The organism is Dictyobacter formicarum (assembly GCF_016587435.1).
This window is the reverse complement of sequence record NZ_BNJJ01000005.1, coordinates 1-414,700: the sequence shown is the minus strand read 5'-3', so window position 1 is coordinate 414,700 and position 414,700 is coordinate 1. Positions and strand designations below refer to the sequence as shown.

General features: G+C 50.0%; 340 protein-coding genes, 4 tRNA genes, 1 other RNA gene, 3 pseudogenes and 1 riboswitch. Of the genes and pseudogenes, 190 read left to right on the top strand and 158 right to left on the bottom strand.

Annotation, left to right across the window (positions count from 1 at the left end):
- A partial coding sequence (gene dxs / locus JMI88_RS11530; RefSeq protein ID WP_201361973.1) for a 1-deoxy-D-xylulose-5-phosphate synthase occupies positions 1-1,376 on the top strand: 1,376 nt, incomplete at its 5' end.
- 62 nt (positions 1,377-1,438) lie between these two features.
- Here dxs and JMI88_RS11525 read toward each other — a convergent pair.
- From JMI88_RS11525 to JMI88_RS11515, 3 genes are all read right to left on the bottom strand, one after another.
- Positions 1,439-2,104: an ABC transporter ATP-binding protein gene (locus JMI88_RS11525; RefSeq protein ID WP_201361972.1), complete on the bottom strand. Its 666-nt coding sequence runs from the start codon at positions 2,102-2,104 to the stop codon at positions 1,439-1,441.
- Positions 2,104-2,871 (bottom strand): Crp/Fnr family transcriptional regulator, encoded by a 768-nt coding sequence (locus JMI88_RS11520; protein WP_201361971.1) that lies wholly within the window; start codon positions 2,869-2,871, stop codon positions 2,104-2,106. Before JMI88_RS11520 ends, JMI88_RS11525 begins: the two co-directional genes overlap by 1 nt.
- Before the next feature lie 81 nt (positions 2,872-2,952).
- Positions 2,953-3,684: a response regulator gene (locus JMI88_RS11515; protein WP_201361970.1), complete on the bottom strand. Its 732-nt coding sequence runs from the start codon at positions 3,682-3,684 to the stop codon at positions 2,953-2,955.
- Positions 3,685-4,334: 650 nt separating this feature from the next.
- Here JMI88_RS11515 and rpsB point away from each other — a divergent pair.
- From rpsB to JMI88_RS11465, 10 genes are all read left to right on the top strand, one after another.
- The gene (gene rpsB, locus JMI88_RS11510; protein ID WP_201361981.1) at positions 4,335-5,168 is read left to right on the top strand and encodes a 30S ribosomal protein S2; all 834 of its coding nucleotides are present in this window, start codon (positions 4,335-4,337) and stop codon (positions 5,166-5,168) included.
- A gap of 222 nt (positions 5,169-5,390) precedes the next feature.
- On the top strand, positions 5,391-5,987 hold the full coding sequence (gene tsf, locus JMI88_RS11505; protein WP_201361969.1) for an elongation factor Ts: 597 nt from the start codon (positions 5,391-5,393) through the stop codon (positions 5,985-5,987).
- Between the two features lie 145 nt (positions 5,988-6,132).
- Positions 6,133-6,867: a UMP kinase gene (gene pyrH, locus JMI88_RS11500; protein WP_201361968.1), complete on the top strand. Its 735-nt coding sequence runs from the start codon at positions 6,133-6,135 to the stop codon at positions 6,865-6,867.
- Between the two features lie 85 nt (positions 6,868-6,952).
- Positions 6,953-7,510, top strand: a complete 558-nt coding sequence (gene frr, locus JMI88_RS11495) for a ribosome recycling factor (RefSeq protein ID WP_201361967.1) — start codon at positions 6,953-6,955, stop codon at positions 7,508-7,510.
- A gap of 2 nt (positions 7,511-7,512) precedes the next feature.
- A complete protein-coding gene (uppS, locus tag JMI88_RS11490) occupies positions 7,513-8,301 on the top strand; it encodes a polyprenyl diphosphate synthase (RefSeq protein WP_201361966.1) in 789 nt (262 codons plus the stop codon).
- A gap of 274 nt (positions 8,302-8,575) precedes the next feature.
- On the top strand, positions 8,576-9,481 hold the full coding sequence (locus JMI88_RS11485; RefSeq protein WP_201361965.1) for a phosphatidate cytidylyltransferase: 906 nt from the start codon (positions 8,576-8,578) through the stop codon (positions 9,479-9,481).
- Positions 9,482-9,794: 313 nt separating this feature from the next.
- On the top strand, positions 9,795-10,976 hold the full coding sequence (locus JMI88_RS11480; protein ID WP_201361964.1) for a 1-deoxy-D-xylulose-5-phosphate reductoisomerase: 1,182 nt from the start codon (positions 9,795-9,797) through the stop codon (positions 10,974-10,976).
- Between the two features lie 91 nt (positions 10,977-11,067).
- The gene (locus JMI88_RS11475) at positions 11,068-12,267 is read left to right on the top strand and encodes a M50 family metallopeptidase (RefSeq protein WP_201361963.1); all 1,200 of its coding nucleotides are present in this window, start codon (positions 11,068-11,070) and stop codon (positions 12,265-12,267) included.
- A 20-nt stretch (positions 12,268-12,287) separates the two neighbouring features.
- On the top strand, positions 12,288-13,526 hold the full coding sequence (gene ispG / locus JMI88_RS11470) for a flavodoxin-dependent (E)-4-hydroxy-3-methylbut-2-enyl-diphosphate synthase (RefSeq protein WP_201361962.1): 1,239 nt from the start codon (positions 12,288-12,290) through the stop codon (positions 13,524-13,526).
- Positions 13,527-13,988: 462 nt separating this feature from the next.
- Positions 13,989-15,401 carry a S53 family peptidase gene (locus JMI88_RS11465; protein ID WP_201361961.1) on the top strand — a complete coding sequence of 471 codons (1,413 nt, stop codon included), beginning with the start codon at positions 13,989-13,991 and terminating at the stop codon, positions 15,399-15,401.
- A gap of 116 nt (positions 15,402-15,517) precedes the next feature.
- Here JMI88_RS11465 and JMI88_RS11460 read toward each other — a convergent pair.
- Positions 15,518-15,591: transfer RNA gene (locus JMI88_RS11460), tRNA-Val, on the bottom strand.
- A 41-nt stretch (positions 15,592-15,632) separates the two neighbouring features.
- A tRNA-Val gene (locus JMI88_RS11455) sits at positions 15,633-15,706 on the bottom strand.
- A 390-nt stretch (positions 15,707-16,096) separates the two neighbouring features.
- On the opposite strand from JMI88_RS11455, the gene JMI88_RS11450 reads away from it, so the two are divergent.
- From JMI88_RS11450 to JMI88_RS11400, 11 genes are all read left to right on the top strand, one after another.
- Positions 16,097-18,718, top strand: coding sequence for a CHAP domain-containing protein (locus JMI88_RS11450; protein WP_201361960.1), 2,622 nt, complete (start codon positions 16,097-16,099; stop codon positions 18,716-18,718).
- Between the two features lie 29 nt (positions 18,719-18,747).
- Positions 18,748-20,406, top strand: a complete 1,659-nt coding sequence (gene aroB, locus JMI88_RS11445; protein ID WP_201361959.1) for a 3-dehydroquinate synthase — start codon at positions 18,748-18,750, stop codon at positions 20,404-20,406.
- Between the two features lie 6 nt (positions 20,407-20,412).
- Complete coding sequence (gene aroQ, locus JMI88_RS11440; RefSeq protein ID WP_201361958.1) at positions 20,413-20,850, top strand: type II 3-dehydroquinate dehydratase; 438 nt, start codon at positions 20,413-20,415, stop codon at positions 20,848-20,850.
- Positions 20,851-20,866: 16 nt separating this feature from the next.
- A complete protein-coding gene (locus tag JMI88_RS11435) occupies positions 20,867-21,967 on the top strand; it encodes a M24 family metallopeptidase (protein WP_201361957.1) in 1,101 nt (366 codons plus the stop codon).
- A gap of 15 nt (positions 21,968-21,982) precedes the next feature.
- Positions 21,983-22,540, top strand: coding sequence for an elongation factor P (gene efp / locus JMI88_RS11430; protein ID WP_201361956.1), 558 nt, complete (start codon positions 21,983-21,985; stop codon positions 22,538-22,540).
- A gap of 156 nt (positions 22,541-22,696) precedes the next feature.
- Positions 22,697-23,215, top strand: coding sequence for an acetyl-CoA carboxylase biotin carboxyl carrier protein (locus JMI88_RS11425; RefSeq protein WP_201361955.1), 519 nt, complete (start codon positions 22,697-22,699; stop codon positions 23,213-23,215).
- A 5-nt stretch (positions 23,216-23,220) separates the two neighbouring features.
- The gene (gene xseA, locus JMI88_RS11420; protein WP_201361954.1) at positions 23,221-24,456 is read left to right on the top strand and encodes an exodeoxyribonuclease VII large subunit; all 1,236 of its coding nucleotides are present in this window, start codon (positions 23,221-23,223) and stop codon (positions 24,454-24,456) included.
- Between the two features lie 11 nt (positions 24,457-24,467).
- The gene (gene xseB, locus JMI88_RS11415) at positions 24,468-24,692 is read left to right on the top strand and encodes an exodeoxyribonuclease VII small subunit (protein WP_201361953.1); all 225 of its coding nucleotides are present in this window, start codon (positions 24,468-24,470) and stop codon (positions 24,690-24,692) included.
- Positions 24,693-24,713: 21 nt separating this feature from the next.
- Positions 24,714-25,163, top strand: a complete 450-nt coding sequence (locus JMI88_RS11410; RefSeq protein WP_201361952.1) for a divergent PAP2 family protein — start codon at positions 24,714-24,716, stop codon at positions 25,161-25,163.
- A 724-nt stretch (positions 25,164-25,887) separates the two neighbouring features.
- Positions 25,888-26,616, top strand: coding sequence for a response regulator transcription factor (locus tag JMI88_RS11405; protein ID WP_201361951.1), 729 nt, complete (start codon positions 25,888-25,890; stop codon positions 26,614-26,616).
- Between the two features lie 360 nt (positions 26,617-26,976).
- The gene (locus JMI88_RS11400; RefSeq protein WP_201361950.1) at positions 26,977-27,426 is read left to right on the top strand and encodes a GspE/PulE/PilB domain-containing protein; all 450 of its coding nucleotides are present in this window, start codon (positions 26,977-26,979) and stop codon (positions 27,424-27,426) included.
- Positions 27,427-27,445: 19 nt separating this feature from the next.
- Here JMI88_RS11400 and JMI88_RS11395 read toward each other — a convergent pair whose 3' ends face one another.
- A complete protein-coding gene (locus JMI88_RS11395; protein ID WP_201361949.1) occupies positions 27,446-28,120 on the bottom strand; it encodes a sugar transferase in 675 nt (224 codons plus the stop codon).
- Between the two features lie 704 nt (positions 28,121-28,824).
- On the opposite strand from JMI88_RS11395, the gene JMI88_RS11390 reads away from it, so the two are divergent.
- On the top strand, positions 28,825-29,955 hold the full coding sequence (locus JMI88_RS11390) for a DegT/DnrJ/EryC1/StrS family aminotransferase (RefSeq protein ID WP_236022896.1): 1,131 nt from the start codon (positions 28,825-28,827) through the stop codon (positions 29,953-29,955).
- Between the two features lie 131 nt (positions 29,956-30,086).
- Positions 30,087-31,094 carry a Gfo/Idh/MocA family protein gene (locus tag JMI88_RS11385; protein WP_201361948.1) on the top strand — a complete coding sequence of 336 codons (1,008 nt, stop codon included), beginning with the start codon at positions 30,087-30,089 and terminating at the stop codon, positions 31,092-31,094.
- A gap of 88 nt (positions 31,095-31,182) precedes the next feature.
- Here the strand turns inward: JMI88_RS11385 and JMI88_RS11380 are convergent, their stop codons facing one another.
- The 10 genes from JMI88_RS11380 to JMI88_RS11335 all read right to left on the bottom strand — a co-directional run bounded on the left by JMI88_RS11380 (position 31,183) and on the right by JMI88_RS11335 (position 47,467).
- A complete protein-coding gene (locus JMI88_RS11380) occupies positions 31,183-32,139 on the bottom strand; it encodes an SDR family oxidoreductase (protein ID WP_201361947.1) in 957 nt (318 codons plus the stop codon).
- 267 nt (positions 32,140-32,406) lie between these two features.
- Positions 32,407-33,705: a glycosyltransferase family 4 protein gene (locus JMI88_RS11375; RefSeq protein WP_201361946.1), complete on the bottom strand. Its 1,299-nt coding sequence runs from the start codon at positions 33,703-33,705 to the stop codon at positions 32,407-32,409.
- Positions 33,692-34,762: a glycosyltransferase gene (locus JMI88_RS11370; protein ID WP_201361945.1), complete on the bottom strand. Its 1,071-nt coding sequence runs from the start codon at positions 34,760-34,762 to the stop codon at positions 33,692-33,694. Before JMI88_RS11370 ends, JMI88_RS11375 begins: the two co-directional genes overlap by 14 nt.
- Before the next feature lie 118 nt (positions 34,763-34,880).
- Positions 34,881-36,818 (bottom strand): asparagine synthase (glutamine-hydrolyzing), encoded by a 1,938-nt coding sequence (asnB, locus tag JMI88_RS11365; RefSeq protein WP_201361944.1) that lies wholly within the window; start codon positions 36,816-36,818, stop codon positions 34,881-34,883.
- Between the two features lie 22 nt (positions 36,819-36,840).
- On the bottom strand, positions 36,841-38,778 hold the full coding sequence (asnB, locus tag JMI88_RS11360; protein WP_201361943.1) for an asparagine synthase (glutamine-hydrolyzing): 1,938 nt from the start codon (positions 38,776-38,778) through the stop codon (positions 36,841-36,843).
- Between the two features lie 22 nt (positions 38,779-38,800).
- On the bottom strand, positions 38,801-40,123 hold the full coding sequence (locus JMI88_RS11355) for a glycosyltransferase family 4 protein (RefSeq protein ID WP_201361942.1): 1,323 nt from the start codon (positions 40,121-40,123) through the stop codon (positions 38,801-38,803).
- A gap of 2 nt (positions 40,124-40,125) precedes the next feature.
- Positions 40,126-41,466, bottom strand: coding sequence for a glycosyltransferase family 4 protein (locus JMI88_RS11350; RefSeq protein WP_201361941.1), 1,341 nt, complete (start codon positions 41,464-41,466; stop codon positions 40,126-40,128).
- A gap of 76 nt (positions 41,467-41,542) precedes the next feature.
- Entirely contained in the window at positions 41,543-44,488 is a 2,946-nt protein-coding gene (locus tag JMI88_RS11345) for a lipid II flippase MurJ (RefSeq protein ID WP_201361940.1), read from the bottom strand.
- Between the two features lie 35 nt (positions 44,489-44,523).
- Entirely contained in the window at positions 44,524-45,825 is a 1,302-nt protein-coding gene (locus JMI88_RS11340) for a nucleotide sugar dehydrogenase (protein WP_201361939.1), read from the bottom strand.
- 205 nt (positions 45,826-46,030) lie between these two features.
- Positions 46,031-47,467 carry a tyrosine-protein kinase domain-containing protein gene (locus JMI88_RS11335; protein ID WP_201361938.1) on the bottom strand — a complete coding sequence of 479 codons (1,437 nt, stop codon included), beginning with the start codon at positions 47,465-47,467 and terminating at the stop codon, positions 46,031-46,033.
- Positions 47,468-48,256: 789 nt separating this feature from the next.
- Here JMI88_RS11335 and JMI88_RS11330 point away from each other — a divergent pair.
- The 9 genes from JMI88_RS11330 to JMI88_RS40365 all read left to right on the top strand — a co-directional run bounded on the left by JMI88_RS11330 (position 48,257) and on the right by JMI88_RS40365 (position 59,038).
- Positions 48,257-49,918 (top strand): N,N-dimethylformamidase beta subunit family domain-containing protein, encoded by a 1,662-nt coding sequence (locus JMI88_RS11330; RefSeq protein WP_201361937.1) that lies wholly within the window; start codon positions 48,257-48,259, stop codon positions 49,916-49,918.
- 108 nt (positions 49,919-50,026) lie between these two features.
- A complete protein-coding gene (locus JMI88_RS11325) occupies positions 50,027-51,073 on the top strand; it encodes a polysaccharide deacetylase family protein (protein WP_201361936.1) in 1,047 nt (348 codons plus the stop codon).
- Positions 51,074-51,107: 34 nt separating this feature from the next.
- Positions 51,108-52,424: a carboxylate--amine ligase gene (locus JMI88_RS11320; protein ID WP_201361935.1), complete on the top strand. Its 1,317-nt coding sequence runs from the start codon at positions 51,108-51,110 to the stop codon at positions 52,422-52,424.
- Positions 52,421-53,659 (top strand): NAD(P)/FAD-dependent oxidoreductase, encoded by a 1,239-nt coding sequence (locus JMI88_RS11315; RefSeq protein ID WP_201361934.1) that lies wholly within the window; start codon positions 52,421-52,423, stop codon positions 53,657-53,659. Before JMI88_RS11320 ends, JMI88_RS11315 begins: the two co-directional genes overlap by 4 nt.
- Before the next feature lie 57 nt (positions 53,660-53,716).
- The gene (locus JMI88_RS11310) at positions 53,717-54,760 is read left to right on the top strand and encodes a polysaccharide deacetylase family protein (protein WP_201361933.1); all 1,044 of its coding nucleotides are present in this window, start codon (positions 53,717-53,719) and stop codon (positions 54,758-54,760) included.
- On the top strand, positions 54,738-56,036 hold the full coding sequence (locus JMI88_RS11305) for a carboxylate--amine ligase (protein WP_201361932.1): 1,299 nt from the start codon (positions 54,738-54,740) through the stop codon (positions 56,034-56,036). Before JMI88_RS11310 ends, JMI88_RS11305 begins: the two co-directional genes overlap by 23 nt.
- A 19-nt stretch (positions 56,037-56,055) precedes the next feature.
- Positions 56,056-57,282 carry an NAD(P)-binding domain-containing protein gene (locus tag JMI88_RS11300; RefSeq protein ID WP_201361931.1) on the top strand — a complete coding sequence of 409 codons (1,227 nt, stop codon included), beginning with the start codon at positions 56,056-56,058 and terminating at the stop codon, positions 57,280-57,282.
- Between the two features lie 92 nt (positions 57,283-57,374).
- Positions 57,375-58,442, top strand: a complete 1,068-nt coding sequence (locus JMI88_RS11295; RefSeq protein WP_201361930.1) for a polysaccharide deacetylase family protein — start codon at positions 57,375-57,377, stop codon at positions 58,440-58,442.
- A complete protein-coding gene (locus JMI88_RS40365; protein ID WP_201361929.1) occupies positions 58,442-59,038 on the top strand; it encodes an acyltransferase in 597 nt (198 codons plus the stop codon). The genes JMI88_RS11295 and JMI88_RS40365 overlap by 1 nt, the downstream gene beginning before the upstream one ends.
- Positions 59,039-59,201: 163 nt before the next feature.
- Here the strand turns inward: JMI88_RS40365 and JMI88_RS11285 are convergent, their stop codons facing one another.
- From JMI88_RS11285 to JMI88_RS11275, 3 genes are all read right to left on the bottom strand, one after another.
- The gene (locus JMI88_RS11285; protein ID WP_201361928.1) at positions 59,202-60,137 is read right to left on the bottom strand and encodes an MBL fold metallo-hydrolase; all 936 of its coding nucleotides are present in this window, start codon (positions 60,135-60,137) and stop codon (positions 59,202-59,204) included.
- 16 nt (positions 60,138-60,153) lie between these two features.
- The gene (gene pruA / locus JMI88_RS11280) at positions 60,154-61,731 is read right to left on the bottom strand and encodes an L-glutamate gamma-semialdehyde dehydrogenase (RefSeq protein WP_201361927.1); all 1,578 of its coding nucleotides are present in this window, start codon (positions 61,729-61,731) and stop codon (positions 60,154-60,156) included.
- A gap of 265 nt (positions 61,732-61,996) precedes the next feature.
- A complete protein-coding gene (locus JMI88_RS11275; RefSeq protein ID WP_201361926.1) occupies positions 61,997-63,502 on the bottom strand; it encodes a thioredoxin-like domain-containing protein in 1,506 nt (501 codons plus the stop codon).
- Positions 63,503-63,766: 264 nt separating this feature from the next.
- Between JMI88_RS11275 and JMI88_RS11270 the strand changes: the two genes are divergently transcribed.
- The 7 genes from JMI88_RS11270 to JMI88_RS11240 all read left to right on the top strand — a co-directional run bounded on the left by JMI88_RS11270 (position 63,767) and on the right by JMI88_RS11240 (position 71,714).
- Positions 63,767-65,419: a sodium:solute symporter family protein gene (locus JMI88_RS11270; RefSeq protein WP_201361925.1), complete on the top strand. Its 1,653-nt coding sequence runs from the start codon at positions 63,767-63,769 to the stop codon at positions 65,417-65,419.
- Positions 65,420-65,441: 22 nt separating this feature from the next.
- A complete protein-coding gene (locus tag JMI88_RS11265; RefSeq protein WP_201361924.1) occupies positions 65,442-65,714 on the top strand; it encodes a hypothetical protein in 273 nt (90 codons plus the stop codon).
- A gap of 164 nt (positions 65,715-65,878) precedes the next feature.
- Positions 65,879-66,358, top strand: coding sequence for a GatB/YqeY domain-containing protein (locus JMI88_RS11260; RefSeq protein WP_201361923.1), 480 nt, complete (start codon positions 65,879-65,881; stop codon positions 66,356-66,358).
- Between the two features lie 414 nt (positions 66,359-66,772).
- Positions 66,773-67,426 carry an LON peptidase substrate-binding domain-containing protein gene (locus tag JMI88_RS11255; protein ID WP_201361922.1) on the top strand — a complete coding sequence of 218 codons (654 nt, stop codon included), beginning with the start codon at positions 66,773-66,775 and terminating at the stop codon, positions 67,424-67,426.
- A 167-nt stretch (positions 67,427-67,593) separates the two neighbouring features.
- Complete coding sequence (locus JMI88_RS11250) at positions 67,594-67,959, top strand: hypothetical protein (RefSeq protein WP_201361921.1); 366 nt, start codon at positions 67,594-67,596, stop codon at positions 67,957-67,959.
- A 284-nt stretch (positions 67,960-68,243) separates the two neighbouring features.
- Complete coding sequence (locus JMI88_RS11245; RefSeq protein WP_201361920.1) at positions 68,244-70,235, top strand: aldo/keto reductase; 1,992 nt, start codon at positions 68,244-68,246, stop codon at positions 70,233-70,235.
- A 231-nt stretch (positions 70,236-70,466) separates the two neighbouring features.
- Complete coding sequence (locus tag JMI88_RS11240; protein WP_236022895.1) at positions 70,467-71,714, top strand: MFS transporter; 1,248 nt, start codon at positions 70,467-70,469, stop codon at positions 71,712-71,714.
- A gap of 52 nt (positions 71,715-71,766) precedes the next feature.
- Here the strand turns inward: JMI88_RS11240 and fusA are convergent, their stop codons facing one another.
- On the bottom strand, positions 71,767-73,818 hold the full coding sequence (gene fusA / locus JMI88_RS11235; RefSeq protein WP_201361919.1) for an elongation factor G: 2,052 nt from the start codon (positions 73,816-73,818) through the stop codon (positions 71,767-71,769).
- Between the two features lie 466 nt (positions 73,819-74,284).
- Here fusA and glyA point away from each other — a divergent pair, with 466 nt between their 5' ends.
- Both glyA and JMI88_RS11225 read left to right on the top strand, forming a co-directional pair.
- A complete protein-coding gene (gene glyA / locus JMI88_RS11230) occupies positions 74,285-75,580 on the top strand; it encodes a serine hydroxymethyltransferase (protein ID WP_201361918.1) in 1,296 nt (431 codons plus the stop codon).
- 419 nt (positions 75,581-75,999) lie between these two features.
- Positions 76,000-77,799, top strand: a complete 1,800-nt coding sequence (locus JMI88_RS11225) for a serine/threonine-protein kinase (protein ID WP_201361917.1) — start codon at positions 76,000-76,002, stop codon at positions 77,797-77,799.
- A gap of 68 nt (positions 77,800-77,867) precedes the next feature.
- On the opposite strand, the gene ligA is transcribed toward JMI88_RS11225, so the two are convergent.
- The 6 genes from ligA to JMI88_RS11195 all read right to left on the bottom strand — a co-directional run bounded on the left by ligA (position 77,868) and on the right by JMI88_RS11195 (position 87,858).
- Positions 77,868-79,955 carry an NAD-dependent DNA ligase LigA gene (ligA, locus tag JMI88_RS11220; RefSeq protein WP_201361916.1) on the bottom strand — a complete coding sequence of 696 codons (2,088 nt, stop codon included), beginning with the start codon at positions 79,953-79,955 and terminating at the stop codon, positions 77,868-77,870.
- Positions 79,956-80,013: 58 nt separating this feature from the next.
- Entirely contained in the window at positions 80,014-80,301 is a 288-nt protein-coding gene (locus JMI88_RS11215) for a putative quinol monooxygenase (protein ID WP_201361915.1), read from the bottom strand.
- 214 nt (positions 80,302-80,515) lie between these two features.
- The gene (locus tag JMI88_RS11210; protein ID WP_201361914.1) at positions 80,516-81,604 is read right to left on the bottom strand and encodes a phospholipase D-like domain-containing protein; all 1,089 of its coding nucleotides are present in this window, start codon (positions 81,602-81,604) and stop codon (positions 80,516-80,518) included.
- A gap of 167 nt (positions 81,605-81,771) precedes the next feature.
- Positions 81,772-84,030 (bottom strand): sodium-translocating pyrophosphatase, encoded by a 2,259-nt coding sequence (locus JMI88_RS11205; protein ID WP_201361913.1) that lies wholly within the window; start codon positions 84,028-84,030, stop codon positions 81,772-81,774.
- A gap of 252 nt (positions 84,031-84,282) precedes the next feature.
- The gene (locus tag JMI88_RS11200; RefSeq protein WP_201361912.1) at positions 84,283-85,935 is read right to left on the bottom strand and encodes a putative manganese-dependent inorganic diphosphatase; all 1,653 of its coding nucleotides are present in this window, start codon (positions 85,933-85,935) and stop codon (positions 84,283-84,285) included.
- A 132-nt stretch (positions 85,936-86,067) separates the two neighbouring features.
- Positions 86,068-87,858, bottom strand: coding sequence for a M28 family peptidase (locus tag JMI88_RS11195; protein WP_201361911.1), 1,791 nt, complete (start codon positions 87,856-87,858; stop codon positions 86,068-86,070).
- A 213-nt stretch (positions 87,859-88,071) separates the two neighbouring features.
- Here JMI88_RS11195 and JMI88_RS11190 point away from each other — a divergent pair, with 213 nt between their 5' ends.
- Positions 88,072-89,586, top strand: coding sequence for a WD40 domain-containing protein (locus JMI88_RS11190; RefSeq protein ID WP_201361910.1), 1,515 nt, complete (start codon positions 88,072-88,074; stop codon positions 89,584-89,586).
- 64 nt (positions 89,587-89,650) lie between these two features.
- Here JMI88_RS11190 and JMI88_RS11185 read toward each other — a convergent pair whose 3' ends face one another.
- Positions 89,651-90,769 (bottom strand): polyprenyl synthetase family protein, encoded by a 1,119-nt coding sequence (locus tag JMI88_RS11185; RefSeq protein WP_201361909.1) that lies wholly within the window; start codon positions 90,767-90,769, stop codon positions 89,651-89,653.
- 88 nt (positions 90,770-90,857) lie between these two features.
- Complete coding sequence (locus tag JMI88_RS11180) at positions 90,858-91,352, bottom strand: hypothetical protein (protein WP_201361908.1); 495 nt, start codon at positions 91,350-91,352, stop codon at positions 90,858-90,860.
- A gap of 313 nt (positions 91,353-91,665) precedes the next feature.
- Here JMI88_RS11180 and folP point away from each other — a divergent pair, with 313 nt between their 5' ends.
- Together folP and JMI88_RS11170 are read left to right on the top strand one after the other, a co-directional pair.
- On the top strand, positions 91,666-92,544 hold the full coding sequence (folP, locus tag JMI88_RS11175; protein ID WP_201361907.1) for a dihydropteroate synthase: 879 nt from the start codon (positions 91,666-91,668) through the stop codon (positions 92,542-92,544).
- 14 nt (positions 92,545-92,558) lie between these two features.
- Positions 92,559-93,977 (top strand): bifunctional folylpolyglutamate synthase/dihydrofolate synthase, encoded by a 1,419-nt coding sequence (locus JMI88_RS11170; RefSeq protein ID WP_201361906.1) that lies wholly within the window; start codon positions 92,559-92,561, stop codon positions 93,975-93,977.
- Between the two features lie 61 nt (positions 93,978-94,038).
- Here the strand turns inward: JMI88_RS11170 and JMI88_RS11165 are convergent, their stop codons facing one another.
- Positions 94,039-95,628, bottom strand: a complete 1,590-nt coding sequence (locus tag JMI88_RS11165) for an asparagine synthase-related protein (RefSeq protein ID WP_201361905.1) — start codon at positions 95,626-95,628, stop codon at positions 94,039-94,041.
- A gap of 59 nt (positions 95,629-95,687) precedes the next feature.
- Positions 95,688-95,960 (bottom strand): hypothetical protein, encoded by a 273-nt coding sequence (locus JMI88_RS11160; RefSeq protein WP_201361904.1) that lies wholly within the window; start codon positions 95,958-95,960, stop codon positions 95,688-95,690.
- A gap of 804 nt (positions 95,961-96,764) precedes the next feature.
- Between JMI88_RS11160 and JMI88_RS11155 the strand changes: the two genes are divergently transcribed.
- Entirely contained in the window at positions 96,765-97,838 is a 1,074-nt protein-coding gene (locus JMI88_RS11155) for a C39 family peptidase (RefSeq protein ID WP_201361903.1), read from the top strand.
- A gap of 283 nt (positions 97,839-98,121) precedes the next feature.
- Here the strand turns inward: JMI88_RS11155 and JMI88_RS11150 are convergent, their stop codons facing one another.
- The 3 genes from JMI88_RS11150 to JMI88_RS11140 form a co-directional block, all read right to left on the bottom strand.
- Complete coding sequence (locus JMI88_RS11150) at positions 98,122-98,964, bottom strand: PIG-L deacetylase family protein (RefSeq protein ID WP_201361902.1); 843 nt, start codon at positions 98,962-98,964, stop codon at positions 98,122-98,124.
- A 25-nt stretch (positions 98,965-98,989) separates the two neighbouring features.
- The gene (locus tag JMI88_RS11145) at positions 98,990-99,775 is read right to left on the bottom strand and encodes a lipoyl protein ligase domain-containing protein (protein ID WP_201361901.1); all 786 of its coding nucleotides are present in this window, start codon (positions 99,773-99,775) and stop codon (positions 98,990-98,992) included.
- 88 nt (positions 99,776-99,863) lie between these two features.
- Positions 99,864-100,343, bottom strand: coding sequence for a MerR family transcriptional regulator (locus JMI88_RS11140; RefSeq protein ID WP_201361900.1), 480 nt, complete (start codon positions 100,341-100,343; stop codon positions 99,864-99,866).
- A 415-nt stretch (positions 100,344-100,758) separates the two neighbouring features.
- Between JMI88_RS11140 and JMI88_RS11135 the strand changes: the two genes are divergently transcribed.
- From JMI88_RS11135 to efp (JMI88_RS11125), 3 genes are all read left to right on the top strand, one after another.
- Positions 100,759-101,556 (top strand): hypothetical protein, encoded by a 798-nt coding sequence (locus tag JMI88_RS11135; protein WP_201361899.1) that lies wholly within the window; start codon positions 100,759-100,761, stop codon positions 101,554-101,556.
- A gap of 305 nt (positions 101,557-101,861) precedes the next feature.
- Entirely contained in the window at positions 101,862-102,914 is a 1,053-nt protein-coding gene (locus JMI88_RS11130; RefSeq protein WP_201361898.1) for a THUMP domain-containing class I SAM-dependent methyltransferase, read from the top strand.
- 111 nt (positions 102,915-103,025) lie between these two features.
- On the top strand, positions 103,026-103,592 hold the full coding sequence (efp, locus tag JMI88_RS11125) for an elongation factor P (protein ID WP_201361897.1): 567 nt from the start codon (positions 103,026-103,028) through the stop codon (positions 103,590-103,592).
- Between the two features lie 236 nt (positions 103,593-103,828).
- Here efp (JMI88_RS11125) and JMI88_RS11120 read toward each other — a convergent pair whose 3' ends face one another.
- The 9 genes from JMI88_RS11120 to gltX all read right to left on the bottom strand — a co-directional run bounded on the left by JMI88_RS11120 (position 103,829) and on the right by gltX (position 111,859).
- A complete protein-coding gene (locus JMI88_RS11120; protein ID WP_201361896.1) occupies positions 103,829-104,059 on the bottom strand; it encodes a hypothetical protein in 231 nt (76 codons plus the stop codon).
- A gap of 80 nt (positions 104,060-104,139) precedes the next feature.
- Complete coding sequence (locus tag JMI88_RS11115; protein WP_201361895.1) at positions 104,140-104,568, bottom strand: diacylglycerol kinase family protein; 429 nt, start codon at positions 104,566-104,568, stop codon at positions 104,140-104,142.
- A complete protein-coding gene (gene ybeY, locus JMI88_RS11110; protein WP_201361894.1) occupies positions 104,565-105,137 on the bottom strand; it encodes an rRNA maturation RNase YbeY in 573 nt (190 codons plus the stop codon). The genes JMI88_RS11115 and ybeY overlap by 4 nt, the downstream gene beginning before the upstream one ends.
- Positions 105,138-105,333: 196 nt before the next feature.
- Complete coding sequence (gene rpsU / locus JMI88_RS11105; protein WP_201361893.1) at positions 105,334-105,516, bottom strand: 30S ribosomal protein S21; 183 nt, start codon at positions 105,514-105,516, stop codon at positions 105,334-105,336.
- Between the two features lie 198 nt (positions 105,517-105,714).
- Positions 105,715-106,893: a lysylphosphatidylglycerol synthase transmembrane domain-containing protein gene (locus JMI88_RS11100; protein WP_201361892.1), complete on the bottom strand. Its 1,179-nt coding sequence runs from the start codon at positions 106,891-106,893 to the stop codon at positions 105,715-105,717.
- 487 nt (positions 106,894-107,380) lie between these two features.
- Positions 107,381-108,331 (bottom strand): UDP-glucuronic acid decarboxylase family protein, encoded by a 951-nt coding sequence (locus tag JMI88_RS11095; RefSeq protein WP_201361891.1) that lies wholly within the window; start codon positions 108,329-108,331, stop codon positions 107,381-107,383.
- A gap of 359 nt (positions 108,332-108,690) precedes the next feature.
- Entirely contained in the window at positions 108,691-109,326 is a 636-nt protein-coding gene (locus JMI88_RS11090; protein ID WP_201361890.1) for a CPBP family intramembrane glutamic endopeptidase, read from the bottom strand.
- 175 nt (positions 109,327-109,501) lie between these two features.
- Positions 109,502-110,155, bottom strand: a complete 654-nt coding sequence (locus tag JMI88_RS11085) for a DUF6483 family protein (protein ID WP_236022901.1) — start codon at positions 110,153-110,155, stop codon at positions 109,502-109,504.
- A gap of 171 nt (positions 110,156-110,326) precedes the next feature.
- Positions 110,327-111,859 carry a glutamate--tRNA ligase gene (gene gltX, locus JMI88_RS11080; RefSeq protein ID WP_201361888.1) on the bottom strand — a complete coding sequence of 511 codons (1,533 nt, stop codon included), beginning with the start codon at positions 111,857-111,859 and terminating at the stop codon, positions 110,327-110,329.
- Positions 111,860-111,980: 121 nt separating this feature from the next.
- On the opposite strand from gltX, the gene lysA reads away from it, so the two are divergent.
- Together lysA and JMI88_RS11070 are read left to right on the top strand one after the other, a co-directional pair.
- Positions 111,981-113,309: a diaminopimelate decarboxylase gene (gene lysA / locus JMI88_RS11075; protein WP_201361887.1), complete on the top strand. Its 1,329-nt coding sequence runs from the start codon at positions 111,981-111,983 to the stop codon at positions 113,307-113,309.
- Positions 113,310-113,409: 100 nt separating this feature from the next.
- Positions 113,410-114,048, top strand: a complete 639-nt coding sequence (locus JMI88_RS11070; protein WP_201361886.1) for a hypothetical protein — start codon at positions 113,410-113,412, stop codon at positions 114,046-114,048.
- Here the strand turns inward: JMI88_RS11070 and JMI88_RS11065 are convergent.
- Positions 114,045-114,584: a bifunctional nuclease family protein gene (locus JMI88_RS11065; protein ID WP_201361885.1), complete on the bottom strand. Its 540-nt coding sequence runs from the start codon at positions 114,582-114,584 to the stop codon at positions 114,045-114,047. The genes JMI88_RS11070 and JMI88_RS11065 overlap by 4 nt on opposite strands.
- Before the next feature lie 455 nt (positions 114,585-115,039).
- Here JMI88_RS11065 and lexA point away from each other — a divergent pair, with 455 nt between their 5' ends.
- The 3 genes from lexA to JMI88_RS40090 all read left to right on the top strand — a co-directional run bounded on the left by lexA (position 115,040) and on the right by JMI88_RS40090 (position 118,105).
- Entirely contained in the window at positions 115,040-115,684 is a 645-nt protein-coding gene (lexA, locus tag JMI88_RS11060; protein ID WP_201361884.1) for a transcriptional repressor LexA, read from the top strand.
- A 340-nt stretch (positions 115,685-116,024) separates the two neighbouring features.
- Positions 116,025-117,110 (top strand): hypothetical protein, encoded by a 1,086-nt coding sequence (locus JMI88_RS11055; protein ID WP_201361883.1) that lies wholly within the window; start codon positions 116,025-116,027, stop codon positions 117,108-117,110.
- A 98-nt stretch (positions 117,111-117,208) separates the two neighbouring features.
- Positions 117,209-118,105, top strand: a complete 897-nt coding sequence (locus JMI88_RS40090) for a DedA family protein (RefSeq protein WP_268905983.1) — start codon at positions 117,209-117,211, stop codon at positions 118,103-118,105.
- A 367-nt stretch (positions 118,106-118,472) separates the two neighbouring features.
- Here JMI88_RS40090 and JMI88_RS11045 read toward each other — a convergent pair whose 3' ends face one another.
- The 5 genes and pseudogenes from JMI88_RS11045 to JMI88_RS11025 all read right to left on the bottom strand — a co-directional run bounded on the left by JMI88_RS11045 (position 118,473) and on the right by JMI88_RS11025 (position 123,924).
- Complete coding sequence (locus JMI88_RS11045) at positions 118,473-118,928, bottom strand: hypothetical protein (RefSeq protein WP_201361882.1); 456 nt, start codon at positions 118,926-118,928, stop codon at positions 118,473-118,475.
- A 153-nt stretch (positions 118,929-119,081) separates the two neighbouring features.
- Positions 119,082-120,245 carry an AI-2E family transporter gene (locus JMI88_RS11040; protein ID WP_201361881.1) on the bottom strand — a complete coding sequence of 388 codons (1,164 nt, stop codon included), beginning with the start codon at positions 120,243-120,245 and terminating at the stop codon, positions 119,082-119,084.
- Positions 120,246-120,649: 404 nt separating this feature from the next.
- A complete protein-coding gene (locus tag JMI88_RS11035) occupies positions 120,650-120,853 on the bottom strand; it encodes a hypothetical protein (protein ID WP_201361880.1) in 204 nt (67 codons plus the stop codon).
- Between the two features lie 715 nt (positions 120,854-121,568).
- Positions 121,569-123,094 (bottom strand): annotated as a pseudogene (locus JMI88_RS11030) (MFS transporter).
- A gap of 260 nt (positions 123,095-123,354) precedes the next feature.
- A complete protein-coding gene (locus JMI88_RS11025) occupies positions 123,355-123,924 on the bottom strand; it encodes a 3'-5' exonuclease (RefSeq protein WP_201361879.1) in 570 nt (189 codons plus the stop codon).
- Between the two features lie 123 nt (positions 123,925-124,047).
- On the opposite strand from JMI88_RS11025, the gene JMI88_RS11020 reads away from it, so the two are divergent.
- Positions 124,048-124,611: a hypothetical protein gene (locus tag JMI88_RS11020; RefSeq protein ID WP_201361878.1), complete on the top strand. Its 564-nt coding sequence runs from the start codon at positions 124,048-124,050 to the stop codon at positions 124,609-124,611.
- Positions 124,612-124,624: 13 nt separating this feature from the next.
- Here the strand turns inward: JMI88_RS11020 and JMI88_RS11015 are convergent, their stop codons facing one another.
- Complete coding sequence (locus tag JMI88_RS11015) at positions 124,625-125,596, bottom strand: Vgb family protein (RefSeq protein WP_201361877.1); 972 nt, start codon at positions 125,594-125,596, stop codon at positions 124,625-124,627.
- Between the two features lie 393 nt (positions 125,597-125,989).
- On the opposite strand from JMI88_RS11015, the gene JMI88_RS11010 reads away from it, so the two are divergent.
- Positions 125,990-127,147, top strand: coding sequence for a phosphotransferase (locus JMI88_RS11010; RefSeq protein WP_201361876.1), 1,158 nt, complete (start codon positions 125,990-125,992; stop codon positions 127,145-127,147).
- A 73-nt stretch (positions 127,148-127,220) separates the two neighbouring features.
- Here JMI88_RS11010 and JMI88_RS11005 read toward each other — a convergent pair whose 3' ends face one another.
- Positions 127,221-127,733 carry a hypothetical protein gene (locus JMI88_RS11005; RefSeq protein ID WP_201361875.1) on the bottom strand — a complete coding sequence of 171 codons (513 nt, stop codon included), beginning with the start codon at positions 127,731-127,733 and terminating at the stop codon, positions 127,221-127,223.
- A gap of 124 nt (positions 127,734-127,857) precedes the next feature.
- Positions 127,858-128,715, bottom strand: a complete 858-nt coding sequence (locus tag JMI88_RS11000) for a glycosyltransferase (protein ID WP_201361874.1) — start codon at positions 128,713-128,715, stop codon at positions 127,858-127,860.
- A 597-nt stretch (positions 128,716-129,312) separates the two neighbouring features.
- Here JMI88_RS11000 and JMI88_RS10995 point away from each other — a divergent pair.
- Together JMI88_RS10995 and JMI88_RS10990 are read left to right on the top strand one after the other, a co-directional pair.
- Positions 129,313-130,959, top strand: coding sequence for a glycosyltransferase family 39 protein (locus JMI88_RS10995; protein WP_201361873.1), 1,647 nt, complete (start codon positions 129,313-129,315; stop codon positions 130,957-130,959).
- A 372-nt stretch (positions 130,960-131,331) separates the two neighbouring features.
- Complete coding sequence (locus tag JMI88_RS10990; protein ID WP_201361872.1) at positions 131,332-131,634, top strand: hypothetical protein; 303 nt, start codon at positions 131,332-131,334, stop codon at positions 131,632-131,634.
- 652 nt (positions 131,635-132,286) lie between these two features.
- On the opposite strand, the gene JMI88_RS10985 is transcribed toward JMI88_RS10990, so the two are convergent.
- The 9 genes from JMI88_RS10985 to JMI88_RS10945 form a co-directional block, all read right to left on the bottom strand.
- On the bottom strand, positions 132,287-132,568 hold the full coding sequence (locus JMI88_RS10985) for a hypothetical protein (RefSeq protein WP_201361871.1): 282 nt from the start codon (positions 132,566-132,568) through the stop codon (positions 132,287-132,289).
- Positions 132,569-132,882: 314 nt separating this feature from the next.
- Entirely contained in the window at positions 132,883-133,662 is a 780-nt protein-coding gene (locus tag JMI88_RS10980) for a glycoside hydrolase domain-containing protein (protein ID WP_201361870.1), read from the bottom strand.
- A gap of 345 nt (positions 133,663-134,007) precedes the next feature.
- The gene (locus JMI88_RS10975) at positions 134,008-134,169 is read right to left on the bottom strand and encodes a WD40 repeat domain-containing protein (protein ID WP_201361869.1); all 162 of its coding nucleotides are present in this window, start codon (positions 134,167-134,169) and stop codon (positions 134,008-134,010) included.
- Between the two features lie 152 nt (positions 134,170-134,321).
- Positions 134,322-135,956 carry a DUF4091 domain-containing protein gene (locus tag JMI88_RS10970; protein WP_201361868.1) on the bottom strand — a complete coding sequence of 545 codons (1,635 nt, stop codon included), beginning with the start codon at positions 135,954-135,956 and terminating at the stop codon, positions 134,322-134,324.
- A 115-nt stretch (positions 135,957-136,071) separates the two neighbouring features.
- Complete coding sequence (locus tag JMI88_RS10965) at positions 136,072-137,805, bottom strand: DUF5107 domain-containing protein (RefSeq protein WP_201361867.1); 1,734 nt, start codon at positions 137,803-137,805, stop codon at positions 136,072-136,074.
- A 118-nt stretch (positions 137,806-137,923) separates the two neighbouring features.
- Positions 137,924-138,331: a DUF4091 domain-containing protein gene (locus tag JMI88_RS40635; protein WP_373323816.1), complete on the bottom strand. Its 408-nt coding sequence runs from the start codon at positions 138,329-138,331 to the stop codon at positions 137,924-137,926.
- Positions 138,291-139,583 carry a glycoside hydrolase domain-containing protein gene (locus JMI88_RS10955; RefSeq protein WP_201361865.1) on the bottom strand — a complete coding sequence of 431 codons (1,293 nt, stop codon included), beginning with the start codon at positions 139,581-139,583 and terminating at the stop codon, positions 138,291-138,293. Before JMI88_RS10955 ends, JMI88_RS40635 begins: the two co-directional genes overlap by 41 nt.
- A gap of 380 nt (positions 139,584-139,963) precedes the next feature.
- A complete protein-coding gene (locus JMI88_RS10950; protein ID WP_201361864.1) occupies positions 139,964-141,631 on the bottom strand; it encodes a Na+/H+ antiporter in 1,668 nt (555 codons plus the stop codon).
- Positions 141,632-142,092: 461 nt separating this feature from the next.
- Complete coding sequence (locus JMI88_RS10945; RefSeq protein WP_268905986.1) at positions 142,093-143,046, bottom strand: NAD(P)-dependent oxidoreductase; 954 nt, start codon at positions 143,044-143,046, stop codon at positions 142,093-142,095.
- A gap of 430 nt (positions 143,047-143,476) precedes the next feature.
- Between JMI88_RS10945 and JMI88_RS10940 the strand changes: the two genes are divergently transcribed.
- Positions 143,477-144,436, top strand: a complete 960-nt coding sequence (locus JMI88_RS10940; protein ID WP_201361862.1) for an antibiotic biosynthesis monooxygenase — start codon at positions 143,477-143,479, stop codon at positions 144,434-144,436.
- 8 nt (positions 144,437-144,444) lie between these two features.
- Here JMI88_RS10940 and JMI88_RS10935 read toward each other — a convergent pair whose 3' ends face one another.
- The 4 genes from JMI88_RS10935 to JMI88_RS10920 form a co-directional block, all read right to left on the bottom strand.
- Positions 144,445-145,866, bottom strand: coding sequence for an 8-oxoguanine deaminase (locus JMI88_RS10935; RefSeq protein WP_201361861.1), 1,422 nt, complete (start codon positions 145,864-145,866; stop codon positions 144,445-144,447).
- A 42-nt stretch (positions 145,867-145,908) separates the two neighbouring features.
- Complete coding sequence (locus JMI88_RS10930; protein WP_201361860.1) at positions 145,909-148,608, bottom strand: molybdopterin-dependent oxidoreductase; 2,700 nt, start codon at positions 148,606-148,608, stop codon at positions 145,909-145,911.
- Positions 148,605-149,435 carry an FAD binding domain-containing protein gene (locus JMI88_RS10925; RefSeq protein WP_201361859.1) on the bottom strand — a complete coding sequence of 277 codons (831 nt, stop codon included), beginning with the start codon at positions 149,433-149,435 and terminating at the stop codon, positions 148,605-148,607. The genes JMI88_RS10930 and JMI88_RS10925 overlap by 4 nt, the downstream gene beginning before the upstream one ends.
- Positions 149,436-150,168: 733 nt before the next feature.
- A complete protein-coding gene (locus JMI88_RS10920; RefSeq protein ID WP_201361858.1) occupies positions 150,169-151,857 on the bottom strand; it encodes a protein kinase domain-containing protein in 1,689 nt (562 codons plus the stop codon).
- Positions 151,858-152,956: 1,099 nt separating this feature from the next.
- On the opposite strand from JMI88_RS10920, the gene JMI88_RS10915 reads away from it, so the two are divergent.
- Complete coding sequence (locus JMI88_RS10915; RefSeq protein ID WP_201361857.1) at positions 152,957-153,748, top strand: COG4705 family protein; 792 nt, start codon at positions 152,957-152,959, stop codon at positions 153,746-153,748.
- 543 nt (positions 153,749-154,291) lie between these two features.
- Here JMI88_RS10915 and JMI88_RS10910 read toward each other — a convergent pair.
- The 3 genes from JMI88_RS10910 to JMI88_RS10900 form a co-directional block, all read right to left on the bottom strand.
- Positions 154,292-154,498, bottom strand: a complete 207-nt coding sequence (locus JMI88_RS10910; protein ID WP_201361856.1) for a type II toxin-antitoxin system HicB family antitoxin — start codon at positions 154,496-154,498, stop codon at positions 154,292-154,294.
- On the bottom strand, positions 154,488-154,700 hold the full coding sequence (locus JMI88_RS40630; protein ID WP_201361855.1) for a type II toxin-antitoxin system HicA family toxin: 213 nt from the start codon (positions 154,698-154,700) through the stop codon (positions 154,488-154,490). Before JMI88_RS40630 ends, JMI88_RS10910 begins: the two co-directional genes overlap by 11 nt.
- Positions 154,701-155,614: 914 nt before the next feature.
- A complete protein-coding gene (locus tag JMI88_RS10900) occupies positions 155,615-156,616 on the bottom strand; it encodes a leucine-rich repeat domain-containing protein (RefSeq protein WP_201361854.1) in 1,002 nt (333 codons plus the stop codon).
- Positions 156,617-156,798: 182 nt separating this feature from the next.
- Here JMI88_RS10900 and JMI88_RS10895 point away from each other — a divergent pair, with 182 nt between their 5' ends.
- Both JMI88_RS10895 and JMI88_RS10890 read left to right on the top strand, forming a co-directional pair.
- Positions 156,799-157,149, top strand: a complete 351-nt coding sequence (locus tag JMI88_RS10895) for a tyrosine-type recombinase/integrase (RefSeq protein ID WP_201361978.1) — start codon at positions 156,799-156,801, stop codon at positions 157,147-157,149.
- Between the two features lie 183 nt (positions 157,150-157,332).
- Complete coding sequence (locus JMI88_RS10890; RefSeq protein ID WP_201361853.1) at positions 157,333-157,782, top strand: hypothetical protein; 450 nt, start codon at positions 157,333-157,335, stop codon at positions 157,780-157,782.
- 873 nt (positions 157,783-158,655) lie between these two features.
- On the opposite strand, the gene ssrA is transcribed toward JMI88_RS10890, so the two are convergent.
- Positions 158,656-159,026: a transfer-messenger RNA gene (gene ssrA / locus JMI88_RS10885) on the bottom strand.
- A 272-nt stretch (positions 159,027-159,298) separates the two neighbouring features.
- On the opposite strand from ssrA, the gene JMI88_RS10880 reads away from it, so the two are divergent.
- The 4 genes from JMI88_RS10880 (at position 159,299) to JMI88_RS10865 (ending at position 165,422) form a co-directional block, all read left to right on the top strand.
- Positions 159,299-160,072, top strand: coding sequence for a glycerophosphodiester phosphodiesterase (locus JMI88_RS10880; protein ID WP_201361852.1), 774 nt, complete (start codon positions 159,299-159,301; stop codon positions 160,070-160,072).
- 211 nt (positions 160,073-160,283) lie between these two features.
- Positions 160,284-161,297, top strand: coding sequence for a glycosyltransferase family 2 protein (locus JMI88_RS10875; protein ID WP_201361851.1), 1,014 nt, complete (start codon positions 160,284-160,286; stop codon positions 161,295-161,297).
- Positions 161,298-161,639: 342 nt separating this feature from the next.
- A complete protein-coding gene (locus tag JMI88_RS10870; RefSeq protein ID WP_201361850.1) occupies positions 161,640-163,901 on the top strand; it encodes a DUF2079 domain-containing protein in 2,262 nt (753 codons plus the stop codon).
- Positions 163,902-163,967: 66 nt separating this feature from the next.
- On the top strand, positions 163,968-165,422 hold the full coding sequence (locus JMI88_RS10865) for a hypothetical protein (RefSeq protein WP_201361849.1): 1,455 nt from the start codon (positions 163,968-163,970) through the stop codon (positions 165,420-165,422).
- A gap of 80 nt (positions 165,423-165,502) precedes the next feature.
- Here JMI88_RS10865 and mfd read toward each other — a convergent pair whose 3' ends face one another.
- The 4 genes from mfd to JMI88_RS10845 all read right to left on the bottom strand — a co-directional run bounded on the left by mfd (position 165,503) and on the right by JMI88_RS10845 (position 172,382).
- Positions 165,503-169,015, bottom strand: a complete 3,513-nt coding sequence (gene mfd / locus JMI88_RS10860; protein ID WP_201361848.1) for a transcription-repair coupling factor — start codon at positions 169,013-169,015, stop codon at positions 165,503-165,505.
- A 249-nt stretch (positions 169,016-169,264) separates the two neighbouring features.
- Positions 169,265-170,242 carry a helix-turn-helix transcriptional regulator gene (locus tag JMI88_RS10855; protein ID WP_201361847.1) on the bottom strand — a complete coding sequence of 326 codons (978 nt, stop codon included), beginning with the start codon at positions 170,240-170,242 and terminating at the stop codon, positions 169,265-169,267.
- Positions 170,243-170,399: 157 nt separating this feature from the next.
- Complete coding sequence (gene pth, locus JMI88_RS10850) at positions 170,400-171,113, bottom strand: aminoacyl-tRNA hydrolase (protein WP_201361846.1); 714 nt, start codon at positions 171,111-171,113, stop codon at positions 170,400-170,402.
- Between the two features lie 12 nt (positions 171,114-171,125).
- Entirely contained in the window at positions 171,126-172,382 is a 1,257-nt protein-coding gene (locus tag JMI88_RS10845) for a metallophosphoesterase family protein (RefSeq protein ID WP_201361845.1), read from the bottom strand.
- A 256-nt stretch (positions 172,383-172,638) separates the two neighbouring features.
- Here JMI88_RS10845 and JMI88_RS10840 point away from each other — a divergent pair, with 256 nt between their 5' ends.
- The gene (locus JMI88_RS10840; protein WP_201361844.1) at positions 172,639-173,637 is read left to right on the top strand and encodes a sugar phosphate isomerase/epimerase family protein; all 999 of its coding nucleotides are present in this window, start codon (positions 172,639-172,641) and stop codon (positions 173,635-173,637) included.
- A gap of 91 nt (positions 173,638-173,728) precedes the next feature.
- On the opposite strand, the gene JMI88_RS10835 is transcribed toward JMI88_RS10840, so the two are convergent.
- From JMI88_RS10835 to JMI88_RS10820, 4 genes are all read right to left on the bottom strand, one after another.
- Positions 173,729-174,703 (bottom strand): D-alanyl-D-alanine carboxypeptidase family protein, encoded by a 975-nt coding sequence (locus tag JMI88_RS10835; protein ID WP_201361843.1) that lies wholly within the window; start codon positions 174,701-174,703, stop codon positions 173,729-173,731.
- A 95-nt stretch (positions 174,704-174,798) separates the two neighbouring features.
- Positions 174,799-176,259 (bottom strand): Asp-tRNA(Asn)/Glu-tRNA(Gln) amidotransferase subunit GatA, encoded by a 1,461-nt coding sequence (gatA, locus tag JMI88_RS10830; RefSeq protein ID WP_201361842.1) that lies wholly within the window; start codon positions 176,257-176,259, stop codon positions 174,799-174,801.
- Between the two features lie 5 nt (positions 176,260-176,264).
- Positions 176,265-176,555, bottom strand: coding sequence for an Asp-tRNA(Asn)/Glu-tRNA(Gln) amidotransferase subunit GatC (gatC, locus tag JMI88_RS10825; RefSeq protein ID WP_201361841.1), 291 nt, complete (start codon positions 176,553-176,555; stop codon positions 176,265-176,267).
- A gap of 33 nt (positions 176,556-176,588) precedes the next feature.
- Complete coding sequence (locus JMI88_RS10820) at positions 176,589-176,897, bottom strand: acylphosphatase (protein ID WP_236022892.1); 309 nt, start codon at positions 176,895-176,897, stop codon at positions 176,589-176,591.
- 306 nt (positions 176,898-177,203) lie between these two features.
- On the opposite strand from JMI88_RS10820, the gene JMI88_RS10815 reads away from it, so the two are divergent.
- From JMI88_RS10815 to JMI88_RS10765, 11 genes are all read left to right on the top strand, one after another.
- The gene (locus JMI88_RS10815; protein WP_201361840.1) at positions 177,204-178,175 is read left to right on the top strand and encodes an AAA family ATPase; all 972 of its coding nucleotides are present in this window, start codon (positions 177,204-177,206) and stop codon (positions 178,173-178,175) included.
- A gap of 2 nt (positions 178,176-178,177) precedes the next feature.
- The gene (locus tag JMI88_RS10810; RefSeq protein ID WP_201361839.1) at positions 178,178-179,389 is read left to right on the top strand and encodes a DUF58 domain-containing protein; all 1,212 of its coding nucleotides are present in this window, start codon (positions 178,178-178,180) and stop codon (positions 179,387-179,389) included.
- Between the two features lie 5 nt (positions 179,390-179,394).
- Positions 179,395-181,869, top strand: a complete 2,475-nt coding sequence (locus tag JMI88_RS10805) for a DUF4129 domain-containing transglutaminase family protein (protein WP_201361838.1) — start codon at positions 179,395-179,397, stop codon at positions 181,867-181,869.
- Between the two features lie 112 nt (positions 181,870-181,981).
- The gene (locus JMI88_RS10800) at positions 181,982-182,341 is read left to right on the top strand and encodes a hypothetical protein (RefSeq protein WP_201361837.1); all 360 of its coding nucleotides are present in this window, start codon (positions 181,982-181,984) and stop codon (positions 182,339-182,341) included.
- 179 nt (positions 182,342-182,520) lie between these two features.
- Complete coding sequence (locus tag JMI88_RS10795) at positions 182,521-182,715, top strand: hypothetical protein (RefSeq protein WP_201361836.1); 195 nt, start codon at positions 182,521-182,523, stop codon at positions 182,713-182,715.
- 320 nt (positions 182,716-183,035) lie between these two features.
- Positions 183,036-183,974 carry an ABC transporter ATP-binding protein gene (locus tag JMI88_RS10790; RefSeq protein WP_201361976.1) on the top strand — a complete coding sequence of 313 codons (939 nt, stop codon included), beginning with the start codon at positions 183,036-183,038 and terminating at the stop codon, positions 183,972-183,974.
- Between the two features lie 15 nt (positions 183,975-183,989).
- Positions 183,990-184,814 (top strand): ABC transporter permease, encoded by an 825-nt coding sequence (locus JMI88_RS10785; protein WP_201361835.1) that lies wholly within the window; start codon positions 183,990-183,992, stop codon positions 184,812-184,814.
- A gap of 87 nt (positions 184,815-184,901) precedes the next feature.
- Positions 184,902-185,879 carry a GNAT family N-acetyltransferase gene (locus tag JMI88_RS10780; protein WP_201361834.1) on the top strand — a complete coding sequence of 326 codons (978 nt, stop codon included), beginning with the start codon at positions 184,902-184,904 and terminating at the stop codon, positions 185,877-185,879.
- A gap of 76 nt (positions 185,880-185,955) precedes the next feature.
- Positions 185,956-186,648 carry a GNAT family N-acetyltransferase gene (locus JMI88_RS10775; RefSeq protein ID WP_201361833.1) on the top strand — a complete coding sequence of 231 codons (693 nt, stop codon included), beginning with the start codon at positions 185,956-185,958 and terminating at the stop codon, positions 186,646-186,648.
- Positions 186,649-186,835: 187 nt separating this feature from the next.
- The gene (locus JMI88_RS10770; RefSeq protein ID WP_201361832.1) at positions 186,836-187,030 is read left to right on the top strand and encodes a hypothetical protein; all 195 of its coding nucleotides are present in this window, start codon (positions 186,836-186,838) and stop codon (positions 187,028-187,030) included.
- Positions 187,031-187,049: 19 nt separating this feature from the next.
- The gene (locus JMI88_RS10765; RefSeq protein WP_201361831.1) at positions 187,050-188,345 is read left to right on the top strand and encodes an MFS transporter; all 1,296 of its coding nucleotides are present in this window, start codon (positions 187,050-187,052) and stop codon (positions 188,343-188,345) included.
- Here JMI88_RS10765 and JMI88_RS10760 read toward each other — a convergent pair.
- A complete protein-coding gene (locus JMI88_RS10760; protein ID WP_201361830.1) occupies positions 188,330-188,698 on the bottom strand; it encodes a VOC family protein in 369 nt (122 codons plus the stop codon). The two genes, JMI88_RS10765 and JMI88_RS10760, sit on opposite strands and share 16 nt — an antisense overlap.
- 7 nt (positions 188,699-188,705) lie before the next feature.
- The gene (gene smpB / locus JMI88_RS10755) at positions 188,706-189,203 is read right to left on the bottom strand and encodes an SsrA-binding protein SmpB (protein ID WP_201361829.1); all 498 of its coding nucleotides are present in this window, start codon (positions 189,201-189,203) and stop codon (positions 188,706-188,708) included.
- A gap of 539 nt (positions 189,204-189,742) precedes the next feature.
- Here smpB and JMI88_RS10750 point away from each other — a divergent pair.
- Both JMI88_RS10750 and JMI88_RS10745 read left to right on the top strand, forming a co-directional pair.
- Positions 189,743-192,061, top strand: coding sequence for an MMPL family transporter (locus JMI88_RS10750; RefSeq protein ID WP_201361828.1), 2,319 nt, complete (start codon positions 189,743-189,745; stop codon positions 192,059-192,061).
- Positions 192,058-193,173 (top strand): lipocalin-like domain-containing protein, encoded by a 1,116-nt coding sequence (locus JMI88_RS10745; RefSeq protein WP_201361827.1) that lies wholly within the window; start codon positions 192,058-192,060, stop codon positions 193,171-193,173. The genes JMI88_RS10750 and JMI88_RS10745 overlap by 4 nt, the downstream gene beginning before the upstream one ends.
- 123 nt (positions 193,174-193,296) lie before the next feature.
- On the opposite strand, the gene JMI88_RS10740 is transcribed toward JMI88_RS10745, so the two are convergent.
- On the bottom strand, positions 193,297-194,973 hold the full coding sequence (locus JMI88_RS10740; protein ID WP_201361826.1) for an alkaline phosphatase D family protein: 1,677 nt from the start codon (positions 194,971-194,973) through the stop codon (positions 193,297-193,299).
- 511 nt (positions 194,974-195,484) lie between these two features.
- On the opposite strand from JMI88_RS10740, the gene JMI88_RS10735 reads away from it, so the two are divergent.
- The 9 genes from JMI88_RS10735 (at position 195,485) to JMI88_RS10695 (ending at position 209,931) form a co-directional block, all read left to right on the top strand.
- Complete coding sequence (locus JMI88_RS10735) at positions 195,485-198,211, top strand: ATP-binding protein (RefSeq protein WP_201361825.1); 2,727 nt, start codon at positions 195,485-195,487, stop codon at positions 198,209-198,211.
- Positions 198,212-198,278: 67 nt separating this feature from the next.
- A complete protein-coding gene (locus JMI88_RS10730; protein WP_201361824.1) occupies positions 198,279-199,001 on the top strand; it encodes a response regulator transcription factor in 723 nt (240 codons plus the stop codon).
- Between the two features lie 923 nt (positions 199,002-199,924).
- A complete protein-coding gene (locus JMI88_RS10725) occupies positions 199,925-201,328 on the top strand; it encodes a DUF4388 domain-containing protein (protein ID WP_201361823.1) in 1,404 nt (467 codons plus the stop codon).
- Entirely contained in the window at positions 201,328-201,759 is a 432-nt protein-coding gene (locus JMI88_RS10720) for a response regulator (protein WP_126548954.1), read from the top strand. Before JMI88_RS10725 ends, JMI88_RS10720 begins: the two co-directional genes overlap by 1 nt.
- Positions 201,760-201,865: 106 nt before the next feature.
- Positions 201,866-202,231: a response regulator transcription factor gene (locus JMI88_RS10715; RefSeq protein WP_201361822.1), complete on the top strand. Its 366-nt coding sequence runs from the start codon at positions 201,866-201,868 to the stop codon at positions 202,229-202,231.
- 114 nt (positions 202,232-202,345) lie between these two features.
- Positions 202,346-202,951 carry a chemotaxis protein CheW gene (locus JMI88_RS10710; RefSeq protein WP_201361821.1) on the top strand — a complete coding sequence of 202 codons (606 nt, stop codon included), beginning with the start codon at positions 202,346-202,348 and terminating at the stop codon, positions 202,949-202,951.
- Positions 202,952-203,025: 74 nt separating this feature from the next.
- Positions 203,026-204,999 carry a methyl-accepting chemotaxis protein gene (locus JMI88_RS10705; RefSeq protein ID WP_201361820.1) on the top strand — a complete coding sequence of 658 codons (1,974 nt, stop codon included), beginning with the start codon at positions 203,026-203,028 and terminating at the stop codon, positions 204,997-204,999.
- Between the two features lie 155 nt (positions 205,000-205,154).
- On the top strand, positions 205,155-209,663 hold the full coding sequence (locus tag JMI88_RS10700; protein WP_201361819.1) for a response regulator: 4,509 nt from the start codon (positions 205,155-205,157) through the stop codon (positions 209,661-209,663).
- A 22-nt stretch (positions 209,664-209,685) separates the two neighbouring features.
- Entirely contained in the window at positions 209,686-209,931 is a 246-nt protein-coding gene (locus JMI88_RS10695) for a hypothetical protein (protein WP_201361818.1), read from the top strand.
- Positions 209,932-209,962: 31 nt separating this feature from the next.
- Here JMI88_RS10695 and leuB read toward each other — a convergent pair whose 3' ends face one another.
- The gene (gene leuB, locus JMI88_RS10690; RefSeq protein ID WP_201361817.1) at positions 209,963-211,081 is read right to left on the bottom strand and encodes a 3-isopropylmalate dehydrogenase; all 1,119 of its coding nucleotides are present in this window, start codon (positions 211,079-211,081) and stop codon (positions 209,963-209,965) included.
- Positions 211,082-211,186: 105 nt separating this feature from the next.
- Entirely contained in the window at positions 211,187-212,260 is a 1,074-nt protein-coding gene (locus JMI88_RS10685; RefSeq protein WP_201361816.1) for a Gfo/Idh/MocA family protein, read from the bottom strand.
- Positions 212,261-212,680: 420 nt separating this feature from the next.
- Between JMI88_RS10685 and JMI88_RS10680 the strand changes: the two genes are divergently transcribed.
- The 8 genes from JMI88_RS10680 (at position 212,681) to JMI88_RS10645 (ending at position 223,918) form a co-directional block, all read left to right on the top strand.
- Positions 212,681-213,277: an NADH-quinone oxidoreductase subunit B gene (locus JMI88_RS10680; RefSeq protein ID WP_201361815.1), complete on the top strand. Its 597-nt coding sequence runs from the start codon at positions 212,681-212,683 to the stop codon at positions 213,275-213,277.
- 3 nt (positions 213,278-213,280) lie between these two features.
- Positions 213,281-214,021, top strand: a complete 741-nt coding sequence (locus JMI88_RS10675; protein ID WP_201361814.1) for a hypothetical protein — start codon at positions 213,281-213,283, stop codon at positions 214,019-214,021.
- Positions 214,014-215,342: a complex I 51 kDa subunit family protein gene (locus tag JMI88_RS10670; RefSeq protein WP_201361813.1), complete on the top strand. Its 1,329-nt coding sequence runs from the start codon at positions 214,014-214,016 to the stop codon at positions 215,340-215,342. The genes JMI88_RS10675 and JMI88_RS10670 overlap by 8 nt, the downstream gene beginning before the upstream one ends.
- Before the next feature lie 34 nt (positions 215,343-215,376).
- A complete protein-coding gene (locus JMI88_RS10665) occupies positions 215,377-217,785 on the top strand; it encodes an FAD-dependent oxidoreductase (protein ID WP_201361812.1) in 2,409 nt (802 codons plus the stop codon).
- Between the two features lie 245 nt (positions 217,786-218,030).
- Complete coding sequence (locus tag JMI88_RS10660) at positions 218,031-220,439, top strand: FAD-dependent oxidoreductase (RefSeq protein ID WP_201361811.1); 2,409 nt, start codon at positions 218,031-218,033, stop codon at positions 220,437-220,439.
- Between the two features lie 169 nt (positions 220,440-220,608).
- Complete coding sequence (locus tag JMI88_RS10655; RefSeq protein ID WP_201361810.1) at positions 220,609-221,991, top strand: glycoside hydrolase family 1 protein; 1,383 nt, start codon at positions 220,609-220,611, stop codon at positions 221,989-221,991.
- 97 nt (positions 221,992-222,088) lie between these two features.
- The gene (locus JMI88_RS10650) at positions 222,089-222,718 is read left to right on the top strand and encodes a DUF4126 domain-containing protein (protein ID WP_201361809.1); all 630 of its coding nucleotides are present in this window, start codon (positions 222,089-222,091) and stop codon (positions 222,716-222,718) included.
- A 201-nt stretch (positions 222,719-222,919) separates the two neighbouring features.
- A complete protein-coding gene (locus tag JMI88_RS10645) occupies positions 222,920-223,918 on the top strand; it encodes a BON domain-containing protein (protein ID WP_201361808.1) in 999 nt (332 codons plus the stop codon).
- 164 nt (positions 223,919-224,082) lie between these two features.
- Here the strand turns inward: JMI88_RS10645 and JMI88_RS10640 are convergent, their stop codons facing one another.
- Together JMI88_RS10640 and JMI88_RS10635 are read right to left on the bottom strand one after the other, a co-directional pair.
- Entirely contained in the window at positions 224,083-225,318 is a 1,236-nt protein-coding gene (locus JMI88_RS10640) for a trans-sulfuration enzyme family protein (RefSeq protein WP_201361807.1), read from the bottom strand.
- A gap of 129 nt (positions 225,319-225,447) precedes the next feature.
- A complete protein-coding gene (locus tag JMI88_RS10635; RefSeq protein WP_201361806.1) occupies positions 225,448-225,948 on the bottom strand; it encodes a redoxin domain-containing protein in 501 nt (166 codons plus the stop codon).
- 221 nt (positions 225,949-226,169) lie between these two features.
- On the opposite strand from JMI88_RS10635, the gene JMI88_RS10630 reads away from it, so the two are divergent.
- The 4 genes from JMI88_RS10630 to JMI88_RS10615 all read left to right on the top strand — a co-directional run bounded on the left by JMI88_RS10630 (position 226,170) and on the right by JMI88_RS10615 (position 229,058).
- Positions 226,170-226,865 carry a YceI family protein gene (locus JMI88_RS10630; RefSeq protein ID WP_201361805.1) on the top strand — a complete coding sequence of 232 codons (696 nt, stop codon included), beginning with the start codon at positions 226,170-226,172 and terminating at the stop codon, positions 226,863-226,865.
- 182 nt (positions 226,866-227,047) lie between these two features.
- Positions 227,048-227,950: a P-loop NTPase gene (locus JMI88_RS10625; RefSeq protein WP_201361804.1), complete on the top strand. Its 903-nt coding sequence runs from the start codon at positions 227,048-227,050 to the stop codon at positions 227,948-227,950.
- Entirely contained in the window at positions 227,934-228,398 is a 465-nt protein-coding gene (locus JMI88_RS10620) for an NUDIX domain-containing protein (protein ID WP_201361803.1), read from the top strand. The genes JMI88_RS10625 and JMI88_RS10620 overlap by 17 nt, the downstream gene beginning before the upstream one ends.
- A gap of 261 nt (positions 228,399-228,659) precedes the next feature.
- Positions 228,660-229,058, top strand: a complete 399-nt coding sequence (locus tag JMI88_RS10615) for a hypothetical protein (RefSeq protein WP_201361802.1) — start codon at positions 228,660-228,662, stop codon at positions 229,056-229,058.
- Positions 229,059-229,164: 106 nt separating this feature from the next.
- Here JMI88_RS10615 and JMI88_RS10610 read toward each other — a convergent pair whose 3' ends face one another.
- The 9 genes from JMI88_RS10610 to uvrB form a co-directional block, all read right to left on the bottom strand.
- Complete coding sequence (locus JMI88_RS10610; RefSeq protein ID WP_201361801.1) at positions 229,165-229,911, bottom strand: ubiquinone/menaquinone biosynthesis methyltransferase; 747 nt, start codon at positions 229,909-229,911, stop codon at positions 229,165-229,167.
- Between the two features lie 15 nt (positions 229,912-229,926).
- Entirely contained in the window at positions 229,927-230,916 is a 990-nt protein-coding gene (locus tag JMI88_RS10605) for a polyprenyl synthetase family protein (protein ID WP_201361800.1), read from the bottom strand.
- Positions 230,917-231,131: 215 nt separating this feature from the next.
- A complete protein-coding gene (locus JMI88_RS10600; RefSeq protein WP_201361799.1) occupies positions 231,132-232,076 on the bottom strand; it encodes a radical SAM protein in 945 nt (314 codons plus the stop codon).
- Between the two features lie 126 nt (positions 232,077-232,202).
- Positions 232,203-233,324, bottom strand: coding sequence for a chromosomal replication initiator protein DnaA (locus JMI88_RS10595; RefSeq protein ID WP_201361798.1), 1,122 nt, complete (start codon positions 233,322-233,324; stop codon positions 232,203-232,205).
- Between the two features lie 430 nt (positions 233,325-233,754).
- On the bottom strand, positions 233,755-234,684 hold the full coding sequence (locus JMI88_RS10590) for a hypothetical protein (RefSeq protein ID WP_201361797.1): 930 nt from the start codon (positions 234,682-234,684) through the stop codon (positions 233,755-233,757).
- A gap of 314 nt (positions 234,685-234,998) precedes the next feature.
- A complete protein-coding gene (gene speB, locus JMI88_RS10585; RefSeq protein WP_201361796.1) occupies positions 234,999-235,871 on the bottom strand; it encodes an agmatinase in 873 nt (290 codons plus the stop codon).
- Between the two features lie 289 nt (positions 235,872-236,160).
- Positions 236,161-236,595, bottom strand: coding sequence for an S-adenosylmethionine decarboxylase family protein (locus tag JMI88_RS10580; protein WP_201361795.1), 435 nt, complete (start codon positions 236,593-236,595; stop codon positions 236,161-236,163).
- Between the two features lie 287 nt (positions 236,596-236,882).
- Complete coding sequence (locus JMI88_RS10575) at positions 236,883-237,989, bottom strand: homospermidine biosynthesis protein (RefSeq protein ID WP_201361794.1); 1,107 nt, start codon at positions 237,987-237,989, stop codon at positions 236,883-236,885.
- Between the two features lie 570 nt (positions 237,990-238,559).
- Positions 238,560-240,551, bottom strand: coding sequence for an excinuclease ABC subunit UvrB (gene uvrB / locus JMI88_RS10570; protein WP_201361793.1), 1,992 nt, complete (start codon positions 240,549-240,551; stop codon positions 238,560-238,562).
- A gap of 241 nt (positions 240,552-240,792) precedes the next feature.
- Between uvrB and JMI88_RS10565 the strand changes: the two genes are divergently transcribed.
- Both JMI88_RS10565 and JMI88_RS10560 read left to right on the top strand, forming a co-directional pair.
- A complete protein-coding gene (locus tag JMI88_RS10565) occupies positions 240,793-241,158 on the top strand; it encodes a hypothetical protein (protein ID WP_201361792.1) in 366 nt (121 codons plus the stop codon).
- A gap of 144 nt (positions 241,159-241,302) precedes the next feature.
- Positions 241,303-242,493 carry a zinc ribbon domain-containing protein gene (locus tag JMI88_RS10560; protein ID WP_201361791.1) on the top strand — a complete coding sequence of 397 codons (1,191 nt, stop codon included), beginning with the start codon at positions 241,303-241,305 and terminating at the stop codon, positions 242,491-242,493.
- A 48-nt stretch (positions 242,494-242,541) separates the two neighbouring features.
- Here JMI88_RS10560 and JMI88_RS10555 read toward each other — a convergent pair whose 3' ends face one another.
- The gene (locus JMI88_RS10555) at positions 242,542-243,789 is read right to left on the bottom strand and encodes a WD40 repeat domain-containing protein (protein ID WP_201361790.1); all 1,248 of its coding nucleotides are present in this window, start codon (positions 243,787-243,789) and stop codon (positions 242,542-242,544) included.
- 419 nt (positions 243,790-244,208) lie between these two features.
- Positions 244,209-244,730: a hypothetical protein gene (locus JMI88_RS10550; RefSeq protein ID WP_201361789.1), complete on the bottom strand. Its 522-nt coding sequence runs from the start codon at positions 244,728-244,730 to the stop codon at positions 244,209-244,211.
- A gap of 410 nt (positions 244,731-245,140) precedes the next feature.
- Here JMI88_RS10550 and JMI88_RS10545 point away from each other — a divergent pair, with 410 nt between their 5' ends.
- The gene (locus JMI88_RS10545; RefSeq protein WP_201361788.1) at positions 245,141-246,064 is read left to right on the top strand and encodes a class I fructose-bisphosphate aldolase; all 924 of its coding nucleotides are present in this window, start codon (positions 245,141-245,143) and stop codon (positions 246,062-246,064) included.
- Between the two features lie 166 nt (positions 246,065-246,230).
- On the top strand, positions 246,231-246,749 hold the full coding sequence (locus tag JMI88_RS10540; protein ID WP_201361787.1) for a hypothetical protein: 519 nt from the start codon (positions 246,231-246,233) through the stop codon (positions 246,747-246,749).
- A 49-nt stretch (positions 246,750-246,798) separates the two neighbouring features.
- Here JMI88_RS10540 and trxB read toward each other — a convergent pair whose 3' ends face one another.
- Entirely contained in the window at positions 246,799-247,749 is a 951-nt protein-coding gene (trxB, locus tag JMI88_RS10535) for a thioredoxin-disulfide reductase (protein ID WP_201361786.1), read from the bottom strand.
- Positions 247,750-248,068: 319 nt separating this feature from the next.
- A complete protein-coding gene (locus JMI88_RS10530) occupies positions 248,069-249,181 on the bottom strand; it encodes a M20/M25/M40 family metallo-hydrolase (RefSeq protein WP_201361785.1) in 1,113 nt (370 codons plus the stop codon).
- Positions 249,182-249,479: 298 nt separating this feature from the next.
- On the opposite strand from JMI88_RS10530, the gene JMI88_RS10525 reads away from it, so the two are divergent.
- A complete protein-coding gene (locus JMI88_RS10525) occupies positions 249,480-251,114 on the top strand; it encodes a S8 family serine peptidase (RefSeq protein ID WP_201361784.1) in 1,635 nt (544 codons plus the stop codon).
- Positions 251,115-251,582: 468 nt separating this feature from the next.
- A complete protein-coding gene (gene erpA, locus JMI88_RS10520; RefSeq protein WP_201361783.1) occupies positions 251,583-251,984 on the top strand; it encodes an iron-sulfur cluster insertion protein ErpA in 402 nt (133 codons plus the stop codon).
- A gap of 139 nt (positions 251,985-252,123) precedes the next feature.
- Here the strand turns inward: erpA and JMI88_RS10515 are convergent, their stop codons facing one another.
- From JMI88_RS10515 to JMI88_RS10500, 4 genes are all read right to left on the bottom strand, one after another.
- Positions 252,124-252,534, bottom strand: coding sequence for a hypothetical protein (locus tag JMI88_RS10515; RefSeq protein ID WP_201361782.1), 411 nt, complete (start codon positions 252,532-252,534; stop codon positions 252,124-252,126).
- Between the two features lie 14 nt (positions 252,535-252,548).
- Positions 252,549-253,070, bottom strand: a complete 522-nt coding sequence (locus tag JMI88_RS10510) for a hypothetical protein (protein WP_201361781.1) — start codon at positions 253,068-253,070, stop codon at positions 252,549-252,551.
- A gap of 342 nt (positions 253,071-253,412) precedes the next feature.
- Positions 253,413-254,252, bottom strand: a complete 840-nt coding sequence (locus JMI88_RS10505; protein WP_201361780.1) for an MBL fold metallo-hydrolase — start codon at positions 254,250-254,252, stop codon at positions 253,413-253,415.
- Positions 254,253-254,377: 125 nt separating this feature from the next.
- Positions 254,378-255,113, bottom strand: a protein-coding gene (locus JMI88_RS10500) for an IS1 family transposase (RefSeq protein WP_373323813.1) whose coding sequence is annotated in 2 segments (ribosomal slippage) — positions 254,378-254,855 and positions 254,854-255,113 — 738 coding nt in all. Because the reading frame shifts where the segments join, the coding sequence is not laid out codon by codon here.
- 454 nt (positions 255,114-255,567) lie between these two features.
- On the opposite strand from JMI88_RS10500, the gene JMI88_RS10495 reads away from it, so the two are divergent.
- Positions 255,568-256,092: a hypothetical protein gene (locus JMI88_RS10495; RefSeq protein ID WP_201361779.1), complete on the top strand. Its 525-nt coding sequence runs from the start codon at positions 255,568-255,570 to the stop codon at positions 256,090-256,092.
- A gap of 17 nt (positions 256,093-256,109) precedes the next feature.
- Here the strand turns inward: JMI88_RS10495 and JMI88_RS10490 are convergent, their stop codons facing one another.
- Positions 256,110-256,292, bottom strand: coding sequence for a hypothetical protein (locus JMI88_RS10490; protein WP_201361778.1), 183 nt, complete (start codon positions 256,290-256,292; stop codon positions 256,110-256,112).
- Positions 256,293-256,328: 36 nt separating this feature from the next.
- The gene (locus JMI88_RS10485) at positions 256,329-256,835 is read right to left on the bottom strand and encodes a TetR/AcrR family transcriptional regulator (protein WP_201361777.1); all 507 of its coding nucleotides are present in this window, start codon (positions 256,833-256,835) and stop codon (positions 256,329-256,331) included.
- Between the two features lie 167 nt (positions 256,836-257,002).
- Here JMI88_RS10485 and JMI88_RS10480 point away from each other — a divergent pair, with 167 nt between their 5' ends.
- The 6 genes and pseudogenes from JMI88_RS10480 (at position 257,003) to JMI88_RS10455 (ending at position 265,047) form a co-directional block, all read left to right on the top strand.
- Complete coding sequence (locus JMI88_RS10480) at positions 257,003-257,962, top strand: LLM class flavin-dependent oxidoreductase (protein WP_201361776.1); 960 nt, start codon at positions 257,003-257,005, stop codon at positions 257,960-257,962.
- 187 nt (positions 257,963-258,149) lie between these two features.
- A pseudogene (locus JMI88_RS10475) lies at positions 258,150-258,835 on the top strand (ISNCY family transposase); the annotation flags it as partial.
- A 542-nt stretch (positions 258,836-259,377) separates the two neighbouring features.
- Positions 259,378-260,043, top strand: a complete 666-nt coding sequence (locus JMI88_RS10470; RefSeq protein WP_201361774.1) for a chymotrypsin family serine protease — start codon at positions 259,378-259,380, stop codon at positions 260,041-260,043.
- Between the two features lie 599 nt (positions 260,044-260,642).
- The gene (locus tag JMI88_RS10465; protein ID WP_201361773.1) at positions 260,643-262,169 is read left to right on the top strand and encodes a hypothetical protein; all 1,527 of its coding nucleotides are present in this window, start codon (positions 260,643-260,645) and stop codon (positions 262,167-262,169) included.
- Positions 262,170-263,257: 1,088 nt separating this feature from the next.
- The gene (locus JMI88_RS10460) at positions 263,258-264,223 is read left to right on the top strand and encodes an ROK family protein (RefSeq protein WP_201361772.1); all 966 of its coding nucleotides are present in this window, start codon (positions 263,258-263,260) and stop codon (positions 264,221-264,223) included.
- 53 nt (positions 264,224-264,276) lie between these two features.
- Positions 264,277-265,047, top strand: coding sequence for a transcriptional regulator (locus JMI88_RS10455; protein ID WP_201361771.1), 771 nt, complete (start codon positions 264,277-264,279; stop codon positions 265,045-265,047).
- Positions 265,048-265,081: 34 nt separating this feature from the next.
- Here the strand turns inward: JMI88_RS10455 and JMI88_RS10450 are convergent, their stop codons facing one another.
- Positions 265,082-267,100 carry a sensor histidine kinase gene (locus tag JMI88_RS10450; protein ID WP_201361770.1) on the bottom strand — a complete coding sequence of 673 codons (2,019 nt, stop codon included), beginning with the start codon at positions 267,098-267,100 and terminating at the stop codon, positions 265,082-265,084.
- 121 nt (positions 267,101-267,221) lie between these two features.
- Between JMI88_RS10450 and JMI88_RS10445 the strand changes: the two genes are divergently transcribed.
- From JMI88_RS10445 to JMI88_RS10435, 3 genes are read left to right on the top strand one after another with little or no spacing between them, the layout of a single operon-like run.
- Complete coding sequence (locus JMI88_RS10445; protein WP_201361769.1) at positions 267,222-267,668, top strand: ArsR/SmtB family transcription factor; 447 nt, start codon at positions 267,222-267,224, stop codon at positions 267,666-267,668.
- On the top strand, positions 267,665-268,681 hold the full coding sequence (locus JMI88_RS10440; protein WP_201361768.1) for a cation diffusion facilitator family transporter: 1,017 nt from the start codon (positions 267,665-267,667) through the stop codon (positions 268,679-268,681). Before JMI88_RS10445 ends, JMI88_RS10440 begins: the two co-directional genes overlap by 4 nt.
- 39 nt (positions 268,682-268,720) lie before the next feature.
- Complete coding sequence (locus JMI88_RS10435; RefSeq protein ID WP_201361767.1) at positions 268,721-269,347, top strand: TetR/AcrR family transcriptional regulator; 627 nt, start codon at positions 268,721-268,723, stop codon at positions 269,345-269,347.
- Positions 269,348-269,435: 88 nt separating this feature from the next.
- Here JMI88_RS10435 and JMI88_RS10430 read toward each other — a convergent pair whose 3' ends face one another.
- Positions 269,436-271,541: a GAF domain-containing protein gene (locus JMI88_RS10430; RefSeq protein ID WP_201361766.1), complete on the bottom strand. Its 2,106-nt coding sequence runs from the start codon at positions 271,539-271,541 to the stop codon at positions 269,436-269,438.
- Positions 271,542-272,168: 627 nt separating this feature from the next.
- Between JMI88_RS10430 and JMI88_RS10425 the strand changes: the two genes are divergently transcribed.
- The gene (locus JMI88_RS10425) at positions 272,169-273,554 is read left to right on the top strand and encodes a cytosine permease (protein ID WP_201361765.1); all 1,386 of its coding nucleotides are present in this window, start codon (positions 272,169-272,171) and stop codon (positions 273,552-273,554) included.
- A gap of 187 nt (positions 273,555-273,741) precedes the next feature.
- Complete coding sequence (gene codA, locus JMI88_RS10420) at positions 273,742-275,043, top strand: cytosine deaminase (RefSeq protein WP_201361764.1); 1,302 nt, start codon at positions 273,742-273,744, stop codon at positions 275,041-275,043.
- Positions 275,044-275,106: 63 nt separating this feature from the next.
- Here codA and JMI88_RS10415 read toward each other — a convergent pair whose 3' ends face one another.
- Positions 275,107-275,790, bottom strand: coding sequence for a DUF1345 domain-containing protein (locus tag JMI88_RS10415; RefSeq protein WP_201361763.1), 684 nt, complete (start codon positions 275,788-275,790; stop codon positions 275,107-275,109).
- A gap of 272 nt (positions 275,791-276,062) precedes the next feature.
- Here JMI88_RS10415 and JMI88_RS10410 point away from each other — a divergent pair, with 272 nt between their 5' ends.
- Both JMI88_RS10410 and JMI88_RS10405 read left to right on the top strand, forming a co-directional pair.
- Entirely contained in the window at positions 276,063-278,501 is a 2,439-nt protein-coding gene (locus JMI88_RS10410; RefSeq protein WP_201361762.1) for an ATP-binding protein, read from the top strand.
- Positions 278,502-278,543: 42 nt separating this feature from the next.
- Positions 278,544-279,941 carry a sigma-54-dependent transcriptional regulator gene (locus JMI88_RS10405; RefSeq protein ID WP_201361761.1) on the top strand — a complete coding sequence of 466 codons (1,398 nt, stop codon included), beginning with the start codon at positions 278,544-278,546 and terminating at the stop codon, positions 279,939-279,941.
- Between the two features lie 15 nt (positions 279,942-279,956).
- Here the strand turns inward: JMI88_RS10405 and JMI88_RS10400 are convergent, their stop codons facing one another.
- Positions 279,957-280,958: a GAF domain-containing protein gene (locus JMI88_RS10400; protein ID WP_201361760.1), complete on the bottom strand. Its 1,002-nt coding sequence runs from the start codon at positions 280,956-280,958 to the stop codon at positions 279,957-279,959.
- Positions 280,959-281,179: 221 nt separating this feature from the next.
- Between JMI88_RS10400 and JMI88_RS10395 the strand changes: the two genes are divergently transcribed.
- The 5 genes from JMI88_RS10395 (at position 281,180) to JMI88_RS10375 (ending at position 282,989) form a co-directional block, all read left to right on the top strand.
- Positions 281,180-281,563 carry a response regulator transcription factor gene (locus tag JMI88_RS10395; RefSeq protein ID WP_201361759.1) on the top strand — a complete coding sequence of 128 codons (384 nt, stop codon included), beginning with the start codon at positions 281,180-281,182 and terminating at the stop codon, positions 281,561-281,563.
- A gap of 111 nt (positions 281,564-281,674) precedes the next feature.
- The gene (locus JMI88_RS10390) at positions 281,675-282,124 is read left to right on the top strand and encodes a hypothetical protein (protein ID WP_201361758.1); all 450 of its coding nucleotides are present in this window, start codon (positions 281,675-281,677) and stop codon (positions 282,122-282,124) included.
- Between the two features lie 94 nt (positions 282,125-282,218).
- Positions 282,219-282,291: transfer RNA gene (locus JMI88_RS10385), tRNA-Pro, on the top strand.
- Positions 282,292-282,295: 4 nt separating this feature from the next.
- A tRNA-Gly gene (locus tag JMI88_RS10380) sits at positions 282,296-282,368 on the top strand.
- Positions 282,369-282,698: 330 nt separating this feature from the next.
- Positions 282,699-282,989, top strand: a complete 291-nt coding sequence (locus JMI88_RS10375; RefSeq protein ID WP_201361757.1) for a hypothetical protein — start codon at positions 282,699-282,701, stop codon at positions 282,987-282,989.
- Positions 282,990-283,344: 355 nt separating this feature from the next.
- Here the strand turns inward: JMI88_RS10375 and JMI88_RS10370 are convergent, their stop codons facing one another.
- From JMI88_RS10370 to JMI88_RS10320, 11 genes are all read right to left on the bottom strand, one after another.
- Entirely contained in the window at positions 283,345-285,243 is a 1,899-nt protein-coding gene (locus tag JMI88_RS10370; protein WP_201360255.1) for a hypothetical protein, read from the bottom strand.
- A 756-nt stretch (positions 285,244-285,999) separates the two neighbouring features.
- Complete coding sequence (locus JMI88_RS10365) at positions 286,000-286,368, bottom strand: hypothetical protein (protein WP_201361756.1); 369 nt, start codon at positions 286,366-286,368, stop codon at positions 286,000-286,002.
- 13 nt (positions 286,369-286,381) lie between these two features.
- Positions 286,382-286,705 carry a hypothetical protein gene (locus JMI88_RS10360; protein WP_201361755.1) on the bottom strand — a complete coding sequence of 108 codons (324 nt, stop codon included), beginning with the start codon at positions 286,703-286,705 and terminating at the stop codon, positions 286,382-286,384.
- Positions 286,706-287,026: 321 nt separating this feature from the next.
- Entirely contained in the window at positions 287,027-287,425 is a 399-nt protein-coding gene (locus JMI88_RS10355) for a PEP-utilizing enzyme (RefSeq protein WP_201361754.1), read from the bottom strand.
- A 71-nt stretch (positions 287,426-287,496) separates the two neighbouring features.
- Entirely contained in the window at positions 287,497-289,284 is a 1,788-nt protein-coding gene (locus tag JMI88_RS10350) for a PEP/pyruvate-binding domain-containing protein (RefSeq protein WP_201361753.1), read from the bottom strand.
- Between the two features lie 270 nt (positions 289,285-289,554).
- Positions 289,555-290,949: an MFS transporter gene (locus JMI88_RS10345; RefSeq protein WP_201361752.1), complete on the bottom strand. Its 1,395-nt coding sequence runs from the start codon at positions 290,947-290,949 to the stop codon at positions 289,555-289,557.
- Positions 290,852-292,198: an NAD(P)-binding domain-containing protein gene (locus tag JMI88_RS10340; protein WP_201361975.1), complete on the bottom strand. Its 1,347-nt coding sequence runs from the start codon at positions 292,196-292,198 to the stop codon at positions 290,852-290,854. Before JMI88_RS10340 ends, JMI88_RS10345 begins: the two co-directional genes overlap by 98 nt.
- Positions 292,174-293,745 carry an ISL3 family transposase gene (locus tag JMI88_RS10335; protein WP_444542380.1) on the bottom strand — a complete coding sequence of 524 codons (1,572 nt, stop codon included), beginning with the start codon at positions 293,743-293,745 and terminating at the stop codon, positions 292,174-292,176. The genes JMI88_RS10340 and JMI88_RS10335 overlap by 25 nt, the downstream gene beginning before the upstream one ends.
- A 104-nt stretch (positions 293,746-293,849) precedes the next feature.
- On the bottom strand, positions 293,850-294,056 hold the full coding sequence (locus tag JMI88_RS10330; RefSeq protein ID WP_201361750.1) for a hypothetical protein: 207 nt from the start codon (positions 294,054-294,056) through the stop codon (positions 293,850-293,852).
- 85 nt (positions 294,057-294,141) lie between these two features.
- Positions 294,142-294,651, bottom strand: a complete 510-nt coding sequence (locus JMI88_RS10325) for an arsinothricin resistance N-acetyltransferase ArsN1 family A (RefSeq protein WP_201361749.1) — start codon at positions 294,649-294,651, stop codon at positions 294,142-294,144.
- Entirely contained in the window at positions 294,636-295,124 is a 489-nt protein-coding gene (locus tag JMI88_RS10320; protein ID WP_201361748.1) for a MarR family winged helix-turn-helix transcriptional regulator, read from the bottom strand. Before JMI88_RS10320 ends, JMI88_RS10325 begins: the two co-directional genes overlap by 16 nt.
- A gap of 332 nt (positions 295,125-295,456) precedes the next feature.
- On the opposite strand from JMI88_RS10320, the gene JMI88_RS10315 reads away from it, so the two are divergent.
- On the top strand, positions 295,457-296,347 hold the full coding sequence (locus JMI88_RS10315; RefSeq protein ID WP_201361747.1) for an HNH endonuclease: 891 nt from the start codon (positions 295,457-295,459) through the stop codon (positions 296,345-296,347).
- A gap of 18 nt (positions 296,348-296,365) precedes the next feature.
- Here JMI88_RS10315 and JMI88_RS10310 read toward each other — a convergent pair whose 3' ends face one another.
- The 7 genes from JMI88_RS10310 to JMI88_RS10280 all read right to left on the bottom strand — a co-directional run bounded on the left by JMI88_RS10310 (position 296,366) and on the right by JMI88_RS10280 (position 300,929).
- Positions 296,366-297,214 carry a M28 family metallopeptidase gene (locus JMI88_RS10310; protein WP_201361746.1) on the bottom strand — a complete coding sequence of 283 codons (849 nt, stop codon included), beginning with the start codon at positions 297,212-297,214 and terminating at the stop codon, positions 296,366-296,368.
- Entirely contained in the window at positions 297,211-297,609 is a 399-nt protein-coding gene (locus JMI88_RS10305) for a zinc-binding metallopeptidase family protein (protein WP_201361745.1), read from the bottom strand. The genes JMI88_RS10310 and JMI88_RS10305 overlap by 4 nt, the downstream gene beginning before the upstream one ends.
- A gap of 29 nt (positions 297,610-297,638) precedes the next feature.
- Positions 297,639-297,896: a hypothetical protein gene (locus JMI88_RS10300; protein ID WP_201361744.1), complete on the bottom strand. Its 258-nt coding sequence runs from the start codon at positions 297,894-297,896 to the stop codon at positions 297,639-297,641.
- A 59-nt stretch (positions 297,897-297,955) separates the two neighbouring features.
- Complete coding sequence (gene sigZ / locus JMI88_RS10295) at positions 297,956-298,648, bottom strand: RNA polymerase sigma factor SigZ (RefSeq protein ID WP_201361743.1); 693 nt, start codon at positions 298,646-298,648, stop codon at positions 297,956-297,958.
- Between the two features lie 347 nt (positions 298,649-298,995).
- Positions 298,996-299,784, bottom strand: a complete 789-nt coding sequence (locus JMI88_RS10290; RefSeq protein WP_201361742.1) for an arsenate reductase/protein-tyrosine-phosphatase family protein — start codon at positions 299,782-299,784, stop codon at positions 298,996-298,998.
- Between the two features lie 24 nt (positions 299,785-299,808).
- The gene (locus tag JMI88_RS10285) at positions 299,809-300,498 is read right to left on the bottom strand and encodes an MIP family channel protein (RefSeq protein ID WP_201361741.1); all 690 of its coding nucleotides are present in this window, start codon (positions 300,496-300,498) and stop codon (positions 299,809-299,811) included.
- Positions 300,498-300,929 (bottom strand): arsenate reductase ArsC, encoded by a 432-nt coding sequence (locus tag JMI88_RS10280; RefSeq protein ID WP_201361740.1) that lies wholly within the window; start codon positions 300,927-300,929, stop codon positions 300,498-300,500. Before JMI88_RS10280 ends, JMI88_RS10285 begins: the two co-directional genes overlap by 1 nt.
- Positions 300,930-301,116: 187 nt before the next feature.
- On the opposite strand from JMI88_RS10280, the gene JMI88_RS10275 reads away from it, so the two are divergent.
- From JMI88_RS10275 to JMI88_RS10215, 12 genes are all read left to right on the top strand, one after another.
- On the top strand, positions 301,117-302,718 hold the full coding sequence (locus tag JMI88_RS10275) for a tyrosine-type recombinase/integrase (protein ID WP_201361739.1): 1,602 nt from the start codon (positions 301,117-301,119) through the stop codon (positions 302,716-302,718).
- Between the two features lie 618 nt (positions 302,719-303,336).
- Positions 303,337-304,962 (top strand): TIGR02677 family protein, encoded by a 1,626-nt coding sequence (locus JMI88_RS10265; protein ID WP_201361737.1) that lies wholly within the window; start codon positions 303,337-303,339, stop codon positions 304,960-304,962.
- Positions 304,952-306,253, top strand: coding sequence for a TIGR02678 family protein (locus JMI88_RS10260; RefSeq protein WP_201361736.1), 1,302 nt, complete (start codon positions 304,952-304,954; stop codon positions 306,251-306,253). The genes JMI88_RS10265 and JMI88_RS10260 overlap by 11 nt, the downstream gene beginning before the upstream one ends.
- A 25-nt stretch (positions 306,254-306,278) precedes the next feature.
- Positions 306,279-310,685, top strand: a complete 4,407-nt coding sequence (locus tag JMI88_RS10255) for an SbcC/MukB-like Walker B domain-containing protein (protein ID WP_201361735.1) — start codon at positions 306,279-306,281, stop codon at positions 310,683-310,685.
- The gene (locus tag JMI88_RS10250) at positions 310,686-312,068 is read left to right on the top strand and encodes a TIGR02679 family protein (RefSeq protein ID WP_201361734.1); all 1,383 of its coding nucleotides are present in this window, start codon (positions 310,686-310,688) and stop codon (positions 312,066-312,068) included.
- A gap of 140 nt (positions 312,069-312,208) precedes the next feature.
- The gene (locus tag JMI88_RS10245) at positions 312,209-313,096 is read left to right on the top strand and encodes a hypothetical protein (RefSeq protein WP_201361733.1); all 888 of its coding nucleotides are present in this window, start codon (positions 312,209-312,211) and stop codon (positions 313,094-313,096) included.
- A 986-nt stretch (positions 313,097-314,082) separates the two neighbouring features.
- Positions 314,083-314,322 (top strand): site-specific integrase, encoded by a 240-nt coding sequence (locus JMI88_RS10240; protein WP_201361732.1) that lies wholly within the window; start codon positions 314,083-314,085, stop codon positions 314,320-314,322.
- Positions 314,323-314,749: 427 nt separating this feature from the next.
- Positions 314,750-315,700, top strand: a complete 951-nt coding sequence (locus tag JMI88_RS10235; protein ID WP_201361731.1) for a metal ABC transporter solute-binding protein, Zn/Mn family — start codon at positions 314,750-314,752, stop codon at positions 315,698-315,700.
- A 65-nt stretch (positions 315,701-315,765) separates the two neighbouring features.
- Entirely contained in the window at positions 315,766-316,620 is an 855-nt protein-coding gene (locus JMI88_RS10230; protein WP_201361730.1) for a metal ABC transporter ATP-binding protein, read from the top strand.
- Complete coding sequence (locus tag JMI88_RS10225; RefSeq protein ID WP_201361729.1) at positions 316,613-317,542, top strand: metal ABC transporter permease; 930 nt, start codon at positions 316,613-316,615, stop codon at positions 317,540-317,542. The genes JMI88_RS10230 and JMI88_RS10225 overlap by 8 nt, the downstream gene beginning before the upstream one ends.
- Positions 317,535-318,440, top strand: coding sequence for a metal ABC transporter permease (locus JMI88_RS10220; protein WP_201361728.1), 906 nt, complete (start codon positions 317,535-317,537; stop codon positions 318,438-318,440). Before JMI88_RS10225 ends, JMI88_RS10220 begins: the two co-directional genes overlap by 8 nt.
- A gap of 288 nt (positions 318,441-318,728) precedes the next feature.
- Complete coding sequence (locus JMI88_RS10215) at positions 318,729-319,709, top strand: ATP-binding protein (RefSeq protein WP_201361727.1); 981 nt, start codon at positions 318,729-318,731, stop codon at positions 319,707-319,709.
- A gap of 190 nt (positions 319,710-319,899) precedes the next feature.
- Here the strand turns inward: JMI88_RS10215 and JMI88_RS10210 are convergent, their stop codons facing one another.
- Entirely contained in the window at positions 319,900-320,229 is a 330-nt protein-coding gene (locus JMI88_RS10210) for a hypothetical protein (RefSeq protein WP_201361726.1), read from the bottom strand.
- A 125-nt stretch (positions 320,230-320,354) separates the two neighbouring features.
- Between JMI88_RS10210 and JMI88_RS40085 the strand changes: the two genes are divergently transcribed.
- Complete coding sequence (locus JMI88_RS40085; RefSeq protein WP_201361725.1) at positions 320,355-320,507, top strand: cation transporter; 153 nt, start codon at positions 320,355-320,357, stop codon at positions 320,505-320,507.
- Between the two features lie 107 nt (positions 320,508-320,614).
- Here the strand turns inward: JMI88_RS40085 and JMI88_RS10200 are convergent, their stop codons facing one another.
- Positions 320,615-321,016, bottom strand: coding sequence for a low affinity iron permease family protein (locus JMI88_RS10200; protein ID WP_201361724.1), 402 nt, complete (start codon positions 321,014-321,016; stop codon positions 320,615-320,617).
- Between the two features lie 617 nt (positions 321,017-321,633).
- Between JMI88_RS10200 and JMI88_RS10195 the strand changes: the two genes are divergently transcribed.
- A complete protein-coding gene (locus tag JMI88_RS10195; RefSeq protein WP_201361723.1) occupies positions 321,634-322,383 on the top strand; it encodes a cytochrome c oxidase assembly protein in 750 nt (249 codons plus the stop codon).
- Between the two features lie 332 nt (positions 322,384-322,715).
- Positions 322,716-323,141 carry a DUF302 domain-containing protein gene (locus JMI88_RS10190; RefSeq protein ID WP_201361722.1) on the top strand — a complete coding sequence of 142 codons (426 nt, stop codon included), beginning with the start codon at positions 322,716-322,718 and terminating at the stop codon, positions 323,139-323,141.
- Here JMI88_RS10190 and JMI88_RS10185 read toward each other — a convergent pair.
- Positions 323,053-323,619, bottom strand: coding sequence for a cation transporter (locus tag JMI88_RS10185; protein WP_201361721.1), 567 nt, complete (start codon positions 323,617-323,619; stop codon positions 323,053-323,055). The genes JMI88_RS10190 and JMI88_RS10185 overlap by 89 nt on opposite strands.
- A 410-nt stretch (positions 323,620-324,029) precedes the next feature.
- Between JMI88_RS10185 and JMI88_RS10180 the strand changes: the two genes are divergently transcribed.
- Positions 324,030-325,547 (top strand): multicopper oxidase family protein, encoded by a 1,518-nt coding sequence (locus JMI88_RS10180; protein ID WP_201361720.1) that lies wholly within the window; start codon positions 324,030-324,032, stop codon positions 325,545-325,547.
- A gap of 181 nt (positions 325,548-325,728) precedes the next feature.
- On the opposite strand, the gene JMI88_RS10175 is transcribed toward JMI88_RS10180, so the two are convergent.
- The 5 genes and pseudogenes from JMI88_RS10175 to JMI88_RS10155 all read right to left on the bottom strand — a co-directional run bounded on the left by JMI88_RS10175 (position 325,729) and on the right by JMI88_RS10155 (position 330,066).
- Positions 325,729-327,168, bottom strand: a complete 1,440-nt coding sequence (locus tag JMI88_RS10175; RefSeq protein ID WP_201361719.1) for an MFS transporter — start codon at positions 327,166-327,168, stop codon at positions 325,729-325,731.
- Between the two features lie 324 nt (positions 327,169-327,492).
- Positions 327,493-328,335: pseudogene (locus tag JMI88_RS10170) on the bottom strand (aldo/keto reductase); the annotation flags it as partial.
- Positions 328,336-328,363: 28 nt separating this feature from the next.
- Positions 328,364-329,200 (bottom strand): IS3 family transposase, encoded by an 837-nt coding sequence (locus tag JMI88_RS10165; RefSeq protein WP_201361718.1) that lies wholly within the window; start codon positions 329,198-329,200, stop codon positions 328,364-328,366.
- A gap of 14 nt (positions 329,201-329,214) precedes the next feature.
- Positions 329,215-329,526 carry a transposase gene (locus tag JMI88_RS10160; RefSeq protein WP_201361717.1) on the bottom strand — a complete coding sequence of 104 codons (312 nt, stop codon included), beginning with the start codon at positions 329,524-329,526 and terminating at the stop codon, positions 329,215-329,217.
- A 129-nt stretch (positions 329,527-329,655) separates the two neighbouring features.
- On the bottom strand, positions 329,656-330,066 hold the full coding sequence (locus tag JMI88_RS10155; RefSeq protein WP_201361716.1) for a winged helix-turn-helix transcriptional regulator: 411 nt from the start codon (positions 330,064-330,066) through the stop codon (positions 329,656-329,658).
- A 328-nt stretch (positions 330,067-330,394) separates the two neighbouring features.
- Here JMI88_RS10155 and JMI88_RS10150 point away from each other — a divergent pair, with 328 nt between their 5' ends.
- Entirely contained in the window at positions 330,395-331,135 is a 741-nt protein-coding gene (locus tag JMI88_RS10150) for an SDR family NAD(P)-dependent oxidoreductase (RefSeq protein ID WP_201361715.1), read from the top strand.
- 132 nt (positions 331,136-331,267) lie between these two features.
- Here the strand turns inward: JMI88_RS10150 and JMI88_RS10145 are convergent, their stop codons facing one another.
- The 6 genes from JMI88_RS10145 to JMI88_RS10120 all read right to left on the bottom strand — a co-directional run bounded on the left by JMI88_RS10145 (position 331,268) and on the right by JMI88_RS10120 (position 336,873).
- A complete protein-coding gene (locus JMI88_RS10145) occupies positions 331,268-331,669 on the bottom strand; it encodes a nuclear transport factor 2 family protein (RefSeq protein WP_201361714.1) in 402 nt (133 codons plus the stop codon).
- A gap of 69 nt (positions 331,670-331,738) precedes the next feature.
- Positions 331,739-332,701 carry an alpha/beta fold hydrolase gene (locus tag JMI88_RS10140; RefSeq protein ID WP_201361713.1) on the bottom strand — a complete coding sequence of 321 codons (963 nt, stop codon included), beginning with the start codon at positions 332,699-332,701 and terminating at the stop codon, positions 331,739-331,741.
- Positions 332,702-332,746: 45 nt separating this feature from the next.
- Entirely contained in the window at positions 332,747-332,977 is a 231-nt protein-coding gene (locus JMI88_RS10135; RefSeq protein WP_201361712.1) for a zinc-binding dehydrogenase, read from the bottom strand.
- Positions 332,978-333,778: 801 nt separating this feature from the next.
- A complete protein-coding gene (locus JMI88_RS10130) occupies positions 333,779-335,098 on the bottom strand; it encodes an MFS transporter (RefSeq protein ID WP_201361711.1) in 1,320 nt (439 codons plus the stop codon).
- Positions 335,085-336,191 (bottom strand): MBL fold metallo-hydrolase, encoded by a 1,107-nt coding sequence (locus JMI88_RS10125; RefSeq protein ID WP_201361710.1) that lies wholly within the window; start codon positions 336,189-336,191, stop codon positions 335,085-335,087. Before JMI88_RS10125 ends, JMI88_RS10130 begins: the two co-directional genes overlap by 14 nt.
- Positions 336,178-336,873 carry an ArsR/SmtB family transcription factor gene (locus JMI88_RS10120; RefSeq protein WP_201361709.1) on the bottom strand — a complete coding sequence of 232 codons (696 nt, stop codon included), beginning with the start codon at positions 336,871-336,873 and terminating at the stop codon, positions 336,178-336,180. The genes JMI88_RS10125 and JMI88_RS10120 overlap by 14 nt, the downstream gene beginning before the upstream one ends.
- Positions 336,874-337,329: 456 nt before the next feature.
- Here JMI88_RS10120 and JMI88_RS10115 point away from each other — a divergent pair, with 456 nt between their 5' ends.
- Genes JMI88_RS10115 through JMI88_RS10090 form a run of 6 tightly spaced genes read left to right on the top strand, consistent with a single transcriptional unit; the run spans position 337,330 to position 342,652 of the window.
- Entirely contained in the window at positions 337,330-337,935 is a 606-nt protein-coding gene (locus JMI88_RS10115; protein WP_201361708.1) for an NAD(P)H-dependent oxidoreductase, read from the top strand.
- Between the two features lie 29 nt (positions 337,936-337,964).
- Entirely contained in the window at positions 337,965-338,495 is a 531-nt protein-coding gene (locus JMI88_RS10110) for a flavin reductase family protein (RefSeq protein WP_201361707.1), read from the top strand.
- Between the two features lie 5 nt (positions 338,496-338,500).
- Positions 338,501-339,316, top strand: coding sequence for an ABC transporter ATP-binding protein (locus JMI88_RS10105; RefSeq protein WP_201361706.1), 816 nt, complete (start codon positions 338,501-338,503; stop codon positions 339,314-339,316).
- 51 nt (positions 339,317-339,367) lie between these two features.
- Positions 339,368-340,204 (top strand): ABC transporter permease, encoded by an 837-nt coding sequence (locus tag JMI88_RS10100; RefSeq protein WP_236022890.1) that lies wholly within the window; start codon positions 339,368-339,370, stop codon positions 340,202-340,204.
- A gap of 52 nt (positions 340,205-340,256) precedes the next feature.
- On the top strand, positions 340,257-341,252 hold the full coding sequence (locus JMI88_RS10095) for an ABC transporter substrate-binding protein (protein ID WP_201361705.1): 996 nt from the start codon (positions 340,257-340,259) through the stop codon (positions 341,250-341,252).
- Between the two features lie 50 nt (positions 341,253-341,302).
- On the top strand, positions 341,303-342,652 hold the full coding sequence (locus JMI88_RS10090; RefSeq protein ID WP_201361704.1) for an LLM class flavin-dependent oxidoreductase: 1,350 nt from the start codon (positions 341,303-341,305) through the stop codon (positions 342,650-342,652).
- A gap of 318 nt (positions 342,653-342,970) precedes the next feature.
- Here JMI88_RS10090 and JMI88_RS10085 read toward each other — a convergent pair whose 3' ends face one another.
- Complete coding sequence (locus JMI88_RS10085) at positions 342,971-343,330, bottom strand: hypothetical protein (protein WP_201361703.1); 360 nt, start codon at positions 343,328-343,330, stop codon at positions 342,971-342,973.
- A gap of 81 nt (positions 343,331-343,411) precedes the next feature.
- Here JMI88_RS10085 and JMI88_RS10080 point away from each other — a divergent pair, with 81 nt between their 5' ends.
- The 7 genes from JMI88_RS10080 (at position 343,412) to JMI88_RS10050 (ending at position 349,569) form a co-directional block, all read left to right on the top strand.
- Positions 343,412-343,696 carry a MerR family DNA-binding transcriptional regulator gene (locus tag JMI88_RS10080; RefSeq protein ID WP_201361702.1) on the top strand — a complete coding sequence of 95 codons (285 nt, stop codon included), beginning with the start codon at positions 343,412-343,414 and terminating at the stop codon, positions 343,694-343,696.
- A gap of 257 nt (positions 343,697-343,953) precedes the next feature.
- Entirely contained in the window at positions 343,954-344,226 is a 273-nt protein-coding gene (locus JMI88_RS10075) for a metal-sensing transcriptional repressor (protein ID WP_201361701.1), read from the top strand.
- Between the two features lie 277 nt (positions 344,227-344,503).
- A complete protein-coding gene (locus JMI88_RS10070) occupies positions 344,504-345,829 on the top strand; it encodes an Nramp family divalent metal transporter (RefSeq protein WP_201361700.1) in 1,326 nt (441 codons plus the stop codon).
- A 405-nt stretch (positions 345,830-346,234) separates the two neighbouring features.
- The gene (locus tag JMI88_RS10065) at positions 346,235-347,581 is read left to right on the top strand and encodes a DUF190 domain-containing protein (protein WP_201361699.1); all 1,347 of its coding nucleotides are present in this window, start codon (positions 346,235-346,237) and stop codon (positions 347,579-347,581) included.
- Positions 347,582-347,595: 14 nt separating this feature from the next.
- Positions 347,596-347,949, top strand: a complete 354-nt coding sequence (locus JMI88_RS10060; protein WP_201361698.1) for a DUF190 domain-containing protein — start codon at positions 347,596-347,598, stop codon at positions 347,947-347,949.
- A gap of 34 nt (positions 347,950-347,983) precedes the next feature.
- Positions 347,984-348,604, top strand: a complete 621-nt coding sequence (locus tag JMI88_RS10055) for a cation efflux transmembrane domain-containing protein (RefSeq protein ID WP_201361697.1) — start codon at positions 347,984-347,986, stop codon at positions 348,602-348,604.
- On the top strand, positions 348,604-349,569 hold the full coding sequence (locus JMI88_RS10050; protein WP_201361696.1) for a sodium:calcium antiporter: 966 nt from the start codon (positions 348,604-348,606) through the stop codon (positions 349,567-349,569). The genes JMI88_RS10055 and JMI88_RS10050 overlap by 1 nt, the downstream gene beginning before the upstream one ends.
- 236 nt (positions 349,570-349,805) lie before the next feature.
- On the opposite strand, the gene JMI88_RS10045 is transcribed toward JMI88_RS10050, so the two are convergent.
- From JMI88_RS10045 to JMI88_RS10035, 3 genes are all read right to left on the bottom strand, one after another.
- A complete protein-coding gene (locus JMI88_RS10045; protein ID WP_201361695.1) occupies positions 349,806-351,476 on the bottom strand; it encodes a type 2 periplasmic-binding domain-containing protein in 1,671 nt (556 codons plus the stop codon).
- A gap of 103 nt (positions 351,477-351,579) precedes the next feature.
- Positions 351,580-352,449 (bottom strand): carbohydrate ABC transporter permease, encoded by an 870-nt coding sequence (locus JMI88_RS10040; RefSeq protein ID WP_201361694.1) that lies wholly within the window; start codon positions 352,447-352,449, stop codon positions 351,580-351,582.
- Positions 352,449-353,435: an ABC transporter permease gene (locus tag JMI88_RS10035; protein WP_201361693.1), complete on the bottom strand. Its 987-nt coding sequence runs from the start codon at positions 353,433-353,435 to the stop codon at positions 352,449-352,451. The genes JMI88_RS10040 and JMI88_RS10035 overlap by 1 nt, the downstream gene beginning before the upstream one ends.
- Before the next feature lie 344 nt (positions 353,436-353,779).
- Between JMI88_RS10035 and JMI88_RS10030 the strand changes: the two genes are divergently transcribed.
- Entirely contained in the window at positions 353,780-354,811 is a 1,032-nt protein-coding gene (locus JMI88_RS10030; RefSeq protein WP_201361692.1) for a LacI family DNA-binding transcriptional regulator, read from the top strand.
- A 447-nt stretch (positions 354,812-355,258) separates the two neighbouring features.
- Here the strand turns inward: JMI88_RS10030 and JMI88_RS10025 are convergent, their stop codons facing one another.
- Positions 355,259-358,675, bottom strand: a complete 3,417-nt coding sequence (locus tag JMI88_RS10025) for a family 43 glycosylhydrolase (protein WP_201361691.1) — start codon at positions 358,673-358,675, stop codon at positions 355,259-355,261.
- 1,046 nt (positions 358,676-359,721) lie between these two features.
- Here JMI88_RS10025 and JMI88_RS10020 point away from each other — a divergent pair.
- The 3 genes from JMI88_RS10020 to JMI88_RS10010 all read left to right on the top strand — a co-directional run bounded on the left by JMI88_RS10020 (position 359,722) and on the right by JMI88_RS10010 (position 362,666).
- Positions 359,722-360,915 carry an ROK family transcriptional regulator gene (locus JMI88_RS10020; RefSeq protein WP_201361690.1) on the top strand — a complete coding sequence of 398 codons (1,194 nt, stop codon included), beginning with the start codon at positions 359,722-359,724 and terminating at the stop codon, positions 360,913-360,915.
- A gap of 387 nt (positions 360,916-361,302) precedes the next feature.
- Entirely contained in the window at positions 361,303-362,496 is a 1,194-nt protein-coding gene (locus JMI88_RS10015; RefSeq protein ID WP_201361689.1) for a permease, read from the top strand.
- 20 nt (positions 362,497-362,516) lie between these two features.
- The gene (locus JMI88_RS10010) at positions 362,517-362,666 is read left to right on the top strand and encodes a hypothetical protein (RefSeq protein ID WP_201361688.1); all 150 of its coding nucleotides are present in this window, start codon (positions 362,517-362,519) and stop codon (positions 362,664-362,666) included.
- Here JMI88_RS10010 and JMI88_RS10005 read toward each other — a convergent pair.
- Both JMI88_RS10005 and JMI88_RS10000 read right to left on the bottom strand, forming a co-directional pair.
- Complete coding sequence (locus JMI88_RS10005) at positions 362,661-362,921, bottom strand: heavy-metal-associated domain-containing protein (protein WP_201361687.1); 261 nt, start codon at positions 362,919-362,921, stop codon at positions 362,661-362,663. The genes JMI88_RS10010 and JMI88_RS10005 overlap by 6 nt on opposite strands.
- Before the next feature lie 52 nt (positions 362,922-362,973).
- Positions 362,974-363,240, bottom strand: a complete 267-nt coding sequence (locus JMI88_RS10000; protein ID WP_201361686.1) for a metal-sensitive transcriptional regulator — start codon at positions 363,238-363,240, stop codon at positions 362,974-362,976.
- Positions 363,241-363,609: 369 nt separating this feature from the next.
- Between JMI88_RS10000 and JMI88_RS09995 the strand changes: the two genes are divergently transcribed.
- The 4 genes from JMI88_RS09995 (at position 363,610) to JMI88_RS09980 (ending at position 369,124) form a co-directional block, all read left to right on the top strand.
- On the top strand, positions 363,610-364,392 hold the full coding sequence (locus tag JMI88_RS09995; RefSeq protein ID WP_201361685.1) for an LLM class flavin-dependent oxidoreductase: 783 nt from the start codon (positions 363,610-363,612) through the stop codon (positions 364,390-364,392).
- Between the two features lie 909 nt (positions 364,393-365,301).
- The gene (locus JMI88_RS09990) at positions 365,302-366,612 is read left to right on the top strand and encodes a PAS domain-containing protein (protein WP_201361684.1); all 1,311 of its coding nucleotides are present in this window, start codon (positions 365,302-365,304) and stop codon (positions 366,610-366,612) included.
- A complete protein-coding gene (locus tag JMI88_RS09985) occupies positions 366,609-367,787 on the top strand; it encodes a sensor histidine kinase (RefSeq protein WP_201361683.1) in 1,179 nt (392 codons plus the stop codon). Before JMI88_RS09990 ends, JMI88_RS09985 begins: the two co-directional genes overlap by 4 nt.
- A 14-nt stretch (positions 367,788-367,801) precedes the next feature.
- Positions 367,802-369,124: a hybrid sensor histidine kinase/response regulator gene (locus JMI88_RS09980; protein ID WP_201361682.1), complete on the top strand. Its 1,323-nt coding sequence runs from the start codon at positions 367,802-367,804 to the stop codon at positions 369,122-369,124.
- Positions 369,125-369,157: 33 nt separating this feature from the next.
- Here JMI88_RS09980 and JMI88_RS09975 read toward each other — a convergent pair whose 3' ends face one another.
- Together JMI88_RS09975 and JMI88_RS09970 are read right to left on the bottom strand one after the other, a co-directional pair.
- A complete protein-coding gene (locus tag JMI88_RS09975; RefSeq protein ID WP_201361681.1) occupies positions 369,158-369,571 on the bottom strand; it encodes a response regulator in 414 nt (137 codons plus the stop codon).
- 96 nt (positions 369,572-369,667) lie between these two features.
- A complete protein-coding gene (locus JMI88_RS09970; protein WP_201361680.1) occupies positions 369,668-370,273 on the bottom strand; it encodes a TetR/AcrR family transcriptional regulator in 606 nt (201 codons plus the stop codon).
- Positions 370,274-371,651: 1,378 nt separating this feature from the next.
- On the opposite strand from JMI88_RS09970, the gene JMI88_RS09965 reads away from it, so the two are divergent.
- Positions 371,652-372,896, top strand: a complete 1,245-nt coding sequence (locus tag JMI88_RS09965; protein ID WP_201361679.1) for a S53 family peptidase — start codon at positions 371,652-371,654, stop codon at positions 372,894-372,896.
- Between the two features lie 143 nt (positions 372,897-373,039).
- Here the strand turns inward: JMI88_RS09965 and JMI88_RS09960 are convergent, their stop codons facing one another.
- Positions 373,040-374,245, bottom strand: coding sequence for a hypothetical protein (locus JMI88_RS09960; protein ID WP_201361678.1), 1,206 nt, complete (start codon positions 374,243-374,245; stop codon positions 373,040-373,042).
- A 268-nt stretch (positions 374,246-374,513) separates the two neighbouring features.
- Here JMI88_RS09960 and JMI88_RS09955 point away from each other — a divergent pair, with 268 nt between their 5' ends.
- Both JMI88_RS09955 and JMI88_RS09950 read left to right on the top strand, forming a co-directional pair.
- Entirely contained in the window at positions 374,514-375,269 is a 756-nt protein-coding gene (locus JMI88_RS09955) for a DUF72 domain-containing protein (RefSeq protein ID WP_201361677.1), read from the top strand.
- 372 nt (positions 375,270-375,641) lie between these two features.
- Positions 375,642-377,954, top strand: a complete 2,313-nt coding sequence (locus tag JMI88_RS09950) for a transglycosylase domain-containing protein (RefSeq protein WP_201361676.1) — start codon at positions 375,642-375,644, stop codon at positions 377,952-377,954.
- 256 nt (positions 377,955-378,210) lie between these two features.
- On the opposite strand, the gene JMI88_RS09945 is transcribed toward JMI88_RS09950, so the two are convergent.
- A complete protein-coding gene (locus JMI88_RS09945; RefSeq protein ID WP_201361675.1) occupies positions 378,211-378,609 on the bottom strand; it encodes a response regulator in 399 nt (132 codons plus the stop codon).
- Positions 378,610-379,228: 619 nt separating this feature from the next.
- Between JMI88_RS09945 and JMI88_RS09940 the strand changes: the two genes are divergently transcribed.
- The 3 genes from JMI88_RS09940 (at position 379,229) to JMI88_RS09930 (ending at position 383,022) form a co-directional block, all read left to right on the top strand.
- Positions 379,229-380,497 carry an MFS transporter gene (locus JMI88_RS09940; RefSeq protein WP_201361674.1) on the top strand — a complete coding sequence of 423 codons (1,269 nt, stop codon included), beginning with the start codon at positions 379,229-379,231 and terminating at the stop codon, positions 380,495-380,497.
- Between the two features lie 155 nt (positions 380,498-380,652).
- Complete coding sequence (locus JMI88_RS09935) at positions 380,653-382,545, top strand: chloride channel protein (RefSeq protein WP_201361673.1); 1,893 nt, start codon at positions 380,653-380,655, stop codon at positions 382,543-382,545.
- 18 nt (positions 382,546-382,563) lie between these two features.
- Positions 382,564-383,022 carry a MarR family winged helix-turn-helix transcriptional regulator gene (locus JMI88_RS09930; RefSeq protein WP_201361672.1) on the top strand — a complete coding sequence of 153 codons (459 nt, stop codon included), beginning with the start codon at positions 382,564-382,566 and terminating at the stop codon, positions 383,020-383,022.
- Between the two features lie 56 nt (positions 383,023-383,078).
- On the opposite strand, the gene JMI88_RS09925 is transcribed toward JMI88_RS09930, so the two are convergent.
- Positions 383,079-384,035 carry an LLM class F420-dependent oxidoreductase gene (locus JMI88_RS09925; RefSeq protein ID WP_201361671.1) on the bottom strand — a complete coding sequence of 319 codons (957 nt, stop codon included), beginning with the start codon at positions 384,033-384,035 and terminating at the stop codon, positions 383,079-383,081.
- 421 nt (positions 384,036-384,456) lie between these two features.
- On the opposite strand from JMI88_RS09925, the gene JMI88_RS09920 reads away from it, so the two are divergent.
- From JMI88_RS09920 to cobU, 4 genes are all read left to right on the top strand, one after another.
- Positions 384,457-385,641, top strand: a complete 1,185-nt coding sequence (locus JMI88_RS09920) for an MFS transporter (RefSeq protein WP_201361670.1) — start codon at positions 384,457-384,459, stop codon at positions 385,639-385,641.
- A gap of 106 nt (positions 385,642-385,747) precedes the next feature.
- Positions 385,748-386,491 carry a histidine phosphatase family protein gene (locus tag JMI88_RS09915; RefSeq protein WP_201361669.1) on the top strand — a complete coding sequence of 248 codons (744 nt, stop codon included), beginning with the start codon at positions 385,748-385,750 and terminating at the stop codon, positions 386,489-386,491.
- On the top strand, positions 386,484-387,326 hold the full coding sequence (cobS, locus tag JMI88_RS09910; RefSeq protein ID WP_201361668.1) for an adenosylcobinamide-GDP ribazoletransferase: 843 nt from the start codon (positions 386,484-386,486) through the stop codon (positions 387,324-387,326). The genes JMI88_RS09915 and cobS overlap by 8 nt, the downstream gene beginning before the upstream one ends.
- Positions 387,327-387,343: 17 nt before the next feature.
- The gene (cobU, locus tag JMI88_RS09905) at positions 387,344-387,958 is read left to right on the top strand and encodes a bifunctional adenosylcobinamide kinase/adenosylcobinamide-phosphate guanylyltransferase (RefSeq protein ID WP_201361667.1); all 615 of its coding nucleotides are present in this window, start codon (positions 387,344-387,346) and stop codon (positions 387,956-387,958) included.
- Between the two features lie 87 nt (positions 387,959-388,045).
- Here cobU and JMI88_RS09900 read toward each other — a convergent pair whose 3' ends face one another.
- Both JMI88_RS09900 and JMI88_RS09895 read right to left on the bottom strand, forming a co-directional pair.
- Complete coding sequence (locus tag JMI88_RS09900; protein ID WP_201361666.1) at positions 388,046-388,960, bottom strand: cation diffusion facilitator family transporter; 915 nt, start codon at positions 388,958-388,960, stop codon at positions 388,046-388,048.
- A gap of 197 nt (positions 388,961-389,157) precedes the next feature.
- Complete coding sequence (locus JMI88_RS09895) at positions 389,158-389,766, bottom strand: TetR/AcrR family transcriptional regulator (RefSeq protein ID WP_201361665.1); 609 nt, start codon at positions 389,764-389,766, stop codon at positions 389,158-389,160.
- Positions 389,767-390,049: 283 nt separating this feature from the next.
- On the opposite strand from JMI88_RS09895, the gene JMI88_RS09890 reads away from it, so the two are divergent.
- From JMI88_RS09890 to JMI88_RS09845, 10 genes are all read left to right on the top strand, one after another.
- Positions 390,050-390,649 carry a class I SAM-dependent methyltransferase gene (locus JMI88_RS09890; protein ID WP_201361664.1) on the top strand — a complete coding sequence of 200 codons (600 nt, stop codon included), beginning with the start codon at positions 390,050-390,052 and terminating at the stop codon, positions 390,647-390,649.
- A gap of 233 nt (positions 390,650-390,882) precedes the next feature.
- Complete coding sequence (locus JMI88_RS09885; RefSeq protein WP_201361663.1) at positions 390,883-391,911, top strand: D-2-hydroxyacid dehydrogenase; 1,029 nt, start codon at positions 390,883-390,885, stop codon at positions 391,909-391,911.
- A 63-nt stretch (positions 391,912-391,974) separates the two neighbouring features.
- A riboswitch (cobalamin riboswitch) is annotated at positions 391,975-392,165 on the top strand.
- 121 nt (positions 392,166-392,286) lie between these two features.
- Positions 392,287-393,285, top strand: a complete 999-nt coding sequence (locus JMI88_RS09880) for an ABC transporter substrate-binding protein (protein WP_201361662.1) — start codon at positions 392,287-392,289, stop codon at positions 393,283-393,285.
- A 35-nt stretch (positions 393,286-393,320) separates the two neighbouring features.
- On the top strand, positions 393,321-393,956 hold the full coding sequence (gene cobO / locus JMI88_RS09875; RefSeq protein ID WP_201361661.1) for a cob(I)yrinic acid a,c-diamide adenosyltransferase: 636 nt from the start codon (positions 393,321-393,323) through the stop codon (positions 393,954-393,956).
- A gap of 65 nt (positions 393,957-394,021) precedes the next feature.
- On the top strand, positions 394,022-395,077 hold the full coding sequence (gene cobT / locus JMI88_RS09870; RefSeq protein WP_201361660.1) for a nicotinate-nucleotide--dimethylbenzimidazole phosphoribosyltransferase: 1,056 nt from the start codon (positions 394,022-394,024) through the stop codon (positions 395,075-395,077).
- Positions 395,078-395,542: 465 nt separating this feature from the next.
- Entirely contained in the window at positions 395,543-397,678 is a 2,136-nt protein-coding gene (locus JMI88_RS09865; RefSeq protein ID WP_201361659.1) for a molybdopterin oxidoreductase family protein, read from the top strand.
- 5 nt (positions 397,679-397,683) lie between these two features.
- Positions 397,684-400,137, top strand: coding sequence for a nitrite reductase large subunit NirB (gene nirB, locus JMI88_RS09860; protein ID WP_201361658.1), 2,454 nt, complete (start codon positions 397,684-397,686; stop codon positions 400,135-400,137).
- A 58-nt stretch (positions 400,138-400,195) separates the two neighbouring features.
- The gene (locus JMI88_RS09855; protein WP_201361657.1) at positions 400,196-400,534 is read left to right on the top strand and encodes a Rieske (2Fe-2S) protein; all 339 of its coding nucleotides are present in this window, start codon (positions 400,196-400,198) and stop codon (positions 400,532-400,534) included.
- A 60-nt stretch (positions 400,535-400,594) separates the two neighbouring features.
- Complete coding sequence (locus tag JMI88_RS09850; protein ID WP_201361656.1) at positions 400,595-401,404, top strand: uroporphyrinogen-III synthase; 810 nt, start codon at positions 400,595-400,597, stop codon at positions 401,402-401,404.
- 67 nt (positions 401,405-401,471) lie between these two features.
- Positions 401,472-402,731, top strand: a complete 1,260-nt coding sequence (locus JMI88_RS09845) for an MFS transporter (protein ID WP_201361655.1) — start codon at positions 401,472-401,474, stop codon at positions 402,729-402,731.
- Positions 402,732-402,841: 110 nt separating this feature from the next.
- On the opposite strand, the gene JMI88_RS09840 is transcribed toward JMI88_RS09845, so the two are convergent.
- Positions 402,842-404,581: an ArnT family glycosyltransferase gene (locus tag JMI88_RS09840; RefSeq protein ID WP_201361654.1), complete on the bottom strand. Its 1,740-nt coding sequence runs from the start codon at positions 404,579-404,581 to the stop codon at positions 402,842-402,844.
- A gap of 413 nt (positions 404,582-404,994) precedes the next feature.
- Positions 404,995-405,855 (bottom strand): sugar phosphate isomerase/epimerase family protein, encoded by an 861-nt coding sequence (locus JMI88_RS09835; RefSeq protein ID WP_201361653.1) that lies wholly within the window; start codon positions 405,853-405,855, stop codon positions 404,995-404,997.
- Between the two features lie 266 nt (positions 405,856-406,121).
- On the opposite strand from JMI88_RS09835, the gene JMI88_RS09830 reads away from it, so the two are divergent.
- The 4 genes from JMI88_RS09830 (at position 406,122) to dnaK (ending at position 409,694) form a co-directional block, all read left to right on the top strand.
- On the top strand, positions 406,122-406,502 hold the full coding sequence (locus JMI88_RS09830; RefSeq protein WP_201361652.1) for a MerR family transcriptional regulator: 381 nt from the start codon (positions 406,122-406,124) through the stop codon (positions 406,500-406,502).
- Positions 406,502-406,714 carry a hypothetical protein gene (locus JMI88_RS09825; protein ID WP_201361651.1) on the top strand — a complete coding sequence of 71 codons (213 nt, stop codon included), beginning with the start codon at positions 406,502-406,504 and terminating at the stop codon, positions 406,712-406,714. Before JMI88_RS09830 ends, JMI88_RS09825 begins: the two co-directional genes overlap by 1 nt.
- Before the next feature lie 315 nt (positions 406,715-407,029).
- Positions 407,030-407,518, top strand: a complete 489-nt coding sequence (locus JMI88_RS09820; RefSeq protein ID WP_201361650.1) for an Hsp20/alpha crystallin family protein — start codon at positions 407,030-407,032, stop codon at positions 407,516-407,518.
- A 283-nt stretch (positions 407,519-407,801) separates the two neighbouring features.
- The gene (gene dnaK, locus JMI88_RS09815) at positions 407,802-409,694 is read left to right on the top strand and encodes a molecular chaperone DnaK (RefSeq protein WP_201361649.1); all 1,893 of its coding nucleotides are present in this window, start codon (positions 407,802-407,804) and stop codon (positions 409,692-409,694) included.
- Positions 409,695-409,777: 83 nt separating this feature from the next.
- Here dnaK and JMI88_RS09810 read toward each other — a convergent pair whose 3' ends face one another.
- The 4 genes from JMI88_RS09810 to JMI88_RS09795 all read right to left on the bottom strand — a co-directional run bounded on the left by JMI88_RS09810 (position 409,778) and on the right by JMI88_RS09795 (position 413,213).
- The gene (locus JMI88_RS09810) at positions 409,778-410,764 is read right to left on the bottom strand and encodes an acetyl-CoA carboxylase carboxyltransferase subunit alpha (RefSeq protein WP_201361648.1); all 987 of its coding nucleotides are present in this window, start codon (positions 410,762-410,764) and stop codon (positions 409,778-409,780) included.
- Between the two features lie 76 nt (positions 410,765-410,840).
- The gene (gene accD, locus JMI88_RS09805) at positions 410,841-411,716 is read right to left on the bottom strand and encodes an acetyl-CoA carboxylase, carboxyltransferase subunit beta (RefSeq protein ID WP_201361647.1); all 876 of its coding nucleotides are present in this window, start codon (positions 411,714-411,716) and stop codon (positions 410,841-410,843) included.
- A gap of 13 nt (positions 411,717-411,729) precedes the next feature.
- The gene (gene ftsY / locus JMI88_RS09800; protein ID WP_201361646.1) at positions 411,730-412,737 is read right to left on the bottom strand and encodes a signal recognition particle-docking protein FtsY; all 1,008 of its coding nucleotides are present in this window, start codon (positions 412,735-412,737) and stop codon (positions 411,730-411,732) included.
- Between the two features lie 260 nt (positions 412,738-412,997).
- Positions 412,998-413,213 carry a hypothetical protein gene (locus JMI88_RS09795; RefSeq protein WP_126548829.1) on the bottom strand — a complete coding sequence of 72 codons (216 nt, stop codon included), beginning with the start codon at positions 413,211-413,213 and terminating at the stop codon, positions 412,998-413,000.
- Between the two features lie 648 nt (positions 413,214-413,861).
- On the opposite strand from JMI88_RS09795, the gene JMI88_RS09790 reads away from it, so the two are divergent.
- On the top strand, positions 413,862-414,700 hold an 839-nt coding region (locus JMI88_RS09790), incomplete at its 3' end, for a sigma-70 family RNA polymerase sigma factor (protein WP_201361645.1).

Sequence of the window (414,700 nt, the reverse complement as noted above, 5' to 3'; positions counted from 1 at the left end):
AATATCTTGGAAATGTGCGTCGCATGCAGACCTCGCCAAGTTATCAGCGCTTACGCGATATGGCCAAGGGGTCGATTGAGCGCTTGCCAGTTGTGGGAGACAGAGCTCGTGAGGCCGCTGGACGTGCTGAAACCAGTTTTAAACAATTTATGATGCATAGTAAGAGTGGCGCGATTTTTGAAGAACTAGGCTTCAAGTTCTTTGGTCCCTTCGATGGTCATGATCTGGCAACTATGCTCGATGTATTCGAGAATGTGAAAAAGGTTGAAGGCCCGATTATTGTGCAGATGGTGACCAAGAAAGGCAAAGGCTGGGAAGTAGCTGAGGGTGACTCCACCAAGTGGCATGGCCCGGGCGCTTATGATTATACGACCGGCATCATCAAGAAAAACGCTGGCGATCCCCCATCGTATACCGAAGTGTTTGCTAATGCCCTGGTAGCAATCGCCGAGAAAGATCCCAAGGTGGTTGGTATCACCGCAGCGATGGAAGAGGGCACCGGCCTGAAGAAGCTACGTCAGCGTTTTCCTGAGCGCTACTTTGACGTTGGTATTGCTGAGCAGCATGGGGTAACGTTTGCTGGTGGCTTAGCCGTTGGCGGTCTTACTCCCGTTGCAGCCATTTATTCGACCTTCATGCAGCGTGCGATTGACCAGGTCATCCACGATATCGCCGTACAAAATCTGCATGTCGTGTTTGCCATGGATCGTGCTGGCCTGGTGGGTGAAGACGGGCAGACGCAGCATGGGGTGTTTGACATTGCCTTCTCGCGTATGATTCCCGGCATGAAAGTCATGGCACCGAAGGACGAAGAAGAGCTCCGGCACATGCTCTATACCGCAATCTACCTGGATGGTCCGGTTGCTCTGCGTTATCCACGTGGTAAGGGATTGGGTGTGCCAATGACCAACGATTTCCAGATGCTAGAAGTTGGTAAGGCCGAACTATTGAGTCCTGAGACTCTGGAAGCAGCCGAGCATCAGGAGACGGTGCTACTGGCCTATGGCGCGACTGTGGCGCAGGCTGAGCTAGCGGCCAAAGAACTGGCTGACGAAGGCATCCATGTCGCTGTTGTTAATGCACGCTGGGCAAAACCTCTTGATGAAGAGATGATTTTGCGCCTGGCGAAAGCGACGCGCCGCCTGATTACGATCGAAGATCATGTGGCTTCCGGTGGTTTTGGCAGCGCCGTCCTGGAACTGTTGGAGCGGCAAGGGCTCAATAAAGTTGATGTACGGGTTATCGGCCTACCAGATAAATTTGTGGAGCATGGAGCTTTGACCATCCTGAAAGAGCTTTATGGCCTTTCTTCAGCACACATTAAAGACGTTGTACGTGCCCAGTTGAACACCACAAATCGCACCCTGGCAAAATAAAGAAGGGATGGTATGTCCAGATTTCTTAAGAGAGAAATCTGGACATACCAGTGCACTCTTTCTTAGACGATTTTGCCGTCGCGCATCGAGATAATGCGGTGCACCTGCTCACCGATATCATGTGCATGGGTGACGATCACAAACGTCTGTTGTTGCTCCCGATTGAGCTGGAGCAGCAAATTCATAATATCGCTCGCGGTCGTGCTATCCAGATTGCCCGTTGGTTCATCGGCCCAGACCAGGGCAGGATTGTTCACCAGGGCGCGCGCTATCGTGACACGTTGACGCTGGCCTCCAGATAGCTCTGCGGGCCGATGGCGTGCGCGATCACTCAGATCAACGATATCGAGCATCTCCAGTGCGCGTCGCCTGGCTTTTTGACTGGGAACGCGTGTGACCAGCAATGGTAACTCCACGTTTTCTACCGCTGAGAGTACCGGCAATAAATTGAAATCTTGAAAGATAAAACCCATATGCTGTGCGCGATAGGCTGTGCGCTCCCGTTCGCTGAGATCGCGTAGATTATCGCCCCGGATGTAGATATCGCCCTCATCGATCGTATCTAATCCTGATAAGCAATTAAGCAGGGTTGTTTTCCCACAGCCGCTGGGTCCCATTACCGCGACCATCTCTCCCTGCGCTATTTCCAGTGAAATATCACTTAAAGCCTCAATTCGCAGCTGCCCACTGCGATAAATTTTTTTGACATGCTGTGCTTTGATAACCATCAATGCTCTCGTCGATGTAGTCCTGACTTGCTATTTGTCTGGGCCAATTGCCGTAACAAATCAGGCTGGCGGATAGCAATATGTTTTCTCCCCAACTGAATGGCGCGCACATCTTTTAATTCACGTAGTGCCGTACTGACCGTTTCGCGGTACACACCCAGGCGATCGGCCAGGTCTTCATGGCTGAAACCATTGACGGCCAGTCCATTGAACTCCTTACCCTGAACTGTAGCGAGCTGGAGCAAGAGCTCTGCCAGGCGCGCGGTAACGCTTTTGAAGGTCGTATTAATCAACTGATCCTCAAGCCCGGTCAGGCGTTGGCCCATCAGTTGCAGTAGCGCACCAGCGACTGCTGTATTATGCTGTAGCAGTTGCTCGATATCAGTTTTATTAAGCAGGTAGAGGGTGGCTGCGTCGATCGCTTCGGCGAAGCTGGTAGAGATATTGGGAGTGCAGAGTACTTGTTCTCCGAAGCATGCGCCCGTTTCCAGCGTCGCCGTAATTAATTTCCTGCCATCGGTAGAAAGATGGTAGAGCTGGATGCGCCCACTTTTCACAAAGAAGAGCGCATTACTGACATCACCGGGACGGTAGAGAATGCGCCCCGGCGAGCAAGGTAATGAAGTGATACTCTGTTCGATCGCGCTGAGATCCTGTGCACTGAAATGTTGAAAAATGGCTACCTGAGCCAGGAATGAGGTTTTATCCTCCACCTGATCTGATTGGAGGCGCACCATTCCGGAGTGGCTCGTTCGTTTTTCTCGCACGTATATTGTCCTATATGATAGTGACATCTCTTCTTTTCTATGATGAACACTATCCATTGTAACATATGCGTTTGATGATACTTAGCCTTCAACACTGGTCAAATAGATTGCCTCGGTGCGATTACGTGCGTGCAATTTCTCAAAGATATTCTGCACGTGTTTATGCACAGTAGACTCTGCAATCGATAGTTCCAGGGCGATCTCGCGATTTTTGCGGCCCTTGCGCATCAGATCGAGAATTTGCTTTTCACGTTCAGTCAATGGGCGTGGCAAATTGCTACCAGTGTCGCTTAAACCGGACTCGCCTGTAATTGTCACATGGGCGGTACGGCGTGGAGTGCGATAAGAGATGGAGGAAGATAACATACCGCCGTAACCAGCATGGGTTTTCCAGGAGGAGCGCAGGTAGGTAAGTACCTGAGTCGCGAAGGCACCAGGAATACAGAGATCATTGCGAGCGGCACAGCGAATAGCATGGATCAAAGCATCAGGCTCTATATCCTTGGTAATATAGCCCATGGCCCCTTTTTGGATCGCCTGAAAGAGTAACTGTTCCTGATGAGAGGAGGTAAAAATCACCACACGTGAATGGGGAGAACAGGCCAGCACACGCTCAGTCGCCTCAAAGCCTGTGCAGTCAGGCATATCTACATCCATGAGAATAACATCGGGCTGTGTTTCAGCCGCCTGTATTTCGGCCTCGTGCCCGTTACAGGCCTCGGCCACCACACACATTTCTTGCTCTTTTTCAATTACTTCGCGTACCGCGCGACGCATCAACGAATGGTCATCAACGATCAGAACTTTTACCATCTGTTTTCAATCCCTTTCTACTTCTGCAACCCCTGAAAATGGTATGAGCGTCACATTACCAATTAGCTAGAAATGTGTACTCTCACTTTATACTATACGCTCGAATTCAAGAAGCGGACGGTGTTCACCTATTTTTAGGAGTAGAATTTTGCGTGGTAGCCCTCTGGCGGCAGGAGCGCGGTGAAAAAGGGGGGGAGGATCAGGAGTAGGCATGCGGGCAAGAAAAGAAATACAAGAGCAAGATGGTAAGGCATCCGCAATTAAACGTACTCGGTAATAATATATTTTTCTGCGCATCATCCACACTCCCATTTTTTACCCTATTCTCTTATGAGATATAAAGATACATAATGAAAAAACAAGATGCATCTTTTCATAGTATACTCTATTTTTGCGTTCACGAGGAGATGCGGTCAAATTTCTTGCGTCCATAGAAGCTCTGTGCTATACTTCACTGGCAAAGTGGGCGAGAGCTGTTCGCCTGCTGAAAAAAACACAATAAATACACACGCTCTCTGAAATAGCGCTGACCCTGGGGTCCATAACTTCTACTGAGGTTTGGAGTAAGCAAATATACCTTAGGGGACCCTGGCGCCGTAAAGTGAGAGCGGAGGATCAAGGGAGGTCCGTTTTTGGCTAATATCATTTCCATGAAACAGTTGTTGGAAGCTGGTGTTCATTTTGGCCACCAGACACGTCGTTGGAATCCTAAGATGCAGCAGTTTATCTTTATGGACCGCAACGGCATTCATATCATCGACCTCCAGCAAACGGTAACTCGCCTTAACGACGCCTACAAGTTCGTTGAGCAACTGGTTGCTAATGGTGGAACTTTGCTCTTTGTTGGCACCAAGAAACAGGCCCAGGAAGCAGTGGCTGAAGAGGCCAAGCGCTGCGGAATGTTCTATGTCAATCAGCGCTGGCTTGGTGGTATGTTAACCAACTTCAAAACCATTCAGTCTCGTATCACCTATCTGCGTAGTCTTGAAGAGCGCCGCGACCGCGGCGATTTTGAGCGCCTGCCCAAAAAAGAGGTCCAGCACATGCAGGACGAGATCCTGCGCCTGGAGCGTATCCTGGGCGGCATCAAAGATATGCGCCGCTTACCAAGTGCTATCTTTATCATCGACACCCGTAAAGAGCGCACTGCAGTGATGGAAGCTCGTCGCCTGGAAATTCCTGTCATCGCTCTGGCAGACACCAACTGTGATCCCGATGAGATGGATTACCCGATCCCTGCTAACGACGACGCCATTCGTGCGGTTCGCCTGCTCTGTGCAAAAATTGCCGATGCTGCTGTCGAGGGCCGTCGTGAACTCGAAGCCCAGCAGAAAGACGTCGAGACCGGTGAAACTGAAGCACCAGTAGAGGCTGCTGCAGCGCCAGCCGCAGAGCCTGAGGCCGCACCGGTTGCTGAGGCACCTGAAGCCGAGATTGCTACCCCTGCTGTTGAGCCAGAACTGGTTTCTAAAGAGGCTCATTAGTCAAAACCAAACAGATTGTTTCGGTGGGAGAAAAGGGGCATAAGCGCCTCTGACTCCCGCCTTTTTGTGTAATATATTATGCTTTTTGACACGCGATTTGAGCGTGTGATCACTACATTTTCCATTTGTCAAGCACTCAGAGCCAAAAAAGATGGACGGCAGTTGTTGTACTGCTATTTAGATCTGAGTATCATACATAAAGATTGAGGAGAAACCAACGTTATGGAATTCGCAGCTACAGACGTAAAAAAGTTGCGTGAAGAGACTGGTGCGACATTTGCGGATTGTAAAAACGCTCTATCCGAAGCGAAATCCTGGGATGACGCAGTCAAATATCTGGAAGCACGCCGTGACAAAAAAGCTGAAAAGATGGTAACCGCTGGTCGTGAGACCAAAGAGGGTGGTGTCTTCTCGTATGTACACCACAACAATCGTGTTGGTGTGTTGATAGAGCTCAACTGTAGCACGGACTTCGTAGCCCGTAGCGAAAGCTTCCGCAACCTGGCTAACGACCTGGCTCTGCAGATTGTGGGCGTTGCTCCCCAGTATATCAATTACGAAGATGTCCCGGCTGAAGTTATTGAGGCCGCGCGCCAGAAATTCGCTGAAGACCCTTCGATGGCTCGTGTCCCTGAGGCTCGCCGCGAAGAAGTCTTCAGTGGCAAACTCAAAAAAGAGTTCAGCGCTCAGGTTCTGATGATGCAGCCCTGGGTAAAAGATGAGTCAGTAACGATCGGTGACCTTGTGCGTAAAGTGATTGCTGAAACCGGCGAGAACATCATTGTCCGCCGTTTTAGCCGCTTTGCTTTGGGTGAGTAGTTTTTTCCGGACTACCCTCCTTCGGGCCTAGCTCGGATGGATATTCCTTCTCCGTCACAGTGAGAGAGAAGGAATATCCTATGTGGATTGTAATAACAAACGAAGAGGCGTCCCTCACGGTCGCGCACAAGGGAGAACGGTAAAGATGTCAGTCGAGACAAAATATCGGCGTATTCTACTCAAGCTGAGTGGTGAAGCGCTTGGAGCTCAGGGATCAGGAATTGATGCCGAGACAGTACGGCGGATTGCCGGCGAGGTCAAGCGTGTCCATGATCTGGGTGTTGAGATCGCCATGGTTATTGGAGGCGGTAATATGTGGCGCGGTGTAGATGCTGCCGCGACCGGTATTGATCGTGGTACTGCAGACTATGTTGGTATGTTAGCAACAGTCATGAACTCACTGGTAATGCAGGATGCAATGGAAAAAATCGGCATTAGCACACGGGTTCAGACCGCGATTGAAATGCCTCCGGTGGCCGAACCATTCATCCGTCGCCGCGCGGTACGCCACCTGGAAAAGGGGCGTGTGGTGATCCTGGCGGCTGGTAGTGGAAATCCGTTCTTTACCACCGATACGGCTGCTGCATTGCGCGCTGTCGAGTTAAATGCGCAAGTGCTGCTCAAAGCGACCAAAGTGGATGGGATCTATGACGATGACCCGATGCGTAACCCGCAAGCTCGCCGGTTCTCCGATCTGAGTTATATGCAGGCGTTGAACATGGGTTTAAAAGTTATGGATAGTACCGCATTGTCATTATGTAAAGATAACAACATGCCGATCATGGTTTTCAACCTGCACCAACCTGGAGCACTGGAAGCCATTATGCATGGAGAAAAGTGTGGTACACTGGTCTCTACTGACGTGAAAGAACCGGTCTAGGAGTGTAGTAAGCTTACTGCACCACACCTCTCGTCACGTCCCGTTTTTGAGGTGCATATTGTACCTAGAACAAAGGGAGTATGCAATGACAGCAGATTTACTTGGGGATGCAGAACGACGGATGCAAAAGGCCATTGAGGCCTTGAAACAGGACCTCAATGCTATTCGTGCCGGTCGGGCGAGCGCTGCTTTAATTGATCGCATTACGATTGACTACTATGGCGCACCAACGCCTATTAATCAGGTGGCTTCGGTCTCTGTACCAGAGGCTCGTCTCCTGGTTATTCAACCCTGGGACAAACACATGTTGGTTGATATCGAGAAAGCGATTCAGAAATCGGATCTGGGTATTAACCCGAACAATGATGGGCAAGTCATTCGCCTGGTCATTCCTCCCATGAGTGAGGAGCGCCGTCGTGACCTGGTAAAGACTCTACATAAGAAATCTGATGAGCATAAGGTCGCTATCCGCAACATTCGCCGTGATGTACAGGATAAGATGCGCGACCGTGAAAAGAAAAAAGAAGTTTCCGAAGATGAGCTGAAGCGCAGTACCGATAAACTGCAGAAGCTCACCGATCGCTACATTGACGAGATGGATAAGATCGGAAAATCAAAGGAACTGGAGATCCTGGAGGTCTAACTTTGACCAAGATGCAACAACTCTTTTCATCCATAAAAGGAAAAGAGAAGAATTTAGCGCAGACGTCCCTTATCGCATCTGAGCCGCAGAAACAGCCAGTCCGCCACATTGCCATCATTATGGATGGCAATGGGCGCTGGGCCAACAAGCGGCATTTGCCGCGTCTGGCAGGACACAAAGCGGGCGTAACCGCACTCCGACGGGTCGTCGAGTGTGCTGCAGACGAAAATATTGAAATGCTCAGTGTGTATGCGTTTTCTACCGAGAATTGGGGACGCCCACAGCATGAAGTTGACGGTTTGATGCGTCTCTTCTGGGAGACCATTCGCTCGGATTTAGAAAAACTCCACCGTGATGGGGTTCGTTTGCGCCATCTTGGTCGATTGTATGATCTGTCTCCTGACATTCAGCAGGCTGTGCATGAGTCAATTGAATTGACAAAGGATAATACACGCATTGGCTTGAATGTTTGCTTTAATTATGGAGGACGTGCTGAGCTGGTGGACGCAGTCAGGCAGATTATCGCCGATGGACGTGACCCTGAGACGATCAATGAAGAATTGATTAGTTCTTATTTATATACCCGCGACTTGCCCGATCCTGATCTGGTAATTCGTACCGCTGGCGAGATGCGGGTGAGCAATTTCTTGCTCTGGCAATCTGCCTACAGCGAATATTATGCTACCTCAACACTCTGGCCTGATTTTGGGCATGAAGATTTGATGGCGGCCCTGGAAAGTTATAATCAGCGCCAGCGCCGTTTTGGTCGTTTAGACGTTCCCTCCAAGTAAGGAACGGTGATAGAATACGTAGAGACCACTAACCAGGAACTGCTCTACGTATTCTATTTTTTTGCATTGTTTTGGCGCTACATGCATAATACCTATGCGCAGGTACATAGGGAATCCTGGTCGAGCAGCGCTCGCATGGATGGAGCTGCCGAAGGTCAATTCTACGCAGATTACTGTATTACCAAGGGATTGTAAATAATGCGATCGCATCTGGAAACATGTTATTTTCTGTGTATGTTAGAATAACCTATAGCTTGACTGAGGAGTAAATTGTTTGCAAGGCACAAGTAAGCAGAATAGTAATGCGGGTATAACTGAGCCCGAGAAAAAAGCGAATACATCTGTAGGCCAACGCTGGTTGACCGCAGGTATTATGATGCCTGTTGTTCTCCTCTTTGTCTGGTTTGGTGGCTGGTGGGCCTTTCTGGCATGCCTGGCGGTTGTTGTAATGGGGACAATTGAGCTGCACACGATGTTACGCAAAGCCGGTTATCACCCATTGACAGTGATGAGCTACGCGCTCAGTGTGCTTTTCCTGAGTTCGGCTATGTTTCCGTCCCGACAGTTAATGATACTGCAGATAGGTCTGGGGGCCTCGGTTGTTCTTTCCTTTTGCTGGCTCTTTGCGCGTAAGCAATTGGAGGGCACCCTGATGGACTGGGCATTGACATTGGCCGTGCCCATGTATCTGGGCTGGTCGATGAGCTATTTCTTATTACTGCGTGGTTATGAAGTAGGTGTGCTGCACCCTATGCAAGGCTGGTGGGTCACCCTGCCCCGAGGCGTCTGGTGGCTCCTGATCACCCTTCTGGGCGTCTGGGGCTTTGATGGAGCAGCCTTCTTCTCAGGACGCTACCTGGGGCGTCACAAAATGGCTCCTCATATCAGTCCTGCTAAAACGTGGGAGGGTGTCGCCGGTGGACTGGTGCTCTCTATTATTGCCAGTCTGCTTTTCACTGTTGTCCCCTTAGGTGTACCCTGGTATTTTGCTATTGTGCTGGGATTACTGATAGGAGCCGCAGCCACCTTGGGAGACCTGGCCGAGTCTCTGATTAAACGTCAGATGCACGTCAAAGATAGCGGCCAGATTATGCCAGGCCATGGTGGCATGCTAGATCGTATTGATAGCCTGCTCTTCGCCGTTTTTGTGGTCTACGTCTTCTCACTATTTTTTAGATAGCCCAGATAGCCCGGATAGCCCGCTTCATATCTCGTCCTCACACCAGAAAAGTGTGTGGCGCACTACAAATATCGCATTCTGTGAAGGACGAGGGTTATCTTCCCTCGAGAGATTTTTGAGGCGCGGCCGCCTCTCTGGTTTTGGTAGTGTTGCCTGATGGCGGTAAAACACAAAAAAACCTTTTTAGCCAATAGCCAGATTGTTCAAAACGCAAAATCCTGGCTCATACATGCTATAATCTGGATGAAAGACTAAACTGAGACATTACTTACAGAATGTAAGTAAGCAAATATATATCATAGGTTGAGTTCTCATGACAACGTTCCCTAAACGTATTGCTTTACTAGGAAGCACAGGATCTATCGGGCGGCAAACCCTCGATGTCGTGCGGCGTTTTCCCGAACAATTTCGTATCGTCGCTATGGCTGCGCGCAGCAACGTTGATTTGCTGGCACAGCAAGTGCAGGAGTTTCAGCCTGAGCTGGTTACCTGTTATGCTGATGCTCCTGAGGTTGAGGCAAAAGCCCGGCGCCTGTTGCCGCAGGCCTTGCTCGGCGAACAGGGCCTGCTGGCCGTTGCCACCCATGCTGATGCCGATATCCTGGTTGCCGCTACCTCCGGCCTGGTTGGCCTGATGCCCACGCTGGCAGCAATCGGAGCTGGCAAGACAATCGCGCTTGCCAACAAAGAAACTCTAGTCATGGCAGGTCACCTTGTAACCCAGGCTGCCCAACGGGTTGGTGTGCCTATTTATCCTATTGATAGTGAGCATAGTGCCATCTGGCAGTGTTTACGGGGAGAAGAGCAAAAAGACATTCATCGGCTCCTCTTAACCGCATCGGGCGGGCCCTTCCGAGCTACTCCTCTAGAGGAGCTCAAAACGGTTACGGTCAAGCAGGCCCTGGCCCATCCCACCTGGAGTATGGGGCCCAAGATCACCATTGATAGTGCAACCTTAATGAACAAGGCGCTGGAAGTTATTGAGTCTCATTGGTTCTTTGGTGTACCATATGAGAAGATGGAAGTAGTGGTGCATCCAGAAAGTATCATTCACTCGATGGTCGAGTTTGTTGACGGCTCTATCAAAATGCAAGCCAGTTTGCCAAGCATGCACCTCCCTATAATGAATGCCCTGGGGTATCCCAACCGCCTGGCATCCGCCGACACGGATTTTATTCGTGAACTGCGCTGGGCTGATGTAGGCGTGTTGCATTTTGAGGACCTGGAACTGACGCGCTTCCCCTGTTTCCGACTTGCAGTTGAAGCTGGCAAGCGTGGTGGAACTTATCCCTGTGCCCTGGTAGGTGCCGATGAAGAAGCCGTCGAATTATTCTTGACTGGCAAAATTGGCTATCTGGAGATTGCCCAAATAATTGAGACTGTCTTAGAGCGCCATCAATCAATTGAACAGCCAGATGTTGCTGCGACCCTTGAGGCTTGCGCGTGGGCGCGTCGCACCGTGCGTGAGTTATGGAAAAAGCGTGCACAGGTTTAGTGATTGAAGGACTGCAGACCGCCGTTAGTTGATAGGGCAAGCATCGTCAGATGGTATGAATAAAGATGAGTCTTGAGAAAAGGAAAAGGGGATGAGCTGGTATATACTTGCTGTTGTTCCTGTGTTGGGATTGCTCGTGTTTGTACACGAGCTAGGACATTTTATTGCGGCAAAGTGGGCTGGTATTCGAGTTGACGAATTCGCGATGGGATTCCCCCCTAACATCGTTGGCTTTCGCAAGCGTGAGCGCGGCGGCTGGGAGGTCTTGTGGTTCGGCCGTGGTAGCTCGGTGATGGATACCAGCAATATCCAAAATCCCTTTGGCAATGCCAGTGACGTGCCTACGGCTCCGCCTACGCGCACGCTGTATTCATTGAACCTTTTGCCCCTTGGCGGTTATGTACGTATGGTGGGTGAGAATGGAGACGCTGTTGATGAGAATGGGCGCTATGACGAAGGGAGCTTCGCCGCTAAAACGGCAGGTAAACGCATCATTGTGCTCTGTGCCGGTGTTTTCATGAATTTCCTGCTTGGCATTGCTTTGTTTACTATCGCCTATGGTCTGGGTGAGCCAATGCCCACGCCAACGGCAGTGATTGGAACAGTGCAAGCGAATTCGCCTGCGGCCGTAGCTGGTTTAAGGACAGATGATACTGTGGTAGCTGTGAATGGGAAGGCGGTAAAAGATTTTAACGCCATGTCGACGGCGGTGACGCAAATTATTAACGCCGATAAGGGGAAAAATGATCACATACCCATTCATTTGACCATTCGTCGTGGCCAGCAGGGTGGTACCCAGGAGGTGATCGTCAATGCACGCACCCATCCGCCGCAAGGCCAGGGCTATATGGGCGTGGGAGCAAAAGTCTTAACCATGCATTATCCTCTCTGGGAGGCCCCTTTTAGAGGTATCGCCCATACCTTTGATTTTATTCATCAATACCTGTCCATAATTGGAAAAATGATTATTGGCGCAATTCAGCCACAGTTCTCGGGCCCTGTTGGTATCGCTCAGGTCACGCAAAGTGTGGCAGAGCAGACCCCTGTTGTTGGCTGGTGGCCTATATTAAGTCTAACGGCTGCATTAAGTTTGAATTTAGCGATTTTTAACATTTTACCTTTCCCCGCTCTGGATGGTGGACGCGTCTTCCTGGTATTGGTAGAGATATTGCGTGGTGGAAAACGCTTGAAACCGGAGCGCGAGGGACTTATTAATCTGGTTGGTTTTGCCTTACTATTAGTTCTTATGATTGTGGTCACCGTGAGTGATCTTATGCATTGGAACGGCTAAAATGGAGTTTGCTTTCAATTATGCGAAAAAAAACACGACAAATACATGTAGGTAATGTAGCAATTGGTGGAGACGCCCCAATTATCGTTCAATCAATGACCACTACCTATACACGCGACGTAGAGTCTACCGTGGCGCAGATACAACGCTTGCAGGATGTAGGATGTGAGTTGGTGCGTGTCGCAGTGCCTGAGATGGAAGACGCTGTGGTTTTGAGCGAAATTAAGAAGCGTATCAATATTCCATTGGTTGCTGATATCCACTATAACCCGGAACTGGCGTTAGAAGCGATTCGCCAGGGCATTGATAAGGTCCGCATTAATCCTGGCAATTTGTTGCAGGGCCGCAAATCGCTGGAGAAAATTGTACTGGCGGCTAAAGAGCGCGATGTTGCCATGCGTATCGGTGTGAACTCGGGCTCGATAGATGCTCTGGACAAAGTAGCACAGATGCAGCGCGTGCAGGTTCGCCTGCGCGATGATGGGACGCTTGAGCGCACCGATCCCGCTGAGGCTCGCCGTCAGGAGCGTGAGCAGTTGGCCGAGCGTATGGTCACACGCGCGCTGGAGTATATCGGTTGGTGTGAGGAGCTGGATTATCATAACCTCGATGTCTCATTGAAGTCATCGACTGTACTGACGGCCATTGAAGCCTATCGTCGCTTCTCGCAGCGCTCGGACTATCCCATTCATCTGGGTATTACTGAAGCGGGCACCCTGGTGACCGGAGCCGTTAAATCTTCGGTTGGACTAGGCATTCTGCTGGCCGAAGGCATCGGTGATACTATTCGCGTTAGTTTGAGTGCAGAGCCAGAGGAAGAGATTCCCGTCGCCTTTGAGATCCTGCGCTCGTTAGAGCTGCGCAACCGTGGCGTCACCTTCGTCTCCTGCCCCTCCTGTGGACGTGTTGAGATTGATGTTATCAGTGTCGCCAATGAAGTCGAAAAGCGCCTCTCTAAAGTACAGACTCCGATTCAAGTGGCAGTCATGGGTTGTGTCGTCAATGGCCCTGGAGAGTCACGTGACGCTGATGTGGGCCTGGCTGGCGGTAAAGGTAAGGGTGTGATCTTCCGCAAGGGGCAGGTGATCAAAACCGTGCCCGAGGATCAATTTCTGGATGCGGTCCTGAAAGAGGTTGCTAGCTTGTTGCCTGAGGCGGAGGCAAAGGTCGTCTATCCAGAGGGCGGCATTAAAGATGTGGCCGGCACTCACCGCACTCGTGATGAAGGCATGAATCTGCCAATCTTACCACGCCTCTGATATATATAATACACATAAAAAGAGCAGAGGCTCTATCAGATCCAATCTGATCTGATAGAGCCTCTGCTCTTTTTATGTGTATCTTTCTCTATATTATCCGCAATTACTTTCCCCATCAGGTTTAACCTGGTAAAAAGTAAGTATACGTTTGTCAAAAGAAGCTGGTTAGATAAGGGCTGGAAATAGTACTTTTTGTGCACACACGTAACGTATAGTCTATGCAGATTATATAGTTATTTTTTTCTAATGTCATTGCTCAAAATGTTCCAGAGCGTATCTGCATGTTCAAATATTCACTCCCTTTATGCCTTTATTTACAATAAGGCATTTATTGTATGACCAATTTCTTCAATATCCTTCTATTCAAGGAGCTGGAAAATTTATTTAATCTCTTCTATACTTAGAAAGCGACTCTTTATAATAGGCACTTCTAACTCTATGAATTAAATCGGAGGGTATCTTATGATGCAAAGACGTATAGTCGCTCCTCGTATGCTTTATGCAACATTCGCTTTTGCGCTATTACTAGCTCTTCTGGCGACTGGTGCGGCCACTCAAACCGCTGGCGCGCATGCATCGAGCCATGTTAATCCTCTGGCGGTGGTTAACCCCCATCATATTTATGCTGGTGCTATTCAGGATAAGACCTTTAGATGCCAGTCAAATACTGCCGCTGTGCGTTGTTATGGTCCCAAACAGATTCGTAATGCTTATAGTATTCAACCACTATTAGACAAAGGAATTACTGGAAAAGGTCGTACAATTGTTATTCTAGATGCTTATAGTGCTCCCCATATCCAAAATGATCTTCATTCTTTTGACCAGAATTTTGGCCTGAACGATCCTACTCTCAATATTATTCCTGGACAAGGTTCGCTGACCCCATTTGATGGCAGCGCTTTGCAGGAGGGTTGGGCTGGTGAGATCGCGTTGGACGTAGAGTGGTCTCATGCAGTTGCTCCTGATGCTACCATCGATTTGGTGTTAGCTAAGAGCAGCGACGACAATGACCTGGTTGCCTCATTGCAGTACGCTATTGATAACAACCTGGGCGATGTCGTTTCGATGAGCTTTGGTGAAGCTGAGAGTTGCCTGGATGCGGCAACCGCGCAGAAATGGCATCGTGCTTTCGAGGCTGCCAGCAAGAAGAACATCACCTTGTTTGCATCTGCCGGTGACCAGGGTGCGGCGCAGCCCACCTGTGATGGTAGCTCCTACATTCTGTCGGCTTCTTCACCTGCCAATGATCCTTTTGTCTCAAGCGTTGGTGGTACCCAGCTGGTAGCTGATGCCACTACCGGAGCCTATCAGAGCGAGGTTGTCTGGAACGAGCCCGATTTCGGTGCTGCTGGTGGTGGTGGTTTCAGCAAAGTGTATGCCAAGCCATTCTATCAGTATGGATTGGCGAATAACCCGACTAATGAGCGCGGTGAGCCAGATGTGGCCTACAACGCAGCCATCAACGGCGGCGTGTTGGTCGTCACCTCTGATAGTGGGGCTCCTGCTGGATCAGTCTTCATTTTCGGTGGTACCAGTGCTGGTTCCCCACAGTGGGCTGGCATTATTGCTCTGGCGGATCAGCTCGGCAATAAAAAAGTTGGCTTGATCAACCCTATGCTGTACTTGATCTTTGGCCGTGTTAATAGCATCTACTCTGCAACCTTCCATGACATCACTTCTGGCAACAATTCTTACACCTTCGCCGATGCCAATGGCAACCCGGTGACTATTCAGGGATATGATGCCAAAAAAGGTTGGGATGCTGCAACCGGTTGGGGTTCACCTATCGTCTCCAAGTTTGTACCATTGCTGGTTCTCTTTACCGGTGGTGCACATGCCCATGATTTTGATGCCCAGAAAGCTACTATGAAATAAGTAGCGATTCTGACACCCCTATGACAATAGGGGTGTCAGAATCCTCCCCGATATTGTTATCAGCAAAAAGAGGGCCTCCTGCTTACCTGTGTAGCAGGAGGCCCTCTTTTTGTCGGTGGTCGATACAGAACTCGAATCTGTGACCTCTACGATGTCAACGTAGCGCTCTAACCAACTGAGCTAATCGACCATACTATGAATTCCCGATAGTTAAACACCAGTTATTCTGAGTGGGCGATACAGAACTCGAATCTGTGACCTCTACGATGTCAACGTAGCGCTCTAACCAACTGAGCTAATCGCCCTTAACGCAGACAATAATAGCATTGATCTTGCATATTGTCAAGCGCTTTCCAGGCTCTTTTTGAGGGAGCCAGGGGCTATGAGGATGCAAGATACTATGCTAAAAGGCATGTTTATAACTTAATAGGTTACGTAAGTACTAAAATAAACCGGAGTGGCTTGATTCTATATGAATACGATGTTATAATTTTTCGTGTGTCGAGAACCTCTATTTGCTTATTCTCAATAAAAAAATCTATTGCCTTTGTGTCGGATATATCAGTATGCATCTATAAAGATGTAGTTTTTATTTTGTGCCAGCCTCGATTCGATATATCCGCATACGCATTTTCGAGGGTAGCGACCACATGGCCTTTTACCGTCCCTACTTTTCTTAGGAAGGTGTGTCCTGTATGCTTTTTTCAGCCCAAGGACGGATGCTGAAGGTAACACGTGGGCCTGGCGGTCACCGTGATAGCCGTAAGTGGGTAAAAATTGTTGGTATATTTCTGCTTTGTCTGGTTATTCTTGTAGAGTTTGCACCATTTACAGCTGCTCCTCCCGTGAGCGCACAGGCACATGTTCAAAGCACTGTTGATTCGTGTAGTAGCTCCTATTTTTCTCCTGACGGTAATCCCTATATGCTCTGTCCCGGTCCTTATCCTCTGGGCGGTAATTGTGTCTGGTGGGCCTGGGAACAATGGCATTTGCTAGGTTACGACTTGCCAGTAAACTGGGGCAATGCCGCTGAGTGGGCTACTGACGCGGCTCGTTCGGGTCTTACGGTTGGTACCACACCGCGTGTTGCTTCGATTGCTGTTTTTCCTGTAGCTGATGGTACGTGGGCCTCCAGTCCGGCGGGACACGTGGCTTTTGTTACATCAGTGAGTGCTGATAATTCTACTTTTGGCGTTACATATCAAAATTTCGGCGATGTCAGGTATATGTATGCTGATGATAACTATAGTGTAAATGTGATTAATCAGCCGCGCTATCAGAATGGACAGCTACGTTTTATCTATTTCCCGAGCAAAGTTGATAGTAAGCTTTTCGCGCAACTCCCAGGCATAGGAAGCTTTGGGGACCCGGCCGCAGCCATTAACCAGGCCAATAGTGCTTTGAATACCTCCTCTACTACCAATACCTCTTCTGCCAATGTCAATGGTGTAGCCAGTAATAGCGATATGCAGCAGCAACAATCGACCTATACCAGTGATCGTATCGCGTTGGGTCTTGCGCCGGCTTCCTCTGACCAGGAATTTAACGCAGACTTTACCGGTACAGATTCCAGTACATTGCTGCTCTACAATCGGCAGCGGGGGAGTATACAGATCTATAAGTTGAATCAGCAGCGATTGCCAGCGCAAAAAGTGCGGCCGCGTGTAGACGATATCCCGTCGAATGATGAATTGCTGCATGTGCCGGAGGCCTCTTCGCCACTGGTGGATCTGGGTGATGCCACCACGCCTGCTGGCACCTGGGGTTCGACTCTGGATATTCACGTGGGGAATTTCTCTGGCGCCAAAGCCTCTGAGATTTTGCTCTATGACCGCGTGGCTGGCACTATACAGCTGTTGAGTCTGGACGCCAACTTTCACATCAAGAAGCATGTGACACTTCCCAATATTGGACCAGGCTGGGAAATTTCGGTTGGACGCTTTAATGGCAAGAGCAGCGGCCTCTTTATGTATAAGCGCTTTTCAAGCACCACGCCAGTGGTTGACCCAAATGCTCCCGATCCTTCTGCCACCAATCCAGTTGATCCTTCGCTGCCTGGTCCTGGCTCAACCGTACCGACAAATGGACCAGTCGTGAAGTCGACGCCAATTGTGAAGTCGACACCAACCGTTAAAGCGACACCAACGGTGAAGTCGACGCCGACGGTGACGCCGACACCAAAGCCAACGGCAACGGTAACACCAAAGTCGACGGTGACGCCGACACCAAAGCCGACGGCAACGCCGACACCAACACCAACGGCAACACCAACACCTGCTGCAGCGGTGTCTCCGACGGCAACGCCAACGCCGGCGCCAGCAGCAACGCCAGTGTCCACGCCAGCACCAACCCAGGCTGCTACTCCGGCGGCCACTGCCAGACCGAGCGTTACTCCCGCCGCGCAGCAGACCGTGCAATACAGTTATGTTATGCCAACAAATATTATGGCCGACACTCCTCCTGATAAGGGTGGAGATTTAAGCGGGAGCCAGCTGGCGGAGTGGGAAAAGCAGGGTCGCTCAGCCAATGTCAGGCTAATGGATTTCAATTCAGATCTGAGTATTCATCAGCAGCAAAGCTATACCCTCTGGCATTCCAGCTGGGAAGTCTATGTTGGCCGTTTTGTCAACGCGCAGCAGGATGGCATATTCCTGTATGATCGCACGATGGGTGAGGACCGCATCATGGATTTCGATCAGAATCTGGGGGTGCGTGACTATCATGAACAGCATAATCTGGACGGAAACTGGGTTGTCTATAGCGGCGATTTCATCAACTCGGGCCGTTCTCAACTGCTCCTGTATGATCCAGGTAGCGGCGACATCCAGTTGCTGGCCTTTGATGCACAGTTGCAGCTTTCTCAACAAAAGCTACAATCGCATGTTGGAGCCCATCAGGTACTATATGTAGGTCATTTTGGTCTACCGACTTTGAGTGTCATGCTCTACGACTCTCAGAGCGCCCAGAGTACCTTCGTGGCCTTTGATCAGAAGCTAGATATTGCCCATCAATATCTAGTCAAGACCTGGGATCAGCGCTGGCAGATTCTCGTAGGCGCCTTTACCAATCGGGCCAATTGCACGCAGGGTACGTCATGTGCCTCCAACGATACCATTCTGGTGCTCAATCGCCAGAGTGGACAACTCGAGCAATACGTGTTCTCGTTTGGACGAGAGTTTACCGTCTACGACAATCGTATTCAGTCTTTCTTACGCGAAGGAGTTCCCGTTCAAGAACACGTGCAGTCGGTTGATACGACCGTTTTCAGCATGGTTAACTCGTTGACCACAAATATTCGCAACGAAGAGCTCTATTAAGGATAAAATCGTGGTACAATAAAACCACTATGCGACACGTATTTTTGATAGGGCTGTCTGGAAGCGGAAAGAGTACGGTCGGGCGTCTACTGGCGCAACGGTTAGGACGTCCCTTACTAGATGTCGACGCGCTCATTGAACAGGAGTATGGAGAGCGCATTCCGGCAATTTTTGCTCGACATGGTGAGGAATATTTTCGCACACTCGAAGCCCGTATGCTGGCTCACGCAGTGCAACAACCAGATGATGCCATCATCGTTACCGGTGGTGGCATTGTTGTACGACCAGAGAATCGCGCGCTGATGGCTCGGCATGGTGTGCGCGTTTTTCTGCATGTTGACCCGCAAGAATCTCTGGCTCGTCTGCAGGCACAACATCGCAGAGAGCAACAACAAGGTCAGACTCTGGAAATACGACCTCTTCTATCTGGTGCAGATCCTCTTGCCAATTTACAAAGGATGCTGGCGGCCCGTGAAGCCTGGTATCGAGAGGCTGAGCTTACCTGCCTGACGCAAGGCAAACAGGTGAAGCAGGTGGCCGGGGAGATTATAGTTATGCTTGAAGATCTAACGTCCCAGGAGCAGGTAGCTCCAATTGTGCGCCATGTTCATGTGGGCACAGGTTATGACACGGTGGTTGAGTGGGGTGGATTGCAGCGGCTGGGGACCTACCTTAAACAATTGCAACTGCCCCCACGCGTATTTATCGTCACTGATAGCAACATCCACGATATATATATCCCTGCACTGCTGCCACAATTGACCGCGGCAGGCTTTGAACCACACGTGTATACGATACCTGCTGGAGAGGGAAGCAAATCGCAGCAGCAACTCTCCGCCATCTATGACTGGCTACTGGAACAGCATGCCGAGCGCCGCGAAGCGCTGGTAGCACTCGGCGGTGGCGTCGTCGGAGACCTGGTAGGATATGCTGCCGCCACCTATTTGCGCGGCGTGCCCTTGATTCAAGTTCCCACCTCATTACTCGCGCAGGTAGACTCCGCCATTGGTGGCAAAACGGGCATCAATCATCCCCGTGGCAAAAACCTGATCGGCGCTTTTTATCACCCCCGCCTGGTTTTAGCCGATCCGGCCACGCTCCTTTCCCTGCCAGAGCGTTCGCGTACAGAGGGATGGGCAGAAATTGTAAAGTATGGTATCATACTTGACGCTGAGTTGTTCGCCTTACTAGAGGCGCACGCAGACACATTGCGAGATTTCTCCAGGCCACCTGTGGCGTTGCTCTGCCAGATCATTGCACGCTGTATCGACTTGAAAGTTATGATAATAGAAGAAGATGAGCGAGAGCAGGGCCGACGCGCCATTTTGAACTATGGCCATACCTTTGGTCATGCACTGGAAAACGTTTCCGGCTATGGCGAATGGCTGCATGGCGAAGCCGTTTCGCTGGGCATGGTGGTGGCGGCGATGCTCGCCCGCGAGGCTGGCCTCTTTGGTGAGCAGGATGTCCTGCGGCAAAATCGGCTGCTAGCAGCCCTGGGATTACCGATCACCTATCGCGGCTCAGTGTATGGGCGCGATATTCTGGCAGCCATGCAGCTAGATAAGAAGGTTGTTGGTAAGCAAGTGCGTTGGATTATGCCCAAACAGATCGGTGAAGTCGTGATCACGCCGTTACCGGATGAGTCGGTAGAACACATCATTGCGACATTTATGGGAGAAAAGTAGGGATAGATGCTGAATTTCCTCATTTTAAGTGGGCCGAACCTTAATATGCTGGGTACCCGAGAACCCGAAATTTATGGTACGATGACCCTGGAGCATATTCATGATGCTGTACGCCAGCGTGCCACCGCTTTGGGTGTCAGCGTTGCCTGTTTCCAATCTAATCATGAGGGCGCCCTGATCGATTACATCCAGCAGCAGCGCGAGCAGGCCGCCGGCATTGTAATCAATCCAGGTGCATTTACCCATTATTCGATCGCGCTACGCGATGCTATTGCCGACGCAAAACTGCCAACGATCGAGGTTCACTTAAGCAATGTCTATGCACGCGAAGAGTTTCGGCATCATTCAGTGATTGCTCCTATTTGCCGTGGACAAATAGCCGGCCTGGGATGGCGAGGCTATGTCCTGGCATTGGAAGCCTTGACAGCATTGGTAAGCGAGTAATAGAAAGAGATTGGCTATGGGTCAAGAGAGCATACAACAATTTCGGGCGTGGATTGCTGAGCAGAACCTGGATGCTTTTTATGTGACGCAACCACAGAGCGCTTCTTATTTGAGCGGTTGGTTGAACGATGAGGAAGGGGCTGGTTCTGTCATTGTCAGCGCACAGCAGCAGATCTTGCTGACCAATCCACTATATGGTGAGGTTGCCGCACGTGAAGCTGCAGGTTGGCATGTGGTGATTCCCCCCAGTCGCAACTACGCGCAGTCGATTGCTTCTCTGGCTCAAGAGCATGGCTGGCAAAAGATTGGGTTTGAATCTACCGCGGTGCGTTATGCCGATTTTGAGTTGCTGCGCCAGGCCGGTGAAGGGATATTCAGTCTGCATCCATTTGAAGAAACCATCGTCAATCGCTTGCGCTACATCAAGCAACCACACGAGCTAGAATTGCTGAAACGCGCGATCGCCATTACCGACGAGACCTTCGCTCATCTGTGCCAGTGGATTCAGCCAGGTATGACCGAGAAAGATGTCGAATGGGAAATCTCGCGTAAAATGGTGGAACTGGGTGCAGATGGCACCGCATTTAACTCAATTGTCGCTTCCGGCCCCAATGGTTCTATGCCTCATGCTATTCCTGGTCAGCGCCAGATTCAGCGTGGCGAGTTGATTACGATTGATATGGGTGCTCGCTATAAAGGTTATTGTGCTGATATGACTCGAACTATTTGCCTGGGCGAGCCAGCTGAACCGCGCATGAAAGAGATTTATGAGACCGTGCTGCGCTCAATGAGAACGTGCGAGCAAGGCTTACATGCGGGTCTCTCTGGCCGTGAAGCCGATGCACTGGCGCGCAATGTTCTGGTAGAAGCTGGCCTGGCCGAATATTACATTCACAGCACAGGCCATGGTGTTGGTCTCGAGATTCATGAGAATCCCTCTCTTTCACAACGTGCCCCCGAAGATGTCAAATTACCAGCAGGCTCGGTCGTCACGGTTGAGCCAGGTGTCTATATTCCCGGGTGGACTGGTACGCGTGTCGAAGATTGTGTGTTGATTAAAGATGATGGTGTTGAAGTATTAACGCAGTCACCGACTGAACTGGTGATTCCGCGCTAAAGGAGATTTGTATTCATGATTTCAACTGGTGATTTGAAAAAAGGCATCACGATTGAATTTGAAGGGCAGCTCTGTTCCATCCTGGAATGGCAGCACGTGAAAATTGGTCGCGGCGGCGCTATTGTACGTATGAAACTGCGTAATCTGCGTACCGGTGCAACGGTAGATCGCACCTGTGACGCTGGCGATAAATTTAAACGCATTTACCTGGATCGTTCAAATGTGACCTATCAATATCAGGAAGGTGATCAGTATCATTTTATGGATACCAGCACCTATGACGATATTGTTCTGACCGAGGCGCAGTTAGGCGATGCCAAAGATTACCTGATTGACAACCTGGAGCTGGACATCATTCGCTTTGAAGAAGAGCCAATCTCTGTAGAGCTCCCTGAGAAAATCGTATTGCGCGTGACCTACACCGAGCCAGGCTTTAAAGGTGATACCGCCACCGGTGGTACCAAGCCTGCAACCACAGAGACTGGCCTGGTGGTACAGGTACCGCTGTTTATCTCAACGGATGACCTGATTCGTGTCAATACCACTACCGGCGCCTACGTTGAACGCGCCTAGCAGGAGACTATAGGGAGCAGGAAGGTGAGGGCACGTCGCGATCAAGCGCAGTATACCATGCTCAAGCGGCTGGTTCCTATCTGCCCACCTTCCCGCCATTGGCAGGAATTGAAGAAAATTTTTATCAACGCCAGCTAGCATATATGGAGTCGTTCTATGGACCACAAGAATCCTTATGAAGTCGAAACCATCGCACGTGAAGACGCCGCCGAAGCCCCCCGGGTTAGCATCGAACATCTAAAGCGCCTGGTACAATTACTGGACGCGAGCGATGTCTCCGAAATTGAAGTCAAGCGGCCCATGGAAGGGATGCAGCTCGTGCTGCGGAAAGCGAAAGCGCAGACCGGTAGCGAAGCTACTGCCTACGCCGTTGTCTCATCTGACGAAAGCGATTCGATCCAGCCAGAAAAAGCCGCTGCTGAGCCCAGGCATACAATCAACGCGCCACTGGTAGGTATCTTCCACTCCTGGGGTAAGCCCAAAGGGAATCCACTGGTTGCCGTTAGTGATCGCGTTAAGCCAGGTCAACTGGTTGGCACTATTCAATCATTAAATGTTATCAATGAGGTAGAAAGCACCATTGCTGGTAGCGTCACCGAAATTCTGGTTCAGGATGGTCAGGCCGTCGAATATGGGCAGCAATTATTTGTGATTGATAGCTCAGAGGAGGCATAAGCTTTATGCTCTTTCAAGACTCGCTCGGAGCCCCGTCGGCAATCAGTGTCTCCGCCCTTTCATTGTATCTAAAAGAGCTGCTGGATACTAACGACATCTTACAAAATATTTGGGTGCACGGTGAAGTCTCGAATTGTAAAACTTATCCATCCGGACACTGTTATTTTACCTTAAAAGAGGGCGAGGCCCAGTTATCCTGTGTTTTCTTTAAGCAAGCACGCTTGCGTACAGCGGCACCCTCTTTGCGAGATGGGATGGCTCTGGCAGTCAATGGCCGTATAGCGTTCTATGAGCGCGATGGCAAGCTGCAATTTTATGTCAATGCAGTCATGTCGTTGGGTGAAGGAGCACTCTTTCGTAAATTTGAGCAATTGAAAGCGCGGCTGGAGGCCGAAGGCTTATTTGATAGTGAGCGCAAGCGTCCATTGCCAGAGCAGCCAGCTACGATTGGTATCGTAACCTCTCTACAGGCGGCTGCTTTGCGCGATATGCTACGTACATTGCGCAATCGCTATCCTTTAGCGCAAGTTATTCTTGCACCCGCCCAGGTGCAGGGGGCTGAAGCTCCTGCATCTATTGCTATGGCCCTGGATCTGCTTAACGAGCACGGCGAAGCCGAAGTGATCATCGTTGGGCGAGGCGGTGGCTCGATTGAGGAGCTATGGGCGTTTAACGAAGAAATCGTCGCGCGCGCAATTGCTCGCTCCCGCATCCCGGTCATCAGTGGCGTCGGCCACGAAACCGATTTTACGATTGCGGATTTTGTGGCTGATTTCCGGGCTTCCACACCGACGGCTGCAGCCGCAGCCGCTGTGCCTGATATTACGGACTGGCAGATCGAACTTCAAGAGAAACAACAATTGCTGACCGCGTTAATCATAGAGCGGATTGAAGATTGCAATGTACAGGTCGCGCAGGCTCTGCGCGAATTACAACGTGTTAGCCCTGAGGGCACAATTGCGCAACGCCGTCAGCAACTCGATGAATGTACTGAGCGCCTCCAGACCTATATGCGGCATATCATCTCCCTGCGTGTCGAACGGCTGCGAGGAGTAAGCCTGCAACTGCACTCTTTAAGTCCACTATTAACCATTGCTCGTGGTTATGCAGTGGTACGGCAGCAACGCGACCATGCGGTAGTAACCAGTACCCAGCAGGTGCAGGTGGGCGATACATTAACTATCCAGGTTCAGGATGGACAGATAGCGGCACAGGTTCGGGATTCAGTAGAAAAGATTTGATAGGTGATAAGATGGAAACGCTGTCATTTGAAGAAGCTTTTGAGCGGCTCGAAGCTGCTATTGCTGCTCTACAAGAAGGAAAAATGCCACTTGATCAGGCATTGCAGCGGTATCAGGATGGTATGCAACTGGCACAGTATTGCAATGAGCTTTTGCAGCAGGCTGAACTCTCCGTGCAGCAGCTCAGTGTGGATGAGAGTACTGATACTCCCTCTCTTTCACCCCTTGATTTATAGAAAAGGGAGTAGTGAAAACGTATGATAAATAATGGCTCGCTTCTGGATAATCGCGTGCTGCTGGCGGCTTTTCTTGCCTGGGGAGTTGCGCAGGTGAGCAAAACCGTGCTGGAATTATTCAAGCAACGTAAATTGGCCCTGAGTCGGCTGGTTTCTTCTGGTGGTATGCCCAGTTCACACTCGGCCCTTGTTACCGGGCTAGCCACAGCCGTTGGTCGGCAGGTAGGAATCGCATCTCCTGAGTTTGCGATTGCGCTTGTGCTGGCCAGTATTGTAATGTACGACGCTGCTGGTGTGCGCCGCGCCGTCAGCATTCAAGCGCGTATCCTTAATCAAATGATCGAAGAAGCCTTTCAGGGCAGCCCTATGGCGGCAGAGAAGCGCCTGCGTGAATTAATTGGGCATACGCCAATTCAGGTTTTCGTAGGGGGATTGCTAGGGATTGCCATTGGTCTGTTATTTACCGCCTGATGCTCTAAATAGATGGTAAAAAATATTATGCGTAGACATTTCTCTACCTTTCACTGCCGAAGGACGCCAGTTCTGGCTACGCATAAATAATGACGATAGTATGAGGGCAGCCCTTAGATTTCCTCTATCCTCACCTTGCCCATACTGACTTACAGTATCTCCACAGATGTCTGCAGCTGCAGGCTAAAATTGCGCCAGCAAAATTTGAGCCTGTAAAAAAAGCTATGTCTTGTACAAAGAGTTCTGCAATCAGGAGTTGAGAAAGCTTATCTATGTATGTGTACTCTACAAATTGTGACGCATTACCATATTGGCACATTGCAATTTATAGGTGCATAAGGTATAGTATTTATCAGACGATAAGCTGAGTCTACATTAATAGCGGTTTTCTTGTTGCTTTACCGGGATAAATATGCCTGAACAGCTTAGGCATCAATAGCTTGTTTATTTATAAGCAAGCGTTTTATCGACTCCTATGTACTTATAGTGCATCCCTCGTTTATAAGGCTACGTAGTATTATCATTGATTTGCGCGATGGCAATAAAGAAACAATTATACGCATGTCATAAATCTTCATGCGAACGGCGTTTATTTGTTAGAAAAATGGTTTCAAACCATCATTTACAATAAAATATTAACCTATGTAAAAATTCTTACTTTTTGAAACTTTCGATTTTGTACATGCGTGATGACGGACGGCGACCATAGCGTTGGGAGGAGACAATGAAATTACTGATCATCGATAGTGATCGTGATTTGGTTGAGATGCTTACAAGTTGGCTAAAAACGTTAGGCTATGAAGTCTACCGTGCCTATACAGCCGAGCGTGCTCGAATGGAATGGTTAGAGCAGCGACCAGACCTGGTGATTATGGATACCGCTCTTAAGGACGTGGACATGCTGGCTCTGTGCCGGGATCTACGTACCAAGCATGATGCATTGACATTAGTAGTTACAGATGGGAAAGATGTGCATGATGAAGTGCGTTGCCTGGAGTCAGGAGCGGATGACTATTTGCGGAAACCATTCTTTCCATCGCAGTTGCTGGCTCGTATTCGAGCAGTCAGCCGTCGCTCACGAGGCACCCTGGAGCGTCGACCATCTTCGCTCATCCATGTGGGCCCGATTTGCGTTGACTCTCTACACAATGAAGTAACTGTAAACGGTAAGACCTGTCGCCTTACTCCTACCGAAAGTAAAATGTTACACTTGCTAGCTATCAATGCTAATGATGTCTGCACAGCTAATCAGATCGTGACCCATGTATGGGGGTATGATGGTGATGGAGATGCCTGTTTGATCAAAGCGCATATCCGCCATCTGCGTCAGAAGATAGAACCAGATCCAGGTCACCCTCACTATATTCTAACGGTGCCTGGCGTTGGCTACACCTTGATCCGTCGTTCAGCCGAGGATGATACGGTTCGCCCTCTGCGGATGGTTTCTGTGTAAATATGTTTTGCTCCTGCACAGTTAAGAGAGTCACAAACTCTGCCACGTTGGCCCTCTGGTCGCTCGCCAACCCTGGGGCCACGCCCTCAAACTTTTTTAGGTGTTGTGCAATCCATGTATTACAGCGTATGGATTGCATAACACCTGGAATTACTTGGGCGCACCGCAGGTGCGAAAATGCGAGCATACTCACAAGCTCTAATTTCCTATAACAAGCTCGTATATTCCTTGTAAAAGGAGTGTTCAAATCTCCACTCCTCTCCTTTTAATATCACCCCGATTTGAGTTGCTTCTCCATCGCTTATACACGTGTGTGGTCCTATACTTAGAGCTGAATATTCTAATGTATAGAGAGAAGATATGTACTATCCAAGAGAAAGAAAAAATTGTGAACAAATATACAATGTGGCCGAAGCAATGTTGCCTCTGCCGCGTCTGGCACCCTTACGCCGGGTGCCTTTAAGATATTCTTCTCTATTGCCTCTGCATATGATATTGCGTTACCAGTGTATCGTGATAGGAAAATCAAAGGGATCTATAACTGTCGCGTTCACTGACCAGAAGAGTTTATATATTCTTCCACTGATTGCTGATTTGACCGGCTGCCATGTTTTTCCTGTTACCATTGATTCATGCCTTATGCGTTTGCTGTTGCAGCGTCTGGTGCGTGCGGAGAGAGAGAAACGCTGGGGTAGATATCGTTATGCTGAGCGTGTGCAGATTGTGGATGGCTCTGTGCAGCCTTCTCTACATACAATGATACAGTTTCTTACTTCTCCAAGTATGAAACTGTATCAGAGAGATAAATGAATAGGCATATTATAATGTATTAAGCACCACCGCGTGCAAAGATCATTACTGGAACTGTGAGAAAGATAAGCTTCAAATCGAGCCATATCGATTGTTTTTTGAGGTATTCAATATCCATCTCAACCATATTCTGAAACGTTACACGTGAGCGCCCAAAGACCTGCCAGGTGCCGGTCAGCCCCGGTCTGCCAATCATGCGCAACCATTCATGTGATGTATAAAGTTCTACCTCATAGGGCAGTGGAGGTCGAGGACCAACCAGAGACATTTGACCTATCAGCACATTCCAAAACTGGGGCAACTCATCCAGGCTGGTTTTACGGATAAAGCGGCCTATTTTAGTAATACGTGGATCTTGAACATCTTTGTACATCATTTTGCCAGTAGAGTCTTCGTTGAGTTTTTGGCCATTCATGTATTGCAGAATTTTTTCGCGATGAGCCATCTGGTCGCTGTTTACATACATAGATCGAAACTTAAGCATTTCGAATTCGACCCCGTTTTGCCCGATCCGTTTCTGGCGAAAAAAAATAGGGCCTTCGGAGTTCAATTTGATACAGATTGCAACAACAATACCGACCAGCAGTACAAAGGGTGCGATGAGAAGTGTAAAAGCAATATCAAGTGCACGCTTTGCTCTCAAGTAGCCCGTATTGATGCTGATCGTTCGGACGGGCGCCGATTGAACAATCATTGTAGCCTCCCCCAAAGTGCAGACATGAGGTAAAACTTTGTATGTTCACCTTGCTCTGTTAATTCTGATTTCAATATTATATGACTCAGGTGTACAATCGGTGAGTATTTTTATGGAGATATGGTAAAGAGTTTGGAAATAGGTGATAAAAACGTAAGCCCCCACTTATTTCACGATTTACCTATGGTTGTATATTCTTTACTGATTAGCCATAGTTTAACCTATCTTACACCTTTATAGCTATCCAATAATCACCTATGTTTGCTACATTATTAATAGGGGTTTATGTAAGAATGTGTCTGAAATCCATCACCATGAGAAGCCAGGTGCCCCCGTACGGGCGGGTGCATACGCACCCGAGCCTGTGTTCTGTGTTGGTGCAACCTGTGCGCTTTGCGCACAGGTTGCACCAACACAGAAAAGATCTATTGAGCGGCGCAGGCGAGTAGCGTCATAGGTGCTGAGCTTGCCTCAGCTTGAAGGCGCGAACCCTATGGCTTTCAGACATGCTCTAAATAACACTGTGTACAATTGGCTGAATCGAGGGGCAGGATCCGCAGACGCCTGGGTGGAATGTGTCGTACTTTGGTGCAAGTTGTGCATGATGTTATATCAGAATATAAAAATAAATCCGTATGAAAGATCTATAGAAGGTCCTTTATAATAAGCATTTTGGGTTTATGATTAAGGAGTGATCAAAAATAGTGTCATCTGAAAATGTACCTCTGGTGGATTTACATGCTCAATATCTGGCATTAAAGCCTGAAATTATGGCTGCTTTTGAAGAAGTCCTTGAAGGAATGCAGTTGTTCATAGGGCCTCGGCAGCGAGCATTTGAGCAAGAGTTCGCGACGTATTGTGGGTGTCAATTTGGTGTTGGCAATGCTTCGGGTACCCATGCGTTAGAACTGGCATTGCGGGCATGTGATATTGGTGCTGGTGATGAAGTTATTACTGTTGCTAATACCTTTATTGCTACAGTGGAGGCGATCGCCGCGGTTGGAGCCATCCCTGTTTTCGTAGATATTGATCCTGAGACATATTTGATGAACTGGCAGCAGCTTGAACAGGTATTGACGCCGCGCACGAGGGCTATTATCCCTGTCCATCTCTATGGGCATGCAGTAGAAATGCAGCCAGTAATGGATTTTGCGCGTGCCCATGGGTTGCGCGTGATTGAGGACGCTTCACAGGCCCACGGTGCCACCTATCGGGGTCAGCGCGTTGGTTCGTTTGGTGATATTGGTTGTTTTAGTCTGTACTACAGCAAGAATTTAGGTGCATTTGGTGAAGCTGGCATCTGCACAACCAACGATGCTGAACTGGCAGAGAAGATGCGCATGTATCGCGATCATGGCTCGCGAGTGCGCTATTTACATGAAGTCATGGGTGCTAACGGTCGTTTAGATGAGCTACAGGCGGCGGTATTATTGATTAAGATGCCGCACTTAGAGCGCTGGAATGCGGCGCGCCAGGCCCATGCGCAGGCGTATAACGAGCAACTTCGCGGTGTCGTTGATGCCGTACCGGTTGTGCGCTCCTGGGGCACCCATGTCTATTGCTATTACGTTATCCAGGTGCCTGATCGTGATCGTTTCCGACTTTTCCTGCAGCAGGAAGGAATCGGTACCAACATTCATTATCCTACTCCGTTACACTTGCAGCCTGCGTGTGCCCAATATGGTTACAAACCAGGCCTTTTACCAGTTACCGAAGCTCTGGCATCACGGATTGTTTCTTTGCCTATGTATCCGGAACTTACCGAGAAGCAATTGCAGCATGTAATTGATAGTGTAAAGAAATACGTTGGTTCCCTGGCTTCACATTCTGCCTGAACCCCAACAGTATAAATGCATTGTTCCATCCAGAGTGTGTGGGAGCGGTATTGCCAATGGGTATTGTCCTTGTATGTTTTAGTATTTCAATGTAGAGCTTCATAAAGTAGGGCATTATAAGGAATATATAAATGAGAACAGATCTACGTTTTGGTCTAGTTGGTTGGGGATATTGGGGGCCAAAGATTGCTCGTAACCTGGATGGCCTTTCTCAGGTATCGGTGACCATGGTAGCTGATCTTGACCAGAGTCGCCTGACGTCTATCGCTGTAAATCAACCCTGGATTAAAACCACCACCGATTTTCATGATATATTAAATTCGGACGTTGATGGGGTGGTGATTGCGGCACCTGTGCGTGCTCACTACCGCCTGGCGAAAGAAGCGTTGCTCCATGATAAGCATGTTCTGGTCGAGAAACCGCTTACTGCCAGTGTTGCGGAAGCCGAGGAATTAGTAGAGTTGGCCCACCAGCGCAATCTAATCCTTATGGTTGGCCATACCTTTGAATACAGTCCAGCTGTTAACGAGCTACGCAAGCTGGTGCAAAACGGAGATCTTGGAAGGATCTATTGCGTTGAGGCCGAGCGCGTCAATTTAGGCTTGTTCCGCAGTGATATTAATGTGATCTGGGATCTGGCACCACACGATATATCGATACTTCTCTATCTATTTGGCAAGGAACCTGAGCGCGTGAAAGTGCAGGCGAATGCCCATCTGCAGTCGCATATCTGTGACATTGCGCACCTGGACTTAGAGTTTGCCGATCAAATGACGGCTCACGTTCACGTCAGCTGGTTGCATCCCTGCAAAATTCGCCGCGTCACGGTCATTGGCGATGCCAGGATGGTTGTTTATGATGACACCAATCCCTCCGAGATGATCAAGGTCTATAATAAGGGCGCGGATGTACACGCTGATCCAGTTGTCTCCTATCGCCACGGAGCAATCACCATACCTCATATCGACTGGGTTGAGCCGCTGCGCCTGGAATGCGAAGATTTTGTGAATTCGATCCGCACCGGCAATCAGCCGCGAGCCAATGGCGAGGTTGGTCTGGCAGTTGTACGCGTTCTAGAGGCTGCGCAGGCGGCATTGGAGAAGCAAGAGGCTATCAATACTGCTGTGGCCGTGCAATAGTCCAGCAGGGCTGTCTAACCAAAAAGGATGAGCGTTCTCTTACTATTGTTGAGAACGCTCATCCTTTTTGGTATCTGATGCGCCTTGATTATCTGGATAAACCCACGCGCAGAGACTCCAATGTCTGAGATAAGCCTTCGGTAAACTTGATGGTAGGATCGTAGCCGAGTAGGCGCTGTGCTTTGCTAATGTCGGCCAGACTATCTTTAACATCTCCCGGACGAGGATCGCGATAGGAGATATCCGGGCTGGTTTCCAGCAACTCGCTGGCAATGCGCAAGACCTCATTGAGAGAGATACGCTCGCCGCAGCCAATATTCATGGCCTGTCCTACCGCGTCAGGTGCGGTAGCTGCTTTGAGATTAGCCTGGACCACGTTGGCGACAAAAGTGAAGTCACGCGTCTGTTCTCCGTCACCAAAGACGATTGGCTGTTCCTGGTTGAGCAAGGCAGTCAGGAAGCGGGGAATAACGGCTGCATATTCAGATTTGGGATCCTGGCGTGGACCAAAGACGTTGAAGTAACGCAACGCTACTGTTTCCAGGCCATAGATGCTGTGAAAGACAGAACAGAGTAGCTCTCCGGTCAGCTTATGTACTGCATACGGTGACATGGGCGAGGTGGGCATGCCCTCATGCTTGGGTAAGGTTGGCGTATTGCCATAGACTGATGATGAGCTGGCAAAAACGACCCGGCGCACACCAGCATCCCTGGCTGCTATCAGCACATTTTGTGTGCCGTTGACATTGACTTCCAGTGAACTTACAGGATCGGCAATTGAGCGGGGGACAGAAGCCAGTGCGGCCTGGTGAAAAACAACCTCCACTCCCTGTGCCGCCTGTGCGACTGCCTCGAGATCGCGAATGTCGGCGCGTACTACCTCGACGGTTCCGGCTAGCCCTTCAAATGCTTTTAAATTGCTTTCACGGCCAGTAGCAAAATTATCTAAAATGCGAACATTTTCACCCTGTTTCAGGAGCGTCGCGGTAATGTGCGAGCCGATAAATCCTGCTCCACCAGTAACTAAATAGCGTGCTGAACTCATAATAATGTATGTGACACTAGTACCTATCTAATAGTAAGAATAGACTGTGCACAACCCCTTTCTTCGCATAAATTAAGCTTATAACAATTACTACTTTACCAGAATACACCCGAATCAGGTTAAAACGCCTGTTTAATAGCTATAGTATGTGTTATATTGTAAAATGAGCTGCTGTCATAACATGAATATCGCTATTTGTGAATACACAGAGGTAAACTCTGGTATTTAGACGTCCATGTATTAAACGATCAGTATATCTATTGGGCCTTATTCGGTTGTTGATACAGAAATGTTATCGGCAACCGATCCCGTTTCAGTGACAACCTGTTCTGCGCTGGTTTTGCGGACTTGCTCCACATTTGCCGTGTTGTCCTGCGCAAAGAGCTGTTGGTAGGCAGATATGAGATGTTTTGAGGTCTGGTTCCAGCTAAGCTCCTCTTCGATGCGCTGGCGACCATAATTCCCCATTTTTTGCCGCAGGGCGGCATCCGCCAGCAAGATCTCGATCTTATCTGCGAAATCCTCGACGCGATTCGCGGTGGCATAGAGTGCCGCCTCCTGCGCCGAGTAGCGCGTCTCCAGCAGATCAAAGGCCACCACTGGCAGCCCCATAGCCATATATTCCATCGTCTTGAGCATCGTACTGTGATCGTTGAGCTGATTGCTGGGATCAGGGCATAGCCCAATGTCTGCGACGCTGAGGTAGCGCAAGAGATCGTGTTTACCCACCCAGCCCGCAAAATGGACATAATCCGTCAACTGCAAATCTTCGGTCAGATTTTTTAACAGTGTTAATTGATCGCCGTCGCCCATCAGAACCAGTCCGATATCCTGACGTCCACGTTTATTGATCAACTCGTTGAGGGCGTAAAGCACATAATCCACCCCATCCTGTGAGGCCATTACCCCGATATAGGCCAGCAGGTAGGGACGTCCTCGCTTCAATTCAGGCTCGGGCGTAAGCACGGTAAAGCGTGTATCGTCTGGTCCGTTGCGTACTACCACAACCTTCTCAGGAGCGCAACCACCACGTTTGAGGGCGTTGCGTTTCTGCGACTCATTGGTCGTGATCACCAGATTGGCAGTTTTGTATGAGAGCGTCTCGCACAACTGCAGGCAGCGTTGAATCAATTTCATACGCCCCTGAAACTTAATGGCAAACATTTCCGGTGCCAGATCGTGCTGATCGAAAATAAACTTTTTCCCCAGCATGCGATAGAGCAGTCCAATCATGAAAAAAGTATCTGGTGGATTAGCAGCATGAATGACATCAAAGCCGTGCCGCCGCCAGATCTTAAAGCTCAAGCGCAGCGTGTTGAGCATGGCGACCGCATATTCACGCATATAATCGATTGATTTGTGTATGGTAGTATCAAGGGTATAGCGATAGATAGAGATGCCGTCCAGGTAGACATAGCTTTCGGTATCGCGTGTCTCACCACGTGGGCAGATAATACTGACCTGGTAGCCGTGCTGGCGCAAGGTTTGGGCCTCGCGCCAGACACGTGGATCAGCAGGAACCGAAAGATTTTCTACCAGGAGAAGCACTTTCTTATTCCTGGGCATAAGCGGTCTCCTTTACCGGTATTTCTGCTGCTGTCGTATTGCGGGGAATTTTCAGACCGGTGGCTTTCTCATAGACATCGATGATCCGTTGGGCAATCACTTTCCCATCCAGGTGCTGGGTGTCGGCACGTCCGGTAGTGCGCTCAGTGTGTGCCAGAGCTACTTCAATACCGGCGGCCATCTCCTCAACGTTATTGGGAGTGCAAACGGTGCAGCCCTTTGTATGCCCAATAACGTCGCGCACATCGCCGACATCGGTGCTTACCACTGGAACGTTGCAGGCCATGGCTTCTCTCACCACATTGGGCGAGCCCTCGGCATGTGATGATAGGATCAGAGCATTGCTGGCATTCATATACTTCACCACCATTTCATGTGGCAGGCCAGTGGCCACCACCAGCTCAATATCAACGCCCTTATCGCATACACGGTCAACGGCTGCTTTAGCCAGCGCATAATTCTTCACCGGGATCTTAGGATTATTGCTAAAGAGCACATAATATTTGTTCTGGTCCCAGCCTAGCTCTGCACGTATCTCTGAACGTGGCACAGGATGGAACTGCGAGAAGTTGACACCATCAGGGATGACGTAGATTTTTTGTTGGGGTCCGCGCGCCCTTCTTTTCATTTGCTCCGACTTCACGATAACCGCTTCGACCCAGTAACAGAGCTGACGGCTCAGCATAGCTACAAAGTTACCTTTAAAGCTATGGCCACCTTGTGCAGTTACGGTTCCCAGAATATCATCGCCCAGGTAGGCGGCCACCACGGGAATACCCCATTGGAGGCGGCAGATAACGCACCACAATCCATACTGACCATTGATCACGTTATAGCGCCCACTCAGGGCGGCCCGCCAGATCTGGAACAAGGCTGAGGCATAGCGCAGTGGTGAAGGAATACCAACCCTGGGATGGAGAACATCAACTTCCAGACCCGCTTCGATCAGCGAGTCAACCTGGCTTTTCACGAAGGTGCCTGCATGGGGCTTTTCATCCGTCGGGTAGATGCCGGTAACCATCAGGACACGGAAGGGAGTAACTGTTTTCTTAGGCATTCTGTTGTAGATCCTTTCCGGATAGTAGAGCGCTAAATCAATTCTTTATTTTTTATTTTATGAATTTCGTTATTGCTATTTAGAGCATATCTGGAAGACATGAAGTTCGCGCCTTCGGCTATACAATAGATGCATATGGCTCTTCCGCCAGCAGTTCTGAGACGGAACCCTCGGGCTTAGTCAGACTGGGCGTATCAATAAAGACGCGGAACCAGAGTTCCAGACTGGCCAGTGTGAAGATTTGAGCTTGATAATTGGTCTTACCACTCAAATGATCCTGAACCATCTTCTCGATATATGTATCATTGAAGTAGCCACGACTGCGGATGCGATCTGAAAGCAAGAGTTTGCTAATCAGGTCGCGCTGACCCTCACGGAACCAGATCCCGGTTGGCACATTAAACCCCATTTTTTTGCGCGTCAGAATAGGCGCCGGCAAGAAATCTGCAAAGGCCTGTTTTAATAGATACTTGGTTTTGAGCGACCTGATCTTCACCCCGGATGGAATGTTGGCCGCATATTCGATCAGTTTATAGTCCAACATTGGAATTCGTGACTCCAGCGAGGCCGCCATCGTCATCTTATCGCCCTTCATCAGTAGATTGTCCGGGAGCCAGATTTTTGTGTCCAGGTACAACATCGAAGAGAGGTTGTCACGCTGCGGATTCTTTTGGAGCCAGTGTCGGAACTCACGACTGGCATCCAGGTTGATGGCCATTTTCGTCTCATCGGCCAGCAACTGTTCTTTTAATGGACCATTGAAGATGCCAAACCAGTTCATCCAGCGTTGTGGTGCTGGTTGAGAGATATTGCGGGCCGCCGTCTTAAGCTTACGCATACTATAGGGTAAGCGCTCTAATAGTGGTTGGATCACTTGATCGCGTAGCGACGCTGGCAGAATGTGGTAGTAGCGCGCCATCCAGTCCACCACGTATTTGGGATAGCCGGCAAAAAGCTCATCAGCTCCCTCTCCTGAGAGTACGACCGTGACATGCTGGCGGGCCAGTTTCGACACCAGATAAACACCCAGATCAGATGGCTCACTAACTGGCTCGTCGCGATGCCAGGTCAGCAATGGCCAATACTGTGTGAGGTCTGAAGAATTGACGACCAGCTCATGATGATCGGTACCAAAGTGATTGGCTACCATGCGCGCATAAGGGAGCTCACTGTATTCGGGATGATCGAAGCCGACCGAAAAGGTCTTGACCTTATGCGGGGTAAGCGTGCTCATGATGCCGGAAATAATGCTCGAATCGACTCCACCGCTAAGCATGGCGCCAACCGGCACATCGGCCATCATGCGCTCCTCAACGGCCCGGTGAACATGCTGTTTAATGCCTTCCAGATACTCGGGGATCGGGCGTTTCTCTGTTTCTTTAAATTTGAAATCCCAATAGCACTCTTCCCGCATCGTCTCATTTTCAAAGAGCACCCAATGTCCCGGTTTGACCTTGGTAATGTTTTTGAAGAGAGTAGCTGGGGCTGGGACATAGCGAACACTGAGAAAATCGGCCATCGCCTGTACATCTACTTCCCGCTTTACCCGTGGATGTCCCAGGATGGCCTTAATCTCTGAGCCAAAGACGACATCCCCATTCAGGCAAGTATAGTACAGGGGCTTTTTGCCAGCTTTATCGCGTGCCAGCAAGAGGCGCCGACGCGGCCCATCCCAGATCGCAAAGCCAAACATACCATGCAAGCGCTCAACGCAATCAACGCCATATTCTTCATAAGCATGCACAATGGTCTCAGTATCGCTATTGGTTTGAAAGACATGGCCTTTTTCTTGTAGTGTTTTCCGTAGTTCTTTATAATTCCAGATTTCACCATTAAAGACGATCCAGATATCACCTGTTTCATTGCACATAGGCTGATGGCCGCCGCTAAGGTCGATAATGCTCAGGCGAGCAAAGCCTAGACCGAGTGGACCATCGATGTGAGCGCCACTATCGTCTGGCCCTCGGTGAGCTATTAAGCGTGTCATAGAATCTATTAATTGCGGGGAAACCGGTTCGCCGCTGTGTGAGTTATAAATTCCACAAATGCCGCACATAAACGCTCCCTTTTCTCACTCATTATTTTTTGATTGTATAAGAAGAAGTTGTAATTTTTGCCGTTGTTCGACCCGGCTCATCTATAAAAGTTTGGTACCATAATTCCAGACATAATAGCGACCAGAGGACCTCACTGTGATTGGTCAGGGGATGGCCTCCATCGGTGCTGAGCAGATTGTGCAGCATCTCCTGACTAAAGATATTGCGTCCCTTCGCCTGGCTCGAATTGAGCACATCATGGGCATAGCTCTGCACATCTTTGCGGAACCAGGTATGGATGGGGACCGCAAAGCCACGTTTGGGCCGTTCCAGAATCTCAGGCGGCAGCAGTTCACTGGCCATTTTCTTTAATAAGTACTTGCCATGGCCGTCACGAATGCGACCATTGTTGATGCGTAGTGAAGGATTTAAGGATGCGACATATTCTGCCAGATGATGGTCGAGTAGGGGAGCCCGTGTCTCCAGTGAATTAAACATGCTGGCCTTGTCAACTTTGACGAGAATATCATCTGTGAGGTAGGTCAAAGTATCAACATACTGCATGCGGGCGGTCGGATTAAGATGCTGAACTGAGTGGTAGAGGCCCAGATGGCGTTCAAATGGCATGTGCCCCTGCACCAGATGATAAAAATCCTTGCTATAGAGGGCGCTTCTGGTGTAATCGGGAAACAGCATGGCAGCTTCAATGCTGCGCGTACCATAGTCGCGTAACCAGGTTTGCAGGCGTTTTTTGCCGCGTACATTGTTGGGCAAGAGGTAGGAGGCTCGTGCCATAGTACCGCGCAGGAGGCGTGGAATCTGATAAATCTGATACTCGCGCCTGTATTGCTCATAGCCTCCAAAGATTTCATCACCGCCATCGCCACTCAATGACACGGTCACATGTTCCCGGGCCAGCTTAGAAACGTAGTAGGTTGGCAGCATAGACGAATCTGCGAAGGGCTCATCATAGTCCCAGACCAGCTGTGGCAGAATCGACACCAGATCATATTTGACAAAGAATTCATGATGGTCGGTACCAAAATGCTGCGCCACCTTGCGTGCATGAGGAAGCTCATTGAAAGAATCCTCTTCAAAACCAATTGAAAAGGTCTTAACCGGCTGGGACATCAATTTGCTCATTATGCCAACAACCACGCTTGAGTCCAACCCGCCGCTTAAGAAAGCGCCAAGGGGAACTTCACTCATCAGGCGAATACGCGTGGCCTCTTCTAATAAGCTGCGTGTGTGCTCAATGGCAGTGGCCTCATCATCGTTGCAGGTATGGGCAAAGGAGATGTCCCAGTAACGTTTCGTACTGATCCTCCCATTCTCATAAATAAGAATATGGGCTGCTGGCACCTTCATAATATTCTTGAACATCGTCAGTGGGGAAGGTACATAGCGATAGACCAGATATTCATCCAGGGCCAGAGGATTGACCTCGCGTGGGACGCCCGCTTCCAGGATCGATTTAATCTCTGAACCAAAGATAAGCTGTTGACCGTCCCAGTAGTAATTGAGGGGCTTCTTACCAAAGCGATCCCGGGCCGCGAAGAGACGCTGCCGTTTGATATCCCAGATCGCGAATGTAAACATTCCGCGCAGAAAATTAACACAGTCATCGCCATACTCTTCATAGGCGTGCAGGATGGTCTCCGTATCTCCATTGGTGCGGAACTGATGACCACGGGCCCGTAGGTTCTGTTGAAGTTCCTGGTAATTGTAGATTTCGCCATTGAAAACGATCATCATACTCTGATCTTCGTTAAAAATTGGCTGATGGCTGCCAGCCAGATCAATAATGGAGAGGCGGCGCATACCCAGCGCCGCGCACGTTCCATTATCTATGCCATTGCCAACCCATGTTCCTTGATCGTCGGGGCCGCGATGGCGGATGATTTGGCACATGTCATCGATAAGCTGTTCCGCATGCTCATATCCACATGGCACATTTACGAATCCCGCTATTCCACACATGGAAAGTATATCCTTTCAGGTATTATGGAGTAACCGAGCAGCTTTCTGACGGTACAAAATCATCAGTTGGTTGCTCGCTATGTGCTGTCAGGCGCTGATAAATTGATGTATAGAGGCTTAACACATGTTCAAGCGTGTACGAGCGTTGAATAAGTGCGCTGGCAGCCGCTCCATACTGCTGAGCCAGTTGAGGATCCTGCAGTAACGTTAACAGGGCCTGTGACATCGCTGTATAATCTTCACTTTCAACCAGCAGACCATTAACGCCATGCTCAATGACATCCTCGCTACCACTGACTCGTGTAGCGATACAGGCCAGACCACTGCCCATGGCCTCTAGCAAGGCATTGGGCATACCTTCCCAGCGTGAAGGTAGAATGCCGATCAAGCCGCGCTGTAACTGTCCTGGTACATCGCTTTGCAGTCCGGCAAACTTCACGCTTTCCGTGATGCCCAGCGCGGCCGCCAGTTGTTCTAACTGGGGTAACACAGGGCCGCTACCCACAATCACCAGACGTGCCTCGGGTTGTTGTGCATGAACCAGGTGCCAGGCCTGTAGCAGCACATCCAATCCTTTTTCCCAGCGTGCTTTTGAGACACAAACCACCGTCCTGGCCCGCTCTGCGGTAACTGGGATCTGGGGATCAGGATGAAAACGTGCTGTATCAACGCCATTAGGAATAAGCTGGGTATCTAGATCATCAAAGCCGTTATCTTTTAAATAGCGCTCCGAGCGTTTGCTGAGCACAATGACGACGGCATGGATACGTTTGAGCAAGCTGCGGGTGAGGTTTACAGCTCCCCGACCGGCTGCCTGGAGGCCGTAAAGATCGCCATCAATCCAGGTTTTTCCATCCACCTGTAGCCAGGGAAGAGTAGGATCAAGAGAACCCGCCAGTAACTTTGCGGACTCATTGGTCTTGGTTGGCTTCTCTGCGCCCGCGCTGATGACAATAATGGTCATTGGTTTTTTTGCGAAATAGCAGACAATGGAGAGTGGCAATACCAACAGGCTGAACTGACAGACCTGTAAAACATCAAAGTTGTTACGCTCGCGCCAGATAGTTCTGGCCATAATAAACATGGCCAGGAAATAGAGTAGGCGCTGAACTATGCGTGGCAATCTATCGCGTTTACCTAGCAGCGAACCGGCGATACGCCTCACAGGAACACCCTTTAGCGTATCGGTGAGCGGCCAGATATGTTTATGACGAAAAGTAATAACTTGCGTTTGGTAGCCCGACTCAACCAGGCGCTGACACTGAGCCAGGGTCTGAGTTTCCGCGCCACCGACATAGGGATAAAATGTAGTAATTGCAATACATATACGTGGTTTACGTTCCATAATCATATTTCTCCCACGCCATCAAGAACCTTAGAAGGGGTTCGGGACTCCTTATGAAGTGTTTGACGATAGAAATCTATAAATTGATCAGCAATATGAGTCATTTGATAATTGCATATAACGGTTTCTCGTCCTGCCGCTGCTAAGCGCCGGGCCAGATCACTATCAGATATTAAACGTTGCAGTGCCGTTGCCAGCTCGGCTGGTTGTTCAGGTTCGATCAGCAACGCATTAACGCCATCCACTACAATATCCTCACTGCCGCTGACATTGGTTGCAATACACGGAACTGCGCAACTCATCGCCTCCAGCAAGGCATTGGGCATACCTTCCCAGCGCGATGGCAACACAAAGCCCCAGCACCTGTGCAGCAAGTCAACCACATCTTTCCGCGCTCCCAGGAAGACAACACTCTCCTCCACATTCAATTCTCTCGCCAGGCGTTTTAGCTGCTCTTCCGACTGTCCTGTGCCGGCGATTAGCAAACGTGGCTTCAGGTCGGCTCGCCAGGCAACTGGCTCGTCAAGCATACGTTTCCAGGCATGGAGCAATACATCTACACCTTTGGGATATTGCAGGCGCGCCACACATAGAATATCGCGCTCAGGTCTATTGGGATCCGGTCGTAGTTCGGGGGCAGGATTAAATTTTTCAATTTCGATACCATTAGGAATATGGACAATTTTATTGCTGCGAAAGCCATTGGATGTCATATAGCCAAAGCTGCGCGTGCTAAGAATTTGGTAAAAAGCATCAGATTTTTTCAAGAAATTCAGGATTAGCCCACCACCAATAGCAGTTTTTCTCATATGTTGCATATCGCCCACCACCACATCGGCATAGTCTACCTTCAAAAAGCTAGTGTCGCTCAGCTTACCGGCCAGCGTGTCCACCATCATGATGGCCTCTTCTGGTTTCGGCTTTTTACCGGGTCCTGTGCTGGGAATACTGACAATAACTGGCTTTCCCGTCAGTTTACCCATCAACGCTGCCACACCCGATAGGGGCGAGAGTTGAATTGTATGCAAAATGTCATAATGATGACGCATGCGCCACAACTGCAAGAACATCAGTAAGTCTATCGGCAGATGCCCGAGCCGACCTACTCTTAACCTGCCACGTCGATTAAAAGATCCACCGATGCGGATAACCCGAACGCCATCTACTAATTCAGATTTTTTCCAGGATTTTTCATGTTGTAATGTTACAATGACAACTTTATGACCCAATTCAAGCAGGCGATGAGCCTGTTTGGCTGCGCGTGTTTCCGCCCCGCCAATAATTGGTGCATACAAGAAAGCGACCATACAAATACGCAGCTGATCCTGCGGATTATTTTCCACGAAGCCTCTCCTTACATGCTATTGTTCCGCCAGCGTTTTTTCTGATCCGAGTAAAACGCATTGCTATTTTGCTTCTTCAGGCCATGGTAAGCTCTTCTTGCTCTGTCTGAGCGCCTTCTGCATTCTCCTGGTCATCCTGTTCCTGTGCATCTACCTCAGAAGTTCTGCTTGATTGTTGTTCTTTATCCCAATAGCGACAAAATGGTAGGGCCATCAGAATGAAGAAATAGATACCCACTCCCTGGTTCCAGATGTCGTTGGACTCATATCCCTGGATAACAATGCTCACCAGCGTACCGAAGGCAATCGCCAGTAACAGTTTTTGCTCGAAGCTTTTGCCCGTAAAGTATTTTTTTAGCAGGCACCAGCCAAAGGCGATAAAGCCGAACGACATAAGTATCAGGCCTATGATGCCATGCTCAAACATAGATTCCAGATAGATGTTGTGTGCAGCAGTGGCGATGACGCCGCCGCCGAAACCAACCTGTAGTTGGGTCAACAAAACATCTGAAGACTTCAAGCCATATCCCAGAAGCTGAGCTGGATCAAAGTGATTGATCAATGCCTGCCACAGATAGGTACGGCCATTAAGCGATGAAATATCGCTATTGGAAAAGCGGCTCAGAAGAGGGATGTTAGCCAGAGACGTGCCTAGAAAGACCAGGCCCATGATAGCAGTACCCGCACCTATAGCGATGCCGCGCATCTTATTGGAAGGCAGGAATAGTACAGTAACTACCAACCCGACAGCTACGGCGAGCAACGTGCCTCGATTAAAAGTAAGTCCCAGTGCTAGCATTAATAAGAGCAATACAGCGATGCCTCCGCATATCTTGAGGAAGCTACGCATGGTAAAGATACGATAGATGGTAATGGGAATGAGCACTGACAGATAGAGACCCAATGTTGGTGGCGTATCATAGAAAATCGAGCTAATACGGAAGTAGCCCGTGGTTGGATCGACCACACCATGCTGGTGGATCGTAAAGCCATATAGTCCATAGAGCGCGATAAAGATGGCGGGCGCAATCATCGCATCGATAAAGCCAATCAACTTCTGGCGCGAATCAATCACCAGCACAACCAGCACACTAACAGCAAAGAAATCCAGCTCAGTGGTCCAGATGGTCATAAATTCTGATAATGGGATCGGCGAAATGCCCATACCCAGCAGAATCCAGATGAAGTAGAATAACCAGAATGGAAGCGCTGGTAGACGCTTGAAGGCCTCTTTGGTTGGAACATAAAAGAGCAGCAAGAGTGTCGGCAGCGTTAGACCCGAAAGTAGATTATTACCATTAAACAATGGCAAAGCCGAACCAATGAATACATTGATACAGGCCCAGGCCAGGACTAGCAGGTATTGATAACGCAAGAGGGCGAAAACCGCCAGAGACCCAAAGGCTATACGTACTGTGAGGGTGGCATTCTGCACAGCGCCAGCGGCCCCGGCTGCAAAAATGGATAATGCGAAAATTACTTGCATTGCCCTTTTGCGGAAAGCATATGTCAGGCCAAAATCCCTCATACCGCCTTCCTTCCAGTTGACCCACTTAATATAGTACTGTCCCATTCCCACCTTCCAGATCATATCCAATAACTCTTTGGGTGGGGTCAGCAGATTCAATTTTCCAATCATCATGCGTAGGGTAACGAGCAAAATGATCATCGTGCAGAAGTAGTAGAGGGAGGTGCCAAACGCGATACCAAAGCCTCCCCATAGGCGGCCAAAGATGGCATCAAAAGCGGCATTAGCAAAGACGCTAAAGACGCTAACCCCCATCAAGACACGCGTTTTGCCCAGGGCGCTGAATGCACGCGACACAATGAAGCCGATGGCGGTTGGGAACATACCAATCGATAAGCCAGCTAGAATCCAGGCGGTCGTATCGGCATCGTGCGCCGTAAAATGGCCATGCTCAAAGATGATCGCGATGATTATCCGGGCCCCAAACGTCATGACAAAGGTCAGGGCCAGCGTAGCTATGCCCACGATCCATAGATAGAGCCGTAGCGTTCCTTTGAAGGCTCGCATATCCTTAATGGCGGCCTGGCTGGCCAGATACGGCAAGGCTGCCCGACCGACGGCCGCGAACAGAACACCCGTGGGCACGCCATTGAGCTTGAGCGCGTTATTCAGTGCTGCAATGGTGCCTGCGCTCTGATATGCACCAAAGATGGTATCCACAATTGGGCTTGCCATGCTGATCAAGCCGCCAAAGAGGGCCGGCCAGGCCGCAGCCATTATTGGTTTCAGTTCCGGCAGTTTTAAATCTATCATGGGCCGGTAGACAATTTGTGATTTATGGGCGCGGTAAATAATGACTCCCAGTTGCAGTACCTGTCCTATCAGCGTGCCAATACAAAGCATCAATACACCGAAGTTATTGCCGCCAACTAGAACTACACTGGCTGTGGTCAGGGGAGTCAGCATACCTGCATAGGCCGGCCAGCCAAACTTGCCTTCTGCATTGAGCAGACACTCCATAAAGCTATTGAGTGTCATCAGTCCCAGCACCGGAAAGATAAAGGGGGCCAGGTCCTGCGCTATCAACACGGTTCCTGGACTTACTGTGATCGTGCCACTCGCCAGGCCTAATATCAACTCTCTTTTGAAGAGGAGCATGGCGCAGGTGAGTACGATGGAGAGCACGATCAGCAGATTGAGCAGCGTGCTAAAGAGTTTGGAGGCCTGTTCACGCGTTCCCTTAGTGCGCAGCCGTGAGTAGGCAGGGATGACCGAAGCCTCCAGCGCACTGGCCAGCATCGGCGCAAGAGTCGTCGGAATAAGGGATGCCACATAGTAAGCATCCATATGTTGATCTTGCCCAAACTTGGCAGTTACCACTATCTGATTCAGGAGACCCATAACGCGAATCAGCAAGTTGGCCGAGGCCAGACTGAGCAGAGCCCGGAAAATATTTTTATTGGCAGATTTTATTTTGACCGCCACCAGCCGAGCACTTGTCGTGCTCAGCAATGGTTGACTATCATTTCTGCCGTTGCCCAAAGATTGAGACATGTTTATTAACCGTTCTATCAGTGATGTTTATGGGTCTAAAGTCTGAATATTTTGGCGTCTTGAAATCCTCTGGTCATATTGCGTGTATCGACGATAGAGCGTGACTCCTCAACTATAGAAGCGACATCATAATAGTCGTGGTCAGTCACCAGCACAATACAATCCGCGGCCTGCATTAAACCACTACTCACAAGTTGTGAATGCAGCGTGCGGCCCTGAAGCGCCAGAGAGGGGACATAATTATCGTTATAGAGCACAACCGCTTTATGTGAAATCAACTCCTGAATAATATCCAGGGCTGGAGACTCGCGAACATCGCTGACATTGCGTTTATAGGCGATACCCAGTACCAGAACGGTTGCGCCATTCAGGCTACGACGCTGTTCATTGAGTGCGGACATAACCTTGTTTACCACATAGTGTGGCATGCTACTATTGATCTCAGCTGCCAGCTCGATGAAGCGTGCATTGTAGTCCAGCGTCTTTAGTTTCCATGAAAGGTAATGCGGATCGACCGGTATGCAGTGGCCTCCCAGGCCAGGACCGGGTTGAAAGCGCATAAAGCCAAACGGTTTGGTCGCTGCTGCATCAATAACTTCCCATACATTGATATTTAATTTTTCGCACATAATAGCGATCTCATTGACCAGGCCGATATTGACGGCACGGAACGTATTCTCAAGCAGCTTGGTCATCTCAGCTACGCGGGCCGAAGTGACTGGCACAATCTGTTCAATAGCTGCCCTATAGTAAGCCTGGGCTAGTTCGGTGCATGAGGGTGTGATACCACCAACCACCTTGGGTGTATTTTTAGTACCGAATTTAGGATTGCCCGGGTCAATGCGCTCGGGCGAGAATGCCAGGAAAAAGTCTTCACCCACCTTTAATCCTGAGTTCTCTAACTCTGGGAGCAACACCTCATCTGTTGTGCCTGGATAGGTTGTGCTTTCCAGGATGATGAGCTGCCCCTCGTGCAGATGGGTACGTACCTGTTGGGTCGCTGAAATAATATAGGAGACATCTGGTTCCCGCGTTTTGCGTAGCGGAGTAGGGACGCAGATACTGATGGCGTCAACCTCATCGAGGGCACCAAAATCGGTAGTGAATTTTAATGTACCTGCAGCGACCAGGCGTTGTAGATTATCGCTCTCAATATCTGAGATATAGCTTTGCCCTTCATTGGCCAGATCGACTTTTTTCTGATCAACATCGATGCCCGTAACCTGAAAACCGGCCTCGGCGAAAGTCACGGCTAGCGGCAGCCCCACATAACCAAGTCCAATAATAGCAACTCGTAATGAGCGCGAGGAGATCTTCTCCAGGAGTTGATTTTTCATTAACCTTTGTTTTCCTTTTATATGCTCAAACATTTTTTCAAAAAACACAGAAATTTACAAAAAAGATAAAATTGACGTATATATGCTGTATGTTGCTTTTATACCTGACATGGTAAGCTGGCCAAATGCTTGACCAGCAGCCATGTCAGGCCAAATGTTTCTGCCGCTATTATGCTACCTGCCTGCTGATTATTATCCCGGTTCATTAACGTTTATTGTTAGTAGAAGGGAGAATAGCGGTATTGGTGGCATCAATAGCGTGATTGATAACAGGTGTATGGGGCGGCATAGCCATAGCAATATCAGCCCGTGGGCGCGATTGAATATTGCTCAGATAATCATGCACCTCACCATATTCAGGCCAGTAGCTTTTATTGAGCGCCACACCCAGAATACGTGTACCTGTTCGAGCGAGCGCTTGCTTCGCCCGTAGCATTGCTTTGCGTGGTGTGCGTGAGGCATCAACGACCAAAATCGTTACTTGCATATATGCCGCCATAATTTGAGCATCGGCAATCGGAAGCAGAGGTGGAGTATCGAAAATGATATAGTCAAATTTGGGTGTATTGCGGAAATGATTGAAGAGTTGACTGGCCAGTTGGGACTGCAGCAACTCTGATGGATTGGATGGGAGCACGCCAGCGGTCAAGACACGCAGTGAAGGAATCTCAGTTGGCTGTCCATCTAGCTCCGTTTCAATCTGGGCCCACATCTCCAGGAAAGCATTTGAGAGCCCCTTTTGATTCGCCAGCTGAAAGTGTTGGTCCAGCACAGGATGGCGTAGATCGGCATCTACAAGCAGCACTCGTTTGCCAGACATAGCCAGGAATGAAGCCATATTAGCAGCGATCGTGCTTTTACCCTCGCCGGCCATTGAGCTGGTTACCATTACTAATTTAAATGGACGAAGCATCTGTGCCATATTCAGATTGGCGCATAGAATGCGGCATCCCTCAGCCAACTCTGGAGTCTCTTCTGCATTGCGTGAACGCTGTTTGCGGGAAAGCTCAGGGATGATTGTTAGTGCATCAATACCCAGTAATTTATTGACCTCTTCAGGAGCGGTTAGACGATCATCTATCCATTCAAATATAACAATAATGGCCAGTGCCAGACCCAGGCCAACCAGAGCACCAATCAGTGAATCCTGTGAAGGACGTGGTCTAACCGGGTCCGTTGGAACTACCGGGTCAATGATATTAAAGTTTGCCTGACTACCCAGACGGGTATTGGCATAATCGGTGAAGCTGCGTGCGACCTCTCTGGAGAGTTGTGCTGCCAGCTGTGGATCAGTGCTATCAACCAGAATATCAATAATAGGAGTGTTAGTGCCAGGCTGTGTTTTGACCATGCTGCTCAATTGTTTAAGTGTCATATTGTGTTTGGCAGCCACAGGACTAAGGACATTGGGGTTGGTGATCAACTGAGTATAGGTTGGTTGCTGAGCAATAGCCGCTGTCGTACTATCGTTTTGTGACGTACCCGCCAGCGTAATCAGGAGGCGTGTTTGTGCTTCATAGACGGGTTGCATCAGCAGTTTGGTGACGAGGTAGGTTGTACCGCCACAAATAACCATACCAAGTATTATGACCCATGCCCAACGTTTTGCGAGTAGTATATAGCGACTTAGCGTACTCCGCATTGAAATACCGTCCTTACCAGATTTTTTAGTCATCTATAAATGACAATGTCAGATTACCATAAAAATGTCTATTGTGTAGTACTAATGAATAAATTTGCCTATGATACATCAACAACATAAAGGTTGATTTTACCAATGTTCTTCTTAAAAGCTTACCTTCTATAGATGAGAATCAGGTTGTCGCTCGTGTTGAGAAGACGTTGAAAATAGCACTCCTTTGTTGAGATAATGACCCCATGAGGTTTATGTTTGTTTCCTCCTATTTTTAGGGACGAGACTAAATAAAACTATTTATGCTATTGCAAGGGAGTAAGGGTTTTTACTCGTATATTTGATGAGCCCTACTGTATTTTTATGCACTCATCACCTGGATAACGCTACCAGAGTAAGCCGTCAATATATAGTAACGACACTCAGGGCATCCATTTCCGCATATCGTACTTTTTGCATAAATTTCATACTTTGCACAGTATAGTAGATAACAATCAGATAATGTAACCATGAGGAAAATATTCCTACGTTTGAATGTATTTCGTGGTTAAATAATCACCACGGTGGAAGTTATCTCATGAATTTCTCTACACTTTTGCCAGATGATTCACTGATTCTCTACCGATATGAACATCTATTTTTCACAACATCTATGGTATTTTTGTAAGGGGTAACGTATTATTCATTGCTCCATCATTTTCTAATGCTATATTCTAGTGGAGAATAATCTCTTACTTGTATTGTATTATTGTAAAGAAATAAATCTATGCTTAAAAGAATGAATGCGGAGGATCCTGCATGAGGTTCAAGTCTGTTGTCACGATTGTGACTATCTTTATTATTGCAGGAGCTCTGATCAGTTTTTATTTCTTGTCGCCATCTTTAATGGTTGGCTCGAATGATCAATCGCCTACGCTCAACTATGGCCGTGATAATGCCTCTTCGGGCTCAGATAATGCTATAACGCGTGAAAATGCATTGACTGGTACGACATCGTGGAAGATTCCTCCAGGCAGTGAAGCTACCACGCAAATCCAGGGGTACGTGAGCGCGACTTCTGTCAAACCAGGGAAGTCTCTAACTTTTTATATCAGCACTCAGGTGGCTCAGACTTCTTATCGTATTGATATTTTTCGACTGGGATGGTACAGCGGCCTGGGTGGGCGCTTGATGACTTCAGTTCCCAATCTTTCTGGACAGGCCCAGGGATACTACGATAGCGTTGGTAGTCATCTCGTAAACTGTACTACCTGCACATTGGCAAAGGATAGCGGCCTGGTTGAGACGCACTGGAAGCCATCATATACCTTGCATATTCCCAAAGATTGGACTACCGGGATTTATCTGGCGAAATTTACTGATGCCAATGGTAAGCAGTCCTACGCCCCTTTTGATGTGTTGGGGTCAACAACCTCGCCATACATCGCTGTTACGCCGGATACTACGTATGCTGCCTATAATGATTGGGGCGGTTCCAGCCTGTATGATGCTGATGATGCGTTCCTGGGAACGGCGGTTGCCAAGAGAGCTGTCAAAGTTTCCATGGATAAACCCTATGATATCGAAAATGGTGCCAGTCAGGTGCTGGTATTTATTGTGCAGACAGTGCGGTGGATGGAGCAGCACAACTACGACGTTTCATACGCAAGTGACATTGATATGCAGACGAATCCCCATCTATTGGATAAACATAAAGCTTATATCTCTCTAGGCCATGATGAATACTGGACGAAGAGTATGCGCACAACAATAGAGAATGCGCGTAACAAAGGGATTGGTTTAGCCTTTATGGGGGCCAATGCTATCTACTGGCAAATGCGTTTTGAGCCTGATTCTGCTGGTGGTGCCAACCGTACCATTGTCTCTTACAAGGTTCAGACCGCCAACCAGGACCTTGCGCGCGATCCAATGTATGGTAAAGATAATTCCGTCGTTACCAGTATGTGGCGCGATCCTGTGGTAGGTCGGCCCGAGAATGCCGTGGTAGGGGTTTTATTCTCTAACCTTACCCACGATCAAAATGGTTTTCCCTGGCGTGTAGCGCCTCAGGCTGCCTCATTGCCATTGCTCAAGGGCACTAACTTACAGCCTAACCAGGATTACGGCTGTGGAGTTGTTGGTTATGAATGGGATCGAGCACATCTTGATCCTAATGGCACACCAGACAATCCATCCTATAGTAGTACCACACCAAAGAATTTGCATATTATTAGCGCATCACCCACAGTCAGCAGCGAAACTAAGCAGACTGATGTCAGCAATTCATCTTACTATATTGCTCCCTCAGGTGCTCTGGTCTTTGCTACCGGATCAATATATTGGGAAACAACCCTGGACAACTATCGGGCACATGTTGATCCAAAATGTGGAGACAAAAGCACTGCCGTTCCGGAAATGCAATCCTTGATGGCTAACGTGATGGCAGCACTGATTGTGAAGCATAATCCCAATAGTTTTTAAGCGAGGGACGGGGACTGTCTCAGCAGACAAATGGTGGCAACTTTTTGCTGGCTAGACGAGGGAAGCATCCATACTATCTGGTAATTGACTGTGAGGGAAAAGGGGTTTATGCGTAGAGCAGCACGTTTACTGGTTGCGGCATTTTTCTACTATTCTGGCCTGGTGAAGCTCAGTCGCTGGCGTATGCGTCGGCGGGGGCCGCGTTTGCTTATCTTAAATTACCATCGTGCGAGCCTGGGTGATATCCGGCGGCATATGCAATATTTGAATCGACATTATCGAATTCTGCATCTGGAAGAGGCCTTGGAGGAACTATATGCTCCACAGCCGCCTGCCAGAAAGTCGAGTAAGCAACGTACACCGGTCGTGATAACGTTTGATGATGGCTATCACGATAATTATACCCATGCTTTTCAAGCGGCCGTTGAACTGCAGGTACCTATTACCATTTTTTTGATCCCCAGCTATATCGATAGTGGAGATTATTTCTGGTGGGGTGAAGGTGAGCGCCTGGTGAAGCAGACTCAACTCGATGAATTTATCCTTGATGGTCAGACATATCATTTGCAGCAGCCCGAGTCACAGAAAGCTCTGGCCCAATCAATTGATGCTCGTTTGCGCATCGCCCGCTCGGTGGCAGAACGAGAGCAGTTTTTGACGCAGGTGAGGCACGATTTAGCTATAATAGCACCAAATACTTGCGAAGAAGAGGTAAAAGATGTTAATATTCCCCTGTCGTGGGGGGAAGTACTGAAAATGCAGAAAAGTGGTTTTGTCTCCTTTGGAGCTCACACCATGCATCATCCGGTATTAGCCTGTTTATCAGATCCAGCGGAGGTGCGCTATGAAATCGCCACCTGCCGTCAGGTGTTGCAGGAGCGGCTGGGCAAGCCTATCCGAACTTTTGCCTATCCTATCGGCCGCACCGAACATATTGGAACGGAGGCCCTCAAGGCAGTGCGTGAGGCGGAATATTGTTGGGCTGTAACAACTACAAAAGGGATTGCAACGCCACAGAGCGACCCCTATCGTCTGGAACGTGTTCTGGTAGATGTGCGGCGCCACTGGCTCTTAATTGCTGCAGAAACCTCGGGTATCTGGAGTATATTCGCACCACTATGGAAACCTTTTATTAACGAAAAAGCAGATATATAGAGCAATAAATATCTTTTTATCTTTGAGGTGTTGCGTGTTACGTCATTCATCTGATGTAGATAGCATTGGCGCTACTCAATCTACTCTAAATGAGCAATCTGTCAATAATGGTGGAGGCAAGCCGAAAATATACGATGCAGTGGTGTTGGACGCGGCCTTGCGTCAGTCACTGGTGTCGATACGCTCATTGGGTAAACGTGGATTGAAGGTGGCAGCTCTGGAGGCAGAGAACCAGGTTCCGGCGTTTTCTTCACGTTGGTGCCAGCAAGGTATTGTCTGTCCCAGTAGTGCTGGAACTGCGGCCTATCTTAACTTCCTCGAACAATGGTTAGAGCGTAGCGGTGCTCGCGTCGCCATCGCATCTTCTGATAGTACAGTAGCTCTCTTGCGCCAGCATCGGGAGCGGCTGGAAAAGCACGTAAAGATTGCTCTGGCACGTGATCCTGCGATGGGGATTGCCATCAACAAGGAGCTAACACTGGATGTCGCCAGACAACTGGGATTGGGTATCCCGCGTGGCGCAACGATCAGCTCCGTAGATGAAGTGTCAGCTGCTGTCAAAGAGATTGGCTTACCAGCTGTTATCAAGCCAGTTGAGTCCTGGTTATGGGATGAGCAGCAAGGGGGCGGTGCCCGCTTTGCTTCTCGACTGGTAACTACAGCAGATGAAGCGCGCCGAGCTGTGGAAGAATTGACTCAACTGGGTGGTACCATCCTGTTTCAGCAGTTCTTAACTGGTCGGCGTGAGGCGGTAAGCATTATGTATGCGAACCGAGAGGTGCATGCCAGTTTTGCTCAATGGGCCAGGCGTACCGAGCCCCAACTAGGCGGAACCTCGGTCCTACGCCAGAGCATTGCTGTGCCGCAAGACATTGGCGCTCAGTCTGAGCGGTTGATCCGTGAAATCGACCTGGAGGGCTATTCCGAGGTCGAATTTCGGCGCGACCAGGCAGGCATCCCCTATCTTATGGAGATCAATCCTCGTTTATCAGCGTCGGTAGAAATTGCCGTACGTTCTGGCGTTGATTTTCCTCATCTGCTCTATCAATGGGCAAATGGCGAAAAGATCGATAAGGTTCGTTCGTATCGCGTAGGGGGCTGGATGCGCTACCTTAAAGGGGATATTATGACGACGATTGAAGCTCTACAGAAACGTGGGCGTCCCGGCATAACCCCACCAGGCCAGGCTGTACTAGGTTTTACCCTCTCTTTTTTTCAACCTATGAATTATGACTACGTGGATTGGAATGATTTGACCCCTGCTATAAAAGCATCAACGGAATTCACGTTTGAGTGGGTAGGAGGGGCTATTGCCAAAAGGTTGTCACGTATCAAAAGGAGTTCCTTATGAGTGTTGTGTCTGACTTACAAGAATCTCAGCAGTTGACACCGGTCGCGCAATACGATGTGATTGTTGTTGGGGCCGGCCCTTATGGTCTTACTACGGCTGCTCATTTGATCGGCAAAGGATTAAATGTAGCTGTCTTTGGCAAGCCAATGGAGTTGTGGACCAGGCATATGCCTGCGGGAATGTACTTGCGCTCTCACTGGTGGGCGACAAGTCTTTCTGATCCACAAAAAAAGTATAGTTTTGCGCGTTACTTAAAGATGAGGAATATAAAAAATCCTTATCCTGTTCCGATGAAACTCTTTTTAGATTATGCTTTCTGGTTCCAAAAAAATGCTGTACCTAATGTGGATGAGACCTATGTAACTTCAATTAAACGGCAAAATGAACGTTTTATCGTAACCCTGGAAGATGGGCGTGAGGTGCAGGCAACATCGGTGGTGATGGCGATTGGAGTGTATTATTTCAGTCGACGGCCGCAGGAATTTAGCGGTTTCCCTAAAGAGCTGGTCTCCCATGCCTTCGATCATGGTGATTATAGTCAGTTTAAAGGTAAAAATATCATGGTTCTGGGAGGTGGGCAAAGCGCTGTTGAATATTCTGCGTTGCTCCTGGAGGATGGAGAAGCCGCTGATGTGCACCTGGTCGTTCGTCGTTCAATTAACTGGTTGCCACGAGATCGCCACGATGAGCGCACATTGTGGGAAAAAATTCAGGCTCCGTCGGCCGGTATTGCTCCTGGCTGGGAAAACTGGGTATTGGAATATATGCCATATCTATTCTATCTCTTCTCGCAGGATCGCAAAGACCGCTTTATTAAATCGCATTACCAGGCTGCGGCTTCCCACTGGCTGCGTGAGCGGGTAATGGGCGAAGATAAGGTCAAAGTACATGAGCGCACGGCAATCAAAGAGCTTAAAGAACGAGACGGCAAACTGGATGTATTGCTTTCGGATGGACAGCGAATTCAGGTTGACCATCTGCTGCTTGGTACCGGTTACGAGGTCACGGTAAAGAACCTTTCGATGATCGACCCATCTCTGTTATCCCAGATCCGAGAAGACCAGCATATTCCGATTTTAAGTCACTGGTTTGAAAGTAGCGTCCCGGGATTGTTTTTTATTGGTCTCAGTTCTGTGCGTGCCTTTGGTCCATTGTATCGTTTTGTTGTGGGTGCGAAAGCTGCTGGAAAGCGAGTGGCTGTCGGAGCTGCACGCTATGTAGCTCACCATAGATAGGTGTGATGCGTGCAACACAATTGCTGCCAGAAGTATTAAGGGTGTGAGGGGTTTATTATGTACGAACGCATGCGCGTAGTAATTGCGGCAATGTTTTACTACCTGGGTATTACTTATCTGGCTTTGCGGATCAATGAGCGGTTTGACCAACGGTTGCTTATTCTTAACTATCATAATGCGGACGGTGGCCTGGAGGCGCACATGCGTTACCTGCAGCGTCACTATCGCATTGTACATTTAGAGGAGGCTCTGGAAGAGCTTTTTATAAAAAGAACACAAAAAAGCGTTGCTAGTAAACGTGATCGCCGTCGTCTGCTCGTTTTAACCTTTGATGATGGTTATATTGATAACTACACCGAAGGATTTCGACTGGCGCAGCGCTATCAAGTACCGATAACGATCTTTTTAATTCCTGGTTATGTCGAAAGTGGCCGCTACTTCTGGTGGTTAGCGGCCAGCAAATTGATTAGCCTGCTCAAGTGTGAGCAGGTGTGCTTTGATGGCTGCACCTATCACCTGTCGGTACCGCACGAACGCCAGGCATTAATCGATATCATTGATGGACGAGCACGGCACGCGACGTCAATTGCTGAGCGAGAGCAATTTCTCTCAGATGTGCAATTGGCTTTGCAGCTAGCACTGCCATGTCGCGATCTGACTCCCAACGATACTGATTTACCGATGACCTGGGAACAGATTCGCGAAATGGAAGCCAGCGGACTGGTTTCTTACGGTGCTCATACAGTCAATCATCCTATTCTGGCTTATTTATCAGATCCAGCGGAAATATTGCACGAAGTGCAGGCTTCACGCCAGCTTCTAGAAGAGAATCTGGGCCATTCGGTTCGCTTGTTTGCCTATCCCGTTGGGAAAATGCAACACATTGGTGAGCAAGGAATTGAGGCTGTTAAGGCAGCAGGTTTTACCTGGGCGGTAACGACCCTGGAAACGCTCAATACCAGCGAGTCAAATCCCTTATTGCTAGGCCGTATGCCTGGCGATACCGAAGTGAATTGGATGGTCATGGCAGCCGAACTTGTTGGACTGCTGGGTATCGTATCTCGAATCAGGAAAAAGTATGCCAAACTCTTTAAAAAATAATGACGCGAAAGGTCGGAAGGCAGCTATTCCGCAGTCACAATATGCCGAAGACCTTGTGACGCGGTCGCCGACGTATGACGCACTGGTATTAGATGCCAATTTGCGTCAATCTTTGGTGGCAGTGCGTTCGCTAGGAAAACGAGGGATGCATGTAGCCGCTCTTGAGACTGCGCAGCCATCTAGAAGGTCTCGCGCTATCCCTACGTTCGCGTCGCGTTGGTGTGAGCGCGCCTATGTGGCACCGGCCTATGATCAACAGGTGGAGCCCTATCTGGCCTATCTGCACCAGATATTGGCCTATATGGGTGCGCGGGTATTGTTGACCTCTTCAGATGGTACGCTAGCGGTTATTCGCGAGCACCGGGAGGAGATTGAAAAATACACACGTATTGCTCTGGCCAGGGAGCCTGCTCTGGAAGTGGCGATTAACAAGGATCTCACCCTGTCAATTGCTGAGCGGTTAGGTCTGGACATTCCCAAAGGCGTGACAGTCTCTTCTACCAGTGAGGTCAAGGAAGCCATACGTGAGATTGGTTTGCCTGCCGTCGTCAAACCAATCGAAACCTGGTTATGGGGAGAACAACAAGGAGTGCGCTTGATTTGTGAGTTGGTAACAACGCCGGATGAAGCGTATCAGGCTGTCGAAAAGTTAACCCAATTTGGTGGTAGTACCCTGTTTCAGCAGTTCCTGACTGGTCGCCGGGAAGCGGTCAGCCTGCTTTATGGACAGGGCACCTTCTATGCACGCTTTGCCCAGTGGGCTAAGCGCACCCAGCCACCACTGGGTGGTACTTCGGTCTTACGACAGAGTATCGCTATTCCAGATGATATCGGGCAGCAGTCAGAGAGACTGGTGCGGGAAATTGAACTGGAAGGCTATTCTGAAGTAGAGTTTCGCCGTGACGAAGCTGGAAAACCATACCTGATGGAAATTAATCCCCGGCTCTCGGCCTCCGTCGAAGTTGCGGTACGTTCTGGCATTGATTTTCCCTATCTGCTCTATCAATGGGCAGCGGGAGAAGCTATCGAGCCTGTTGATGGTTATCAAACCGGAGGGTGGATGCGTTTTCTGGAAGGCGACATCGTTACAACTGCTGAGGCCCTGGCCCAGCGTGGCCGACCAGGCGTGCCGTCACCGGCTCAGACTATTTTACAATTTTGTTCAAGTTTTTTTATGCCTACTGGTTATGATTATGTTGATTTGAAGGACCTAAAACCTGTTTGGAGTGCGGCAAAGGATTTTTCTTATCGTTCCGTACGCAAATTGAGTAAATAACTCTCTGGAGGAATTTATCGTGAGTGTCTCTTTAAACGCTAAAAAGAATCAGGCTTCTACACCTTCTACTCAATATGATGTGGTCGTTATGGGCGCCGGCCCTTATGGTCTCTCTGTGTCTGCCCATTTAATGGGTCATGGGCTCAAAGTAGCTACCTTTGGAAAAGTGAATTATTTCTGGCGCAATCATATGCCTGATGGCATGTTGCTGCGTTCCTTCTGGTGGGCTTCCAGCCTTTCAGATCCACAGGGGAAATATGCGATTGCCCGCTATTATGAGGCGCACGGCAAAACTCCGGTTGATCCGATGCCGCGCGAAACTTTCCTGGATTATGTCAATTGGTTCCAGAAACATGCTGTACCTGATGTCGATGAAACATATATCAGTAACATCGAACGTGTCGATGATCACTATCGCGTGACCCTGGAAGATGGACGTGTAGTGACGAGCAAAGTAGTAGTTGTTGCTCCTGGACTACACTACTATATCTATTCTCCAGAAGATTATGCGCATATGCCCAAGCACCTGGTTTCGCACCAGGCTGACCATGCTACGCTGGAGTCATTCAAAAACAAGAGAGTCGCGGTTATTGGTGGCGGCCAGGGAGCCCTGGAGACGGCGGCGCTATTGAATGAGCAGGGTACCAAAGTATCCGTATTCGTGCGTCGTAAAGTGCGCTGGCTCACCCTTCAGAACACGAAATACCCAGCCTGGGTGCGCAATCTGCGAGCTCCAAAGGCTGGTATGGGCTATGGCTGGTCCAACTTGATTCAGGAGAAGTATCCTTACTCCCTGCATAGCGCGTCCCGCGCTCGCCGCGATGACATCGTCGACAATACACATGGACCGGCTGGATCGCACTGGTTGAGGCCGCGCATCATTGGACAGGTCGATCTGCGCGAGAATACATCTATCGCAAAGATTGAGGAAGTAGACGGAAAAGTAAAGCTGACGCTGGCCAATGGTCAGGAAGAGGTCTATGATCATGTTATCCTTGGTACCGGTTATCGCCCAGACGTGAAAGCATTGCCGATGCTGGACGAGAACATTAAGGATTCATTGCAGACCCATCGTGGCTCACCAGTCCTGAACAGCCATTTTGAGACCAGCGTACCAGGTCTCTACTTTGTTGGCTTCTCGTCTGCACGTAGCTTCGGTCCTTTCTATCGCTTCGTTGTGGGAGCTGATGCTGCTGCTCGCCGAGCTTCCGGCGCTATTGCCAAACAGGTGGTGCGTTCGCGCTAAACCTCATCTACCCAGATTGCTAGCATGAGTTATCTCACACAAGCGAGATAACTCATATGTGGTCGATGGAAGTAGTGTCAAAGGAAGTTAGGATGAGTAGACGAATTCTGATAATGCTGGCTGGCTTCTTCTATTACAGCGGCCTGATTGCTCTGGCTCGCCGGTGGACGCAGCGAGCGGGACGGCGAGTCGCCATCTTAACCTACCACTCTTCGGTGGGTGGCAACTTTTTACAACACCTGCGGTATCTGCGTCGTCACTATCGTATTATGTCATTAGACGCCGCACTGGAAGAACTCTACAGCGGACAGAAAGATCCTAAGTATCAAAATGATCGACGTACACCACTCGTTATTAGCTTAGATGATGGTTATACTGACAATTATACCTATGCCATGAATGTGGCCCGCGATTATTATATTCCTTTAACTATTTATCTTGTTCCGGGCTATATCGAAACCCATCAGCGCTTCTGGTGGTTTGAAGGCCAGAGCATGGCTCGCCGGGCACGTGCCCGCGAGTTTACCCTGGATAAGAAACATTTCAATCTAGAGCAAGAGGGGGCCCGGCCGGTTCTGGCTCAATTTATCGATGACCATGCTCGTTTTGCAACCTCGGTAGCTCAGCGCGAGAACTTTTTGTCCGAGGCCAGAGCAGCGCTGGATGTATCGTCCAAGGCTGATAAGCAGGATCGGGATGAAGATCTGCTTTCGGTTACCTGGGAGCAGGCGCTGGAGATGGATAAAAGTGGTTGGATTACTTTCGGTGCCCATACCATGCATCATCCAATTCTTTCTTATATTACTGACACGGCTGAAATGCGCTATGAAGTAACCGAATGTCGTCGGGTACTGAAAAATAAGCTTGGGCACCCTGTGCGTAGTTTTGCCTATCCTGTCGGGCAGGCCCAGCATATCAGCGACGCTGTGGTCCAGGCAGTCAAAGATGCTGGCTATGATTGGGCCGTTACCACTACCTATGGTATTAACACGCCGACCAGCGATCCATATCGCTTGTGCCGTATTGAAGCAGATATTGACCAGCACTGGTTGGTCGTGGCGGCTGAGGCGGCAGGACTATGGGGTTTTATTTCCCGTTTGCGCTGGCTGCCCTTCATTCGTAATAATTTTACCAATGCTCGTCGCGTAAAAGGAAAATAATGCAAGCAACATCATTTTATGTTCATCCTCAGGCCGAAGTAGAGGAAGGAGCGCAGGTTGGCGCTGGCACCCGCATCTGGCGCCAGGCACACGTGCGTTCCCAGTCCCGCATTGGAGAACAGTGCAACATCGGCAAGGGGGTCTATGTTGAATCGCATGTCTCTATTGGTTCGCGCGTTAAAATTCAGAACCACGTTTCGCTCTTCGAGGGAGTCACGATCGAAGATGGCGTTTTTATTGGTCCGCATGTATGTTTTACCAACGATATGTTCCCACGGGCGATCACACCTGACGGTCAATTGAAGAGTGCCGAGGATTGGGAGGTGACACCTACGCTGGTCAAATATGGAGCTTCGCTGGGAGCTGGCTCGGTGATTGTCTGTGGAGTCACGATTGGCGAATTCGCTTTGATCGGAGCGGGATCTGTTGTCACCAGAGATGTGCCACCGTACACGCTGGTTTTTGGCAATCCTGCGCGTGTGCACGGCCATGTATGTCGCTGTGCTCGCCGTCTGTCCAATGTTCACGCATTAGATGATGGCAAGCTCTCAGGCTGGTGTGAGGCCTGTGGTACCCTCTGTGTTTTCCCTGGCTAGCTGGAATTAAGTATAAGGATGTGTAATATTCTGGATGCCCCTTTGCGCCAATGAGATAAACAACAGATGAGTGCCGTAGAGTTGAAGGTATGACAACAGCAAGCATGCGTTCCCGAAGGGGTGCATTCTTGCTGTCATTATTCCTGTCAGGCAGGTATACTAACTAGAACTTTTCAGGGTGTTTTTTCCGCCAGTAGCGTATATAGCCCTGGACAGTCATGGGATAATTGGTGGCCAGGTCGAAGCGTTTGAATGCCTTATCATCTGCTCCCTTACGTTTAAGCTCGGGTGTCGTTTTGTCGATGAGAATCTGAATGATTTCTTCTTCGTTTTTCCCCTCCTGCATTGCCTCCAGCACAATATCACCCCAGGCGAAGAGTTGCGCACGCAATCTTTCCAGGTAAGGGATTGTGTTGCGTACCGGTCCGAAATGTGCCAGGTAGAGCACATCTGGACGCAGCTTTTTGAGCAGATCGATAGTAGTTGACCAGGTTTCGATATCTACATCGGGTGGCGGGGTTGGTGGTCGCACATAATCGATGCCGGGCAAGTGTACACCTGCGGCATCGCCTGCGAACAGCTCTCCAGCATGTACATCATAGAAAACGACATGGTGGCTGGCATGTCCGGGTGTATAGTGCACCTCTAACCGACGACCAGCGACATTCAGTACATCCCCACCATCGATGGTTTGTATATTCTCGGTGGGTACCGCCTCAACCTTGCCCCAAAGCTCTTGCATACGCTCTTTATAGACCCGACTGGCACTGGTAATCAGTTTCGTCGGATCTTTCAGGTGTGGGGCTCCCTTGCTATACACAAGGACTTTGGCATCAGGCATGTGGTGCAGCAATGTCCCCACGCCCCCGGCATGATCCAGATGAATATGGGTCAGGAGGATGTGGGTAATCGCCTGAGGATTAAACTCTGCTTCCTGTAAGGAGGCCAGCAGAGATTCAATCGTTGTTTCTGGACCGGGATCTATGAGTGTGACCTCATCTTGCCCGGCCAGGACATATGTCCCAATGACCTCGGATTCTCCTTGAAAAGGCAGGGAGATATGCCAGAGACCTGGACTGTGTTTACTAACGGTTGCCAAGAGCTGCTCCTTCGTTTTATTTCTTTACTGAGATGGCTTTGGCCTGTGTAAAGAGAAGCAGGTAGTCCCGTCCGCCAGCTTTAGAATCAGTACCTGACATATTAAAGCCACCAAACGGATGTACACCTACTAACGCGCCTGTGCATTTGCGATTAAAGTAAAGGTTGCCGACATGATACTCTTCTTTGGCACGAGCAATATGCTCGGCATTGGTAGAATAGAGCGAGCCAGTCAGGCCATATTCAGTATCGTTGGCGATCGCAAGTGCCTGATCAAAGTCATTTGCTTTAATTACGGCTAGCACTGGACCAAAGATTTCTTCCTGCGCGATGCGCGCATGCGGGCCTACATCGGCGAAAATGGTTGGTTCCACAAAGTAGCCTGGTCCCTGTTCTCCTCCACCAAGGACTAGTTGGCCTTCGTTTTTCCCAATCTCGATGTATTCGAGGATTTTTTTCTTCGCATTGGCGTCGACAACTGCACCCATGTATGTCCCAGCCTGAGTGACATCTCCGAGCGTTAGCTTTTTCGCTTTTTCAACTACCTTTTGTAATACGTCGTCATAAACGGCGTCGACTATAATTGCGCGTGAGCCCGCTGAACACTTCTGTCCCTGGAAACCAAAGGCGGAGAAGACAATGTTGGTGGCTGCATCCTCGAGATCGGCGGTTTCGTCGACGATAATGGCGTCTTTACCACCCATTTCGAGAATGGAGCGTTTGAGCCAGCGCTGCCCTGGATGTACCTTTGAGGCCCGTTCGTAGATATGCGTGCCTACCTCTCGTGAGCCTGTGAAGGAGACAAAGCGTACCTGTGGACTATCGACCAGGGTATCTCCAATGGTTGAGCCTGAACCTGTCAGATAGTTGACCACTCCAGCGGGTAGCCCGACCTCTTCCAGGATTTGTAGGAACTGGTACGCGATGGCCGGAGCGGTACTGGCTGGTTTCAGGACCACAGTATTGCCTGATACGAAGGCAGCACTGGTCATGCCGGTCATAATGGCATTGGGAAAGTTCCAGGGGGGAATGACGGCAGCTACACCCAGCGGGATATAGACTAGCTCATTCTCCTCACCAGGAAAAGGGGTGATTGGCTGCTTATCGGCTAACCTGAGCATTTCACGCCCATAGAACTCGAGAAAATCGATGGCTTCAGCCGTTTCGACATCGGCCTCAACCCAGCTTTTCCCAACCTCATAGATCATCCAGGCGTTGATCAAAAAGCGGCGTTGACGCATCAGGTCCGCGGCCGCAAATAGATAACCAGCTCGTTCAGAGGCAGGCACGCGTTTCCAGCTCTCGAAAGCGGTGGCTGCGGCCTGGATAGCCTCGTTGGTCTGTTCCCGGGTAGCAGCTGAGAAAGTTCCGATAACCTGCTCTGGCTGGCCAGGATTGACCGAGTTAAAGGTTTGTTCGCTATATATTTTTTTGTCACCAATAATTAAAGGATAAGCGCGCCCTAATTCATTCTTCACCTGCTCAAGCGCGGACTCCTGAGCATGTCGATTGGATTCTTGTGAAAAATCAGTGAAGGGTTCATTCACAAATGATTTTTGCGCGTGGGTGATAGCATTTTCAAATACGGTTGTCATGGGAAGCTCCTTATAAACACTTCACTGTCATGAGTAAACGATCATATATTCCATTGTATCTCATAGCATGAGAGAGATGAAAGCATTTTATGCGTCAGATGCTTGGCTGTGCGACTTTCTGGTGGCAAATCGAAATATGCCCCCTTATTATCGAATTACAACGCATTCTCCAATAGAGGATTTTACCCTCGCTTTATCTCTCTTCTGTTTAGGAGAATGTGTCTGACTGTAATTGCCGCGTGGCCGCTGGAGAGTAGTGCCTGGACTACGAGTGAATGTGTAGCGTGGACACAGTCTGTGTGTCCAGGTCCAGAACGCGGATAACCGAGTTATTCGTGTCGGCTACATAAAGTTTTCCATTAGCGGCGGCAATGCCAGCGGGCTCATTAAACTGTGCCTCTTTGAATGTACCATTTTTTAGGCCAGCTGTGCCAGTTCCCGCCAACATTCTTACCTGTCTTGTGGCAGGGTTAAGGATTTTAATGCGATTGTTGTATGTATCTGCCAGATAAATTTGCTGTTGCCAGACACAGAGCGCCTGAACATGCTGCAAGAGCACCTCGTCGCCTATACCATCCTGATCTCCGAAGACAAAGAGTCCCTGTCCAACCAGGGTATGCACCTGTTTGGATGCGCTTAAATCAATGGCGCGCACTGCGCTCGTTTCGCTATCTGCCACGTACAGGATGTTTTCAGCCAGGGCCAGGCTATTAGGCTGAGCGAAAAAAGCTTCCTGGTAAGGACCGTCTCCGATCCCTTCTGGTCCTCTGCCCGCAAAAGGTTCTATCTTTTCCTCGTTCAGGTGGAGAACTGCGATCTGGTGATTGCCCGCCATAGCGATAAAGAGATCATCGCGGTCGTCAGGGGCATCGTGTCGCCATTGGAGATCCCAGGGAGAATTGAGTGCAATGCTATGGGCGGGCCCACTGGCTGGTGTGCGACTCAAGCCATATTGCTCTCCAGTGCCCGCGATAGTGGCCACATGTCTTATAGTCAGGTCAACTTTGCGGATTAAATGATTGTCGGTATCGGCCACATAGAGCAGATTACCTACCAGGTGGACACCCTGAGGACGATTGAATTGTGCTTGATCAAAGCCGCCATCTGCTCTGCCCATGTTGCCCGTGCCGATAACCTGGCGTATGTGACCATCCAGACCGGTCTCAATGATCCGATGATGGGCCGAGTCGCTGATCACCAGACGATCGGCCGCGCTATCGACGGCGATTTTGCCTGGAAAGGCTAGTAGCGATTGAGTTGCCACTTCGTGAGTGAAGCGTAGTGGTTGGTGGGAGAGCAGGCCACGAGCCTCGAATTCTTCAAGCATTGGCTTGATGAGAGCAATGGCCTGCGTGGGCTCAATCTCGCCCTCGCGGCGTTGAATTACGCGACCCTCTGGATCGATAAATACCAGGCTCGGCCAGGCGCGTACGGCGTATTGCTGCCAGAGGTACATGCTGCGATCATTAACCACAGGATGCTCGATGCCATAACGTAAAACCGCATCGCGTACACTATTTGTAAATTGCTCGCGAGGGAATTTGGGCGAATGCACACTGATTACGGTCAGCGTATCGGGAAAAGCGGCGGCTATGATGCGCAATTGGGCCAGCGCATGCATACAATTGACGCAGCAAAAAGTCCAGAAATGAAGTATTACCATCTGACCGCGTAGTTCAGTCATACTCAATGGATGATCACTATTGATCCAATCCAGATTGGTAGGAAAATCTGGTGCTCGCACCTCGCCGCGAAATTGTGGCTTGCTCATCCGCCTTGCTCCTTTCTCGTGTATCAACAGGTGTCTTTCCTTTACTCATTATGTCACTTTTAGCTGAAGCGATTTATGGATCTGTTTCGTGACTAAAACAAGTATTCCTGTGAAGGTAGAGATATAAAACTAATCTCTGCTTCTTTTTGTCGAATTTTGGCCCCATCAATATAGGTGAAGATTACTTCTTTATTTCAGGTCTATCTTTTCCTGTTAGAGAGGATAATCTTTACTTATAGAGTTGCTAACTAAGGGAGATCTCTCATGCTTACTTTGACAGCGGTATCTGCCAAAGTCATTGCTAATGCGAACTGGATAGACTACCTCATTATTGCGGTCTACTTCCTCGTAACGCTTGGTATTGGCTTTGCGCTGAGAAGGCGGATGAAATCATCGGAAGATTTTTTCCTTTCAGGGCGTTCACTACCTAGCTGGGTGACTGGATTAGCTTTTGTTGGAGCTAACCTGGGTGCGCTAGAAATCCTTGGTATGGGCGCTAATGCGGCCCAGTATGGTTTTTTGCAGGCGCACTTTTACTGGATTGGCGCTATCCCGGCTATGTTATTTGTAGCTATTTTTATGATGCCATTCTATTATGGTAGTAAGGCACACTCGGTTCCTGGATTCTTGAAATTGCGTTATAACGAGGCCACACGTGGCTTCAACGCTATCTCATTTGCTATTCTGACCCTGTTGACCAGTGGCATCAACATGTATGCAGCCGCACTTGTCTTCAATCTCCTGTTGGGCTGGTCGCTAAATACGTGTATCTGGGTGGCTGCTTTATTCATCATGCTTTATATCATCCTGGGTGGACTGACATCCTCGATTTACAACGAGACACTGCAATTCTTCCTGATTGTGGCCGGACTTTTACCATTGACGATTATCGGGTTGACCAGTGTTGGTGGTTGGTCAGGTTTGCAGGCCAAAGTAAACAATCCTCAGTTCTTCCACCTGTGGGCGAACACCGCCTCGAATGGCAATCCTTTTGGCGTCAACTTTATCGGTATTGTGCTGGGTCTGGGCTTCGTTCTAAGCTTTGGCTATTGGTGTACCGACTTCCTGGTGGTACAGCGCGCGCTGGCCGCTGAGGATGAAGCAGCGGCTGAGCGCACCCCGCTGATTGCCGCGTTCCCAAAACTGTTTTTCCCGTTTTTGGCTATTATTCCTGGTCTGGTGATCATTTCGGTTCTGCCCAACCTGGGTAAAGGAGGCACATTCCAGAACTCGTATAATATGGCCATTCCGATCGCGATGGCTCGCTACTTCCCCAATGGTATTCTTGGTCTGGGCCTGACCGCGCTCCTGGCATCGTTTATGTCAGGTATGGCCGGTAACGTAACCGCCTTTAATACTGTTTGGACGTATGACATCTACCGCGCCTACTTTAAACGCGACGGCAGCGACAACCACTATCTGTGGATGGGGCGCGTCGTGACCGTAGTTGGTATTCTGTTGAGCGTTGCTACAGCGTATATCGCGGCCAGCTTCACCAGTATTATGGACTACGTGCAAGCACTCTTCTCCATCTTCAATGCGCCCCTGCTTGCTACGTTCCTGCTGGGCATGTTCTGGAAGCGCACGACACCCTGGGGTGGATTTGTCGGCTTGCTGATTGGTACCCTTGCTTCGATTGCGCTCTGGATCGGCGAGCAGTATATGCATCTCTTTTCGCTGGGTAGCTCCGAAGGTTCCAGCATGTGGCGTGCATTGATTGCCTGGGCGGTTTGTTTCGTAGTCACCATTATCGTCTCGTTCTTTACCGAACGAAAACCAGATGAAGAATTAAAAGGATTGGTCTATAGCATGACGCCAAAGGCGGATGTTGTTGAGACTGTCTGGTATAAACGACCAATGGTGCTGGCGGGCGCGGCCCTGGCCATCTTCGTTGTCCTGAATATCATATTCTTCTAGGAAGCAAGAGGGTGATAATACTATGAGTCAACAACAAGAAGAGGTGCAGCGAGAGAAAGTGCAGACCCCGGATGGGGGTACGCAGACGCACCGAATGTCTATTGCCTTGACGATTGGCGCGACGATTGGCGCCATTGGCCTGATCCTTGTCATCTACGGCCTGGTTGGCAACGTCAATTATGCACAGAGTGCAAATATCAATATCAACTTGTGGTGGGGACTGCTGCTGGTGATCTTTGGGCTCATTATGGGTATTGGTGGCTTCATTTCAGGCCGTCGAAGTAAAGCCGCATAGCCAGTTTCGCCTGGACACAACATGACAGCCCCCGGCACCTGCCGGGGGCTGTCATGTTGTGTCCAGGCGGAATGGGAGACAACTCACAGGTGCTTTTTTCACTCCTTCGTAGTATACTAAGAGGCGCATAAACTTAGTATATTAGCAATGTAGGAGTACGACAGATGGCGGAAGCACGGCAGGATTTCCCTATTGAGCAACAGTTAAAAACAGACATCCGTGAGGCGCAGCGTAATCGCGATCAAACTCGCCTGGATACATTACGTATGGCGTTGGGCGCGATCCATAACCTTGAGGTGGCACGTACCGATCGCAAACATGCAGAATATGGACAGCCCCTGACCGAGGCCGACTGTATGAAAGTTCTCGAGCAAGAAGTGAAGAAACGCAACCAGGCCATTCCTCTCTACAAACAGGGTGGGCGTACCGACCTGGCTGAAAAAGAGCAGCGTGAGATGGAGATTTTACAGTCATACCTGCAATCTTCTCAGTTAAGCGACGAGGAACTGCGGGCGATTATCACACGCCTGATAGAGGCAAACGGCAAAGAGTTCCGCAAGGTTATGCCTCTGGCAGCGAAAGAGACCAAAGGGCACGCTGATGGCGCCCGTGTACAGCGTATGGTCAAAGAATTAGTCCAATAGCCGATGGTATATGCTGAGGCATTCCGAAGAGTCGCACACAAGACTCTTCGGATTTTTTTTAGGTGATACAGACGGGGGAGCTGAATTTCCTTGTTCAATGCCGTTGGAATAATGCTATATGCCATTGGATTGCTGGTAGCTTGTTGTGATTAATATGCGTGAAATGCACTTGCAGAACTCCCAAAATATAATGTATACAGTATATTAATTATCTTGATAATGATAGATGGGGTTTGTAGTTCCTTCTGATTAGGGTTCATTTGCATGCATAATTTGCCCCATAACACATGCCAGCGGCGTCTCAAGGTACGATAAGTCATATAGCACAAGATGAGTCTGATTTTGGCTAAGGGACTATCTGTGCGTATCATAAACCAAGAGGTGTCGGTTTCTTCACCTTGGAGGATTCCTGATATGTCTACAGACGCAATTGAATTGCCGCTATTCCCATTAAATGTCGTGCTCTTCCCTGGCACGGTCCTGCCATTGCATATTTTCGAGCCACGTTATCGAGAGATGGTGATGGATTGCCAGAAAGAAAATAAACCCTTTGGCGTGGTGCTGGTAAAAGCTGGCAGCAAGTTTATGCGGGAAGAGCCTTATGAAATTGGTACTCTGGCTGAAATTCATAACCTGCGACCACTAGAAGATGGTTGTTATGACTTAATGGCAGTGGGTATCAGGCGTTTTCGTATTCTCAGTCAGAGCCGTGAAAAGTCCTATCTATCGGGACTGGTAGAGGTTTATGAAGATAAGCTCGAGCCCGAAGAGGCATTGACGCACATGGCCCAGCAGGCCCGTAGCCTGTTTGATACCTACTTGAGTATGTTACTGGATACACCAGAGGAGAGCGATCTGCATGCGAACCTGCCTGAAGTGCCCGAAGATCTATCACACTTTATTGCCTACTTTTTGGAAATCGAAGATACCAAGAAGCAGCATTATCTAGAGCTCACCTCGACCCACCAGCGCCTGGACGAAGAGATAGCTGTGTTACGGCGTGAGGTACCATTTATGCGCCAGTTACTTTTTAAACGGCCCGATGATGATCTTACTATGTTAAACTAAAGCAGAACCATCCAGGCGCAGAGGAAGTAATACATATCCGGGGTCAGACTTAACAGTCAGTGCTGACCTTGCTTTCTCTGTATTATAGACAGTTGGTATCCTGCATACGCTGTTTGGTGCAGGGTCAGGCCGCAGCATACCTAACGCGAAAGTGAGTAGATAAAAAAATGACCGACTATCATAAATTTCGGCAACAGCTGGATACAGTGTTGCGGACATTAGATGTCAATAAGGTGAGAGATTTTTTAATTTCGGAAGGCCATTGGAGCGAGGAGGCACCAGCCGATCCTGAGTTTGCGATGTGGATGATGATCGCAGGCAGTCAGACCTTAAAAGATTTACACCCTCAAGCGAAGGAATGGTTGATAGGGCATGGCCACAGCGATGAGGCCCAGGCCATCTTTGGCAAAGAAACTTCTTCCCGTAAAGGGCCACAAAAGACGCGAGGTCAAAAAAATGGAGGGCCAAAGCGTCCAGCGCAGCATAAGAGTAAGCCTCAGAAATTCCCTTCTCGCTCACAACGCCAGAAATAAAGTGTATTTTTGGCTACACATGATTTGACGCACGGACTGATTTCGTGGTATAACCTCCAGAATAAGTCAAAAACCGAATACTTCATTCGGAATGGGTAGAGAAAGTAAAATGCATAGATCAAAGTTGCTCCTGCATTTTTGCCTGTTTGACTGGATCATACTAAGGTGTAACTGGCATTGGCGCAGATTGTAACATATGCATGTGCTGATCATATTGTTTCGCTACAGGTATGACGAAATTGACACATTGATTATCAGGTTTCACAGTGGTTTGGAGGATTATCATGAGTCAAACGCTAACCTGGGGTATCCTTGGAGCTGGGAACATTGCAGGTATCTTTGCGAGAGGTCTAGCAAATTCTAAGACAGGAAAGCTTCTGGCTGTCGGAAGCCGGACCCAGGAAGCCGCCGATCGTTTTGGCGATAAGTGGAATGTACCACGGCGTTATAGTAGCTATAATGATCTACTTGCCGATGATGATGTGCAAGCCGTCTATATTTCTACTCCTCATCCAATGCACGCTGAATGGGCGATTAAGGCTGCTGAAGCCGGCAAGCATATTTTATGTGAAAAGCCAATTGCCCTCAATCATGCTGATGCTATGGCAATCGTGGAAGCCGCAGTGCGCAATGATGTTTTCTTGATGGAAGCGTATATGTATCGCTGTCATCCACAAATTGCCAAACTGGTCGAGCTGATTCGCGGAGGGGCCATCGGAGAAGTGCGCGTTATCCAGGCAAGCTTTGCCTTCAATGCCGGCAATAATCTGGAAGGCCGCCTGTTGAAGAATGAACTGGGTGGCGGTGGTATTCTGGATGTTGGTGGCTACTGTACCTCTCTGGCCCGCCTGGTGGCTGGTGCAGCCAACGGCAAACCATTTGTCGAGCCAACGAAGGTTACCGCTACCGGCCATATCGGTGAAGCCAGCCATGTCGATGAATATACCGTGGCCTCGCTGGCCTTTCCTGGTGGCATCGTCGCTCAGTTGCTGACAGGTGTGCGCGTCAATGCCGAGAACGAGATACGCATTTATGGTTCTGAAGGCTCAATCACCATACCACCTCCCTGGAATCCACGTGCCGGCCAGACCTCAAAGATCATTGTGAAACATAATGGCGAGGTGACCGAGCATAGTTTTGAGACCGAGGACCTCTATGGGTTGGAAGCCGATACGGTCGCGGCGCACCTGGCGGAGCGCCAATCACCTACCATGAGCTGGGAAGATACGCTAGGCAATATGCGCACGCTGGATCAATGGCGCGCCGCGCTGGGCTTGAGCTATCCATCCGAGCAGCCACAGGGGCCAGACCAGCATCTCCCAATCCATAAACGCCCTTTGACCGTGCGCCCACAGAATATCATGAAGTATGGCCATATTGCTGGCGTAGAGAAGCCTATTTCACGTTTGGTGATGGGTGTGGATAATCAGGCCAACTGGCCACATTCATCAGTCATGTTCGATGATTTCATCGAACAGGGTGGCAACTGTTTCGACAGCGCCTATATCTATGGTGGCGGCCTGTGTGAAAAGATTCTGGGTCAATGGATCAAAAATCGTGGCCTGCGTGAGCAGGTGGTAATACTGGATAAAGGTGCACATACACCCCACTGTAATCCTCAGGCTCTCTCCTCTCAATTCATGCAGAGCCTGGATCGCTTGCAGACCGATTATGTAGATATCTACATGATGCATCGTGACAACACTGACATTCCTGTGGGCGAGTTCATCACCGTTCTCAACGAGCACAAGAACGCTGGACGCATGCGTATATTTGGCGCTTCTAACTGGTCGATTGAACGTCTGCAGGAAGCCAACGATTGGGCGGCCGCCCATGGCATGAGTGGTTTTTCGGCCATGAGCAACAACTTTAGCCTGGCACGCATGGTTGATCCGGTCTGGGCTGGCTGTATCGCAGCCTCCGATCCCAAGTCACGTGCCTGGTTAGAGAAGACGCAGATGCCTATTATGCCCTGGTCGAGCCAGGCCCGCGGCTTCTTTACCGGTCGAGCCCACCCTGATGATCATTCAGATGCAGAGTTAGTACGCTGCTGGTACAGCGAAGACAACTTCAAACGTCTGGAGCGCGTGAATCAAATGGCCAAAGAGCGCGGGGTGCTCCCCATTAATATTGCTCTGGCCTATGTTTTAAATCAGCCATTTCCGACCTTCCCTCTGATCGGCCCACGCCAACTCTCGGAGACGCGCACCTCGCTGCCCGCTCTGACAGTGGAACTGACCCCCGAGGAAGTACGCTGGCTGAATCTGGAGTCTTAAAAAAACATCAGCGAGAGGAGGTCATGCTGCAAAATTGGGTGCTGAGCACCCAATTTTGCAGCATGACCTCCTCTCGCTTGTGAGCGCCACAGGCGCGTAGCGTCAGGGGCCGCAGGCACAAAACACACACCCTGCACCACCATTTTATGCATGAAGCATGCAATAAAATGGTGGCTTCTCTTTGTTATAGAGACATTGATGGATGTTGCACAGTGAGGAAGGAATTATTGATTGGATAAAGAGCTGCTTGAGGCTGCAAAACTTGAGGTTGTTGAGGAGCGGCTGGATGAATCTGCCACGGTGGATAGACGATTAGTATTGATTATGTCTGTCGCATGTGCTATCTCGGTCGCGAACTTATATTATATCCAGCCGCTACTGGCGAACATGGGCCATGAATTCGCCGTTTCTGCCAACCAGATGGGAATTATTGCTACACTGAGTCAGATTGGTTATGCCTGCGGTCTGTTATTTATTATTCCTCTGGGAGACAAATATAATCAGCGCACATTGATTGTGGGTACGTTGATCGCTGTTACCCTGGCCTTGATCGGGATGGCCAGCGCCTCATCAATTGTAATGGTAGGGATCGCCAGCTTCCTGGTTGGTGTGACGACGGTGGTGCCGCAATTGATTATTCCCTATTCGGCGCATCTGGCGCCTGCTAAGGCTCGTGGCCAGGTTGTCGGTACTGTTATGAGTGGCCTGTTAATTGGTATTTTGCTGGCGCGTACTGTGAGCGGCATCGTCGCTACCTACCTGGGGTGGCGGGCAATGTATTGGATTGCGGCCGCTATGATGATCTTGCTGGCCGTAGCTATGCGTATCCTTCTGCCTGATGATCGGGTTAAGAAAGACTCAATGAGCTATCCGCAGTTGCTGCGTTCATTATGGGGGCTGGTGCGGGACGAGCCAGTTTTACGCGAAACGATGCTGTTTGGAGCGTTGGCCTTTGCCGCATTTAGCGTCTTCTGGGTGTCACTATCATTCTTCCTGGAAACCCCACCCTATCACTTTGGTAGTGAGGTGGCCGGACTGTTTGGATTGGTGGGAGTTGCTGGCGCATTGGCGGCCTCGTTTGTCGGCAAGTTTGCCGATCGCCGGGACCCACGGCTGGCCAATGGTATGGGTCTGGTCATTATCCTGGTTTCGTTCGTGCTGATGTGGCTGACCGGTCAGTGGCTGTTTGGTCTGGTTGTCGGCACTATTCTGCTCGACCTGGGCACGCAATCCAACCAGATTTCCAGCCAGGCTCGCGTCTATAGCTTACAGCCTGCAGCCCGCAATCGTTTGAATACTGTATACATGTTTATCTACTTTGTGGGTGGCTCCATCGGCTCTATTCTGGGTACCGTCGGTTGGAGCATGGCCAGGTGGAATGGTGTATGTGCTGTGGCCTGTCTGCTGATCCTGTTTGCCCTGGCATTTTATGTGTTCAATGCTCGTAGCATGCGTCAGCATCTGATGGGTTCAAGATAAAAAAGTGCCTTCTCCAGCCTGGAGAAGGCACCTTTGTTGCCCTTAAAGCATATTATTTGTGGGCGGCTTCTTCGTATTTCTTAATGATTTCTTGTTGGACGTTCGCCGGCACCTCCGCATACTGGGTGAACTCCATCGTAAAACTGCCACGCCCCTGTGTAATGGAGCGCAGATCGGTGGCGTAATGCAGCATTTCCGCCTGCGGAACAGCGGCCGTGATACGCTGCATACCATTTTCCAGCGACTCCATACCCATGACATGGCCACGCTTGGTATTGATATCACTCATGACATCGCCCATATTTTGCTCTGGAATATCAACAGTCACATTCATGATCGGTTCCAGGAGCACAGGATTGGCCTGTGGCACCCCCTCCTGCATACCCAGGGAGGCGGCGACCTCGAAAGATTGAGCCGAGGAGTCCACCGGATGATATTTACCATCAACCAGTGCTACCTTGACATACACCATAGGGTGTCCTGAAATAAAGCCGCGCTTGAGCGATTCGCGAATGCCCTTTTCTACGCCAGGGATAAATTGTCCCGGCACAACGCCACCCACAATTTTATCCTCGAATACAAAGGACTGCTCACTATCGCGTGACAATGGCTCGATCTCCAGCCACACATCACCAAACTGTCCATGTCCACCACTCTGGCGCTTATGGCGTCCGTTCGCGCGCACTTTCTTACGAATCGTTTCGCGATACGAGATGCGTTGATCGTGGGTCTGCAGATCAACCGAGTATTTGCGTTTTATGCTCTCGACCAGGATTTGAATATGCGTTTCGCCCATGCCTGAAAGCAGCACTTCGGCCGTCTCAGGATCGCGCGAGACGCGGATGGTACGATCCTCTTCAACGATACGCGCCAGGGCATTACTCATCTTATCCAGGTCGGCCTGGCTATGCGGCACAATCGCGACAGTATAGCAAGGGAGCGGAAACATAATGGGATCGAGGGGTTGTGTGGCCTCTTTACTATTTGTTAGCGTATCGCCAGTATGGCTATTTGACAACTTGGCGACCGCCCCAAAATCGCCCGTAGGAATCTCCGTGGCTGGCTCCTGAGTCTTACCATGTTGAATAATCAACTGGCTCATACGTTCATCGGCCCTGGTTTCTACATTGGTGAGGTGCATATCTGATTTGAGCGTCCCACTGAAAACGCGGAAGGAAGATATCGTGCCTACCTGCGCGTTGGTGGTCTTAAAGATAAAAGCAGATATATTGTCGCCAAATGCTGCCACATCTTCCGCTACGACATCTAGTGGACTGGGTAAGTAATTCACAATAGTGTCCAGCAGCGTCTGAATGCCAATATTTTTGCCGGCCGAGCCACATAAAACCGGAATAATCGTGCCGGTATGAGTCCCCTGCTTAATGACGGCATTGATCTCTTCATCACTGAGCGTCTCACCATCCAAAAACTTTTCCATGATGGTATCGTCGCTCTCCACGGCTGCCTCGAGTAACTGATCGCGATACATGGTGATCTGCTCATCGAGTTGAGATGGAACAGAAATCTCCTGTACGCTATTGCCGCCCTCAAATGTATAACCTTTGCGCGTCACCAGATCAACCACGCCCTTAAAGGTTGCCTGTTCGCCGATAGGGAGTTGTAGAGGAACAATTTTGGAGCCAAATTGATTGCGCAATGAAGTCAGTGCTTGCTCAAATGAAGTATTCTCGCGATCGAGTTTATTGACCAGGACGATACGGGGAAGGTTGCGTTCATCAGCATATTGCCAGGTAAGTTCGGTTCCTACTTCAACACCTTTTTCTGCGGTTACCACCACCAATGCTGCATCGGCCACACGTAGGCCTGCCTTCACCTCTCCAACGAAATCGGGATAGCCGGGAGTGTCAATAAAATTGATTTTGTGATCTTTCCATTCAACTGGCAAGGCTTTAACCTGCAAAGACATACGTCGTTTCAGTTCTTCAGGATCATAGTCAACAACAGATGTGCCTTCATCTACTTTTCCATGACGGGTTACTGCACCACTATCATATAATGCAGCATCGATGAGGGAGGTTTTGCCAGCTCCAACGTGAGAAATGAGCGCTACGTTGCGAATGTGTTCCGCCCGATAAACCTTCATAAAACCCAATCCTCCTGAGTTTCTACGCAGCAATGGTCTGGATCAGACTAGTGCCGAGGGATCTGTCGTAGACCATCGGTGCGACGCGGCCACGCGAATGGCTGTTTGCGGTACAGAGAAAAAGTTATGCACTTATCCCTTCTCATTTCGTAGGTGTAGACCTAGTATATCAAAATTATGCAACATGTTCAACAGCACATCAAATCACAACATTGCGGTGTTTTCATCATTATTTTATGCGTTTTTGTTTATTTGCTGCATAGATTATTTTATGGGCATATACGACTCTACTGATGAGAACCGCATCGATGCTCTCTTTTCAATGTCATCGGCGTATCGCCTGTATATATTTAATGCTTGCCTGGCGGATAATTGTTACCGTCTGCGCAGGTATTTGTTCATAAAAACGTTGTGCTATACTGAAAACATATTTGTTCGACGCGGTTAGCGGAAGGGAGCTTTGTAGATGACTATTGACATACATGACATCGAAGCTATTATTCAGCAGCAGGATACATGGCGTCAGACGCAGACAATCAATTTAATTGCCAGCGAGAACACTCCAAGCGAGGCAGTGCGGCGTGTACAAACCTCTGATTTTATGGGTCGCTACGCAGAAGGCCATCCCAACGAGGGCGAGCAGGTGAATCGCTATTATCAGGGAACGCGCTACATCGATCAAATTGAGAGCATGGCCGAGCAGGAGCTTCTGACGCTCTTTGGCGCCAGGCAAGCGGATGTGCGCCCGATCAGTGGGAATGCGGCCAATACCGCCCTGGCCCTGAGCATTTTGCGCGGTGGAGATACTGTTATTGCCAATTCAACCGATGCGGGCGGACATATCAGCCACGGCGCGGTAGGTGTGTTTGGACGGCGCATTCAAAGTCGCGGTCAATCGCTCAAAGTTGGTGGAGAACACTCGATTAACCTCCATTACCTGCCTTTGACTGAAGATCGCTATCACGTAGATGCCGAGAAAACCATCGAACTGATTGATCAGCTTAATCCACAACTAGTAATCCTGGGAAAGAGCCTGTTTTTATTTCCCGAGCCAGTCTCAGAAATTGCAGCTTTCTGTAAAACCAAAGATATTCCGGTCCTTTATGATGGTGCGCATGTGCTGGGCTTAATCGCTGGTGGGCAGTTTCAATCACCATTACAGGAAGGTGCGACCTGGATGACCGGAAGCACGCATAAAACTTTTCCCGGTCCTCAACGCGGTATCATCTTATCAAATCTGAAAGATGCCGCCGCGATCAAAAAATACTGGCAACCCGCCGATCGGGGCGTTTTTCCGGGCTCATCGAGCAACCATCATTTGCATACACTGCCTGCCTTACTGGTGGCCACACGTGAGATGCAGCGCTATGGACGTGAATATGCGGCCCAGATTGTGCGCAATGCGCAGGCGCTGGGTCGTAGCCTGGATGAGTTGGGCACGCCAGTGGAAGCCCGTGAGTTTGGCTATACTCAGAGCCACATGATTGCCGTCAATGTAGCCCAATGGGGCGGCGGAGTCGCAGTCGCAAAGCGGCTAGAAGAGAGCGATATTATCCTTAACTATAATATGCTCCCAGGAGACGCCGACCCACGGAATCCCTCGGGCCTGCGCATTGGCGTATCCGAGATGACGCGCTTTGGTATGGATGAGCGGGCCATGGGCGAGCTGGCGCAACTGATTCATGAGAGCGTACGCGGTAAAAATGTCAAACAGCAGGTCAATGCCTTACGTGCCCATTACGTAGAAATGAAATACGTTTGATCCAGTAGTATGTGAACAGTGATGGACCAGGCAGGGACATATTGTGTCAGCTAGCCTGGTCCATCGCTTATAGATTGGTTGCGGAAGTAGTAGCCATAGTGCGTCAGGATGGTGCCTATTTGATACATTCGCAAACACTTTCTCGTTTATAGAAGAAGAAGCCCTCGTGTACTTTCAGATATGAAAAGCAATTATTGGCGTCGTTTCATCAAGGCTCCTATATAATTAGGGCAATGTGGAGTCTGGTGATGAATGAACGGCTGCTAGTATATCAGATGACATGGCGCAGATGTTGTAAGTGGCAAGCAAATAGTGGTTGGATACCACGTCTATGCAGATGAGGGGTGTATGGTTAGTGAGTGTAGTAGCTAAATGTTTGCTCAAGCATACATAAAAATCAAAGAAGTGGATATTTTTTCATGGAAAGTAATGATCACCTCATCGGGAAACAACTTGGAACCTGTGTCCTGGAGCAAGTAATTGGCTCTGGTGGGATGGGAGTGGTCTATCTTGCTCACCAGACGCGCCCCGTACGTGATGTCGCGGTCAAGGTTTTAAGATCGGGAGCAGGCATATATTCTGAGGCGCACCAGGAATTCCTAGCGCGTTTTCGTCGTGAGGCCAATGTTATTGCTCAGCTCGATCATGTGAACATTCTACCAATCTATGAGTATGCGGAGCAAGATGGATTGGCCTATCTCGTAATGCCCTATCTTAAAGGCGGCAGTTTGCGTACTTTGCTAGAAAAACAAGGCCGACTGTCTCCTTTAGAAGCATTTAAGTATATCGAGCAAGCGGGCTCGGCTCTGCAGTACGCTCATGAACATAATATTGTGCATCGTGACATTAAGCCGGGCAATATGCTCTTTCACGCGGATGGCCGCCTGGTGTTAGTTGATTTTGGTATCGCGCGCATCACACGAGACAGCAGTGTGAGTAACCTGTCTGATCCTTCTTTGACGGCCGTTGGACAGTTTCTTGGTTCGGTTGAATATATGGCGCCGGAAATGGTCCAGGGACACAACGTTGACTATCGTGCCGACCTCTACGAGTTAGGCATCGTCCTGTTTCAGATGCTGACTGGCCGGCTACCTTTTCAAGGTGGTTCACCACTGTTTATTGCAGCTATGCACATTAACGAACAACCACCGTCGCTGTTGCAGTTGAATCCTGGCATTTCACTGGCTCTCAATGCCGTAGTACAGAAAGCCATTGCCAAAGATCCTGCTGCCCGCTATCAATCCGCGCGTGAGATGGTCGCAGCTGTGCGCCAGGCCATTGGTGTCTCCAACGCTATAGCGCAAGGACTGTATACCGAATCGCCGGTCCACGTCTCGCATCCCATCTCTTCGCCAGAAGCGTTTCATCCGCATAGTAGTTATCCTCCTGCCAATTCTCATCCGTCTGCGCCCAACTATTCTCCAGTTGATGCATCACAGGCTGGCTACGCGCCCAACACGCCTTATGGCGACATGCCAAACACTTCCATCTCTTATCCATCAAATGCTCCTCAAGGGCAGATTCCATATACCCAGCCGGTTGGCTCTGGACAGACACCGTATGGAGGATCTTCTTATCCTGCTGTCAATGCCCACTCGTACTCCCAGGGGCTGTCCCCGCACTATGACTTGCAAGAAGCAGATACTGCGTTTTCTCAATATGTAGAACCACGTAAATCTTCGGCCTGGAAGGGCTGGTTACTGGCCATCGTTGTTATTGTGGCATTGTGTGTTGTCGGTGTGATCTTTGGTCCCCGTATTATCGAAGGCTCATTCGGGCAGGCCAATCAACCAACTCCTACTCAACAAGTCAGGCCAACTGCTGTACCTACGACTCCATCTACACCCGAGCCAACCGCCACACCCACGCCAGTTGTGGTCACCGCTGATACCGCAAGGGCTTTTGTACAGAGTTATTTTGACGATATTAATCAACGCAATTACAAAGGCGCCTATGACCACTGGGCAAAGGACTACCGGGATAAGAACTCATATGATCAATTTGTCAGCGGTTTTGCTCACACCAGTCATGATGATGTAACTATTACCGATGTAGCAGCGGGAGATAATGGCAGCTACAAGGTCAGTGTGCATTTTGTGGCAACCGAGGTGGACGATACAGGCGCAACCGTGATGAAGAACTTCCAGGGAACCTATATTGTAGGCATAGACCAGGGCGCACAGCATCTCTTATCCCAGTCGCGCGTGTTACCGGCATAATTTAGCAGCAGGAGCCCAAAAAAAGAAGGGATGATGGCAAGTTCATCATCCCCACAGCGTTGCAGCGCTCAAGCTTCAGTATGCTCTTTAAGCAAATTGACCAGCCACTCTTCATCATGAATCGGCACACCAGCTTTTTGAGCTTTCGCCAGTTTGGAGCCCGGATCTTCTCCCACAATCAGATGACTGAGCGACTTACTCACACCGGTCGCGATCTTGCCACCCAGTTGCATAATAGCTTCTTCGGCTGACCCACGAGCCATCGTATGCAGGCGTCCGGTGAGCAAGAACGATTGGCCCGCCAGAGGACCTGTGTGCTCGACACGTTTCTCTTCCAGCGTGAGACCCGCCTCACGTAGCCTCTCGATCAGGGCTAGATTATCACTATCTTGCAACCAGCTATAGACGCTCTGCCCGATCTCAGGGCCAACCCCGGGCACTTTAATGATCTCTTCGGCGCTGGCCTGCTTTAAAGCATCGATGTTGCCAAAGGCATTGGCCAGTAACTGGGCCGATTTTTCACCGATATAGCGAATATTCAGGCCGAAGAGGACACGCCAGAACGGCCTTTTTTTGCTGGCTTCAATAGCCTTGAGCATATTATCTGCGCTCTTCTTTTTCACACCCCCCAATGCCAGCAGTTGTTCTTCTGTCAGATGATAGAAGTCCGAGAGGGTTTTGATGTAGCCGGCGTTGACAAGCTGCTCAGCCATCTTCTCGCCGATCGACTCAATATCCATCGCTCCTTTGGATACAAAGTGGATCACGCTTTGCAGAATGCGTTCTGGGCACTCTTTATTGGGACAATATGCCATGGCCTGATCTGGAATACGGATAATCGGTGTATCACAGAATGGACAGCGCTCCGGCAAATGGTAGACCTGTTCTTGTCCGGTGCGTCGTTCCACGACCGGTTTGACAACCTGGGGAATCACCTCACCAGCGCGTTGGACCAGCACCCAGTCGCCGATCCGTAGATCCTTGCGCTGGATATCGCCCTCATTGTGTAGCGAGGCCCGCGAGACCGTCACGCCGCGAATATTAACCGGCTCCAGCACAGCCCACGGATTAAGCGAGCCAGTACGACCAACATTTACGCGGATATCCAATAGTTTCGTAGCAACCTGAATGGGTGGATATTTAAAGGCGATAGCCCAGCGCGGATCCCGGGCTACAGAGCCTAACTCCTCCTGGTGAGCCAGGTCATTGATCTTAATAACCACCCCATCAATCTCGTAAGGCAGATTAAAGCGCTCTTTTTCCCATTTATTGCAAAACGCCATCACCTCATCGAGATTATGTGCCAGCTGAACATGTGGGTTGACTGGAAATCCCCATTCTTTAAGCAGTTGCAGCGTTTCCCAATGACTATTGATGCGCATACCGTTGACGTAACCGATCTGATAGCCGAAGAAACTCAGATTGCGGGTTGCCGTGATGCGTGAATCTTTCTGACGCAGCGAACCCGCTGCAGCATTGCGGGGGTTCGCAAATAAACGAGTATCGCTCATCTCTTCATTGAGCTGTTCAAAGCTCTTGATCGGCATATAGATTTCGCCACGCACCTCAACTTTAGAAGGCACATGTTTGCCTCGCAGTTTATGGGCAACGGTACGGATGGTACGCACATTGGGTGTCCAATCCTCACCAACCAGGCCATCGCCACGAGAAGCACCGGTCACCAGGCGTCCCTTTTCATATGTCAGTGCCATTGCCAGTCCGTCGATCTTTAGCTCACAGACATAACTAAACGTTGCATTGGGCAAAATATTTTGTGCGCGACGTTGCCAATCCTGAAGCTCCTTTTCACTGCGAGCATTTGCCAGGCTGAGCATAGGTACTGGATGTACATGTTGGGGAACATCCTGGATCGGACCCGCACCCACACGTTGCGTAGGGGAATCAGGTGTTTGTAATTCAGGATTTTCACGTTCGATACGTTGGAGTTCAAGCATTAACTGGTCGTACTCGGCATCTGTCAACACTGGATTGTCATTGACGTAATATTGGTAATTCGCCTCTTCGATTTGATGCCGCAGTTCAGCTACGCGAGTTTCTAATTGCTCCTCCGCGTTCTTGTCCCCCAATTGTTCCGACGGATGTGCAGTATTTTCTAGCTGCTCGCTCTCTATTCGCCCATCATGGACATCTGACATACTCTTCTCTCCTGCCAAAAGCTTTTGTTACGTACTTTCTCTCTCTGTGTAATTCTTTTTAGTACGCCTGATAGTGGAAAACTTCTGGTTTTTCTTCAAATAAACCCTCAATGGGAGCGCGCCACTGCGCGAACAAAGCACTATTGCGGAAATCATTGACGTGGGCTTCAAGTGAAGACCAGACAACGGATAGCATATAGCGACCAGGCTTTTCAAGGCAGCGGGTAGCATTGGCTGAAATGCATTCTGGATGTTGTCGAATAAACTCGATGCCCTGAATAATACCCTGACCTAGCTCTTCCTCTTTGCCTGGTAGCGCATTAAAAAAAGCGACCTCAGTAACCATGCTAAAACTCCTTTGCGTTTCTTTTTAAGAATATTGGAGCGCTTTTCGCCCTCAAAACAGGTAAACATTGTGTGACGTTGTTTATCAGACTAATCCTAGCCGATATCCTGGTTGCTGGATGTTATCCTACCACGATCTATAAGATCATGTCCATCAATAGCGATTGTCTTAACAGCGTTACTGATCGCTGTTTGTTCGTTTATCTGCGTGCCCATCACGCTGGTTGAGAAGCCAGCCAGTCTGTTTGAAATGTCTGGTTTAAAGCATTGATGACTGAATTATCTGTAACGATGATGCCAAGCTCGCGGTTCTTTTCAAGCGAGGCAGCTGAGATATTTTCGGAGCCCACAAAAGCTTTTAGCTGATCAACTATAATGATTTTCGCATGCATATACAAGCGCTGATCTTGCTTCACCTGTATGCCGCCCTGTTTGATGGTAGTGATACCCTCACGATTGTTATCGCTAGAGGATGAGGCAGGAAGGATAACGCGAATCTGAACGCCAAGGTGGGAGGCAGCAGTCAGTGCCTGTTCCACCTGGCTATCCTGCATTTCTTCCGCTTCGATGGCAATAGATTTTTTGGCATTATGGATGAGTGAGAGAAATGTGCCAAGCGAGTTAACCGGACTGACAACCAGGCGTGGATTATTGATTGTGGCCGGCTGGCGATTCCAGTCAGCGGTAAAGATATCCTGTATAGTCCTGACATCCTGTGCATTGCTATCAATAATGCCGTACTCGCGATTGAGTGTATATTTGCTGTTACCAAGGGCCGCATTGGTAAAATTGCTGGTCATAATATAGGCTGTCTGACCGTCGATAACCATGCCCTTTTCATGGGTTAAGGCGAAATCAGGACTGGTAGCCTGCGTTTTAATGCCGGCTGCCCGTAACTTCTCCATTGTCTGTGTGGGAGAAGAGGAACCATTACCATAAGGATGCGTTTCTAGCATGACGCGCACATCCACCTGACGATAGGCGGCATTTTCCAGCGCATTAATAACTTTTTTGTCTGTCAGGAGATACATTTCTACCCATACCGATTTTTTTGCACCATCGATCGCTCCTGTGATGACCTGTTCGCCTGCACTTGGTTCGATATACAGGTTGACTCCCTGGTTTTCTGCACCGGAAGTGCTTATGCTTATATCGGTCGCCGCTGAAGGCATCTGGGTTGCGGTGCTGCTGATCGTGATTGTCTGTGAATTGCTGCAAGCTGCCAATGTCAGGCAGAGTAGAAGACACGCACATAGCCACTGGAATGCATAGACTCGCTGGCGTGATGATGAATGCTCCATCATTCCTCCTCATTTTTTATATACTTCTTCAATATGTTATATGCCAGGATGGATGGAGAAAGTGGAATATTATAGTACTTTGCGCACCAAAAGAAGCGCACACAAAAAGCGTTCCTGATTCCTTTTTCGGGTGTCAGGAACGCCTTGCTAGTTAGTTACGCATGGAATAACTAAGGATGGAGAGCAATAAACAATGGCGCAAGCACCAGGGTGATGGTGCTTAAAAGCTTGATCAGCACGTGCAGCGAAGGGCCGGCCGTATCCTTAAAAGGATCGCCGACGGTATCGCCAACAACGCTAGCTTTATGCGGTTCACTCTTCTTGCCCAAAATCACGCCATTGGCATCATTGCGATCCACCATCTCGCCGTCTGCACTGACACGCAGATAGCCGGCTTCGATATATTTTTTCGCATTATCCCAGGCGCCACCACCATTATTGAGTACCAGGGCCAGCACAATACCACCCATCGTGCCTACCATCAGCAAGCCCGCTTCCGCCTGTGGTCCCAGAATGACACCAATCAGGACAGGTGTAAAGACAGCCACGACACCAGGAAGAACCATGGCCCGTAGCGCACCGCGAGTACTGATATCGACACAACGAGCATAATCAGGATCGACCCTATCTTCAACCCGTTCGGCCATAATCTTGGGATTCTCACGGAACTGTCGTCGCACCTCTTCGATCATGCGCTTGGCCGCCTCTCCTACAGCACGGATAGCCAGGGAGCTGAAGAAGAAGATCAAGGTCAGCCCGATCAGGGCCGCAATGAAAACCAGAATATTGGCCAGGTCAACGCGATACACATCTGGTGTTTTCTTGTAGGCGTAAAGCACATCCAGGTAAGCGCTGAAGAGCAGGAAGGCAGCCAGGGCGGCCGAGCCAATGCCATAGCCTTTGGTCAGAGCCTTGGTTGTATTGCCAACGCCATCCAGGGCATCAGTGATATCGCGCACGGACTCTGCTTCGCCACTCATTTCCGTAATGCCACCGGCGTTATCGGTAATGGGCCCGAAGGTATCCATAGCCAGAATGTAGGCACAACTCATCAGCATACCCATCGTAGCCACCGCAGTTCCGAAGATGCCACCAACGTTGATCACGCCTGGATTAATGGAGGAACTGACAGGAATGGTTACCTGACTGCCAAAGAAAAAGGAGAGTCCCAGGGCAGCGGCGATGGCCAGCACTGGTAATGCGGTACATTCAAAACCAACCGCGATACCAGTAATGATAGTTGTGGCTGGTCCAGTCAGCGTAGCACTGGCGATTTCGCGTACCGGTCGCCAGGTGCCAGCGGTGTAATACTGAGTAATATAAACGAAAGCAATACTGAGAAGGATACCCACTGTGCCAGACAGACCAAACCAGGCCCAGGCGGGCAGGCTGACGCTATGTAGTGACTCCCCACCGAGCATCAGGTAGCTCACCAGAAAGACCCCAATCACCGAAAGGGCGCAGGTGATGTAGTAGCCAATGTTGAGCTGTTTCATGGCGATCTCGCCCGGGTCGCGACCGGCCGCTTTGTCCGGCTCGATCACGACCGATGGCCTGACATAGAGGAGACCAATGGCGGAGGCAATCAAACCAAAGGCGCGCACCACCAGCGGGAAGAGAATCCAGCCAGGATTTTTGGTGGCCAGGTAGAGCGCAACACCCAGAATCATCGCGCCAATATTTTCGGCGGCTGTAGACTCGAAGAGGTCGGCACCACGACCGGCACAGTCACCGACGTTATCGCCCACCAGATCGGCGATAACGGCTGGATTGCGCGGATCGTCCTCTGGAATACCTGCTTCGACTTTACCTACCAGGTCAGCTCCTACATCGGCCGCCTTCGTATAGATTCCACCACCAAGCTGCGCGAAAAGCGCGACGAAGCTTGCCCCAAAACCGAAGCCAACAATCAGGGAAGGAACCTTATCGATGCTGTTACCGATACTATAGAGCAGAAAGATGAGGGAAACACCCAGTAGTGAGAGGGCCACCACCAGAAAACCAGATACCGCCCCTCCACGTAGCGAAACCATCAAGGCTTCGCCCAGACTACGTGTCGCTGCACTGGCCGTGCGACTATTAGATTTTACCGCAACATACATGCCAATGTAGCCGGCAATTCCTGAACATAGCGCGCCAATCAGGAAGGCGATAGCCGTGCGCCAGGCAAGGTCAACTTTTGCGGCTTCGCTTCCATTACTAAGTAGATAGAGTACCCCTGCAACCACCACCGCTGCCACTACTGAAAGGAGAGCGATAGTACGATACTGTCGGTTGAGAAACGCCATTGCCCCTTTAAAAATAGCGTCTGCAACCTTTTGCATGGCAGGAGTGCCGGTATCTTTGCGCAATACATAGCTGGCCAGGTAGCCAGCAAACGCTACAGCAAGAACTCCCACTACGATTGGAACCCAGATATAGTTGCTCACGACAAAAATGTCCTCCTTATAATAAGATAAGAAGCTGGTTTGCTTATCAACATTGATAGCAGGTACATCGTGACCGAACCATGGTAGAAGCACACTATTGAATTTTAACTACAAAAATGAACATACTGCGTACTGCGGAGCGTTTGTTAAAATTTTGCAATAGTTACTTCTACCTAACAAGGAGTATCCAAGTCGTATCATAGTGTAACATAGCAAATGTCACATGGCAAGAGCACAAGCTTTATAAGCTAATTACCGTACGTTAGTTGTTTCCGTGAGTAAGGCTTCAATGCGTGGAAGCTGTGGCACTACTTGTTTCTTGCGCGACACCAGACCCTCAACGATAATAGAACCACCATCGGGCTCAAGAAGCCGATTGAAAGCTTCGGCGACAGCTTGTTCAACACCAGAGATCAGTAGATGGCAGCGCATATTAATGATGTCAACGATCATAAAGAGGAATGAAACGTATCCTCGCTCTTGTGCGATACGCTTCATGGTTTCTTTCAGCTCAGCCATGCGTGACTCAATGCTAGCCGGACTGGCGGTTTCGACCGTACCAACGGCAAACTTATGATCGCGGACCGTAAATTCTTTGAAGTCGGAGGTAATCAAGGCCTCCGCAGGCTTCTCGGCCAGATCCTGAGCAGCGGCGGCAAAGATTGCCTGTCCATACTCTTCGATATCTTCGCCCGCGATCGCGGCCAATTCAGCGGCGACGCGCTCATCGCGCACGGTGCAGGTAGGTGAACGCAGGATCAATGTATCGTAGAGCAGGCCAGCTAATAATAAGCCCGCCACATCTTTTGGTATCTCGACATCGGCCTCATGATAGAGACCTGTAATGATGGTACCCGTACAACCAACCGGCTCAGCGCGGAAAAAGATTGGCTTACTCGTGTGCACATCAGCGATACGGTGATGGTCGATAATACCTAGCAATTCAGCTTCTTCGATCCCATCTACCGCCTGTGACTGCTCATTATGGTCTACCAGGTAGACGCGCTTCGGACGGGCTTTAATCAAATCTGTGCGTGAGATATAGCCCATCAGCTTACCTTGATTATCTACCACAGGCATAGAGCGCAAGCGTATCAGTGTTGGCTGGATATCGCTCATATGATCGTCGGGATGGCAAAACGCAAACTCGCGGTTCATAATCTCTTGAGTCTTAATGCTCAGGTTGATAAGGCGAATCGTCGTAAACGTATGGTGGGCGGTACTGATAACCATGACGCCATGCTGACGAGCTGCAGCCAGCGTGCGCTCGGAGACCAGCAGATCGCCAGTAATCACCAGCGCGGCCGCCCCGGCCTCAATAGCCCTGATCTGAGCATTTTCACGGTCGCCAATAATGACCAGGCATCCGGGCTCAATATAATCGACCATCGTCTCGGCTTCCATGGCCCCCACCAGGACACGATTGCCCAATTCGCGGCGCCCCTCGACCAGTATACGGCCTTTAAGCACACGCACCAGATTATCGCGAATCAAAGGGATGCGATTGAGGGATAAAGGATCCAGATCATTAAAGAACAATTTGGCCAGGTCATCGTGTGCAATCATGCCTTTAACATAATTATCTTGATCGACAACCGGCATGGAGCCTCGATTATGTTCCTGCAGTAGTTGTCCGGCTTCAAACACTGGTTGATCAACATACACAGAAATAATGCCGCGGCGCATAACGTCACGTACTTGCAAGTATACATCTTCAATCGCCTCAGGTGCTTCCACATGGAAGCGATCGAGGACAAAGCGAATCTCAGGCTTCAGGTCTCCATGGCGTACTGGAATTGCCTCATCTTCTCCTTGTGCGCGCAATAAATGCGCATATGCATAGGCAGAAGCGACAGAATCCATATCGGAATTTTTATGTCCCATTACATAAATTGGTTTTGTCATACAGTAGATCTCCGGCTTAGGGTCAAGTTGTTTGCGTTCTTTTTTTCGGTTTTTTTTGCGTGACCATCTAGTCAACCTACGTCTATTATGAGTAGCGTCGTCAAGCTTTACTGTGTATTTTATCCATACCTCTCAATCTGGTTGCCTGCGTTTGCGCAAGAGGACGCTACCAATGATACCAGGAATTAGCAAAAGCACCAATACAATTATCAAGAAGTGGAAGGGCTCAGGTATCATAGACTCTTTTTTGTTGGATGACAAGGGGGCAGTTGTTGCCTGTTGCAGATGCGCTTTCTCCGCACCTGTTGGTCCAGAGGTAAGAGTGGCCGTCCAGAGTGCATGTGGCGCAAGCTGTACTTTATCGGATAGCGTTTCATCTGGTGCGGGTAGTGTCACCGTTGCGTTCCTGGGAGGAATGCCTGTTGCATAAAAATGATCATACTGATTGGGATAGGTTGGATTATGGGTGCTCACTATAAGCCCCTTGGTTATACGCTGCACAGCTGCGTGAGATGTGACGGTCAGCGTAAGTGTGTAGTTGCCATCGCTGGTGTAGGTATGGTGGACAGTCATGCCGCTGGCGCTCTGGCCATCGCCAAAGTCCCAGTGATAAGTGGGAGCGCTCTCTTGTTTGAGTGACCGGGCCGTCTGGGCCGAGAAGAGCAGGTTGCCTCCGGTCTGGAGCCTGCTGATATCGCCAATAGTCGTTAAAGGATATCCATTACTGGCTGTCTCTCCCAACATGGATGGTTGCTGGAGCATCCATGTTGTAAGCATGGCCGGGAGAGACAGGGCCAGCGTCAATGCGGCGGATTTCGTCGAGTTGCCCGAAGCAAAGGTGTTCATTAATTGAATCGTATCTGTGGGTTGATCATAAGGATAAGAGCCCGCCGGAGCATTGTATTTGTAATACGTTGAGTTTCCTACAAAGGTGGCGCAAGGAATGCCAGCCTGGGTGAAGGGTACCTGGTCGCTAGAGCCTATCTTATCATCTTCCTGTTTTACATTGTTCATCTGATTGGGCGTAAAGATCGGTTGCAGCACATCATTCTTATTCTTGTCATGATAGCTCAGGGTCTGTACGCCTAGCGTGCGCATTTGTTGAAAAACGGCTGGCACTGCTGTGGCCATCAACGCTCTGAATTGTTTAATTTGAGCGCTTTGCGGACCGGTGACAGGTGAGAGCTCAATATAGAATGGCATCAAGGCATTTTGCAGTTGCCCCAGGTAACGTAGAGGATAAGCAATACCATTTTGTTCTTCATTAAACATGGCCACGATATTTTTGAGATCTCCATTGACTGTTGCATTGACATAGTGATAGGAGCCGTAGAGGCCCTGTTCTTCGGTATCGAACAAGACAAAGCGCAAGGTGCGCTGGGGCGCGACATGCTGTTGCTGCCAGTAAGTCCCCAAGGCTCTCGCAATGCCTAGCTCGATTGCGCAGCCGCTGGCATCATCGTTGGCGGATTGGGTGGAGGTAGCCATACCATCGTAGTGGCAACCAATAATGATGACTTGCTCAGGATGGATGGCGCCGGGCACAGTAACCTCGACATTGGTCGCTGGCGTTGTGCTGGGCCGTGAGCGCCAGCCACGCAGCGGAAAATTATCGTGATAGGTAGCGGCTCCAAAACCCTGAAGGTTGCGCAGTATTTCCTGTGACCAATAGTTCGCGAACTCATCGTGTCCGTTGATGCTAACCGGGAGTTGTTTATCGTAGCCAGATTCACGATGTTGAAAGCTGGTGGCCATGGTATAGAGCTGATTGTAAATATAATCGGGCTCTACCACTGGTATTGCCGCGTTTGTCGATTGCTGCGTCACGGCGCTATGCGCATGTACTGGATTGCTGATTGCTATCAATGTGCTGCCGAGGAAAAGCATTGCACAGATAAACACCCGTTGAACCCGGTCACTCATGCCATCTCTCCTGATTAAATACATTCGAAAATGTGTATCTCTATCATACCACAGAAGCTGTTCATTATTTATGCGCGTTTGCTTCATCTTTCCCATGATTGAGAGGTCTTATGTTTGCTTGAATTCTCACTAGCCTTTTTTGCTTACAGGGGTGAAAAAGGCAAAGATTCCATGATACACTATAGACAGCGAAAGATGGATTGGGGTATATAGATGCAGAAATCTGAGATTCTCATAGAGGAAGGTACTTTTGGCGCAGCACGTCCTGTAATAGTAGCAATGGATGTTCCAGTTGCTATGCTGCTTCCTAAATTGGTAGTAACTTTACAATTACCGTTGTATGACCTGTTTGGGAAGCCTCTTGTCTATACTTTGCGTCATGCCTCCAGTGGTCGTATTCTTGCACCAGAGAAAACCTTGACCGCTTCTGGTATTCTTCCTGGCATGCGTTTGATGCTAGATTCTTCGATCACTGAAGGTATGCCTGTGCCTATTGCTCCAATTTCATCTCAACTGGAGTCGAAACCGCTGCCTGACCCCGCACTGCATACATCTGAGACTCTGGCCGACGATACTCTATTGCCTCCTCTTGGGCGCAAACAGCCAGATGCTGGACCAGAGACAGATAGCAAGAAACCTGGCAAGGTATCCAGGCGTGTATTTCTAGCTGCCTTTGGAACTCTATGCGGAGTGGGTGGCATCGGGGTTGGCTATGCGGCATATCGCGGCTGGTTAAATATAGGGCTTGCCCAAAAGAACACAGCCGCTCACGTTATACCGCATACACCATCCATATCCAAAACCCCCGCCGTTCATAACACAACCCTGAAAGCACGCCTGACCTTTACCAGACATCAGCAAATTGTCCGCACTGTTAGCTGGGCACCAACGGAGAACCTGTTAGCCAGTTGTTCGGATGACACCCATGTTTTTATCTGGGATATGCAGGGCAATGTGCAGCGTGATATTCAGCATCCCGCCGCAGTCAAAGCTCTGGCCTGGTCGCCAGATAGCACACGCCTGGTGACCGGTGCCAACACACAGGTAGCTTTCTGGGATGCCGCTAACGGTAATCGCCTGGCTCGTTCAACCCATCGACATGCGCAGATAGTTAATGGGCTGGCGTGGGCGACCCAGAATGGGATGCGCGTAGTTTCGGTGGGTGACGATAAGCGAGCAGTCGTCTGGGATGGCAATCAGTACAATGCGCTTCTGACCTATCTGGGCCACACTGCTGCCATTGAGGCCGTCTCGTGGAGCGCTGACGGCAAAACGATAGCCACAGCCTCGCAAGGGGGCGTTGTACGTGTCTGGAATGCAACGCTGGGCCAGGATATCCATGGCTATTACTTCGATGTTCCAAAGCCGATGCGCGCACTGGCCTTTGCGCCTGATGGAGTCCAATTGGCTGTTGGTGGAGATGATGGTATTGTGCGCATCTGGCATGCCCTGATATGCGGCAATAACGGGCAAATATGCCGGGACGTTCCGCAGCGCCTGCACCTATCTGAATTCCCCATCCGATCTATTTCCTGGTCTCCTGATGCACGTTTTCTGGCGGTCGGCACCCATGATGGTACACTCACTTTGTTCCAGGTCAACCAGGGGATGAAGCAGATCTTCCAGAAGAAACTGACGAACACTGTTCATAGTATTACCTGGGCGCCTACCAGCAAGCAACTGGCCACAGCAACTGGCAACCAGGTTATATTGTGGGATGTCGTGTGAAATTCTGGTGAATAGCTATTGTAAGGGCCTCAAAATACACGACATCACCACAATTCCAAGAAGTTTAATGCGTAGCGGCTTCGATAAATTGCACCATGGCGCGCATATCTCCAAGCGCGCGTGTAGTGACCACGCTATTGATGTGGGGGACAGCGTTTAAGGCCTCATAGGCGGCGTCGCATTGCTGTTGCAAGAAAGCCTGGCAATAGGCCCGAGTCTGCGTGCGCTCGAAAATTGCCAGCACTTGTTCCACCTGCTCATCGCTGACCGGTGACTCTTGTTGATAAATATCCTGCAGCGTCTGAAGGTCCTGTGGATTAGCCTGTTCCAGGGCATGCAGAATTGGCAAGCTCTTCTTGCGACGATAGACATCGCCGGCCCGCGTTTTTCCCAGCTCTGCTGCCGAAGCCCAGACACCCAATAGATCGTCGCGCACCTGGAACGCTACGCCAATGGCCTGACCAAAGCTGGCCAGGCGTTGGATTGTGCCCGCATCGCGTGTCCCGAGCATCGCCCCCATTTCAGCTGAACAGCGCATCAAGGCCGCGGTCTTGCGGCTGATCATATCGATATACATAGAGGCCGAAATATCCTGGCGCCGCTCAAAGCTAATATCCAGGTATTGTCCTTCTGCAACCTCCAAGATTGTGCGATCCAGCACGGCTCCCAGGCGGGCCGCGATATCACCTTCCACGCCGTTTTCCAGCACGCCCCACAGGGTAAAGCGTGCCAGTCCAAACATGCCATCGCCGGTATTGATAGCCTGAGGAACTCCCCAGATCGTCCACATTGTGGGACGATGGCGGCGCTCAGTATCGCCATCTTCGATATCATCGTGAATGAGCGTAAAATTATGGGTTAGCTCAACTGAGACCGCGGCAGCCAGCGCACGTCGCAAATAGCTATTGTCGGTTACGTCCGCACCATCTGTCAATCCCCAGGCTCCAGCAGCTTCATAAGCCAGTAAGAGCAGGGTTGGCCGCAAGAGCTTGCCTGGATTGCTTCTGGTGGGGTGCAGCCGGGTATCCACCCAGCCCAGATGATAGCGCATTTGCCCATAGTAGGTGTCCAGAGCCGCTACCCTGGACCCCGAGGCGACCTTGTCCAGCGTTGTCCGCAATGCGGTGTCAATCGAATGCTGATGCCGGAGCAACATAGATTGTAGAGTTGTCGATAAGACCATGAATATGATGATACGAGATGGTATAGCGCGTATCCGCTATGCGCCCTCGTCCCCTTTCTCTCCTCAAAATCTGCAATGAGAATTGTATTTACGGATGCAAATAGAAGAACACCGCGGCAGCTATAGTGCCAACGACCACCACTCCACGGGCTATTCCTCTGATGCCTCCAACGCGACTGAGCGGTGAGCACATATCGCAGTAACGATTAATATATTGATAGCGATGTCCGCGTAGCCCCTCGCGTGAGATAATAACATCCTCATCTTTGCTCTGGGTATGCAGGTCGTCACAAATGTAGCGACCACAGCCGCGACAGGTGGATTGGTCCACGTAGTGGGTGGTTTTAGATAGGGACCACTGATCAGGATAAACCTGTGTGCCACAGACATAGCAGACCTGTGTTTGTGACAACTTCATTTGCTTTTCAGCACAGGGAGAATGCTGCTGTTTCGGAAAATGCTCCTGGCAGAAGCACATATGGCAATCAGGACAACGTCCGAGCGCCTCTTCACTACATTCATGACAACGGCGAGCGGCGCTCACACTGCGCTGATACTGTTTGGCCTCACTGCTTTTTGGCATGATTTTCTTCTTCCATGTCGCTATTGTGCGATCACGTGTTGGTCGTGATCGATATCTGTACAATAAGATGCTTAAATGTGCGCTTATAGGTAAGTATAGCATCGAGTGATCTGTGTGATATAACGAATCAGATAGCTAACTCGTTGTCAACCGACCTGAAAGACCTATGGATGTTGTTGGTTGGTCACCAGTAGCTCCCTCATATCTTTATGTATCGTATACAGGCAAGCGTTGAGAGAGTCTTGCCTTTGAATTATATGACAGAGTATGATGATAAAAGTTCTCTTGGCGCAATAAAAGGATGGTTTCACAGATGTCTTTATCAACGGCTGTTACTTTTCCTCCAACACAATGGGCCGACCATAGTATTACATGGGGCCAGCAGACCTATGTGATGGGTATTATCAACGCGACTCCGGACTCTTTTTCCGGTGATGGCTTGCGAACGAGCGATGATTGGATCGAGCGCGCCACCGCTCAGGCCGAACACTTTGTAGCGGAAGGTGCCCTATTTATAGATGTCGGTGGGGAGTCGACACGCCCCAATGCTGCCACCGTGACCATAGAGCAGGAAATCGAGCGCGTGGTACCGGTGATTCAGGCGCTGCGAGCGCACCTGCCCGCGCAAGTTATTATTTCGATCGACACCTACAAAGCTGAAGTGGCATCCAGGGCCCTGGAGGCGGGCGCCAACCTGATCAATGACATCTGGGGACTCAAGCACGATCCTTCCATGGCAGAGGTTGCCCGCTCTTACGGCGTTCCCGTGGTGCTCATGGCCAATATGCGTGGCTATCAAAAGCACGAGATTGTCAGCGACGTAACGCGCTTTTTGTCCGCCGCCATCGATCGGGCCTTAGCAGCTGGTATTCCCTGGGAGCATATCATCATCGATCCCGGCATTGGTTTTGGCACCACCGCCCTGGAAAATCTGACCTTATTGCGACGCCTAGGTGAGTTACGCCTATTAGGCCGACCGCTATTGCTGGGGACATCGCGGAAATCCACGATTGGAAAGGTGTTAGGTGATTTGCCTCCTGAAGAACGCCTGGAAGGAACCGCAGCAACGGTGGCGCTGGGCATTGCGCAAGGAGCCGATATCGTGCGTGTGCATGACGTGCGCGAGATGATGCGGGTCGTGAAAATGAGCGATGCTATTGTGCGCGGCACATTTCAGCAACCGGATGCATAGAACGGAGCATTATAGTGAATTATAAAGAAGCACTAGAATATATTTATAGTTTTACTGATTATGAGCGTAGCGGCAAATATACTAGAGATCGCAATGAAAATATTTTGCGCGAGGTTGAACTATTAAAGCAGCTGGGTAATCCCCATTTGCAATATAGTAATACACTGATTGCAGGCACAAAGGGAAAAGGATCAACGGCGGCTTACATTGAGCGTGTCTTGCGCGAAGCGGGCCTGCGTACCGGCCTCTATACGCAGCCGGACCTGCATACCTTTCGTGAGCGCTCGCAGACCAACGGCCATTTAATTGGTGAGCAAGAACTGGCAGATCTGGTACCCGAGATCCAGGCCGCGGTTGAGAAGGTGCAAGCCAGCCAGCAGTATGGCCCTTTTATTACCTATGAGATTGGCACAGCCCTGGCCTTATTATATTTTGCGCGTCAGCATGTCCAGCATGCCGTGGTTGAAGTTGGCTTGGGAGGACGCCTGGACGCCACCAATGTGACGCAACCTCTAGTCTCGGTAATTACCTCTATCAGCTATGATCATATGAGTGTCCTGGGTGACACTCTGACCAAAATTGCCACTGAGAAAGCAGGCATCATCAAACCCAATGGACTGGTTGTTACTTCCGCGCAGTCTCCCGAAGCGCTGGTGGCGATTACAGCCATCGCCCGCCAGCGTAATGCGCGTATCGTACGAATTGGAGCCACGGGAGAAGATCCAGCCCAGGCTGAGGTAGTGGCTGGCCAGGTTCCGCCGCTTGATTATCGCTATCAAATCCATGAGCAGCGCGAAGATGGGCAACGCTTCTCAATACAGACACCCACCGGTAGTTATACCAACCTGACGACGCCGTTGCTTGGGGCATATCAGGTAGAAAATGCTACAGTGGCAGTCGCGACCCTCGAAGAGTTGCGTAAGCAAGGAATCGAATGGGATGAGCAAGCTCTGCGTACAGGACTGGCTGCCGTTCACTGGCCCGCGCGCATACAGATTGTGGGACGTGAGCCAACCATCGTGGTAGATGGAGCACATAATGCCGATTCTATGCACAAGTTGCTGCGTGCCCTGCGCACCACCTTTGATCCACATCGCCTGCTAATCGTGCTGGGCGTGAATAAAGATAAAGACATCTCGCACATGCTACAAGAGCTGACAGATGTAGATACAATCATCCTGACCCATGCGAATAATCCGCGTGCCATGCGACCCGAGGAATTGCAGGCCTTATTGCAGCAATATGCCCCCGGCGTGTCTGTTCGCCTGGCCGAGACCTGTGAGCAGGCGCTGGACCTGGCCACAGACCTGGCTGATACTGCGGACTTGATCTGCGCAACGGGGTCGCTTTACCTGGCCGGTGAAGCCCTGCGCTGGGCGGCTGATCATGGCGATGCCCAGGCTGCATCCGAGATCGAAGGAGTAGATCACTAATCATTTCGCGCCTTTGCGAACAGGTGCTGGAGCGCCTGAGCTTTGGCAGAATGATTACTTTTTATGCCTGTTCTTCGATGCCAAAGAGGTGGCAGAACAGCTGGGTAGTGAAGACAAAGATTAGCGCCCGGATGACGGCTGGGTCTTTGGCGGCACGCCGCTGTAGATCTTGCACTGCCTCCAGATCAAAGATGCCTCGCCGCTGGATGGCTGCTGGAGCAAGCGTAAGCTCGAACAGCTCATTGTCGTGAGCAATAGATGTAGTCGGGATGGTCAGGGGCAGCACGTTAGGCGTGCTGGATAAGCCAGGCATATAGCGTTGGAGCAGGCTATCCAGCGCGTTTGGGGTCTCGGGATCGTCGCTGAGCAGGGGCGAGATAGAGATCAGGGATGTGATGATATGAGCATTAAGATAGGGTGAGCGGATCGCCATGCGTTCCTGGATGGCAAGTTGATAAAAGGGGTAAACCAGCTCATTTGCCAGCCGCAGGTGCAGGTCTAAATAATAGAGACCCTGACGGCTATCTGGATATTGCTGTGCCCGCCGTTGTAACTTACGAGCATGCAGCGTATCTTCCCAGCCTTCAGTGGTCTGCAGCAACTGTCTGGTGGATGGAGACCATAACTGCTCTACAGCCAGCGCCTGGTGTGGATTTTGTCGCTGGCGATAGCTGGCCAGCAGATTGTCAGCCGAACCGATTGCGAGCTGGCTGGCGCTCAATCCCAGCAGGGTTTGTGCTCCCAGTCCACTGATGGCGACGCGGGCACCTGTTTCAGCCATAATCGTATGCAACAATTGGTGGATGGCCAGGGGACGACTATCGCAGCAAGGTGCTTCCAGGCCCAGTACTGCAGCCTGCCAGTAGGTGGGTTGATCTACCGCGGTAATTGCCAGCAATGGTAGATCATACGTATCAGCAACAGCTTGTACCTCTTTCCATCCTTTCGTCGTCAAAGTTTCGCTGGTGCTCAGAACAGCACTGGCAAAGCCCTGGCCTTTTTGCCGAGCGCTCAAGGCCGCAGCCAGCGATGAAGCGCGACTCCCGCTGAGCAGAGCCACTACCTGTTCGTGTGGGGGTAAATGGTCGTGACTGATCTGATTGAGCAAGGCATCCAGTTGTTCCAGGGCGTCAGTAGAAGAACGGGCCGCCTCAAGCGAGAAATCTCCGGCCGCATTGACAACAGTTTTGGCGTGCTGCCAGCGCAGAATGGAACCGGCAGGCACCACGTGGATATCTTTAAGAGCGGTCCATGGAGCTGGAATCGAGCCATAGTGCCAGAGCGCATCCAGAGCCGCCACGTGCAAACGCCTGGGAACTCCCACTGCAAAGAGGGCTTTTATCTCGCTGGCGAAGAGTAAATTGCCCTCGGCCGGCCAGTTTTCAATATAAAAAAGTGGGTGAACACCTGAGAGTGGACGCCGATAGACAAGAGTACGCCGGTCGGGCACCCAATCCAGCACCGGGGGCTCCTTTGATTGCTGTTGCGCGTAGGCTGTATCAGCAAAGGCGATCAAGCCCGCGCCAGGATAGATAGAGCGGGCTGGCGTACCACCGTGATGTGCCAGTACTTCGCCCATCGCCGTTAGCGTCTGCTCAATTATCTCCTGCGGCACCTGTTCGCCAGTTAACCAGCCTGCGAGTACGGCCATAGCGATAGCCTTTCTTGTTGTGCGCTTGTTTCACTATGTTTTCCGAGGCCGAAATATCCTCAGCGAGTATTGGTCAATGGAATATCTGAGCGGCGTATCCATTTTTTATTGAAAAATACATAGGTATCGTCGCGATCATAGTATTCATTGGTCAAATCGCACTCGGTCCATTCACCATGTGTGCCCTCAGCAGCCAGCTTTTGAACTACCGCGTTAACCACATCTGGACCCTCGGTACGATCTACATTGGGAAATTGCTCGTCATCTATATCGCCTTCAAATTCAACTGCCTGCTTGTTTGCGGTCCCGCGCAAAATATAGTACACGTACATAGTTGTCCCTCTCTTCTCTCATCGTTTGATGCACTGATAGTTTTATCCCTCGATATGGTTTGTGGATGTAGCTCGTTTGCATACTCGCCTACCAGAATAGAACCTATCTGGATCATCATATCATGATCTCTGGCTACTGTTAAGTCAGCATCGTTGTCTCCTTTTTTTGACTTCTCATCAATGTGAGATGTAGTACTATTGTTGTCCGTTATCACCATGTTCCGCCCGGCAAATATTGAGTATGATATTAATATTTTTTAATGTAGATTGCTGCATTTCGCTGTAATCTTGATAGCATATACGCGTTTTGTATGTTATAATAATAGAGCTTTACATCGATTTAAAGCTAGGAGTGAAGCGGCTTCAGGCTTAATAGTTGAGGTTATCACATGCCTCTAATTACGAATGTTGAAAGTAAAGCAAATGTCATATAGAGTAGTATATTTAGACACGTTGGAAATAGTGAATACGACGTTTATTCAGTAGTATCTTCACTATGTTCATGGTCGCCAAATTGTATTACATGCTCTGAAAAAGTGTCTGAACGCCATACGCTTCGTGCCTTCAAGCTGAGGCGAGGAGGAGGAGAGCATGTCCCCGACATGCTCGTCAGCACCTATGACGGTTCGCACCTGCGGCGCTCAAAAAGAGGTTAGTTTTATTTAGTGGTGAAATTGCGCGTTGCGCAATTTCACCACTAAATAAAAAAGATGCGGATGCCCGCATGGGGGCGCGTTGCTTCCTATCACCGTAGGGAAGCAGAAACATTCTTATGTCAAACATTATGCTATAGGGGAGTTGTTAATGATTATTGTCCTGCTTATGCTGTTGGCTATTGCTCTTACGCTAGTAGTTGCAGGATTATTCCTTTCACCGCGATCCAGTGCCGTCGAACAGCAACGCGAGGCCTCCTCATATGCTTCCCGGGAAGCAGCGCGGGCACGGATGAATCGTCGCGGTACGAGCGGCCAGGCTTATGGAAGAGCGGCCAGCATGCGCAAGGTGCAGAAACCAGCGCGGACACAGCGTGTAACACGTTTACAGCAACCACGCGTGCAAATGAATTATGGGGCCTATGAAATAGTTGAGCCTGTTGCTCCAGTGGCAGGTGGATGGACCCAGATTTTAGCTTTATTCAATGTAAAACAATTAATCCAGCCCCGGCGAGGTGAAGCAACTCCCTGGTTAGGCATCTGCTTAATTCTGATTGCGCTCTTCGGTGCTGGTATGATTGCATTGCAGCCGCTCTTGTTCGCACCTTCCAGTACCGTCCCATCCTTCTGGACCGTAATCACGTCTGACCTCCCGGCACCAGCAGCCCCCAAAACTGTTTCGAAGCCCGCCAACAATCCCTCTCAGCCGTTGTTTGTGGGTGTGGTGGGGGCATCCAAGGCGCTGGTACGGCTCAACCAGATGTCGGTCGACCAGTATCAGTCGCAAAGCGAGTTTGATCGTTGGGCAGCGTCTGCCTGTTCAGCCGCATCCATGACCGAAGTGATCAATGCTTACAGTGGCAATCATTTTCGCGTCACTGATATCTTAAAAGTTGAATCCAATCTCCACCAGATCACGCCAGAGCAAGGGTTATTACAGTCCAGTGGTATTGATATCACTGTTGACAGGTTCGGCTTCAATGCTGTCCATTTGAATAATCCCTCCCTGGATGAAGTGGTAAAGATCGCCAACCAGGGGCGTCCCGTGATTGTCAGTTTTCCGCCTTCGCGCGTACCTGGTGGTCACATTCTGGTCTTGCGTGGTGGTCAGGGCGACCAGGTCTATCTGGCAGATTCCTCGATCCTCAACCAGACGACAATGTCGCGGACAAAGTTCTTATCTCTCTGGGATGGTTTCGCTGTAGTAGTGACCCCCAAGAAATAGTAGTAGCTCGCACCGTAGGTGCGATAAGCCACCAGCCTGGGGGGCGTGTGCACCCGCCCGAAAGCGGGGGCTCAGTTTCCCCATGATCATGGGAATCACGTTATGCACCAGCCGGGGGGTGCTGACGCCCCCAATCTCTTTTTTTATATTGATGCGAAACGCGCGCACAGCGCGCGTTTCGCATCAATATAAAAACCTCTTTTGAGCTCCGCAGGAGCGTAGTGTGAGGCAGAGAGACCACGATAGACGTGGGCGTCTGACACCCTGTAAAAAAACCTATGACTTATTCCTCGCTGCCGGCAGGCACTGCGACCTCCTCTTTAGGTGCGGGTGGAATATGTAGTTTCATGCGGCGGAAGGATTCGGCATAGCGCATCTCCAACCCTTTTTTCTCTTTTGCCTCTTTAGCAACCGAGGCGGCACGCTCGCGCATGCGCTCAGCCATGCGTTGGTTATCCTCGGGATTAAACTGAGACGCGTGGCACATCAGGCCCTGACCCTTTTTATCGATGCTCTCGGTGACATCCACATAGGTGTTTGTCTGAGTGGTACCGAAGAAATATACTTCATGTACACGATAGGGCTGCAGTCCTTCCGCCAGCAGCTCACGGAACGAGCGAGGATTGCCCGCGAAAGGAAAAATGGAATCTACCACGATATTACCAGTCGCCCGGTGATCGGGATGGTTGAGATAGCCGGTCGCATCTGGTTTCTCGTCTGGATCTGGAGCCATGATATGAGATGTTGGATCATGGGTAAAGATGACGCGGGGGCGATATTTTCGAATCAACCTGACCACATTGTGGCGCGCATCTTCTGTATTGACCAGATGTCCATCGCGATTGCGCAGGAACTCGACCGCCTTAATGCCATAGACCTCGGCGGCGGCTCGCTGCTCCTGCTCGCGCAGCAGCATCAACTCTTCATCGCTCTGGCTAGGAATTTCGCTACCTTCTGTGCCATCGGTCATGACGACCCAGACAATCTTTTTCCCCTGGCTGGCCCAGAGAGCACAGGTAGCTGCCGTACCAAAATCATTATCGTCCGGATGTGCCCCAATTACCATAGCCTCGTAATCAGGCTCAGTCAACATTTCGACTGCGCCCTGAGCAGTTCGATCTCCCATTGTATAAACAAACCTTTCATTGCATTTAAAAAGAGGATAAAGGATCAACCATCAGGCGCTGGCGTTCATCATTAATGAGAACACGCTCAAAGGTGCTGATCACCTCGTCACATGTAATAACACGCCCGAGTAGAGTATCTAATCCCACAGCCCGGTCAAGTAGACCTTTTTGTAGGAGTTTCTGTTCTGTTGGTGTGTGGCCCAATAAATATGCTAGCAGCTGGCTATCCCATTGCAAGAGTACACCTGCCTGAAGCAGGCTGCCGGCTCTTCTGCGAATCATATCAAAGCCAACGACTTTGCGTTGACCAACCACGACCTCATAGGGAGAGAGAGAGCCATAGCAGGCACGATTCATCAACATCTCATATTCCCGTGTCTCTGACTGTCTGCGCAGCGCACGCTGGGCATGGGCCTCGGCTGGCGTAACCATGCGCGTGTGAGCCCCCAGTTGGGCCAGTGTGGCTACCCAGGATTCGCCGAACCAGCGATAAGACTCTACCAGATCGGGTAAATGGAGAGGATGATCGGCTGGTAACACCACATCTAAGCTGAGCAATGTTGGCCCGACCAGCACCGCGGTCCCCCCGGCGCGCCGGTGATAGACAGGAAATGATCCAGCTGCCCTGGCAGCTGGATTAAGAATGCTTTCCTTCTGGGAAAACCCGAGTACCAATCCGGCGGGCTGGGCCAGAGACCAATAGATTGTGGCAGGATCACCAGATTGGACATTGCTCAAAAGTTGCTCACTATGCTCAATGTGTTGTTGCTGGTCAGCAATCGTTAGCGGATAGATGAGCCAGTTACTCATAGGCGCTTTTGTACTTTTCTCTTTTGATTTTAGAATTTTGCTTATTATTTTATCACGCTGGTGCTTTGGTGTCACATAAAGCAGTGCGCTAAAAATCTCGCTCTTGTAACGCTTGCCGCTTGAGTGCATGCTTTTCCATGCGCTCGAATAACTGTTGCTGCATACTTTTGAGGCCATTCATTTTTTGCTCAATCAGGGTCAGTTGCTCACGGATAATCTCATCGGATCGATCCAGGTGGACCAATTTTTGCTGTATATCTGCGCCCTGGCGAAAGGCTGTTCTCTCCTGCTCGCGTTCATCTTCGGCCTGTAAAAACTTGCGAATTTCCCCGAGCGAAAGACCCATCAGCTCGCGTAGTGACTTGATGTAAATTATACGTTGTAAATCTTCTTCAGTATAGCGCCGATAATTACCTTCAGTACGCTCAGCCTGAGGCAGTAACCCCATCTCTTCATAGTAGCGCAACGTACGTTTCGTCAACTGGGCACGAGTTGCTACCTGCTCAATTGAATAGTAATTCTGCGTTGTTGTGTTTTGATCTTCCTCGTCATCATCGGAATGTGTCATATGTGTCGACTCTCTTTTATGTTGCTGTCAGGAATTGATTAGGAATGCTTTGAGTTTTATTGCTTATATTCCCTCGCCCATCTTGAAATATCATCAAGTCATGACCTGGAAAAGCATCGGCATAACCTTAACAATACTGCTAACTGGTAACAGTTTATTATCTCATCTCATTAACGTTCACGTCAATGTTAAGGAAGAGTTTTATGTCAGGAAACAAATCTAAAATTATTAGATGTATGGTAAAATGATGAGTGTAGAAATGTCCTGACCCTCGCTGGATGTAGCGTGGTGGTGGAAAGTGAACTGGGAGGTTGGAATATGCGCAGGACAAACATACTTCTAAAGGTGTTGCATAGCGCAGTCGGAAATAGTCAAACCAGAGCCGTTGTTGTTTTTTGATGCAAGGATAATTGATATGCATGATACATTATCTTCTCTGGTTGAGAGAGCTATTACCGGGCATCATCGCCCGCTTGAGTTTTATTTGCGTGAGCATAGCCGTCTCCCTGGCCCCCGGGCCAATCTTGAATTGGCCAATGACTTCGCCTATTTATTGGCCTCGGCCAGCACGAAGCATCCTGATAACGTTCTGTCCCTCATATACGCATTTTCCAATAGCAATCGGATGCTGATTGCTGATGATACGCCGTCCGAGTTCGTTATACTTTGTGGCGTGGTGGCGGCTGGCGCCTGCGCAGCTGTGCGCAGTGAGTGGCGCGAGCAAGTGGTTGACATGCTCAGCCATTATGCCTGTAGCCCTTCCTGGCGTGTCAGAGAGGCCGTAGCGACAGCCTTTCAACATCTTTTAAGCGCCGACGCCCAGACAATCATGCCGTATCTCTCTCAACTGGCAATCAGTGATAGTTTTTTGCAGCAGCGGGCCGCGGTCGCTGCCATTGCCGAGCCACGACTGCTCTATGTTCCCGAGCTGATCGAAGGCGCCTTACAGTTGCAGCGCACAGTATTAGAGCACATCTCACATGTGCCTGCTACAGAGCGCAAATGTGAAGATTTTCGCATTTTACGACGCACGCTGGGTTATACTCTGAGCGTTGTCGCTGCCGCGCTGCCCGCAAAAGGCTTTGCGTTTATGCGTGAGTGCGCCTTATGGAATGATACCGATGTTAACTGGATCTTACGTGAAAATCTCAAAAAGAAGCGCCTGGCCAAATATCCCCAGGAAATTGCCGTGGTGACTGACCTTCTCATGTAAAGGTCCCTGTTAGCCTGTACATGAGAAGAGATAGCTTTCCACTGCTAGCTGCGCGTTAAGTGGCAGGGATTGCGAGATCAGAGCGTCTATGATATCATGACACGCTGATGGGCAACAGAAGGAAATCCCAAAAAGTGTGGTTGAGTTCCTTTACTCTCTTATTCCCTCTCGAATGATTGAGGTATGCACCTCTATGTTGCGCACATAAATATTGCGTATTGTCTGCAATTCAGCTGCGTTTTTATCAGAGTACGGCCCCGCCTATACGCACTGAAGGCGTCATGGTTGGAAGAAAATTAGGATACATGTCAGATCTTTTCTATGCAATGACTATGCCAGGACTAGAAACACTGGCTTTTAGCGAGATTCGCGCCACTATACCTGAGTCCACACTTGTAAAATTTATGCGTGGTATCGCGCTCTTTCGGACCTCGGCATTACCTGAAAATCTGCTAGACTTACATACTACCGAGGATGTTTTTGCCGCCCTTGCTCATATTAAGGGCTTGCGACGTGGACCCGATGCATTGCGTGTTTTGCATAGCGCAACCTTAAATGCTGATCTCAGCAGCGCCGTGGCGAGCTGGCGCCGTGGGCATCACGGGGCGCGTCCTAGTACATGGCGTGTCGTGAGCCAGATGGTCGGTTCCTACGATTTTCGTCGTGTTGACGCGGGCCAGGCGGTAACCGATGCGTTGCGTAAAAGCATGCCCCGTAGTATGCGCCTGGTTGAAGATGATGCTGACCTAGAGATCTGGCTCTGGTTAGGTGGAGGTGACGTTCTGATTGGTGTGCGGCTCAGTGATGCTACAATGCGCCATCGACCATACAAGCGCGAGCACCTTCCTGCTTCCCTACGACCCACCGTTGCCGCCTCTATGAGCTGGCTATCTCAGCCTACCGACGACGATATCGTCCTGGACCCCCTCTGTGGGGCTGGTACGATTCTGATCGAGCGCGCGTTGTTGGGTCCGGTAAAGCAAGCGCTGGGTGGCGACATACGCGATCAGGCGGTTAATCTGGCGCGGCGCAACGCCCGGGCAGCCGACGTTGACATTAGCTGGAAACGCTGGGATGCGCGCACGCTTCCCCTCGAAGCCTCCAGTGTGACACGTATCATTACCAATCTACCCTTTGGTAAGCAAATTGGCACACGTGAAGATAACGAAGCGTTGTATACTGCATTGATACGTGAGTTTGACCGCGTGCTGGCCCCTGGTGGTTTAATGGTTTCGCTAACCAGTGAGGACCGCTTATGGGATCGCATCATCCAGGAGCATGGATGGAGAACCCAGAAAAAAGTTGTCTTTGTGGTGCTTGGTCAACCAGCCAGTATTTTTGTGTCGGAGCGGGCATAATCTTCGTATGCAAGATAGAGCCGGATGTTTCCAGCGTTCTCTTTGAGAATGTTGCTGCATAGCTCTTGTATAAAGAACAATAGTAAAGAATGAAGAGAGGAGATTACTCCCTTGGCTAATGCAACTACTACCGATTTTCGTAATGGCATGGTTATTCGTTACAACAACGATCTCTGGACGATTACTGAATTCCATCATGTCAGTCCAGGTAACTGGCGTGCTTTTGTACGCACACGCTTAAAAAATCTCAAAAATGGTCGCGTGATCGAGCAGCGTTTCCGGGCCGGTGAAGAGGTTGATGAGGTACGTGTTGAACATCAAAACTGGCAATTCCTGTATATTGATGGCGACGATTATGTCTTTATGAACACTGAGACCTTTGATCAGCAGCCTATCCCAAAAGAGATGCTGGGCGATGCTATCAGATTTCTGAAAGAACAAGATGAAGTTGAGATGCTGGTGGACGGAGAGAACATCATTGCCGTGCAGTTGCCAAACTTCCTGGAACTGACCGTCGAGAGCGCTGAGCCAGGTGTACGCGGTGACACGGCTAACAACGTCACCAAACCCGCCACTCTGGAGAGCGGCGCAGTGGTCAACGTTCCCCTGTTCGTTAATCCTGGTGACCGCATCCGTATTGATACCCGCACCGGTCAATACGTTGAGCGTGTCAAGTAAGAATTGCTCCTGTTAAATATCTATACAACGTCATGTGTAACTTTTTCATTATCTGTTTGTGTAGTGAAATTGCCGGGCGGGTGTACCTGCCCGGCAATTTCACTACACAAACAGAAGCGAGCGCCGCAGGCGCGAGGCGTGATCGAAGGACATTTATGCATGATGCTATAGAGATGCATATATTCAATAAAAGAGAGCCAGCTGACTGCTGGCCCTCTTTTATTGAAGCATTATCTTCAGGGTTTGTGTACGATCAATCCTCGCACATAGGCAAAGATGCCCGGAAAAAATAAAATCAACACCATGAGAACCACAAAGCCTAGCACGGTAGGAATGATTTCCAGCGTTATCTGTCCTCGGCGCTCTTGAGGCGTTCGCGCAATGCGGATTACAATGAACAGCGCGAAGAGAATAATAACTACGATCCACAGCATAATGACGGTAAGTGGATTTGCAAGAAAAGACATAGATAAAAAAAACATCTTTCTATTCTTGTTGCCTGTCTTCATCATCTTGTGGCCGAGAAGGAACAGGTATAGGACGCTATTTATAGCGTATGGAAGAGCAGAGCCCATAGATGTGGCCCGAAGATGAAGAGGGCAATAATGATTGATAGAATGGCGTTCACTAATACGGCACCTGCCGCCACATCCTTAGCGACCTTCGCCAGGGGATGGTAATTGGGTGAAGCCAGATCGACGCAGAGCTCTATAGCGGTGTTCATCATCTCAGCAATAAAGACTCCGCTAATGGCGATAAAGACCAGGGCAAATTCAACGGCAGAAATATGGAGAAACACGCCCAGCAGAATTGCCAGGATCGCCATCGCCAGATGCACGCGCACATTGCGCTGTGTGCGAATAGCATACCAGAGTCCTTGAAAAGCAAAGCCAAAACCTGCCAGAAACTTGCTAAACTCATTCCTTGAGGTATGCTTATGTAATGGTGCTCTGGGTGCTTGCTTTGGCTGTTTCATGAGCGGTATGCCTTTTGCCCCAATTTTTGCAGCACTGCCTGTTGAATAGCCACCATTGCCTGGTAACCAGCTTCTGTATGATCGTCATAGCCAATCAAGTGTAGTACACCGTGGGAGAACAGGTAAATGAACTCGGTGGTCTCTTCGTGACCGGCCTCTTGTGCTTGGCGTTGCATGGTAGGCCAGGAGATCACAATATCGCCGAGGTTAGTTACCATACCAGGGGGCGTCACAAAGGTTGGGGTAGAGGATGGTTCCTTAGCACCTTCAGCCTCTTGTGGTGCCCATAATTGCTCGGCTGGCGCCTGGACGATGGGTTGTTCTAACAGTGGAAACGACAGCACATCGGTTGCTTTATCCTGTTCGCGATACTGCCTGTTCATTTCCTGAATGCCAGCATCATCTGAAATCAGCAAGGTGAGCATGACTGGCTGTGTGATGGCGGCGGCTTGCAATGTATAGCTGACGACACTATCCAGATCAATCGCGGCGATAACCTGTTCTACCTGTGCGTTTTGTGCTTCATCGCTGAGATTAAAATATAACTCGATGGCCGGATGTTCATGCATGAAAAAATCCTCAAAAATAGGGAATTGCTCGTATTTGAGGGTATTGAAGATACTCTATTGAGTAAAAAGAGAAGCTTGAAAGCTTACCAGAGATAAGTCTTATGAGAGACACAGCCGAGAAGCAATGGCATTCTCAGCATGTCTCTCAAACAAAAACTTACTGCATTATTGTATCCGTAAGGCTGTATCGCTCATACTAACTTCTGCGAGCGGCTTTACGTTGTCGTGCAGCTTCTTTTCTTTTGCGTTTTATGCTCGGTTTTTCATAATGCTCGCGGCGGCGTGCCTCAGCCAGGATGCCATCCTGCTGAATTTTACGGTTGAAGCGCTTCAGCGCCGTCTCAAACATCTCGTTACTACCGATTTTGACTTCAGTCACCAGATCCCCCCTCTCATGGCCTGGTTTAAAGTAGGGATGAATTGCATCTGAATTCCCATAACTACTTTGTAGACCTGCGCAAAAATTATAGTGTAGGCACTCCATTGTGTCAAGATGTTGCCGACTCCAGGTCGCGATCTTTTTTGCCTGCCTGGCAGTTATCAACCCCTACCTTATGAAATTTCTCAGCCTGCCTGCTCATTTCGTCTGGCGCGTAGCTTTTTTACCAAAGGCAATGACAAAAACAATAAAGCCGAGTGCCAGGATACTAAACAGGGTAATAATGCGATCGAGTAAAATTGCCGCGGCCGTCTGGTTGACCAGGTCTGCCCCTTTGTAGAACAGGGCGATCATTGCCGCCATTCCCCCTTCGACCAGGCCCACACCTCCTCCTGTGGCCGGAACAACCGTCAGGAGAGCTTCTCCTAGTCCGATAAATGCCGAGGCAGTCAGAATATGAGTGAGATCGCCATCGATCAGATGCAATGCCAGGGCGATGAAGAAGAAGCGCAGGGCCTCGCAGCTCCATACACCCATGGTAAGCATAGCCAGCCGAGGTAAGCGTCGGAATGACCCGAGCGTCCCCTCTTGAAAATGATAATATTGCTCACGAAAGCGCCCTGGAACCAGTTTAGCGATAGGCTCACGGACATGGCGCAAGATGAATAACCCGATGACACCAACGACCACCGCTGCCAGAAGAATCTTCATACCCAGGGCAAGCTGGGGCGGCATATTCTGGTGCAGGCTAATCAGGATAGCAGGAATAAACAACAGGAGCAGGACAATCAAGTCCAGGAGCCGCTCTGCCAGTACGGTACCGAAACTGCGGGTTGTTGAGACGTTGATTTCCTGGCGTAGCAGGTATGCGCGGTAGAGGTCCCCTAATTTAGCTGGCACAACTACATTGGCAAAGAACGAGATATAGACGATCTCCACCAATTTTTTTAAGCGCGGTAAATGAATGCCATTTTCAGGCTTAAAGCCGACATTCTCAAGCAGAAATTTCCAGCGCCATGCTCGCAAGCCAAAGGAGAGATAATAAATGCTGAAAGCACACAGGAAGAAGAAGAAATTGGCATGCTTCATAGCTGCCCAGGTTTTCTGAGGGTTGATATTTGCTTTGAGGGCAACAATGACCAGAGCAACGATAACAAATGCCAGTGGGACCAGCGTTCGCCAGTTCAAGAGGCGTTTGCCTAGCGCGAGTTGATCGCGGCTAACCTCATCCGTATTCTGGCTGCCCTCAGTCTCGCTGGTGGACTGTTTAAGGTGAGATGCATCTTCCACTGAACTTCCATGCGTTGACTGCGTTGTATGTTCCCCATCTATGGCAACCTGGCTTATGTGCCGGGCCTCATCATTATCACGAGCCAAGACATCCTCCACATTATTGGACTTTACAGATACGCATTACATCCACCGTACAGGCGCACATCAGACAACGCAAAGACGAGGTAGGGGAGTATATGCACTATCTCTACCCAGTATACTGCGCTGCCTAAAAAACGGCTTTTGACCTTCTGGCCCTCTCTCACCTTGAGAGTTGATGAGAAGCATACCTCTTTCCACATAGCAGCGGAGAAAGAACAGTGAGCGCCGTACAGGCGCCAGTGATGGCACCTGTACCTGGAGAGGACGTATAATACGAATGTCTATGCTGTACATGTAAGAGGATAGATAAGTAAATAAATACCAAAGTAATGCATCCTGGTCTGTGAGCGACAAAAAACGTTGATATTTCAGGTTGGCGTGATATGGTTGCCTGACGCCACACCCGGCCTCCATCTCTATTGTTCCAACTCCGAAAAAATTCATATCGCAACCGCATTTCTGGCTATATCAGCCAAACCAGGGACATGCATTAGGAAATAGTTGAATACTGACCGATCCGTTTGCTGAACCATTCGATTGTCTGGCGCAACCCATCTTCCATGCTAACTTTACGCTCCCAGCCCAGGATTTGCTGTGCTTTGGTTGTATTCGCACGGCGGCGCTCGGGATCATCGACACGGCTGGTCTCAAAGAGAATTTCAGAGGAAGAGTTGCAGAGACGGATAATCATCTGAGCATATTCTAGCACTGTGTGTTCCTCAGAGCTTCCCAGATTAAACACTTCGCCGGTCGTATTAGGACTGAACATCGCGCGCATCAAACCCTCAACCAGGTCGCTGACATATGTGATGCTACGCGTTTTATTGCCATCTCCATAGATCGTGATGGGCTCATTTTTTAGTGCCTGTGTGATGAAATTTGGAATCATGCGGCCATCTTCAAGGGCACTATTGGGGCCATAGGTATTGAAGATACGCACAATGCGAACATTGATTTGATACTGCCGATAGTATTCCATAACCAATGTTTCACCCAGGCGCTTGCTCTCATCGTAGCAAGCTCGTGGCCCGATGGAATTGACATTGCCCCAGTACTCCTCACTTTGTGGATGGACCAGGGGATCACCATAGATTTCTGACGTTGAAGAAATCAGGAAGCGAGCATTATTTTTGCGCGCTAACTCCAGCATCCGATGGGTGCCAACGCTATTGACCAGAATAGTCTCGATAGGATGTTCCAGGTATCCAACTGGACTGGCAGGGCTGGCCAGGTGGAATATCACCTCTGCATCGCTCTCAAATGGTTGCGTCACATCATGCTGTAAAAATGTGAAACGAGGATGATCAATGAATGCTTGAATATTGTCGATGGAACCTGTTATGAAATTATCAACACAGAGAACAGTATGTCCCTCATCAAGTAAGCGTTCACAGAGATTGGAGCCAATAAAACCTGCGCCACCTGTAACTAGAATTTTCAATGAGAACCTCCAGACATAGATAATATCTTTTCATAGATATTTGTACCTAATGGGTAGACGAATCGTACACGGGTTGGTAACAGGCATAGCACAATGGATTAAGCGCCTTTGCTAGCTTGCTCCTACTTGTTTTTGCGTACGCTTCACGCACCCATAAACGATGATGGTTTCCTGTACTCCTTGTGTTGATTCAGGACAATGTTTGCGTAGTCAACTGTAAAAGCCACCATGATCATTGTCTACTTGCTTGAGCGTTCCATAGCTCATCTGATGGTATGGATGGCTTTGAATGTTTATTCCTACAACCAATACGTTTTGGTGCTCAAATTCGTCACAGATTGATTATGTATATTACCGTTTTAAGGAGTTTTTGCCTGAAGACGCTTCCATCTCTGATAGAGTAGTTCATCTCCCCAGCTAAGAAATCCACTGGTAGTAAAGCCATGAACAATCGTTACCGCCAGCAGAGAGTGTGGGCCAGGCAAGAAAAGATAGACCAGGCTAAAGACCAGACCAGCCAGTCCAACACCACCAACGCTGCGCCAGTTCCATTTGCCCAGGCGATGGTAAAGAGTATAGACGGCCGTACTTACCAGCCAGCCCAGAAAGAGCGAATGGGTCCACTGGACAACCGCTGCCAGTATAAAGCCTCGAAAGAAAAGTTCTTCAACTGGCCCGTTGATAAAGAGGTAAAAAAGCGTTTGAATGCATTGATCACTTGCCGTCGGTTTGCGGAACCAGCGACCAACAATAAACATACGATAAGTAGCCGCAAACGCCGCCATACCAGTACCCACCAGGAGTCCGATTAAGAGGTGTAGCGGCACATTAGTCAGGGTTAGTCCCAGGAAACTGAAAGGCAGGTGGAAAATGGTGATATAGCCAAGTGGCACCAGACCCATAGGAATGATACGCATAAGGATGTCTGGCCACATCCAGCGCCACGTGCTGGCTACAGTAGAGTAGACCAGCTGTGAAGACTTTTCTGACGACACACGCTTACCTCTTCTGGGTAAAAAAACAGTATTTGCCTGGGTTGTTGCCATTATGTACACTAACTTTCTTGCTGGGTTTTATTTAAGGGATTGTTAATAGATGTTAAGTTAGTGTAAACAATAGGAGCGTTATTTGTCCAGGGGATAGCTCTAAAGCCTGCCTATAGTAGATTAATTAGTTAAACCGTTGTAGCTGCTCGATTCCTTCCTGTACCTCCTCGTGCGAAAAATCGCCCAGTTGGAGGTCAATGCTACTTTTCTTCTGCAGACGTTGATAGAACTCATGCCCCTCCTGCAGCACTTTTGCCGAGGGATATTGCTCTAGCAGATCGAAGAGTATATTTTCTGCTCGCCCATACATGCCTCTCTGTTCATAGTAGCGAAACAGTTTTTGTTGGATGTGCGCAGGTAAGGCGTAATCAGTGAGTTTTTGAATCAACTCATCTGCATCGTCGTACAGTGTTGAGTCAGTGCCCACATGTTCTTGATGGAGCAGTTCGAGGAGTAGATAGAGGGATTTCGTATAGCGATAATAGCTTTCATTACTGTTGCCCAGTCCTTCATAGGCTGCGCCTTCCTCTTTGAGCAGCGATGCGATCCACAGACCTGTGTCGACATTCATTTTGCCGAGGGGAGATAGACTTTGCAACAATAGCTCATCCGACAGTGAATTGATGAAGCGCGAAGTCAGGCCGGTATATTTTAGCAACAGATTATCGATGGTAAGCAATTCATCTTGATAGCGATTACGTTTACGCAGCCCGATCAAGATCGAGAGTTCATAGCCGATCTGTTCTGCCAGGCGGAGAATATAATCTTTGTTAATCATCTTTTTCAATCGCGTGGACCCCTGCCTTCAGGCATGGAGAGGAAACGCGTCTCCTTATCCCCTGTCTGGAACCCCTTCACACATTTCTGGTTCCCTCAAATCTTGTGAGAACCCATGTTGTAAAGAAGGCAGGGCACCTATTGCGGGTGCCCTATTTAGTCGTGTTCCTGTTTAACTGTGCTGCTCCAGTTTGGCGATCGCCTGATCGATGCGCTTCATACAGACATCGCGTCCCAGGACCTCCATCATCTCGAATAATGGTGGAGTCGCTGTACGTCCACTGACAGCGGTACGGATCGCTCCAAAGAGCTGGCCTGCTTTGAGTCCCAGTTTGGCGACCAGTTCGCGCAACTGAGCCTCCAGCACGGTATGCTCCCAGCTATCCAGGCTATTCAAGAGTTCGCGCGCATGCAACAGAGCATCACGAGTATTGGCGGCATCCATTTTTTTCTGGATTAAAATGTCCAGTCCATAGTCAATCTCTTTCTCATAGAAGAAAGACACAACGTATGGGGCTTCGCCCAATGTTTTCAGGCGCTCATGCTCCAGTGCCAGCACGCGTGTCGTATAGTCGCGATCCAATGGGCGCTGTACACTGTCGGGCAATCCACCATCGGCCTCGGGACGCTCCATGTAAGGAAGCGTACGCTCCACTAACTCTTGTAAGCTGAGCTTGCGAATATAGACGCCATTCATCCAGAGCAGCTTTTCCGGATCATAGATACCTGATGAGATACCGATTTTTTCCAATGTAAAGACCTTGATCAGCTCTTCTCTGGTAAAAAGTTCGGTCTGATCATCATAGGCCCAGCCGAGCAGGGCCAGAAAGTTAAAGACGGCCTCTGGTAGATAGCCTTCCCGCTTATAATCAGACCATGAAGGAGCGTTGCGTCGTTTGCTCAACTTCTTCTTATCCTTACCCAGCACATTGGGCAAATGATAGAACAGAGGCGGCTCCCAGCCAAGAGCCTGATAGATTTGTACATGGCGTGGTGCGCTGGAGATCCACTCCTCACCGCGCAGCACATGGGTAATGCCCATCAAATGATCATCAACCAGGTGGGCCAGGTGATAAGGAGCCAGCCCATTTGATTTCAGAATGACGGTATCGTCTAGATCGCTATTCTTAAACACCATATCGCCGTGCAGCATATCATGCACGACAGTCTCGCCCTCCAGTGGCATCGCAAAGCGCACTGTCCAGGCGTCGCTCGCTGCTTCGTGTGCCGCGCGCTCTTCCGCTGTCAGATAGCGGCAACGCCGGTCGTAGCGTGGCGGTAACTTATTCGCAACCTGTTCCTTGCGCATCTCATCCAGGCGCTCAGGCGTGCAGTAGCAACGATAAGCGTGCCCCGACTCAATTAACTGGCTGGCATACTGTTGATAGAGAGCCTTTCTCTGCACCTGGTAGTATGGGCCATAGGGGCCACCGATAATAGGACCCTCATCAATATCCATACCTAACCATTTCAGACCATTGGTGAAATCTTCAACCGCTCCTTCTACAGTGCGTGCCAGGTCTGTGTCTTCAATGCGTAGGATAAACTTGCCGCCACTATGGCGGGCAAAAAGCCAGCTAAAGAGGGCGGTACGAAATGCACCAATATGTAGAAACCCGGTAGGGCTAGGTGCGAAACGCAGCCGAGGAACCTGGGTTGGCTCCGGCTGTAGTTGCCCCTCCGTACGGTTGTCAATCTGTGTCATACGAAGACTGGTTCTCCTTCAACTTCTTTACTACATCTCCGATCTATTGTAACATAGCATAACTGTACTGGATAGCATGCTAATTTTCTTATCATGGCCCTTGTATGAAAGGTTACCTTTTATGTCATCGCATCTACTCGCTACTGGCCTGCTCCCTGATACGGCTACTATTTCTGCTCAAGGTGAATTATTGATTGCAGGGAGAAAGTTGAGCGAACTGGCACACCTATATGATACCCCTCTGTATATTTTTGATCGAGCGACAATTATTAATGCGTGCACACGTTATAGACAGGCTTTTTCAACTGATTATACCGCATCGGCCGTGCGCATTCTCTATGCCTCCAAGGCTTACATTTCTCCTGTGCTGGCGCAGCTATGTATGGAACAGGATCTAGGGCTGGATGTAGTTTCTGGTGGTGAATTACAGGTTGCCCGGCATGCCTCTTTCCCCATGGAGCGCGTCTCCTTTCATGGCAATAATAAGTCGGAGGCTGAGCTGCGCATGGCGCTGAAAATGGGTGTGGGGCGTATAGTTTTGGATAACTGGAGTGAGCTGGAGCGTTTGACGCGTATTGCGCAGGAGACGGCTACGCGACCAGCTGTGCTGGTACGGGTGGCGCCTGATATTGATACCGATACACATAAATATTTGCAGACCGGCCACGCGGCCGCCAAGTTTGGTTTTCCGCTGGTTTCTGGTGACGCCAGGGCTGCTCTGCTGCGGATCCTGCAAGATGATCAGTTGGACCTGGCAGGCATTCACGCCCATAGCGGGACGCTACTACGCGAGACACGTCCTTATGAAGAGTGTGTGGAACGCCTGCTGTCTTTAGCCTGCGAGGTTTATCAGGAAACGCGTTGGTGGCCGGAAGAGATCAGTCCTGGTGGTGGCTGGGGGATTGAAACGGTTGATGCATTGCAGATGCCTTCGATTGCGCTGCTGGCTCAGGCCTTGCAACGTACTGTCGAAGCGTTGCAGCCGAAATTGCCCGCGCCCATGCCAACCCTGATCCTGGAGCCTGGTCGCTCGATTGTTGCGCGCGCCGGGCTGGCCGTATACCGTATTGGAGCCACTAAAGCTACGCCTGGAGGCGTGAATTACATCTTTGTTGATGGTGGCATGGGCGATAATATTCGACCAGCCCTCTATGGTTCCCAATATACAGCTCTGGCTCCTGAACACTTATTAGAACCGGCCGCGCAAACCTATTGTCTCTCCGGTCGTTATTGTGAGTCAGGGGATATGCTGATTGAGCAGATTGACCTACCTGAGTTGCAGGAAGGAGATTTAATCTGCCTACCGACCGCAGGTGCGTATAGTCTGCCTATGGCCAGCAATTACAACCTTGTTCCTCGCCCAGCCGTAATTATAGTTGATGAAAAACGAATAGAGATCATGGAACGACGTGAAACGTATACAGATATACTCAGAAGGTATCCTGCCTGACCATCCCTGGTGCCTCAACACCCTTATGCCTGCATGGCATAAGGGTGAGCAGCATATGCTACGTTCATGCAGGCTAAAGAGATTGAGGAGTTGAAATCGTATGGGAATCTGGACGTTGAAGAAGAAACAGGCGAAGATAGATGAGCATGATCAACCGACAGAACCGGTGCCGCATAATGTGTTCCCTGACCCGGCGTTCCCCACCGTAAATTCGACTCCGCAAAACTACGATACCATCCCTGCCCCTCATGCAACCAGACACACCTTTTATCCAGTGCCGACTGCTTCATCGGACAATGCAGTTCCTTTTCGGCCAGGGCAACAAGAAAGAGAGCCCGCGTATGCGGGATGGAGGTGGGAGATGCCGCAACGTATGGGTGCCCTCCCGCTGCGTTTGCTTCCCCTGGAGGCTGGCTTATGTTTTGTGGGCATACAATTCCTACTACTTATGCGTTTTGTATGCAAAGTATGGAATCTCGCACCAGATGGTGGATGGGTGGAGGTGGTATATAGGAGCAGTGATATTATGCTGCTACCATTTCAGATACTACTTCCCCCATTGCATCAGGTTCTTTTTACTCGTATCGAGCCCTATACGCTACTGGCAGTTGTGCTATACGGCTTCTGTTCGCGCATCCTGGTCCATATCTTAAAGATGATTGTCCATGCGCACATAAACATAGATAAGCCTTTCGGCCAGGATAGCAGCGCGAGCAAAACAGCGGGTAGAACTAACTAATCTTTACCGAATTCGTCCAGAACATCCAGACTATTAATGAAGTCACGATAGGCGTCCAGGTTTTCCTCTTCCTCCTCCTCCTCATCTTCATGCTTCATTTCAGACCGTAAGGTTGGGGGTTGTGGCTCTTCATTCTGTTCAGGAACAACGCCGGCACGCTCCAGTACACTTTCCTCAACATAGATGGGGGTTTTGGCCCGTACGGCTAGCGCAATTGCATCGCTGGGTCGAGAATCGATCTCTACGTGTCGACCATCTACATCGAGAACAATACGCGCATAGTAGATTTCATCGATCAAATCAGAGATTACAATGCTTACAATTTTCGCGTTAAGCTCTTCAATGACGTTTTTAAGGAGATCATGTGTTAGCGGTCGCGGCGAGGTGGTTCCTTGCAGCTCGACGGCGATAGCATATGCCTCCGCATACGCTATCCAGATGAAGAGATAGCGCTCTTGCTTCGTTGCTTTTAAGATGACCACTCGCTGCTGCGTAGCCAGATTTATGCGCACGCTCTCAACTGTCATCTCTACCATAGTTTTTCTGACTCTCTCTTTCGTGCGTGGATCCGTCGAATACCCAATGCATCTATTGTACACCTAGGAAAGTATAGGACGCAAATCATCGCGCATCTTTTGATAACATGCCATTCATTTGGATGAGCGCAGCCGCCTGGGAAGCTACCACCAGCCTGGAAAACTGAGCAATCCAACGGATAAGCTGTGGCGGCGGAGCGAGCCGTAATCAAGCGGCGTTTTCCAAATGCTTTTTACAGCTTAGCGTATCTCAATGTCCCTTTGCAATGGAGTATAACAAAACCAGCAGTCACTGCCAAGTCCCAGGATCGATAAGAATGTCTGTTTGAAAAATCCGTTCAAAAAAAGCTTGTATTGACTATGCTGTTGTGGTATTATCATCTGGAATAGTCGTTCTAGTTTTTGGCTGTGTGGGGAAGTTAGCTGAGGTGTTCAGAAAGGCAGGAGACCATACTATGTCGTTGGAGCAAGCCAGCGAAATACAGCGCCGCATGTATGATTTCATTGTAAATTACATGAAATCCGAGGGGATGCCCCCCACAAATCGCGAGATTGGCCGCGAACTTAATATTGCCAGTACTGGCCACGTTGATTATCATCTCACCATGCTGGAAAAGAAAGGCTTGATCTCTCGTCAGGCGAAGAAGAGTCGTGGTATCAAATTGACCAAGCAGACTCACGAAGGTATCCCTGTCATGGGCACAATCGCAGCTGGAGAGCCCCTGGATATATTCGAAGGGGCCACCGATTCAGTCGATGTGGGCCATAATTTTACGGATACCGAGAATTCGTATGCTCTGGTTGTGCGTGGGCGTTCCATGATTGAAGACCACATTTGTGACGGAGACTACGTGGTGATTAAGCGCCAGGAGACCTGTCAGAATGGGGATATCGTTGTGGCAGTTCATATGCAAGAAGGGGTCAGCGGAAGCGCTACTTTAAAGCGTTTCTTCCAGGAGAAGGATCATGATCGGGTTCGCCTGCAGCCTGCGAACTCAGAACTGGATCCCATTTTGATCCCAAAGAGTGTTTGGGATCGCGAATGGCAGATTCAAGGCAAAGTCATAGCGATCTTTCGCCAGTGCATCAGTGCTGCCTGAGCAACTGACAGCTCAGCTGCAGAACTGATCATTCCCCATTGCCAGCCTTAGTGTGCGCGTTTTTTCATAATAGACGGGAATAAAAGATCAACGGTGAGCATATTGCTGCCACCTGGTAGACCCGATCTTTCTCCCGTCTCTGTCTGTTTTACCCTCCAACAGGTATAGAATGCACTTTTATGTACACTTACGCCTGTTATTATCTGTTAAACATCTCCTGAATGACCTATACTCTTGTACTCTTCCATCTATTCTGCTATACTTCTACTAGTATGATAGTAGGGATTTGTTATGTTGTGAGCCTCGGACTTTTGTGAAAGCTCAGAAAGGAAGCGAGCCTTTGTTAAAGGCTGTTGCTGCGGCGCTTGTACTTATTGCGGGGGCTGCGGTTGTTCTCTGGTATGCAAACACCCTCAATTCCTGGGTTTTAGGTGGTTTAATAGGTGGCCTGGCTGCACTACTGTTAAGTATTCCTATCTCTTTAACGCTTTTTTCGTTTCTCGCTCGTCGTCATGAAGAGCAGGAGCGTGCTCGATTACAAGATGAAGAGTATAAAGAAGCGTCCCGGTCAGTCATGTATGAATATCGACAAGTGCCCGAGCGCTTGGCCAGAACGATCTTGATCGAGGAAGAAGATGAGTATATTCCCCGGAAGCGTGGAATATGGGGTGAAGAAGAAGAATATGTAGATGAGCGCCGCTACCTGCCAGCTCCGACCAGAAGAGAATTGCCGCCGCCATCCTCGCGCAACTCTGCTTCTGATGCTTATCCTGCGTATCGACCCTCTTCGACGCAGCGTGGTAGACCCACGCCTCGTCAGTTAGCGCCGCGCGATATAGAGAGTCCCAGTCGTCGGCATACGACACGTCGTTTACCGAATACTGGTTTCCCTGGCTATCAAACTGATATGACACGCAGCAAGTTTCAATCGCAGGCTTTGCGTATTGCGCGGCAGGAGGCTTCGCAGCGCTCAGAAGAGGCAGCGCAAGATGATTACCAGGGGTACCGCTCGCGTCGTCCATCTTCCTCATTGACGAACAACCGACCCGACCAGCGCTCTAGCCGTAAGCCACCCAGTTCGCATGGCTACCGCCAGAACACCAGGCAGTTCCAGGATACCGAGCCATCATACCAGTATTCATCGCGTGGGCGACGTATCGTCGACGCCAATCTATCACCCAATAGTCCTTCTCGGGTATTTTCGGAAAATGAAGATTTAAGTGCCCAAAAGTACCAGTATAGGGATCCTGAAACCGACGTGTTTCAGCAAGATTTTGTGAGCTCTGATCTGAAAAAACCGCTACAACGGCGTGCACCGTATATGTATGAGGATGATGCTTTAAAAGATGAGCTGGCACAGCAATTAGAACCGCCAACGACGCGCCGCTCCTCGCGCAATCTAGCCAGCAGGCATGATGAAGAGTAGACGATTCTCCCCCTTTTTTGGGTACTGACGGTCCTGGCCTCTTTCAATAAAATGTGCTAGTATGAGGCAAAATTGCAAGCTCTACGAAGGAGGCAGACGTGGCCCATATCACGGATCTCTTAACAACTTTTATTACCAATCTGTATATCTCGACTGGCCTGCTAGGTATTGTACTGGCGATGGCAATTGAAAGCTGTTGTATTCCTCTACCCAGTGAAATTGTTATGCCGGTGGCAGGCCTCTTATTAGCACAGCACAAAATTCTCCCGGGCGTGAATACTCCTGTAGGGATTATTTTGCTGGGCCTGGCTGGCGCGGTTGGGTGTTTGCTCGGTTCAGCTATCGCTTATTGGATCGGTTACAAAGGTGGCCGCCCCCTGATGTTAAAGTATGGGCGCTACGTATTGATCTCACAGCATGATGCCGATATCGCAGATCGTTTTTTCCAGCGCTGGGGTAGCCCTACTGCATTTTTCTCGCGCTTATTACCGGTGGTTCGCACCTACATCTCGCTGCCAGCGGGTATCACCAAGATGTCCTTTACCAAGTTCTGTATCTACTCCTTTATTGGCTCCTTCCCCTGGTGTATATTGCTGGCCTACGCTGGCGTTGTTCTGAATGGCAATATGGCGACCATCGAACCTTATTATAAGAGCTTCGAGTATGTCATCATCGCCGCCATCGTTGCCTTGATCGTATTGTATGTCTGGCGCCACCTGCGCAATGATCGCCGCGCACGCCTTGAACATGCAGCCGCGGCCGCCGCTGAAATGAACCAGCCAGCCAACAACCCACAGTTTCAGCAGCAGCCTTCCTGGAATCAGCCAGCCAACAACGCGCAATTCCAGCAGCCACAGCAGCCTTCCTGGAATCAGCCAGCCAACAACGCGCAATTCCAGCAGCCACAGCAGCCTTCCTGGAATCAGCCAGCCAACAATGCGCAATTCCAGCAGCCGCAGCAACCAACGCAATCCCAGCCTCCTCGTCGATCATAAACAAATACCTGAATCAAGCTATTAAAAAAAGGGGTACCTATCCATCCGGAATAGGGCCCCTTTTTCAGCGCAAGATATTAGTCCTGTTTCTGCCAGGCTATCCTTATAACCAGGGAAGGGCACCACAACGACCAGTCTATCGACGGAGGTGAGGGCTTAGCCGTTTTCAAATCCGTATGGGCGCACTTGGATTTTTGGGTTTTGCTGCGGGGAGCTATCTGCTAGTTACTGGTCAGGCTAAAAATTCCGCTGCAGCTGTTAGCCTGATTTTAGGAGGCTTACTGGTTTTCGCGATCTTCATACTTCTGCCGGTTTTTCTGCGCCGTTAAATAGTGACAAGGGGATCGCGCTAGCCTGCTCGCGCGTATTAAAACAAGGTATTCTGGATAGGAGTATTGGGTGGGGGAGGCGGAGCAATGATAAAAACGGGAATACCGGCCTGGCGTGCTGCTGCAATGGCACTGTGGGTGCCCTGGCTGATACCATCCCAAAACGCGACGACGATTGAGACCGTTTGTACCAGTGCGTTATTATTTTCGCGGGCCGCATTTTCTTCTAGCATCTTCTCATCAAGTGGATGTTCTTCAACATTGTAGCCATAGCGGCGTGCGGTGGTCAGCGTATGTTGATCAACCGCGCCTGTATTGCTTGCCACCACCACGCAGCTGGCTGGCAGGTGAGCTATCAACGAAGTCACCAGCGATAGAGGGGCAAACGTGCGTGAGCCAATCACAGCAACGCGCAGTGGCTGTGGGGACTGCTGAATGGCGAGAACGGAAATCGCGTGTAGCGCCGACGCCAATTGCGCAACATGAGAGGCCACGATGCTCCTTTCCATCAGGTAATTACTACTGCTAAACATATATATGTGCTTATGTACCGGAGCACAAAGCAGTTACTGTTATCAATCATATATCAATCATACAAGAAATTGATTATTTGTCCAGATATACTGGCAGCGATGATAGATGTCATCTCAAGGAGAAGGCCCCGATGTGCTGGTCGGAGTGCCCTGCAGGTCGGTACCCAAATTTTCTGGGAATTCTTCAGGATGCTGTTTAACCCAGGAACGCCAGTAGGCCAGTACAAAAATCTGCAGCGCGCCCGCGATTGGCGCAGCAAAAAGCGCTCCCATCAGGCCAAAGAGGTCTGCTCCAATCAGTAAAGCCCCGATTGAGATAATCGGGTGAATCCCCACTGCATGCCCCAGGATGCGGGGAGCCAGTACCTGTCCATCCAGCCCACCCTGCACGATGCCTGAGAAGGCGAGAACGATCAGACTGGTCTGCCAGCCCTTAGTTGCCAGGGTTAACAGGATGGCAATGCTGATAGAAATGTATGAGCCAATTTGAGGAATAAACTCGAAGACAAAAATGATGATCGCAATTAACATGGCGTAGGGCACGCCTATAATGCTATAGCCAATCCACATAATCGTGCTAATGACCGCAGCCAACGTAATTTGCCCCCGTATAAAGCCCCCCATGGTATTATGCAATGTATCCAGAAAGAAGTTGATTTTTCTACGCGAGCGTAGCGGTGTTTTTTCGCGCAGCCAGGTAATTGTCTTGTTGCCCTCCAATAAAAAGTAAACACTCAAAGAGGTAACAATAATAATATTGATGGCCAATAAAAAAATACTATTGACCACCGGAACAACGTTACCTACCGCCGATAAAACATAATTAAGTACCTGCTCACCAGAAGACAGTATTTGGCTGGGCGAAATGTTGATGTTGCTCAATTGATTGACGTATGGCTGAAGGCGTTCCAATAGATCTGGCAAGCTTTTCTGGATGGACACTATCAATGCAGCCAGCTGACCTATAGCCGTCAGGATCACAAAATAGATGAGCAAGAGCAGCAGCAACAGCACCCCCAGGTAGACAATGAGAATGGCGAGCGGTCTGGGAATAAAACGTTCCAGTAATTTGACCAGTGGATAGATAACATAGGCAATCAAAGCCGAAATACCCAATGTGATGAGCGCCCCCAGGATCTTACTTACAATCAATCCGATACAGATGATAATAATCATCCAGGCGACAATCGTTAATGCGATCAGGAAACGCCTGGTCCATGCTGCGTTAGATGTTTGGTCACCTTTTGGCACAATATTGTAATCAGACAAAGAGGACATTAAATTTTTCCCCTCTCTCCAGCCCACTGTATGCATCCCGGCCAGGATGTGGAAGAATAAAAACTATGATGCGTTAATGAGTAATAATGAGAACATATCAAACGAACCAGCACTTTGCTTCAACCAAAAGATGTAATCAGAAGATGTAATCAGAAGATCAATGTGAGGATGGATTTCTGCGAGTGACGGTATGATTTCAAGTGCGCCTCGCGCTTGGGGCGCTGGTTTAGATGTGTACGTGGTAAAAATGTTGGGGGACCGCAGTCACCCAACATTTTTACCACGTACACATTTGCATGGGGGCCGCGAAGACCTGGCAATGAAAAAGCGGCCAATGGCGGTTTAAATAACTTATCTACCCTCTGTCATGGACAGAATAAGCACTTATTGAGCGTTTACTGTGACTATGCTGGACGATGTTTGTCGGTTGGTGATTGTGGTTCTACTGCTCCTGTATTCATCTTGGTGGCATACATATAGGCATCGTGACGCACGCTAAATGAACGCACAATAGGATCATTGGGGCCTGGACCGCCACTGGGGGATACACGTTCACGTATCAGGTAGACCTGTTCGGTTAAAGGTTGTACATAGTAACGATTTTTCATGATGAAATGCCTCCGCTGAGAATCCCATTAAAGGGTTTAGATTGTATTGTTGTATCCGCCTGCCAGGCGGTTGCGCCCATCTACGTATACAGTAGCTGTAGTGAATATTTCTGTAATGGGTTACTATGTTGTGACCCGTGGCAGAGTGCTGTATTGAGCTAACGTAGAATGTTCAAGCTTGCGTTTCTCCCCCATTATCAGGTGGCTGAACATTCAGTAGAAAAGTATATGGGCAAGTGGAAATAAACGTATATCTAGAAATCGTCGAAAGACACCTTCGCTGTGTGTTTAAACAATGACGTTTCCATGCAAAGGAATGTGATCCCCTTCAATCGTGTGAGCGTAGCTACTTGAATCGCCGCTACGTCTCCTAATCACAGATCAGCTTGCTTGCAACTACTGAGAGGTAGCTGAGATGGCCGTAAGTGAGCAGCATGCACAAACATTGATTACACCTTGCCACTTTGTGATACGCGAATACCTGTAATATCACAGCATCCATGGGAAGAATCGGCTGAGAATGCTGCTTCGTTAAGAGGACATGGTTCGCGAGAGCAACTGTAAGACCATTAGAGTATAGCCTACTTTCACTTAAAAGACAATATTTTTGACTATGGGTTATGGGCTTCACATGAACAACTATAGATTGAAAGCGTCAGCAGGAGAAAACGCTGCTGGTTTGCCGAAGCAAGCCAGCCGCATTATTCTATACAACTTATCTGACTGACTCCGCTGCTGTCCCTTTGCCACGTGCGAGTGCGGTAAAGATGCCCAGAGCTGCAAATGCGGCGCAGCCCATCAATGCCGCATGGAAGCCGCCCATAAACATCTGCTGCAGCGAAGAAATTTTTGCTGGGGATAGCTGATGCGTATGGCTGGCAAGGATATTTCCTGCCATAGAGCCACCGAAGCTGGCAAAGATGGTACCCATCATAGCCACACTCAGTGCCTGACCAATAACACGCCCAGTGGCCAGCAGGCCAGACGCCTCGCCCTGTGCCGAGCGAGGCGCGGCACCCATCATAGTGCGCGTATTAGGAGACTGAAAGATACCCTGGCCAATACCAATGACAAGGAGCCGCCAGATAATATCCCACATAGAGCTTTGGGCGCTTACTTCAGAGAGCAAGAAGAGTCCAAAGCACACTATAGCCAGCCCAATCGGTGACAGCCAGCGTGAACCAATGCGATCGGCCAGTGCGCCACTCAGGGGAGCCAGAATGGCCATTGTGAGGGGCAACGGCGTCAACATCAGGCCGGTTTGCTCAGTTGTGAAGTGCCGCAGCTGCTCAAAATAAAACGGCATCAGAAATCCCGGTGCAAACAGGGCCATCATACAGAGCATAAAAGTTATATTTGCAAAGGCAAATGTGCGATTGCGGATCAGATGTAAATCCAAAATGGGGTGAGGTATGCGGCCCTCGACATAGACGGCAAGACCGAGTGTTACGATGCTAATGGCTATTGTAATCATCAATCCTACCGATAACCAGCCCCATTCCTGGCCAAAGGAGAGCCCCAATGTTAGTGTAGAGAGACCAATGGCCAGCAGGGTGGCTCCCACAGGATCAAAACGACTGCTCCGTCCTTTGGCCGGGCGCAACTCATGATAGACATAAAAGGCGGCGCATAAAACCAGCAAGCCCGGCGCAACATTCACATAGAAGATCCAACGCCAGGTCAAATATTGAGTGATCAGACCCCCAATAGTTGGCCCCGCGCTGACGCCCAGAGACACCACTACAGCATTTAATCCTAGCGCCAGTCCTCGCTCATTGTTAGGAAAAGTGCTGGTAATCATGGCTATATTGACCGCAAATATCATTGCCCCCCCACCCCCTGAAAGATGCGGGCCAGAATCAGCATCAGGAGGGATGGAGCCATACCACATAAAGCCGAGCCTGCGATAAAAACGACCAGACCGATTAAAAAGATTGGCTTGCGCCCGATCAAATCTGCCAGTCGACCGAAGGTCAATAAAACAGCTGCAATCACAACTAGGTAGCCAATGATGATCCACTCAATTTCCCCGCTTACTCCCACATGGAAGGTATTCGAGATGGCGGGCAAGCCAATATTTACAATCGAACTATCCAACGTCGTTAAAAAACCGCTTGAAGCGGCTAAAATAAGCACTGCCCACTTATTCACCGCCGGGTATATCTGTTCCGGTGGGTGGGTAACGGGCCTGGATACTGTTGAACTCTCTACTGTTGAACTCTCTACTCTTGCTACTTGCATTTCGCCCTGTGTCGCCGTTTCAAACCGCCCATAAACTACTTGTTTGCGCTCATCGTGCATGCCTTGATCTCCCCCGGAAAAAAGATAACGTTTTCTATTTTAGTTATAACAAAAAAAGCGCCGAATGTCTTCCCTTTTGCCATGGATTTTGCTTATATTACTTTTCTTATTAAAATATTGAACACGCTGCTAGTAAGCATGATGTTCGTTAGAGGACAATGAAAAAAGAAGCACAGATGTGTAGAATAACCTTTGAAAACCTAATGCTCAGCGTGATTTCTGCCATGTTTCATCATAGCGCTAAAGAGTGCTGCGATATTCCAGGCATCGTCATCTCCATGGTGATGTGTTCCCTCAAGGGGCAAACCTGCGATATGCAAGGCTGTAGACATCCCCACCTCTTTTGGCAGGCCGTGCCAGAGCGCAAACAGCGCCTTGATATTAATATGCCTGGGTGCGAAGGGATAAGCAATCCGACGAGACTGGCATTGCCGCTCAAAATACAGGCGATCTGCCTCTCCATAGCTGGCCCAGACCCGCTCCTGTGAACCATACTCGGCCTTGAGCAGTGTGCACGCCTCGGAGAAGGAGATACCCTGGTCGACCTGTTCCTGCGTGATGCCTGTCAATTGTGTGCAGAACGGACTGATTGTAGAATGCTCGGGGCGCACAATGATGCTGCGCTTGTCCTGTGACTGCCAGGAAGCGACATCAAGCAGGCAGAGGCCAATTTCAATAATCTCATTTTCCTGCCCCTCGGGGATCCCATTTTCCCAGCAGGTGGCCTCGACATCGACAATTAACACCTTATCGAGTTTCCTTTTGACCATTCCCATCCTCAAATATCAAGTTAACTTTTATCCCGTCTTAATTAGAGTGAATATATATTTAAAATCGTTTATACTATGTCTGACGCTATTGTTGATTCTAATTTTATAGAGGAGTTTTAAAGAATGCAAGACGTGCCACCTCCACCTTATGTCTCTCCACCTGGTTCTCCGTATCCACCGCAGGTGAATTACCAGCAAAAAGCGCGTGCAGAAGGCCATATCACACTCAAATATGGGTTTATCGCGGGTGCTATTATAGCTGTTATCACTATCCTGATATTCCTTCTTTTTCTGATACCAGGTATTAGCGATGCGGTTTACAAGACGTTTCCCCAGACTATCCCAGGGATTTATTTCAGCCTCGCGAACATTATTACCAGCTTATTGGTGGCTCTGCTCAACGCGCCTGTCTATTTCTGTATGGGGCTGTTTGCCAGTCGGCGTACCGGCAAATTAGAGACGGCCATGCTTGCCTGTTTGTGGGCTCTGCTCTGCTTTCTCTTTGCGGATATATGCACATTAATTATCAGCTTCTTCATATATCTACCTCTTGAGACGGCATCGGTCATACCCCTGACACTGGTTGACTACGGGATTTCTTTGATGGTAGATCTATTTCTGGCTCTTGTGTTTGGATTTGGTGCAGCTATCCTGGGAGCGGTGATCGGGAAGCCAAATGCAAGGTGACGTTGTCGATCTGTCAGGAGACTGGCGTATATTTGACGATCACATTGGCCGCATCATCTGAGACATAGATGTGGCCGCTGCTATCGCTGAGAATGCCCTGGGGTTCAATATAGCGCCGGCTATCCAGGATCTCTTTCTTGCCAGTGCTCGGGTTAAAGCGGATGAATGCGTGCACCGCTTGAGCCAGATCGACAACGAGCAGATTACCATTGCCATCGGGTATCACATCGTCCGGCATAGCGAAACCGCCGATGCGTGTTACTGTGCCGGATGGAGTGATCTTCCAGATTGCACCGCCACACTCATCGGCAACAAAGATATCGCCATTGCTATCAACGCTGGCACCTACCGGTCGTGCGATGCCCGTTGCCAGCAAGCGCAACGTTTTGCCATCCAGGCTCATACGATAGACGTTCCCAATTGGACTATCCGGCACAATGAGTGTATTTGTGCCGGGATCGAAGGCGATGCCGTCGACACCATGTTTGCAGGTAGCCAGGCTATCGTGTCCGGGGAGTGCGCGGACGACCGTAGCTGTCTGGGCGCCAGGAGCCAGCTTCATGATACGGTTCGTATTCTGCTCGCCGAACAGGATAGTGCCATCGGCCAGCACCACTATCCCTTCCGGTCCTGCGGGATCGCGTAGCAGGACCGTCACCGAGCCGTTACTATTGACGCGGTTGATTGTCCCACTGGTATCGTCGCTGAAGAGCAGACGCCCCTGCCTATCCAGAGCCAGATCGTCCGGGTGCCCCTGACCCTGCAGGATAACCTGCGCTGTATAACTAGACGGTGCGGCACGGTTCCTCGGAGTAGGCGTAGGACGTGGAACTGGCGACTGAGCAACTTTCGCCGTCGGAGTTATCCCTATATGGGAATGACCCGTCGTGGCCGTTGATGTACATGCAGCCAGCACGAGCAACAGACCGGATAGGAATACGCGGATAACGGCCGTAGCCGACCTCTGGTATAGATGGCGTGACATAGTGAGCATCCTTCTCCTGGCATATGCATATCAATATAAATTGTCCGCCCATACTCTGTTACGATACAGCCCATTTCTATGTTCTCCATAATAATGCGCTGATATAATTTTCTTTGCAAGCTTTTCAGGGGAACAAAATAAAAGAATTCTGCCGCGTGTTTTAACTTTGCGTTATGTGAACGTCATGGTAAATAGAGTGGAATGTGAGCACTGGGTTCGTCATCCAAGCGATGCCGCTCCTGATGTGGCCCTATTTCCCGACCTCTTGTAAAGAGGTCACCCTCACATTGTAAATTCCACCGTCAGAACGGTGGATTTCTTGACTTCAGCCCTATTTGATAAATGCTGATCAAATGAAAAGAAAGCAGAATAGACGAAGAGGAGCATACCTTGATGCCTTCAGAAATCGAAAGGCAGATCATCGCCCTTCGCGCCACGACTGTCCTGCGGCGCACTTGGGAAGGAGCATTTCATCTTGAACAGCCCGCCCTTGTCAGTGACCGAGGTCGCAATCAAGTGTTCCGTTGTCGGGTTCAAAGCGAGGGAACCTTCCCTCCCAGTATTATCGTGAAATCGATCAAGGACCCTCTTGATCCTGTTCGTGGTTTGACCGATTGGGCCAGCCTGGCCTTTCTTTCTCAGATGGCTGATGAGCATTCTGTTGCCCCTCGTCTATTTGGGGGAGATGCAGAGCACCTGCTGTTTGTTATGGAAGATCTTGGGGAAGAGGGCAGTATTGACCACCTCTTGCACGTGCATGATTCGTCACGTGCGACCAGTGTGTTGTGCGCTTTGGCTCGCCAGATGGGTACGCTACATGCGACCACGATGGGAAAAGAGCGTCAGTTTGAGCGTCTGTGCGAGGACCTCTCTCTTGCGACAGTTTCATCGCGCTATCAAGAGGCCGAGCGATGGCTAGAAGGCTGTAAAAAAGTCGAGCGCTGGTGTCATGAGCTTTCGTATCTGCCTCCTGCAGGATTTGAGCAGGCGTGCATTCGTATCGCTGACACCTTCGCCCTGCCAGGTGCGTTTCTCGCGTTGACGCATGGAGATCCAGCACCGACCAATAATTATCTCAGCGGGAGTCAGATCTATCTGATCGATTTTGAATATGCTGGCTATCGTCATGCGCTTTATGATCTGACCGGGTGGAATATCCTCTGTCCGCTTCCCAGAGCCTGTGTTCATCTGATGAGCCATCATCTGCGCGCAGCGTTGGCCCCCGCTTGTCCAGCAGCGGAGTGCGATGAGATCTATCAAACTGCCTGGGGCATTCTCTGCACCTATCGAGCTATGGCACTGCTTTCCTGGATGCCTTTGCGCCTCATCGAACACAATGCGCCATGGGCGGACAATTGGAGCAGGCGTGAGGCGATGGTGGTCGCTCTGAGCAGATGGGAAGAAGCAACGCGAGAAGTCAAAGGGTTAGAAGTGATGGCAGTGGTGGCTGCTCAATTGCTCAGGCGCTGCCAGACTCTCTGGCCAGACATCTCAGCAGAGAAGATCCCTGCATGGCTAGCTTTTATGCGGACGTCATTTCCACAGAGCTAGCTCAACGCACTCACATCGCTGATTGTTGCCTTACTGTCCTGCTGGTGTGGAGTTCTATCCCAAACGATAAGTTTTATCCTCCTTGTTTATTATTGATTATTTTTTTTACTGACAATTTTAATTCTTTTCCTGGTAAAGTGATTGATGTAAAAGCGTCGGTCATTTCTAAATATATATTTTCGACGCTTTCCTTTTTTAGTATTTTATCTAATACTCCTATATACGATTTTTTTACCATATCAGCATACGTTTCTGCTTCTTCCGATAACTCTTCAATGTAGATATTGCTTATTGAACTAATTTTATTTGCACTGCTATATATGTTGTTCGTCCCATTCACGCCTACTTCGATTGCTTTTTCTAAATTCATACCTTTATCTATGTAAGCATGCATCACGTAAAGACTACTAATAAAATTATTTTCCGTTTCTGTTATCATTACGTATAGCTCTTGAGCTTTATTCCTTTTTATCTTCTTTCTCTCTATTATTTCACTCATGTATTGCGCAAATAAAGTTGCACAAAAACCACCAACGATTGCTAGCATACCCCCTAATAAAGTGGTAATAATCCCGCTGTTATCCATTTCTAATTCCTTATCTTTTTTTATTTTTATAACCAATGTCGTTAGCTGCTGTCAAATAATAGTCTATTGAGGTATCTGCATGGATGAACCACTTTAGCAATTTCGTGAACTTTGCAAGCTACAATCAGCGAACTCCTTTCAGATTTTTCTTCGTAGGTCGCTTGTACCTTTCCGGACGGAATACACTTTCTTTTAAAATGACACTGGCAATTCTGTCCATTTTTAGCTGTAGCGCAGTCCATAGTAGTTCCAGCCCAACCTTTAGAGGATGTACTTTGCTCTCGCCAGCTTGACGCTCCTGGAATTCTATAGGCACATTTGCAAGCGTATGTCCATGCAACACCGCATGAGTAACTAAATAAAGATCCAGATTCCACTTTCCTGAGCACGATCTTGCTCCATTGTCATAAATCGCTCGTCTAAATACCTTCAATCCAGATTGTATGTCAGTGTCAATAGCAAAGAGCATAGTAATAAGATAGGTGAAAATCTGGCTTAATCGACCACGCATACGATCAGCCTCATGATATGTAGCACGTCTATCCGCAATTACTATGTCCGCATGTCTGCTTGCCTGTACCATCAATGGTAAGGCCTCAGGAGGATATTGCAAATCGCCATCGATCATTGCTAGCATAGCGAATCGTGCGGCAGCAAAACCTTCGATAAGCGAATATGATTTGCCGGGGAGACCTTTTTTCGTCAAAATTTGGACGGGTAAATTTTTCTCTTTTGCAATAGCACGGGCAACGGCAACTGTATCATCATTAGAATGATCATCTACTACAATCACTTCGTAAGAAATTGCAGCTTCAGTCAGTGCTTGATGCAGGCGAGTTAAAAGATGACCAATATTCTCTGCCTCATTTAACGTAGGAATGACAATGCTAATAGCTTCGGATGTAGATAAAGTAACAGTAGAAATGCCGTGCGGGTCATACTGAAATGCTTCTCTATGCTGCATATTTCTTTCAGCACCCATGATTTCATGCATAACCAGTGAGGCATGTATTCCAATTTTATCCTTATCACATGCGGCACATTTAATGCAGAATCATCACTTTCATAAGACACTACAAACACTTTCCACGTAGTAGTTGAGAATATCTTTGCTCAGTAGTGAAAGATATTGGCCTCAACTTTGATACAATACAAAAATTTTGTATTAAATGTATTTTATATTAAGAAAAAAAACCTATAATGCAAATATTTGAAATCACCTTTTCAGCATAAGATTTATGTAAACCTTATATTGCCTATGCAGAAAAATAACCTCTATTCCTGCTTTATATTCTTAAACTGCAATTCACCTAATTAGTTAGATTTTATCCATTAGCTTGACAAATGAAGTAAGGCTGTAAGCTGAGCTTTTCAGCAGGAGCGGCCTTGATCGATTGGCTATCGAGAATGGCGACAGAAGGCTCTGGTTCCCTTTCGTTTGCGCAAGGTTGTCAGAATGGGTTCCCATTTCCTATTTGTAGCGCTCCTTTATACTGATTAAGAAAGGAAGATGTTGAGAGATCAAGCTTCCATAGCTATAGGATCCTGATAACAATTTCAAAGTAGGATGTGGTGGTGAATGATGCAAATACACAAAACAATCACAGAGATCAAGACAGAGCTATCTCAAACAGAAAATGTCACAAAAATAACCTTTTGGATCTTCCTCTATAAACGCACTAACAAGATACATACGCAGATACTCTTTTGGTGCATACTCATAATAGCCAGCATACTACGCTTTGCTCAATTCACATCGCTTCCAACTGGAATCAATCAAGACGAAGCAAGCGCTGCCTATGAATCGTACGCTTTATTAACAAGGGGTACCGATCGCTGGGGCAACAAATTTCCTGTTTATTTTCCGTCATGGGGATCAGGTCAAAGTGTACTACAATCGTATCTCAATATTCCCTTTATCAAATTATTTGGACTAAATACTTTTGGAGCCAGATTTTTGCCCACTCTGTTGAGTGTCCTGACATTGATCGTGCTTTATCTTCTCGTTAAAAAACTCTTTAATGCTCGCACTGGACTTCTGGCAATGCTTCTGCTTAGCATCACGCCATGGCATATTATGTTGTCAAGATGGGGCCTGGAAGCAAATCTACTCCCTTTTTTTCTCCTGATCAGCGTGGCTTCCCTGGTTTACTGTTATACCTCCTCCGCTAGAAAGGCGCTTCTCCCTTTTTCACTTATATTCCTGGCACTTTCCTGCTATGCTTATGGTGTGGGTATCCTGATTATCCCAGAGATAGCAGGACTCTATTTTCTCATCCACCATAAAACAATTCTCACTTATAAAACAGGCTTTTTGCTCAGTCTGGGGATATTCCTGCTTCTCACAGCCCCATACTTATTGTTCATATTGGATAACAATATATTGCATTATACCCCTACATTCATTACTCACTTACCATTCACCATTCCTTTACTTATCGGTAACCGCATAAATCAGATCAACGATGGTCACAATCTGTTGACCACCAATATACGTTTCCTTACCAGCGGTTTTCGCGACGACGCGATTTGGAATAATCTGGATTGGTTTCAACCACTCGGCCTGGTAGCACTTCCAGGCGCAGCTTTAGGTGTCTATTACAGCCTCAAAAAACATGGCGATGCCACCATCTTCGTCATCTGGCTGATCGCGACTTTGCCCCTTTTCTTTCTTGTGCCTCTCAATATCAATCACGGCAATGCTATCTTTGTGCCGCTAGTAGCTCTAAGCGCAATCGGGATCGGTGGAATGTATAGCGATATCAGGCATAGGAAAACTAAAAGACTCTTCCTGATAGTCGTCCTGGCTATTACACTAAGCTATAGTGGGCTTTTTTGTAGCGATTATTTTACAAACTACAATAGTTACATTAGCTATATGTTTAACGATGGGCTGGATCAGGTTCTCCTTACCACCAAAGAGCAAACAGCGCCCGGCGAACCCATCTATGTGTCTGATTGGATTCCACTTAATTACGTCTATCTCCTCTATTTCTTTCATATAGATGCCCAAGATTTTCAGCAACATTCATCGGTCATAACTGTTGATGGCACCTATGAAGTTCTTAACTACCGTAACTATTACTTCTACCCAGCAGAATCACAGTTGAGATCAGCTTCATCATATATCGCAATCCTCAAAGGAAGCGAACAAATCAGTTGTCGATCTCACCAGGTACTCTACTCCCAGGGAGTATGGACCGTTGAACGATGTAACAATAGATGAGGAATGCATTGAAGCAACTATCCCAAAGGATAGAACACTGCGCTTATGACGCTTTATAACATTTACAACCTTACTGTTGCGCGCACTGCTTCTTCCTTTGAAGAGAGATGAGCGTGCTTTCGTACTTCTTCTATAAAATCGTCATACTTCATATCTTCCTCATTACCTGCTCAGAACTCTTCTTTACTACCTCGTATTTCTTGAATAGAAGAATGGCAAATTCTCTGTAAAGGAGACGTCCAGGCAGGGGAGAGGTAACAGAAAAATATACTTAGCATCGTAGGTGCTAAGCAGTCAAACACAAATGAAGACCTGAGCAGTTTCGTTCAGATATACTGGTGTGTAAAGAGATACTATTAAAGGTCATCACATATGATTTTAATCAACATGGGAGTCTATTCGATGAGTGAGTTACAAAAACGTATCCTTTTTCTGTGTGCACATCGTTCCGTTCGTGAATTGATTGCTGCAAGTCTGCTTACTGCCTATGAGCGTGAACAATGGGATATATGGATTGCTCCTGCATCTTTCCAAGATGGAGCGATTGAGATGGTTCGTCAGGTCCTTGATGAAGTTCATATCCCGTTGCTTGCTGTTCCTCAAATGGCCGAACCAACAGTCGATCGTTCCTGGGATGAAGGTGTTGTGCTTTGTAGTGGCGCAGCTGACCAATGACCGTATATTCCCAACGCCGGTCGGCGTCAATTGTGGTCGGTTGAAGATGTTCCAGGCAAAGAGGTATCCAAAGAAGAGCAGTTACACATCTATCGACGCATGCGTATCACGCTGATCCAGTCAATTAGACTCAACCTGCTCCTCCCAAAACGTTTCGCACTGATTCCACAACGGAAGTAACGAGAAAGAAGAGTTATGTGTTTACTGTTTGAAGCACCAGGAGGAACAATTACATGTCATTAGTTTGGTCGTCCCATTGATCGCTCATAGAAACACCTTCAACACGATTGGAAAGCGCGGCTCTCTCGAGCTGCGCTTTTCCTTTTGGTCACTGAGAGAGTTTGTGAGTTGTGGCATTGTATTCAGGCTGATGCTCGCTTCTACCGGTAGTTTGTAGACTCGGGAAATGCCGTATCCTCGCTCATTTTCAGATGGCCGATGACACCTAGCTCTATAAGGTCAGAGGCAACACAGACGGCTGCCCTCAATCGAGCAAAATTCCCAAATCAACAAACTATCGCTACAGCAATTCTCAGAAAGATTGAGCTAAAGGTCTACACATTCATCCCTTCTCTCTAATGGAATTATCTGTAAACCATTGAGCATGAACTTGAAGGGATGAATGTGTGGTAGATTGGGCAAGCTTAATGATTTATTTTGCTCTCTCAATCATATTATAGACGGGAATTACCTTCTGCTGAGGGGGCGGCATACCTGTCTCTTGCATCGCTTGGATCAGCTTCTGTTGAAGGAACTGGTCGAGGGCTTCTTGTGATTCCCAGACGTCCACAACGCACCATCCCCCTTCGATCGGACCGGCAACGTGCAAGATCTGACCTTGCGGGGATTTTCGATCAGGGCTGACACGGTCAATGACCTGATCATATTGTTGTTGCGTAACGCCGGGCAATTCAAGGATAACTGTCAGTGCCATATCTCATTTGCCTCCTATTCTAGTTTAGAGCGAGCTTATCTTACCCATGAGTGCAATGAAATGAGGAACTATTGTTGAGAAATTACTATTGGTGACGATAGTCCTCTCTTCATTACGCCTTGACTGTTTGTTTGGTAACCCTGCATTACGCCAGCCGCTTGGATCAATTAACCCCAATTGCTATGGGCTCAACCTTTCTGAACACTCAAATTTCTTCAAAATTTCGCCCATGCAATAAAAAAATTTACACCTTCCTCTTTGCAAACAATTGCAGATTGTCCATCCACAAAGTAAATACAATTACTTCAATGTATTTACCAGAACGAAACCGAAGACTGAGCTTCGTCGGTGTCTACATTGACCGAACCTCCGACCGCAAGACCATATTGCCAGATGACCGCATGACCGGTGGTATGACCACCACAAGACACCCCTGCTGGTGCGAACGAGGGAGCTTTGTTCCTTCCCGTTCGACCGGTAGACGGCTCAGTAGAATGCAAAATAGAATTGCCAATAGCCGGGTTTTTGCCCACGGCTGCACAAAAAGCGCTATTGAAATGGCTGCTGCCTGAATACGGGTTCTCGTAATACCCAACGGCGTAGCCCGCGTGGGAAATGGTTGAGTACCAGCCTTCAATGAAGCCAGCGTCTACAGCCGAATTGCTCTCTATATCGTCGATGATGATGGTTCCCTTCGGAATTCCCAGGGCATGCGCTTTCGCAAGAGCATCATTGGCATGGGATACTCCATTACCGTGGCCAACATCACTACCAAAATCAGACTGAATAGGCAAAATGCGAATACCCTGACTGTGGATGTATGAGGCTTCAGACGCATTCATTGGCGAGAAGGCTCTTGCATCGAGATAGCGACCAATAAACTGAGGAGTACCATAGCTCCCTTTAATCTGTTTGAGGAATGATGGCGTGATGAAGCTCACGGAATCAACCCCCCAGAGGACATTACTCGACGATGATCTGAATCTGGAATACGAGGCTGCACTAGCGTAGGTGACAGGCAAAATAGCGGTGAGCCCAACTGCAATGCTTAATGCAAGGGCAAAGAGACAATAAAATCCCTTTCTGCGCACCATGCGTTCTACTCCTTTTTGTACGAAATAAGAAATGGTAGAAAGGATGCGACATTTATCGTGAATACCAGAGAAATATCGCTTAAATTAAAGCGCGATCATTTCTGTAAATAGCGACAAAAAATATAGCACTTCAATTACTGAAAGGATAAGTTATAAATTCATAGTTGTAAATGTATACCCATCCATATACCCATATTTCCTATATAGAGAAAATGGATAAAGCGAAGCTCTTGTCGAGAAGGGGTTATCGATAAAAAGAGGAGTAGTGATGCATTTCTTTATATGAGAGAGAAAGCAGCGGCGAACAATGGTGATATGATGGTGGTTGTCTGGCGAGATGTCGTGCTAGACGGCCTGCCAGACCTGGATCGTGCGATCAACGCCAGCGGAGGCCACGTGGCTACCATCAGGCGACCAGGCCACCGCGTTCACCACCATGGCCATTACTGCGTGGCCTTGATGGCGTGAACCTGTTTGCGGCAATATGCAAGTGCGTACAATTAACATTAAAACCTCTCCATACAAAAAGAAGATTATAAGAAGCAGCTTTTTATAAAAAAAGTGTATACGAATATCTCTAAGAGATCAATGTATATTGGCGCAGAGAATGGAAACAAATTCTTCTGTATTGATTTGCAGCTGTTTGACGTATATGGGTTTCACTCCTGCATTTCATTAAAATTTCCGCCCCTAACATAATCGGATACCGATTGCAGCAGTCGGCTATGAGCACGTTCAAAATGAGCCGAATCCTCATTGCACTCTTTGAAGCTGGTCATACAGGAAGCCGCAATTTCATCGGCCAAAGCTTTGTCTTTATGAGCCAGCAGCGTCAACAACTCATAGTCCTCGATTCCTGCCCTCATTGCTTCAAGACGCACGCTTCCCCACGGTCCTTCCGTTCCTGGGTATGCGATATGGGTATCTCCAGGTGGAAGCCTTGAATCGCTAAGATCGGCCAACACCGGAGAAGCATGATCAAATGGGTCTTGATCCCCCAAATAGTAATTAAATCCCCAATGCAAAAATCCCTCGAGATTGTATATATAATTTCCCCAGTGCAGGTATCTGGTTCTGAGCAATGGCATATCTAATAATCGGTTCATATAATATCCACCTGGTAAGCAGCACGTATAAAACCACAGCTTGTCACCAAGCGCCCTTACTTTTTCAAATTGGTGCCGATGCGTCTCATAATAATAGTTTTTTGGAATCCAAATATCGACTGCGCCTTCCAAATCGAAAATTTCCACTGCCTCGATCAGCGGCACGCCGGGCATAAACTTTCTGACTATTCCCGATAATATGCGGTATTCTTCTGCACAATTTTCAGTTGGTTCGTCGGCAACGTGCTGAACGATGATATTCAGCCAACCGTGCTTATCCAGAAACTTTCGCCAGGCCGTCAAGTATTGGGATATATATGAATACCCTTCAGAAGAAATTGCTCTCAAGGTTTGATCATGAATTCGAACGACAAATTCCGAATCGGTAAATTGTCTCCGTACGGCTACCATACCGCCTTCGATATGGGTAAATCCAAGCTCAAGAAACAACCGGATAAGACGCTCGGTCTTATCGAAACAAAAATGGTAAGTGCCATCGTCCTTTTGTTCGACATCGATCGTTTCCATTGTCACCCAAAAATGAGTCTGCCGCGCTCGCCGCATCAGTTCGCCATATCGGCGTATCATCGCCCAGTGCTCTTCAGACCATCGCTCAAGATTGTGCCTGTCAGCCATATGCGAAAGAATAAACCAGTTACTAACCGAAAGCGTCTCCTTCTCTGGAACCGTTGCCGAAAAAACTTCAATACTTACAAAAACAGTACACTTTTCTTCCCCAATCGTAATGGTCATTTCACCAGTATATATGCCGGAAGCAGTATCCGTCTCTATCTTCCAACAAATATACAAACCTTCTGTATCAGAACGGGTGCGGGTATTCTCTGTTAATGGCTTCATGGCGTCATATACACGAAATGGCGCAAGTCTGGAAGTATATCCTTCCGCAGATTCTCCCGCTTTTACGACAAAACCGACGGGACCAGTATTTTCTTCAACGAACACATCGATTAACTGATAGATTTCAGGCTGCCATTCACCGTATCGCCCGCTTACAGCATTTGTATATTCCCAGCTAATGGACGACTCCGGGCTGACTGAGTTGAAAAGAATCTGGCAAGCGACATAACTCCCCCGGGCAGTCGACAGATGAATATGCCGATTGCCGTTCTCTTCCACCTGGCTGTCCGGATATATCCATTCATTTGCGCTTATAACTTGATATTTCATGTGATACTAGTCTTCCCAGTCTAACAGTTTTCAATTCCAGGCAATCGGATACAAACTGAATGCCAGGAATCCGATAACCCAGGGTGCAATAAATAATAGTGCAAGGCTCATTTGCCTAATAAGATCTATACCTACCAAATTGCGCCAAATCGTCTTCTCCAATGTTTTCCGGTGGTGGCGTCCCATGTTGATTCAAGTGATCTTGAATTTTTCCCCACAACTCAGTGCGTACATATCTTTGATGAATTGGCTCGAAGTCTGTCGATTCAAGAAGTTTCTTAGCTTCATGAACGTTTCCAGCATCCAGTAAGTAGGAAATCATTCGTTCTGTCAAACCGTCATCTTGAAGTGAATTTACCTGGTTCAACCATTTTCCGCGTTCGGACAGAGATTTATCCTTTAAAAGCGATAGAGCAATATCTCTTTCTATCATTATTTGGGGATGAAGTGCCATTTCGTGCGATTTGATGTTCGATAAGGACTTTGCAGCCCTTTCTACATCGTTATACCAGTAACGCAATAACCTTCCTTCAAAGACACGCGCCCAGTCGGAATGAGTCTTACTAAGCATAGATAAAGCCGCATCTTTGTATCCGCATCCTGCGTACCAGACTGCAAGATAATATTTCCATAATTCCTGCGATTCTGATTTGGACAAAGATATCGCCCACTGAATCACTTCCCCAAGCTCGCCTATTCCCGACGGAGGCCATTCGTTACTATGCCATTCCGGAGGGATAGGAATCCTCTCTGGTGTATTATCTCGATAAGCCTGAAGGAGTTGCAACCATACTCTTGTTTTCGAGCGCTCTACCCACTCAAACAACGGGATCTGGTTGTCACTAACAAGTTCAACAGACGGTGTCGTTATCTTGTTAATTTCTAAACATTGAGAACTCGGAATCCAAAACTCAGTGTGTAAATGTCGCTCGTTGGGCTGCAACGAATGCATGATCGACTGATCCTTAATCGGACCTGCCTGAATCTCCACATAGGTTCTTCTTTCAACCGCTGATAAGTGCGCCCATTTTTCATGCTTCCCGGTACCATAAACCCAGAGTTTAATTCCCGGAACCTCAGATGGATCAGCAATGTGGTATAATCCGCAACCCTGATTGGGATTAAATACCCCGAACGCGTTGCACTCGGCACTCTCCCAGAAGTAACCAGCCATTCGATCGATCTCTTTCATGGTTCTGGGGCCATCCTTTGCCCATTCGATATGTTTTACTTCGTTGCCATGATAGAGCACTTTTCCGCTTGGAAAATGAAATTGGGTATCGGCATAAGCTGGAAGAGCGGCATTGGACCATGCCATCCAGGGATGAGGCTGCGAAGTAGGATTAAAGAAAAGAGTCCGTTGGGTTAAAAAGGTATCGAATTCTCCTAAGGAATACTCTACTGTCCACTGCATGCCATAGCGTAATTCCTGCTCTCCACACCATACATACAGTCGATTGGCAATTTGTTTAACGATATAATAGACAGTTTCCAACTGTACCGGAGTATGTGAAATAGGAAAACTGGTTTCAATTCCTCCACTGATAAACGCCAACCGTGGGAGGATCCTGGTAGGCCGAATTGAACCTGGCTGAAATAAAATTTCTCTTTGTGATCTTTTATGAAAAATAGAATGAACTTTTCCCCCTAGATCAGGGCATATTTCCACTCTTAAATAATCGTTTTCTATAGATATAAATCTGAAATTCTTAAATGACGGCCTTTTAGATGTTTCACAGTAACTCTCATAAGGATAAATTCCTTCTGGATCGCCTACTGTTGGAATAGGTCCAGAAGGTACAAGAGTATGGCATAATAAATACTTGGAATATTCATTGTGACAAAGCATAATGTACATACTCCTTTAATGTCCCCTGTAAATTTGATGAACTGTGCCTCACTTCAATATTTACAAGGGAAAATGAATATTATCTTGATTATAAGTAACCTGCTTTAATAAATCAGCTTTATTTTGTATGAAGGTTCAGTTGAATGCACTGGTTCAACTTCTCCCTCATCGACAAAAGCCAGGTTAGATCTCGGGGATATTCATTGAAGGTGATGGGTTTTTCTATATCTTTTTCCAATAACTCTATAGTTTGGTCCTTTCCTATGATCGTTTCCACTAATTGGAACGCTCTTTGATCCTGTAGTGCTTCATAAAACACTTCAAGGCGAATTGAGTCTATTGGGCCATTTTCTCCAGGATACACGAGGAATGCATCTCCTGACGGAAAGGCATTATCGGCATCTGTATTTATAAAAGGATTGATTTTACTGATGGACTTCTGCGAGTACCAGTGGTTATAACCCCAGTGCAAAAAACCCTTTATATTAAACTTGTATAACTGTGTCCCGATAATTCTGTTTCGCATGGAAGGCATATTGAAAAAAACGATTCGAAACTCCTTTGTATTGTCCACAGCAGTAATAAGTCCACAGGTCCTTCACCTGTTGTTCGAGGAAATAATTGATATGGTCATTTGACGGCACAGGGTTTGTGACCGTTCCGATCTGATAAAACTCATAGTCCGAGAGCGCATCAATGACTGGGTAATCCAAAATAAATGATCTCACGAATTGACTTACTGTTTTATAATGATCCAGGTCCATTTTGTCTGGTTCATCAGATATGTGAAAATAGACATTACTCTGCAACTGATGGTTTTCTAAATAATGTGTCAATGCAGGTAGAAACTGCGCAAGAAAATTACGATAGTCAGTCCCCAACGCGTCAGTATCCCAACCGAAGATTTGCTTCGACTCACCGTTCTCCTCCGCTATAATCTTCGGTGCATGTTTGGCGCCCCACTGTGTAAACAAGTGCGCAAATTCAAAGTAATGAATGCCCTTGCATTGACATAGTTCGATCCATCTATCCAGTTTATGAAAGTCAAAACTGTATTGATCTCCCTCCTTCTTTACATCAATTAGCTGAACTGTAGGCCGCTCATGTCCAATTTCCGTTTCCAAAGCTGGTGTGAAAATTGGTGTTAATATCATATTGATTCCATGATTAGCGGCATTTTCTACATAAGTTTCGATCCACTTCCAGTGTTCTTCACTGAAGACTTTAACGTCATACCATGTTGCCAGGCAATCCGCGTAAAACCACTCGGTATGGATGAGCTTTTGCTCGGGCAGACAAGCCCCAATTACCTCTAAAGTAAAGATTTCTTGTCCTAGAAGTTCTCCGAATTCAGCATTAAACAATACTTCAACAGGGTAACTGCCTGCAGGTTGTTCTCTACTGATCTTTATCGTGACCCAGATCGCTCTCCACTGGTTTGGAAATGCGACGACTCCACTATTGTCGTCAATTGGATACAACGGATCTGGATAAAGTCCGGGCATTGTCCTTAAAATATCGTTATCGTGGTCATGGTAGCAGGGAAGTTCCGATGGGACTAGACCAACCTTCCTGACTAATACATCGCCAAGTTCACCTGCGTGCACACTGACACGAATACGTTTGATTAGTTGGTTAGAGCGAAATGCGACCTGAAACGAATACGTTTCCTCACGTAAAGCAGAGGCTTTCGAAAAAGATTCATCCAGTAGCTCCTCATCTGCAAACACTTTTGACAAAGAACTCAGACAGCGCGTTTCAAAAACCCGTTCGGACACGGAATACAATCCAACACCCCCTTTTATGCATTTGATCACAGTATACTTAACTGACTTTATTAAATCAACATTAATATTTAGTGCTCAAGTTTCGATGCAACTGAACAAAGTTATGTAGTTTAGTAGATGAAAATCCTGCCTGTTTGTTGATCCAAATACGGTTGTGTTGCAAAAAATATGAGGAAAAGAAAGGTCTTCAATATGATATTGCTGAAACAATTGCGAACGAAGAGGCAGCATATGATATTGAAGGCGACGGGGTGAGCATGCACCAAAGGCCTGACTGCGGCAAAGCCTTTGGAATCCATGTGGTTATTGAGAGAGCTGTTCATTTCCAGAGACACCGTATGCGGGAGATCAGCATGCGCGGCAGCTGTGCCTCACGCCTTGCCCGCTTCTCCTGCTAACCGTTGTTCCTCTAGATCGAGTTCTCGCTCGATGCGACGGAGTACCTCATCGTTGATCTCCCCCCGGTTTCGCAATCCGATCACCGCACTGCGCTCGACTTGAAGAATCTCTCGTTGTAGCTGTTGATGGGTTATCGCGAGATCCTCGCCAGGCTCGCCCTCTGCTTGCTTGAAGCGTTTGGTGAGGCTGCGGACCCGTATTTCATAGTACGTGCGCAGGTGCTGGACTACCTCCTGCGAGACCTCATCCTGGCTGGCGAGTTCGTCCAGACGAGCGAGCGCAGCCTGTGCTGCGATCAGTCGCGCCTGCATTTCTTGCCGTTCGCTCGCCCCATCATCATGTAAACCAAGTCCTCGAATCAGCAGCGGGAGACTCAGTCCTTGTGCAACCAGAGTGGCGAGAATGACGCTGAAGGTCAGGTAGATAACGAGTTCCCGCCCCGGAAATACAGCCCCCTTTGTGGTCACCTCTGGTAAGGCTAGCGCGGCGGCTAACGAAAGGGCGCCACGCATCCCGGTCCAGCCAATCAGCACCACGAAACGCCAGCCAGGATAGGGATCACGTTCGCGCAGGCGATGGCTGATCATGCGCGGTAGGAGGGTTTGAAGAAATACCCAAACAAGACGGACAAGGATAACGGTGAGACTGATCAGGACGGCGTGCCAGACCAGGGGGATGTGCGAATATGGTACAGTGGTGCTGTTAAGGACAGCAAGGATGGCGGGCAGTTGCAGACCCATCAGAATGAACAAGAGGCCGTTCAACAGAAAAATGAGTGTCTCCCACACGGCGTACGTCTGAAGACGGGTCCCAGAGGAGAAGAAGGTGGGGGCACGCCACGTCAAATAGAGGCCCGTCGTCACTGTTGCCAGAACCCCTGACACCTGCAACACCTCCTGGCCTAGCAGATAGACGGCAAATGGGGTCACCAGCGTGACCGTGATTTCCAGGGGCGGATTGTTCAGCCAGCGAGAGACGTAACTGAGGCTCCACCCTGCCACCAGACCAAGGGCGATCCCTCCGACGCTCACCACCACAAACTGCACGCCCGCGTCGAAAGGCGAGAAGACGCCTGAAACTACGGCGGCCACCGCGAACCGATAGGCGACCAGACTCGTCGCATCATTGACCAGACTCTCCCCCTCTAAAATGGTCACGATTCGTTGGGGGATGCCGAGTCGCTGGGTAATGGCGGTCGCGGCCACCGTATCGGTTGGCGAGACGATGGCGCCGAGCACGAAGGCGACTGCCCAGGGAAGCCCGGGAATGAGCCCATGTGCCACGACGGCTACCACGACGGTGGTCAGGAGGACGAGACCGAGAGCCAGCAGCGAGATCGGACGCAGATTGGCACGAAAATCGCGCCACGAAGTCAGCCATGCGGATGAGTAGAGCAACGGCGGGAGAAACAGCAGGAACACAATGCCCGGGTTTGAAGTGAACCGAGGAAGCCCCGGGACAAAGCCTATGAGCAGCCCGCCCAGTACCAGCAAAATAGGATACGGAATGCGCAGCCGAGGAGCAATGATGGCGAGGACCACCATGGTCACCAGTAACCCCAGGATAAGGATAATGATACTGGAGAGAGATGGCCCGTTCCCTTGGACGAAGCTTCCTGTCAATGACGTGAAAGAAAGCATAGCTGTCTCCTTAATGAAATTGCCCGCCGTGGCGTCAGCCTGGAACTCTAAGTATCGCCCCAGATTATCTGAATGTTCCCCGTAACAACGTAGATGACCGTTTCCTGATTACCATGATGGTATTTTGCCAGTTCCGACGTGTGCCTGTACATCTGTGACATCAACCCATACTCCTTTGGTATCAGCTAATTGCTTGGAAAGCGCTGAGATGCGCCGCATTCCGGCTGTCTGCGGTGTATTGCTATCAAAATGCTGTGAACTTATCTATATGCTCCTTCTCCTGTGCTGATTTCACACGCCGTCTGATATGAGACGATTCTGTCTGCTCGATGGGTATTGGGTTGTAGCGCCAGGCACCTGGCGATGAGTTGTGGTCAATTTCCCCTGTAGAGTCCTGGGATTGACCTGGTGAGGCGTCTCCTTCATGCAGAGCCTGAAAGAGACGCTGCATGAGCCCCGTCTTAAGAAATACCAGCGAAGGCTTCCATAAACTGAATGATGGCTGAAGCATCTTTTTCGCCATAGCCTGGCATCGCAGCCGCGGCTATTTGCTGCGCTACCGCCGTCATTGGCAGAGGCGCGGATACCTCAAAGGCCTCATCGAGCATGAGCTGAAAGTCCTTGTACATCAAGGCCAGGGCAAAATCGGCTGGATACTCCCGCTGCCGCGCGTGCTCCAGATCGGCTTGTTGACGAGGAGAGACAACCGCTGTCTGCTTGAGGACATCGATGAGTTGTTCTCTTTCAAGCCCGGCCTTTTCTCCGAGCACGAGCGCTTCCGCCAGAGCCTGTCTGCCCAGGCCCAGTAGCATATTGACCACCAGTTTCATGGTCGTCCCTTTTCCGCTTGAGCCCAGATAGATGCTCTGCTTTCCCAGCACATCAAGGATGGGTTTGCAGCGCTCATACGCCTCCCGCTCGCCACCAACAAAGATGACCAGGCTTCCCTGTTCGACTTGAGGCACGCTGCCAGAGACGGCCGCGTCGATCATCGACACTCCCTTTGCTCGTGCGGCTTGGAAAAGATGACGCGATGTCTGCGGGGCAACGGTGCTCATATCGATGATCACTGACGAGGCATGCGCTCCTGCCAGCGCGCCATCTGGCGCCAGCATGACTGCTTCCAGAGCGCTGTCATTCGTGACACAGGAGATGATGACTTCACAGCTGGCAGCCAGATCTCTGGGTGTCTCGGCCACCAGTGCCCCAAGTTGGCCCATTGCCCGTGCCCTCTCCGCTGTGCGATCATAGACCGTCAGGTGATAGCCAGCACGTAGCAGCCTGGGGACCATATGACTTCCCATATGCCCCAGGCCAATAAAGCCGATGTTCGGCCTGGAATGCTCCGTTCCCGTCATTGTCCAGTTCCTCCATTTCTTCTGCTTGCACCAGAAAACCCATACATATCCTCTGATCTACCCTATTTTACCCCAAAAGTGTACCCGGCCTATGGAACAGGGCCTTCCAACCAGGGCATTCTCATTTTCTCCTGTTTATTTGCGATCGGTGTTGTTACATCGTTGCTACATGGGGAAAGTATCTTGACGCGATCTTGTAATTGTATAAGTAATTGTTTAGCTAGATTGTTTTCGGGTTGGATACCTAACAAATCATTGACATCGTCGATAGCTTCCTCTAAACTTGCCAAGTAACCACAATTATTTATCAGTTCCCTATAAAGAGAATGGGAGGTAAGCATGCCTCCCATAATAAAAAGAAGATAAAGAGCCAGTTTTCGGAGACCATTATAAATATACCACTTGCAGCATTTTATATATTTAAGTCAGGAGCCATAAAAATACGACATTTTTCATAGATAAATTTTAGGGGGAGCATTTTCCGCCTATGAGCGCACCCATCGCCACGCTCGTTACCCACACCAGCGTTGTGCCAGATCATATTGATGATTTTACTCGCTGGCAGCAGCAAGTGAATGATACCATTGCCCTGTTTTCTGGCTATCTCGACCATACAGTCATCCCTCCAAACCCTCCTTTACAGACTGACTGGGTGATTATTCAGCGCTTTCAGACCGTTGACGCGGCGCGTACATGGCTCCAATCTACGGAGCGGCAGCATTTACTTGACACGATTCAACCATTCCTGATCGGACCAACCGACATTCATCTCTTTACAGAGGATGAGCCATCAGGTTCATTCTCTCCTGTGTCTGCAATCATCTCGACACGGCTCAAACCAGGTCAGCAAGGGGCCTTTCTGCGTTGGCACAGGAGGATCTCTGCGGTGCAAGGCCGGTTCGAGGGTTTTCAAGGCTACAAGTTTGAACCGCCTATTCCAGGTGTTCAGGAAGATTGGGTGACCATTCTGCGCTTTGATTCTGATGCCCATCTCGAAGCCTGGCTCAACTCTGAGGAGCGGAAACAAATGCTTCAGGAAGCAGAAGCCTTCAGCCTTGATACTCACTTGCGGAAAGTAGGCGTCGGATTTGAAGCCTGGTTCAGGTTCGCAGACAGGCAACTGCAAAGTTCACTGCCCTCCTGGAAAGTGAATATGCTGGTGTTATTGGCACTGTATCCTACGGTCTTCCTGTTCTCCATTTTTGTGCAAACGCCGTTATTGATTCATCGGGGAATGCCTTTCTGGCTGGCATTGTTCATCGGCAATGTCTTCAGTACCGCAATGCTTGGCTGGATTTTAGTCCCATACCTGAGCAAGTTGTTCAGTTGGTGGCTCGATCCGCTAAAGCATGCATCTTTGCTCACAAGAACCATTACCTGGGGCGGAACCGCACTTATTCTGGTCATCTATGCAGTATTGCTGTTTGTGTTCTCACGTTTATCATAACGAGAACATTATATCGGAGCTTGCCCAGCGACAAGTCTTGCGGCATGGCGGTTATGCTCCTCAATCACAGGTACGATATTAAGCGTCGCAATCTCACCCCGATCAACAATAAGACGACCGCCCACAACTGTATAGTGAGCACGTTGTGGCGCACAAAATACGACCGCAGCAACAGGATCACTCAGAGCTCCTGCGTAGTCAATGGTATTGAGATCAAGAGTAAAGAAGTCCGCACACTTGCCTGGCTCCAATGATCCGATATCAGATCGTCCGAGCACCTGCGCGCCCCCGCGAGTAGCGATCTCCAACACCTCGCGCGCTGTCATCCATTCCCTATCTCTCAGCGGGTCAGATGTCGAAAGGAGAGTCATCGGTCCCTCAGGCGGCCAGAGTCCCATCTTAAGTCTGGCGAGTAACATAGCCTCCCGTATTTCGATGAGCATATTGGAGGCGTCATTGCTTGAAGAGCCATCAACTCCAATGCCAACCTTCACTCCATGTTCCAGATACTTCTTGATGGGAGCAATACCTGAAGCAAGTCGCATATTTGATGATGGACAGTGGCACACTCCTGTACCTCTCTGAGCGAAAAGGGCAATTTCGTTGTCGTTAACATGTACTGCATGTGCGTACCATACATCGTTGGCTATCCAGCCCAGAGTTTCCAGATACGCAACAGGACGCATTTGAAAATGCTCGAGTGTGTAGCGCTCTTCGTCTAACGTCTCGCAGAGATGTGTATGCAGCCGAACACCACGCTCTCTGGCCAGGGAGGCAGATTCGCGCATGAGATCCGCGGTGACACTGAACGGAGAGCAAGGTGCCAGCACAATCTGCAACATCGATCCAGGGTCAGGATTGTGGTATTGTTGAATGAGCCTGAGAGAATCGGCTAGAATGGCTTCCTCTGTTTCGACGCAATTATCGGGTGGGAGACCTCCCTTTGACGCACCAAGCGACATACTTCCGCGTGCAGCCACAAAACGAACTCCCAGTTCCCTGGCGGCATGGATCTGATCGTCAAGTTTACAGCCGTTCTGGAAAACATACGTATGGTCGAAGGCGGTTGTACAACCTGAGCGGGCAAGCTCGGCGAGGCCGATAATTGTCGTCGTACGGGATGCCTCGGGGGTACGCTGACTCCAGATAGAATAGAGAACGTTCAACCAGCGGAAGAGATTGATGTTCTGGGCCGCGGGCACGTTTCTGGCCAAAACCTGGTCCAGGTGGTGATGGCAGTTAACTAATCCAGGCAACATGATCTGTCCACGCAGATCAAGCACCATATCAGCCGAAGTCGGTAGCTGGTCTGTGGGTGCCACTTGCTCGATGAAGCCATCCCGAGCGAATAATCCGGCGTTTTGCAACTCCCGGCGCTCGCCATCCATCGTGACTACGATCGTAGCGTTCCTGGCAAGCAGAGTTGTCATCTGCTCACTCCTTTCTTATGCTTGAAGCTCGATAAAAAACGCTCATGGCTGGGAACAGAGCCGCTCGAAAATGCGCTCGGGCGTCAGTGGCAAGTCAGGAAAGCGGATGCCAGTCGCATTGGCAACGGCATTGGCAATCGCCGGAGCGACAGGATTGATCGAGCATTCTCCCTGTGACTTAGCGCCGAGCGGGCCAATGGTATCGTATGTATCCGCAAAGTACACTTCGCTGTGGGGAATGTCGGCAAAGGTCGGTATCCGGTAGTTGCGCAAGGTCGGGTTCACCATGGTACCGTTGCCGTCGTACACCATCTTTTCGTAGAGCGCCCAACCGAAACCCATCGCAATTGCACCTTCGATCTGGCCCCGGCATTGCATCGGATTGATCAGCCTCCCAACATCCGCGGCCTGCACACTTTGCAATACTTCGATCTGCCCGGTAATACGGTTCACAGCGACTCTGACGCCGTGAACATTGAAAGCGACCGAGCGCGGCGACAAATAAGCTTTGCGCTTGGACTCGAAGCGGTGGTCTACGCCAATACCAGCGGTATAGAGTTCCTTCAGTGGGATTTGCCGTTCTCCACAAATGACGAAATCATTTTCAAGACGGCAGGCAGATGATGCCATTTGTGTAAAATGAGCCGCAAATTCAATGATATTGTCGCGTAATGCCTCTGCTGCCAGTGCAACTGCCTTCCCAGCGATGACCGTGCCCGTACTGGCAAAAGTACCAGTGTCGTAAGGGGTTTGGTCTGTATCGCCATTAATGATAGTAATACGCTCCACCCGTGTGCCGAGAATTGCAGCGGCAATCTGGCAGTGCGAGGTAGTCGATCCATTCCCCATCTCTATCGATCCCACCGCGAGATGATAGCTGCCATCGGGCAGGAGTTTCATCTCCGCACCTGATCGGTGTTCAGTGGGGGGACCGCTTTCCAGCATCGCCAGAGCAATACCTGTCCCCTCGACCCATTCCTTTCCCTCTGGCCTGGTTGAGCCCTGCCCACTTGTCAGAGCAGTTTCGACCCGGTCAAGACATTGATCAAGGCCATAACTGCCAAAAGTAACATCCTGGGGGTCCTTCCAGACCGATTCTATCCAATCGCCTGGCTGGATCATGTTCTTGCGGCGGATCTCGAACGGGCTGATACCGAGTAATCGTGCCAGATCATCGATGGCACATTCTATAGCGAAGGTTGTCTGCGACGAACCATATCCGCGGAACCCTCCTGCCGGAACCATATTAGTATAGACCGCATACCCATCAGCTTTCTTGTTGGGGCATCGGTAGACGGTGAGAGGGTTGTTGAGAGCGGCAGCGAGCGTTTCACTGGCATGACCGCCGTAAGCGCCTGTATTGGAAACAACGTGGACTTGTATTGCAGTCAACGTTCCATCGCGCCTGGCACCAAGCTTGACATGGGTCGTCATCGGATGACGCGTAGTCGCACCGATAAACTGTTCCTCGCGAGTAAACTCCCACATGACAGGTTGCCCGGTTTTCAGCGTGGCGAGGACGCACAAATCTTCTGTAAGCATCTCCTGTTTCCCTCCGAACCCCCCACCGACGCGCTCGGCAAAAACATGGAGGTTACGCGAGGAGAGCCTGAATATATGGCAGAGTTTGCCTTTGACGATGAACGGCGCTTGCGTACTGGTGCGTACGTGAAGACGTCCGTCGTCACCCTTCCACGTGATACAGCCATGCGTTTCGAGATGGACATGCTGGACTCTGGAAGTGGAGTACGTCATCTCATGAATCGCGTCAGCTTCCTTGAATCCTGCCTCTACACACCCCACCTCACCGTGAATATCGACGTAAATGTTGCGACCAGACTTGTTGCTGGTATCGTGAAGGATGGGTGCCCCTAGATTCATCGCCTCTTCAGGCTCGAAGACTGCGGGAAGAAGCTCGTATTCGACATCGAGCAGACGGCATGCCTCTTCGGCAGCACTGACGCTCCTGGCAACAACGGCTGCAATCCGTTGCCCCACAAAGCGGACGACATTGTCAAGAACGTATGTATCATCTGGATCGACCAGGTGGTCTTCATGGGTAGCTGTACTGTAAAGCCGAGGGGCAACATCCTCCCAGGTAAAGATGTCGACGACGCCAGGAACAGCCATAGCCTTGCTGCGATCAATGGAGCGAATGCGAGCATATGGATGCGGAGAGCGCAATACTTTTAAATGGAGTATTCCATCCATGGCAATATCGAGCGTGTAGCGGGCACTTCCTGTGACTATTGCTTCGCCGAATGGGTTCCTCAGGTTCCTGCCGCAAGCTGTGCCAGCGACATCTTCATCAGTGGAAACGATATTGCCAATGGCATCGTCAATGCTACGGTAGCCAGTGCATCGACACAAATTACCCTTGAGAGCGCTGGGGAGATTCGCCCGTTTCTCATCGTTAAGCGATGCCGCCGTCATGATCATACCAGCTGTACAAAAGCCACATTGAAAGGCCTGAGCATCAAGAAAGGCTTGCTGTATTGGGTGCAACATACCGTCTTGTTTCAATCCCTCAATTGTCGTAATCTGGTGGTTGGCGGCGCGAAAGGCAGGAATGAGGCAGCTATGCACAGGCACACCGTCAAGCCAGACGGTACACGCGCCGCAGTCACCCGCGTCACATCCTTTTTTGACACCGAAGAAGCCGCGTTCACGCAAAAAGGTTCTTAAGCATTGGCCTGGTCTCGGCTCAGCAGAGAACCTTCTGGTATTGACAGTGTAGTTCATGACTCAGCCCCTTTCAGCGCCAGTTCGGAGCGGATTTGTTCAGCATAGTAGTAGGTGAGATGACGCCGGTAGGCAGGTGACCCATGTACATCATCAAAGTAGAGGGAGTCGGGAATAGTCACGTCAATGCAATGACGCAACTCATCAGCAGTCGGCATCTGCGCAAAACGCAACTGCACTGGTTGAGTGGTTGCCGCCGTCACAGTGATCAGCAAATCACCTTCGTGTATGTTTTGTGTACCAATGAGAAGTACAGCCGAGCGCCCGAGGTGCGTTAATGACAAACGGCGGAACGCGAACCGCCTTGTGAGTGCTGTCGTAGGAAGGTGGATGCTACGAAGCAACTCCCCGGGCTGCAGTACATTCGCGTGGTTTCCGGTGACGAAATCGGCGGCCAGAATCTGTCGCGGTAGTGCCCCGCGCGGCCATAATGTATATACACCCTCAAGTGCAACCGTCAATGAAATCATTGGACCTGCTGGCAGCGACATACAGATGTTGCCTCCAACTGTTGCCGTGTTCCAAATTTTAAACGAGGCCAGCAGAGAACGGCAGCACTCACCTATGAGCGGTGCTGCCAACCATTGCGGAGGAGCTACAAATCGGTCCAGTTCGGCGATTGAACAGGTCGCAGCGATATCGAGTCCACCTTCTGATGCATGCAGCGCAGGCCAGTGGAGTGTTTCGAGGTCAATCAGAGTGTCAACGTTCAATTGTGGTTCCGAGAACAGCCAGGTGCCCCCAGCAAGCCACGCACATCCATCGCGCCAGATAACAGTATCAACTGATCCAGGCCGTTTCACTTCTTTAATGGTATTCAAGTCCATGAAGTTCACCCTATCTGTTAGTTTAAGATCACGATGTTGTGCTTACCGCATCATCATATAATTATCGGCTGCAAACAAAACTTCCTTAAACAAGTAGATCAGTGTTGTCATCCACTAGAACATGTGGCAAAAAAGATGCATGTTCGGCATCAACAAGCGCATCTGTTGATACAAAATAGACATCCCATGAACTAACAGGCTGTCTTTCAAAAAGGGTAACCATCGTAGTTTGTTGTTGCCGGGTTGTAGTCAGTGTTGTAGTCAGCTAATGATGAAGATCATACTCCACCACTGTACGGCACCTGTTGCTATCCAAACGTCACGCAGTTTGAGGTTGGCGACAGGAAAAAGAAGGTCAAGAGTATAGATGATAGGCTGAAATGGTGGCTGGTTTGTACTTCTAGATGGGTCGGCAAGTTGCATGTTGTTCCGGTAGACATAGCCGAAGAGGACACTGCCGATGATCCACAAGAAATATGGGCACGTCAGTGTCTGCGTGCGGATGAGCGCGACGATCCCGATAGGTGTGAGCCTCAGACACTCGCTTATGTGTGTAGAAGGAAATTGCCAGGCGAGCGTCCGGCAATTTCCTTCTACACAAAAGTTAGTAATGAAAAAGTTGTCCATGGGGGTTAGTTACAGTGAGTGTTTGTATATTGTTTTGAGCAAACTTTTTTGCTCTCAATGAAGAAGCACTAAATCCAGGGCTGTCTGGCACTTCTTTGTGGAAATGTTAGCCCGTTGTGATCGTGCCATCTGCATTGATGTGAATAGTGACAGTTCTTAAAGGCCTTGTGGCAGGGCCCTGGATGGCTTTGCCTCCCTGGGCAGGATCGAATATGGCACCATGGGCAGGACATACTAATGTATGTGAGCCGCTATCATAATACACTGGCACTCTTTTATGCGTACATGCAGTTTCATAGGCTACAAAATTGTCGTCTGGTAGATGAATCAGTGTGCTGGCATCTCCATTTGCAGGATTGGTGAAATCCATAGCTGTATTGGTGGCCATGCTGGTTGAGCCAATCACTGTACCAGTATGTGCTGGTGTGGGAGGGGCGGTAGGCACTGGTGTTTGCGCTACCTGGGGTGGAGCAGTTGTTGGTTGTGCCTGAGGAATGGTTTGCGAAGTAGGCGTATCGTCTTTTTTAACTACTTTTGTTGGCCCTGGCGTATTGCTGATTGCAGGTGTGATGGCAGCAGGGTTCTTTACATTTGTCACCGATGAAGATGGTGATGGTTGAGGACGAAATACATAGGCCATCCCTACGCTGCCAAGTCCCAATACTGCCGCGGTAGCTACGCCACCAGTAGCCAGTAATGCTAATACCTGACGACGGCTCTTAGCTGGCTTAGCAGTTCGTTGAAGTCGTGGTATCTTAATCGAGCTGGCAGTGATCCCTTCGGCGAATGCTGCGGACGCCGAAGCATCCGTCTGCATGGATAGTTCCTGATTTAGCCAATCAAGCATACTACCATTATTTTGAGCTACGGTTTGTTGGCCTGACTGTAGCGTAGAATGAGTGATAGGGGTGTAAAGTGCCTTCTCAAATGCTCTGGCCAGCTGATCAGCTGTTTGGATGCGTTGAGTGGGATCACGCTTTGTTGCTTGTTGTATTACAAGATCGATATATGGAGATATATCTGGTCGCAGACTGGAGGGAGCAGGTACATCAAACTGTATCTGTTGCTGTACATCATCCAGTGAATTTACCTTTTTGAAAGGAAGCTTGCCGGTTAAAAGCTCAAAAAGAAGCAAGCCGGTAGCATAGATATCGGCGAGTGGATTAGCCAGAGCGCCCTGGATAACCTCTGGCGCAAAATATTCGAGTCCAGTCAGTGGCGTACTCGCGATACTTAAGAGATGTGGATAAGGAGAGGAAGCCATTTCAATACCCTGTATTCCACCGAGCCGGTTGAATCCAAAGCGCACTAGGCGTACCTGTTTGTCTGCGTCGAAAATCACATTGGCAGCGCTTAGCGCGCCATGAGTCACACCTGTTTCATGGGCATAGTTCAGGGCTTCCGCCAGCGGTTTCACCACCTCTAGCGCCTGTTCGGGAGAGAAATAGCCTTGATGATTTAATAAGTGGGCAAGAGAATGACCTGCAATCAAGGGTGTAACTGCATATGTATAGCCATCGTGGTCGCCTACATCAAGCAACGGCAAAATATGTGGATGGTTTAACTTGACAAGTATAGCCCCTTCTCGATAAAGCCGCTCTATAAAACGTTTGCGTGCGCTTACTGAGTACGTCTCTGGGAGGAAAAAAAGTGTCAAAAGGACGCTACGGCTTTGCGTTTGCTGTTGAGCTTGGTAGACAGCATTCCATTGTCCTTGCCCGACGAGACGCTCTAATTTATAAGGGCCAAGTGTTTGGCCAATGAAATGTTCTCCCTGAATGAATGCTACCCGCATACAATTTCCTCATAACTCTTATCGCCGATTGCATATTAGCAGTTTAAGTAGAGGCAATGCTATAAAAATGCCTCTGTAGCTGTCAAAACACCGTAGATAAAGTCTGGCAGAATGGAAAGGATACGGTACATCGTATAGATAGATGGCCGGTCTGGGGATTGCTAAATATGCTCCTCAGATGTGCGTCCTCAAAAAAACACTGCTCATTTCTTCCATCTAATGTGCAGTTTAATTATACAGACCTTTCTATGTACTTCAGTCTTTTAAGGATAGATGCTGGCAAAAGAGTACTATGTATTGAAAGCCTTTGAATATTTGCCAGAGACTTGTTCTCCTTTTCAAAATGTTTTCGTTCCATAGGTATATCAATGAACTGGCCAAAGCAGGTACCCTTGCATCGTTGCCAGAATGGGAACGCCCTGCGCGAATCACGAAGTTAGTTGATTTTTTGTTTCCGTCCTTATATTAATGACGACAAAATAAAGCCGCTTGTGAAACCAGTTCACAAGCGACTTGAGTGGTGGAGATGGGGGAAAGTTGAACTACTACACTCAACAATTATCTCGGTTCTCTTATTAAAAATATAACAGACACTTTTATACAGGAGAAATAATTATTTCTTTATAGTTTTATAATAGAAATAGTGGTATCAACATGCGAAACTGCATTATGTTTTCTTTTTCAGATATCACAGACGCTTTCTAGTTACAAAAGGGGTCCGAAAATGTGCGACACGAGGTCACTTGCAAGGCGTAAAGTGAATATTTCCAGACTTACCATGTTTTGAGTCGTTCTTCAACGGAGAGGATACTCAAGCTCATTGTTGTCTGTCTCCCTCTCGAGGACGAAAAGGTACCTACAGCAATCTAGTACTGGTCCATCGTCTGTGTCATCAACAAATTGATGCCGAAACAGATCGAGCGTTAAGCGACTGCTAACACGATAATGACCAGAATTTATTGGTAGCATGATGAAAATAATGCGTGACCAACATACTAATAACTGTTCTAGGCAACCTATTTTGATGTGTTTCACGCTTGAAAAACGAACCTGGTGATGAAAGGGCATCACATCAATCATTTGTAAGGAGAAACCTGGTATGCATAAAACCCTTGACACTAGTATGAGTAAAGTCCCTGCGCTTACTTTGGCTTTCTGGCTTATCAAGATCGCAGCGACGACATTGGGCGAAACAGGTGGAGATGCCGTATCTATGACAATGAACCTGGGCTATGCTCTAGCCACCGCCATTTTTTTCGCATTTTTTCTTGTTACTGTTGCCGCTCAAGTCAGAGCAAAACGCTTCCATCCATTTTTATACTGGGCTGTGATCGTTGCAACCACTACGGCTGGGACGACAATAGCCGATTATGCGGATCGCTCGCTTGGCATCGGCTATGTCGGAGGTTCATTACTCCTTTTCACTCTACTAATTGCTCTCTTGGGACTATGGCGTATCTCGCTTGGCTCCGTGTCTGTTGATCACGTCACATCGCCCAGGGTTGAAATCTTTTATTGGGTAACAATTCTCTTCTCAAATACACTGGGAACAGCCCTTGGCGATTTTCTAGCCGATGCTTCTGGGCTCGGATACGAAGGAGGAGCAATCGTTTTTAGCGCTGCGCTGGTACTGGTTGCAGCAGTCTACTACTTTACAAGAGGTAGAGCGACAAAAATATCTCGAACATGGCTTTTCTGGATGGCCTTCATTCTGACACGACCACTCGGCGCGACGGTAGGTGATCTTCTCACCAAGGCCCATGAGCATGGAGGCTTCAATCTCAGCCGTGTCAGTTCTTCCGCTGTTATCGCCTTTTTTATCATCTTATGCATTCTGTTCACCTCGCAGAGAACGGTTAATCATCTGAGACAGCGCAATTTGATCTCGTAATTGGGTAAGATGGGTATTATCATGGAGTGACGCTAACTTTACTTTGCGCAGGAAAAATGCGACAGCGTTTTGTTTTTAAGCGTTTCGAGTGGTCACATGCCCCTTCTCAATGCCGTAGAATCATTTTTAACTCGTTCCTATTTGCAAAGCCGACTAAATATTTTTTTCTCGCACACTACCTGCTGGAAAATGGTTCCAGACCCTCACTGAGCGGTTGGCAAAGGACGTTGCGCCCCAAAAACAATACCGGAAGATACTCAAGTGGAAGACGATAAAAGAAAGCCACTTGTGAATTGGCTTCACAAGTGGCCTGAGTGGTGGAGATGGGGGAGAGTTGAAGTTTGCAAGAGCTTATTTTGGTCTGGCTTGCCGCCTTCATTGACAGGCTTCTCATGCTGATTTACAAGGTTTTCCTGTTGAATTTTGTCTATCCCTATCTACTTCTGTTGGGCTGTTTTGCTCCCAGGTCTGCGCCTGTTTTGTAGTGAATGTTCTAAATGGCAAGCCATTAATGACAAGGTATGGAGGAGGTGCCCGAGCAAGCTAGGCGGCAAAGGTTGGTTGTGGAATAGGTTCACCTGCTTTTTGTGCATCCTCGATCCACAATTCGATAACTTCTAGTGCGTTTTTAATAGCTTCATCATAGGTGTTACCATGGGTACGGCATCCTGCGAGCTCTGGAATGGTAACAACATAGATATTGTCGCGTGGGTCCCACTGGATGAGCATTGAATAGTGGTTAGGGTTCATATTCTTTGCCTACCTTTCTTAGAGCTTCTTGTACATCTTCGATCTGATACCGTTTGGCGTCGTTTTCGTCTTTACCAGATAGTATTAAATACACATCAGGAAATTGTGGGTGTACCCATTTTGTATGGCTTCCCTTCGCCGATCGTGAATAAAAGCCTGCCTTTGAGAGGATAGCCTTAAGCCTCCTGATCTTTACTGGCATCGCTCCTCCATGATTTGTCTGCCTGTTCTTGCTATTATACTCCCTGATAGAGCGTGATGAAAAGGTGCAGGGTTATTTTAACTCTTATACAAAGTAGAGCTCCATTTCTGGTTCCTTCATCAATTGTAACTTGCTGAAGGATGTTAGTGTGTTTATAATTTGCTTATATTAATTTCCCCTTAGCCAATCAATATCTTTAGGAGTTAATAGACTGTATGAATGCTCCCATTAGTGATTTACAGAATGCTATAGCTGATGTCATTGCTTGCTATGAGTCTGCGTATGATGTAGCAAGTGTCTGTGAGTTTTTTGGTTTGGAACCAAAAAAGCTCGATGTATGAGTATTCATAGAATGGACTGAAATGTATGGTTGGCCCTTCTAGCAGAAGCGAGAAGGGCTTGTTTTATTGTACAGAAGGTTATTCTTGGTTTCCTTGCATGTAGCCAGCGATCCCAACAATAGCACCTATAAAAATGAGGATAGTGGAGAGAAGTGGTAAGTAGGTAGTGAAAACGGCCGGCTCTATAAATATGAAGGTTCTAAACACAAGGCTGTTATTTCCCGGTTGGGCCAAACCTAAACCTATTAAAGCAATCACAATCCCTAAAAGCATGTTCTTTGTTGACTTCATGTCCTGCGACCTTTCTTACACGCTATATCTTTATGATCTATTTAGATTATAAAAATATATTGCCAAGTTACAAATGCGATTGAGTTACCAAAAAAACATGAATAGCAAGAAATATTTTCTTTCCATTTTCTTTCCATTAGTCCTGCCAATTCGCAGTGAGTTGGCAGAGGTGAGTGAAAGGAGATACTCTCTATGTCTGTTGTAGTGCCAGCTCGTCAGTATCATCACGTGATTGGTTTTACCAGTTATGCAGCTCTACTTCAAATAGCACTACTGTTTCTGTCATCCAACAAAGAGCTCGTCCAGAGCAAACATGCCGTCGAGATAGAGCTGATAGAACTCTTGCAGATGGGGAATCTGCCCGACTTCGGGGGGTAAAGCAGTGAGCTGATTACCGAACAGATAAAGCCTTTGCAAGTTGGAAAGCTGCCCGATCTCTGGAGGCAATGTGGTGAGCTGATTGACTTCCAGTTCAAGCCTTTGTAGTTGTGAAAGCTGTCCAATCTCGGGCGGTAAAACGGTGAGTCGGTTGCCAGATAGCCTCAGCTCTTGCAGATGCGTCAGCTGTCCAATTTCGGGCGGTAAAATGGTGAGTCGGTTGCGCCACAAATCAAGCTTTCGCAAGTGAGCCAGGTGCCCGATTTCCGAAGGCAAAGAAGAAAGTTGACAATGGCCTAGCTCAAGCACTTGCAGATTGGCAAGGCTCCCAATTTCAGGGGGCAAAGAGGTAAGCTTGTTGCACGACAACCGACGCAAGTTGGAAAGCTGCCCGATTTCAGGGGGCAATGTGGTAAGCTGGGTACCCAACAGAGAAAGCTCTTCTAGGTGAGCGAGTTGCCAGATTTCTGGAGGAAGCGTGGTGAACTCGCCTGACAGAGAAAGTTTTCGCAGCTGCGAAAACTTTCCAATTTCAGGGGATACATCGGTCAGTGGATTTGCGTGTAGAAAAAGCTCTTGTAGATGAGAGAACTGCAGGACTTCTAGCGGAAATAGAGCAAACTGATTGCTGGACAGATCAAGCTTTCGTAGATGAGAGAGCCGTCCGATTTCCCGTGGCAAGGTTATCAGCCCATTACAACTCAGATCAAGTCGTTGCAGATGAGAGAGCTGTCCAATTTCAGGGGGTAACGTGGTGAACTGATTGCTGGGATCATTAACACATTGCAACTTAAGCTCTTGCAGAGAGGTAAACTGCCAGATTTGTGGGAATGCAAAGACATTTCGCCTGCACAGATCGAGGTGGAGAAGCCTTCCCTGAGTATCGTATGCAGCATGCTCAGGCATAGAAGAATGCCATTGTAGTTTAAGACCTTTGACAATCTCTTGGTCACGTGAGGGTATGTAGAAACAGAGGCCAAAACGGCAAAAGGACGACGAAAAATTATACTCGCGCCTTTTGTGGTAGGAATGCTGAATAGTCATCGTTCTAAGCAGACGGAAGAACGCTATAAAGCGGGGGTAAATGGATTGATAAAAACCTTGTATTTTGTGGATTGCAGGGTGACTATTTTAATCCCAACTACTTACTGAGAGTCTTCAAGAAGGCGCTGGCAGCAGCTGGTTTTCCTCATATGCATATCCACGATTTACGGCATAGTGCAGCAATCATCTTGTTGTCTATGAATGTCCATCCGAAAGTGGTCCAGGAGCTTTTAGGGCATAGCTCTATCACGATCACAATGGATCTTTATTCGCATATTTTGCCATCAATGCAACAAGAAGTTATTGAGAAATGGGACGATGCCTTTAAGCTCCTAGGCAATCCAGTTGAAGAGGGCCAATTAGACGATGTAGAAGGGGGTGAGGATGAACCATAAAAAGGGGCGTTATCCCGATTGTTGTATAAAAGTCCCCTCTTCTGTGTTTGCCGACTTTCTTGGGTAGCACGCTCAGATGCATGCAGCTCAATACTTCCAGATAAATCTTCTGTAAGAGTGATAAAATAGAGAAAGGCGTAATGCCTGATGAAACGGGGTGTTTGATACATAAGGAGTGTCACTATGACCAACCCTACAGCATCATCACGGGCGGACGATCTCCAAACCCCTCGATCGGTCACGCGTTTTCCTCTCTGGGTCTCTATCGTCGTTGTACTTGGGGCTCTTTTGAGCATCATCGGTGCGGTGATCAGTAAGGTAAATCCTACACTGCTCACGAGCGGGGGCTCTATGACAGAAGCGGCACGGGTCTATGCTGACTATATGTTTGCACGAAGTCTGGCGCTTGCCGTTATGGTGCTTTTTCTCCTTGCGGTAAGATCTCGTCGAATGCTAGCTAGCTTCATGGTACTGATTGCCTTTATTCAACTTATTGATGGAGTGGATGATCTGGTGCGCGGAGCGTTTCTGCTTGCTCCAGGTTTGCTGGTGTTCGCTCTCGTATTTTTAGCTGGAGCGTGGCGGCTGTTCGGGCAAGCACCCTGGCGCCTTGATGCCTGGCGCGAGTCTTAGGGCATCATTGATATATCTGTCAGGAGCCAACGCTCTTTCTTATGCCGTTCCTCACTTATGCCGTTCCTCAGTCGCAAGTTTACGCTCCACGATCAATCTGAAAACATTGATCGTGGAGCGTAAACTTGCAGTGAGAAGCTTCTCTTTTTGTTACGTCAGGTGAGGAGATTCACCAGAGAAATGTTCGGCGCCTTTACACAACATGCGGGATGGCATCTAAAAAATGATGTTGCTATATGCTTTATTATTCACTGAAAGATGGGCCTTACCCAAAGCGCTTTCAATTGGTTGCGCCGGAGAATAACTCCACAGTTAGTCGCGAACTCGACAGCGATATCGTCTTTTTGAGTACTTGTTTCTCCGAAACAAACCCAAGAGGTAGCTGGATCATAGGAAATATCCCACGAGTCAGAGCCTTCGAGCCTTACTATATCGCCGTCATCCATGTTCTCATCAAGTAAGAGTAATCTTCCTGGGTGGAATTCAGGAGCAGAGAGTTGGCGCTTGTGCCATTTGGTTGGCGTGCCGCAGTATCCTTCAACTTGATTAGCGAGCTTGATATCGTTATGAAACCAACCAAAGCCCAACTCTACATCTCTGATCAGTACACTGTAATTACTGTATTATCGTGGGACAAAATTCAAGGCGTAATCTTGTGAAACATAGACAACTTGTCCATGTGTGAGCATGTCTCCCTCTTCGGTGGCAAAACGCATGCTTTCCTCCATCTTGAAAAAGAAATTGCATAACCTAAAAAAGCATTTTATGCTCGTTGCTACATTCTTCTTTTGCTGCCGTATTAAGGGCGCAAATAGAGAAGGCATAAAGAGAGGCTAGAAGCGGATTTATACCCTTGCTTCTAGCCTCTTTTCGTGGTGGAGATGGGGGAGAGTTGAACTCCCCGTCCAAACAGACCTACCGAGGAATGTACTACAGGCTTAGTCGATGTTTTGCTTGTACGCTCTGGTCTCCCATCGACTGGATACCTGAGCGCTGGCCTTCTAGTCTTTGATAACGGTTAGAAGGCGGTGGCCGTTATCGCATCTCGTGTGTATGACGCCTGGAACCGACCCCACGAGAAAAAGTCGGGCAGACGTCGCGTCGCTACTTCTTAGGCAGCGAGGGCGAAGTTGTTTGTTGCTGGTTTGGCAACTATTGTTTTGTCGGTTGTTTAACGAGAGTGCGTACCGACACCTCGGCCTGCAATTCTTCAATCTGACTGCCTGTCGAAACCCGACATCCCCAGATGAAAAACCTTTCCATATGCTTGCTCAATTAAGGCAGGCACACGATTGATGTACTCAATAGTATACCATAATAGTTGACAAATAGCAATAGTTGATAGCTATATTTTTGGCTTGTATTGAGGCGGCTGGATGACACGATGTGTCTTGTAGTGGACGTCTATCTCTGGGCTTCTTTCGTTGTTGCCATGATGGATTTTGCCTTTGTATAATTATTTTGCGTGATGATGACTTTTTAATTGTTTAGAAGTTTAGCGAGCGGGGGTCTGTTTATGGTCATGTTTCAACATTCGTTGGTGCGTATTGCTCATCGTGGCGGTTCTTGTCTGGCACCTGAAAATACGCTGGCTGCTTTTCGCAATGCTTTAACAATGCCGGTTGATATGATTGAGTTGGATGTGCAGATGAGTCGAGATGGTCAGATGGTGGTGTTTCATGATGCAACGGTTGATCGTTTGACCGATGGTGAGGGAAATCTGTTGGATCTGGATTTTTCTTATCTGCGCTCTTTGAATACGGCTGCTCATTTTCCTGGTGTTTGGCCTCAGGAGGAACAGATGCCAACTCTGCGTGAGGTGCTGGCGCTGGCGCGCAATCGAATGAAGGTGTGTATCGAGATCAAGTTTAGTGAGCGCGATGGTAACTTTGGTCGCTATCCACGTCTCGCTGAGATGGTGGCGCGCGAGGTTCAGGCGGCCAGAATGGTGGATAGTGTGCTGATTATTTCGTTCGATTGGGTGGCTTTGTCAAAACTGCGTCGGTTGGAACCCGGTCTGTTGACCGGGGCGCTGGTGAGTAACCAGGTCTGGTCGATGGCTGAGGATCCTGGTTTGGCGAAGTTGTGCAAGCAGATAACCCTGGCCGGCTGTAACTGGGTTCACCTCGATCGGCGGCTGTACACTCCTGAAGTACTTTCCATTATGCATCAAAATGGTTTTAAACTGGGACTGTGGACGGTCGATGATCTGGAGGATTTGCGGCAGCTGGCGACTGATGGCGTAGATTCGTTGACGACTGATCGGCCTGATCTTTTTGCCCAACTCTAATCTTTAATTACGCATAGCTGCAAACGATATCCACATTAAGTAATGGATTGATGCTTTAGTGTGTCTGCCCTTAAATGTTATCCGTTTGTATTAACAGAAAGAGCAATGGTACCATACCCTATAGCTCGTACTCGAGGGTATGCTATAATGAGCCCCGAATACCAGCCATAGGGCGGGTTGAATCTCGGTTGTGAGTGGAGAATCTGAGGCTATGCAGCAATCTGAAATTGCAATAAATGAACACGCGTCTGAGCTGGCTACTCCTGAATTGTCATCGAAACATATCGATATAACGATTGTGGTTCCTTTGATGAACGAGCAGGAGAGCATTCGTATCCTTTTTGAGAGAATTCAGGCGCAAATTAATCAACTTGGTAAATCGTATGAAATTATTTTTGTAGATGATGGTAGTACTGATAAAACATTTGAAGTTCTGAAAGCTCTTCACGAGGAGAATCCTGGCATTGTGCGTGTTGTACGCTTCCGCCGTAATTTTGGTAAGACTCCCGGGCTGGTCGCTGGCTTTGAGCGTGCGCGCGGTGATATTATCTTTACTATGGATGGCGATTTGCAGGATGATCCGCAGGAGATCCCACGCTATCTGGAGAAACTGGATGAGGGCTATGACCTGGTTACTGGTTGGAAATTTCCTCGCTTAGATCCTATCTCGAAAACCTTCCCATCACGCATCTTCAATGGGATGGTGAATAAACTGACCGGTGTCCATCTTCATGATATCAATTGTGGGTTTAAAGCTTATCGCCGTGAAGTGATTGAAGATCCACATCTGAAGTTGTACGGAGACTTCCATCGCTTTATTCCAGTCATTGCGCAGTCTCGCGGTTTCCGCGTGGCAGAAATTAAGGTAACCCACCATCCGCGCCAGTTTGGCGTCTCTAAGTTTGGGGCCAAGCGTTTTGCTCAGGGTCTAATTGACCTGATGAATATTCTGTTCCTGACCACGTTCCTGCGCCGACCACTGCGTTTGTTTGCCCCACTTGGCTTCTGGTCTTTTGTGCTAGGTGTGCTGGTCGATCTCTTTATTGTTTTGCGCAGCTACTTCTGGATCCATGAGCCGATCCATCAGCAGCCAATGTTGTTTGTTGGTATTCTCCTGATGATCTTTGGTGTGCAGTTCTTTCTGGCTGGCTTACAGAGTGAGATGATCCGCCACTATGCTTTCCAACGCGATGAAGAATATAGCGTCAGGCAGGAACTTGTTTAATGCAGGGGATGCTCTTTCTGGTTATGAGCAAGCGGGTATGCCGAATGTGGCTACCCGTTGAGGTGGTGCGGCACGTGTATTGCCAGGATGGACAGCTTCTATATGCATCTGGAATAACAATATGGCTTCTGTTCTTGAGCTTGAATTTGCCTGCCTATATAGTTATAGTGAACAGACGCCGGCGTGTAGAGCTGTCCCGTTTTTTGTTAAATCCGTTGACATGGCATGGACAACCGATCAAACTGCTTGAGCAGATGCATCGAGCGATGTGGAGGATCTGCAGTAGGACTACTTCTCTGACCAAACAGGTGGTACCTATAACTATAGAAAGAGGTATAGCCTGTGGATAAAGAAATCTGGCGTAAGCGTCTGACCTATGTGCGCGATCAGTGGTGTGCTTATCCTGCTCCAGAGGCGTTGCCACGCACACGCAAATTCTGGGTAGTGACGGGCCTGATAACTCTGGCTGTAATCTGCTTTTGTGCCTTTTACATCTTGTACATGGGCGGACGGCACATGGCCTTTCAGACCAATGCCGAAGACTTTGGTATCATGGATCAGTCGATCTGGAATACGGCCCATGGTAATCTGTTGCACGATACTATTTGTAATATTTTAAGCGATACCAATTGCGTATCCCCAAATGGGTACGTGCGTTTTGCGATCCATTTTGAACCCATCTTATTTCCTATTTCCTTGCTCTATTATATCTGGTCTGATCCGCGCATCCTCTTTATTATTCAGACGATTATTGTTGCGCTGGGAGCCTATCCTGCATACTGGCTGGCTCGTCTGCGCCTACGCAACGAGTGGCTGGCAGGAGCCTTTGCGCTGCTCTACTTAATTTATCCAGCTCAATTGCAGGCGACGACATCTGATTTTCACGCGGTGACTCTGACGGCCTCCTTGTTGTTGTTTATGCTCTATTTCATGTATACACGTCAGACGCTCTGGCTTTTTGTCTTTGCTATTTTGTCGATGGCGTGTAAAGAGGATATCCCGCTGGTCGTGATGACGATTGGCCTCTGGTCGGTGATCTTGCAGCGTCGTTGGAAGAGCGGCTTCGCCCTGACGCTGCTTGGACTGGTCTGGTTTGTGGTTGCTACAAAAGAGATTATGCCCTATTTTAGTCCGACCGGTCATCCATTGCTGATTGCGCGTTATGGTGGGAGCGCGGGTAGCAGCTCACTGGTGAAGGATGCCTTCTTGCATCCGCTGTCTTTCCTGCACACGTACGTCTTTGAGTATCACCATCTGGCGTATATTCACGCTGTCCTGGCACCGTCGGGCTATATTCCCAGACCTCATGGTGGCGGTATATTCTATCTGCCAATGCTGGCTCCCTGGGTTCTGATATTGGCGATTCCATCGCTGGCAATTAACCTGCTAAGCTCGAATCCCCAGCAATATAGTGGTTTGTTCCATTATAATGCTGAAGTTGTACCGGTGATTATATTTGCTACGATTGAGTCGCTCGTAGTTGCGCGCTGGCTGACGCGCCATGCTCTGTCCGCGTTGGCGAAACGGGGAGTCGTTCTGGCGCAGGGCAGCTCACATATAGGACGTTTTTTACCTCGGGTTTTGACCTGGGTATTATTGGTCGGTGTCATCTTTAGCGCTGTGCGTTCAGACTACTATTTCCATGGCCAACTTCCATTCTCGATTGGCTTTCAGTGGCCACAGACTAGCGCGCATATGGATCTGGCCCAGCATTTTATGGATATGATCCCGGCCGATGCCTCTGTGTCTGCGCAGACAAAATTGGTGCCGCATCTGAGCCATCGCACGAGTATCTATATGTTTCCGTATGCAGCGGATCCACAATATTTGAATAACCAGTCTGCGGATAAGCTGGCTGATTACGTTTTGTTAGATGTAACAGGAGATATTTATCCGTATTTCGATGCTCAAGCATATACGCGAGAGGCAAAGAAAGTACTGGCCAGTGGCAACTACGGTGTGCTGGCTGCGCAAGATGGGTATATGTTGTTGAAGCGCGGCCTGCCGGCTCCGCATACCCTACCGACCGCAGGTACCGGACAATCATCCGATCCAGCGTCCTGGTTATTCGATCTGCCCACAAGCTTCTGTTCAAATATTTATGTTTCGCCTCAAGAGGTTAAGAATTCATTGCAGGTCGATTTTAAGCAGCCTGGTGGTGAAGCTATGCACCTGGCAGGCTTTGAGGTTGGGGCCAGTAGTCCATTTAGCCGCACGAATGGCTATGGAACGCTGACAACCTATTGGCGCGTGGAGCAGGCCAGTAAGCAACCATTGCAAGTAGTTACTCTGCTGAAAGGAAGCAATGGCCAGGAATATATTGCGAGTATGGATATGCCTGAACTCGCATGGTGCCCTACGCAGATCTGGAAAGTAGGATCAATTGTGCGGCTTGCGAGTCGCACGTTTAATCTACAAAAGAGTGGTATTCCAAATGGGCTAGCACAGATGTCCATTGCCCTTTTACCACAAGTACAAACATCGAGTACAATAATGGATGTACAAGCTCGGCTGCCGTTGCAGATTTTGAATGCACCGCGTACAGTTACTACTAATCAAAGTACGAATACGCTGCAGTTGATGCCAATAACAATTGTCGACTAATGTAATAGTGAGCGGCATCACCAATTCTCTATGGCATGCCCGCAGTAGAATGAAAGAGGATGTAGGATGGGCATTTATTTAGGTCAACTCCCGCCTGCGGAAATCGCGCGCTTAAAAGCTGAATTAGCTGAGACGCTGATCGCTAATTTCTGCTATCCACGTTTTTTTGATCATCGCACTGAGTCATTGCAAATGCGTCCGGTTGACCGTACGAAGCGCCAGGAAGTGTGGCTCTACCTCAGCTCTGTCGATTTTACTGCCTGGAGTCGTGTTGATCTGATGTCTACGGAGTTTCAGCATCAGATAGAGCGGCTTTTTATACAGTTTGTACAACGCAATCGCAATTTCTTTGGTAGCCAGGGTCGACGTAGAATGTCGGATATCCGCTTATTAATTAGCTCATGCGCGGCAACTGTGACGCAAAATCTACGCAATCACCTGACGGGACAGAAGCCCGCGCCTGGCAATCCTCCGTTTGGGAGTCCGCGCCCGGTTGTTTCTTGGAGTGCTCCCAGCATTAGTGGGCGCGCAGAGCCAACATGGGAACAGGTTGTGGGTGCGACCATGTTGCTGCAGCAACAGATGCAGGATATACGTGGCGAGGCCCGTCCAGCGTCTGCGCCTGCTGCAGCTCAGCCAGTCGCTACGCCGGTTGGCGTGGGCGCCAGTTCTCCCAATCAATATACAGCCAGTGGAACTGCTCGTCGTAGTACATCTGCACCCACTATCACGCCTAGCTCGACGAGTCATCCTCCTGTGCAGCAGCCAAAGAAGAGTGAAGCTGAAACACCAGCTGCTAATAAGAAACCTGTGGCTCCGCAGCGGCAAACACAACCAACCGCTCCAACCGCGTCCATGCCTGCTACTATGCCACCTTCCGCCAATAAGACGGCTCGACCCGCTGAGACGGTACCTCCCCAGGCTGCACCGCGCAAATTAGATTCGCTTTCCCAGCTTTATGATAGCAAGAGTGCTGCACCCGTTAATCGTAGTGCACAGACTCCGCCTGCCCCAGCCGCATCGCCCACGCCCGCCTCCCGGTCCACCAGGTCGGCTGCGGACAATGGTGCTCGTCCTCCGACCTCACCATTAGGTGAGACCACGCCAGCACCGGCAGTTTCTAACCAGACGGCGAACGCGGCGGCATCTACCGCAGCACGACCAGCAGCAGGCAATTTCCCGCTTGCCCCTAACAACCCTCTGGCTGCAGCAACTTCTCATGGTAACCGTGAAGTGATGACTGTGAGTGAAGATGATCTGGCAATTTTCGAGCAGATGCGCCACCAGCTTGTGATCTGGTTACGGGTCGAGGCCATTTCAGCGGGCCTCGAAATATCTAACCAGAGTCCTACCCAATTACTGGAAATGCTGCGCCAGCAATCTCGTTTGGATGAGACACGCCTGCAGGTCGTTTCAACGCTGTTGAACCTGGCTAACCAGGTTATTAAAACCGGGCTGGTAAGCGTTTTGGACTATAAACAGGCTCTTATGTTCCACCTGATGCACACTCGTCGCCAATAAACAATGCCAGAAAGCCTCTCTCTTCCTCATACTGGCTGTAGTGAGATAGAGAGAGGCTTTCTGTTATCGTTTGCTTATAGTCAAGATGCGGTTGATGAGGCTGAAGCAGTGATCATGGGCAAGAGCTCTTTTAACTGTTTCATCCAGGTGGGACCGAGCAGGCGGCGTGGGATACGAATGATCCCCTGCTGTACACGCGCCTCGTTGCGGAAGTGGCGGTAGAGGAGGATACGGTTGGGAACCACGTTGCGCTTCACCGTTAATATCAATTCATTGTCTTTGATTGCGATGGCTTCATATCCCAGCTGGGCAGCCTCAACCTTTAAGTTGACCAGCTCGAGCAGGTTATGGGCCTGTTCAGGCAGCGGTCCAAAGCGGTCGGTCATTTCCGCGGCCATGGCCTCTACCTGCTCGGCGCCTTTGAGATTGGCGAGGCGTTGATAGAAGTTGACTTTGAGCGTGCGATCACCAATATATTCATCGGGCAGGTAAGCATCGATCGGGAGATCGACCGAGGTCGAGGGTATACCTATCTCCGCTTGCTTACCCTGTAGCTCCTGGACGGCGTCCGACAGCAGTTTACAGTAGAGGTCAAAGCCTACCGAATTCATGAAGCCTGACTGCTCTGCACCCAGTAAGCTACCTGCTCCGCGGATCTCCAGATCTTTCATGGCGATACGGAAGCCGGCGCCCAGCTCGGTTGCTTCGAAAATGGCGCGCAGACGTTTTTCTTGCACCGGCGTCAGCCTGGCATTTTTGCCATAGAAGAAGTACGCGTAGGCCTGCTGTGTGGCGCGTCCAACCCGCCCACGTAACTGATAAAGCTGCGAGAGGCCGAAGAAGGCGGCATTATTGACAATGATGGTATTGGCATTCGGAATATCCAGCCCGTTCTCAATGATAGTAGTGGAGATCAGTACATCATAATCGCCATTTGAGAAACCAACCATGACGCGTTCAAGTTGTTCTTCATTCATCTGCCCATGGCCAACGATGATACGCGCTTCCGGGATCAGACGTTGAAGCTTCTGGGCCAGTACCTGTATGCCCTGGACGCGATTATGCACAAAAAAGACCTGCCCACCGCGGTCGATCTCACGCAGGATGGCTTCTCGGATTAGCGTATCATCATATTCACGGATCGTGGTACGAATTGGCAGTCTTTCCTGGGGCGGCGTCTCAATAATGCTCATGTCGCGTAGATTGACTAGCGACATGTGTAGTGTACGTGGAATAGGCGTGGCGGTCATCGTCAATACATCAATTTCAGCTCGCAATTGTTTCAGGCGCTCTTTATGGATGACGCCAAAACGCTGTTCTTCATCGACGACGAGCAAGCCTAGATTTAAGAAGACCACGTCTTTCTGCAACAGGCGATGGGTGCCGATAATAATGTCTACTTTGCCCAATGCCAGGTCTTCCAGTATCTGCTTTTGCTCTTTTTCCGAACGGAAACGGCTGAGCAGTTCTACACGTACGGGATAGGCTTTGAGGCGTTCCCTGAAGTTGTTATAGTGCTGCAGGGCCAGTACCGTGGTTGGAACAAGGATGGCCACCTGGCGCTGATCGAGCACACACTTGAAGGCTGCTCGTAGCGCAACCTCAGTCTTGCCATACCCCACATCGCCACAAACCAATCGATCCATAGGACGTGGCAGTTCCATGTCTGCCTTAACTTCATCGATTGCCCGCTGCTGGTCGGGTGTCTCTTGATACGGAAAGCCATCCTCCAATTCTTGTAGCCATGGCTGTTCTGTATCCGGTGGGAATGAATGCCCTTGAGCAGCTTCGCGCACACTATAGAGGCGAAGCAGTTCACGGGCGACATCCTGCACGTTCTCTTTAACCTTGGATTTAGCGCGCGTCCATTCGGTGGTACCCAGCTTACTCAAAGCCGGGACCGAGTCACCCATCCCTATATAGCGTGTAATACGGTCTAGCTGATCGGTTGGGATATACAGCTTGTCGGTTCCTGCGTAATGTATCAATAGATACTCGCGCTCGACACCTGTTAGATTCATCTTAACCAGGCCCTCGAAGCGTCCAATGCCGTGTTCCTGGTGGACAACATAGTCGCCTGGGTTGACCTCTGCCAGGAATGAGGCTGGAGTAACCGGCTTGCGGCGCTGGACGTTGCGTCGTTTCGACCAGCCAAAAATCTCTGTATCGGTGTAAACATGCAGGGCCAATGAGCGCGATTGCCAGCCCTCGGTTAATTGTCCCTGTATCAAAGTCAGTGTGCCAGCTTCTGGTAGCTGATTGATATTGGTGCCCGGACTTACATCAATGGTATGATTCTGCAGGATGGTTTCGTCACTCAATACTTCTGCCATGCGTCGAGCCTGCATGGTTACAATGATCACACGATCACGATTATCCAGTGCTTTACGACAATCCTGCACAAAGGCTCGTAGTCGACCACCATACGAATTGGCGCTGCTGCAAGGAGGTATCAAATTTTCTGTGCCGCCCTGCTGGCGCATATCAAATTCACTCTCGGCAGTAGAGAGGATGTCCGCAAAACGCAGTTGACGCCGCTGCTGAAGCTGGGGTTCCAGCTGTTTCCAATCCTGGCTGGCGTTGCGCAAGCGAGCTGGATTTTCGTGCTCTTTCTCATTTTGCTCCTTCATCTCCTGTGCCTGCAGATCCAATTCCTGGATATGATTTTGAACGCTGGCAGGATTATCAATGATTAACAGGCCATGACGTGGTAGATAATCCAGGATACTGGCTGGACTGTGCAAGTAAGAGAGATAAAAGGCTATGTCCTCAAAAGAACGTTGCTGCCCCAGCAACTCAATGTCGTGTTTCCAACGCTCCTCGGCATCTTTATGCAGGGTGTGACTATCCAGTTGGGAGAGTTCTTTGACCGCCACGTTTCCCCGACCGGGCAGCGCCTCACGCGCTGGACCAACAATACATGATTCAATGGTATTCAGTGAGCGTTGCGTTTCCTGATCGAAGGTGCGGATCGATTCAATTTCGTCACCAAAAAATTCGACGCGTACCGGTCGGAGCAGGGTAGGTGGAAACAAATCGATAATACCACCGCGATGACTAAACTGGCCTGGTTCCTCTACTTCAGCTACAGGCTCATAGCCAAGGTTGTAGAGGTGCTCGATCAACATGTTTAGATCTGTTTCCTGTCCCGTTTGTAAACGGAAAAGGGCGGCTGAGAGCTCTTGCGGAGGGATAACCAGCTGGGTAAGTGCACGCGCCGAACAGATGACAATAGGGGTGCGTTCTCGTTCAACCATGGCAATTAACGCCTGCATGCGACGTTGTGTGGTCAGGGCGTCACCGATTAAGCGCTCGTAGGGAAGGGCATTACGGTCTGGTAGACAAAAGACATCGCTGGGATTGGGAACGAAAGCCTTGAGCACCTCGGTCATTTGATTCGCCTCTGCCTCGTTGCCTGCCACAATCAACATGGGTTGCTTCAACGAAACTGCCAGACTGGCAGCGATATAGGGGCGTGCAGCCTCTGTGATGCCAGTGAGTGCAGGAATTCCCTCAGTATTTTGTAGTTTTTCATGTAAACGGCGAAACTCTGGTCGCTGTATCAATATTGTTAATAAACCCTGTAATGTCACGTCATCCTCCAGCAATAGACAGTACAAACAGCACCCCCTCCGAGCCTGCAGTGGGGGTGTCATTCGCCTTGCCCTTATTCCATACTTTAGTTATCATACCGTACTGACCAGGCTCTCGTCTAGACAAGACGGTATGCTTTGCCTCTTTTGTCTTATTATAGAATGATTTAAAGCTCTGTCGTATCAAATACAGCAAAAGATTTTGGGCTTATTTTTATTATAAGCATAATTCTAAGCGTGTTACCTGTTTTAAGGCTCTACGGACACATTTTCTCGACCTGCAGTCGCGATGCGAATCATGTCCTCGGCCAGTTGTAGCAGGGCGGTGCGTAACTCTGGCGGTTGATGGATCACAAATGGCAGGTTGAGATTCATCAAGTAGCGAGCCATCGACGGCAAATCGACGTGATGGCTTTGAAAAAGTACTCCTGTGGGAGTTGGGATTAATTTGCCATGCGCCGAAGGGATTTTATGCTGTACCAGATAGAATTCTTCTTGAAATTCTACCTCAATTAACCATTTTTCAGGGATGGTCACGAGGTGTTTAAGAATATAATCCTGATAATCAAAATCTTTGGCGGGAACAAACGTTTCCGTATGGATCTGAACCTGGTGTATGCGATCCAGTCGAAACATACGATACGATTGGCGCAGCGTGCAGTAGCCCACCACATACCAATGGCCTTTCCATCCCGCGACCCCATAAGGCTCAATCGTGCGTGTAGAGGATTGATTATGATGAGAACTATAATCGATCGTCGTACGCAGATGAGCGTGTGCAGCTTCGCTCAAGCGAACCAGTAGAGATGAATCGGGGCGCGTATCCTTTTGTTGAGGAGAAAGCATCATATTGGTTGAGATAGCTTGCAGACGCTCACGGCCTTTAGCCGGCAATATCCGATAAACTTTGGCCAATGCCCCTTCCACCGCGACAGCTGAGAGATCGATTTCCAGCCAGGATGCTCCCAATAATCCCAACATGACTGCAGTAGCTTCTTCTTCTGTAAACAAAAGTGGAGGCAATTTAAATCCCGAACGTAATCGATAGCCTCCACCTGGTCCCCGGTTCCCCTCAATTGGCATTCCCATATCCTGCAGCATCCCGATGTAGCGACGCACAGTTCTGGGCTCAACTTCCAGGCGGCGCGCCAACTCTTCTCCACTCAAATAGGGGTGCATCTGTAGGAGATCCAGGATCGTTAGCAGTCGTGTGCTTGGATGATACATTCTTCTCTCCAATCAACAAGAGCTCAGTAAGAACTTCTGTTCAATTGTAGATCATATCTGCAGATCATGCAAGAGTATGCTTTTCGTGCCTTCGGCCCCTGATAGTTCGTGCCTTCGGCACTCAAAATACAGTTGCAGGCGCGTCAGGTGGTGTTAGTTAGTCTGAGGTGGCCAGATTGTCTGTGGGATTGTTTTCTGGCTTTGCGGCTGAAGCTTGCCGCGCTAACTCTTCTGCTTTACGCTTCTTTTCCTGTTCACGGCGCTCCTGTTTGAGGCGTCGTTTCTCTTCGGCTTTTTGCTGTGCTTCCGGGTCCACATTGATTAGATTCATTGTGGCATCCAGACCTTTTTCCAGATAGAGAGGTACTGCATCGGCTGCCTTGCGCTCGGCAATTTCCATCTCGATTTGTTCAGTGCTTCCCGGTACTCCCAGGACATAATTGACAGTGTCGATATGTTTATTGGTGGGTCGGCCAATGCCCACACGCAGGCGCGGAAACTGATTGGTATGCAGGTGGCTGATCAAGCTATTGATGCCATTATGACCACCAGAACTACCGCGGGCGCGTAGACGGATATGACCGATCGGCAGATCCAGCTCATCATAGATGACCAGGATATCATCGGGCTCAAGTTTAAACCAGCGTACCAATTCACCGACGGCCTCACCACTATTGTTCATATAGGTGGTTGGTTTAACTAGCACCACTTTTTCGTGTCCGATTACGCCGCTGGCAATCATGGCCCGGCCCTGGCGTTCCCAGCGTAGCGCATGGATATTAGCAAGCAAATCCACAACGTGGAAGCCCACGTTGTGGCGTGTTTTTTCATATTGGGCGCCCGGATTACCCAGGCCAATAACTAATTTCATTGGATTTCCTGATTAGCGACCATAAGCAAGGCGTGTGGCCAGATATTGTGGTAATTTCGCCTTCTCAATCTTTTCCTGCGTTTTCTCAAATGAATAGGGTATGCGATAAAAAGTGAAGCCACCATTGGTATCATAAATCATAAAAGCAGCACGTGGATCCCCATCGCGTGGCTGACCAACACCGCCGGGATTGACAATGGCTCGATAGTTTTCAGGAGCCTGCCAGAAACCCTCCGGTGGCACCAGCATCTCATTGGTAACTTCAATCATGCTCTGGCTGAGTCCTAGCAGGGTTAAGAGCTCTTCAATTTCCTGATTAATGAGATCTTCAGCATCCTGAATGGTTTCTTCCGAGGAGATGTTGTCATCTGCTGCTGCCTCATTTTCCTCGTCATCCATCGCCGTTTCCTCATCATTCAGATTGTTGCTGGCCTCCTGATGGATAATGATCTCTTTCAGCTCAGAAGGAGTATCAGGGTTGGCTTCGGGTGCATCATCAGCAATCTGATGTTGCAGATCAGCGATTGCATCGGCTGCATCGGCTACCAGATTTTGAATCTGTTCGGTTTCTGTATGGGCACTCTCAGTTTTATCTGAGGACTGAGTGGCTTGAGACTGCTGCCGCGCGACCCCCACAGTGGTTGTCTCATTGTTCTGTTCCTCTAATGTGTCAGAAGGGGTTGCTCCATCAGCCGATTCTATCTTTGCCACATCCTCATCGTCCAGGGCTCCCAACACCTCATCTGCTGCTAATGGGCTGGTTGGGGTGTTGGCAACTGTGTCTGGTTGCTGGAAAATGACCGGCACATGAGTATGTCCAACAAAGCAGTAGCGGTTATTAAAATGCTGAAAACTTCTTTCCGCCAGTACTTCCGACGTCAGATACTCCCAGAGTGGGCCGTAAGGACTACCATGGACCAGCAGGCACTCATCCTTCTGAATACGTTCTGGCAAATTGGCCAGGAACGCGCGATTCTCTTCCGTGAGTTGTGCGGCCGTCCATTCGGCAGAGATGCGTGCAGCTTCACTGAAATCGTCGAGATCCAGTTTTCCAACCGCAGCCCAGTCGTGATTGCCAGCAATAATAACATCAGTGCGCTCGCGTAATTTTTTGATGCACTCATTTGGATTGGGACCATAGCCTACCAGGTCTCCTAAAAACCAGATTTCATCAATTGGTTCCTCTTGAGCTATTTCATCAATTTTTGCGAGCACTGCTTCTAGTGCTTCTAAATTCGCGTGAATATCGGTAAAGATCGCGTAACGCATGCAGCATACTCTATTCAAAATATATGATACTTGTAAGTGTGGTTATTTTATCATGTTTGTAGCGACCTTACTAGTAGCTATCGACAGAGTACCGAGCGAAAGGGAAACAGTGGCGTTCCCAAATGTTTTTTTCGCATGTGGTATACTCAAGTACAAACGATGGTGTGGTTTCCCAACGAACAGCGCAGCCGCTTAACAAGCGTATATGCAGACTGATCGATGGGGCGCTTAATGAAAAACTTGTAAGGGGGACGTAATGGCACGACCTGTCACACTTTTTACTGGCCAATGGGGCGACCTACCTTTGGAAGAATTAGCTGCCAAAGCGAGCCGCTGGGGTTTTGATGGTCTTGAATTGGCGACTTCCGGCCAGCATTTTGACGAGGTTCGTATCCTTAACGAGCCTGGTTATGCCGAGTCGTTGCGCGCTATTTTAGACAAATACAATTTGAAAGTTTATGCTGTTGGTGCTCATCTGATTGGTCAGGCGACCTGTGATCCTATTGATCCACGGCATAAAAACATTTTGCCGCAGGCGGTATGGGGCGATGGAGAGCCCGAAGGTGTTCGCAAACGCGCTGCTGAGCGTATGAAAGATATCGCGCGCGCCGCTGCTAAATTTGGTGTCGATCGCGTCACTGGTTTTACCGGCTCAAGTGTCTGGCATATGCTCTATTCTTTCCCACCCAACGATTTTGCTGAGATTGAGCGCGGTTATGCAGATTTTGCCAACCGTTGGAATCCAATTATCGACGTTTTTGATCAAGAGGGTGTCAAGTTTGCATTAGAGGTTCACCCAACCGAAATCGCCTACGACTTCGTGACAACGCGTAAGACGTTGGACGCGATCAATAATCGTCCGGGTTTTGGCATCAACTTTGATCCCAGCCACCTGGTGCCTCAGTTCCTGGATTCGGCAACCTTCCTGGCTGAGTTCGCTGATCGCATCTATCACGTGCACGTCAAAGACTCCAAGCGTCATCTGAATGGTCGCCGCAGCATCCTGGCCTCTCATCTAAACTTTGGCGAGGCCGAGCGCGGTTGGGATTTTGTCTCGCCCGGACATGGCGATGTTGATTTCGAGTCGATCATTCGTACCTTGAACCGTATCGGTTATCAGGGACCCCTCTCGATCGAGTGGGAAGATTCTGGTATGGATCGCGAGTATGGGGCGCAGGATGCACTGGCCTTTGTGCGCCGCTCCGACTTTGCTCCCTCCAATGTGGCCTTCGATGCTGCTTTCAGCAAAAAATAATGGCCATGCTTTTTTATAGCATCCGATAATGAATGAGTGGACACCGATAATGAATGAGTGGACACTATGTATGGTGCCCGCTCATTCATATTTATTCTTGGGGAGGCAGCATGGGCAGGTGGAACCCCCAATCCAGCAGCGCAGCGGCATCGATATTGCGCTGCGTTTCGTCTGGACTATTGAGTATGACGCCGATCAAGTGATGTTGATGGTTGGTAGCGGCGAACACCAGGCAGTAGCCAGCGCCAAAGGTATGCCCGGTTTTAATGCCAGTTGCCCCCGCATAATTCCCCAGCAGTTTATTGGTATTGGTCCAGACCAGCGTCCTACCGCCCACGTGGGCAGCATACGTCTGGGTATGGACGATGGCCGCAAACAATGGAATACTCATGGCGTAGCGGCTTAACCTGGCCAGGTCATAAGCGGTCGTGTAGTGCGTATTGCTGTCCGCCGTCAGTCCATCAGGACTACTGTAATGGGTTTGAAACAGGTGCAGGCGCTGCGCGAAGAGGTTCATGTGATTGACAAACACATCTCGATCCCCTCCGCCCAGTTCATCGGCAATCGCATAGGCCGCGTCATTCCCTGAAGGCAGCATCAGTGCATAGAGCATCTCCTTGAGCGGCACGACATCTCCCACTTCTAGCCCGGCGCTGCTCCCATCGTCTACCACCACTCGATCTATCGCGTCCTGATGCACATGTATCGGCTGTTCGAGATCGGCCGTCTGGATGGCGATCAGGGCCGTCATGATTTTTGTGGTGCTGGCCATCAATAGTGGCTTCTCACCATTTTTTTCATAGAGGACGTTGCCGGTATCGGTGTCAAGCAACAGTTCGGCCGTTGCATTGGTAGCGGGAGCCGTTCCCCTGGCTGTCAGAATGGGTATCGCGGTCGGGATTGGTGTAGGCGAAGCGAGCGGATGTGGAGTCGGTGTGGGCGAATCTGCGAATGGTGTGCTGCTCTGCAATGTGGTCCCGAGAGGGGTAAATGCAATGACGGGTACCAATATAAGTAGCACGATGGCTATAAAAAATAGCAATAGCGCGATACGGCGGCGTTTCATTACACATTAATGCCTATTCGTTTTTAATTAAAGAAGCGCTCTGACCTCCTCATGTGTAGAAATGTAAAGGGAAGGCAGAGCGCTCGAACTGGTAATTATAAGTTGTTGGGCCAGCGGGTATGATAATCGGTTACCTGCTCAAAGGCATCAGCGATGCGTAGGATCACATCTTCTTTGAAGACATTGCCAAGCAACTGCAGGCCGACCGGGAGATTTTCGCTGAATCCGCCTGGAATAGAGACGCCGCAGATACCGGCCAGGTTGGCTGGAATCGTGAAGACGTCTTGCAGATACATCTGATAGGGATCAGATATCTCACCGATTTTGAAGGCCACCGTTGGTGAGGCTGGACTGACCAGGGCATCAAATTTCTCGAAGGCCTTATCAAAGTCCTGCTTGATCAAGGTGCGTACCTTCTCGGCGCGCTTATAGTACGCATCGTAATAGCCGGCCGAGAGGGCGTACGTTCCTAGCATGATGCGGCGCTTCACCTCAGCACCGAAGCCATACTCGCGCGTTTTCTCCATCGCTTCCCACATGTCGCTGGTGTCGCGATACGAGTAACCATATTTCACGCCATCATAGCGGGCAAGATTTGAGCTGGCCTCGGCTGGTGCGATGATATAGTAAGCGGCGACGCCGTATTTTGTATGCGGCAAGGAGACCGGGCTGATTTCGGCACCCATTTCGCGCAGGCGCTCGATATTGGCTTTGACCGTCTCAACGACCGCGGGCTGTGTGCCCTCAACCCAGTATTCGTCTGGAACGCCTATGCGCAGCCCTTTGATGCTACCAGAAAGTGCGCTCTCATAATCCTGTACCGGTTCGGGTGAGCTAGTGCTATCGCGGTGATCGTGACCGGCAATAGCTTGCAGCAGAATCGCCGCATCACGAGCATTGCGCGCAAAAGGACCAATCTGGTCCAGCGAAGAGGCAAAGGCGACCAGGCCAAAGCGCGAGACGCGCCCATAGGTTGGCTTGAGTCCCACCAGGTTACAGAGTGAGCCTGGCTGGCGGATCGAGCCGCCGGTATCACTACCGTACGAGCCCATAGCCATGCCGGCAGCCACCGCCGCCGCCGAGCCGCCGCTACTGCCACCGGGCGCGCGCTCTAAATCCCAGGGGTTATTGGTCGGGAAAAAAGCTGAATGCTCGGTTGACGAACCCATGGCAAACTCATCCATGTTTGTCTTACCCACCATGACAAAGCCGGTGGTATTCAAGCGTTCCATCACCGTGGCGTCGAAGGGCGGTTTAAAATTTTCCAGCATCCGTGAGCCACAAGTAGTGGTAATATCTTTGGTGCAGATCACATCTTTAATGGCCAGCGGAATACCCGTCAGGGGGTGAAGGTTTTCGCCACTGGCGAGGCGTTTATCCGCCTCACGTGCCTGCTGCAGGGCCAGCTCATCCGTAACCAGGGTAAACGCCTTAACTTTCGGCTCAATCTCACGGATACGATCCAGGTGGGCCTGCGTCAATTCGACCGCAGAAATTTTACGCTGGCGTAAGAGCGCGCCAGCTTCAGAAATGCTTAACTTATATAATTCTGTCATCGATCCTATGCCTCCTCCAGTACCGCATTGACCTTCAGGCAGTTCTCATCCTGATCAGGAGCATTTGCCAGCAACACCTCGGGTGGATAGGATGGTTGTGGAACATCCTCACGCATGATATTGGTGAGGCGCGACGCATGTGCTGTTGGGGAAACGCCGCTCACATCCGCTTCTTGCAAAATATGGATGTGATCTAGAATGGCAGAAAGTTGATTACCAAAGATGTCAACCTCCTCCTCGCTCAGCCCCAATCTGGCGAGTTTGGCTACATTTTGTACCGTCTCGCGATCAATCATACTGTGTCCTCTTCTATCTATATAACCTGCTTGCTACCATCGGACGTGGAAGCCGCTTAAATGTTCCGTGGGTTCTCTCCAGGTTACGCGTACATCTTGCACCTGAGCTGCCGAGGGGCCCTGCCGCAACAGGGTCAGCAGCCGTTCGAGAGCGGGGCGCGTCCCCTGAGCGACTACTTCAACGTCGCCATTGCTATCATTGCGGACGTACCCATGTAACCCCAGGGGAAGTGCTTTTTCGATAACGAAATAACGAAAGCCTACGCCCTGTACAAGTCCGACTACCACTGCGTAAAATTCATCTTTTGGGTTCGGATTGTTCTGGCTCATAACTCCCATCATAGCATAGACTCGCCTCTGAGGATAGTCCCTTTCCCAGAAAGAGTAAGGAGACTTTTGCTATACTTGAGATATAGGGCTGAGGATAGACGTATAATTATACGAAATGGTGCAACAAAAACATATGGCGTATCGTATTATTTAGGAACGTTCGTACATGGTTTTTTATACAGTAAATTCAAGACTTTCATTGTGCCATTGCGGTCGTAAGTGATACCATAATATACACCACTTTCCGTCTATCACATTTCAAAGGACCAGATAGCTATCGATGCGTCAGTCTCAATAAAACCTCTTGTGGAGTGATTAATGCAGTCAGTACAAGACCTTGCAACCGCTGTACAGCGTGTGATCGGCAATGTTGAGCGGGTCATTGTTGGCAAAGCCGAGCCCGTTGCTTTCAGCTTGATCGCGGTGATTTGCCATGGGCATATTTTGATTGAAGATGTGCCTGGTGTGGGTAAAACTGTGCTTACGAAAGCCATTGCTCGTTCGATTGGATGCTCTTTCAAACGTATCCAGTTTACTCCCGACCTGTTACCCAGCGATGTAACTGGTGTGTCTATTTATAATCAGAAATCCAGCAACTTTGAGTTCCGTCCTGGACCGATCATGTCACAGATTGTACTGGCGGATGAGGTCAATCGTGCAACTCCCAAGACTCAATCAGCTCTGCTAGAGGCTATGGAAGAAGCTCAGGTTACGGTTGATGGCGTGACCTATCATTTGCCCCAACCCTTCATGGTGATGGCCACGCAAAACCCTATTGAATATGAGGGCACATTCCCTTTGCCCGAAGCACAGTTAGATCGTTTTATGATGAGCATCAAGCTCGGCTATCCACGGGCTGAGGACGAAATAAACATTCTGGATAGTCACCAACATCATCATCCACTCGAGGATCTGGCCCAGATTATGACGGCCGATGAACTGATCTTGATTCAACAGCAGGTACGTAGTATACATGTTGATCCGTCGATTCGAGAATATATTGTTGCCATTGCCAACGCGACCCGTAACCATCAGAATATTTACCTGGGCGTGAGCCCACGCGGATCGCTGGCCCTGTTCCGGGCCGCGCAGGCGCTGGCCGCTATTCGGGGTCGTGGCTATGTGATTCCTGATGACATCAAACTGCTGGTCAAGCCGACATTGGCACACCGTATTATTGTTACACCTGCTGCGCGCGTACGTTCTGTGACTCCGGCGCATCTCCTGGATGAGATATTACAATCGGTGCCGGTGCCAAACGCGTGGGTTGGTGGTGGAAGGGGGCGCTAACTATGCGTCCCTGGCAGGTATTCTTACTGATTCTTGTGCTGGCCTTTTTTGCCATTAGTAGTGCCTGGAAGGTTCTCTATGTCCTGACCTACGTATTACTGGTCCTATTCATTCTATCCTGGATCTGGACACGTTTCAGTTTGCGCAGTATGGTATTTCGCCGTACCGCCGTAGCTGGACGCGTCCAGGTGGGGGAATACTTCGATGAGCGCTTGATGCTCGACAATCTTAGTTCCTTCCCTAAGTTGTGGGTGCAGATCGCTGATGGCTCGACCCTGCCAGGGCATTGGGCTGGTTATGTAGCCAGCATGGGAGGACGCAAGCGGGCCACGTGGCGGGCACGGAGTGTATGCCAGCAACGCGGACGTTTCCAACTAGGGCCTGTTATGGCAATGAGTGGAGATCCCTTCGGGCTGTTTCGCCGGCGTGTAGTGTTGGCCCCTTCACAGGAAGTGCTGGTCTTGCCACGCGTCTATCCATTGTCTAACTTTGCCCTGTTTACCGGTGGTTTGCCCGGGCGTGGAAAGAGCTCTCGCCGCGCACTACAAACAACGACCACTCCAACAACCATTCGCGAATATGTTAGCGGTGATGCACTGAGTCGCATTCATTGGCGTTCCAGTGCGCACTATAACAAGCTGATGGTCAAAGAGTTTGACCTGGACCCGGCTGTTGACGCCTGGATCTTTTTGGATCTCCATGCCTCGGTCCAGGCTGGTGAGGGCAATGAATCTACCGAGGAGTACGGCGTAACTATTGCCGCTACCCTGGCCACATATCTCTTGCAGCAGGATTTTTCGCTGGGCATGATTGTCAACGGTGAACGCAGAGAAATGCTTTCGCTGGATCGAGGTGACCGCCAGATCGAACGCGCACTGGAATTGCTGGCCGTCGTTACGGTGGGTAACGGTCCAGAACTTAAAGAAGCGCTGGCGATGGATGCCTTTCACTTTGGACGGAACGCTGTGGCTATCGTGATTACACCGTCCCATTCACGCGATTGGCATGAAAGTTTGCGCCATTTGAAACTGCGTGGAGTACAGACCGCCGTTATTGGATTGGATGCAGCCTCGTTTGAAGCACTGCCACCGGATGAAGATACACTGGCTTTACTGGAAGGCTCAGGTATACCGGTCATGCGCATCAAATGCGGCGAACCTATTACTCAGATTTTAGAAACGGGTACTGATGTGCGTGCACTACAACAGAGGTAAACGTAATGCGCAATGCGGCGATGGAACGGCTCTCCAAACTTATTACCGATCCACCCCATAAACGCCGGGGTGGCGTTGATGAGTTGGTTAGTAACAGGGGATTCTCATACTACTTCGAAGAGGGCTGGTTTTCTCTCTTCTTGCTGGCTTTAATGGTTTACTGTGTTACCTGGTGTATTCAGGCCGCTAACTGGGTGGATAATCTGAGCGTGCTGACCTTTACCACTTTTGTGGCCTTACTATTTGGACTCTGGTCGGCCAAGCAGCAGCGCTTTGCGCCAGTTCTGGTCTATACCTCGATTACGTTGCTGAGTTTTGCTTTTGCCTACTGGCAGATGACAAAATTATTCTATGATGATAGTTTCGCTGCTAGTTGGCAGGGACTGCTGCATGGATGTAGCCTGATCTTCAGTGGTAATTTTACTATCGATAATTCTATCCCTTTTTTATTTATTGTCTTCGGTTGTTTTATGCTGGCGTATTATAGCATGCTGTGTCTGTACCGTTGGCATCTCCCCTGGTTGATGGTTATTCTCAATGCCATCGTCCTTGTGTTCAACTTAAATAATGTCATTGCACCTTATATAATTCTGCTTGTAATATTCTTACTGGCCGCTCTGATCCTTTTATTACGCTTTAACCTCCACCAGGCCATTCATGGCTGGCAACGCAAAGGTCTGCGCTACTCAGATGATCTTAGCTGGGATGTGATGCAGACGGGCATTTTTATCACTATAAGTATCCTTGTGCTTTCCTGGCTTCTCCCTAGCTCTTATGAAGAGTCGCACCTGGCACAGATCTGGACCCCCAGTGGCCCGTTAGGACAATTCGCCACGGTCTTTAATTCTTTGAATACCAATGATAATGTGGCCGCCAACCATGGCAATTTTAAAGATACCCTGGTGCTCGGTGGCAATCCTAATTTGACACGCGATGTTGTGTTTAAAGTTAAGATCGATGATGTTCAACCTCAATACCTGACCCTGGTTACTTACGATACCTATGAGCATGGATGGTCGATCGTCTATACTGATCAGAAGTATCATATTGCAGCCAATACCACGTTAGTGACCAGCACTCAAAAGATCCACAATGTCAAACAAACCATCGATGTAGTTGCAGCCCCCGATGAGCAGCAACCATACCTGGTTGGAGCCTCAGATATTGTGCAAATGTCCTTACCAGCGAACGTGCTGGATGGTAGTGGTGGTATTATTGCCTGGCTAGGGGATAACAATACCAGTTTGACAGCTGGTACGCACTACACCGTGATCTCTACTGCCTCGTCGGCTGATGTCGCATCGTTGCGCGAGATTCCTATGCCCGCCGATGCGCCCAGCTTTAATCCTAATCAGGCACCAGACGCGCAGCCTCCAGTGGACTACTTTAATCCCCAAACGGTAAAAGATTTTACTCAAGTCCCTGGCTATCTACAGAAGGATAAGCGTATTCAAGAACTGGCGCAAAAAATAGTCACCCAGGCAAAGGCCAGGACCATGTATGATAAGGTTGTGGCCCTGGAATCCTATCTGCGCCAGCACTATACGTATAATACCGATATCCATCCACGGGCCGGCGTTGATCCCGTCCTCTGGTTTCTCTTTGACAACAAAAATCACGATGGCTATTGCAACTACTTTTCGACGGCAATGACTTTAATGGCTCGCTCGTTGGGTATTCCGGCTCGTGAGGTAGCCGGGTATGCCGCGGGCACATATGAAAATGGACAATACACTATTCGTGGAGTGGATGCCCATAGCTGGACACAGGTATACTTCGCGGGCTATGGCTGGATTAACTTTGAGCCTTCGGCCAGCTTTAAAACGTTTGATCGCCCCCTGCCTGATCAATATACCGCCAGCGCTCCTCTTCCTGGCGGCAATAATGTTACTTTACCTTCGGCCGCCAATAAAGCTCATCGAGGGCGCAATATTGATAATCCCGCTGATAGTGGAAGTGGTGGATCAAGCATCAATCAGCCGCAGGATACATTTCAAGCTCAACTGCGTATCGCCCTGTGGAGTATACTCATAGTAATCGTGCTGGGAATGATAATCTTTCTGCTCTGGTGGCGGCGTCTTTTCAGCCGCTATAGTGTGGCGACCCAGATGTATGGCCGCATCTGTACCCTGGCCGAGTGGGCGGGATTTCAACACCAATCCTCGCAGACGCCATATGAATACCTGCACAGCCTGGCGGGTTCGGTACTGACTTCAAAAGAAGATGTGCAGGCCCTGGAGCGCCTGGGGAACATCTTTGTTCGTGAGCGTTGGGCTGAGCCTGGTAGTGCAGAGCATCCACAGCTATCGGGAGAAAACAACGAGTTGCCAGCCATGTGGAAACGTTTGAGGGTGCGCCTGTTCTTTTACGTCGCCCGGCATCCTCGGTTCCTGCGCCGTGTGCCCGACGCTATTGCCAGACAATACAAACGCCTGCAGAAGAGGCGACAAAAGCGCAAAAAACTGCGGCTAGAATTTTAGCATAGACTGCTTGACCTACAGGATACATTCTCGTACACTATAGATTGCGGCCTCCTGTCATCTTAACTGTGGGCTGCACTTTTTCAAGCTTATAATTTGGTAGGAGGATTCCATGTCTGAGAATAAAGTAATAAATCCGGAGCAAACTCTCGTTCCATTGGAAATCCCTGAGAAACGGGATTTAGATATAGCGGGTGCTCCTCCTGTGCGCCTCCAAACGCTGGACCTGGCACGCCATATCGCGATTGCCCCTGACCACAAGCAGTATGTTGTCGCTACTTTTGCGGACCGCAATCTTGGCCGTGATTATGTAACCACCATCTATCCTCAACAAGGTGGCTACCATACACTGGTGCGTTTACCTCTCTGTGAATATATCTTTAGTGATCCAGAAGAAGCCCTCCAGCGGCACGTTGAACTGGTGCAGGTGATTCAGCAGGGGAAACTAAAGTTCTATCTGAAACAGAAGTAATAATAACTTATCATTTACAAAAATAAAAATTGTTGTGATATTCTCTTGACATAGCACAAGTATATTCCGTATACTTGGAAGCAGTGGGGATTACATGCGTAATCCCCAATACCTCACACATATGGTGAGATATTTTTTTCTGCCTTTTTAGCCGATTTTTATGAAAGGAGATGGCCGGCATGTTGAATAATCGTGTACTGTCTCATGTATTGCTGCGCGAGCGCGCTGCTATTTTTGATCACGATACCCATGCTGTGCTCGGTGCCGCCACGGGCGTGTACGCCTCAGGCCTTGCGGTCTTTGTGCGCCTCATCGGTGTGGCCCAGGGGACCAGTGTGCCCATCTCCCGGAGGAGACCGCCTGACATAATATAAAAGGCGCGTCAAATGTAAGAGCAACCCTCCAACCGTGGGCACTGGTGAAGCAACTTCCAGTCCACGGTTTTTTATTGCGTTTTTTTCTGAGGGCTTGAATTATCGTTTTGCTGATGAATGGAGGATGGTATGTCGTTTTGAGGCATGTGCCTGGGAATGTAATGGTAGAAGTATGGAATTTGTCACTGTCTGGTTGGACAGATACAGCCTGTTCGAATGTTCGATGTAGAGATTTCGGTGTTGATCTAGACTGAAGAGAGTTCTGATAGGTTTGGTTATTCCAAAGGAGAAAACTCTTGGCTATCACTGATCTTACAGCTATGCCATTGTTAAAAAATATTACCATTGATCCGACCAATGACGCGGTCGTCATCGATGGAGTGTCAAAGGTTTTTAAAAAATCACGTCCTTTATGGGATCGTTCACGGAAAAAAGCACTGGAAAATAAACAGAAAAACGAAGTGCGTGCGGTCGATAATGTCAATTTAACAGTTAAACGTCGTGAGATCGTCGGTATTTTGGGCGCTAACGGTTCAGGTAAATCTACCTTAATCCGTATTCTCTCAACGCTGTTGATTCCCGATGAAGGCTCGGTGCGCATCTTTGGCTATGATGTGGTCAAAGACGAATATACGGTGCAACGCCTGATCAATCGTGTGAGTGTGGAGGCATCGTTTTTCAAGAAGCTCTCGCCGATGGAAAACCTGCTCTATGCAGCTCGGCTCTATAACATGAATGGAGCAGAGGCACGCAAACGCATTCGCGAGATTCTGACGCGGCTGGGCATCAAACCTGATCGCATCGATGCGCCGTTGGAGAACATGTCTCGCGGTATGCAGCAGAAAGTAGCTATCGCACGGGCATTTCTGACATCGCCAATCCTGTTATTGCTGGACGAGCCAACGACCGGACTCGATCCGCGCTCAAAGATCGATGTGCAGAACTTTGTTAATGAGCTGCGTGATGTGCATGACGCGACCATCTTGATCACGACCCATGATATGGATGAGGCTGAGGCCCTGTGTGATCGCGTGGCCATTATTGATAAGGGACGTATCGTCGCCTCAGGTGAAACAGAGGCACTGAAGCGTACTGTGTCCGATCTTCACGGCAAAACAGAGTTGGTGTCGATGAATGAAGTGTTTATGCACTACACCGCTACCCATCTGATCACAGAAGAAGACGTGGAGCGCTATGGAAGTTGGGAAAAGGCCTTCGAGGTGTATGAGGCCCAGCGTGAAGAAGAAGAGAATAATTAAGGGGAGATTTTTACTATGTCTTCGATGATCCATCAGGCGCGTGCCAGTTATGCGTTTTTTGAACGCAACTGGAACCTGACCAAGCGCTACTGGGCCTGGGAGGTTGTCTGGCTCTTTTATAACGTTGTGAATGCTCTCAGCATAACGTTCATTGCTCAAGCTACGCCTGACCTGAAGCCGTCTCAGGTAAACTATATGATTCTCTACCTGTTGATTGGTACATCGGTCTGGACCTATTTGAGTGTCACCTTTGATGGAGTAACTGATGTCATCAATATTGAGCGCTGGGAAGGGACGATTGAGCATACCTTTATGGCTCCCATCTCGCGTTTTACGCATATGATTGGTAGCTGCTGGTATGCCATTGCGCACGGTCTGCTTTTCACGGCCCTGCAGTTGATCGTGGTGGTCTTCTTTTTCCATCTCGACCTCAGCCATGCCAACTATCTGACGGTCGTGTTTATGTTGCTCCTGGGTAGCATCTCGTTTATCGGCTTTGGGATCGCAACCTCGGTGTTGCCGCTGCTGTATACCGAAAAAGGTATGCAGATGTCCTTTATTGTGCGCGCCGTGATCCTGCTGGTTTCGGGCGTCTACTATCCAATTAGCGTTCTGCCGGCCTGGATGCAGCCACTATCCTGGCTCTCGCCAGCGACCTATGTGTTGAACGGCTTGCGCTTCGGATTACTGACAGGCAAACCGATCTGGTCGCCCGAGATCTGGGGCAACGTCTGGCCGCTGCTGATCACAGGCACGGTGAGTATCCCTGTAGGTATGCTGATCTTCCGCATGGCTGAACGCTACGCCAAACGCACAGGAAGATTGAAGCGCAACGGCTAATAGTTTTTGAGGTTGATTTATCAGGTGGAAGCGCTTGCGCCAATGTGCTGGAGCTTCCACCATCCAAGGGAATGGATAACATTTGTGATGATGAATATTCCTGACACCTTTACGGTTTGTCAGTTGACTCTAGATGATGCAGAAAAAGTGTACCAGCTCGCCGTGGCCAGCGAGCTCCATTGGCTGGGCAAAGTCGACATTACGCTGGACGATATGCGTCGGATGCTTGGGTCGCCGAATGTCGATCTGACCAGCGGCGGCTGGCTGGTGCTGAACCAGGAAGAGCAGGCGATTGGCTACGCGGTGATGGAACATGTGCAGCATGCACGCAACTTTGTGCGCTGTAGTGTGCATCCACAGTACCTCGACTGTGGTATTGGCGAACTGCTACTGGACAAGGCCGAGCAGTGGGCGCGAGAGAGGATTCCACTGGCCGCTCCTGATGTACGCGTCACCATGCGTGGGTTTTGTAATAATAAGAATCTTGCCTGGAAAAAGCTGCTGGAACAGCATGATTTTCAGCCAATTCGCAATTTCTGGGATATGGGAATCGAATTGTCAGCGGTGCCAGCGGCCCCGCAATGGCCTGAACATATCCGCATCATCAATCCGACTCCAGATATGATGCATGTTGTTTATGAAGCCGATGAAGATATCTTTCGGGATCACTGGGGCTTTATGAGCCAGAGCTTTGAGCAGTGGCAATACTGGACCACGCAGCGCGAAAAATTTGATCTTGCGCTCTGGTTTCTGGCTATGGATGGCGATGAGATTGCCGGGATCGCTCTCTGCGCCGATGAGGAAGATGGCGGCTGGGTGCATGTGCTGGGTGTGCGCCGTCCATGGCGTCGTCAGGGATTGGCCCTGGCGCTTTTACAGCATTCTTTTAGTGAATTTTTTCGTCGCGACATACATACGGTTTACCTGTCGGTGGATGCACAGAGTCTGACGGGCGCGACGCGCTTATATGAACGTGCCGGGATGCACGTTGTACAGCGATCGACCCAGTACGAGAAGGAGCTACGGGTAGGCAAGGAACCAGGTACGCTTACGCTTGAAGAATAAGATATCCAGACTTGACTTGCCTATCTTTTGTCTCCATCTAACCAGCTCGATTGCTGATGATGAATGGAGCACTGTTGTGATTATACGTTTACATCAATTGTCTGCACGTGCCCCGCGCCTGCAAGATAGTGCTGAGGTCGCACACTTGCAGAGCTTATACCAGGATGAGGCCGTCAGGTCTGAAGAGCAGCTAGAGGCTGAGCTAAAGGAGCGCTGGCAAGATAGTTGTTTTCAACTGGCGCGTGACGCCTGGATGATTGTAACACGGCAGCAGCAGGTGGTTGGCTATGCCGATGTACAGCGGAAAAGCAATGAGTCGTTAGCGCCAATCTATGCTTTTGAGATGGCCATCCATCCTGAGTATCAGGGCCGTGGTGTCGAAACACTTTTGATCCGCTTGGGAGAAGAGCGCATCCGCCAGCTAACTCGCGAGTTGATGATGCGATGCCAGATTCAAATTCATATTACCGTGAGTAGCGCAAATGAGTTGTTGCGTGAAATTATGCAGCACGAAGGCTATTGTTTGCAGCAACAGTTCTTGCGTATGCAGTTCGCTCTGGAACATATTGCCGATCCTTTGCTCTCAACCAATGCTGGCTTGTTAACCCTCCAGGTAGCGCTCAATGCTGATGAGCAGAGCGTGGTTACACGGGGGCAGGGAGCGCGCGATACCTACAGGGCTTCGAAATATAGTGTTTATGTCAAAACATTCGGGAGGAGACTCCAGGCAGAAGTGCCAGCTGTATTGCTGCCTTGCGCCACAGGATAGTAAAAATGGATAAAATTATGTTAGCGACACGCCAGGGCAGCGCTGCTGGCGTGTTTTTTTTGTAAATGTTGTGCTTATCCTGTGATATTGTTACCTTTCCGTGCTCTGCATAGTCCTAGTACATAGTTCTACCATTGATGGGAACTGAAAAGGCATCACCACCGAGGGGGAAGACGAAGAGATTGTTATGACAGTTGTATCGATAATTACTGCTATAACTTACATGAATGCCACCAATGAGGATAATATGCGTATATTGCTTTTTGTATTACTAATTGTGGCAATTGGCCTGATTATTTCTGGAGCTATTATTGCTCTGGTAACGTTATATAGCTATCGGAAGACTCGCTCGCACAATGCTGACCGTCTTCCGGGTGAATAATAAAATTAAGCGAGGGGTTATGGGCCGCCGACAAACGGTGACACCTTTATTAGTTGGAACTTTTATCCTGCGCGCGAATTCTGGCGCTGGAACTATTGTACTGGGACTCTTGCTCGCGCACATTGCGGCAAGCTCGGCCCATCAGATTACCAGCGTGCAAGTTGGCCTACTGCCAGTAGCTTTCTATATTTCTGAACTTACGCTGGCGCCTTTTATGGGTGGGTTGAGTGATCGCTGGGGACGGCGCAAATTTTTGGTGTTAGGACCTGTGTTTGGTCTGCTGCAAGCAGGCCTGCTCTTTTTTACTCCTACCCACCAGCCACTGCCCTATTTATTGAGCCTGCAAGTATTGGCAGGCCTGTCCGGAGCTATTACCGTTCCAGCAGTACTTGGCTATCTGGCCGATCTGACGGTGCATAATCAAAGCCGACGCGTACGCGTCATGAGCCTGTATGAACTGGTAACCAGTGGCGGTATCGCAGTTGGAACCGTGATGGGAGGTTTGCTCTGGTTTTGGTTCGGGCGTCTATCCTTTGTCTTTCTGGCTGCTAGTTACTTGCTAGTAATCTGGTGTATGTGGTTGTCGCCGCCAGCCCGCCAGATCGTGAGCCAGGAGAAAGTCGTTGAGACCGCGAAGCGCTACATAGTGATATTGCGGATGCCGCGTTTGCTGGCCTTTCTACCAGCCTGGCTGTGCATCAGCGCCCTGGTAGGTATCTGGCTGAGCTCGCAACTGACGTTTATCCTGTCGACCCCCGTGCGCTATCCACATCAATTGTTGATGGGCAGCATGAGTGGACCTGGAGGAGGACGCCTGTTGAGTCTGGTGCTGGGTGGGGTTGTACTCTTCTTCAGCCTGAGCTTGTTATTCTGGGCTTTCTTCCTGCAAAAGGTTGCGCGCCTGCGCCTGATGTTTACCTCGATTATAGGGGTTTACCTGGCCTGTATCGCCTTATTTGGCATCAATCATCGTGGAGCTAGTAATACAGGCATGATCTATGTCTGGCTGCCATTATTGCTGATAGGCATTTTCGCTGAAACCAGTTTTGCTCCTGCCGCTCTGGCTTACCTGGCAGATATTTCAGAAGAGGCCGCTAAAGATCGAGGCATGGTCATGGGTCTCTATTCCATCTTTCTGGGCCTGGGGCAGATACTGGGAAACGGTCTTGGTGGCATGTTTGCCCATCGCTTTGGCTTCGACGGGCTGATCTATCTCACCGTATTATTGGCCCTGGTGGCCCTGCTCTCTCTGTTCTGGCTGTTTGGCAAAGACAAGAAATATGGTAGCAGTTCATCGACTTATGTCAGGGATTGAATAAACTCCAGGCGATTGCCAAAGGGATCGCGTGTTTCAAAACGCTCAAAGCCTGGAATCGACACCCCGTCTAAGATCTGAAAGCCATGCGCCTGCAGTTTTTGTTTCCAGCTAGCGATATCGCTAACATGATACGCCAGGTGCGCTTTTGTGCTGGTGCGCTCCACTCCATCTTCTGTTCCAACATGGACCTGACGATCACCGACCTGTAGCCAGAAGCCGCCACGACCCTTCAGCGAGTCCGGCTTTTCTATCTCTGGCAGCCCGAGCAGGTGGCAATAATATTGCCGACCTTGCTCCTCGGCTCCGCGTGGAATCGTAATTTGCGCATGATGGAGACCTGTAATTGTCATAACGTACTTATCTACCTTTCACAATACGTTCTATATCGCGCTGTGCATCGCGCTTGGCGATAGTTGCGCGCTTGTCATAGAGTTTTTTACCACGACACAACCCTAATTCTATTTTTGCGCGACCCCCTTTGAGGTAGAGCTTTAAGGGTACCAGCGTCAGGCCTTTGGTCGCGACCCTGGCCAGCAACTGGTCGATTTCACGACGATGGAGCAACAGTTTACGCGTGCGCATCGGATCGTGATTGTAGCGATTCCCATGATCGTAGACCGCGATATTGGCATTTTCTAACCAGATCTCATCTTTGCGTGCCATCGCATAGGAACCGCGCAGCTGTACTTTGCCATCTCGAATTGATTTAATCTCGGTTCCAACGAGTGAAATGCCAACTTCCAGGGTTCGCTCTACTTCATAATCGTGATATGCCTGTCGGTTGACCGAGATGATCTTAATTGGCACCTGGTTAGTTTGTGTGGTCGCTTTTTTTGCTGAGGCTGCTTTAGCCATACTAAAAACTCCTTTTGGATAAAGGACGTCTATCTGCCGCATTGTTACGATGATACTATTATCTATTTTTTACGCAGCAGGAACACTGCAGAGCAGGTTCTTTTTTCTTTTACCTGGTAAGATAAAAATTGCCCGTCAAAAATCTCAATACCAGGAAAAGGGATGTGTTAATACACAGCTAGTGGGTGATGCCCTCATTATACAACAACCGGCTCCTATAGTCGACCTTAGCCTCTTCTTTATCGTTTTGGACCTCTGTTGGCAGCTTGTTTACCTGTTTTATGATATTTATGGGTGTTGCATTTAGTCTGACAATCCATCGGGTATAAAACGTTTGATAAGCAGACAGTAAATACAGCGAGCCAGAATAAAATAGAGCGTTGAATATGTAGCTCAACCTGGTGAAGTCTGGCTAGTCTTCACGTGAAGGCATTGATTTCCTGCATGAGAGGATTACCCCACCGGGCACAAAGGGTCGTCATACAACAGAATGAGAAAAGTTTGTTGCCCACTGCATTATGCTAGAGAAAGGTCACATTATGTTCTACCGTTTGGGCAAATTTGCCACCCGCCATCGCTGGTTGATTGTTGGGTTATGGATACTTGCCGCGGTGCTTGCGCTTCCCTTTGCTCCTCGCGCAAATCAAGTATTGCAATCTGGAGGCTTTGAGAGTCCTGACTCAGAGTCCCAAAGGGCGATTGATACGCTGGTGCAAAAGTTGCATGTCAATGAAACGATCGTACAAATTATTTTTACCAGCTCCCATTATACGGTTGAAGATCCACAATTTATTCAGCAATCCGAGCACGCCCTGGCCAATATCCGTGGTTGGTCCGAGGTTGCCCAGGTAACCAGCTATTTAGATAATCCACGCCAGGTTTCTCAGGATCGTCATGCTGCTTATGTCAACATTCAGATGAAACCGGATGCGAACACGGCGGCCAAACTGTTGCCAGAGTTAGAGCGGCGCTTACAGAAAGTACCGGATTTAAAGAGTAGTATTGGTGGCGGACCCGTTTTCTATGAAGATATTCAGAGCGTCAGCGAAAATGACCTGCGGCGAGCTGAACTGTTGGCCTTCCCATTTGCTATTATTGCTTTGCTATTTGTGTTTCGTTCAGTGGTTGCGTCGGCATTGCCAGCCCTGGTTGGCGGCTTTGCCGTGGTCGTATCCCTGGCTTTAATCTTTGCACTGGGGCACATCACTCCTCTTTCTATCTTTGTGCTCAACATCACCACACTGTTTGGTTTGGGGTTGGGCGTAGATTATTCACTGTTTATGGTGAGTCGTTTCAGGGAAGAACTGCTGCATGGACGGACTATTGAGGAGGCTGTGGCGGTGACCGTGGCCACAGCGGGCCGCGCAGTCACATTTTCAGGCCTGACTGTTTCGATTGGCCTATTTGGTCTGACCTTCTTCCATATTAACATGCTGCATTCGGTGGGCCTGGGTGGCATCCTGGTGGTGGTTCTGGCTGTCATGGCGGCCATTACCCTGTTGCCAGCGCTCCTATCGATACTAGGTTTGAAGGTTAATGCTCTGCCAGTGCGTCTGCCCCGCTTCAAGCGGCATCCAGTTGGAGCGGACATAGAATTGGACCCGCAGCATGGTTTCTGGTATCGGTTGTCGCATTTTGTGATGCACTATCCGCTACGCGTCTTCTTCCCGGTTCTGTTACTCTTGCTTAGCTTCGGAGCACCTTTTCTGGGGGTCCGTTTTTCCGCTCCTGACGCCTCAATCTTACCATCGTATGTGCCATCACGAGCCGCCTATGATCTACTGGTGCAGCGCTTCAATCAGCGCGAAACCACTCCTATCCTGATGGCTGTGCATACCAGTGGCAATGCTTTGACTCCTGAGAATATCAAAAATCTTTATTATTACGTCAAGCGCATTGAGGCCGACCCGCGTGTAGATCGGGTAGATAGTATTGTGAGCGCCGATCCACGCTTCACGCTGGAACAATACCAATTACTTTACTCACATCCTCAACTTATCGCTGATCCTTACCTGGGCGCCTTCCTGAAGGCATCTGTTTCGGGGGATACGTTGCTAGTGGAAGTAGTCAGTAAATATGGCATGGTCGATCCAAATTCGCAGGCGTTGGTGCAGACGATCCGCAACACCGATCCTGGTCATGGCATTTCTGTGCTGGTGGATGGCGGCACGGCCGGCAATATCGATTATGTCAGGTCGCTATATACGGATTTTCCGATCGCCGTTTTAGTTATCTCCATTACCACCTATATCGTGCTGCTCTTACTATTCCGGTCGCTCCTGCTGCCCTTAAAAGCGATCGTGATGAATACCTTATCTATCCTGGCCAGCTACGGCGCCCTGGTGCTGATTTTCCAGGATGGTTTCTTACACCAGATACTGGGTTTTACCCCCCTGGGATTTGTTGAGGCGTCCAGCCCGATCCTGCTTTTCTGCTCAATTTTTGGCCTCTCGATGGACTACGAGGTCTTTTTGTTGTCACGTATTCAAGAGGTGTTCTGGCAAACGGGCGATAATAAGCAGGCGGTGGCGCTGGGATTGCAGCGCAGCGGCGGTATTATTACGAGTGCGGCGGTGATCGTGATTGTGGTGAGCGCCTGTTTTGCGACCGCCGATATGATTCTGGTCAAAGCCCTGGGACTGGGCATGGCTCTGGCCGTAGTGATCGATGCTACGCTGGTGCGTGGTCTGCTGGTTCCCGCCACCATGCGTCTGCTGGGTAACTGGAACTGGTGGCTCCCCTTTGCTGGCGTCCAGAGCCATTCGCCCGCCCTGGCCGAGTACCTGGGACCGGCTGATGCTGGCAATGAACATACGGCATCCGATCAAACGAATATACAGGTAGGAGGCAAGCGATGAGGCAATGGTTGCGTTACAAATCAGCCTGGCTGTTGGGAGTGAGTTTGCTGCTCGCACTGGTACTCTCATCCTGTGCCTTTCCTGGCCTGACCACAACCTCCGCGACGTTGCCTCAGGTTAGCCAGCAGCCAACGAAAACGGAACTGCCCCCTATTCGGTTTCCGCGCGATGAGGGGGCGCATAACGATCTAACCGAATGGTGGTACTACACAGGCCATATGCAAGCGACCGATGTGGCTGGCAAGCAGCATACTTATGGGTTCGAACTGGTATTTTTCCAGGCCTTACGCAGCAATCTGCCAGCGGTTTATCCTGCCCATTTTGCTATCAGTGATATTACTCGTAGGGAGTTCCATTATGATCAGCAGCGCATAACTCAGTTCGCGGCTTCTCCTTCTGATGGACTATCAACGCAGGGTATTAACACGCACGTTGGCGACTGGTCTGTCCAGGGTCTGAACGGCAAGGACCACCTGGTGGCTTCAATGCAAAATTACGCCATTGATCTCAACCTGACCGGCCTTAAAGCGCCGACTCTGCATAACGGGAACGGTCTGATCACCTATGGACTTGGTGGCTTCTCCTACTACTATTCGCGTACGCGCATGCAGGTTGCTGGCACACTGCTTGATCACAACCAGTCTTTAAAAGTTACCGGTACGGCCTGGATGGATCATCAGTGGGGAAATTTCCTCACCCTGGGTGGCGGCGGCTGGGACTGGTATAGCATCCAGCTGAACAACAAGACAGAGATCATGCTCTACTTTATTCGCGATGCCAGTGGAAAAACTATTTCCACTTATATCGGTTACACCGATACTGACGGTAAAGCCTATATGCTGCCCGAGCAGTCATTGAAATCGACCGTCCTGGCTAAATGGACCAGCCCGACGACGGGCATTACCTATCCATCAGGCTGGCGCATCGATGTTCAGGATCCTCGCTTGCAAACGACCTTGACTATCAAACCGCTTTTGAAGAATCAGGAGCTGGTAGTAAAAAATTCGACCGGCAATACCTACTGGGAAGGTGCGGTAAGTATTGACGGACAGCACAAGGGACAGCCTGTGGCTGGTGAGGGATATGTAGAGCTGACGGGCTATACAAAATAGCCCGTTATCGTAGCGGCCATCAGAATGCGCCAGGAAATTACTTCCGCACCTCTGATGGCTTGCACCAGCGAAAGGTGCTTCCCATAAGGAAGCTGATCCCTATGCATCTGCCAGAATTGTTATTTACTTTCGCGCTGCTGGTAGAGTGGTAGAAGCAATTTTTTTCAGCTGACCATTAATACAGCCCAGATAGTCTTGTTGTGGTATATAGCGTCCCCTGCTATCGGCTTGCAGCGTAACGATCGCCAGCGTGTTTTCAAACAACAGATTGCGGTCAATGTGGACCGTGTTATCAATCGCGGCCAACGGTAAGATGCGCTGCTTGAGCCCTCCATAGCTCCAGCGGGAGATCCACGCCTGTAACTTTATCTTACGCTGGTCTGACGGGCTTAGCTCGTTCTGCAACGGCGTGGAGACAAACTGGTAGAGATAGGTGTCGGTATCTGGCCGATGCATTAATCTGGCGGCGAGCGCATACGAAAAATGCACATCGCCCGAGAGAATTAACGCATCTTTAGGCTGTTGAAAGAGTCGCAGCAGATCTTGCCAAGATACAGGATAAAGCGGCCAGTGATCAAAGCCGGCTCGTATAGCAATGCGTTGCTGCACGCGTGCCAATTGCAGGCCCAGTTGGCTCAAACGATTGTTTTTAGTCAGCCAGAAACGTTGTCCCGTCAGATACTCGAGCCAACCAATAGCAGGCGGCAGCAGTACTGGTACAGACGAGACCAGGATCGCCAGGGTACTCTGGTCGCTGGCATACCAGTTTTGTAGATCAGTGGTCTGCTTGCGACTGATGATGCGGGTCGGAGCTAATATATCCTCCTCCTTCTCCGTCATAGTGGCCGTTCTTTCAGTGCGCGCATTGGCAACAAAAATGGGAGGAGTCGATGATATTTCATAATGCCAGCGCAATCCCACCTCGCCATAAAGATCTCTACGTACATAATCGCGGAGCTGCTCAAGCGCATCCTCTCCACTCTCGGCGGCCTGCTGCATAATCGTCAACAACGGATGTTGCGTTGTATGTTGTATCAGGTTGCCCCAACCTTGATAGATCCAGTAAGCCACCAGACCATCAATCATCATCTGTTCTCGCCCCGCCTGGATAGCCGTGGAGCGCCAGGTTGGCATCGAGTTCCAGTTATTGGTAATCTCATGGTCATCGAAGATCATATATGTGGGAAGCGTAGCCAGCGCCTGGCGTACGCCGCTATCGGCCGACCAGGCGTAGTGATAAAAATGGCAAAAATCTTCATAGCTGGTCGCCTCAACGCCCAGGTGTGGTGAAGTCTGTCGCAGACTGGCCGAGGGCTCGTCGGCGTAGATCTGATCGCCGATCAATAGAAGCAGGTGTGGCCACGCGGTCTCGCGCTGCTCAAAATGCTCGCCCAGCCAGTGTCCTAGAGCACTCAAGGCATCGGGTTGATTGGCTTCCGCTTTGCGACAGGAGCCATAGGCGATGCGCAGAGGACTTGCCAGCGCGGAGGATGGCGTTGCCAGGGTGCGAAAACATTGTGCTACAGGCAGTGCTGCTATCTGTACAAGCTCTTCTCCGCTGGATGCTCCAATGAGCTGATAAGTATACCAGGTTGCCGCCTGTAAATGTCGTAGCTCCAGTGCCACATAGTGGTGACCACCAACCATAGTTGATCTCTGACTGACGGTTTGAGGCGCATCTGCTATCCCGTTTGTATAAACGCGCAGTGTGACAGTCTCAGCTGCCGTTAATTCGGCCCAGATAACGATACTGTCCGGACTGACAGCACGCACGAGTGGACCAACGCGAAGATCAGGCATACTATCCTCTCTTTATTCCTTAAAGTAGATGAGGTGTTTTAGATAGAGTATCACAAACTATAGATCTTATTTTTAACACAATCAGATCAAAAGTACATTAATTAAATAGAAAAAAAAATATAAACTAGAAGCAGGTAAATGTAGATAAACCTTGGTGTCAGGCGGTCTGACGCAATCTACCCGGAAGAGCATCTTTATAAAATAGTCTGAACTAAGTTCTCAGGCATTGACCCGCACTGGCACGGATGTGGTATACTTTGTGGCGATAGCAAACAGGCATTTTGCAGGTAGATAGGGATTTGTAGTATATTTGGGTTGTACTTGTTTGTGGAGCGCAAAAAAAGTGTGAAGATGTTAGTTAGTGCATAATTATAGCGTTCTTTGCGTATTGCCGGTTACGTGCGGCGAAAAACGTATTCAGTACACCTGATATGTCTCTCGCCTTTTTAAGGGAAGGGATCTCATCAACGCCGAAGATGATGAGGGTGTCAGCGAAATCTAGCAGGAAGCAATGAAAGCGAGAACTTACACCTCTGCTCTTGAAGAGTCTGCAATTATCGAGCGCGTGGCCCGCATTGTCTTTAGCGTGCGTGGCGCCAAGCCTGATTATACCGTCCTGGCGGCAGAGCTGGAATTGGCGGTGCCTTTTGATGTGTTCGGTGTAGTATTGTTACGCCATGATCGCCAGGCCGTACGTGTAACGGTGTGTCAGCGAGACGAAAGCGGAGACTGGAAAGCGCGCCTTCATCAGCATCCGCTTACCGACTCCATGCTAGAACAGGTATTGCGGCGACCAGCCTTACAGGTACGTGATTATCCAGAGGGACTGGATGGTTCGCCTTCTTCCAGCGGAGATGTTTTGAGTAGCTATCATCAGCTGCGCTCAACCCTGATTGCGCCACTGATGGTCGAAAATCGCGTTCTGGGTACCCTGGAACTGGGCAGTACGGCCCTGCACACCTATGCTGACCAACATCTGCAACGCCTGGTGGATGCCGTCGTCAAAATGCTCGCGGCAGCGATTGAAAGCGTCCAATTAGGCGGTAATGCGGCGATCCAGGATCGCCAGCGGCAGGCTTTGAAGGATGTGAGCCAGGCGCTAACCTCTAAAATGGAGCTCTCCACCGTTCTGCAACACATTGTTGCCGGGGTATCCAAAGCTCTCAGCGTTTCCTCTTTTATTATATTGCTCAACCGCCAAACCAATACCTTGCATTTAGAAGCTCAAGCTGAGGTAGCCCCGAAGCCGCTAGAAAGTATTCTGCAGCAACAAAATATCATGAGCGAAAAGAATATTTTCTGGCAAACACTCAAACGGCGCCAGCCATTGAGCTCACAAGATATTGCCACCGATGAGCACTATCCAGAGAGCCAGGTGCTGGCCAGTGAACTTGGGCTCCATTCGCTCTATTGCTATCCATTGGCTACCGGCTCAGCTGTCTATGGTGCTCTGGTTCTTTGTTCGACTGAAGCGGGAGGCTTCACACCACTCAAGAACGACATCCTGGCGCTCTTTGCCAATCAAGCTACTGTAGCCATCCACAACGACATGCTGTTAACTTCTATTAATCAACGCAGACAATTTCAATCGGCCATCGAACAGTTTGATTTGTTGCAGCCAGGCTATGATGCTGGCGCCACGGACGAACAACTCAGCGAGGAGCTCAGGCTTTTCAAAGAGATTCGCGCTCATGCTCAGCGCACATTTGGCTTAAATTTCAGTCAGTTGATGCGCTGGATTAGCGAGCAGCTCTTAACTCGGAGTGAACGTAACCTGCACAACATTCGCTATGCGATTGAGAACAAGCAGGCGATCGACCCATTTACCACTTCACTAGAAACTGAGCCACTGCTTCCGGCCGCGCTCTTATTCGAATCATCGCCGTTCCAGCCTGGCCCCGCGAATGTTGAAACACAGGACCTGTTAGCACAGACATCTGAATCGGCCCTGACGCGCGCTGCGATGATTGGCGAACTCAATCGCTTGATTATCCATCTGAAGCAGTCAACCAACTGGGTACGAGATCCCTGGTTTGTCGTAGACCTGGATGGATATTGCCTGTATATGAATCCTGCGGCCCGCCAATGGTGCGAATGGAATTTAGAAACTATCGCCACAGATTACTATCCGCAAATGCAGATGCTTGTTTCCTCTGTTGTGCAGGGCCGGTCGGTGGGACCATCGATTGAGGAAGTATTTGCCCGTTTGTTGCCACGGATACGCAACGTCGATGAGGTTCGCGCCTATCTACAAGACTTTACGCAGGAAAGTATCTATCGGCAAGCATTTCGCTGTATACTAGCTGAAGAGCCACTTGAGGTAGTGGCGCAGCCACAGTCAGAAATGGAGGGGAGCGCTACACGACAGGATGCTGCTGCCAGCGATCATCACTATCAGTTTAATTGTTATCCTCTTTACACGCAGTCGAGACAACTGGAAGCAATTGCTTTCCAGGTGCAAGATGTAACCGAGCAGGTGCGTGAAGAAAAAAATCGCTCCGCACTGCTATCAGCTTTTTCGCATGACCTGCGTACACCTCTGACAACCATCAAAGCTGCTGTTACTGGTCTCTTACAGGCCGACCTGGTGTGGAACGAAGAGGATCGTAATGAGATGCTGGTAGACATTGATAGTGAAGCCGATCATCTCACCATGCTAGTAAATGCGCTGATAGAGCTTTCGCGCATGGAAATGGGAGCCATGGAACTAAAACTGGAATGGTGTGACGTCTCAGAAATCTTGTATACAACCATTACAAAATTACAGCGCGCCCTGGGACATCGACAGCTCCAAATGCAGCTTCAATCGCCCTTACCACTGGTATATGTAGATCACGCCCGTTTAGGGCAAGTATTTTATAATCTGATCGAAAATGCAGCACGGCACAGTTCAGATTATAAGACTATTTCTCTTCTTATTGATGTGGTGCAGGATGAGAAAGAAGAATTGCGTGTGCGCGTAATTGATCAGGGGATCACAGTACCTGAGCATGAGCGTGAGCGAATTTTCACATCATTTCAAAGCCATGCATCGTTTTATGGCAATGGGCTTGCCCTGGCTACCTGTAAAGGTATCGTAGAAGCCCATCAAGGACATATCTGGGCGGAGGCGGCAAACGGTGAGGGGACTTGTTTTACCTTCCTTTTGCCGATCCATCCACAGACTGTTATACATAGAGACGAAAAGTTGCTAGCTGAACCTGCCGGAAGTGATATAAACTCGGGCATGGATGGCTAGTCTGGGCAAACGGCGTTGTGGGGGAAGGCATTGCTGCAGGCTTGGATACCTGTATGGAGGAACCGCTATGAGGGTGAAAGGGAAACGTATACTGGTCGTTGACGATGAGCCGCCAATTCAGCGCATCCTGCGCCGCAATTTGACGGTAGGTGGTTATGAAGTGCTGGTCGCAGAAAGCGGGAAGCAGGCCGTCGAAATGGTGAAGCTTCATCAGCCCGACCTGGTTTTGCTGGATATTTGTTTACCAGGTGGTATTGACGGTGTTGATGTGTGTGTCCAGGTGCGCCAGTTTACGCAGACACCAATCATTGTGCTCTCAGCAGTAGCAGAGGAAAAGCAGAAAATCAAGGCCCTGGATTATGGGGCAGACGACTATCTGACCAAGCCATTTAGCAATGATGAACTCCAGGCGCGTGTCCGAGCTTGTCTCAGGAGAGCCGGTACGAAAGAGGCGACCAATGAGCGAGAGCCAGAGATACTGACCAGCGAGGACAGCTATCTTTATATGGATGTTGTGCGGCGACAAGTGCGAGCAGGCTCACAAGAGGTTCGCCTGACGCCGACCGAGTTTGAATTGCTGCGCCAACTCATGTTATATGCCGGCAAAGTAATGACGCACCGCGCGCTCCTACGTGCAGTCTGGGGACCCGAGTATGGTGAAGAAGCCGATTATTTACGTGTCTATGTGCGCCAGCTTCGGCTGAAAGTTGAGCCCGAGCCATCGCGACCAAAGTATATCGTTACTGAGCCGGGTATTGGGTATGTATTCAGATCTCAAGGAGAAAATTAGAATCTTTAATATAATTTTAATGCCATCTTGTGTTTTTTTTATAGCGACCTGACAGATTTAGCAGTACACTTTTAGTATGCAGGTCTTTTAGCCTGCAAACATGGATCTAGCTGGTAAAAACATTCCTTTTTGTGTTACTGTATACCATAATAAGTTCTGGCATTATACAGCGATTCGATGTATGATGATGGCAGACAACGAGGCATGTGGGGGGGTGGTGGAAAATCGGGATTTTTAGTATGCTATGGCCGGTGAACAGTTAACCATGAGATGCTAAACGCCGGTACGGTGAATAATACTTGAGATATTATCGTATGAACCTGGGATGACATTGAGATAGTACGTGTGGGGAGGACGAGGACAACCTTTTACCTGCGGCGCTAAGAGGGAAATTTCTTCACAATAATCGAATAAAAAGGTCTCCCTTTGTATCATACAGAAAATAAAAATAGATATGTGTTTGTGGTTAAAAAACGCAACTGTTGCCCGTGTTGTATGTGTTGGCTCTGTCAGGAAGCGCGGTTGAAAGGTAACAGTGCTTTTACGCTGGGGGAGGATTTGGAGCAATAATGTAGGATGACATCCGCACCGCGTCGTAACGAAACTATTTATTATAGGGATGAATAGGACTCTCGTGATACGTTCGCTGTTTGCTGGTTCGTTGTGCATAGTAAATATATTTTGCATTATTGCATAAAGAATGCATGTCAACGTACCTGGATGTTTTCCGAGCCACTCATATAACACATAAAGCAAGTGCGGATGCCCTGGCATACTTGAAAATGGGCATGCGCATTCTGCTTATAGACAGGCGTTGTAGTGCCATGGATGGATATCTACAGAGGACCTGTGACAAGACCGCTTGCACAATCAATATCTTACCTATCTCTGCAAGCTAGTCTGGTAAAGGAACTGGGAGAAGAATGGAGCAGCAAGACCGTATCATGGATGGAGACTTACAAACTCTGGGTCTCCAATCCATTTTAAAAATGCTTGCCCTGAGTGGAAAAACTGGAAAGTTATTTGTGTCTTCGGGACCAGAGACGCTTTCAATCAGCTTGCGTAAAGGGCAAATTGTAGGTTTACATGAAGATGGAGTGCCTCCGCCTGATGTGCTGGGAATGCTCTGTTTGCTCAATAAATTAGATCCACCACGTGCACAATATATTCGAGAGCTGGCACGCGGAGATATGCAGATGTCGCTCGCGCTTCTGGTTGAGCGTGGCTGGATGGCTGCCAACGAGATGCAGCGCCGTCTCGAATTTCTGGTCACGCAATCGATCAGTCACGCCTTGCGCTGGGTAAATGGTCGCTTTGCCTTTCACCGCCAGGTTATCCCGATGGAGAGCAAAATGCAACCACTGGATGTGGACTCCGTCTTGTTGGAAGCATTGCGCCAGGCGGACGAATGGGAAGAAGTCACCGCTGAAGGTGTAACCCAACTTACCCGTACCACTGTGGCCCGCTGGCAGCCTGAGGTCAGCAACGATGTGCGCAACCTGGGTCTTAACCAGGAGGGCATTGAAGTCCTGTGCCTCTCCAATGGAGAACTAACCCTTCAGGCGGTCGCACTGGCTCTAATGATGCCCGAAGCACGGATTGCTCGCATTATGGCCCGGCTGTTAGAGTTAAATTTGATCGAAGTGGTAGATACCGCTCTGGAAACTGAACTGCAGGGTGACCTCTCAAATATCATTATCAAATGCCAGTACTTATTAGCACAGCAGCGTCAATCTTCCAGTCCAGCCCAACATCTCCTGGGTTTAATTACAACTCTGTCCGAGTGTATCAATGGTCTCCTTGTGCACCATGGCTTATATGCGCGTAGCTTGCGAGGGCGAGGCAAAATCCCTTCCATGGAAATTGCCCGTTATCTTGAACGCCGTTTTGTGCCACAATTGCAGGCCTTATCACAACAGCAATTTCCGCTTCTGGAAACAGCGACATTTCACTATGGCCAACTCGACTGTAATGATATACTGACGCTCAACAAAGTTGTGAAGGGTGAGCAGCTAGAAGAGTTTTACTGGGAAGCGGTACAAGGCCTGGTTGCCTTTTTACGTATGGTCTTTACCGAACTATTGCGCGACGAGGTTGGAAACTCACATATCGGGCGCCAACTGAATGTGGCATGGCGAATCTTCTTATCAGAGATTGATCACGAGGTTCAGCAATACCAGATTTACCGGGCGCATCGCAACACCCAGAACTCGCGAGGTCGAGATGCTATCCAACCCTCATCACTTGGAATTGTACAAAATTGGCAGAACCCCGCCGACAACAATGGGGAAATGTGGTCGCCTGATACGCGAAGGAGGTCAATTTAATGGCTGAGCCAACAGTACTTGTTGTGGACGATAGTCCTACTGTACGCAAAATTGTGCAGATGACTCTACAGAGAGAACACATTAAAGTGGTGACGGTAGGAGATGGTCTGAGCGCGTTGACTTCGGTCGCCGATGAGATGCCAGCCCTTATTTTGCTTGACATCCAACTTCCACGGATGGATGGGTACCAAATTTGCCAGATAATACGCAAACACTTGCAGTTTCGACAAATTCCCATTATTATGCTCAGTGGGAAGGATGGCTTGTTTGACAAGATGCGCGGCCGTTTAGCCGGGTCAACAGAGTATCTTACTAAACCATTTGACTCAGCCGAACTTGTACAAACAGTCAAAAAACACCTTGCGAACTGGCAAGAACGTGTACCTGTTCAACAAGAAGGGACACGCCCTCGCTTACGCTATCGCGGCTAATCTCCAATATCAGTACCGGTGATGCTCAGCATCTTTGGTCGGCAGGGTTGGAGGGTAGGCTAAATTCCCATTGCTTGGTTTGCTCGTTAGGAAAGGTTAGAATCGGATGCCTGGGCAGAAAATACTTGTTGTGGATGACAGTTGGACAGAACTAACAATGATTGTCACGCCATTGCGTAATAGCGGTTTTGATGTTGTGACCGCGATTGATGGTGATGAGGCAGTCGAAAAAGTATTTAAAGAACGTCCACAGTGTATTGTACTTGATGTTGTGTTGCCTAAGCAAAATGGATTTCAGGTATGTCGCAAATTAAAGAGCTCTGAAGTGAGCCGGCATATCCCGATCATTTTGCTGACGTCGAAGAATACCCCGTTGGATAAAGCATGGGGAATGCGGCAGGGGGCTGACCTCTATCTTACCAAGCCCTTTAATGGTGATGAATTAGTTGCTAGTGTGCGACGCCTTATTTAAGTAGTCGTACGGGCAGGGTTCAAGGTTGAGGGAGGATGCCTTTCCTCCTCTCCCTGCCACAGATGTCGCATAGGATGCCTCTCGCTTCTTGTGCCCTATATGGAGTAAGTTTTTGTGTCCAGTGAAGATCAGAAAAAACGTGAAGCCTTTGCTGCAATTCAGCAATTAATCTCGCAGTCTCCATCGGTTGCAGCTCTGCAGTTGCAACTGGCGCAGGGGCAATTTGGCGTGAATGGTTCTCCCAGTGGAGAAACGCCGCCTCCTGCCATTACTGGAGAACAATATCTGGTGTTTTCTCTCGCTGATCGTGAACTGGCTGTGAAGGCTGAGCTGGTGCAAGGCGTTGAGCGGCTGGTTGAGTTAACGCCGGTTCCTAATGTCGTTTCCTGGGTTAGGGGGGTGATGAACCTGCGGGGTTCTATCGTTTCAGTGGTAGACTTGCGAATGTTTCTAGGTCTAGAGCAGGTGGCCTACACACCACAAACGCGTTTGTTATCGCTACAAACGAATGAGATGGTCATCTGTCTGGCGGTGGATAGTGTTAGTGAAATGCTACCGATTCCCGCTACTACTATCAATGGAAATGTGCGCCAGGCTATTATTCCATCCTGGGCGGCTCCTTACGCTATGGGTGGGGCATCGCTGCCTAATCGTGGAATTATTGTTCTGGATGTGGCTCGCCTTCTTTTCTCCGAAAAAATGCAGCGCTATAAGGCCTAATGATAATAGTGCGGGGCCTATCGTAGGTCACCTGAATTGAGATAGATATATTTTTATCAATGGAGGTCTGGCGGATGAATCCTGATCAAAATAAAAGTGGTTCGGCGCTCAGTGGGCCCTTTACACTAGGGCTACTTGGTTCCGTCGTTGTCCCTGTATTATTGTTAGTTGTTACTGCTATTTTGTCTTTTAGTTCTAATTCAACAGTTGGTATTATTGCCGGTATCGGCGCCATTGTTGTTCTTATTATTGGTATTGCCTCAAATCTTTATGTCCAAAATAGTGTAAAGAGTCGTTTATTAGGACTGGCCGAGATCTGCCGCGATTTTATGAGTGGCGATCGTTCGGTGCGTGCGGCGGTCAATGGCGATAGCGAGCTGGCTCAACTGTCGAGCTCATTGAATGCTATCCTGGATAGTCAGGGCTCTACCCCCAACATTTCAATGGGACCGGCTGGAAATGATGCGGCGGCCCTACAGGCACAGATCGAAAAACTGCTGCAAGAGGTAAGCGCGGTTGGTGACGGTGATCTGCGCGTCCAGGCTGAAGTGACCCCGGACACCCTGGGTGTGCTGGCCGACTCATTCAACTATATGATTGAAGAGCTGGCAAAGGTTGTGGGTCGTGTACAGTCAACGGCTGTACAGGTTACCAATGCTACCCGCCGTATTCTGGATCGTTCGGCTGAACTGGCTCAAGCCTCTGAGACACAGGTGAAACAGATTGCCCAGACTACTGAGGCTGTAGAAGCGTTGGCCGTCTTTATTCAAAACGTGGCCCGTAATGCCCAGTTGAGCGTGGATGTGGCCCAAGAAGCGCTGCGCAGTGCCACTAATGGTCAGCAAGCTGTGCGTCAGACGATTGAAGGAATGATGCTCATTCGTGAGAACGTACAGGAAACCTCGAAGAAAATTAAGCGTCTCGGTGAGCGCTCAAACGAAATTGGTGAAATCGTACGTATCATTGAAGACATCGCCGACCAAACGAACTTGCTGGCTTTGAACGCTGCCATTCAATCCGCTATGGCGGGTGAGCATGGCCGTGGTTTTGCCGTTGTTGCCGACGAAATCCGCCTGCTTGCAGAACGTTCGACCGAGTCAACCAAACGTATTGCAACCCTGGTAAAAAGTATCCAGGGTGATACATATGAAGCTGTGGTTGCTATGGAAGATAGCACCCAGGAAGTGGTCAAAGGATCTCAACTGGCTGATGATGCTGGTCGCTCACTGAACTCTATTTACAGCGCAGTAGAACGACAAGCTCAAATGATTGAAAATATTGCTCGCGCCGCTAACGAACAGACCTCGGTCTCTGAAGCGGTGGCTGTAGCCATGGGCCGCATTTCTGAAATCACCCGCCAGACTGATGCCGGTACGCAGGAAGCTGCGGTCAGCGTAAGTTACCTGGCTGAACTTTCTGAACAGTTGCGTGCTTCAGTTTCAACCTTCCGTCTGCCCGATCGTACAAATGACATGCTTGGCTCGTTTTCTAATATGACATCAACAACTGAGTCACAAGATCGAGGCGACCAGCCATTTGGCTCTTTGCCTGGTGTCGGATCTGATAGTGGCTGGAGTCAGAATTTCTCAGGGAACTTCCCGCCGCTACCCGAGCCTGGTAACACTGGTTCATTAGTCTCATTGGGGACGCGCTCTGGACAATTCTCTGGGAATGGACAACCAGACTTCGGCAATCCAGCCGCTTTCTCGTCAGCAGGTATGCCATCACAGATTCCAGCATCCGGCAACTTTGGTATCAATAACAACCAGCAATTCTTTGGTGGTAACCAGTTAGATTTTGGTAATCTGGGTGATTTTGATAGCCAGCAGCAGGGAATGGATCAGAGCTTTGGTGTGCCACAATATGGCAGTCAGGGTAGTGGTAATGCTGGCTCGGCCTTTCCCCAGAACGTAAATTCTGGTTTCGCGCAGCAGGTACCTAATTCCGGATTGCTTCCGCCTCCGTACCAGCTGCCACAGCAGCAGCCCGGTCAGGCCAGCAATTCACGTCCGCGCTGGCAAAGTGGAATCCACGACCAGAATCAGTAATTGTTCATATAAGCCTGCTATCGTGTGAGCGAAAAAGAGAAAGCGGGCTTATAGAAGTAAGGTGTTATCTTTCTCATATTGGTCCCCGTCTGACAAAGCTTAGATGGAGAGATCGAGAAAGATAACACCAGAATAGTTAAGTGAGTACGCGCAACATGTCGAACACATTTGATAAACTATCCGTCCTCGACTCGTTTATCGAAGAGGTGAATAGCTATTTGCCAGAAATCGAGACGAATCTCGGGCGACTGGCACAGTCACCTGGCGACATGGATGCCCTCGAAGAAACTTACCGCCGCACTCACACCATTGGCGGTTCCGCTTCCATGATGGACTTTCCTGGCCTGGCTCATGTGGCTCATGGCATGGAAGACATCCTGGGTGATGCATTAGATGGCTTAATTACGTTGGACGACCTCTCGCGGGGTTTGTTGGAGCGTTCACTGGGCCGTTTGCGTCAACTCCTGGAGGGTATCCGCGGTGGCATTGATGAAGAAGCAGTGATTGCGGAGGATGATGCCGACTACGCTCGCTATCGTGCTCAAGTAGATGCTGCAGTTGCACCTCCAACAACTGGTGGTGCTGAGATGCATTCGACCTATACTGCTCCAGCTTCTGCTTCGTCAGCCTCTCTTTCGCCTGCACCAGCTTTTGAGTTGCCTCCATCTCAACCTGCATTGTCTTCATCGATGCCATCGTTTGATGAGGTGCTGGCTTCTTTCCGTACCCAGCCTGTGTCCTCGGGTGAAGATATGGGCTGGCCTGAGGAACCAGAGTTGGTGACGCGTTTTGATAATACCTCTTCCATGTCACCTGTCCCTGCAACTCCGCCCCAGCCAGAGGTTACCAATACGCCTGCATTGCCACAGTCTGAATTCAGTATTTTTCAGGACCCGACGCCAACCAGTGCTTTTGAGGCCCTGATGGCTTCTACACGGCGCCCACCTGAACCTGTTGCTCCACCGCCAGTTGAGCCACCACCAGTTGCCCCTGCGAAATCTTCTCAGTGGGACGAGCAGTGGTTTATGTCGCCAGCGGTCCCCGCTCAGCCGAATAACGTGCCCGCTAATGTTGAGCCACAGCCGGCCGCGCCACTGATGCCGAGTGAGCATGACCAGGAACAAAGGTCGATTGTACCGGACGCGTATGGAGATATGCAGCAAGAGGCGCAAACTCTGGAGGGTCAGGCCGCCTCGTTAAGGAGTGCAGTTGCTCAGTTGCGTGACGCGATGGGTGTTATCGAAGCGCAACGCAGTGAATTTAAGGGCTTCTTAAATGGCTCGAAAGATGCACTCGATCGCATGGAAGAATGGGCTGGTAAAGCAATGGGATTGAACCTGCGTAATAGTCCTGAGCAGGTTCGTCGCTATTTACCTCTTTCAGTGATGTGGGTAGCAAACTCCAAGCTGAAAAAGGTTTTGGACCTTATTCAAAAGATTACTGGCGGGGTTGAGCTAACAAATGAACAGCTAACCTCTACGCTACAACAATTGCACGCTTCTATTCAATCCTTTGGCACGGCCTTTGAGCAGTTGAATGAGCGCGGTACTTATCAATCTAGCCAGGAGGGTGGTTGGAGCCCATGGAACGTCCTGGTGGATCAAGATACTAATGCATTGCGTGAGCGTGTAACGTTTGAGCGCCAGGGTGGTCCTGCCGCACTGCGTGCTGAAATCGAAGCACAGTTGCGCGAGGAGATGCGCAGCGAATATGAGGCACAGGCCGCGGCTTCTGCGCGTGAGCGGGCCGAGTTAGAGCAGCAGATACGTAACGAAGTACGACAGGAATACGCAGAGATGCGACTCTTGCAAGAGCGTGCGTCATCAGGTTCTACCGACTTGACTTCCGAGGCAGTCAAAGAGCTTGAGGCTCGCTTGCGTAGTGAGATTGAAATTCAGGTACGTCAGGAGTTCCTGAATCAGATTATGCGAACCGGTGGCGAGAACGCTCTACCACTGGCTACGCGACTATCTGGAAAGCCTGCAGATCCTGAAAGTGATATACATAGGTTAAAGACCACCATTCCGCCATCCAATGTGGCCCCGGCTGGTCCCGAGTCACTGTCATTGCCTAAACCTCCTGCTGTATCCATGCCTGTGACTGAAGCAACCGGAAAATCTACCTCTGCCAGTTCTTTTAGCGCTAATGATTTTGGCGAAGAGGCGGCGGAGATCTTCCGTCTGGAGGCTGAAGAGCATCTACAGGCTATTGGCATGCACGTAGCGGCTCTTGAAAAGAATCCGTCTAATCGCGATCTCATTCAGGGTATTCGCCGTGCGACCCATACGCTTAAGGGTGCCGCAGGTATGATGGGCTTTAAAACGATCGCCGATCTAAGCCATGTCTCCGAGGACCTGCTGGATCTGATCATGGAAGGCACGATGGGGATCTCGCCAACGGTTGTCAGCTTGATCCTGGATACCGCTGAAGCTTTGGAGTTGCTGATTACTGGCAATGATTCTGCTATCGCGGATATCAAGGTTCGTGAACTACATAAGCGCTACGTAGAACTATTGGGCGAGCGTAGTTCCTCGAATCAGATGATAGAAGAAGATCTGGATGACGATGATCACAGCAATGATGTTCCTCAGACGTCCAATGTGGTGGCCGGTGAACAAGCAGTTGATGGACTGACTCCACGCACTCGTGGCGATTTGAGCGTTCGCGTCCGCTTGCAAAAGCTGGATGAGCTGGTCAATCTCTTTGGTGAGATGCTGGTTAATCGTAGTGTACTGGAAGAACGTATCCAACGCCTGGTTAGCCTTGTATCGGATGTGGGCGTGAGTAGTAACCGCTTGAACGATGTGGGTCAGAAATTGGATAGCCGTTTTGAAGCGGCTACCCTGCCGAGTGGTCGCTCAGTGCAGGTAATGCCAGGTGAAGGTGATCAGAGCATTGCCCGCGGCACGCCAAATCTTCTGCTTGGACCCAATGCGGCGGTTGGTTTGCCTGCCCCGAAAAATCAGAGTGGACAGGATGGAAATAATGTTGCCATACCTGACCATCTATCTGAGTTCGATGAACTGGAACTTGACCGCTACACAGAGTTCCATCAGCTGGCACGTGGTTTGAATGAAGGTATCTCGGATATGGCGACACTGAGTACTGAAATGGATACCATTATCCGTGAATGTGAAGGTGTATTTGCGCGCGAGAATCGCCTGAATACAACTTTCCAGGATCGCTTGATGAAGGTCCGCCTGGTGCCGCTGTCAACTATGGCTCCTCGCCTGTATCGTGCTGCTCGTGCGGTAGCGCTCAAGCAGGGCAAAGAAATCGATTTTGTACTGGAAGGTGAGACGACCGAGGTTGATCGTACAGTGTACGAAGAGATTGCCGGTCCATTGTTGCACCTGGTGCGTAATGCGGTGAACCACGCGATTGAGACCCCGGATGTACGCATCCAGCGTGGCAAGTCTCCAACTGGACAGATCAAGCTGTCGGCGTCGTATGAAGGTAATCAGATCATGATTACTGTGCGCGATGACGGCAATGGCCTTGACCGTGAACATGTGCGCCAGACGGCGATTGCGCGTGGCCTGATCCGGTCGGATCAGCCGATCAGTGAGGACGATGTGGTGGCTTTGATCTTCCGCCCTGGTTTTTCCACTGCTGAAGTTCTGAGTGAAGAGAGCGGACGTGGCGTTGGCCTGGATGTGGTACGTGACAGTGTTTCGCGTCTACGCGGTACGCTGGTTGTGGAGACAGCGCCTGGCCTGGGCACAGCTTTTACCATGACCTTCCCCACCAGCCTGGCGATCCAAAGCGCCATGATGGTTCGCGTTAACGGTCAACAGTTTGCCATTCCAACGGTTCACGTAGAATCTATCGGGCGCCTGGACAACTTTAAGCGCGTGAATTCTGGTGGCCAACCGGCTGTCGCGGTGCGTAATGATCTCTATCCATTGCATATGCTGGCCCAATATCTGTCTTTGTCAACCGCTGCATCGATAGAAGACAAGGCCCAGTTATTGCTGGTGAATGCCGGTGGTCATCGGGTCGCACTGGTCGTTGATGAGATTCGCGGTAAATTTGATATTGTGATGAAGAACCTGGGACCACACTTGCGTGAAGTTCATGGTATCGCTGGTGGCACAGTTCTTGGTAATGGACACGTTGTCCTGGTGTTGGAGTTGAACTCGCTGCTTTCCTCAAAGATCAACACCTCGCTGACAAGGCGCGATGCCGCCGCTCCTGCGGGACAGGTGAAACAGCGCGTGGATGTGTCGAACAAACAGCAAAGCTTGCCGCCTCGACCTGTGGCAGCAGCACCAGTTCCTGAGCGGGGCAAGCATATTCTGGTGGTGGACGATAGTCCGAGCGTGCGTCGCGTCGTCAGTAACATGCTCAAGCAGCATGGATGGATGGTGCAGATGGCCCGCGATGGCGTCGAAGCTCTGGAAATGATCTCACTTGAGACGCCAGCTGCTGTTCTGCTCGATATTGAGATGCCGCGTATGGATGGTTACGAGCTGATCTCAACGGTTCGAGCTCAGGAGCAGTATCGAACCCTGCCGCTGGTTGTTCTGACTTCTCGTGCGGCTGCCAAGCACCAGCAGCGTGCTATGTCACTGGGCGCGAGCGCCTATGTCGTCAAACCATACCAGGATGAGGAATTGCTCAACACAATTAGCTCACTGGTCTATGGCGCGATTGCTCGTTAAGTAGATAGAATGCAGGTAGCTTATGGGTGTTGAACGAGCGGTAACCCGCTGGTATATCCAGCGTCAATTGATTATGTATGAACTGGCCCGGCTGGAAGCTCAGTTGGAGCAGCTGGGTCAGACGCATGCAGAAAGTGACGCCGCAGCGCCTCAAAGCTCGCCAGCAGAAGGTGAAGAGAGCTCTCCTGAAGAGCTGCTCCAAAAAGTGGCAATGACCCGGGAAAAGCTAAAAGCTCTGGGTCATTGTCCCAAACCTATGATGGGTTAATCTGTCTTAAGCAGTTGTTCCGGCCTGAAATCTAGTGGGCCAGAGCAGCTGCGATTTTTTGTCCCATTTCCTGTGTGTTAAGAACTTTCGCTCCTTCTTCACGCAGATCCTCGGTACGATAGCCTTCTTGAATGACCTGCTCGACCGCGGCCTCGATGGCGGCTGCCTCGCTTTTTAATCCCAGCGAATATTGCAGTAACATAGCCGCAGAAAGAATTGCCGCGATCGGATTGGCCTTGCCTTGTCCGGTGATATCTGGCGCGGACCCATGGATTGGTTCGTATAGTCCCAGACGGCCGTGCGCTGTTTTGCGTGTGCCAAGGCTGGCAGAGGGGAGCATACCCATAGAACCGGCCAGCATGGAGGCCTCATCGGTCAGGATATCGCCAAAGAGATTTTCGGTGACGATGACATCGAAGTTGGTGGGTTTGCGGATCAGGTGCATGGCGCAGGCATCAACCAGCAGATGTTCAAAGGTGACATCGGGATAATCGGCGGCAACCCGGTTGGCGACCTGGCGCCAGAGCACGGAGGAGCTAAGCACATTGGCTTTATCTACGGAGGTCACTTTTTTCTTGCGATCGCGGGCGGCCTCGAAAGCTACACGCAAGATGCGCTCGATTTCTGCATCGCTATACAATAGCGTATCAATGGCGACCGCGCCTTGTTCCGTCTGACGTATCTCGCTTGGTTTGCCAGGGACAGGTGGCTCCAGGTGTCCATAGTAGAGTCCACCCGTTAATTCGCGCACGACTAGTAGATCGGTACCGCGCAATACCTCGGATTTGATGGGAGAGGCACTGAGTAAGCTATTGAGGGGTTTCACAGGCCGCAGATTAGCAAAGAATTGCAGACCCTTGCGCAGTTTAAAGAGCGCCTGTTCTGGTTTGACTTTGTGGCGACCATCATAGCTGGCTAACCCACCTACGGCACCAAATAAGATAGCATCACTCTGCAGACATACCTCTAGAGAGGCATCTGAGATGGCATCTCCTTCGGCCTCAATCGCGGCTACACCAACCAGACGTTTATGGTAGGTGAACGTGTGACCAAAGCGGCTGGCTACCGCATTCAATACATTAATGGCCTCATTTGTGACCTCTGGCCCGATCCCATCGCCAGGTAAAACTGTAATTGTGTAGTTTCCCATGCTGGCTCGCCTTTCTTAATAGTTTGTGTTGGTAATGGCGATCCCTGCCAGAAGGGGACAACGTCCTTCTGGCAGGGAAGCGAAGACTGAATAGACGATATTTGTTTAGCGTGCCCAATCCATTGGCTCTGGCTGCTTAAAGCTTGATGTCAGTGTGACAGGTTTTCCCTCGCGGAAAGATGTCTGGATGCCACACAAAACGTCGACAACGTGAGCCGCCTGGGCGCCCGTGATACGTTGTGGTCGCTGCTGATGAATGGCCTCGGCCAGGTCTATTACACCACGGCTCCACTCTGTACCATGATATGGCTCTTTCACGTAAGGTACTGGTTCGTACTGACCGCCAAATTCTGTGAATTCTACCGCGGCATGGAAGTTTTGCCAATCACTTAAGTAGAGAGAGCCTTTGTCTCCATGGAATTCAATACCGCGTTGCTTGCTGTGATGGCCGACATAGAAGTTCGTTGTCAGACGCGCTACCGCTCCGTTTTCGAATTCGATGGCGGCCACCGCGAAATCAGGTGTAGAAATATGGAATGCCACTCCTTCTTTCGTGACACGATCCGGGTAGAGTACTTTGCCAAATGCTGTGATGTAGCGTGCTGGTCCAAAGATGGTCGTAAGAATAGTCAAAGGATAAACGCCAACATCAAAGAGTGGCCCCACTTCATAGAATGGACCCGGCGAGGGATGCCAGGATTCGATACGGCCCCAGTTGACTTCAGCATAAGCCAGCCGAACTGTACCCAGGTGTCCATCGCGAATGGTTTTCCACGCGGTTTGCTGGGCCTCGCCCATAATCGTGATCGGTGCACTACTCAAGCGGCGCCCTTTTTCCTCTGCCAGTTTTACCAGGCGCAATGCATCTTCCGATGTCAGCGCGAGTGGTTTCTCACTATAAACGTCCTTGCCTGCGTTGAGACATTTCGTGATTACCTCGGCATGCGCATGGTGAATAGTCAGATTAATTACTAACTCTACTTCCTCGTCTTCCAGGATGGCTTCGAGTGAAGGATAGACTTTACCCCCATGGGCGGCAACATATGCTTCGGCTCGTGCCAGATCAATATCGGTAGCACCCAATAATTTAATCTGTGGATAGGGTTGTAATGTCTTTGCATAAGCTCCGGCGATATTACCGCAGCCGACAATCGCGACATTTAGAGATGTCAGATCCATCTTTACTATCTCTTTCTACTATACTAGTTGTAAGGCAGATACTGATAGAATCTTTTGAAGCGGCTGATTTGTTCGGGGCGTATCCATATCATGGAGGCTGTACGTCTTATAAAGTGACGTGTTTCTGCGACTGAATCAACAAAGCGCTTCAAAATAAGTCATACTCCACAGTTTACCAAAGCGTTTAGTTGTCTGACAAGGGGCAGTTGAGTTGTACACGGACAGCACAAAGTATGGCGCAAAAGGGGATGGCAGGCGAGGCTTCCCCGGCAAGGGTGTTTATAGCACGGCTGGGCGAAACGTGCTATAATAGGTCGCAGATGGAGTGTATATACATCGCCCCCGTCTTTATACAGAATCCTACAACTATCCAAACCAAGCAATAGGTGCTGCTGAACCATTGCCTAGGAGTAAATTTATATGAGCAGCGAAATAAATGAGAATGGGAAGACAGCAGGTCGTCGCAAACCAATTCCAATATCGATGGCCTCCGGACCCCATGAATATGTCCCAGGAGACCAGGAACTTCCAGTTCAGCTTACGAGCGTGGCTGAAATGTTGCAATGGGCGCAGAACTGGGCACGATCGAAATCTGTGTGGCCATTGGGTTATGGATTGGCCTGCTGCGCGATCGAAATGATGGCTTCGGCCTCAGCCGGTCAATACGACCTCTCGCGCTTCGGCTCAGAAGTCTTTCGCTCTAGTCCTCGTCAGGCTGATCTTATGATCGTAGCCGGAACTGTTTCGGTGAAGATGGGTCCGCGCCTTCGTCTTCTCTGGGAGCAGATGCCCGAGCCAAAATGGGTCCTGAGTATGGGGCAGTGTGCCAACTCTGGTGGCGAGTTCTATGATAGCTATTATACTGTTCAGGGAGTTGACACCATTGTGCCAGTAGACGTGTATGTGCCTGGATGTCCTCCTCGGCCAGAAGCATTGATCGAAGGTATTCTGAAGTTACGTGAGAAAATTGCCAAACAAGGTTTGAAAGTGCGCGGCGAGAAGGAAATCGAGGTATAGTGTATGCGTGGTATCCTGGAAGGTATGGGTCTAACCTTTAGCCATATGTTTCGGCCAAAGGTGACACGACTCTATCCTTATGAGAAGCCAAAACTGCCACCGCGCAGCCGTGGTTTGATTCAATTGATCGCGCAGGATGGCTTGAAGACTGAGTTCAATTTGAAGTGTGAATCTTGCCTCCTCTGTGAGAAAGCTTGTCCTCCTCGTGCTATCACGATCGAGTATGAGCCTCTAAATGAGTGGAAAGACCGCCCCTGGTTTAGGTCATACATCCGCGAGGGAGCTGAAAAGTTCACCCCGCGTAAACTGGCGCCCGCCACTGGTTCGTCTCATGCAGGCTTCTATAAATCGCGTATTTCTGAATATGCGGTGGATTACTTTAATAAGCCTGTGACGCCCTGTGTGGCTATGCCAGTTAAGGATCACCTGGAACCAGAGATTGATTTGAGCAAGGTAGATACTCTGCTGGCAACCTGGTCACAAGAGGCTGGTGCCCTGCCGGGTCTCCTGGATGCAGTGATGGATATCTATGGGTATTTTCCACTACAAGCGGCCAAGCGCATTGTCCAGGCGCGCGGCGTTGATCTGAGCGATATCTTCGGTATCGCAACTATGAGTCCGAAGTTTAAACCCGCACCAGCTGTTAAAGGCATTACACGTGATGACCAACCAGCGCGTGGATTGGCTGCGAGCAAGCGCGGTGTCTGGGGTAATATTAATCATGTGAGGCAGCCAGATGCCTAATTTTGAACAATCTTATCGTCTCTTGCGGCGAGCTGCCGATGCTGACGTACGTTCTTTAGATGCGTATCGTACTAGCGGCGGCTATGCTGCTTTGGAGAAAGCTCTGCGTGGACTGACCCCAGAGCAGGTAAACCAGCAGGTCATTGATGCAAAATTGCGTGGTCGCGGGGGCGCTGGTCGCTTAACCGGTGAAAAATGGCGCATTACACGGCAATCGGAAGATGACCAGAAATATGTTATTTGTAACGCATACGATGCCGATAGCCGCTCGCTGGCCGTACGCTCTTTGCTGGAGCATAATCCTCATCAGGCTATCGAAGGTATCCTGCTGGCTGCATATGCAGTAGGCGCAACCGAGGCGTATCTTTTCACACGTAGTAGCGCAGCCGCAGCCAATGCTGCTGTTCAGCAAGCTGTGCAAGAGGCCGTCGAGGCCAATCTTGTCGGGCGAGATATTCTCAACACTGATTTTTCTTGTAATATTACAGTGCTCGGCGCAGAGATGGGTTTCATGGGTGGTGAAGAGACCGTACAGATGGCATTGATCAAGGGCCGTCGCGGTATGCCCGAGCAGCGTCCTCCTTTCCCGGCCCAGTATGGATTGTGGGACAAGCCAACCGCGATTAATTCGGTTGAGACATTGGCTAATGTGCCCTATATTATCCGAGAAGGTGCTGCCGCATTTGCCAGTGTTGGTTCCGCTACAACTGGTGGCACAAAAGTTTTGACCGTCTATGCATCGCCGGCCGGCGAGCCCAAAGTGGTTGAAGTTCCATTTGGTGCCACATTGCGCGACATTCTGGCCCACGCCGGATTAAATCCTTCTGAAAGTGATGTACGTGCGATTGTGGTTGGTGGAGCTGAAGGGGGCGCCTTGCCGCTCGCTTCGCTGGATACACCCTACGATTTTGATCCGCTGGAAGAGGCGGGCGCAATCGTTGGTTCTGGCATCATCGAACTGCTACCCGTCAATACCTGTATGGTTTCATGGGCGATGGAGCGTAGCAGCTATCTCAGCAAAGAATCTTGTGGTAAATGTGTTCCCTGTCGCCTGGGAGTCAAGCGTATTGAGGGTATCCTCGAAGGGATTGTGAGCGATCTCGGTGTGAATGGGGATCTCGATGTGCTGGATGAATTTGCAGATTATGTACCTAATGGCTCGCTCTGTGGTTTTGGTGTACAGGCAACGAATCCACTAAAAACCGCCAAGCGCTATTGGCCTGAGCATTTTACGATGCATATTCAGGAACTGCGTTGCCCCACCGGTACATGCGTTCCGGTTCGTGCTCATCGTTTCGTGACGAAGCACGTTCTGCCGTAGTTAGATCCTAGGACCTTTGGAAGAGGAATAGTACATGGCTATATCAATCCGAGATAATTTCTCACCAGCAATTCAGGCAGCGCAGCCTCCAATGGTTCGTAATGAAGTGGGACATCCCAGTTTTACGTTGACCATTGATGGTAAGACAATGCAAGCTTACCAGGGCCAGACCATCCTGAGTGTGGCGATTGATAATGGGATTCTGGATATCCCGAATTTGTGTAACGACGAGAAGTTAGAGCCAACCTCTGCTTGTCGTATGTGTGTGGTGCACGTTGAAGGTGTGGAGCGTCCTCTGCCTTCCTGTAACACACCGGCTGAGCCAGGCATGGTGGTTTCGACGAACTCTGATGAGCTGTTCCATCTACGCCGCACCAATCTTGAGATGATGCTCTCAGATCACAATGCCTATTGTCAGCCACCCTGCCAGGTCGATTGCCCGACCCACATCGACATTCCTGGCTATTTGGAACTGATCGCTCAGGGCTCGATGAAGGAAGCGGCTCGCCTGGTTAAAGAGGTGCTGCCATTTCCGTTTATCCTGGGCCTGACCTGTCCGGCTCCTTGTCAGAAGGCCTGCCGCCGTACGCTGGTGGATGAAGAGATTGCCATCTGTCGTATGCATGGGCATGCCGCCGAAACCTGTCTGCTAGATGCGCCTCTGCCGTATGTGCAGGATCCCCCAACTGGCAAGAAAGTTGCGGTTGTCGGTGGTGGACCGTCGGGCTTGACCGCCGCTTATTATCTGTCTTTGCGCGGACACTATTGTAAGGTGTTCGATATGCAGCCGCAGGCTGGTGGTATGCTCCGCTATGGTATCCCTGAGTATCGCTTGCCCAAGGATATGATGGACCGTGAGTTCCAGCAGTTGTGGGATATGGGTATCGACTTCCAGGCGAACGTGAAACTGGGTCGTGACTTCACGATCGATGATCTGTTTGCCCAGGGTTTTGATGCCGTCTACCTGGCCATCGGTTGTTGGACCAGTAATGATTTGCGTGTACCCGGTGAAGATGCTGAAGGTGTGGTTAACGCCATTCGCTATCTGGGTGAGAAGGTTGAAGGTAAGCCGGTACCTGTGAAAGAGGGTGACGAGGTTATCGTCATTGGTGGTGGTTTTACCGCTTTCGACTGTACCCGTACCTCCCTGCGCCTGGGTGCCAAGGTGCATACGATGTATCGCCGTGGTCGTACTGAGATGGGCGCCACAACCGAAGAGGTTGAGGATGGTGAGGCTGAAGGTACACATCTGCAGCTGTATGTCAGCCAGACCCGTGTTATCTCTGAAAATGGTCATGTCACTGGTGTTGAGTTCCAGCGCAACAAGCTGGGCGAGCCTGATGCCAGCGGCCGCCGCCGTCCGGTTCCGGTTCCTGGCTCAGAATTTGTTCTGAATTGTAATACCGTGATCCCGGCCATCGGTCAGGCAGTTGATACCAAAGTGCTCGACGAGGCTTCTGGGATCAAGTGGACCAAATGGAAAACCATTCAGACTAATCCCCACAACTTCATGACGGATCGCAAAGGCGTCTTCGCCGGCGGTGACTGCCAGATGGGTGCCAAGACGATTATTGAAGGCGTGGCCCAGGGTAAACTGAATGCTCGCTCAATCCACTCCTATCTGATGGGGGAGGATATGAACGAGGTGGCTCGTCGCCTGGAGCTGGAAGAGCGCCGTCCTGACCTGTTCGACATCGTACCCTACAAGCCGGTCGAACCCAAGGTCAAGATGCCGATGCTGCCCTACGACAAGCGCGAGAGGAGCTTCGCCTTGATTGAGATGGGCTACTTGCAGGAGCAGGCTCAGCGCGAAGCAGCCCGCTGTCTGCAGTGCGCCTGTCCGGCCGCTGGACAGTGTGATCTGCAGCGTTATAGCATCGAGCATGGTCTGGCCGACAACCGCTTCCACGATGGGGAGCCCAGCGACTACCATGACTACGAGACCGATCTCTCGCACAGCTTTATCCTGCGCGATCCCAACAAGTGCATCAACTGTACGCAGTGTGTACGTGTCTGCCACGACGTGATTGGACCGGACTGCTATGGCATGTTTGGCAAAGGCTTCGATACGATTGTCTCGACGCCCTTCAATGTCAGCCTGCACGACACGGACTGTGTCTCCTGTGGCGCCTGCGTCCAGGTGTGTCCGACGGGCTCGCTGATGATGGCCGAGCGCAACCTGGCGCGCTACTCTTTCGCCCTGGATCGCTGTATCTTCTGCGGTGACTGTGTGGAGGTGTGCCCGCACGGAGCACTGGGTGAGACCCCGAACTTCGAGCTCTCCTTCTTCAATCGCTTTGGCGAGGATGTGACGCTGGAGAAGAACGATCTGGCCAACGCGCCCAACTACCTGGTGCGACAGCGCTTGCCGCGTGGCAAGAAGGACCTGCCGGTCATGAGCCCGCTGGTGCGTCCATTGCCTGCTCGCTCGATCCGCGACTAATCGCGCAGCAGTTCAAAATACAGGAAAGCCGGACCTCGTACGGGGTCCGGCTTTTTGATGGAAATATTATGTTGTCTCTTTAAGCGGTTGCAAAATATGACACATATTTGAGATTACTGAAAAAGTCGTTTTACCCTTGGATGTTTTAGACTTTTTGAGGTAACATAAACATAGGTATGTTGTATTACATACTTTGAAATGAAGTTTTTTCCGCTGTTTGGGAACTACGAAAAAGAGGCAGTATTATGACGATCGTCACTCGCGATACGTTCTCTTTCACGCCTCCAGAACCAACTGTCCCTATAACGCGCAATGAACTGGGACATCCCAGTTTTACAGTTAGCATCGATGGTAAGATGCTAAAGGCGTATGAGGGTCAAACGATTTTGAGCGTGGCCATTGACAACGGGATTACGGATATCCCGAATTTGTGCAATGACGAGAAGCTGGAGCCTACCTCGGCCTGCCGCATGTGCCTGGTGCATATCGAAGGTATTGAGCGACCCCTGCCCTCTTGTAACACCCCCGTTTCCCCCCATATGGTCGTAACGACCACTTCTGATGAATTGTTCCATCTACGCCGCACCAATCTTGAGATGATGCTCTCAGATCACAATGCCTATTGTCAGCCGCCTTGCCAGGTTGATTGTCCGACCCATATCGATATTCCCGGGTATCTGGAATTAATTGCTCAGGGTGCGATGAAGGAAGCGGCTCGCCTGGTTAAAGAGGTGCTACCTTTCCCTTTTATTCTGGGCCTGACCTGTCCGGCTCCCTGTCAGAAGGCCTGTCGTCGTACGCTGGTGGATGAAGAGATTGCCATCTGTCGTATGCATGGGCATGCCGCCGAAACCTGTCTGCTAGATGCGCCTCTTCCCTACGTGCAAGATGCCCCGACAGGTAAGAAGGTTGCCATCATTGGTGCTGGCCCGGCTGGGCTTTCTTGCGCCTACTATCTAGCCTTACGAGGTCATTATTGTAAGGTGTTCGATATGCAGCCTCAGCCTGGTGGTATGCTCCGCTATGGTATCCCTGAGTACCGCTTGCCTAAGGATCTGATGGATCGTGAGATAGAGCATGTCTGGCAGCTTGGGGTAGACCTGCAGTCCAATGTGAAACTGGGTCGTGACTTCACGATCGATGATTTGTTTGCCCTGGGTTTTGATGCTGTCTATATCGCTATCGGCTGCTGGACCAGTAAGTTGATGCGCGTGCCCGGTGAAGATGCTGAGGGCGTGGTCAATGCTATTAAGTTCCTCTATGATAAGGTTGAGGGTAAGCCGGTACCTGTGAAAGAAGGGGATGAGGTGGTCGTGATCGGTGGCGGCTTTACGACCTTTGACTGTACTCGTACCTCGCTGCGCCTGGGCGCTAAGGTGCATACAACTTATTATCGCACGCGTGCCGATATGACCGCCACGATGGAAGAGGTCGAGGATGGCATTGCTGAAGGGACCCATCTCCAGGTGCGCTCGGCTCAGCAACGTATTCTGGAAGAGCATGGTAAGGTGGTTGGCATTGAATACCAGCGCACCAAACAGGGAGAGCCTGATGCCAGCGGCCGCCGCCGCCCGGTTCCCATTCCCGGTTCCGAGTTTACCATTGCCTGTAATACGGTCATTCCAGCGGTAGGGCAGGCGGTGGATACCACGGTGCTCAACGAGTCCTCTGGTGTCAAATGGAGTAAGTGGAAGACCGTCCAGACCAATCCCCACAACTTCATGACGGATCGCAAAGGCGTCTTCGCCGGCGGTGATTGTCAGCTGGGCGCCAGTACAATCATTGAGTGTGTAGCCCAGGGTAAGCTGGGTGCTCGCTCAATCCACTCCTATCTGATGGGGGAGGATATGAACGAGGTGGCTCGTCGCCTGGAGTTGGAAGAGCGCCGTCCCGACCTGTTCGACATCGTACCCTACAAGCCGGTCGAACCCAAGGTTAAGATGCCGATGCTGCCCTACGACAAGCGCGAGAGGAGCTTCGCCTTGATTGAGATGGGCTACTTGCAGGAGCAGGCTCAGCGCGAAGCAGCCCGCTGTCTGCAGTGTGCCTGTCCGGCCGCTGGACAGTGTGATCTGCAGCGTTATAGCATCGAGCATGGTCTGGCCGACAACCGCTTCCACGATGGGGAGCCCAGCGACTACCATGACTACGAGACCGATCTCTCGCACAGCTTTATCCTGCGCGATCCCAACAAGTGCATCAACTGTACGCAGTGTGTACGTGTCTGCCACGACGTGATTGGACCGGACTGCTATGGCATGTTTGGCAAAGGCTTCGATACGATTGTCTCGACGCCCTTCAATGTCAGCCTGCACGACACGGACTGTGTCTCCTGTGGCGCCTGCGTCCAGGTGTGTCCGACGGGCTCGCTGATGATGGCCGAGCGCAACCTGGCGCGCTACTCTTTCGCCCTGGATCGCTGTATCTTCTGCGGCGACTGTGTGGAGGTGTGCCCGCACGGAGCACTGGGTGAGACCCCGAACTTCGAGCTCTCCTTCTTCAATCGCTTTGGCGAGGATGTGACGCTGGAGAAGAACGATCTGGCCAACGCGCCCAACTACCTGGTGCGACAGCGCTTGCCGCGTGGCAAGAAGGATCTGCCGGTCATGAGCCCGCTGGTACGTCCATTGCCTGCTCGCTCGATCCGCGACTAAATTGTTTCCTCTGTTTTTACTACAAAGGACAGTTATGCCAGTCATTAGTTAGTGGTGCATAGCTGTCTTCCTCACTTTTAGAAGCCAATGTATATCTCGTCCTAACTTTTCTGCCGTTCGTGTTACAATTGGGATACGAATCGATATTGGGCATGTAACGGAGAAAAGAATGAGTCAACAGCATGTATTGCGTTTCCCACCTGGATTTTTATGGGGGACGGCCTCAGCTGCCTATCAGTGTGAAGGGGGAAATACGAATAACCAATGGTATCGCTGGGAGCAAGAAGGACACATTCTCAGTGGGGATACCTGTGGTCAGGCAGCGGACTGGTGGGAACATGCGGAGCACGATTTTTTGTTGGCTGAGCAGATGGAGAACAACGCGTTAAGGCTCAGTCTGGAGTGGAGTCGTATTGAGCCTGTGGAGGGACAGTGGGATAGCACGGCACTGGAGCGTTATCGCGCCATGTTGTTAGATTTGCGCCGCCTACATTTGACCCCTGTTGTGACTTTGCATCACTTCACTGATCCTCTCTGGTTTACTGAGCGCGGTGGATTCGCGCATGGAGAGAATGTGCGCTTTTTTATACGTTATGTCCAGCATGTGGTAGCAGCTTTACAAGACGTCAACTCCTTCTGGATCACTTTTAATGAGCCAAATGTCTATGCGTTTCAGGGATACTTGATGGGCGTTTTCCCACCGGGCGAAAAGGATCTGGTACGCACGTTTCAGGTGTTGCGCAATTTGATGCAGGCCCATGTAGAAGCGTTTTATGCCATCCGCACTATTCGGCCGCAGGCGCAGATTGGCTACTGCCTGCACTATCGGCTGTTTGATCCGGCCAATTCCCTATCGCTACTTGATCGCAGCGCCGCCTCAATCCAAGAAAATATGTTTACCTGGTCGGCCCTGCAGGCGGGGGAGACGGGGCGCTTTACGTTTCCTGCCGGCCGGGTGTTGTCCCCTTTAGTGCATGCAGCCGGCGCCAGAGACTATCATGGAGTGAATTATTATACGCGCGAGATAGTTAGTTTTGATCCTCGCAGGCCTGCAGAAGCTTTTGGACGCCGTTTTGTACGTCCTGGTTCTGTGCGCAATGATGATGGTCTATCAGATAGTTTTGGCGAGATCTATCCATGGGGACTCTATCGGATCCTGAAGTCTGTCTATCAGCGCACACGCGGCAATAAGCCGCTATATATTACCGAGAACGGTTTTAGTGATCGACTGGACGATCGCCGGCCCGCAGCCTTACTGGCCCACCTGGCCGTCTTGCAGCGGGCGATCCAGGATGGTATCCCGGTGCGGGGCTACTTCCACTGGACGTTGGTCGATAACTTTGAATGGAACGATGGCTGGTATGTGCGTTTCGGCTTGATCGAGCTTGATCCTGTGACCCAGAAGCGCACACCACGCCGGAGTGCCAGTATGTTTGGTGAGATTTGCCAGGCCAACGCGATCACCGAAGCTATTGTAGAACGCTATGCGCCTGAGTTGAACAATATCATCTTCGGTACCACAGACGCTCTGAGCCGCCAGATACCTGTCTAGCTATGTGTTATTCTGCATTTTTGGATTTCAACCTGCTGGATACGTTTATTTTCTATGGTATTATCAATGTTTTTGATGGAAATGGAGTATATAGTTCATGAATCCAGGGACATCATATGGTCTTGCCTTTGCATCTGGCATCAATGCCTATCTGCCTCTGTTTTCTTTAGCGGTGGCTGCCCGTATCTGGCCGGATCAGTTCCACGTTAATCCGCATTTTGCTTTTATTACGCAGCCCTGGTTTATGGTTATGATGGCCGTCTTAACGCTGGCTGACCTGTTTGCAGATAAAATTCCGGTTGTCGATCATATCTGGGATACTATCCATACGGTCATTCGGCCGGTTGCGGGCGCTATTGTGGCCGCCGCGGCTAGCAATCAAACGATGGATAATACGTGGTGGATGCCACTGACATTGGCACTGGGCGCTGGCCTCGCCGGGGTGACCCATACAACCAAAGCAACAACGCGGGTTGCCTCTTCGGCAACCACAGTTGGCTTTTTGAATACGGCACTCAGCATTGCTGAAGATATTGTGATGATGGTCAGTGTTCTGGTCTCGTTTATAGCTCCGTATATCATGCTGGTGGTGGTTGTACTCTTTGTACTGGCGTTTCTTATCATGACCCCTAAAATCGTCAGGCGCTTGCGCCGCAGACGCCAGCCAACGCGGGGTTCATCTTCAGGCGCGATGCCGCTGCGGCATGGCTCAGTTGGGCGAAACTAGCTGATTCTGTCTATCTATCTGTCTGTTTTTTCGAACCGTTTTACGTACTACAAGTGAGGTCAATAGATGTGCAGAAGCCATCCTGTTACGGGTATCTTGTCATTAACAAGTATAAAGTGCTACACTTCTTTCTAGAATAACGACATAGCTTGATTTCTGGCCGGGTCGTTTTGAGTATGCAAGATGAGGTTAGACAGATAGATGGACAAATCAGCTCCTATTTCAGAAATGGAGAAGTTCCATTTTGGTGGCAAAGTATTTTGCACCGATGGCGAAGATGGAACCCTCTCCCAACTGGGTGTAGACCCCGGTAGCCGAAAGATCGTTTCACTTGGTGTGAAAGTTGGTCGTTTCTTTGGCAAAGTAGTCTATGTGCCGTTTTCAGAGGTGACAGGTGCATCTGCTGACGGTATTACTCTTTCTATTTCACGTGATGAGCTCAATGCTGCAATCACCCAGGCCACTGGCGTTCTGCTGGATGCGCGAAGTGTGGTGCACGAAGTCAATTCGAACGCACGTGGTACATTGAAGCTTGTCGCAGCACACCCACAGACTGGCGAACTGGCATATATCGTGGTGCGTTCATTGCGAGCCGGACAGGATATCTTAATTCGCCAGAATTATATTACAAAGATTGATGCCGGAGCTATTTCAATCAACGTACCAGAGCCAGTTTTTCAGACCCTGCCTCCGTATCGCACTGATGAGGAATTACAGCGCGAAGTTGAGCAGGTCATCTTTGATATGACCCCGATTCATATCGATTTTCCTGGCATGAGAATTCGTGTACTGGATGGTGTTCTATACCTGGATGGTAATATCTCTAGCTCTCTGCGTGCCGAGATGGTTGAGGACCAGGCCTCTGGGGTACCAGGTTTATTGGAAATTAAGAATCGCCTGGTTGGTGATGATACGCTGGCGGCTGAGCTGGCTATGGCTCTGGGTCGGGATGAGCGTACACGTGACCTGCCTATTGGTGTCTATCCACGTCTGGGTATGGTACGTTTAAGTGGTTATGTGCACACTTCTGAACAGAAAGCCGCAGCCGAGCAGATTGCACGCAGCTTTCCTGGCGTACGCTCGGTGGAGAATAGGTTGGTTGTCAATCCTAAATCTGATCTGTTGAATGTCATGTCCCCCGCGGCAGGTGGCGAAGGGGAAGATCTGATTCCTGGTAAATATATCCGCCATACCAAATAAGCTGGCTGTAACTTTTCCTGGCGCCTACGCATTTTAGTCGTCGTCTTTTGTATACAGTGTTGCCAGAAATGCGCTCAGCGCATTTCTGGCAACACTGTATACAAAAGACGAGCGCCGCACAGGCGCACACCGTCTGGCGCCGAAGTCGCTCGGCGCATATTTTACTATGCGCTGAGCGCCTGATTCAGGTCCTTGATGATGTCGTTAGCATTCTCAATGCCGACTGATAAACGAATACATCCTTCGCTGATGCCCATATCTTGTAACTCTCTAGCCTGCAACGTGCGGTGGGATGAGATAGGTGGATAGCTCACCAATGTAAAGACGTCGCCGAGCGAGGTAGCGGAGATACAGAGTTGAAGCTTATTGATAAAGCGGAATACAGCGGCACGCGACTGATCTTTGAGTTCAAATGAGAGCAGCGCGCCAAAGTGTTCATGGTCCATTAACCGGCTGGCCAGCTCGTGCGAGGGATGATTTGCGAGGCCTGGATAATGCACGTGGGCGACGGCCGGGTGTTGCTGTAAAAATTGTGCCACCTGCAAAGCATTGCTGCACTGGCGCTCAACGCGCAGGGCCAGCGTGCGCAATCCACGCAACATCAAATGAGCCTCAAAGGGACTGAGCATGGCTCCGAGCAGATTGCTATAGTCGCGCAATTGGTTGAGCAGCGTATTTTTTGCACTAATCACAATGCCGCCCGTGCTATCGCCGTGGCCACTGATGTATTTGGTTGCGCTATGTACCACCAGGTCAAAGCCATGCTCGATAGGCCTGGTCAGGTAAGGCGTGCTGAAGGTGCTATCGACGATGGTGACCGCGCCGATCTCGCGTGCAACAGCACTAATCGCGTCCAGATCCACAATCCTGGTCAATGGATTTGAGATCGTCTCGACATAAATGACATCTGGCTCCTCCTCGCGCAATAAATCATAGATGGCGGGCTGGCAAAAGTCAGCCAGTATCAGTTGTGTTCCCACGGTGGAGAATAACTTGCGCATCAGTGTAACGGTCGGACCATAGAGGTCTCTGGAGGCCACGATTTTAGTTCCTGCCGTCAGACCGGCTGCCAGTAGTGCGGCATGGATAGCAGCCATACCAGAGCCAAAGGCGATCGCTCCTACCCCTCCTTCAATATGTGTCAGCGCGCTCTCAAAGCCATAGGCGTTCGGATTTCCCTGACGGGCATAGACATAAGCCTGTTCGCCATCTGGCGTTTTGCCACTAAATGCCTGGTCCAGAGCCTCAATGTTTTCATGCGTATAGGTCGTGCTGGCATAAATTGGTGGTACCGTCGATTGTCCCCCAGCGCCAGTTGCTCGAGCTTTTTTGCGCCCACCATGGACCAGGCGAGTTTCCAGATTCCAATCAGATGGTTGTGATGTATTCTGCTGCGTCATAGATATCCTTTCATAGTTCAAGAATAGATATCATCTGGTTTCTGCTGGCCGGCTACGCAGAAATAAGCGCAACAGGCTCGCTTCACCAGATTGGCATAAGCACGTACATGAAAGTAGTGACCGCATCCTTTAAGGGGTGCAGAGCTTATTAAGGTATTGCAAGTTATCTATCAGGTCCTGGATCGATGGTAATTCCGTGATGCTACTGGCAATCCAGCGTTGATAGAGGGCGCTATAGCGATCGGCCAGCACGATGCAAGGCGAAAGCGTATGCGTGTCCGCATCCCAATGTGTATAGCGCGCAATGACTTTTCCCTGCGTATCTGAGAGCAACGAGAATGGTAAATGCAGTTCTTCCTGAATCTGTAGATTATTGAAGACCGAATCTGGTGTAATCGCCAGCAGCGCGCACTGTTCCTCGCGGAACCCGGCATAATGTTGTGCATAGGTGCGCAGCAGTGCACGCACCTCACTGGTGGCACCAGCGGGTACAAAGAGCAGCACCAGGTGGTCGTGTTGCTTATAATCCCATGGACTGTGTGGCATACCATCAGCGCCAGGAAGTGTAAAGGCCGGTATAATCTGTCCCGTTTCCAGAACGGGACCGCGCAGTTGTTCCGTGTTTGACATTGTCTCCCCTTAAAAAGTAATGATCGGATTGGGTAGAGTTTGTCGATCTTTTTTCTTATTATATAGTATCTTCTGATCTCTTCATATAGCTAGATGATCTATATTCCTCGCCTCCTCATCACGTTTGTAGCGGGTGGTAGCAATTTACACCTGAAGATTGATAAGTAGAGTATAATATACGCATCAGGACGTGTTAGATAGTTTCGGGTGGAGGATAAGATATGGGACGTCGTACACTTATAGTTACGGTACTGGCCATTGTGGTTGTTGTGCTGGTGACGATTGGTAGTTATCGTTTTTATTTTGCTAGTAAAGTAAATGCACCTCCCAAACCTGTTTCTATGGCAAAGTGTACAACGCAGCCGGCTGCGGGCGCTCTACGCTCGTTTACCATTGTCCCTGGTCAATCAACAGCCAGCTACAAAGTGCACGAGAATCTCATTTTGCGTAACCTGCCAAGTACCGACGCAGTTGGCAAGACCCATGATGTAACTGGAGCTTTCCAGATTAGCACCACGCCGGCTCCTCAGGTTACTTCTCTTCATTTGACCGTCAATCTGAATACCTTGCGGACCGATGAATCCATGCGCGATCGCTTTGTACGAACCCTTGCATTGGAGACCGATCTCTACCCGAATGCCGATTTCGCCTCAACCTGCACACAAGGGATGCCCACTCACTATAGCAATGGGAAGCCGCTCTCTTTCCAGCTGTTGGGCAATCTAACCATGCATGGAAAGACCAGGCAAGAAACATTTGCCGTCACTGGTAAACTGTCCGACAAAACCATTAGTGGCACCGCTACCACCACGCTCCTTATGACCGATTTCGATATTCAGCCGCCCAATCTGGCTAGTATTGCTATCGCCCAGAACAAGGTATTAGTGACTATTAATTTCATTGCGCAAGAAAAGTAATGGAATAACGAACACAAAGATCCAGGAAGTAGTATTTATTTATTCCTGGATCTTTATGTTGTTATATGGCGCCTGTTGGCACTCAAGGCACTGCTTTAATCGTCGCGAACGCTTGTCAAATACATAAATTACTCTTATACTAACATTTGAACAGGCAAGGTTTTTTCTATTTTTGGGGAGGGATGATGCGTCAACAATCACGACGTGAACGCTTAGAGCATATCGGTGCTGTTCTAGTGGTGGGCAGTGGTAAAGGTGGAGTTGGCAAATCGACGGTAAGTGTAAATCTGGCTATCTCTCTCGCCAGAGAGGGGGCGCGTGTTGGCCTGCTGGATGGCGATGCCTATGGGCCAAGCATTCCGATGATGGTTGGCGTACGCAAGCGGGCGGACGCTAGAAGCGAGGCTATTTTGCCGCTAGCTGAACGCAGGGACCTGGCCGCCGAGAAAAAGATCCAGCCCTTGCTGCGCTATGGTGTCAAGCTGATGTCGGTGGGCTTCTTTATTGGAGAAGAGCAGGCTGTGGCTCCATTACCAGACGCTCTGGGCATGCTTATTCGCCAGTTGCTCTTTTCCGTTAATTGGGGAGAACTGGATTACCTGATTATCGACCTCCCACCTGGTACCAGTGAGCCGCAAGCTACCCTCTGTCGTGAAATTGAATTGTCCGGTGCGATCTTAGTGACAACTCCGCAGGATATCGCGCGCATCGATACGGCTAAAGCGGTGACCATGTTCCAGCGCATGTCTGTGCCGATTCTGGGTATTGTACAGAACATGGCAGGTCTGCTCTGTCCCCATTGTGGACAAATGGTCGAAATCTTTCCCGCGAGTCCCGAACCTCGTGCCCAACTGGACGACTTGCCTATGCTCGGACGTATACCTTTAGATCCCATTGCTGTAACCAATGGAGATAAAGGATATCCAATTGTTGTAAGCCTGGCGGATTCTCCTGTGGCAATGGTCTTCTCAGATGTCTCTGCGCGAATTGTTCAGCGCATTGCTTTGTTACGCGCTCAAGCCACTGAAAATGAAACGGAGCAGGCATCAGATAGAGAAGAGGACACCAATGAAAGAGAAGCTTAAAGGTTTGCTGGCCGGTATTATTTTTCGACTGATTGCTCTTCTTACGCTAGGGCAGATTTCGCCTATACTCAGCGCCTGTGTCATTATTGAAAAAGATGGCAAAGTTTTGCTGGTTGATCGTAGTGATGGAATGGGATATACCATTCCTGGCGGTATTGTGCGTTACAAAGAGACGTTAGAAGAATGTGTGCGGCGCGAAGCCAGCGAAGAAACTGGCTATGATATAGCGATTACCGGGCTAGTTGGTGTCTATTCAGCCATTGATCGCGATCCACGCTTTCGCGCTGTCTCAATCGCGTATCGCGGCCATATCCAGGGCGGTACCCAGCATGACTCGGGCGAGGGAAAGGCCTGCTGGTGTGAGCCAGAGGTTGTTCTGGGCCACATGGCTTTTGACTGTGAGCATATGCTTAAAGACTACTTGAGCGGCCGCCAATGTCTCTCCTGACCCTATCTGAGCGATTTCTTTCAGCGCATGGCTGAAAGCCATAAGTTGCGCGCCTCCGGCCCCTGACACTACGCGCCTGCGGCGCTCAACAAGTTTTATTCAGGCAGAACGCGCGCTGAGCGCCCGAAAGCGGGCGCTCAGTTGCCCCATCAGCGTAGGAGTCAGACACACTGCCATACTATATCCACATCGCTATAAGCGATATGATATAGTATGAAAAACATAACAAGCTTGATTGGGATGAGCAAGGAGTGAGCAGCGATGCCTATTTGTCCAATTTGTGAAGATAGTGGCGTATTGGACTCCGAATCGGAGCAGCCACGTTTTTGTTATTGCGCGGCGGGGAGGAGAGAGCGGCGTCAATGGGAAGCAAGCCACGGGCCGGGACAGGGATCGATTCCTAAGCCCGTCGGTTTTATCGATGTAACTGAGTTGGAGCAAGTCAACGCCAATGTTGATGCGATGCGCGCATCACTGCTGGGTGGTGCACCGACCGGTGAGGCCGCGGCTACCAGACCCGCAGCCGTCCAATTACTCTATCGAGTGGCCAAAGCCGGACATGAGATCTCAATGGTAGAGGCCGCCCAACTGCACGATCTGGCTAAATCGCTCGAAGGTTTTCTGGGAGATGCGGCCTCAATTGGGCGCAGAAAAGGTTAAGAGATGCACGCGTCGCATGGAGACGCTAGCAGGAAGTAGTTTACTATTTATTTATAGAATAGAAATAAGACCAGAATGCTAGCGATCTCCATTCGTGCCAACAGAATTATTCAGCTTTTGTCCCCACATGAATGGCCACAATGCCACCATTGAGATAGTAATAACGAACATCACTCCAACCTACCTCTTCCATAATTGCCTGTAAAGCAGGAGCTTTGGGGAAGGTAGTAAGGGAATTGGGCAAATAATTATATTCCTCAAAAGCTTTGCCAATGATTGTCCCAAAGATCGGGGCCAGCTTATAGAAGTAGAGGTAGAAAAGTGTGCCAAAGATTTTACCCGGGGGATGACTGATCTCCAGACAGACGACGCGGCCACCAGGGCGCACAACGCGCAACATCTCGGAGAACCCCTGACGGATATCAGTCAGATTGCGTACCATAAATGCGGAACAGCAGCCATCGACGCTATTATCAGGAAGATCGATATGCTCCGCATCACCGACGCGCAGTTCAATGCTATCTTGCAGTCCCATGCGAGCCAGTTTACGGCGACCCTCATCAAGCATCTCTGGAGTAATATCCATTCCAATCATTTTCGTGCCAGGACCCGCATGTTTAACGATTGTGATCGCCAGATCGGCCGTACCTGCTCCTAAATCCAGGCCAGTCTCTCCCGTGGCCAGTGCCAGATAGCGCGCGGCGCGGCGGCGCCAGTATCCATCTAACCCCAGGCTCATAAGCCTGTTCATGAGATCATATATACCAGCAATACGTCCAAACAGACGCTGTACATAGGGACGTTTGCCCCCGACTTCACGAAATTTTTCTTCTAAAGCAAAATTTGTTTTCATTCTTCAGTTATTCCATTAACGCCTGCGACTGATGACAAAGTCGATCAGTTCATCCAGCACATCGCGATCGGGTGAGGCTGGGAAATGATGCAAGGCCTCGCGTGCCTTATTGGCATAATCATGGGCTTCCTGCAAAGACTGCTCTACTCCATAGCTATGCGTAACCCAATCCACCACTTCTAGAATATCTTTTTCATTGTGCTCATCGCTATTGAGTAAAGTCTGTACCTGTTGCTGATGCCCGTTCTGGGATGCTCCTTGCAGCGCATAGATCAAAGGTAGCGTCACCATGCCCTGACGTAGATCATTGCCAGCTGGTTTGCCGATCGTAGATTGATCTTCAGTATAGTCGAGAATATCATCAATGATCTGGAATGCAATACCCAGGTTCAAGCCATAAGAATGCAGCAGCGCAATCTGTTCGTCGGTAGCATCGCTCAAGATGGCTCCGCCTTTGGAACAAGCTGCAATCAGGCAGGCGGTTTTATTGTTGATTTTCTCAAAGTAGGTTTCGACAGTCAGGTCCGCTCGACCAGACGTCATCATTTCCAATATAGTACCTTCGCATACCGTTGCCACTGTATCAGCAAACAGACGGTCGATGCGTGGATTCTCAATTTCAGCAATCAAACCTGACGTCTTGGCCAGATAATAATCGCCCAGAAGGATGGCGATCTTATCTCCCCACAACGCATTTACGGTGGGATTGCCACGGCGGGTGGCCGCTTCATCGATAATATCATCATGAATCAAGGTTGCCAGATGAACCATCTCAAAGGCCACACTTAATTGCAACAATTTCCCAAAGTCATAATGATTAAGTTTTCCCGCGAGCAAGGTCAATGCAGTTCGCAAACGTTTGCCGGGAGAAGCAAGCGCATGCATCGAAGCAGAATTAAGGATCGCCAGTCCAGACGTTGCTCTTTCTTGAAAGAGAGCATCCACCTGATCAAGCTCAGGCTGGATGCCTGAGAATATGCGGCTCAACGTGGCCGTAGTGTTCATAAGGGTTCTCCATTTTTGCATGTCTTCTGGCACGTCACCAGGTATCGTTCGGCAAATTATGTAGACGATAATACATAGCCTTACGATTTTTCCACCACTTTCTCATCATGAGGCATGTAGTTTCCCCCTACAGATTATAACGTGCCTGGTCCATTGTGGGACGAGGCAACCTGGATGTATCTAACTAGTGCCAACCAGAATTGCCCTTACCTTTATTACGTATCAGATGTCGTATCTACCTCAATCAGATCCTCCTGGACGAATCCCGCAGTAAAGTTGAATTCATCAAGTGCATCCAGGGCTGTTTTGTATTCTGCCCAGGACAAGCGGCGATTGAGAACGGGATCATTGACTGCTTTCCAGGCTGGAAAATATTGATCCATCAGGCTGATCGGGGTATCGGGGCTCAGTTCTTCTGCAATCCAGCGCAGCACCTCGCGCGTGCCCGAAACATCCTCAGGCATAACGAGATGTCGAATCAGCATCCCTCGTCGCGCAATGCCCTCTTCATCTACTTCAAGAGGACCCACCTGGCGATACATCTCTCGTAAAGCTGCCTGATTATGATCGACATACCGAGGCATCTTGGAGGTCCGTAGCGCATTTTTATTGTCAGAATACTTGGCATCTGGCAGATAGATATCCACCACACCATCTAATAATTGCAGGGTTTCCAGATTTTCATAACCCGCGCAATTGTAGACGAGGGGTAAGCGTAGCCCCTTTTCACAGGCGATTACCAATGCTGCTAGAATCTGCGGCACAAAGTGTGTTGGTGTGACCAGATCTAGATTGTGGCAGCGCTTCTTTTGCAAATAGAGCATCATCTCGGCCAGGCGTTCTGGCCCCACGCGATGTCCCAGGCCACCCTGGCTAAGCGAAAAGTTCTGGCAATACGTGCAGCGTGCCTGACAATAGCCAAAAAAGATAGTGCCTGCTCCGCGTGTGCCACTGATGGGAGGCTCTTCACGGCGATGGACATTCCAGGAAGCTACAATTGCTTCCGTTCCCGAATGACAGACCCCTGTTTTGCCAGCAGTGCGGTCGCAGCGACAATTCTGAGGGCAGATCGTACAATGGCGCAAGATCTCCCAGGCGGTTGCTGCTCGTTCTGCTAATTCCCCTGTCTCATAGAGATTGAGATAGCTTGGATAAGACATGCTAGCTACTCCGGTACCTTCTAAGCTGGGTACTCATCGTTGCTGTTTTAATTAAACTAACTGTTCACAAAATGTGTCCAGTTTATGAACTGGACACATCCTTGAATAATAAAAGACTGCCAACGATTACTGCTGCTGTGATGGCCATTTAAAGCCCTTCTCAGAAGGCTTAGGGCCACTGGAACGCGGGGCGCCTGACTTCTGACTCTTTTTGCCGCGCGTGGCAGCACGTCGTGGCGTTCGGTTGGCGGATGTCGATCTGACGGGCCTCGAAGATGGTTGCTGGAAGAAATCATCTTCGTCCTCACCGATCTGCTCGATCAATCTATCCGCATCTTCGTCAATCTCGGTCCAGAACTGCGCGTTTCTACGCTGATCTGGTCGCGACCCCTTCAAGACACGTCCATTGGGAAGTCGGGTAACATGTTTTTCTTCAGGCTGCCCGAAGCGTGGACGCGAACCGCGTGGAGCGCGTTCGTTCGATGGGTTAAATTGAGGTACCTCATTGTCATCGAACTGTTCGTAATCGCCCTCAAAATGTTGCATATACTCTTTGTGGCGCTGCTCATCGCGGGCCTGCCGTACTTCAGGACGGCTCAACCAGCGAGGATTAGGTGGACGTTTTGCCACCTCGCGTGGTCGAAAGTCACGGCGTGGATTGTTACGGACATCGCGCTCAGGACGCTCGTGGCGTGCGGCCCCACGCGTGCCCGGCGCATTGGTCCCCTGCTGTCCACGAGACCCATACCCACGCGCTTGTGGAGCTCGATTGCCCTGTTGTCCGCGTGGACTGAAAGAGGGATTATGGCTATAGCTACGCTGCGAGCCATATTCCGGTCTCTCGGAGTTAAAGTTATCAGAGCGATTATCGGAATTGAAGTTCCGTGAGCGTGGACCCTGATGATTGCCATATGGGCGCTCAGAGCGTTGAGAATTCCTGTTCTCATAGTTGCCCTGGCTATAGGGTCTGCGGTTGCCCTGTGTATTATGGGAGGAATTGTCTCTAGAGCGATTATTATTGTTGCGCCAGTTATTGCGGGGGGATTGTGATGCCCCATTAGAACTGCGCGGATGATAATCCGCGTGTGTACGGCTGGCACCATTCTCCCAGGCACGATCTACCATTTCTCGGTTAAGGCGAGGCCGAGCTGGACGTGAAGATCGCTCGTCATTATATCGGCTGGAGGATACATTACGAAATGGTGGACGTGAGCCATCTCGTCTCTGATTATTGAATTCTCTGGTCATGTTTCCTTTCAAAGTCAGGCTGTGTTAAAAGCAATCAGAATTGCCACCTGCGTGGCGAGCCAGGCGCATCTGGCACCTTGTTTATACGTACAATGAGTTTCTTCTATAGAAAAAGATGCAGTGCATCCTTCCTTACTATCATCAGCGCCCTTGCTCACCTGATTAAATGTTATGCCTTATTGGGGATGTGCTAAAAGTAGTGGACAGATCGGCAAGATCTTGTTGGAACCTTCCTCCCGTCGGTCGTTCCGCACCTACTCTGGAATATTTGACGCGCTGCGCTTCGTTGTGCCAGATATTGTGGGACGCGTCCTTGTTAGTATACCACAACTCTCGATCTTTCTACTACTCTACCTATGCGCGCTTCTCGCGATAAAAAAAGATCGTAATAGGGATTATGTTCAGCACAAGCAGGTGAAAATCAGGCCGTCTACGCTGAAACCGGCGGCAAAGGCCCCATGTGCAGTGGAACGCTTTTATAGTGACTCTGTGCGCTTCCAAACATGGCTAGCTGATGGTCAGCGACCTCTTCAGGCAAAAGCGGTCTGATACGGACCTCATAGTAATGTTGTCGCTCCATAAAGGTAGCGGAAAGCTGTTTCCCCAGCACTTTCTGTAATGTTTGCCATTGAGCTGTATTTAGCAAGATGGCCTGCCTGGGAATCGTATATTTCAAGCAGGCTGCCTCTTTATTAGGATCAATATCTTCTGGCTGTGGACCGCATTCAAGCTGCGCTGCCTGCGCCAGCGTAAACGAAGGATCTCTCCATTGTGGGATAGATTGCGTATAGTCATAATAAGGAACATTCCGCACCAGCAGAGCAACGGCGGAAGCATGATAGGGTTGAGTAGGTCCTGTAAGCGCATTCATAATCTGTGTGATGGCCCGACCCACTCGTTGGTAGGACGCTATATCCTCGTTTGACTGCGCATGATCGTCAAAGGTTCCATAGATGATGGTATGAACCTGGCCATTGAGCGTCAATTGCAGCAGTGTTACGTCCTGATCGGATGAATCTGAGAACACCTGACGTTTAAGTGTCAGCAATTTATCATTATTAATGAGTGTGCTCAATAGATGTTGGAACTGATCGTCACCTAACGTGCCTTGCCTCTCGACGCCAACTATATACGCCCCATCGCCATAGATGCTGATTTGTGGACTCAAAGACAGCGCGCCATCTAACCCGCCCCCATAAAAAGTACGGATGACTACATCATGGGGATTGGTGCTATAAGTGATGGCCTGTGAGGAAGAGCCATCAATGGTTTTCTGCTGCTTATTAGCAGAAGAGCTACAGCCTGTGTTCAATAGATTAAAGAAGAGGAGCGCGCACAAGAGAAGAGAGCGGATTGGCACCTTTACAGTTTTACCATACATAGCCCCGACTGACTTGTGATGATTACCTCGTAAATACCGTAAATGCTCCATCCTCTTCCTACCCACCAGTAAGTAGTACAGTCGTAAGTAGCATAGTCATACAATCATCGAAGCGCGACATGAGCAGTTATTTGTAAGGACTTGTTATATCTCTTTCAGTATAAGAGGCACAAAAAAATATATCCGGGCTGCGGGATATATATCACGGCATATCTCCTGCAAACCCGGATATAAAAAAGACGCGGGCGCATCAGCGTCTACAAGCAATGGGGGCGCTGTGCCCAGATGTACAATTATTTGGTGAACAGGCGATAGCCAATCATTTTATAGACCAGCTTGGCGGCCAGAAAATCTGCGCGCGTTTGCCCTTCCATTGGACACAACTCAACTACATCCATACCCACAATCGTGGTGCGCCGACAGATCTCTTGAAACAGATCGAGAACCTGGTACCAGCTGAGCCCTCCTGGCTCAGGAGTACCCACGGCCGGCATTTCACTGGGATCGATGGCATCCAGGTCGATCGTCACATATGTATGCTTGCCCAGCCGTTCCCAGGGGATACGGGCCAGTCCCTTGGCTAATTGATAGGCCCAGACCACTTCCACATTGGGCTTTGTATTCATAAATGCAGCTTCTTCAGGGCTAAAACTGCGAATGCCAATCTCTAACAGCGGAATGCCCATATCTACCACGCGCCGCTCAATCGAGGCATGCGAAAGTGGCGTGCCCTCATACTCATCGCGTAAATCGCCATGAGCATCGATATGCACCACCGTCAGGTCAGGATATTGTGCATGAACGGCCGCGATCACCGGAGCCGACAAAGAATGCTCTCCACCCAGCGTAAGAGGAATCTGACCCTGAGCCAGCGCCTGTTTTACCGCATCTCCTGTGGCTCGCAACGCTTGCTCATGGCTCATGCCAGTATAGTCAATCACCGGGTATGTATATACGCCCGCCTCGATTGGACAGCAGTCCAGCTCTTCATCATAGAGCTCCATCTGGCTAGAAGCATTTAAAATAGCCTGCGGCCCCATGCGTGTCCCCTCCATATAACAGACGCTATATTCTAGCGGAGCCGGAATAATCGCAATGCGCGCCGTCTCAGGATTACAATGAGGAGCATCGGGAGCTCCAAACTGGCTGATCAACCCATCTTCCATGGAAAATAGTCCTCTATTATTTATTACTCGAAAAAAAATTATCGTAACTCTTCAGCGGAGAGTGCCGGGAATCGCCGTTCCCAGGCTGGCACACACAGCGCCTGCTCGCGTACCAATCTCTCCCATTTTCGAGTGCCGCAGGCGGCAATGCATGCATTGTAGCATTCTTATCCCGGAAAGAAAACACAAAAAAAAGTGAGGTGCCTTCCTCGTAAAACGGCAAGCACCTCACCCTTCAGCTGTAGGGAATAGGAGCGCGAAGATAAACTTCGCTTTTCTCTTATTGCCCTTAGCGCACCCCCAATTTGGCTAAGCGGCGTGCTTCCATCGCCTGCTCATAGCGGACTGGATCTGGCTCTTCCGGGCGCAACGAGCGTGTGGCTCGCACAACGAAATGGGCCTCGACATCGTCTGTCTTGAAGATTTCTTTGGCAAACGCGATCGCATCTTCCTGACTGAACTCTTTGCAGGAACAGATATCGATATCAACTTCCCCATACTCAGGCCATGCATGGAGGCTAACGTGACTCTGGGCAATCACAACAAAACCAGACATGCCAGCGTCAAGTGGATTAGATGTTTCAATATCATAGAGATGGACCGGGCTAACTTTTTCCATCGCGACACGTTCTGGCAATTCGCTGAGAGTACGACGCAACAAAGCCTCATCACTCAGGATGTTCCGGTCAATGTTGTAAAGTTCCAGCATCAAGTGGACCAGCATCGCATTTTCCTCCTAATATGTTCCAATTGTGCAGGGTTATGGCTACCATTAAAAGGGCTGTGCCTGCAATTAACTGTGTGCCACAATTTTCCGCACACTGGTTGATATTATACATTAGGTTGTCAAGCTAATGCCAAGGAAAATGCAAAATTTTTACCTAATTGGAAATGAGTTTCTACCTAATTGCCAGTAAGCAATCAACCTAAATGGCATTTAGTTGTCAACCTAAATACCATTCAGGGCTCTACCTAATGCACAGCATTGCTTGTGTTTAGGTGGAAGTTAGCTTAAGGGCGCTCCTTTTTACCGGTCTCGTATGCTTCTTTTAACTCGTCGAGCATTTCCTGACGCCTGGCAAAGAGCTCGCGACGTGGGCGTGGCTGCGCCTTGCTCACCGCGTAGGAGGTCAGCAGAGGTAGAGCAATAGTCGAATCGCCATAAACAACCACGGCATTATTGAGCTGGTCAGGCTTGATCTTACCCCATGACACGGCCTCGGAAGGGGTTGCCCCGGAAAGACCACCCCAATGGGGGGCATCGGCCGTAACTTGAATAAAGTAGTCGTGGCCACCCTTTTGAATGCCAAGCACCTCCCACAGCTGGGGTTGTGTTTGCAGATAAAAGTTTTTCGGGCTACCCCCACCGAGAATGATGACACCATTGCGGGTAGCATGGTGCACGATAGCAGTGGTCTCATTCACGTCTGCCAGTGGATCGAGCGTGAGCTGACTACCCTCCAAAGCATTGCGCGCCACGTTCATACCAATGGAGGAATCGCCTGGAGAGGAAGTATAGATCGGCACGTTCCAGGCGGCCGCTTGAGCCAGCACCGAATATTCTGGTTTGACACCAGCTTTAAGCAGCTGCTGTCCCAGATGATAGTGCAATTCTGATGTAGAGATGGGATGATTTGGCAGACTGCGCAAGCTCTCGCGCACAAAGGCATCAGTATCGAGCAGAACCTGATCATCGAAGAGGATATCATAAATACGAATCACCCCTTCTTCCTGCAGCTTCACATCATCCAGCCGGAAGTCACCACGGTGTAAAGACATCGCCAGAGCGTGATGCATGTCATGATAGAGATTGGCACCCGTACTGATGATAAAATCGACAAAGCCATATTCCATCAATGTCAGCACACAGCCGCCCAGACCTGCTGGCGTCAGGGCTCCGGCCATCGTAAGACCAACTGTCACATCCTGTGCCGGGTCTAGCATACGCTCAGCGTAGACGCGGGCTGCCTCATTCAGGCGCGCCCCATTATAAGCTTGAAATTGCTCATCTATCAGTTCCGCCACCGTCATATTTGGACGCACGCGACGGGGTAAAATCTGGGCACCACTCAACAATGCGCTACTGTGTTTTTCAGAAGAGTCATGATGATGGGTCATTCTATTGTTATATTCCTTTCTGTAATTGTGTTCGGAAAACACCCTATACTATACCCGATTTTTGTCTTTTGCGCACAACATTTTTATGCATAGGAACGGTTTTACACTGCCTCTTTTTTTCATGTCTTAAGCAGAACGTATTTATCTAATGTCGAATTGTGGTTGTGGGTCGTAATTATACTAATAATATACAAACTGGATCAGTGTTATGATAATATGATTACACTTAAATTATAATAAAAAATCCAATGCTTTAATTATTTTTGCAGGTGTAGAAAATTCAAACTATGCTCATAGTGCGCTGGCTTTGCCTTCAGATATGTAGTGTCAGGGCAATATGCTCATGCTGTCAGCCTGTTTGAGAAGCATGCGCTTCGTGTATTTGACGCCTGGCGGTTCGATCCTACGGCGATCAAAAAATTATGCGGTGTTGCAAGGAGTATGCATATATACATTTCTTGCAACACTGCATAAAAAAGTAAAAAAGAGTGGAGGGGCGTCAGCGTCCCCAGGCTGATATATATAGCTGGAGGATCTGATAAGCGGCTCCTCCAGCTATATATGATGGGATTATTCGACCATTGAACGGCGTAGCTCAATGATCTGGTCACGCAGTTGACCCGCCTTCTCAAATTCTAATTGTTTAGCAGCCGCGCGCATCTGGGATTCCAGATCTTTAATCAAACGCAAAGCCTCATCCTTTGGTATGCCGGCCAGAACAGTGGCAGGACTCTTACCATTGTTCTCCACTTCCGCGCCACTCATTGCTTTGATGCGCTCAGACAGCGTTTTGACGTCCTTCTGGATACCCCGCGGGGTGATACTGTACTCTTCATTATAAGCTAATTGTAGCTTGCGGCGACGATTAGTCTCATCAATGGCGCGCTGCATCGACCTGGTTGTGCTATCGGCATACATAATAACGCTGCCTTCGACGTGGCGAGCTGCGCGTCCAATGACCTGGATCAACGAGCCCTCCGAGCGCAAGAAGCCTTCCTTATCTGCATCAAGGATAGCCACCAGGGATACTTCAGGCAGATCGAGTCCTTCGCGCAAGAGGTTAATACCAACTACTACATCATAGACTCCCAGGCGCAGATCGCGTAGAATCTCGATCCGCTCGATCGTATCGATTTCTGAGTGCAGATAATGCACCTTGATATTCAGCTCTTGCATATAGTCGGCAAGATCTTCCGCCATTTTCTTGGTCAATGTTGTGACCAGGACACGCTGACCTTTGGCGACCCGCTGCCGAATCTCATCCAGCAGATCGTCAATCTGTCCTTTCGTGGGTCGTACACTGATTTCTGGATCGATCAGGCCGGTGGGTCGAATCAGTTGCTCAACGATGGAATGGCTATGCTCGTATTCATAGGGCCCGGGAGTGGCTGAGACAAACAGTGCCTGATTTATCTGACCCTCAAATTCGTTGAAGGTCAACGGACGATTATCCATTGCTGATGGCAGGCGGAAACCATAGTCTACCAGCACCTGCTTGCGTGAACGATCACCTGCAAACATGCCGCGTACCTGTGGTAGGGCCACGTGCGACTCATCTACCACCAGTAAATAGTCATCCGGCATATAATCCAACAGGGTCCATGGTTGTTCGCCAGGACCACGGCCAGCCAGGTGACGCGAATAGTTCTCAACGCCGGAACAGAAACCCGTTTCGCGCAGCATCTCTATATCAAAATTCGTGCGTTGCTTTAAGCGAGCCGCCTCCAGCAGTTTACCTTCGCTCTCCAGGACCTTTAAGCGCTCCTCCAGTTCTGCCTCGATTAGCTCGATCGATCTGAACAAGCGCTCACGTGTGGTCACCCAGTGTTTGGCGGGATAAATGTCCAGGCGCTGCCTCTGCTTGAGAATTTCACCAGTCAGGGGATCAATATCTGTCATGCGCTCGATTTCATCGCCGAAGAATTCGATACGCACCGCTACATCTTCATAAGCGGGAAAGATTTCCATCACATCGCCACGCACCCGGAAACGACCACGGATAAAGTTCGCATCATTCCGCTCATACTGAATCTCGGTCAGGTGGCGCAAGATTTTATCGCGACGACGCTCTTCTCCCACCTTCAGCGTCATCACGACCTCACCATATTCCTCTGGACTACCCAGACCATATATGCAGGATACCGAGGCTACGATTAAGACATCGCGTCGTTCAAACAGACTGCGTGTTGCGGACAGGCGTAGTTTCTCAATTTCTTCATTGAGCATACTCTCTTTTTCCACATACGTATCGGTACGCGCGATATATGCTTCTGGCTGATAATAATCGTAGTATGAAACGAAGTATTCAACTGCATTGTTGGGAAAGAACTCTTTGTACTCGCTATAGAGCTGGGCGGCCAGCGTTTTATTTGGCGCCAGCACCAGGGTCGGACGTTGTACCTGTTCAACAACTTTGGCTACTGTATACGTTTTACCACTACCAGTTACACCGAGCAATGTTTGATATTTTTGCCCTTCCCGAATACCTTCGGTGAGCTGGGCGATCGCATCTGGTTGATCACCAGTGGGTTCAAATGGTGCTTCCACTTTAAATGCAGGCATGCGTACTCTTCCTATTGATCCTCTATTAGCCATAGAATATTTTTTCCAATTACCCTTCTATTATATCACTTCTCAGGTTTCGATTGTTGTCATATAGGCATCGAAAATGCTGACCATACTGAACTGTTTTAAGCTCCTGATCCGTGATACAAAAAGATATTAACCTTTTTTTGCATATATCAATCGTGATTGTGCTATTCATACATGCTATTCTCTAGATGTCTTTTGGGGGTATATGTTTATGCGTTGGCTTTTTGGTAATCGCAGTATGCGGCCTGGTCAACTGGTAACTGCATTGATTGGCTTGTGGCTGGTTATGATGCCACTGGCAAGCTGTGGAACAATAACCAATGTAAAGAAAACTAATGTACTGAAAGAGGCACCACTGAATCTGAATATTCCAGGCGACGCCATGAACTCTCGAGTGATTGGGCCTCTAGCAGGTTCGACAGTACTCCATGTACGAATCACCTTTAAAATAGATCCGGCCATGATGAAAAACACGCAGGGAAATAATCTCTATTATCAAGCGGCGCGAGGGTGGGATTACACAACGGGGTTAGGAACTCCCAACCTGGCCGACTTTTACCGCACAATGACTCAATAACTACCTGCACAGCCAGTTGATATTTCGATCAGCTGGCTGGACTACCGAGCTATGCTGTTTCTGCCTGATAGCACGTGTTGTACAATATTTGTACAATATCGAGAAGCAGAGCAAGCAATGATTTTAGTAAGGAGCGGCATGGCTATGGCACAGGCATTCCCCAGGAACTGTCCACGCTGTGGAGCAGAAACAATCCCTTCACAACGGTTTTGTGGCCGTTGTGGGTTATCTATTCTTCCCCCGGATCGTGCGCAGCAAGTTTTTTCTCAACGAGGGCCACGTGAGGCCAGCGAGGATAGTTTTTCGCTCGCACATCAACCTCCATCGACGTTTCAGGAACGTTATCCTGCGCGCCCTCTCAATAGGGATCATAGCGATTTAACTCAGCAGGAAGACGATTTTGCGCCACCTTCGTCCAGGCGCGGGCCTCCTTCACAGAGGCGGCGTCCAGGATTGATAGGTATAGCGCTACTGGTACTTGCGCTGGTAATTATTTTGGGGGTTGCCCTCTATTTTGTCTTACCTTTGTTGGGTATTGGCAAAGCTAGCCAGTCCACAATCTCCACAACTGATCTACAGACCACCATCAACTATGCCGGTACAGATATCACGCTCCAAAATGTCCAGCAAGCCAATAACTTTCTGGATGATCCCATGACCCATTCAGATGGTATGTTGCGCGTACATGTGCAGGAAACCAATAAAGGCAAAAATCCTACCACACTATTATATCCCAATATCGCGCATGTCTTACTACCGGGTGGAAAAGAGGTATCATTGCTCTATGCCACAAACAATCCAACGCTAGCGGCAGGTGAAACGCAGACTACCAGTCTGGACTTTGCTGTCCCTGCTAGCATCAAGGCCAACAAGATTATTCTGCGATTGGGAGCCACGAATGAAGCGCGCATGGATATCCCCTTGCAGCCACATGCTGATGTGAGCAAGTATGCGACGAAGAGTATCGACATCAATAAAACCGCCAGCTATTTTAGTCTGAACTACCAGGTGACGCAAGCTACTACACAGTGGAGCCTGGATGGCCAGCAAGCTCCCAAAGGAATGCGTTATCTCACCCTGACGTTTAAAATTGATAACCCACTCCTTCAGTCGGTGATTGCAGGCTCCCCTTTTGATTATATGCAGGTCAAGGCTGGTACACAGACCGTCTCACCGCAGCAAGCCAATGTGCCCATTACGTTTGCATCCCATGTCCAGGGGCAGGATGGTTCAGCCGTGTTTCTGGTGCCTCAGGATACGACCACGATGACGTTACTATTAAGTACCAAAGATGGTGATGGTTTTGATCCAGGTACCGTCAATTTCACCATTTAGCAGGCAATTGTTCTGGCAACACCTTTTTACCAGGTGTTACTGGAACAATTATTTTTGCGGCGTCAGGAGCGTTAATTTGCCTTTACCATTTGTGATGTCCATACAGAGAATCTGTCCATTTTTCAGCCAGAAAGGTGAGATGAACTGTTTCTGATGGGAAAATGTAATGGGCTCACCATGAAAAATATAGGCCGTAAGCTTGCCGCCATCACTGTAGACCAACGCCCGACCATCAGTTGACCAACTCCAGCCAGCCAGCTGATGTTGGGGAACGATGCTGGTATGCTTGTCTGGTTTAGTAACATTGACGGTTTGTAGAACGATCTTTTGATTGGTGCCGATTTGCTCATACGCCAGCTCGTATGTGGTGGGAGACCATGCCACTCTACCAATGGTGAAATTACCGGGCGCGACCAGATTGGTCAGCTTATGGGTCTGAAAATCCATTACATAAATAGCACGTGCAGGTTGATCGAGTGTCTCTTTTGTTACGCCTCCGTTTTGCGTAACCACCAGGGCCAGATAGCGTCCATCCGACGACCAGCCCATATGTTGAATCAGCAACTGCTCCTGCAGCGAAATCCGCAGGGTCCTCGGCGCACCTGATGTCTTGATAGACCAGAGCTGTGTTTTTCTATTTTGTTGTTGAGCAAACATAATCTCATCAGCATTATCGGGCGACCAATTGGCAGCCAGTGCATTATTATGCCCTAACAAGCGCATATATTGTCTTTCAGACACCAGGGCTAACAACGGATGGACCGTATTGGCAGGAGCCACCGTCGCCACCAACGCAGAGCCATCAGGAGCCCAGGCCATATCCCTGGCATCGCGCATGGCCAGCGTATTGCTCTGAATTGGATTGATCAGGTCCGCAGTATAGAGTACACCGCTCTGGCTGACTGGTTGATAAACAATATGCCGCTCGGTTGGATCCAGCGAGAGTAATAGTCCTCCATTGGCCAGTTCAGGCGCAACAGCGATCACTTTGCTGACATTATAGTGAATTCCTGCCTGAGCGGCAGAGTGGATCATAAAATAGATTAAACCGCTGAGGGTCAGGATCAAAGTAGCAGCAGACACAATCACGATAACGGCCACATAGTTGCGGCGCACTGGATGTTGTGATGATATCTTCCGTATGATATGATGGCGCAATGCGGGCGTAAAGTGTATTTTTCCCGCCTCTTTATGTAAAAAGCGTGAGATGCGTGCTTCCAGGCCATTGTCGGTAGATACACTGCCAGGGTGCTCTTGATAAGATGGCTCATGGTTGCCCCTGCCGCGCTCGTTCATCGTTTTTCTCCCCCGCATTTAATGGGTGCTGGTAGGTAGGCTTCGGATGATATGGATGCTGGAGAATATGATATTTCTATTTGCAGGATCTGCCGCAGGTCGTACAAAGTGCTCTTTCAAAAGAGCCATGCGCTTGGCTAGCTACCTTTATGTACTCGTCCTTTTCTTTTCTCCTAATGAAACGACGTGATGAATACTCAAATAGGGTATTCATTGGGACCCCGTTTGAGTATTCATCACGTCGTTTCATAGCGTTTGCAATGGCTTATACAAACAAATGCCAGCCTTGCAGGTTGTTATAATTGTGGTTGAAGGCACAAAATGGCTGGCTTTATCGTAGCACGAGCCCACCAATCGGGAGAAAGATAGCTTGCAAGTTAACTTTCTCCCGGGTAATATCCGCGTTTGGACCGCACATACTATTCAAGCAGAAAACTGCCCATCAACTCGCGGCGCAGATTCGCTTTTTTCTCTTCCTCTGACTGCTCAGGCTTCTTTTCAGGCTGTTTCAAGGCTGTGTGAGGAGAAGTGAGAGCTGAAGCAAATTCGTCCAACATAATCTCTTCTAAAAACGTTGGCTGCGCAGACTCTTTGTTTTCCTCTTGTAATGGAGTGGTGATGTGAGGCTGTTGTGCTCCAGACCGGGCGACTTCGGCCTTCGCCTGATGCCTGGATGAGGCGTTTGCACTGGCTGAAGGAGATTTTTCTGGTTGCGCAGCTTCTTGCGTCTCAATAGGAGCATCGACGGATAGGGTGGTTGAGGCGGCCTGTAAGGTATTCAGAGCTATGCGCTTGCCATTAATTTCAAGAAAAATACCCTGTCCCGCGCGCAGGTCGCTCAGCTGTTGACGCAACTGGCGATTTTCCGCTTCCAGTTTCTCCATAATCTGTCGCTGATTTAATAGTTCTTGTGTGATAAGGTCGAAGCTACTACCGCCCATACTATCTATCTCCTTAATATAATATATAAAATGCTTTACTTATAGCGGGCGCGGGGTAAATAAGGATTCTCTTCCCCACACCTTGATATAGAAACGTATCAATATAAGGGCGGTAACAAAATTCATGTGGATGAAATATCTACAAGGATGAGAAACTGATTGGTATTATGGGGAATTTGACGTAATTTCAAATATGATCGTGTATAGAGTTTATGTTTGAGACGGCCTGCCCCATGTGCTACACTAAGTGGCGCACGGCCAGGCTGAACTGTCAGGTATTGATTGATAGTACGGCTTGGAACACGTAGAGATGCATACAGGTTCCCCCATGGTCGTGATACAATATGGAATATATGTTACCACAGAGATTGTGGTAAGGTCCGAAGCAAAATACGTTAAGGAATAGAAAAATGAAAGACCGTATCAAAGAAATTTTAAGCTGGTATAGCAGCGAAAATCCTGGCGTTCGTACAAATCTGGCTCGCATGCTCAACCATGGTCGTCTGGGTGGCACCGGTAAAATGGTGATTCTGCCAGTAGACCAGGGCTTTGAGCACGGTCCCGCGCGCAGCTTTGCACCAAACCCAGCCGGATATGATCCTCGCTACCATTTCCAGCTGGCGATTGAATCTGGTTGTAACGCCTATGCGGCTCCTCTGGGTTTTCTGGAAGCTGGCGTATCCGAGTTTGCTGGTGACATCCCCTTAATTTTAAAATGCAATAACCATGATGTGCTTAATGACGAGCGAGATCCTATCTCCGCTGTTACATCGGGCGTCGAGGATGCGCTTCGTCTGGGTTGTGTAGCTGTAGGCTTTACTATTTACCCGGGATCCTCTGAGCGCAACCAGATGTACGAGCAGCTACGTGAGCTGTCTCTGGAAGCCAAGTCGGCGGGTCTGGCTACGGTCGTCTGGTCTTATCCTCGTGGTAGCTCGCTGAGCAAAGAGGGTGAGACCGCCATCGATGTTGTTACATATGCCGCACAGATTGCTGCTCAACTGGGTGCGGACATCATCAAAGTGAAACTGCCGAGTGCTAAAGTTGAGCTAGCCGAGGCGCAGAAAGTGTATCAGAAGTACGAGATTCCAACATCTACTCTGGCTGATCGTGTTAAGCATGTGGTTCAGAGCGCATTCGATGGTCGCCGTATCGTCATCTTCTCTGGCGGGGCCACCGCTGCTGATGATCAGGTCTTCAATGAGGCCCGTGCGATTCGCGATGGTGGTGGTTTTGGCTCTATCATTGGCCGTAACTCCTTCCAACGTAGCCATGATGACGCAATAAAATTCCTGGGCACTATTATGGGCATCTACGAAGGGTCCGTGAAATAGAATTTCGCAGCAAGTGTGTTTGAGAATTCCCCCATATAAACATGTATGGGGGAATTTTTTATATGCTACCCATAATTGAGCATCACTTGTCTTATTTTGTGTCTTTTTGTCGTCTTAAGTAAAAGGGGCATGGATAGGGATCATTGTATTAAAAGAGGTGAAAAGTATGGGATGGCAAATTACGGCATTTTGTGTCGAGCATATGACGCCAAAAGAGTTAATTGCTGATTTTCCTTGCTCGTTCTTTCCGACCGGACGAACCTTCCCCGCGGCAGATGTTTTTTCAGCTATGCTACCGGTTCCTTTTGCGATCGGACAACTAGGCACATGGACGGTGTTATGTGACCCTCTCTGTATTATCACCTGGAGAGAGCAGATGCTGGCTGCCTTCTCGCGAGGACGGCGTATTTTTGCCTTTGTAGTTGAAGGCGCAGCCAGTATTTATGGTTTCTGGTACTTTGTCGATGGTTCCCTGGTCAGAGAAGTGTTGTTTCAGGAAGGCATCTGCGTGGAAGAGGAAGGAATGCTTTTGCCCGAAGAGCGATCGCTACAGCGCCCCTGGGGATATGATGAGAAGAATGTGTTGAGCCTGTTTGAGCAAGTGACTGGTTTTGACTGGAAGCAACTCGTAAATAGCTCTTTTCAAGGATTAGAAAACGAGCTATATAGCATACGAGCGGTCTAGTGGAAAACTATTGACTGCTCGTATGCTATATTAAGGTTAGATGAAACCACTAATCCCAGTTCTCCACACCTACATCTTCACCCTGTTCGGCTAGCCAGCGTTCCAGGTCGATGGCGGCGCGACAGCCGTCGCCGGCCGCGGTAACCGCCTGGCGATAACGATGATCGGTAACATCTCCGGCGGCAAAGACGCCAGGCACATTGGTCATCGTGAACTCGGATGGAATGATATAGCCAGCCTCATCTAGATCGATGATGCCCTTGAACAGCCCGGTATTGGGCTGGTGGCCGATAGCCAGGAAAACTCCCTCTGTTTCCAGTGTCGTTTCTTCACTGGTTTCAGTATTGCGGATGCGTACACCTGTGACCGCATCCTCACCCAGTACCTCGGTAACCTCGGTATCCATCAGAAAGCTGATCTTCGGATTCTTCGCGGCTCGATCCTGCATGATCTTACTGGCCCGGAAACTGGCTCGACGATGGACAATCGTAACATGACTGGCGTAGCGAGTCAGGAAGGTTGCTTCTTCCATAGCGGTATCACCGCCACCAATGACAATGACATCGCGGTTCTTGAAGAAGAAACCATCGCAGGTTGCACAGGCAGTCACCCCGCGTCCTTGCAGGAGTTTCTCGCTCGGCAGTCCCAGCCATTTAGCGCTGGCACCAGTGGCAATAACCACTGAGCGTGCCTGATACTCGCCCATATCGGTTGTGACTGTGAAGGGACGTTTGCTAAAGTCAACTGCAGTTACATCTTCGGGCAGCAGTTCGGCCCCAAAGCGACTGGCCTGCGCCTCAAATTTTTCCATAATTTCAGGACCCAGGATACCTGCTTCAAAGCCAGGGAAATTTTCAACCTCGCTGGTCAGCATCAGTTGACCACCGGCTGAATACCCCTGCAGCATCAGCACAGACAAATTGGAACGTGCCGCATAGATAGCAGCGGTATAGCCTGCTGGCCCCGAACCAATAATAATTACGCCATATATTTTTGCCATTGATGTATTTCCTTACTTATGTGCTTATCTTCTACTGATAATAACAAGCAGAAGTATTATTTTATGCCTGTGTTACGATGTACTGTGCAGGTAGCCATGCTTCGGCATACCTTCACTTATGATAACACCGTCCTATTCCCAATCGTATGCGGTAGGCTTTCTCGCTAGCAAATACGAAGACGTGAGGGTGGAGAAAGACGGTTTCTAGTATACCATAATGCCTGACCTTGCAAATATTCTCTAAGGCTCTTTGCAAGTCTTTATAGTAGCAGGTGTGCTCTTTTACATTACAAAGATCGAGCACACCTGTAAGTTTTTATTATTCTTGCGCTGGTTGTGCGGTTTGAGTGCACCACAAGTGGAGTACATGCAATGTATCTACCACGAGCTGTTCAAGCGGAGCCAGCGCCACATGTTCCTCAACGGTATGTTCTTTAACCACACCGGTGGAAACAGTGAAAGCGCGTACAGCAGGTCTCAAGCCACCCGTATCGCTGCCAATAAAGGTTGGTCTCATATTGAGAATAGAGCCGTGTTGCGCTAAAGCAATTTGATACATTGTCAACAGGGACTCGTCGGGGTTGATGCTATAGCCCTCGTGAAGCACCTTAAAAACGATCTCAGCGCGACCACCCAGGCGCTGTGCGGCCTCTTCAAAGGCTTCTTGAATCTGCAAACGATAGCGCTGGCGTACCTCAGGAGCTTCAAAGCTACGCATCTCACCTTCAATTCTGACCATATCAGGAATCGCATTGCGCGCATGGCCACCACTGATCTTGCCAATATTGATGCGCGTCTGATCCAGAGCTAGTGAGCCAATAGGAAAATTTGCCTGGTGGAAGATCTCAATGGCGTTCACCGTGCTTGTTAAATCATGGCCTGGATGCCCAGACTTGCCTATAATCGTAATATCGAACGTCTCATATGCGGCCGCTTTAGATACGACCACACCGGCTTCAAAGGCATTATCAAATACGATGCCATCAGCGACATTCCAGCGTTCAGCATCAAAATCATGAGCACCGCAGAGGCCGCATTCCTCTTGAACCGTAAAGAGCAGTACCAGTGGCGGTAGTTGTAGCTGTTGCTCAATCGCCCGGCGTACCACTTCCAGAATAACGACGATTCCAGCCGCATCGTCGGCGCCTAAATTTGTTTTTCCATCGCTATACAAAACACCGTCCCTCAAAATAGGGGTATGACCCAGCCCTGGTGCGACGCGATCCATATGGGCGTTGAGCAAGACCGGCGTGCCCTCACCATCCAGTGTCGCGATAAGATTACCCATGTCATCGACCTGAGTTGTTAAACCCAGGGAGGTCAGGTGCTGCTCTAGATAGCCACGTACATATTCCTCCTGACCTGAAGTACTAGGAATACGTACAAGTTCTACCAGCGTATGGTAAAGCTGGTCTGCATATATAAACATCATGTCAGTTCCCTCCATATCAAGCATAATGTTACAACGAAATAGCGAATCTTTTTGATGACAGACGGATGAGATCAGCGATCGCTTGAGCATGCTGAGCCTTATATAAGTAAGCCACATTATCGCTTTTTCTCACATCTGGCCTAATTGGTTGTCTCTCTACTCTCATTAGGCTATAATGGGACTATTCTTCGCTCCAACTTGTACTGCGCCCTCACAGGCAAGTACTATCACCCTTTAATTTCAGAAATCATAACATGCTTTTTTATAGCATGCATGCCGTTGGAAGGGGATTCCCTGCATGTCTCGTAGTGCAACAGAATTTATGGGAACACCTGCGGGATTGTTCCACTGGATTCCCGGCGAAATGATTGTTATCGCTCGCCTGACGCGTATTCCTCTGGATGATGCTCTGGACACAGTGTTTGAGCAGATTCGTACTCAACTGAATACTTTGCTGACCCGCTACCGACTCACCCTCGATCCTTATGGGACGGCTGGTCGTTGGGAAGAAGTTCCTACGATGCCGCTAGTGCGCCGCCGGGCTTTCGTCTTTGGACTGCATAGTCAGCAGCCACTGGTGGCGCTTTTTTTTCATGTACACCCGCTGGATACGCGCGAGGGTGATCCTCTACCAGCTGCTCTTTCTTATATACACGCGCATGTGGCCTATTTTGCGCAATTTGGATTGCATATCGTTTCGGCGATGCCAAACTGGCTGGTAACTGCCGCTCCATTACTTTACAGCGATGGCGGGCCTGGCTTGCCTCCACGGCCTGCACCTGCGTTAGAGATCCATGCACCTCCTCAGGCTTTGCCGGGCTGGCACCTGCGGTTCGCGGCGCAGGGCCTGACATTGGATGCGCGTAATGCGGAAGATGTAACCGTGGTGGTGCTGGATACGGCTCAACATCCAGACCGTATTCGTAGCGCGGCCACGCGCCCAGAGTTGAGGAGAAACTGGCTGCTGCAGCGCCTGGCTGAAGATATGCGCCTGGAGGACGGCTCATTCATGGTAGAGTATGATCGCTATCCAGTCACCAATGATGTGCGTACCGGACATGATGCGGCGCAGCGTAATCGCTACTATCTCATGCCTGACCATGGACTCTTTGTGTCTGGCATTATTCGCGATCTCGCTCCGCGTGCGCGTATTCGTTTAGTGCGCGCGCTTAATGACTTTGGGGGGAGTGATCTCTATAGCCTCTTTGCCATTCTGACCGACCTTGAGCATGAATTAATCTCGGGCACTATTCGCCGCCTGGTCATTAACCTGAGCCTGACCGTGCTACCCGATTTTTTGCGGCTGCCATATTTATGGTTCCAGGATCGCCAATGGCCGACGGCGCAATTGTTGGGAGCGCAGAACGTGCTGACATCGCTTGAAGAGGGTTTACGTCTGCTCTTTGACAGTTTATTCGCCCATGGGGCGCTGATCGTGGCCGCTGCTGGTAACGATTCTTATCAGGCATTTCGCAAGGGTCTGCCACCGCGTCCACCACGGGCGCCTGCTCGTTATAGCTCAACCTTAAGCGTTACATCGGTAAACAGCAATTTTCTGCCATCTCAATTCGCCAATGCCGCCAATCTTCCAGCCGATACCTCGGGAGTCGCTACCTTTGGTGGCGATAGTGCAGGGGTATTGGATCAACATGGTTTGCCGGATGCTGTACGTGGATTGTTTATCTCGCCAACATTTCCTGGCGGGGAATCCAACCTGACCGGTTGGGCGGATTGGAGTGGTAGTTCGTTCTCGACCGCCATGATCAGCGCGCTGGGAGCGCACCTGCTGGCCCAGGGGTGGTCCGCCCCCAACAGCATCACACGCCTTTCTATGGGTCAGGGACAGCAGAGCGAGATCGTCTTTGGTACCCCGGTTGACATTTCCAGTTTGCTTGCCAACATCGTATACACCCAGCAGCGCTTTAGCCTGTAAACGCATGATTGCAAAAAAAACCAGAGCACTGGAATAAAAGAGCACTGGAATAAAAGTGCGCGCAGAGCGGTTTTAATTTTTGGAGATACTATGAAATGTTTAATCTGTAACGCTCGCAGGCTTTCAATGTACAAATAGCACGAGCGAAACGCACATGGAGATGGTAGAGGCGGTTTTCTTTTGATCGGCATTGCAGATCGAATGCATCGCTCCCACCTTTCTCCACATCGCAGTAGCAGCCGCTTCACATGCATAGATTGGGAGCGATGGGCAGCTAGCAGGGAAAACACTTTGTGGTATAATACATGAAATATGATGTGCGCTTTATTATTCTCTGGCTTGTAGAACACACTACAAAGTAGAATTATAGAGTGTACAATCACAGATGTGTCATTGTGAACACATCAATCTTACTATCCAGATAGTAAAAGGGTTGCCCTCGCATCCCTTTCGGAGAGGTGAATTTATATGATTGAGCAGAACCAGCAGTCGGCGATCCAGACAAGCGTTCTGACCATGACTTCCGCCGCAGCAGATAAAGTTCGCGAGCTGCTCAAGCAGGAAAACGATCCAACTTTGGGTCTACGCGTTTTTGTCGCCGGTGGTGGTTGCTCGGGTCTCCAGTATGGTATGACCCTTGACGAAGAGCAGGAAGGCGATACCGTCGTCTCTCTGGGTGATTTCAACATTTTCGTTGACGACATGAGCCTGGGTTATATCACAGGTAGTGAAGTTGATTATGTTGATAGCCTGATGGGCGCGGGCTTCACCGTGAACAATCCAAACGCTGTTTCAAGCTGTGGCTGTGGCCACTCCTTTAAAACTGCCGATGGCGGTGGTGAGGCTCGTAGCTGCGGCTGCGGCCACTAAGCTTCCACATTACAGAGAGCCTGGGGTATCTCTCTTACTCTAAGCTCATGATAAACAGGGGTTCCTTTGATATGTTTTATTCAAAGGAACCCCTGTGTTATGTTCAGATCTCCCTACACCTCATGTCTGTTACCGCTGGCTATTCTTCATCCTCGCTCTCTTCATTAAGGCCGGCGGATGTTTGGTCGGCAGGTGCGTTAAGCAGGCGATTAAGCAAGCCCGGCATGTCGCTAGCAAATTTTGAATTGGCGACAACTTTGTGGGCACCAGCCTGTAAGGCTTTCGCCCGTGCCTCCAGATCCATGTGCGAGCCAAAGGCCAGCACCGGCACCTGCCTGGCCCGCGCAGCGCGAATGGCTGCCTCCCAATCAACACCCCTGGTAGCGGTATCGACGACGGCCAGGTCCGGTGTGGGCGTTGCCGTCAGTCCTTGTTCAAAGGCTGCCAGTGTACGCACGATCGAGGCTTCCATTTCATGATGGCGCAGCGTATCGCGAATTTTTACCGCAAAAAACAAATCCTTTTCCAGGGCAATCAGCGTAGTGGTCACAATTGTATTTCTTCCTAGTCTTCAGTACTTTCATAGACGGGACGGCGGAAGCGATCTCCCAATTCCTGATTGATAAGGGTAAGATCGGTATAGAGCTCAGGGGTCAGCACATGGTGCGTCCCATTACAGTAGGGCTTATCGCACTTTTTGGTATGGCTGGTTTCAAGCAGCAGATTGCCATCTTCCACCTTTGCCCAGATATGGCGGCGCGAATAGCCATCGCCCCATTTAAAAATGAGTCCACCTTTATATTCATCGAAGCGGCCTTGCCCGTAGAGGAAATCGCGATTAAACATTTCCAGAATAGGGCGGATACGGCTCCTTTCAATGACCTTTGCCGTAGGGGGCGACATCGTCGTAGTTGCCTCGGCCGCCAGATCTTCCTGAGGAATAAATAGCTCGCGGCTAGGATGCTGTTCCTCGCGGATCATCTGCTTAATCATTTCTCCTTCGCTGTCGCTCAATCCATGACCCTGTCCCAGGATTGGCCCTTTGCCAGGTCGCGATGGTTGTTCGGGTGTATTTTTGCCAGGCACGGTACAACTCCTTGTTTTCTACAAGCCATCAGATGCACCGCTCACTGCAGTTCACCTGATCTTTAATCAACGTAGTCTGCACATAGCTTACAACGTCAGGCCAATCCCGACAAGTTTTATGTTGAGCAGAATGCATGATGAACGGCTGCTGACAGAGTGCGACCAGAATGATATAGCTTGAGTGAGCTTAATATATGATGCAATATGTCAAGTACAAGCAGTACTTTGCCTTTTCAGGGCCCCACAACCCGGCTTTGGAGGCCCCTGTACGCGGTGCGCGACGCGCTTTATCCTCGCTATGACACTACATTTGACACCAATTGCTCTTTATTTGGATCTGCCCTACGGATTGGTAAGATGGCCCGTCAATTCAGCATAGACGTTTTGGATCGCAACAGGCAGGCGGTCTTCGCGTGATCGGGGAGAGAGGGACTGCAGCTCGGCACTCATTTTTGCCACGCTGGTCTCCTGATCCCAGTGCTCAATTTCATTGGCTACACGCGTACGTAGCTCTTCTATCCATGTGCGCAGCGCACGCAGAGCCTCGGGGGGTTGGATGGGGCCGTGGCCGGGTATAACGTGCCGCGGGTTCAATTGCTCCAGGCGCTTCAGTGCGCGAATCCAGTTGGCCGAATCGCCTTCTGGTGGCATTGCCGGGAAGAGATTATTGAAGAGCAGATCGCCGGCAAACAATGTGCGCGATGCGGGCAACCAGGCTACGCTATCGCTGGAGCTATGCGCCGCTCCCAGGTGGAGCAACTGGACCTCAAGATCGCCGATAAAGATGGTGAGGGTCTCCTGAAACGTGATGGTCGGCAGGGTAATCATAGTGACGTCGTTAAGCATCGCACCGTCATCTGGATCCTGTTTCCACAAAGCCAGCGTTTGTTCTCCAGTCCTGACAAAGGCTTCGCGAGCACCCTGTTGGGCAATAATTGGGCCATTGGCAAAGACCTGGTTGCCAAAGACATGGTCGCCATGATGGTGTGTGTTGAACAGGTAGAGCCCGCCCTGTTGCTGGTATTGCCGTGCAGCAGCGTACAAAGATGTTGCCTCTGCTACGTTGATCCCCGAATCGATGACTAGTACATGCCCTCGATTTGCAATCAGGCCACGATTACAATAACCTCCGAGCACTGCCATAGTTCCTGGAGCCATTTCCTGTAACGTTAGATCAGACATTATCAATCCTTTCTTGATGAGCCGATAGTAATTAAAAGGTATTGTCTTGCTCAATAGCGTGCTGCATATCTTCCCCACTGTGACTCCCATCCCCCTGGTTCTACCTGGATCCTAAAAGGAAACGCTCACGTGAAACGGATGACACACTCACGGTTGTACCGATGAAGAAAGAGCTGGAGGCAGGACTCGTGCATCACAAATGTTTTCGAGAAGAACAATGTTTTGCGTACAAAGCGACCTAAACGCTGTCGAAGCGTATTGTTCCAGCGTTCCACGTGGGTCGTTTCTCCTGCTTCTTTTCCAACAGCACTGTGCTGCTCTTCTGGGATTACTGCTTGATAAGCTCTCCAAAAATCGGTGAAGCAGTGACCTATACGATAGAGCGGAGAAATGGATTCCCACAGCCAACGACAGGTGACTTCGCTGCGATCTCCTATAGTGTATGCCACCACTTGTCGCGTCTTGCGGCAGAGCGCAATCCAGATCCAGACTTGATTCGTCTTCTTCAGCACAAAGGACCACAACTCATCCAACTCCAGCACGGTCGCCTCCTCGCTGCCATCGGGCTCAATCAACGTTTCGTGCAACGCCGGGAGCGAGGCGGCCTTTTTTTATCCAGACAATTACCGTCTGACGGGACACACCAAAGGTCCGCTCCAGCCCACGTAAACTGCTGCGTTCTTCGTGGGCGCGAAGAATCTCTTCTCGGCGTTCCTCTGAGCAGACATGGAGAGTGGGATTGTCCCGGCTTTGCCTCTGACATGTCTGGCAGAGATACTTCTGTTTCCCGTTGGGCGCCCGCCCATTTCGCACGAGTTTCTCACTCTGACAATGCGGGCACTGGAGCGTGATCGTGACCATACAACCCTTTCTGAATAGAGGTGGTTCTCGTACTTTATCACACCATTCCCATTTTGACCACTACCGTCAGCTTGATTGCACTATGTGGCACAATTGGTGAATGAGCGGGTACACGCAGGATCCCTTGAAAGAAGATGAAGGGTGGTGGAAGTAGAGGACAATCATAGCATTGCGTAACGCTTACTAGCTCTGGTTTATATGCTAAATTTACATTTTGCATCAGTATTGATCCGAAATAGGACAAAATAATCAACATAGGCTAAATCAGTGTCACATCGCAGAAGCAATAGTTAAGGATGCGGTAGAGTCACATTCCGTTAATGGCAAACGTTAAACGTTTGGAGGGAGGAAAGTAGTGAATGCAAGGTTGTTTGCTCAAGGAGAAATATGAAATACGCAGAACGCTCAAGAACTTTTTCACAAACTCGCTGCCTTTGAACCCGACGGAGTACAGGTGTTAAGTGTCTACCTGGATATGAGTCCGCATATGTCGGGGAAACAGCCATGGAGGCGCACATCTACCCCTGTACTCAGGAAAAGGTTACGCGAGATTGAGAGAACATTGTTGCCTCGTCATCCCGCGCTAGATGGCTTTCGCAAGGATGCGGAAAAAGTTCAACGTTACCTTGAAAACCACGCCGAGCCCTGGTTACAAGGGGTTGCCATCTTTGCCTGTGACGCGCATGGGCTCTTTGAGACCCTGGAAACTGGCACAGCATTTCAGAACCAGATAGCACTTGAACCCTATCCCGATCTGTTTCAATTGGCCCACCTGCTTGACGAGCAGAAGACGGTAGTGACCGCAGTGGTCGATACCAACACAACGCGCCTCTTTGTGACACGCCTGGGCTTCCTTGAAGAGGTAGCTGGACCTGACGACTCACCGGTCGGCTATGGCAAACGGAACGCTACATGCTTAAACCAGGCACGATACCATCGGCGGGTTGAGAATAAACGCAAAGAAATTGAGCAAAGATAGGTTCATATTCATATTTATTAGGTAGAAGGATTGAAGAAGTCTTCGACGGCAAGCTGAGGATATTGCTTTTCAAACTGTGCCAATGTCTCTTGGAGAGCGCTTTGAAATGCATCCTTTATAGGATCTCGCTCGAATTTACTACGAATCTTTTCTCCTATTCCGCTCTGATCAAGCACATAACCAATAGTATTATCTACCAAAGATGAATGATCCAGAATAATGACGGAGGATTACCTTCACACCTCGTCGTATGAACAAGGCTGCTCCTGCTCTAGCCACCAGGTTGTGGCGCCGAGGCCCGCGTAGGCGATACAACTGAGTCTCAGATCGACGGGCGGCTCGTCAGGCCCTGGTTCTGCGAGCGCCTGGGCGGAAAAAGAGCGAAAGCGCATCTCTGTGTTCTGGCGAAAACGCTGCGCGAAGAAGGGATCTCCTTGTGGGCCAAGCATCACACGGTAGAAGTCGGCAAGCTGCTGAATATGTTTCAGCAAGTTGAGCGGACCTGGTGCGTCCTGGTTTGCGGTCAGCTCATGTATCTCGTTCATATACTGTTCGAGCAGGTCATATTTATCCAGGTAATGGCGGTAAAACGTCGATCGGTTGACCATGGCTCGTTCTGTTATGTCTCGCACCGTAAGCGCTGCAAATCCCTTCTCCACCGTGAGCTCGATGAAAGCCTGCTGGAGCAGTTTGCGGGTGCGGCGAACGCGTAAATCCTCGATGGCTTCTGACTTTTGCGTCACTTTCTCCTCCTTTGTCGCATACACAACATTCTCTGTTCCTTTGCTGGTTGACGCCTCATTCTATCTCCTGTTAGGCTATTTCTGCAACAGTACGTTGAATAAGCAACGCTACGATGCGCAAGCTTTGAGGAATTCCCTCAAAGGAGAAGACAGAATGGAAAGCATGAATGGAACAGAAGGAAGAACATCGTTCTTTGCGGGAACGCGTTGGTCTATCGATCGAATCCGCAGATCCGGCAACGCTCGTTGCGACCCTTGTAGAAATTGAGGAGGCGGAGGTTGACCATGTCTGGGTGGGTGGTCCGCCTTGGAATCCAGACCTGCTCACGACCCTGGCGGCGGCAGCGATGCGTACAACACATCTCACCTTAGGAACGGCGATTGTGCAGATCTTTGCGCGTCATCCTGTACTCCTGTCTCAACAGGTATTGAGTCTCAACGCCATAGCCCCAGGCAGGCTGCGGCTCGGCATCGGTACAAGTTCGCCAGAATTTGCCAAGCGTGTGTATGGCGTAGACATGGAGTCGCCTCTCTCCTATTTGCGTGAATATGTCCAGGTGCTGCGTCCGTTGCTCCAACAAGGCGAGGTCCATCATCAGGGGCGTTTCTTTACAGTTGATGCCTCGCGGCAGGAATCGGCGCAGGTTCCCCTGCTTATCTCAGCGCTCGGACTGGTAGCATTCCGCCTCGCTGGCGAGATTGCAGATGGTGCCCTCTCCGCTATGTGTCCGATTCCCTATTTGCTTAATGAGGCTCTTCCAGCTCTGCAGGCGGGGGCAGCCACCGCCGGGCGTCCCAGCCCGCCCGTCGTGGCTCATGTGCCGGTAGCATTCACAAAGGATCGAGCGGCTGCATTACAGGTAGGGCGGCAGGCAATGAGCATTTACCCTACGCGCTCGGTCTATCGCAAGATGTTCTTTGCAGCAGGCTTTTCGCAACAAGAGGTTGATACTGTATTAGATAGCTTCGTTGAAAGCCTGTTAGTCTTTGGCGATGAAAGCAAGATACGAGATCGCCTGTTGGAACTGCTCGGGGCAGGAATTGATGAGCTAACACCCGGTCTCGTCCCTGTCTCCGACGCCGCTCAGGAAAGAATCCGCTTGGCACGGCTCATCGGCCAATTGTGAATGCAAAGCTTTGAAGAGTGCTGGAGGAATCTTTCCGGCCTCTTTCTCTATGACTTGTAACCATTGAGTATGCAGGTATTCAGGGGGTATCGGTAACATCAGCAGGGTCAGAAAGCGAGAAACTCTTCACGAAAATGCTGGGAGTTTCTGGCTTCCTTGAGCCTCATACAAGAAAGAATAGATTGTCATGGCAAGACCCTGTGCTGTTTCAGATACATTGCCTCTCCAGACCCTTGAGCCACTCTCAACTACTTGCCTGACATGTGGCAAGGCCGCTCATATCGCCTACCATACGCAACGGACGGTGACAACCCTCACGGGACGGCATCGTTTGCACCTGGCTGTGCGCCGATGTGCTCCACGCTATCACCGACCCTATCGGCCAGAAGCGGAAGGAGCATGGGCGTTACCACATGGAGAATATGGATTAGATGTGATTGCGCTCGCCGGGTTACTGCGGTATCAACACCATCAAAGTCTAGCAGAGATCCATCAGAGCCTTCATGAACGAGGACTCTTGATTGGCGAACGAACCGTGCTCAACCTCTTAGCACGATATGAAGAGTTGGTGACCCTTCATATGACAGATCGGGAACGCCTCCAACCGCTTGTGCAGAAGCAGGGATCACTCATTCTGGCGGTGGATGGACTGAAGCCAGATGTTGGTCATGAGGTCCTCCGGGTCGTTCGTGATTGTATCTCAGGCGAACTTCTGCTTGTTTGGCCTTTGTTGAGCGAACGCGAGGCCGACCTGGTAACGCTGCTTAAAGAAGTGCAAGAGATGTTCTCTGTTCCCATTCGGGGGTCATTTCAGACGGTCAAAAATCGATTCGGAATGCTGTTGTTACAGCATTCCCTGATATTCCGCACCAGTTTCCTGTTCCTACCAGCCGCAAACCCCCTGTCTCTCAATGCACATACTTATTGGCCGTCTTTTCTGTGCTCTTCCGGTTTCTGGTTCCGAGTATTGGGCGAACTCCTATACTGGAACTATCAGGAATTGATGAACATTTCACACGCTATATTAGGACAGAGGGGAAGGGCGTAACGCTTCCAACAATATGGATTGCCCCTGGATGGTATGCCAGTACTGATATATCGGTGCTCAGACAGGGTTTCAGGCCACTCAACATCTCTGCCTATCTAGAATGAGACAACCGATCTGGTTTTTTTTGCTCAAAAGGAAGAGTTTCGTCCCATTCTAGATAGGCAATGGAACCAGTGGCCCAAGACCCTGTCTGAGGCAATCAATCGTTGCCTTCGTCGCAACATATGAGCAGCTTCTCTCGTTTCATCACTTCCAAAGAGGCGTGTTCAGAGCCTTAAGGGATTCTGTGCACACGATAGGACAAACAACGAAATATCATTCAGCGGAAGCCGCTCGCGAGCGGCTTCGTCCAAGAGGAGGATAAGCAATGCAAAAGGTGCGGCCAATTCAAGGTGGTACGCGCATCGCTGGTTCGGCCAGCGATGGAACATTGGGACTCGTCGTGACGAATCTGGGTACCAAAAAGACAGGTTTTCTGACAGCTGGTCACGTGGTTGGCGGGCAAAATACGCTTGTTGGCCAACCCACCCCCGACACTATTGTGGGTCTGGTGACACTCAATACATTTGCACCAAAATCATCGGTTGATATTGCTTTCGTTAATGTGGCTGCAGGTGTTGAGTATGATCTACAAACCATATGGAGCCCAACAACAGGCTCGTTCAAGATTGATGTGATGTCTTCCTATCCCGATAAGGATCAAAAAGTGAAGTTGTGTGGGACGGGCCAGAAGCTACAGGAGGGGACTGTGATTTATGAGAATGCGAATGTCAATGTGGAGGAAGATGGAGTTCGATTGGAGTTGAAGGGTGTTTCTATCGCCACCTACCCCAGCAGCCCCAGCGATAGCGGCGCTCCTATTGTGTCGGTTGATCGAGAAGAGGTTGAATGGCTCGGCATTCATGGCGGTTCTGTACAGATTTCCGGGAAATTGTATGCATGGTTTACTCCCCTCGCGACGATCAACCAGGTGGTCCGCATTTATGATGCCGATCAGAAAGAGAGCACCCCCGCTATTACTCTAGAAGCGTAACCATCCCAGTGTATTCGTTACCAATTGGCCCGGTGCTACCTAAGCTGTTACGAAGCGCAAGGGAGCAGTCAGGAGGTTGCCCGTACCTGGAACCAAATGTCGGAATAGTCTGCTGAATCAGCCTGTAGAGAGCTTCAACGAAGCTCTCTTTGAGGACAGAAAAAAGCAATTTCAAGCAGCATATCTCTCTCCATGCACATACCATTGGCCGTCTTTTCTGTGCTCTTCCGGCTTCTGGTTCCGAGTATGGGCAAACCCATGTATTATAAAAATAGCTATTAATAAATATATGTAATGATATAGCATTAATTTGTATACCTCTTTTAATCTTTAAATACCTGTCAGATCTGGTCGTTCCTGTATAGGGGTGCCAGAGTTGCTCCACGGCAAAGGCTCGTTGCCTTTTGCTATCTCTCTCCGTTTTTTCTTCTTGATCTTTATATAGAAATCAAAAATAGTTTGGCCATCACTATAATACCAATGAATGTATCGGAAGTCGGCTTCAAGCTTTCTTGTCGAAAGTTAACGCCTACTCATTTGCGCTTACATATCTCTTTTCCTACAAGAGATATAACAATGATATTACGAGGAGAACATTTATGTTGAGCACTATGGAAAAGATGCCTAAGCCTGGGGCATCACCAGTTATCAGGGGAACCGTAACGGGAGAACCAACGACAGATCTCAGTTCCATCATTTCAGATCTTCCCTGGGAAGATTCGTTTGTTTTTGGATCTGGAGTAGATGCTATTACAGGTGGTACATTGGGGTCTGCTATCAATCCGTTCACGCCGACCCAGCGTACAACCAAAACTTCCCTGGAAAATTGTCGCTTCATTCAATCCGAGAGGGAACTGAATCGTGAGATTGAGACTTCGGCTTCGGGCAAATACAATATTGAAGGGATAACAATTACGGCTTCAGCATCGTATTTGAGCAAAATCAAGTTCTCTGAACTCTTTATTACCCTGGTTGCGCAATATCAATCTGAATATAACGGGTATGACGAAGCCAGTACTTATACCCTGACAGATGCCGCGCGAAAACACATACAGGAGCCTGCACAATTCCGCAACATGTATGGGGATTACTTCGTAGCTGGAGGAAAACGCGGTTCCCGCTTTACTGCTGTGTATACGTGTTCTACTACCACCGCGGAAAAGATGGATGAATTCAAGGCCAGCTTTGGCGGAGAAGCGCCTGAAGTCTTCTCTGCCGAGGGAAGTGCACGCTTCCTCCAATCGGCAAAAGAACACAATGTCAGTCTGTCCGTAAATCTCTTTATGGAAGGCTACACAGGTACTCCTCCCAGTGGTCCCTGGACGCCCGAGAAAATTTTGCAAGCTCTCGAATGGTTCAAGCAGAACGAGCAAGGTATTTATCTTAAGGCGAAACTCGAACACTATAGTGTTATCGATCCGACATATCCACGCACGATTAACATCGCTCCTGGTATCTTTGTGGACCTTCGCCAGCTATACCTCACGGTGTGGGATGTCCGCTCACGCTATTCTACCTGTCCCGAAGTCTATCAAGCTCAATTAAAAAAAGATTACATTGATCTTGATGCCGGGGTTACTGCCCATCAAAATATTCTGGCCGTGGATACTGATAAGCGGCTTGAGTATCAAACTAAGGCCGATAGGCTCCTTTCCCAGCTCAATGACGTCTTTTCTCGTATGGATTTTTACTTTAAAGTCCAGCAAACAATCAGTACAGAACCTGCGAAAGGCCAGGTGATTGAAGAAGGGAGAGGGCAACAGTCGTGGATGTATGGTTATAGCACTTATACAAAAAGCCCTGCTGTTGTCATCGCTTCTACGGAGATGCGCTACCATGAAGACTGGCATATCGGTTGGCGGGAACATACCTTTGAGTTTGGCCCGGATCAAAATCGTCTGATTGTCGGTTGGCAAGTAATTTCAAACTGGAATGACGGGACCAACGGCTCCTGGAAAAAGGTAGTGGATAGCATTCTTTCAACAAGCTATGCCGCTGTCTATGTCACCTCATTATATGACCGCGGATGCGACTGGAGTTTGCGCATCTACCATGTCGATGCCAAAGACTATCAATTTGGTCTGAAAGCGGACGTTTTCACGAAAGTCCTCTCGGAAGTGTTTTGATAAACTTTCTGAGAGTGGCCGTCACGGTAAACCTGACTACCCTAAACAATACCCTCGCATCCGGCCCGAACCAGGCGCGAGGGTATCATAGGGCGGTCAGCCCATAGAAGCTGTGTGAAAAGGCCTCAGAGGGGCCAGAGTATCTAAAGGTGAAATCTGTACGGTAAGGATCCTGCGACAAGTTTTTCGCCAAAACTCGCTGGTTTTCTATCTGTAAAGTACTGAAAAGCATGCTTTAAAAGAGGAAACTTGACCGAGCACAGACATTCTCCGACGAGTGCCCTGCGACAAATTTTTTTGCAAGTGTCCTGTTTTCCGGCTTGTAGCCTGGTTTCTTTGCTTAGCGTACAAAAAGCACGGCATGGTGCGCTGACCCCTATGAGACGGATGAGCAATTGGAGCGCATTCTTTACTGGGATATTCTGCAAGAAGCCGACTCAACAGGGCCCTCGAGTATTAACGGATCGGATTACAACGCTAAGCGCTTAGCGTTGTAATCCGATCCGTTAATACTCGAGGGCCAGTTTCCTGGTAACCTCATAGTGAGGGTTATCTAAAGAACGGAGTTAACCATATAAGCATTCTCCTTATATCTCTATTTGGAATACGGACATTAGCCACTTGTGTGAAGAGCTGCAAAGCTCCAGTGCTATCTAGCGTTAATTCCATGTTCCCGATTTGGAGACGTGCTTGTTTCTCCAGATCTTTGAGCCAACTTATCATACACCTGGCATCTAAGAATAGGAGAAATCCGTAAATTTGAGCTCAGAAGCAAGGGCGCGAATGACACCAGATTTGACACCTTAGAGGATGAATTAATGAGGACGGAGTCGAAAAAATTTAAACTAGAAAAACCTTCTCCCGTGCTCAGCTCATTGCTGAAGTTAATTCTATAACCGCTCTAAAATGGGTGCAATATGTCAAGTACAGATATTCAAAACATCTGTACTTGACATATGTTCTATTGCTGATTATACTTCTGTTATATAAACTGTAGATTGTTCTCATCTCTATTGCTTGATCCGTAGCACAATAAGAACAAGTGTTCTAGTTTATTACTAGAATAGAGACATGCAGGACGTGTGCCCATGAGCGTAGCAAAGGGCGTTGCGGTTGGGATGGAAATTGGGGGTGGACAGGCAACGGTTGCTCTAATCGATCATAATGGCTGTGTGCGAGAACGGTGTGTGGCCAAAACATTGCGTGGTCGTCCAGCAATCGCAACCCTTGACCCATATTTACGCGCAATTGATACGATGTTGCAGCATGCCAGGGAGCAGGAAATGGAGGTCCTTGGTATCGGTGTCAGTATCCCTGGATCAGTGGATAGCCCAGCCCGCCGTCCACTGCAGGTTCCTATTTTGCCTTCGCTCAATAATTTTCCCCTGGGTGACTTATTGGAGAGCCGCTATCATCTGCCCAGCCAGGTGCATACCGATGTGGATGCCGCTGTCCTGGGGGAACATCGTTTTGGTGCAGGGAAGACCCATCAACGTCTGCTCTTCTTGACCGTTAATGCGGTTGTCGGTGCATCTCTGGCGATAGATGGGCAGCTTGAACATCCCGGCCGACAATATGTCGGGCATGTCTGTCATGTGCCTATTGCCTCAACGGGACCTCGCTGCAGCTGCGGCAAATGTGGCTGCATTAATACGTTGATCTCAATTGAGGCGGTTAAACGCATGATACAGCGGGCGCTGCGCCGAGGAGAAGAGACAACGCTGACACAGCGTTTTTTAAATCGTGAGGTCTTTAGCCATCAGTTGTTGGCGGAAGAAGCTGCGCGTGGCGATAACCTGGCTCTGCGCGTCTATCGAGAACTGGCTCGCTGGATAGTGGAGGCTATTACACGCTATATTGGCTTGTTTGAACCAAATGTCTTTATTTTAGGTGGTGGAGTGCTTTATGGAGGTGATTTGCTTCTGGCCCAGATACGCACACTCATTCATGATCGTCCACCTTCACCACTATGGGAGATGATCGAAGTTGTACCAGCATGCCTGGGCAGCGATGTGGCATTGATTGGCTCGATTGCCCCATTTGCTTTATTATAAAATTGTAATATAAATGCTGGACAATACTCGAGTTTGAGGCATATACTAGTATCATGAATGCCACACGGATTCCTGTTATTGTAATTGATGATACGCCTGTCAAGCGTCGTGGGATATGTGAATTTGTAGAGGAGACTACTCTACTCAAATTAGCAGGACAGTCAGGCGACGCTCAGGGTGCTATAATGCTGGTCGAAAACCTCTGCCAGGAGCAACATCAGAACTCTACTTTAGCCGGTTGGCTGATATTATCGGATTTGCGCCTGGGTTCAAGCAATGGGGTTGAACTGGGTCGCACTCTACTGGACATTGCGCCAGGCTTGCGCGTGGTGATCTATACTCAGGATCCCAGTTGGACGCTGGCGGCCGAGGTTTTTCGCCATGAATACACACGCCGTGGAACGCAGCGTAACCGCCGCTCTGGTAAGTCCTCGGGCCTGCATGGCTATGCGCTTTTCAACAACATGGAGCCTGCTTATTTGGAGCATATTGCCGCCGCCGTTGTTTTTCGCAAAGAGACGTATATTGATCCTGAAGTCCTGAACTATTTATTAAAGCGTTTGCGCGGGCAAAGGTTGACCCCACGCCAGGAGGAATGCGCCTCTTTACTTGCTCGGGGTTTGAGCAATGATGATATTGCATTGAGCATGGGGTTTTTGAACGCAAAAGGCGGCCCTAATATCGGTCCGGTAGAGAATCTAGTGAGCGAACTGTATACGTTCTTTTCCATTGAAGGCGCGCCTAGCGATCCAGGACGCCGTGTGTTACTGGCGCATGCCTATGAGGCCTATGCCGGATTACGCCAGGACCCACTGTTTCGTTAGCTGTGTCCTGCGGTTTGCCGATTGCTATTATTGTTTATGCTGGCTGTACCTGTGATTGCGCATCCATGCGCGCTTCTGGTAGCAACGGTATTTCTAGCCGTACCGTGGTTCCATGTTGTGGATCGGGTCGCGGTTTTGAGTCTATACGCAGGGTACCATGGGCGGCCCGTACTTTGAGATCAGCCTTAAAAAGGCTGGTTTTTTCAGGTGGAATGGATTGCACATCGAAGCCATGCCCATCATCGCTAATTTCGATGTTCAAAACGTTATCTCGGCAGGCTGTACGCACAGTGGCATAACTGGCACCAGCATGATTATAGATGTTGAGCAAGGCCTGAGTGACGGTATAAGAGATGGCCTCCGCGATTTTCTCACCCTCTTCACTTTGTTCCAGGTCTGGATTGAGCGCATCCAGTGCCCAGAGATCATGACGGATTTCAAGCAGAGATTCTGTATGCAGTACAGGTAGATCCTCCCGAATCAACTTCTCTAGATGGAGTTTCAGACCCAGGCTGCGCCGTTGATACGCATCTTCTACCAACAATTGGAGTCCGCGCAAATCTCGTTCCAACTCCTCGCTGATCTTGCGCACTTTGCTTAAAGCCTCAATGACGGGTGACGCGGCTACCTTACCATCGACACTACGTTCCATCTCCAGGCGTAATTTATGCTGCCAGTAGCCGAGTAGGGAGCGAATACGCAGGGCTTGCTGTTTCGGCTGATCATGGATGCGTTGAGACAGCAGGGAGCGCAGATGCGCGTCTGCATGTAGCAAGAGTCTGGTTGCCTGTTCAAGCTCTTCATTTGTTTTTCGCAACTCGTGAGCCGTTTTTTGCTGCTTCTGTAATGCCACCTCGCGCTGGTCCAACGTGACATGCAAGCGAGCAATCAGGCGCAATGAACGGATCGCATAGAGCAAGATCAGTGGGTAAACAGCGGCTAGAATATAAAACATCGATAAGGGTAGGAGTGTTTGTCCCGTCAGGAGAATGGGCAACACGCCAAAGCAAAATCCCAGGCCAATGCCCCCGATCCAGAGAGTCAACAAATCTCCTAGATGATGGCGGATACGTGGTGGAATAGCGGGCAAGCGGGAACCGTCCGAGGTTTTTTTGTGCTGGGGCCAGATCCCCAGCATCTGAAAAATAGAAGTAATACCAATGCCCAGGCTGACCACGCCACCAAAAACCGCGTATCCTAAGCTCAATTCTATATTGGTGCGGATCGGCACATAGCCTCTGGACAAAAAAGAGATCCAATTATAAGCTATCAACAGCAACAGTGGAGCATATGGTAATCCATCGACCAGCCAGCCAGGATTGCGTCCATTGATCATGGCTATTGGGCGATAGGTCAGGCTGAGGTGGATAAAGGCGGCCCCTAGTAAGGCGAAAGAAGGAATCCAGACCATCTGAACCACAAAATCTGGTGGCGTGGCGGTCTGAATATTGCCCCAATGGCTATAAAGGAGAAGTAGTATGGCTGGTGGAAGCAGCGTAAGGCCCTCAACCGCCCCGGTCCATTCGGAGGCAGTTGCCAGCAGCACGATGCCAACAATGAGCCAGCTCAGCCCGGCTAGAAATGTCAGGCCAAATGTTTGCCACCATAGATTCCAGGTAAAGAGATAGGCCGGACGCGTAATTGTCTGCGACGGTGTCTGGTCGCCCCGGGCGGTATAGGTGATGATTTCCTGGGGACGAGCTTGTTGATAAGCTCGCTGGATGCCAGTCATACCCGGCATATGGTTGACGGCCGAAATATGTGTATTGCTGGTCAAAGAACCGTTTGGAATGGCAAAAGGTGGTAATTGTTCTGGCGTTGTAATAATGACGATCGGCTTATCGGGACTCTCGGCATCAATGGTCCAGGTAAACCCTCCGAACACTTTTCCAATCTCGTTGAACAAACGCAGATGACCGGCCCCACTGATCAATAGTAAGATCAAGGCAACGGCCAGATATAATATGGTGAGCCTGGGGCGTATACGCTGCCACCAAACGTGTGTTATATGTTGTTCCGCGAAAAATACAGTAGACACACTTAAGTGTAACATGTCCCAATCCTTGGGTGCAAGGGAGCTGGTAGCGTGCTTGAGAATTTACTTATTCTATGCTATACTTTCTCATATGGATACCTGCATACATGTACAGCTATGCGAAGGAAGGATAGCACAAATGACTACTAGATCGGTTGTTTCTCCTCTTAGTGACGAGGTTACTACGCAAGATGAGGTATGCCAGGAGCGTGTCATTCATGCGGAACATGTTGTTGAGATTCGGCGCCATGTCCTGCCAGCGAAGGATGCCTTACAAATTGCAACCCTCTTTTCCATGTTAAGCGATCCTACGCGTTTGCAGGTGCTGCATGCATTGCTCTGTGCGCCAACTGGCGAGTTATGCGTGTGTGACCTGGCTGCTGGCCTGGGACGCGACGATACCACCATCTCGCATCAACTGCGGGTCTTGCGTCAGCATAAAGTTGTAGCAATGCGAAAAGTTGGACGTGTTGTCTACTACCGTTTGGTTGATGAGCATATCCGTCAATTGTTGTGTATGGGCCAGGATCATATCCAGGAAGAGCAAGTGTTGAAACGTCAATTGGATCGTGAGGTATTGGAATGAGTTTAGGACATACCCATGCACATGGGCATAGTCATGGTCATACGCATGGCATGGCTACCAAAAGCCTGCGCACAGCATTTTTACTAACAATAATTATTCTGCTGGCGGGTCTGCTGGGCGGTATTCTGTCGCATTCTCTGGCACTACTTTCTGACGCAGGACATACCCTGACCGATCTTTTTGCCCTGGGGCTGGCGTGGTTCGCCGCCAGACAGGCCGAGCGACCTTCTGATGAACGGAAAACCTATGGCTATCATCGTGTGGGTATTCTGGTCGCGCTCTTAAATGCCATTTCGCTAATTGTGATCGCAGTCTTTATTGGCTGGGAAGCTTTCCAACGTTTTCAGCATCCCGAACCTGTGCAGCCATTGATTATGTTTGTGGCAGCAGCCATTGGTATCGTTACCAACCTGTACATTGGCTTTGGCCTGAGTAAAGAGGGGCATAACCTCAATATGCGCGCCGCCGCTCTACACGTTTTTGGTGATGTGGGCGCCGCCGCCGCTGTAATCGTGGCTGGTTTGATTATCCTTCTGACCGGCTGGACCTTTGTGGATCCCTTGCTCTCGGTAGGTATTGCTCTCTTTATTGCCTATGGTGCCTGGGGTATTGTACGCGAAACCACTGACATTCTGTTAGAATCGGCTCCAAAAGATATACCTGTCAAGCAACTGGTGGCTGATATCCAAAGTGTAGATGGTGTTAATGATGTTCATGATTTGCACGTCTGGTGCATTACCAGCGGTATGCTGGCTCTTTCCTGTCATGTTTCCATTTGTAATTTGCAGCCAGAAGAAAATGCGCGTGTGTTGACCGATATTCAGAGCATGCTACAAAGTAGTTACAATATTACTCACGCCACTATCCAATGTGAATGTAAAGATCATGCCTCTGCCTGCTGCGAGAACGAAAGTCTGTATTGTCAGCTGGGTTCAAACAGTGCAGCAGAAGCCTGCTGTGACCAAGACCACCAGCCCCTCAGCATCACTATGAATAGCCATACACATCCGTAAATATTCTTATAGCCATGAAGGATGGGAAAAGGAAAATCCATGTCATCATCATCGCAAGTGCATCGATCTCTTAAAGAGAAGCAACGCCAGGAACGTGAAGCATTGATCCTCAAGGTTGCGGAAGACGTCTTTTTGGAGCGCGGCTATCATGATACCTCGATGGATGAGATCGCCAGCCGTGTTGGTATTGCTAAAGGGACCGTCTATCTCCATTTTCCAGGGAAAGATGATCTGGTGATAGCGATTTTCGAACGGGATATGCAGGAAATTCTACGTCAGATGGATGTCAGCCTCGACTGCCAGTCTTCTCCTCAATCCAAGCTCGAGGCTCTCCTCCATTTTATGTACGCTGGCTTGTTCAGTAAACGTACCCAGTTGCTATCATCTATCTATCATAGTGCTGATATGCAGCGTCTTTTTGCTGAAAAAGGCAGTTGTTTGCGAGTTTTATGGGACCGCGTGGCGCAACGTGTTGCTCAACTGCTGGATGAAGGAAAAGAGCGGGGAGATTTTGATCCCACGCTACCTACGAGTATTATGACCAGCACTTTCCTGAGTTTGCTTTCACCGAAAAGCTATGAACGGTTGCTCGCAGATGGGCATTTTGTGCCCGATGATATTGTGACCCATACCGGAAAAATTTTCTTTCGCGGCATCCAGGCATAGCCCTGATGATTGGATAGTAGGGGGCAATCTTGTGACAAAGAGCTATACATAGCTAATGATAGATTGCTCCCCTGCTGTCCTACAAAAACTATTCGCCGCTGCTGCGTAGCTTATATACTTTGATGGCCACCTGTAAAGTGAGCCAGTTGCTACGCTCCTGTAGATCGATATCACACAGCGATTGCAGGCGTTCCAGACGCTGTATGAGCGTATTACGGTGTACAAAGAGCTTCTCAGAGGTCTTGGTCAGGTTCCCCGCGCACTCCAGGTACGTCTCAAGCGTATCAAGCAGATCGGTATTTTTACGCCGGTCATAATTGTCAATATGGGCGATCTGATCCTGGTAGACATCGCGCAGGTCATCCATGTGAGCAATTTTATAGAGGTAGCGATAGACTCCCAGATCGTTAAAATGTGTCACGATCGGAGCCCGTTTGCCCTCATTGACGCGTGGCTCATGGAGATTCTGCCCCATTTGCAGCGCTTCATTGGCCTCGGCAAAGCCACGCCTGTAATCACTGATATACTGACAGGTATTGCCAATTCCAATGGAGAGGAAGATGTCATACTCATTGCGCATCTGATTCGCCAGATCTTTGAGCCAGGTTTTCAGACGTGTCCCACTGGGATCTTTCGTCAGTGGCAGAATACAGGTGATCAAGTTTTCGTGCTCATAGAAGATCGAACCCGAGTAGCTATCCTGAATGCGACGCCTGACGATGCCTCCCATGCGTTTATAGGCAGCCTGTAGAGACACGCCCTGGCTATAGCTCGGACTATTATCGGTATTGTTGACCGCGAGTTGCCCTGTGCGTGTGCGCTCTGGCCTGGCTTGCTTCTGTGCAACCGTCGTTTCATCCCAGCGTGCATCCACATGAGTGATTTCCACCATCACCGCCGCATGTGGCCGTGTCAGATCGCAGCCCAGAAAATGGGCTCGCTGACGTAACGAATCTTCAGTATCGTTTGTACCCTGCATCAAATCATCAAAGAAGCCTTTAACCAGGTTCTTTTGTGCCAGCTGATTGACCAGATAGCTATTCTTAATCGCGATAGCCGCCTGATTGGCAACCGTGGTCAGCAAGGTTTGATCATCGGTTGAATAGCGGCGCGTTTTATTAGAATAGCAGTTAATCAGGCCCAGCTGTTCGGTACCGGCAATTAACGGCGCGGAAATCAGGGTGCGATACTGATTATCTTTGAGTGGATTGAGACGCTCGAGTGTATGTTCGTTCTCATGTTCCATGTCTGGAGCAGCAAAACCAGCATCTTTAGCGAGATTAGATTCGTTAAGCTCGCGCAGGCGCTCCAGTGTAGTGCGATCGATATCGATGGCATGAAACTGTGCGCGATCATTGAGATTGGGAGAGGTGGCTCGAACCGTCAGACGCCTGGATTGGCGCGAGCTTTCGAGATCGCGCTCACGGGCCTGATCCATCAGCATGATCACACAGAGGTCCACCTCCATGAGCTGCACCGTCAGCGTAGCGAGAGAGCGGAGCATATCATCGAGGTAGAGACCAGAGCTGATAGTCTGGCTGAGCACAGACAGCGTGGTCAGCGTGCTTAATTTGCGCTGCGTATTTTCATAGAGTTGCGCATTTTCGATTGCACTGGCAACCAGAGATGCGGTATTGCTGATAAATAAACGATGCTGTTCTGTGAAATCATGGGGAGCGATCGCCTGTACCGTTATCACACCAATCAAATGGCGTGTCTTTGTAATGATTGGCACAGTCATAATCGACTGAAATTTTTCTTCCTCCAACTCAGGGAAGTAACAAAAGCGTGGATCTTCAAGCGCCTCGTCAGTGAGGAAAACGGGTTTGCGATGCAGCGCGACCCAACCGGCGATACCTTCTCCCACCCCCATGGTGATTTTTCCTACCAGATGGCGATACTGTTCGTTTGTACTTGCCAGCACAAGCCGTTCTTTGTCTTTGTCATAAAGATAGATGAAGGCAATCTGGCAGGAAGTAGCGCGGACCACTGTGTCCACAAGGTGACGTAACACTTCATCAAGCCTCAGCGTTGAGCCTACGGTGGAAATGACCTCATGTAGTAAAGAGTTCTCCTGTGTCCGCATCTCGATCTCGTTGCGTAGTTCGATATTGTCTGTCCGTAGCTGTTCGAGCGTCTGCTCCGAGTCGGTGGGGGAGGGCAGCTGATGATTTGTACTTGCCTTGAAAGACATGCAACCTCCTGATTTGACAAATGATAGCACAGGTGTGCGTCTGTCACCACCGCTGCAATCGTTGAAACCGTGGCTGTTGTATATGCGCCCTTGCCTTTGTATGGCCCGTATGTACCCTGATGTGTTGATGGGCGATCAATTGGTGTTTTTAGGAGTATTACACCATTGATCGCCCTTTATAGGTTAGGTTCATATGGATACTCCGTCCATAACTATATATGAGCCATTGTACCCATTTTCTTTCGCTACGTCTAGAGTTTAACCTTCTCTTAAACATTTTCATTAGAAAATCAAACAAAAAATGATCCGGCGGAGCTAGATCAATGTGTGCTTTACTGTCAAATCTTGTGTTTTTTTTACTGGTTGTGTATTTGGTCGGGTTTTTCTGGTGTGAAACGTGTTTACTGAGACAATTGTACAATATATCCATCAATAGCCATCCTCATTATGTATAGTTATTCATATCATAAGAATTTGCGTCTTATTATTTAGTTGACAATCTATAATCTGATCCTGTTATAATTAGTATATAGTCCCGAATATTTTTGTACATCGCCGTACAGTCTCTGTATGGCTTTTTTGGCATTCAGCAGCGTTTGTCTTTTTTTTACAAAGGAGTTTTCATCCTTGGCTACAGATACGATTGAAACCCCGATTGATGAGAAGGGGATCGAGACACACGGTATTGAGCGTGTATCTCCTAAGGCCAGGACACACGTACGCATCTTCGATAATTTTACGATGTGGTTATCTGCAAACCTGGTGCTCTCAACCATTGCACTGGGCGCTCTGGCTATTCCTCTCTTCAAACTGGGTTTCTGGCAAAGCGTGGCAATCATCGTTATATTTAACATCTTAGGTGTGCTTCCTGTTGCGTTTTTCTCTACACTGGGACCCAAGCTGGGCCTGCGCCAGATGACGATTACCCGTTTCTCTTTTGGCTGGTGGGGAACCGTCATTATGGCTTTCTTCAACATCGCTGCCTGTATTGGCTGGTCTGCGGTCAATGTGATCGTGGGCGGTCAGTTGGTGAACGCTCTGAGCAACGGGGTGGTTCCGCCATGGGTTGGTATCCTGATTATCGCCATCCTGACCACCTTTGTGAGTATCTATGGATATAAATATGTTCATCGTTACGAGCGCTACGCCTGGATTCCCATGGCCATTATTTTTGCCTTAATGATTGTGCTGTCGGGCCCTCATTTTGTGGCGGTGCCCGCGCCAGCTTTTAGTCTGGGCACGCTGGCCGGTTTGATCTCTTTCGGTGGCGCCATTTATGGCTTCGCAACTGGCTGGAGCTCATACGCAGCCGATTATAATGTCAACCAGCCGGAAGAGACTGCCGCCAGCCGTGTGTTCTGGTTGACCTTCCTGGGTGTTACCATTCCTTGTATCCTATTGGAGACCTTTGGACTTGGTTTAACCACAGTCGCCGCCTACAATGCTTCCAGTACCGGTGGCGCTCTGGCCCTGGTCCTAAAACCCCTGGGTGGCCTGGGAACATTTATTCTGGTCTTACTTGCGTTAAGTGTCGTGGCCAATAACATTCCTAATGACTACAGCCTTGGTCTGACCATTCAGGTATTGGGGCGTTCATTCCAACGCGTCAATCGTGCGGTCTGGACGCTGATTGGTGCGGTGATCTATGTTCTAATTGCGATCCCTCTGGCCGCAAATTTCAGCGAAACGTTGAGTAATTTCTTGCTGCTGATCGCTTACTGGCTAGGACCCTGGGCGATTATCTTGATCCTGGAGCATTTTGTTTTCCGTAAAGGAACATATAATCTCGATGACTGGAATACTCGCAGCAAGTTGCCAGTTGGTTGGGCCGCGATTGTCGCGATGTTTCTGGGCCTGGTCGGCGTCTGGCTAGGTGCGTCGCAGTATCTGTTTACTGGCATTGTCTCACATGCGCTGAATGGTATGGACGTTGGCTTTGAGCTAGGAGTGATTTTTGCCGCGGTAGCTTTTCTTATCCTGCGCCCGATTGAGCTCAAACAGACTGGTCGCTAGTTATTAATAACTTGATGTAAAAGTATGCTATTAATAGCGTGACGTTTATTTCTGTCTGCAATTTGCCTATTCGTGCCTTTTACAGATACCATAAGGGGTATCTCTCACTTGAGAGGGATGCCCTTTTGTTATGCCTGGATTGGTTTGATCCGGTGAGAAGAGCTATGAAACTTAGAAAGGAATGGCTATGCCATATGATGTATTGATTCGCCATGCGCGCTTGCAGCGTCGCAGCGAACTGGTAGATATTGCTATACAGGATGGGATGTTTGCACGTATTGCGCCTGACCTGGCGTCTGCTACGGCGCGTCAAGAGATTGATGCCGAGGGACGTTTGCTGTCGCCGCCTTTTATTGATGCCCACGTCCATCTGGATGCTGTTTTGACGGTAGGACAGCCGCGCTACAACGCTTCGGGAACATTGCTCGAGGGTATTCAGATCTGGAGTGAGCGCAAACCAGATTTGACGCACGAGGATGTGAAGCGGAGGGCGTTGGAAGAGATTCAATGGGAAGTGGCCCAGGGCACGCTGCACATTCGTAGCCATGTAGATGTTTGTGATCCAAATTTAACGGCCCTGCGCGCTTTGCTGGAGGTGCGTGAAGAGGTACGCGATATTTGTAATCTGCAACTGGTGGCTTTTCCCCAGGATGGTATCCTTTCTTTTCCCAATGGACGTGCTTTGATGCGTCAGGCCATGGAGCTGGGTTGTGATGTGGTGGGTGGCATTCCACACTATGAATGGACGCGCGATATGGGATTGGAAGATGTGCACTACGTTTTTGATCTGGCTAAAGAGTTCAATCGCGATATCGACTGCCATTGCGATGAAACCGATGATCCACTGTCACGTTTCACTGAGGTTATGGCGGCTGACACCATTGAGCAAAACTGGCAAGGGCGTGTGACTGCCAGCCACTGTACCGCGATGCACTCGTATGACAATGCGTATGCCTTTAAACTGATTGGCCTGCTGGCCCGCGCGCAGATGAATGTAGTGGCCAATCCTTTTGACAACGTAGTGTTACAGGGTCGTTTCGACACGTATCCCAAACGGCGCGGTATTACGCGTGTCAAAGAGTTGCTGGCCGGCGGCGTCAATGTGGCGCTTGGTCATGACTCTATCATGGACCCCTGGTTTCCCATGGGACGAGGCGATATGCTGGCGGCAGCGCAACTGGCCCTCTTTCTCTGCCACATGAGTGGCTACGACGAGATTGATGCCGTGTTGGATTTGATTACTACCAACGCTGCGCGAGCCCTACGTATTCAGGATCGCTATGGTATTGAAGAAGGCAAGCCAGCAGATTTTCTGTTGCTGGATGCTCCAACGGCGTTTGAGGCCCTACGCCTGCTGCCGTCGCGCCTATATGTTTTCAAACATGGTCGTCAGGTCGCCTCGACTACCCCGGCGCGCAGTCTGCTCCGGCGTGGAGAAGCTACGCAGCAGGACGAGCAGGTCATCACCTTTCGTCCCCAATCTGAGTAAGCCGTCTATCCAGGCAAAGGATTTATCCTGCTACCAATTGGTAGCACGTCGTCGTTGTTCGGGCTAAATAATATTGATGGCACGCCCGATCAATATTGTCAAAATGGTCATCGCGATCAGCGCCTCGACCATCATTAACGCCTTGGCACGACGACTTAAAGGATAGGTGTCGGCCGGACTCAGAGCGATTGCTGCCGTGAAACCCAAAAAGAGATAATCAACGAAGTGAGGGATCCAGTTATGCGTGTTGCCATCGGCCTGCTGCGGAAATAAAAAGTCAGCGGCCTGATGTCCGGCGGTGGCACGCTTATGTGGGCCATCGCCATCTATTTCCCAATACCAGAGTCCAAACACCAGGACATTGGAGATCCACAACAACGCACCGGTACGCAGCAGGCTAATAGCTTCCCTCCCCTCATGCCGTTCCGGCAAGGTCGTAATCAAGAGGATTACGCCAATGATTAAGGCGGTGGTAGTTATTCCCAACAGACAAAAAGCCAGCACTCGATTCGTGCGCGCTGAAAGTGGATGTCGTATTAGAGAAGCAGTGGTGCCTGGCAGAATAATTACGAGCTCAAGCACCAGCGGCAACCAGCTTGGACCCAGGGTAATATGCTCCGGCAAAATAGCATAGAGTATACCAAATACCAGTGTTGCGACGGTAGAAACCCAGAGCGGGGCCACTTTGGCTGGCTGTGCTTCCCGTGGTTGTGGCGCTGCTGGTGGTAGTTTCCTTATCTGTGCCATATTTTGTAATTGATCCCCTTTGTCCATAAAATCAGGACCATATTTGTGTGTATTCTAAATCATTGTAGCTATACTGGCAACGTGTATGCGTTGTGAGGTCAGGGGGCAGCGATAGCTAATGTGCTAAATATGACAATATCTTCATAAATGTTAAGTGTTGATGCAAAAAAACAGCTATTCTGGTATAGTAGGACGTGATCCTCACTTAAATATGCCTCTACTGATGAAGGATGGAATAACATATTGGATGAAGAAGCGAGGCGGGCGTGACGATGGATGTGGAGCAATATTCCGACCAATTGGATATACCAACTATTATAAAAACACTGCTTACTAACTTTAGCGCAGTCACCGATTATCGTACATTGCGCGATAGCCTGCCACGGCGGTTAGTGGCACTGCTACAGTGCCGGTGTGTACTCCTCTATCTACTGGTTGGTGAGACATTACAGCTTGCTTCTGGTTCATTTGATGATCTTCCGGGGTGGTCGGCAGCGCTGTTAGCGGTGGCCCATGTTAATCCAATTGATGTGCAGAGCGATGAGCCCGAGGCCCGTGCGTGGCGTGAGCGCCGGGTCATCTTGCGTCCGGTGTTGTCTCCTACGCTGCTGGCCGTACCCCTGCTCTATCGCCAGCGTGCGATCGGCGTGATGGTGTTGCTACGTGGGCCTGATGAAGATGAGATAGACTATCCGGCTGGCTGGTCTGGAGATTTAGATGATTCTATTGAGGCCGTAGCTGGCGTCGTGGCGCTCCTTTTAGAGAACGCCAGGCTGTTGGAACGAGATCGAGAACGTATCCATGAACTGTCTCTGTTGAACAGCATTAGTAGTCAAATGAATGGCTCTTTATTTGAGGCTGAGCGTTTGCGCAGTGCTGTGCTGCAACGTACGCGAGAGATTGCAGGGGTAGAGCTATGCGAACTGCTAGAACCCGATACAGATGTCACTGGTACGAACTGGTTGACGCCCAGGCTGCGCAGCCTGCTCTTTCAACGTTTCCGGGAACAGCGTTCGCTCATGCCCCTGGTGATTGAGCGCCCAGGGGATGGAAAACACGCTTATGTGCATGATTACTTTGAAGAACTGCCAGAGCGCGTCAAGACCTTTTTTGCTATTCCGCTGTTGCGGAATCAACCTCTAGAGCGCTCTGCGGGTGAGCGCCTGGAGAAAAAATACAGAGATAGTACCGAGACGGCTCTCCCAGCGCCTATCTTTGGCTGTATTGTGGGTGGCTATTATCGCCCCTGGAAGATGCGCCAATCAGAAATCGCTCTGCTCCAGGTGGTGGCCAGCCAGGCTAGTGCTGCTCTGGAGAACAGATACCTGGTGGACGAGGTTGTAGTAGCGCGTAACGAGGCGCGTCGCCTGTTGCGTCAGGTACTGGAAGACCAGCGCTTGCATGAGTTAATCCTGGAAAGCGTGCCCAGCGGACTGATCGCCACTGATCAAACTGGTTGTATTCATACTTTCAATCGAGCCGCTGCCATCATTCTGGGTTATCATCCCTACGAAGTGCTGGGCCAGCCCCTGCAAAAAATTCTCGATCTGCGTGCCAACCATGGTTCTCACGCGGCCGCTGCCGTGAATCGTGCCCTGCCTGATCGGCAACAAGAAGCTTTTCTGGTTGGTATGCATATTGGTGAAGTCCAGAGCGAGACTGTTGTGACCATGGATCGTTATGAGCGTGAGCTCGTATTGGAAGTGGATATGCGGCCCCTGTATGACGATAGTGGTACACAGATGGGGCTGTTGACCACGTTTACCGATGTCACCACCATGCACAAGTTGGAGGAAGAGCGACGACGGCTGGATCGTCTGGCATCGCTGGGAGAGATGGCGGCCAGCGTGGCCCATGAAGTGCGCAACCCATTGGCCTCTATTAAAACCTCGATCCAGATGCTCCACAATGATCTATTGATCGAGGAGGAGGGCGATGCTCCTACCCCTATCCGGGCAGTTGAGCAACAGGCCTGGATTCAGGAATCTACCAGCGTTGTGCTTAAAGAGGTTGAGCGCCTGGACAGTATTGTGCGTGATTTATTGCTCTTTGCCAGGCCACGCCAGCTACATCGCATCCGCTGTGATATTGTTGATCTTTGTGAGCAAGTGTTGGCGCTGCTGCAAAATCAATGTGCCGAAGCCAACGTTGAGATCCACCGCATTTTTGATGAGCTTCCTCCTATCTGGGTCGATACTGCTCAGATGGAGCAGGCAATTTTAAATCTCTCATTGAATGCCATTCAGGCCATGCCCGACGGTGGCGTATTGACTCTGGAGTGCCATTGCATCTCGACTGAGCGGGCGATTTATGATACCGCTGGCTCAGATTGTCCACCTACCCAGCGTCCCTCGGGTACGCCAGGCATCGCTGGCAATGCCTATGCCTGGCTCATTGATAAGCATGTCAGCCAGAAAGAATTTCGTGTTGACCAATGGCTAGAGATATTGATCATGGATACTGGTGTTGGTATCGCACCTGAGCAGTTGAAGTACATCTTTCAACCTTTCTATACCACGAAAGCCCATGGTATCGGATTGGGACTGGCAATTACACGCAGGTTGATCGAAGACCATGGGGGGTATCTACGGATCGAGAGTCAGTATGGCTATGGAGCCACGATAGCGATTCGCATGCCCTATGTTACAGGCGACGTAATTGCCGAACATCCTCACGCTTCACCTTTTGATGTCAGCGAAAAAGATGTTTAATCCTTTCATTTATCCAGATACGACAGAGGTAGAGGTATATCTATGAGCTTAGCAATTCTCATTATCGATGATGAACCTTATTTGCCACATCAGTTCGCACGTTTTTTAAAGCGCCATAGCTATGATGTTTTTACCGAGTCTGACGGCGAAGCTGGACTGGCGGCATTGCAGCGGCAAACCATCGATCTGGTATTGCTAGATTTGCGCCTACCCAGGCTGAGCGGTCTGGAGGTGCTATCCCAGATCCGCAAGTTCGACGTAGATATTCCTGTGGTAATTCTAACAGCCCATGGGGATGTGCAGACCGCGGTTGCGGCTATGAAGTTAGGCGCCTCGGACTATTTGCTCAAGGGATTTGATCTGGATGAATTATTGTTAGTGGTGCAGCGGGCATTTGAAACCAGCGCGATGTCGCGTGAGTTGCGGCAGTTGCGCAAAGAACGTAGTGATAATTATCATTTCAACTATGTGGTTGGGCATAGTGAACGCATGCGAGAAGTGTTTGATCTGGTCGCCCGGGTAGCCCGTAGCGATGCCTCTGTTTTGATCATGGGCGAGAGCGGCACTGGTAAGGAGGTGGTAGCCCATGCCATTCATGAGCAGAGCGCTCGCAGTACTGGCCCTTTTCATGCGCTCAATTGTGCCGCCATTGCCAGCCACTTATTGGAAAGCGAGCTGTTTGGCTATGAGCCCTATGCCTTTACTGATGCCAAGAAGCAGAAGCGCGGCCTGCTCGAACTGGCTGAAGGTGGCACCCTGTTTCTGGATGAAGTTGGTGAGATGCCATTGGATATGCAGGCGAAATTGTTACGCGTACTGGAGACGCGTTCTTTCTTTCGTCTGGGTGGCAATAAAGAGGTCACGCTTAACGTGCGCGTGCTGGCAGCCACCAATCGAGATCTTGAGCAGGCGAAAGCCGATGGTTCGTTCCGTTCTGATCTCTACTTTCGTTTTGCGGTTTTGACCATCACTTTACCGCCTTTGCGCGAGCGTCCCGGTGACATCTTATTGTTTGCCACACGCTTTATCGCTGATTTCAATAAGACGATGGGGCGCAATGTGCATCGTATCTCGCCCGAAGCCCAACGTCTCCTGCTTGCTTATCGCTGGCCGGGTAATATAAGAGAACTAAAAAATGTAATTGAACGGGCGATGATTTTAAGTAGCAGTGAAGAATTATTGCCAGTGCATCTGCCCCAGGAAATTGTGGGCCAGACTGATCCTTACAGTATGAGGTTGAATGATCCCTGGGAACAATGGTTAAATACACGGCCAGTCGGCGCTATCTCGTTAGACGATATCATTGCCCGTTTTGAAAAGCACATGATACGCTGGGCACTGGAAACGGCAAAACACAGCCGCGCACAGGCGGCCGAGCTACTTGGCATGACCAAGGTAGATCAGTTACGTTACTTGATGAAGAAACACAATATTGACTAACCTGGAAAGGTACGATTACTGGTGTTTATATACATCTGTCTGCGTTGTGTTGTAGGCCAGTAACTCGGCCTCCAGTTCTTTCCAGGCACTCAGCTCAATTTCTGCGTTGCTAAAATGCTGTTGCTGCTGCATAGCCTGCTGAAACTTATTCGTTACTCGCTGTCGAAAATGAGCCAGGATCGGCCTTTGTACCTCTGGTTTAGGCATGACGCGTAGCTCGATCATATGAGATGGATAAAAATCTTCTTTTTCAAATGCCAGCGAAATCAGATCGCTAAATGTCGATAGGAGGTTGAGGCGTTGCTGTGAAAAATAGCCAGCCTGGGTACTGGATGCCAGCAAACAACCGGCGATCTGGCCCTCAAAACGGATAGGATGGACTGCAGCGCTGACCTCAAAGGAGTCCTGGATGGCTGGGAAGGTTTTACTCAGGCGCAAATCATCATCGCTGACGATATGACGCACCTCGACTGCATAACCCGAGAGCGATTCCAGGCCCAGGAAGAGCACATCATGTTCCAGGTCGGCTGTCCAGGGTGGCGTACCTTTGCCAGCGCGCTCACGCAGACTGCGAATCTTATCGCCAAGACTGGGCGGCATGCACTGTACGAGTTTGACCGCCATACCCAGTTTATTGGGATCTAGCTGAGCTAGTGCTTGCTTTAGAACCAGCTCGCTGATACGCCAGAAACGCAAACTTTCAGTTGTTGTGGTACGTATATTTAATACTTGCGCAAAAAATTCCGATGGAATATGCTCAGAGCTATCTTCCGTCAACCAGGACTGGATATCGGGGTAGTGCTGCTCAAGCGCCTCCAGCAATTCGGGCCTCTGGTTTGCATTTACAACTTGAAGTAAATGGATTAAATGCTGCTTTTGAGGTTTGGATTCTCCACTGGCCCAGCGTGACAGCGTCATGCTTGTCACACCCAGTGCGGATGATAAACGCTGGCGTTCGCCAGATGATTTAATGATCCCCTGCAGGACGCTTGACCATGAAGGAGGAGGGGTGACCATGTCTTTCCACCTCTTTTGCTACTGCTACTAAATAGATCGATATTGGATCCTGGAGCATATGATAACAGAGGAAGTGCCGTCCGTCAACTTTTCATCTTTTAATGCATGAAAAAAATGTACTTCAGTAACGTATTTGTGAGTACGAGTTGTACTTCTCACGGGAAATCTGTATCATAATAATAAGAGCGATGGTAGAAAGGTGAGGGAGTCAGGTAGAGCATATGTCGAAGCGAATAGTTGTGGTAGATGATGACAGGGAGATTCGAGAGATTATCACATTTGTACTGGCTCGTCATGGATACCAGGTAGAGGCCGTGGCCAGTGGACGGCAACTGCAGCGTTTGTTGGTCTCTCAATTACCTGATTTGATAATTTTAGATGTCATGATGCCAGGAGAGGATGGTTATCATATCTGTAGGAGTTTACGAACTGACCCCGCGACACGTGACATACCAGTAATGATGATTACTGCACACGATGAGGATATTTACCAGCGCATCAGTATCGATCTGGGGGCGGTTCAACACATGACCAAGCCATTTCATCCACTTGAGTTAGCAGAGAAAGTGCAGACTATTTTAGGGCTAAAATCCTATAGTCGTTAAGTTCATCCTCTCACTTCTAAAAATGATAGCATAAATACTTGTCTCTACGCCGAAAAGTTGGTATCATTACAAGCAAGAGCGTCCTGACAAGTTCAAGGAAGCAGAGCGGCTATGCCAAATAGATATGAACGTGAGATCGAAGAAATCCTACGTAATCTGGAACAGACAAACCCCAAAGCTGGTAGAACCCAGAAATTTGGAGAAAGGTTTCGGCGCCGGCCAGGTCCGAACCTGCGGCCACAACAACCACGGTCTGTTTCCTGGAATCTTTCGACCACGGAACGTTTATTAGTAGGATCAATTATCTGTGCACTGCTCGCTGGAGCATACGCATTTCTGGCCGGACAAAACATCATCACCTTAATTTTAGCCCTGGCAGCGTTTATCGGTGTGGTGCTGGTGGCTTTATCAAACTTTATACAGCCACGGCGGCGCCCCCAACCCATGCGTTATGGTAACGTCACGATAACCCCGCTGAGGCGTGGGCCCTGGTATACCATAAAGACGCAATTGAATCTCTTGCTGCTGAAATTGCGGTACCGGCGTAAAGATGAGCAGTAAAGAGAGCTGAAAAAACAATTTTTTCACTATTTCGAAATTGCAAAAAAAAGTGCTTGACAAAGCTCTAGAGGAGTGTTATAGTACACAGTGTCGACGGGGTGTGGCGCAGTTGGTAGCGCGCCTGGTTTGGGACCAGGAGGTCCGCAGTTCGAGTCTGCGCACCCCGACTTTGCGGGAGTAACTCAGCTGGTAGAGTCCCTGCCTTCCAAGCAGGTTGTCGCGAGTTCGAGTCTCGTCTCCCGCTCTTTTTTGTGTCTATCGTCCCCTTGCAGGCCGATGAGAGGCTGCTTCGAACGAAGCGTCCGGTAATCAGGTCAGCAAGGGGACGATGGTGTTTTTTGAGAAAACTTGCCCTGCATTGCCTCACAAAAATCTTCCTCTGCTAATCCCTTTAAGGAAACCTGCTTCTCCCGACCGAGCTCCAGCATGCCAAGCCATCGCCAGAGGGCCTGGTCTCTTCTTCCCTTTACGTGAGTGTCAGTTCTCCTTCTCTTGATGGCACGAGCACGCGCTTATCCGACCCGCATCGGGCGGTAGCAGAGCAGTCGGCACATCCCGTCAGGAAGGTAAGAGGGTGCATCCCTGCTACCCCGACTCCTCGCAGAGCGAACCAGGCCAGGTCGTCCGGCGCTCTGCCACCGTCTCAGCCAGATCTGGACATCATCCTTCCGCCCCCAAGAAAGGCCAGCGCCTGACGATGGAACGGGCGGTCCAGGAGTATCTCCAGGCTCATCACAAGGTCGGGCATCGCCCGAAAACCCTCGAATGGCATCACATGGTGCTCTCTCATTTGCAACAGTATTTGCTGACCGAGTGTCACCTCCTGCTCGTCCATCAGATCACCGAACGGGCCTGCTGCGGATAAGGGGGAAAGGAGGCAAAGAACGGCAGATGTCCCTTGGGGCAACCTGTCTGAGCCATCTGCGCTCGTATCTGAGGCAGATGGACCCGGCGACCAGGAGTGGACTGGCTAGGAGGCAAGCTGGTGGAGATCCCCTGTTTGGTTCCAAGGGCCCACGAGTTGCGCAATGAGCCTGTAGAAGAGTTTATCACTCGTAGATGAGATAAAAGCCGAGAGGAGATGACGCTTCCTGGCAGAAAAATGACCGAAAAGAAGTGTGAAAGCGGGGAAACCAGGAAAAAAGGCCACAGGAATTCCACACGGAATGCTTGGCCGTTCCGCCGAGAACGCACAGCATCGTGGTGACAGAGATCGAACGTTACATGCTCTCAAGACCGAGAAACGCAGCAAAGGCCTCGGGAATGCCGAAGAGCGTGATCCTCACCAGTGCCGCAGTTGGGGTCCGTTCATTGCGAGCCCGCCGTTCGTGAAAGGTCAGCCGCATATGCGCCCGTTGGGCGCGAGAAAGCACACCCGACGATGCGTCGCAGGGAGGCACAAGCGCAGGATGAACCGCCACATCCAGGCGTTGATAACGGACCAACTGGATGCAGGCTCGACGCGAGCGCCTGCGACTCCAATCCCGCCACAGCAGCGGCTCTTCGCCGATCGCCCGGGGATGCAACAGGAGACTCACCTGGCGCGGCTTCGCGGTGGCATGTCCCTCCCACTGACACTGCTCTCGCAACGGGCAGGGACGACAATTGCGAATACTGGCTCCATAGACCAGGCGCAGACTCCCATTGGCCTCCGGGCGCCGTTCTTGCAGCACCAGTGACGCTCCCGCAGGACAACGTAAGGTCCCATCGGGCTGGCGCGCAAAGTCCTTGCCTGAGAAACGACCCGCTTTCCAGGACGAGGCGGCGGTGGCGGGAGCATAGCCGGAAGCAGAACCAGGCGCCTGCTCCTGGTGGGCTGGCGCAAACTCCGTGGTGCGGACCGGCTCGGCAAGCAACTGCTGACCCAGTTCCAGACGCAGATTCCAGATCCATTGACTGATGATTTGCCAGGCTTCTTGCCCCCAGGGGGCATGGCTACACCAACGATCAGGGTCCTGCTCGAGATCTTCATCCCACAGGGCTGGCTCAAAGGAACCACGATGCAGATAGAGCGCCATGACATCTGCCGCCGTGAAAGCTGTCGGTGCCAGATTGGTGAAGAAGAGCTCGTAGACCACGCCATCACGGGTGATGCCAATCCGACTTTTCGTGGTGCCTGCCGGGTGGGTGGCCACAATGATCCGGTAGCGCTTCCCGCCGCCGTCCAGGGGCAGATTTGGGCAATCGTAGAGCGTGCGCACCATCCCGCTTTCTGGCAGCGTGAACGGCTGATCGGGGGGCAGGCAAAGGCGTGCCTGGATCTCGGCTTGATCCAGGAGGTGATAGTCTTTGCCACGTGTGACGTAGCGCATCTCTCCCAGATCAGTGAGGACCGCTCTGGTGCCATATTGACCGTCAAGGCGCACGAGCAGGCGTGAAGGAGGCAGATGGATCGCCTGAGCATAGGTCTCGATGGCCGTCAGCGCCCGACGCAACTCGAGACGGTACTGGCCATTGCCCGGGTTGCCAAAGCTGGCCAACCAGTGATGGGTATGGGCTTGCAGGATGGTCGTTCGGCTGCGGACCACTTCCCCCCGCTTGCGTCCCGTGTAGCCTGGTGCACAGAGCTGCTGGAGTCGTCGGACTGGGGCGGGCCGATCCGCCGTCTGCGGCAAGGCTCGTTGGCGAGCCGCCTCTCGGGTGCCATCCACATCAAAGACCAGCAGATGGTCCCCTTGCCGGTCCCACAACCCACCTGGCAGTTCTTCGCTGGTCAGAGGGCGAGCCAGCAGATCAGCGAGGAACTGGGTGCGCAAAGCTTCAACGGGAGCCTGGTCGAGGGAGGCGAGAAAGCGACTCAGGGTCGAACGAGCAGGCAGGCGATCGCGCCCGAAGAGCGCCATGAAGGGGCTGGCCCAGGGAGTCATCTGTTCGTAAAAGGCTTCGAGGGTGCGCTCACCGCTGATGGCGTAGCCAAAGAGCACGGCGACAAAATCAATCACGTCGTAGTGGCCGAAACGCCGACGCGCAAAGCGCACCTGCTCTTCAATGGCGGCAAGCACGCCGTGACGCTGCATGTGATGCACGATCACGGTGAGTTCGCCGAACCAACAGGGCTGCGCTGGAGCCGATTGAGCACAGGACTGGATGTTGATCGAAGAATACGCGATACTGGTCATGAGTCCTCCTTACGGAAAGGCGAGTTGTTTTTTCCATTTCCTTTCGTAGGGAGGCACATTTTTCGGGGTGAGCGCTACTTGGGCTTAGCTCGTTGCGCAACTCGTGGGAAGGGGAAGCAGCCGCTGACCAAGAACGGCGTAACTATGGTGTTTGCTCGGTTCCGCAAGCGAGCAGGGATCAGTGACACCACGATCACGCCCCAGGTCCTCCGCCACAGTTTTGCCCTGCGTTATCTCCAAACAGGAGGAAATCCACAGGGTTTCACAGGAATTGTTGGGCTATGAGGGGATGACCCCAGTCAGGCAGTATCTGCGCTGGTATGACCAGCTGCTCCACGAGTAGACACAGCAAGAAACCGAAGTGATTTGATCGAGCGTTGCTGAAAGAGCAATGCTGTTGGGAATCAAGCCAGAAGGAGAGGGAACCGGAGGAAAGATGCTCAAGGCAAAAAATGCTTGGCGTGTAAAATCTTACACCTGTGGGAAAGAGGAACATCTTCTCTCTTTTCTGGCGTGTCTTACGATGCTGGACTCTTTTCTGCCTAGCAGGTCAATTCAGCGCTGGCGATCCTGGACTGACGGAGAACCTTTCAATCCCTGTGGAATCAGCGTAGAGATGTGGCAGATGACGAGTCGTTAACGTCCTAATGCCGGCATCCTTTCTCTTCTGACCGAACAGGGAGCCTTATGGTTTTTCCTCAAAGCTTTTCGCTGACAACACACTTCAGTTTAGCCAATGCTTTCTGACATCTACTGTCAGGAAGATTGTTCTTCATGCGGAAGCATCGTCTTTGGCTGCCAGACGTTTCGGCCTTGTTCATCAGCCTCAATGGCTGCCAGCCAATGAGGAAGGCTCGCATTGGAGTGTGATTGAGTGTTGATGTAGACATAGAGTTCCTGGGATTGCTTGTGATAGTGATGAATATACTCATCCACCTCGAAGGGATCGAGTTCTCCAGTGTGGCGCTTCTCCAATGCCTCAAAGAGGTGCTGTTGGAGGTTAGCCAGTTTTTTCGCATAATAGCGTCCGATTTGTTCTCGAGCGATGGCCCGTTCCGCTTTTGTTAATTCTCTCTGCTTGAGGACTTCTAAAAGCCGCTGCGTTGGTGTCAGATCGTAGGTCACCTTCGCTCTCCTTTCAATTCATATCCAGGCCCAGTCCTCGTACGAGCAACATCAATGCGATGAGCCACCACCAATCTACGCCAGCAATCCCCTGTTGCATGCCTACCGTGATGAAGAGAGGAAGTAACGTGAAGAGGGTAATCACAGCAAATGCGACTCTCATGGGAAGGAGTACACCGGCAAGTGCACTGACTCCGATGAAGAGCCAGAGAAAGGACGGGCCATACCACAGGCTGAAAATACACACTAGCGTGGCAAGCGCGACAAAGAGGAGGAGTGAGGGCCAGGAACGTGTTCGTAGCTGCGCTCCCAGGCTGACAGGATGTGGCCACATCATCCAGGTATAGCCCGCTCGCAAAAAAGAGTAGTGCGCAGAGTCCCAACACAAGACGCCACGGCGCGAGCGGTTCGCGCACCAATGTGATCAGGGGGAAGAAGAGACAGATGAGCCAGGCATGCTGATAGAGCCGCCAGAGATGAAAGGTAACTCCACAGGCTGCAACCATATCCTCCGAAAGTGTAGGGCCTCCTGCCTTCAATACGTGTTCTCTTGCTCGCTGGCGTTGGCTGATCTGCATGATGCCCTCCTGTCTGCTGCTCTCGCCGGAATGGTGTTCATGTGCTCATTGTATCACCGCTGCGGGCGAACGGAATGTGCTTACTCCTCAGGCTCAATCAGGACTACCCCAGTGGTGCCATCAAGCGTCACACGGCTCCCGGTCGTGATGCGCCTGGTTGCATCAGCCACGCCGACGGCGGCGGGAATTCCATACTCGCGCGCGACGATCGCTCCATGTGCCATCACGCCTCCCACTTCCATCACCAGCCCCGCTGCAGTGAGGAACAGGGGGGTCCAACCGGGATCCGTCGAGGGAGCCACCAGGATTTCACCCGGGGCGAGCGGCGCGGTGTGGGGATCAAAGATCACACGTGCCCGTGCTGTGACGCGCCCTGCGGACGCAGGGACCCCTCGTAGCGTTCCTCCCTGGGGAGGAGGTTGGCTGCTCTCTTGTTGTACTAGAGGCTCCGTGCCATCTGAAAGCAGGACCAGGAGCACAACACGACGCCCAAGTTCCCGTGTGAAGGTTGCTTGCCGTTCGCGTATTTGTGTCTGAATGCTCGTTCCTGTCAGTGCTGTGTGGATTTCGGGCCAGGTGAGAAAAAAAGGTCTTCAGCCGCCTGGAGCTTTCCCTTCTGAGCCAATACCTCTCCGACCGTCCGGAGGAGTGCTCGCGCTTGCGCCAGGCGCAGCCCAATGACAGAGCGCGTCGTCTCACGGAAACCAGCGAGCGCATGAGCGCGTTGCAGGAACACACGGACCAGCCAGCCATGCAACCAGTGCTGTTGTCTGGCACGCTGTGCAAGCGTGGCGATCATGACCTGTGCCGCCTCATGAGCGCGTTGCCGTTGCTGTTCTGGTGGAGGTCCGCCCTCCGCTCTGGTCAGATACTTGACGAGAAGCGTCAGCACATAGGTGGGATCTTCCGACCAACGTGCTACTCCCAGGTCGAGTTCACAGACGCTCTGGTGGCCGTATTCCTGGAGGAAGGATGCTAATCCTTGTTGGAGGAGCGCGGGAAGTTGCCCGTGCAGATAGTGTTGTGCGAGGTGCGTGACTGACGTCTGTTGTAGGAGATCCCTGCTCGCGGTATCGGCCTGCATCTCCTGGGAAAGCCTCCACAGCGCCAGATTCATCTCGGTCGTGGGATTCGTCGGTGAGCCACCCAGAACACGCTGGCACTCACTTGCGGAGGCCAGCTTCCCAGGTAGCCGTTGCGCCAGCGCAAAGCTCAGCATACCGGCCAGCATGACAGGAGAGACGCGAAACGCCAGGGGAAGGCAGGACCGCAGGAGGCGCTCCGCTTCGGCAAGGTGGACAGCGGCATCAGTGGATGCATCGATCTGGTGCGTCGTGCGAAGCTGTTCCACGAAGCGCCGTACCCGCCGACTGGCAGCCTGTGGTGCAAGGAACGCTTGCAGGAGATACCAGGGCATGGCGGTGCGCACAAGCAGCAGGATAAGCGCTTGCCCAACGGTGTATCGGGATGTGGGGCGGAGCGAGAGCCGGGGATCGGTAATCAGCTGTTCGAAACTGCCCGCCGCGTGGACCTCCGCCTCGCGCATCGCCTCCAGCAGAAAGCGACGTCCAAACGTACTGCGCAACGCAGCGGTGACATCAAAGAATGGACGGGACGCGGCGGCTGTCACGAAACGCGGACCGGCGAGCGGATCGCGCGGCGGGGAGCCAATGAGTGTCAGAAAACTGGCCGAAAGGTAGCGGAGCGCGGACATACCCAGAGGGGTAAAGGGACGATAAGTGCCTTGTTGAACGCCAAAGGCCAGATTCCGAGGTGCAATGTCCAGGCTGCTGCGGTACTGGATGGCGCGGTCTGTCCACAGCGAGGCAAAACAGTGCTGGACCGCTGAGAGGATGGCCTCACTGCCAATGACATTTAGCACGGTTTCTTGTTGCCCGACAAAGGAGGCGTCTGGCAAATCTTCCGTGGTTGCCGAGGATCGAACCGAGACCGCGATTGGTGAACCCGCAGCGAGCATCTGATATGCGGAGGTAATAGCCTCGCTGACCGCTGTCGGCAGAGGGGTCTGACACAATGCGGTGCGGATGGTCTGTGCCAGTTCGATTTGACGTGCGTTCTCCGAGCGCGCAAGTGTTTCCAACTCTGCAAGATAGATGTCAAGCGCAGCTGTCGCGAACACCTGCTCATAGGCTGCGGTGGTGATGCAGAAGCCCGTTGGCACGCAGAAGCCGGCCTGGATCAGTGCACCTAAGTTGGCAGCCTTTCCTCCGGCAAGCGGGCGGGTTGTTTGGTCAAGACTCTGCAAGGGAATCACAAGAGCACGGTCAACGGGGAGGTTTTCGTGGTTTCCTGGAAGGTCCTGACGGTGCTGACTCATACGACGGTCTCCTTTCTTTCTGGGCTTCACGCCTTTGGTACCGCCGCCCATTGCAGCGCGAAGCTGTCGCGGGACACAATGGTGAAATGGGAACACGCTGTTGCTTGAAGCCTGTGTTCCTACGCAAGAGTGTACCCGTCTATGAACGGGATGAGAAGTGAGATTCCTCCAGATGTGACCATGACAAATATCATGGGTAGTGCGTGTGTATCACGCGACTTTTGCCGTTGTTTCTCTGAAGATGTTCTTCCTGGAAAAGTCGTGAAATCCTTACAGGGACTGCGTCGGAGATGATGGGGTGAACCAGATGCCCACGGTGGCAAGGAGGCAACCGGCCGCGCAGAGCCAAAAGGCTTGGTCATACTGCTGAAACAGATCATAGAGCCACCCTGCCATCAATGGGCCAGCCGCTGCACAGCAGGCAATGGGGATGCCTTGGAGGGCGGTAATACTGCCATAGGCACGGCGTCCAAACTTCTCGGCCATCACCGTTGCTCGTAAGGGTGAAACAGCTCCATAGGCTCCGCCATAGGCGATGATGTAGAGGATGAGCCAGCCAGACGAGGGCGCCGTGATCAACACGAGGAGACCAACCGCCTGAATGGCGTAACAGCAGGCTAACATTTTTTGTGCGGATATTTTCCCGCTCACCACGTTTAAGAGATAGCGTCCAGGCAGGCTGGCAACGCCGAGCATACCTGCGATGGTTGCCGCAAGCGCACTGGCGTAGTGTTTGTCGATCAGATAGGCGATTTGATGGGCAAAAACGATCATATTCCCGAGGGTACCAAGCGACAGCGCCATGGTTAGCATCCAGAACGAAGCATCCTTGAGTGTCAGCGCGACAGACGCACCCCGTATCCGTTCTTTGTGCTCACGGTACATGGATCTGTGTTTTTGCCCATCAGGAGACAGTCCTTGCTCTTCGGGTGAGCGGCGAAGCAGGAGCCCGTGGAGGGGAGCGGCAACGAGAAGGTGCAGGAGTCCACAGAGGATGACGGTGTATTGCCAGCCGATGGATGGGATCAAGAGCCCCGCGAGGGGAAGAAACAGTGGGGATGCGAGGCCGCCGATGAGGGTGAGCAGGGCCATCGCTTTCCCGCGTTTATGATCAAACCAATTCGTGATCACGGCGAAGGAGATGGGATAAAAGGTGAGCGCCATCACCAGACCAAAGCCACCGGACCAGAGCAGATAGAACTGCCATACCTGTTGCATCATGGATAGTCCGATGAAGGTGATCCCTGCTAACAGGGAGCCACAGGTCATCAGGAGCCGCGCCCCTTGTCGATCAATGAAAAAGCCAACTGGGATGCCCAGGATACCCGCTATGAAAGAACCGAGCGCATAGGCTCCCGAGATGCTAGTGCGGTTCCAGTGAAAGGTGTGGCTAATCGGCACGACCAGAACCCCAAAGAGATACTGGGTTGTGCCATAGGAGATGATGGTGGTCAGTCCGAGCGTGATCACCAGAACCCAGCCATAATACAGGGAGGGGAGCCGAGGTGGCCCGGCTCCTGCTCCTGGTGTGGTGTGGTCGTGGGGGCCTTGCTGGATCACCGGTTGCTCATTCGCCACAGCACGTTCCCTCAGTTTTTCGAGTTCCCCCAATCGTAATGAGCGCAGGGGCTGCTGGTGAACAGCAGGCTGTTGAGGTGGCCGCATGCACACTCTCTTTCGCGTCGGGGGCTGTCTGGCAGCACGATCCACCGAAATCAGTGGAGCAGACCCCTGTTTCGGGTAACTCGAGTTGGACTGTGCGCGCGCGCTCCCAATCGCCGGTGAGGGCACAGGTAATAGAACGGACCTGTTCATAGCCGGTGAGCATCAGGAAGGTGGGGGCGCGCCCATAGCTTTTCATGCCCACGATATAGACATTGGGTTCTGGATGTGAAAGCTCATCAATCCCATGTGGCGGAACAGTGCCACAACTGTGGACGTTGGGATCAATCAGAGGAGCCAGGGCGACTGGGCTCTCGGTGATCGGGTCAAGCCCCAGGCGCAATTCTTGCAGTAACGAGAGATCAGGACGGAAGCCTGTGGTGACGATGATTTCATCCACCGGGGTCAGCCGATCTTCACCAGCGACGACCATGCCAGCATCGGTCGCGTGGAGTGCCTCAATCTGCACACCAGTTACCAGGGCGACCCGGCCCTGCTGAACCAACTGTTGGATTCTCATCCCTAATTGGCCTCGCGCTGGCAGCCCATCTTGCTCTCCGCCGCCAAACAATTGGTGGATATGTGGACGCCGGATGGCCCATTGAATCGTGGTGGCTGACTCCTGTTCGGCCAGCGTCGCCAGATCCAGTAGCGCATTGAAGGCGGAATGGCCGCTGCCCACGACCAGCACCCGGCGTCCGGCAAAGCGGTTCCAATGCTGGCCCAGGATGTGTGGAATGCCATAGAAGAGGTGCTCCGCGAGGGCTTTTTCACCACGCGCATGGGTTCCGCTTGCTCCAAGCGGATTGGGCTGACCGTAGGTACCTGAAGCATCAATGATCGCTCGGGCCAGGATATCTTCTTCACGACCATCAGCTGTTTGAACCCGCACGAGCAGTGGCGCCTGCTCGCGGCCCGCCGTTTTCATTTTATCGTATCCCTGGCGCGTGACGGCCAGCACGCGGGTATTCCAGTGAATGCACGGCGCAAGCTGGCGGGTCTGCGCCAGGGGAGTAAGATAGGCATCCAGAAACTGCTGCCCGGTTGGATAGCCCTCCGGATCAGGCATAGTCCACGAGGTTTCTCGCAAGAGTGCCTGCGCTTCGATATCTACGAGATATTTCCAGGGAGAGAAGAGGCGCACATGCCCCCACTGCTGAATGGCCGCACCGGCACTGGTGCCGGCTTCAAAAATGGGCTCTGTAGCACTTTGCGTGATGGGTAAGGTTAAGCTGCATGCAGCACCCGCAATCGGAGGAGATCGAACTTTGCTCGACCGTACATTTGCCGCTTGAGATACTTTAAACGTGTTACCTGGCCCTCTACCTGTCCATTACTTTCTACCATTGATAATCCAGCTTGTACTGCCGCATAATCGCGCCTGATCCCCGAAGCGAAACTGATGAGTTCACGAGGGCCATACTCTTTCGTGCGTTGGAGCCACACATCCAGGTGCGTTCCTTGCCGCAGCCTCACCATTGAGACGAACTGCTGGCTCAATTCATACGCTTGTTTCATCTCCTCGCTGGCTTGGTACATCTGCTCAAGATAGGACCGGTGCGTTGGAGAGAGTGTCTCAGGTTGCTTGATAAAGAGAAAAGACGCTTGCCGGGACGAGAGGTGGCGTTGGGCAGGCGGTGATGATGTGCGTTTGGGGCCACGGGTACGGCGAACAGGGGTTGGTGAACTGGTCCGCCAGTCAGAAATCAGAGCTCGTAGAGTGGTAGGCGACGACGCACGATAGCCGCGGGTCTGGATTTCGCGGAAGAGCTGAGCGGCATTCTGACATCCGGCGTCCCATCTTTCCCGCAGGTATGGCAGATAGGGATCGAGCTTGCTTCGTCGTTTCTTTCGCGGCCCTGATTCGGGAAAGGAGCCAGCTTCCAAGTAGCGATGCACCGTGTTGCGGGAGAGGCCAGTCGTTCGGGCGATCGCTCGCTCTCCAAGACCCTGCTGATGGAGTTCCGCCACCGCTTGATAGCGTTCATACCGCTTGCCGCGCCTCATTTGGCGAAGAGCCTCGGCGCGCGTGAGTGATACACGCTCTCCTTCCTTTCCGTCCTTTTCTTTCTGTTGCACTTGAGGTTCCATCAATGGCTTCTCGTCTGTCATCGCAGGCAGTGCGGTGCTTTTGCCCTCTTGCAAAGGAGGCAAGCACTGACGTTTGCGATCCAGCAGCCGTTGCACAGTGTCACGCAGGTTCGCAACCAGATGATAGCGGTCAGCGATCTGGATGGCGTCCGGGGCACCTTTTTTTGCACCCTCCGCATAGGAACTGGCGCGATCGCGACTCACAACCTCAACGCCGGGATGCTCACGGAGCCATCTCTCAAAGGTTCCTGCTTCCCGATCCGGCAGCAAGTCGATTGGTCGGTGAGCTTGCAGATCGACCAGGATTGTGCCGTAGTGATCTCCTTTTCTCCAAGCAAAGTCGTCTGTGCCCAGCATCCGTGGGGCTCTGATGGGTGCCATAGGTGTACGGCGCAGCAGGCGAAGCAGAGTCCAGAAGCTGACTGGCAGGCTCAAGAAGCAAGCCAAGCGCGCTCCTGCTCTGCCCCCAAGTGCAAAGGCGATCTCGCCTAAGGTTTTGCTCTGGCGCAACGTCCGGCGCGCATAGGCAGGAGCTATCTCTGGAAACTGTTCTGCAAACGTCTTGCGAATACAGGTTGGATTCTCGCAGAAAAACCGACGCACCTTCAGACGCAGCTCAACGGCGCGCCCTTGACAGGGCAGATCAGCAAGCCGTCGGTTGTAGCGACTATGAACATGTGATGAAGCATGCGTACATGCGGGACACATCTGGCTTGATTGCGATGATGCCAGAAGGAGTATGAGGGTATCGCCTTCAATGAAGAGGTCTTCCACCTGCATGTCAGCAGGCAATGCAAACAACAATGGATTCGTCACGAAACTCTTTCTTCTCGGGGAATGATGCGACTGAGTAGTAGTTGCCTTATTCTATCACTTTTTCCTCTGCTTTGATCACACAAAGTGCTACAGAGCCCAAAAATGAGCGGCGTTTCGCCTTTGCGCAGCGCATGGGCCGCCGCTGCTAATCCAATAGGACCAGCACCGATAATCACGATCGGGTATGTGGTGTGAACTGTCATAGGTGATTCATCCTCTTTCATCAAGTGTTTTCATACAGAGAGACGGTGCCCGGGCAAAAAGGACGCATTCTGCTGTTTCGCTTACTCAGGCTTTCTCTGCCGATGGCTGAGGAGCATTGTTCAGCAAGCGTTCGACAATGACGACATCGCGCCAGATGCCATCGAGTTGACCATGGTGCTCATAGACCCCGACTTCACGGAAGCCAGCCGAGCGGACCAGGTGGCGACTGGCTGCGTTCTCCACAAAGATGCGCGACAGGACTTTCCAGAATCCTGCCTGTTCTGCCTCTCGCAAGAGCGCTTGCAAGGCCAGGCGCCCCGCGCCTTGTCCCCGCCAGTCACGCTCGACATAGATGGAGAACTCGGCGATCCCCTGGTAGCACTCCCGATCGCGGTAGGAGGAGGTCGAGGCAAAGGCAATGATCTCTTCGTCGTTGAGGACAACTACAACGGGATGGCGACCATCGAACCAGCGTGTGATATCTTCAGGTGTTCTCGGTCGTGTCTCAAAGGTGCCCACCCGATCTTCGATGCCTTGATTGTAGATGGTCGCTATGGCGGAGGCATCCGCTGGTGTGGCTAATCGCACGTCCATGTCGTTCCCCCTTCGCTCAGCCCCTCTTGTGTCGCCTCGCTGTGCAGCGTGGACAATGCGTGCTGCAGCAGTTCCAGCGATGAGCGCACCATTTCATGTTGTTCAGCTGGAATATGTTCAAATGTCTGCGCGGCGAGGCTATTGAGTGTGGTGTTGAGGTGTGTGAGGCGTGCCTCACCAGGTGTGGACAGGGAGATTTGAATGGTTCTGCGATCATGTGGACTGGCGATTTTTTCTACCAGACCATCTTGCGCCAGGTGCTCAACGGCGCGACTGGTCCAACTTTTGTCAAAGCCGACGCGGCGGCTGAGCTCTGCCAGCGTCATTGGGCCGCAGCGGCCCAATTCGGTGAGCACGGTACATTGTGTGGTCGTTGTTCCACCGCAATAGGCGACGCAATTGCGCTGCAACTGCACATGTAAACGTGCCACTTCACGCAACAATGCACCGGCAGAGAGCGATGATGATGCCATGGTGTGCCTACTTCTTTCTTTTTCTTCTATTTGTTGCTAGTAGCAACCATTGTCAGAGAGTATAGGGTGGTCGCATTTCGTTGTCAATAGCAACGTTGCCAGGGGCAACAAATTAGTATATAGAATGCAGTGAAAAAGAAGAATACATATCGTTCATACATGTTGCAAGTCAAGAATGGCTGATAAGCTAAACGCTCTTATATACCTGGCTATTTATTATTTCATCTCTTTTCTGCTATAATTCCCTGGTGTTATGAGTGGATTTGATGAATTTTGTGCATATGAATAATAAATGTAGACTAGTGATAAGGGAATATATGTAAAGGAGCCCTATGAGCACGTGCGTTATTTGCAGTACTGAATTTACCTTTTTTGAAAATCTGACCAATCGCACCATTAAGCGGTGCAAAAAATGTGATGCTCGCTTTAAACAGCTTCAACACGATACCTTCACGATGTTAGAACAGGCCTTTCTGCAAGGTGGTGTCGCGTTTGCAATGGAACAGCATATTTATAAAACCTTCAATGATATGAGGATGCCAGAAGATTTAGGCATGCCTGTCATTCAGCGATTGAAGTATCTGCGTATGCTGACGGATATTCGTGCTGGCAATGTTCCCCGTATTGCGACCGCCATGCACCTCGATTCAGATGAGTATGCTCATTTTGAAATGCATGTGACCTACTACAAGCCGAACAAAACGTTGAAAACGGTGCCTGGGCGTCTGATCGGCACGAATAAAAAATGTTATTTCATTTCTCATAGTGGCAGTGACAATGCGACGATTGACTGGAACAATGTCAGCCAGGTGTATGAACAGGTGCTCAGGGTCCCGACAAGCTCGTATAAGCAAAATGGGAAGACGTACCATACGTATGCAGATGAAAAAGTGTTGCATCTTGCGGTGACGAAGGGGTCGGGAGGGGGAGGATATCGTGTCCCTGATATGCTCTATACAAAAACCATGATCGATACCCTTGTTCGATTGTGGAAACGGCAACTGGTTATCTATCAGCAGCAGCGCACAGAGGGGACGATTCCTGAGCATATCAAGGCGGCGGTCTATCAGAGAGATGGAGGCCGTTGCGTCCAGTGTGGGTATGAAGGACCATACATAGAGTATGACCACAAATATCCTCGTTCAAAAGGTGGGCAAAATACAGTCGAGAATGTCCAACTTCTGTGTCGGATGTGCAATCTGAAGAAGGGAAACAGGGTGTAGGAGGCACAGCATTTCCCTTTATTCAGAACAAGCAAGTTGCCAGATGGTGGCTAGTATGAGCGCAGCTGCAATACGAAGCGCTTCTGGCTGTACATGGGGCATGTCATCATCTGGAGTATGGAGTCCAGATGCGCCAACACTGAATCCGAGGGCGGCACATCCTGTGGCGATAAACTGGCGGTGATCGGAGGCGATATTTCCCAGGACCAGGGGCATCTCTACCCATTGTCCAGCTTGATCAATGGCCTGCAGCAGTGACTCGGTGTGCAATCCTGCTTCGACCCAGACAGCCTCATTGAGGCAGGCGGCCCCATCGAGGTTGATGACCCGTGGATGTTGCCCTCGCTGCTGGTAGTCATCGGCCAGGGCTCGTGACCCTTGAGCCCCGACCTCCTCGGCGTCAAAGGAGACGAGGTGTACTGGCCTGCGAGGCGGGGATTCGAGGTGCCCAAGTAGACGCCCTATTTCGAGCACGACCGCCACGGCGGCGGCATTGTCCGTGGCGCCGGGCAGGCGCGGCCCACCCGGGTCATCTCCGACGCCGTCGTAATGGGCCCCGATGAGAATGGGGTCATGGATCTCCTGTTGGCTGTTTCCCTCGCGTGTGGCAAGCACGTTGTAGCCTGTTGGCTGCTGTCGCCTGACGGGGGCACAGGCGCAGATGTGTTTGCCGTCAAGCGTTGCAAGCACGTCAGCGCGCACGGAAAGAACCGGGAGCGCAACCGCTACACCTGCGATGATGCGCTTCGTCAGATAGCCATAGGCGCTGGCATACAATGGGGTGAGCACGCCAATCGCTCCTTGCGATGCCAGGGAGGTAACCAGGTCGGTGAATGCTGAGCCCTGGGGAACCGCATCCAGGATCACCCAGGACTGATTGACTGACTTCCCCTGTTCATATGGATAGCCCTGCCTTGTTTCCCATGGGGAAGCGATGCAGAGCGTGGATGTTCACAAAACTCTGTCCGAAGCACGAGCGCCCGTTCTCGCATCCCTTCTGGGGTCTGTATCTCAAGGCGCGGCTGAGAGGAGACCTCGAGTACGGGTGTGGTGATCACAAACGGCTCAAGGGTGGTGTGCCACCCTGAGCCACGGAAGCGTGCAACGAGAAAGTCCGTTGCACGCTGATGCCCTTCTGTCCCCACGCGCCGTCCGGCGAACGCTGGAGTGCATAACGTCTGCGTGTCAGCGAACATGCGCATGGGATCAATCGCATCCAACAGCGCCATAAGCGCGCGAGGTGTGGAAGGGTCTATCTGCATATCCTTGCTCCTGTTATATTGTACGCTTCCTAGCAACAGCGATTATTTGGCTGTGCTGTCGATGGTGCCTGGACCGCTGGTTCTCCACAGCAGCTCTGCGTCTCCATAGCTCCTGAGACGGATGGCGCCTGTGTCGTGGGTTCCCCACAACAACCAACGGAACCCTCGGCTGCTGAAGAGCCACAGCAGCCACCCTGTACAGATACTACTTCCAGGTTTTGATGACCGCGGGATTGGAAGCCACCTCTCTTCTGCGTATATTGTTTGTCCTGATCTTGTGTTGTCATCCTGTTAACTCCTTTTAACTTCTTTGTGAAGCTGAAGGTTCTGGTATTGCCTCCAGCCGTTATTGCTTTGCGGGAACAGGCGTAGATGCTGTTCCTTTCGCTTTCACTTTAGTAGACGCGCGTGTTGGAAAAGGACGCGCCTTTTCTTTGCCGACCTGAATGAGGGGTGGTGTCTGTGAACAACAGGTGTCCACGGTGCAGCATTGACAGCGAGATTGATAGTTGATGACATGGCCCCGGCGGTCCAATTCAAAATGGCAGCATTCCAGCAGCATTTGTTTGAGCTTCTCACGGGCACGCTGCACGCGTGATTTTGCCCCCGAGAGAGAGATCCCTAAGCGCTCGCTCAGCTCTTTCTGGGTGAGTCCTTGATACTCTGTCAGGATCAACGCCTGTCTGTCCTGAGCGGGTAAGCTCGTGACCATGCCTCGGATAGAGGGAAAGAGCTCGCTGACAATGTCATCGTCCGGCAATGCATCAGGGAGCTCAAGCACCTCTGGAGTGTCTAAGGGCATCGTGTTCTTGTGGCGACGATACGCATCGATGATTGCATTACGGGTGATTTGATAGATCCAGCTTTCAAGCTTTTTGATATCTTTCAGCGAGCCAATCTGTTGATGAATTTTGAGAAACACCTCTTGTAAGATGTCCTCAGCGCTGGTGGTATCTCCAACACGTTTCTCGATGAAGCGCAACAGCGGGTGATGAAAGGCTTCCCAGACCTCTTCCGTGGTTATATGCTCGGGCAACATGCTGACAACCTCCGTGGACCTTTATTCTGGTGATCGTGTTGTGCCGGCGTCGTGAACAGATGCGCATATCGTAGAGTGCTGACTTTGCTCGTGAACAGGTTCCATTGATGGAAGTCATGAAGTTGTTTTGGGTGAAGCAGGTGTGATTGCGTAGCCTGTGTGAGGCGCTCCTGTAAGTACTGTTGCCGTAATTGAGGCAGAAGATCAGCATGCATCATGGGTATTGTTCCTTTCTGTGTATGTTCCTCTATCTAGAGAGACGCGGTATTGCCCCAATGGACGCATGCATTGGTACATCAGATGGTATACACGTTGACGCAAAAACGTCTGGTATGTGCTTCGTTTGGCTACTGTTGCGTGGTATCCGCGCTGTGTTGTTGGTATATGCGCTCGACAACGGTTAAAAAGTAGCGAATGCGGGTGGTCAGTTGTGCTGTTGTATCCGCGAATGCCTGCGCGCGCTCTTCTTCCTGGGCAGGATCCGGAATGCTCCAATGGATGCATTCAGACGCCCCCGGCCAAGTTGGACACACTTCGCGGACACGATCGCATACGGTGATTACATAGTCGAAATGTTGATCCTTTACTTCATCAAGATGTTTGGAATGCAGGTGTGTCCGATCAATTTTCAGGGAGGTTAGCACCTGAAGCGTGGAAGGATGGATGCCGGTTGGCTCGGTACCGGCGCTGGCGACGTCAACCCGCCCTTTACTCATCTGACGTAGTAAGGTTTCAGCGAGCAAAGAACGAGCACTATTATGGGTGCACAGAAACAGCACACGCAGTGGTCGTTCTGGCCGGGGCCACTGTTGTGGATCAGATGGCACCTCCAGACTCCCAATGGCGGGGTGCAGAACAGCACCGGCACTCAGGTAGAGTACGCGTAGTGCTTCCAGGTCGAGGCTATAGTACAGCGATCGTTCGTCTGCGGCGCTGCGTCGTTCTTTGACCAGGTGGTGTTCGCGTAGTTGACGCAGGTGATACGAGACGACATTTTGAGGCTCATGTACGACGTGAATGATTTCCTGCACGCTGCGGTCACTCCGCGCTAAGAGTGTGACAATGTTCCATCGTAACTCATGCGCGAGCAACTTCAAGAATGCGGGCATGCTGGTGGTTGAAAGAGGTGCGTTCATCGTTCTGCTGTTTCCTTGTGCTATCTACTGTTTTACCGACGTGGTCGGCTTGAGTTCGGGAGTCGCTCGCAGCCATTGATAGAGCGCGGCCCCCAGGCATGTTCCAATGATGGGGGCAATAAGATAGACCCATTGATCGTTCCAGGTCCCTGCCATGAGTGCTGGCCCGAGGGAGCGTGCGGGATTCATCGAGGCGCCGCTGATGGGTCCGCCCCACATGGCATCCAGAGCCACCGCGGCCCCAATTGCCAGCGCTGCGAGTTGCCCGACCGCCCTGGTATCAGTGGCCACCGAGATAATCACCATCATGAGGACCGCTGACAGCAATACTTCTAATCCAAATGATTGCCAGGCTCCTCCTGCTGGTATCGTGGCTCCGAGCGAGGCGATGGGACCGAAGAACCCGCGCAGAAGCGCCGCTCCCAGGACCGCTCCAAGCATCTGGGCCAGAATATAGAACGGGACGTGTCTCCAGGGAAAATGCCTTGTGACGGCAAAGGCAATGGTAACCGCCGGATTAAAATGCGCGCCCGAGAGATGACCCGTGGCAGCGATCATGACCATGATAATCAGACCGAAGGTCAGCGCGACTCCAACGTGCGTGAGCGAATGTGTCAACGCATCGACCATGATGGCCCCGCAACCTGCCGTGACCAGGGCAAAGGTGCCGGCAAACTCAGCAACGGCTTTTCGCGGCAATGATGTGTGTCGCATCAAGCTTCTCCTGATGTGGTGAGATTTTCGACCCAGGACCGTAACTGGCGCTCGAGATCATCCCGTACCTGGCGAAATGCGGCCAGCCGCTCCTCGTGTGTTCCCTGGGCCGCTGCCGGGTCCGGAATGCTCCAGTGGATGCGGATCGCTTTTCCTGGGAAGACAGGGCACTGTTCGGCTGCCTGATCACAGACGGTGATGACATAATCGAATGACTGTGCAAGAAACTCATTGAGATGCTTGGAGCGATGATGACTGATATCAATAGCGCGTTCAGCCATGACTTGAATCGCCAGAGGATTGACCTGAGAAGGCGCGGTGCCTGCACTTTCAACATCCATCTGTTCACCAGCTAACTGACGGAGCCACCCTTCAGCCATTTGCGAGCGGGCGGAATTGCCAGTGCAGAGAATCAGGACGCGTTGTTTCATTGCATGATTCCTTCAAATATCAGTGGTATGAAAGGATGATGCACAAATTGGTTAGCAACCCTTGGTATACTATACCATTGCACAATATCTTTCAAAAAAAATTGATGCAAATAATATTGATATAATTTACTCTAGCAGAAAAAATCTCATCCTGCAATAGGTTTATAGCTATCTCTTTCCTAGCGCGATGGCCAAAGGACTTGATCCTCTGCGCCTCTTCGATCAGGTGGCACAGTTGCAGCAGGCCATCTTTCAGTGTGAGATGGACCGATGCCCTGCTGGTTCACAGGTGCCGGCACCTGCTCTGCGGACGTTTGCGCTCCATGGTGAGATGACGCAGCCTCTTGTGTCTAAAAGGCGAGAGCATCCTGAAGGACCATCTCTTGATGATGAGGGCCAGAAACTACGGGACCCCACGCCCATAGGTGACTGGCGGCGCACGAGCCAAGATCCATTTGCCGGGCAGTGGGGGCAGATCCTTGCCTGGATCCAGGCGCATCCCTCCCGCAGTAGTGGCGACATATTTCGTGAGCTCCAGTCTCTCTTTCCTGGACGCTATCAGCCGTTGCATATTCGCACACTCCAACGTGGCGTACGCAAAATCCGAACCTATCTGCTTGCAACGCGTGAGGCAGACTGCAGGGATGCGGCAATCCCGGAGTGTCTGTCTCCTACTGGTAGAGCCTGCCAGGTAAAGGCAGCATCAGAAGGGATGGCTTCCTCAGTGGATTGTTCGGTTGCTTCTGCTGTGGCTTCATCCAGGGATGAACTGGGTCAGGCGAGCCAACTCCTCCACACCCAGTTGCCTCTTCCTTGCCCGAAATCCCAGAGTAGCGCAAAGACGAATGGTCAGCGTCTGACCATCGAACACGCGATCCACGTGTATCTACAGACCCACCGCAAGGCGGACCATTGTCCAAAAACGTTGGAATGGCATCAGACGGCACTGCGCCAGTTTCAACAGTATCTCCTTGCTGAATGCCATCTCCTGTATGTCAGTCAGATCACGCAAACAAACCTCCATGATTGGATTGCGTTTTTGTGTCAGGCTCCCACGGCCCGCGGCTCGCCGCGCGCGGCGAGTACCATCGAAACGTACGCACGCTCGGTGCGTGCTTTTTGCGCCTGGCTTGTGCATCGAGGAGATCTTCGTTGTTCTCCCATGAGCGAGGAGGTGTTCCCGCGAGCGAGCGTTCCCCTTCCACCTTTTGTGCGGCCAGAAGCGTTTGTGCAGTTGATGAAACGGGGCTTTTCTCTAGCAGCAAACGGACCCAAGGCGCAGAGGATTGCTGCACGCAATCAAGCAGTGCTCTGGACCCTCTTTGAGACCGGAATCACGGTCTCTGAACTCTGTGCGTTGCGTGTGGAGGATGTGGACCGAAAGATGGGCATTCTTAGAGTTTGGGGAAAAGGAGGTAAAGAGCGGAGGATCGCTCTGGGACCAGTATGTCTAGGGTATCTCCTCTCTTATCTGAATCAGTCGCATGAGAAAGGCCGAGGGAACCGTGACGATCCGCTCTTTCATTCCGAAAACGGTCGTCCGTTGACCAAAAATAGTCTGACCCTGGTATTTGGTCGGTTGCGCAAGCAAGCAGGAACCAGTGACACGTCAATCACGCCTCAGACCTTGCGTCACAGTTTTGCCTTCCGCTACCTGCAGACAGGAGGAGATCCCCATGGTTTGCAATTACTGTTGGGGTATGAGGGAATGGCCCCGGTCAGGCAGTATCTGCGGTGGTATGACCAGTTGGTTCACGATCGCCTGGAGAAAAAGGCTGAACCAACCTGATCAACACGCGGCTGGAATGGCGCTCGTGATCTGTGCAAATGATGACGTATGATGTCGTATAACGTTATTAGACGGGAATAAGGAGAGAGCTTTATTGAAATGGGCATGAAGCACTTGCCAATCATAGCCATCCTTTAGCCGCGCCGCCTCCATCTGATTGCGTTCTCCCAGTTTCTGGATTGCCGCAGAAAGGAGATTGCATATGGTCCCTTCCGATAATGAAAGGTGAGTCGCGATCGTGGTGTGGCTGAGGCCAGAAAGAGCTGCCGTGGATGAGATCACACTTTATGCCTCTTGCGTGAATTGAGAGCCACAGTTTGAAAGATTGGACAAAACTGGTAAACTGAGAACTCGATGGAAGAGGAGATGAGAGCTTCAGCAAGTCAGAGAAGGGCTTGAAGAGTAAATGGAGTTGAAAGGCTGCCCGCGCTTTCAAATGCTGCCACAAGAAGATACCTGCGAGGAGCTTGCAGACTTGTGTTATCATTGTCTTTTTGAAGTATGCCTGCTTCTTCTCTCTATCTAGCGCATATCGTAAGGGAAGTAGTTTGTAGTATTTCAAGCTATTGTTAGTATGTTGCATGATTACGCATGATATCCGTTTGTAAGAATACACCCATGGGATTGGATGGTATGGAGCATCGTGAACAACATATCGAGGCGAACACTGTCTTTAATTTAACTGATCGCCTGACGATTTTTAGCTATCTTGTATCTTCGAATCGTGTACGGTGGTATCGTGTGATTATGCGTACTTTCTGGCATCATCACCGTGAACTGTATCGCTATCAATTAACTGCCCAGGAAGTGCGGGATGCTCTTCGTGAGCAGTTGGATCCTGAATACTCATTGGAGCAGTGCCAGAATGATCTGGTGGCACTGAAAGAATGGGGATGTCTGACGACGATCTATGATTCGAGTCGAGCTACGTCTATCGCCAGTTTTCTCTCACCGGCTCTGTTGTATCAGGCAACGCCGGAGGCAATGGCGATTGAGACGTTTCTGGCAGAACAGACCCGGGCTAATGCCAGTAGTGGTGCCCTGCGTCAGGGTGATCTCTCGCGCTTGTGGGATATGCTCCTGCGTATTGATGAGATATTACAACAGGATCTTGCCGTATTAAGTGCATCTCAGTGTCAGGAACTCGCTGATGAGTGGCAACGTGCGTTTGAAATATGGAATACCATGGCTCGCGAGGCGGCGCAATATCTTGCGAATATGATCAGCGCTTCACAATCCAGTAAACCTGACCTGGAGGCATATCAGCACTATAAGTCTGCGGTCGTTGCTTATGTGCATGGTTTTGCCCAGGCGTTGACCCTCTATGGGCCTCGTATCCGTGAGCAGATTGCGCAGTGGCGTGAACGCGGTACATTGGAGTCATTTGTGTCCTTGCTGGCACAGTATCTGAATCCGCCTGCACCAATGCCAGATCAGGTGCGAACGGAAGATGAATTACGTCTGGACGCACAGAAACAGGTTGATGCGCTGGCTGCCTGGTTCGCTCCTGGAAAGAACGCGGATGCCTTCAGGCGTAATGCGCTGGCGGAAGTAGATAAAGTTGTGCGTCGTGCGGCTTCTCTCGCCTCAGCATCCCGTCCCAGTGCGAACTATGCACAACAATTGCATTTGCTAGCCCATACATTATTACAGGCGCGTGATGGTGAGACTGCGCAACGACTTTTCTCGGTCGCTTTCGCTCATCCCTTACCGATCCATCTTTCCGAGGGTTTGGCAGGTACCCCCAGTGATCTCTACATGCCTGATCAAATGACAGCCTGGCAGGAGGAGCCTGTTAGTACATTATATTTGCGTCCTGTGAGTCGCGCGAATCGTGGCGAGCATACACGAGAAGATCCGATTATTGATAACCGCCTGCTGACGCAGAATCTCATTGAGCAGCATGAGGCGCGTTTACAGGAGCAACTGCGACGTTTGAACCATCTGTTTGCGCAGGAGCGTCTGGATATTGGGACGTTGAAGAAAGTGACTGCGCAGGAACGTACGATTTTGCTGGATATTATCGATAGCTGCCTGAGTCAACCATCCCACCAATGTCGTACGCTTGACGATTCAGTAGTGGTGCTACTCAATCCAGATGAGGCTGAGTATACGTTGCTCAAAGCCTCTGATGGCGTGCTTTTGTTGCCCAGATATTGTTTGGAACGACGGATGATGCTTGCGCTTGCGGCTGTTTCCACGCGTGATAGTAAGGAGAGGAAGGGGGAAGACGTTGATAGATGAGCAGCTTGTGCCTGGAATGCTGAATGGGGTATCTGATCAAACCCTGCCGGCTGATCTGATCAAAGCTCATGTTGTTCTACTAGAGCGAGAGTTGATACAGGCGAAACAGGGTGACCTCTTTCGCCTGGTGCAGCATCATTATTATCGATTGCAGAATTGGCATGATCAGCATACCGGGTGGCGCATTCAACGTAGTAGTAAGGTGATTCGCCTGGAGCGTCGTTTGAGTGCCACAACACCTGGCTATCTTTATGATCGTTTGCGCGAGCCACGTGATTTTGCTTGTCTGACATGGATCTTATGGTATGCGGAGAATCGCCAGCTGAGTGGACGTGGAAATGACCAGCAGTTTTTGTTGTCCCAACTCGCGGAACAAATTCAGGAGCAATCCGCTCAAGAGCAAGATAGAGGAAACGGAGATGCATTCGATTTTCGTCGTCCCGGCGATCGCTATAGTATTCAACGTGCTTTGAATTATCTGGAAGGCCTGGGGGGACTACAACTCGTTGATGGGCAGACTCGTGAATGGGTAGCACAGGCGGTCGATGCGGATGCTCTCTACGAGTTCACTGAGGTCAGCCGTTCTCTGATTGCCTCTTTGCGTATTGATCAGGTCACTCAACTTGCTGATGAGCTTGCTGACGCGGAGGCAATATTGAAGCCGTCTCGGATCGCAGCGGCCAGTGGTGTGCCCGATCTCATACGGGCCTGGCGTGCGTTACTGTTAGGACCTGCGCTCTTTACGTTTGATGATCCTGCCGCATTTATGGCTGTGCAGCAACATGCTGATCAGCTGGCGAATGAATTGTTAGCTACATTCGGCTGGCTGCTGGATTTACGGCATGACTATGCCTGTATTGTGCGTGCGAGCGGAAGTAGTAGTGGTCCGGTAAGCGTTCTCACACCATATGGAGCGAATGATCATATTGCCCTGCTACTTTGTACGGCCATTCGTGAGCAGGTTCAGCGTGGAATCTGGAGTGGACCTGATGCCAATGGATGTCTGTTGGTGACAACTGAAGATATGGCCGCTCTTTTCTATAGCGTGCGTGAACGCTATGGCGATAACTGGGGAAATGAGGCACGGAGCCGTAGTTCCCAGAGCCTGTTAAACGATGTCTACCGTAAGATGCGGCAGATGGGGGTTATCCGTGGTCCGGGTGATTCCGGCCATGTGCTTGTGCTTCCCACGGCGGCTCGTTATCGCGCGACCTATGAAACGCCTTCTGCGGAAACGGCAAGTGCGATGACTATGATACGCAACCGCGGAAAAAATAATCGCAAACGATAGTCGTCTTGGAGAGAGATGAGGATGTATGCAACGCACTTTTGATTCTATTGCTGAACAGTTGCCTGATGGCGCGCATGCGAGTACACGAAACAGTCAGATTACGAACTTTGTGGATATGTTGCAAGCTCTGGATGGAGGTCCGACAGGCTATCGTTTGCGGCGCATCATACTCACGAATTTCTGGCTCTATGGACAGCAGGAATTCGAGGTTCCACATGGTCGTCTCTTTCTCGCTGGTGAGAATGCCAGTGGTAAATCCACTGTTTTGACGGCTGCTTTACCACTGGCGTTGGATGGCGATCTGCGTCCCAATCGCCTGGATACGTTTGGCGGACGCGAACGCCGTATCGAGTATTATGTGTTGGGTGGTGTTGATTCCGCGACTCCTTTTAGTCATGAGCGCCGTACTACTTATATTGCGCTGGAATTTGAGTGGTGTGATCCTGATCATCCTCCCATTGCTCCTGAGATCAGCCAGCGCTGGGAAAATGGTGAGCGTGAGAAGACCCGTTTCCTGACGATAGGTGTAAGTATCGCTGGCAATGCCAACACGACCGAGCGGATACGTCCATTACGCTTCCTGATTACAGATGGGTCACGTCTGGGTTATGAGCTTGATACCCTCTATGAGACTGGTTCTAAACATGAAAAACGTGCTTATGATCATCAGCGTTTCAAGCAAATACTGGAAGGTCATGGGATCGTGTGCGATTCGCAGGCTGACTATGAACGGCAGGTTGCACGTTACCTGTTTGGCTATCAGGAAGTGAAGGATTTTGGAGCCCTGATTAACCTCTTGCTGATCCTGAGACGTCCTAATCTAAGTACTGAGCTCAACTTTTCGCGGGTCCATGATTATCTCAAAATGTCGTTGCGTAAGATTCCCGCGGAGACTACGGGACATGTGATTGGGACGATTGAGAGGATTGATAGTATCCAGCATGAGATTGAGCAAATTCAGGAGGCGTATAATGCGGCTCAACGGCTGCACCTGGCCCGCCAGCAATTGGCATCGGCGCAATCACAACTGGCGGCGTGTGACTACCTGAGCGCCCATCTGGCTGAACATACCGTTGAGGCTCGATCGACGCGACAGCACCGGGATTTAACGGCTGCCGAACGTGATCAGGCCAACATCGAAGCCCGCATCGAGGCGCTTCAGACCGAAGCATACCAGGTGAATGGACAGATCGCGGCTCTACAGGTCAACGAAGGATTACAGATCGCGACCCAGCTCGGCGCTGTCCGTGAACGGTTACAGGAGGTCGAGGCCCAGCTACGGTTACAGGAACAGAGTTTGCATTCTGCACGCCAGACCGTGGAGACCAGCACTGAGAGCCTGCAGCGTCAATCTCAGAGATTCGGAGCGGTACAAATCGCTAGTGCGACGCAGTTGCGGGGATTAGTGACGATCGCGCGTAACGAGGCGTTCTGGGAGATGGCGGCGTTCCAGCTTGAAGAGGCTTTGAGTCAGGTAGACGCTCTCACCGTGGATGTAGGGGCATTGCCTGATGCTCCTCTGGCGTTCTTTACGTTGTTGGGTGAACCTGCTCAGGAACGCGTTAACTTGCTCAAGCAAATTGAATCTTTGCATCAGCAGTGTGAAAAGCTGGATGCCCAGATACAGTATATGCGTAATCTGGAGGCTGCGCGTTTTCAAGAGCTTGATGAAGCGCGGCAACAATTTCAATCTGCCCAGGATCGGACAGATGATGCGTTATATATGCTGGCCCAGACGTTAGAGCCGCTGGCGACTCGAACCGGGTTGTCTTCGCTGCTGGATGATGCTCAGCCTGCGTTTGATGATTCCAGTGATGAGCTGTCGCCTTCGATGATTGTGGATCAGGTAGCGGCAACTCTTCAGTCATACCAGCAGTTGATTGAGCAGTTGGAACAGAGCTTTGTGCAGCAAGCGAAACAGGTTCAGGACACATTGCACGATCTGCAAATAAGTGTTGGTGGCAAGGGTCAGGAGATCAAGGAGGTGTCCAGGCTCTATGAACAAAAGCTGGTTGAGCCGGAATATGCTCCTACTCGTACTGAACGACGGATCGCGGCTCGTGCCCAACTGTCTGCACAGGGTATTGCTTCTCTTCCGCTCTATGAATTGCTGGACTTCACGCCCGATCTTGATGCGGGGCAGGCTGGGCGTATTGAACAGATGCTGACAGATGCCGGTTTGTTGGATTCCCTGGTTGTGCCTGCCCGGCAATGTGAACAAGCAGATCTCATTCTTGCTCAGTCCGATCTCAGTGACTGTCGTTTGCAATTGGGAGCGCTGGCCCTAGAAGGAGCCGCCAGCACTTCTCCTTCTCTCTTGCGCCACCTGTGCTTTGATGAAGCGTTGCGTGAACGTCAGGACACGCAAGCAGATTTCTCTACGTGGCAGGAGACCGCAAGAGATGTGCTCGCGTTGCTTGCCCGGTTTAGTGATGATGCAGCTTTTCCGTATCAGATGCAGGAGCAAGGTCTTTGGAGTCATGGGTTGCTGACCGGACATGCTGGATCTGGCCAGGCACAATACATTGGTAAGGCGACGCGCGTACGTGCCCGAGACGAAGCATTGCGGCTATTGGCAGAGCAGAAAGGCCACCTGGAGCAAGAATTTGCGGCATTGACCAGCAGGCTGGACCACCAGGAGCGGCTCCTGGCTGAGTTGCGGGAGCAGCAGATGAACGTACGGCTAGTGCTCCCACAAAGCGGCCTGGCGGATAGCTTTGTGTCATTATCACAAAGTCGGACCGTGCTGGAGAAGAATCGCGATAAATATCAGAAGGTCCGTCAACAAACCCAGGAATTGAGACAGCAGTACAATATGCAACGTGTTCAGTTAGAGAGGCTTGTCGAAGGTCATGATGGGTTGGTGCGTGGCGGAGAGCATATCCAACAGACATTGCTGGCAACGGTACAACTCCAAAATCAAGCTCAGACCTTGCAAAGTCAGTTTGTTCAACTGCAGCAGATCTGGGAAGAGTGTGGCCAGATCCGTGCTGCTGCTACGCGTGCTCAGGAAAATGAGCAGAATGTAGCCGGGCTGTATGATCGCATCCAGAAGCAAGCGGTACAGATACGCGCCGAGTTAACGGAGCTTCAGCATGTTGCGGAGTCCTCTAATGTCGAAGAACTGACGACTCGTTTGTATCAACTTCGTGAGCGAAATGGAGTACTGACCAGAGAGTTGGAGACGGAGAGACTTACGCATGCACGCCTTGACGAGCGTATCCAGAACTTAAGAACGTTGCTGACAGAAACAGATGCACAGCTCCAAATCGTGCAGCAGGAGCGCCTGCGGCGGCAGCATGACTTTGCGACGTTGCTGGCAGCCTACCCGGTTGAGCAGTTGCAAGAGGCATATCTCGCGGCTCAGCAAGAGGATTATCTTCGCGCTGGCCAACTGTTGCTTGGCGAAATGACGCGTGAGAGCGATATGGCTGCACGCCGCGAAGCGTTGGAGCATGCGTATCGAGAGGCGTATAACGCGCTTGTTCGTGCATTCAATCATGAGCAGCCATTCCTGCTTGAGTATGGTCCCGATCTCGATGATCAGGGGCAGATCAGCTTTTTAAATGAGAATCGGAGCCGACCGGTTGAACTGTTAGAATTGCTCGGCGAGCGTATCGAAGTACATCGGACCTTGCTTGGGGCGGAAGAGCGTCAACTGTTTGAGGACTTTTTGCTGCAGGAGATTGCTGAGGCTATTCGGACACAGATTCTTGAAGCGGAAGAATGGGTGCAGGAAATTAATCATGTGTTGAGTCGTTTACCAATGATTGGTGAACATTATTCTCTGCAATGGAAGCCGCCGGCTGAATATGATATGACGAAACTGGGCAGTCATCTCGCGCAGCACTATCGCCTGTTGCGCAAGCCCGCCCAAGCATTGACCTTCGAAGAGACAGAAACCCTGATGAGCGCGTTTCGCCGTGAGATCGAGGCTGTGCGTCTGCGCCAGCAAGATAGTCCCGATATGAATTTTATTGAAGCCTTGGAACAGGTTTTTGATTATCGTGAGTGGTTCCATTTTGATGTCTGGGTTACGCAGGTTGGAGGTCAGCGCCAGCGACTCACCGACCGTATTGCGGGCACACGTAGTGGCGCGGAGCAACTGTTCGCGTTATATGTCCCGCTCTTTGCGGCTCTGGGGGCGCTCTATCGTAATGCCGCGCATGGCGCGCCACGCCTGTTAGCGCTCGACGAAGCGTTTGATAAGGTGAGCGCGGCTAACACGCAGCGTATTATGGAATTTTTGATTTCGCAGGATTTTCAATGGATTATGACTGGACCACAGGTGAGTGGTTCTGGCAGTAAAATGGCTGCCAGTGGGCGCTATCTCATGATTCATGAGAAGGGGTCCCCTGTGGCTACCGCCTCAGCATCTTTCTGGTCTGATCAGCAGAAGGTGACGTCGATGTTGCATCCTGGAGGAAAATAGGTGGAGAATATTGACCAGGCTGACCATCATGCAGATGCATCTGAACCATCTGCCGGTGACGCACAAGCTATCCGGCAGATGGTGACCTTTTTTCAGCGACCGGCTTTTCAACGACTCTTGCCGCTGTTACGGCAAAAGTATGTCGAGCGTGGCGCGATCGAGGGACAGGTGGTGCTTACAGCTAGTTTACCAGAAGAGCGGCGCGAGATCGCCAGTTTTTTGGGGAAGCCTCTGTATCCTACGGATATCCTGCGGATTAAGCTGCGTGATGTAGAAGCCGCATTACGTCAAAGTCGTTTCCAGTGTTCCCTGATAGACCTGTTACAAGCGATGTTTCCTGAGCAACCGCTCATTACTCGTCCGCAGCAGCGTCTGAAACGGCTGCATCGGCAAGAGCAATTCCGGCAACAACTTCAGGCTTTGCTGGCTTCGCAGGCTGAGTGGCAACAGGGATATCGCTGGCTGCTGCAGGGTAATCATGGCCTGGCATGGCTGTTTAGCCAGTATAAGAACGCGCCATCAGAAGAGCAGCAACGCCAATTGGCCAGTATACAAACGGTACTCCTTGCCTTGAATCGCTTACCTGAAGCGACATCTCCACAGCGACTGGCAATCTTTGCTCAGAATATCACCGGTGATCCTCATTGTCTGGATGTGGGGCGGCCTGCAGGTCGCCTCTTCCTCATGGCTCTGAATGATCTCACTGATCCACCACTGGATGCCTCTTTCCAGGGGCGGGCCATGGAACTTCAGTTATATCACAATGTTCATTTACTTGTCGATACCATCTCATCATCAGTTGCCGTTTTTAACCTGGCGCATGCTGTGGATCTGGATGACAAATCTGATCCATTACTAGAGGCGGCTGGTGCTCGCATCCTTCTGCTGCCGCTGGCGCAACTTTTGCGCTGGCGACGCATTATACCAACCGTGCCCACTATCTATTTGATCGAGAATCCGCAGGTTTTTGAGGAGGTTGTTGCCAATCTGTCTGACTCTCCAGAATCCAGGGCTCCCACCGTTATTTGCACATCCGGCTGGCCTGGAATGGCTGTGATGAAATTATTAGATCTTCTGGCGCAAGATTCTCCTGATCATCATTTTTATTATAGCGGTGACTTTGATCTCAAAGGTTTGCAGATTGCGTCCTATCTGCAAGATGCCTATCCGCAGCACTGCCGATTTTGGCACTTTGATCCCCAGGATTATGCTATGGCATTGGGAACTGGTGAGGGCATTGTGGCCTCCAGTGATGAATTGCAGCAACTTCAGTTACTTAGTGGACGTTTTGGCTCCCTGATAGAGCAGATGCAGATGATTGGACGCTGGGCTTATCAGGAAGGTATTGTTTCTTTGCTGATCTCCGATTTTCGTTTGACCTGACGGTACAGCAATACATGAGAGGAGCTATCGTTATTGCCAATTATCGAGTATGATGTCTCTACGTGCAGCCGCAGGAAAGTTGACTGCACATGGCAATGAACAGCTCTCAGTTGACCAGCCAGGATCACAGAGGGGAAGGAATGAGAACACAATCAATTGATACCCATCCCGATGTCGAGCGAGTCCTGATCGCACTGCTTCGTCAGGCATCGAGCCAGAAACGATTTCAGTCAGTGCAAGCATTGACTCGAAGTGGAATCTGGGCCAGTGTTCATCGCTGGCAGCAACATCATCCTGATGCAAGTATGCAAGAGGCTGCTGTTCACTATGTGGCTTCTGCGTATGGAGATCATTTTGCTCAGTTGGTTCAAGAGCAGCTTATTCGTCAGGAACACTGGACCGTTCAACCCGTTGATCTCCTTGCCGTTCTCGAGCCAATCCTCTCTGTTTTTGACTCAACCGAAGTACCATGGTACCTTGGCGGCTCTCTGGCAAGTTCTCTTCACGGAATGCAACAACTGGCACAAGATATCGACATCGTCATTCATCCACGAAGTTTCACCTTTTCGGACGAAAAGCTGTGGAATGAAACACGTGTAGCATTGCTTAAAGAGCACTACGTAATAGACGAGGAAGCAATGCATCAGGGTCAATCCGTATCGCTTCTTCACCTGGACTCATTGATGAAAGTTGACGTGATTATATCTCAAAGAGAGGCATTTGACCTGGCAATGGCACAATATACCGAAATGCATCTGTTAGAAGAGCAGCATGCTGTTCTTCCTGTTGCTTCTGCGGTGGAAATGATTCTCTGGAAGCTTGTCCGCTATCATACAGATAAGATCATGCGGCATGATGGGATGGAAGATGACGCTGGCTGGAACGATATCTTGGGGATGCTCAAGGTCCAGGGATTACGCCTCAATATATCGTTGTTAGAACAATGGGCAGAGCGCCTTGCAATGAGCAAGCTACTAGAGCAAGCGTTGTTGGATGCGGGAATAAGTGGTTCTCCAGCAGAACGTTGAAATAGTGTATTCGCCCAATGGTTGTATCTGTTTTTTAAGTCGGACGAGATTTGGAATGAATGTCTGATTGCATGGAATGAAAGTGCCCCAGAAAGCCTGAACCGTTGGCCACCGGTTGATGAGATGCCCTGGGAATACGGGATCTCCTTATAAGTGAGCCAATTTAGATCTATCGCGATGAAAAACTGTTTATTGTGATACGAGCTTTTTGCGAACCAACGCTTCATTTTGAAGTGAGCGGTATGCCTCGATGAAAAATTTGATGTGGGGGGAGAGGCAGGATGTTTCGCTTGCACATTCTCAAAAAGTCCGGTATAGTCTCCTGCAGATCAACGAATGCTGATAAAAGGAATATCCTGTTTCCGCGTTATCGCGATGCTTTTTGCCAGAAGACGCAAAACTTTTTGCATATGTCTCATCACATTGAGGCGAAAAATCCGCATTGCCTCACGGGAAATCTTAGCCGATGGTCTCCTCTTCCCACCCTTTCCTGCCGCCTGCTTTTTGCCTGAAGGAAGGTTTCATCTGCTTCGAGTGAATTCTGAACATGAGCAATTCATTGACCCTCTTGCATTTTTAGCTAAGATATCTCATGAGGCAACCGGATGCGCCGGAATTGCCTTAGCAGCATGGTTCCCTGCAAAACAGTTTCGTGCGAAATGGTGCTGGTGATGAGGATGCTCTTCTCTTCTATGCTCATATTTAGCGTTACTTCTCGTAGCAATCTGCGTGCATGATGCGTGAGTTCTGCACGGCCAGTTTGCTTCTCTTCACTTTCTACAATGATGTCATATCTTTCCCGTGAAGGAGCAATGAATGCTATCACAGCCTGTCTCATCCTTAAGCTATCAAGCTCGTCGTGAAGTTATCGAATGCGTCGCTCCCTGCTATCGTAAGTCCTCATCTGACAAGTAATGCGATTACCTTGTTGTTTGGTTGGCTCAAGAAGCGAGCAGGGAGGAGCAAGACACGTGTGAGCTTCGGCATTGCGCGATACCTTCGCGGTGCGCTATCTGCAGGCGGGAGGTGAGCCGGAAACATTGCGGAAACTGCTCGGCCTCAAAGATATGGTGGCGGTCAAACACTACCAGCGTCTGAGCGCCCAGATGGTCGAGAAAGAAAAACAGAAAGAGCCAGCGGCGTATCCTCTTCTCCGGCAGACGCTTGCACCAGACGTAAGCAGGCGAAGTCGGAGGAGGCCATCTATGGTGGCAACTGAAAAGTAGGTATTGTCAACTTAAGGAAAATTGTAGAGATTATAGCAGAGAAAATACAGGAAAAGTGGTGAAGCCTCCCTATTTTCAGGGGTATTTTCGACACAATCACCGGCAAAATGGAGAGGAAATGGTGAAAGCTCAACAACGGAAATTTTTAAGTTGACAATACCGAAAAGTACATGTCGTAAGACGCAAGGAGGCTTGAATGCTTTGTAGACCAGGCGCCAGTTACCTGTGCAGCAGATGATTCATAGTGTATCTCCATGCTGTATCATTCTGGCTCCTTTCCGTATCAATCAATGAGACAGATAACGATACATTGTCTCATTGACAGATGGCTATCTGTGCAGTACACTCCTTTACAGATACATAGTATCAATAACGAAGGGATAGCGCTGTAGTGTCCTGTTATTTTTGTCTTTTCCAGGAGGTTTCTGTGTTTCGCACACACACGCAGAAAGCATTCACTCTTTTTATCAGTAGCTTTTTTCTTATTTTGGCTCTCGCATCCTGTGGAACCACTACTACTGGCACTCCATCATCTGCGAGCCCTGTACCGGCCCAAGGGAAAGTGATCGAGGTTGTGGCCGCTGAAAATTTTTGGGGCAGTATCGCTACCCAGGTTGGTGGCGACCATGTTTATGTGACCAATATCATTACCGATCCCAATGCTGATCCACATGCATATGAGCCGACCGCAGCAAATGCGCGGACCGTGGCCGATGCGCAATACGTCATTCTGAATGGAGCCGGCTATGATCCCTGGGCAGACAAATTACTCCAGTCCAATCCGGCTAGTGGACGAAAAGTTTTGAATATCGGTGATTTGAACGGGAAGCGTGAGGGGGATAATCCGCACATGTGGTATAACCCCGATGATGTCACTGCCGTCGTTCATAAGTTGCACGACGACTTTGTGACCCTCGATGCTGCTGATGCCACGGCTTTTGATCAATCCGAGCAAGCGTTTCTGACGAATGGTTTGAAAGAATACCATACCTTGATTGCGGATATCAAGGCCAAATATGCGGGAACACCGGTTGGCGCGACTGAAAGCATTTTTTCCTACCTTGCGCCTGCGCTCGGCTTAAAGCTGGTTACACCATACTCTTATCTGAAGGCGGTCTCTGAAGGGACTGATATTTCGGCCGCCGATGAGGCAACCGTCGAGCAACAAATCAAGACCCGGCAGATTACCATTCTCGTCTATAACTCACAGAATACGCCGAATAACATTCAGAAGGTACTGAATCTTGCCACAGTCGCTTCTGTGCCAGTCACCACGATTACGGAGACGCTGACCCCGGCGAACGCGTCGTTCCAGGATTGGCAATCCAGTCAACTGAAAGGCATTCAGAGCGCGCTGTCCAAAGCGACTGGCAAGTAAAGAGCGTTGAGTGCAACGAAGCAGCCGGCTATCCCGGTTGCTTTTGTCAAGGAAAAGAGTGTAGCATGACGAAAATTTTGCCTCAGCTTCCCCGGGTATCCTCGCCAGCTGAGTCTGCTGAGCTGATCGAAGTCCATGAGGCGGCTGTCACGTTAGGTACTCATACCATTTGGCGTGACGTGCACCTTTCGATTCAAGCAGGAGAGTTTATTGCCATCCTCGGGCCTAACGGTGCCGGGAAATCGACGTTGCTGAAGGCGATACTCGAGCTTATTCCCCTTTCTCACGGGAGCATTACCGTCTTGGGGCAACCAGCTCGGCGCGGAAATGCGGCCATTGGCTATGTGCCGCAGCGGCGGCATTTTGATGCCGATGTTCATGTGCGGGGCCGCAGTATTGTCCGACTCGGGCTGGATGGAGGAAAGTGGGGGTTGCCACTGCCTTTTGTGGCACGTGCCAATGCGCGCGCTGCCGCGCTTCGTGTGCAGCAAGCTATTGATCTCGTTGGTGCGACTGCCTATGCCGATCGACCCATTGGCGAGCTCTCAGGAGGAGAGCAGCAACGACTGCTGATCGCCCAGGCGCTGGTTACCCAACCGCGGATTCTCGCGCTAGATGAACCCCTGGATAACCTGGATTTGCGCCATCAGCAGGCAGCGGCGACGGTAATTCGACGCATCAGTCGAGAGATGCAGGCGACGGTTCTGTTGGTGACCCATGATATCAATCCCCTCCTCACGGCGGTTGATCGGGTGATCTATGTGGCGCATGGCCAGATCGCGGTGGGAACGCCGGCCGAGGTCATTACCACGGAGACGCTGTCCCGTCTCTACGGCACAACGGTTGAGGTTCTGCATGCCAGTGATGGACGTATTGTTGTGGTTGGACAGCCGGACGTGGAAGAAGGTCATCATGGGTGAGATCGCGACACAGATTGAAGCAGCGTTGGGAGATGTTTTTGCCCTCATTCTCCAGTTGTTTCATTACCACTTTATGCACAATGCCTATCTCGCCGGAACGCTGGTGGCTCTGGCGGCCGGTGTGATTGGCTATTTTATGGTTCTGCGTGGTCAAAGTTTTGCCGGACACAGCCTGGCAAACGTCGGGTTTGCCGGTGCGACGGGCGCAGCCCTCATCGGTATCCCGGCAATTCTCGGTCTGTTTGTGGCAGGCTTGCTCGCGGCACTTGGGATTCAAGGGTTGCAACCAGCATCGCACGCTGGACACAAGAGCGATGTTGCGATTGGCGCGGTCTTGACCGCTGCACTCGCACTGGGCTTTCTCTTTGTGTTTCTTTCCACCTCCGAATATGCCTCGAATATTTATAATGTTCTCTTTGGCAATATCCTGGGGATTAGTGATGGCGATGTTCAGGTGGTCATCTGGTCGACGCTGGCCTTGCTCATCGTCATGTTTTGGATCGCCCGACCATTATTCTTTCTCTCGCTTGATCCGACGGTCGCAGCGGCCCAGGGAGTTCCGGTGCAGCTGATTTCGCTGGGCTACCTTGTCTTGCTTGCTCTGGTGGTGGCTATCTCCGTCCAGGTGGTGGGCGCCTTGCTTATCTTTGCGCTCCTTGTGACCCCTGCAGCGATTGCCCAAACACTCACCTCCAGGCCGGGCGTCGCGGTGCTGCTTTCCGTGCTGTTGGCCATCGTCTTTACCTGGATGGGTCTGACCATCGGTTTCTTTACGCCCTATCCCGTTAGCTTTTTTATTACGTCATGTGCCTTTGGGACGTATCTGCTCGCACACGGTGGCAAACTGATCTGGGACAAGCGAGCACACAAACGGGACCAGATACCTCTCTCTTCTCAGATGAATGGAGCAAGCAATGCATAGTGTCCTGGCGACAACAACCTTTCCACCTTTTACACTCAATCTCTGGCAAGATCTCCAGACCATGCTGGGGTATGATTTCATGCGCAATGCCTTGCTTGCCGGGACGGTGATCAGCTTGCTCGCTGGCTTTGTCGGGTATTTTGTGGTCTTGCGTCATCAGGCTTTTGCCAGTGAATCGTTGTCTGATGTGGCCTTTACTGGAGCACTGGCAGGAGCCGTGCTGGGCATCAATCCATTGGTGACCCTACTCTTCATTACTGTGGCTGTCGCCCTGGCGATGGGAGGCCTGGGAGAACGTTTGCAGGAACGGGATGTGGCTACTGGTACGATCCTGGCCTGGGTGCTTGGACTTGGCGCATTATGCTTAAGCAAGTTTACCACGCAGGTGAGCGGCACGGGGACCGGTTTCTCCGCCGCCCAGGTTCTCTTTGGGAATATGCTTGGGATCTCTTCGGAACAGCTGGTGACCTTGATCTACATCGGAGTGCCAACGTTGTTGGTCCTGAGCGTGATTGCACGTCCCTTGCTGTTCGCCTCCCTTGACCCTGTAGTTGCTGCCGCGCGTCGCGTTCCAGTACGTGTGCTTGGACTGATCTTCGTTGTCTTGCTGGCCATCACGGTCAGTGAAGCCACTATGGCTGTCGGTGCCTTGCTCGTTTTTGCCCTGATCCTGTTGCCAGCAGCTATAGCACATCGTCTGACCAGTGCTCCTTTTGTCGCGCTGGCGCTTTCGATTGTTATAGCGATCCTCTTGACCTGGGTGGGGATTACGCTTGGCTTTTATACCGGCTATCCCATCAGTGTGTGTATTAGCCTGCCTGCTTTTATCTGCTATGCAGCTGCCGTTGGTGGCTTCACACTGATGCATCGACGTTTGCTGCTTCAGCGGCAAGCATAGCACGCTCACAGAGCCTTCACCTCTCGCACAATGCCGTGCGTAGAAAGCGTTCCTGTTATTGAGGGGCGGGCCGCGGGAGACATGGAATGCGCTCCAGAGCGAAGCAGCCTGGGAGCTCGCTCCAGGGATGTCTCTCAATTGCAGGTATCTTTTCAGCAAAGCATAGAGAACCATCCATGCATCCTATACGGTCCAAAAGTCCCTTGTATGCATTCTTGCAACATGGCATACTACGACCATCATTTGATACGATGTATCATCAAATAAAAATGGATGGAAAAAGACGGTATGAAAGTTGCATTTGTTGGAAAGGGTGGCAGTGGGAAAACGACGCTGTCGGCCCTCTTCAGTCGCTATCTGGCTGCCCATGCGTTGCCTGTGGTTGCCTTTGATGCTGATATTAATCAGCATTTAGGTGAGGCACTCGGAATGTCTGAAGAGGAAGCGGCCCAGATGCCACCGCTGGGTCTCAATCTAGAGCGTATCAAGGACTATTTGCGGGGAAGCAACCCCTATATCCGTTCAACGGCCCTGATGGCGAAAACCACCCCGCCGGGACAGGGGTCACGTCTCTGGCACGTACGCGAAAACAATCCGCTCCTTGCGCACTTTGCTCGTGATGTTCAAGGGGTGACCCTTCTGGCAACGGGTCCATTTAGCGAAGACGATTTAGGACTCAAATGTTATCACTCCAAAGTTGGGGCTGTTGAGCTTCTCCTTAATCATTGCATAGATGACCCAGACGAGTATGTGATTGTGGATATGACAGCCGGTGCTGATTCCTTTGCATCGGGACTTTTTACCCGCTTTGATATGACCTTCCTGGTCGTTGAACCGACCAGAAAATCTCTAGGAGTGTATCACCAATACAAGGGATATACTCGTGACTATGATGTATCCCTGAAGGTAATTGGAAACAAGATTGAGCAAGAAGATGATCTGCATTTCCTTCAAGACCAGCTTGGAGATGCTCTGCTGACCTCTTTCTCGCGCTCTGACTATATTCGTGCTCTGGAAAAGGGAAATATCCAGCCAATCACACAGCTGGAACCACACAATACCTCTGCCCTGGCAGACATGCGGCAGCAGGTGATGCGCTGCGAACAAAATTGGGAGCGATTTTATCAACAGGCGGTTGTGTTTCATCGCAAGAATGCTTTCTCCTGGCTGAATAGCTCCCTTGGCGAAGATGTGAGTACACAGATTGATCCTGATTTTTCGCTAGCGACAGTGGTACAGCAGCATCGTCACCAACTTGTCAACAAGTAAGCTTGAGTAACGCTTTTGCCTTGCCACACAGCTGAACAGTTGAGCTTGCTGTTCCGGCGTTGGCATGCCATACTGACGATACATAGAAACCTCCTGGGTGATGACTGATCGGGTGTTTTTCTTCTCAGTCTCTCCCAGGAGGCTTTCTTTTGCAATCTCATCCCTCAAGTTTCGGGATAATTCATGTTTATTACTGCTGTGTAACCTTGACTGCGCCATGATTATCGCAGTGATCACCATGAACGTGATGGAGTGTACCTTTATAGAGATAGTCAACATGATCGCCATGAGGTACACGCTCATGGCCGCAATCCTGGTGACCGCATGCACATTCCACAGGAGCACACGTAGCCGGATTGTTGGCATTTACTTCAAGCACATGTTCGTCATAGTGTCCCTCATGAGAAGAGTGCAGGTGCCCATCGTGCAGATAATCTAGATGACCATTATGTTCAATGGCGGTGTGCCCACAATGCTCATTATGTGTATGTGTGTGCCCGTCATGAGTTGTATGTGTCATGATTACTCCTTTTTTAACTCACTAAAACATATCTGATAATATCCTAAGATACTGTATTCATAATACCAAGAAAATAAATGTATTATTTCAAATATATGTATGTATGTTTAATATAATAAAAAGCAATGCTTGGTGTATACCAGGCACATTTTGCCGTAGAAGGTATGAGTTGTGCCCCGTGTGCGATGTGTGTAGAAACCAGGCTCAAAAAAGTATCCGGTGTCAAGGATGTCACTGTGAATCTGGCAACGGAAATGGCAACGGTCATCTTGTATTAGTCAACAGTTGACCTTTGCACTTCCATGTGTCATTCAAAACGGGACAATAACACAAATAGAAAAGAGGATATCCATGACAAGTGGAAAAGAGACGTTGATTGCCTGGCTCAAAGGGATGATGGAGCGTTGTGCTGTGGCAACCGTGATTGGGCTAGCTGTGCCAGGTGACTGTAGTGCTCTTGTAACCGTTTGAGATCGCCTTCAGAGAGATCCTCGCTATCCAAGATCGTGTTATCCGCCTGTTTGAGAGCCGAAATCAATTCATCTAATTTGACCTGCATGGCTTCACTGTCACGACTCTGCGTATTTTGAATAAGGAACACCATGAGAAAGGTGATAATGGTGGTTCCTGTATTGATAAAGAGTTGCCAGGTATCGCTAAAATGGAAGACGGGTCCACAGATGAGCCAAACAACGATAATCAGAGCTGCCAGGCCAAAGGCCAGAGGATGCCCAAGCATCCGTGACATGATACGCGCAAAACGAGAGAATAGAGATGTATGGTTCATATTTTTTTCCTTCATGCCTATCTTTGAAGTAATATCGCTCATCTATAACACGTACTATGAGCTCAAACGGATGATATCAACGTACCGGTGTACGTCTGCTGGAGATATGCCGATGCGTATGCTGATTTTGTTGTATCTTTCCTCGCTTTTTTCGTTGGGAAATTGGCTGCTCACATCTCGCATCATAGGTATATTTGTAGATGTTGTCTATTCGGATTCTTCCCTATTCTTTGGGTTGGGGTCTCTGCTGTATTTTTTGTACAAGCAATCTCTCCCATATATAGGTATTGCTCCGGATAGTGTCGTGTATTTCCTCTCAATAGACATGTTTTTGTTTGTCGCTGGCAATGATTGGAGGTAAAATTACTGAATAAATTCCGTAGTTGTCCTTATGGACAACCCATTGATGGAACACCTAACATATGAAGAAAGCCAGACAAGGGTTTCTTGGCTGGTCTCCTTCAATGCAGATGCCAAGCATTGTGCTACAAATTGCACGAAATAAGCTTGTTTCGCGTATCTTCAAGTTGTATTGATGTATTGTTAGGTATGAAATATACAAGAGAAACGCGGCGCATACTCATAGAAAGCAACGCAATGGATGAAAGGATACAAGAATGCAAGAGAACCCCAAAATACAACCCTTTGTACGCAGGCGATCGATCGCGTTTCTCGCCGGATGGATCATTGCGGTTGCTGCCTTTATAATTCCTATGGATATATCAGGTATGTTCTACATGTTCACCGTTCACATGACACAACATCTCTTGCTTTCTCTTGTCGCGCCACCGCTTATTCTGTTGGGTGTTGCTCCAGAACGCCTTCACCGCTTCCTGGCTCACCATACGTTTCTTCGACGTTGCCTGGCTTTTCTGACCATCCCGGCTCTTGCTTCCCTCGTTTTTAATGGCAATATCTGGCTCTGGCACGCTCCTGTGCTGATGCAGGCAATGATGAGCGATCCGCTTCTTCATCATGTAACGAACCTTCTCTACTTAGGTACCGGCTTGTTATTCTGGTGTCCATTGCTCAATGTGACGCCTGGGAGGAAAGCTCCTTTGTCATTAGCAGCGAAACTGGCTTATCTGTTTTTTAGTGATATGCCAATGATGCTTATCGGAGCGGGATTGACGTTTTCTCCACCGCTGTATACGTTTACGATGACGCATCCTTTTATGCGCATGGTGGTGACTGCGACCGATCAACAACTGGGCGGTCTTTTGATGTGGGTGGTTGGAGGCGTGTTCCTCCTGGTTGTGGTGACCAGCGTGCTTTTCTTGCGCTGGATGTTGCAGCAGGAGAAGGAGCAACAGGAAAAGGATCGTCACCAACTTGAAGAAGAACGAGCTTCTATGCCAGTAACATAAACTATGTATGATGAAATGAGAGAGATTGCGCATTGCCTCACGGGAAATCGTAGCCGATGGTATCCTGACCGGGCCAGGTTTATAGATAGTCTGGTAGTTCATGGGCTCTCTTACAGAAGCTCTTTGTTATGTGCCATGTGGATGTTACGCTGCCTCTCTGTGAGGCGTACTAGATATAGATGTACGGAAAATATACTCTAGCCTTCCTTCTTAAAGAGACAGATCCACACGAAAACACGAAATTAGCCTGAGAGACGCTGGAGAGGGCAACATGCGTTTCGCTGAACGAGGGCACATGTAAACATAAGAGCAAAAAAGAAAAGGAGCGAACAATGACGACGAAAACTCCATCGTATACATTTGGAACGACAGTTAAGGCTCCCTTCGAAGAAACCATGAGCCGCGTGATTGAGGCCCTCAAGCAGGAAGGCTTCGGTGTGCTGACCACCATTGATGTTCAGGCGACCATGAAAGCTAAGCTCCAACTTGATTTCGAGCGCTACACGATTCTGGGGGCTTGTAACCCTCAGCTCGCCCATCGCGCTCTGGAAATTGATTATGCTGTTGGGGCACTGTTGCCCTGTAATGTTGTGGTGCATGAGGCGCATGAGGGAAAAGAGACCCCATCCACCCGGGTTGAGATTGCAGACCCGGTTGCTATGCTCAGCATCATTGATAACCCGGCGATGTATGCCTTCGCCCAGGAAGCACGTATCCCTCTGCAACGAGTCCTGGCTTCACTACAACAGGCTGCTTGATAGGTAAGCCAACGTTTGAGTGGTTGATGCATGGATGGAAGATCCAGCCTCCCCACCAGACCACTGGTGTGGAGAGTAGCAGCAGCGCCCAGTTCGGGCTGACGCCAAAGGGAGTTGGAAGATGCAGGTTGAACAGATTCATCCCAAGCGGTGAATAGAGTACAACGAGGATAGTCAGGATCAGCGAGACAAAGAAGCGCAGGCGCATCTCGGCCTCCATCGCTTTTGCCATCGCCGGAGTACTCATGTCATGTTCCTGTTCGCTCAATGGTTCTCCACATTGAAAGCCACAGTCTGTTACCAGGTGTTGGACCTGGGTTTTGCTTATCACCTCTTCATCGTAGGTCATAGTCACGGTCTGAGAGACGTAGCTCGCTTCGACCTGAGCAATCCCATGAACCTTCCCAAGTTGTTTCTCGATTTCAGGCGCACAGCCGGCAAAGTTCAGACCTTTGACGGGCAAGGTCACAGTTTTCATTACCAACCCTCCTGTGTGTTCTTGATATCTTTTCTCCAGCATACATTGCTGCGGAAGGAGAGTGCTAGAAGCGTGTGGCCGAAAACACGCGAAACATCATCCACTCCTCAGATGATGTTCTGTCTGTGATGATTCCATATGAACGTTGAACGTCTTCGATGTATGATGATAGCTCCTTACTTTCGGGATGGACTGATGTATCACCTTTCAATCTGCTTTAGCTATGATCACATCTGTAGGTAGTTATACTATCAAATAGTAGGATGCTATTCTTCCTTGACATAGCATCTTGTTCGACCATGAAGCATGGCTGGTGAGGGTGGAAGCCCTGAGCATATTCGTTGGTTGTAGGCGTCAAGAAAAGAATCCTGTTCAATGGTTGTGGTGTTTGATGGTAGAAAGAAGTGTGTATGAACAATGTGATGCAACAAACAGGTGTGACACGTCGTCAGTTCTTAAAATATGTGGGTGTAGGGAGCGGTATGGTTACAGGTATGATAGCGCTGGATGCCTGTGGAACGTTACCGGCAAAAAAAGAGGTGAAACAGACATTTGCGAATGATTCCGGTACGGGTAAATTTCACGTCTATACGTTTAATCCGGCACCAACACAGCTTACTGTAGGTGGACACGTTGTCTCAACCTGGGCTTACAATGGAAGGCTTCCTGGCCCAGAAATTCGGGTGAATGCAGGTGATACGCTTCGTGTCATTGTGAATAATCATGTCAGTGAAGGAACGACGATTCATTGGCATGGTGTACCGATTGTCAATGCCATGGATGGAGTTGATGGTGTCACGCAGCCGGCTATCAAGCCTGGGCACTCGTTTACCTATGAGTTTGTCGTTTCTCGTGCTGGAACCTACTTTTACCACTCACATGTGGGCTTACAACTGGATCGTGGGTTATACGGCCCACTTATCGTTGAGGATCCCCAAGAAGCGAAGAACTATGATCAAGATGTCGTGCTGGTTCTGGATGATTGGCTGGATGGTATCCCCGGAGGGCCGGGAAGCCCATCAGCAGCTTTGAAACAATTGATTGCCGGGGGCGATACTATGCCGGGCATGAATGGAATAGATGGGCTGAATGAGATAAATGGAATGGGAGATTCGATGATTATACAGGTACCTCCGGATCTTCTGTATCCTCTGTACCTTATCAATGGGAAAGCCAGCGAGCATCCCTTTACCATCAACGTCCAGAAGGGACACAGAATTCGTTTGCGCTTTATCAATGCTTCTGCGGCAACAATCTATCATTTGGCTCTCAATGGTCATCGAATGACGGTCACGCATACTGATGGGCAGCCAGTTGAGCCAGTGGATGTTGATGCCATCCGCATTGGCATGGGAGAACGCTATGACGTACTGGTAACCGCAAATAATCCCGGAGTCTGGCAACTTGCGGCACAGGTCGAGGGGGCAAAAAACATGACTCGTGCTCTGCTCCGCTATCAGGGAAGTACGGCAACACAACCTCCCGCTGATTTTCTGCCACCAGAATTGAAGCGCCACATGTTGACTTACGCAATGTTAAAAGCCGCTTCCGGCAATGATACCCCGCTGCGGGGTCAACCTGATCAAAGTCTCCCGATACAGTTGAGCGGTGGCATGGGGCAGTATGTCTGGAAAATCAATGATCAGGTGTTTTCGAAAGCAGATAAGATTGCGGTGCGAAAAGACCGCCTTATTCAATTCCAAATCAATAATCAAAGTATAATGCCTCATCCTATGCACCTGCATGGACATTTTTTTCAGATCGATAATGGGACTGGTCGGGGACCGATAAAGGATACGGTGCTGCTCGACCCGATACAGACGATAAATATTACCTGGGTATCTGATAACCCCGGCGACTGGGCATTCCACTGTCATAATGTGTATCATCAGGCTGCCGGAATGATGCGCGTGGTCAAGATTCGCTAAGATCAGTTGCTTATCTAGGGTGAAGAGGAAACAGAGTAGCCACGTCTTTTCTTACAAGGAATATTGCCACTTGTTTCCTCACCTGCTGCAACAAGTCAGCAATCCATTTGGCGACCTGGATAGTGGCACAGTATACTGTTGGTCGCCTTCTCCCTGAGAGATTGTCACTCTGAGTTTAGAGCTAGACGTCAATCTCCTTTTTCATCGGGTGTGGTGCGCCTGCGGCGCATGACGTTTCAATTTGAGGTGTCTCCTGTCGTGTTCTGACGAAGACCCATGCAGAGACTAGCCCGAGGAGGAGGACTCCTCCAGCGATCACAAAGGCGATATGCATGCCTGAGAGGAACGTCTGCTGATTGCCCACCAGTGCTCCCAGGATCGCGACCCCTATGACACCCCCAACTTGCCTGCTCACATTCAGCATGCCCGCTGCTATCCCTGATTGTGCTTTCGGTGCATGCGAAATCGCCGCCTCGGTCATTGCCGGTAAGACCAGGGCAAGCCCGAATCCCAGGACGGCCAGCAGACACGCAAGAAGCACGTAGCTGGTTTGGGTATCGACCATCACAAACCCAAAACAGCCTAAAGCGGCGAGGAGCAGACCAATGACCATCACGCGTTTTGCCCCGATGCGGGGCATGAACCCGCCTGAGAGCGATGTCGCCAGGAGGGCAAAGCCAAATGAAGGAAGCAGTGCCACTCCCGTCAGAGATGGCGAATAGTGTTTCACCTGTTGCAGGAACAGACTCATGACAAACAGGAAGCCCGTAAACGTAAAGGTCTGGCACACGGCGACGACATTCGAGGCAGAGAATGTTCGTTCTTGAAACAGTTTCAATGGCAGCATCGGATGGCTTGTTGTCTTTTCTCTCAAAAGTAATAACAGGAAGAAGAGCACACTTCCTATATACGCCGCAAGAATCAATGGAGACATGATTCCCAGGTTGTTCCCTTCAATCAACGCAAACGTCAATATGCCCAGTGCGAGAATACTTGCTCCTTGACCCGGAAGATCAAGGCTTCGTCCTCCCTGTGGAGTCGATGGAGCAATAGAACGGGCGGTGAGCAGAAAGCCGAAGATGCCGATGGGAAGATTGATCAGGAAGATGCTGCGCCAACCAAATGCGTTGACCAACAGGCCACCAAGGAGAGGACCAGAAAGAGCCCCGATGCTTGCGACTGCTGCCCAGATGCCAATCGCTTGCGCCCGTTTCTGTGTGTCAGTATAGATTGTATTTAAAAGAGCGAGCGAATTCGGAACAAGCAGAGCAGCGCCAAGCCCCTGGAGGGCTCGTGCGATCTGCAAGACGAGGAGCGAGGGAGCAAGGCTACAGAGCGTTGACGCCAGCGTGAAGAGGGCGAAACCGACTAAAAAAATGGTTCTGCTTCCTCTTCTGTCGCCAAGGGCTCCACCAATCAGCAGAAAACTGGCGAAGACGAGGGCATAGCCATCCACAATCCATTGCAACCCGGTCACATTCGCGCTCAGGTGCTCTTTGATATCGACCAATGCGACATTGACGATCGTGACATCGAGAATCGTCATGAAGTAGCCAAGGCAGAGGGCCAGAAGTGGGATCATCGTCTGTCTTCTTGTCTGTTGAGATAGTGTCGTGATCATTTTTTTGCTTCTCTTTCACATCAGAGGTCTACGCTCCCTCCTTTCTGGGGGACACAGCCCTTCCTGCTCTCACGTTCGTCCTCTGGGATATTATCGTAGTCGGTGGGGGACCAGAAGATATCCACGGAGACGTGTTTTTTCTATGTCTCCTGGTCCTCCCTCGATTTTGGGTTTGTGCGCACGTATATGTACTTGTCCCTCTACAGCTGGACCATGACCTTCATGGCTGTACGCTGATCCATCGCAGCGTAGCCCGGTGGAACGCCATCGAGATCGACAGTGAGATCGAGCATGAAGATACTTCTTTGACAGCTGTCATCTTAGTTACTGATGACCGACGATGGGATGCGGCACATACGACTCTTCCAGGTATGCGACCTCTTCCTGGGTCAGTTTCACGGACAGAGCGCCGACGGCATCTTCCAGATGCGTGATCTTCGTCGCCCCGATGATAGGCGCCGTCACCGGCTTCTTCTGTAACAGCCAGGCAAGCGCGATATGAACACGCGGGACCCCATGCTTTTCCGCGATTTCCGCGACCCGCTGCACGACCCGCTGATCGGTTTCGGCTGTCGCATCGTACTTGCTTTTCGCGATTTGATCGGTTTCGGAACGAAGTGTGCTTTCCGACGACCAGTCACGCGTCAATCTTCCCGATGCGAGTGGACTATACGGGATCACCCCAATCTTCTCCTCGCGGCAGAATGGCAGCATCTCTCGCTCCTCTTCGCGGTAGATGAGGTTCAGGTGATCCTGCATCGAGACGAAGCGGGTTCACCCATGCTTCTCGGCAACGTGCAGCGCCTTCTGAAACTGCCACGCGAACATGGCGGAGGCACCGATATAGCGGGCCTTGCCGGCCTTCACCACGTCATGCAGCGCTTCCATCGTCTCCTCGATTGGGGTCTGGTAATCCCAGCGATGGATCTGGTAGAGGTCCACGTAATCCGTCTCAAGCCGCTTCAGGCTTTTGTCGATCTCGCTCAAGATCGCCTTGCGCGATAGCCCGGCGCCATTGGGCCCGTCATGCATTTTGCCGTGAACCTTGGTGGCGATGACAACCTCGTCCCGATTCGCGAAGTCCTTCAAAGCGCGTCCGAGGATCTCCTCACTCTTCCCAATGGAATAGACGTTGGCGGTATCGAAGAAATTGATCCCCATTTCGAGTGTAAAGTACCCAGTAAAAGAGACACTCTCATAAGGAAATCAAAGGAGCACCATGTAAGAGATGATCTTGAGCATAGTGCAAAGGTGAACAATTGCCTACGCCCTCGTGAGGACGTAACGTATTATAAAAATTGATCCATGTCTCTGCAGCGCCCAAGAAGTGGCCCAGGGTTCGGTACGAACGGCGATCAGCTACTGCGAGCTTGAAGGTGCCCACAAAACGCTCGGCATAGCCATTATCCGTGGGTGTGCCAGCACGACTCATCGATTGGAGAAATCCTTTCTGTAACAGCAAATCCCGAGTGCATTGCGCTCCATATTGTTTGCCTTGATCGCTATGCCAAATGGCTCCAGCCGTGGGAAAAGTCATAGTCTCAATGACACTGGTCACCAAATCGGCGCGCATATGATAATCAAAGGCCAGCCCGAAGATCTGGCGCGTCTGTTTCTCAAGAGCAAAACACCCTCGCACTCGTGATTGATCAGCCAGATGAACCTCAAAAATGTCAGAAAAGATGATCTGTTGCGTGGCATCCTCGTCCATTTCTCGAACCAGGTTCGGAGCCGTCTGAGCTGCCTTGCCCGGATAGACATACTTCTTCTTTTTACGCCGGGCAGCAATGCCATATTTGTGCATCACCCGTTTGACTCGATTTTTCCCGGTATTGATGAGCACCGCGAGCTTGCGATGCCCAAGCGTATCATCCAGTTCATGCCAGTGTTCAATGCTCACCACCAGCTGCTTATCCATCTGAGGCCGCTTGGGATGCAGATACAGACTGCTGCGAGCGATGCCAAGGGCGCGGGCGAGTTGGGATTTGTTGATCGGACCACCAGAAGCGCAGAGACTTCGCCCAAGTTCCACTTTCTCATGTGCGCTTAGTTGCCCAGTAGCCCGCGGGATTTTTTTAGCAGTTCATTTTGAACCGTCAAATCTCCGATGAGTTGTTTCAACTCTTCCGGCGATTCTCCTGGCGCATGGCCCTGAGCCTTGCTGCGCGTTTGCAGATCACGTTGATCGGCAAAGATCTCTGGCCCTTTTTGTTGAAATTCTTGGCGCCATCGGCTGATAACCGAACTAGCCAGGCCAAACTTTCGGCACACTTCTTCCAGGGTGGTCTCACGCTGAAAGCTTTCCATGACCACCTTGAACTTAAATTCCGGTGTATACGTTTTCCGTTTGCCTGCCATATTTTCCGTACCTCTCTTCTTTTACTGTCTATATTACCAGGTACGTTACATTTTCCATCTTACCGCTTCAGATATCATTTACGTAGCGGGGATTTTGCCAGGGAAAACTGGAAAACTGTCGGAATCTCATCACCACTGCACTTCTTTCTCCTCTTCCATCTGCTCAATCCCGCTTGACTGCTCCAAGCCTGCGCACCATGGTCTCGTCCCCTCAAATTGCTCCATGTACTGTTCTCCCCACGCGAGCATCAGGAGGATAATTTGCTTTAAGCTAGTTCCGACATCCGTTAACGAGTACTCGACTCTCGGAGGGATTTCTTTGTAAATCTCCCGATGGATGATGCCATCGTGCTCCAGTTCCCGCAGTTGTTGGGTAAGGATTCTCTGCGATACGTCAGGTAAGAGCCGTTTGAGTTCGTTGAAGCGTCTAGGGGTTTCAAGCAGATAGTACAAAATGAGGGTTTTCCATTTTCCCCCGATAACATCAGCGGTTGCTTCCATTAAGCAGTGATAGTTTCTCGTGTATATGGGATCTCGCATGACTTTTCCTCTTTCCTTCCAGTTACTTTTTTGTCACTATATCACATTTTTGTGCGTACTTTTCAAAACGTATGCAACCTACTACACTGGCTACATACAGAAGCAAGCGTGAGACATCAAGGTGATTGCTCCTTTCCTGAGCGGGTGTAAACTACAGTGAGAAGAGCGAAAATTTCGCTTGAGATAGCCATCAGCGATGAAGGCTTTGGGCATCTTGATACCAAGAGGAAAGATTGGCACTCTTGTTTCTTGAAAAGATAAAACCAAATACACGGATATTTCTATCCATTTGTTAAGAGAGAAGCATATGCTTGAGAAGGAGATATATATGCGCCTACAAGGAAAAACAGCATTGGTCACGGGGAGTACCTCGGGGATTGGACAAGCGATTGCGGAAGCCTTTGCCCGGGAGGGGGCACGTGTGGTGGTCACCGGTCGCAATGCACAACGTGGGCAGGGAGTCGCGGATGCCATTCGGGCCAACGGTGGTCAGGCGACTTTTGTCGCCGCCGATCAGGCGTCGGTTGCGGATATGCGCCATTTAGCCAAAGAAGCAACTGACGTGCTCGGCCCCATCGATATTCTGGTCAATAATGCAGGGATCTTTCCATTTGCGCCAACAGCGCAGGTTGATGAGGCGACCTTTGATGCTACCATCGCGACCAATGTGAAGGGACCTTTTTATCTGACCGCGGCCTTAGCCCCTCAAATGGCTGAGCGTGGGAGAGGAAAGATCATCAACATCACGACGATGGCGGCACATGTTGGCATACCAGAGATGGCGCTCTATGGCGCAACGAAAGCAGCATTGACGCTGTTGACCAAGTCGTGGGCGACGGAGTTTGGGCCAAACGGGGTTAATGTCAATGCGATCTCCCCGGGCCCGGTGCGTACGCCCGGAACAGAGGGCATGGGGGAAGGGCTTGATCAGTTAGCTAATACCCTTCCCGCTAAGAGGGTTGCCGACGCTTCTGAGATCGCAGCAGCAGCGGTGTACCTTGCCAGTGATGAAGCGAACTTTGTGCACGGAGCGACTCTACCGGTTGATGGGGGACGTATCGCCATCTAAAGAGTTGCGGTGTTGTTGCAGAAAGCGCTCAATGAGCGCTTTCTGCAACAACACCCAAAAGATTCATCTTCTTTTGTCTCTTTGCACCGCAAACAGGACCGGCGACTCACGTGAGTCGCCGGTCGAGACAGCTTAGGATCGTGCGAAAGGCGGAGGCTGGCCGATATTACAGAAATGCAGACCGGCGAGATGCCATTGCCCATCCTGGCAGACAAATACCAGCGTGGTACGCATTTGCGTGTTTACGGGATTACCCCGATAGGTTGCCTCCTGAGTGAGACGGCCAACCAGGATGGCGGCCTCATCGTACCCTCGCACCTTGACCTCGTCCAGGGTGTGAACGTTGTACTTCAGTTCGCTGCTCCGATGTCGTTCGAGCCACTCCTGCTTGGTCAGCAGGAAGCCAAGGGGGCCGATTCCGATGAAGTCCTCAGTCAGTGTTTGCTCAAGAAAAGCAGTATCGCCGCGTAATTCGGCAGCGGTCCAGGCGTCAGCAAGCCGCCTCACCTCTTGTTCAGCTTGTTCTCGGTTCATAGTTGAACTCCTTCTGATATAGAAAAAACGTTACCTGGTTTCTGAATAAAATGATGGCCCGTTGCGCTTTTAGTGTTCGACTTCTTGGCGCAGGAACGCCAACAGTTCAGCATTCACTTCCGCCGGACGCTCTTGCTGCGCCCAGTGTCCACAGCCGGGTAGCATCACCACCTTGTGCAGATTCGGCAAAGCCTTCGTGGCCTCCAGACGGGCGAAGCGCATGGTGCTGTCGCGTTCTCCCCCAATGAAGAGCACCGGCTGCTGCACGCTCATTTTCGTCAGCCCCGACAATTCCTCCCAATCCAGATCTCTGGCGCGATACTTGCTCAGCGCGCCTCTGAAGCCGGTGCGTGTGAATATCTGCGTGTTATACTCCAGATCAGCTTCGCTGAGCCAGGTGGGAAGCCTCTGCGGTTCGGGCATGCCGTCCAGGGCCCCTGCATTGGCTGGTTTCCTGGTAAAAAGGTAAGGAACCAGGTCGGCAGGAGCATCGCCAGAGAGTGCATAGAAGAACAGACGCAGGGTACGCCGTGCATCGACTTCTAACTCTTTTTCGGCCACTCCTGGCTGTTGAAAGTAGAGAGCGAAGTTGAAGGCTTGTCCAGACCACTGCTTGAGCATCTGGCTAGAGGCCGGAGGTTGCACTTCATAGGGAATGTTGAGCACGACCACTGCGCGAAAGCGCTCAGGGAAGAGCCGAGCGCTCCACCAGACAATGTTGGCTCCCCAGTCATTACCGACCAGCACGGCCTGTTGCTCTCCTAAGGCATCCAGAATACCGACGATATCGGCAGTCAGGTTGAGGAGGGTATAGCTTTCGACCCTCGGGGGAGCCTCGGTATCGCCGTAGCCGCGAACATCTGGGGCGACCGCGTGGTAGCCAGCAGCCGCCAGAGCAAGCAGTTGATGCCGCCAGGAGTACCACAATTCGGGAAATCCATGCAGCAAGAGCACAAGAGGTCCAGATCCTGCCTCTGCTAGATGCATTCTTATACCATTCGTCTCAATATAACGATGGGTAATCTCGCTCATAAACGCGTCTCCTTTCTTCCATTTGTCTCATCAATCCTATATGGTTTATTCGACGGTCAGCACAAGTTTGCCTCGTATATGTCCGCCCTCGCTCAGCTTGTGGGCCTGCGCCACGTTTTTCAAGGGAAAGATGGCATCAAGATGCGTTTTGAGATGACCTGCATCAAACAATTGAGCCATCTCGGCCATCTGCTCCCCTGATGGATGCACCATGACCGATGACATCGTCACACCATAGTGGGGAGCTTTCTCCTTATCTGATTGGGAAATGATCATGAAGATCACGCACCCTCTTTGTTCTCCTCTTGGAACCATTAAGATTCTTTACTTGCATATATGGCGCGAGAGATCTTCTCAATAGAGATCTACTCTCCTTTTGAACGCTGAGACAATCTGCAGAAGCACGACTTTGCGCAGCTTTGGCAAAGCTGCCTGCATCGCCTTATATTGGCGAAACGAAGCGTGCTGTCGCGTTCGCCGCCGATGAAGAGCACTGGCTGTACCAAAGATATTATATAGGCAGCTAATCCAATTAATATTTTGGATAGACTGAGTATATAATAAATATTTAGAAGGTGTCAAGGACCCGTATTCACTTAGCTAAAATCGCAACTGATACAGACAAGATCGCTGGAGACGGAAAGGCGCGCAGATTCTCGTTCAACGTTTTGTCGAAGAGCAGAAGCTTGCTCCTGGTGGGGCTTCTGACGAGATCTGTAACATCTTCCCCTATGAAGAGAAACAAGAGCTAGCTTCCGATGAGACCTTCGATCAGGCCATTGACATATTATTCACACTGACCAGCTTCGAGACCTTTGATCTTCTGGCGGGGCCTGCTCATAGCCTTCAAGAGGTTGTGCCTGTTGTACAGAAGCTAGCCCGTTCGGCACTTGAGTTCAACAAAGACCATGACCAGTAGCTATGCTAAGAAGTCCAGGAAATGATGGCGCATACCCATATTGCCACTTGGTTTCTATCGTATCAGTCAAGAGCTGGTCTTGCCATCCGAGCAAGAGGCGTTCAACGCCGAGAGTCGCCTGTTTCCTTGTGGCAAGGAAACCAACTCTTTTCCTCCGTTTAAGATTGGATGTATTGCAGGCGCGGCAGGGTTTCAGACATGACCGCCTGTGCCAGGACACCCGAAAGGAATGTCAACGCGCCAATCACGCCAATCGCCCAGGTCACGCCCAACAGGTCCGCTAGGATCCCGGCCAGTAGCGCTCCGATGACGTATCCGCTATCGCGCCAGAGCCGGTAGACGCCCACCGCCGAGGCTCTCCACTGCGGGTGAGCCACATCGGAGATCGCCGCCAGTAGTGTCGGGTAGACCAGGGCAGTTCCCAGCCCAAGCAGTACCATCGCCACAACCCACCACGCGAAGCCATGCATTAGCGGTAGCAGTCCGATGGCTATGCCCTGAAGCAGCATACCCCCTACGATCATGCCTTTGCGCCCTAAACGATCTGAGAGCGCCCCTGTCACCAACTGTGCTGTTCCCCAAACACCCGGATAGATACCCGCCAGGAGGCCAATTTGTGCGATACTCAGCCCGCCTGCCGCAAAGAATAGCGGGAAGAGTCCCCAGGCAAGGCCATCATTCAAGTTGTTTACTAACCCCGCCTGGCTCACCCCGAAGAGCGTCCGGTTCTTCCAGGAGGTGAGTAGGAAAATGTCTTTGAATGAGGGGTGATCAGCGGAGCTATCTGTAGTCCGTTGCGCTCCCGTTTCTGTTTGCCCGGTAGTCTGTGCTAGCAGCGTTGCCTCGTGACGGGCATGGCCATGCGACTCGCGCACAAGCACAAGTGAGAGCAGCAGGCCCGCCAGGGCAAACCCGATCCCGGGCAGGAAGGGTTGGGGTCGCAGCGCGTAGGTTGCGGCAAGATAGCCAGCAGCAATGGCCGCGAGCGAAACCGCGCCGTAGCCCGCCGCTTCATTGAGACCCATGGCCAGCCCACGTCGTGCTGGCCCCACCAGGTCAATCTTCATGATAACGGTAGTGGACCAACACAGGCCCTGGTTGATGCCCAGTAGCACGTTGGCAAAGACCACCCACCCCCAGGACGTAGCAAAGATAATGAGCAACGGGACCGGTAGTCCGACGAGCCAGCCGATCACCAGGACTCCTTTGCGGCCGACGCGATCACTCAGCCCGCCCGCAAAGAGGTTCGCCAGTGCTTTGACCATACCGAAGCTCATGATAAAGGAGAGCACCGCCGTTGTGGACGCCAGACCGAACGCACGTTGACCCAAGAGCGGCACGATACTGCGTTCGAGTCCCACCATGCCGCCAACGAAGGCATTGACAATTACCAGCAGTATGAATTGCTGCCAGTTGGCACGTAAGCCAAGCCGGACCCCTGTTGATGGAGGAAGCGATGGTGCGTTAGGAGATGGCACAACGATTTCCTCCAGCTTCCAGGTCTATTACAACATTGCTTTCCGGCTGCAGGCCCGTTTCGTTGAACTGCACAATCTGTTCGTAGTGAGGTGGCGGCGGCGGAATGCGTGAGAGGATTGTCTGCACAAATTGGTCATGGGATGCATAGATGCTCTTCACCTGTTCCTTGACCTCGGCGAGGGTCGTAGCGATGGGGATACCATCAAATGGCACGGGCTGACTTGTATGCCCTGGCAGAATCAGGGTAGATGCAGGGAGCGCGAACAGCTTGTGCAAACTGTGGTAGAGCTGTGATGCTCGCGCCTGCGCCTGGCGTTTATCTGCTCCCAGATCAGGACGCCCAACGCCTGTTGGAAAAAGGGTGTCACCTGTGAAGAGCACCTGCCCGTCCAGTAGGTAGCAGGTGCTTTCCTGCGTGTGGCCTGGCGTCTGCAAGGCGGAAAGCCGAAGACGATGGGTCTCAAACAGGTCACCATCGTGGATGGCCCTGAAATGAAAGGAGACCCGTTGTTGGTCTGGCAGTACGAGTGTCGCACCGCTGCGCTCAGCAAGTTGGCGTGAGCGCGAGAGATGATCGGCATGAATGTGTGTGTCAAAGACGCTGGTGACCTGCCACCCATGCTTTCGTGCCAGGTCGAGATACACCTGCGGGTCAAGTGCCGCATCAATCACAAAGGCCTCATTGTCTGCGCCAATAAGGTAGGAAAGGCAGCCTTTGCCGGTGCGCCGCACCTGGATCACCTGCACGGCGCTGCCGGCAACGGCAATCTCAGCCGTGTTCCAGGCCACGCTCCATGCTTTCATGCCGCCTTCCAGGGAATACGCCTGGAGCCCTCGTGCGGCAAGCTGTTCTGCTGCAATCTGGCTGGTTTTGCCTGCGCCACATACGGTGACCACCGGGCGATCAGGTGGAACCGCCAGGGAGGAGAGCGCCTCGGGATCATGAGCTTTGAGGGCCTCGTAGGTATCCAGGTGGAGACTGCCAGGAATGGCCCATTCTGCTCGTTCAGCCAGTGGACGAATATCTAACACGGTGATTGGTCGATCCTCTTCCAACCACGCTCTTAGTGTCTCGGTATCAATGGTTCTCATTGTCGCCTCCTATTCTCCTTTCAATAGGGAATCCTAACGCGCGCCAATCAGGCAGCCCCTCTTCGAGTCGGCGTGCCTGGTACCCGTTGGCGCGTAGCAGGGCGACAGCTTCATCAGCAAACACACAATAGGGACCGCGACAGTAGGCCACAATCTCTTTAGTGGGAGAAAGTTCCCCTAGACGAGTCTCTAGTTCAGCGAGCGGGATGGAGTGCGCCTCGGGCAGGTGTCCTGCAGCGTATTCTGGAGCAGGACGCACATCGAGCAGGATAACCTCATCTTTGGCAAGGCGCGCGAGTAATTCTACCGCACTGATGGGCTCGAGGTGCCTTCGATCCTGCAAGTAGGTCTGGACTAGACGATCAATCTCGGCGAGATGGGCCTCCCCTACCTCCCGCATGGTTTGCCAGAGGCGAAATACCCGTTCATCAGCTAAGCGATAGTAGATGTAGACTCCTTCGCGGCGCACCTCGACGAGTTGGGCCGCACGCAGGACCTGCAAATGCTGGGAGGCGTTCGCGACCGGCAGGCCTGTTTCTTGCGCGAGCGTCTCGACGCTGTGTTCGCCCTGAGCCAGCACTTCGAGGAGTTCGATGCGATGCCCGTTCGACAAGGCTTTGCCGAGGCGGGCAAATTGTTCATACAAGCGATTCTTAAAGGTGCGTTTGACCTCTGTCTTCATGAGCCTGTCCTTCACCCTTTCTTTTATTCTAATATTCAATAGATTACTTGAATAAAAGTCCTCCGTCAAGAGGATGAAATGTGCCAGAGCATGAATGCTTGAGTTTCTGGTTTTCTGACCATTCGAAATCGTGGAGATCTTATTTTTTTCCATGAGTGGGTCAGGCAGTAGTTATTCTTCACATAAATTTGCCTATCTGTATGGTCGTCTATTGTGATAGTGGTGGCAGCTATGTGCACGCGAAACGTAATTTTGCTGTTTATGCGTGTGAATTAAATCCCCAAAAAAGCCTGAAGAAGCAAATTCTTCCATAAGCATTCCGAATTGTTATCTGTTTTATATATATTTTTTATGAATTCAAAAATTTTATTGACAAACTACCTTTGTGCTAGCTACTATTGTTAATAATATTGATCTATTAAGTCAACAAACCACAAAAAAATGGAAAGGAGCACTATGAGTTTCAAGTTGTTAGCTATCAATGGCAGCCTGACACCTCCTCCATCGCGCACACGTATCGTTCTCGATAAGGTGTTAGCTGGAGCGAAAGCATATGATCCTACTATTGAGGCGCAGGTACTAGAATTGCGCGACTTCGCGTTAGAGTTCTGTGATGGTCGTTCTCCTGATAGTTACAATAGTGATACACGAAGAGCGCTTGCGCTAGTAGAGGAGGCTGATGCCTACCTTGTTGCCACCCCTATTTATCGAGGATCGTATACCGGGGCACTCAAAAACTTTTTTGACTTAGTTCCCAATGATCCCCATGGGCGTGATCCGCTTCGGGGGAAAGTTGTAGGGTTGCTGGCTACCGGAGGAAGCGATCATCATTACCTTGTCCTGGAGCATCAGCTACGTCCGCTGTTTGGTTTCTTTGGTTCTTATATTCCAGCCAGAGCTATCTATGCATCTGCGAAAGACTTTGATGCTCTGAAGCAGGCACAGGGTAGGCTGGTAGAGGAACTTACATTGCTGGGGCAAGAAGTCGTTACCCTATCACGTTTTCTGAGAGAAAGCCCCCACCTTTCTCGGCCAGAGCGTGTCGGTAGCCGTCACAGTTAGCAATTGAAGCTTAGAAAGAGGTAAGCACGATGAGTGTAGAGCACAGCGAATTTCGTCTTGCTTTGGGTCATTTCGCTTCTGGAGTGACCGTCATCACGACTCAGCATCAGGGACAACTTCATGGTACAACTGTAAGCTCCTTCTGTTCGCTCTCCTTAGAGCCTCCACTTATCCTTGTAGGGATCGATCGCAATGCAACTATTCATGATTTGATCATTGCCAGCGAAGTCTTTGGCGTGAACATTCTCGCTGAACATGCAGAGAGCCTCTCGCAGCATTTCGCCCGTCGTACGCCCGATAAGTTTTCTACTATTGCTCACAGATATGGTCAGCTCGGTGTACCCTTGCTCGATGACGCGCTGACAACGCTGGAGTGTCGTCTAGTGGCACGTTATCCCGGAGGGGACCATTCGATCTTTGTTGGAGAGGTCACTTCCACCGCTATTCAGCCCCATCACCAGCCTTTACTCTACTATCGTAGTAAGTATGGTCGTTTGCAAGATGCCTCTATTAGCCAGGTCAGCTTACCTGATCTGGTTACCCAGAAAGCAAGGAGCTAATGAAGTTGGGACAACAGGATACTGATCCAATAGTACAGGCGAAGCATCTCTATCTGGATTATGCACAAAGCAATACTGGTAGCGATCACGTTGCTGTGGTGAAAGATGCGAGCTTTTCTATCCAGCGCGGTGAGAAATTCGTGATTATCGGACCCTCAGGCTGCGGCAAGACAACGCTCCTCAAGGCCATTGGTGGTTTTTTAGAGCCACTACAGGGCGAGATACGCCTGAAAGGCGTGCCTGTAAACAAACCGGGTCCTGATCGCGCCTTTGTTTTTCAGGATTTCGAGCAACTTTTTGCCTGGCGCACTGTATTAGATAATATCGTCTACGCCTTACAGGTGACGAAGCGCATCCCTAAACAGGAGGCGATTAACAAGGCTCGCTCTTATCTTGAATTGGTCCAGGTCGCCCCGGCAGCCGATAAATACCCATATCAGCTCTCTGGTGGCATGAAGCAGCGTGCAGCCCTGGCTCGTGCTCTGGCTCTGGAGCCTGATATCTTACTCATGGATGAGCCATTTGGCGCTTTAGACGCAATCACACGCAACCAGCTGCAGTTAGAATTGAACGAGATCTGGAAGCGTACGGGCGTGACCATTGTGTTGGTGACGCACTCCATTCAAGAGGCTGTCTTCCTGGGAACGCACGTCATGGTCATGTCCTCCTCACCCGCTTTGATTCGTGAGGTCGTCGATACAAGCCATGCAGAAGAGTTTGGTAGCAAGGAGTTCGATGATATCTCGATGCACTTGCGTTCACAGCTTATTCGCCATGAAACGCGATCTGAAGGGATCGCGCAGCTCAGTGCTGTGGAATAAGCCAGATGTAGTGGTGTGCTTTGTTGCGTTAGTTATAGGAAGGAATCGTTTGTGAGCCTGTTACAACCAGCTTCCGCCAGGATACGCGAATTGGCGGTTACCGCGAAGGTACGTCAACTGCCAGTCTGGCTGCGTCAGCTATTGTTTGGCCTGATCATTATTTTTGTTTGGCAACTTTACGTCAGTTTCAGTGGCGCTAGCTCATTGCTTATCGCGTCGCCTCTTGCTACCTTACACGCCCTGTATGCCGATATTGCCAATGGTCAACTGGTCAGCGCAACGTTGATCTCATTACAAAATCTAGCTATCGGGATGGGAATAGGAATTGTCCTTGGCTTGATCCTGGCCTCGTTCTCGGCATTCTCCCGTTTAGGGCGAGACCTGCTGACTTTACTTACATCTGTCTTCAGCCCATTGCCCGGTATTGCCATCTTACCACTTACTATGCTCTGGTTTGGCCTGAATTCAGCTGCAATCATTTTTGTTGTTGTCTATGGTTCCATCTGGCCGATCTCTGCCAATACAGAGACAGGCTTTCGTACCATTGGCACCACGACCCGCATGGTCGCTCTGAACCTTGGCCTCAATCGCGTCCAAACTGTGCGAGATGTCTTCCTGCCAGCTGCACTTCCGCACATCCTATCAGGATTGCGCCTGGCCTGGGCTTTTGGCTGGCGTACAGTGGTTGGTGCCGAAATTGTTTTCGGCGTTGCAGGATCTAATGGCGGACTTGGCTGGTACATTAACAACGCACGCTACTTTCTCAATCCGCCTGCCATCTTCGCTGGTCTGGTCATTATTTCATTGCTGGGTATTCTGCTGGACGCGCTTTTCCAGTGGATTGAGCGACAAACCATAGTGAAATGGGGAATGAAGCAGGCCCAGTAATGCTCAGGCACTATTGCTTGTATTCATATTCTGTCGGAAAAGGAAAAACGTCATGATGAGCAAACGATATCGGCCCATGGCCTTACTGCTAGTTCTCCTGGTCTTATTTGTGAGCGCCTGCGGCAACGCAGCCAATGCAAATGGTGATGCGGGTGCACCTTCGTCTTTCACTATTGTCTATCAGCCTGGTCTTGGTTCAGTTACCTTCATCACCTTGAAATTACAAAAGACTTTAAGCAAGCAATTTCCTCACACAAATATTCAATGGAAGATCGTCAATAGCGGCTCGGCGGTACGCGAGGCGATCCTCTCTAATCAAGGACAACTTGGCTCGCTTGGTATCTCACCATTTCTGGTAGGCTGGGATCGAGGCATGGATTGGAAGGTGCTGCTTGCCACCAGTCGGAATGATACCTGGTTGGTCGCAAAGAATCCGCGCATTAAGTCCTTGAAAGACTTTGGACCTAACGACAAGATCGGTGTGGTGGCCCCTGATGCGCAGCAAGCTATTGTGCTACGGAAAGCGGCGCAACAGCAACTTGGCAACGCGCATGCTCTGGATAAAAATCTGGTGGCTATTGGTTCCGTCGATGGTGAGCAAGCACTGCTCGCTGGCCAACTTGCTGCCAATTTCGCAGGCTCACCTTTCCAGGAGCGCGAGGTTGCGGCTGGTGGCCACATCGTCCTGCATACTAATCAGCCCTTTGGTCCGGTTGGAACTGGTCTTATCGTGCTTCCCCAGAGCTTCTACAACCAGTACCCGGCATTTAGCAAGGCGGTCTACAAGGATCTTTTGGCCGCGACAACCTATGTTACCAACCATCATCAGGAGGCAGCGGAGTACCTTGCTCAGGATGCGGGCAGTGGGGGGAGCGGTTCAGTCAAGCAGTTCAAGGCTTTGATCGATAGTAAGTCGCTCGCCTTTGCGACGACCCCATCGGGTTTGATGGCCTATGCCACCTTCATGCAATCTATCGGACTGATCTCGAAGGTCCCCAGTTCTGTCAATGATCTGGAACTGCCGACTGTTACAGGCACTGGAAGCTAGACCCACGCATCCAATAAACACTATTTTTTAGCGAGAAGGAGATACTACCTGTGAGCACAAAAAAAGGTCAGCTCAAGCTAGGCGCATTCTTAATGAATACCGGCCATCACGTTGCCGCATGGAGGCATCCGGATGCCAGGGAGGATGGTGGTCTGGACTTTGTGCATTATCGTCATCTGGCTCAGACTGCTGAACGCGCCAAATTTGATATGGTCTTTCTGGCGGACGGTGTGGCCGTGCGCCGTGATCAAAATCCCGAATCTTTGAGCCGTTCGGGCCAGATCGTTCACTTTGAGCCGCTAACGCTGCTCTCGGCCCTGGCGGCAGTGACCGAACACATTGGCCTGGTTGCTACTGCTTCCACCACTTATAATGAACCGTATCATATTGCTCGTAAGTTTGCCTCGCTGGACTATTTGAGCCACGGCCGTGCTGGATGGAATGTGGTAACTTCCGCATCAGAGGCCGAGGCGCAAAACTTCAATCGCGAGAAGCATATGGACCATGCCTTGCGTTATGAGCGTGCTCGCGAGTTCTTACAGGTTACCATCGGGCTGTGGGACAGTTGGGACGACGATGCCTTTATCCGTGATAAAGAGTCTGGCATCTACGTTTATCCTGAAAAAGTGCATGTGCTCAATCATAAAGGCAAACACTTTTCTGTCCGTGGACCGCTCAACGTCGCGCGACCTCCGCAGGGATATCCTGTTATTGTACAGGCAGGTGCATCCGAGGATGGCCAGGACTTCGCGGCGTCCACTGCCGAGGTTATCTTTACCGCTCAACAGACGCTCGAAGAGGCTCAGGCTTTTTATGCGGGTATCAAAGGAAGGCTGGCTACATATGGACGTTCTCCTGATCAGCTCAAAATTATGCCCGGTGTATTCCCAGTTATCGGGCAGACTGAAGCGGAAGCAAAAGAGAAATATGATCAATTGCAGAACCTGATCCATCCAAAGGTAGGCCTGGCCCTGCTTAGTGGCAACCTTGGAGGCTTCGATCTCTCGGCCTATCCACTTGACGGTCCATTGCCAGAACTACCGGAAACCAACCTCAACAAAAGTCGCCAGAAACTGGTGACCGATCTTGCCAGGAGGGAGAACCTGACTATTCGCCAGCTCTACCAGGCAATCGCGGGTGCGCGTGGTCATCGCACCATCTGGGGCACTCCTGAGCAGATTGCCGATCAATTGGAGGAATGGTTTGTTAATGACGCAGCGGATGGCTTTAACATCATGCCACCCTATCTGCCAACTGGTTTAGATGACTTTGTCGAATTGGTTATTCCTATCTTACAACAGCGCGGCTTGTTCCGCACAGAGTATGAAGGTCGAACCTTGCGCGAGAATCTTGGCCTGACTCGTCCTGCTAGCCAGTTTGCGATACCCTCTTATGTATAAACTTTCCTAAAAAGCGTAGATGCTCTCCTAGAACCTGCCAGCTTTTGGCAAGAATGTGCTCTTCTAAAAAAACAGGGCCACAATTTTGTCTAGGAGAGCTGTTCCTCCCCAAATCTGTGAGCAAACGGCTCTTCAGACCAGCGGTCCAGTTCTCACAATCACGCAAGCTATGGCAACTGGCAAGCTTATGCATTGAAGGCATGAGCTTGCCTTAACAACGATTCATGAAGCAATGCTTTCTTACGACTGACAGGGCATCTTGTTCCCTGGCTCAAAAAGAAAGCATTGATCACATGCCTGATTTAACGCTCATCCGAGCTATGAGTGTTGCCAAGGGAGAGAGCCCTCAGTGGGCGGCACCCATCCCTCACTTTGGATGAATGACTTTACATCTTCGGCTCCACTAATTTTAAGCCAGATAGGCCCCTCATCTGGCTCAATTTCTAATATGAAGTGAAAGAATGGACAACAGAGCCGTTCGTAACGAAGAAAGGTCGCCACTGTTTGCAACATCTCTGTTTCATTGGGGAGCCGCCACGCATAGCCTGTAGAAAGTTCTTGTATCTCTTGCACGTTTGCAAAGATCCGTTGAGTATTGGCTTGATGCACCGGTCGAAGTTCTTGTGGAATGGCAGCGATGTTGCAAGCGAATACTGGCTCAGTAGGTTGGAATGACATTGAGAGAACCTCCAATGGTCTTGCATATTTTTCTGTTACCAGCATACAATTTCAAGTAAACTTGAAGTCAAGAGGAAACAGATGGAAGAACTCTCTATAGGGGAAGTGGCGCGTCGATCAGGTTTACGGACATCTGCTCTGCGCTACTACGAAAGTATGGGCTTGCTCCCTACTCCTCGTCGAATCTCGGGTGGGCATCGTCGTTATGACACCAGCGTGCTGGACCTCCTCAGAATCTTGCAGATGGCACAGCATGCTGGATGTACCATCGCGGAAATGCATCTGCTTGTGGCAGGCTTCTCCTCAGACATCCCGGCGAGCAAACGCTGGGAACACCTGGCTCAAAAGAAAACTTCTGGAAGTTGAGGAAGTTATTGCTCACGCTCAGCAGACCAAACGATTCCTGGAACGATTGTTACAATGTGGATGCCTTCGTTTAGAAGAGTGCCTCGAAACATACGAGAGCGAGGGATATTCACTCATCACGCGTGCCACCAGAAAGGATTTACGATAAAGCGGGTGCCTTCTCTTGACTGGTTTCGCCACTGTTGCTATGGTAAGAGTACCATCGTTCTATCCCCCCTGGGGGGAGGGCAGATGAGATGAGGAGAAAGGAGCGCCTTATGACGGGAGAGCAAGAGAAAGCGCGTGAAGATATCGCGAATCGGTTGGCACGCATTGCCGGACACGCAGCAAGTCTCAAACGTCTCTGGGATGAGGGACGTGAGAGCCGGGAGATGCTCACGCAGGTTGCTGCCGTGCGGGCTGCCCTCGATGCGGTTGGACGAGCCATTTTAGAGCAGGAAATTGATCATCAGCTGAGCCGCGCGCTTGTGTATGGAGTTTCTGATGAAGCAAGCAGAGCGTTAAAAGAGGCGCTTGACCGTCTTCTCTAAGAGCTTGAAAGGAGCAACTATATGGAGTCTGGCCGTAGCCGCCCTCCGAGTAGAAGGAGGGCCTACACCATGGCACCGGAGGAGTGCATTGAGACGAACTGATCACCAGAGCTCATAGGATCGTGACCTTCCTCTCGTTGATATGCTCGCGTCCGGTCGCAACTTGAACATGTGTAGATCTGGCTACACGCGAGCGAGTTGAGTAAGCGTTGTGCTGTCTGGCATGGATCTTGACGCATATGACACGACACGACAACGAGATAGGAGGAACTTCTTCATGAAGCACACCACACCCACGCGAAAAAAAGCTGAGTTGACGACACGGCCTCGCCGACCTCGTCCACCCCTGCTTCAGCGCGTACTTTTTTATCTGGGTATTTTTGGTCCAGGCCTCATTGCCGCTAACGCAGGCAACGATCCCGGCGGGATTGCAACCTACAGTAGTATGGGAGCACAGTTTGGCTATTCCATGTTGTGGGTGATGGTCATTTTGACCGTCGGGATGGGGTTGGTCCAGGAAATGTGTACGCGCATGGGAGTCGTGACGGGCAAAGGGCTGTCTGATCTGATTCGGGAGAACTTTCCTCTGCGCCTCACTGTCTTTATCATGTTTGTTTTCCTGCTGGCCAATGGAGGCGTGATCGTTTCTGAGTTCATTGGGGTTGCCGCCGCATTGAACCTCTTTGGCATTCCGTCCTGGATTGGAGCGCCATGCGGCGGCTTGCTCATCTGGTTGCTGGTGGCGCGTGGTTCCTACAAGCACGTCGAGAAAATCTTTTTAGCCTTAACCTTCGTCTTCTTTGCTTATATCTTTTCCGCTTTTCTCGCCAAACCTGATTGGGGCGCGGTGGCTGTTGGGACCTTCATTCCGACCATCCGGCCGAGTGGGAGCTATATCTTGATGATTGTGGCCGCCGTAGGTACGACAATTAGCCCCTACATGCAGCTATACGTGCAAAGTGCCGTAGTTGAGAAAGGCATTGGCATGCATGAGTACAGATATGAGCGCTTCGAGGTTTGGGTTGGTGCCATTTTCTCCAATACGATTGCCTTCTTTATTATCGTCTCGACGGCGGCGACCCTCTTTGTGGCGAGCCATGGCGTCGGTGTGCCTATTAGCTCGGCGGCAGAAGCCGCCCAGGCCCTCGCGCCGTTTCTCGGCATCTTTGCCAGTCGGGCGTTTGCCGTGGGAATGTTGGGAGCAGCACTGCTGGCGGCTGGTGTGTTGCCTCTTTCTACTAGTTATTCGCTCTCCGAAGCCTTTGGTTTTGAACGAGGAGTGGGACGAGCCTTTCACGAGGCTCCATTCTTCTGGGGGCTGTTCACGTTATTAATTATTCTTGGCGTGATTGTCGCTATGCTGCCAAATTTGCCCGTCATCCAAATACTGCTGAATCTTTATCTGTTGAATGGTCTCTTGCTTCCTATTATTCTCTTTGCCATTTTATATCTGGTGAATCAGAAACGGCTGATGGGCCGCTACACCAATCGCTTGATCTATAATGTGCTCTCTTATGCCCTGACGATTCTCGTGAGTGGACTTGCTGCCCTCTATCTGCTTACCCAGGTCTTGGGGTTCTTTGGTATTCAGCTGTTTCGATGAATGCGCATAACATGATCGTAGAAAGCCGAACATTTGGAAAGCCCTATCTGCTGATACGTATCCTTGACGCTCTTTATCGGGCTTGCGTATACTATACATAATAAAATAAATGAGGAGGGTGACACGCTCGCGATGAGGCTCGCGTAACGCCGGCATCGGCTAATAGCTTCTACGAACTCACATCAACAGGATGATTGTCATGGGCACATGTGAGCAGCGGTAGAAGCTTTTTTCTTGTTGAGAAACTACGGGCATTCTCTTGAAGCAGGCAATCTTTTATATTGCACGTGTGCTCCTGTCTCTGTTCGTGGGATTATCGAGAAGCTCAGAACTGCCATTTGGATTGCCTCAAGATATGCGTCATTCCTCAGATTGCCCGGCGCGCATGGGAAAGGAAAGGCCGGTATGAGTTTGCTGCGACATGGAAAAGCTCTGGCGCTGACCATCTACCTTGGTGAATCTGATCAATGGCAAGGAAAAAACCTCTACATCGCCATTGTCCAGCTTCTTCGTCAAGCCCGGTGCGCAGGCGCGACGGTCACGCGCTCTATCGCAGGGTTTGGCGCGGGTGAGCATCTGCATACCCAGGAGAAATTTCACCTGGTTTCAGATGCCACCGTTATCATTCACGTGGTAGATCGACCCGAACGCCTTCAGCGCTTGCTTCCGCAACTGGAAGAAATGCTCCAGGGAGGGCTCATGACCATTCATGAGGTTGAGGTCCTCAAGTATACCCATGCGCCCTCGCATGGCCTCTCCCGCAAGTTACCCGTGAAACAAATCATGGAGACATCTGTCGTGACTGTCTCACCGGAAACATCCGTGAATAGTTTGTTACCATTGCTTATAGACGCCCCTTTTCGTGCCCTTCCTGTTGTCGATGCGCAGCATCATCTGGTGGGCATCATCGGGACCCGCGATTTGATTGACGCCGATGTCCTCTCACTGAGGCGCGGCATTATTCGGACAACCCGCGAGATAGATCAAACGGCCCTGCACGCTCTTTCCCACCCAGCACCAACGCCTGAATTGACTGCCCGGGATGTGATGAACCGCCAGATCCGCACCATCTCCCCCGATGCATCTGCCAAAGAAGCCGCGCACCTCATGACGGAAACGCCAGTACGCGTCCTGCCAGTCGTCTCCTCGGATGGGAAGCTCCTGGGGATGCTTTCCCGTTCTGATCTCTTACAGTTGCTGATCACAAGTCCACTGGCAAGCACAGCGGAGGCCCATGATGAGCACACTGTCAGGCCGAGCCAACCACTGCACGCGGCCCCTGTGCAGCAACAACCGATCGGCGCTTTCTCGCTTGCGGTGGCTCCTACCGTCGAGGCACACCTGCCCCTCTCACAGGTGATCGATGCTCTGGTAGTCTCGCCCCTCAAGCGCGTCTTCGTCGTCAATGACCAGGGACAGGTACAGGGAGTCATCAGTGATATTGATATCTTGACCCGCCTTCACGAGGCCGAGCGCCCCGTGTTCTTGCGCTTGTTGCAACAATGGACACGGGGAGGGCAACCACAACGCCTGCCCTCTGGAGCGTTGCGAACAGCTCCAGGAAAAGCACGCATCGCAGCTGATGTGATGAACCCGGAGGTCATTACCGTCAATGAGACTACCACCGTACAGGACACGATTAAACGGATGATGGAGACACACCGGAAAGTGCTGCCGGTTGTTGATAGTCACCACCGGATACAAGGCGTCGTAGGACGTGCCGATGTCCTGCGTCTGGTCCTGGAAGGATAGAGGAAAAAAGACACATGACATCACCATTGTTCTCATCACATAGCAAGCCAGGAAAACGGATTCGTATTTTCCTTGGGGAAGCACAAGAGCACCGTGGGAAGCCGCTCTATCGACGCGTGCTTGAGGAGGCATACAGCCATACAGCCATTGCCGCCACGGTTGTGCGTGGCATTGAAGGCTTTGGGCCAGAGCACATTCTCTCCACAGATCGCTTTCCCGACCTGGCCGATAATTTGCCCATCGTTATTGACATCGTGACTCATGAGGAGCGTGCTGCGCCTCTGCTTGCCGCGCTTGATGAAATCGTCCTGCAAGGTATGATAACCACGACCCCCATTGAGATCCTCCTCTCTACAAAGAATGAATAATACAGAGAAACATGATAGATATGGGAGATTCCTTTTGAATAACACTATTCTTATAAAACGGGGCTTATTGCTCGAATACCTCACACTCAGTTGGAACGTCGTTGGCGTCGTCATCGTTATTGTCGCCGCTATTGCCGCTCGTTCTGTCGCCCTGGCCGGATTCGGGCTGGACTCACTAATCGAAATCTTTGCGTCTGTTGTCGTTGTCTGGCAACTTACCGGCGTCAATCAACAGCGCGAGCGTCAGGCGCTCCGCTTTATTGGCATCGCATTCATTGCCCTGGTCATCTATATTCTTGCGCAATTACTCTATACACTTCTCACAGGAACACATGCGGTCACCTCGATGGGAGGTATTGCCTGGATTACAGCTACTTTCATCGCTATGCTCCTCCTCGCCTTTGGCAAACGCATGACGGGGCAGCAATTGCAGAATGAAGTGTTATTGACAGAAGGGCGCGTCACGCTTATAGATGCCTATCTGGCAGGGGCTGTTCTGGTGGGATTGGTGCTCAATGCGCTCTTCGGCTGGTGGTGGGCCGATCCGCTCGCGTCTCTGGTGATTGTTTACTATGGTATCAGGGAAGCCTTCCATGCGCTGCGAGAGAGTGCGCAAAGCGGAGAGCAATCGCTTATTCAGGGAAAGGAGCACTAATGTTTCCTCTCCTTTTTACACTCGGGTTGCTGCTCATCGGGACCATTCTACTTCTTGCCGGGGCGGATTGGTTTGTTGATGGAGCGGGTGATCTGGCTCGCGCTCTGGGGGTTAGTGTGCTGATCATCGGCGTGCTGCTGGCCGGACTGGAACCGGAGGAGATGCTTACCGCCGCTATTGCATCGGCACGTGGCGCTCCAGGTCTTGCCGTCGGCAATGTCATTGGGACAAATGTCACCATCGTCACCGCGGCATTGGGCCTCTCCGCACTCATTTTTCCCCTGTCTATTGACCGGAGCGTGCGGCGACAAGCTTTCATTGCGACGCTAGTTTCGGTCATTCCCGTTGTGCTGCTCTTTCTAGGAAGCGTTACCCGGCTCGCAGGAATCCTCTTGTTGGTGATATTTGTTGGTTACACCGCGTTCCTCTTTCGGACAGATCAGGAGGCAATCAAGCAACGGGCCTTGTCCGAAGATGACGATGACGACGACCGTGACCAGGAGTGGCACTCGCGCCCACGCTTCTCCTGGAAGCCAGTTCTGCTGACCTTCGGCGGTCTGGCAGCCATGGCTGTGGGTGGTCCAGCCATAGTGGAAGGGGCCTTGAGGTTTGCGAGCCTCATTGGACTCAGTCAGGGGGCGGTCGGGGCAACCATTGTTTCGCTTGGGACGGGGGCCGAGATGATTGCACTAGGGGTGAGTGCAGCCCGCAAAAAACAAGCGGCTCTTCTGGTGGGGGGTATCCTTGGTTCCTTCGCCTATAATCTGCTTGTCACGCTTGGATTGGCTGCTACCATCCGCGCTCTTCCAAGAGACACTCATATAACATTGATCGCCTTATCCATTATGGTTATTGTGCACCTGATGCTTCTGGCTCTTGTCTGGTACGGGAAGATTCCTCGATGGATGGGGGCCTTCCTCGTGGGAATCTATATTATCTACCTTATTGTTGTTGTGCTAGCCTAAAGCTACGATAGACCACTTCGGCATATCATAAGAGATTCCTTCTATGTTTGAATAGGAGACGATCTCCTGATAATATCGCAAAGAGAAAGCGTTTGTGGTGATTCTAGGAATGGAGAATCACGCATAAGCTATCGTGCATGCCAGAATGCTGAGGGGACCTGCGAGATCACCTCAGCACACCCATAGAATGTTATCAACCTCTATGGTGTGCTGAGGGTGATCTCGCGCATCTATGTTTACAACTGCTGAGTAAATTCTTGCCGAACTTTGTCCCCTCCACTCTGTTGCCGATCTTTGATCCATTGATCCACTCCTGCGCTTACAGGCTCATCTCCTTTGATGATGCGCAAGAAATGGTCGCTGTCTATCTGGCTGAGCTTGGCTGATTGTAACCTGGCAGTCTCTGAAACCAGGTTGGTGGTCGGATCGTCGATGCCCATCTTGAGCAACTGGCGCTGGGTATTCTGAAGCGCGGGGCCTAAAGGTGGCTCATCGGGGTAGTAGAGAACCTGAGGTGCGTTGGCAATATAAGCCATATCTTGTATCTCGTTCTGGCCTCTATCACTGACCTTCTTTAAGCCATTTGGCCCCTTCTCGTTGTCCCAGCCATCAATGCCCAGCGCCAGGAACTGGCCCTCGACACTAAAGGTGGGAGCACAGAGATAATCGAGGATGCGCAGCAGTTCTTTGACGCGCCCACTATCTCCACCTTTCTGTATAGGAATGCTCGCGACCCCATAGTAACCACCACCTTTCCAGTGGACGGCTGCGCCGCCATCATACCCAAAAGGCGGCAAGATCACAACATCGGCTTTGGGATTGATTTTCTTTGCATTTGCACGCTGACCAGAGAGAGCTGTAAATCCATCCACATATGCGGCAAATTTGCCGCTCGCATGGTCGCTCTTGTTTTGTGCTTGCGTGGCCGTAAAGGAATCGGGATGGAAAAGGCCGGCATCCCAGAAGCGCTTAACAGTGGCTATTGCATCTTTGAATTGCGGCATCTCAATATAGTAGGTGAGTTTGCCATTTTGCATCCCCCACTTGTTAGGAAGGCGGTACATCTGGTAGAAGAAATCTCTGGTGGGGCTGATTGAGCCAAAGGCCCAGGTTTGCTGACCGTCTGGTTTGGCCTTTTGGATTTCTTGCGCCATCTTGAAGAATTCGTCGAGATTTTTAGGATCAGTTATACCCACCTTCTGCATCCAATCTCTGCGAATGCACAGGACTTCGCCAGCAGTTGAGCGGGGGCGGGGCACACCAAAAATTTTGCCAAAGCGCGACGAGTTCTTCCAGGCATCGGGTCCGATCTTTGCCAGATTGGGAAACTGTTTGCGGGCGCTTTCCGAAAGATAAGGGGTCAGATCGGTAAATGCCCCTTGCTTCACCGGTGTAATCAACGCAGGTGCACCATCGAGTCCCACGTAGAAAATATCGGGCACATCGCCACTGGCCAGCAAGGCTGTAGCCTTCTCCGGGTATGTATCGCTAGGGCCGAGCATCACTTGCCAGTCAACGTTCAGACGCTTGTTGAGCTCCCGCCAGTATTTGTTCTGACCATAAGGCGTGGGGGCGGGATGAAAGCTGATAGTAAAGGCTGTCACCTTGCCACCGTGACCCGGCACATATTGCACTGATTGTATAAGTGGTGGGGGAGCAGTATAAGCATCAAGAACGTTAGGATCATCTGATGGAAAATATGTTTTGCCGACCGAGGCATCCAACGTCGCCCTGGCATCCTTCTGTGACAGGGTGTTTACGTGCGTGGTTTTCGTTAGCGGCTGGTTATCCGATCCGCCGCAGGCTGCTAGCAGCACGCTACCGGTCGTCACAGTGCTCATCATCTGTATGAAGCGGCGACGGTTATATACACCACTCAGTTCGTCATGCTTAGACTGATTGTCCATTGATTCCTCCTCGTTTGCAAAGAAGATGAGATGAAAAGTCCCTATACCTCATTCCGTTGGAATAGGTACAGCCATAATCCCATATCATGAGCTGTCTGTTGGGCTAGCCTTTGATGGCTCCGGTCAGAACACCTTTGGCAAAGTGTTTCTGCAAGAAAGGGTAAACGATCAGAATGGGAATGATAGTGATAACTACCACTGCCATCTGAATAGTAATGTCGGGTGGAGCTACATCTGTGACTACACCTGTATCGGCTGGTATGGTGCCCTGTAAAATAATCTGGCGCATAACAATCGTGATAGGATAGAGCTGCGCATTATTGATAAAGAGCACAGCATCGAAGAAACTGTTCCACTGCCCAACGGCGTAGAAGAGAGATATAGCCGCCAGAGGAGCCTTTGAGAGGGGAAGCACGATGCTCCAGAAGGTACGCAGATCGTTCGCACCGTCCATTTTCGCGCTCTCCATTAGCTCTTGCGGCAAAGCCATAAAGAACTGACGCATCACGATCAGATTGAAGGGTGCGACGGCGCTCGGTATCACAAGCGCCCAGATGGTATCAATGAGGTGGAGTTCACGTACCACCAGATAGCGAGTGATCATGGTAGGCGCAAGCAGCATGGCGAGCAAGACCATCCAGAGCAAGACTTTACTACCAATGACATTCTTGCGGCTCAGGCCATATGCCATTGTGGTTGTCAATAGCATGCTGATGGCTGTTCCAAGCAAGGTCACCGTAATGCTGACAAGCAGACCTTGCACAACCGTCCCACCCTTGAGAATCCATTGATACGCCTCCAGAGTTGGATGAAGCGGAAAAATAATTAACCTGCCGCCCGCAACATCCGCATAGCTGGAGAGGCTGACTGCGAGAATGTAGACGAAAGGGAACAGCATAATCACGGCCAGCAGGAGCATGCTGATATAGAGTGCCCACCGGCTCAGAAAGCTAGAACGCTCCCAGGTTGGCATTAGAATAATCCCTCCTCTCCGAACTTCTTGACTAGCTTATTCGCAGCCCAGATCATAACGATGCCTATTACGGCTTTTGTTAGTGCTACGGCTGCAGAGTAGCCCCAGAGGCCGTTGATGATGCCACGGCTATAGACAAAGGTATCCACGACCTCAGCCACATCCATTGTAAAGCCTCCACGCTGGAGAAAGATCTGCTCAAAGCCAACGCTCAGGATGCTTCCCATACGCAGGATCAGCAGCATAATGATGATTGCGCGGATGCCTGGCAAGGTGATATGCCAGATCCTTCTCCATTTGCTCGCTCCATCAACCACCGCCGCCTCATAAAGCTCAGGTGTGATGCTGGCGATAGCTGCCAGAAAGATGATGGTACTCCAGCCGCTCTCCTTCCAGATTACCTGCAAGACGATCATCGGTTTGAAGAGTGCAGGATTGGTCATGAGGTCAACCGGTTTGCCTCCCATGCCGATGATGAGATGATTGATAAAACCATCGCCGCCAAAGATCTGCTGCCAGATGCTGACAATGATGACCCATCCTAAAAAGTGCGGAAGATAGAGGATGCTCTGTATGAAGCGCTTGAAACGCTCAGCTGGTATCGCGCTTAGCACGAGTGAAAGGACGATTCCTATCGGGAAGGCGAAGATGATTTGCAGCAGGCTAATGATAAGCGTGTTCTTTAGTACTACCAACACATCGGGGTCGCTGAATAATTGCGCGAAATTGGCAAGGCCAACCCAGGGGCTTTTGAAAATACCTAGATAAGGCGAATAGTCCTGAAAAGCTGTCACATTGCCGAGCAATGGAAGATAATAGAAAAGTAGAAAATACACTAGCCCGGGGAGGATCAGCAAATAGATCCAGCGGTCCCGCCAGATGAGTCGCCACGTGGATGACTTCGGCCTGCCTCTCACGTGATCTGCGGCAACGCGAGGCTCCTGGTCAGACCGCTTGTTCGTGGACTGTACAGTTGCGTCTGTCATATATCTCTCTCCTTTGGCAACAAGCCTTGTTGCCAGGAAATATATCTTGCATGTCTGCATTGACTACTCATATGCTGAATACATAAGCCGCAAAATCATTTCGCAATTTTTTGCAGATCACAAGGCGATGAAGTCATGTATTGTTGATCTGCTTTGAGAGAATGAGCATAGATAAACGGTTACGCCCTTTCGGAAAATTAACATATTTGCATGTAAAAGTCAAGTTTCATCAAATGCTTTGTTTGCCTTGAAAAGTATTGCAATTTTCTTGCAAAAAATGGTATATTTTTTCGAAAGGCTCTATACAAAAAGATGGGCCATCGAATCGAGGTTGGAGGATTGTTATGCACCATCACCAGGGGAGGCGACCGCGACAGGGCGAGATAGCGGTCGCGGCGGGCGTCTCAATTAGCACTGTTTCGCGTGTGCTGAATAATTCTGAGGGAATTAGTCAGACGCTGCGGGAGCGCGTACTGGCGGCGGCGGCTGACCTTGGCTACGAGGCCAGAGAAAGCACGCTTACGCAGATACATCTCCTGATGACCACAGGCACGTCCAGTAATGACCCCTTTCATACCGATATCATGAATAGCATCGAGGCTACTTGCCGCGAGCATGATATTCGCTTGACCCATACAGTGATCGGCTTTGATACTGATAAGGCGCAACGTGAGACGCTCTTAGAGCGTATAAGGCAGAATATTACCGATGGCTTTATTTTTATGGCTGTAGATGATCGCATCCTACTGGAGCAAGCTATGGGTCTGACCTCTCAGATGGTACTGCTTAATGCTGTGCACTGGAATCTCCAGGTTGATACGCTGCTGCCCGATAACGTGATTGGCCCCCGCCTGGCTGTGAACTATCTGACCGAGCGGGGCCACCGTGCGATTCTACACGCGACCGAGTTGAAGCGCAGCACCATTAAGAGCCGTTTTGCATCCTATCAGGCGGCATTACAAGAAGCAGGCATTCCTTACGATCCCAACCTGGTATTAGAGACGGCATTGGGGCCTGCCTGGGCCTATCAGCGCATGAAGGATTTCCTGGCAACTAAGTATCCTCCGTTTAGCGCGGTTTTCTGCGCAAATGACATGTCCGCGATGGGGGTTATTCGTGCTCTGCAAGAGGCTAACTATCGTATACCCCAGGATATTTCTATCATTGGTTACGATGATATTGAAACCGCTCCTTTTATCGTACCGCCGCTTACCACTATTCGCATTGATCGCGCTGCACTGGGAAGGCTGGCCGTACAGCGCCTGATCGAACGCAACGCCCACCATGATCTAACGCCGATACATGTAGAGCTTTTTTCACAATTGATCGAGCGCCAATCTGTAGCTCCCCTTAATGAGGCAAACATGGCAGATTAGCAAGCGGGCAAACATGGCAGATCCTTATACTCGCTTCGTTCTTATTTGCGCTGTGGCATCATTGCTAATATGGTAGGAAGTAGGAGGTTTATGTTGATATAGTGAATAAGTGTAACTCGGATGCGGCGATAGATCCGTAATCGCTCCTCTTCCGTCTGTTCGGCCAGTGGTTCATTTTCTACTGACCATATGTGACGCCGACCGGCGTTGGGAATAAAGGGTCATTGATCCGCAGCACCACTACATAAAACGATTCCCTCATCCCAATCAAGGTAAAAAGTGGTTCTGTTGTTTGCGGAGATAGAAGCAATGGCACAAGCGCTCATTTTGCCTGCGCCAACTCGATGGGCATTTTGACCTTGCCTGGCTTTTGGTGGATCAGATATCAATAAAAAGGCCCGGGCGCACCCCGGGCCTTTTCTGATAGCTTCTCTGTCAGAGAGCTAGTTACTCTTGATGAATCTGGATATTCCCACCATTGAGAGTGAGGGGATCGAAAGTCAGATCAGCTACCACTGCACCTCCAGGACTGCTCAATTTAAGACCGAACTGGTCGTTAGTACCTGGTTCACCGTTATCAACGCCAGTTACCTGGAAGGTGTAGTTGCCTACCCCATTGTTAGTAGCTTTGCCTGTAAAGACCGCTGTACTGGAAGTAGGGCTACTTTTGATGATTGCCAGCGTGTCCAGTACGTTGCTCTTGACTACAACATCCCCAGTAGGCCGGTGTTCAATGTAGATAAATTGGCCCTGGGCCTGCCCATTTTTGAGATATTTGACGTTAAAGCCGAAGTCAGCCCGGACGCCGCTGTGAATAAGAATACCTCCGCCGGTGGTAAAGCCTAACGAAGGATCATAGACTGTGAGAATACTATGAGCACTGCCCTGATAGTATTTGCCCCCCACAGTTATGACTACGTCGTAGACGTTGACGGGGACATTCGTGAAGGCACAACTAACAGCCAGTTCAGAGCCATTGAGCGTACCGCTGCCAGCAGTACAGTTAACTGTCGAGCCTGGGCCTATTGGAACAAGACTAAAGTTGACCGGGGTAACCTTGCTGATGTCGCCAGGGCTGCCATCAGCGACCTCCTTGATGGAGGCACTAAGGTTGAAACTGGGAGAAGCGCCACCAGCAGTCGCCACCTGCACCACTGAAGGGTTGGTACTGGCGGGGGTTACCACGGTGTCTTCTTTCGTCACTGTCAAACCAGTGCTGTCGGAATTATCAGTGAAGTTGGCATTGGTCGAAGTAAAGTTAGCAGTGACCGTGTAGGCACTATCAGGTTGCAGCTCAACCTTATAAGGCAAAGTTGCTACTCCTGTGCTATCAATCTGAGCCGAACCTACTGACAGAGGTTTGCTTAATCCTCCACCGCTGATAAAGAATTCTACCGAACCGCTGAGAGTTTGATCACCCAGTGAGACCGGGCTAACCGTAGCATTCAGATTAATCATATCGCTGTACTGCACCGGAGATGGGGTAACAGCCACTTTGACGTTGGTAGACGCTTTAGCAACAGTGAAGGTCTGTGCCATATCCGCCGCTGGCTTGAAGTTGCCATCGCCCGCCTGCGAGGCAGTGATCGTACAGTTGCCCGCGCCGGTCAGGTGGACCGTTGCGCTGGTGATAGTGCAGGTGCCGTTTGCCGCGAAGCTGACCGGTAGGCCCCACGTGGTGGTGGCAGCGACCTTGAAGTCAGCGTCACCGTAGGTCTTATCAGGGATCGCAGGGAAGGTGATAGTCTGGTCGGCTTTGCTGAAGACCTTGATTTCATACAATCCGGGATTATAGCCGGGTGGGTTGCCATTTGTAAAATTTATGTATTTCGATACTGTGATGCGGAGATAGCGGTACTTTGCGGTGTCTACAATATTATCGGAAGTGAAGCCCAGATCTGTGTTGGTGCTGCGATCAGCGAGCTGCGTATAAGTTGCATTGTCTATACTGCCGTAAATTTTATACTGATAGTACGCTTCTGATCCTCCGACTCCTCTCCAGGTCAGGTCGATGCGGCCAATGGACTTTGCTTCGCCCAGATCTATGTTCACTGAAACCGGCAAGGTCTTGTTACTTGCTTCCCAATAGGTTGAGTATGATCCGTCATTGGCAAGCCCCGCGTCATGACCTGAACTGCTGGTTGTCGCCGTTACTCCCGCACCGGAAGAAATCAACTGCACCGATGGCGCCAGGAGGTCACCGGTGGTGACATTCAACTTGAATCGGGAGACATAATCCATGGTCGCCGTGCGGTTGACACTGTCCAGTGTTAACGGCAACCAGATATACTCCGAGGCACCCAACTTGTTCGGATGCCAGCGGTCGCCGGCGTAAATATAGGTGGTTTTCGTCGTGCCTTTAACTGTGAGGATAAATGCTGGCTGCGTGTAAAACGACCAATTGTCGCCAAAATTTTGTGGCGCTGACCAGGGTCCGGCCATCGAGGTCGCCGTCGCATATTTTCCTTGATTCGGCGCCCAGCCGGATTGTCCCGACGTGAACAAATAATAGATGCCGTCTTTTTTCACTACCGCCGGGGCCTCTCGGCGCTGCCCCGCATACAGGACTGCAATTCTTGTTTGAACGTTGAGATAATCTGGCGTTAATTGATAGACGTTCAAATCGAGATTGTTGTTTGCACTGGAGATCAGGTAGGCGGTGCCGTCATCGTCCTGGAATAAGGTGAAATCCCGGGATTGGTCTCCTAGCGGGTTGAAGCTGCCCAGATAGGTGAAATTGCCATCCGGAGTATCGCTTACCGCGACCGCCACCTTGGCTTCATTATAATTTGCCGCTGGTTCTTTATGCCCCCACATCACATATTTATGGGTAGCCGCGTTATAGAGCACTTTCGGTCGCTCGATTTTGGCATCTGCTAGCTCTGGGGCCGAATTGACCGTAAGGATATTATTTCTGAAGCTCCAATGCACCAGGTCCTTGGAGGCATACGCCGCGACGTTGAGGAAGGAGGCGTTGTTTTGTGACTTATCTTCCCCATACCAGTAATAGGTATCGCCAACCTGGAGGATATAGCCGCCATGGCCCTGGATCACGCTGGCGTTGTTATCGGGGCACCAAAAGCCGGCGTTTTGAATGAAATCATCTTCAGGTTTCGGCGTCGTTACTTTTACCTCGGCGGATTTTGCTGATTCTCCGGTGGGATTAACAGCCGAAACGGTATAGTAATAAGTCGTTTCCGGTGTTAATTGGCAGTCTATACCATTGGTCGAGATGTATAAGTTCTGGTTGACCGGGTTGATAAGTGTATACGGTCCACCCGGCTGGGTAGCACGGTACAGATTATAGGAAGTGGCGTCGGTAGCCTGACTCCAGCGAAACTCCGCACTTTGTGAATTAATTTTTGCCACGGACAATCCTGTCGGTACGCCCGGCAAGGGAATTGTGGTCTTCGCACTAATGGTATCTGATGAGGCAGACTCTAATCCGTCGGCGGTTTCATAGGTAACCTTGTAATGGTAGGTCGTTCCTTTGGTTAATCCCGTATCTTGATAGGAAGCGTCTGTCCCCTTATAGATAGGTTGAAAGGTCCCTGTCGCGCTGCTGGAGCGGTACAGTCGATAAACGGTCGCTTCTGGTACCGTATTCCATGTTAACGACACTGACGTATCCGTTATGCTGCCGGCGGCTAGCCCGGTTGGGGCGGCTGGCGCCGGAGCGGTCAGGTCTTTCACCACAACATCGTCAAACCCGGCCTGTCCCCAGTTCGTGCGGAAGCCGATCTTCCCGGCCGTGAGCGCCGTATCCGTCACCTCGAAGCGGGTGTCACCGTTGAGAGCGCAACGGATGGTGCTGCCTTGAACGGTGATACGCAGGGAATACCAGGTATTGGTTGTCGGAGTCAAGGGAAAGCTTGCGAAGATGGTGGAGGTTCCATTGACCTTTTTCGATATCTCCAATTTGGCGTCGCCAACTTTATCAATCCGGCACATGTAGTAGTTGTTGCTGTCTTTGTAGCGAGCTACCAGCCCCGGATACGGCTCGGTATCCATCAGTTTTACTCTGGCTTCGTACGAATAATCCGTCCAGGATGGGTCACCGGCGATGGCGTAGGCTTCGTTATTAATACCCGTCTTACCTTGCGAAAGTATCTTATTAGAAGCATCCGCAGGGTCTGTGATCACCGACCACGGTACATTCTCTGTTGTTGCAAGCGTCGTTGAGGTCGTCCAGGCCTGGGTAGTGTAATTGCTATCCTGAAAATCGTCAGTGAAGAGAGGAGTTGTAGCTGCAAAAGCAGATTTTATGGGTAAAAATTGAAAGAAAGAAATGAATGTAAGAACAACTACGGCATTGATTGTTATCTTAGTGAAAAAAATCATCTGTTTCGTTGGCATATTCATTGCCAGAATGCTTCCTTTCTACGTCTCTGCACAATTAACCAGCGCATTCCTCCTGGCAGGCGCATGCACGTCAAACTGCGAAAATAACTCGTGTCCTGGCGACCTCAGGCTTTTGCAGCCATGTTAACCGGACAAACGCTTGTCCGTATTTTCGGCTGCCGGCATCGCTTCAAAAAAGAGCTATTTCACACTTTCCAGGTTTTTGTTCTGCTGCCTTGCAATTAATTTATTTGGTGGGTAAATAAAATATAAGTTGCGGGGGAAGTTTTGTCAAGTAGGAAAGCACAACAAATCTTCCAGATTTGAAAATTATGCCCCTATTTCCACATTTTCGTCTGGAGGACTGCATATTTGCGCATGTAACGCTTTTTATTATATGTGTTAAACCGTTTTTATACGGATGTTTGAAGCTACTGAATCGCGTAACGTTCCCCCAAGGCTGGCAGGTGGCCCTTCGGTGCTGCCTTTCCCTTGACAAAATGCTCCAGCGCTTCTATATTTTATTTTATTCTTAAATAAAATAAATCTGCAGAGAAGAGGGCCTGCGTATGGAGCTAGATACAACTTTAACCGACTACAAAAGCTTACGCGATAACAATCTGCATCGTCTGTTGAATCTCATTCGCCTGAACGCCCCAGTTTCCCGCCCTGATCTCGCTACAGCGTCCGGCCTGAGTCCAGCTACCGTGCTTGCCCTGACGAACGAACTGAGCAAACGTGGACTGATCATTGAGAAAGGTACAGCCAATGCGCCACGTGGACGCCGCCCAACACTGCTCGCACTTGATCCCGCTGGTAGCTACGCGATTGGTTTGATGATCCGCGAATGTGAAACCGTCGGCTCGATCATCAATCTGCACGGCTCGATTATTGCTTCGTTACACTGGAATCTCAACCTCGCCGAGCAGAGCGAGCATACGATCGATTGTATCGCAGAACTGGTGGAGGAACTGATCAGTCAGAACGAAGCTACCTGCAAGCACATTATCGGCGTTGGGTGCGCTGTCTCTGGGTATATCGATAGTCAAAATGGTATCTGTGTTGATTCCTGGCAACTGGGCTGGCACAATTTCGCGCTTGGTCCGTTGTTGTCTGAGCGCCTTCATATGCCAGTTCTAGTGAGCAATAATGTGAGTTGCATCTCCTGTTATGAAAATCTTTTTGGGAGGGGACAGACCTATCAGAACTTTCTCACAATCGCGCTGGGGCGTGGCCTGGGTCTGGGAATCGTGCTCAATGGCGAGATTTATAGTGGCTCTACTGGTGGCGCGGGCGAATTTGGGCATACAGTCGCCGTCGTGGATGGCAGGCGCTGTGAATGCGGCCATCGTGGCTGCCTGGAAGAGTATGTCGCGCACCGGGGACTCATAGCTACCTACAGCGAATTGCTCCGAGCTGGTGGTTTTTCACAGGCAGAGCCGACGCTTGAGCAGTTGCTACAGAGTCCGCCCGACGACCAGATGGCGAGCCTGACATTCCGGAAAGCTGGCCGTTTGTTTGGCGCGGGCCTGGCCAGTATCGTCAATCTCTTCAATCCCGAATGCATTATTATCACTGGCGAAGGTATCGAATATGGTGAACGCTTTTTCGATCCCGCGCTGCAAATGCTCCATGAGCAAGCCTTTTCTCGGCTTGCCAGCTCGCTACAAGTTATTCTTGAACCCTGGTCGGGTTATGAAAGCTGGACACGTGGGGCAGGTGCACTTGTGCTGAGCCATCTTCTTTTCACACCAGTCAGATAGGAAAATACAGATCCCTCAAGATTGTTTTGATTGTTATGGTGAAAATCACCATCACCTCAAGTGGCGGTAACCATTCCCACTCTCATATGCCAGTTGGAAATGTTTCATCTACCTTATTATCCTGCCATGATGCTGTTGGTTCTAAAGGTTCAAGGGCATGAGCATGATCCAGATGGATCACGACGTCGAATTGTTCGGGTAAGCGTGCATAGAAGTAGTGGCTCCTTTAAATCTCTTCAGAGGTTTTGTGATGATGGGCCGTTGACAGCCTGCACATCATAGATTATACTTCCTACATACCCCTATGCGGGGGGTGTGGGTATGGCACAGTAAATGCGAGAAAGCATTAGCATATGATCCGCCAGAAAAAGAGAAAGAAAAACTGCCATGCAAATTATAGAAAGTCTTGAACAGGCCCTTTTTATGGCCTTCAGTATGTTCTGGGAAATTCTGTGGCCATTGATACTCGGCTTTACGCTCTCTGGTATTGTTCAGGCCGTGGTGTCCCATCAGTCGATAGCAAAAGCACTGGGCGGTGATACGCCAAAACATCTAGCTATCGCCACATTGTTTGGCATTGCCTCCAGTTCCTGCTCGTACGCAGCGGTCGCCCTGGCGCGCTCCATCTTTCAGAAAGGAGCCAGCTTTACCGCGGCGATGGTTTTTCAATTAGCCTCAACCAACCTGGTGATCGAACTGGGCATCATCCTGATTGTCTTAATGGGCTGGCAATTTATGGCGGCGGAGTATCTCGGCGGGCTGCTGATGGTGATATTTCTGGCGGTGATTTTCCGGCTCACCCTGACGCCACGGCTCGTGCAAGAAGCGAGGTCGCAGGCCGAAAAAGGGGTGATGGGAAGAATGGAGGGGCATGCGGCGATGGATATGAGCGTATCGGGAGGCTCTTTCTGGAACAAACTCTTTAGCGGCAAAGGATTGACCTCTGTCAGCAGCTACTTCGTGATGGATTGGGCATCGGTCTGGGTGGATATCGCGCTGGGGTTACTCATCGCAGGTGCGCTGGCTGCCTGGGTCCCCGATTCGTTCTGGCAAGCCTTTTTCCTATCCAACAATCCCACGTTGGCCAAGATTGAAGGACCACTGATGGGACCGCTGGTGGCCATGGTGAGTTTCGTCTGCTCGGTGGGCAACGTGCCGCTGGCCGCGGTATTATGGCGAGGCGGGATCAGCTTTGGAGGTGTCGTCAGCTTTATCTTTGCTGACCTGATTATTTTGCCCATCCTGGATATCTATCGCAAGTATTATGGATGGAAGATGATGAGCTACATTCTCGTCACGTTCTATATCACGATGGCTGCCGCGGGTTACGTGGTCGAGTTCCTGTTTGCCGCTTTGGGTATTATCCCCCAGAACCGCAATGTCGTAGCGATTACCGACGGCATCCACTGGAACTATACGAGTGTACTCAATATTATCTTTCTGGCGCTGGCAGCTCTGCTGGTAATTCGATTTTTCCGCACAGGCGGCCTGGCCATGTTAAAAATGATGAACAGGTCCGAACAGCAGATGGATCATCACGGCAATGAACAGCATGAAATGCATCATCAAAACATGTCTTGATGAGAAAAAGAGGAGAAGTAATGAAACAGCGATCCATGTATGTGCATGCATGGATTAAAGCTCTAGCGAGCAAAAATACTTCAACCTCTTTTGACTTAAAAAAAGCGTATCCTTATTCACTGGACAAGGATACGCTAATGGTAAAAAGAAGCATTGCTGATTTCTTATAGCAGATTCAATGGCTTGCCCGTAGTGCGTGGGGTTGGTGCGGGATCTGGCGATACGGTATAGCCGGCGTCGTCCAGCGTTGCTTCGATCTGTTGCAGCGAGACCTGGTCTGGATCAAAGCGCAGATGGACGCTTTTCGTAGGGATATCGGTCGAGACCTCCTCTACTCCGGCAAGTGCGCCTAAGGCGCCATTGATAGTCTTTACACAATGTTCACAACTCACATCGGGGACCGAAAGGGTCATATCTTTTGTCATAGTATTCTCCTTTATCTGGGCATGGGTAGTCAGCCACATACAATAATTTCTATCAGCGATTTCCCGCTAGATTATAGAGTTGGACGAGCTCCTGAATGATTTCGTCTCCTCTTCCCTCTGCCATACCTGCGGGGACACATGTATGTAGGTGGCTATCAACGAGCAGACTCTCGAGCTTCTCTATAGCTTTGCGTACTGCGTATGTCTGACGCAAAATATCGACACAATACTTATCCTCTTCAACCATCTTCCTGATGCCACCCAGATGACCCTCAATATAATTGAGTCGTTTGAGGACATCTTGTTTATCTGCATTCATCTGTCTCTTCCTTCTAACCCACACCCACCCGGTATGGGTATAAACAGAATATAACATATCATCCTTGCCTTTGCAAGTTGCCGCGATAACAGAATCGTGGTTGCTCTCGAAAAGTAGAGGGATGGTCAATGTGTCTCGCGCTGAGCACATCTGGCACCGGTAGATAGCATATCGAAAAACGTAACTATGCAGTTTCTTCCATGGTATCATTCGCCTCGCTGCTTTTGTCTGTGCCAATTGCATCTTCGCAAAACCTGCGCAGATTTGCTTGGATTGATTGTATAGAATATGACGAGGGATGTCATGATATAACATGTAAACTATTTGAATGCTACATAAAAATAAAGTTAAACGGAAAAGGAGATATCGATGCGATATGGACTTGCGTTTCCTTATGTTGATGCTCATACGTTCATTGAATTGTCTCAAGTAGCTGAAGCAGCAGGGTGGGATGGGGTCTTTTATTGGGATGGTGGAGGGACCGATCCATGGGTTGCGTTGACTGCTGTTGCTATGCACACTGAATGTGTGCGCCTGGGCACGATGGTCACACCATTGCCTCGCCAGCAACCCTGGAAGGTTGCCAGTGAAGCGTCCACGTTGGACCATCTGTCTAAAGGGCGAGTCATTCTCCCTGTAGGATTAGGGGTCATTGACCTCGAAAAAATGGGCATCGTAAAGGATTATAAGATTCGTGCGAAGATGTTAGATGAAGGACTAGAAATTGTAGATCGGTGGTGGAGTGGGGAACCATTTTCCTACGATGGTGTTTACTATCAGATCGAGGAGGCCAGTGGTATGCCTTCACTACAAACGCCACGCATCCCGATCTGGGTCCATGGGAGTGAAAAACAAAGTCAGCTTCTGCGTGCAGCACGCTGGGATGGTGTTAAGATGAATGGTACTCCAACCCAGATTCAGAAGGATAGACAAGCCATCATGGCCCATCGTACTATAGCGGCTCCACTCGATATTATCACTGAAGGCCAAACTCCCGGTGACGATCACGAGAAAGCTGCTGCTACAGTGCGTTCATACGCCCAGGTTGGCGTTACCTGGTGGATAGAAGCTATCTGGGATACGCCACAAAGCACCGGAGGAGTAGACGGCATGCGTACCCGTATCAGGCAGGGACCGCCCCGCATTGAATAAGGATGTTTAGCCATCCCGGATTTTTTGAAGAGTCGCATTGGAGCATTTTGTTGTTCCATGTCTGATATGTCTTTTCGTCACAAAGCCGCCGGCAGCAAGAGCAAGTTATGAGTCGTTTGGGATAACTGCGCCGGCGTGCGGACCTCCTGCAGCCTTCCTTGCGCAAAAAATTTCACGTTTCGATTTCCCATGTATACGATGCTCTCCAGTTGGCTAAAAATTGGTTTGAGCTCTCATCATAGCATGATGAAGGCGCGTAAAACTTCTCGGATCTTGCTCAATTGCGAAGATATCAAGTATATGCAATGCACTATCCTGTGAATAACTGAAAAGGAGATACTATTCAGACCATTTCTTGAGCCTGGTTAATGTGCATGCGATCTCATTCATTTCCCATATAGAAGCGTAAACAGAGGGCGTATACTTGCTTCTGATAGTGAATTTACAAATAGTGAAAAATAAGAAGCGAATGCATTAATTATGCATAAGGCTATTGAAATCTAACTCCACTATTGATGTCTTTTGGTTGACATTCATATAGACGATATATTATTATTCTATGTATCGATGCATCATATTTATAGATGAGCATTGGTCGATAATCGCAAGGCTGTCAGCGGTGCTAAAAGCCTGGGGCATAGTGAAACAGAGCATTGTGGAGGAAGAGTAATGCTTCATCCATAACATCATTCCTATGATTACCACATAACTGTACCTGTTTCTAGCAGGTACGGTTTTTTGGAAATAGATGGAATATTTTCCGGTAGAAAATCGCCGATGACAGAAAGACAGATAAAACGGAACCGCTAGTATAGTGTCAATTGTATGGTCACCTGCTAAGTTAGAAGATGTTTTACTCAAACTAACATTACTGCTCACCCGTAGCTTTGATATAAGCCGGAGGTCCGTATGTCCGATTATCTGCCAGCAAATACTGCTACCGTCTCTTCGACAAAACAATATCCGGTAAAGTCACATGGCTCTCTTGATGCTGATATTATCATCAAGAACGCGCCGGACCCGGTTTTTGTTTCGGACCTGGAAGGCAAGGTCCTGTCGGCTAATGACGCCGTCTATGAACTGCTGGGCTTCCGTACCGACGAGGTGCTGGAGCAATCGTTGTCGCGCTTTATCAGTGCGGAAGAGACCCGTGAGTTCACCGCCGCCCTGCGCGAAGTAATTGAGCGTGGCGTGACCCGTAATACCCGGCTCAATCCCCGTAGTGCTTCGGGCGAGATCATCCCAACTAGCCTGAATGCCTCGGCGCTGCGCAATGCTGATGGCCATGTAATCGGCGCCATTGGTATCCTGCGCGATATGCGCGAACTGGATAAAGCCCTTGCTTATGCCGATAGTCTGATTAAAAATGCGCCGGATCCGGTCTTTGTCTCGGACCTGGAAGGCAAGATCTTGTCGGCTAATGATGCCGTCTATGAACTACTGGGCTTCCGTACCGACGAGGTGCTGGAGCAATCGTTGTCACGTTTTATCAGTGCGGAAGAGACCCGTGAGTTCACCGCCGCCCTGCGCGAAGTAATTGAGCGTGGCGTGACCCGTAATACCCGGCTCAATCCCCGTAGTGCTTCGGGCGAGATCATCCCAACTAGCCTGAATGCCTCGGCGCTGCGCAATGCTGATGGGCGCCCCATTGGTGCCATTGGTATTCTGCGCGATATGCGCGAACTGGATAAAGCTCTCGCTTATTCTGATAGTCTGATCAAAAATGCACCGGACCCGGTCTTTGTCTCGGACCTGGAAGGCAAGATCCTGCAAGCCAATGATGCAGTTTACGAATTGCTCGGTTTCCGTCCTGATGAAGTGCTGGAACAATCGCTGTCGCGTTTCATTGGTCTGGAGGAGACTCGTGAGTTTCTGGCTGCCTTGCGCGAGGTTATTGCTCGCGGCGTAACGCGAAATGCTCGGCTCAATCCCCGTAGCGCTTCGGGTGAGGTTATTCCAACCACACTGAATGCCTCGGCGTTGCGCGATGCCGATGGACGTGTAATCGGTGCCATTGGTATTTTGCGCGATATGCGTGCTTACGAGAAGGTGCTCCAAGATCTCCAAGAATCTAAAGCGGAACTGCAGGAAAAGATTCTGGACCTGGAGAAGTTCGAAGAAGTGGTTGTCGGCCGTGAACTGAAGATGATCGCCCTTGAAAAGCGCATAGAAAGCCTCATGCGACAGATGGAGAATCGTGAGCGAGGAGTTAAGCAATGAGTGCTACCAATCCTCTCGATGAGAAGGTTCATAGGGATGAAGTGGATCGCTTCCAGCGTCTGGAATATGAATATAGGCGTCTTGAATACAAGCGTCTTCTAGAGTACCGGCGAACACTTGAATTGCGCATTCTTAGAAGCGAAGAGAGGCGACGGGCCTTAATACACATCCTGCACGGATTGAATAATCTCAATAAGCAACTATCCGATCAGCGCAAGGCAATGATTCATATCCTGGCTGATTATGAGCAGGATCGTCGTGGTCTGGCTCAACAGACAGTGCGCCTGGACAATTCTCGTCGCACGCTCTTGCATATTCTGCAGGACTCGCATCACTCCAACCTGCGCCTGGAGGAAAGTCGTAAGGCGATGATCCATATCATGAGTGATCTCAAGGAAACCACTGAGGAGATTAAACGCCAGGAGCAGGAACTTCGTGAAAAGCATGAACAGTTGATACAGGCGGGAAAACTGGCTACTCTGGGAGAATTGACGACCGGAGTCGCCCATGAGCTAAACAATCCTTTGAACGGTATCAGCCTGTTCGTGGGTAACGCAATTGACATGATCGAATTCGGCCTGGGGGGCACAGAATCTCAACAACTGTTACGTGAACTGCGCAACACCATGCAGCAGGTCGGCAAGGCAACCAGTATCATTTCGCATTTGCGTACCTTAGGGCGTACGTCTTCAGCGCGCCGTGAGCCAATCATACTCGAGCTTGTCTTGCAAGAAGCGTTGACACTTATGCAGGAACAACTACGCCTGCGCCAGATCGAAGTGCGTCTGGATTTCCCCCCCGAAGAGATCAAAGTGCTGGGTAATGCGATCCAATTGGAACAAGTATTTCTGAACCTGCTCACTAACGCGCGTGACGCTATGGCGGCTAGCGAGCATAAATGCATTACCATTAGTTGTGCGATCAAAAATAATATCGTCGAAATAGGGGTGAGCGATACGGGGACAGGTATTCCACCAGAAATAGAGAAGCGCATTTTTGATCCCTTCTTTACAACAAAGGAGGTTGGGCAAGGGACAGGACTAGGTCTTTCTATCACCTATGGCATTATTCGGGATTGTGGAGGCACAATCGTACTTGAAAACCACCCAGGGAAAGGAGCCGTATTCGTGATCCAACTTCCTCTTTTGCAACAAACAGAGGATGCAGCTTCTTAGGAGGGAATACAGAAGTGGAACAACAGTATCAAGAAGAAAAACAGATAGCACGCCAGCGTCCGACCACTCCTTTAGTGCAGATGGAGCAATCTGAGAAGAAACGTATACCACGCATTCTTCTTGTCGACGACGATAGTGCAGCGTTGAGCGCCCTTTCTCGTACATTCCGTCTTCGTATGCGTGATATTGAAGTAGATACATCTGTTTCTGCTATTGAAGCGCTCTCGCTGCTAAAAGTCAAAGAGTATGATGCGGTCATAAGTGATATCAAGATGCCTGGTATGGATGGGATGCAACTACTGGCAAAACTGCATGAAAATATGCCAGAGATACCAGTCTTGCTTATCACCGGGCATGGTGAGCACGAACTGGCAATGCAAGCCTTACAAGAAGGAGCGTACGACTACACCCTTAAACCCATTGACCGAGATTTTTTTGTGGCATCCGTACGACGCGCACTCCAAACTCGTCAACTGTTGCGCCTTGTACAAGAGAAGCAGCAAGCTCTGGAGCAGTACGCGCATTCCCTGGAAAGCCAGGTAGAGCAACGTACCAGGGAACTGATATCGGTCAATGAGGCAAAAGATCGTATGCTGAGTATGGTTGCGCACGAACTTGCGACACCGCTTACCAGCTTAAAGGGATTGCTTCAGCTGGCCCATCGCCGACTAAATAATGGAGCTATTGATAAGGCCATTCGCGACATAGAGACAATGGAGATCTCCGCCAATCATCTGGGTGTGCTTATTCAGGATCTGCGCGATGCGATTCATATTCAGACCAGCCAGTTTGTGCTGCAACGTAGTCCTTACGACCTGGTCAAGTTGTGTCAGAATGTGCTTGATGAATTTATAGTTGATGGCATATCCACTCCTTGTGAGTCTCCTCAGTATGAGCCGCTTGAAGTTAATATAGATAGTAACCGTATCAGGCAGGCTCTTCTCAACTTACTCACTAATGCGCGCAAGTATTCGCCAAAGGGGACACCCATCACGGTCACGTTGCAACGACATGCAACGGAGGTAAGCCTCTCGGTGTCAGATCGCGGTTCAGGTATTTCCGTTGAACATCTTGCTCATATTTATGAGCAATTCTATCGTGTTCCCCATAGCAATGTCCAGGAAGGAGAATTTACTGGCCTGGGTTTGGGGCTCTATATTACACGCGCTATTGTGGAACAGCATGGGGGGCATATGGAGGTCCAAAGCCGCCCGGGCGAAGGCAGTACGTTTTCCATTATTCTACCTATATTCACTGATGATACAAAAGCTGCGCACGAGTCTACTGCTGAAGCCGCCCCACTGCGAATCACATGGGTAGTCAGGGTCATGATATAGCAATCATTGACGAAACTAACCACCCATGTCGGTTCATGTGGCTTCATCATCTTCGAAAGAATCTTCGATAGCATGTAATAAATCCTCTAAGTTAAATGGCTTCTTGACGCAGCTGATACCACCACGTTCCTGAAGGGCTTTTGTTGGAGGGGTAGCGCTCATAAAAAGAACGGGAATATGTTTGAATTCTTCTGTCGCATGGAGTTGGTCATACAACTCCAAACCATCCATAGATGGAAGCATATAATCAATTAGAAGAAGATGTGGTTTTATTATCCTGATGACTTTCAATGCCTGGAAACCATCAGGCGCAAGCATAACACGATATGGAGTTTCCTCTTCAATGGTTTCGATAAGTAGATATCCTATACGTTTATCATCCTCGACAACTAAGATTACTTTCTCCTGGCTGTCTGTTTCTTCTTGTTCATTGTCCTGGTGCTGCATCTCTTCTATTCTCGTAATTTGGTAAGGAACGAAACAATTTCTTATAGAGATACAGATTTGTGCCAAAGAAAGTTTCAAATCAGAATCGTGTGTAGATTAACTGGCAGCCCCCAGACCTTGCAGGATGAATTGTGCTGTGCGCGTGGCCTGTGCCATCAAGTTCTGTTGCGATTGGCCCAGAACCCGGGCAGACAAAATAAAGGATTCTGTGAGCGAGAGCACCATCAGCGCCGCCGTATCCACATCATCAACTTGAATTTCGCCACGTGCCCGGGCCTCTTCAAGCACCAGTGCTATGACGGCAACGTAATCACGCAGTAATTTCGTTGCCTCTGTTCTGAATGCTCGATTGACGCCATACAATGCGCTCATGTAGACGTTAAAAGAATCGCTCTCTTCTTCTGCCAGACGCACAAATGCCAGGAAGAGTTGCTCCAGACGCGTCTGAAGATCACCATGTTGAGCCAGAGCCCCGCGAATAACCGCTAATTGAGATTGCGCGATAAAACGCAGCATTGCCAGGAAAAGCTCACGCTTATTTTCAAAATAGAGGTAGATCGTACCTTTGCCAATGCCAGCTTTCTCAGCAATGAGATTGATATTCGCCTGATCAAAGCCGAGACGAGCAAACTCCTTGGCCGCCTCATGAATAATATGCTGGCGTGTGGCCTCACGCATTTGCTCATCTACGATTTTTGGCATCAGTTCCTCCCTGGTTATTGTTGTTGTTTACTCCTGCATTCTTTAATAGTATCACATTGATGGGCAAATAGTCAGTAAAAATGAGGGCCGAGTACACAGACATGTGTGGATGTTGGTATAGCTGCCAATGTAAAGGTGCATGGAAAAAATTTCCCCGACTGCAATTATTCGATAAAATGAAAAATAAATCTCTCCTGCAGCTCGAAATAGTCACTACTTTATATATTGTGATGTAGCATACTTTGCTCAGAAAGTCAAAGCGTTTTCTTCAATGGACATCAAAGGGCATATGACTCTTCAGAAAAATTATGGGTGGGCGATCATTCAATAAAAAGGGGTGATGGTGCAACGTCTGCTAGGGCCTTTCTACCTGAATTATTCTCCCCATTTATTGCACGCGCTGGCGAATCTACCGGTTGTGCGCAAATCCCTACCTTTCTAGGGGTGATTGACTTGATACTACGCCGCACAACGCCTTGAGCAGGCTGAAAACAAAGGCATAAAAGCAAGCCCTGGTTTTTATTGACTGATTGCCCATTTATGTTGTATGATAATTACATCGACCTGGGAGAATATAGGATTGAAGATCCTTCTATGGTGTTAAAGTTGTAGCATATAGGATTCTGCGGTTTTATCAGGTCGTTTTCTTTTTATGCCATGTTTAATGAATGGCTGCCCACTCATTAAACATGGCATAAATGTTTGCCTGATAATAATGAAATATATGGAGTATAATCGATGGTTCCAGAATCTGCCAGAGACGCCGGCTTAGTACGACGCTTATTTCGCTTTAGTCGTCTACATCGTAGCTTTGAAAGTCCTCGCTATCTTTTGAAGTGGTTAATATTAAGTTCGTTAATCGGAATTGTAGCTGGCATAGGGGCAATTGTGTTTTATAGCGCCATTCACTATGCCAATCATTGGTTTATTGAAGGAATCGTCGGATATGTACAACCCAGTCCGGCTGGTGAGGGACCGACAACCATAATGTCTTTCTGGAATTCGGCGCGTCCCTGTGAGATCCAGGACTGCAAAGATTCATTATTGCTTGTAAAACAAATTTCTATAGAGATAATCACTTTTCTCCCACTCCCATTACGAAGCAATTAGCCTATTTTGGCTACATTTTGCTTGTATCAGTATGTATCAATTTAATTCATGTTATGCTTTGCACAACAATAAGCAAGCAGAGATTATACTGTTTTCTTCAAGAAGAAGCTAGAAACAGTAGATAGCTTATTGTGAGGGCGATTACAATCAGCCGAAAGTGTTGAGTGCTTGATGGATCCGCCCTATCCTTTTAGTTCTCCTAGCCATACTGACTTGGGATGGTTATAAAGGCGACGAGGAGTAGTATTAGTATGTACAAGAGGTTAACATGTTTTATTTACGTCAGGACAACCGGTTGACGAGAAAAATTCCTCAAACCGCTTACAATGCCGTTAGCCATGACATGTGTTCAGTTCAGCAAGGGGGGAGCGGGCATATTTCCGCGCGAGTCTTGCTACTTGCGCTGATTACTGTTGTGTTACTGAGCTCTACTTTTCTCTACTCCAGACTAAGCAGTAGAATTACTACCGATCCTGGTTTTAAGCATATGGCGTTCCCGGGTGGACCAGGTGGTCCTGGTGGGCCAGGTGGACCAGGTAGACCAGGGGGAGTTGGCGCATCCACTTATCTAACGCCACAGGATCTCTGGAAGCAATATAATTTACCTGGTGTGAATGGTGGCGCTGGACAACTTGTGGCTGTCGTTATTGATGGCGGCGTCCCCTCTATTGAGTCTGATCTTGCTGCATACAGTCGGAGATTTGGCCTTCCGCAATGTACAGTTGCCAGCGGCTGCTTGACCATTAAATACCAGGGTGGTCACCCCATTGCCCCGGGTGGTGATGAGGCTGAAGGAACCCTGGACATTGAGACGATCCATGCTGTAGCGCCAAAGGCCAAATTGTTGCTGTACAATGTACAGCAGAGTGCCGCTGGCCTGGCCACAGGACCATCGGAGATTATCAAAACTCCAGGACTTAAAGCCATCAACATGAGCTATGGTTTTGGTAGAAATAATGTACAACAATATCAGGCGTTGTATGCTAATAATCCTAACCATGTTGCGCTCTTTGCTGCCAGTGGTGATAGTGGGCATGGACCAACTGCTTATCCTGCCAGCTATCCAGGCGTAATTGCTGTTGGTGGAACCGTGCTTAATGGAGGTGTCGAGACAGCCTGGAATGGTGCCGGCGGTGGACTAACGAGCTATCCGGAACCAGCCTACCAGAAAACCTTCGGTATTCCTCAGGCTAATGGTCAGCGTGGTGTACCTGATGTGGCAGCAGTCGCTGGAACGCACATGACCATTTATCTTCGAGGCCAATGGAACGGAATGGTTGGCACCAGCGTGGCCGCCCCAATCTGGAGTGGTATCGCAGCCCTGGTGAACAAACCTATCACACCTGATCTGCTTTATACCGTAGCGAAGCAGCACCCAGATGCCTTCCGCGATATTACCAGCGGTACTAATGGCAGCTGTGGCTTCCTTTGTACAGCTCACCCAGGCTATGATTACATCACTGGTCTGGGAACACCCCAAAACTTTGTCAAAGATGTCAATGCTATGCCATAAGGCATAAGCTGCGATAAAAAAGGTGCATAGCCCTGAGCTATGCACTTTTTTTATTGCCGTGTGCCGCGTCTTTTTGCGGACGGGCGCACCCGCACCACACACTAGATTATTTTGTGAGCCCCAATGTACGAAAACGCATGTGATTATGCTTCGGGGAATGGAAACTTGCGTGCCTTCAGGCGCTGTATCAGTGCAGGTCGACGCAAATGTGGCAAAAGCCAGCTATGGAAACGTTGCTGGAACTCGTCAGTTTGATTGAAGTATTGGGCGGCTTCGCGCAGTTCCTCCAATACTCTTGTAGCCTCGTCGTAGCCTGAGCTGTTTTTACGTAGCGCTGCCTGGTCTGCTTGAAACCAATGGTTGCTCTGATGCTCCTGAATTTTTTGTAAGCGTTGGTGGCGCGCCCGCTGTTCCTGCTCCCGTTTATTGCGCTCATATGTGGCCTTGATGTCTTTGCTTTCTGCAAGTAGGGTAGCGTAAGGGATCGCTGCAGTTGTTGTTGCGGTTGCTGTTGTGTTGGGTTGGCCTGCAGCACGCAACTCTTTCACCAGGCGCAGATGAAGACCGGGCTCATTGCGAGCCAGGCGCACCAGATAATCGCTCCGGCGCTCCTGCGGCAATAACTCAACCCATGCCACAAAATCGTCATCTGTTGTTTGTTTAGCCGAATCACTGCTATGCAGAGCGGCAGCCATGAGTAGCTCTGGTGGCACCTGCAATAAGTTTGCCAGTACCCGCTGTGCCGCTGTCAACGTTTTAAATGCAGGTGGCACTTCAGGCGTATCGCGCAGCTCCTCGTCCTTCTCCTTGCTATTCTCATCTTTATCCTCGTCCTCATCATCCTCCCAGTCTTCGGTATCCTCATCATCACCGTCGTAGTAATTGTAGAGTATATCCTGGCTGGCTAACCAGCCTATGTAGAGCGAACGTAGATCATCGTTCATGAGTTCTTCACGAATAGAAATCAGATCTGCCAGCTCATATTCCATCCATTCATCGGGAGCTTCCAACTCGCCGAAGCTGAATTCGAGGATATCGTAATCGGAATGCTGGGTGAATGTAACGTTCTCACCGCAATCGTAGTTGCGCAAGAGATTGTCCGGTAAGACTCCATGGGGAAAGCGTAATGCGAACTGGGGCGATCCCCAGTTCGCCCAATAGAGAAAACCATCAAAATATTTGTGTAGCACTTTGATAGGATCGTGTTTGAAATCTCCCCAGTTATATTCAATGAAGGCATGGGTCGAAGACGCCTCAATATGGCTGGAAAGGTTATCGACTTCATCCAACTGTGATCGCGTCAGCGGTCGATCAATGGTCATGAATTCGTAACGTTGATATTCGCTCATCCATGTAGCCCCTTTACTTATAGTCTAGCGGTTGCAATTCTTCTTTCTGGATTTCTGGGCCATTACTCTACCAAACCCAATAACTATTTATTCTGGAACGTTGTGCCAATAGTAGCATAGTGTCGTCATGAAGAAAATAGTCAGGGGCCATTGGTTGGTTAAGCGAAATTGTCTATGTCTGCGTATCTCTTGCGTATCTATAGTAGTAGGTGAATGGTTCGCCATGTTAGTTGCGTGATAGGCTACGATAGGAGCAAGCGAGGGGAATATGATCTGGATTGGTACTTCGGGTTGGGTATATCCACATTGGATGGAGCGTTTCTATCCCAAAAAGCTTCCTGAGCGCGAGCAGCTGGCCTATTATGCTCGATATTTTCCTACCGTAGAGTTCAATCGGAGCTTCTATCAGCTACCGACGCGCGAGCAATTTGCCAACTTATACCAGCAGACCCGCGAGCATCCAGGTTTCCGTTTTGCGGTCAAGGGAAGCCGTTACCTGACGCACATGAAGAAGCTACATGATCCTGCAGAAGGCATTAGTCGTCTCGTTACTGCCGCGGAAGGCTTGCAAGAGCGTCTGGGACCTTTTCTCTATCAACTGCCACCGCACTGGCATGTGAACCTGGAGCGGCTGGCGAACTTTGTGCAGCAGCTTCCGCGTACTCACCAGGCAGCATTTGAGTTTCGTGATCCGACCTGGCTGCAACCAGAACATTTTCCTCGACTGGCCCAGATCCTACAGGATGCTGGCTTTGCTCTGGTACTGAGTGTAGGTGGCCCTCTGCCTACGCCGCTGGACCTGCCTGCTATTGGCCCATTTACCTATGTCCGTTTCCACCATGGAGCCCACGGTATTGGACTAACAGAGGAGGAACTGACGTTCTGGGCTCAACGACTGAAGGATGAGGCAAATAAAGAGCGCGACGTCTATGCTTATTTTAATAATGATATCGATGCCTACGCTATTCACAATGCCTTGCGCTTACGTGAGCTGGTTGGCTCCCAGGCCGTACCACCGTCCTGATGTGTGTTGCAAGGATGGAAAGGAGGATCAGGTACAATCAAGTCCAGACTATCCATTTTACTCTTGACCAACGTGGCCGTAAAAAGTCCTATTGGTCCCGAATAAAAGTGGTATATGCGTAGATTACGATATTTGTCTGGTATACTTAGGGCTAGAGATTTTAAAAACCAGGGAACCTGGTGAACGCGCGAACAGGTACTTAACAGCTTTTATGTTTAATATTTTGATTTCCTACCAACCCAATTGTCGTGCGTTTGTTTCTCTACCTAAATTGCCTAGCAAATCTCAATATAATACCGAAACTTTTTTCGATGTGCCATAGTTTTTATTAGAATAAGAACTTATACTAAGCTAGAAAGACAGTGTTGTAATATGGCAACCGGAATGCGCACCGGGAACACACCGACGCCAGACGAAGAAGAAAAGAGCACTCTTCCAATGGTTCCGCAGACTGATGGGGCATCTTCCCCTCAGCGCCAACCTATGAAGCTCCCGGCCTATAGTCAGGCTGCCGTGGCCCAGCGTCTGGGTGAGGCACCTGAACCACCAACCCCAGGAGTAATGTATGAGGCTTCACATAAGCGTGTACATGAAGCTGGTTGGCATACCAAACGTTATTTCAAACGTAAATCGTTACGTGGTACCAATGCACAGGTAGAGACCAGGGCGCGCAATACGACGCGCACAATGATCTCGGTCATCGTAAGTGGTGTCTCTGTACTGCTGGTTGTCTTGCTTGTATTTGTTACCTACCTGAGTTTTGCCGATGCAGTCAACCAACAATATCACGGTAGTATACTGACCTTGCAAGACATTCTGCCTAAAGACAACTTAAAAGTATATGATGCACAGAACACCTTGATTTACCAGCGTGCCGATGAGGGTGTCCAGACAACGCTACCGCTAAACAAGATCTCGAAGAACCTGATCAATGCCGAAGTGGCCATTGAAGACCAAAATTTCTGGAAAAATAGCGGCTTTGATATTACTGGTATTATTCGAGCGGCTATTTCAGACCTGACTGCCCATGGCGTAGTGGCTGGTGGTAGTACGATTACGCAACAATTGGTGAAGAATACTATCGTTGGCAATAAAGATACAGCTCTCCGTAAATTGCAGGAAATTATTCTGGCTCCCGAAATAACACGGCACTATACTAAAGAGCAAATTATGGGAATGTATCTCAATACTATCTATTATGGCAATATGGTTTATGGCGCTGAGACGGCATCCACCAGATACTTTGGATTGCATGACACACCAGATCAGACGGCAGCTCAGCAGTTGGATATTGCTCAGGCTGCGACCCTGGCTGGTATCCCCAGTAATCCAGAGTTGCGTAATCCCATCGCGTATCCGCGCAATAGCTATAGCCGAACCCTGCAGGTGTTGCAGCAGATGTATGTACAAGGTTATATCACTGCGCAGCAAAAGGCTGACGCCATTAAAGAAATACAGCGACCAGACTTTATTAAACGTACTGGTCTGCCACCCGAGCAAGCTTCAACCTATGTCAACTATGTCATCAATGAATTAACCAGCGATCTGCATGTCAAAGCCTCGGACCTCTCGCGATCGGGACTGACTGTTAAGACGGCTCTGGATTTAAAGCTCCAAAATTATGCCCAGGCCAGTGCCAAACTGCATGTGCAGCAAATGACGGCCCACCATATCACCAATGCTGCAGTGGTCGTGATGGATCAGCATACAGGTGCTGTCAGCGCAATTGTGGGCAACATTGATCCCAGTGATCCCAAATATGGCTCCTTCAATGTGGCTACTCAGGGATATCGTCAGCCGGGCTCGTCTTTTAAGCCGTATGTCTATGCGACGGCCTTCGAGCAAGGTGTGGCCAGTCCTGGTACCAGGGTGCTGGATGCCCCGCTGACTATTCCAATGTGCTGTGGTTTGCCACCTTATCAGCCCCATAATTATAGTATGACCTATGGTGGCTGGATGCCGTATCGCATAGCATTGGACAACTCGTTGAACATACCCGCCGTCAAGATTGAGCAGGCTACAGGTATTGATGCCTCTTTAAAGACGGCCGAGAACATGATGAATATTACCGATGGCAGCCAGTCCAAGGCTCCCAATGTCTTCTATGGCACCCCCAACATCACAATGGTGCTGGGCGCTTTAAGTGTGCGCCTAATTGATAATACACAGGGATATGCGACCTTCGCTAATGGTGGCGTACGTGTCCCTTACCATGCGATCAACGAGGTGACTGATCAGAATGGCAAGATCGTATTCAAGCCCAAGACAACCGGTAAGCGCGTCCTGAGTTCGGCGGCCGCCTTTATGATGACCAACGTGCTATCCGATAATCCTTCTCGTAACATTGAGTTTGGACCATGTAGCTCGCTCTATCTGTACACCAGCAGTACCTCACAGTGCTATGCTGGCCATCCGGGCAAAGTCATTCCTGCTGCCGCTAAGACCGGTACCTCCAACTCTTTCGTCGATAACTGGACCATGGGGTATACCGCTCGCTATACAGTAGGTGTCTGGGCTGGTAATAACGATAACTCACAGATGATTAATGTGACCGGTGTAGATGGAGCAGGACCAATCTGGCATGATGTGCAGCTCTACCTCAATCAGAACAAATCCATCGTTAATTTCCCGGGACCGCCTTCTACTGTTGTCAAGCAGAATGGTGACTGGGTGTTAAAGCACTGAGGCACACATCACCCGCGCAATCGGTGGGGTTTGACCGTTTCTACCAAAAACGGTCTCCCGTAAGGGAGACACAGACAAGCCGGAAGAGAAACGGAGGCGTGCTTCCTCCCCATGCCTCTGCGGCAGGGGTCTCTGCACGATTGAAACTGATGAGCCGGTATAGCATTGAGATTTTCGTAAATCAGGCGGTGCTATGCCAGCTTTTTATGTTAGATGGTCACTTGTGCAAGCACTAAGGTTACTAAAAAATGCGGCCTTAGTCAGGGGTATCCAAAAAATCATGAATCGCCGAGAGAAGATCATCAATGTCAAAAGGCTTATTCAACGCGAACAGGTGGTGCGTTGTGACATCCTCCTCAGGTAAAGCTGCACTGATGATAATGGTGGGAACATGTTTGAACTCACGGCGTTGCTGTAGAAAGTCGTAGAGCTGAATTCCATTCATATGTGGCAGGTGATAATCGATGACCAGCAGATCTGGCAGCAAGTCTTCAAATACCTGTAGCGCCTGAGCTGGATCTGTGACTAAAAAAGCCAGGTGTTGTGTCTCTTCCACAATGATTTGTACCAGGCTGGAGCCAACGCTGCCATCGTCTTCAATCACTAGAATCGTTTTGTTGTCGTGGGGTTGTTTACTTGTATGATTGGGTGGCATAACAACTGAATCCTTTTGGTAATTTTATCTACAAAGAAACTCTCGTTTTTCTTACTACGCGGAAAAAGCCTCGAGAGCTTCACTGTAGATAGCTTTTAGTATCAATTGCATAGGATGTGTGCAGAATTGCCAGTCCTGCATCTTTATTTGAGAGTTTGTTGCTTGCTTGACAAAATATGGCAGAGTTGTTATGATCGGCATTATGAACAAATTGCTGTTAAACCGTGTGGCAACCATCACCTCTGTGCTGCGCATGGTCCATCACTACCTATATCCAACTCGTATCAGCAATGTTTTTGCCGCATAAGCAGCCTGGCGCTGAAATGCTTGTGCGGCGGATAGTAGCGCTGATCAAATGGCATGCTGGTTCTAGATAGGCATGCTTTATTTGGCGTGGAACTATTCTTCCCCTTCTCACGATTTTTCTTCCTTATAGTGGCTGCGTGCTGTTCTTTCCATCTGGATGGTACTGCCTGCTGTCGATAGAAGATACCAGAGACCAGAAGCGCCCTCTTCTCCGTTCGGCGTTCACGCCAGGCCCTCAATGTATTGCTACTGTTTTCTTCGCTACATAGCTGAACTCCATTTTTGAAAGGGCCTGCTTGAAATGAACAAACCTGTGATAGAGTCATCTGCGCTATCAGAATCGCTGACTCAACCCTTACCCTGGCGTCGCTGGTTGGTCGCCTTTTTCTGCTATAACGGCACGATGCGCTTGCTATTTACCAGCGCCATCTGGATGATTTATCTGGCCTCCCACGGCTATTCGCCATTTATGATTGGCCTGCTGGAGATGACCTTTCACCTGGCCAAATTTGTGGCTGAGGTACCAACCGGCATCTTCGCGGACCTCCTGGGGCGGCGCAAAAGTTTGATTGTCTATTGTTTGCTGGGTGCCATCGAGACATTGTTTTTCCTGATGCCCACCTTGCCATTTTTGTTTATCAGCTTTGCGCTCTCTGGCATCTCATATGCTTTCCTGGGAGGCGCCAACGAGGCTGTTTTATGGACCCTTACCGGCTATGCTGCTCCCGGTGATGTGCAACAGCAATCGGCGCGTTATAGCCGGTTGTTGAGCATGACATTGATGCTCAGTGTAGTCAGCGAGATGACCGGCACCACGCTGGGCGGCTACCTGGGCAATATGATGCAGACATTACCTTTTATCTGCCGTACCATTGTGTGTTTGCTGGCGATTATTCCCCTGTTGTTGCTGCCAAAGTCTGCCACTGAACCACAGCAAGCAACTGTGCATGAGCGTCCACACCCATTACTGCATCTCAAAGAAGGTGTGCGAGTGGTCTGGCACTCGCCACGCTTGCTTGGACTGATTTTAATTTCTGGCCTGGTCGAAAGTTGTGGCACCACCATCTACTTTTTTGTCCAGCTACAATTTCATAATCTGGGCTTTGCACTGAGCAGTATTGGCATTATTATGGCGATCAGTAGTCTGAGCCAATGCGCATTCACCGCGCTTGCACCCTATCTGATGCGGCGCCTAGCGGTGCGCTTACTGATCCCGACCTGTGTACTTTGCCAACTAGGTGGCATATTGCTCATGATTGCTCCCAACGCTATTGTCAGCTTGTTTGGCTTTCTCGTGCTTCTGCAAGCCTCAAGTGCGATTCTCTATCCTACCATCAGCACGCGCTTGAACGAAGATAGCCCGGAGGCACAGCGCGCCATGGTGCTATCGTTTGAAACCGGTATGTTTAGCCTGGCAATGATTGTACTCTTTCCACTCTTTGGATTGGGACTTACAAACTCCAGCTATAGTGCCGTCTACAGCTGGACGGCCGCAGCATTGCTAGGAGGTAGCATCGCGAGCTACTTACTGGTGCGCATTCGCACAGCCGTGCTGGTTCGCCGTTCTTCGCATAGCGATTGATACCACCCGTTGTTCTTTATAGAACAGAGCCAGCCGCAAATGCTTTGTATTTAGCAGCTGGCTTTTTTTTGACTTGCAATTATATCGTAATGCGATATAATTGATGCGAGAAATAACTAGCATACTTGGGAATCAACAATGGAAAGGCTTTGTCTATGGCATCAACTAGTTCTGGGCATCAGGCAGATTTATTAGAAGATTATAAAGTTTTGAGGCAACCGGGAGATTTTACGACCACCCCGCGCATGCTTTTTATTGCTGTACTGGCTATTGGTATTGGTATCTGTAGTACATTCATTGCTGTCATTTTATTGAAACTTATTGGTCTTTTTACCAATCTTTTCTTTTATCAGCGCTGGGCCACGAACCTGGTCTCACCGGTGGGAAATAAACTTGGCATTTTTGAAGTGCTGGTGCCAATTCTGGGAGGTTTAATCATCGGTTTAATGGCTCGTTATGGGTCTGAGCGTATCCGAGGACATGGTATTCCCGAAGCTATTGAGGCGATTTTGATTAATGGGAGTAAAGTAGAGCCCAAGGTGGCGATATTAAAGCCAATCTCCTCGGCGATCTCAATTGGGTCTGGCGGTCCATTTGGTGCTGAAGGTCCCATTATTATGACCGGTGGGGCGTTTGGCTCGATGGTCGCGCAATTTTTTCACCTGACCAGTGTTGAGCGTAAGACGTTGCTGGTTGCGGGCGCGGCTGCTGGTATGTCGGCAACGTTTGCTTCGCCGATTGCCGCTATCTTGCTGGCCGTAGAGTTGCTCTTGTTTGAATGGAAGCCCCGTAGCCTGGTGCCAGTGGCACTGGCTAGCGCCAGCGCCGCTATCCTGCGCCACTATATGCTTGGTGGTGGACCACTTTTTCCTGTTCCAGCACATAGCGCTTTTATTGGTTCAATAGGTTTTCTCGGATGTGTAGTGGCTGGTGTAGCGGCTGGTGGTATGTCGGCCCTGTTGACGTTACTGGTGTATGCCTTTGAGGACCTGTTTCACCGCCTGCCTATTCACTGGATGTGGTGGCCGATGATTGGTGGTTTAGTCATTGGTATCGGTGGTTTGATTTTTCCGCAGGCACTGGGTGTCGGTTATGATACAATTGGTACATTATTACGGGGCAACGTCTCGGCTCAGATTATACTGGGTGTATTGCTCGTTAAATCCATTATTTGGTGTGTCTCGCTGGGCTCTGGTACATCAGGTGGTGTGCTGGCTCCTTTGCTCATGATGGGTTGTGCGCTTGGGGGCATCGAAGCGATGTTTCTGCCCCATGAAGGGGCCGGCTTCTGGGCGTTAATCAGTATGGCCGCTATTCTGGGTGGCACCATGCGCTCACCTTTTACTGGTATTATCTTTGCATTGGAATTAACCCATGATGTCAATGCATTGTTGCCTTTAGCCATCGCGGTTACCATTGCCCATGGATTCACAGTATTGCTGATGAAACGCTCAATTCTAACCGAAAAGATTAGTCGCCGTGGTTATCATCTCAGCCGCGAGTACGCGATTGATCCCCTGGAATTGCTCTTTGCGCGTGAAGTGATGCGCACCGATGTAGTGGCTCTGTCTGACTCGCTGTCACCGACAGCGCTGCCGCAATTAGTACAGGATGAATTAGAGAAACACGAGCGCATACAACATCTCTATCCCGTCTTGAATGCAGAACAATTGCTGGTTGGAGTGGTAACGCGCCATGATTTGCAGCGTTTCATCCAGCAAGAGGATGCCTCGTCCGGGTCGATTGGTGAACTGATCCAGCAACAACCTGTAGTGGCCTATTCTAATGAGCCATTGCGTCATGTGATCAATCGGATGGCGGCCAGTGGTTTTACCCGTTTACCAGTTGTTGAGAGTGAAGCTTCACCAAAATTACTGGGCATGATCTCGCTTAGCGCGCTCCTCAAGGCACGCTCACACAATCTGGAAGAGGAACGCCGACGCGAGCGTCCATTGCATCTTCGTCTGCTCTTACCTAGACGTGGGCAGCCGAGCACGGCTGAAGTTGTAGAAGAGGAGACGGTGCCTGGCGAGCAAGTACATCAGTAAGAATGGAGTCTGTTTGTTATGTTTGATGAAGAGTTATCTGATAATGATTATTCCGCATTGAGCGAGTTTCGCTATGCTATCCGCCGCTTTATCCATTTCAGTGAAGAGGCGGCCCGGGCAGCGGGTCTAGAGCCACAGCAGCACCAACTGCTGCTGGCTGTCAAAGGACTCTCACTGCGCGGTTCGCCCACCATCCGCGATATCGCGGAGCGGCTACAACTGCGGCACCATAGTACGGTTGAGCTACTCGATCGTATGGCCGAGCATGGTTTGATTGAGCGCACCCGGGATACTGCTGACCAGCGCCGTGTGCTTATCACCCTGACCTCGGCCGGGGAAGATATACTCAAAAAATTATCACTACTTCATCGAACCGAATTGCGCTCTTCAGGGCCTGCCCTGGTAGAGGCCCTGAACGCCCTGATTGGTGAGTCAGATCGCACACTGGCAGAAAAGCCTATCTCTAAGCCTAGCTAATGCAAGTAGCGGCCTCCAGGTTTATAACATAGAGGCCGCTACTTCTAATTTGTGGGTTATTTGCCGATACAGGCTTTGGCGAACATGCGCAGGGACTGCAACTGGGCCGAGTCTTGCAGGAAAATAATCAGTTCCTGGGCTCCTGCCTGTTCGATTTCCTGGACACGTTTGTAGATTGCATCCGGAGTACCAACCAGAGCCTGCTGGCGGATGCGATCCAGCGGAACGTTGCGCTGATAGGGAGCGCTTTTGGCCAGGGCTTCTTGGTCGGTTTCGGCAATCGCACAGTTGAATAGCACTGTCCTCCAGATAGAGTTATAGTCGCGACCAACATTGTCGCAGTGCTCTTTGATGATGGAGAACTTGCGGGCCAGCCCTTCGTTGTCCAGATGCTGGATATTGCAGGCATCAGCATATTGTGCCACCAGTTTCAAGGTAACTTTTTCACCAGCTCCACCGATCAGCAGGGGAATATGTGGTTTCTGCACCCCTTTAGGCTGATTGATGGCACCATTGACATGCAGATATTTGCCCTCGACCACGGCCTCCTCCTCTGTCCACATCGCCCGAATAATGCGCAAGGCATCACGCAACTGGCGCAGGCGTGTGGGTCCATCTGGAAAGTCATAGCCATAGGCATTATATTCGTGTTCGTACCAACCGGCACCGATGCCAAAGTTCAAGCGTCCATGGCTGAGCACATCCACCGTACTGGCCATTTTGGCGAGCAGCGCAGGATTGCGGTAGCTGTTACAGGTAACCATCTGGCCGATGCGCACCCGTTTGGTATCGCGAGATAGCGCCGCTGTGCTGGTCCAACATTCAAACGTTGGCTCCTGGGTTGGCTGGGGAACTGTGTGGAAGTGGTCAAAAAGCCAGATCGAATCAAAACCAAGATTCTCAGCTTCCTGAGCCACACGCGTCATCGTCTCATAACCTTCAACAGGATCTGTAATGCCTACTAGATCCATGCGCCATCCCTGCGGAACAATTACACCAAATTTTAACGCCATCAGGTATAGGTCCTTTCTTACTACACGGATAGAAAACGATTACCTTCCTCTTATTTAGCGTTTATGGAAGGCCCCAATGTCAAGTATGAGAGTGAAATAATTTCTCACTATGATTCAGGTTTATGCGTTACAGGCTAGATTATACCGATGGGGATGTCGCTATTATAGTCTGCGATGCGCCAGCGCATGCGCACTGAGCCATTTTTATGCGTTGTTGCAGCTATTCGCGCAAAGCGCGAATAGCTGCAACAACGCATAAAAGATCATTTGAGCGCTGTAAGCGCGTAGCGTCAGGAGCCGAAGGCGCGAACCGTATGGTTTTCAGATGCTTTCTAAAATAGTTAAGCGAGCAGAGAGAATAGTGTATACTAAATTGCGTATTTGCATGATGTCTCATAATGTTATAGCAAGGATGGATAATGTGAAACGATCATATCTACAAATGATATTATCTTTTTTTGGTTTTGCATTGATTGGTTTATATAGTGGAGCCTTCGGTGTATTGCTACCCGACATGAGCAGTTATTATGGAGTAGATAAATCTGTCATCGGTCTTATTTTTGTTACCTCTTCTATTGGCTATTTTATTTCTGCCCTGTTTAGCAGTATCGTATTAGAGCGCCTGGGCATGCGCCTCTTCCTGGTGATTGGCGCTATTACATTTCTATTGGGTGCCTTAACGCTTGGCATCAAACCTGCTTTTAGCATTGTTCTGGTGACACGGCTTTTTATGGGCCTGGGGGTAGCAATGATTGAGATGGGGCTGAATGCCCATGTAGTAGCTCAATCGCGCCATTCTTCCCAGCTTAATACTTTGCATGCTTTCTATGGTGCTGGCGCATTATTTGGTCCGCTTGTGGCAGCTTTCCTGCTCACAACAATCTGGGGTTGGAGTAGCGTCTTTTTCTTATGGACGCTACTCAGTATCCCGTTCTTGCTGGGAGTTGCACTGACCTTTCGTGCAGAGCCGCCTCGCGTAGCCAGTGTTGAAGTAGAAAACAAAAAGACTGGTAACACCTGGATTGCGGCATTGAAATTACCGATTGTCTGGCTTCTATGTCTTTTTTTGTTACTCTATGTTGGTGTTGAGGTAAGTGTTGGCAACTGGACTTATAGTTTTCTTGTTGAGGGACGACATCAACCAATTACTCTATCTAGCTGGATTGTCAGTGGCTACTGGTTGGGAATGACATTGGGGCGTTTTACGTTGAGTCAGCTTGCTCAACGTCTGCGCATAAGCGATGTGTGTTTGTTGTATATTTGTATAATTGTAGTAGCTCTGTGTGCGATCTCGATCTGGTGGCTGCCTTTTGATAGCGTCGCAGCTATCGGCTTTTGCATCATTGGCTATTGCCTGGGACCTATCTATCCGACGACGGTAGCTCTTACTCCCAATCTCGTTCCTGGTCGCATTGTTACCAGTGCTATTGGTTTTCTGGTGAGTATCAGCATTTTTGGTACTTCCGTCTTTCCCGGTATCGCGGGTATTCTGGCCCAGTATCTTGGTATCTGGTCTCTTCTCCCCTATAACCTTGCCCTGACCCTTTTGATGCTGCTATGCTGGTGGATACTATTTCGAGTACCCATTATCAGGACAAATGCATAAATTGTCTGCGTATTGAGTGATAAGTGATATTTAAAGGTTACATATGGGGTTAGCTATTTGGGTGACATATAATGAAGAAAGATAGATTTAAAGAGGATAAAATTTGATGGCAGATAATCCATCGATGACATCGGTAGTGCATAAAGGAGAGCGTGGGGAGCCTTATGTGCGTCGGCTCTGGTTGGTGCGTCATGGGGTAACGGACTGGAGTAGTCAGGGGCGCTTCTGTGGACATTGCGATGTGTCGTTGTCACCCATTGGTAAGTTACAGGCACGTTGGGTAGGAGTCCAGTTGCGCTCGCGACCGCTGGTAGCTCTGTATGCCAGCGACCTGCAACGTACTACCCAGACCGCAACGATACTGGCGCAACAATTATCGGCTCCGCTGGCGGTCCAGACTTCTGCTGCCTGGCGCGAGCTTTCCTTTGGCGCATGGGAAGGGCTTACCTATAGGGAGGTTGCCGAGCGTTATCCGAGTCAGCTGGGCTTTTTCACGCATCCATCGCAGTTTTCACCCCCAGGAGGTGAGACCTTTGACGCGTTGCTGCAGCGTGTACAGGGAGCGTTTGCGCAGCTGGTTCAGGTTTCTCTGGACCTACCAGCGGGAGATCTGGTGTTGGTGAGCCATGCGGGTGTGCTGCGCGTGCTGCTCTGTTCGTTATTGGGCCTATCTTTTGAGCGCCAATGGCAGCTGCGTTTAGACCATGGCTCGATCAGCGCTATTGATTTTGTGGCCGGTGGCGAAGATGTGGGCACGACCACAACACTGGTCTTGCTCAATCAGCACGAGATGGGACTTCGTATAGACAAAGAAGAACAGTCTGCCGAGGAGGCGATGCAAGATGCCTGAAACACAACCATTTCCACCACCTCCAACGATCGAACCTGGAGAGCCAGTACACCACAACTGGTTACCGGAGCAATATAAAGAGCTGGTGGCCGCGATCCGTTTTCTGTCGATCCTGCCAGTTCCGGGTAGCACCCAGCTATTTCGCACTGATAGTAAAGCTGATGCCAGGTTGTTCCTGGGCAGCGCTTATTTTCCGCTGGTTGGCCTGCTACTGGCGGTCCTGCCAGCACTGCTGGTCTGGATTTTTGGTAATCTGCTCTCTTCGCTGGTGCTGGCCGCGCTCCTGGTTGTGTTGCTGATTGTGCTGAGCGGCGGCCTGCATCTGGATGGTTTAATGGATACCTGCGATGGTTTATTTGGTGGGCGTAGTCGCGAGCATAAGCTAGAGATTATGCGCGATAGCCGGCTTGGCAGTTTTGGTATTCTGGGCGGCAGCAGTATTCTCCTGCTCAAATTCGCGCTGCTGGCGAGCCTGGATCAGCAAGTATTGCTCTGGGCGCTCCTGACCATTATCCCTATCTCCCGCTGGACTATGGTGCTGGCAATGTATATTTTTCCACCGGCTCGCGCGACGGGGCTGGGAGCGGCCTTTCGTCAGACAGTGACGCGAACTCGCCTGATCAGTGCCGCAGTATTGACCTTATTGATTGCCGGGCTGGCTGGCTATATGGTTGGGCTGGTCCTGTGCCTGTGCGCTACACTGTTGACCTGGCTGGTGGGCAAATGGATTACTGCCCAGTTAGGTGGTTTGACCGGTGATAGCTATGGCACGCTGGCCGAACTGATGGAAGTTGTGTTACTCCTGCTATGGACGCTGCTGCGTTTCTGGCTATAAATGGATGAGAGATGAGTATGACCGATAGAAATGATGCGCATAGTGTTCCGCGCCTGGTGCTACTGCTGGGTGGGGCGCGCAGTGGTAAAAGTACTTTTGCTGAGCGCCTGGCCACGCAGAGTGGGCGTAGCGTGGCCTTTATTGCTACTGCGATGGCGACGGATGAAGATATGCGTGACCGTATCGCCCGTCACCAGTCTGCACGCCCCGATCACTGGCAAACCATCGAAGAACCTCTCCACCTGGCGGATGCGCTGCGACAGGCGGCAGCTGTTGCTGATGTCGTGATTCTGGATTGTCTGACGGTCTGGCTCTCCAACTGGCTCTTCTCACAAGGCGATGCTGAGCAATTAGAGAGAGATACTATCAGCGCGCAGCACTATGCCGGAGCCCTGCAGGAGATCGATGCTCTATTGCAGGGGATTTCAGAATTGGAGCCGGGCAAGACCCTGATCGTTGTGACTAACGAAGTCGGCCTGGGGATCGTGCCAGCTTATGCCCTGGGACGAGTTTACCGAGACGTGTTGGGACTGGTCAACCAGCGCGTGGCTGCTGCCGCCACGCGCGTCTATCTGATGATTGCCGGGCTGGGGGTAGACATCAAGCGCCTGCACGAAACGGCAACACTTTAGCAGCTGGCCTGAGTATTAACATTCGATGTCTGCACGAACTGGTGATGATTAACATGTAGAAGCGACTATTACTGCATCTGCAATGCTTCAATTCTCAGCCGTATTCCGATCCAGTTCCAGATCCTGGAATGTTACAGGATCTTCTTTGGGCTCAAGGTGCGTGAACACGGTACTATCCGTCAAAGCTTTACGAATGGCCATTTCAATTTCCTCACAGATGGTATGCCCTTTTTGCACCGTCCATTCACCCGGCACAATTACATGAAAAGACACGAAGCGCCTTTGTCCGGCTATCCTACTGCGCATCGCATGAAAATCAATACCCTGCTGACGATATGGCTCTAGAATGCCATTGATTATATTAATATCTTCTCTTGGTAGTGCAGTATCGAGTAATCCCAATCCTGTCTGACGCAGCAGCTTTGTGCCTGTCCAGATAATGTTTATGACCACCAGCAGCGCTACAATCGGATCAAGGATATACCAATGTGTGATTGCCACCATTAGCACGCCCACCAGCACACCGACGGTAGTCGTCACATCTGCAAATAAATGGTGGGCATCAGCTTCTAGCGTAATTGAGCGCTGCTTTTTGCCCGCCTGCAACATAAACCAGGCCAGCGCACCGTTAATGATTGCACCGAAGACTGAGAAGGCCAGACCAACGAAGGGTTGATCGATGGGCTCAGGATGGAAGAGACGCGGAACCGACTCGACAGCAATAACCAGGGCCGCAACAAGGATTAATGCACCCTCGACTCCGCTGGAGAAATATTCGGACTTCGTATGCCCATATGTGTGATCCTCATCAGCAGGGCGCGCGGCCAGCGTCAAGGCCCAGAGGCCAACCAGAGCGGCAACCAGGTTCACCACAGACTCAGCTGCATCTGAAAATAAGCCCACTGATCCTGTCAGAAAATACCCTATAAACTTAACTGCCATTGTTGCCAGCGCGGCAGCTATTGATAAGAACATGTACAAACGGAGCGAAGTATGCTTCATATAATTCTTTCGTCTTAAGAAAGCTTCGGTATAGCTTTCTTTGCTGATCTTTAAACGTATGGCTATCTTAATGTAGTACGAATAATTGATCAAAAGGGAACAACTTTTCTTGCTGATGGGATAGAGTAAAGTTGTTGTTAGCAAGGACAAAGTGACTTCTCAGGTGTTACTGATTGTCAGCGTCGCATCGTTGAAAATCATCTGCTTGTTCTCTTCCCAATCTCTTCGTCCTTGCTCTTTACTGGTACCCACCTGTCAGGCAGGGCAAGTTGCTGAAAAAAATCGTTCATCTGTTCCGGAGAATACGGCATGTCGGTGCTAAGCCACCATTTTAACAGGGTCAGCAAGGTTGCAGCCAAATAGTGTGCTACAATTGGCACAGGGACGGCATAGGACCATTTTGAGCTTGTCTGCTCCATTATAGATTGCTCAATTATCTGGCTTATGCTTCTTTCTACAACTTTCCAGAGGGTTTCTCCTGAGCGGCTACGTACCAATGCTTGAAGTTGCTGGGCGTTTTGCTGAACATGCTGAATCAACTCCATACTCGGCACTATTTCTTGCCTCCCGCCCCTGCGCAACAACTGCTGATGCAGCTGTTCAAAGAGCTGTTTGAGCAATGCAGCCTGGACATCTTCTTTATCAAAATAATGAGCATAAAAAGTTGAGCTACCAACATTCGCGCGCTCCACAATGTCTCGCACAGTGATATCTTCATAGCGCTTCTCTTGCAACAGTTCTGCTAGCGCTTTCGTAACCAGTTGACGTGTCCGCTGGGAGCGACGATCCTGCTTCTCTTGTCTCAATCAATTCATCCCCTTTTGCCGGATATTTTTGGCTATTTGTACATTAGTGAGTTTTTTCTTCTCATTGCTTCTAGTCAGTAGCTGGCTATTCCCTTTTAATAGAGGAAGAGATATTCTCCATTATCGGAGAATCTCCATTACAGGATAATCTGTTTTTCTGAAAGGAGCAAGTGCTATGTCCTTACATGGGAACCGAAGGGCTAGAACCTCGCACGCAGAATCGCCTGGGATCGTAATTTCTTTCTCCGCCTGGTGGTACGACATGATTGTAAGGTGGTTTGTTATGCAGGGAAGAGAATCTACATTCCGCCACATGATCGCTAATCTGGCACAGTTGCAATCCGGTGAGACTGTATTGGATGTGGGTTGCGGAACTGGAACTCTAGCGCTGATCGCCAAAGAGTATGTTGGGGAAACTGGTTGTATCGCGGGCATTGATCCGTCAAAGTCGTTGCTTGCCGGAGCTTGCCACAAAGCTACACGTGCTGGTCTCTCCATCAATTTTCAGCAAGGGGGAATCGAGCAGATTCCTTTTCCCGATCAGACATTCGATGTAGTGCTCTCTACATTTATGATGCACCATGTCCCCGATGACATCAAACACCAGGGAGTTACTGAAATTGCTCGTGTCCTCAAAACAGGAGGACGCCTGTTAGTTGTTGATTTTCAAAGCTCAGAGGAACATCAGGGTTGTTCTCTTCCATTTGATACAGAGATGGGGATTCAAAACTTCCCCGCATTCCTGCAATCTGAGGGTTTTGAGCACCTGACAACAGGAAATATCCCCTTTCGCATTAGAAGTCTTTCTGCAGGCCACAAACACTATGGTTTTGTTAGTGCCAGAAAAGGTGAGGATCGCACGAGAGAGAGCTATCCTGGGTAAGCAAAGTCTATCAGACACCTCGCAGGTGTCTGGATTGACAATTCGCAAAGATTCTCATACTTGTAAGTGCAGATAGGCAGAGGCTGGCGGCAATTATGCCCGCCAGCTCATTGGCACCTTTGGGAACGTTCATGAAGGCCTTGTTGAATTACTGAATAGGAAAGTGTTTCTAATCTCCTGCATGGGGTTCGGGCGTGATAATATAGAAGAAAACACGTATGGAGGATTTTGCTGTGAGGCACATAAATAATTCCCGGCGCACTATATTGATCACCGCGCATCTAGAGGATAGCTGGAATGCTCGTATACAGGAAATGGCGCCCGATTTCTCTGTTGAGTTGCGGCCCTGGGCTAAGGTAGAAGATATCTCTGATGAGTTATGGAAAGAAGTGGAGATCCTTTTTACTCTGGGAGCTTTCCCCACGCCCGAGCAGGCTCCGAACTTGCGCTGGGTCCAACTCTATTCCGCTGGAGCCAATCAGGCCTTCAATGGCCCATTGGCAAAATCCGATGCCATCATCACTACGGCCAGTGGCGTACATGCGGTCAATATTGCTGAATATGTATTGACTACGATGCTGTCCTGGTTCCATCGCTATCAGCAGTTTGATACATGGAAGCAAAAAGGACAATGGCCGGATGAGCAGGAGCGCAATCTGTTTATGCCCGAAGAGTTACGTGGTAAAACGCTCAATGTCGTTGGATATGGCAGTATTGGTCGTGAAGTTGCCCGGCTGGCCAAAGTTTTTGGCATGCGTATCATCGCAATGGAGCAGCGATCGGACCATCGTGATCATGGTTTCCTCTTTCCGGATATTGGTGATCCAGATGGTATCCTGCCTGACCATTATTATACGAAAGATCACTTTTACCAGGCTCTGTCCGACAGCGACGTTGTCGTAGCGGCTGTGCCGCTGACTCTTGCTACCAGGGGTATGTTTGATGCTGCGGCGTTTCGGGCCATGAAGGATAGCACTTTATTTGTAAACATTGCTCGCGGTGATGTGTGTAATGAAGCTGACCTGATTGATGCCTTGAAAGGAAAAGAGATTGCCGGAGCCGCCCTGGATGTCTTTGCGGAAGAGCCGCTCCCTTCAAGCAGTCCCTTGTTTGGCATTCCCAATGTGATCATGAGCCCTCACATCTCTGGCATGACGCCTCATTACGATGAGCGCGTGGCCATGATTTTTACCGAAAATCTACGCCGCTACCTCAAAGGAGAGACGCTCTATAATGTGGTCGATAAGGAACGCGGCTATTAGGTAAGCAACGCGTTTATTGACATAAATGGATAAAGCTCGGTATACTAGCTGAGGAAATAACTCAACTTTTTTATTTCACCAGGTGGCCAGAACAGAAGTCCTGGCAGAATAGGGAAGTCGGTGAAAATCCGACGCAGTCGCGCTACTGTAACTGGTGTCATGCTTATTGCTCCACTTGCCACTGTTCTGATGGAACGGGAAGGCCGCAAAAGTATGCCAGAAGTCAGGAGACCTGCCTGGTGAGTTATGCTCTTCATCCTTCGCGTAAAAGGAGCGAGCTACCCAGGCATTCTCTTCTCATTTCTCTTTTTGTCTTGGGCTGGCTGCTATTTTTCGCGAGGTGACTATGGGCGTTATCTAGAAGGATACAAGTATATGCGCACCCATGTCATCTCATTGCGTTTATTAAGCGTTTTTTTACTGAGTTTCATGTTAACCCTGGCTGCTTGTGGACAGAGCAGTAATTCCCAGGGGTCAGGCAGCACTCCTGCCGCACAACCTACCCCCACTCCTGCGCTGGACGCGTATGGAACCCCGATTGCTATCCCGAAAACAGCTCCGCAGCGCATTGTGTCGCTGGCACCCAGCATCAGTGAGATCCTGGGCGCTTTACATCTGGAGAAGCGGGTCGTAGGTGTCGATGCTTTTACCAACTATCCTGCTGCGCTGGCTGGACTGAAGAAGGTGTCGAGCAGCTCAGGTTTTAATGTAGAAGCCATCGTGGCTTTAAAGCCGGATCTGGTTTTGAGCTCGGGTGGTTTGTCCAAGAAATATGATACCCAACTGTCTCAACTGGGTTTGCAGGTGGTCGATCTGCCCTCGCCCAATATCTCGCAGACCCTGGATCAGATCGCGCTGATCGGTCGATTGACGCATACTGAAAATGTGGCCGAGTCGCTGGTGACACAGATGAGACAGCAGATTGCCCAGATCCAGAGCGAGGTTAAAGGTACTCCTGCGATCAAAACCCTGTTAGAGGTAGATGATAGCACGCCCGGCAAACCCTATGTCTTTGGTGGCGGGTCATTTGGCGATGAGATGGCCAGCTATGCCAATGTTGCGAATATTTTTCACAACAACACCACCAACGGAGGCTATCCACAGGTGACGGATGAATCTGTCATCGCTGCCAATCCGCAATATATAATTCTTACTGAAGATCCACTGTATGGTGGTCAGCCATCTGTTGTATACAAGCGAGCAAACTGGGGAGGTATTGAGGCGGTAAAGTCACATCATGTCTACCATCTTAATTCTGATATCATGCAGCGTCCAGGACCCCGCATCGTGCAGGGATTGCGCTGCCTGGCTCAGGTTGTACATCCCGATAAGTTCTCAGGTGCACTGCCGGACTATTGCACAGCGAGTGTGTAAATGTTCACGTTATGTATGGAAGAGGATAAAAAATAATGGAAGAGCAAAATTATGCTGAGGCTCAAGGTGAGTCCGTCGAAGTTGACGAATTAACTGAAGAGGGTCGTGCCCGCATTCGTAAGGAACAGGCTGAAATGCGCGCGCATCGTAAGCCAGCCAAAGGACTGGTGATGATCAACACTGGCAATGGCAAAGGCAAGACCACTGCCGCTCTCGGTGTATTGTTCCGGGCCTGGGGGCACAATTTGCGTGTAGTGATGCTGCAGTTCTTGAAATCTCAGACGGGCAAGTGGGGTGAGATTCGAGCCGCTCAGAAACTCGGCATAGAGATTATTCCTCTGGGAGATGGTTTTACCTGGAACAGTGATAACCTGGAGCATGATAAGGCGCTGGCCAGAAAATGCTGGCAACTCTGTCGGGAAAAGATCGAGAGTGACCAGTATGATGTGGTGATTATGGATGAGATTACCTATGCCATCAACTATGGCTGGTTAGATGTGAATGAAGTGCTGAGCACCTTACAGACACGCAATCCCAAGATGCATATTATTATCACTGGACGAGATGCCCCCCAGGCCTTAATTGACTATGCCGATCTGGTTACTGAAATGGCAGAGATTAAGCATCCTTACCATGAAGGTATCCTGGCCCAAAAGGGTGTGGATTTCTAAATCTCTCATGCCAGCTTGCAAAGACAGCAAGCTGGCATAGTACGTAACATAAAAAGGTATAGTTTATGGTAGATTTAAATGCTTTGATTGAAAAAATTACTCCACTCGATTCCGGTAGCGTTGAGCAGGCACGCGCGCGGCAGTCGCAACTGACCAAGCCACCTGGTAGTCTGGGACGCCTTGAAGAGATCGCGGTGCAGATGGCGGGCATCACCAGAAGCGTGGTACCTGTTGTACAGCGCCGGGCGGTCGTTGTCATGGCTGCCGACCATGGTGTAACCGCCGAGGGTGTGAGTGCCTATCCTAAAGATGTTACACCCCAGATGGTACTCAACTTTCTGTCTGGAGGCGCGGCTATTAACGCACTGGCCCGGCAGGCGCAGTCCGACGTGACCGTGGTTGATATCGGTGTGGCCGCTGACCTTGAACATCCCAACCTCTTGTCTCGTAAAGTGCGGCGAGGGACCGCCAATATGGCACGAGAAGCTGCCATGAGTCAGGCTGAAGTCCTGCAGGCCATCAACGTTGGTGTCGAGGTGATTGAAAATCTGGCTGAGCAGGGTCTGGATCTGGTGGCCACCGGTGAAATGGGTATTGGCAATACAACCGCGGCCAGCGCACTTACCGCCTGCTTTCTGGATGTGCCGGTTGAATACGTTACTGGTCGTGGTACTGGCATTGATGATCAACAGCTGGCGCATAAAGTACGTATTGTCGAGCAGGCTATCACTCACAATGCTCCTGATGCCGCGCAGCCGCTTGACGTGCTGGCCAAACTGGGAGGTCTGGAGATAGCTGGCCTGGTGGGTGTGATCCTGGCTGCTGCCGCCCGGCACATTCCTAGTATTATTGATGGTTTTATTTCCAGCGCCGCGGCCCTGGTCGCCTGTGCCCTTGCTCCTACCGTGCGTGACTATCTTTTTGCCGGACACCTCTCCGTTGAACGCGGCCACCGCCTGATCCTGGAAAAACTGCATTTGGAGCCATTGCTTAATCTCCAGTTGAGATTGGGAGAAGGTACCGGTGCCGTTCTAGCCATGCATATCATTGAGGGAGCCCTGCGTACCCACCAGGAAATGGCCACTTTTGCCGAAGCCGGCGTAAGCAATAAGAATGCATAGCAGGCATGCTTTTAAGCGAATAATATAAATCATCCAAAAAGCAGGCACAACAACGCTCATAGGACGTTGTTGTGCCTGCTTTTTGGATGATGACGCACCTGTGTATGCCCATTAGCATAAATCGTATATTTATCTTCTTAAGTCGGAGAATCCCGCAGCGACATGTTATTATTGATAGTCTATTGTGCAAAATATACAATGATGAGGAAAATATTTTATATCTTTCAACCGTTCTATCGATATTAATTTGATGTTAGTATGTCTTTGAACGATACATTTGTACAATTTATACAAATGTATATATTCCTATAAGGCCAGGTGGGCATGCAATGCTGCTTGTTCCGCACATGTATCTCTCAAGAGTATGACCTATTAGCAACATCAATGAAGTATTTGTTGTCCAGATGATAATACATATCCTGGATTGCTACTGTGCATACAACAGGTCATACGAGGAAGCGCAACATGCAGAATATTGCAGATTCACAGATAACGCGGGTTTCTGGTCGACACAGGGTTGCTACGCATTGTCCATACTGTGCATTGCAGTGTGGCATGCATATAACTGGACCGCGTGAGCAAGCTACAATTACTGGTAACATTCATTTTCCAGTCAACAATGGCCGTATGTGCATCAAAGGTTGGCACGCGGCGGCGACTCTTCAGCATCCAGAGCGCCTGCTCACACCACTACAGCGTATGGCGGGTGGTACATTTGAGCCGATCTCCTGGGAAGAAGCTATTGCTACCATTGTCGAAAAATTTCAACAGGTACAGGCACGTTATGGGAAAGATGCGCTTGGCGTGCTGGGTGGCGGTTCCCTGACTAATGAAAAAGCCTATCTCCTTGGAAAATTTGCCCGTGTGGCTTTAGGGACATCTCAAATTGACTACAATGGCCGTTTTTGTATGTCTTCAGCGGCTACGGCCGGGATGGCCGCCTTTGGCCTGGATCGTGGCCTGCCTTTTCCTATTGCAGATATTGCCCAGGCTGAGGTGGTAATATTGATAGGCAGCAATGCAGCCGAAACCATGCCACCATTGATGCAGTATTTTGAGTCCCAGCGTCAACGAGGCGGGCAATTGATTGTGGTTGATCCACGAGCATCTATAACCACGCATGGGGCTACTGTACATCTGCGCCTGACTCCTGGTACCGACGCTGCCCTGGCTAATGGGATTCTGCACATTTTGATCCGAGAGGGCTTGCTGGATTATCAATATATTCAGCAGCGCACCAGTGATTTTGAACGCGTCAAAGCGAATGTGGCCCTGTATTGGCCTGAACGGGTTGAGCGCATTACTGGTATTCCGGAAGCGCAATTATTCCAGGTGGCACGCATGCTAGGAGAGGCTCGTTCCGCAATCATCCTGACTGCCCGTGGCGCCGAACAGCAGCGGCAGGGAGTACACAATGTGCTTTCCTATATAAATATCGCTCTGGCCCTGGGTTTGGTTGGTCGTCCAGCCAGTGGATATGGATGTCTGACTGGCCAGGGGAATGGCCAGGGAGGCAGAGAACATGGCCAAAAAGCGGACCAATTGCCTGGCTATCGCCGCATTACAGATCCGCTAGCGCGACAACATATTGCTGGCGTCTGGGGTATTGCGGAAGAGGCTCTTCCTGGACCTGGTAGATCCGCATATGAGATGTTAGAGGCGGTGGGACAACCAGGTGGTATTCATGGATTAATGATCATGGGTACAAACCCGGTGGTATCAGCCCCTAATGCACTCCATATTCAAGAGCGATTACGGACCGTAGAATTTATGGTTGTGGCCGACTTCTTTTTATCTGAAACCGCCCAACTGGCAAATATTGTTCTTCCCACAACCCAATGGGCAGAAGAAGAGGGTACGATAACCAACGTCGAAGGGCGTGTGCTTCGACGCCGGTGTGCCTTTACAGCACCGCAAAGCATTTATTCTGATAGCAAGATACTCTGCATGCTAGCCGCCGCTCTTGGCAAAGGCGCTTATTTTACTTATGCGGAGCCGCGCCAGATTTTTGAGGAGCTTGCCCGGGCCAGCGCAGGCGGCCTGGCCGATTATGCGGGAATCAGCTATGAGAAGATCGAGGAACAGGATGGCGTGTTCTGGCCTTGTTCCTCAGCAGAGCATCCAGGCACGCCCCGCCTGTTTCAAGAGCGTTTCCCTACCCCCTCTGGAAGAGCGCGATTCCATGCGGTTATTCATCAAGCGCCAGATGAAGAACCTGATGCTAGCTATCCCTTGTACTTAACTACCGGTCGTATCCTGGCTCAGTATCAGTCAGGTACCCAGACACGTCGCGTAGAGCAACTGAACGCCGTTGCTCCCCATCCCTGGCTAGAGGTACATCCAACGACGGCTCGTACCTATGGAATCACTGATGGAGAACAGGTACAAGCGACTACACGGCGTGGTTCTGCCTTGTTTCGCGCGAAACTTACAAGCACAATTCGTGAGGATACCATTTTTGTGCCATTCCACTGGAATGGCCAACAATCTGCTAATCGTCTTACTAATCCCGCGTTAGATCCAGATAGTCATATGCCTGAGTTCAAGGTCTGCGCGGTTCGCATAGAGCGCGCAAGCGCTTCATCAGCCATGGAGGTTTAAGCAGAATGCAGAAACAACGTCTCATTATTATTGGTAATGGAATGGCCGGAGCGCGTCTCATAGAAGAAGTGTTAGCGCTTCAAGGCCGTGAGCAATATGATATTGTCGTCTTTGGCGACGAACCATACGGCAACTACAATCGCATCCTGCTCTCAAATGTGCTGGCGGGAAACCATGATCCCAGCGATATTTTTATAAATCCCTTAGCCTGGTATCAGGACAACGGCATCACACTCTATGCCGGGAATCGCATTCATACCATTGATTATACCTCAAAGACAGTTTATGCCTCAGATGGCACAGTTATGGCCTATGACAAACTGGTCCTGGCCACCGGAAGCTCACCAGCTATTCCCGCATTGGATAATCTCTATACCTCAACCGGAAAGCTCAAGACGGGTGCATTTGTTTTTCGCACCATTGATGATTGCACCTCAATGATGCAGTATGCTGTCCGGGCAAGCAAGGCAGTCGTGGTCGGCGGTGGATTACTAGGGCTAGAGGCAGCCCGGGGCTTACTTAATCGAGGACTGGCTGTCAGCGTAGTACATGTAGCTCCTCATGTGATGAACGTCCAGCTAGATACGGCGGCGAGCAAGATGCTGCGTACCTCATTGGAGCGTATGGGGGTTCATTTGCACCTGGAGAAGCGCACCACCGCCGTCTTTGGTCACGAGCGGGTAGAGGGGCTGGGATTTGAGGATGGCTCCAGAATGGGTTGTGATATGGTCGTCATTTCGACCGGTATTCGCCCAAATATTGAGTTAGCGCGCCATGCCGGCATTAAAGTCGATCGCGGCATTCTGGTTGGCGATGACCTTTCATGTAGTGTCCCCGATATCTATGCACTTGGTGAGTGTATTCAGCATCGGGAGCGCACCTATGGGTTGGTTGCTCCGCTATGGGAGCAAGCGCAATGCCTGGCAGAACGTCTCACCAGTCAAGCCTCACAGCGGATCTATCAGGGATCGCGTGAGTCTACCAAGCTCAAAGTGATGGGAGTAGACCTGGCTGTTATGGGTGATAAGGAGTCGCAGCATGATGATGATGAGATTGTGGTCTATTCAGAGCCTGCGCGAAGTGTGTACAAGAAATTAATTATACGTGATGGTAGGATTGCTGGCGCAATTGTGCTGGGCGATGGCGAGGTTATCCCACGCCTATCCCAATTATTCGATCGCCGTTCTGTGCTGCCAGAGAACCGTTCCGAACTTCTTTTCTCACTAGCTGGAGAAAAGAAGGCTATCAATGTCGCAGACCTGCCCGATGAGACGCAAATCTGTAATTGCAATGGTGTCTCAAAAGGTAAGATAGTGCAATGTGTCAAAGAGGGGAAACGCAGCCTCAAAATGCTCTGTGACGCGACCCGGGCTGGCACTGGTTGTGGCTCTTGTATGTCGCAGGTGCAGGCGCTGCTGGAGGCTGCCTCAGATGGGTTGGTCGTTGAAGATCCCTCAATACACTATTACGTGCCCGGCGTAGCATTAACCAAGCCAGAATTGATCAAGGCTATTAAGGAACAGCAACTGTATAGTGTTGCCGCGGTCTTTGCTGCTCTGGCTGGAGGTAAAGAAGATCCAGCTAGTAAAGCCGGCCTTGCTTCACTGCTTAAGACGATCTGGGGAAGTGAGTATGAAGATCAACGCGATGCCCGCTTCATTAATGACAGAGTGCATGCCAATATACAAAATAACGGTACATTCAGTGTAGTACCACGTATGTATGGTGGTGTAACCTCCGCACAAGAATTGCGGCGCATTGCTGAGGTCGCAGAAAAATATCAGGCACCAATGGTAAAACTAACGGGCGGACAGCGTATCGACCTGGTTGGGATTCCCAAACAACAATTGCCCGAGGTATGGAAGGATCTGGGAATGCCATCCGGACATGCATATACCAAGAGTTTTCGTACCTGTAAAACCTGCCTGGGCTCTGAGTTCTGTCGTTATGGCCTGGGCGATAGCACTGCGCTTGGCATTAATATTGAGAAGCGTTACCAGGGTGTTGAAGCTCCCCACAAGTTAAAGCTGGCGGTATCTGGCTGTCCACGCAACTGTGCAGAGTCTACAACCAAAGATATCGGTGTGGTAGCGATCGAGGGTGGTAAATGGGAAATCTATGTGGGCGGGGCCGCCGGATCTACCGTGCGCAAGGGTGACCTACTCTGCGTGGCTGACAGCCAGGAAGAAGTACTGCTCTATATAGGACGCTTCATGCAGTATTATCGTGAGCAGGCTAAATACCTTGAGCGCACCCATAGCTTTGCCGAGCGTATCGGGATCGATAGATTGCGCCAGTTGCTCATTGAAGATTGCGAACATATATGTCAGCAGCTAGATCGGGATATGCAAGCCGCTGTGGACGCCTATAGAGATCCCTGGCAGGAAGCGACTATTCCGGTTACACCAACCCAGTTTACTGAAGCTTTGCATCCGATTGAAAAAGTGAGCGTACGCTAAAAACATTGGCAGTTTTACAAATTGCCGCTTTACAAGTTAAAGAAGGTGTGGTTACCTTATGAGCATTATGATGACACCCGGTCGAGTAATTTATAATCTCGGCTCACTTGATAGACTTCCCCTGGGAGAAGGACGTACATTCCAGATAGAGGAAACAAGGATTGCCCTTTTTCGCACACGTACCGGTGAGGTGTTTGCACTTCAGGCTACCTGCCCACATAAAAATGGACCGTTGGCCGATGGTATGATTGGTGATGGCAAAGTTGTTTGCCCCTTACATGGTTACAAGTTTTGTCTGGCAACTGGTGAACCGCTTGGTAATACCTGTGGAGCGCTCAAAACGTATGAGGTTTCACTGGATGCAAACGGAGAAATTTTGCTGGGCCTGGATATATAGATTTTGTAATAATAAGCGCCTTTCTCTTCCCAGGAATATGAAAGAAAGAGGAGCAAACCAATGGCTTTTCACGATGCTCGTATTGCTGTATTGGAAGCGCGCATGAGCGATGAGATGGCTGATCTCATTCGACGCAATGGGGGCACCGCCTGGAGCGCGCCCGCCGTTCGTGAAACTGTCGTAAATGCCTCCAAGCCAGTGGCGGCTTTTATTGATCGATTAATAGCAGGAGATGTCTTCCTGGTTATTTTCTTCACCGGTGTAGGTGTTAAGGCATTGCTGCAAGAGGCTGACCAGCTGGGACGCCGGGATGAGTTGGTAACGGCTCTAAGAGGCGTCAGTGTTATTTGCCGGGGCCCTAAACCCTCAGCGGTATTGAGAAAGGAGAACATACCGATTGCTGCCAGTGCGCCGGAGCCCTATACCACAAACGAGCTGCTGGCGGTGCTCAAGCCTTTTGACGTGACTGGCCGAACCATCGGAGTCGTGCATTATGGTGAGCGCAACGATCAAATCTCTCAGTTTTTACATAGCCACGGTGCCATGTTGGAGGAACTCAGCCTTTATGAGTGGCAATTACCGCTTGACACTACCCAATTGCGTGCATTGGTGCGTGAGCTGATCATTGGCAACGTAGATGCCATCATGTTTACCAGCCAGATTCAGGTTCGTCACCTCTTCGCGATTGCCGCCGAGTTGGACTGTACCAGTGCCTTAACGGCGGCATTGAATACCAGGACCATCGTGGCTTCGATTGGTCCCACCTGTACAGGTGTGTTAGAAGGATACGGCGTCACTCCCCATGTTGTTCCAGAGCATCCCAAGATGGGACATTTGATTAAGGCTCTGGTAGAACACATGGCATCCTGATTATAAACCGGCTTGCCCGGACGCCACTTTCTACAGCACTCCTGTTTTGCAAGAAAAGGAGTTCTGCATGCCATTTATGTCATCGCGTGATGGGATACAAACCAGCGCGAAATTAACCGTGCTTGCCTCTTTCTTACACTTTGATATGTGTTTTACTATCTGGGTTCTCCTGGGGTCTCTGAGTGTACCTATCTCTCAGAGCCTCGGATTGAATCCTTTTCTACAGACTGTCATGGTGGCCATTCCCACCTTAAGTGGTTCCTTGATGCGTATTCCGATGGGATTATTAGGGGACCGTTTTGGTGGAAGGCGTGTTGGTGTGTTGATGCTGCTCTTTTTGTTTGTCCCCCTGTTGTTAGGATGGCTGGTGAACATAAACTTTCCAGCTGTGCTCTGTATTGGTTTGATGCTTGGTGTGGGTGGCTCATCATTTGCTGTGGCTTTGCCTATGGCTAGCTACTGGTATCCACCTTCCAAACAGGGATTGATCATGGGCATCTCGGCGGCCGGCAATATGGGCGTGGTCTTTGCCAATCTACTGGCCCCTTCGCTTGCTAGAACCTATGGCTGGCATGCCGTGTTAGGTATAACCATGCTTCCACTGGCATTGGTGTTACTGGCCTTTTCTTTGTTCGCCAGAGACTGTCCTTCACGTCCTCAGCCTCATGGGGTCGCTAAGTATCTCATTGTTTTGAATACGAGCGATTTGTGGTGGTTCTGCCTGCTCTACTGTGTGACTTTTGGTGGTTTTGTTGGTTTGGGTACGTTCCTTCCGCAATTTTTTCATAACCAATATGGGATTAGCGCGGTAAATGCTGGTTATTTGACGGCCCTGGCTACCTTTATGGGTAGTACTTTTAGACCCCTTGGGGGCTATATTGCTGATAAGCTAGGTGGTGTACGCATCTTGACTGGAGTGCTCCTCCTGGTGGTCGGAGCTTATGCATTGTCAGCCTTTTTATTTCCATTGCCCTTGATGGTTCCTCTAGTTGTGCTTGGCGTGATGTTCTTGAGTATGGGGAATGGCGCAGTCTTCCAGCTCATTCCACAGCGTTTTCAGACGGAGATAGGTATTATTACCGGCATCGTGGGAGCGTTTGGCGGATTTGGTGGTTTTATACTTCCCCTTATTTTAGGCAGTTTTAAACAGATGAGCGGATCGTATACTTTTGGTTGGATTGTACTGGCTGGAGTGGCTTTGCTCGCACTGGTGATGTTACGTATACTTGTTCTGTGCCAGCAGGGATGGCGTACTCGCTGGTCGTCATCGTTCAACGTGCCCGAACAAGCTCTGGTAGAGCTTCCCGAGCCGGAATATCAAATGTGACATATAAGGGAGTGCTACAGAGGTGTATATCGGAGTAGCACTCCCTTATATGTCACATCGTGCATCTGCGAGATCGCTGTTTTGAAACTTTGAATCTAAACTTTTGAAGCCTAAGACTTTGGCTCGGCCCTATAAAGCACATAGCCATCGAGGTCATGGCGCACAAAATAGTGTCCTATTTTAGAATTCGTCTTGTTGGCCTGGGCGGCTGCCTCTGGCAAACAGTTGTAGGTATCTTTAGTGGTAAGACTGAGATCCTTTGCGCACATGAAGGGCGGCCTCTTGGATTTATCTACCGCGATTTCAAAGCTTTTGATGCGATTATGCTTGTTACTCAGTTGATCATCAATGACAGCACAGATAATCGGATGCTTTGTGTTCATGGTAGCAACAACCAGATTATAGCAGGTCCAGTAATCGGTGTAGAGGTAGGTTACATGCAATGCCGTCAGTTGCTTGATGAGATGCTCGCGTCGGTCGCTGGCCGCTTGAGCCCTTGGCACTTCCATAAAAGCAATATACGTTCCGGCGATAAAAATGACTGCCAGTGCTACCAGAATTGCTCGACTACCATAGAGCCGAAATCTGGCCCATTTAAGTTCTGACCGCAGATGACGTGCCGCGTTATAGAGGGGCGCAAGAATAGCGGGTGTAATCACGACCAGGCTAATAATATAGCGCGCATGGTAGCCAGGCTGATTAACAGGACCTGCGCTGTTGATGTAGATCAATAGCGAGAGAATGGCGGCCCCAAGCATACAGAGTCGCGTTACATAGATTACCCGTTTCTTATGCTGTTCTAGTGCGCTCAACCCTTCTTGATTTTTTCTGAGCTGTTTGAGAGCCAGGATAGTAATGATAATAGACGCGATGATCAACAACACATAACCAATACTCCAACTGGATTGAATAATACCGCAACTCAAAGTGCGTTGCGTATTATCGCCCATAAAGGGGTATTCAATAACCGGACAGAAAGGAGAACTGGTGGCGGTTGGCAGACTGACCTGAAAGGTTTCGACAATCTTATGCCAGAGGCTTAATTGTTCTGCGGTGGCATTGATGGGGGGAGTTTCAGCCTTCCCCAGCAAATCCGCAATCGGGCTTGTTCCAATCTGTAGAGAATAGATAATTGTCGGCAGTAAACCGATGGCACCACCTAAGAGTCCAATCAGCCAGCCTCCCCAGATAAAGATCTCGCGCCAGCAGAAGATGACCAGCAGCAGCGTCGACATGAGATAGAGAGATAGCCCGACCATATCGCTCCAGATGCCCAGACCTACAATGATTCCAAAGAGCAGATAACCCGGCAGGCGTAAAAGCCTGGTACGGATGGATGCCTGCCGCTCATAAGTATATGAAAGGTATGCGGCCACCAGGAAAGAGAGCGAGCCAAATAATAGCGTCTCAGCGGAACCGCCGGTAGCTAAAACCAGGCGACCCACATAGGAAAGCGTACTGAAACTGAGAAATGCCAGCGTAATCAGGGCCATTTTTTGCGAGTAAATGAGACTGGTGAGACGATACATAACAATGAAGAAAAGTCCTATGAGCAAAATAACGCCCAGACGCAGAGCTGTAATGGATGGACCCCCCGTAAGATGATAAAAAAGGGCTCCCAGGTATGCCTCAATGACACCCATATAATCCTGGCCATAAAACATCAAAGGAAACTTCCCGTGGTAGGCGATGTCATTGGCAATAATGGCCATGATTCCTTCATCACTATTGGTTGCTGGCCAATGCAAAAGGATAAGAATCAGGCGTAGGCTCATGGCAAGTGCAATAATCGCTATTGCAATGAGGCTATATACACTAAGCTTTCGATTTAAAAGACGAACATTTAGCAATGGTGGTTCCTCTGCTTTATCGCATATGCACTAACAAAACAAATGTATTCTCAACAGTATCATCATGCTACTAGTCGGGCGCTGAAAAGTCAAGAAAAAGGTCATATTGACACCCGGGTAGTGCTATGATAGCTGTCTCCATGCGCAGAGTAGCAGGCGTGAAAAGCAACGATATAATAACTGAGATAATTATATATTATATATCTTTTCCCTGGCATGATCTTGAATTCAGGACTATTTCCTTGTTCATATAAGTAAATTTGTATAAAATCTATTTTTATCTGTCAAGAAATAAGGTGTACCAAGCAGAACTCAACGCTGCTATTTTGCGGCCGTTAGCGGCTATCCTGGGATAACTACCATACAAGCATCGTGCTGAATGATCTGCTGATGCCTGTATGGGTAATATGTTTTTATGCGTTGAGTCCAGCCTGTTGCCAGATCTTAGCCAGGCTGGCGCGTGTGGCCTTTACGCGTTCCGCATAAGGTAAGGCGCGGTGCTCGGCATTAAATGGCTCTACAACAACTGGACCATCGTAGCCGATACTTTGCAGGGCCTGCATGAAGCCAGCAATATCGATAACGCCACTGGCGCCCGGCAAGAGGCGCTCGTTGTCGATCTGCTCATCCACTGCCCGTTCAGCTGGCGCATCATTCACATGGACGTAAACAATCTGCTGATTGATCAATTGCTGGATTTCAGCAACATTGCCATGAGAGGTAAACCAGTGATAGCTATCCAATAAAAGGCCCGTATTGCCAGTGCCGATCTGCTGTCCCAGTTCAAGGCCGCCAGTGATGGTAGAAATAAACTCGTAGCGATGACCATTTCGCATCGTTTTAGGACCGACAAACTCCAGGCCAAAACGTTGACCATGATCGGCTAGAATCTGGGCAATGGGACGCAGGCGACTGGCATGGAATTCCATGTTGGCCTGATAATCGCGTGTATCTGAAAATGGCAGAATCCAGGTTGAACAACGGCTGCTGCCCAGCGCCCGAGCCAGCTCTGCATAGGCTGGCAACTGCGCCAGTCCCCTCTGATAGCTTTCTTCATCTCCTCTAAAATCTACGGGCAGCCCCCAGGCACCAGGTCGGAGCTGAGCCTGTTGAAAGAGCTCTTTAATTTCTTGTACGGAGGTTTGTTGGGCGCGGTTCAGCAAATCCTTCAATGGCAAATCTAAGCCCTCAAAGCCAGTATCGCGAGCAAGCTGGAGCGCTTCTTCAAAAGGTACAGAGATACCAATGGCTCCGGGATCTAAACTTGTGAACATTGACACATTCTCCTTTGACGGGTGAATTGTTCGATACATTTCCATTTAGAGAAATACTCTTTTATGGTAACAGAGTATCTATAGAGATGCAATGGCGAAAATAAAAGCAAAAAAAGTCAGCGTTTGATGTTTTTGTCTATGTAACTTGACAAAAAATGTTAAATCATATTATAATTACCGAAACAATACTGCCACAAAAGAGCATGACAACCGCTTTATCATGCTCGCTTTTCCATCTAAAGAAGGTGGCTAGAAGGAGGTTTACCATGAAGCGACGTTCCAGAGCGCCTCAGGCGATGAGTGATGATGAACATCGCCGTTTACCAAAGTATTCTATTGGTGTTGTCTCGCAATTAGTTGGTATACCTCCACAGACATTGCGTCGCTATGAGGAAGCTGGCCTGCTTGATCCTGCGCGCCAGGATGGCAAGAATCGCCTTTACTCAGACGAGAACCTCGCCGTTTTGCAAGAGATCGCCGATCTGGCCGATCAAGGCATCAATGCCGTGGGTATTCGCCATATACTTCAGATGCGCCGACAGGTTATCAGCCTTGAACAAGAGGTTAAAGAGGTACGTACCCTGCTCATGCATGTGCAACACACCGAATACATCGTCGAATCCTCTGACGAGAAAAAAGAACGATAATGAGAGACAGGCAGAGTGGCCTGTTCTCTCATTATTTATTTGAGCTTCCTATGGTTGTCGCCGCCTTGCCGTTGGGAATACAGACCTCCCGGTTGACCAATCACCGCTGCATCATGGCACTTCACACGCAGCCAGCCGCTCAGGTTATTACGGCTGGATTTGCACTCATTGGACTGGCCCTTCTTCGCAGTTCTATCCTACGCAATATATGAGGGCACCTCACTGCAAAAGCAAAGAAACAAGACGCGCAAAAGCCACTCAACTGATGTCTATCAGGTCCTTACTCTGCACAAGTCATCATTGAATTTACATGTTACAATGCGTCAATTATTAGAAGTTTGTTAGAATGACGCAAAGCTATACGCAAATGACTTGACAAAATTTGTAAGGTAACACATAATATAGTCGTAAGATGATTGAAGGAAGCAAGAAAGTAGAAGCAAGCAAACACGGTGCTATCCTTCAATCAAACTCTCGAAGGTACGTTATTCAGAAAACTGGTTATAAAGAAGAAGGAGGCTGTTATTATGTCAATGATGATGCGGCACGATCCATTCCGTGATTTTGTCAGTCTGCGCAATGCAATGGACCAGCTGTTCGAGCAGAGCTTTGTTCGTCCAACCTGGGGGCGGTCTTCTCAGGGGATGCATGCGATGATAGATGCCTATGAGACCGAGCAAGGATATCATGTACGGGCCCTGCTGCCAGGCGTCAAAACAGAAGATATTGAACTGACCGTACATGACAACACACTCTTCCTGAAAGGTACCTTCCATCCCTGGGCCGCTCAGGAGGAAAAGATCAACTGGCTGATCCAGGAGAGCGGCTCTGGAAAATTCGAGCGCAGCATTACTTTCCCAAAACCTATTAACGCTGACGGTATCGAAACCAGCTACGAACACGGTGTGCTAACCATCACGGTACCGGTTGCTGAAGAGAGCCGCCCACGTAAGATTTCTGTATCCAGCAGCAAAACTCAACCCAAGCAGGTTGTTGAGTCTGGCTCAAAAGCTTAATCGAGGAGCTATCACAACAGGGATTAAAGGGGACCTGCCAGGTCCCCTTAACGGACATAATCTTTCTCTTCCCCTGCTGGCAATAAGGGAAGTGTATCATAACATCACAGCTCAAGTGGCTGTTTTACATATATATCAGAAAAACTTTTAAGCATAAGCAAAGTTATGTGGTAAGAGGTGTGAAGGAAGGGTAACTATGCTTAAACTGACTGAACTCTTTATCCTGTAACTTGTTCTCGAGCAACAAACAACACACCCTCACTAATGAGGAGGAACATACATCATGGCAAAAGTAATTGGTATTGACCTTGGCACCACAAATTCTGTCGTGGCGATCATCGAGGCTGGCGATCCAACTGTGTTGGAGAATAGTGAAGGTTCGCGCCTGACCCCATCGGTCGTAGCGATCACTAAAAGTGGCGAACGCCTGGTAGGGCAGGTGGCCAAACGCCAGGCCGTCACCAATCCAGATAACACCATTTTCTCTGTGAAGCGTTTAATGGGCCGTCGTTTCGACGATGCCGAAGTGCAGCGTACTATCAAGAGCGTGCCCTATAAAGTGTCGCGTGCCGCCAATGGCGATGCGCGCGTCGGATTGGCCGGGCGCGATTATAGTCCTCCTGAAATCTCGGCCATGATCCTGCAAAAGTTGAAAGCGGACGCTGAGGCGCGCCTGGGTGAACCTGTGACACAAGCTGTGATTACGGTTCCCGCGTACTTTAACGATGCCCAAAGGCAGGCAACGAAAGATGCTGGTCGTATCGCTGGTCTGGAAGTGCTGCGTATTATCAACGAGCCAACCGCCGCATCCCTGGCCTATGGTCTGGATAAGAAGAGCGATCAAACGATTGCTGTCTATGATCTGGGTGGTGGTACCTTTGATATCTCGATCCTGCAATTAGGTGAGGGTGTGTTTGAAGTTAAGTCTACCAATGGTGATACACACCTGGGTGGTGACGACTTCGACCAGCTAATCATGGATTGGATTGCCGACGAGTTCCGTCGCGAGCAGGGCATCGACCTGCGCAAAGATCGTATGGCCATCCAACGCCTAAAAGAGGCAGCCGAGAAAGCCAAAGTAGAGCTTTCATCGTCCATGCAGACCGAGATCAACTTACCCTTTATTACCGCAGATGCCAATGGTCCCAAGCACCTGGTGATGAGCCTGACGCGTGCGAAACTGGAGCAGCTCGTAGGTGGACTGATTGAGCGCACTAAAGGCCCGGTCTTGAAGGCGTTAGAGGATGCAGAAATCCGCCCTGGTAACGTAGATGAAGTGGTGCTGGTCGGTGGACAGACACGTATGCCGGCTGTAGTAGACATGGTGCGTAAGCTGTTTGGCAAAGAGCCCCATAAGGGAGTTAATCCAGACGAGGTGGTGGCGATTGGAGCAGCTATCCAGGCTGGTGTCCTGCAGGGAGACGTTAAAGATGTGCTCTTGCTCGACGTTACGCCGCTATCACTGGGCGTTGAAACCCTGGGTGGCGTGATGACCAGTTTGATTGAGCGTAATACGACTATTCCAGTGCGCAAGAGCGAGGTTTTCAGTACGGCAGAAGATAATCAGCCAGCCGTTGAGATCCATGTCTTACAGGGCGAGCGTGAATTGGCTCGCGATAACAAGAGTCTGGGACACTTCCGCCTGGAAGGCATTGCGCCCGCTCCGCGTGGCGTGCCACAGGTTGAGGTTACCTTTGATATTGACGCCAACGGCATTTTGAACGTCACTGCCCGCGACAAGGCTACTGGTCGAGAGCAACGAATCACCATTACTGCTTCCAGCGGACTCTCCAAGGCGGAAGTTGAGCGTATGGTGCGTGAAGCCGAGGTGCATGCACAGGAAGATCGAGCCCGTAAAGAGGAGATTGAACTGCGCAACCGGGCTGATAGTGTCGCTTACCAGGCCGAGCGTACTTTGAAGGACGTCGAAGGTAAAATCTCTGTCAGCCTGCGCTCAGATGTAGAGCAGAAGATCAAAGCTCTGCGAGACGCACTGGCTGCTAACCAGATCGTCAGCTTGAGCTCGCTGACCTCAGAATTGGAGCTGACGTTGCAGCGAGTGGGGAAGGAAATCTATGATAGCCAGAACGCGGCCACTGCTGGTGCTGGAACTGGACGTTCTTCCACTCCCACTGAAGATAGCGGTACTGTCGAGGGCGAATATCGCGAAGTGTAAATAATCTAAATAATCAGTCATTCATAGTCATATAAAAAAGACCTCCATCTGCATGGAGGTCTTTTTTATATGACTATGAATGACTAGGCCTGGGTACTGGCGAGCGTTGGCTCTTGAATAGAACCATACTTGCCTATATTGCGGAACTTCTGGTAGCGCAACTCTAATAGTTTGTCAGTTGGCAAGCTCTTCGTCTCTTCCAGGTGACGTTCCAGAGCATTTCTCAACGTGGTGGCCATTTGCTGATAGTTGCGATGAGCGCCTCCAAGCGGTTCTGGCAAGATCTCATCAATCAGGCCCAGTGGCAGCAATTCGTGCGCACTGATGCGCATTGCGGTAGCCGCATACGAAGCATAGGCTGCATCGCGCCACATAATTGATGCCGCGGCCTCGGGGGCGGCCACCATATAAATGCTGTGTTCCAGCATCAAGATACGATCAGCCACACCAATGGCCAGAGCGCCACCACTTCCTCCCTCACCGATAACTGTCGCAATGATAGGAACCTTCAAGCGAGGCATCAAATACAGTGTGGCGGCAATCGCCTCCGCCTGTCCACGTTCCTCATCAACCAGGCCCGGTGATGCGCCAGAAGCATCGATCAACGACACAATGGGCATCTGGAACTTCTCAGCCTGCTCCATCAAACGATGAGCTTTGCGATATCCTTCTGGATGCGGCATTCCTAGATTGCGGAATTGCTTCTCCTTCATATCACGGCCCTTTTGATGACAGACCAGCATCACAGATTGCTTTCCAAGTTTAGCAGGACCCGCCATAATGGCGTGATCATCTCCAAAAGAGCGATCTCCATGTAGCTCAAAAAAATCGTCGCACATGAGTCGGATATAGTCAGCGGCGTAAGGTCGATCCTTGTGGCGCGCCACCTGCACAGTTTGCCATGTCGTAAGGTTTTTATAAAGATCCTCGGTCTTTTGCTGAAGTTCTCGTTCCAACTCATGCAACTGTACCAGTTCATCCGTTTTCAGGCGGTCACCCTTGCGTTGCAAGGAAGATATCTTTTTTTCTAACTCAGCCAGCGGTTTCTCAAATTCAAGATCGTAGGCCATCGCTTTCCCTTCTATATTATGCTTTCCAGTCTCGTTGTGCCTGATGGTAGCCAGAAATGCTACACTTAGACAATGCTTACGAATAGAGACTAAGGATCTGTCCCAGCGTTGAGCGTAGATCGCGTCGATGTACGACGGCGTCGATCATACCGTGTTGCAGCCCGAATTCAGAATTAACGGTACCTTCAGGTAGTTTGATATGCATAAACTGTTCGATAACACGTGGGCCGGTAAAGCACACCAGGGCGCCTGGTTCGGCCAGTATAATGTCGCCCAGCATCGCAAAACTGGCGGACACGCCGCCGGTCGTGGGATCAGTAAGCAGGCTAATATAAGGGAGTTTGGCCTCACCCAATCTGGCCAGGGCAGCAGAGGTTTTCGCCATCTGCATCAGCGAAAAGAGTCCCTCTTGCATGCGTGCGCCACCTGAAGTAGAGGCGATTAACACAGGAACGTGGCGCTCAATGCCTGACTCGATGGCACGTGTAATTTTCTCACCAACGGCAGAGCCCATGCTGCCCCCCATAAAGTGGAAATCCATCACAGCCAGAGCCAGCGGCTTACTTTCAATGGTCGCGTGGCCAATGACCACAGCTTCATTGATACCAGCCTTTTTACGTTCCGCAGCTAGCTTATCGGCATAGTTGCGTTGATCTGAGTACGAAGGTGGAAACGTCGAGAACTGGAGAGGATCGACAGAAATAATATCCGCATCCAATTCAGTGAAACTTCCAGGATCAGCTAAGAGATCGATGCGCTCAAGGGCAGTCAGTCTGAAATGGTGGTTACAACGAGAACACACCTTCAGGTTCTTTTCCCAATCGCGACTATATAAAATTTCTTTACATTTAGGACATTTGACAGCTATATTGCCCACCGAGGGCAGAGCAGGCTTATCCTCAGTGGGGGAGGAAGCCTGCCCGGTGAGTGGGACAGCAGCTTCTTTTGCCATAAGAAACCTCCGGTTACTGTTGTGCGAAGAGCGCAGCCACGAAATTTTGCGGTTCGAATGGCATCAAATTCTCTACTTTTTCACCCGTACCAATAAATTTAATTGGCACACCTAAGTCGTCTGCGACCGCAAACGCAAAACCACCCTTGGCCGTACTATCCATCTTGGTGATGACAACGCCGGTCAGACCGATGTCCTCTGCAAACTTACGTGCTTGCAGCAGGGCATTCTGGCCCGTGGTGGCATCGATAACCATTAGCAGTTCGTGTGGACCATCTGGAACGAATTTCTGAATAATTTTATTAATTTTCTTTAATTCTTCCATTAGATTAAACTTGGTGTGTAAGCGACCGGCTGTATCGACGATCAACACATCGCTGCCGCGACTCTGGGCGGCTTGAAGTGCATCGTAGACAACTGCGCCGGGGTCAGAATTTGGTTTTTGGCTAATGACCGGTACCTCAACACGATTACCCCACTCCTGTAACTGATCAATAGCAGCTGCGCGAAATGTATCGCCAGCAGCCAGCATCACACTATGTCCTTCTCGTTTGAGGCGATAAGCCATTTTAGCGATGCTGGTAGTTTTCCCTGAACCATTGACACCGATCACAAGGATCACTGTAAGAGGAGATTGTTTGGAGAAACGGAGAGATGATGATTTTCCAAGGAGGGCGGTTAATTCTTCTCGTAATGCTTGTTGTACCTGGCCGCCTGTACGCATATTTTCGTCGCTCACGCGTTGGCGCAGGCGCTCTATGAGCCATAGCGTCGTGCTTGGTCCCACGTCAGCCCCCAATAATGACTCTTCCAACTCATCCCATAGGCTATCGGTAATGGTGTCGGTTTCCTGAACAGTATTGCCCAGCCGGTTGAATATTTGACGGGTGCGATTCAAGAAGGTAAAACGTTGTTCTGCAACAGGTTGTTGTCCAGCGGGTTGTGCTGGAGCAGTATTACCGGTTGTCTGCTTTTGTTTTGGGTCTTCCTGAGGTTTCTGCCCAAAGAAGCGATTGAGCACGTCAGCATTGACTCCTTTTAATAAAGTTAAAAAATCTAATTGATTAATACTCTATGACTTTATACAGTATTTGTTCCGAAAAAGCCAAATAGAGGGACAATAATCACCCTTTCAGGCCACTGCAGTGGCCTTTTTTGTGACTACCCCTCTGTATATAGAGAGGCAAAAGGAGTGTACATATAGCCGCCTTTTGCCTCCTTTTTACGCTAGCAAGTGATCGCGACCACTCGTGAGCGTTGTTTTTGGTGTGATGAACACCCCTACTGTCGACCGCTGCGATAGGTATGGAGTGAACCATCACTAATTGGCTCATTAATGATGATATCTCCATTACGGATCTTAATATTGTACAGGCAAGAAGGGTTGGTGCAAACCCAGGCCTTGTACTCTATGGAAGCTCCCTGGCTACCGAAGTCCGAAAGCGGAACCAGATCACCTTCACTACATTTGCGACACCGGGGAAAAGCGTTTTCCACGAAATCGCCTCCTTCCTTCTCTCTGGAGGTAATAAGCGCTTGTCGATTTTGCTAACAAGCGTGGCTTAGCGAGATAGTAAGCCTAGGGGGAGCCTCCGCCGCTGCATCCGCGTCCCCACAGCAGGGTGTATGTAACCCATGCCCTACCTATCATACCATAAGTCCTCTTCTCTGTCAGCATTTAGGTGAAGAATTATTCATTTAGCTAGGCAAAAAAGAGGTATTCTTCATCTTTTTTCTGGCAGTAGAAGTGGTAGGAAGCACAGTTCTTTGCTTCTTACCTTCAGCATAACAGGTGATACAACTCTAGTCAAGCATTCATATCTATTGAAATACTCTTCTTGTGAACGTTGCGTAAAATAACTCAATTCTTGAAATATTTTCATTTTTTAACAGCACATCTTGTCTGCTTTATTGCCTGACCTGTTTGCTAAACAAACTTTCTAGTGCCGTCTGTCTCCACTTTTTTGCCTTGCGTGTCTGCCGTCTCTGATAAACATTGAGTAAGTCTGGTGACCATTTTGTTGACTTTGGCATGATTATTGCAAAGTGAGAGAAGTGGGAAGACGTTCTTTATATATCTTCGCGACTGTCTTTATTTGAGTGTGGAATGTGTGATCTGGATGTGTGCGTGAAGGAGGATGGTATATGGCGTTAAGGACTGGAAGAACCGCCAATCGTACCACAACTAAGCTAGCTGAGAAAAAAGGGCAAAGCCAGCTGGCAGACGAGCCACTGGTACTAGATGAAAAAGATTTTAATGATGTGTTCGACGAAAATTTTTCTGAGGAGGATGAGGACCAGCAGGCGATTAGCGATGATGCGGTGAAGCAATATTTAAAGGAAATTGGTTTATATCCACTTCTATCTTCGGAGCAAGAATTGGCACTGGCTGAACGCGTAACTCATGGAGAAACGCGTGCGCGCCAGCGTTTAATTGAATCCAATTTACGCTTAGTTGTCAGTATTGCCAAACGTTATACCAACCAAGGTTTACCACTGCTAGATTTGATACAAGAAGGCAATATTGGCCTCATGCGTGCCACTCAGAAATTTGATTATCAGCGTGGTTTTCGTTTCAGTACATACGCCACCTGGTGGATTCGCCAGGCGATCAGTCGTGCGATCGCGGAGCATGCACGCAGCATTCATGTACCCGTGCATGTGGTGGAGCTTATTTACAAAATCAAGCGCGTGGCCCGCCGTATTTACCAGGAAGAGGGCGTTGAGGTTTTGCCAGAGCGGATTGCTCAGGAGGTAGGCTTGCCGCGTGAGCGGGTAGTAGAGTTACTCAATGCTGCTGATCAGCCCATTTCGCTGGACGCCCCGATTGTTGAGGAAGAAGAATATCGCCTGGCTGAGATGATTGTGGACTCGCATCAAGAGCAACAGGTAGATCAAGCAATCCAGCAATTATTGAGTCAACAGGTCGAGCAAGTCCTGGCGGTTCTCACCCCCCGTGAGCGGATGATTATTGAGATGCGCTA

Excerpts from the sequence above, each read along its gene's own strand:
- JMI88_RS10875 (WP_201361851.1), top strand. The coding sequence starts at position 160,284 with ATGCAGCAATCTGAAATTGCAATAAATGAACACGCGTCTGAGCTGGCT.
- JMI88_RS10995 (WP_201361873.1), top strand. The coding sequence starts at position 129,313 with ATGATGCAAATACACAAAACAATCACAGAGATCAAGACAGAGCTATCT.
- cobT (WP_201361660.1), top strand. The coding sequence starts at position 394,022 with ATGGTAGATTTAAATGCTTTGATTGAAAAAATTACTCCACTCGATTCC.
- JMI88_RS10275 (WP_201361739.1), top strand. The coding sequence starts at position 301,117 with ATGGCCAAAGGACTTGATCCTCTGCGCCTCTTCGATCAGGTGGCACAG.
- JMI88_RS10880 (WP_201361852.1), top strand. The coding sequence starts at position 159,299 with ATGGTCATGTTTCAACATTCGTTGGTGCGTATTGCTCATCGTGGCGGT.
- JMI88_RS11160 (WP_201361904.1), bottom strand. The coding sequence starts at position 95,960 with ATGTACGTGTACTATATTTTGCGCGGGACCGCAAACAAGCAGGCAGTT.
- aroQ (WP_201361958.1), top strand. The coding sequence starts at position 20,413 with ATGCTGAATTTCCTCATTTTAAGTGGGCCGAACCTTAATATGCTGGGT.
- JMI88_RS10795 (WP_201361836.1), top strand. The coding sequence starts at position 182,521 with ATGTTGAATAATCGTGTACTGTCTCATGTATTGCTGCGCGAGCGCGCT.
- JMI88_RS10560 (WP_201361791.1), top strand. The coding sequence starts at position 241,303 with ATGGCACAGGCATTCCCCAGGAACTGTCCACGCTGTGGAGCAGAAACA.
- cobS (WP_201361668.1), top strand. The coding sequence starts at position 386,484 with ATGCCTGAAACACAACCATTTCCACCACCTCCAACGATCGAACCTGGA.
- JMI88_RS09985 (WP_201361683.1), top strand. The coding sequence starts at position 366,609 with ATGAGTGCTACCAATCCTCTCGATGAGAAGGTTCATAGGGATGAAGTG.
- JMI88_RS10890 (WP_201361853.1), top strand. The coding sequence starts at position 157,333 with ATGACCAACCCTACAGCATCATCACGGGCGGACGATCTCCAAACCCCT.
- JMI88_RS09975 (WP_201361681.1), bottom strand. The coding sequence starts at position 369,571 with ATGCAGCACCAGGACAATGAACAAGAAGAAACAGACAGCCAGGAGAAA.
- gltX (WP_201361888.1), bottom strand. The coding sequence starts at position 111,859 with ATGACACAGATTGACAACCGTACGGAGGGGCAACTACAGCCGGAGCCA.
- nirB (WP_201361658.1), top strand. The coding sequence starts at position 397,684 with ATGCAGAAACAACGTCTCATTATTATTGGTAATGGAATGGCCGGAGCG.
- JMI88_RS11340 (WP_201361939.1), bottom strand. The coding sequence starts at position 45,825 with ATGAAAAATCAACTCCTGGAGAAGATCTCCTCGCGCTCATTACGAGTT.
- JMI88_RS11150 (WP_201361902.1), bottom strand. The coding sequence starts at position 98,964 with ATGGGAGATCGAACTGCTCAGGGCGCAGTCGAAATGTTGACTGAGCCT.
- JMI88_RS09930 (WP_201361672.1), top strand. The coding sequence starts at position 382,564 with ATGTTTGATGAAGAGTTATCTGATAATGATTATTCCGCATTGAGCGAG.
- frr (WP_201361967.1), top strand. The coding sequence starts at position 6,953 with ATGACAGCAGATTTACTTGGGGATGCAGAACGACGGATGCAAAAGGCC.
- cobU (WP_201361667.1), top strand. The coding sequence starts at position 387,344 with ATGACCGATAGAAATGATGCGCATAGTGTTCCGCGCCTGGTGCTACTG.
- JMI88_RS10695 (WP_201361818.1), top strand. The coding sequence starts at position 209,686 with ATGGGTGTTGAACGAGCGGTAACCCGCTGGTATATCCAGCGTCAATTG.
- JMI88_RS10045 (WP_201361695.1), bottom strand. The coding sequence starts at position 351,476 with ATGGACAATCAGTCTAAGCATGACGAACTGAGTGGTGTATATAACCGT.
- JMI88_RS11135 (WP_201361899.1), top strand. The coding sequence starts at position 100,759 with ATGCATGATACATTATCTTCTCTGGTTGAGAGAGCTATTACCGGGCAT.
- JMI88_RS10990 (WP_201361872.1), top strand. The coding sequence starts at position 131,332 with ATGATTTTAATCAACATGGGAGTCTATTCGATGAGTGAGTTACAAAAA.
- JMI88_RS10015 (WP_201361689.1), top strand. The coding sequence starts at position 361,303 with ATGCAAATTATAGAAAGTCTTGAACAGGCCCTTTTTATGGCCTTCAGT.
- JMI88_RS10660 (WP_201361811.1), top strand. The coding sequence starts at position 218,031 with ATGACGATCGTCACTCGCGATACGTTCTCTTTCACGCCTCCAGAACCA.
- JMI88_RS11395 (WP_201361949.1), bottom strand. The coding sequence starts at position 28,120 with ATGATTGTTCAATCGGCGCCCGTCCGAACGATCAGCATCAATACGGGC.
- JMI88_RS11065 (WP_201361885.1), bottom strand. The coding sequence starts at position 114,584 with ATGGTAGAGATGACAGTTGAGAGCGTGCGCATAAATCTGGCTACGCAG.
- speB (WP_201361796.1), bottom strand. The coding sequence starts at position 235,871 with ATGGAAGATGGGTTGATCAGCCAGTTTGGAGCTCCCGATGCTCCTCAT.
- JMI88_RS10070 (WP_201361700.1), top strand. The coding sequence starts at position 344,504 with ATGAAGCACACCACACCCACGCGAAAAAAAGCTGAGTTGACGACACGG.
- JMI88_RS10335 (WP_444542380.1), bottom strand. The coding sequence starts at position 293,745 with ATGTGTCCCGCATGTACGCATGCTTCATCACATGTTCATAGTCGCTAC.
- JMI88_RS10940 (WP_201361862.1), top strand. The coding sequence starts at position 143,477 with ATGAGCGCACCCATCGCCACGCTCGTTACCCACACCAGCGTTGTGCCA.
- JMI88_RS09900 (WP_201361666.1), bottom strand. The coding sequence starts at position 388,960 with ATGAAGCATACTTCGCTCCGTTTGTACATGTTCTTATCAATAGCTGCC.
- JMI88_RS10190 (WP_201361722.1), top strand. The coding sequence starts at position 322,716 with ATGACGACGAAAACTCCATCGTATACATTTGGAACGACAGTTAAGGCT.
- JMI88_RS11295 (WP_201361930.1), top strand. The coding sequence starts at position 57,375 with ATGAGTAGACGAATTCTGATAATGCTGGCTGGCTTCTTCTATTACAGC.
- ligA (WP_201361916.1), bottom strand. The coding sequence starts at position 79,955 with ATGTCAGATGTCCATGATGGGCGAATAGAGAGCGAGCAGCTAGAAAAT.
- JMI88_RS10040 (WP_201361694.1), bottom strand. The coding sequence starts at position 352,449 with ATGCCAACCTGGGAGCGTTCTAGCTTTCTGAGCCGGTGGGCACTCTAT.
- JMI88_RS10005 (WP_201361687.1), bottom strand. The coding sequence starts at position 362,921 with ATGACAAAAGATATGACCCTTTCGGTCCCCGATGTGAGTTGTGAACAT.
- lexA (WP_201361884.1), top strand. The coding sequence starts at position 115,040 with ATGTCGTTGGAGCAAGCCAGCGAAATACAGCGCCGCATGTATGATTTC.
- JMI88_RS10470 (WP_201361774.1), top strand. The coding sequence starts at position 259,378 with ATGCAAAAGGTGCGGCCAATTCAAGGTGGTACGCGCATCGCTGGTTCG.
- JMI88_RS10000 (WP_201361686.1), bottom strand. The coding sequence starts at position 363,240 with ATGAATGCAGATAAACAAGATGTCCTCAAACGACTCAATTATATTGAG.
- JMI88_RS10855 (WP_201361847.1), bottom strand. The coding sequence starts at position 170,242 with ATGTATCATCCAAGCACACGACTGCTAACGATCCTGGATCTCCTACAG.
- JMI88_RS11020 (WP_201361878.1), top strand. The coding sequence starts at position 124,048 with ATGCAAGACGTGCCACCTCCACCTTATGTCTCTCCACCTGGTTCTCCG.
- gatC (WP_201361841.1), bottom strand. The coding sequence starts at position 176,555 with ATGATTGATCGCGAGACGGTACAAAATGTAGCCAAACTCGCCAGATTG.
- JMI88_RS11385 (WP_201361948.1), top strand. The coding sequence starts at position 30,087 with ATGAGAACAGATCTACGTTTTGGTCTAGTTGGTTGGGGATATTGGGGG.
- JMI88_RS40630 (WP_201361855.1), bottom strand. The coding sequence starts at position 154,700 with ATGCCAGTAAAGATCAGGAGGCTTAAGGCTATCCTCTCAAAGGCAGGC.
- JMI88_RS10635 (WP_201361806.1), bottom strand. The coding sequence starts at position 225,948 with ATGTCAAACACGGAACAACTGCGCGGTCCCGTTCTGGAAACGGGACAG.
- codA (WP_201361764.1), top strand. The coding sequence starts at position 273,742 with ATGCCATATGATGTATTGATTCGCCATGCGCGCTTGCAGCGTCGCAGC.
- JMI88_RS09830 (WP_201361652.1), top strand. The coding sequence starts at position 406,122 with ATGAAGCGACGTTCCAGAGCGCCTCAGGCGATGAGTGATGATGAACAT.
- JMI88_RS10620 (WP_201361803.1), top strand. The coding sequence starts at position 227,934 with ATGAAAGAGAAGCTTAAAGGTTTGCTGGCCGGTATTATTTTTCGACTG.
- JMI88_RS10595 (WP_201361798.1), bottom strand. The coding sequence starts at position 233,324 with ATGACCAGAGAATTCAATAATCAGAGACGAGATGGCTCACGTCCACCA.
- JMI88_RS10035 (WP_201361693.1), bottom strand. The coding sequence starts at position 353,435 with ATGACAGACGCAACTGTACAGTCCACGAACAAGCGGTCTGACCAGGAG.
- JMI88_RS10080 (WP_201361702.1), top strand. The coding sequence starts at position 343,412 with ATGGAAGAACTCTCTATAGGGGAAGTGGCGCGTCGATCAGGTTTACGG.
- JMI88_RS11270 (WP_201361925.1), top strand. The coding sequence starts at position 63,767 with ATGCTTACTTTGACAGCGGTATCTGCCAAAGTCATTGCTAATGCGAAC.
- JMI88_RS11185 (WP_201361909.1), bottom strand. The coding sequence starts at position 90,769 with ATGGTCTTATCGACAACTCTACAATCTATGTTGCTCCGGCATCAGCAT.
- JMI88_RS10815 (WP_201361840.1), top strand. The coding sequence starts at position 177,204 with ATGCAGTCAGTACAAGACCTTGCAACCGCTGTACAGCGTGTGATCGGC.
- JMI88_RS11015 (WP_201361877.1), bottom strand. The coding sequence starts at position 125,596 with ATGTCACGCCATCTATACCAGAGGTCGGCTACGGCCGTTATCCGCGTA.
- JMI88_RS09880 (WP_201361662.1), top strand. The coding sequence starts at position 392,287 with ATGCGCACCCATGTCATCTCATTGCGTTTATTAAGCGTTTTTTTACTG.
- JMI88_RS11145 (WP_201361901.1), bottom strand. The coding sequence starts at position 99,775 with ATGAGTAACTGGCTCATCTATCCGCTAACGATTGCTGACCAGCAACAA.
- rpsB (WP_201361981.1), top strand. The coding sequence starts at position 4,335 with ATGAAACAGTTGTTGGAAGCTGGTGTTCATTTTGGCCACCAGACACGT.
- JMI88_RS10705 (WP_201361820.1), top strand. The coding sequence starts at position 203,026 with ATGAATCCTGATCAAAATAAAAGTGGTTCGGCGCTCAGTGGGCCCTTT.
- JMI88_RS11265 (WP_201361924.1), top strand. The coding sequence starts at position 65,442 with ATGAGTCAACAACAAGAAGAGGTGCAGCGAGAGAAAGTGCAGACCCCG.
- JMI88_RS11180 (WP_201361908.1), bottom strand. The coding sequence starts at position 91,352 with ATGCCAAAAAGCAGTGAGGCCAAACAGTATCAGCGCAGTGTGAGCGCC.
- JMI88_RS10285 (WP_201361741.1), bottom strand. The coding sequence starts at position 300,498 with ATGCGACACACATCATTGCCGCGAAAAGCCGTTGCTGAGTTTGCCGGC.
- JMI88_RS11480 (WP_201361964.1), top strand. The coding sequence starts at position 9,795 with ATGACAACGTTCCCTAAACGTATTGCTTTACTAGGAAGCACAGGATCT.
- JMI88_RS10780 (WP_201361834.1), top strand. The coding sequence starts at position 184,902 with ATGATGAATATTCCTGACACCTTTACGGTTTGTCAGTTGACTCTAGAT.
- aroB (WP_201361959.1), top strand. The coding sequence starts at position 18,748 with ATGCGACACGTATTTTTGATAGGGCTGTCTGGAAGCGGAAAGAGTACG.
- JMI88_RS10215 (WP_201361727.1), top strand. The coding sequence starts at position 318,729 with ATGAAAGTTGCATTTGTTGGAAAGGGTGGCAGTGGGAAAACGACGCTG.
- JMI88_RS10730 (WP_201361824.1), top strand. The coding sequence starts at position 198,279 with ATGAGGGTGAAAGGGAAACGTATACTGGTCGTTGACGATGAGCCGCCA.
- JMI88_RS11010 (WP_201361876.1), top strand. The coding sequence starts at position 125,990 with ATGCCTTCAGAAATCGAAAGGCAGATCATCGCCCTTCGCGCCACGACT.
- JMI88_RS10525 (WP_201361784.1), top strand. The coding sequence starts at position 249,480 with ATGTCTCGTAGTGCAACAGAATTTATGGGAACACCTGCGGGATTGTTC.
- JMI88_RS11005 (WP_201361875.1), bottom strand. The coding sequence starts at position 127,733 with ATGGATAACAGCGGGATTATTACCACTTTATTAGGGGGTATGCTAGCA.
- JMI88_RS10575 (WP_201361794.1), bottom strand. The coding sequence starts at position 237,989 with ATGACCCATCATCATGACTCTTCTGAAAAACACAGTAGCGCATTGTTG.
- JMI88_RS10665 (WP_201361812.1), top strand. The coding sequence starts at position 215,377 with ATGGCTATATCAATCCGAGATAATTTCTCACCAGCAATTCAGGCAGCG.
- JMI88_RS10305 (WP_201361745.1), bottom strand. The coding sequence starts at position 297,609 with ATGCAGATAGACCCTTCCACACCTCGCGCGCTTATGGCGCTGTTGGAT.
- JMI88_RS09825 (WP_201361651.1), top strand. The coding sequence starts at position 406,502 with ATGAGAGACAGGCAGAGTGGCCTGTTCTCTCATTATTTATTTGAGCTT.
- JMI88_RS10435 (WP_201361767.1), top strand. The coding sequence starts at position 268,721 with ATGTCATCATCATCGCAAGTGCATCGATCTCTTAAAGAGAAGCAACGC.
- JMI88_RS11380 (WP_201361947.1), bottom strand. The coding sequence starts at position 32,139 with ATGAGTTCAGCACGCTATTTAGTTACTGGTGGAGCAGGATTTATCGGC.
- JMI88_RS11085 (WP_236022901.1), bottom strand. The coding sequence starts at position 110,155 with ATGATTAACAAAGATTATATTCTCCGCCTGGCAGAACAGATCGGCTAT.
- sigZ (WP_201361743.1), bottom strand. The coding sequence starts at position 298,648 with ATGTTGCCCGAGCATATAACCACGGAAGAGGTCTGGGAAGCCTTTCAT.
- JMI88_RS10155 (WP_201361716.1), bottom strand. The coding sequence starts at position 330,066 with ATGCGAGATCCCATATACACGAGAAACTATCACTGCTTAATGGAAGCA.
- JMI88_RS10065 (WP_201361699.1), top strand. The coding sequence starts at position 346,235 with ATGAGTTTGCTGCGACATGGAAAAGCTCTGGCGCTGACCATCTACCTT.
- JMI88_RS11000 (WP_201361874.1), bottom strand. The coding sequence starts at position 128,715 with ATGGGTGCTGAAAGAAATATGCAGCATAGAGAAGCATTTCAGTATGAC.
- JMI88_RS11435 (WP_201361957.1), top strand. The coding sequence starts at position 20,867 with ATGGGTCAAGAGAGCATACAACAATTTCGGGCGTGGATTGCTGAGCAG.
- JMI88_RS09955 (WP_201361677.1), top strand. The coding sequence starts at position 374,514 with ATGATCTGGATTGGTACTTCGGGTTGGGTATATCCACATTGGATGGAG.
- trxB (WP_201361786.1), bottom strand. The coding sequence starts at position 247,749 with ATGGCAAAAATATATGGCGTAATTATTATTGGTTCGGGGCCAGCAGGC.
- JMI88_RS10060 (WP_201361698.1), top strand. The coding sequence starts at position 347,596 with ATGACATCACCATTGTTCTCATCACATAGCAAGCCAGGAAAACGGATT.
- JMI88_RS10265 (WP_201361737.1), top strand. The coding sequence starts at position 303,337 with ATGGGATTGGATGGTATGGAGCATCGTGAACAACATATCGAGGCGAAC.
- JMI88_RS10930 (WP_201361860.1), bottom strand. The coding sequence starts at position 148,608 with ATGAACTACACTGTCAATACCAGAAGGTTCTCTGCTGAGCCGAGACCA.
- JMI88_RS09970 (WP_201361680.1), bottom strand. The coding sequence starts at position 370,273 with ATGCCAAAAATCGTAGATGAGCAAATGCGTGAGGCCACACGCCAGCAT.
- JMI88_RS10370 (WP_201360255.1), bottom strand. The coding sequence starts at position 285,243 with ATGACCAGTATCGCGTATTCTTCGATCAACATCCAGTCCTGTGCTCAA.
- JMI88_RS11215 (WP_201361915.1), bottom strand. The coding sequence starts at position 80,301 with ATGGTTACTGAGGTCGCTTTTTTTAATGCGCTACCAGGCAAAGAGGAA.
- JMI88_RS10700 (WP_201361819.1), top strand. The coding sequence starts at position 205,155 with ATGTCGAACACATTTGATAAACTATCCGTCCTCGACTCGTTTATCGAA.
- JMI88_RS10840 (WP_201361844.1), top strand. The coding sequence starts at position 172,639 with ATGGCACGACCTGTCACACTTTTTACTGGCCAATGGGGCGACCTACCT.
- JMI88_RS11400 (WP_201361950.1), top strand. The coding sequence starts at position 26,977 with ATGTACTATCCAAGAGAAAGAAAAAATTGTGAACAAATATACAATGTG.
- JMI88_RS40635 (WP_373323816.1), bottom strand. The coding sequence starts at position 138,331 with ATGCGAAACAGAATTATCGGGACACAGTTATACAAGTTTAATATAAAG.
- JMI88_RS10050 (WP_201361696.1), top strand. The coding sequence starts at position 348,604 with ATGTTTCCTCTCCTTTTTACACTCGGGTTGCTGCTCATCGGGACCATT.
- JMI88_RS11375 (WP_201361946.1), bottom strand. The coding sequence starts at position 33,705 with ATGCCCAGGAATAAGAAAGTGCTTCTCCTGGTAGAAAATCTTTCGGTT.
- JMI88_RS10030 (WP_201361692.1), top strand. The coding sequence starts at position 353,780 with ATGCACCATCACCAGGGGAGGCGACCGCGACAGGGCGAGATAGCGGTC.
- JMI88_RS10750 (WP_201361828.1), top strand. The coding sequence starts at position 189,743 with ATGTTCTACCGTTTGGGCAAATTTGCCACCCGCCATCGCTGGTTGATT.
- JMI88_RS10150 (WP_201361715.1), top strand. The coding sequence starts at position 330,395 with ATGCGCCTACAAGGAAAAACAGCATTGGTCACGGGGAGTACCTCGGGG.
- JMI88_RS11200 (WP_201361912.1), bottom strand. The coding sequence starts at position 85,935 with ATGACAAAACCAATTTATGTAATGGGACATAAAAATTCCGATATGGAT.
- JMI88_RS11515 (WP_201361970.1), bottom strand. The coding sequence starts at position 3,684 with ATGGTAAAAGTTCTGATCGTTGATGACCATTCGTTGATGCGTCGCGCG.
- ybeY (WP_201361894.1), bottom strand. The coding sequence starts at position 105,137 with ATGCATGAACATCCGGCCATCGAGTTATATTTTAATCTCAGCGATGAA.
- JMI88_RS10765 (WP_201361831.1), top strand. The coding sequence starts at position 187,050 with ATGGGCCGCCGACAAACGGTGACACCTTTATTAGTTGGAACTTTTATC.
- JMI88_RS10185 (WP_201361721.1), bottom strand. The coding sequence starts at position 323,619 with ATGAAAACTGTGACCTTGCCCGTCAAAGGTCTGAACTTTGCCGGCTGT.
- JMI88_RS10640 (WP_201361807.1), bottom strand. The coding sequence starts at position 225,318 with ATGACGCAGCAGAATACATCACAACCATCTGATTGGAATCTGGAAACT.
- JMI88_RS09865 (WP_201361659.1), top strand. The coding sequence starts at position 395,543 with ATGCAGAATATTGCAGATTCACAGATAACGCGGGTTTCTGGTCGACAC.
- JMI88_RS10110 (WP_201361707.1), top strand. The coding sequence starts at position 337,965 with ATGAGTGTAGAGCACAGCGAATTTCGTCTTGCTTTGGGTCATTTCGCT.
- JMI88_RS11310 (WP_201361933.1), top strand. The coding sequence starts at position 53,717 with ATGTACGAACGCATGCGCGTAGTAATTGCGGCAATGTTTTACTACCTG.
- JMI88_RS10455 (WP_201361771.1), top strand. The coding sequence starts at position 264,277 with ATGAATGCCACACGGATTCCTGTTATTGTAATTGATGATACGCCTGTC.
- JMI88_RS10430 (WP_201361766.1), bottom strand. The coding sequence starts at position 271,541 with ATGTCTTTCAAGGCAAGTACAAATCATCAGCTGCCCTCCCCCACCGAC.
- JMI88_RS10800 (WP_201361837.1), top strand. The coding sequence starts at position 181,982 with ATGTCTGAGAATAAAGTAATAAATCCGGAGCAAACTCTCGTTCCATTG.
- JMI88_RS09990 (WP_201361684.1), top strand. The coding sequence starts at position 365,302 with ATGTCCGATTATCTGCCAGCAAATACTGCTACCGTCTCTTCGACAAAA.
- JMI88_RS10645 (WP_201361808.1), top strand. The coding sequence starts at position 222,920 with ATGGACAAATCAGCTCCTATTTCAGAAATGGAGAAGTTCCATTTTGGT.
- JMI88_RS10910 (WP_201361856.1), bottom strand. The coding sequence starts at position 154,498 with ATGAACCCTAACCACTATTCAATGCTCATCCAGTGGGACCCACGCGAC.
- JMI88_RS11070 (WP_201361886.1), top strand. The coding sequence starts at position 113,410 with ATGGGAATCTGGACGTTGAAGAAGAAACAGGCGAAGATAGATGAGCAT.
- JMI88_RS11260 (WP_201361923.1), top strand. The coding sequence starts at position 65,879 with ATGGCGGAAGCACGGCAGGATTTCCCTATTGAGCAACAGTTAAAAACA.
- JMI88_RS10480 (WP_201361776.1), top strand. The coding sequence starts at position 257,003 with ATGGAACAGAAGGAAGAACATCGTTCTTTGCGGGAACGCGTTGGTCTA.
- JMI88_RS11410 (WP_201361952.1), top strand. The coding sequence starts at position 24,714 with ATGATAAATAATGGCTCGCTTCTGGATAATCGCGTGCTGCTGGCGGCT.
- JMI88_RS11525 (WP_201361972.1), bottom strand. The coding sequence starts at position 2,104 with ATGGTTATCAAAGCACAGCATGTCAAAAAAATTTATCGCAGTGGGCAG.
- JMI88_RS10735 (WP_201361825.1), top strand. The coding sequence starts at position 195,485 with ATGAAAGCGAGAACTTACACCTCTGCTCTTGAAGAGTCTGCAATTATC.
- JMI88_RS10975 (WP_201361869.1), bottom strand. The coding sequence starts at position 134,169 with ATGTTAATTGTACGCACTTGCATATTGCCGCAAACAGGTTCACGCCAT.
- JMI88_RS10935 (WP_201361861.1), bottom strand. The coding sequence starts at position 145,866 with ATGACAACTCTGCTTGCCAGGAACGCTACGATCGTAGTCACGATGGAT.
- JMI88_RS10220 (WP_201361728.1), top strand. The coding sequence starts at position 317,535 with ATGCATAGTGTCCTGGCGACAACAACCTTTCCACCTTTTACACTCAAT.
- JMI88_RS10925 (WP_201361859.1), bottom strand. The coding sequence starts at position 149,435 with ATGGACTTGAATACCATTAAAGAAGTGAAACGGCCTGGATCAGTTGAT.
- JMI88_RS10440 (WP_201361768.1), top strand. The coding sequence starts at position 267,665 with ATGAGTTTAGGACATACCCATGCACATGGGCATAGTCATGGTCATACG.
- leuB (WP_201361817.1), bottom strand. The coding sequence starts at position 211,081 with ATGGGAAACTACACAATTACAGTTTTACCTGGCGATGGGATCGGGCCA.
- JMI88_RS10970 (WP_201361868.1), bottom strand. The coding sequence starts at position 135,956 with ATGAAATATCAAGTTATAAGCGCAAATGAATGGATATATCCGGACAGC.
- JMI88_RS09845 (WP_201361655.1), top strand. The coding sequence starts at position 401,472 with ATGCCATTTATGTCATCGCGTGATGGGATACAAACCAGCGCGAAATTA.
- xseB (WP_201361953.1), top strand. The coding sequence starts at position 24,468 with ATGGAAACGCTGTCATTTGAAGAAGCTTTTGAGCGGCTCGAAGCTGCT.
- JMI88_RS09995 (WP_201361685.1), top strand. The coding sequence starts at position 363,610 with ATGCGATATGGACTTGCGTTTCCTTATGTTGATGCTCATACGTTCATT.
- JMI88_RS11325 (WP_201361936.1), top strand. The coding sequence starts at position 50,027 with ATGCGTAGAGCAGCACGTTTACTGGTTGCGGCATTTTTCTACTATTCT.
- JMI88_RS10580 (WP_201361795.1), bottom strand. The coding sequence starts at position 236,595 with ATGCTGGTCCACTTGATGCTGGAACTTTACAACATTGACCGGAACATC.
- JMI88_RS11225 (WP_201361917.1), top strand. The coding sequence starts at position 76,000 with ATGGAAAGTAATGATCACCTCATCGGGAAACAACTTGGAACCTGTGTC.
- JMI88_RS09925 (WP_201361671.1), bottom strand. The coding sequence starts at position 384,035 with ATGGCGTTAAAATTTGGTGTAATTGTTCCGCAGGGATGGCGCATGGAT.
- JMI88_RS09850 (WP_201361656.1), top strand. The coding sequence starts at position 400,595 with ATGGCTTTTCACGATGCTCGTATTGCTGTATTGGAAGCGCGCATGAGC.
- JMI88_RS10140 (WP_201361713.1), bottom strand. The coding sequence starts at position 332,701 with ATGAGCGAGATTACCCATCGTTATATTGAGACGAATGGTATAAGAATG.
- JMI88_RS10290 (WP_201361742.1), bottom strand. The coding sequence starts at position 299,784 with ATGAACGCACCTCTTTCAACCACCAGCATGCCCGCATTCTTGAAGTTG.
- JMI88_RS09890 (WP_201361664.1), top strand. The coding sequence starts at position 390,050 with ATGCAGGGAAGAGAATCTACATTCCGCCACATGATCGCTAATCTGGCA.
- JMI88_RS11190 (WP_201361910.1), top strand. The coding sequence starts at position 88,072 with ATGCAGAAATCTGAGATTCTCATAGAGGAAGGTACTTTTGGCGCAGCA.
- JMI88_RS10120 (WP_201361709.1), bottom strand. The coding sequence starts at position 336,873 with ATGAAGACAGAGGTCAAACGCACCTTTAAGAATCGCTTGTATGAACAA.
- JMI88_RS11305 (WP_201361932.1), top strand. The coding sequence starts at position 54,738 with ATGCCAAACTCTTTAAAAAATAATGACGCGAAAGGTCGGAAGGCAGCT.
- JMI88_RS10465 (WP_201361773.1), top strand. The coding sequence starts at position 260,643 with ATGTTGAGCACTATGGAAAAGATGCCTAAGCCTGGGGCATCACCAGTT.
- JMI88_RS11115 (WP_201361895.1), bottom strand. The coding sequence starts at position 104,568 with ATGAAACAGCCAAAGCAAGCACCCAGAGCACCATTACATAAGCATACC.
- JMI88_RS11450 (WP_201361960.1), top strand. The coding sequence starts at position 16,097 with ATGCTTTTTTCAGCCCAAGGACGGATGCTGAAGGTAACACGTGGGCCT.
- JMI88_RS11475 (WP_201361963.1), top strand. The coding sequence starts at position 11,068 with ATGAGCTGGTATATACTTGCTGTTGTTCCTGTGTTGGGATTGCTCGTG.
- JMI88_RS09935 (WP_201361673.1), top strand. The coding sequence starts at position 380,653 with ATGGCATCAACTAGTTCTGGGCATCAGGCAGATTTATTAGAAGATTAT.
- JMI88_RS10410 (WP_201361762.1), top strand. The coding sequence starts at position 276,063 with ATGGATGTGGAGCAATATTCCGACCAATTGGATATACCAACTATTATA.
- JMI88_RS10550 (WP_201361789.1), bottom strand. The coding sequence starts at position 244,730 with ATGGGCGGTAGTAGCTTCGACCTTATCACACAAGAACTATTAAATCAG.
- erpA (WP_201361783.1), top strand. The coding sequence starts at position 251,583 with ATGATTGAGCAGAACCAGCAGTCGGCGATCCAGACAAGCGTTCTGACC.
- JMI88_RS10865 (WP_201361849.1), top strand. The coding sequence starts at position 163,968 with ATGGGCATTTATTTAGGTCAACTCCCGCCTGCGGAAATCGCGCGCTTA.
- JMI88_RS10610 (WP_201361801.1), bottom strand. The coding sequence starts at position 229,911 with ATGAAAACAAATTTTGCTTTAGAAGAAAAATTTCGTGAAGTCGGGGGC.
- JMI88_RS10255 (WP_201361735.1), top strand. The coding sequence starts at position 306,279 with ATGCAACGCACTTTTGATTCTATTGCTGAACAGTTGCCTGATGGCGCG.
- JMI88_RS10505 (WP_201361780.1), bottom strand. The coding sequence starts at position 254,252 with ATGTCTGATCTAACGTTACAGGAAATGGCTCCAGGAACTATGGCAGTG.
- JMI88_RS11245 (WP_201361920.1), top strand. The coding sequence starts at position 68,244 with ATGAGTCAAACGCTAACCTGGGGTATCCTTGGAGCTGGGAACATTGCA.
- JMI88_RS10210 (WP_201361726.1), bottom strand. The coding sequence starts at position 320,229 with ATGACACATACAACTCATGACGGGCACACACATACACATAATGAGCAT.
- JMI88_RS11130 (WP_201361898.1), top strand. The coding sequence starts at position 101,862 with ATGTCAGATCTTTTCTATGCAATGACTATGCCAGGACTAGAAACACTG.
- pyrH (WP_201361968.1), top strand. The coding sequence starts at position 6,133 with ATGTCAGTCGAGACAAAATATCGGCGTATTCTACTCAAGCTGAGTGGT.
- JMI88_RS09855 (WP_201361657.1), top strand. The coding sequence starts at position 400,196 with ATGAGCATTATGATGACACCCGGTCGAGTAATTTATAATCTCGGCTCA.
- JMI88_RS10630 (WP_201361805.1), top strand. The coding sequence starts at position 226,170 with ATGGGACGTCGTACACTTATAGTTACGGTACTGGCCATTGTGGTTGTT.
- JMI88_RS11255 (WP_201361922.1), top strand. The coding sequence starts at position 66,773 with ATGTCTACAGACGCAATTGAATTGCCGCTATTCCCATTAAATGTCGTG.
- JMI88_RS10605 (WP_201361800.1), bottom strand. The coding sequence starts at position 230,916 with ATGAACACTACGGCCACGTTGAGCCGCATATTCTCAGGCATCCAGCCT.
- JMI88_RS10175 (WP_201361719.1), bottom strand. The coding sequence starts at position 327,168 with ATGATCACGACACTATCTCAACAGACAAGAAGACAGACGATGATCCCA.
- JMI88_RS11355 (WP_201361942.1), bottom strand. The coding sequence starts at position 40,123 with ATGGAACGTAAACCACGTATATGTATTGCAATTACTACATTTTATCCC.
- JMI88_RS10810 (WP_201361839.1), top strand. The coding sequence starts at position 178,178 with ATGCGTCCCTGGCAGGTATTCTTACTGATTCTTGTGCTGGCCTTTTTT.
- JMI88_RS11035 (WP_201361880.1), bottom strand. The coding sequence starts at position 120,853 with ATGAAAAATCGTTACTATGTACAACCTTTAACCGAACAGGTCTACCTG.
- glyA (WP_201361918.1), top strand. The coding sequence starts at position 74,285 with ATGACTATTGACATACATGACATCGAAGCTATTATTCAGCAGCAGGAT.
- JMI88_RS10745 (WP_201361827.1), top strand. The coding sequence starts at position 192,058 with ATGAGGCAATGGTTGCGTTACAAATCAGCCTGGCTGTTGGGAGTGAGT.
- JMI88_RS11335 (WP_201361938.1), bottom strand. The coding sequence starts at position 47,467 with ATGCGGAGTACGCTAAGTCGCTATATACTACTCGCAAAACGTTGGGCA.
- dnaK (WP_201361649.1), top strand. The coding sequence starts at position 407,802 with ATGGCAAAAGTAATTGGTATTGACCTTGGCACCACAAATTCTGTCGTG.
- JMI88_RS10965 (WP_201361867.1), bottom strand. The coding sequence starts at position 137,805 with ATGCTTTGTCACAATGAATATTCCAAGTATTTATTATGCCATACTCTT.
- JMI88_RS10820 (WP_236022892.1), bottom strand. The coding sequence starts at position 176,897 with ATGATGGGAGTTATGAGCCAGAACAATCCGAACCCAAAAGATGAATTT.
- JMI88_RS09810 (WP_201361648.1), bottom strand. The coding sequence starts at position 410,764 with ATGGCCTACGATCTTGAATTTGAGAAACCGCTGGCTGAGTTAGAAAAA.
- efp (WP_201361956.1), top strand. The coding sequence starts at position 21,983 with ATGATTTCAACTGGTGATTTGAAAAAAGGCATCACGATTGAATTTGAA.
- JMI88_RS10920 (WP_201361858.1), bottom strand. The coding sequence starts at position 151,857 with ATGCGGGTAGCATTCATTCAGGGAGAACATTTCATTGGCCAAACACTT.
- asnB (WP_201361943.1), bottom strand. The coding sequence starts at position 38,778 with ATGTGTGGAATAGCGGGATTCGTAAATGTGCCATGTGGATATGAGCAT.
- JMI88_RS11330 (WP_201361937.1), top strand. The coding sequence starts at position 48,257 with ATGAGGTTCAAGTCTGTTGTCACGATTGTGACTATCTTTATTATTGCA.
- JMI88_RS10680 (WP_201361815.1), top strand. The coding sequence starts at position 212,681 with ATGAGCAGCGAAATAAATGAGAATGGGAAGACAGCAGGTCGTCGCAAA.
- JMI88_RS10315 (WP_201361747.1), top strand. The coding sequence starts at position 295,457 with ATGAGCACGTGCGTTATTTGCAGTACTGAATTTACCTTTTTTGAAAAT.
- JMI88_RS10450 (WP_201361770.1), bottom strand. The coding sequence starts at position 267,100 with ATGTTACACTTAAGTGTGTCTACTGTATTTTTCGCGGAACAACATATA.
- JMI88_RS10460 (WP_201361772.1), top strand. The coding sequence starts at position 263,258 with ATGAGCGTAGCAAAGGGCGTTGCGGTTGGGATGGAAATTGGGGGTGGA.
- JMI88_RS10020 (WP_201361690.1), top strand. The coding sequence starts at position 359,722 with ATGGAGCTAGATACAACTTTAACCGACTACAAAAGCTTACGCGATAAC.
- JMI88_RS10625 (WP_201361804.1), top strand. The coding sequence starts at position 227,048 with ATGATGCGTCAACAATCACGACGTGAACGCTTAGAGCATATCGGTGCT.
- JMI88_RS10390 (WP_201361758.1), top strand. The coding sequence starts at position 281,675 with ATGCCAAATAGATATGAACGTGAGATCGAAGAAATCCTACGTAATCTG.
- JMI88_RS10740 (WP_201361826.1), bottom strand. The coding sequence starts at position 194,973 with ATGCCTGATCTTCGCGTTGGTCCACTCGTGCGTGCTGTCAGTCCGGAC.
- JMI88_RS10540 (WP_201361787.1), top strand. The coding sequence starts at position 246,231 with ATGGGATGGCAAATTACGGCATTTTGTGTCGAGCATATGACGCCAAAA.
- JMI88_RS10085 (WP_201361703.1), bottom strand. The coding sequence starts at position 343,330 with ATGTCATTCCAACCTACTGAGCCAGTATTCGCTTGCAACATCGCTGCC.
- JMI88_RS09820 (WP_201361650.1), top strand. The coding sequence starts at position 407,030 with ATGTCAATGATGATGCGGCACGATCCATTCCGTGATTTTGTCAGTCTG.
- JMI88_RS11315 (WP_201361934.1), top strand. The coding sequence starts at position 52,421 with ATGAGTGTTGTGTCTGACTTACAAGAATCTCAGCAGTTGACACCGGTC.
- JMI88_RS10395 (WP_201361759.1), top strand. The coding sequence starts at position 281,180 with ATGTCGAAGCGAATAGTTGTGGTAGATGATGACAGGGAGATTCGAGAG.
- JMI88_RS10980 (WP_201361870.1), bottom strand. The coding sequence starts at position 133,662 with ATGGTGCGCAGAAAGGGATTTTATTGTCTCTTTGCCCTTGCATTAAGC.
- JMI88_RS11210 (WP_201361914.1), bottom strand. The coding sequence starts at position 81,604 with ATGATGGAGCATTCATCATCACGCCAGCGAGTCTATGCATTCCAGTGG.
- JMI88_RS09915 (WP_201361669.1), top strand. The coding sequence starts at position 385,748 with ATGGCAGATAATCCATCGATGACATCGGTAGTGCATAAAGGAGAGCGT.
- xseA (WP_201361954.1), top strand. The coding sequence starts at position 23,221 with ATGCTCTTTCAAGACTCGCTCGGAGCCCCGTCGGCAATCAGTGTCTCC.
- JMI88_RS11405 (WP_201361951.1), top strand. The coding sequence starts at position 25,888 with ATGAAATTACTGATCATCGATAGTGATCGTGATTTGGTTGAGATGCTT.
- JMI88_RS10720 (WP_126548954.1), top strand. The coding sequence starts at position 201,328 with ATGGCTGAGCCAACAGTACTTGTTGTGGACGATAGTCCTACTGTACGC.
- JMI88_RS10915 (WP_201361857.1), top strand. The coding sequence starts at position 152,957 with ATGCATAAAACCCTTGACACTAGTATGAGTAAAGTCCCTGCGCTTACT.
- JMI88_RS09835 (WP_201361653.1), bottom strand. The coding sequence starts at position 405,855 with ATGTTCACAAGTTTAGATCCCGGAGCCATTGGTATCTCTGTACCTTTT.
- JMI88_RS10600 (WP_201361799.1), bottom strand. The coding sequence starts at position 232,076 with ATGTCTTATCCAAGCTATCTCAATCTCTATGAGACAGGGGAATTAGCA.
- JMI88_RS10360 (WP_201361755.1), bottom strand. The coding sequence starts at position 286,705 with ATGATGTGGCCACATCCTGTCAGCCTGGGAGCGCAGCTACGAACACGT.
- JMI88_RS10445 (WP_201361769.1), top strand. The coding sequence starts at position 267,222 with ATGACTACTAGATCGGTTGTTTCTCCTCTTAGTGACGAGGTTACTACG.
- JMI88_RS10685 (WP_201361816.1), bottom strand. The coding sequence starts at position 212,260 with ATGGATCTGACATCTCTAAATGTCGCGATTGTCGGCTGCGGTAATATC.
- JMI88_RS10180 (WP_201361720.1), top strand. The coding sequence starts at position 324,030 with ATGAACAATGTGATGCAACAAACAGGTGTGACACGTCGTCAGTTCTTA.
- JMI88_RS09945 (WP_201361675.1), bottom strand. The coding sequence starts at position 378,609 with ATGCCACCCAATCATACAAGTAAACAACCCCACGACAACAAAACGATT.
- JMI88_RS10010 (WP_201361688.1), top strand. The coding sequence starts at position 362,517 with ATGAAACAGCGATCCATGTATGTGCATGCATGGATTAAAGCTCTAGCG.
- JMI88_RS10555 (WP_201361790.1), bottom strand. The coding sequence starts at position 243,789 with ATGAACGAGCGCGGCAGGGGCAACCATGAGCCATCTTATCAAGAGCAC.
- JMI88_RS11345 (WP_201361940.1), bottom strand. The coding sequence starts at position 44,488 with ATGTCTCAATCTTTGGGCAACGGCAGAAATGATAGTCAACCATTGCTG.
- JMI88_RS09965 (WP_201361679.1), top strand. The coding sequence starts at position 371,652 with ATGTTTTATTTACGTCAGGACAACCGGTTGACGAGAAAAATTCCTCAA.
- asnB (WP_201361944.1), bottom strand. The coding sequence starts at position 36,818 with ATGTGCGGCATTTGTGGAATTTATAACTCACACAGCGGCGAACCGGTT.
- JMI88_RS10655 (WP_201361810.1), top strand. The coding sequence starts at position 220,609 with ATGAGTCAACAGCATGTATTGCGTTTCCCACCTGGATTTTTATGGGGG.
- JMI88_RS11120 (WP_201361896.1), bottom strand. The coding sequence starts at position 104,059 with ATGTCTTTTCTTGCAAATCCACTTACCGTCATTATGCTGTGGATCGTA.
- JMI88_RS10405 (WP_201361761.1), top strand. The coding sequence starts at position 278,544 with ATGAGCTTAGCAATTCTCATTATCGATGATGAACCTTATTTGCCACAT.
- JMI88_RS10805 (WP_201361838.1), top strand. The coding sequence starts at position 179,395 with ATGCGCAATGCGGCGATGGAACGGCTCTCCAAACTTATTACCGATCCA.
- JMI88_RS40085 (WP_201361725.1), top strand. The coding sequence starts at position 320,355 with ATGCTTGGTGTATACCAGGCACATTTTGCCGTAGAAGGTATGAGTTGT.
- JMI88_RS10230 (WP_201361730.1), top strand. The coding sequence starts at position 315,766 with ATGACGAAAATTTTGCCTCAGCTTCCCCGGGTATCCTCGCCAGCTGAG.
- JMI88_RS10320 (WP_201361748.1), bottom strand. The coding sequence starts at position 295,124 with ATGGCATCATCATCGCTCTCTGCCGGTGCATTGTTGCGTGAAGTGGCA.
- JMI88_RS10345 (WP_201361752.1), bottom strand. The coding sequence starts at position 290,949 with ATGCGGCCACCTCAACAGCCTGCTGTTCACCAGCAGCCCCTGCGCTCA.
- JMI88_RS10300 (WP_201361744.1), bottom strand. The coding sequence starts at position 297,896 with ATGACAACACAAGATCAGGACAAACAATATACGCAGAAGAGAGGTGGC.
- JMI88_RS10350 (WP_201361753.1), bottom strand. The coding sequence starts at position 289,284 with ATGAGTCAGCACCGTCAGGACCTTCCAGGAAACCACGAAAACCTCCCC.
- JMI88_RS10400 (WP_201361760.1), bottom strand. The coding sequence starts at position 280,958 with ATGGTCACCCCTCCTCCTTCATGGTCAAGCGTCCTGCAGGGGATCATT.
- JMI88_RS10715 (WP_201361822.1), top strand. The coding sequence starts at position 201,866 with ATGCCTGGGCAGAAAATACTTGTTGTGGATGACAGTTGGACAGAACTA.
- JMI88_RS11040 (WP_201361881.1), bottom strand. The coding sequence starts at position 120,245 with ATGTCCTCTTTGTCTGATTACAATATTGTGCCAAAAGGTGACCAAACA.
- ispG (WP_201361962.1), top strand. The coding sequence starts at position 12,288 with ATGCGAAAAAAAACACGACAAATACATGTAGGTAATGTAGCAATTGGT.
- JMI88_RS10650 (WP_201361809.1), top strand. The coding sequence starts at position 222,089 with ATGAATCCAGGGACATCATATGGTCTTGCCTTTGCATCTGGCATCAAT.
- folP (WP_201361907.1), top strand. The coding sequence starts at position 91,666 with ATGTCTTTATCAACGGCTGTTACTTTTCCTCCAACACAATGGGCCGAC.
- smpB (WP_201361829.1), bottom strand. The coding sequence starts at position 189,203 with ATGGCTAAAGCAGCCTCAGCAAAAAAAGCGACCACACAAACTAACCAG.
- JMI88_RS10670 (WP_201361813.1), top strand. The coding sequence starts at position 214,014 with ATGCCTAATTTTGAACAATCTTATCGTCTCTTGCGGCGAGCTGCCGAT.
- gatA (WP_201361842.1), bottom strand. The coding sequence starts at position 176,259 with ATGACAGAATTATATAAGTTAAGCATTTCTGAAGCTGGCGCGCTCTTA.
- JMI88_RS10330 (WP_201361750.1), bottom strand. The coding sequence starts at position 294,056 with ATGACAGTTCACACCACATACCCGATCGTGATTATCGGTGCTGGTCCT.
- JMI88_RS10195 (WP_201361723.1), top strand. The coding sequence starts at position 321,634 with ATGCAAGAGAACCCCAAAATACAACCCTTTGTACGCAGGCGATCGATC.
- JMI88_RS10725 (WP_201361823.1), top strand. The coding sequence starts at position 199,925 with ATGGAGCAGCAAGACCGTATCATGGATGGAGACTTACAAACTCTGGGT.
- JMI88_RS10675 (WP_201361814.1), top strand. The coding sequence starts at position 213,281 with ATGCGTGGTATCCTGGAAGGTATGGGTCTAACCTTTAGCCATATGTTT.
- JMI88_RS11465 (WP_201361961.1), top strand. The coding sequence starts at position 13,989 with ATGATGCAAAGACGTATAGTCGCTCCTCGTATGCTTTATGCAACATTC.
- JMI88_RS11370 (WP_201361945.1), bottom strand. The coding sequence starts at position 34,762 with ATGCCTAAGAAAACAGTTACTCCCTTCCGTGTCCTGATGGTTACCGGC.
- JMI88_RS10785 (WP_201361835.1), top strand. The coding sequence starts at position 183,990 with ATGTCTTCGATGATCCATCAGGCGCGTGCCAGTTATGCGTTTTTTGAA.
- JMI88_RS10125 (WP_201361710.1), bottom strand. The coding sequence starts at position 336,191 with ATGAGAACCATTGATACCGAGACACTAAGAGCGTGGTTGGAAGAGGAT.
- JMI88_RS11025 (WP_201361879.1), bottom strand. The coding sequence starts at position 123,924 with ATGGTCAAAAGGAAACTCGATAAGGTGTTAATTGTCGATGTCGAGGCC.
- JMI88_RS10225 (WP_201361729.1), top strand. The coding sequence starts at position 316,613 with ATGGGTGAGATCGCGACACAGATTGAAGCAGCGTTGGGAGATGTTTTT.
- JMI88_RS10530 (WP_201361785.1), bottom strand. The coding sequence starts at position 249,181 with ATGATGTTTATATATGCAGACCAGCTTTACCATACGCTGGTAGAACTT.
- JMI88_RS10615 (WP_201361802.1), top strand. The coding sequence starts at position 228,660 with ATGCCTATTTGTCCAATTTGTGAAGATAGTGGCGTATTGGACTCCGAA.
- JMI88_RS10245 (WP_201361733.1), top strand. The coding sequence starts at position 312,209 with ATGAGAACACAATCAATTGATACCCATCCCGATGTCGAGCGAGTCCTG.
- JMI88_RS10900 (WP_201361854.1), bottom strand. The coding sequence starts at position 156,616 with ATGCCTGAGCATGCTGCATACGATACTCAGGGAAGGCTTCTCCACCTC.
- JMI88_RS10200 (WP_201361724.1), bottom strand. The coding sequence starts at position 321,016 with ATGAACCATACATCTCTATTCTCTCGTTTTGCGCGTATCATGTCACGG.
- JMI88_RS10135 (WP_201361712.1), bottom strand. The coding sequence starts at position 332,977 with ATGATCATTTCCCAATCAGATAAGGAGAAAGCTCCCCACTATGGTGTG.
- JMI88_RS10760 (WP_201361830.1), bottom strand. The coding sequence starts at position 188,698 with ATGACAATTACAGGTCTCCATCATGCGCAAATTACGATTCCACGCGGA.
- tsf (WP_201361969.1), top strand. The coding sequence starts at position 5,391 with ATGGAATTCGCAGCTACAGACGTAAAAAAGTTGCGTGAAGAGACTGGT.
- JMI88_RS10770 (WP_201361832.1), top strand. The coding sequence starts at position 186,836 with ATGACAGTTGTATCGATAATTACTGCTATAACTTACATGAATGCCACC.
- JMI88_RS09960 (WP_201361678.1), bottom strand. The coding sequence starts at position 374,245 with ATGAGCGAATATCAACGTTACGAATTCATGACCATTGATCGACCGCTG.
- JMI88_RS11275 (WP_201361926.1), bottom strand. The coding sequence starts at position 63,502 with ATGAGCAAGCCACAATTTCGCGGCGAGGTGCGAGCACCAGATTTTCCT.
- JMI88_RS10325 (WP_201361749.1), bottom strand. The coding sequence starts at position 294,651 with ATGGACGTGCGATTAGCCACACCAGCGGATGCCTCCGCCATAGCGACC.
- JMI88_RS09950 (WP_201361676.1), top strand. The coding sequence starts at position 375,642 with ATGGCAACCGGAATGCGCACCGGGAACACACCGACGCCAGACGAAGAA.
- accD (WP_201361647.1), bottom strand. The coding sequence starts at position 411,716 with ATGGCAAAAGAAGCTGCTGTCCCACTCACCGGGCAGGCTTCCTCCCCC.
- JMI88_RS10835 (WP_201361843.1), bottom strand. The coding sequence starts at position 174,703 with ATGAAACGCCGCCGTATCGCGCTATTGCTATTTTTTATAGCCATCGTG.
- JMI88_RS10985 (WP_201361871.1), bottom strand. The coding sequence starts at position 132,568 with ATGGCACTGACAGTTATCCTTGAATTGCCCGGCGTTACGCAACAACAA.
- JMI88_RS11425 (WP_201361955.1), top strand. The coding sequence starts at position 22,697 with ATGGACCACAAGAATCCTTATGAAGTCGAAACCATCGCACGTGAAGAC.
- JMI88_RS10565 (WP_201361792.1), top strand. The coding sequence starts at position 240,793 with ATGCGTTGGCTTTTTGGTAATCGCAGTATGCGGCCTGGTCAACTGGTA.
- fusA (WP_201361919.1), bottom strand. The coding sequence starts at position 73,818 with ATGAAGGTTTATCGGGCGGAACACATTCGCAACGTAGCGCTCATTTCT.
- uvrB (WP_201361793.1), bottom strand. The coding sequence starts at position 240,551 with ATGCCTGCATTTAAAGTGGAAGCACCATTTGAACCCACTGGTGATCAA.
- JMI88_RS11195 (WP_201361911.1), bottom strand. The coding sequence starts at position 87,858 with ATGAGTGACCGGGTTCAACGGGTGTTTATCTGTGCAATGCTTTTCCTC.
- pth (WP_201361846.1), bottom strand. The coding sequence starts at position 171,113 with ATGAAATTAGTTATTGGCCTGGGTAATCCGGGCGCCCAATATGAAAAA.
- JMI88_RS10160 (WP_201361717.1), bottom strand. The coding sequence starts at position 329,526 with ATGGCAGGCAAACGGAAAACGTATACACCGGAATTTAAGTTCAAGGTG.
- lysA (WP_201361887.1), top strand. The coding sequence starts at position 111,981 with ATGTCATCGCATCTACTCGCTACTGGCCTGCTCCCTGATACGGCTACT.
- JMI88_RS10115 (WP_201361708.1), top strand. The coding sequence starts at position 337,330 with ATGAGTTTCAAGTTGTTAGCTATCAATGGCAGCCTGACACCTCCTCCA.
- JMI88_RS11155 (WP_201361903.1), top strand. The coding sequence starts at position 96,765 with ATGATTATTGTCCTGCTTATGCTGTTGGCTATTGCTCTTACGCTAGTA.
- JMI88_RS10950 (WP_201361864.1), bottom strand. The coding sequence starts at position 141,631 with ATGCTTTCTTTCACGTCATTGACAGGAAGCTTCGTCCAAGGGAACGGG.
- JMI88_RS10790 (WP_201361976.1), top strand. The coding sequence starts at position 183,036 with ATGCCATTGTTAAAAAATATTACCATTGATCCGACCAATGACGCGGTC.
- JMI88_RS10145 (WP_201361714.1), bottom strand. The coding sequence starts at position 331,669 with ATGAACCGAGAACAAGCTGAACAAGAGGTGAGGCGGCTTGCTGACGCC.
- JMI88_RS11250 (WP_201361921.1), top strand. The coding sequence starts at position 67,594 with ATGACCGACTATCATAAATTTCGGCAACAGCTGGATACAGTGTTGCGG.
- JMI88_RS10845 (WP_201361845.1), bottom strand. The coding sequence starts at position 172,382 with ATGCGTTACGCGATCTTTACCGATATTCACGCGAATTTAGAAGCACTA.
- JMI88_RS11165 (WP_201361905.1), bottom strand. The coding sequence starts at position 95,628 with ATGGCCGTACTCGCAGGCTGGTTAACTGGCGAACAGGTGCCGCAGGAG.
- pruA (WP_201361927.1), bottom strand. The coding sequence starts at position 61,731 with ATGACAACCGTATTTGAAAATGCTATCACCCACGCGCAAAAATCATTT.
- JMI88_RS10280 (WP_201361740.1), bottom strand. The coding sequence starts at position 300,929 with ATGAAACAACGCGTCCTGATTCTCTGCACTGGCAATTCCGCCCGCTCG.
- JMI88_RS10545 (WP_201361788.1), top strand. The coding sequence starts at position 245,141 with ATGAAAGACCGTATCAAAGAAATTTTAAGCTGGTATAGCAGCGAAAAT.
- JMI88_RS10095 (WP_201361705.1), top strand. The coding sequence starts at position 340,257 with ATGATGAGCAAACGATATCGGCCCATGGCCTTACTGCTAGTTCTCCTG.
- JMI88_RS40365 (WP_201361929.1), top strand. The coding sequence starts at position 58,442 with ATGCAAGCAACATCATTTTATGTTCATCCTCAGGCCGAAGTAGAGGAA.
- JMI88_RS10075 (WP_201361701.1), top strand. The coding sequence starts at position 343,954 with ATGACGGGAGAGCAAGAGAAAGCGCGTGAAGATATCGCGAATCGGTTG.
- JMI88_RS10415 (WP_201361763.1), bottom strand. The coding sequence starts at position 275,790 with ATGGCACAGATAAGGAAACTACCACCAGCAGCGCCACAACCACGGGAA.
- JMI88_RS11140 (WP_201361900.1), bottom strand. The coding sequence starts at position 100,343 with ATGACACATTCCGATGATGACGAGGAAGATCAAAACACAACAACGCAG.
- cobO (WP_201361661.1), top strand. The coding sequence starts at position 393,321 with ATGGAAGAGCAAAATTATGCTGAGGCTCAAGGTGAGTCCGTCGAAGTT.